We start from the raw sequence: 461,373 nt of genomic DNA, 5'->3' as shown, positions 1-461,373 counted from the left end.
GACAGCATTAAACCCTAAATGGGCGATTGGGTTCTTCGTTGAACATCGTTCCATGGCGTTCTTTGCGCTGGGGGCGGTCGTGCTGTCGATTACCGGCGTTGAAGCGCTGTATGCCGATATGGGCCACTTCGGTAAGAAGCCTATCCGTTTGGCATGGTTCTTCTTTGTTATTCCATCACTGATCCTGAATTATTTTGGGCAAGGCGCATTACTGCTGAAAAACCCAGAAGCGATCAAAAACCCGTTCTTCTTGTTAGCACCAGATTGGGCACTGATTCCGCTTCTTGTCTTGGCAACTTTTGCGACAGTTATTGCCTCACAGGCCGTTATTTCTGGCGTATTCTCATTAACTCGCCAAGCTGTTCGTTTAGGTTATCTGCCGCCTATGCGAATCATTCATACGTCGGATATGGAAGCTGGGCAGATATATATTCCTGCGATTAACTGGGCGTTGTATATCTCTGTGGTGATTGTGATTGCCAGCTTTGAACACTCCAGCAATCTGGCTGCAGCCTACGGTATTGCGGTAACCGGAACCATGGTATTAACCAGTATTCTCAGCTGTACCGTGGCGGTAAAAAACTGGCACTGGAACCGCTTCGTGGTGATGATCCTGATTGTTGGGTTGCTATGCATGGATATACCGCTATTTACCGCCAATGCCCTGAAGTTCTTCTCCGGTGGTTGGCTGCCACTAGCCCTTGGACTGGTGATGTTTATCATCATGACAACATGGAAAAGTGAGCGTTTCCGTCTGCTACGCCGTTTGCATGAGCATGGTAATTCTCTGGAAGCGATGATCGCATCGTTAGAGAAATCACCACCGGTACGCGTACAGGGAACGGCGGTATATATGTCGCGTGCGATGAACGTTATTCCTTTCGCATTGCTACATAACCTGAAGCATAACAAGGTGCTACATGAGCGAGTGATCTTGCTGACGCTTCGCACGGAAGATGCGCCTTATGTTCACAACGTTCGTCGTGTCACCATTGAACAGCTTTCCCCTACTTTCTGGCGCGTCGTTGCTAGCTATGGTTTTAAAGAAACGCCAAACGTGGAGGAAATCTTCCATCGTTGCGGGCTCGAAGGTCTGCCATGTCGGATGATGGAAACATCGTTCTTCATGTCACATGAGTCGCTGATCTTAGGCAAACGACCTTGGTATCTGAAAGCGCGTGGCAAACTGTTTATGGCATTAAGCCGAAACGCGCTACAGGCTGCAGACCAATTTGAGATCCCGCCAAACCGAGTTATTGAGCTTGGAACGCAGGTGGAAATTTAGGCAGATTAGTGAAATGTCTTTGAATAAAATCGTAGACAGAGCAGCGGCAACAGGATGTTGCCGCTAGGGGAGGAGGCGCCAAGGAATGGCGCATGCCGACCCGGCGCGAAAATGCCATCTCGGATTAAGAGCGCGGGTTAAGGGGGAATGCTCTGGTTCCCCCTTATCGGACGCCTACTTTAGAAGCTTCATAGAGATGCTAAGATTGTAGGCGTTCGAAATATCTACGAATCTCAGCATATTTATTCCCCGTCCTTTCTTATACAAATTATCAAAATCCGCTGAAACGCTTCTGCTATCGAAACGTTTCGATAGCGATCACAAATATCAACTTTATTAGTTGCCAGTCATTCATTTGTACCTAGAATTCTTACAAGCGAAACGTTTCGCTGGTGGAGCAAAAAATGAAAAAAGGCACCTTACTCAATTCCGAGATTTCTTATCTCATCTCTCGTTTAGGTCATACCGACGCCATTGTGGTGGGAGATGCGGGGCTTCCTATCCCTGATTCAACCCAACGTATCGATTTGGCATTAACCCACGGTGTTCCTAGTTTTCTTCAGGTTGTGGGGGTGATTACACAAGAAATGCAGGTTGAAAAAGCGGTTATTGCGCAAGAGATGCCGGGCAAAAACGCCGAAATCCATCAGCAGCTATTAGCTAATTTAAAACAACTCGAACAACACCAGGGAAATACCATCACGGTGGAGTATGTCAGCCATGAGCAATTTAAAGTGCTGAGCTCCACCAGTAAGGCCGTGATTCGCAGCGGAGAGTGTTCTCCGTATGCGAATGTACTGCTTTATTCTGGCGTAACCTTCTGAGGCCGCTATGCAACCGTTATTAGCCTTAAAAGGCATTGATAAAAGCTTTCCCGGCGTCAAAGCCCTATCAGGCGCTGCGCTAAATGTTTATCCCGGGCGTGTCATGGCGCTAGTGGGCGAAAACGGTGCGGGGAAGTCCACCATGATGAAGATTCTCACCGGTATCTATCAAAAAGATGCGGGCACCCAAAACTTCCTCGGAAAAGAAGTCACGTTTAACGGCCCTAAATCTTCTCAGGAAGCGGGTATCGGCATTATCCATCAGGAGCTCAATCTCATTCCACAACTCACCATTGCCGAGAATATTTTCTTGGGGCGTGAGTTTGTGAATCGTTTGGGCTGTATTGATTGGAAAAAAATGTATGCCGAAGCGGATAAGCTGCTGGCTCGCCTCAATATCAGCTACAGCAGCCATCGGCTGGTGGGTGATTTATCCATTGGCGATCAGCAAATGGTCGAAATTGCTAAGGTGCTGAGCTTTGAATCTAAAGTCATCATCATGGATGAGCCTACCGATGCGCTGACAGACACAGAAACCGAGTCCCTGTTTAAAGTCATTAGGGAACTGAAGGCAGAAGGTCGTGGCATCGTCTATATCTCCCATCGTCTAAAAGAAATCTTTGAGATTTGCGATGACGTCACGATTTTCCGTGACGGGCAGTTCATTGCCGAGCGTCCAGTTAGTGAGCTACAAGAAGATTCACTGATTGAGATGATGGTTGGCCGCAAATTAGAAGAACAGTATCCGCGCTTGAATCAGCCACGCGGTGAATTACGTTTGCAGGTAAAAAGCCTGTATGGACCTGGCGTTGAAAATGTCAGTTTCGATCTATATCGCGGTGAAATTCTCGGTGTTTCTGGCCTGATGGGCGCAGGGCGTACTGAATTAATGAAAATCCTGTACGGTGCATTACCGCGCAAACAGGGTTTTGTCACACTTGATGGACGTGAGGTGGTAACTCACTCCCCGCAGGATGGTTTGGCAAACGGCATTGTTTATATTTCTGAAGACCGTAAACGAGATGGTTTAGTGCTGGGAATGTCGGTGAAAGAGAACATGTCTCTTACCGCATTGCGCTATTTCAGCCGAGCTAATGGTTCTTTAAAGCATGCTGAAGAGCAAGAAGCCGTTAGCGATTTTATGCGCCTGTTTAATGTGAAAACGCCGTCGATGGATCAGCCAATTGGTTTGCTCTCTGGCGGTAATCAGCAAAAAGTGGCGATTGCTCGCGGGCTGATGACGCGTCCGAAAGTGCTGATTCTTGATGAGCCAACGCGTGGCGTCGATGTCGGGGCTAAGAAAGAGATTTACCAACTTATTAACCAGTTCAAACAAGAAGGGCTAAGCATCATTTTGGTCTCCTCTGAAATGCCAGAAGTGCTTGGTATGAGTGACCGCATTTTGGTGATGCATGATGGCCATCTCAGTGGAGAATTCTCAATTGAACAGGCAACCCAAGAAGTGCTGATGGCAGCCGCCGTTGGCAAGCAATACGGCGTGAAGCAGGAGTAATCGCAGATGAACAGCCAGACAACCCAGAAACAAGGTGGGTTTAGTAAAGATCAGTTAAAAACATTATTGCTGGAGCAAAAGTCGCTGATCGCCCTGCTGGTGCTGATTGCGGTTGTATCCTCAATGAGCCCGAATTTCTTTACGCTCAATAACCTCTTCAACATTTTGCAGCAAACATCGGTCAACGCCATTATGGCGGTGGGGATGACGCTGGTGATCCTGACATCAGGCATTGATTTATCGGTCGGATCGTTACTGGCGATCACCGGTGCCGTTGCCGCGTCGATCGTAGGGCTTGAAGTTAATGCCTTTGTTGCCGTGTTTGCTGCCCTAGCGCTTGGCGCCGCAATCGGTGGATGCACGGGCGTTATTGTCGCCAAAGGTAAAGTGCAGGCCTTTATCGCGACGTTAGTCATGATGTTGCTGCTGCGCGGTGTGACCATGGTCTATACCAACGGTAGCCCGATAAATACGGGCTTCTCGGATGCGGCTGAGCTGTTTGGTTGGTTCGGTATTGGCCGCCCGCTTGGGATCCCAACCCCAATCTGGTTGATGGTGATCGTGTTCGCTCTGGCATGGTACATGCTGCATCACACGCGCCTTGGCCGCTATATCTATGCGTTGGGTGGCAATGAGTCGGCAACCCGCCTGTCAGGTATTAGCGTTGACCGTGTAAAAATTATTGTTTATTCGCTGTGTGGTTTGCTCTCTGCTCTGGCCGGTGTTATCGAGGTTGCTCGTCTTTCCTCTGCACAGCCAACGGCGGGTACAGGCTATGAGTTGGATGCTATTGCCGCCGTTGTGCTGGGAGGAACCAGTTTAGCGGGTGGTAAAGGCCGTATTATGGGGACATTGATCGGCGCATTGATCTTAGGTTTCCTGAATAATGGTCTGAATTTACTGGGTGTTTCGTCTTACTACCAAATGATCGTTAAAGCAGTGGTTATCTTGCTGGCGGTTCTGGTAGACAACAAAAGCAACAAATAATCTCCCCTACAGGAAACGACGATAATGAATATGAAAAAACTGGCAACACTGATCTCCGCTGCGGCTTTAAGTGCAACTCTGAGCGCAAATGCGATGGCGCAAGACACTATCGCGCTGGTGGTATCCACGCTGAATAACCCGTTCTTTGTTTCCATGAAAGACGGCGCGCAAAAAGAAGCTGATAAGTTAGGTTATAAGCTGGTGATTTTGGATTCTCAGAATAACCCGGCGAAAGAACTGGCTAACGTGCAGGACTTAACCGTACGTGGCACCAAGCTGATGCTGATTAACCCAACTGACTCTGATGCGGTAGGCAATGCGATTCTGATGGCTAATCAGGCCAAAATTCCGGTTATTACTCTGGACCGTGCTGCGAATAAAGGCGTTGTGGTAAGCCATATCGCTTCTGATAACACCGCTGGCGGTAAGGCTGCGGGTGAGTTTATCGCGAAGAAACTAGGTGATAATGCCAAAGTTATTCAGTTAGAAGGCATTGCAGGAACGTCTGCCGCACGTGAGCGTGGCGAAGGCTTCAAACAAGCTCAGGAAGAACACAAATTCAACATGCTGGCCAGTCAGCCTGCTGACTTTGACCGTACCAAGGGCCTGAACGTTATGCAGAATTTGCTAACGGCACACCCACAGGTACAAGCGGTGTTTGCACAGAACGATGAAATGGCCTTAGGCGCACTGCGTGCGCTACAAACGGCGGGTAAAGCTGATGTGTTGGTGGTTGGTTTTGACGGCACCGCAGACGGCGTCAAAGCGGTTCAGCGTGGCAAACTAGGTGCAACTGTTGCCCAACAGCCTGAGCAAATTGGCGTGATTGGCGTAGAAACAGCGGATAAAGTATTGAAAGGCGAAAAAGTGCCAGCCAATATTCCTGTTGAGCTGAAACTGGTTACCGAGTAATACAATAGCGCCGCTGCAGGCAATCCTGCGGTGGCGCACATTTAAGGGATTGAGCAAGATGCAAAAAGGCAAATTGGTGGTATTGGGCAGTATTAATGCTGATCATATCCTAAATACCGAGCATTTCCCGCGCCCGGGAGAAACCGTTTTAGGTCAGCAGTATAAAGTGGCTTTTGGTGGTAAAGGGGCGAACCAAGCGGTAGCTGCCGGTCGTAGCGGTGCCGATATTTCCTTTATTGCCTGCGTCGGTCAGGATGACATTGGTGAACGTATTCGCCAGCAGCTCTCTAGCGATAGCATCAATACTCAAGCGATTGAAGCTATTGACGGTGAAACCACCGGCGTCGCGCTGATTTTTGTTAATCAGGAAGGAGAGAACGTGATTGGGATCAGCGCGGGCGCTAACGCCGCGGTAACGCCTGATTACTTATCTAAGCATCAAAAGCTGATTGAAGATGCCGATGCATTGCTCATGCAGCTAGAGTCGCCACTGGAAACGGTTATGGCAGCGGCTCAATTAGCGCGTAAGCATAATACGCAGGTTATTTTGAATCCGGCACCTGCTCGCGAACTGCCTGATGACTTACTTTCTAATATCGATGTCATCACGCCCAATGAGACAGAAGCTGAAAAGTTAACGGGTATCGCGATTAAAGACGATGCGAGCGCTCAGCAGGCCGCCGAAGTTCTACACCAAAAAGGTATTAAGACCGTGTTGATTACCTTGGGCAGTCGAGGCGTATTTTTAAGCCAAAATCAACAAGGCAAAACGATTCCAGGGTTTAAAGTAAAAGCCGTTGATACTATCGCCGCGGGCGATACATTTAATGGTGCTTTAGTAACTGCTTTGCTGGAAGGCACTGAAATTAACGCCGCGGTGCGTTTTGCTCATGCGGCGGCTGCTATCGCTGTGACGCGTGAAGGTGCTCAACCTTCCGTTCCTTGGCGCAAAGAGATCGATTCTTTTCTCCAGTCACACTAAGAGTCGCGGTATTAGGAGTAGCTCTGAGTGACCACCATGAAAGACGTCGCCCGCTTAGCGGGCGTATCAACCTCAACAGTTTCTCATGTCATCAATAACAACCGCTTTGTCAGCGACAGCGTGCGCGACAAAGTGTTGTCTGCGGTACAAGAGCTTAACTACGCCCCTTCTGCATTGGCGCGCAGTTTGAAGCTTAATCAAACTCGAACCATCGGCATGCTGGTGACAACCAGCAATAACCCATTCTTTGCTGAAGTTGTACGCGGCGTTGAGCGCAGCTGTTACGAGCGCGGTTATAGTTTGATTTTATGTAATACCGAAGGCGATTTGGCCCGTATGAATCAGAGTCTTGAAACTCTGCTACAAAAGCGAGTTGATGGGCTATTGATGATGTGTACTGAAAGCTATCGTCCGGCGCGCGAAATGCTGAGCCGATATCCATCGCTGCCCACCGTAATGATGGATTGGGCCGTTTTTGATGGTCCTAATGATGTTATCCAAGATAACTCGTTCCTTGGCGGGAAAATTGCGACACGTCATCTACTAGAGCGTGGATATACCAAGATTGCTTGTATTGCGGGGCCAAAAGATAAAACGCCGGCTTGGGAGCGTTTGGAAGGCTATCGTTATGAAATGCAGCAGGCAGGCATTGCGATCCCTGATGAGTACGTAATATTTAGTGATTTTGAATTTTCTGGCGGTGTTGATGCAATGAATCAACTGCTTGCTCTACCAGAACCGCCACATGCCGTATTCACAGGTAATGATGCCATGGCGGTTGGGGTCTATCAGGCATTGTATCGAGCCGGGCTTAAAGTGGGGTGCGATGTGGCCGTGGTCGGTTACGACGATATTGAGATGTCGCAATACCTTTCTCCGCCGTTAACCACCATTCACCAGCCCAAAGATGAACTAGGTGAATTAGCAGTTGATACGCTTTTGTATCGCCTTATGAATCTTGATCTTGAGCCGCAAACTCTGGTTTTAACACCCGAGTTAATGGTTAGGGATTCTGTTGGGCAGATTTAGCGTCACGGTTTTTTCTACGCAGCTGCGCTTTACGCCCCTTTATAAGGGAATCACCATCGGTAGGGCGCAGCATTAAGAAGATCAGCGCAGAGAGAATAGTCACTACGCCCATGGTAATAAAGGTGTAGTGGAAGTGATCGACGAGTGAACCAAATGATAGAGAGTCATAGAATCTCAATACGGCGGCGCTGAGTGCAACCCCAAAGCTAATTGATAGTTGTTGGGTTACCGCGAGAACACTATTGCCCGCACTGGCATTTTTATCTGTTAAATCGCCCAATGAAATAGTGTTCATTGATGTGAACTGCGTCGACATCACCATCCCTAGTAAGAATAACGGCAAAACCAGCATCCATAATGGCATGTCAGGATCTTGCAGTGAAAACTGAGCAATCATCACCCCAATAATCATCGTTACGCAGACCAACGTTTTACGATAGCCAAATCGACGTAATACACCGGTTACGGTTGATTTAGCAATTATCGAACCTATCGCCGTTGGCGCCATCATGCAGCCAGCAATAATGGCTGAATACCCAAAACCAACCTGCAACATTAATGGCATTAAGAACGGGATACATCCCGTACCCAGTCGGGAAGCAACGTTACCCACGATGCCAATGGAGAATGTCCGAGTTTTAAAGAGTGGTAAATCAATCAGCGGCTGCGGATGGCGGCGAGCATGTAGAACATAGGTAAATAGTAGAGCAACACCGGCAAATAGAATCAGCCACGCATAGATGACCGGCAGTACGTTTTCGCCAAAAAGCTCCATACCGGTAGAGAGACAAACCAGACTTAGCCCAAAAATTAAGAAGCCAATATAATCAAAGCGTCGAGTTGGGGTCTTGAAGTCAGGCATATAGCGGCGGGCGTAAAAAATACCGGCGATACCAATAGGAATATTGATTAGGAATATCCAATGCCAAGTCGCTACGGTGACTAGCCAGCCACCGAGCATCGGCCCGACTACCGGCCCGATAAGCCCTGGCATCGTGACAAAGTTTAAGACTGGCAATAACTCACTGCGAGGGTAGGCGCGTAGTAATGCTAATCGCGCAACCGGCATCATCATTGCGCCGCCAATACCTTGAAGCACGCGTGAGCAGACCAGCATCGTTAGGGAGCCTGATAATGCACACGATAGAGAACCAAGTGAGAACAGAGAAACCGCGAAGATAAAAACTTTGCGGGTACCAAATCTATCTGCAACCCACCCGCTGACGGGGATTAACATCGCAACCGTCAGCGTATAGCTGATAATGGCAGATTGCATGACCAGCGGGGAGCGATCCAAACTACGCGCAATAGAGGGAATAGCTGTATTCAGAATGGTTGCGTCTAAGGCTTGCATGAAAAAAGCCATGGCGGCAATCCAAGGTAAGCCAGCCATACTACGGGCAGTTTTTGTCATAGGTATACCGGTTAGTCGTGTTTTTGTCCTAGCAGAGCCTGACAGGAAATAAATGCATCCATACTGTTTCCTGTCAAAATTGCATCAACAATAGCCTGATGAAGACTGAGCTTTATCACTTCATCACCGGTAATTGCGCGGAAATAGCTTTGGTAAACGGAACTGAATAGGTTAGCGAATGATGTTAGGAAAGGATTCGCACTGGCCTTATAGATAAGCTGGTGGAATTGAACGTCAACTTTGATCCAGCGCTCGCGGTCAAAGCGGTTATTCAATTCGCGCATCTCTTCCATTAATGCATTGAGTTCAGCTTTCTGCTCTTCTGAGGCATGGAGCGCCGCTAATAGGCAGGCCTGTGGTTCCAGTGCATTGCGTAAAACTAAAAAGTGTTCCTTTACATGCTCGAAGTTCTCACGGGTTAGCCACCAAGTTAATAACTCCTGATCTAAGAAGTTCCAGTTACTGCTTGGCATAACGCGAGTACCAATTCTTGGGCGAGGTAATACCATCCCTTTAGCGGCCAGCATTTTTACTGCTTCGCGAACGGCAGTACGGCTGACACCATAAATATCTCCAAGCTCGAGCTCCCCTGGCAGGATGCTGCCTGCCTTATATTCTCCAGAGAGAATACGCTGACCGATCTTTTCTGCTAACAGATAAGAAAGGTTGCGTTGTGCAGCTTGTTGTTGTGCATTGAGTTGCATGGCTTTAGGTCCTATCTGGCATAATTACCCTTGTTTCACTCTTATTTTATCCTACAAAACCTAACTGCAATGTCTTTATTCGGTTAAAAGTGGCGCGTATTTTACGTTTTTTAAGCTTAATGTTGAAATATTATGCATTCAGAAGGTTTTATGAAATAAACACTTGTCACCTGCTGAGAAGTCCCTATAATGCGCCACCACTGACCGGGAATAACGATGCAAACATCGCTTGGCCAGTAAGAAGATTTAATGAGTTATGCAGTTTGTTGAAAAATAAATGCTTGACTCTTTGGGCTAAAAGCGTAGTATACGCAGCCCACGCCAATGAGAACTTATGTTTAATTGGCGTCGCTCTTTAACAATTTATCAGACAATCTGTGTGGGCACTCACAAGACAATATCTAACGTCCTCGGACGATAAAATATTAAAGTCTTGAAGAGTGACCAAGCAGTAATTCATTTAGTGAATTATTACGAAAGTTAATTTTCGAGCATCGCTTAACTTGTTTAAGCAAATCAAGCTTTTAATTGAAGAGTTTGATCATGGCTCAGATTGAACGCTGGCGGCAGGCCTAACACATGCAAGTCGAGCGGTAGCACAAGAGAGCTTGCTCTCTGGGTGACGAGCGGCGGACGGGTGAGTAATGTCTGGGAAACTGCCTGATGGAGGGGGATAACTACTGGAAACGGTAGCTAATACCGCATGACGTCTTCGGACCAAAGTGGGGGACCTTCGGGCCTCACGCCATCAGATGTGCCCAGATGGGATTAGCTAGTAGGTGGGGTAATGGCTCACCTAGGCGACGATCTCTAGCTGGTCTGAGAGGATGACCAGCCACACTGGAACTGAGACACGGTCCAGACTCCTACGGGAGGCAGCAGTGGGGAATATTGCACAATGGGCGCAAGCCTGATGCAGCCATGCCGCGTGTATGAAGAAGGCCTTCGGGTTGTAAAGTACTTTCAGCGAGGAGGAAGGCATTGTGGTTAATAACCGCAGTGATTGACGTTACTCGCAGAAGAAGCACCGGCTAACTCCGTGCCAGCAGCCGCGGTAATACGGAGGGTGCAAGCGTTAATCGGAATTACTGGGCGTAAAGCGCACGCAGGCGGTTGATTAAGTCAGATGTGAAATCCCCGAGCTTAACTTGGGAACTGCATTTGAAACTGGTCAGCTAGAGTCTTGTAGAGGGGGGTAGAATTCCAGGTGTAGCGGTGAAATGCGTAGAGATCTGGAGGAATACCGGTGGCGAAGGCGGCCCCCTGGACAAAGACTGACGCTCAGGTGCGAAAGCGTGGGGAGCAAACAGGATTAGATACCCTGGTAGTCCACGCTGTAAACGATGTCGACTTGGAGGTTGTGCCCTTGAGGCGTGGCTTCCGGAGCTAACGCGTTAAGTCGACCGCCTGGGGAGTACGGCCGCAAGGTTAAAACTCAAATGAATTGACGGGGGCCCGCACAAGCGGTGGAGCATGTGGTTTAATTCGATGCAACGCGAAGAACCTTACCTACTCTTGACATCCAGAGAATTTAGCAGAGATGCTTTAGTGCCTTCGGGAACTCTGAGACAGGTGCTGCATGGCTGTCGTCAGCTCGTGTTGTGAAATGTTGGGTTAAGTCCCGCAACGAGCGCAACCCTTATCCTTTGTTGCCAGCGAGTAATGTCGGGAACTCAAAGGAGACTGCCGGTGATAAACCGGAGGAAGGTGGGGATGACGTCAAGTCATCATGGCCCTTACGAGTAGGGCTACACACGTGCTACAATGGCATATACAAAGAGAAGCGAACTCGCGAGAGCAAGCGGACCTCATAAAGTATGTCGTAGTCCGGATTGGAGTCTGCAACTCGACTCCATGAAGTCGGAATCGCTAGTAATCGTAGATCAGAATGCTACGGTGAATACGTTCCCGGGCCTTGTACACACCGCCCGTCACACCATGGGAGTGGGTTGCAAAAGAAGTAGGTAGCTTAACCTTCGGGAGGGCGCTTACCACTTTGTGATTCATGACTGGGGTGAAGTCGTAACAAGGTAACCGTAGGGGAACCTGCGGTTGGATCACCTCCTTACCTAAAGATAGCGTTAAGTGCAGTGTCCACACAGATTGTCTGATGAAATTAATGAGCAAGAGCACCTGTTGATGTTGTGAGTTTTAAGACTCATGCTGATACGAAACGAGAAAGCGCAAGCTTTGTCGGTATTTTCGTGTCCCCATCGTCTAGAGGCCTAGGACACTGCCCTTTCACGGCTGTAACAGGGGTTCGAATCCCCTTGGGGACGCCATTCCGATAATGAGTGAAAGACATTATCACCTGAATATCTTAAAGATGACTTTATTAAGTCGTGTTTAAGATATTGCTCTTTAACAATCTGGAACAAGCTGAAATTTGAAAGCTTAAGCAACTGTGAGACACACTGACACAGTTTGCATTAAGCAGTCTCTCAATTTTTTGCAATCTTGAATGCTGTCTTGAACCGGTTCGTAACCGTGTTCACTAAAAAGACACCTTCGGGTTGTGAGGTTAAGTGACTAAGCGTACACGGTGGATGCCTAGGCAGTCAGAGGCGATGAAGGACGTGCTAATCTGCGATAAGCGTCGGTAAGCTGATATGAAGCGTTATAACCGACGATTTCCGAATGGGGAAACCCAGTGTGATTCGTCACACTATCGTTAAGTGAATACATAGCTTAACGAAGCGAACCAGGGGAACTGAAACATCTAAGTACCCTGAGGAAAAGAAATCAACCGAGATTCCCCTAGTAGCGGCGAGCGAACGGGGAACAGCCCAGAACCTTAATCAGCGTATGTGTCAGAGGAACGGTCTGGAAAGTCCGGCGATACAGGGTGATAGCCCCGTACTTGAAAATGCATATGTTGTGAGTTCGATGAGTAGGGCGGGACACGTGACATCCTGTCTGAATATGGGGGGACCATCCTCCAAGGCTAAATACTCCTGACTGACCGATAGTGAACCAGTACCGTGAGGGAAAGGCGAAAAGAACCCCGGCGAGGGGAGTGAAATAGAACCTGAAACCGTGTACGTACAAGCAGTGGGAGCCTCTTTTATGGGGTGACTGCGTACCTTTTGTATAATGGGTCAGCGACTTATATTTTGTAGCAAGGTTAACCGAATAGGGGAGCCGTAGGGAAACCGAGTCTTAACTGGGCGTCAAGTTGCAAGGTATAGACCCGAAACCCGGTGATCTAGCCATGGGCAGGTTGAAGGTTGGGTAACACTAACTGGAGGACCGAACCGACTAATGTTGAAAAATTAGCGGATGACTTGTGGCTGGGGGTGAAAGGCCAATCAAACCGGGAGATAGCTGGTTCTCCCCGAAAGCTATTTAGGTAGCGCCTCGTGAACTCATCTTCGGGGGTAGAGCACTGTTTCGACTAGGGGGTCATCCCGACTTACCAACTCGATGCAAACTACGAATACCGAAGAATGTTATCACGGGAGACACACGGCGGGTGCTAACGTCCGTCGTGAAGAGGGAAACAACCCAGACCGCCAGCTAAGGTCCCAAAGTCATAGTTAAGTGGGAAACGATGTGGGAAGGCATAGACAGCCAGGATGTTGGCTTAGAAGCAGCCATCATTTAAAGAAAGCGTAATAGCTCACTGGTCGAGTCGGCCTGCGCGGAAGATGTAACGGGGCTAAACTATGCACCGAAGCTGCGGCAGCGACACTTAGGTGTTGTTGGGTAGGGGAGCGTTCTGTAAGCCGTTGAAGGTGGCCTGTGAGGGTTGCTGGAGGTATCAGAAGTGCGAATGCTGACATAAGTAACGATAAAGCGGGTGAAAAACCCGCTCGCCGGAAGACCAAGGGTTCCTGTCCAACGTTAATCGGGGCAGGGTGAGTCGACCCCTAAGGCGAGGCCGAAAGGCGTAGTCGATGGGAAACAGGTTAATATTCCTGTACTCGGTGTTACTGCGAAGGGGGGACGGAGAAGGCTAGGCTATCCGGGCGACGGTTGTCCCGGTTTAAGCGTGTAGGGGGAAAGCATTGGTAAATCCGTGCTTTTATTAACCCTGAGGCGTGATGACGAGTCACTACGGTGATGAAGTAGTTGATGCCAAGCTTCCAGGAAAAGCCTCTAAGCTCTAGGTAACATTGAATCGTACCCCAAACCGACACAGGTGGTCAGGTAGAGAATACCAAGGCGCTTGAGAGAACTCGGGTGAAGGAACTAGGCAAAATGGTGCCGTAACTTCGGGAGAAGGCACGCTGGCGCGTAGGTGAAGTCCCTTGCGGATGGAGCTGAAGCCAGTCGAAGATACCAGCTGGCTGCAACTGTTTAATAAAAACACAGCACTGTGCAAACACGAAAGTGGACGTATACGGTGTGACGCCTGCCCGGTGCTGGAAGGTTAATTGATGGGGTCAGCCGCAAGGCGAAGCTCTTGATCGAAGCCCCAGTAAACGGCGGCCGTAACTATAACGGTCCTAAGGTAGCGAAATTCCTTGTCGGGTAAGTTCCGACCTGCACGAATGGCGTAATGATGGCCAGGCTGTCTCCACCCGAGACTCAGTGAAATTGAACTCGCTGTGAAGATGCAGTGTACCCGCGGCAAGACGGAAAGACCCCGTGAACCTTTACTATAGCTTGACACTGAACATTGAGCCTTGATGTGTAGGATAGGTGGGAGGCTTTGAAGCGTGGACGCCAGTCTGCGTGGAGCCAACCTTGAAATACCACCCTTTAATGTTTGATGTTCTAACTCCGGTCCCTAATCGGGATTGAGGACAGTGTCTGGTGGGTAGTTTGACTGGGGCGGTCTCCTCCTAAAGAGTAACGGAGGAGCACGAAGGTTAGCTAATCACGGTCGGACATCGTGAGGTTAGTGCAATGGCATAAGCTAGCTTGACTGCGAGAGTGACGGCTCGAGCAGGTACGAAAGTAGGTCATAGTGATCCGGTGGTTCTGAATGGAAGGGCCATCGCTCAACGGATAAAAGGTACTCCGGGGATAACAGGCTGATACCGCCCAAGAGTTCATATCGACGGCGGTGTTTGGCACCTCGATGTCGGCTCATCACATCCTGGGGCTGAAGTAGGTCCCAAGGGTATGGCTGTTCGCCATTTAAAGTGGTACGCGAGCTGGGTTTAGAACGTCGTGAGACAGTTCGGTCCCTATCTGCCGTGGGCGTTGGAAGATTGAGAGGGGCTGCTCCTAGTACGAGAGGACCGGAGTGGACGCATCACTGGTGTTCGGGTTGTCATGCCAATGGCATTGCCCGGTAGCTAAATGCGGAAAAGATAAGCGCTGAAAGCATCTAAGCGCGAAACTTGCCTCGAGATGAGTCTTCCCTGAGACCTTGAGTCTCCTAAAGGAACGTTTAAGACTAAGACGTTGATAGGCTGGGTGTGTAAGCGTAGCGATACGTTGAGCTAACCAGTACTAATGATCCGTGAGGCTTAACCTTACAACACCAAAGGTGTTTTAAGACGCAGAGACGCGAAAACACAAAGAGTAGGCTTGTGAACAGATTGGTTTGTATGGCTAGCTGTAGAAATACAGAGAGCGGTACAAATAACAGAATATGCCTGGCGGCGATAGCGCGGTGGTCCCACCTGACCCCATGCCGAACTCAGAAGTGAAACGCCGTAGCGCCGATGGTAGTGTGGGGTCTCCCCATGCGAGAGTAGGGAACTGCCAGGCTTTAAATCAAGTAAAGAACCTCAGTCGAAAGACTGGGGTTTTTTGCTATGGGGAATTTGAGTAAATCATTCTCTATTAACCATGAAAAATGTTTTCGCAGCGTAGCTGCTACATGAGAATGTTATTTATCTGGTTATATATTCCCCAATTAGATCAAATTAAGCACCACACTTCTAATTACTTTATTTCTCTTCATTACCCTCCTTACTTATTTTTCCCTCAATTGTTCTTAGATCAAGCGCAAGTTCTGCTATAAGCCAAATTACATCCGACCCCGAGTCTCTTATTTTTTTGGTGATAAACGATTTTAAAATCGATCTAACCAATAATAAAATCAAAGCTTGAATATGTTTTTCTACCTCTATGTTTATATCTGTAAATACGACAATAGCTGTAGCACAGGCCATTTCTGCGTAATATTTATTCAGAGACTGTCGTTTTTTAAACTTAATGATGAAATATTATGCACTCAGAAAGTTTTATGAAATAAACACTTGTCACCTGCTGAGAAGTCCCTATAATGCGCCACCACTGACCGGGAACAACGACGCAAACGTCGCTCGGTGAGGAAGAGAAAAGCATCGCAGTAATGCGAATTTCTGAAAAGAAAAAAGCTTGACTCTTCAGGAGGAAAGCGTAATATGCACCTCCCGAGTTGCTGGAACGAATGTTCGCAATTCGCTGCTCTTTAACAATTTATCAGACAATCTGTGTGGGCACTCACAAGACAATATCTAACGTCCTCGGACGATAAAATATTAAAGTCTTGAAGAGTGACCAAGCAGTAATTCATTTAGTTGAATTATTACGAAAGTTAATTTTCGAGCATCGCTTAACTTGTTTAAGCAAATCAAGCTTTTAATTGAAGAGTTTGATCATGGCTCAGATTGAACGCTGGCGGCAGGCCTAACACATGCAAGTCGAGCGGTAGCACAAGAGAGCTTGCTCTCTGGGTGACGAGCGGCGGACGGGTGAGTAATGTCTGGGAAACTGCCTGATGGAGGGGGATAACTACTGGAAACGGTAGCTAATACCGCATGATGTCTTCGGACCAAAGTGGGGGACCTTCGGGCCTCACGCCATCAGATGTGCCCAGATGGGATTAGCTAGTAGGTGGGGTAATGGCTCACCTAGGCGACGATCTCTAGCTGGTCTGAGAGGATGACCAGCCACACTGGAACTGAGACACGGTCCAGACTCCTACGGGAGGCAGCAGTGGGGAATATTGCACAATGGGCGCAAGCCTGATGCAGCCATGCCGCGTGTATGAAGAAGGCCTTCGGGTTGTAAAGTACTTTCAGCGAGGAGGAAGGCATTGTGGTTAATAACCACAGTGATTGACGTTACTCGCAGAAGAAGCACCGGCTAACTCCGTGCCAGCAGCCGCGGTAATACGGAGGGTGCAAGCGTTAATCGGAATTACTGGGCGTAAAGCGCACGCAGGCGGTTGATTAAGTCAGATGTGAAATCCCCGAGCTTAACTTGGGAACTGCATTTGAAACTGGTCAGCTAGAGTCTTGTAGAGGGGGGTAGAATTCCAGGTGTAGCGGTGAAATGCGTAGAGATCTGGAGGAATACCGGTGGCGAAGGCGGCCCCCTGGACAAAGACTGACGCTCAGGTGCGAAAGCGTGGGGAGCAAACAGGATTAGATACCCTGGTAGTCCACGCTGTAAACGATGTCGACTTGGAGGTTGTGCCCTTGAGGCGTGGCTTCCGGAGCTAACGCGTTAAGTCGACCGCCTGGGGAGTACGGCCGCAAGGTTAAAACTCAAATGAATTGACGGGGGCCCGCACAAGCGGTGGAGCATGTGGTTTAATTCGATGCAACGCGAAGAACCTTACCTACTCTTGACATCCAGAGAATTTAGCAGAGATGCTTTAGTGCCTTCGGGAACTCTGAGACAGGTGCTGCATGGCTGTCGTCAGCTCGTGTTGTGAAATGTTGGGTTAAGTCCCGCAACGAGCGCAACCCTTATCCTTTGTTGCCAGCGAGTAATGTCGGGAACTCAAAGGAGACTGCCGGTGATAAACCGGAGGAAGGTGGGGATGACGTCAAGTCATCATGGCCCTTACGAGTAGGGCTACACACGTGCTACAATGGCATATACAAAGAGAAGCGAACTCGCGAGAGCAAGCGGACCTCATAAAGTATGTCGTAGTCCGGATTGGAGTCTGCAACTCGACTCCATGAAGTCGGAATCGCTAGTAATCGTAGATCAGAATGCTACGGTGAATACGTTCCCGGGCCTTGTACACACCGCCCGTCACACCATGGGAGTGGGTTGCAAAAGAAGTAGGTAGCTTAACCTTCGGGAGGGCGCTTACCACTTTGTGATTCATGACTGGGGTGAAGTCGTAACAAGGTAACCGTAGGGGAACCTGCGGTTGGATCACCTCCTTACCTAAAGATAGCGTTAAGTGCAGTGTCCACACAGATTGTCTGATGAAGAATAACGAGCAGAATACCTTTATATAGGCTTGTAGCTCAGGTGGTTAGAGCGCACCCCTGATAAGGGTGAGGTCGGTGGTTCAAGTCCACTCAGGCCTACCAAATTCTTACTCATACTGCGTTGTCGTCACGCCTCGTTTGCAACAGCAAACTTTGCATGACTCCGCCTTGTCTGAGAAAGAATTAAACTCTTCTATGAGTGGTAATGTATAAAGGTAAACTGTTGACTGTATGGGGTTATAGCTCAGCTGGGAGAGCGCCTGCCTTGCACGCAGGAGGTCTGCGGTTCGATCCCGCATAGCTCCACCATTACTTTTGTTTACGATAAATAATAAGTATTCAGTCTCAAAAACATACTTCAGAGTGTATTGGAAACAGTATGCTGCGAAGTATTTTGCTCTTTAACAATCTGGAACAAGCTGAAATTTGAAAGCTTAAGCAACTGTGAGACACACTGACACAGTTTGTATTAAGCAGTCTCTCAATTTTTTGCAATCTTGAATGCTGTCTTGAACCGGTTCGTAACCGCGTTCACTAAAAAGACACCTTCGGGTTGTGAGGTTAAGTGACTAAGCGTACACGGTGGATGCCTAGGCAGTCAGAGGCGATGAAGGACGTGCTAATCTGCGATAAGCGTCGGTAAGCTGATATGAAGCGTTATAACCGACGATTTCCGAATGGGGAAACCCAGTGTGATTCGTCACACTATCGTTAAGTGAATACATAGCTTAACGAAGCGAACCAGGGGAACTGAAACATCTAAGTACCCTGAGGAAAAGAAATCAACCGAGATTCCCCTAGTAGCGGCGAGCGAACGGGGAACAGCCCAGAACCTTAATCAGCGTATGTGTCAGAGGAACGGTCTGGAAAGTCCGGCGATACAGGGTGATAGCCCCGTACTTGAAAATGCATATGTTGTGAGTTCGATGAGTAGGGCGGGACACGTGACATCCTGTCTGAATATGGGGGGACCATCCTCCAAGGCTAAATACTCCTGACTGACCGATAGTGAACCAGTACCGTGAGGGAAAGGCGAAAAGAACCCCGGCGAGGGGAGTGAAATAGAACCTGAAACCGTGTACGTACAAGCAGTGGGAGCCTCTTTTATGGGGTGACTGCGTACCTTTTGTATAATGGGTCAGCGACTTATATTTTGTAGCAAGGTTAACCGAATAGGGGAGCCGTAGGGAAACCGAGTCTTAACTGGGCGTCAAGTTGCAAGGTATAGACCCGAAACCCGGTGATCTAGCCATGGGCAGGTTGAAGGTTGGGTAACACTAACTGGAGGACCGAACCGACTAATGTTGAAAAATTAGCGGATGACTTGTGGCTGGGGGTGAAAGGCCAATCAAACCGGGAGATAGCTGGTTCTCCCCGAAAGCTATTTAGGTAGCGCCTCGTGAACTCATCTTCGGGGGTAGAGCACTGTTTCGACTAGGGGGTCATCCCGACTTACCAACTCGATGCAAACTACGAATACCGAAGAATGTTATCACGGGAGACACACGGCGGGTGCTAACGTCCGTCGTGAAGAGGGAAACAACCCAGACCGCCAGCTAAGGTCCCAAAGTCATAGTTAAGTGGGAAACGATGTGGGAAGGCATAGACAGCCAGGATGTTGGCTTAGAAGCAGCCATCATTTAAAGAAAGCGTAATAGCTCACTGGTCGAGTCGGCCTGCGCGGAAGATGTAACGGGGCTAAACTATGCACCGAAGCTGCGGCAGCGACACTTAGGTGTTGTTGGGTAGGGGAGCGTTCTGTAAGCCGTTGAAGGTGGCCTGTGAGGGTTGCTGGAGGTATCAGAAGTGCGAATGCTGACATAAGTAACGATAAAGCGGGTGAAAAACCCGCTCGCCGGAAGACCAAGGGTTCCTGTCCAACGTTAATCGGGGCAGGGTGAGTCGACCCCTAAGGCGAGGCCGAAAGGCGTAGTCGATGGGAAACAGGTTAATATTCCTGTACTCGGTGTTACTGCGAAGGGGGGACGGAGAAGGCTAGGCTATCCGGGCGACGGTTGTCCCGGTTTAAGCGTGTAGGGGGAAAGCATTGGTAAATCCGTGCTTTTATTAACCCTGAGGCGTGATGACGAGCCACTACGGTGGTGAAGTAGTTGATGCCAAGCTTCCAGGAAAAGCCTCTAAGCTCTAGGTAACATTGAATCGTACCCCAAACCGACACAGGTGGTCAGGTAGAGAATACCAAGGCGCTTGAGAGAACTCGGGTGAAGGAACTAGGCAAAATGGTGCCGTAACTTCGGGAGAAGGCACGCTGGCGCGTAGGTGAAGTCCCTTGCGGATGGAGCTGAAGCCAGTCGAAGATACCAGCTGGCTGCAACTGTTTAATAAAAACACAGCACTGTGCAAACACGAAAGTGGACGTATACGGTGTGACGCCTGCCCGGTGCTGGAAGGTTAATTGATGGGGTCAGCCGCAAGGCGAAGCTCTTGATCGAAGCCCCAGTAAACGGCGGCCGTAACTATAACGGTCCTAAGGTAGCGAAATTCCTTGTCGGGTAAGTTCCGACCTGCACGAATGGCGTAATGATGGCCAGGCTGTCTCCACCCGAGACTCAGTGAAATTGAACTCGCTGTGAAGATGCAGTGTACCCGCGGCAAGACGGAAAGACCCCGTGAACCTTTACTATAGCTTGACACTGAACATTGAGCCTTGATGTGTAGGATAGGTGGGAGGCTTTGAAGCGTGGACGCCAGTCTGCGTGGAGCCAACCTTGAAATACCACCCTTTAATGTTTGATGTTCTAACTCCGGTCCCTAATCGGGATTGAGGACAGTGTCTGGTGGGTAGTTTGACTGGGGCGGTCTCCTCCTAAAGAGTAACGGAGGAGCACGAAGGTTAGCTAATCACGGTCGGACATCGTGAGGTTAGTGCAATGGCATAAGCTAGCTTGACTGCGAGAGTGACGGCTCGAGCAGGTACGAAAGTAGGTCATAGTGATCCGGTGGTTCTGAATGGAAGGGCCATCGCTCAACGGATAAAAGGTACTCCGGGGATAACAGGCTGATACCGCCCAAGAGTTCATATCGACGGCGGTGTTTGGCACCTCGATGTCGGCTCATCACATCCTGGGGCTGAAGTAGGTCCCAAGGGTATGGCTGTTCGCCATTTAAAGTGGTACGCGAGCTGGGTTTAGAACGTCGTGAGACAGTTCGGTCCCTATCTGCCGTGGGCGTTGGAAGATTGAGAGGGGCTGCTCCTAGTACGAGAGGACCGGAGTGGACGCATCACTGGTGTTCGGGTTGTCATGCCAATGGCATTGCCCGGTAGCTAAATGCGGAAAAGATAAGCGCTGAAAGCATCTAAGCGCGAAACTTGCCTCGAGATGAGTCTTCCCTGAGACCTTGAGTCTCCTAAAGGAACGTTTAAGACTAAGACGTTGATAGGCTGGGTGTGTAAGCGTAGCGATACGTTGAGCTAACCAGTACTAATGATCCGTGAGGCTTAACCTTACAACACCAAAGGTGTTTTAAGACGCAGAGACGCGAAAACACAAAGAGTAGGCTTGTGAACAGATTGGTTTGTATGGCTAGCTGTAGAAATACAGAGAGCGGTACAAATAACAGAATATGCCTGGCGGCGATAGCGCGGTGGTCCCACCTGACCCCATGCCGAACTCAGAAGTGAAACGCCGTAGCGCCGATGGTAGTGTGGGGTCTCCCCATGCGAGAGTAGGGAACTGCCAGGCTTTAAATCAAGTAAAGAACCTCAGTCGAAAGACTGGGGTTTTTTGCTATGGGAATTTGAAAATTTTATCAAATAAATAACCGCTAACGCGGCTATTTATTATTTTGTGTAGATCGATCTTACTGCTTTTCTAACCACTCTTCGATGAAATCTGCAATGTGTCCGATGTTATTAATATCTAACATAGGGATATTGCAGCTGATGTCTCCATCGCTTGCCAGCATCACCACGTGATCGTCAATTATTCCAGCAAAAGGCTTCCCAACTGATTCACGATATAACGCGATCTTAGGAATAGGTTCATGCTTAAAGCCTTCAACCAAAATAAGGTTGCAGCGCGAGGGATCGATCTTCGAAGCCAGAAATTGCAAATCTAGCGGCTCTTCTTCTGGCGTTTCCGTCATCAGCGCCCATCGTTTATCACTTGCCACCAAGGTTTGCTCTGCTCCTGCTTTACGGAGCTCATAGCTATCTTTTCCCGGTGTATCAATATCCATATCATGGTGTGTGTGCTTAATAAGCGCGATCCTTATCCCTTTAGCATTCAGCAGCGGAATAAGCTTCTTCAATAATGTTGTTTTTCCTGTCCCGCTATAAGCGGCTATACCAAGCAAAGGTATGTTGTTCTTCATTTTTGTTCCTTTAGCTTCTGCTCGTAGCGCAAACACTCTTCGTATGTATTGAAATTAATAAAGCACTCTTCTTTGGGATACGTAACTCTTTGGGCTTCAAATTGTTCTAAAAATATCATTAATTTACGCTCGCCTCGTTCAAGATAATTCATCAGAGGTGAAATAAGGGAGCGGTGCAATAGCACAATTGTTGGATGTGCTCTGCTTCCATCAAATATGTATGCGGCCATTTTGTCTGCTTTAGATGTCCATAGGTGATGCACAATATCTGTTGGAATAAAAGGAACATCACATGGAGCAAACACAACCCATTCATGTTGGCTTTGTTGTAAGCCGCTTAGCATTCCTGCTAATGGTCCGGGATAATCATTAAGAACATCGGGGAATACGCTTAGCCCTGAACGTTGGTAAGTTGATATATTACGATTAGCATTGATGGACAGCCTTGTTACCTGGGGTGCCAGCGTTTCCTGCACATATTGATAGAGAGGCTTGCCATTGAGTAGAACGAGGCCTTTATCATTACCGCCCATTCTAGAGGCTCTTCCTCCAGCTAGAATTACGCCTTCGATGTCATGCATACAGGGTCTCTCTCTGTAACTAATAGCGTATTGTAACGTGCCTGCACCATACTTTCCTGCGCGTGTAATAGTTTGTAAAAAGTGAATGTTATACGTGCAGGGGCTATCTTTGGTAAATTAAGACTGATAATTTGTCTGCCCATTAAGCATCAGGGAGAAATACACAATGAAATGCCATCGCGTTAATGAACTTATTGAACTGATCCATCCAGCTTGGCAACAAGAACCTGATTTAAATCTGGTCCAATTTTTACAAAAACTTGCCGATGAAGCAGGATTTAAAGGCAATTTAGCTGACCTGACCGACGATATTCTCATTTATCACCTCAAGATGCGTAATAGCGCCAACACTGAAGTTATCCCTGGTCTAAAGAAAGACTACGAGGAAGACTTTAAGACCGCTATTCTGCGCGCTAGAGGCGTAATTAAAGACTAATTTCAGACAAGATAGCGCATAAACAGCGCGGTAGGTCGATTTGATAATGTTATCATCTTGGTTTATTGCGCGAGTTCTGGCCTGACTATGACTAACCCAACTTTCAGTTTTCAAACACTTACGCCAGATCTTATTCTCGATGCTATCGAGAGTACGGGGATCCGTATTGATTCAGGTTTAACCGAACTCAATAGCTATGAGAACCGCGTCTTTCAACTGATGGATGAAGATCGTCAGCGTTACGTTGCGAAGTTCTACCGTCCAGAAAGATGGTCAGATAGCCAAATCGGCGAGGAACATAGCTTTGCTCGAGAGCTTCATGATAGCGAGATCCCTGTTGTCGCGCCGTTATCATTAAATGGGCAAACGCTTCATCATTTTGCTGGTTATGCATTTACCCTGTTTCCAAGCGTGGGCGGCCGCGCATATGAAATCGACAATGACGATCAGCTTGAATGGGTTGGGCGTTATATGGCGCGTATCCATCAAGTTGGTCAGCAGAAGCTCTTTACCGAGCGACCAACCATGGGGTTAGATGAGTATCTCTATCAGCCAAGAGCGGTTTTAGAGCGTACTTCATTAATACCCATAAAGCTTAAGCCTGCGTTTCTTGCTTCTTTAGATTCATTGATTTCGGAAGTTGAGCAGTATTGGACGACCGACTGGTCGCCGGTACGACTACATGGTGATTGCCATCCCGGCAATATTCTATGGCGAGATGGCCCGCTGTTTGTTGACTTAGATGACGCGCGCAATGGTCCTGCGATCCAAGATTTATGGATGCTATTGCACGGTGAGCGCCAAGAGCAGCTTATCCAACTGGATATTTTGCTTGAAGCTTATGGCGAATTTGCTGATTTTGACTCTCAGCAGCTAAAACTAATAGAGCCTCTGCGTGCTATGCGTATGGTGCACTATTTGGCATGGGTTGCCCGTCGTTGGCAAGATCCTGCCTTTCCAAAGAGTTTTCCGTGGATGACCGATGAGAGTTTCTGGTTGAGACAAACATCTGCCTTCATGGAGCAGGTTAGGCTGTTACAAGCACCACCGTTGCAGCTAATGCCGATGTATTAAATCAAAAAACTTAAGACGATGGAGAAGTTCGCATGAAAAAGATTTGGTTGGCGTTAGTTGGGATCGCAATGGCATTTGGTGCCTCTGCGGCTCAATTTTCTGAAGGCGATCAGTATGTGAAGCTAGATAAAAGCATCACTAATGAGCCACAGGTTTTAGAGTTTTTCTCATTCTACTGCCCGCATTGCTATGAGTTCGAAGAGGTTTACCACGTTTCTGATGCAGTACGCAAAGGCCTGCCAGAAGGCGTGAAAATGACCAAGTATCACGTCGAATTCTTAGGTCCATTGGGCAAGCAGTTAACTCAAGCATGGGCTGTTGCAATGGCTCTGGGTGTTGAAGATAAAATCACTCAGCCAATGTTTGAAGCTGTGCAGAAAACTCAAAGCGTACAGAGCCCTGAAGATATCCGTAACGTCTTCATTAAAGCGGGCGTTAGCGCTGCAGATTACGATGGCGCGTTGAACAGCTTCGTAGTGAAATCCTTGGTTGTACAACAAGAGAAAGCGGCTGAAGATCTACAACTGCGTGGCGTTCCTGCTATCTTCGTTAATGGCAAATATATGGTCAAAAACGATGGGCTGGATACCAGCTCAATGGATTCCTACGTTCAGCAATTCTCTCACGTTGTAAATTTCCTACTGAAACAGAAATAATCCGACGTTTGTCTCAGTAATAAAAAACCGGGCTTTTGCCCGGTTTTTTATTTATGTGGTGCTGCGTACACCTTTTTAAGGTGATCGATAAGCCGATCTTTTTGCAGCCAAAGATTGTTCAACCAGAGCTGGAAGTGTCGTTTAAAGGCCTTATCGTTGAAATAGTCGCCGTGCATTTCCGCTGTGATAGGCAATGTTTCTACTCGGACGACAATTTTCTTCATTCGGCCACAGAGTAGATCTAAGAATGGACTGTGATTATTGTCGGGGTAGACCAGCGTAATATTCAATACACGATCAAACTGATTGCCCAATGCGCTAAGAGTGAATGCGATGCCTGCTGCTTTTGGGGGAAGCAAATTTCGATAAGGGGAGTGTGTTTTTACTCGTTTTTCTTCAGTGCTTCGCGAGCCTTCGACAAAATTAACAATAGTAGTTGGGCGCAGGCGAAATTTTTCGCAGGAACGACGTGTGGTTGCAATATCTTTGCCGCGCAATTCAGGATGCTTAAATAAATAGCTGCGTGAATAGCGTTTCATAAACGGCATATCCAGCGCCCAGCAGGCTAAGCCAACAAAGGGAACCCAAGCAAGCTGTTGCTTTAAAAAATACTTATTCATGGGAATGTGATTGCGCAATAGTACGCAGAGCACGACGATATCGGTCCAGCTTTTATGATTGCTGATGACCAAATACCAATTGTCTTTGCTCAGACCTTCTAAACCGTCTATCTCCCACTTTAAACCAACGTTAAGCTTCATCAGTATCGATAAACCTTGGCACCAGCACCACATCATGAAATCAGCGAAGCTTGAGATATAACGCCAAATAAAAGGGATGGGGAGGAGTAGTTTCATGATGCCAGCGATCGTAATTGGTATAGAACATAAAACTGTCACGAGGATGGTCAACGCCGTGGTTAACACAAATAGGATGGGTGATAGAACCAAGGCAATCAACGTAGGCATTAGCTTATTCGTGTAATAGCATTTGAGGAATCAAAGCGCGATTTTACCAGAAGGCTTATTGAACAACAGCATTTCGCCAGATATATGAAAGATAAATTCAAAAGTATTAGCGTAGTTGATTATTTAGACTAATCTGTATGGGTGCTAGCAGTAATATGAAAATAACGGTGACTAATTGAAATATTATCCACATCGCGAGGGTGTTGGCTATTTTATGTTCTGTTAGAGATTTTTACGTGTAAGTTATTTAAAAGACTAATGAAATTGTAAATAAAAGTAGGATAAGAACACCTATTATTAAAACCATGATCTTTTGTTCACAAACTTATCCACAATTTGATCGTTCAGATCTGAATACTTGATCGCATTACTTATCAAATCTCCCGCTAAAATTCGTCTCTTGTCTCGAGGTATGGCATCCTTACCTCTAAGTCCACCATCACGATAAAGACATACTATGGCCGAAATCCCTGAAAATCCCCTGATCCTAGTTGATGGATCCTCATACCTGTACCGTGCATACCATGCTTTTCCTCCGTTAACGAACCGTGCAGGAGAGCCAACAGGGGCAATGTATGGCGTGTTGAATATGCTGCGCAGCCTGATGCTGCAATATCAGCCGAGTCACGTCGCTGTGGTATTCGACGCCAAAGGAAAGACTTTCCGTGATGAGCTGTTCGCTGAATACAAATCACATCGTCCACCCATGCCAGATGACTTGCGTGAGCAAATAGAGCCGCTGCATAAAATGGTTCAGGCCGTTGGTTTGCCTCTTCTGGCCGTTTCTGGCGTCGAGGCTGATGATGTTATTGGTACGTTGGCGCAGGCAGCTGAAAAGGCGGGACGCCATGTATTGATTAGCACCGGCGATAAAGATATGGCGCAGCTTGTGACGTCAAATATCACGCTGATCAACACGATGAATAATACCATTTTAGGGCCACAAGAAGTTTGTGAGAAGTACGGTGTGCCACCGGAGTTAATCATCGATTTTCTCGCCCTGATGGGGGATTCCTCGGATAACATCCCTGGCGTGCCCGGCGTTGGCGAAAAAACGGCTCAGGCGCTGTTACAAGGTATTGGTAGCCTAAAACAGATCTATAGCGATTTGGATAAAGTGGCGACGCTGAGTTTCCGCGGTGCCAAAACGATGGGCGCTAAGCTGGAGCTGAATAAAGATAAGGCCGATCTTTCATACCTGCTGGCGACGATTAAAACTGATGTTGAGTTGGATATTACCTGCGACGATCTCCAGCTCAAGCCGATGGATACTGAACAGCTGCACGAGTTATTTAGCCGCTACGAGTTCAAACGCTGGTTAGAAGACGCTGAGGCTGGTTCTTGGCTCAGCGGTGAAAAGAAAGCACCAACGGCGCGCAAACCTGCAAAAGCTGACAGTGAGCCGCTGGCGGCGGCTGTGGTGGAAGAGGCTACGTCGGTTTTATCACAGGAAAATTACCAAACTATTCTGGATGAGTCAGCGCTGGATGATTTGATTACCAGCTTAAAATCAGCGAAGGTTTTTGCCTTCGATACTGAAACTGACTCTCTGGATGTCTTAACGACCAATCTGGTTGGTTTATCATTTGCAACTGCGCCGGGCGTCGCGGCTTATATTCCGGTCGGCCATGATTATCTCGATGCGCCAGATCAACTGAGCCGAGATACAGTCTTGGCGAAGCTAAAACCCCTGTTGGAAGATGACAATCTTCATAAAGTTGGGCAGAACCTAAAATACGATCAAGGCGTCATGGCGCGTTATGGCATTGAGCTAAAAGGCATTGCATTCGACACCATGCTGGAATCGTATGATCTCGACAGCGTTGCCGGTCGTCATGATATGGACAGCTTGGCAGAGCGCCACTTAAACCATAAAACCATAACGTTTGAAGAAATTGCGGGTAAAGGTAAATCTCAGCTGACCTTTAACCAGATTGCACTTGAGCAGGCAGCCCCTTATGCGGCTGAAGATGCCGATGTGACTTTGCAGCTACACCTCAAACTTTGGCCACAGCTGGAAAAAGAAGCGGGTTTGAAGAAAGTCTTCACCGATATTGATATGCCTTTGGTTCCGGTACTTTCACGTATGGAGCGAACCGGCGTACTGATCGATAGCCATATTTTGGGCAAGCATTCTCAGGAACTGGCTATCCGTTTGGATGAGCTGGAGAAGAAGGCCCATGAGGCTGCGGGAGAACCCTTCAACCTCTCCTCGCCAAAACAGCTACAGGCGATTTTATTCGAAAAGCAGAAGCTGCCTGTTGTGAAAAAAACGCCGGGTGGCGCGCCTTCAACAAATGAAGAGGTGCTGGCTGAATTAGCGGAGCAAGGCTTTGAACTGCCAACCATTATTTTGGAACACCGCGGTTTAGCGAAGTTAAAAAGCACGTACACGGACAAACTCCCGCAAATGATTAATGGTGCGACTGGTCGAGTCCATACGTCTTATCATCAAGCGGTTACCGCAACCGGACGGCTTTCCTCCAGCGATCCTAACCTGCAGAATATCCCAGTACGTAATGATGAAGGACGCCGGATCCGTCAGGCTTTCATTGCGCCACAGGGCTATAAAATTGTTGCGGCCGACTACTCTCAGATTGAATTACGCATCATGGCGCACTTGTCGGGTGACAAAGGCCTGCTGGCAGCGTTTGCCGCCGGTAAGGATATTCACCGTGCAACGGCGGCAGAAGTCTTTGGCCTAGCGCTTGAAGATGTCACCAGCGAACAACGCCGCAGTGCTAAAGCGATCAACTTTGGGCTGATTTATGGCATGAGTGCTTTTGGTTTGGCTCGTCAGCTGAATATTGCTCGTGGCGAAGCGCAGCGCTATATGGACCTCTATTTTGAGCGTTATCCTGGCGTGCTGGAATATATGGAGCGTACACGGCAGCAGGCGGCAGAGCAGGGATATGTAGAGACGCTAGATGGCCGTCGCCTCTATCTGCCGGAAATTCATTCCCGTAACGGTATGCGCCGTAAGGCGGCAGAACGCGCCGCGATCAACGCTCCGATGCAGGGAACCGCGGCTGATATTATCAAACGCGCGATGATTGCCGTTGATGCATGGTTATTGGAGCAAAAAGAACCTTTAGTTCGCATGATTATGCAGGTGCACGATGAATTGGTCTTTGAAGTTCATGAGTCCATCATCGATCAAACTGTCGAGAAAGTTCGTGAACTCATGGAGAAAAGCCTTGAGTTGGCGGTTCCGTTAAAAGTTGATGTGGGTACCGGTGAAAACTGGGATCAAGCTCACTAAGTGATGGTTAATTAACCTATTTATGTAATTTAACTACATAAAATCGCGTTCATAATGCCGTTTGCGCTGATTAATTGAACGTATTCTTGTAAGTTAGCTACAAAAAAGGGTTTTCCCCCGTCTGAAAATGTTGTAGAGTTACAGACGTAGGGTACAGAGGTAAGATGTTCTATCTTTCAGACCTTTTACTTCACGTAATCGGATTTGGCTGAATATTAGCCGCCCCAGTCTTTTATGACTGGGGCGTTTTTTTTTGTCCAAACCAAAAAAAGGCCGCCTCAGCGACCTTGTTCAATAACTTGTTCAATAAGATGTTAGGCAGTTATTCCCCGCCTTCTTCCTCATCTTCTTCAGACAATGTTTCAGGCTCAATCTCACTGAACCACGTATTCAGTTTTTCACTCAGCTTATCGACGCCAAACTTCTTCAGCGAAGAGAACGCTTCAACTTGAATATCGCCCATAAATGGCAAAATAGCCTCACGCACCATATTTAGCTGAGCTTTGCGCGCACCGGATGCCAATTTATCGGCTTTAGTTAGCAACAGCATAACTGGTAGGTTGACGTCTACGGCCCACTGGATCATTTGCTGATCGAGATCTTTCAGCGGATGGCGGATATCCATCAACACCACCAATCCCTTCAGGCAGTTACGTTTTTGCAGGTATTCACCTAACGCTTTCTGCCATTTGCGTTTCATCTCTTCCGGAACTTCAGCATAACCATAGCCGGGCAAGTCAACCAGACGAATACCGTCGGTAACTTCAAACAGGTTAATCAGCTGAGTACGGCCTGGAGTTTTACTGGTACGCGCTAAGCCTTTTTGGTTGGTCAGCGTATTAAGTGCGCTGGATTTACCTGCGTTAGAGCGACCAGCAAAGGCGACTTCAATTCCGGTATCGGCCGGCAGTGCGCGAATATCAGGGGCGCTGGTGACGAAGTGTGTCACATGATAGTTATAAGTTTTACGGTTCAAAACGTTCGTCTCCATTAAAGCATGGGGGTATCTGGTGGGGATTATAACTGCATCAGACGCAAAGAGCGCATAAAACCGCTGTTTATCTGCTGTAAGCTCACGGCTTACAGCCGTGTAAGACATTGACCATTCGTTTTTCGGGCAATCACGTTTTCAGCTATAAGCCTGAATTTATTAAAGTAATAGATTCATATAATTACAAAACAACGTGATAAAGATCACATGAGAGCGGGCGTGCTAACCCATTGTGAAAGTAAGCCAATACTTTAAAGTATCTTTCAACGCCAAGGATAACGGCACGGAAAACTTCGTCAGGAAGACGAATCTCAGGGAACGCAAGAATGCGTAACGAGAGAAAGGACTCACGCTAAAGGAATTAGCGAAGATATACAGGATGTATATCGTAAAGGAAGACACAAACTCAGGATGAGTTTAGCGCTGGGATTGGCGCAACAAGGACAAGAGCCTCAGGAAGAGGATGCTAGGAGCAAAACGGCAAAGGGAAAAACCGGGACGTTGACTGCATTCAAGGATTGAATTGCGTGAATATCCTTCATTTGAAGGCTAGAATTAAGGCGACAGTTTAGGCTGTCGCCTTTTTTCTTTGTGTGCTTTCTGGTAGGGTGTGCGCATTGTCCGCCCCCTCAGCCTAAACGCCTGTTTTACGGGTGTCGGAGACTGGCGTATCAGGAATTAACCTGAGCTCGCTAATATTTCTCTACTCGATTTATCTCTCTGTGAGTACACGCTAATGAGTCCTGCCAATAAAACGCCGAAAGCTAAAACTTCAGCGCCAAAACAAAAACGAAAAACCCGTGTTGAGCTCGATCTGGAAGCTCGCGCCCGTAAGCGCCAGAAAAAGCACCGCGGTAACAAATCGGGTGGCCGTGCCAACCCAGAAGCTGCCAATAAAAAAACCGGTGATGCAGTCAAAGTTGTAGATCCGCGCATCGGCAGTAAAGTGCCTGTATCGCTGGTGGCAACAGAAGTGAAGAAGCCAAAAGCAAAAGCGCCTAAACCGGAAGCGAAAAAACGACTGACGCCAGAAGAAGAGCTGACTCAGTTGGAAAACGATCCGCGTCTGGATGCGCTGCTGATCCGTCTCGACGATGGCGAAGATCTCAACCAAGAAGAGCAAAGCTACGTCGACAATATGTTGGACCGTATTGATGCGCTGATGGAAGAGCTAGGCATCGAGTTGGGCGACGAAGATGACGAAGTCGACGAAGAAGAGCCAAAAGAAGACATCGTTAAATTGCTCAAACGCGGTAACCCGAAAGACGTATTTTAATCGTCAATGGGGCTAATCCTAACAATAGCCTTACTGCTTACGTGTTATCTGTTGTGGTTATTAGGTAAACTATGGTGGCTGTCGCGGCGTAAACAACGCTGGCGACAAGCTGCCATGACCCGCCAGTTTTCACGGCTTCCTCGTCACCGGTCTGGCAGACGAAATCATCGGAAGGAGTAAGCATGTCGGAACAGGCAATTGTCTGGGATCTGGCCCTGATTCAAAAATATAACTATTCTGGGCCGCGTTACACCTCATATCCTACTGCATTAGAATTCAGCGAAAGCTTCACCGACACTGAATTTGCGAATGCTGTAGCTCGTTATCCTGAACGTGCGCTTTCGCTTTACGTTCATATCCCGTTTTGCCACAAGCTGTGTTACTTCTGCGGCTGCAATAAGATCGTTACTCGCCAAACACATAAGGCGGATGAATATCTTGATAAGCTGGCATTTGAAATCCGCCAACGTGCACCGATGTTTGTGGGGCGAAAAGTCTCCCAATTACATTGGGGCGGTGGTACGCCAACTTATTTAGATAAAAACCAGATTTCACGCTTAATGCACATGCTGCGCGATGCCTTTGATTTTCTGCCGGATGCAGAAATTTCAATTGAGGTCGATCCGCGTGAAATTGAGCTGGATGTGCTCGACCACCTACGCCAAGAAGGTTTCAACCGCCTCAGTATGGGCGTGCAGGACTTCAACAAAGAAGTTCAGAAATTGGTGAATCGTGAGCAAGACGAACAGTTCATCTTCGATTTGATTAATCGGGCTAAAGCGATCGGTTTTACCTCAACGAATATCGATCTTATTTACGGCTTACCAAAGCAAACGCCAGAGAGTTTTAGCTATACGCTGCAAAAAGTGGCTGAGCTCAATCCTGACCGTTTGAGCGTATTTAACTATGCGCATATGCCGAAGCTATTTGCCGCGCAGCGCAAAATCAAAGACGAAGACCTGCCATCGGCAGACAGCAAGCTGTCTATTCTGCAAGAAACTATCGCGATCCTAACGGGGTCTGGCTATCAGTTTATCGGCATGGACCATTTTGCTCATGCTAATGATGAATTGGCGGTGGCTCAGCGTGAAGGCAAATTGCACCGTAACTTCCAAGGCTATACCACGCAGGGCGATAGCGATCTTCTGGGATTGGGCGTTTCCGCGATAAGCATGATCGGGGATAGCTATGCGCAGAATCGCAAAGTGCTGAAAGAGTATTACGCCGACGTACAAGACCATGGTCACGCGCTTTGGCGTGGGCTTTCCATGACTGAAGATGACTGTTTGCGCCGTGATGTGATTAAAAATCTCATCTGCAATTTCCGCTTAGACTATTCCCAAGTTGAGAGCCAATACGCGATTGTGTTTGCCGATTACTTCGCCGATGACTTAAAACTGCTGGCACCTTTGGTCGACGATGGGCTGGTGGAAATCACGCCAACCAGCATTGAAGTGACTCCGCGCGGTCGTTTGCTGATCCGTAATATTTGCATGTGCTTTGACATCTATCTGCGTAAGCAGGCGAGAATGCAGCAGTTTTCGCGGGTAATCTAAAAGGTGTATGTCTTGGTAGGAAAAGCCGATGTGGCTGGGCCTACCAAGACTTGAACTGAAGATCGAAGTTGTTACTTCAACAAATGTGCATTCACACTGTTTTCTGTTACTTCCCCCGTTAATGCCGTGATCAGGTTATCTACCGCGCAGGCCGCCATGTTATAGCGGGTTTCTTCCGTTGCTGAGCCGATGTGAGGCAGTGCAACAACGTTAGGTAACAGCAGTAACTTTGAATCAGCAGGCAATGGCTCCACTTCGAACACATCTAACCCCGCAGCGCGAATCGTACCGTTTTTTAACGCTTCAATTAATGCCGCTTGATCGACAATTTTGCCGCGCGCGCCGTTGATCAAAATAGCGCTGGATTTCATTTTAGCTAAACGTTCAGCGTTGATGAGCTTATGCGTTTGTTCACTGTAAGGCAGCGTAATACAGACGAAGTCAGACTGAGTGAGCAATTCATCCAGTTCGCAGCGACGAGCATTAAACTCCTTTTCCACCTGCATATTGGGGCGATCGTTCCAGTACAAAACATTCATGCCAAAACCCGCGTGGGCTCGACGCGCGAGCGCTGCACCGATACGCCCCATGCCCAAAATACCTATCGTTTTATGGTGAACGTCGACGCCATAGCTATCGCTGCCAATGCTGCGCGTCCATTTTCCGGCTTTCACCATTTCTGCCATTTCCAAAGCGCGGCGTGCGGTCATCAGAATCAGCGTAAACACGGTATCTGCAGTAGTTTCGGTGAGCACCGTTGGCGTGTGCATCAACACAATTTTACGCTGTGTCAGATCGGCTACGTCGAACTGATCGTAGCCAACTGAAATAGTTGAGATCGCTTTTAGCTTGGGCGCATGGTCTAGCAACTCAGCGCGCACCGGTACGCTTGCGCCAATCATGCCATCGGCATTTTTAAGCGCGGCGATAACTTCTGCGCGGTTAGTCTCATTGATTCCATCAAAGAATCGGACATCAAAATGGTCTTCTAATCGCTGTAGCAAATCAGAGGGTATTTTTTTATACAGAACAATGGATTGCTTCATAAAACTATTTCCCCTGAGCGACGGCTGAAGTGGGTTTAACGGTGGCTTTTTTTTGCGTATCTGATGGCTTAACAATGAGTGTTAAGCCAACGGCGACCAGTAGCGCACCCGCCATAAATACGTAGGACGCGGCTGGAGAGCCGGTAGAACCATTCAGATAACCCACAAACCACGAGCCAAAGAAAGAACCCAACGCTCCCATGCTGTTGATTAAGGCCATTGCGCCACCGGAAACGTTACGTGGCAGCATTTCAGGGATAATGGCGAAGAATGGACCGTAAGGTGCATACATCGCTGCGCCTGCGATAACCAACAGCGCGTAAGACCACCAGAAGTGATTGGCGCCGACGAGATAAGAGCCGATAAAGGCCAGTGCGCCGATCAACAGCAGCGGCCATACGAACAGTTTACGGTTTTGCATTTTGTCGGATGCCCAAGACACCACGATCATCGCAATGGTTGCGGCCAAATAAGGCACTGCCGACAGCCAGCCAGCTTCCACCATTCCCATATCAGAACCGTGGCGCAGAATCGAAGGTAGCCACAGTACAAAGCCGTACACGCCGATGCTCCATGCAAAATACTGAGCACACAGGATAATGACGTTACGCGAGCGGAAAGCTTCACTGTAGTTACGTACGGCCTTAATGCCCTGTTGTTCTTCAAGCAGTTTGGCCTGTAGCGCGGCTTTTTCAGATTCACTTAACCAGCCAACTTGTTCAGGTTTATCTTTAACCAACACCCACCAACAGAATGCCCAAATAACCGCTGGGAAGCCTTCGATGATGAACATTTCGCGCCAGCCATAGGCATGAATTAAATAGCCAGAAACCACAGACATCCACAGAACGGTGACCGGATTACCTAAAATTAAAAAGGTATTGGCTCTTGAACGCTCCGCCTTGGTAAACCAGTTACTGATGTAAATAAGCATGGCGGGCATAACCGCCGCTTCGACCACGCCAAGTGCGAAGCGAATAGCCGCCAGCGCAGGGATATTGCTGACTAAACCGGTTAACGTGGCGCACATGCCCCACAGGATCAGGCACCAAAATACCAGTTTACGTACGCTGCGGCGTTCGGCGTAAATGGCTCCAGGGATCTGGAAGAAAAAATAGCCGAGGAAAAATAGGGCGCCCAGTAGAGAGGCCATTCCTTTGGTGATGCCAAGATCTTCATTAATCCCAGCAGCGGAGGCAAAGCTGAAGTTCGCGCGATCAAGATAAGCCATGCTATAGGTGATAAAAATCACCGGCATGATGTACCACCAGCGCTTCGGGGCAATCGTTGATTTGCTCATGGTTATAATCCTTCAGTGTGGTTCAGATACATCCTTGGGATGTAGGGCCCAGAGGTGGATGTGTTATTTATTATTCGCCGAGTTCGGCTCGGGTTGGTAAGCCTTCGCTGTCCCCAATCGCCTGCACCGCTAGCGCACCAATTTTGTTACCGCGCATAACGGCATCCGGTAGCGCTTTTCCTTCAAGTAATGCACTGATAACACCGACGGCAAAACCATCACCCGCGCCAACGGTGTCAATCACGTTCTCAACGCGCACGGCGGCAACGTGCTGCTGGTGGCCGTCTGCGGTTTTAAACCAAGCACCATCTGGCCCGAGCTTGATGACGACGGCTTTTACGCCGCGGCTAAGATAGAAATCAGCAATCTCTTCCGGTGTTTGTTTGCCTGTGAGGATTTGCCCTTCTTTCAGACCCGGTAATACCCAATCGGCTTGGAAAGCTAAAGCATTCAGCTTTTCACACATCACCTGCTGGCTTGGCCATAGCACAGGGCGCAAATTAGGATCGAAAGAGATGGTTTTGCCCATCGCGCGCATTTCTTGCGCCGCGTGGTTGGCGAGAGCCAAAGAATCAGCGGAAAGCGCCGCCGCAACGCCGCTTAGGTGAAGGTGGCGGGCCTGAGAGAAATAGGCCCGATCGAAATCGTGAACAGAAAGGTGGCTGGCTGCCGATCCTTTGCGGAAATACTCTACCTTGGGATCGGTTCCATTTTCGGCTTTAGATTTCAGCTGAAAACCCGTTGGGAAGCGCTCATCAACGGTAACGCACTGATGATTTATTCCCTCTTGCTGTAGCGTCGCGAGCGTAAAACGGCCAAAAGAGTCGTTTCCTACACGGCTAACCCAGCCCACGTTCATCCCGAGGCGTGATAAACCAATCGATACGTTCAGCTCAGCGCCAGCGATACGTTTGGTAAACTGCATAGCCTGATCCAGTTCACCGGTTTCATTGGCGACGAACATGGTCATTGCTTCGCCATAGGTGATCACGTCTAACGGTGAAGTTTTCATATTAGTCTGCTCTCAATAAATTAACGTAGTGGCGGGTTACTGAGGTTAAGTCATCGCCTTTTAATGGGAATTCAATGCCGCGCATTGCCTGATGAGGAAGCTTAGCCAGTAAGGGTTTCCAGCGACCGTCGCTATTATCTAATTCCACCGCACACCAGCCTTGAGGCCGTTTTTCTGCGGCTTTCACATGTACGTAATGCACCATGTGCGCTAGCTTTTGCGCTGCACTATGCGCGTCTTCGTCTACCCAGTCCCAGTTCGCCATATCGAAGGTCATGCGTATTGGGGAATGGCAATCTTGTACCGCGGCAAAGAACGCGTTTAACGGTGATAAAATTCCGCAGTCCGGTGTTTGATCGTTTTCAACGACGAGTTGCACTTGGCGCTTGCTGAGCAAGGCGTTTAGTTCAGTAATGTCATAGCCTGGTTGATAATGCCCCAGAGAGAATTTCACCGTGCTAGCGTTGAGCTCGGCGGCTTCTCGTAAACGATTTTCGAGCTGTGGATTGAGTGAACCATCGAGGGCAAATAATCCTTCCGGTACTGAATAGACGGCGAAAAGCTGGTGGTCAGCAATTTGACGAGCTAAATGGCCTAAGGTGTTCAGTTCTGATTCGGATAATAGCTCACGGCGAATTTCAACGCCGTTGGCACCTGATTCGGCGATAATCGGCAGTAAATTAGCTTGTCCGCCTAGCTTTTTAATGTTGTCCCACCCGTAAGCGGCGGTCACAACGACGATATCTCTTTTCATATTCACTCCAATGATGGTCACTTCATCATCAATTCAATAATGCCAAGATATTTGGAACCGGTTCCATAAAAAAGCGAAATAATGAGGATGTATGACAGTTGTCACATATTGGTTTGGGGGGAATTCAGAAGTGTGATCGGGGTGGGATTGTCATTGCAAAATGTAAGCTTAATTCAGTGCATAAATGGCTGCTTATGGAGTATGCCCTTGCGGTGTAAGGTTTCGACCGCCAGATTTATGGCTGAATGGGTGTAAGGTTTCGACCGCCTATCCGGTTCGGCATTTACATATAGCTTCCGTCGAAGGCGTCCGAGTCGGGTGCGCCAGCGCGCGCACCCAACACCCGCGCGCTTTTATCCGAGACGCCATCTCCGCTCCGGTTTGGTATCGCCCATCCCGGGCGCCCCAAACTCCGTCACGACATCCCTGTCGTGCCGGCTCTTCCTACCAAGACTTAAACAATTAAAAGAGAGAAATAGAAAGATAAGAAGATAAAAATGTCTTTTGTCTTTTCCTGTTGAAAAAATGCATTTTAGAGCCGCCAGCAGGGATGCTGGTTGCAGGTCGAGGGCGCACAGGACGTGCGCTCCGAGACCGGTCGGCCAAGCGGCTCGGTAAAAAGCGCGCGAGTTGAGAGTCCCCGCGCAACGGGACTCTCATCGGACGCCTACGCCAGCGGCTTCATAGAAATGCAAATGCTCACAGGCGTTCGAAACCTTACGTATATCTATAATATTTAGATTGTCTTGTATGAACTTCAGTACAAACATACTCGGCGTTCGAAACCTTACACTACTTTGTAAAATCCCCGTTTCTACATTGCCCAAAAAATCACCGCCAGCAGCTGTGGTGACATAATCCTTAAAAACATCGCGAGTGGATAAACAGTCGCATATGACAGCGCCGCTGCGCCGCTAGTTGGATGTAGTCCGTTGGCGAAAGCAAGGGCTGGAGGATCGGTCATCGAGCCAGCCAGCATGCCGCAGATTGTTAGATAGTTCATTTTCGCCATAGTGCGAGCGAGGATCCCCGCAGTGAGCAGTGGAATCGCGGTAATTAAAATTCCATAGCCAATCCACGACAAACCATCACCATTAAGCAATGTATCGACGAAATTTCCACCAGACTTCAGACCAACAACGGATAAAAACAGCACGATGCCGAGTTCGCGCAGGGCAAGATTGGCGCTAGGTGGCATAAACCAATACAGCTTACCAATACTGCCGATACGGCCCAAAATAAGCGCGACCACCAATGGACCACCTGCCAAGCCTAATTTCAATGCGGCAGGGAATCCGGGGATGAAAAGGGGAATGGAACCGAGTAATACACCGAGCCCAATGCCGATAAACACCGGCAGCATTTGAACTTGTTGCAGCTTCTGCTGGGCGTTGCCGACGATATCTGCCACGCGATCGATAGATTCCGGTCTTCCCACCAGATTCAAGATATCGCCAAACTGCAGACTTGCATTGCTGCTAGCGACCAACTCAACGCCGGAGCGGTTAAGGCGAGATATCACCACGTCATATTTCTGTTTTAAATTCAGATCGCGGATTTTTTTACCCAATACCTTCTCGTTCGTCACCACAACTCGGCTCACTTGAAGTGCCGTACCGCGTGTAGACAGTGATGTATCGACCTGATCGCCGATGACTAAGCGCGCGTTTTCTAAATCCTGCTTTTGTCCAACCAGATGGATAAGGTCGCCTAATTCCAGCACCGTATCGGGCAGTGGCACCATCAGATGTTCGCCGCGTTTTAAGCGTGAACAGACGACTTCATCGCTGTTGATAATAGGAATGCTATGAATCGGCATCCCCGCCAGATTGGGGTTACGCACCGAGATGTTCATGGTTTGCAGCAGCTCATGCTGCAACCCATTTTTAGCGTCAAAATCTCTGGCCTCTGCATCTACGCTAATGCGAAATATTAAGCGTAGCAGCCACATAACCAGCAAAATTCCACATATTCCAAACGGGTAGGCCATGGCATACCCCATCCCCATTTTATCGACCAGCGCGGGATCGGAACCTAAATCAGTCAGAATTTGCTGCCCGGCGCCAAGCGCAGGGGTATTGGTTACTGCGCCTGAAAACACACCAAGGATCACCGGAAGAGGAACATCAAACAGCTTGTGGATGAGCGCCGTCACGATGCCGCTTAGCACTACCATCAGAACAGCAAAGCCGTTAAGCCTGAGACCTGAAACGCGTAATGAGGAGAAGAAACCGGGCCCAACCTGAATTCCGATGGTGTACACGAATAAAATTAGGCCGAATTCTTGGATAAAATGCAGCATATCGCCGTTGAGATCGAGAGCGTACATCTGAGCAAAATGGCCTACGATAATTCCGCCAAAAAGCACGCCCCCGATGCCTAAGCCAACACCATAAATGCGCCAATTGCCGATCCACAAACCCAGCACAGCAACGAGCGCCAGCAGACTAACCGTAAGGGCGATATCGCTCATCGTACACATCCTTGATTCTACTGCTAATAAAAGGCGGCATCGAACTCGCTCGCCGTTGATCAATGGTTAACGTCTAACTGCTTACAATTACTGTGGATTCTCGCAAAAGCAAGCATGCACATCTGTGGCGTAAGCCACATAACCGCAGTCATTGTGAAACGATTCACCTATTGTGTTTGTGAATTGGATGTTTTATCGCCAGCTCAAATCATTGCGATGATGCAGCAATACGCAGAAGTGCGCTCTTTAAGATAATCTTACTACTAGTTTAAGTGGTTATTATTATCGTGCATGTGTATTTTTTTCGTTCGATTTAAATTGAATAAGCAACGGTCTGCGCGAATGGATTTTCACACGAGGGGTTGATATGGCATCACGAGCAGAATTAGACGAGTTTCAGCGTTGGTGGGATACAGAAGGCGATTGGGTTGAAGAGCCTAATGAACGTCGCAAAGGTATGAGCGGCGTTCAGCGCATTGAACGTAATGGTAAAACGCTTTATGTAAAACGTCAGGTGATGCACCTATTCCACTCTCTGCGTTATCCATTTGGGCGTCCAACAATTGTGCGCGAAATTCAGGTGATCAACGAACTCTCTGCGGCAGGCGTGATTGTCCCCAAAATCGTATACGGTAAAGCGCTGCAAATTAATGGCGAATGGCGTGCCCTACTCGTGACGGAAGATATGAAGGATTTTGTTTGTATCGGTGATTGGTATACACAGAAACAGAATCAAGCCTGTGAGCCTGACGTGATGAATGAATTGCTCAAGCAGATTGCCGTTGCCTTTAAAAAAATGCATAGCGTAAATCGGCAGCATGGTTGCTGTTACGTCCGGCATATTTATGTGAAAAGTCGCGGAGACGTTCAGGCTGGTTTTTTAGATCTTGAAAAGAGTCGCCGCCGTTGGGTGAGAGAGAAAGCGGTGCGGCATGATTTTAAACAGTTAGAGAAATACTTAGAACCGATCCCGCCTGAAGATTGGCAGCGTGTCAAAGAGCACTACTATTCTTTATAACGTATTCTTTAACATGCGTCCTATTCTCCGCTGAAACATGGGCAGGTTGTCCTGCCCATCACCGGTTTATATTTCTAGTTTTTGACCGCAATCTGAGGATTGACGCAGTTTTCCTTCACCGTGCCGTTTAACGCAGCAATCAGATTATCGACGGCGCATTCGGCCATGCCGTAGCGGGTTTCATGAGTGGCTGAGCCAATATGCGGTGCTAAAACCACATTTTTGAGTTTCATCAGTTCTGAGTCATGCGGCAATGGCTCGCGTTCAAACACATCTAAGCCTGCCGCGAGAATAGAGCCATCTTTCAGCGCCTCAACTAAGGCATCTTCATCAATGACAGGCCCGCGACCTGCATTGATCAAAATCGCACTTTTTTTCATTTTGTCTAACTGTGCACGCCCAATCATATGGTGAGTTTGTGACGTGAGCGGCAGCGTTATGCAAACAAAATCGGATTGGGCGAGTAGCGTATCTAAATCGCAATGTTGCGCCTGATATTTTTGATTCGCCTCTGGGTTTGGGGTGCGAGTGTTATAAAGCACTTTCATACCAAAACCAAAGTGAGCGCGCTGCGCCAGCGCCATACCAATGCGCCCCATGCCAAGAATACCCACGGTTTTGTGGTGAACGTCCGTTCCGTAATAATCGGCTCCAAGGCTATCATTCCAGTGCCCGTCACGGATCCATGCATCTAATTCTGGAATGCGGCGCGCAGTTGCTAGCATCAGTCCCATCAACGTATCCGCGACGGTTTCCGTTAACACGGTGGGTGTATGCATCAGCAAGATGTTACGCCGGGTCATCTCGTTGACGTCAAAATTATCGTAGCCGACTGAAATGGTTGAAGCCGCCCGAAGTTTAGGCGCTTGCGCCAGTAGGTCAGCGTCAATACGTCCGCCAGAACCGATTAACCCTTCTGCGTTTTTTAGTGCCTGTAAAAATGCAGGGTAGGTTTGATGAGATAGCTCGTCAAAGGCGGTCACGCTGAAGTGTTCGTCGAGCTTTTGGCGCAGGTCAGCGGGTAGCGTTTTATAGAGAACGATCGCAGGTTTCATGTTTGCTCCTAAGAGATAGGCGTCAGGATTGGCTGATAATTCAGGCTCTTTCATTTCAGCATAACAGCGAAAGATGCAAACAGGGTTCTGAATTGGGTCTTAATCGCGATGAGTTTTAAGGATTCTGCCAACAAAAAAGGGCGTTGCTAGAACAACGCCCTTTCTCATGAGAGGGGGAGAGTAAACGGGTTAACCCAAAAAACTCAGCAAAGCGGCACATAGCACGGCGGCAAATGCAGTCTGCGATGAGTGTCCGGCGGCGGTGGCGAGCTCTGCACCCTGCGAGATCAAGCTCAGTAGCGAATCGATCATCATAACCTCCAAAAACTGTGCCGATGATCATACCGATCCGCGGTGTACTGTTAAAGATCGGCATAGCCGTTTTTTTGTGCGCTGGATTGTATTTTTATTAACCAACCACGGCGCATTAACAAACCTCTAATGATCGGCTAACGATTACTCCATTCCCAACTCTTTTAGCTTACGTGTCAGGGTATTGCGCCCCCAGCCGAGCAGTCGTGCCGCTTCTTGTTTATGACCATGGGTGTGACGCAGCGCGGTCGTCAGCAGAATGCGCTCCATCTCTGGTTGAGCTTCAGACAACAAGTCCTGATGGCCAGACCGCAAGGCATGCTCTGCCCACTGAGCTAAAAGTGCAGACCAGTGATCGGGAGAGACGGTTCCGCTGGTGGATTCCGGTGCGCTGGTTTCAAATAGTTCGCTTGGCAAATCTTGAACCAGCAACTCTTGTCCAGCGGCCATAACGGTAAGCCAACGGCAGGTGTTTTCTAGCTGACGAACGTTGCCCGGCCACGGAAGACGGGTGAGCGCCAACTCGGTATCAGGGTGAAGAATTTTGGCTTCAACGCCTAATTCGGTGGCAGCCACTTTCAAAAAGTAACGCGCGAGGCGAGGGATATCTTCACGGCGCTCGCGCAATGGAGGCAAGTGCACGCGAATAACGTTGAGGCGGTGGAATAAATCCTCACGGAATTTCCCTTCCTGCACCCGTTGCTCAAGGTTTTGATGCGTTGCAGCAATAATGCGTACATCGACTTTGACTGGAGCATATCCGCCAACGCGATAAAACTGACCATCGGCTAACACGCGCAGCAGGCGGGTTTGGACATCCAGCGGCATATCTCCGATTTCATCTAGAAACAGTGTGCCGCCGTCTGCCTGTTCAAAACGACCCTGACGAATTTGATTCGCGCCGGTAAAGGCCCCTTTTTCGTGGCCAAACAGCTCTGACTCAATCAGATCTTTAGGGATAGCAGCCATATTCAGCGCAATAAACGGTGCTTTGCCGCGTGGGCTATGGCGATGTAGCGCGTGCGCCACCAACTCTTTACCCGTACCCGATTCACCGTTAATCAATACGCTGATTGAAGAGCGCGAAAGTCGGCCGATAATGCGAAAGACATCCTGCATCGCCGGTGCTTCACCGATAATATCCGCTGCCGGATCGTTAATGGGTTCGCTGCGTGCGGGATGCTGCTGTTCTTGATAGTGGCTGATTGCACGCTCGACAAGGGCGACCGCTTCATCAATATCAAAAGGCTTAGGCAAGTAATCAAAAGCGCCTTGCTGATAAGCGCTGACCGCGGCATCCAAGTCTGAATGTGCGGTCATTATGATGACCGGAAGCATAGGATGGCGCTGTTTTATCTGCTTGAGTAAAGCTAAGCCATCCATGCCAGGCATGCGGATATCGGATAACAAAACGTCCGGCGTTTGGCTGGCTAAGGCATCCAGTACCTCATTTCCGTTCTCAAACGTGACGCAGCGCAGACCCGCGCCGGTCAGTGCACGTTCCAGCACCCAGCGGATGGAACTGTCATCATCAACGATCCAGACGATTCCCTGTTGCGTTGTCATAATCACCTCTGTTTACGGAAGGCCGCTTAGTGAATGTTGTGAATTACTTGCGAATAGGCAGATAAACCGAAAACTCGGTATGCCCCGGCCAACTATTAAATTCAATTTTACCCTGATGCTGGTCGATGAGATTTCTGGCAATCGACAGGCCGAGTCCGGTACCGCCTTCGCGGCCACTGACCATCGGATAAAACAGGGTATCGTGCAGATGGGCGGGGATCCCCGGACCATCATCTTCAATATCAATGCGCGCCGCTAAACGATAACGTTCGCCATGCAGCGTGAGCTGAAATGCGGTTCGCGTGCGCAAGGTAATCGTGCCACCCGCGTTTCCAAGCGCTTGGAGCGCATTGCGGGTGATATTTAGCAGCACTTGTTCAATCTGTTCTGGATCGTGCTCAAGCTCCGGCAGGCTCGGATCATAATCCCGAACCAGCGTGACGTTGTTGGGGCATTCAAGCGAAACCAGCTGGCAAACGCGTTCTGCCACCTGATGAATACTTTGTGTGACGTGTTGACCGGGGCGCTGTGGGCCTAATAGACGATCGACCAAATTTCTCAGGCGGTCTGCCTGCTCGATGATGACCTTGGTGTATTCGGTCAGCGAAGGATCGGGCAATGCTTTGGCTAATAGCTGCGCCGCGCCGCGTAACCCGCCGAGCGGGTTTTTAATCTCATGAGCCAGCCCACGCACTAAATCGCGGGCGGCAACCTGCTGTGCATGCTGGAGCTGCTCTTGGCTTAGGCGGCGCTGGCTATCCATTGGTGAGAGCTCCAACAGGATAAAGTCATCACTCATGGGTTGTGCCGTGAGCGCCATAATGTGGGCATGACCATCGATAACCAGCGTGACTTCATTATCGGTAAACCCCTGTCCGGCGTGCAGGCTATCGTGCATCAGGCGAATATTCAGCGAGAAGTAGCCTAATAAGTCTGGGAGTGGAGTGCCGAATAATTTGCGCGAGCTTTGGGCTAACAGCTGTTGCGCGGCAGGATTGGCGTAATGAATCGCCAGATTGCGATCGAGCAACAATACGCAGGTAATCAGAGAATTGAGAATTTGCCCGGGATCAGGCTGTTTGCGTGCGGTTTGCGCATCGGTCATGGATTGGTCGGCCATACTGCGGGCTCCTGCACTGTTTTGGTGCAAATTAGATAAATGCACTTTAGCATGCTTTCAAAACCGTGGGATTTGGCGAGTTAAAAAAATTTCTCTGCTGGTGCCCATCAGTTAGGTGCTCAAAAAAAGTGGAGAAAAAAACCCATCCGAAGATGGGTATAAAGTTTCCACGGCAACAAAAAATCGACGAACCAATTTGAATCTTTTAGCGGCACGCCATAAGGCGTGCCAAGCGTATGAGCGTGTTTTAAGACGCTGGTTTTAAACGCCGGATTTAAACGCTGTAGTACAGTTCAAACTCAACAGGATGTGGCGTCATGCGCACACGTTCCATCTCTTCCTGACGCAGTTTGATGTAAGCATCGATCGCGTCGTTAGTGAACACACCACCGCGGGTCAAGAATTCACGGTCAGCATCCAGACAGGCCAGCGCTTCGTCCAGAGAACCCGCAACGGTAGGGATCTCTTTCGCTTCTTCTGGTGGCAGATCGTACAGGTTCTTATCCATAGCATCGCCAGGATGGATTTTGTTCGCAATACCGTCCAAGCCTGCCATCAACAGTGCAGCGAAGCACAGGTATGGGTTAGCCGCTGGATCTGGGAAGCGAACTTCAATGCGGCGTCCTTTCGGGCTGGCGATAACTGGAATACGGATAGAAGCAGAACGGTTACGGGCAGAGTAAGCCAGCATAACTGGAGCTTCGTAGCCAGGGACCAAACGCTTGTAGGAGTTAGTCGTTGGGTTTGCCAGCGCATTGATTGCTTTAGCATGTTTGATTACGCCGCCAATGTAGTACAGCGCCATTTCAGACAGGCCAGCGTATTTGTCGCCTGCGAACAGGTTAGTCCCGTTCTTAGACAGAGACATATGGCAGTGCATACCAGAACCATTATCGCCAAACATTGGTTTTGGCATAAAGGTGGCTGTTTTGCCGAATGCGTGAGCCACGTTGTGAACCACGTATTTGTAAATCTGAATTTCGTCAGCTTTTTTGGTCATGGTATTGAAGCGGGTTGCCACTTCGTTCTGACCGGCTGTTGCAACTTCATGGTGATGAGCTTCAACCACCAAACCCATGTCTTCCATGGTTAGACACATGGTAGAACGGATATCCTGTGAAGAATCGACAGGAGGCACTGGGAAATAGCCGCCTTTCACCGCTGGACGATGGCCTTTGTTGCCGCCTTCGTATTTGGTGCTGGAGTTCCATGCGCCTTCGATATCGTCAATAGCTACGTGGGAGCCACGAATGCTGCTGCCAAAACGAATGTCATCGAACAGGAAGAATTCTGGTTCAGGCCCAAACAGAACGGTATCTGCGATGCCTGAAGCGCGCAGGTAATCTTCTGCACGTTTAGAGATGGAGCGCGGGTCGCGGTCGTAGCCCTGCATGGTGCCTGGCTCAAGAATGTCGCAACGGATAATCAGAGTCGGTTCTTCAAAGAACGGATCCAGAACCGCAGTGCTTGCATCTGGCATCAGCACCATGTCGGATTCGTTGATACCTTTCCAGCCGCCGATAGAGGAGCCGTCAAACATTTTACCTTCTTCGAAGAAGTCGGCATTGACTTGATGAGCAGGGATCGTAACGTGCTGTTCTTTACCTTTCGTATCAGTAAAACGCAGGTCTACGAATTTGACTTCATGCTCATTCAGCATTGTTAATACGTGTTCAGCGGACATACTCTACTCCCGGTTGCCTAAGGTCGTCGTGGAACGAATCTGTATATATAAATGGTTTTTTCACCATAAATTTATACAAGCTAAAACCATGCCAACTTTACAAATCGCTCGGAAAGCGCATAATTGGCGTATCTGGTGGTAGGAGACTATGCACCAGAATCGAATTCCGCACCAGAATGGTGCAGTGTAAGATTTCATATGCACCATTCCAGTGCAAATTGTTCATTCCCGCGCCGTTTGGCATCGTGAATAGGATCACAAACTCACCTTTTTACGGTTGTTTATAAGAGATGCTTGTGATCTTGTTTAGTCCCTCGCTTATTACGTGTACAATAGCGCGCTATTTCTAATGCCTGAGGCAAAGCTGTGATCGAAAATCTGCGTAACATCGCCATTATTGCGCACGTTGACCATGGGAAAACCACCCTGGTTGACAAGTTGCTACAACAATCCGGCACGTTCGGTGAACGTGAAGAAGCAACTGAACGCGTAATGGACTCCAACGATTTGGAGAAAGAGCGTGGGATTACCATCCTCGCGAAAAACACCGCCATTAATTGGAAAGACTACCGTATCAACATCGTGGATACCCCGGGGCATGCTGACTTCGGTGGCGAAGTTGAACGTGTAATGTCTATGGTTGACTCGGTACTGCTGGTTGTTGACGCAATGGATGGCCCTATGCCGCAGACCCGTTTCGTGACCAAAAAAGCATTTGCTAACGGTCTGAAACCAATTGTGGTTATCAACAAAGTTGACCGTCCGGGCGCACGTCCTGACTGGGTTGTCGATCAGGTATTCGACCTGTTCGTTAACTTGGACGCAACCGACGAGCAGCTGGACTTCCCAATCGTTTACGCATCTGCGTTGAACGGTATTGCGGGTCTGGACCATAACGATATGGCCGACGACATGACTCCGCTGTATCAAGCGATTGTTGACCATGTATCTCCGCCACAAGTTGAAGCTGACGCACCTTTCCAGATGCAAATTTCTCAGCTGGACTACAACAACTACGTTGGCGTTATCGGTATCGGCCGTATCAAACGCGGTAAAATCAAACCTAACCAACAGGTTACTTTGATCGATAGCGAAGGCAAAACTCGTAACGGTAAAGTCGGTAAAGTTCTGACCCACATGGGTCTGGAGCGTATCGAAGCTGACGTTGCTGAAGCTGGCGACATCATCGCAATCACCGGTCTGGGTGAACTGAACATTTCCGACACTATTTGTGAAGTGGGTAATGTTGAAGCTCTGCCTGCTCTGAGCGTTGATGAACCAACTGTAACCATGTACTTCTGCGTAAACACCTCTCCGTTCTGCGGTAAAGAAGGTAAATACGTGACCTCCCGTCAGATCCTGGAGCGTCTGCAGAAAGAACTGGTACACAACGTTGCTCTGCGCGTTGAAGAAACTGAAGATGCTGATGCATTCCGCGTTTCAGGCCGTGGTGAACTTCACCTGTCGGTTCTGATCGAAAACATGCGTCGTGAAGGTTTCGAGCTGGCAGTATCTCGTCCTAAGGTTATCAACCGTAAGATTGATGGCCGTATGCAAGAACCGTTTGAAAACGTAACTCTGGATATCGAAGAGCAGCACCAGGGTTCAGTCATGCAAGCCATGGGTGAACGTAAGGGCGACGTTAAAAACATGGTTCCAGATGGCAAGGGTCGTATCCGTTTGGATTACATCATCCCTGCGCGTGGCCTGATCGGCTTCCGTACTGAATTCATGACTATGACTTCTGGTACTGGTTTGCTGTACTCCACCTTCAGCCATTACGACGATGTACGTCCAGGCGAAATCGGCCAGCGTCAGAACGGCGTGCTGATCTCTAACGGTCAGGGTAAAGCGGTTGCGTTTGCTCTGTTCGGTCTGCAGGATCGCGGTAAGCTGTTCTTGGGTCACGGTGCAGAAGTTTATGAAGGCCAGATCATCGGTATTCATACTCGTTCTAACGACCTGACCGTTAACTGCTTGACCGGTAAGAAACTGACCAACATGCGTGCGTCTGGTACTGATGAAGCAACTACCCTGGTTCCTGCGATTAAAATGTCTCTGGAACAGGCTCTAGAATTCATCGATGACGACGAATTGGTAGAAGTGACTCCGGTTTCTGTACGTATCCGTAAACGTCACCTGACTGAAAACGACCGTCGCCGCGCAGCTCGTGGCCCTAAAGAAGACTAATCTTCTTTAACGATTGTTTAAGTCTGATATTAGGGCACCTTAGGGTGCCCTTTTTTATACCTAAAAATTAGATCCAGTTTTCATCATCTAGCATTTCTGCCGTTTTTACTGCCGTAGAGTTTTTTACCGTTTTTGTGGTTTGGCCATTAATTTGAAAGACGGCGACGGCCTGTGTGAGGCTGCCTGAGAGATCTTCAACGTTTGCGGCTGTGGTTGCGACCTGCTCGACCAAGGCCGCATTTTGTTGAGTGACCTGATCCATTTGGGTGATGGCTACGCGTATTTGTTCTACTCCACGGCTTTGCTCTTCAGAGGCGTAAGAGATGCTGTCCATCATCGTGCTTGCCTTCGAGATGGCGCTGGTCATTTCTGCGATTGTTGACCCCGTTTTATCTGCCAGTTCCGCACCTTCTTGAATTTGGTAGGCAGATTCAGAAATCAGGCTGTTAATTTCTTTTGCTGACTGTGCAGAGCGTTGGGCAAGGTTACGCACTTCGCTGGCGACAACGGCAAATCCACGCCCGGCTTCGCCTGCACGAGCGGCCTCCACGGCGGCATTCAGAGCCAGTATATTAGTTTGGAAAGCAATGCTGTCGATGACGCTAATGATATCGCCCATCTTTTGCGCATTGGTTTTGATGGTGTGCATTTTGGTGGTCATGTTCTTCATCTGCTGCTCGCCTTCATGAGCGATAGAAGCCGATGTTTGGATCATGGAGGAGGCTTGCACGGCGTTATCCGCGTTGAGCTTAACCGTAGACGATATCTGCTCCATGCTGGCGGCCGTTTCTGCTAGCGCGGATGCCTGCTCTTCCGTACGGCTGGAGAGGTCGGTGTTGCCGGCTGCAATTTCTTGAGTGCCAATATTAATCGACTCCACGCCGTCGCGAATGGACTTCACGGTTTCAATCAGTTCATATTGCATCTCTTGCAGTGCGGCGCATAACTTACCGATTTCATTATTGTTTTCGACGTCAATCGGGTGGCGAAGATCGCCTTTACCAATTTGGGCAAAATAGCCGGATACCTTGTTCAATGGCTTCACCAAGATGCGATCCAGCCAGAAGTAAGCAATGATAAATAGCACCACTACGGCAACTAAAATAGCGCACATGATTTGAATGGAGAACGTGTAAGAGGCCGTGCTATCGGCACTCGCCTTGACCAGATTTTCCTGACGCAGGTTCACATAGTTGGCGTACTGGTCATCATATTCTTTCCGCACCTTCACACGAGATTCTTGATAGCTGGTCATGGACTGTTGCAGTTGTTCTGGTGTGGTGAAATTTTCCAGTAAGCCAATATTCGCCAACGCGCTTGAAACCTGATCCGCCTGGGCTTTTTCCATGATCCTACCGATTTCAGGCCGGCTCATCGTTATACCTGGGATCTTCATGAACAAGTCAAAGTTAGTCTGCGAAGCTTGTAATTCTTGGCGTAATGTTTTGACGACCTGCGGCACATTAACCGGCATGTTATTGGTGAGTTGAATAACGGTGCTATCAATAATCGAACGCAGGCGTAAGACGGCATCACGTGAATCGGAGAGTGCTTTTTGTTCGCTTGCGGTGACTTCCAGAAAGCTGACGTCTTTATCGTTTTGATGAAGAAAAAACATTCCGATTCCACTGGATGTAAATTGGAGTAAGGCAAATACGGCCAATAAAATGAGCAGCCCTGTTCTGATTGTTAGATTTTTAAACATAATTTCCGGCCTTATTTTGGGTAATAAATATGCGATGTTTGATTTGCTATCGGCGGAAGTTAGAAAATTCTTATACCCACAGTGAAATAAAGGTTTTGATGCTATTGAAATAGTCATGCGCAGTGAGGAATTGTGATCTATGTCCAATTTTTGCGCGTTTAAGTAGGGAGTTCGGCTATCAGGGTGTTGTAGAAAGCCCCAGAACAGCGGATTTTGGATATTCTGTATTCGTTGCGGCGTTTAGAGACGGTGCCTATTTCAGCGCACGATTTCAGGTTAGAGTAAAAACTCACAAAAAATCAGGAGCGGCACATGTTGTACATCTTTGATTTAGGGAATGTGATTGTAGATATTGATTTTAAGCGCGTGCTCGGTGTTTGGAGCAAATATAGCGGTGTGCCGCTGGCCACGCTGTCCGAACGATTCAAAATGGGCGAGGTTTTCCAGCAACACGAGCGTGGCACCATTACCGATGAAGAGTTTGCGCACAAACTCTGTGCTGAAATGGGGATAGCACTCAGCTTCGAACAGTTTGAGTTAGGCTGGCAGTCGGTATTTGTTGGTCTGCGTCCGGAAGTGATTGAGCTCATGAAAAAACTGCGCAGCTACGGCAATCGCGTGGTTGTGCTATCAAACACCAACCGCCTACACAGCAACTATTGGCCGAAGCATTATCCTGAAGTGGAAGCCGCCAGCGATCATATGTATCTCTCCCAAGATCTCGGTATGCGTAAGCCAGATGCGGAGATTTATCAGCACGTGTTGGCTCAGGAGCATTGTCCAGCCAGCGATGCGGTATTCTTTGATGACAACGCTGAAAACGTTGCGGCCGCAGCGGCGTTGGGGATTAAGTCTATTCTCGTCACGGATAACCAAGTGGTGCCCGCGTATTTTGCCTAGCCTATCTATGGGATAGGTAATAAGGGGGCAGGTAATGGGATAATTTGTTTTATCCTGCGCATTTTTTTGCGCAACCCCAAGAAAACGTTAACATTAAAAGATGTTTAACCGCTCAGGCCGTAATGTCATGGTCTGAGCGTTGTTTTCAGGAGGGGGCATGACCCTTTTTTCTTGGCAGTCAGCGAAGTCCTGCATCTCTTTTGGGCGTCTTTTGTGGGCCAGAGTCAATCACGACCGAGTGAGCATGATGGCGGGCAGTTTAGCCTATGTTTCGCTGCTATCTCTGGTTCCTCTCGTCACCGTGGTCTTCTCGTTGTTTGCCGCTTTCCCCATGTTTGGCGAAGTTTCCGAGCAGCTCAAACACTTTATTTTTACCAATTTTGTTCCCGCTGCTGGCGATGTGGTGCAGTCTTATATCGAACAGTTTGTCGCTAACTCCAGCAAGATGACCGCCGTGGGTGCCGTTGGGCTGATTGTCACGGCCCTGCTGGTCATCTCTTCCGTTGACGGTGCGCTAAACCATATTTGGCGTAGCCGTACTCAGCGCCCAATCGTCTATTCATTTGCGATCTATTGGATGGTATTAACCCTAGGACCCATTTTAGTGGGGGCCAGCATGGCGATTAGCACCTATCTACTTTCCATTCGCTGGCTGGCGATGACCGGTGTGTATTCGCTGGTGGATCAGATGCTGCGCATTTTTCCTTTCCTGCTCTCCTGCGCTAGTTTCTGGCTCATTTACTGCGTCGTGCCCACGCAGCGAGTACCCGCCAGAGATGCGCTGATCGGCGCGGCTGTGGCAGGGCTGTTGTTCGAATTGGGCAAAAAAGGCTTTGGGCTATACGTCACGATGTTTCCATCGTATCAATTGATTTATGGCGTACTGGCCGTGATACCGATACTGTTTGTCTGGGTCTACTGGAGCTGGTGTATTGTGTTATTAGGCGCAGAGATTACCGTCTCGCTAAGTGAATACCGCGCTATGCATCAGCGCGTAAAACGAGAAGAAAACCAGAAAATTCAAGCGACACCGCCAGAAAACGATAAGGAAGAGAAGAACTAAATGATAGCGTTAATTCAGAGAGTAACTCATGCCAGCGTTGTTGTTGAAGGCACCACCGTGGGCGAGATTGGCCCGGGGCTGCTGGTATTACTGGGCGTTGAAAAAGAAGATAACGAACAAAAAGCCCAAAGACTGCGTGACAAAGTATTGGGCTATCGAATTTTCAGCGATGAAAACGACAAGATGAATCTTAACGTTCAGCTGGCCGGTGGCAGCGTACTGGTGGTTTCCCAGTTTACCTTAGCCGCAGACACTCAAAAGGGGATGCGCCCAAGCTTCTCCGGCGGAGCTGCTCCCGATGAAGCCGAACGTCTGTATGAATACTTCGTTGGCCAGTGCCGTGAAACCGGCATCAACACCCAAACCGGGCAGTTTGCGGCTGATATGAAGGTTTCGCTACTCAATGATGGGCCGGTCACCTTCTGGCTCCAGGTTTAGGCTATCTTGCTTGCCATTTTGAGGTTGGGCAGTGCTCAGAATCCTCACGTACTATTGTACGCTCCGGTTCTTGCGCGCTGTCCGCTCTCAAAATGACTGCGCCGATAACGCCTAAACCACGATGATTATCTGTACCTTTGCGATTGTACGATGAGAGAGAGCAAGTTATGTATCACCTGCGAGTTCCGGTTACAGAGCAAGAGCTAAAAGATTATTACCAGTTTCGCTGGGAGATGCTGCGTAAGCCGCTGCATCAGCCTGTGGGATCGGAGCGTGATGCCTATGATGCGATGGCGCATCATCAAATGGTGGTTGATGAATCGGGAAAACCTGTAGCCATCGGGCGTTTATATATCAATGCCGATAATGAAGCCTCTATCCGCTTTCTAGCGGTTGATCCAACCGTACAGGCCAAAGGGTTAGGAACGCTGGTGGCGATGACGCTGGAGTCTGTAGCGCGTCAGGAAGGGGTTAAACGCGTGGTGTGTAGCGCACGCGAAGATGCGGTAGAGTTTTTTGCCAAGCTGGGTTTTGAAAATCAGGGCGAAATTACCGCACCGCAAACCACGCCGGTACGCCATTTTCTGATGATTAAACCGGTAGCAACGCTTGATGATATTTTGCATCGCCCTGATTGGTGCGCTCAGTTGCAAAAAGCATGGTACGAAAACATCCCGTTAAGTGAAAAAATGGGTGTGCGAATCAGCCAATATACTGGTCAGCGTTTTGTGACCACCATGCCGGAGTCAGGCAATCAAAACCCACATCAAACGCTGTTTGCAGGTAGCCTGTTTTCGCTGGCGACGTTAACGGGCTGGGGGCTGATTTGGCTGCTGCTGCGTGAACAACATTTAGGCGGAACCATTATTCTGGCCGATGCACATATACGCTATAGCGCACCGATTACCGGTCGACCACGCGCGGTTGCGGATCTCAGCTCCGTCAGCGGCGATCTGGACAGGCTTGCTCGCGGGCGCAAAGCTCGCGTTCAGCTTTCGGTAAATCTGTATGGTGATGAGCATCCAGGCGCGGTGTTTGAAGGGACGTATATGGTACTGCCTGCGACCGAAGATGATGATGAGGGCAGTATTCAGTGAGGCTGGGTGAATAGTAGCCCCACCTTGGGCAGTAATGCCGTTCGTTTAAGAGATCGAGATACACGGGTCTACCACACCGCGGGGCGGTTACGGAACACATCCATGTGTTCCTCCCTAAAGGGCAACGCTTCCGCGTTGTTCAACTTTGCTCCAGGCAAAGTTGTCGGCGGCTTACGCCGCTACGACCCCATCGGTGTGCTCCCCCTAAAATCGAGCTTAAGTGAACGACATTACACTTCGGGTAGGAGTTGTCGCAGAGCTTATGCCGCCTGCGGCATCCCGACCTGCTTATTACGCAAGAACAGCGCCACAAGCGTCAGCCAAATAATACCGCTCATCAGGTTAAATAGGCTGAACCAGCTATTACCGCCGAGCAAATAGGCGTGTTTGGTTAACTCAATACCGACGGTAAAAATCAGCATACTGAGCATGCCCATTGCCGCCGACACTGTGCCTTTGCTCATATCGCTGGAAAATAGCGTTAAACGATATAATCCTGCGTTAGCGATCCCGATCCCGAAGGCGTAGATACTCAGTCCCGCCGTCATCCACAGATAGGCATGAGAAGCGTGCACCGTCGCAACCGCCGCGATTGCCAGTCCCAGCATCATTGGCCATGCGCCAAGTTTAATCAGGGAGCGAACGCTGCGAGTACTGGTCAGTTTCGCCAGCGTAAAGTTGCCTAGAATCAGAGCGCCGAACACCGGAACCTGTAGAAGCCCGTAATCATAGCTGCTTAAACCTTCGCCGCTAATTATGATGACCGGAGACTGCGCGATCCAAGCGAGAAGCGGCAAACTGGCGAAACCGGTCGCGAGCGCACCGCACAGAAAATGGCGGTTTGACAGCACCTGTTTATAGTCCTGCCCCAGCGCTTTCAGCGACAGCTTTTCACCGCGACGCGTCGCGGTTTCAGGCATAGCACGCCACAGCCCATAGAATGAGAACGCGGCGAGTGCGGCAAACATCACAAACATCATTTGCCATGGCAAAATATGCACCCAAGCGGCACCAGCCAAAGGCCCTAGTAACGGAGCAATCAGGGCCACGTTTGCCATCAGCGCGGTGATTTTTATGCACACCGACTCTTCAAAGGACTCTTGAATGGCGGCATAGCCCACTGCCCCAATAAAGCACAGGCTCACACCCTGCAAGAAGCGCAGCAGCGTAAATTGCTCGATTGTCTGTGCCAGCAAAATGGCTAAACACATCACGACAAAATAGGCCACGCCAGCCAACATAACGGGACGACGCCCAATGCGGTCCGACAATGGTCCAAGCAGCCATTGCAGGAACATGCCACCGGCCAGATAAGCGGTCATTGACGTTGGTACCCATTCTTGGCCAACGTTAAATTCTTGCACCACGGTCAACATACCGGGCTGGATCATGTCGTTGCCGATATAGGTGGTGAATTCATACAGAACCAGACAAAGCGGAAACAGCAGCGCCTGTCGGCCCAATCGCCCTGCGGCGGAGAGAGACTTTTGCATATTTATTAGTTATTTGTTTATTCAGAAAAGAGAAAAAAAACCGGCGATGTGTCGGTGAACAGATTATGTTGTTACGAACAACGTAAGGCTGAGTGGCTATTTTGCCGTCAATTATCACGCTTGGCAATCAGTGATGTGTAACTCAAAAATATAAATCACGATTAGCTTAGGCATTCTTCTGATTGCTGACGGAGGGGTCGGAAGGTTAACCTGTTTTTAACAAAAACACCGTCGGTGTTATACGGAATTCAGGTAAGGGCTTGGCGCAAAAACATGAGTCAGAAAATCATTTGGATCGATAACTTACGCGCCACGGCTTGCCTCATGGTGGTGATGATCCATTCAACAACTTACTATGTCACCAGCGGGTTTAGTATTGGCCAAATAAATTGGGATGTGGCAAACCTCCTTAATTCGGCATCTCGGGTGTGTGTGCCCTTATTTTTCATGATTTCTGGCTATCTATTTTTTGGCGAGAAGTCGGCTCAAGGGCGACATGTGCTGCATGTTTTGCGCTGCTTGCTGTTTTATAGCGCGCTAGGGCTGTTGTATATCAGTACGCTGACACATATTAATCCGTGGCTTTCTATTCGATATTTCCTCGTGAAGCCGGTGTTTTATCACCTATGGTTTTTCTATGCGATATTGGCTCTGTATATCATTTCCCCATTGATTAGTGTGCGTGCGGTGAGTGCGCGATATTTGGCGATAGTGGTTGCCGTACTGGCGGTTATCGCCAACCCTAATTTGCCGCAATACAGCTATCAAGGGATTAAGCTTTTCCCTATTAATCTGCATATCTCTGGCGATATGTTTTACTACCTGCTTTATGCGTTGATGGGGCGATCTCTGGGGATGTTACACACCGAGCAGCGGCGTGTATCTTGGAGCGCTGCGCTAGCTTTTATCGGCTGCGTAGCCGCGATTGCATTTTCTACCTACCGCCAAACACAGCACAACGGTGGATTTGCTGATACTTACTACATGTACTGTGGACCGCTGGTGTTTATTGCTAGCTGCGCTATTTTTCTCTTCTTTAAGAATAACTTTAATCATTCTCAATCTCGGTGGATGGCGTTTATTTCACGTCATTCGTTGGCGATTTATGGCTTTCACGCATTTTTTATCCACTTCATTCGCACCCATCATCTAGATGCACGCAGCTGGCCGCTGGTGGATATTTTCATGGTGTTTTTATTCGCGCTGGCGGGAAGTTTGTTGTGCAGTTGGGTTGTGGGGAAAATTGATAGAAAGGGCTGGGTTTCGTAGTATTTATACCCCATTCTCACGGTGGCAAGAATGGGGGGGGAGAGGGTATCGGCTATTTCTCTAAAAAATGAAGTTTCCACGACGCCAAGGTTCTCGGCATCATTTTTTCATCCTGATTTTTTGAGCTGTAATAGCGCATGGCAAGCTGACCATTTTTATCAGGCACAATCAGGCCAGCCCACATATCGCCTTCTGGCGTATACATAATAATAGCGGCTTGATTATTTGATGCGCCACGTACCCACATTGAAATGACTCTAGCGCCAATATTGTCGAGATCTTCGCTATAGACGTAGACGTTTGCGGTATCGACAAAGCGCTGATAATCGTCTCCCACGAGTTCACGAAATTGCCGATCGCGAGCGGCTTCCGTAATAATCCCAATGGATAATAGCGAAGGCTTTGGGCGAGGATCTTGGGTGGCTTTTGTATATTTTCCATCAATGAATACGCCGTCGGGCATAGACATTCTGCATCCCCAGTCGGCGTTGCTATGGATTTGCAGCGAGCCATCCTTTTTAGGGATGAGCAGTAGTTTACAATTGCTGGTATCAGCCACCCGATCAACGATACCGATGCCGTAGAGCTTACGGGCTTCAGCGGTGTATTCATCACCGTTCATCCCAGCCCAAGCATGGATATCAATGTTAAAGCCCCATTCGTTATTGCGGCTGAACTGAACGGTGCCGCCGCTCATATTGCCTGCGCTGAGATTCCACCACTGGCCATCCCACTGGAAGTTAGTATCGGCATCAGAAAGGGTGCTTATCCCTTCATAATAAGCGCGCTCGATGCAATTATCGCTGGTACATTTTTCGAGCGATTTTTCCCAGTTTTCGTACTGGCTATGCACTTTCAGTGAATCTTCTTTAACCAACATGGCACGATAAATAATGGTCATCGTGGTGTCTAGCCAATGCAGGCCATCATTACTACAAATGGTATTTTCCAACGGCGTGGTAGCACGCTGGCAGTTGACCGCCATCGCTTGGCTACTGGTCAAGCCAACAAGCAAAACCCAGCAAAACTTAATTAATGTGTTTCTAACACACATATTAAAACCTAATAAGAGTAAATCGGATTAATCCTCGCAAGTATATTTGCCAAAACATTAACCAACAAATTATTTATCATTTTTATGTTTATTTTTTGCGCTTAAGATTTTTCTAAGTCATGTCGCTTTTCATAAATGTTCTTTCTTTTATTGCTTGAGGATGTCATGAGAATAGAAAGTAATAATTTTGCTTACTTATCTACTGAACTTATATCTCAGAATCAAAACGAAATGACACGGAAGCCGCTCGGGATCCAGCGAGCAAGCGGACATGAATGTCCACAAACTGGGGTATGGCGGATGATGAACTCATCTTCACATCCTGTTCTAAATATCCGAAAAGGCACAATTATGCCTTACTACCAAGGATCACCCGTTAATTGGCAGCTAGCTGATTACATATTGAGTGACGAGATCGACAGATAGCGTATTCCCGCCGCTTTGACATTGGTTCCAATCAATATGAATGGAGGCAAAAAGCGGCGTTTTTAGTGAAAGCTGGCTAAGATTTTTCTTATCAACTTATTGTTTTATGCGAAATATTTTTTATCCAATATTGTCACCAAAGCGATCGCGATAATCCTTTGGCGTCATGCTGTATCCCTTCTTAAATACCGAATAGAAATATTGTAGCGATGGATAACCACACATTTGAGAGATTTCATTGATCGATAGCGATGTGGCAATTAAGAGATTACGTGCGCGATCCAATTTCTCTTCATGGATCACGGCATGAATCGTTTGCCCGGTTTCATCTTTAAAACGCTTCTCTAGGTTTGAACGGGACATTCCCACGGCATCCAAAACCTGTTCAACCTTGATCCCTTCGCAGGCATGGTGACGAATAAAATGCATGGCTTGAATCACGGACGGATCGCTTAGCGAGCGAAAATCTGTCGATCTTCGCTCAACCACTTTTATTGGCGGAACTAAAACACGTTGAGGAACCGACGGCTTTCCGCTTGATAGCAGCTGATGCAGCATTTTAGCTGCACGATAACCCATCTGGCGTGTGCCTTGTGCGACCGACGAAAGCGCCACGCGTGACAGATATCGCGTGAGTTCTTCATTATCGATGCCGATGACGCTGATTTTTTCAGGTACGGCAATATCAAGATGCTCGCATACCTGTAATAGATGGCGAGCACGCGCATCGGTAACGGCAATAATGCCGGTTTGCGGCGGCAGCGTCTGTACCCAGTCAGCCAGTCGGTTCTGTGCGTATTGCCAGTTATCCGGCGTTGTTTCCATCCCTTGATAAACCACGCCTTGGTACTGTTCTTTAGCGACCAACTGACGGAAAAAATACTCTCGCTCCTGCGCCCATCGTTTATCGCTGCTGGTTGGCAGGCCATAAAAAGCGAAGCGGTTGATGCCTTTTTCTTTGAGATGCAAAAATGCGCTTTCAACCAGCGCGTGATTATCGGTGGCGATGTAAGAAACAGGTGGATAGTCCTCTTCGCGATGATAGGAGCCACCAACGCCGACAATCGGCACTTCGAGATTGCTTAACAGCGTTTCAATTTCACGATCGTCAAAATCGGCAATCACGCCATCGCCCAGCCAATCTCTGATATTGTCGATGCGGCAACGAAAGTCCTCTTCGATAAAAATATCCCAATCACACTGAGAAGCCTGTAAATACTCACCGACACCTTCCACCACCTGACGGTCATACGCCTTGTTGGCATTGAATAACAATGTAATGCGATAGCGTTTGGCAAACATACTGACTCCGTTAAACGATGATGGGTAAGGCGCAAACAGGGAAGCAAAATCGGGTACGAAGGGGATAACGCATTATTTCACAACACTCATCCGACTTTACGCCGGATGAGTATGAAGGATTTTAGATTTTAATGTCTTGATCCTGTGAGCGAGGACGGTGGGTCCAGAGAGATTCAAGTTCTTCGAGTGATTTCCCTTTGGTTTCTGGAACATATTTCCACATAAACAATGCGGCGAGAATGCCCATGACGCCGTAAATCCAGTAGGAGAATCCGTTATGGAAATGCGCCACCAGATAGGAGTTTTTATCCATCATTGGGAACGTCCAAGAGACAAAATAGTTCGCTATCCACTGAGCAGCCACGGCGACAGCTAAGGCTTTGCTACGGATTGCATTAGGGAATATTTCCGCAAGCAGTACCCAACAAACCGGTCCCCACGACATGGCAAAAGCCGCCACGTAAAATAGCATTGACGCGAGCGCCACCACGCCAGAAAGCTGGGCATAGAAAGCGGTGCCTAAGCCAAACATCCCAAGCGACATGCCTAATGCGCCGATGATCTGCAAAGGTTTACGGCCAAATTTATCGACCGTCATAATGGCCACTACGGTAAAGGTTAGATTGATAACCCCAACGATGATGGTTTGTAGCAGGGCGATATCCGTGCTGGCACCTAAGGTCTTAAACACTTCTGGTGCGTAATACAGCACTACGTTGATCCCGACGAACTGCTGGAATACCGAAAGCATGACGCCGATAACGATGACTCCCGCCCCAAACATCAGCAAGCGCGCATTCGCATGCTCGGGATTATTGAGTGAGCGGGTGATCTCTTTCAGCGCGGGTTCGGCCTGCAATTTTCCCATGATGCGAGTCAGAATATCGCCAGCCCGTTTGGTTTCACCACGAGCAATGAGCCAACGAGGGCTTTCTGGCACGGAAAACAGCAAACCAAAGAATAAAATCGCTGGAATAGCCTCTGATGCAAACATATAACGCCAACCGATGCTATTTAGCCATAGCGCATCGCCAGAGCGTGCAATAAAATAGTTAACGCAATAAACCATCAGCTGACCAAAAATAATAGCAAATTGGTTAAATGAAACTAATTTACCTCTTATTTCTGCCGGTGCAATTTCCGCAATATACATAGGGGAAAGCATTGAGGCTAATCCTACGCCGACGCCACCGATGATTCTATAAATAACAAACTCTGGAATATATCCTGACAAGTAAACAGGTATTCCGCCATCTGGATTAATGGTGCTTAACCCTAATTCTGGCCATCCTGAACCGATAGCGGAAATAAGGAAAAGCAGCGCTGAGATCATTAATGAGTTTCGACGACCAAAGCGATTGCTAAGATAGCCCCCCATTGCTCCACCGATAATACACCCAATCAGCGCACTGGCTACGCAGAAGCCCAGTAGTGAGTTAGCCGCGGCTTCGCTGAGGCCTTGTGGTTGTACAAATACTTGATTTATCGAATCAACCGTACCTGATATGACCGCCGTATCATAGCCAAAAAGGAGCCCTCCCAGTGTGGCAACCAGCGTGATTCTAAAGATATAAGATGAGTTATAGTGCTGTTTCATAGTAATTGCCCTGCCTTACTTTTTAGACATGCAACATCTGATTTATAATAAAAAAGCTCTTTTTTATTTCTATCCGTAGAGTAATACTGAACTTCTAATAAAAATCAGATAAGAGGTTAAACCGGAAGATAAAACGGAGTTAATCCTCTAGCGGCAATCGTTTTAAAACAATTGCCATATTTTACTTCTGAGTTATGAATTGTGTTTTTTATGACAAACATCATACTTCGCTACTTTCAATGTTATTTTTTGAGACTTTGGGATATAGAGCACAATTAATAATTCTCTTAACAACGGAGTGAAATTTCGTAATTGATATGGCGGTGTGAGACTTCCAAGATGGTGATGTCAACGCACATTGAACCTACTTAGAGGGTATCGCCATGCAATCATATTTTGATCAACTAGAACGTGTTCGTTTTGAAGGAACTCATAGTACTAATCCTTTAGCTTTCCGCCATTACAATCCAGACGAAATTGTTCTTGGTAAACGCATGGAAGAACACCTGCGCTTTGCGGCGTGCTACTGGCATACCTTCTGCTGGAATGGTGCTGATATGTTTGGCATCGGTTCATTTGACCGTCCTTGGCAGCAGCCCGGCGAAGCGCTGGAACAAGCTAAACGCAAAGCCGATGTTGCCTTTGAATTCTTCCACAAGCTGAATGTGCCGTATTACTGTTTCCATGATATCGACGTATCGCCAGAAGGCGCTTCGCTTAAAGAATACGTCAATAACTTTGCGGTGATGACCGACGTGCTGGCTGAGAAGCAAGAAAGCAGCGGTGTGAAACTGTTGTGGGGCACGGCGAACTGCTTCACCAATCCGCGCTACGGCGCAGGTGCGGCTACTAACCCAAATCCAGACGTTTTTGCCTGGGCTGCCACACAGGTTTGCCAAGCGATGCAGGCGACCAAAAAACTGGGTGGCGAAAACTACGTGCTGTGGGGCGGACGTGAAGGTTATGAAACCCTGTTAAACACCGATTTACGCCAAGAGCGCGAACAGTTAGGGCGTTTCATGCAGATGGTGGTCGATCACAAACACAAAATTGGTTTCCAAGGCACGCTGCTGATCGAGCCAAAACCACAAGAGCCAACCAAGCATCAATATGACTATGATGTTGCGACGGTTTATGGATTCTTAAAACAGTTCGGTTTAGAAAAAGAGATCAAGGTCAATATCGAGGCCAACCACGCCACGCTGGCAGGTCATACTTTCCACCATGAGATCGCCAGCGCGATTGCTCTGGGTATTTTTGGGTCGGTGGATGCCAACCGAGGCGATGCACAGCTCGGCTGGGATACCGATCAGTTCCCGAACAGCGTAGAAGAAAATGCGCTGATCATGTTTGAAATCCTCAAAGCAGGCGGTTTCACCACCGGTGGTCTGAACTACGACGCTAAAGTTCGTCGCCAAAGTACGGATAAATATGATCTGTTCTACGGTCATATTGGCGCTATGGATACGATGGCGCTGTCGCTGAAAATTGCGGCCAAAATGATTGAAGACGGTGAACTCGATCGTCGCGTTGCGAAACGTTATTCCGGCTGGAACGGCGAATTTGGTCAGCAAATCCTGCAGGGCAAACTCTCTCTGGATGGTATTGCGCAATATGCACAGCAAAACCAGCTTGCGCCGCAGCACCAGAGCGGGCATCAAGAGCTGCTGGAAAACGTGGTTAATCGTTATATTTTTGGTTGATACTTTCCCCTGCTAACCTCCCCCACTTAATCGGGGGAGGAACCGTTCGAGAACAGGAGCTACGCCATGTATCTGGGTATTGATTTAGGGACCTCCGGCGTAAAAGCCATTTTGCTCAGCGAAGAGGGCAAGGTGATAGCCAGCCATGGCGAGCCGTTACAGGTCAATCGTCCGCATCCATTATGGTCTGAGCAAGATCCCGCATCATGGTGGCGTGCCACGGATGCGGCGGTGCTGGCGCTTGGCAAACAACATTTACTGAGCAACGTGCGAGCGGTAGGGCTGACAGGCCAGATGCATGGGGCTACGCTGCTCGACAAACAGCAAAATATTCTGCGGCCGGCAATTCTTTGGAACGATGGGCGCAGCGCGCAAGAGTGTGGAGAATTAGAGGCGCGCGTGCCCAATTCTCGCCAGATTACCGGCAATTTGATGATGCCGGGCTTTACCGCGCCGAAGCTCAAATGGGTGGCAAAGCATGAGCCCGACGTGTTTGCTCAAATAGATAAAGTGCTGTTACCCAAGGATTACCTGCGCTGGAAGATGAGCGGTGTTTTTGCCAGCGATATGTCCGATGCGGCAGGCACGATGTGGCTAGATGTGGGCCAGCGCGATTGGAGTGATGAGCTGCTGGCAGCAACGGGGCTTAATCGCAGCCATATGCCTGCGTTGTTTGAAGGCTCGCAGATTACGGGCGAATTACTGGCATCCATTGCGCAGCGTTGGCATATGCCGGTTGTGCCTGTGGTGGCTGGCGGTGGCGATAACGCCGCGGGTGCCGTGGGCGTGGGTTTATATCGTTCAGGTCAGGCGATGCTTTCGCTTGGAACCTCCGGCGTCTATTTTGCCGTCAGTGATGGTTTCTTAAGTAATCCAGAAAGCGCGGTACATAGTTTCTGCCACGCCTTGCCGAATACGTGGCACCTGATGTCCGTAATGCTCAGCGCGGCATCGTGTTTGGATTGGGTTGCGAAACTCACGGGGCTTAGCAGCGTGTCTGAGCTGCTAAAAGAGGTGGAAAGCAGCGCTCCGGCTGAGGCCCCGCTGTGGTTTTTACCTTATCTCTCCGGTGAACGCACGCCGCATAATAACCCAGAGGCCAAGGGCGCATTCTGGGGACTGACCCATGAGCATCAGCGTGCCGATTTATGCCGAGCTGTGTTAGAAGGCGTGGGTTTTGCGCTGGCGGATGGGATGGATGTGCTACATGCCACAGGTCTGAGGCCACAGCGCATTACGCTGATTGGCGGCGGCGCACGCAGCGCATATTGGCGTCAGATGCTGGCTGATATCAGCGGACAAACGCTCGAATACCGAACCGGCGGCGACGTTGGCCCCGCGCTAGGTGCCGCACGTTTAGCTCAGATCGCACTGCATCCAAATACGCCGCTCGCCGAACTGTTACCAGAACTTCCGCTGGAGCAGGTGCATAAACCCGATGCGGCACGGCATGAGAGTTATCAAGAAAGACGACGTATTTTCAGGGAGTTGTATCGGGCGTTGGAGGTATTTACGTTACCTAAAATCTAGGGCGAATATTTGCAGAGTGCGAAGCGTGATTTCGTCCGCCGGTCAGGTTTGGTATTTATATGCAAATATCATTGTTGGCGACCTCTCGACTCTCGCGCTTTTGTCCTGTGTTGTTAGGCCGACCGGTCTCGGAGCGTGCATCTCTGCACGCCCTCAACCTGGCGCCATCTTCCTGATGGCGGCTCTATACTGAATTAAACTTGAAGTCTTGGCAGGTTGAGCCACGCAGACAGGACGTCTGCGTGGAGTTTGGGGCGGCCTGGATGGCCGATACCAAACCGGAGCGAAGATGGCGTCGCGGATAAAAGCGCGCGGGTGTTGGGTGCGCGCGCTGGCGCACCCGACTCGAACGCCTTCGCGTAAGGTTAAATGTGAATGCCGCAATTGAGAGGCGGCCGAAACCTGACATTACCCGCTTAGAAGATATAAGCTTATTAAACAAAACCTAAGCCAACGTCCCCACAATACTCAAATCACTATCATCCGGCACTTCGTTATACGAAAGCACCTGCAATCCTGCGGCGAATAGGCGTGCGTAGCGTGAAAGGATAGGGCGAAGCTGCGGAGCAACCAGCAAAATAGGTGCGTATCCTTGAGCTTTCATCTGCTCGTGGATCATCGGCATGGTATTTTGTAACTGCGACAAAATATTCGGGTCGACAGGGAAACTATCCAACGCCACTTTTCCCGCCTGCTGAGACTGATTCAGTGCACTCAGCAGCAAGTTTTCCAATTCATTATCAATGGTATATACCGCCAGAGAACCTTTATCGCCATTGACGCTATTAATAATCGCGCGGCGTAACGCGTAGCGCACATCGGCGGTTAGCAAGATAGGATCTTTGGTTACCGCGGCGCTTTCTAACAGCGTCGAGGCAATGGTCACAATATCTTTTAGCGAAACGTGTTCGGTCAGTAGTTGACGATAAATTCGCAGCAGTTGGCTGAAGTTAAGCGCGCCAGCCAGATCTTCTGCCAGTTTTGGTGCCTGTAAGCCCAAACGCGCATGAAGATGAGTGATATCGTCATAGTTGAACAGGTCCGGTAAATAGTGACGCGCCACTTTATTGACGTGCGTGGCGACCACGCTGGCGCAATCCACAACCTGATAGCCCAGATTTAACGCTTTGGCCTTTTGGTCTGGCACGATCCAGATGATCGCCATGCCGTAGGCCGGATCGGTATCTAATACGCCGTCAATTTCGCCATACAGTTCAGCGCCCGGAATAGCCATTAACTTGTCGGAGTGAACTTCGCCGGTTGCCACTTTTATCCCGTTGATATGAATGGCGTATTGGGCTGGCTTCAGGCGGAAGTTTTCACGAATCCGAATTTCGGGTAGCAATACGCCACAGGTTTCAGATATCACCTGTCGAACACCGCGAATACGCTGGGAAAGCGGGCTGCCTTTGGCGGAATCAACCAGCGTGACCAGTTTATACCCCAAGTTCAAACCGATAGGCTCGATGAGCGGAATACTATCCCAGCTCACGACCGGCGTATTGTCTTTGGAGATAGCTTCGCTGATAGCCTCCATATCGGTAACCGGCTCGGCTTTTTGCACCTTCTTGCTCTGCTTCCATCCAGCGAACAAGAGCAAACCGGTGAAGCTGAGGAAGGCAATATGCGGCATGCCTGGCACTACGGCCAGAATGAACATCACAAACGCAGCGGTATAGAGAACGGTCGGTTTTGCTAGCAGCTGAGTTTTGATTTCATCGCTAACGTCTTCACCATCACTAACGCGGGTCACGATAATCGCCGCGGCGGTCGCCAACAGCAGGGATGGGATCTGACCCACCAAACCATCACCAATCGTCAGCAGAACATATTGCTGGAACGCATGGCTGGCATCCAAATCGTATTTAAAAATACCAATACAGATACCGCCGATCACGTTAATAATCAGGATCATGATCCCGGCAACGGCGTCACCGCGAACAAACTTCGACGCGCCGTCCATTGCGCCGTAGAAATCGGCCTCGTTGGCAACGTCTTTACGGCGCGCTCTGGCCTGTTCCTGATTGATCAAGCCGGCGTTCAGATCGGCGTCGATAGCCATCTGTTTACCCGGCAGGGCGTCTAGCGTAAAGCGAGCCGAAACCTCGGAAATACGCTCAGCGCCCTTGGTAACAACCACGAAGTTGATGATCATCAAAATAACGAAGACCACAAAACCCACGACGAAGTTACCGCCGATCACTACCTGACCAAAGGCTTCGATAACCTTACCGGCGGCGCCTACGCCTTCGTGACCGTGAAGTAAAACTACACGGGTTGATGCCACGTTTAGCGTCAGTCGCATCAGCGTGGTTATCAGCAAAATCGTGGGGAAAACGGCGAAGTCGAGTGGACGTTTACTGTTGACCGCAACCAATAACACCAACACCGCCAGCACGATGTTGAAGGTGAAGAGAATATCCAGCACCAGCGGTGACAAAGGCAAAATAACCATTGCCAGTACGCACAGCAACAGGATCGGGACGCCGACGTTTCCCTGCCTTAATGTTGTAAAAGCCAGCTTTAACTTACTGTTTGCCATGCGTCTTTAGCACCTCTTTCGGGATCTCGATTTGCGTATTCAAACGGGGTTTAAATTCGGTTTGGCCTGAACGCCAAGATTTAATCTGCATCACATAGGTCAATACGTGAGCGATAGCGCGGAACAGCTGCGCGGGTATCTGTTGATTCACGCGGGTGGTGTGATAGACCGCACGCGCCAGCGGCGGAAACTCCACCACTTCAATGTTATTGGTCATCGCCACTTCACGGATATAAAGCGCAATATCATCCACGCCTTTGGCGACAATAAAGGGGGCTTGGGCTTTATCGGGGTCATACTTCAACGCCACCGCATAGTGCGTTGGGTTCGTCAGAATCACGTCGGCGGTGGGCACGGTTTGATTAATCTGCCCCATGGCCATCTGCCGTTGCAGCTGACGAATACGCCCTTTGATTTGCGGATTACCGTCGTTGTTTTTGTACTCTTCTTTCACTTCCTGTTTGGTCATGCGCATCTTTTTGGTGAACATGAATTTGCTTAGCGGCACGTCAATAAAGGCAAACAGGACGATAATGGCCACGAAATAGCTGAGAACGTGATGCAAAATGTCGAAGCCAGCCATAATGGCCTGACGCAGATACATGGTTTGCAGCTGCAACAGCGGCGTCAGGGAGTCGTGCACCATCATGTAAAGCGTTATTAGCAATACGCCACATTTCGCCAGCATCTTGCCCACGTCCACGTAGTGGCTGGCGGAAAACATGCGCTTTACACCGCTGATGGGATTAATTTTCTTAAAATCAGGGATTAATTTATTTGGCGTAAAAATCCAGCCACCCGGCACCAGACTAGCCACAATGCATGCCACTGGGATCGGGATCAGCGTGGCGATAAATTTCAATAAGATAAAAACGTTACGCAGTAAAAACTGCTCAATCACGCCATCATCATCCAGCTTGTTTCCCATAAGGCTCACTGACATAAACGATTCGCTGATCAGGTGCTTATAAAAAGGGAAAAAAACCGTCATGGTAATAAACGAGGCCAACAGTCCGGTCGCCATCGTCATATCTTTGGAACGGGGAATATCACCTTTGCCGCGGGCTTTTCGCAGTTTGCCCGAGGTGGGTTTTTCGCTCTTTTCACCTGAACTGGCAGACATCAGTTCACCCTCATATTGTCGAGGCGTGCCAAGATCTCGTTGGTTAAATTGAGATAGTGGTCGGGGACGTTCGCGATAATCAGCGTCATACACAGCAGGCCAAACAGCATGCTGATGGGGAAGCCGAGAGAAAACAGGTTCAACGTGGGGGATACACGGTTAAGCAGGCCAAATCCGCCCTGCACAATCAGCATCACGAAGGTGGTCGGCAAGGCAATTAATGTGGCTGCTGACATAATCCAGCCTAAGCTCAGCGCCAGCGTACGCAGTGAAAACTCATTAATCGCTTGCCCAATAGGCCAATAGACAAAGCCTTTGTACAGGATGGTCATAAACAACAGGTGTCCATCCATAGTGAAAAATAGTAGGGCACAAAATACAAAAATAATCTGTGAAATCACGGTGGTGGATGAGCCGCTGCTGGGATCGTTCATCATCGCCATACCGAGCCCCATATTCATAGAAAGAATATGTCCCGCGGTTTGCAGCGCAACAAATACCAGCTGAAGCGTCGCCCCGAACAGGAAACCCCACAGAATTTGTTCGCCCATCAAAATCACGCTGCGCATCGACATCAGTTCGGTGAGCACCACGTTATTGTGCAGCATGGGGGTTATCAGAATGGAAAGCCCCAGCGCGGTGCCAATTTTGATGCGGCGTGAAAACGACTTCTGATCGAAAATTGGGCTGAAATGCAGAAAAGATAAAATACGCACGAAAGGCAGCCAAAGCGCCAACAGCGGCGTAATTAACGTCTGAATATCAATGCCCATAGCGATTTATCCAACCAGTACCGCAGCTTGGTGGAAGATATCGATAGTGAAATCAGACAGCTGAGTCAGCATCCATTTTCCACCAAAGATCAGCACCAGTAGCGTCATAACCAGACGAGGCAAGAAACTCAGCGTTTGTTCGTTAATCTGCGTGGTGGCCTGAAAAATACTGACGCACAGGCCAATCAACAAGCTGGGAATAATCGCCACCACAGAGATCATCAGCACGAGGCGAATACCGCTGGCCATGATGTCGCCAGCAACGTCCATCGTCATCATAGCTATAACCCCTGCACGCTAGAGGTAAGGGTACCGACGATAAGCGTCCACCCATCGCACAGCACAAACAGCATTAGCTTGAACGGCAGCGAGACGATCAGCGGTGATAGCATCATCATACCCATCGCCATCAGAATGCTGGCGACGATCAGGTCAATAACCAAAAATGGAATGTAGATCATAAAGCCAATCTGAAACGCGGTCTTAAGCTCGCTCAGAATATAGGCGGGTGTCACCACGGTCAGATCCTGCTCTTCGGCCGCTCCGGTCACCTGAGCGATGCCCATCATCTGCGCCATCGCTTTCTGGCTGGTTTGCGCCAGCATGTATTTTTTCAGCGGGGCTTCAGCCTTCACCAGCGCTTCTTTCATGGTGATCTGATCGCTTTGATAGGGTACGACGGCATCGTTATAGACCGTGGTCCAAACCGGACGCATCACCAACAGCGTTAGTGCAAGCGCGATGCCGGTCAGGATTTTATTGGGTGGACTTTGCTGTAGGCCTAATGCCTGACGCAAAATGGCCAGTACGATAATAAAGCGGGTAAAGCAGGTCATCATCAGCACCATGATTGGCAGCAGGCCAAGCAAGGTCATCAGGATCAGGATTTCAATTTTGACATTGTAATCCTGCCCGCCGCCGTTATCTGCGGTGCTAAATAGCGTAACGTCTCCGTTTGCGGCGAGCAGCAGCGGAGAGAAAAGCAATCCGATGGTGAGCAGTAGCGTTAAGCCACCGGAGCGGATCAGGCGATTCATCGTGCCAGCTCGCCTAAGTCTTTGCTGTTGAACTCGATAATGCGCAGGCCGTATTTATCGTTAAGTACCACGACTTCTGCTTTGCCGAACAAAATGCCGTTCACCTTAATATCTAGCGGTTCGCCCGCAAGTTTGTCGAGTTCGATGACGGAGTCGTTGTTAACCGTCATCAGCTCAGCCAAAGAGATCTCTACGGAGGCAACTTCTAAGGTTAAGGTGACCGGAATACGGCTAAAGAGCGACATTTTGCGCATCTTATCCAGCGAGCTTTCGGCGTTGCTGTCCTGCTGCAAATCGTAGCGAGGGGCGCCGTCGCGATTCTGGCTTTCTGCCGTATCAGTCTGAGGAGCTTCAGACAGGTTGAAATCGTCGAAGTTAAGATCCTGCGCCAGGTCGGTTTGTTGATCACTCATAGTTCATCTCGGTGGTTTTATCGTTGAATTCAGACAAGAACAATTTGCCGCGGTCTTCTGCTACCACGGCGCTAAACATCTGCTCTTTACCGATAAAGATAGGAAGCTGTTCATTCAACGAAATAGGAATGACATCGCCAGCTTCAATGTTTAATAATTGGGAAACCGTTAAATTTAAACTCGCCAAGCGGCCATTTAGCTTTAACGGTAAACCATAAAACATACGTTCAATTTGAGCGGGGGTAATATTTTCACGCGGCTGAGTTTCTTCGATTGGTCCACGCATATTAGATAGCATTTTATCCACGTGATGGTTATCTAATAGAATAGAGAATCCGCCTTTCTCATAACCTTCTAGCCAGAACGTAACGCAATAAGACCATTGGCTAATTACCGTTGAGTAATCATTTTTAATTTCTAACGGTTCACCAAACGTTTCCTGATTGATAATTAATTGCGTTAATTCCTGAGCCAGTTTTGTTTTTAGTCGCTCTTCTGTTTTTGTTGTTGGTTGTTCTAAATCAGGAGATAGACGCGTGTTGTCTTTACTTAGACCGTAATAATCATGAAGAATATCGAGCAATAAAATACGGTCGATATCAAATGCAATATTGCCGTAAGGCGTAGAAAAAATTTGCGCGTTCTTGTAATTACAGTCCATTTTAAATGTCATTTTATTTAACGCGACATTAACACGGTATTTCTTTAAGAAATAAATACTCAGCTTGGCATCTAAGATGTCAAAGCAGTCGTTCATAATCTTTGGCAGTTTATGATAAGGACGTCCAAGCTTATTCACTTCCAGCTTAACCAAGTCAGGATGCTGGCTTTTGTTGTGTATTCTGATTCTGTTTGCTGAAGGCTGCATTTTTATTCCAAGTGTGACTTTCTTCTGGCAGCTTAAGCTTCTTCAGTCATACCCTGAATCGTGAAATATCTTGGGTACATCAAGGTTTGAATAGTGCTTGCCAAAAAATGTGTAAAAAAATTCATTTGTTACTTAAGTTATGATTTCAGTGAGTCGTACTATTTATTTGAGAGCCACAACTCTAAATCGATAATGCTCGACAATCTTCACAACACATCCTTTTTCACGGGAATAGGATTAAACCTGCATTCCACTTTCTATACAAGGGGGTTGGGCTTATTAATCTATTATTTTTATTAGATTAATATCCATTAATAACTTTGTATCTTGCTGATTATCATGCATTTATTTTTTAATACTCATTAAAAACAAGACAATGGTTAAGGTATCTATATACTCCATTTTATTGAATCGTCACCTAAGTAAACTAATCACTATGTTTATTAATTTTATGGCGATACGACTGAACTATAAATATGTTTTAGAATTGTTAACTAGAATGGATTGCCGGTAACGAAGAGGGGTAAAGATATTTACTCTCTTTTAATGTGTCACTGCTTGTAGAGAGAAAAACACGCTAAGGTTATCACCTTTGCAGCACGCATTAATACGGTATTAAGATACCTGCATATTATATGCAGGCCACTCTCGGTTTATAGAGGCTGCAATACATAATGAATATTATCGTCGATCACAAATCTCACAATGAGAACGGATTTATTGCTAATGCGCCATCCAGTGTTAGCGTGTTTTCATTAGCCCGTCGTGTGGCCAACTTTAATGTTTCTGTACTCATTACGGGTGAGACCGGTACGGGTAAAGAGTGTGTGGCTAAGTACATTCACCATCATGCACTTGGTGAGAATGCACCTTATATCGGCGTAAACTGTGCAGCTATTCCAGAAAGTATGCTGGAGGCTATTTTATTCGGTTATGAGAAAGGCGCTTTTACCGGCGCAGTGACCAGCGTTCCGGGTAAATTTGAACAGGCTAACGGTGGAACTTTATTGCTTGATGAAATTGGAGATATGCCACTTTCATTACAGGCTAAATTATTACGTGTATTACAAGAGCAGGAAGTTGAGCGTTTAGGTAGCCACAAACGCATCCCTCTTGATATTCGTTTAATTGCATCAACCAATAAAGATTTGCAAGTTGAGATTGCTGAAGGGCGTTTTCGTCAGGATCTGTTCTATCGTTTATCCGTGGTGCCAATTCATATTTCACCACTGCGTGAACGTACCCAAGATATTATTCCTTTGGCGCTGCGTTTTATTCAAAAATATCAGGCTTTCCATGCGGGTAAAACCCAGCTAACTGATGAAGCACGTCAGGCATTGTTGCAATACAACTGGCCAGGCAACGTGCGTGAATTAGAAAACGTTATTCAGCGCGGACTGATTCTGAGTAATAACGGCGTGATTAAAGGCAGTGATTTTGGCCTAGCCGCGACACCAATTCCAGCCGCGCCGGGAATGCCGATGTTACCTGCCTATGATGAAAATGCGCCCGTTTCGGCAAGCGGTGCCGTTCCCGCCATGCGCAATGTGAAGCTGCATGGCCGCATGGCTGAATTCCAGTACATCGTCGATCTGCTGAAACGCCACAAAGGCAATAAATCTAAAACGGCTGAATTTTTAGGTATTACGCCGCGTGCGCTGCGTTACCGGCTCGCGTCAATGCGTGATGAGGGCATTGATGTGGAATGTTATTCGTAGGGGCAACCCCCTCCCAACCTCCCCCAAGGGGGAGGGGCTAAAAGCGTATTCGTGTTATTGACTGGATCGAGATACACGGGGTGAGAACACCGCGGGGCGCTCCGGCGGCTAGAGCCGCTACGACCCCATCGCTGTCCTTCCCCTAATATCGGGCAAAAGTGTGACGTTTTGAACTCTTGTCGGGCGGAAAAAAACATCAGGGTACTGGCCCGTAAAGGAAATAAGTGATGGATAAGATTGAAGGTTTAGGTATGCCGGCGTCGCAGATGCAAATGATGCAACGCATGCAGCAAACCGCGGCGGCAGCGTCGGCGGGCATTGCGCCAAACATGACTATTGCGCCAGCGAACACCTCGTTGTTCCCTTCAGCGCCGCAGTCTGTTTCGTTTGGTCAGGTGATGAATAACGCCATCAACCATGTCGATCAAATGCAGCATGTTGCCAGCGCCAAACAAACGGCGATTGATACCGGCCAAAGTGATGATTTAACCGGCGCAATGCTGGAAAGCCAGAAAGCCAGCGTGGCCTTTTCTGCCATGGTGCAGGTGCGCAATAAGCTCACCACGGCGCTGGACGAAGTTATGAATATCGCCCTCTAAAGGTTAGTCAGTGTTAAACAAAATCAAAGCAAAAATCCCCGCGTTGCCGCAGGGTATCAATAAAAATATGGTGATGATTGGCGCCGCAGCCGTTGTGCTGACCGGCGCAATTGTCATTTCTTTATGGCGCAGCAATCAGGGCTATGTCGCGCTATTTGGTTCTCAGGAAAACATACCGGTTTCACAGGTGGTTGAAGTTTTGGGCGCTGAGAATATTGCTTACCGCATCAATCCTGATAACGGCCAACTTCTGATTGATGAAAGCAGCCTGCCAAAAGCCCGTATGGCGCTGGCAGCCAAAGGTATTTCAGCGGTAATGCCAAGCGGCTACGAGCTGATGGACAAAGAGGAGATGCTGGGCAGCAGCCAGTTTATCCAGAACGTTCGTTACAAACGTAGCCTCGAAGGTGAGTTGGCACAAAGCATTATGGGGTTGGATCCGGTTGAGCATGCGCGCGTGCATCTTGGCCTGATGGAATCCAGCTCGTTTGTGATGAGCAATAAACCCGACAGCAGCGCCTCCGTGGTGGTGCGTTTGCGCTATGGCAAAGAGCTGAACGATCAACAGGTTGGTGCGATTGTGCAGCTGATTGCCGGTAGCATTCCCGGTATGAAAGTCGCCAACGTGCGCGTCGTCGATCAGAACGGCACTTTACTGTCAGAAGGCTTCCAAGCGGGTAATTCCAATATTGCCGGTATTCGTCAGGGCAACGACGTGATCAACCGTCTAAAAGCCGATACCGAAAAGAATATTGCCAATCTGCTGAGCTCCGTGGTGGGTACCTCGAACTACCGTATCAGCGTCGTTCCACAGGTTGATATGAGCAGCGTTGAAGAAACGCAGGAACGTCTGGGCGGCGATCCGCGCATCAGCAACGAAAGCGTCAATCAGGAAAACACCACCAACGAATTAGCGATGGGCGTTCCGGGTTCCTTGAGTAACCGTCCGGCTCCGCCAGCTCCAGCGGCAGGTGCAGCTCCCACCGATGCGAACAACAACCAACAACAGGCGCTTTCCACGCGCAATCAGGCTCAGCGTAATTACGCCTACGACCGCGACGTGCGCCATATCCGTCATCCGGGATTCAAGCTAGAAAAAATGACGGTCGCCATTGTGTTGAATAAAGCCGCCCCGGCGTTAGCCGAATGGACGCCAACTCAGGTTACCGGCCTCACTAAATTAATTGAAGATGCGGCGGGTATCAGCCGCGATCGCGGCGACTCGCTCACGCTCGACATGATGGCATTTACGGCTCCGGCCGATATCGACATGCCGATGATGACGTGGTGGCAAGATCCCGCTATTCAGCGCTGGGGTGAGATGGGCGGAATCGGCTTCTTGGCTCTGCTCGCCGTGCTATTTGGTGTGCGCCCGGTTGCGCGTCGATTCAGTCAGGCACGTGAGCCTGTGACCGTTGATGCGATTACCGATGAAATGCCAGATAACAAGCTACTTGAAAAAGAGATGGTGACAACGGATGAGGGACTCACCCAAGGGCTCCCGAATGCCATCGCCTTCCAAGAAGACAACAATCTGCCGCCGCAAAGCTCCGGTCTGGAGACCAAGGTGGAATATATGCAAATGCTGGCTCAACGTGAAACCGAGCGAGTGGCTGAAGTATTGAAACAATGGATTAACAGCAATGAGCGTGATGGCACAAAACAATAGTAGTCGAATCGGTTCGAACGCCAACAGCGAACGTAGCCGCGTGGAGCAAGCCGCTATTTTGATGCTGAGCATTGGTGAAGCAGCGGCGGCAACCGTGATGCAAAAACTCAGCCGTGAGGAAGTGATTCGCATCAGTGAAACCATGGCGCGCATGCACGGCGTTAAGGTGGCGCACGCTCGTCAGGCGATTAATAACTTCTTTCAAGATTATCAGGAGCAGAGCGGCATTAACGGCGCCTCGCGAACTTACCTGCAAGGGATCTTGGAAAAATCACTCGGCGGTGAAATTGCCCGCAGCGTGATCAACGGTATTTATGGCGATGAAATTCGCTATCGCATGGCGCGTTTGCAGTGGGTCGATATTCCCCAGTTAGCCGCGCTGATTGAGCAAGAGCACTTGCAGCTGCAGGCCGTGTTCTTGGCTTTCCTGCCGCCGGAAGTGGCTGCAGGTATTTTGACTTATCTGCCTGAAGAGCGTCAGGACGAAGTGGTTTACCGCATCGCTAAGCTGGATGACGTGAACCGCGACGTCATTGATGAACTGGATCGACTGATCGAACGCGGCGTTGCCGTGCTGTCAGAACACGGTTCGAAGGTCACCGGTATTAAGCATGCGGCAAACATTGTGAACCGTATTCCTTCTAACCAGCAGATTTTGTTAGACCAGCTGCGCGAGCGTGACGAAGAAGTGGTGGATGAGCTGAAAGATGAAATGTACGAATTCTTCATTCTTAGCCGTCAAAACACCGCCACGTTGCAGCGTCTGATGGATGAAATTCCGATCGAAGATTGGGCGGTGGCGCTGAAAGGTACCGAAACCGTTTTACGCCAGTCCATTTTCAACGTGATGCCAAAGCGTCAGGTTCAACTGCTGCAAAGCACCACTGCCCGCTTGGGACCCGTGCCGGTTAGCCGTATTGAGCAGGTACGTAAAGAGATCATGAGCTCGGTGCGTTCGCTGGCTGAAGATGGCGAAATTCAAGTACAGCTCTTCGCTGAGCAAACGGTGGAATAACGGTTATGCATAAAGAAAACCAAAAATCAGTTTTTGCACCGCTAAATAGCCGCCGTGCCGCTGCGCGTCAAAGCGCCGTTCCACGCCAGCATAAGTTTCCGCCGTTGCGGAAAAGCTGGCAGAAAGCCAATGGCTTAGCGAGTGAAAGCGGCGACTTAATGCAGGCGCTCGATCCGGCAGAATATCAAAAGCAACTGATGGATGGTTTTCAGGACGGATTAAACCGCGGCTTTGCTCAGGGTCTGGAAGAAGGCAAAGAGGAAGGCTATCAGGAAGGCGCGAATACGGGTTTTGAAGAGGGAATGCGCAAAGGTTTTGCCGAAGGCAAACTGGCGGGCAAACAGCAATTTATCGATGCCGCTGAGCCGCTTGATTCTCTCACTGCTCAGCTACAGCGTTATCTTGATGGCTATGAACTTCGTCGCCGTGAAGAGCTGTTACAGCTGGTAGAAAAAGTGACACGTCAGGTGATCCGCTGCGAGCTGACATTACAGCCAACCCAGCTATTAACGCTGGTGGAAGAAGCGCTCAGCAGCCTGCCGCAGATCCCCGAACAGCTCAAGGTGTATCTCAACCCTGAAGAATTCCGCCGCATTAGCGAAGCGGAGCCTGAGAAGGCGCGTGAGTGGGGACTGTGTGCGGACGCGGATATGGCACCGGGCGAGTGTCGAGTAGTGACAGACACCTCCGAGATGGATGTTGGCTGCCAGCATCGCCTCGATCAGTGCATGGATGTGCTGCAAAGCAGCTTACTGCCTGATACCGCAGACGAGCTGGTTGCATGATAAACACCGACTTTGAGCAGGCGCTAAAATCCATTGAAAACATCAATCTGGCGCGTGTGGCCGGACGTTTGGTGCGAGTCAACGGCATTCTGCTGGAGTGCGTTGGCTGCCGCTTAGCAGTGGGGCAACTTTGCCGCGTAGAAAGCACTGAACATGAGTTGATGGATGCACAGGTTGTCGGCTTTGACCGCGATGTCACTTACCTGATGCCGTTCAAACACCCGGCCGGTTTAATTGCGGGCGCGCGCGTATTTCCAGCCGAAAAAGATGAAGGCGTGCTGATTGGCGATCAGTGGCTAGGCCGCGTGGTGAATGGATTAGGTGAACCGCTTGATGCCAAGGGCAAACTTGGCGGCGATACCTTATTACCTCAGCAAATTGCGCAAATTCACCCGCTGACGCGACGTCCGGTTGAAGAACCATTAGACGTTGGCGTGCGCGCTATTAATGGCCTGCTCACCATCGGTAAAGGGCAGCGTGTTGGTCTGATGGCCGGCAGCGGCGTGGGTAAAAGCGTGCTGCTTGGCATGATCACCCGATATACCCAAGCAGAAGTCGTCGTGGTTGGATTAATCGGTGAGCGTGGCCGAGAAGTGAAAGAATTTATTGATAATTCGCTGGGCGCTGAAGGCATGGCGAAGTCCGTGATCGTCGCGGCGCCGGCGGATGAATCGCCGCTGATGCGTATCAAAGCCACCGAGCTTTGCCACTCGATTGCCAGTTACTACCGCGACAAAGGCAAAGACGTGCTCTTGCTGGTGGATTCACTCACCCGTTATGCGATGGCACAGCGTGAAATTGCGCTGTCATTGGGCGAGCCTCCGGCAACCAAAGGCTATCCGCCTTCGGCGTTTGGCATCATTCCCAAGCTGGTAGAAACCGCAGGCAACAGCACCGGTACAGGCACCATGACGGCAATTTATACGGTTCTGGCCGAAGGTGATGACCAGCAGGATCCGATAGTGGACTGCGCGCGAGCGGTGCTCGACGGGCATATCGTTTTGTCTCGCCATTTAGCAGAAGCGGGGCACTATCCGGCAATTGATATTGGCCAGTCAATCAGCCGCTGTATGAGTCAGGTGACGCAACGCGATCACCAGCGTGCGGCACGTACCCTCAAACAGCTGTATGCCGAATATATGAGTATCAAACCGCTGATCCCTCTTGGTGGCTACGTGGCGGGAGCCGATCCCACGGCCGATCGCGCGGTAAAACTCTCCCCGGCGATCCACAATTTCTTGCAGCAGGAAGTCTCAGACGCCGCGCTGCTTAACGGCACCATCAGCGATCTTTGCCTGCTGGCAAAGGCCTAACTCGATAGGTATTTCTATGAGCAAGATGATTTCAACGCTGGAACAGCTGCGCCAACTGCGTAACCGTGCGGTACAGGACATCAGCGGAAAGCTCTCCTCACAGAAGCAGCTTTGCCAGCGCTATGAACGCAACATCGCTGCGCTCACTGAGCTTTCGGCCGGAGTGCCACAGCTACAGGGAAGTTCGGCACTGCTGATGAACAACCAGTCTGGCTACAAGAAAAACATTCAGCGCGTAATCGAATGGCAAAGACAGGAACAGGCGCTGGCGGATATTCAGGCTAAGCAGCTACAGGCAGATTTAGTTCACGAAGCTCGCCGTGAAAAAAGCGTGGAGCTGGTACTCGAACAGCGCCGTGATTTTGTGGCGCGCGAACGTGAGCGACAGGCTCAAAAAGTGACTGATGCGATCTCGACCCAGTGCTGGTTGCGCCGTCAGGCCGCGACGCGTTAATCAGATACGGTACATAAGTGTGAAAAATAAACTGAATAATAAAAAAAATACGTCGTCGAATTTGATGAACCATTTGCTCCAACGCCAGGGAAATCATCGGATTGAAGGCGAACAACCTTTTGTGAGCGTGGTGTGTCCAAGCTACAACCGCCGCGAATTTTTGCCCTATTTACTCTATATCTATCAATATCAAGATTATCCAGCCGATCGTCGTGAGCTGATTATCATCGATGATTCGCCACACAGCAGCCAAGATCTGGTTGATATGCTGGTTGACCCTAGCACGGAGAACGTACGCTATATCCACAGCGAGCGTCGTTTGATGCTGGGTGAAAAACGCAACATGCTCAATGATCTGGCTAACGGTGAATATATCGTCTGTTTCGACGATGATGACTACTATTCGCCGCAAAAAATCTCTTATCAGGTGGATGAACTCCAGCGCAACAACGCGCTGTTTTCAGGCTCCGATCAGATCTACGTTTGGTACAGCCATCTCAATAAAATCTATCGCACTCACCCTTTTGGGCCGAACCATGCGCTCAACGGTACTTTTGCCTATCACAAAAAATTTCTCAGAAAGCATCGCTATGAGCATGAGGCGATGCTGGCTGAAGAGCAGGGCTTTCTGAATAATTTTACCGCGCCGGTATTACAAATTGATCCCAAGCGCGCCATTTTGTGTGTATCGCACAGTGCTAATACCTATGACAAAGATTACATCATGTCGAGCTGTGAGCCGGTTGAGCTAACGCTGGAAGACTTTGTTCAAGATACCAATTTGCTGGCGCATTACCGCCGCCTAAGCCTGACACCTTCGACCCAGCCTGTTTATTGGGAGTGTTTTGAGAAAGTGGTGGTGCTATTTGACCCCGCTAGTGAAGCCGATTTGCCCGATCGTTGTCAGGCGCTGATGGCGTTTGGTATCCCCTCTGAACGGCTGATTTGTGTGCCTAAACGAGCGGAATCAACGCGAGAGATTTCTCAGCTCACCACGCATTGCCACGTACTGGAGCAGGCGCAGCAGCAGGGATGGCGCAACGTATTGATTTTGGACGCCGACATTCAGTTCGTGAAAAAAGAGAATACGGTTGCCAACGTCAACGGTTTGCTCCAAGCCTTACCCAACATCGAATGGAACGTGGTGCTGTTGGGGGCGAAGCATTTTGAGATGCACCTGATGGAAAGCCTGCCGTCTGTTGGCCGAGTGTATGACGCACTTTGCGGCTGCGCGTATGCCGTCAATAGCAACTATTTCAATACATTACTGACCCACTACCGTGAATGTTTAACCTCGTTGCAAGCGGGTGCTGAACCCAAAGCCGCACGCATGGATATGCGCTGGAAAGAGCTGATGCAACAACATTGCTGGCTGGCATTTCACCCCAGCTTCGCTTACCTGAACCGTGATTGGGATTACTTGCAGGATAAAGAAATTGACTGCACTCACTGGTTCTTTAGAAAACCTAAGTAAAGAGCTGCGCGCAAAGGCGTTGTTCTGGAGAAGATTGAAATGCAACTGATTGAAAGTTATCAGCCTGAATATGTGGCTCGTTTTGCGGCGCTTCAGGAGACGTGCGTCTGCCCTAAGTGTAAAACCGAGCAGGGCGAATACCCGCGTGTCACTCAACGCTTCAAGAATCAAGAGCGCGAAAGCCTGATGCTGGGCTGTGAGAGCGCGGTGCGCGAGACATTGCTCAACCCTGAGGCTTTTGTGTTACATCCAGTTCAAACACAGGCTATGGCGGAAGACGCTCTCAGCCCGTGGCTAGAACAGGTGAATCAGCAGTGCATCAATTTAACCATTCAGCGCGCCATGAACCTAGAGTGCAGCCTGTATGCCATCGGCGTGCTGTTGAGCAAAGCGCAAACTTTGTCAGAGCAAGGCGATGAATCCTGCTCGCAGATAGCTTCAATGGGTGAACAGCTGATGTTGTTGGCCGATCAAGGCGTGCTACAACAGCAACTGGGTATGTTACCGCCGATTGTGGATAGCCGACTGGAAGCGCTGCAAGGCATGGGCGCGCTACGCCTGAATCTGAATCTGCCTTTGGCGCAAAAAATGCCGATGATGCTGAAGCTCAGCGAGTTAAGCATTATGCAGCCAGCACGCTTAGCGGAACGCTTGCAGGAGCTGGGGGCTGCTTGGCAGACGCAAACTCTCTTTACCGAACAGCCACATATTTTGCGCAATGCGTTGCTGTACAGCCTATATCACCACGTATTCCCTGGTATTGATGCTAAGAACTATGGCGAGTCATTCTTGGTTCTCGCGCGTCATTTCTTCCGCCTAAAAATGCTGTGCGCGATGTGGTTAACCGATAACGAACAGCTAACCGAAGAAAACGTGGTGACGCTGTTTAGCGCGTATTTTGCCTGGCAGTCCACGGAAACGGTGCCGTTCAATGCCGATCACACCGCGGATTACAGTTTGCTGACGGGGTTGGCGCTGATTTAGCTGAGATATGAATTAACGTATGACCATTAATGTAGATTTTTTATTTCAGTGGGCTCCTGGCTGGACAAACTATGAGTCAGTGATCGCTGTTCTTCAGAGTGATAAGCGATTTTGTTGTCGTTTAATCTTATTACCGTTCCACCATAGTGGAGTGTTAGATCATGAGAACAGAGAAGCTAGAGAGTTTTTAGAGCAGCGCGAAATTGATTATATTTGGCATGAGGACTACGATTTTGCTAACAAAAGGCCAGATTTGGTCTTTATACAAAATCCCTATGACTTCACACGACCAGAGCGTTTTTCTTGTCTTGAGCTCAAACGAGAAAATATAAAATTTGCCTATATTCCCTATGGTCTCGATGTTGGTGATGGCGAGCAGAATCTCTCATACCAATACAATATGGATTGCCATAATCTAGCGAGTTGGATATTTGTAAGGTCGTCCCAGCATAAGCATTTCTTTAAAAAATATTGCTCGGCGGGTAACAAAAAAGTTCATGTTACTGGGCATCCGAAATTTGATGCTTACCGAAAATATCAGAATGTGAATGTAGAGGGAAAAACGCCTCATACTCCGGTTCTACTTTGGACCCCTCATTTTTATGAAGAGGGGCGCAAAGGGTGGTCAACGTTCAAGGTTTATTGTATGGCTATGCTATTTATGGCCATTAATTATCCGATAAAACTTATTATCAGGCCCCATCCTCTATTTATGGGGAGACTTAGGCTTTGTAATGGTGAGGTAGTTGAAATGTTCAAAAACCTCATTAGCTACGCTAAGACGTACGAAAATATAACTTTTGATATGAATCCATCGTATCAGGATTCATTTCTTAACGCTGATGCGCTGCTTGCTGATGCAGGTTCATTCTTGCTTGAATTCTTGCCGTCAAAAAAACCGATACTCTATCTCACTCATTCTGAGTGTCGGGGATTAAATGAAAGCGCAAAGTTTATCCATGAAAGCCATTATGTGGCTAGCGACGAGCAGGATATTGATGATTTTGTGAAAATGCTGCTAGCTAATGATGATCCTAAATATGATTTGCGTATGCAGGCTTTGAAAGAAAATATCTTTATTCCAGAGAAAAGTGTCGGGGATGAAATACGCAAGGTTTTATTAAGCCAGGTGAGAAAATGACTACATCAAGAATTTATGGCGATCGACAGATTGAGTTAGATAGCCAAAGTATTTATCAGTTTTTTGAAGGTCGAGCAGAAGAAAAAGATAAGCTGAAAATGACAATGTACCAGCCTCATGACATCTCTTCTGCCCGAGATTTACATGAGAAAAATGTCATTTTGCCTAAACTACGCCTTTCCAATGATGCCAAGGTTCTCGACGTGGGCTGCGGTAATGGTCGTTGGTATGATTCACTGTCAAATTATGGTGTCAGTTATGTTGGAGTAGATTTTTCTCCCTCATTGATTGCAATCGCCAATGATACCTACGCTGCGGATGAAAATTGCACATTTATCACGCTTAAAGCTGATGATGTTTCATCTCATTTAATGATTAATGGTGATTTTTTTAGCCACGCGATCGTTTCTGGTGTCATGATTTATTTGAGCGATCTTGAAATAACCAGAATGCTTAAAGGCATTGCGAGTTGTACTACCCAGGGTAGCCTAATTTATATTAGAGAGCCTGTGGGTATCGAACGTAGATTGACACTAAATAAACATTGGTCGGATGAGCTTAACTCTCATTACAGTGCGATATATCGCACTAAGCAGGAGTTAATAGACTGTGTTTGCCATCAAGATGAAAACTCACTGTCGATTAAATTGATAGATTCAGGGTTAATGTATGACTCTACATTAAATAACCGTAGTGATACCCAACAAATGTTTTTCATTTTTGAATGCCTATGAATACACTATTTTGTTTTGATCTGGATGGGACACTTACGCGCAGAGAGCTGCTTCCGCTGATTGCTGCGGAAGTGGGTTTAGAACACGAGTTTGACGTGTTGACTAAGTTGACTATTGACGGTGTGATTAGCTTTGAAGAGTCTTTGCGTTTACGCTTTGCAATCCTAAAAACAATTTCGATAGACAAAGTACAGAACGTTATTGCAGAAGCAGAGTTATTCAAAAATTTAATCAGCTTCATAAAAGAACGAAAAGACTCATGCTATGTAATAACTGGAAACCTCGATGTTTGGATTCGTCCTCTGATGGAGTCGATTGGCTGTAATTATTTATGTTCAAAAACAAATTCAGAGGGAGATAAACTCATATCCCTCGATTACATCATGCATAAAGGCCAAGCTATATCAAAATTACGCCAGTTATTTCCCAATCGAGTGGTCGTCGCTATTGGCGATGGAAATAACGACTATGAGATGTTCGAAGCGGCAGATAAGTCTATTTCTGTTGGACTAACGCATAACCCTAGTCCGAACCTTATCGCCGTTTCTGATTATATTGTTTATCATGAGGATTCACTATGTCGACTATTAAACACGCTGTAATTGCGGCTGCTGGGTTGGGCAGTCGCCTTGGAATGGGGTGTCCAAAATGCCTAATAAAAATCAACGGAACGCCTTTAATTGCCTATCTTCTCAAGCTATTAGAGGATGTTGAAGATGTAAGAATTGTGGTTGGCTATCAAGAGCAAGAAGTGATGGAGTGTGTTTTACGCTATCGCAAAGATATTACTTTTGTTAGAAATCCAAACTATCGTACAACATCTACATTAACGAGTTATTTTATGGGGGCTGAAGGGATATCTGAGCGTTGCATGTTTATGGATGCTGATATTATCTTCCAACCTGAGTCATTTATAGGCTTCAAACAGTTTTGCGCAGAAAATAATAGGCAGGATATTATCGGCGTGACAGCAGCCAAAACGCGTGATGCTGTTTATGTTTCGCTAGATAATGAAAAGGTATCATCGTTTTCAAGAGAAAATATCACTGAGTTTGAGTGGGCAAATCTTTGCTACATTTCCTCGAGCCTGCTCACGAAACAGGGGGATTCTGTTTTCCAACAGCTATCTCAGTATTTGCCCTTAATGAGCTACCAGATAAAATCGTATGAAATTGATACTAAATGCGATTTATTAACGGCGACTGAGTCTCAGGTTGCTGAGGATGTTTACTACTGTATGTAGTGTATTCGAAAATAAACCGCCTTATATCGATTACCTTGTATTGATTAGCATGTATCGATTAAAAGACGGTTTACTCATGCAAAAAACTCACCCTTCCTGATACAAATAAGCTTCCGGCTGGGCGGCATTAATCAGGTTATTCACAATATCCTGCTGCATGTGCAGCATCACGCCGTTGCGCTCATTGATTTCTTTACAGCGTTTGGCCTGTTGCTCAAGATCAGCCCACAGTGCGTTGACCTTAGGCTGATGCTGTTCGGGCAGGCGAGCAAAAAGATCGGTGATGCCTTTACGTCCTCCGGCAACGCCCAGAGACTGTAAAATGTCATGCCGTTTTTGCGCACTTTCTGTCAGGCGCTGGTAGTTTTCGACCAGTTCATGATTGAGCGTGCTGAGATCGTCGGCGTTGCGCGCAATAATGTAGGCGCGCTGCTTTTCGAGTTGGCCGATAAGCTCAATATAGATCTTTCGGTCACTGACGATATCTTGAATTAGCGTATTAACCTTTTGCGCAGGCGTAGTCATATTCCCTTTCTATCCTTTGTAATATTTCTCTATGGCGAGCGTGAGTTCGTCCAGATTGATGTCAATTTTTCCGGCGCTGATGGCGTCTTTCATCGCGTTAACGCGATCCATATCGACTTCCGGCATAGCCGCAAGTTGCCCCTGCGCTTCACCCAGCACGGGATCAACCGATGTGGTGGCCTGAGTACGTAAGGTGGTCGCAGACTCTGCATTGGCACTCTTGGTGTTTGCAGTATTGTTGACGGCCTGAGTCAGGTTGTACTGGGTTGGCGTTACTTTCATTGCATCTCTCCGAAACGGGTATCCCGTTGGTCATTTTCTGTCTGGCTGCGCAAGGTTAACCACTCGTTTTATCGATTTAGAGTATCGACTAGAGGCGGAAGTCTTCCTTCCATACCCAACTATAGCGACCAGCCAACAGCAAAACTTAATTATCCGCGCAAAAACTTTACTGGCCCGGTGCGTACAGCATTCGCACGACGCCAATATTGTCGACAACGGCGCTGACCACACGCTGGCTGCTTTCGTTTTTCACTTTGATCATGTCGCCTTTACGGCCTTTTTTCATCGCTTCGCCCATGGTGCGAGCCTCGATGCCGTCTTGTTCGGCAATCATAACGACGCGCTGGCCGCGATCGACCATGATGGGCTGATCGAGCTGGGCAGGGCTAATCGGCTGTAAATCGCGAATGCGGCGTTTCACCGTTAACCCCACAACGTCGTCAGGATTGGTGATGACCCCCGCACGGCTGCTGGAGATATTGCGTTTTTTTAACTCGATATCAGAAGGGGAGATGACCGCACCGCGCTCAAGGGTGTTCTTCGCCACAACCACCGGTAAATAGATATCCGGTTTCACGGTTACGTCGACCTCCCACCCGTTGGCATCTTCACAGCGAATGTCATAACGCAGACGGCTCAGATCGCGTTTATCTCCCGTGGGCAGCGCAGCCTGCAACGGCTGAGAGCAAACCCGATAGCCGCTGACCTCTGACGGAATAAACACGTTCATTTTCGCATTGAAATCTTTCCAATTTTTACGTTTGGCTTCGCGATTGATATCGGCCGTGGCCACTTCCACCGCGAGGGCATAAATCTGCTTGCGCGCGCTAGACGTGCTGGGCTTGGCGGTTTCTTTCATCGCCCAGCCGGAGGTGAGCGGAAGGGTACACAGCCCGAAAACCACAAGGGCTCGGCCAAGGGCATGCGGCGGAAGGAAAGAACGCTTCCTAGTGTGGCTAACTTTAGGCGTAACTTGTTTAAAAATCATATTGTTATAACTCTGGCATGGTAATTGCTATATCAGTGGCGGACAGCAGTAAATGACAGAGAAACAACATTTTACAACGACGTGATGAGAGGAAGTTTCAGTGGGCTTAAGTTTTGACAAGGCATTAGGTGTTCATCCACAGGCGGTACAGCTTCGACTTTCCCGAGCAGAGCTGTTATCGGCGAACTTAGCTAACGTCGACACCCCAAACTTTCAGGCTAAAGATATTGATTTTGCCGCTGAGATGCAACGTTCGAGTTTGAACTTTTCGACCAACAACTCGGCAGAACTCAAATATCGCGTGCCTTATCAGCCCGCTAGCGATGGCAACACCGTTGCTCTGGACGTTGAGCAGGCTGAGTTCTCGAAAAACGCGCTGGATTACCAAACCAGCTTAGCGTTTTTAAACATGAAGTTTGTGGGCCTTAAAAAGGCAATTGACGGTAAGTAATTGATTTAGGTAACAACGGACAATGGCATTTACGGATATTTATCGCGTTTCTGGTTCAGCAATGACGGCGCAAACCGTTCGTCTGAACACCATCGCCAGTAATCTGGCGAACGCGGAGTCGCCAGCGGACAACGAGGGGGCTGTGTATAAAGCTCGCCGCCCCGTGTTTGCCGCGGTGTACCAAAACAGCGAGCTGATGGACAACAGAGCCTTGGCCGGCGCGCGAGTGCAAATTATGGACGTGGTTGAAACCGGTGGCGCAGTGCAGCGTTATGAGCCGAATCATCCCATGGCCAACGATCAGGGTTATGTCTTTTATCCCGACGTTAACGTTGTGGAAGAGATGGCCGACATGATGTCGGCATCCCGTAGCTTCGAGACTAACGTCGAAGTTCTTAACAGTGTGAAAAGTATGCAGCAGAGCCTGCTGAGACTTGGAGAAGCCTAAGCATGAACGTAAATGACGCGCAGAGCTATGCGGATACAGCTAGCAATAACAGCCGTGTTGCCAGCAACGATAACAGTGCCGCGAGCATGAACAACCTGTTTATGACGCTATTGGTTGCGCAGATCCAAAATCAGGATCCGCTGAACCCAACCGATGGTACCGAGTACGTTAGCCAGTTGGCGCAGCTGTCTCAGGTGCAGTCAATGGAGTCTATGTCCGCACTGATGCAAAACAATGCGGTGTTGATGGATAACCTGCAAACCCTGTCTACCGGCAACTTGGTGGGGCAGAAGGTGATGGTTCAGACCGACAAAATTGAAACTGACGGCAGTACGGTCATCGACGGTCGTCTGTCACTGGATCACGCCGCGGGCGTGGTCACGGTGTATGTCAAAGACGAAGCCGGCACTGAGCACAAAATTGAGCTGGGCCAGCAGGAAGCCGGGCAGGTTGATTTCAAAATTGACCCTAAAGAGCTGGGGCTGACTGAAGGCAAGTACACGCTCAGCGTGGTAACGGATACCGGCGAAGAGTCGGTTCCAATTGAGGTGGGTGGCGTGGTTAACAACGTGCGTATTCCATTGGATGGCAGTGCCACCATGTTGAATATCGCTGGGCTGGGTGAGGTTCCTTATAACTACATCAGCCAGTTTGGGATGAATAGTCCATCCAATAATACCGACACGCGCAAAGCGTAATTTCGAAAACGGAACACTTTCGAACACTAATCCAATTTAGATCAGGAAAGATTTTATGAGCTTTAGTATTGCAACCTCAGGCTTGAACGCCATCACTCAGCAGCTTAGCGCTATCAGTAACAACATTGCTAACTCCGGCACCGTAGGGTTTAAGTCTGGCCGTGCGGAGTTCTCTGCGCTGTATGCGCAGTCTCAGCCGCTGGGCGTGGGCGTGAGTGGCGTTACGCAAAGTATTACCCGTGGCGGTAATATCATGGCCTCTTCAAGCGCGCTGGATCTGGCGATTTCTGGCAACGGTTTCTTCGTGGTGCGCGATAGCGCAGGTACAGAGGCCTATACCCGTGCAGGTTATTTCGGTACAGATACCAACGGTAATCTGGTCAATCGACAGGGTATGAATTTGCAAGGTTATCCGGTTGATGCCAACGGCGTATTACAGGTGGGTAACGTCGGTAACCTGAACATCAGCAGCGGCGCGATCCCTGCCAAAGCCACCAACGGGCTGGAGTTTACGGCTAACTTGGATGCTAACGCCGAAGTACCTAAGGTCACGCCGTTAGATCCGAAAGACAGCTCTTCATACAACAATACCTACACCACGCAGGTTTATGACTCTTTGGGTCGTGAGCACACGTTGTCGCAGTATTTTGTTAAGAACGCAGATAACACCTGGACCAGCCATTACTACATGGATGGTGAGCCTGTTCCCGATGCGACTGACCCAACCAAAGGGGCGACCCAGACGATTTCCTTTAGCGCTCAGGGCGTGATGGAAGTACCAAATGGGGCCGTCGGCATTTCACTGTCGATACCTGGGGCTGAAGATCTGGATCTCGAGCTGAACTACGCGGGAACGACGCAATTTGGTTCCGACTTCTCAGTGACCAAAAACAAAGGTGATGGCTACGCATCTGGCGAAAAAACGGGTCAGCAGATTGATGAAGAAGGCTTTGTTTATGCCACCTTCTCGAACGGCGAACGTATGCTGCAAGGCCAGCTGATTCTGGCCAACTTTACCAACCCAGATGGACTGGCTTCACAAGATGGTACTACGTGGGCGCAAACTTCCGCATCGGGTACACCGCTGACCGGCGCGCCGGGTTCTGGCCTGTTAGGTTCTATCAAGGCGAGCGCACTGGAGGAATCCAATGTGGACTTAACCGCCGAGCTGGTGGGTTTGATGACCGCACAGCGCAACTATCAGGCCAACACCAAAGTTATCAGCACCAATGACAGCATGATGTCGGCTCTGTTCCAGGCGGTCTAATGGATCACTTAATTTATACCGCCGTTAGCGGCGCTAACCGCAGCCTGTCACAGCAGCAGATTCATTCCAATAATCTGGCGAACGTGAACACCAGCGGATTTCGTGGTGACTTAGAAAGCGCTTTATCCCAGCAGGTGGCGGGGTCGGGCTACGACTCGCGCTATCTGGTGCAGGAGCAAAACAGCGGTGTGGATATGACGCCGGGCGCGGTGAGAGATACCGGGCGTGAGCTGGATATTGCCATCAAAGGCAATGGGCTGATCGCCGTGGGTAGCGGCAATCGCGAAGTTTATACCCGCAACGGTCAGATGGATGTCAGCCCTGATGGTGATTTAACCATTAACGGCCGCCCCGTGATTGGTGAAACCGGTCCGGTGGTATTGCCGCCGTTTTCCGATCTTTCCATTGGCGATGACGGCACCATCACGATTGTTCCGCAAGACGGTGACGTCAACGCGGCCATGGATGTCGATCGTATCAAGCTGGTGGATATTCCTGCGGATCAGCTTTCAAAAGACGCCGACGGCTTATTGATTAGCGCCACGCGGAATAACCCACGCAGCGATGCCGTTGAAATCACCGCCGGACATCTGGAAAGCAGCAATATTTCAGCGATTAGCGAAATGGTTTCCAGTATTGCTCTGAACCGCCAATTTGAAGCCCAAATCAAGATGATGAAAGCCGCAGAAGATTTGGCGACAGCCGGTAATCGACTGATCCGTGGCAGCTAAATTAAGGAATAAATCATGAATCCAGCTTTATGGATCAGTAAAACCGGCCTTGCAGCGCAAGACGCCAAAATGAGCGCCATTTCCAATAACTTGGCAAACGTGAATACCACCGGTTTCAAACGCGACCGCGTGATGTTTGACGATCTGTTCTACCAAACTCAGCGAGCTCCGGGCGCGCAGCTTGATCAGAACAACGTGGCTCCAACCGGTATTCAGTACGGCACCGGCGTGAAAATCGTGGGGACTCAAAAAGAGTTCTCCGTGGGCAGCATGCAGATCACCAAGCAGCAGATGGACGTGGCGATTACGGGCCAAGGTTTCTTCCAGGTAGAAACGCCAGATGGCGATATCGCCTATACGCGTGCAGGCAACCTACAACTCAACGCCGACGGCGTGGTGACCAACGCCGCAGGCTTACCGTTGGTGCCTGCGATTGAGCTTCCGGCCAACACCAAAGAGCTGTCGATTGCCAAAGACGGCACCGTGTCTGCGACCGTGGGTGGCGAAGCCGATCCGGTAGAGCTTGGGCAAATCACGCTGGTGAATTTTGTTAATCCGGCCGGATTAGAAGCGGTTGGCGGCAATCTTTATCGCGAAACGGCGGCCAGCGGCGAAGCCGTGGAAGGTGTGCCGGGTGAAGATGCCCTTGGACAGTTGGAGCAGGGAACACTGGAAGGTTCAAACGTACAGGTTGTTGAAGAGATGGTCGACATGATCACCGTTCAGCGCGCCTACGAAATGAACGCGAAAATGGTTTCGGCTGCAGATGATATGTTGAAGTTTGTCACTCAGTCGCTGTAACGGCGGCTTGGTGAAAGAGTAAAGCGAAGAACGTTATGAAAAAGCAGATGTTGATGTGTGTCCTGTTGATGGCGCTAGCGGGCTGTGAAAGCCCTGCGCTGCTGGTACACAAGGATGATGCGGCCTATGCGCCGCCAGAGGAAATACTGCAGCAGCCGGTTGCAGTGCAGGGTGGCGGGCTATACAACGCCGGTTACAACTGGTCTCTGACCCAGGATCGCCGCGCATACCGCGTGGGCGATATTCTGACGGTACGACTTGATGAGTCTACGCAGTCCAGCAAACAGGCGCGCACCAACTTCGGCAAGAAGAATGATGCGTCTATCGCCGCACCGGAAGCCTTTGGCCACGCAGTGGATAAGCTGAGTGGCTCTATCGGTGCCGATCGCTCCTTTAACGGCAATGCCTCTTCCGCCCAGCAAAATATGCTGCGCGGTTCTATTACCGTGGCAGTACATAAAATCTTGGCTAACGGGGTTTTAGTGGTACGCGGCGAAAAGTGGCTGACCTTAAATCAGGGCGATGAGTATATGCGCGTCACCGGATTGGTTCGAACCGATGATATCGAGCGCGATAACACCATTTCGTCGCAGCGTATTGCGAACGCTCGTATCTCGTATGCAGGTCGTGGTGCGTTAAGTGATTCCAACTCAGCCGGCTGGTTGACGCGGATCTTTAACCATCCGCTGTTCCCTATTTAATTCAGGAGATGTTCAACATGTGCAGATTCCTTACGCTGGTTGTCGCCCTCCTGTGGAGTTCAATGTCATTGGCGCAGCCGCTAGGCTCGCTGGTGGATGTGCAAGGCGTTCGTGGTAACCAACTGATTGGTTACAGTTTGGTGGTGGGTTTGGACGGCACCGGCGACAAAAATCAGGTGAAGTTCACCAGCCAATCGGTCACCAATATGCTGCGTCAGTTTGGCGTACAGTTACCGGCCAAGATTGACCCTAAGGTGAAAAACGTGGCGGCGGTGGCGATCAGCGCCACGCTGCCTCCGATGTATGCGCGCGGGCAATCCGTTGATATCACCGTTTCCTCTATCGGTGATGCCAAAAGCTTGCGCGGTGGTACGTTGCTGTTGACCCAGCTGCGCGGTGCCGACGGTGAAGTTTATGCATTGGCTCAGGGGAACGTGGTGGTCGGCGGTTTTAAAGCCGAAGGCGATAGCGGTTCCAGCATCACCATGAACACGCCAACCGTTGGGCGGGTGCCGAACGGGGCGTCGATTGAACGTGAAATTCCTAGTGATTTTCAGGTAAGCAATTTGGTTACGCTGAATTTGAAACGCCCGAGTTTTAAAACGGCGAACAACGTTGCCGTGGCGCTGAATCAGGCCTTTGGTGCAAATACCGCAACGGCGCAAAGCGCGACCAACGTGGTGGTGAGAGCGCCGCAGGACGCAGGCGCTCGCGTGGCCTTTATGTCGATGCTGGAAGACGTGCAGATTAACGCCGGTAAACAGCCGCCTCGCGTGGTGTTTAACGCACGAACCGGCACGGTAGTGATTGGAGATGGCGTTGTGGTGCGGGCGGCCGCTGTTTCTCACGGTAATTTAACCGTCAGTATTCGCGAAAGTCGCAACGTGAGCCAACCTAATGCCTTCAGCAACGGTGAAACGGTCACTACGCCACAAAGCGATATTGATGTGAACCGAGGCCAAGGCCAGATGGTGACCGTTGCCGCAGGCACCAGCCTGCGTAGCATCGTAAACACCATCAATAGCTTAGGAGCCGCGCCGGATGACACCATGGCTATCTTGCAGGCATTACACGAAGCAGGCGCGTTAGACGCTGAACTCGTGGTTATTTAAGGAAAAAACCATGATTGATGCCATTAATCGCCAAAGTACCGTGCTGCCGGGAGATTTCACCGGCACGCTGAAAGCACAGAATTTAGATCAGGCCGCCGAGCAGTTTGAAGCAATGTTCCTGCGTTCGATGATGCAGCAGATGCGTAAAGCTTCGGATGCGTTAGCGGCAGATGATGATCCGTTCAACAGTAAGCAGCAGCGCATGATGCGTGATTTTTATGATGACAAACTGGCCTCGCAGCTGGCTTCACAGCGCAGCAGTGGAATTGCCACCATGCTGATTAACCAGCTCGATCCTCAGGTTAAGGGAATGGAACGCGCGCTTAAGATTGAGGGCGAAAATGTCGCTTCTGATTCTGTAGAAGCGCAAGAGCCCGTAGAGCTTGAAACGCCCGTTATCCCAGTACTTAGCCGCGGACAGGAATCATTATGAGTTTAATCAGTAACGCTTACAGCGGCCTTCAAGCCGCCAAGTTAGGTATGAATACCGTTGGTATGAACGTTCAGAATGCCTTAACGCCGGGCTATAGCCGCCAAGGTATTTTGCAAAGCGCCGTAGGGCCGATGGGCTCAGTGGGACTGTCGGCGGGTAACGGCGTTCAGGTTGACAGTATTCGCCGTATCTCGGATCAGTATTTGACCAGTCAGGTATGGGGCACCAACAGTAAAGCTAACTATTATGATTCCGGGCAAAAGTACATTGGTGCGTTGGAGTCGGTGATTGGCACGGATACCACCAGTTTGGGCAACGGTATCGATAAGCTTTTTGCCTCGCTTAATGAGCTCACCACGCAGCCTGATTCCCCCGCGCTGCGCCAGCAATTGATCAACGAAGCGCAGTCGATGGCGACGCGTTTTAATAACATTAATAATTTTATTACTAGCCAGAAAACGTCAATCAATAGCCAGCGTAATGCCACGGTAGACAGCGTGAATACGCTGAGCTCGAACATCGCAGGCTATAACCAGAAAATTGCTGAGCTTGAAGCCACCGGCGGTAACACCAACGTGCTGCGCGATCAGCGTGATGAGCTGGTGAAACAGATGAGCAGCATGGTTGACGTGAAAGTCAGCGAGGATGCGAAAGGCAATTACACGGTCGCCTTGCCAAATGGTCAGCCATTGGTCAATGGACGGAGTTCGGGGCAGCTTGCCACGACCACTCAACCCGATGGCAGCCAGCTACTGACCCTGAAATATGCCGGTTCTGAATACACGATTAATCCGGCAACCGGCGGTCAGCTTGGCGCGCTGAATGATTATGAGCAGGGTACGCTCAAAGAAATGCAGGAGTCAGTTCAGGGCATGGCGGAATCTATCGCGACCATGTTCAACGATCAGCTCGGACAAGGTTTCGACCTTAAGGGGCAACCGGGTAAGCCGCTGTTTAATTTCGATTTGAGTAATCCCGCGGGCATGTTGACTATCACCGACATCAAGCCCGATGAGCTGGCGCTTTCAGGTAAAGATGATGAAACGGGTAACGGTGATAACCTGAATTTACTGATTGAACTGAAAAACAAGAAAGTGGACATCGGCGGTATGGGCAATATGAGCATCAATGAAGGTGCTGCCGCGATTATTAGCTCTATCGGTATCGCCAGTCGTGAGAACCAGACCGAAGCCGAAGCAGCCATATCTGTCTATGTAGAAGCGCAGAATCAGCGTGATAACCTCAGCGCAGTCGATCAGGACGAAGAAGCGATTAATCTTCAGGTTTACATGAATGCCTACCAGTCAAACATGAAGGTGATTGCTGCGGGTAACCAGATCTTCTCCGATTTACTGAATCTGCTCTGATAAAAATAAGGAATTAACATGCGAGTCAGCGGCCTCTACAACGCCAATATGATGACCTATCAGATGGGAAAAAACGGCACCCAGATGAATAAACTGATGCAGCAGATGTCGACATTGCAGCGCGTCAACGTTCCGTCTGACGATCCCATCGCCAGTTCGCGTATGGTGCAGCTTAACCGCGAGCAGTCAGCGATCACTCAGTATCAGAGCAATATTTCGCGTTTGTCCGGCAACCTATCGATGCAGGAATCGCACGTGACGGCGCTGAGTAATCAGCTGATGTCACTCAATGACAAACTGTTGGCGGCGTCTAACGATACCCATAGCAGCGAAGACATGTCCGGCTTTGGCAAAGAGATTGGCTCTATGCTCGACTCTCTGGTGGCTACTCTGAACTCGAAAAACGAGGACGGTCGCTATCTGTTTTCTGGCACCAAAACCGATCAGAAACCGGTAGTGTGGAACGAAACCACCCAGAGCTATGAATACAATGGTAACGACGGCACGCGTGAAACGGCGGTGGCTAACGGCGTGAGCATCACTGAAAATACCAACCTGAGCGGGGCTTTTTCGAGTAGCGGCAACGATCTGGACTTGTTGAATCAGCTGAAGTCGCTCAGCGATAAAATGCAGGATCCTAATATTCCTGCTTCTGACTATGCGGATGAACTCAATACGCTGATGGGCGCCGTGAAAGATTCTTCAGACGACGTGGCTGCTATTTTTACCGATCTGGGTGGTCGTCAAAATCGTTTAACGATGCTGGATGATGCGCACACCGATGTGAAAACGGCCAATGATATGGTTGCCAAAGATTTGTCTGGTTTAGATATGGCCACGGCGTCGGTCAATTTTCAGCTGTATTACAACTCGATGCAGGTTTCGAATAAAACCTACAGTATGATTAGTCAGCTCTCACTTTTTAGCATGATGTAATTGATATGCAAGTTGGTCTTAGCACTTCCTCGTTACAAACTTCAACCACTTCCCCGCTGACGCGGGGAGGTATTGATGCCCCACAGTCGGTTCGCAATCGTGGCATTACAGATACGACGTCAGCCTCACCGGCCAGCTTTCCTGAATCACCGCTAATTTCAGCGCGCCCGCTGCGCTATAACGTTCAGTTGAACCAGCAATTAACGGCGGTTCAGCAGGCAGACAGTTTTCTATCGCAAACGGAAAGCCAGCTCTTGCAGCTACGCCATTCAGCAACTCATAGCCAAACTCGGCCAGATACCATTCGTCAGCAGGCTAAAGGGTTGCAAAGTTTGCTGGATAATCGCGCGCAGCTTTCCGGCAACACCGTTGATCGACATTTCAACGTGAAGCTGGAAGGCAAAACTCAGGTGAATTTTGCGCTGCCAGACGGAGAGAAACTGTTGCAGGGCGGAGATGCAGAGACGTTGGTTTTCTCTCTCGGTGGCAACAAACGAGAAATGGCTGCGGTATCGCTTACGCAAAATAGCTCTGAGCGTCAGGCCATAATGCGTTTGAATCAAGGACTGGGGCGTTTTGGGGTGCATGCCCGCCAAGATAGCACGGGAGATGTCACATTCAGCGTCGATGAGTCGCGTTGGGAGCGCGTGAGCACGCATTTAAGCGTGCGCGGTGAGGGAAAGCGTTTTAACTCAACGTTTTCTTCACTAACTCCAAAGCCAGAGCCCGCGATTGGCGACGTGCTCAAACAAATTGCGGCGCAGCCAGAGCGCTTGCGTGAGCGGGGAACAGAAGTATTAACTGCGCTGGAGCAAATTACCCATCAGCGTGGGAAATTACGTTTCCAGCAAGAGCGTGTTCGTACGCGTATTGAGGGAATGGCCACGCCGTATGAGCCGCAGCAGGCGCTGGCTGTTTCTCAGGCATTGGGCGAACATCTGCAAAACAGCAGCAGCCAGTTTTCTAGCCTTAATCAGGCATTGAGTGCGCAGGCCAACGTACGCTTGGGTACAGTGAAGAATTTGTTGGGATAATGCCCCGATGACCCCACCCTAACCCTCCCCTTGGCAGGGGAGGGAACCGTTCGGTGATGTTGGGAGGGGGTTTTAGCCCTAGCCTTTTTCTTGGCTGGGAGGGGGTTTATGAAGGGAGATTAAATCACTGCCCCAAAGGATATAAAAATATCATCCCGGTTTGCCCAATCACCAGCGGCTGGCCATCAAGCTTCAGCGGTATCATCCACACTTCATTATTCTGCAAGAAATCAATCAGCCCATCGATCATCAGACGTCGCTGAGGCTTACTGTAATAAATCTGCGAGTAGAGGTAGTACACTTTGCCTAGCTCGCGATGAGTTTCAGTAAATTTCCCTTTCACCACAAAGCGGGTGTCGTTTGGGTTAGTGATGGTGTTGAGAATGGTGCCATTCACTGAGGTTAAATGGGAATCATAGAGCTCTTTCTGCTGAGACATCAGATCGTAAAACCCCATTTGTACCGTACCCTGTCTAGGTTTAAGGCTTGGCGTTGCGACTGATAATGCGGTGTATCCTAATATTCCTATTAACAAAATAAGCAGGCTTAGCATCCATATCAGCTTATTGGCTCTGACAGGCTGGGATTTCATTTATTTTTCTCACTGTTTCACGAAAAATCAGGTTGTTAAGCTGACGTGTATCGGTTCGCCAATGGTAGATCGTCATCGCGAGCTGCTGGTTGGCGCAGGTGGTTTCCACTGAAAACGTGTAGTTCAGCACTTGGTCAGAAACCTTGTAGTAAACATCCATATAGGTGTTTTTGGTCTTCAAATGCTGATTGAGTTGGTAGAGCGTGCCTTTCAGCTTGGTATAAAGTGAATCTTTGGATGTCGCTGTGTCGCCGTCTTGCACGATCTGATACAACCGGATGTTGCTGTAGACGTTGTTTTCCTGCTGAGCGGCAGCCAGCGTTATATTATTAAGCGACAGGTATTTATAGCCCATCGCGGCGCTGACCAGCACGGCGACCAAAATGAGAACCATATAGGCTAACCATGAATGCTTTTTGGCTGGCTGAAGCTCGTCTGGCTGGGGCGTTTCCTGAGAATACCCGGAGTCAGGATTGATAGCCGGAGAAACAGGTTCTACGCTAAGGGCATTAGACGATGCCTCTTCATCATTATAAATGCTTGAATCTGTGGAAATACCTTCATGAGGTATATCAGTAATATTCTCATTCTCATTTAATGCATCTGTTTCAATACAGCGGCAATAAGATGATTCCAGCAAATAACCTTTTTTAGGTATGGTTTTGATTATTTTTTGTTGTTTTCCATCATCTTCTAGAGCAACGCGTAAAGCATGAACCGCATTAGGAAGGCTATTATTTCCTATAACGCGCCTTTCCCAAACCATATTGGTTAGCTCTTCGCGTGAGAGGATTTCTCCTGCATGTCGAGTCAGGATATCTAATAGCTTTAATTGGTATTCACCTAGTCTTTTTCTTTCTCCGGTATTTAAATGCAATATTGAACCGGATGAAATTTCCAGGAGCCAATCATTAACAGAACAGTAGCGTTTATTCATTTAATTACAGAGGTATTAAACCATTAATGTGTAAAATAATTGTATTTTAGAGAGATCAAATGAGCTTCTCTTAACGCAAATTGGGTTAAAAAGTCCGTTTATAATTCGTCAATGAATTGCCGCTCGCTGCGGTGGGGGACTGAAGAACATCGTGTTCTTATGCCCGAAAGCGTTCCAAACAGCGTCTTTTTAAGGGAAGGTGTCTGGTCAATATCGATCTCATTTAGGAAGATTCTCTTCCGAGAACACTGTTTTACGCGAACAAATACCAACACGCAAGGCCTGTTGCTCTATTTCTACGCTGGAGTTATGACCAAATATGTCTATAGGTGAATGCATAGTACCTTTAAGATACCTTTGTATTCCATTTGTGAAATACGTGATCTTTTTGTATGTGCTTAGCGTGATTAATTGTGGGTTAATTTAACTAATAATATTGTCCGCCGAAATTATAAATAAAGTGAAAATGATGTAAAAATAATAAGATTTTTCGCTTAAGAATTTTCTGATTTGTGTCGCTATTAATAATATTTTAATTCATTAATCCCTGCTTTGCAGTGTGGGTATATAGATGTAGGTTTTAATATAAAGGGCGCATTTATTTATTATTGATGACGATTTGGTCGAAATGATGTGATTGAGGACGTCTGTTTAAATATGATTATCTATATAAGAAAGAAGTTGCTAGTTAATTACTGAAGTGACGATTTTTTTATTTTCTATTTAACTCTCATCGCCAACGTGTCGTTCTCTCTTAGTACAAGAATTGCGGAATCTAAATAGGTGGATTCCCTGAAGGAGACGACACAATGGCTTTATCTATCTTTACCAATGCCTCTTCCATGGCTTCTACGAACGCGCTGAATAAATCTAACAGCCTGTTGTCCACGTCGATGGAACGTCTGGGTACCGGCAAGCGTATCAACTCTGCGGCAGATGACGCAGCAGGCATGCAGATCGCTTCTCGTTTACAGGGCCAGACTAACGGCATGACCGTCGCAAAACGTAACATCGCCGATGCAACCTCTATGCTGCAGACCGCTGAAGGTGCATTCGACGAAGTGAGCAACATCATGTACCGCATGAAAGATCTGGCTACGCAGGCTGCGAACGACACTAACTCAACTGAAGACCGTGCATCCCTGCAGTCAGAGTTCGATCAGCTGAACTCCGAGCTGGGCAACATCATGGGTAACACCAGCTTCGGTGGTACTAAACTGCTGAGTGGCGGAACTGGTTTGGCGAGCACCAGTGGCCTGAACTTCCAGATCGGTTCTAGCAATGCAGAAACGCTGAACGTAAATGTCTCTAGCCAGCTGTCTGGCTTAACCAAAACTATCGGTACAGCAGCAACGACTAACCCAAGCGGTGGTGCAGTTCCAGGCACTGGTCTGGGTGCGTTGACTCTGGATTCTGCGGCTAATGCTTCTGGCGCAATTTCAAGCCTTGAAGGCGCACTGAAAGACGTGGGTTCCCTGCGTTCAACGTTGGGTGCGAACATCAACCGTTTGGGTCACACCTCTGCGAACTTGGCGAACATGCAGGACAATACCGAGCTGGCGCTGGGTAATATCCGTGATGCCGATTTCGCATCAGAAGCATCGACTATGACGCGTCAGCAGATGTTGGCTCAGACCAGCATGTCTATGCTGAAGCAGTCAAACAGCATGTCAGGCATGGTGATGTCTCTGCTGGGCTAATATCCCGCATTACTCTCGTGAAGACACCGCCTAAGGGCGGTGTTTTTGTATCTATCAGGTAACCATTATTAGCCGATGAATATTAGCCAATAAAAATTTTGTTTAATTTTTTTATCATCTGATTTAATTCTCAGAGTCTGTGTGTCGTTTTCTATAAGTACGAGAGATGCGGAATCTAAATAGGTGGATTCCCTGAAGGAGACGACACAATGGCTTTATCTATCTTTACCAATGCCTCTTCCATGGCTTCTACGAACGCGCTGAATAAATCTAACAGCCTGCTGTCTACGTCGATGGAACGACTGGGTACCGGCAAGCGTATCAACTCTGCGGCAGATGACGCAGCAGGCATGCAGATCGCTTCTCGTCTGCAGGGCCAGACTAACGGCATGACCGTTGCAAAACGTAACATCGCCGATGCAACCTCTATGCTGCAGACCGCTGAAGGTGCATTCGATGAAGTGAGCAACATCATGTACCGCATGAAAGACCTAGCAACGCAGGCAGCGAACGATACTAACTCAAGTGAAGACCGTGCATCCCTGCAGTCTGAATTCGATCAGCTGAACTCTGAGTTGGGTAACATCATGAGCAACACCAGCTACGGCGGTACCAAACTGCTGAGCGGCACAACTGGACTGGCGAGCACCAGTGGCTTGAACTTCCAGATCGGTTCTAGCAATGCAGAAACGCTGAACGTGAATGTCTCTAGCCAGTTGTCCGGTTTAACCAAAACTATCGGTACAGCAGCAACGACTAACCCAAGCGGTGCTCCAGTTGCTGGCACTGGTCTGGGAGCGTTGAAACTGGATTCTGCAACTAGCGCTTCAGGTGCTATTGCTGATTTGGAAGGCGCGCTGAAAGACGTGGGTTCCCTGCGTTCATCTCTGGGTGCGAACATCAACCGTTTGGGTCACACCTCTGCGAACTTGGCAAACATGCAGGACAACACCGAGCTGGCGCTGGGTAACATCCGTGATGCCGATTTCGCATCAGAAGCATCAACCATGACGCGTCAGCAGATGTTGGCTCAGACCAGCATGTCTATGCTGAAGCAGTCAAACAGCATGTCAGGCATGGTGATGTCTCTGCTGGGCTAATCAGCGATGACGTCATAATGCAAAAAACACCGCTCTTGGGCGGTGTTTTTATTTCTGCCGGAATATTTCCGCTTTCCGTCAATATCAGGAAAAACACCTTCCGGTAGTCTCCCATCTCATTGATTTAACTTAACTAAAAAGTTGGCACGTACTTTGCTTTACCTATGGATATATAGGTAATCATTTCTACTCGCCAGCGTGTCCGGAGGATCAGCATGTCAGATTTCACGAGTATTGACCCACAGACCATGGCAACGCAGTTGGCTAGCTACGATGTTATGGCATTGCAGGCTGCACTGAAGAAACAGCAAACGTCGTTAACGGGCCAACAAGATGCGTTGAAAGCGCTGAAAAGTGCCATGACGGATTTCCGCACCGCGCTAACGGCGCTGAATAAATCCAATAATGGCTTGTTGACCAACAAGGTCACGACCAGTTTAGACAACATTGCGAATGTCACCGCGAACTCCAACGCCATGAAAGGCACATACAACCTTTACGTTGAGCAGTTGGCTGGTTCGCATCAGGTGGCGTTCGACGATATGACCGACGATGCCGTTAACAACGCGACGGGCACTTTCACGCTTGAGGTTAATGGTAAGTCTATTGATATCGAGATGGATGGTCTGGAAACCATGTCCGATCTGGCTCGAGCGATCAATAAAACCAACGATGGCTCGGAGAAAAGCCCGGCGATTACCGCATCGCTGATCCGTACCGACGGTGAAGTTAAGTTAATGCTCAGCAGTGATAAAACTGGCGCAGAAAACGAACTCAAGCTGAGTGGAAACATCCCGGCTGAAATGGATACGGGTAAGACCACCACTATTTCTAAAGCGCAGGATGCGGTTGTCTATCTGGGTGGCAAAGACAGCGGACTAAAGATTACTAACAGCACCAATAAGCTGGACGGCGTTATTGACGGTGTGACCGTTGAACTGAATCAGGCACAGAAAGATGGCGATGCGCCGCTGCGTATTAACGTTAACACCGACACCAGTGAAACCGAATCGCAGGTGAAGGCGTTCATTGATGCCTACAACACAATGCGTGATTCGCTCGGCAAATTAACCGCTAGCGGTAGCGGTGGAAAAGATCGCGGAGCCTTTGCGGGTGACGCAGGAATTGCGTCGTTAGAGCGTGAACTGAACAACATGGTTCGTACCAATATTGATGGTCTGGACATGACTAAGTTTGGGATCACCGCCGATAAAGACGGCAAGTTAGAGCTCGATAGCGAAAAGCTCGAGAAAATGCTGACAGATAATCCAACGCAGCTGACCGCGCTGTTTAACGGCGATGACGGCCTTATCAAGAAGATGGATAAGTCGCTGGATAAATACCTGAATAACACCAACGGCGTGATCAAAGGCCGTCAAGAATCATTGGATCGTCAGGAAACGCAGCTGACCGACCGCAGCGACAAAATTAATACCCGTTATGAGAACTCTTATAACCGCTATCTGAAGCAGTTTACCCAGCTGCAGCAGGTGATGTCTCAGATGAATAATACGATGAGTATGTTTGGCTTAGTTTAAGGAACGCAGGTTTTATGTACGGAACTCAACAGGAAGGATACGGCCTCTATCAGGATTCAGATCTGGCGATTCAGGCCGCCGCCGCGACCCCTCATCAGCTGGTTCTTATGCTGTTTGGCGGTCTCATGGATGAACTGGTTCGCGCCAAGAGCCACATTGTTGCTAAACGCTATGAACGTAAAGTTCAAAGCATTAATAAATGCATCGATATTCTCAATGCGCTGACCAGCGCGCTGGATTACGAAAAGGGCGGCGACTTGGCTTTGAGCTTGGCAAACCTGTATGACTACTGCGTTTACCGTTTGTACGACGCCAGCCATAAGCTGTCCGTTGAATACATTGATGAAGTGGAAGCCATCCTCAACAACCTGCGTGAAGGTTGGGAAGAGATGGGTAAACAGAATGGATGATATTCAGCTGATTCAGTTCCTTGCCAACGCGTTGAAGAGTGCCACTCAGCAGCGTGATTGGGTACAGGTGCGGAATGTTGATAAGCAGATCGCTTCATTACTGAGTTCACTCAGTGGGCAGCCGTTGAGTGAACAAAAGCGGCAAGCCTTGATGATGTTGAAGGATACCCATCGTCGCGTGAATGAGGTCTGCCGTCAGCAAAGCGCTGAGCTTGAGCACAAGATGGCTTTGCACCGCAATAACCGTGAAGGGGCAGTTGCTTACGCTATTTTTGGCGGCGACGAGGACAGCGAATAATGAGCATGATGGATCTGATTTCTAGCTCAATGCCGACTGCTATGGGGGCATCTTCTACCGTGTCTATCAGTGACTCGACTGGCGCTGCGTCGACGATCGGTGCGGTCGGCGGAATGCCAAATAGTAGTGCATCACCGGAAAACGCCGCGCAGTTCAGTCATGAGCTGCTCAGCATGGTGGGCTCTTTGCTGGCTCAGTCTGGGGTTGCGGGCTTGCGTCCTGCGGCGGGCGGCACGAGTGCGGATACCGCGCTGCCTTCTGATGATAGTGATGCGGATGTTGACGATCTGGCCAGTTTGCCGCAGGAGGATCAACAGCAGATGTTGAACCTGCTGCTAAACACCTATCAACCACCGGCTCAACCGGTGGCTATGTCGCTGGGTGAGCAGCAGCCTTCGGCGGAATTGTTGATGCTAAATCGCCAGATCGCGCCTCAACCAGTGATGCCAAGTGCTTCGCAGCCCGTCAATGCGTCGGTGTTGAGCGCTGCGCTAAACGCCGCGCCGTCTGATATTGCCATTTCATCGGCGATGACCAAGACCCACGAAGCGTTTAGTCCTGTGATGCAGCAGCATTCCTCTGTGCCCGGCGATCTCCTGAATGCATCGTTAGCGACGTCTGCGCCTTCCAGCGTGGGTAATACCGTGGCTTCGACGGTGCAGAATTTCAATGCGACTACTGCGCCGCTGAAGCTGGAGTCCAGCGAAGAGCGTTGGCCGCAGCAGTTACAAAATTCACTCGGTGAGCGTTTACAGGTTCAGGTGAAAAATCAGGTTCAGCATGCCACGATCCGACTCGATCCGCCGGATATGGGCAAGATCGATATCTCGATTCAATTTGAGTCAGGACGTTTGCAGGTGCATATCAATGCGAGCCAAGGTGAGGTTTATCGCGCCCTGCAGCAGGTCAGTAATGAACTGCGCCAAAGCCTGACCGACCAGAACTTTGTTCAGGTGAACGTTCAGGTTTCCTCGCAAAACTCACAGCAACAATCAGGGCATGGGCATCAAGGCGACGCTCAACAGCCTTTCATTCTCTCGGGTATGCCGCTGGACAGTGAAACCACTGAACCATCAAAGAAAACCCGCGAGGATGAATCTGTCCTCATGACAATTTGAACTACTGAATAAGACATATATGACCGTAAAAACATTTTCATTAGGTTTGGTAATCGCATTAGTCGCCGCCGTGCTGGCGGCGGTTTTAGCCGTAATGGGGAATCATATTTTGGCTCAGCCAGAAAACGGCGTGGGCGACAAGATTTCTAAGATGTTCTCCGCTGATGGCGAAGCCACCATTGAGTTTGTCGAAATTAAGAACGTTGTTATCACCTTGAAAAGTGATAACAAAAAAGAACGCTATCTGCTTTTGGAATTGGCGCTTGCGACTTCTGATAGCAAAGAAACTGCGCGTACTGAGGCGATGATTCCTGCGATCCGCGGAGCGACCGTTAGCCTGTTATCCGACATGGAATATTCACATATTCGTGGCATGAACGTGGTTGAGCTGCGTGAACAGCTGATGGCGGCGTATGTGAAGAAGTTTAAAGCACTAAATACGGGCGTGCCGTTTCACGATGTCATCATTAGCAAGATGGTCTTTCAATAGAAAGCGATAGAAGCACGAGCAATGGAAATAATGGATTTTATGACCAATGAAGCGCTGACTCCGGCGCAAGAAACGCAGTATCTCACCGCGTATCTGCCGTTGGTAAAACGTGTGGTAAGACAGCTGTCTTACCAAACCAGCAGCGTTCTCGACCGCGAGGACATGGAACAGATCGCCCTAATGGGGTTGCTCTCGTCCTTGCGTCGTTACGGACATCCCGATGAGCAGTTCGGTGCTTATGCTATTCATCGAATTCGCGGTGCCGTGTTGGACGAACTGCGCCAGTTAGACTGGCGCCCACGCCGCTTACGACAGAAGACCCACAAGCTTAATGACGCCATCCGTGAGCTGGCGCGAGAGCTAGGCAAAGAACCTAGCTATGAAGAAATTGCGGGCCGGCTAGAGATCACGCCGCAGGAGTATCAGGAATATCTGTTGCTCGACTGCGCTAAATCGCTGGAAAGCCTTGATGATTTACTCTCTAACGACGGTGTGGGTTCCGCGCTCAATAGCCGTCCGTTGGAGGACGAGATGATGGTCAGCAATACCTTGCGTGTTGCTTTGGCCAGCCTCGATAAACGCGAGCAGCTGATCTTGAGCCTCTATTATCAGCATGAAATGAGTCTGAAAGAGATAGCACTGGTGCTGGATCTTACCGAAGCCAGAGTCTGTCAGCTCAATAAGAAAATTACAGAAAAAATTAAAAGCTTTTTCTAGAAGTGGAACCACTATGCAGAAATTATTAGGTCTGATTATTATTTTCGTCTGTGTTCTCGGCGGCTTCATTATGTCGGGTGGGCGTTTGGCTTCTTTTTGGCAACCAGGCGAAATCGTTATTATTCTTGGCGCGGGTTTAGGGGCCATGGTTTTGGCCAACCCAAAACACGTGCTGATCGAAATGTGGCGCCAGTTCCGTGGTGTATTACGCAAAAACGAATACACCGATGAATACCAGCGCCAGCTGTTAATGCTGCTGTATGAGCTGTTAGAACTGGTGCAGGACGGTGGTTTGAAAGTCCTCGATGAGCACATTGAAGTTCCAGAAAGCAGTGCGCTGTTCCAAAAATATCCGCTGATTTTACGCGATAAAGACCTAGTGACGTTTATTTCGGATAACTTCCGTTTGATGGCAATGGGTAAGATCAACGAACACGAGCTGGAAGGTATTCTTGAGCAAGAACTGGGCGCGATGGAAGAGGAGCTTCTGCTGCCTTCACGTTCTTTGCAGCGTACCGCAGAAGCGATGCCGGGTTTTGGTATTTGTGCGGCAGTTCTTGGGATCATCATCACTATGCAGTCTATTGATGGTTCGATTGCGGTTATCGGTATTAAGGTTGCAGCTGCGCTGATTGGTACGTTCTTGGGCGTTTTTATCTGTTATTGCCTGATGGATCCGGTGGCAAACGCCATGGAGCAGCGCGCCAAAACGCAGATGGCGGTGCTGGAATGTGTGCGTACCGTGCTGGTTAACCATGTTGCGGGTAAACCCACGTTGCTGGCCGTAGATGCGGGCCGCAAGATGTTGCCAATGGATTCCAAACCTACCTTCGCTACGCTGGATTCTTGGGTGAACCAGATGGTGGGGGATAACTGATGCGCTCCCCAAAAGGTAAAGGTCACACCACGATAATCAAGCGCTCCTCGCGTAAATCGCACGATGCGATTCACGGTGGCGCGTGGAAGGTCGCCTTTGCTGACTTTACGCTCGCGATGATGGCGCTGTTTATGGTGCTGTGGATTATGGGCTCGGTGACTGAAGAAGAGCGTAAAGAAATTGTCTCTACCCTCAATAGCGAATCCATCTTTGATGGCATGTCGATAAACCCCATCACGCAAAAGAGCTCAGGTGGGGGAAGTAACCCTATTCTTGAAGGCAAGCGTAGCGGTGATGAAAACGAAGACGGTAGCGGCTCCGGTTCAGATAACGGTGGCATAAAGAGCGAACAGCCAAAGCAGTCCGTTGCCGATATCGTTAATAAAACGGAATCGCTAGAAGAGGTTAATAAACGCTCTCAGCAAGAAATGGAAGAGCTGGCGCGCATCATCTTGCAGGTCACTTCGGCGTATAATGCACAGACCAATATGAAGATGGAGATTGTGCCGCAGGGGCTGCGTATTTTGGTTCAAGACGACCAAAAGCGTGAGATGTTCCAGCGTAGTAGCGCTATTTTGACGCCGTTCTTTAATCGTCTGCTAAGAGATTTGGCACCGGTGTTTAATAAGCTGGACAACAAAATCATTATTACGGGCCATACCGATTCTTCACGCTACCGCGATCAGGAGTTGTACAACAACTGGAACCTGTCGGGCGATCGTGCGATGGCTGCACGCAAGGCGTTGGCACGCGGCGGTTTGGAGATGGATAAAGTATTGCAGGTGAACGCTATGGCTGACCAAATGCTGTTGGATAACGATCAGCCACTGAGTGCAACCAATCGCCGTATCGAGATTATGGTGCTAACTCACACGGCATCGGACTCTCTGTACCAGTTCTTTGGCAATCACGGCGATAAAGTTGTGAAGCCGATTGCGGATAAGATCAGTAAGCGGTAGTTCGTTGCCGACCCCACCCTAACCCTCCCCTTAGCAGGGGCGGGAACCGTTCAGTGATGTTGGGAGGGGTCACTTCACGAAATACCAGACATGAATTTATTTCACCTCCCCTTGAACATTCATCATGCGAGAAATTCATTTAACTGTTGACTCAGTGACCAACTTACGGCAATTTCATGTTTAGACGTCTAAACGTATAGACGCTTATTAAAAACGATAATAAAAAGTGCGGTTACGCACGAACAGGTCAACAAGAGGAAGATGGGGTATGAGTTTCTTTCACGCAAATCAGCGCGAGGCGTTGAACCAAAGTCTGGCAGAACTGCACGGACAAATTAATGTGTCATTTGAGTTCTTCCCGCCACGCACCAGCGAAATGGAAGATACTCTGTGGCAGTCCATCGACCGCTTGAGCAGCCTAAAACCGAAATTTGTTTCTGTGACCTACGGCGCTAATTCTGGTGAACGTGATCGTACCCACAGCATTATCAAAGGTATTAAAGACCGTACCGGTCTAGAAGCCGCGCCGCATTTGACCTGCGTTGATGCCACGCGTGATGAGTTACGCACCATCGCACAGGATTATTGGAATAACGGTATCCGCCATATCGTGGCTCTGCGTGGCGATTTGCCAGCGGGCGGCGGTAAACCCGATATGTATGCCTGTGATCTGGTCTCGTTACTGAAAGAGGTCGGCGATTTTGATATTTCCGTTGCCGCCTATCCTGAGGTTCATCCCGAAGCCAAAAGCCCACAGGCCGATCTCATTAATTTAAAACGTAAAATTGATGCCGGTGCGAGCCGCGCGATTACTCAGTTTTTCTTCGACGTTGAAAGCTACCTGCGTTTCCGTGACCGTTGTGTTGCTACGGGTATCGACGTGGAAATTGTGCCGGGTATTTTGCCGGTATCGAACTTTAAGCAGCTACAGCGCTTTGCGACCATGACCAATGTGCGCGTGCCGCACTGGATGACCAGCATGTTTGAAGGGCTGGATGACGATGCTGAAACGCGCAAAATGGTGGGCGCGAATATCGCGATGGACATGGTGAAAATTCTCAGCCGTGAAGGCGTGAAAGATTTCCATTTCTACACGCTAAACCGCGCAGAAATGAGTTATGCCATCTGCCATACGCTCGGTGTGCGGCCTGAGGTTCATTCACCGATTATTGCGTGATTTGCCAAGACCCCCTCCCAACCTCCCCCTTTGCAGGGGGAGTCGCCGATCGAGGATCTTACAAACATAGCCAAACGGTTCCCTCCTCTATGAAAAGGAGGGTTAGGGTGTGGTCAGTCTCTTAGCCAAAAAAAAACCACGCATTTCAGCGTGGTTTTCTATTTTGCAGAACTGCAAACATTAATATTCCCAAGTGTCTGGGTCGATACCCATCTCTCTCATCAATATTTTTGCCGCTTCTGGGATTTCATCGCTACGCTCTTTACGCAGGTCTGCATCGTTAGGCAGCGGTTGGCCAGTAAACGCATGCAGAAACGCTTCACACAGCAACTCACTGTTGGTTGCGTGACGTAGGTTGTTGACCTGACGGCGCGTGCGCTCGTCGGTTAAGATTTTCAGCACTTTCAGCGGGATAGATACAGTGATTTTTTTCACCTGCTCGCTTTTTTTGCCGTGCTCAGCATAAGGGCTGATGTATTCGCCATTCCATTCAGCAGCCATGGGGGGATACCTTAATTAGACTTAGTTATTTTGAGAAACGGCTAATTATGTCCGATCCTCACGATTTATGCTCACGAAGTGTCTGATTTATCGGTTTATGCCACCGTTTTGTGATTTCAGTACACCTCAAACTGACATAATTTTAGCGGTTATTTCCTCAAGGCTCAATCTATACGCAAAGAAGTTTAGATGTCTAGAAGTATTGACGTCTATATTCGAAGCGATTAATCTTTATTCCACTTTCACCCGACACATCATCCAGCGCGGAGAGAACAACGTGACATATAAGCAGGCAACACTTGCAGTGCGCAGTGGTTTAAATGATGACGAGCAGTATGGTTGCGTCGTTCCGCCCATCCATCTTTCCAGCACTTACAACTTCACCGACTTCAATGAACCACGGGCGCATGACTACTCTCGCCGTGGGAATCCTACGCGTGATGTGGTGCAGCGCGCGCTGGCTGAGTTAGAAGGCGGCGCTGGGGCTGTGATGACCAGCACGGGTATGTCGGCGATTCATTTGGTGTGCACGGTTTTCCTCAAACCAGGCGATCTGCTGGTAGCGCCGCACGACTGCTACGGCGGCAGCTATCGTCTGTTCGATAGTTTGGCCAAGCGCGGCGCGTATAACGTGCTGTTTGTCGATCAGGGTGATGCGCAGGCTCTCGCGGCCGCGTTAGAACAAAAACCTAAGCTGGTGCTGATCGAAACCCCAAGTAATCCGTTGCTACGCGTGGTCGATATTGCTGCTATTTGCACAGCGGCTAAGGCCGTGGGCGCGTTAACGGTGGTTGATAACACCTTCTTAAGCCCGGCGCTGCAACAGCCGTTAAAATTAGGCGCAGATTTGGTTCTGCATTCCTGCACCAAATACTTAAATGGTCACTCCGACGTGGTAGCGGGAACCGTTATTGCCAAAGATCCTGAGCATGTTACCGAGCTAGCATGGTGGGCGAATAATATTGGCGTAACCGGCAGCGCTTTCGACAGCTATCTCCTGCTGCGTGGCCTGAGAACCCTTAGCCCTCGCATTCAGTTACAGCAGCAAAACGCGCTGAAAATTGTGGAGTTTCTCAAGCATCAGCCGCTGGTGAAAAAGCTTTATCATCCTTCGTTGCCAGAAAACCAAGGACATGAAATTGCCTGCCGTCAGCAGTCTGGCTTTGGCGCGATGCTGAGCTTTGAACTGGATGGCGATGAAGCCTTGCTGCGACGATTCCTAAAATCGCTGCAACTGTTTACACTGGCAGAATCTTTAGGCGGCGTGGAGAGTTTAATTTCCCACGCAGGCACGATGACTCACGCGGGGATGGCTCCAGAGGCGCGTAAGGCCGCAGGTATTTCAGAAAGCCTGCTGCGTATTTCTGTAGGTATCGAAGACGGTGACGATTTAATTTCCGATCTGGAGCAGGCGTTCCAGAAAGCTAACAGCCAACGCTAATATGCTGTTTCTCAAACGATAATGCTGCATATTAGGCTGGTTTTAAGAGGTAAAGAATGAGCGCACAACCGGTAGCGGGGCAGGCGATAGGACGCCAGCTGCATAAGTTTGGCGGCAGTAGTTTAGCCGATGTGAAATGTTATCTGCGTGTCGCAGGGATTATGGCGGAGTACAGCTTCCCTGGCGATATGATGGTTGTTTCCGCAGCGGGTAGCACCACCAATCAGCTGATTAGCTGGTTGAGGCTAAGCCAGACTGACCGGATCTCTGCGCATCAGGTTCAGCAGGCATTACGTCGCTATCAAAGCGAACTCATCACGGGCCTGTTGCCGGCTGAACTTGCCGAGCCTTTGGTTGCGCTCTTTACTCAGGATTTGGAACGCTTAGCCGCCTTACTCGACGAGCCGATGTGCGATGCGACCTATGCTGAAGTGGTAGGGCACGGTGAAATATGGTCTGCGCGTTTGATGTCGGCGCTGCTCAACGTAAAAGGCATGGAGTCAGAGTGGCTGGATGCGCGTAGTTTCCTGCGCGCCGAACGTTCTGCCCAGCCACAGGTTGATGAAGGCCGATCTTATCCTCTATTACAGCAAATTCTGGCGCAGCATCCTAACAAACGCCTCGTCGCCACGGGGTTTATTTGCCGTAACGATGCGGGTGAAACCGTGCTGTTAGGGCGTAACGGTTCTGACTATTCCGCCACTCAGATCGGCTCATTAGCGGGCGTTTCTCGCGTGACGATTTGGAGCGACGTGGCCGGTGTGTACAGCGCTGACCCACGCAAGGTTAAAGATGCCTGCCTGTTGCCACTGCTGCGTTTAGACGAAGCTAGCGAACTGGCACGTTTAGCCGCGCCGGTTCTGCATGCGCGTACGTTGCAGCCGGTTTCCGCCAGCGATATTGACTTACAACTGCGCTGTAGCTATCAGCCAGAGCAGGGCTCAACGCGCATTGAGCGTGTTTTGGCATCTGGCACCGGTGCAAAAATTGTCACCAGCCACGATGAAGTTTGCCTGATTGAGCTTAATGTTCCACAAAGCCATGATTTTGAACACGTGCGTCAGGAAATTGACCGCGTGCTCAAGCGCTCCCAGCTGCGCCCATTAGCGACCGGCGTGCATCGCGACCGTCATATGATCCAGCTGTGCTATACCTCTGAAGTGGTGGAAAGTGCGCTGAAGTTATTGGAAGAATCTGGCGTTCCGGGTTTGCTACAGCTGCGTGAAGGATTGGCGCTGGTGGCGTTAGTCGGCGCAGGCGTATGCAAGAACCCACTGCACAGCCACCGTTTCTATCAGCAACTAAAAGATCAGCCAATTGAGTTCTTCTGCCAGTCAGAAGACAGCATCAGCTTGGTGGCGGTATTGCGCCGTGGCCCAACTGAAGCCCTGATTCAAGGTTTACACACCACGTTGTTCCGCGCCGAAAAACGCGTTGGGTTGGTATTGATGGGCAAGGGCAATATCGGTTCGCGCTGGTTAGAACTGTTTGCGCGTGAGCAGGAGAATATTTCTGCCCGTAGCGGCTTTGAATTTGTGCTGGCTGGCGTGGTAGATAGCAGCCGCAGCTTGCTGAATTATGAAGGATTAGACGCGAGCCGCGCATTGGCATTCTTTGATGATGAATCGCAGGAGATGGATGAAGAAAACCTGTTCCTGTGGATGCGTGCTCACCCTTATGACGATTTAGTGGTGCTGGATGTTACGGCCAGCGAGTCGTTGGCGCAGCAGTATCGTGACTTTGCCAGCTATGGTTTCCACGTTATTAGTGCGAACAAATTGGCTGGTGCGTCGTGCAGCGATGATTATCGCCAAGTTCGTGATGCCTTTGAGAAAACCGGTCGTCACTGGCTGTATAACGCCACCGTCGGAGCGGGTTTACCTGTGAACTATACGGTTCGCGATCTGCGCGATAGCGGCGACTCCATCTTGTCGATCAGCGGGATCTTCTCCGGTACGTTATCTTGGTTATTCCTTCAGTTTGATGGAACAGTTCCGTTTACTGAGCTGGTCGATCAAGCGTGGCAGCAGGGGCTGACCGAGCCCGATCCGCGTGTTGACCTCTCTGGTCAAGACGTGATGCGCAAACTGGTAATTTTGGCGCGTGAGGCAGGTTATGACATTGAACCGAATCAGGTACGTGTGGAATCGCTGGTGCCGGCTGGCTGCGAAGGGGGATCTATCGATCATTTCTTCGAAAACGGTGAAGACCTGAACGAACAAATGATCCAGCGTTTGGAAGCGGCCAACGAAATGGGGCTGGTGCTGCGTTATGTCGCCCGATTTGATGCCAACGGCAAAGCGCGCGTTGGTGTGGAAGCCGTTCGCCCAGAACACCCACTGGCGGCGTTGTTGCCATGTGACAACGTGTTTGCCATTGAAAGCCGCTGGTATCGTGATAATCCGTTGGTTATCCGTGGACCGGGCGCAGGACGCGATGTGACGGCGGGGGCTATTCAGTCGGATTTGAATCGGTTGGCGGCGTTATTGTGAGTTGGGGTTGAGTGCTTAGGCAATTGTTCTTATTGGCAGTGGTTTTCTATCTCTTTGATAGAGCTGTGAAGGGTTTTGTACTAATTGCCTATGCCGAATATTTTAGGCCTTATGCATATTACGTCCGCCTAAAAGACCTAGTTTCATGATAGAGCTGTGAAGGGTTTCGTCCGCCAGTCAGCAAATTTGTTTCCATGAAACCGTCGGTGTAGGCGTCCGAGAAGAGGTTGCCAGCGCGCAACCTCTTCACTCTCGCGCTTTTTACCGTGTTGTTTGGCCGACCGGTCTCGGAGCGCACATCCCTGTGCGCCCTCAACCTGCCACCAGCATCCCTGCTGGCGGCTCTAAAATGCATTCTTTCAACGTGAAAAAGACAAAAGATCTTTTTATCTTTTTAATTGTTTAAGCCTTGGTAGAGAGAGCCGCCGGTACAGGGATGTACCGGCGGAGTTTGGGGCGCCCTGGATGGGCGATACCAAACCGGAGCGGAGATGGCATCTCGGATAAAAGCGCGCGGGTGTTGGGTGCGCGCGCTGGCGCACCCGACTCGGACGCCTTCGACGGAATCTATATGTAAATGCCGCAACGGATAGGCGGTCGAAACGTGGCATCTATCTAACATACGAAACCCTACACCTATCCAGCATAAATCTAGCGAACTCCCCCTAAATCACCATCTAGGCACTATTCCTCCCCCACAATTCAAGATAACCTTACCCTGCTAACTTTTTATTAACAGGAGTCACACATGTCTTCTCATGATGAGTATCTACAGCGCGCGTTAGCGCTGGCGGCGGATAGCGTTGAGCAGGGTGGGCGTCCATTTGGCGCAGTGATTGTGCGTCACGATGAGATTGTTGCCGAGGCCGTGAACACCATTCATCTCAATGGCGATCCAACGGCGCATGCCGAGCTGAACGGTATTCGTGAGGTTTCTGCTCATCTGGGGAGCGCAGCGCTGCGTGACTGTACGGTGTATGCGAGCGGACAGCCTTGCCCTATGTGCCTCAGCGCCATGTATCTGACCGGTGTAAAGGCGGTGTATTTCGCCAACGGCAATCAGGATGGGGAAGAGTATAAATTATCGACCGCGGCTATTTATCAGCAACTACAGCTGCCGTTAGAACAACAATCTTTACCGATTCACCATTTGCCACAACCAAATGGCCGCAAGCTATATGAACGTTGGGTGCAAAAGCAGTCATGAGTCAGACACAGAAACAAAGTTTGATGTTGTTAGTTTTGGTGTTAATTGGTCTGAATATGCGGCCACTTCTTACCTCTATCGGGCCATTATTGCCGCAGCTGCGTGAAGCGAGCGGCATGAGCTTTACCGCCGTTTCGTTATTAACCGCCTTGCCGGTGGTAGCGATGGGCGTATTAGCACTGGCGGGAGGCTGGGTCGATCGCCATATCAGTGAACGCAATAGCGTGGCGCTGAGTTTGCTGGCTATTGCCGTCGGTGCGCTGCTGCGCGAGCTCGCGCCACAAAGCCTCGTGTTGCTAAGCAGCGCACTGCTGGGCGGGATTGGTATCGGGATTATTCAGGCCGTGATGCCTGCGGTAATTAAACGTTCCTTCCAGCGCCGTATGCCGCTGGTGATGGGATTGTGGTCGGCGGCGCTGATGGGCGGTGGCGGTTTGGGTGCGGCGCTAACGCCGTGGCTTGCGCAGCACAGCGATGTTTGGCACCGATCTTTGGCTTGGTGGGCATTACCTGCTGTGATTGCGTTAATCGGCTGGTGGCCGCAGAGTAAAACGCTGGCGCAGCCAATAAAACACGCGGTGTCAGCACAGCCGCTGCGCTTACATATCAGCCCGCGTGCGTGGACGCTGGGTCTCTATTTTGGGCTGATCAATGGCGGTTACACCAGCCTGATCGCATGGCTGCCGCCCTACTATATGCAGCTGGGCTCCAGCGCACAGTTTAGCGGGAGTTTGCTGGCGTTGATGACGGTTGGGCAGGCGGTAGGGGCATTAATGTTGCCAATGTTTGCGCGTCGTCAGGATCGACGCATGCTGCTGCTGGCGGCGCTAATGCTACAGCTGATTGGGTTCTGTGGTTTTATCTGGATGCCTTTGCAGATGTCCGTTCTATGGGCGGTGGTGTGCGGCTTTGGACTCGGCGGTGCATTCCCTTTGTGCTTGGTGTTGGCGCTCGATCACTCGCCTCAGCCCGCGATTGCGGGGCGTTTGGTGGCCTTCATGCAGGGGATCGGTTTTATTGTGGCAGGCTTGTCGCCATACCTTTCTGGATTGCTGCGTAGCCTCAGCGGTAACTTCCTGATGGATTGGATATTCCACGCGTTCTTGGTGGTTGGCTTGATGCTGCTGACGCTGCGCTTTGTTCCATCGCGCTATCCGCAAGAATGGGCTGCGCCCGCCGTCGAACGCCATTAAAAAAACCGCCAGCGTTTCAGGCGCTGGCGGCAGTCTGTTTTGTCGCAAAGTAATGTTATTTGAGCGTGATCGTCAGGCTATTAACCACGTTTGCTGGCGTGATGGTAACGCCCATTTCCCCTGCATCTACTGCGCTGCTTTCCTGTGTTATCGCTCGATGAATATTGCGTAAGCATAGGCTCCAGCGTTGAGCGTTTCCGGTGCTCGAAACAAGCAGCTGATTGCCTTTACGCTGCACGCAAAGCGTAAATTGAGCTTGACCATCAGCGGCTGGAATGACGGCCTTCGCTTGGGTATTTTCTTCTAAGGCAAAAAGGTGGAAACAGGGGCTATCGGCATAGTCATAATCAGGTTTTTGGCTGTTATTACCGATAGCGATCAGGCTGTTAGGGCGCACATATAGCGGCAAACTGTTGAACCCGTGCTGTTCTCGGTGCCAGCCACCGGTGGCTTCTTGATTGCTATAGAGATGTGTCCAGCGGCCCGCGGGCAAATAGACGCTGACGTCACCGCTCTCGCTAAATACCGGGGCGACCAGCAGCGAATCCCCCAACATGTATTGGCGATCCAGATAATCGCAGCCCGGATCTTCTGGGAATTCCAGCATCATAGCGCGCATCACCGGCGTACCTGTTTTGGCAGCCTGAGCAGAGGCGGCGTAGAGGTACGGCATCAGGCGGCATTTCCACTCGGTGAAAAAACGCACCACGTCGCAGGCTTCATCGTCATACGCCCACGGTACGCGGTAGGATTTACTGCCGTGCAGGCGACTATGGCTAGAGAGCAGGCCAAAGGCGCACCAACGTTTGTAAACGTGCGCCGGTGCCGTATTTTCAAATCCGCCGATGTCGTGGCTCCAGAAGCCAAAACCAGACAATCCAAGAGATAATCCACCGCGCAGGCTTTCCGCCATTGATTCATAGGTGGCGTAGCAGTCGCCGCCCCAGTGAACCGGAAATTGCTGCGCGCCGACCGACGCCGAGCGGGCAAATAGCACCGCTTCGTCTTTACCCAATTCTTGCTGCAAGACTTCATACACCAACTTGTTGTAAATAAAGGCGTAATGGTTATGCATTTTTTGTGGGCATGAACCGTCGTGCCATACCACGTCGGTTGGAATGCGCTCGCCAAAATCGGTTTTAAAGCAGTCAACGCCCATGTGGATTAAGCGTTTGAGATGCCCTGCATACCAGTCGCAGGCAGCAGGATTGGTGAAATCAACGATGCCCTGTCCCGGCTGCCATTTATCCCATTGCCATACGTCGCCGTTTGGACGTTTGAGCAGATATCCCTTCTCCATCCCCTGTTTAAACAGCGGTGACTTTTGCCCAATGTAAGGGTTAATCCATACGCATATTTTTAGCCCGCGCGCTTTCAAACGTTGGAGCATGCCTTCCGGATCGGGGAAGGTTTCAGGGTCCCATTCGAAATCGCACCACTGAAATGCCTTCATCCAGAAGCAGTCGAAATGAAACACGTGCAGCGGAAGGTTGCGTTCGGCCATGCCGTCGATAAAGCGGTTAACGGTTTTTTCGTCGTAGTTGGTGGTAAATGAAGTGGTAAGCCAGAGGCCAAATGACCACGCCGGTGGCAGCGCAGGGCGACCGGTGAGGCGAGTATAACGGTCTAGAACCTGCTTTGGCGTTGGGCCGTCAAAGACTAAATATTCTAGATGTTCGCCCTCAACGCTGAATTGCACCTTGGAGACTTTTTCCGAACCCACTTCAAATGAGACACATTCGGGATGATTTACCAATACGCCATAGCCGCGATTGGTCAGATAGAACGGGATATTTTTATAGGCCTGTTCGGTGCTGGTGCCGCCGTCGCGGTTCCACGTTTCTACGTTTTGCCCATTTTTGACGAAAGCAGTAAAGCGCTCGCCGAGGCCATATACGGTTTCCCCCACGCCTAAATCGAGGCGTTCATAGAGATACGTTTTGCCATCTTTGGCATTTTGAATGTAGCCATTGGATTTAGCCACGCTGCCGGTGATGCGCTCGCCGTGACGCAGGAAATCCAGCGCCCAGTTTTCTCCTTTGGTCACCCGAACGCTTAAATCCCCACTGTGCAGGGCGGCGTAATCATCGGTATTTTCCATCCGAATGGTGTGCTCGGTGGCGTGATATAAAGGGTATTGCGGCCCACGTTCTATTCGTCCGGTAAAGTGCGCAATGCGTACACCAATGACTCCCTCCTGTGGAGAAAAAAACCGCAGCGTAAACAGTGGAGTATCCAGCTGTGCTGAGCGCGCGCTGGCTTCACGCGGGGCGGCGTAAATGACCATTTCACGGGCGTGCTGCTCGACTTCAAACACATATAACGGGTGGATGAGGTTGAGTCCTTCATGGATGAGCCAATTGCCGTCACTGATTTTCATGACTTAAATCCTCTGCTGTCTTCATATCTTGAGTAAATTCGTGTTCGTTGCGGCGCACGCCATCGGCCAGCTCTTTTAAAATGCGGTTGATGAACGGCGTACGCAGGGTATACAGGCGAGCGGCGATAAGTGCGCTCAGGAAATAGCAGACGGCGGGAACCAGCGTGAACAGGGCGATAATGCTCATGATAGTGGCGCTGTTTTGCGTGGCGGCACCCGATTGATATCCCGCGCCAGCCAGCATCCAGCCAATCAGTGCGCCGCCGAGGGCGAGCCCCAGTTTTAAGACGAACAGGGTGCCCGCAAAGCTAATCCCCGTGAGGCGTTTGCCGCCTTTCCATTCGCCGTAGTCAACGGTATCGGACATCATTACCCATTGGATCGGGGTGACGAGCTGATGCAATACGCCGATGATAAAGATGAAGATAAACATAGTGATATTGGCGCCAATGGGCACAAAGAACATGGCGACGCTCAAAACGGCAAGAATGGCGTTGGTCCACCAAAACACGCTGACTTTGCATTTCCAATCGGTCAGCGGTTTAGCCGCAGCGCTGCCAAACAAATTGCCCACGCAATAGGTGGTGAGGAACCAAGTAAACACCAGCGGATTACCGAGGATATAGGTGACGTAGTACATCATGGCGCCGCCGCGGACCGAGACGGCCAAGATATTCAGGATGGTGAGTAGGCCAACGATGCGCCATTGGTCGTTGCGAATGATATCGCGCAGATCTTCACGCATGCTGCCCTGCGTTGTTCCTTCATCGCTGATGCGTTCTTTGGTGGTGGCAAAGCAAATAGCCAGCATGATGACGGCAACTAAAGCGAGTACTGCAATACCGCCTTTAAAGCCGAACGCTTGATCGCCTTTACCAATAAAACTGACCAGCGGCATCATGAGAACGGTGCTTAACATACCGCCCGCGGTAGCCAATACGAAACGATAGGATTGTAGAGAAATGCGTTGGGTTGGATCGGCCGTAATTACGCCGCCTAACGCACAGTATGGGATGTTGACGACGGTATACATCAGCGTCAGCAAGGTGTAAGTGATAGCGGCATAAACCATTTTACCGGTTAGGCTGAGTTCCGGCGTGCTGTAGGCAAATATGCACACGATGCCAAAGGGGATCGCGGCAAACAGCACATAAGGCCGGAATTTACCCCAGCGGGTACGGGTACGGTCAGCGACTAACCCCATGATAGGGTCGGAAATAGCATCTAGTGCACGCGCTAGCAGGAACATAGTGCCGACGAAGCCCGCGGGAATACCAAAAATATCCGTATAAAAAAACATCATGTATAACATGACATTATCAAAAACAATATGGCTTGCGGCATCGCCGAGGCCATAGCCGATTTTTTCTTGTTTTGACAGAATGTGGCTGCTCATATGTCCCTCTGAAAGCGTTCGCATCGTGGATTCGATACGCCATTCTTAGGGCAAGGATAAGCCGCTAACCATTGTGTTTTTTTATTCTGAAATTATGTTTTGTGTTTTATGTGATCGGGATAACCCGTTTTAAAATAAAATAATTAGATGGGGGAATATGGCGCAACAAATATATCTGTCACGCCTATTTATTAGGCGTGTGTTCGCCAGAAATCGTAATAGATATGGTCTACCTGAAAATCAATATTGCTTGCGTTACCGGTGAGTTTCCAGCCGAGGTGGAAAGCAAAATCAAAAGCAACACCAAGCCCTTTTCCACTGAGCAGATTGCCATCTTCAACAATTTTTTCGTCCACGTAGATGCCGTCTTTAACATCCTGATGCAGATCGCCTGAGCAAGTATAGCGGCGGCCATTGAGAAGATTATTTCCCCCCAAAACGCGTGCGGCCGCAGAGCAGATAGGGCAAATCCATTTTCCTGCGGCGTCATGACGGCGAATAAACTCCACAACCAGCGGATTAGCAGCCAGATTTACCGTCCCTTCAGGCCCGCCAGGAATAACGACGGCGTCAAAGGTTTCATCCATGCTGCGTTCGAGAAGCACATCGGCAAACATGCGAATGTTGTGATAGCTGGTGAGCTCCAACATATCCTGACAGGCCAAGGTGGTTACGTGGATGTCCAGACGGCGCAAAACGTCGATGGTCATGATCGCTTCTGCTTCTTCAAACCCTTTCGCCAGTAGTACAGCGACTTTCTTAGACATGGTATCTCCCTGTAAATAAGGTGATGGCTATTTATGCAGCAAAGGGTACCAAACTTGTGTTTATTAAAATAAAACGTTGTTTTATTTATGAAGAAGACATCGCGAAACTGGGATTTTCCGCTTAGCACGTAGGGTTTTTCAGGGTATAATCGCCGACTCTTCAGATCTCCCAATGGAAGATCATCGTCCCCGGTGGGGCGGCTGGACTTCAAATCCAGTTGGGGCCGCCAGCGGTCCCGGGCAGGTTCGACTCCTGTGATCTTCCGCCAATTATCGTCTCGCCATGTCCGACAAAGTCATTTAAACCCATTATTTACAGCAAGTTATCTAATAGCGTCATCCGTATCAGTCCGAGGGGATCTCCCTAAATCCACGAAAAATATGTATAGTGGTGTGTATAATTTTTTTATACACAGATTTCACTTATACACATGCCACTTACAGACATACAAATCCGACGCGCTAAGGCACAAGACAAGCCCTACACCCTCAATGATGGACAAGGCTTATCCTTGCTCATAAATCCCGACGGGAGCAAAGGATGGAGGTTCCGCTACCGGTTTGCAGGAAAAGCCCGGTTAATGTCATTTGGTTCCTACAGTCTCGTCTCGCTTGCAGAGGCACGCGACAAACGCGAGACAGCACGCAAGCAGGTGGCAAATGGCATTGATCCAGTCGAAGAACGCAAAGCTCAAAAGCTCGCACAGCAGCTCTCAACAGAAAACTCATTCGAAGTTATATGCCGGGAGTGGCACACAAATAAAGCAGATCGTTGGACGGTGGCTTACCGCGAAGAAATCATTAAGACATTTGAGCAAGATGTTTTTCCGTACATTGGTAAGCGCCCCATTAGTGAGATAAAACCACTGGAACTGCTTGAAGTGCTGCGACGAATAGAGAAGCGTGGAGCACTAGAGAAAACACGTAAGGTGCGTCAGAGGTGCGGTGAGGTTTATCGCTACGCAATCATAACTGGCCGTGCTGAGTACAATCCTGCGCCTGATTTAGCTATCGCTCTGGCCGTTCCTAAGCAAAAGCACCATCCATTTTTATCCGCTGAAGAGTTACCCCACTTTATCCGAGATCTTGAAGCCTACACGGGCAGCATTATTACTAAGAATGCGACGAAGATAATCATACTTACAGGTGTGCGAACTCAAGAGCTACGCTTTGCTACGTGGGACGAGGTAGATCTCGAAAAAGGGATATGGGAAATACCGGCAGAACGGATGAAAATGCGTAGGCCTCACATCGTTCCTTTATCCACTCAGGTAATTGACCTCTTTAAGCAGCTCAAACCTATTACCGGTCATTATCCCTACATTTTTATTGGAAGAAACAACCGCAGTAAACCAATCTGTAAGGAAAGTGTGACACAAGTGATTGAGTTACTTGGCTACAAAGGCCGTGCTACAGGTCACGGTTTCAGACACACAATGTCGACAATATTGCATGAACAGGGATTTGATAGCGCGTGGATTGAAATGCAGTTGGCGCATGTAGATAAGAATAGTATTCGCGGTACGTATAACCATGCCCAGTATCTTGAAAACAGAAAAAAGATGATGCAGTGGTATTCAGAACATATAGTCATTCCCCAGTAGATTTTTTTAAAATAAATGCATACATACCATCTTTTTTAGATATAAGGAGTAACAATGATAAATCCCAAAAACATATACTTCAGCAGGAAAAACGAAAATGCCGAAGTAATTTTGCACATTAATGATGTTACAAAATATGGAAAAAAAACATCTTAATAAAAGCATCTATATTTTAGATATAGACATGTATCTTCAGAAAGAACACAATGATAAAAATAAATATATAGACGAAGAAATTAAAAGCTCAATGAAAATGTTATTCATTGGCGCAGACACAAATGAATCTGATTTATTCGACATTTTATTTAGAACAGATATATCCTTGCATGCCGTCAAAAAGGAATTAAAATATGATTTTATATCCCAAATGTCTGAAGATGGTTATAGGTATATTAGTAACAAACTAGTACTAAGTGAATCTTTATCTCTACTAAAATCCATTAAGGATTTTGGCGTAAATTACAACATAATAAGAAACAAAGCATATATTGAAAGATATTCAGACAAAACCTTCTTTATGTTGTTACTGGATAGCACTTTTAGTACGTATGCATTTAATTATGGCTATAAATATTTCAATGCGGATGATGGGGTTATTTACCAAATACAACCACCTTCTTCTTTTACTATACACACTGAAAATAACAGCACATATAATTTAAACCTAGAGAATAGAACGAATATTAAAATCCCAATCCATTCATTAATTGGTAAAAATGGTAGTGGTAAGACATATTTAATGAATAACATTATAAAGCAATCCATTTCCTCGGATATAGGCATCAGGTCACCGGGGGCGGTATTTAGCCGAATGATTGTTTTATCTAATACAATTAATGACAAATGTTACAGGCCAGCAAATGTAACAAGAAACAAGACAAAATTAAATAATTATCACTTTGTATCCATAACATCTGAGAAATATTATAATAAAATCTTTCCAAGAGGTAAAAAAATAACACTACTCTCTCTTTTAGATAAGATACAAAAGAGAGATTCAAATAAACGAGGTAGTTTTGAATAGGGATATTTTCTTGATAAAGTTACACAAGAAATTATCCCCAATTACTCTTTTTCAATAAAGACAAATCTCGAAGAGCATTTTTATGCTAGCTTTTCCGAGTTAACTGGCCGCTATGGTTTAATTAGTTTAAGCTCTAATTTAGATCTAATAACAAACTCAGAAATCGAATATGCTCTTCCTGATGTAGATATCCAATTCTACAATAATGATGGACCTTTCACTTTAAGCTCTGGTCAGTTATCATTTTTAGTTAGCATGTTTTCTCTAATTTCCACGATAGAAAGTAATAGCTTGATACTTATAGAGGAGCCTGAAAATTTTTTACACCCAAGTTTGTTAACTCATTTTATTAATTTATTAACACATATTCTCAGGGACACTAATTCTATAGCGATTATAGCCACTCATTCTGCTTTAGTACTGAGAGAGATTCCATCAGAGCAAATTACAATTTTGCATAGACGGGATAATAAAACGCAATATCAAACTCCGAAAATAGAAACTTTTGGAGCAGACACACACCAAATAATGATAGATGTATTTGGCGACTTATACTCCAATGCATTATTCAGAGAGGAACTGTCAAATATTGCTAGAAATAAAACAATTAATGAGATACTAGTGCAGTATGCTCATTTACCTTCTGATGTATTAAATAAAATAATACTGGAGAAGAATTCAAAATGAGAATACTATCTAAACCCAATGGCTTTGATGAGATAATTAGAAACTTAGATTTAAGATCTTCTCTAGACTCCATTTTATCTCTCGATGAGCCAAGTGGAATTTCTGGCTTAAGAAATAAAAAAGATGATCTCATTAGTGAAATGAATAATTATCACTACGAAATGAGTCAGAATGGTCACTTATCGCATAACGCTAGAAAAAACCTATCAAAATACAAAACAGTACTTGGCTGGATATATTACAACCCAAGCAAAATAAGAAAAACAGAATATATAGATTCTATTCGACAACTCTATGCTCAAAGCGGGTTGCTATGTCCTTATTGTGGGGTATCCCCTTGCCGAACGTTAGATCATTACTATAATCAAGCATTATTACCTCAGTTCTCATTTCTTCCAGATAATTTCATACCATGTTGTGGAGACTGCAATAGAGATAAAGGATCAAAAAAATCCTTTAGTAAATGGAGAAGATTCGTCAATCCCTTCTATGATGATTTTTCATTATTGGAAAGAGATGAGCCGCTTATATATGTGATCTTTAAAGAAAGACCGAATATCGGTATTGATATGAATTATGTTATTACAGCCAATCACAATCTCAATTTTATCATAAGAAAGCAAATAAATTATCATATAAGAACAGTAAAAATCCCACTCTGGCACAATGAAGCAATAAGCAACTCCTTCTGGAGAAATGCTAGGGATTTAAGAAACCATAGAAATCTACTATTGGGAGGGTTAGTAAATCACGCAACTTACAACATTATCTTAAACAATTTTATTGAGAAAAACCCCGAGTTTAATTATGACTGGGAATATATTATAAGATATTCACTTGTTAAGCTCAAAGTCAATCATTGGATATATAACAGCACACTACCAAAGTTAGTATAATTAGTTTTAATATAGTAATTACTCTTATTGGCCTCGAAAATGATTACATCATAATCGGGGTCAAGATAGTCCACAAAGAAATAATAGTGTTATTAAATCACCTGTGAGTTAACTTTTATTTATTTCATAATAGTTAATTATGATATTTCAGAGGAAAAGAAAAAATTCACACAACGGTCGCGCGCAATGCTCTCCCCGCCACGCCTGCCCGCTTCATGGGTCGGTTTTAATGCAGGTGCATGAACACCCCGGTGCCGCACCAGCTCTGGGGTGTTCAGGTGTGAAAAATACGGGGTTTTACATGCAAAACCATGCACCGTAATGCATGGTTTAATTGAATTAAATAGCAGTATTTTGTAGCGGATTTTAAACGGGGTTTTGCTGTTTCAGTTCTTCCAGCCGGTGCGCGTAAACACGGTTCTGTAGTGGTTTAATAATCCAGGACACCTCATGAGTCAGCTAAAGTAGCGATAAACAATGAGGTAACCCATGACACAGATAAAAAAAACCAATCGAAAATTTTCACCCGAATTTAAGCTCGAAGCCATTGAACAAGTCATCAGGCATCATCAACGCGTGGTGGACATCGCCCGGGCGCTGGAGCTTGACCCCAGCCAGTTGTGTCGATGGATAAGACAATATAAAGCTGAAATGTCAGGCATTACTCTGCCCGGCACGGTGGCTCTGACACCCGAACAGCGTGAAATCCAGCAACTGAAGGCCCGGATAAAACAGCTGGAAATGGAGAAAGAAATACTAAAGCAGGCGGCCGTGCTGATGAGCGAGTTACCGTTCAAACCTGCGCGTTAATCACACGGCTGAGCCAGAAGTGGCCGGTCGCAGAGTTGTGTCGGTTGCTGAAAATATCGCGCAGTGGCTACTACGCCAGTCTTCACAAAACAGTGGATGTCCGGCGGATGAAGCTGCGCAGTCGTCTTCGGGAACTGCATGCTGAAAGTCGTGGCAGCGCAGGTAGCCGAACGCTGAGTACGCTGTTACGTCAGGAAAATCTGAACGTGGGACGGTGGCTGGCACGTCGCTTGATGAAAGAGTGTGACCTGGTCAGTTGTCAGCTTGGTGAACACCGTTACCGGGGCTGTAAAGAAGAAAGCGCCGCTTCATCAAACCTGCTCAGGCGAGCGTTCAGTCCATCGGTGCCCAATCAGGCCTGGTGCGGGGATATCAGTTATCTACGCATAAATGGTGGATGGTGCTATCTGGCGGTGGTGATGGAGCTGAACTCACGGCGCGTGGTGGGTTCGGCAATATCAGGTTCACCAGATGCAGAACTGGTATGCAAAGCGATGAGAAATGCGCTGGAAAGCCGACATATCCGGGGGAGATTACTGTTCCACAGTGATCAGGGGAGCCAGTACAGCAGTAAGAAGTTCCGGCAGCTCCTGTGGAGAAACGGTGTCGTCCAGAGCATGAGTCGTCGGGGACACTGCTGGGATAATGCGCCGATGGAGCGGTTCTTCAGGAGTCTGAAAAGCGAATGGGTCCCTCGCCGGGGCTACAGAGATACAGATGAGGCAATGGCAGATATAAGCAGATGGGTGAGTTATTACAATACCCGTCGGCCTCACACGCATAACGGAGGGGTATCGCCCTGCGAATATGAAAACCAATGGAAAAGGACTAACAGAGTGTCCTGAATTAGTTGACCACTACAAAGCGGAGACGGTATGACAGATAAATACTTAACCCAATCCCCGGCAGGCGAATTTGTTATGTTTGCCAGCGATGACGGTGAAGTTCGTGTTGAATGCCGCTTTGAGCAAGAGACGTTATGGCTCTCTCAGGCAACCATCGCAAGCCTTTATCAGATCACTCCCCAGGCCGTTACACAGCACATTAAAGCGATCTATGAAGAAGGCGAACTTGAACAAAATTCAACCTGTAAGTCTTACTTACAAGTTCAACAGGAAGGTAGCCGCCAAGTAAGCCGCAATAGGCTTCACTACAGCCTGCCTGTTATTCTCGCCATGGGCGAATCTTTCATCTGAACGAAAAGCCTCTGACTTCAGAAGCTTTTCTGTTATCTGCTACAGGTCCGGCCCGTTTAAGCGATGTCCCGCTAGACAACCCTGTCACCTCGCGGCAGCCGGTTGTTCATTGTTTTGAGCGACGGGCAGAGGAGCGTTTAGCTGTGATTTCCGTTTCCCAATCTCTTCAATGATCAGCGCAAACCGCGTTTCGTTGAGCTTGTAAAAGAGTCCCATCGTGATTGCCGCGATAATCGCCAGCCCGCAGGGCCAGAGGAATATCAGCTGGCGCAGACCCAGAAGCGTGCCTGTGCTCTGAATCGCGTTTGGCACATAGCCGATTTGCGTCAGCATGATGCCGGGCAGGAAACCCGCCAGCGCCGCTGAGATTTTGCGCGAGAAGGTATAGCCGGTATACACCGAGCCTTCTGCGCGGATCCCCGTTTTCCACTCGCCGTAATCCACGGTGTCCGGTACCAGCGCCCAGTTCAGGCTGTTGACAAATGCGGTGCCAAAAAAGGCCATGCAGGAAAACAGCACAAACAGCACCGAAGTACTGCCAAAGGTAAAATTCAGCATATCGCCAACGGCCCATAAGATTAGCCCGCCGAGATAAACCTGTTTCTTGCCGAAGTGTTTTACCGCAGTAGGTACCAGAAACACGCCAATCAAAATACAACCCATACTGAAAAAGCCCATCCATGCGAGAAGATGAACATCATTGAGCACGTACTGGGTGTAATAAACCTGAATGGCGAGCTTGATGTTAAACGCCGCCAGCGAGCAAAGATTGGCGATGCACAGCACCAGCAGCGGCGGATTGCGGAAGATAGCGCAGAACGATTTCATCATGCTGGGTTTGTGATAGCCGGGCGTGATCTCCACATAGCGTTCCTTGACGCCGCTGTAGCACCACCACATGCAAAATAATCCGCCAGTGGCGAATAACAGCGCCGCCACTAAATAGCCGAGCGACGGTTTTCCCACGAACATCGCCTGAACCGGCATAAACCCGACCGTACACAGCAGCAGCCCAAGCGTCGCGCCGCCCTGACGCCAAGCCGCCAGATGCGCCCGCTCCTGCGGATTTTTGGTGATCGCCGGCACCATCGCGCCGTAGGAGCAGTTCATCAGGCTGTAGAACAGGCCAAACAGCATAAACAGCACCGTGGCGAGGGCTGTTTTGACCGTCAGACTGAAGTCGTTCGCCATAAACTGCGCCGAGGCGACGATTGCCACGGGCAAGGCGGCATACAGAATAAACGGCCTGAATTTCCCTTTCGCATCAATATTGCGCCGTGAATCCAGCAGTACGCCGGTCAGCATATCGGTGAACGCCGTAAAGAACTTCGCCACCAGAAAGATAATGCCGCCGTAAAACGCGGGCATCCCCAGCTGGTCGGTATAGAACTTCAGCAGATACAACGTGCCGATGCTCAGCATCAGGTTAGAGCCTAAATCGCCGATGCCGTAGGCGCATTTCTCGCGCAGGCTCAGCGGCAGGGTTAGCGGATCGTGAGTGCTCATGGGCTTTATCTCGTTGTTATGTCAGGCCAGCCGTTTGCGGGTTTCTATCTCCTCAACGATGCGCACGTACATTTTTTCGTTGAGGTTATAGAAGCAGCCCATGGCCACAATGGTGACCACCGCCAGCGCGCAGGGCCAGATGAAGATCAGCTCCCGCAATCCTTCGACGGTTCGGGCAGATTGAACCACGTTAGGCACATAGCCGATTTGCGTTAACATCAGGCCGGGAAAAAAGCCCGCCAGCGCCTGAGAGACTTTGCGAAAGAAGGTGAAACCGGTGTAAACCGTGCCTTCCGAACGCACGCCGGTGCGCCATTCGCCATATTCCACGGTGTCGGACACCAGCGCCCAGTTCAGGCTGTTGACGAACGCCGAACCGAAAAATGCCAAGCAGGAAAACGCGACAAAGCTCACCGAACTGCCGCCCAGCGTGTAGTTCAGCACATCGCCAGCCACCCAAATCAACAACCCGCCGATGTAGACCTTTTTCTTGCCGAAGCGACGAACCGCGCTGGGCATCAGGAATACGCCGATGAAAATACAGCCCATGCTGAAGAACCCCATCCACGAAAGCAGGATCGGGTCGTTGAGCACGTACTGGGTGTAATAAACCTGAATGGCAAGTTTGACGTTGAACGCCCCCAGCGTACACAGGTTGGCGATGCAGAGAATAAACAGCGGGCGGTTTCCAGCGATAGCGCGAAAAGAGGCGAGCAGCCCTGGTTTTTGCGCGCTATTCGCCGGTTGCGCTTCGACGTAGCGCTCTTTCACGCCGGAATAACAGCCCCACATGCACAGCAAACCGCACAATGAGAACAGCGTGGCCGCGAAGATATAGCCGCGCTGCGGATTGCCCTCCATCAGGTTCATCACTGGCACAAAGCCCACGGTACACAGCAGCAGGCCTAGCGTTGCCCCGCCCTGACGCCACGCCGCCAACGACGCACGTTCATGCGGATTTTTGGTGATCGCAGGCACCATCGCACCGTAAGAGCAGTTCATCATGCTGAATACCAGCCCGTACAGCATGAACAGCAGCGTCGCCACCACGGTTTTTCCGCCGATCTCAAACGGCGTGCCGACAAAATTGGCGATCGCCAGCAGCGTGACCGGGAACGCGGCATACAGCACAAACGGGCGGAATTTGCCTTTCGGCCCAATGTTGCGGCGCGAATCGAGCATGATCCCGGTGCCCATATCGGTAAACGCGGTAAAGAATTTCGCCACCAGGAAGATGATCCCGCCGTAGGTGCCGGGCAGCCCCAGCACGTCGGTGTAGAATTTCAGCAGATAAAGCGTGCCGATATCCAGCAGGATATTGGAGCCTAAATCCCCCATCCCATAGGCAATTTTCTCTTTTAACGGCAGGCGTAATTTGGCCGGATCGCTGTGGTTCTCAGTCATTATCTGTTCCCCATTAAGCCTGATTTGCCGCGCGAATAGCCGCGACCTTTTTGCCAAACAGCAGATGCAGCACCAGCAGCAAACCAAAGGCAGGCAACAGCGCGCTCAATGCGGAAATCCCCGTCGCACCTTTGATAAGCATCGCGCCAGAGGCAATCAACAGCAAGAAGACCATTACCCTGAAGATGTTCACCGGGATGCGTTTATGTACGTACTGCCCAACCAGCGAGCCCAGGATCATCGTCGGTACGCAGAACAACACCAGTTTAAGAGTGGACACGGTCAGAATGCCGCTGGTGGCCAGACCGCCGATAATGGCGATATTGTTGGCGGTGAAGAAGGCGTTGAGCGTGCCGCGAAAAGCGGCAGGGGCCAGATTTCGCAGCATGCCGTAAATCACCACCGGCGGCCCGTTGGTGGAAAATGCCGAGCCTAACGCCCCGGCAATCGCGCCAATCGGCATCGCAATCCAGTTTTTGTCATAAACCGGCAGGCGGGGAATAAACAGGCTGTAAAAGGAGTAGAGGATCAGGAACGCGCCGAGGCCAATTTTCATGATGTGATCGGGCAGATAAGAGAGCGCATAAAGGCCCACCGGAATACCGGCAAAGGAGAACAGGATCAGCACCAGCGCTGATTTCCAGTTGGTTTCCTTGCGCGACAGCCACGTGGCATACAGCGCCGTTGCCGTGCCGACAATCACCGACATCGGTGCGGCCATTTTTAGCGGCAGCAACAGCGTCACTAGCGGCATGGTGGTCAGCGCACCGCCAAACCCGGCGCAGATCCCGACAAAGGTGTACATGAACATGATGGCAATCACGATAGCCACAACGCCCGCATCCAGCTGAATACCGTCAGGCGTAAACAGAGTGAAGAAATCCATGGTTATTCTCCGTGTGGCAGGGCGCAAAGCTGGCTGAAAAGCGGCTGCCATTCGCTGTCTGCACGATAAAAGACCGGCGGCTGGCCGAGCGGCGCGGCAACCGTCACTTCACCGCCGTGATACGCTTTGCCCGTCCACGCGTGGATCCATTTATCCTCCGGCAGATACAGGGTCCAGTCGCTGCGCCCCTGTTCATGAACCGGGGCTACCAGTAAATCGCGGCCCAGCAGATACTGGTATTTCAGGTCATAGCTGCGGGCGTCGTCTTCGTAATGCAGGAACAGCGGGCGCATCACCGGCAAACCGCTTTTCGCGTTTTGTGCCACGGCCTGTTTGAGATAAGGCTTCAGGGTGGTGAACACCGTGGTCATGCGGGCAAAATGGGCGATGGTTTCCGCGTCGCTGTCGAACTGCCAGTTATCGCCGGGGCGATTGCCTTCGTGGGTGCGCATCATCGGGGTGAAGGCGCTGAAATCACACCAGCGCAGCAGCAGTTCTTTACTGCGTTTCATGTCGAACAGCGTGGTGTAGCCGCCAATGTCGCTGTGATGCAGGCCGTGGCCGCTCATGGCGAGGGAAAGCGCTGCCGGGATCACCGAGGCCAGACCATCATCGAGGCTCCAGTCGACGTTCTGATCGCCCGCCCACATCATCAGCGAATGTTTCTGGCTGCCGGTGTAGCCCGCGCGCATAAAGAACAGAACGTCGCCGAGCTTGCCAGTTTCTTCCAGCGCGTCGTAGTTGCACTTCGCCCACAGCGCAGGCCAAGCGTTATGCATGATTTCCGCGCTCACGCCGTTATGCAGGAAGGTATCGGTCGGCAGATATTCGCCGAAATCGGCCATCCAGCCGCCGCAGCCCAGTTCGATCAGGTTCTTTTTAATGACGTCTTTGTACCAGCCGTAGGCTTCCGGGTTGGTGAGATCGATAACGCCGGCGTAAAACTCGCCGAACTCCACGTGATAGTCGTTGCCCGCCGCGTCTTTGGTCAGATAGCCGCGTTGCGCCGCCTCTTCGCACAAATCACGATCGCTGGCGACATAGGGGTTGATGTAGGTGAGATACTGCACGCCTTCCTGTTTCCATTGGCCGATCCGCTGATCCAGCTGCGGATAAAGCTCCCGGCTCCATTTCCAGTTCCACATCACGCGCTTGCCAAAGGAGGTCATGCGAATGCCGGACCAGTCCTGCGCCCAGATGCCGTTGACCTTCACCCCGGCGTTGCGCATGGTGTCGAGTTTTTGCTGGCAAATATCCGTCCCGCCCTGAATGCCGAGCGTCACGCCGTCGTAAACCCAGTCCGGTAGCTCCGGCTGACGGCCCAGCAAGGCGGTGAGTTTTTCCAGAATTTCGACGTAGGTTGCCGCACATTCGAAACGAATCGTGGCGTTATCTTCCCAAAACGCCAGCTCGTGAAAGCCCGGATCGCTGAAGTCGAAATTCATATAGCCGCTGTTATCGACGTGGCAGTAGTACTTTTGCGTGCTGACAAATGTCGGCTGCGGGAAGAAGGTCCAATAATAGTCGCCGCCCGCGTTCTCTTTGCAGTCGGCAAGCCAGGTCACGTGGGTTTTCTTGTTGCGCCCCACGCCCTGCTCGCTGGTCCACAGCGGGAAAGGTTTACCGCGCAGATCGAAATAGGAGAACTGTTCGCCGCAGCCGTAAATGTGATCGTCTGGGTTTGCCGCTAGACGCAGCCAGATGCGGTTATGACTGGCGTTATCGTTATGCAGCTTCAGCGTCAGACGGTGGCTGTCGTCGAAGCCGACCGCTAGGGTGGCGTTGATTTCGCCACGGGAAAAATGAATCGCCCAGCCCGCGCCTTGTTTCATCACTGCGACGTCCGTCAGGGCAATTTTTTCGTTCAGCTTGTCCTGAATGCTGAAGTTGCCGCGGAACATCTCGATATCCGCCGTTCCGCTGCCAACCCACAGGCAGGGTGCCTGACGGGTATGGCGCAAAATAAGACGCCCCTCAAACGACAGCGAGAAGCCATCGTCGAGCGTTACCAGTTTCACTTCAGGGTATTGCGAAGTCATTGTGACCTCCGTTGTAGGGTAAAGGATGATTGTTGTTTTAGTTATTTACGCCGATGTTAAAGCTCAGCGAGTGGGTGTCGTCCGGTGCGAGTTGCACCAGATCGAGACCTGAATTAAACGCATCCGGCGGGCAGCTCATCGGTTCGACGGCCAGCCCTTTTCTGGCGAGTTTTTCGCCCGAATAGACCTGAAGCCACGGTTGGTTGGAGCGCAGCCGGACGGACATCTCGGTGGGCGGATGAACCAGCCTGACTTCCCACGGGGCGTCATCCCGCCGTGCCTCAAAGCTGTGATCGATCTGCGTGGTGCCGATTCGCCGCTGCGTCTGAAAATCGAGTTTGGTGTTGGCAAAAAACGTTAAGGTCTGAATATCAAATAGGTTGCTGGTGGGTAACTGCAGTTCGCAGCCATCAACGCATTGCAGATTGCAGGTGAGATAGGGGTGAACGCCTGCGCCGTAAGGCGCAGTGACGTCCCCGATGTTTTTGCTGAGAATGCGGGCGCTCAGACCCGTATCCTCGTCAAGCTGATACGTCACTTCGCAAGCAAGCATAAAAGGGTAACCATAGGTTGGCGGTAAAAAGGCCGACAGCGTTACGTGGGTTGTGGAGCGTTCAACAACCTGCCAGTTGTGCCACGCCAGCAATCCGTGGATGGCGCTATTCCCAGCGCGATCGTTGATCGCGGGGGTAAACGTTTCGCCATCGAATTGATAACGTCCACTGGTGATGCGATTGGGCCAAGGGATTAGCACCTTCCCCAAATGCGCCAACGGCATCTCTTCCGGTGGGTGAGGTATCACCACGTGGCGACCACGATGGGTTAACGCAGCGATCCCCGCGCCCACCGTGACAATTTTCGCCTGATACTCACCGGCAGCCAGCGCGATAGTCATCCCACTTTTATGCATGCTTTTTCCCTCGCTTTATTTTGCTAGGCTGTCCAGCAAGCCGGCAGCGACAGCTGGTGCCAGCCCCGGAGCCAGCGGCAGACGTGGGATCACCAGACAGTGCAGCAGATGATAAATATCCTGCTTACCGTCCCAGACTTTGGTGGTGACTTCGTTGTTGGTGTCGAGCTCCTGCCACCATGAACCGTTCTCGTAATCCATCAGGTACTTGATGCAGTACTCCCACCAAGTCTGATACCAAGTTTCGTATTGCTGATCGCCGGTGACGGTCCACAGCGCATAGGCGGTACCCATCGCTTCGACAATCGGCCAGCGCACGCGCTCGCGCACAATCGGCTTGCCGTCCCAGCCGACGGTGTACACGATGCCGTCTGCGCCATCCGGTGCCCAAGCGTCGCGAATGGTGGCGTGGAACAGCCCTTTCGCATCTTCCAGCAGCCATTCCGGCGGTGTTTCAAAGCGGGCTTCCAGTGCGGCGCGCAGGTGCAGCATCAGGCGGCCCCACTCGATCCAGTGCCCTGGCGTGCCGCCATAGGCGCGGAAGCGGTGGGCCGGATTCTCTTTGTTGTAATCGCGGATAGGATTCCAGTGGGTGTCGAAATGCTCGTTAACCCGGTACTCGCCTTTGCGGGCGACGTCGTGAATGATCACCGAGGCCACGCGCAGCGCGCGGTCGAGCCATTTACGGTCGTGGGTCACGTCATACACAATCAGGAAGGCTTCCACCGCGTGCATATTGGCGTTGCCGCCGCGATAGTCTTCGGTTTTGCTGAAGGCTTCGTCCCAGGATTCCAAGCACATCTGCTCTTCTTCACTCCAGAAGTACTTCTCAATGATTTCAATGGTTTCATCGAGAAGCTGGCGCGCGGCAGGGTGGCCGGTGGTGACAGCGCTTGCCGCCCCGAGCAGCACGAAGAAGTGCTGATAGCCTTGCTTGGACGCATCGATAACGCCTTCGTCATTCACGCAGGCGTACCAGCCGCCATATTTTTTATCGCGCAGCGCACCGTTGAGCGCGTTGATGCCGTGATCGACCAGCGCATAAGCGCCCGGACGGCCCATTCCTGCGGCAACGGAATAGGTGTGCAGCATGCGGGCGGTGATCCACAGATGGGTGCCCTGATCGGTTTTAATCTGACCTTTATTGCCGAGCCAGCCGAAGCCGGTCGGTACGGCGGCATTCTTGCCGAATTCAAAAATTCTGTCCGTTTCCTGCTCGAGCCAACGGTTATGACTCAGGGTATTAAACCATTTCATCGAAATATCCTTTTATTAGCGGCGGGCCATCATTTCGTCGACGATCTCGCCTAAACGTTGCAATTTCGGCGCTGAAACGTCGCTCAGCATCAGTTCGGTATCCGGCAGGCCCACCACGGAGGACCACACCGCCCGTCCGGCCAAGAAACCGGAAGCTCCGGCCTGCATGGCGACACGCACGGCGCGCGGAAACAGTTTTTCATCGACGCCGGAAGAGAGGATCACCCACGGCATGCTGATTTGTTCATTCAGCTTCTGCGCGGCCAGCAGCAGCTCGCTCTGCGCACCTTTGCCGAACAGAGGCATTTCCCCTTTGTAGAGATCGGCGCCGCAGTTCCCGAGTTCTTTGGCCGCATCGACAATCGCCTGTTCGCGGTCGAATTTGTCGCCACGGCGCGGCGGGCGAACCACCGGCTCGATAATGCTCAGCAGGCCGTGGCTGTGGCACAGCTGATTAAACTCACGCACCATGTGCAGGCGCTGCTGTGGATCTTCGTCGCTGCGCCATAGCACCAGCAGCTTCAGGGCTTTCGCGCCGTCGAGCCGGGCTTTTTGCGCGTCAACGTTTTTGTCGATGATCACGCTGTCGACGGGGATGCCGTTGCCGGGGATGAAAGCGTCGGCGGCGACGATCATTGCGCAGTTTTTGGCGACTGCCTGCTGCTCAACAATCTGGTGATAGCAAAATTGCTGATCGACCAGCACCGCCGAGGCAAACGGCGACAGCGTTTTGGCTGCGTTCACTTTGAAATCCGTGAGATGTTGATCGGTGACTGGCCCTTTTGCGCCTGCCGCCGCGAACATCATCCGCATGGCTTCGCGCTGATCCACGGCCAGCATCGCAAAACCGCCAGAAGGACGGGCAATCTCTTTCAGGGTGTACTGCGTCATGGTTAATTCCTTGTTGATACGTAAAAATCAGTGGTGAAGCCCCGCGCTGGCGCGGACCTGCTCCAGAATGGCGGACCAGTCTTCGCGCCCGCGTCCGGCAGCTCTGGCCTGGTTGTAAACCTCGCGGGAGGCCGCGCCGAGCGGCATCGGGACGTGCAGTTGATTGGCAACGTCGAGGGCGATACCCAAATCTTTGTGGGCCAGATCGATCATGAAGGCTGGGGAGAGGTCGCCTTTGAGCACTTTGTTGGGCCAAGTGGTGGTGAAATGGCCTTTTCCGGCGGCGGTGCCGCTCATCACGCTGAGCGCAACGTTAAGATCAAGACCCAAAGCCTCGCAGAGCGTGGCGGCTTCGGCGGAAAGCGCATTCAGGGCAATGCTCATGTAGTTGTTGATAAGTTTCACGCGGATGCCCATCCCCGGCCCGCCGGCGTTGATAAGCTCGCTGCCCATCGCCATCAGCACCGGCGTGGCGCGTTTGACCTGCTGTTCGGTGCCGCCGGCCAGTAAAAGCAGCGTGCCGGAAATGGCGTTATCGGACGTGCGGCCTACCGGCACGTCCATCAGGCTGAAACCGCGCTCAGCCATCTCAGCAATCAGCTTGTCGGTTTGCAGCGGGTGAATGGTCGACATATCGATAACCAGCGCCTGCGGCGATAAGCCTTCGCAAACGCCGTTTTCACCGAACAGCACCGAGCGCACCAGATCGCCGTTTGGCAGCATGGTGATGACAAATTCGGCTCCCTGCGCCGCCTGTGCTGGCGATGCGCTGGGCCGCGCTCCTTTGGCTTCCAGTTTTTTGACGGTCAAGGGATCGACGTCATAAACCTGAAGCGAATGCCCCTTGCTGAGCAAATTGCTCGCCATCGGCGTGCCCATCTGCCCCAGTCCGATAAATGCGATGACCGACATACTGTTCTCCTGCTGGTGGTGTCATGTTTTGTCAAAAATTGCGCGTTTGTGTTGTCTGTTTTTGATCGTATTTGTAATTAATGGTCAAAAAATTGACAGCCGTCACTTTTTAAACAATTGGTCAAATTAAAATCACGGTAGGACTTAACGAGGAAGGAAAAACTATGATTCGCATTGCTTGTGTCGGAATTGCCGTGATGGATAGGATCTATTACGTTGGGAATTTGCCTACGGAAGGGGGAAAGTATGTGGCGAACAACTATCGGGAAGTGGGCGGCGGCCCAGCAGCCACAGCCGCTGTTGCTGCGGCAAAGTTGGGTGCGCAGGTGGATTTTGTCGGCCGCGTGGGCGACGATGATACGGGAACCAGCTTGTTACAGGAGCTGGAGTCTTTTGGCGTAAATACCCGTTACACAAAGCGTTTCCAGAACGCCCGATCATCACAATCTGCCATCGTAGTGGATGCTCAGGGAGAACGTATCATTGTGAATTACCCAAGCCCTGATTTGTTGATGGACGCCAGTTGGCTGGACGATATCGACTTCAGTCAGTGGGATGTCGTTTTGGCAGATGTACGCTGGCATGACGGAACGAAGAAAGCCTTTACCCTAGCAAAAGCGGCGGGGGTTATGACGGTGCTGGATGGCGACATCACCCCGCAGGATATCTCTGATTTGGTTCGTCTTAGCGACCATGCGGTTTTTTCCGCTCCAGGTTTACGTCGAATGAGCGGCGAACAGGATTTGATGATCGGCTTAAAACACTCAAAAACGATCACAAATGGACATGTGTATGTGACTAATGGAGCCGAAGGCTGTTTCTGGCTTGAGAATCAAGAAATTGCGCACCAGTCGGGCTTTTCTGTGGATGTGGTGGATACCACTGGTGCAGGAGATGTGTTCCACGGCGCGTTCGCTTTCAGTCTGGCTCAAGGCGTGGCGGGCGCAGAGGGGATTCGCTTTGCCAGTGCCGTTGCGGCGCTGAAATGTACGCGCCCAGGCGGTCGCGCAGGTATCCCTGACTGTGATCAAACCCGCTCTTTTTTGTCACTTTATGTATAGAATGCAGGATGAGATGGTTTTCAGAGGACAATCCATGAGTCTTACCGAACTGACCGGTAACCCGCGCCACGACCAGTTGCTGACGCTGATTGCCGATCGCGGGTACATGAACATTGATGAGCTGGCGCAATTGCTGGATGTATCCACGCAAACGGTGCGTCGCGATATTCGTAAGTTAAGCGATCAAGGATTGATCACGCGTCACCATGGTGGTGCCGGACGTGCTTCCAGCGTGGTGAATACCGCATTTGAACAGCGCGAAGTCTCATGGACGGAAGAGAAAAAGGCGATCGCAGAGGCGATTGCTGACTATATACCCGACGGCTCAACCATTTTTATCACCATTGGTACCACCGTTGAGCAGGTTGCCCGGGCGCTGCTAAACCATAATCACCTGCGCATCATCACTAACAGCCTGCGGGTGGCGCACATTCTTTATAAGAATCCGCGCTTTGAGGTGATGGTACCGGGCGGCACGCTGCGGGCGCACAACGGTGGAATTATCGGCCCGGCTGCCAATGCGTTTGTTGCAGGCTTTCGTGCAGATTATCTGGTGACCAGCGTAGGTGCCATTGAAAGTGATGGTACTTTGCTGGAGTTTGATGTGAACGAAGCTAGCGTGGCACAAGCGATGATGGCACATTCTCGGCACCTGCTTCTGGCCGCCGATCATACCAAATATCACGCTTCTGCGGCGGTTGAGATAGGGAACGTGGCGCAAATGACAGCGCTGTTTACGGATGAAACACCAGGCATTGCGCTACACAACCTGCTGAAAGCCAATCAGGTTGAGGTGGTGGAGGTGAGCGTAGGAAGCGACGAAATGGCTGAGGCCTGATCGTTTTTACGTGCCAGCCATTGTTATAAAAATTAAAGCCGCTGACATCAGCGGCTTTTTTGTCAGTGATACATGAGAAGTTGTATTTCACGCTGAAGCGGTAACATGCGCAGTACGACTCAACACATTAGAACGTGATGTCTTATTTGTCGCTAACCTTATAAACCCTATTTTGTTTAGCGTTTTTCACTGCTTTGTTCCAGCCATCTTTTTTCTCAGCCAACAATAACGATGTTCTTACCTTCTGTTCTTGCCGCAGGTTTTGGCTTTCCTTTAGGGCATGATGGCTCGGATAGCGCTTGAAATAGGTGAATGAGGTAAGGTGGACGGGAGTGACTCCGTAGGATTATGCCTACCGTGCATCACCCCAATCTTATTTATTTCCGCGAATTATTTGCCCAGAATGTGAAAAGGGTCATAGGAAGTGGTCAAGGAGAGACGATTTTTGTTAGTTCTGAATTACCCCACTCTAAAGTGATGTCGTATACTCGATTCAAACAGGGACAACTCGTCATTTTTGTTGATTGGCAGTAGATGAGTTCTCACCGGTTAGAACGCAGACGTTGTCAGGTCCGCAATCTATATAGGATATGAGGGTTTCATAATGGAAAAGAAAGTCATCTATTTATTTTGTTCCGCCGGAATGTCCACCTCTCTGCTGGTTTCTAAAATGAAGGTACAAGCAGAGAAATATGAAGTACCGGTCATTATTGAAGCATTCCCTGAAACACTGGCTGGTGAGAAGGGCGGCGTGGCAGATCTGGTTCTGCTTGGCCCACAAATTGCGTACATGCAGCCAGAGATCCAAAAGTTATTACCGGGCAAACCCGTTGAAGTGATTGATTCTGTTCTGTACGGCAAAATCGATGGATTAGGTGTATTGAAAGCTGCGGTTGCAGCAATCAAGAAAGCAGCAGCAAGTCAGTAATTTTTTATTTTAGTTATTTATTATTTTAATTCTTATTAAGAATTTTTAAGTCAAAGAGAAATCCAGTCAAAGAGCGAATTTCATATTCTGGCCGCCGAATGGCGGCATTAAAGGAAAATACCAATGAGTAAAACCATTGATTCACTTGAAAAGATACTTCTTCCTTTTGCCGTCAAAATAGGTAAACAACCCCACATTAACGCCATTAAAAATGGCTTTATCAAGTTAATGCCGCTGACCCTTGCGGGGGCCATGTTCGTTTTAATTAATAACGTATTCCTAAGCTTTGGTGATGGTTCATTCTTTTATTCCCTCGGTATTCGTTTAGATGCTTCAACGATTGAAACACTCAACGGATTAAAAGTTATTGGCGGCAACGTTTATAACGGTACCCTAGGGATTATGTCGCTGATGGCGCCCTTCTTTATTGGGATGGCGTTAGCCGAAGAGCGTAAAGTTGATTCGCTTTCAGCCGGTTTATTATCCGTTGCGGCGTTTATGACCGTAACCCCTTACAGCGTGGGTGAGGCCTATGCAGTAGGCGCGAACTGGTTGGGTGGCTCGAATATTATTTCCGGTATGATTATCGGACTGGTAGTTGCCGAAATGTTTGCGTTTATTATTCGCAGAAATTGGGTTATCACCTTGCCAGATAGTGTGCCTTCTTCTGTTTCTCGCTCATTCTCTGCATTAATTCCTGGCTTTATTATCCTGTCTATCTTCGGGATTATTTCTTGGCTGCTGGGATTATACGGCAACAACTTCCACCAGATTATTATGGACTCCATCTCCAAGCCTCTGGCGTCGATGGGCAGCGTAGTAGGCTGGGCTTACGTTATTTTCAACTCCCTGCTGTGGTTCTTTGGTGTACATGGTTCTCTGGCGCTGACCGCGTTAGACAACGGCATCATGACGCCTTGGGCACTGGAAAACATCGACCTGTACAAGCAATACGGCTCTGTCGAAGCGGCGATTGCAGCGGGTAAAACCTTCCACTTCTGGGCTAAACCAATGCTCGACTCCTACATTCTGTTAGGGGGTTCTGGGGCGACGTTGGGTCTGATTATCGCCATCTTCATCGGCTCACGCCGTGCAGACCACCGCCAAGTGGCTAAGCTGGCGTTGCCGTCAGGCATCTTCCAGATTAACGAACCGATCTTGTTTGGTTTGCCGATTATCATGAACCCAGTGATGTTTATTCCGTTCGTGCTGATTCAGCCGATTCTGGCAGCCATCACGCTGGCGGCGTACAGCATGGGCATTATTCCTCCGGTGACTAACCTTGCACCGTGGACCATGCCTACCGGACTGGGTGCATTCTTTAACAGTAACGGCAGCATCGCTGCGCTGTTGGTCGCTTTGTTCAACTTGGGTGTCTCAACGCTGGTCTACATGCCTTTCGTTATCCTGTCTAACAAGGCGCAGGCGATAATTGAAGAAGAAGAAAGCGAAGAAGATATTGCGAACGCATTGAAATTCTAATCTTACCGTTGGCGGGGAGAACATCCTCCCCGCAGTTAGCGGCCCCGTTATGGAGAGTTAAAATGTTTGATTTAGAAAGCATTGTTGATACCGAAGAGGAATTACAGGATCTGGAAGAAGTGGTGATGGGGCTCATTATCAATTCTGGACAGGCTCGCAGCTTGGCCTATGGCGCACTGAAAAAGGCCAAAGAAGGTGATTTCGAACAGGCTAAAGAGTTGATGAACCAGTCTCGTTTGTCGCTGAATGAAGCGCATCTGGTGCAAACCAAGCTGATTGAAGGCGATCAGGGTGAGGGTAAAACCAAAGTCAGCCTGATTCTGGTTCATGCGCAAGATCACCTGATGACATCGATGCTGGCTCGTGAACTGATTGCAGAACTGATTGAGGTTCATGAGAAAATAAAATAACGTAGAGAATTATTATGCAGCCATCGGTACTGAGCATGGAAATTAAGACTGCACGTGAAAATCAGCTCTTCGACGGTCAGAATTTTCACATGTTTATCTACAACAAAGTAGAAAGCATTTCAGGGCTGCATGAGCACGATTACTACGAGTTTACGGTGGTGCTGACAGGTCGATATTACCAAAATATCAATGGAAAAAAGGTGCTGTTGGAACGTGGTGACTTTGTCTTTATCCCACTAGGATCGAACCATCAAAGTTTTTATGAGTTCGGTGCCACGAGAATATTAAACGTCGGGATTAGCAAAGCGTTTTTCGAGCAGAACTATTTATTTTTATTGCCTAATCGATTTGTGGCATCACAGGTTTACCAGATAAAAACCGAGTTCCTAACGTATATAGAGTCTGTTATTTCCTCTCTTAACTTTAGGAACGGCGAATTTAATGAGTTTCTTGAAGTGGTGACGTTCTATATCGTAAACCGTTTACGTCATCACAGAGAAACTGAAGTTATCGCCGACGTGCCTGATTGGCTTAAGAATGCGGTAGAAAAAATGCATGACAAGGCGATGTTTGGTGATAAGGCCTTGGCAAATATGGTGGAGCTATCTGGAAAATCGCAGGAGTATCTGACCCGAGCAACCCAGCGGCACTACGGAAAAACGCCAATGCAGATCATTAATGAAATACGCATTGATTTTGCCAAGAAACAGCTGGAGATAACCAATTACTCGGTCGCGGATATTGCATTTGAATCCGGTTATAGCAGCCCGAGTATGTTTATTAAAAACTTTAAAAAACTAACGTCGTTTACACCGAAAAATTATAGAAAAAAATTGTGCAGTATTAATTAATCTATGTGTGAATTAATGTGGACTGATCCTTATAAGACAGCCTTCAATCATTCACATATACCCTAATAACAATAATGACAGAAAAAACGTTGGTTTTTTAAACGCGCACCTGTGATTGGAAGTATGACGGGTATATCTCACTTAATTTTATATGAAGTGCAATGACATTGTACGGGAGTTCCTATGAGTAAAAAGCTGAAAGTCGTTACTATCGGTGGCGGAAGTAGTTATACCCCAGAATTACTTGAAGGTTTTATTAAACGTTACAATGAATTGCCGATTACCGAATTATGGCTGGTTGACGTTGAAGCCGGAAAAGAGAAACAGGATATTATTTTTGACCTCTGCCAGCGTATGGTCGAACGCGCAGGCGTGCCGATTGTGATGCATAAAACGCTGGATCGCCGTGAAGCATTGGTTGATGCAGATTTTGTTACTACGCAATTGCGCGTCGGCCAGCTTAAAGCGCGTGAATTGGATGAGCGTATTCCGCTGAGCCACGGCTATCTCGGCCAAGAAACCAACGGTGCAGGCGGTTTATTTAAAGGGCTGCGCACGATCCCGGTTATTTTTGACATCATCAAAGATGTGGAAGAGATCTGCCCGAACGCTTGGGTGATTAATTTTACTAACCCAGCGGGCATGGTCACAGAGGCCGTATTCCGTCATACCAAATTCAAGAAATTCATTGGCGTGTGTAACATCCCCGTTGGCATGAAAATGTTCATTCAGGATGTGCTGAAATTAACACCGCAGGATGATTTGTCGATCGACCTCTTTGGCTTGAACCATATGGTCTTTATCAAAGACGTCATCGTTAACGGAGAATCCCGTTTTGCCGAACTGCTCGACGGCGTAGCCTCTGGCACGTTAACCGCCGGTTCAGTGAAAAACATCTTTGATTTGCCATTTAGCGAAGGCCTGATTCGTTCCCTTAAGCTGCTGCCATGTTCTTATCTGCTGTACTACTTCAAGCAGAAAGAAATGCTGGCGATCGAAATGGGCGAATTCTACAAAGGCGGCGCTCGCGCAAGCGTGGTGCAGAAAGTAGAGAAACAGCTTTTTGATCTGTATAAAAATCCAGAACTGAACGTAAAACCAAAAGAGCTGGAGCTGCGCGGCGGGGCTTATTATTCCGATGCAGCGTGTGAAGTGATCAGCGCGATTTACAACGACAAGCAGACTGAGCAATACGTTAACTTCCCGCACAATGGTCATATTGATAACATTCCGGCAGATTGGACCGTTGAAATGACCTGTACCATTGGACGCGATGGCGCCACGCCGCATCCGCGTTTGACGCACTTTGATGACAAAGTGTTGGGGTTGATTCATACCATCAAAGGCTTTGAAATCGCAGCCAGTGCTGCCGCAATAAGCGGCGAACTGAATGACGTGCTGTTAGCGATGAACCTGAGCCTGCTGATTCATTCGGATAAGGATGCGGAGGTTCTGGCACGTGAAATGCTGTTGGCACATGAAGCGTTACTGCCTAATTTTGCGCAAGCCATTGCTGCACTGAAATAACCCACCGCCTTCCCTGTAAAGGGAAGGCGTTTGGCTGAGGGGATTATGGAAAGATTATTGATAGTGAACGCCGATGATTTTGGCCTTTGCAAAGCCCAAAACTACGGCATTATCGAGGCGTTCAAAAACGGGGTAGTGACGTCTACCACGGCGTTGGTTAACTCAGCAGGCGTCGAGCATGCAGCCATTCTGAGCGCTGAAAATCCTGGGCTGGCGGTTGGAATGCACTTTGCCTTGACGCTGGGGCGCCCGTTGTCGCCGATGCCAAATTTGGCGCGCAACGGAGAGTTGGGTAAATGGATCTGGGAAATGGCGGATCAGGGAACCCTGCCGCTGGATGAAATTGAACAAGAGCTAAAGTGCCAATTTGAGCGCTTTATTGACGTTTTTGGCAGGCTGCCGACCCATATCGATAGCCATCATCATGTGCATATGTTCCCGCAGATTTTCCCTATAGTGGCTGCTTTTGCGAAAGAAAAGGGCGTTGGCTTGCGCATCGATCGCGATGAAGTTCGCAAAGGCGAACTGGAAGTGCACGGTGCACAAAGTACGCAGGGCTTTGACAGCCGTTTTTATGGTGAGTCTATTACCGAAGCGCTGTTTCTGAGCACGCTAGATAGCGCAATAGAACGCGGCGATAGCTCTTTGGAGATTATGTGTCATCCGGCGTTTATTGATAACACGCTGCTTACCAGTAAATATTGCTATCCACGCCTTGCCGAGCTGGAGGTGCTGACATCTGAAGCGCTTAAAAAAGCGATTGCAGCACGGGGATTCAAGTTGGGATCGTTTCAAAATTTAATCTAGCCATTCATAGTTTATTTAGTCTGCCGGCGGGAAGTTATTTCCCGCTATCTAATCTCTGCCCCCGAAATATAAATACTATCCAAACAAACAACGTTTTATGCAGGGCATTTTTTGCTTAATTATCCAGCACTACTTACACTGGTAAAAAATAACCAGGTGATAGCCAATGCATTTAAATATTTTGCTTTCAGCAGCGTCGTTGCTCATTTGTTCGGTTGGGATGTTATTTTCACCCCAGCTCGCTTTAGCATGCACCCGTGCGGTATATCAGGGTGAAGATAAGCTGGTCATGACTGGCCGCACAATGGATTGGAAAGAAGATCTGCATTCCGATCTGTGGATTTTCCCGCGTGGCATGGCGCGTAGCGGCAATGCTGGCCCTAATTCTGTGGAATGGGTGTCAAAGTATGGCAGCGTGACGACGGCGGCCTACAATATTGCCACGACCGACGGCATGAACGAAAAAGGGCTCGTTGCCAATATGCTATGGCTGGCAGAGTCGCAGTATCCTAAACCTTCTAAAGATAAGCCGAGTCTGTCGTTGGCTGCATGGGCTCAATATACGCTGGATAATTTTGCTACCGTAGATGAGGCGGTGAAAGAATTGCAGTCGGAGCCTTTTGTGGTGGTCACGGGTGATGTTCCCGGTCAGCCACGTTTGGCGACCATTCATTTAGCGCTGTCTGACGCCAGCGGTGATAGTGCTATCTTTGAATATATTGATGGGAAACTGGTTATCCACCATAGCCCTGAATATCAAATACTGACCAACTCGCCGACCTACGATCAGCAATTGGCCATTGATAAGTATTGGGAAGGGATTGGCGGTAATATTATGCTTCCTGGTACCAATCGTGCGGCAGATCGTTTTGTTCGTGCCAAATATTACATTAATGCGATTCCTAAGTTCCACGAGGCGCGTCTTGCCGTTTCTAGCGTATTGAGCGTTATGCGCTCAGTGTCGGTACCCTTTGGTATCACTTCGCAGGCAGAGCCCAATATTTCATCAACTCGCTGGCGTACAATTTCCGATCAAAAAAATAAGCTCTACTATTTTGAATCATCAGTTGGGATGAATACATTCTGGGTTGATTTAAAACGAGCCGATCTTTCTGCTGAGTCACCGGTGCGCAAATTATCGCTAGGAGTGAATCAAATGGCTGATTTCAATGGTGAGGTTTCTCATGCTTTTGAACCCGCTAAGCCCTTTGAATTTTTAGCCGCCGTTGTAGATTAGGGTTAGAAATAATGGAACATATAAAAGAGATTATCATTTATTTGTCTGAAACTTTGCAGACATTCTTAGAACTTATCTCTGTTTTATGTGTATTTATTGGGCTCGTGAGAACGTTGTGGACGGTTATTCCTAATTTTAATAACCAGTCAATTTTTCATATTATGAGAACGCGTTTTGGCAGCTGGTTGGCCTTAGCGTTAGAGTTTCAATTAGCTGCAGATATTCTGGCGACGACAATAAATCCTAGCCTTGATGAGTTGCTGAAGTTGGCGATTATTGCGGTTATTCGTACCTTCTTGAACTATTTTTTGTCGAAAGAGCTAACGGCAGAAAATAAGTAATGCGTATTTAGTGAGTTACTCGTAAATAAATAAGGATGGTTTATGTTAGAAAATTATTTCCCAGATCATGTTTCGAATGAGCAGAAACAGCGCACTATCGCAGTTAACGCGGCGCTTGAGCTGATTAAAGTCACTTTGGCGGATAGCAATGATGGAAACAGCGTTAGCCACCAACTGCAAGCGGCAGAGAAACATATTGAATCTTTAGCCGATGCTATCCAGAAAGCGTTGAAAATCTAGTTCAGGTTTACCTATGGGCGGCGCTAACAGCGCTGCCCATATTGCGTTCTGCGGCAAGCTGATTAGCTTTTCTCAACGTCTGCCAACGCTTTGTGAATCACTTCCGAAAGTTCAGCAACATCGAATTTCGCCACGTAGCCATTGGCGCCGACTTTACGTACGTGGTCTTCGTTTGCGCTCCCCGATAGCGATGAGTGGATAACCACGGGGATCTGTTTCAGCGTTGCTTCATTTTTAATATTCCGCGTGAGGGTGAACCCATCCATTTCAGGCATTTCTATATCGGTTAATACCAATCCAATTCGATCGGTGATTGACTGGCCTGCGGCTTTGGCTTCGGCGGCAATGGACTGAATTTTTTCCCAAGCCTCCAAACCGGTGGTATGCATCAGCGTTGGGATCCCCATGCCTTTTAGGCCCTGTTCTAGCATTGAGCGGGCGACCTTTGAGTCTTCAGCCACAATGGCAATAGCACCGGGTTTCAGGGCATAGCTTTTCTCTTTAATCGCCGCGATATCGACGTCGCGTCCTGAGGGAATGATGTCGTAAAGAATTTGCTCAACATCGAGCACCAGCGCCAGATCTTTGTTGCCATTTTCATCTTCCATACTGGCAATGCTGGTGATATTGCGGCTGCTTACGCCGGCTTCCGCAGTATGAACCTGACTCCAATCGAGACGAATAATGTTATCGACAGCTTCTACGGCAAAAGCCTGCGTGCTGCGCGCATATTCGGTGATGAGAAGCAGATTGAGACCCGTTTCAGGCGTGCAGCCGAGCGCTGCGGGAAGGTCGATCACGGGCATAATCTGGTCGCGGATATTGACCACTCCCAATAGTGGCGAAACCATGCCCGCTGCGCGATTGATTTTTTGCATTGGCACAATTTCACGCAGCTTGAAAACGTTGATCCCGTAAAGCTCTGATTTACTGTCGTGTTGGCTTGTTCCTAACCGAAACAGTAACAGTTCGAACTTGTTGGATAAGGCTAGGTTAGCCCTTTCATCGATATCTTTCTGAAAACTATCCATCTAAACCTCAAGTGTTAATCGGCAGGTGTTGGTGATAAATAATGCTGGTCACAACACGAAGTGAATGCGTTATAAACGTTATCGGCAAAGATGGAGAAAAATAGAGAGTGGGTAGGGAAAATACGCCTTTGAAGTTCACCTTAAACTGTAAATCTAGCTCTTCAGTTAGCTACAATAACAAGTGATTGATCCATTGAGTTAACGAGCTGCTGCAGTAGCTGGATTTCATTCGCAGACCACCATCCCATCACGTTGCCGATTAACAAAGCATCTCGTAAATCATTGGTCGTTTTGACCTCAAATTTGTAGTCATGCCTGAGAGCCCAGTGACTATCAAAGACTGTGCATGTCAGGTTGGCTGGTAAATCATAGGCATGTGCGATGACGTAGCGCTGGTCGTGCTTTGCTTTTAAGTAAACTTGCTCATTAAATGAACAGAATTCAAACGGAAAATGGATATCCGTGATCGAGCTTATTATATCTAGCGTGATATTAACTATTTGCATTTTTGGATACCTAAAAACCAAGGCAGTTCTTTTATATTTATAGGCACAGATATAAACAAAAGGGAACGATCTTGATCACAAATAAAATAAGCCATATTTGCTAAAAAAATGACATCTTTTGCTAATTAATATGCTGACTTATTTATTAAGAGGTGGAAATTAAATCTTCATTTAAATAATTAACAATTAATCTACCTATTATCATCTTGATAATCGGGCGTCGAACTACGCATCTGCAACATTGATAACAATCCATTAATATCACTTAAATTATCTTTGTAAGAATACAAAAATATTTTTTTCTTTAAATCTTCATATAATAATTAAAATGGAAATACTGTTCATAATTTGTGAATCAGAAAATAAATAATGAATTAAATTATCGCGACGCCAATCACATTCAAATCGGAAATATTTCATCATACTGCAGGCGTCAAATAATCTGTGGGATGAGAAAATGAAGATATATAATAATCTACCTGTGACGCTTAACGACATAATTGAGGCCCAACAAAGGATAAAAGGTCACGTCTATAAAACTGGCATGCCTAAGTCTAACTACCTCAGTGAACGTTGTAACGGCACCATCCATCTAAAATTTGAGAATATGCAACGCACCGGTTCTTTTAAAATTCGCGGTGCTTTTAATAAGTTAGCTTCATTATCCAGAGAAGAACGTGAGCAGGGCGTGATTGCCTGTTCCGCAGGTAACCACGCGCAGGGCGTTTCCCTGTCTTGCGCTATGCTGGGAATTGACAGCAAAGTTGTTATGCCTTGTACTGCACCGAGCTCTAAAGTTGCCGCAACGGCAGATTATTCTGCTGAGGTTATTCTTCACGGAAATAGCTTTAACGACACCATCTCAAAGGCTCATGAATTAATTGAGTTAGAAAATAGAATCTTTATTCCTCCTTACGACGACGCAAAAGTGATTGCAGGCCAAGGAACTATCGGTTTAGAAATCCTTGAAGATCTTTATGACGTGGATAACGTTATTGTCCCTATCGGCGGTGGGGGATTAATTTCCGGTATCGCCATCGCGTTAAAATCAATTAACCCAACAATCAATATCATAGGTGTGCAAGCGGTCAACGTTCACGGAATGGCGAAATCTTTCCATGAAGGGCAATTTTTATCTCACCGCACAACAGGTACAATTGCGGACGGTTGCGACGTGTCGACGCCAGGTAAGCTGACATATGAGATTGTCAAAGAGCTGGTAACCGACATTGTGGTAGTCACTGAAGAAGAAATTAAGCGCGGTATGATTGATCTTATCCAAAGAAACAAGATCGTGACTGAAGGTGCTGGCGCATTGGCATCTGCGGCCATATTAAGCGGTAAGCTCAAGGGCTATATCGAAAATAAAAAGACCGTTAGCCTTATTTCCGGTGGGAATATTGATTTATCCAGAATATCAGAGATAACGGGACTGAATCACGTTCACTAATAATTATGCAAACACCCGACAGGGTATAGACCCTAGCTGAGGTTACAGTGATGTAGCCTCAAAAAAGGGCAAATCCGTGAGGAATTACAGTATGACGACAGACAGCGTTACCTATACGAATCAGGGAACTATGTGGCGGAAATCGGACACCACGTGGACTCTTGGATTATTTGGCACCGCCATCGGCGCAGGGGTTCTGTTCTTCCCTATCCGTGCAGGCTTTGGCGGTTTGATCCCTATCCTGATCATGCTTGTGTTGGCCTACCCAATTGCTTTCTTATGCCATCGCGCATTAGCGCGCCTGTGTCTGTCTGGTAGCAATATTACAGGCAACATTACTGACACGGTTGAAGAGCACTTTGGTAAAACAGGTGGGGTCATTATTACCTTCCTGTACTTCTTCGCGATTTGCCCTCTGTTATGGATTTATGGTGTCACCATCACCAACACTTTCATGACATTCTGGGAAAACCAGCTGCAGTTAATGCCGTTGAACCGTGGCCTAGTGGCGCTGGTTCTATTGATGGCAATGGCTTTCATCATCTTCTTCGGTAAGAATTTGATGGTGAAGGTAATGAGCTTCTTGGTATTCCCATTCATCGCCAGCTTGGTTCTGATTTCCCTGTCGCTGATCCCTTATTGGAACGCGTCTGTATTCGAACAAGTTAGCACCAGCAGCATCTCTCTGCTTGGTCACGACGGCATTCTGGTCAACGTATGGCTGGGTATCGCCATCATGGTGTTCTCCTTTAACTTCTCGCCTATCGTTTCCTCTTTCGTTGAATCTAAACGTGAAGAGTACGAGCCTGAATTTGGTAAGCAGTTCACCGAAGATCGCTGCTCTAAAATCATCTCTCGCGCGAGTATGCTGATGGTTGCCGTGGTGATGTTCTTTGCCTTCAGCTGCCTGTTCACGCTGTCTCCAGCGATGATGGCTGATGCTAAAGCGCAAAACATTCCGGTTCTTTCTTATCTGGCAAACCACTTCTCAACCATGGCCGGTGGTAAGTCTACCTTCTCAACCGTGCTGGAATATGGTGCTTCACTGATTGCACTGGTCGCTATCTTCAAATCGTTCTTTGGTCACTATCTGGGAACGCTGGAAGGGATGAATGGCCTGATTGTTAAGTTCGCTTGTAAAGGTGACAAGAAGAAGTATTCAACCGGCAAACTGAACCTGATCAGTATGTTCTTCATCATGGGCTCTACTTGGGTAGTGGCTTATGTTAACCCGAACATTCTTGACCTGATTGAAGCCATGGGTGCGCCTATCATTGCCTCCCTGCTGTGTCTGCTGCCGATGTATGCGGTTCGCAAAGTGCCAGCGCTGGCGAAATATAAAGGCAAGCCAGAAAACTACTTTGTTACCATTGTTGGCCTGCTGACTATTCTGAATATTTTCTACAAACTTATTTAATCTAAATTTAAAAGAATAACAGCTAACTCCTCTCTGGGGAGTTAGCTGTGAGGTATATCTATGTCTTCAAAATCTGTAGTGCTAGTTATTAATTGTGGATCTTCATCAATTAAATTCTCCGTTATGCAAGGAAATAACTGCGATGTGATGATGTCCGGCATTGTTGATAACGTCGGTATTGAAAATACCTCAATGACCATTGATAAGACTATCAGTATTAATTTAAAAACCGGTAGTTATGAAGATGCATTGAACTCTATTGTTAGAGAATTAGAGAAAAGAAAACTCAGCGACTCTATTTCATGTGTAGGCCACCGTATTGCGCACGGTGGAGAAGCATTTAGCGATGCGACATTAATTAATGATGAAGTATTGAAAGAAATTACTAATGTTTCATCTCTGGCACCTTTACATAATTATGCCAATCTTGAGGGCATTATGGCTGCGCGCCATATATTCCCTGAATTACCGCATGTGGCCGTATTTGATACCGCGTTTCACCAGACCTTAAAACCTGAAGCCTATACCTATGCGCTTCCACAGCAATATTTCACACAATATGGCGTGAGAAGATATGGCTTCCACGGAACCTCTCATCGCTATGTCGCGCAGCAGGCGATTGAGCAATTAGGCTTAGATGAAAAGAACTCCGGGATTATTGTCGCTCACTTAGGTAACGGCGCATCCGTCTGTGCGGTACAAAATGGCCAAAGCGTTGATACGTCTATGGGTATGACTCCGCTGGAAGGCTTAGTGATGGGAACGCGTAGCGGTGACGTTGATTTTGGCGCACTGGCATATCTGGCGGATAAAACCGGCAAGACGTTAGAAGATTTAATGTTCATGGTGAACAAAGAGTCTGGCCTGTTAGGTATTTCTGGGCTTTCAAGCGATCTGCGCGTGTTGCAAAAAGCATATGAAGAAGGGCATGAAGGCGCACAGCTGGCGATCAATGTTTTTGTACACCGTTTAGCTCGCCATATCGGTGGCCACGCTGCCTCGTTGAATAAGCTTGATGCCATTGTTTTCACCGGCGGGATTGGTGAGAACTCTGAGCTGATTCGCCAGTTAACCCTACAGCATCTTGCGGTATTCGGTCTTGAACTTGATGAAGCAAAAAATCACCTGCGTCGCACCGGAGAAGCTGAAGTGATTACGTCCCCGGCTTCTAAAGTTATCGCCGCGGTGATCCCAACCAATGAAGAGAAGATGATTGCGCTGGATGCTATTCGCGTGAGTTCTTCCGCAGAACATATTGTGTTCGCATAACGTAATTCAAATTTTTCTAAATAAATACTGCCTAAATACTCTTTTCGCCCCTAATTAAATAGGGGCGATACCTATGTTACATGGAGCTTGATAATGAATATCGATCTGGACGTGACTGAGAATATATTTACCGAAGCTTGGCATGGTTTTGCAGGAACAGAATGGAAAGGTAGCATTAATGTAAGAGACTTTATTCAGAATAACTATACGCCTTATGAAGGTGATGAGTCTTTCCTTTCGACTGCAACCGAAGCAACCACCAAGCTGTGGGAAAAAGTAATGGAAGGCGTGCGGATTGAAAACTCCACTCACGCTCCGGTCGATTTTGATAATGATATTGCGACAACCATTACTGCCCATGCGCCGGGATATATTCATCAAGATCTGGAAAAAATTGTTGGCTTACAAACAGAAAAACCACTGAAGCGTGCGTTATTCCCGTTTGGCGGCATCAATATGATTGAGAGCTCGTTTGAAGCCTACAATCGCAAGCTGGATCCTAATTTTAAATATCTTTTCACTGATATTCGTAAAACACACAACCAAGGCGTGTTTGACGTTTATTCACCTGAAATGATGCGCTGCCGTAAATCCGGTGTTTTAACCGGCTTGCCAGACGGCTATGGCCGTGGGCGTATCATCGGTGACTACCGCCGTGTGGCTCTGTATGGCATCCGTTATCTGATTCGTGAACGCGAATTGCAGTTTGCCGATCTGCAGGGCAAGCTGGAAAAAGGCATTCAGCTTGAGCAAGTGATTCGCCAGCGCGAAGAATTGGCCGAACAGCGCCGTGCGCTGAAGCAGATTCAGGAAATGGCGGCGAAATACGGGTTTGATATTTCTCGTCCGGCACAGAACGCGCAAGAAGCTATCCAGTGGCTCTATTTTGGCTATTTGGCGGCGGTGAAATCTCAGAACGGTGGCGCGATGTCGCTGGGCCGTACTTCGACGTTCTTAGACGTTTATATCGAACGCGATCTGAAAAATGGGGTGATCAATGAGCAGGAAGCACAGCAGCTGATTGACCATTTCATTATGAAAATCCGCATGGTGCGTTTCTTACGTACGCCTGAGTTTGATACGTTATTCTCTGGTGACCCGATCTGGGCAACCGAAGTTATCGGTGGGATGGGCTTAGACGGCAGAACGCTGGTCACCAAAAACTCCTACCGTTATCTGAATACGCTGGAAACCATGGGGCCATCACCAGAGCCTAACTTGACGATCCTGTGGTCTGAACGCTTGCCAAAATCTTTCAAAGCCTATGCTGCGAATCTGTCTATTGCGACCTCGTCGTTACAGTATGAAAACGATGATTTAATGCGCCCTGATTTTGACAGTGACGACTATGCGATTGCCTGCTGTGTTAGCCCGATGGTGGTTGGCAAGCAGATGCAGTTCTTTGGTGCACGCGCCAACTTGGCGAAAACGTTGCTGTATTGCATCAATGGCGGCGTGGATGAAAAGCTGAAAATTCAGGTTGGTCCGAAAGTGCCAGCCATGACAGATGAAGTCTTGGATTACGACAAAGTCATGGTGAGCCTTGATTCGTTTATGGACTGGTTGGCTGTTCAGTACATCACTGCGTTGAACGTTATCCACTACATGCATGATAAATACAGCTATGAAGCTGCTCTCATGGCGCTGCATGATCGCGACGTGGTTCGCACCATGGCGTGTGGTATCGCTGGGCTATCGGTTGCCGCTGACTCATTGGCTGCTATCAAGTATGCCAAAGTGCGCCCAATTCGTGATGAAAATGGGTTGGCTATCGACTTCGCTATCGACGGTGAATATCCGCAGTTCGGTAACAACGACCAGCGTGTCGATGATATCGCCTGTGATTTGGTTGAGCGCTTCATGAAGAAGATCCAGAAGCTGCCAACCTACCGAGATGCTGAGCCAACACAGTCTATTCTGACCATTACCTCGAACGTGGTTTACGGGCAGAAAACCGGCAATACGCCGGACGGACGCCGCGCAGGCACGCCATTTGGCCCGGGTGCTAACCCGATGCACGGCCGCGATCGTAAAGGTGCGGTCGCGTCGTTAACCTCGGTGGCTAAACTGCCGTTCAAGTATGCTAAAGATGGTATTTCCTATACCTTCTCTATCGTCCCAGGGGCGTTAGGTAAAGACGAATTTATTCGTAAAAACAACCTAGTTGGTCTGATTGATGGTTATTTCCACCATGAAGAAGACGTCGAAGGCGGGCAGCATCTAAACGTGAACGTTATGAACCGTGAAATGCTGCTGGATGCGATTGAAAACCCAGATAAATATCCGAGTTTAACTATCAGGGTATCAGGCTATGCGGTGCGTTTTAACGCGCTGACGCGTGAACAGCAGCAAGATGTGATCTCAAGGACGTTCACTAGCTCGCTGTAACGCTGTCGAAAATCATCTTACGAAAAGCCCCGCATAAATTGCGGGGCTTTTTTATTGCAACAAGGTTCAGAACACAACGAGTTGTGTCGCTTAATACTGTTTCAATATGGTGAGGGGGAAAAGATGGAAGACCTGATATTTAACTATAAACCTGATACTCAAATTCATTATCGATTCAAAAAATCAACATACGATTGCGAGCATCTATTAATTGTCATGTCAGGATTCAACTTGCCCGATCCGACTGTTTATGATTTTACGATGCTAGGGCATTGCCGCTCTTCCATATTATGGATTAAAGATGACTTTGATTCCTTGCCTGCATATTATTTATGCAAAAATATGAAGTTTGACATTGAGCAAGGTGTTAGTGCGCTGATTTCAGGCGTTATTAAGTTTGCTAAGCCAAAATATACGTCAATACTAGGCGCCTCGAAAGGTGGGTCTATGTCATTGTATTATGGGGTTAAACACAATATAAAAAATATTATAACCTGTGTGCCACAGTTTAGTATTGGGCGTTATGTTGCGGAGGGTGCTTGGCAGCATGTCGGACAAGCTATGATGGGGAATATCCATCCATTAAATATTAAAATACTCGACAACTATATTTCTAAACAAATAAAAACAGATAAAGATACAAACAAAAATATTTACCTTTTTACGTCACCTCAGGACATCCAGTTCAATAGTGAGATAAAACCTCATTTAGATTTGCTCTCTAAATATAGAAATTTTAATCTTATTGAAAGTTCATCATCTTATGTAACACAACACACTGAAGTGACGAGATATAATATTAATCTTATCCTTTCGCTTATATATCAGTTTGAAGACGGAATTTTCCCTTGCTGGGGCAACATAAAGAATGGTTCTCAGTGGTAATGGGTTAGTTCACAGTTCCACCCTAAACTGGTTCCACCGTCAATTAGGTAAGGTTATTCTATTCATAAGTTTTCTACATGGAGAGGTCATAAATATGTATAAAAGCATTTTGGTGCCGGTAGATATTGAAGAGGATATTCTGACTCAAAACGCCCTGCGTCACGTTGAGTATTTGGCAAAAATGTCAGACGCTGATGTGCATTTTTTGTATGTTTTGCCCGATGCACAGGCCTTCGTTACCGCATACTCTTTTGGTATCAAAGAGTTTGAAAACAAAGCGGTGACCTATGCTGAAGAAAGAATTAGGGAGATCATGCAGGGGGTAGATTTGCCTGCAGAACGTATGTCTTACACCATTCGTTTCGGCACACCACGGGATGAGGCACTGCAACAGGCTGATGAAATGGGGGCTGACCTCATCATTGTTGGCTCACACCGCCCAAGCGTAAAAACTTATCTGTTGGGCTCGAATGCGGCAGGCATTGTACGCCATGCCAAAGTGAATGTGATGGTGATCCGTTAAAACGCCTATGTTCTCATCCTCTCTTTAGTGGGAGGATGAGAAAACACATCATGCCATCATTTCCCGATAACTACGCTTTTCCCTTTGTGAATCTTCCAGCCCTAACGCGAATGCTTGACGGCGTAAATCGCTGAGCAATTCTGGCACTGCCTGCTCATCATCGGTCATGATGGCGATTTCGGCAAAATAGCCCAGATTAGGAAGATGATCGAGGGTGATGTGGTAACGACCTAAAAAATAGATGCTGCGGTTTTTCTCCATGCGCAAACTGGGTTGAAAACCGAGTTTCTGCACCATGCTGGCCACTTTTTCGCAATCCTCAATATTAATTGCTTCGCATTCCGACGCGTCCGGCCCTTTAACGATCCATAGCTTAATACCGGACGGCTGCATTTCACGAATGCACATGCTAATGCCGCTCTTTTCTAGCGTTGAGCCTGAGTGCTCAGACGCTGGGCGATCATAGTAGCAATCGATCTCTCGATTATTGAGGTGAAAAGGCTCAGCGCCTGCCAAAGTGATGCGCTCGAGAAAGGCATCGGGATCGCGGAGGTGAAATTTCAGTTCAGCCTCATACTTCCCCGCAAAATGTTCGCTCGTCATGGGATATCTTATGTTGATAACACGATGTGCTGAAGGATAACACGGTAGCCAACTGCACTGCCGTTGGTGAGCGTTATTTGTGAAGTGCTTCTCTTATAAAATAAATAATTGAGGTGGCTGAATATCTATTATCGTAAAGATTTGTGGATGAACAATAGCGTTTGTTTTTTATGTAAATATATCCGTTGGATAGGTTATAAATAAATATCACTATAAGGTAAAAAAATAAAATTGTTGTGCATAACATTTCTCCAAATGTGCCTTTTGGTAGTCATTTTTTTATTTATATTATTGATTTTACTTTATTTATTAATTTTATTTTGTATTTACTTACTGGCTTTACAACGCGGATAATTAAGGGCAATACTAATTACAAGGAAAGAGCGGGTAAAACCCTAATGCGTTATATAAGGTTTAACAATAACACTCATTCTATTTTGTATGGCGGTTTAGTGCTCTGAGAATATATACCCTTCATACTTCAAGCTGCATTTTTGTTGGCCGTGTTCACTCACCCGAATCACTTACTTGAGTAAGCTCATCGGGCTTCGTTCACTTGCCGCCTCAATGCAACTAGAATTATTTTGGGTATAGATAAATATCCTCAGCGCGACTAAACGTTATGTTTATTTATCTGTAAGGATAAACACATGATGAAAGTATTAATTGTTGAAAGTGAATTTCTCCATCAAGACACCTATGTGGGTGCCGCCGTTGAACGTTTGGCCGATGAGCTGAGCCGTCAAAATGTTGAGGTAATTAAAGCGGCCTCATTTGACGATGGCTATGCCATTTTGTCTGCCAATGAAGCTATCGATTGTCTGATGTTTAGCCGTGGGATGGATGATTCCGCTGAGCACGTGCTTGCTCAGCAACTGCTTAATAAACTGCATGAGCGGCAGGAGAATGTTCCGGTCTTTCTGCTGAGTGACAGAGAGAAAGCAACTCAGCAGCTTAGCCGCGAGATGATGGAGCAAATTGATGAATTTGCTTGGATCCTTGAAGACACCGCTGATTTTATTGCCGGGCGCGCCGTTGCTGCCATGAACCGTTATCATCAGCAGCTGCTGCCACCGTTGATGACGGCGCTGATGAAATATAGCGACGTTCATGAATATTCATGGGCGGCGCCGGGCCATCAGGGCGGCGTTGGTTTTACTAAAACGCCTGCCGGTCGTTTTTACCACGACTATTACGGTGAAAACCTGTTCCGCACCGATATGGGGATTGAACGTACCTCGTTAGGCTCTTTACTCGATCACACCGGCGCATTCGGTGAAAGCGAAAAGAACGCGGCGCGCGTATTTGGTGCCGATCACTCGTATTCTGTGGTGGTGGGGACTTCTGGTTCGAACCGTACCATTATGCAAGCGTGCATGACCGAAGATGACGTGGTGGTTATTGACCGCAACTGCCATAAATCCATCGAGCAGGGGCTAATATTAACCGGCGCCAAACCGGTTTACATGCTGCCAAGCCGCAACCGTTATGGGATCATCGGGCCAATCTATCCGCAGCAGATGCAGCCGGAAGTGATTAAAGAAAAAATCGCCAACAGCCCACTGAGTAAAAACAAGCAGGGCCAGCAGCCTTCTTATAGCGTGGTGACCAACTGTACTTATGATGGTGTGTGCTACAACGCCAAAAATGCGCAGGATTTATTGGAAAAAACCACTGACCGCATTCATTTCGATGAAGCTTGGTATGGCTATGCACGCTTTAACCCAATGTATCGCGATCATCACGCCATGCGTGGAGAACCTGGCGATCATGAAGGCCCAACGCTGTTTGCGACCCACTCAACGCACAAACTGCTCAATGCGTTATCTCAGGCATCTTATATTCATGTGCGCGATGGCCGTGGTGCCGTTGATTTTTCACGCTTTAACCAAGCATACATGATGCACGCTACCACTTCGCCACTGTATGCGATCTGCGCTTCTAATGACGTAGCGGTGTCGATGATGGACGGCAACAGCGGTCTCTCGCTGACGCAGGAAGTGATTAATGAGGCGGTCGACTTCCGTCAGGCGATGGCGCGTTTGTATAAAGAGTTTACTCAGGATGGTGATTGGTTCTTCAAACCGTGGAACCAAGAAATTGTCACCGATCCGGCTACCGGTAAGCAGATGGCGTTTGAAGATGCGCCGGCTCAGCTTCTGGCAACCGAACAAAGCTGCTGGGTGATGAATCCTGAAGATAACTGGCACGGCTTTAAAGACTTGCCTGAAAACTGGAGCATGTTGGACCCTATCAAGGTCAGCATTTTGGCTCCAGGCATGGGCGATGACGGTGAGCTGCAAGAAAAGGGCGTACCAGCGGCTTTGGTAACCGCATGGCTGAGCCGCCACGGCATTGTGCCGACGCGTACCACCGATTTCCAAGTGATGTTCCTGTTCTCCATGGGGGTCACCAAAGGGAAGTGGGGCACGCTTATCAACACGCTGCTCTCGTTTAAACGCCATTATGATGCCAATACCGCGCTATCTTCAGTATTGCCCGATCTGGTTGCGCAGCAGCCTGAAATCTACGGCAAGCTAGGTTTGCGTGATTTAGGCGACAAAATGTTTGCCTATCTGCGCAAAAACAACCCAGGAGCTAAACTAAATGCGGCTTATTCTGGCCTGCCAGAAGCGGTAATAACACCGCGTGCGGCTTATCAGGCTATTGTGGCGAATAAGGTGGAGATGGTTGCGATTGACGGTCTGGTCAACCGTGTTGCAGCCAACTCCATCATCCCTTACCCACCGGGAATCCCAATGCTATTATCCGGTGAAAGTTTCGGCGGTGAAGAGAGTCCACAGATCGGTTATCTGCGAGCTCTACAAGCGTGGGACCACGAATTCCCCGGTTTTGAACATGAAACCGAAGGGACAGAAATTATCAACGGTGTTTATCACGTGATGTGCGTATGCACGGAATAACCCTCGTTGGTGATGAAGCAAAGACACCACAGCAAAAAAAGATAAAGCAGTTTCTCTTGTAGTATTTGCGCGGGTATATCCCGCGCTTTTTCATACCTGTATGTTTATTTTTTATTCTGTAATTGTACGATTACTATGCGTAAAAAAAATGATACGGCAGTATTTATCCCCGTTATATTGAATAATTAGAAAAGCTCTGTATTTTAGTGTCGGGTCGTAGAATTGTCATATGTATTACTTTTTCTTTTATGTCTTATTACTTTAGCCGATAAGCCTCGTGTAATAACGGCATTTTATTCTTTACGTCTGTAGGATGTCTTAATATGAAACTCAGTAACAACGAAGGTTGCGTTGTCGTTTTAACGCGCAAAGATGTCACTGTTAATTTTAACTCTGAGAATGAAGTTACATTCAAAGCTAATCACATGATGCTAATTTCATGTAAAAATAACGTAATAGATTTTTCAGAGTTGGATGAATCAGCAGTATTATATTTGAATAAAGATGTTGTTAAGGACTATATCCATTTCTTAAAAAAAGACATCAGCGCGCTGTCTCCTAATCTGCGTTCCACACCGTGCTATATGATTGAACGCTGCCAAACACCACATATTTTCCAGGAGGCGGTGCGCCTATCGCAAGATGCGCTAAATAGTGAAGTTGACCGTGAGCGTAGCCGTTGTCTTTCGTTCACCGTTTTATCTATTTTCCTAAACAATAACAATCTAATACCGTTTCTTATTCGTGAGATTAGAAGCAATCTTAGCGCGAATGTTTACAGCATCATTCAGAGCAATATGCATAAAGAATGGAGCCTGACGTCCGTCGCCAGCTGCCTGTGCTTAAGTCCTAGCTCATTGAAAAAGAAACTAAAAAATGAAGATACCACCTACAGTAAAATTATCACTGACTGTAGAATGCGCTATGCCGTTGAGCAACTAATTGTTTTTAATAAAAATATTTCCCAGGTTTCTTCTCTGTGTGGCTATAGCAGCACCTCCTACTTTATCTCGGTATTTAAAGAATACTACGGTATGACACCGCTAAACTACGTACACCAATATAGAGATAAAATGATTGCATAGAATCTCACTATAAATGAATATATTTTTAATATCTAAAGTTGCCTCTGTATTGGCCGAGCGCACTTACTAAATTGTTTGCTTTAGTAATATTTAGCTGCTGCCGAAATGCAACTTGAACTACCTTAGGGTAAAGGTCGTAATATATTTATCTTGGGACGATTGAGTATATATTTATGAAGTTTGAAAAGTTATGTAATCTTTTAATTATTTATCTTTATAAATATTATTTTTAACTGAATTGTCATTGGCTAAAAATATGCCGGAAATGGCGACGTTAGCCGTTTGCTACTGTCATGATTTAACTCTGAGAGTAATATAATTTCTACCAAAAATTCTATTTAACTTAAGGTTAGATTATGTCTTCGGATTCTGAATCTCATAAAGTAGGCCTTATTCCCGTTACCTTAATGGTATCAGGGAACATTATGGGCTCCGGCGTATTTTTATTACCGGCAAACTTAGCCTCTACCGGCGGAATTGCAATCTACGGATGGTTGGTGACAATCATTGGCGCATTAGCGCTTTCAATGGTGTACGCCAAGATGTCGTCTTTAGATCCCAGTCCCGGCGGTTCTTATGCTTATGCCCGTCGTTCTTTTGGCCCATTCCTCGGTTATCAAACCAACGTGCTGTATTGGTTAGCCTGTTGGGTGGGGAATATCGCGATGGTGGTGATTGGCGTTGGCTACCTCAGTTATTTCTTCCCTATATTGAAAGATCCGATGGTGTTGACCATTACCTGCGTTGTCGTGCTGTGGATCTTCGTGTTGCTCAATATTGTTGGGCCACAGATGATCACCCGTGTTCAAGCGGTGGCGACGGTATTGGCGCTGATCCCAATCGTGGGGATTGCGGTGTTCGGCTGGTTTTGGTTTCGCGGTGAAACCTATATGGCAGCGTGGAACGTCAGTGGTCAAGGCACATTTGGCGCCATCCAGAGCACCTTGAGCGTAACCTTATGGTCATTTATCGGGGTAGAGAGTGCCTCAGTGGCGGCTGGCGTGGTTAAAAATCCGAAGCGCAACGTTCCGATTGCAACCATTGGCGGGGTGCTGATTGCCGCCGTGTGTTATGTGTTATCTACCACCGCGATTATGGGGATGATCCCGAATGCGGCACTGCGTGTTTCTGCTTCACCTTTCGGTGATGCGGCGCGTATGGCGCTTGGTAATACAGCAGGCGCGGTAGTTTCATTCTGTGCAGCAGCGGGCTGTTTGGGCTCATTAGGTGGCTGGACGCTGCTGGCAGGCCAAACGGCGAAGGCCGCGGCTGATGATGGCTTATTCCCACCCATTTTCGCCAAAGTTAACAAGGCGGGCACACCGGTTGCAGGTTTGCTGATAGTTGGTGTACTCATGACTATTTGTCAGTTCGGCAGTATTTCACCGAATGCGGCGAAAGAGTTTGGTTTGGTTTCGTCGGTGAGTGTGATCTTTACGTTGGTGCCTTACCTTTATACCTGTGCGGCATTGTTGCTGCTAGGCCATGGCCACTTCGGTAAAGCTCGCCCAGTTTATTTGGCGATTGTCAGTATCGCGTTTATCTACTGTATCTGGGCCGTTATCGGTTCTGGTGCGCAGGAAGTGATGTGGTCGTTCGTGGTACTCATGGTTATCACGGCGCTTTACGCCTTGAACTATAACCGCCAACATAAAAATCCTTATCCGCTGGATAATACGAATCCCGATGGTTCGCTAAAAGCATCGGCAAAAAACTGAGTTAAAAATTTTATCACTTGATTTTCGCCCGCATCGGCTACGCCTCTGCGGGTTTTTTTATTGGTCTATTTAGGCCAGAGCGCAGCGCTGCTGCAGCTGGGTCAGGACTGTTAGAGCGCGCTGTGCGTCGGCGGCAGGAATGAAAATGTGGTCATGATAATAAGCGGCCACAACGTTGGCGCTGATACCCGCCTGAGCGAGTTCAGTGGCAATTGCGGCGGTTAGCCCAACGGCCTCAAGGCTAGAATGAACCGTGAGCGTGATTTGACGTGGTATCGAGGCCAGCCGTCTGTGCGCCTTCGCGAGTTAAAATCAGCGTGATCCCTTCGGCTTCTAAAAAAAGCCCCAGCGGGTTTAGCGCGGCGGCTTGTTCCAACGTAAGTGATTGGCTGGTACAAAAAACGAAAGCTTGGGTGTTGAGTGTCGGCTCCATCGAGGCCAGAAGCTGAGTAATATCTTTAATGCCGCTCATGTGGGTATCTCCTTAATATTTTTGCGCTAGATTAGCGGGCGATCGATGTGGCGTTAAATTAAAAAAAGTTTGCAACAATTAGGTATGCTAATAGGAGTACGTCGTAACACTATGAGAGAGGGGAAGGTCATGATTGAAGTGATTCTGGTTGATGAAAACGATATGCCGATTGGCAGAATGGAAAAGCTCGCGGTTCATCAGCAGGGACTCTTGCATCGAGCCATCTCCGTGTACATTTTTAACGATCATAATGAGCTATTGATCCAGCGGCGTGCGGCGGAAAAATATCATGCAGGCGGCCAGTGGAGTAATACCTGCTGCGGTCACCCGCTCCCCGGTGAAGATACCCAAGAAGCGGCGATGCGGCGGCTCTATCAAGAAATGGGGATGGCGTGTGCGCTGCACGAATCTTTTGAACTGAGTTACTGCCTCGACGTTGGGGGAGGGCTCACTGAACACGAGCTGGCACATGTTTTTATTGGTCACAGCAACGTGGTTCCGCAGCTTAACGCAGAAGAGGCCGATGCTTTTGCTTATCATCCAGTGGATGAAATTTTAGAGCAAATGCGGCTCGAGCCTGAGCGTTTTACGCCGTGGTTTAGGCTGTGTCTGCCGAAAGTCATCGCACATCTCGGCTGATACATCTCGGCTGATGTTATGCGCGGCGCTGACGAATATTTCCTGACACTACCGTCTGTAATGAAATGTCGGCTATGTGATTTTATGTCGATTGGTTCAAAAGTTAGCTTATTGATTGTTTTTAAAGTCTTTTATCTGAAAAAATTGGTATTTGGCTTGTCTCGTTATCCTCTGACTAAAATTCATACGTAAAGTTGTTTAAATTACATTCAAAAAAATTGAACAAGAGGCTCAAAACTATCCGATTTTAACTCTCCGTTAACCGATCTATTCTTTAGTCATCGGAAGGCGGGCGCCTTTCAAAACGACAAAATTTCAAGAAAGGTAAACGTTATGAAAATCATCAAAAATTTAGCTGTAGTTTTCGCACTCTCTGCAACCGCATTTGCTGCTACTGCCGCAGACCTCTCTTCTCAGCCAGCGTCTGACATGCAGAAAATGGGCGTAGTGTCGGTCAGTGGCGCAACCAATCTTGACGGTTTGGAAGCTCGCGTAGCGGCTAAAGCTGAACAGGCTGGCGCATCTTCTTACCGCATTATTTCCACCTCTGGGAATAACAAAATGCACGCGACCGCTGAACTGTATAAATAATCGATACTCGCCATACTTGGCGCAGTCTCTGTAGTTCAGAAGCCGTACAGAAAAGGCCTTTCCCAATCAATGGGAAAGGCCTTTTTGTTTTTTATATTCAGGGGAGTGGTTGTGCCTTTCTCGCGGTTTTGGTGGTAGCCTAAGAAATCGCATCTGAAGATGTAAATTTTATTCGGTACAACGGGCGTTATCGCGGAGGACTGCACTGTGGGGATTAACATCGTGGATAAGAAAATCGGTTTTATTGGCTGTGGCAATATGGGCAAGGCGATTTTAGGCGGTCTGGTGGCGAGTAAACTGATCTCACCGGAAAATATCACGGTGTATAACCGTAGTGCGCAAAGCGTTGAGGCGATTAGCCAGGAGTTTGGCAGCCAAGGTGCCAGCAGCGCCGATGAGGTTGCTAAGCAGGCTGATATTCTGATCGTAGGCGTTAAGCCAAATATGATGACGAATGTTTTGGGTGAAATCAGAGAATCGCTCAAGCCAAACGCGATTGTGGTTTCCATTGCCGCAGGTGTCACGCTAGAAACGCTGGAGTTTGCGCTGAAAGATGGGCAAAAAGTGGTGCGCGTGATGCCAAATACGCCGGCGTTGGTGAATGCAGGAATGTCGTCTATTACGCCGAATAAGCAAATGACCGAGGATGAAAGCGCGCTGATTGTGGAAATTTTTAGCAGTTTTGGTAAGGCTGCTATTGTTCCCGAATATCTGATTCATTCCGTGGTGGGCGTCAGTGGCTCAGCACCTGCCTATGTATTTATGTTTATTGAAGCGATGGCTGATGCTGCGGTGTTGGGTGGAATGCCACGCGCTCAGGCCTATCAGTTTGCCGCGCAGGCGGTGATGGGATCGGCCAAAATGGTGCTGGAAACCGGTAAACACCCCGGTGAGCTCAAAGATATGGTGTGTTCTCCAGGGGGAACCACCATTGAAGCCGTGAAAGTGCTTGAGCAAAAAGGTCTGCGTGCGGCCGTGATGGATGCGATGCAAAGCTGTATGGCGAAGTCAGAAGAGATGAGCCGCCGTTAATTTTTACCCGTTTTTACCCCACTATTTGATGCCCCATTTTATGGGGCATTTTCTCAGACAATTCCCCCATATGATTCTTTGCCTAAGTCCGTCACCATAGCCGCGAGGCTGGTGCCGACATTTTTCTGCTGAATAGTCTCTCGCCGATTAAGAACTTTCTTGGTAAATTCCGTCGCCGCATCTGAACGATTTAGAATGCGGTGTGTCTCATGTTTTCTAGGGTTAGCAACAAGGTTTCAGAAAGTAATGCAAAAAATAAAATTGCTATCACAACCAATGCAGGCGCTGCTGTTAGCGATTTATATTGGTATTTTTCTTAATATTCCGGTGTTTTTACGCCGTTTTGACGAAGTCAAAGAGGGTCTCCATTTTTCTAAATGGTTAACGGGAAGTTTAGAGGTGATGGTTGTTCTCCTCTTTACCTTCTTTATTTTGAGAGTGTGTTCGCTGGGAGGACGCTGGTTCTTCAAAATTACGGCGACGCTCATCACGTTGATCTCTGTGGCTGCAAGCTACTACATGACGGCATTTAACGTCGTGATTGGCTACGGCATTATCATTTCCGTATTTTCTCCAGGCGATTTGGGGCTATTCTCTGAGGTTGTCGGCTGGAAGTTTGTGTTGTGGTTTGTCGCCGCCAGTATCATTCCTTTGGCGATCATCTGGCTGGGTTCAGCGCATAACACCTTGCTTGAACAGCTGAAAACACCGGGTAAAAGAATCATATCTTTAGTCGGGATGGCGCTGATCGTTGCCGTGGTCTGGGTACCATTAAACTTAATGGGAACCGCGCAGAAAGAAATAGACCAGAAGAATAACGTTGATATGCCAAGCTATGGTGGCGTGGTGGCTCACTCTTACTTGCCATCAAACTGGCTGGCGGCGTTCGGATTATATGGCTACACCGCGCTGGATGAGCGACAGGATGAAGCCGACTTATTTGATCCAGCGGATCATTTTTCTTACGTTGCGCCTGAAGGGATTGATGATACCTATGTGGTGTTCATCATCGGTGAAACAGCGCGTTGGGATCATATGGGGATTCTGGGCTATGAGCGTGACACCACGCCACAGTTGGCCAAGGAACCTAATCTAGCCGCGTTCCGCGGTGAGTCCTGCGATACATCAACCAAACTTTCCCTGCGCTGCATGTTTGTGCGTGAAGGCGGAACGGAAAACAACGCCCAGCGGACGCTGAAAGAGCAGAATATTTTCTCTGTATTACATCAGCTCGGATTCAGCTCTGAGCTCTTTGCGATGCAGAGTGAGATTTGGTTCTACAACAATACCGATTCAGATAACTTCTCGTTCCGAGAGCTTATCGCGGCAGAACATCGTAACGATGGGAAACCGGTCGACGATATGCTGTTGGTGGAAGAGTTGCAGAACTCATTACAAAAGTATCCGAAGGGTAAACATTTAGTGGTGCTGCATACGTCGGGTTCCCACTATTTGTATACGCAGCGTTACCCGCGTAGCTATGCGAAGTTCAAGCCAGAGTGTATGGGCGTGGATGACTCTTGTACCAAAGAGCAGCTGATGAACTCCTATGACAACAGCATTTTGTACACTGACAACATGATTAAAAGCGTGATTGATCAGGTGCGTGATAAAAAAGCCTTGGTGTTTTATGCCTCAGATCACGGCGAGTCGATCAGTGATAATGAGCATTTCCACGGTACTCCGCGTGAAATGGCTCCGCCAGAGCAGTTCCGTGTGCCGTTGATGGTATGGGCATCGGATAAGTTCTTAGCTTCAGGTGACAATGCCAAAATGTTTAAGCAGGTGCAAAAGCAGGCAAAGCAGGGGCAGACTCATCGGCATGTTGAGCTGTATGACTCGATTCTGGGTTGCTTAGGCTATACCTCGCCAAACGGCGGAATTAATCAAAACAACAACTGGTGTCGTTTTTAATTCAATAAGTTAGTCTTCATGAGCCGAGAGGAACCACTCCTCTCGGCTTTTTTATTCCTAAAAGCTGTTTTCTTCGCATTAAGTTTCTCTCAAGTTCCCTTCTGGCATGCCGATAGACTGATCAATCTTCAGTCAGTTTCCTCTGTTCATAATTTACTCTCCGTAGAGAGAGGCATTTTGTACTGGCTGAGAGAGATACCACATCTGATGTCTTCTTTTGCAGGCTCTTTCATTCCTAGGGATACGACTATATGAGTAAACACCTGACAGTTCGTGGTGGGCTGGCACTCATCATGCTGGTTTATACGCTATTGCTGCTGATGATCAGCATTATCGGCATTCAATCGGTTCGCCAAATTAATCAAAGACTGGCCGTTGTGAATCAGGTGCAGGCCGAAGAGCTGAGCCCACTAGCAGCCAGCTTTAATGCCACGCTACGGGCACGTACGGCGGGTGCATTATCCGTTCGTCAAATGGAGATGGGTAAATTAGCGGCGGCAGACGATAGCCGCCTACGGGCGGAGAAATTGATCGGTGAGGCTGATGCATCTATGCAGAAATTTACCGATCTGAAAAAACTGACGCCGCGCGGTGCGCAACTGAGCGCCGAGCTGGAAAATACCTACCAAATCTACGTCAATCAGGCGTTGCGCCCTATGCTGCAGGCGCTTAAAGCCAATGATAGCGCGGCTTATTACGCATTATTAGAAGATCAGTTGCGCAATTTATCTGCCAATTTTGATCAGGACCTGCGTGATTTCCGTGGTTTTGCCGATGAAGTTGGCCAAAAGGCACTGTCAGACGCGCAACATGACTATCAACGCGACCTGATTATTATCAGCGTATCTTTCGCATTTTCGTTGCTGATTGGCGCGCTATGTTGGGTTGCGTTGCGCAAAATCATCCTGAATCCATTGGAAAGTTTAGACGGGCATGTTTCCCTGATTGCCAGTGGTGATTTGTCTCAAGATCTTGAGAGCGAAGGAAAATCAGAAATTGCCAAGCTGGGACGCCGCGTGCTCACAATGCAGACTTCGCTGGCAGATACGGTCAGTCAGGTGCGTGATGCCAGTATGCAGGTCGACGTTGGGGCAAAAGAGCTGACCGTTGGCAACAGGAACCTGTCGCAACATACAGAAGAGCTGGCCGCCTCGCTGGAGGAGACCGCCGCGAGCATGGAGCAGTTGACCGCAACGGTGAAACAGAATGCGGACAATGCCGAACAGGCGAATCAGCTGGCAGGGAATGTTTCTCATACCGCCGATAAAGGGGCGGAGATCGTCAGTGAAGCCATTGCCCGTATGCAGGGGATCTCGAACAGTTCACAGAAAATTGCCGACATTATCAGCGTGATTGACGGGATCGCCTTCCAAACTAATATTCTCGCTTTAAACGCCGCCGTTGAAGCTGCTCGCGCGGGTGAACAAGGGCGTGGTTTTGCGGTGGTTGCTGGCGAAGTGCGTAACTTGGCGCAGCGCAGCGCTCAATCAGCCAAAGAGATCAAAACGCTGATTGAAGATTCTGCTCGTCGGGTGAAAGAGGGCTCATCGATGGTGACCAACGCGGGTGATACCATGGCCGATATCGCCAAGGAGATTCGTCAGGTTACGGCGCTGATGAGTGAAATTTCGGAGGCTTCTCACGAGCAAAGTCGCGGTATTGAACAGGTGAATCAGGCGATTTCACAGATGGATCAGGTGGCGCAACAAAATGCGGCGCTGGTGGAAGAGTCTGCCGCAGCGACCGGTTCTTTAGAGGAGCAAAGCGGAAATCTGATGCAAAGCATGAGCGTGTTTAGGCTCACGGCGAACGGATAATCAACACCAACCTCCCCTTGTTTCTTAAGCTGCAAAGGGGAGGTTTTCGCGCGATCTATTCACTGCGAATAAACGTGACCAACTTAGGCTGAGCGATGCGCTGATAGTCCTGCGTGTTGAGGATCAGTGAACGCTCAAGCGTACCGGCGTTAAATGCTAATTCATCGAAGCGTTGAAATAACAGCGGATCGGCCACCAATAACAAGTCTGGGTGGAAGCTAAAAGGCGGGATTGCACCAAATACGCAGTCGGTTAATGCATCGACTTCCACCGGGCTGGCTAATGACGCTCGGGTGCCGCCGATGCCGTGCGCTAACGCGCTGAGATCGGCCTGTTGGTCGGCGGGCAGTATGGCTAAAACATGTTGCTTAATCCCGTTTCCCTTCACATGGCAGACTAGCGCCTTGGCTCCCTGTCCAAGCTGGGTGCCGCGAATTTTTGCCACTTCTTCAGATTTTCCCGCCATAGGGTGTTCTACAACGCGGTAACGAGCCTGATGCTCATCAAGCAGAGCCGTTAAACGCGCAAATGTTGCTATCGACATGCTATCTCTCCTGAGTCGCTGTTCACTCCACATCTTTCTCGAAGTTACTTGGCGACATTTCTGGTGTTATTTCATGTTGCACTATTTTTGCGTGAAAAAATCGTTGTACAACATATAAAGATGAGCGGCGCTCCAAGAGAAATTCGGTGCGCCTTGCTGCTCGCCGTTAAGCGGATTGTAGTTTTCGCGAATTGGACCATCAGCGATCAGGCCATTGGCATGAGCAAAGAAGCGATTCGCCATTTCCACCGCGTCAGTACGATATCCATAGCGTTCCATGCCTTTTAGCCCGAAGTAGAGCTGATCCACCCACACGCGTCCGCGCCAGTAAATATCCGCGCCAAATGCCGGGTTGGTGAGGGCGGCGGTGCCGAGCGGCACATAGGTATTAAACTCTTTCGGGTCTTTCATGATTTTCACCACGGCATCGGCATGTGCCTGAGTTGCCGCGCCGTTAAACAGCGGTGACCAGCCTTCGGGCCCTTTGCCACGTGCGACTATCGGTTTACCCGCACAGCCATTTGCCAACGATTTAGCTTCGATGCGAATGTCGTAATAGAAACCGGTCGCGTCATCGAACATGCAGGTGTTGATGTAATCGGCCAGTTTTTTAGCGTGCTCGCGGTATTTCTGCACGTCATCCTTTTTACCAAAAATATCTGCTATTTCAGCTAGATAGCTGCTATCGCTGTACATATAGCTGGCCTGATCCACCGACTCTTGCAAAAGCGAATAACCCAACAGCGTGCCATCAGAAGCGCGATTTTCGGCGAAAAGCACCTGCCAGTCTTCGCGTTTACCGCCTTTATCCACATAACGCTGCAACTGATCGGGCTCGATAAAACCGAATACCGCTGCGCCATCGCGTCCAGATTCCCATGCGGCTGCAACCTGTGCGGGAATATCAATGCTGTCATACTTTCCGCTGCGCAATACGCGGTTGTAATTGTCCAGACCCACCATTTTTTGTTCTTTGTTGCCGCGTTTAACGGTAAAGATCATTTCACCTTTGGCTGTGTTATGCGCTTTGTCGCGCGTTGCGCCATATTCCGGTACGCCATTTTGGTTGTGGTCACGGTTGCGCAACCACCAGTCGTGGTAGGCCACCAGATGCGGGTACATTTCTTCAAGCCAGCCTTTATCGCCGGTCGTTTTGTACACTTCCATGACAGACCAAGCCGCAAGGCTCGGTTTGGTGTTGCGTTCATTCCAGTTACTGCCATCGCCGCCGCGTTCCGGACTGGTGTTATAGGCGAGCAGATCGGGCACAAAACCCGCATCCCACGGGCGAACAGGATCGTCAGCCGCAATCTGCCAAGCGAACACGGCGCGAATGTTATCTTTGGCGACGTCAGGGTTGAAATGCGCCATGGCATAAGCTTGTTTCCAAGTGTCCCACGGCCAAGTTTGGTTGCCGGAGAACCAGCGTCCGGTCACAGACGGAGTCACCGAATCAAATTTCATCGCCCCGGCAACACTACGCCAGTTACCGTTTAGCGTCTCGATAGCTTTAACGGCGACTCTGGTTTGCGCAGGTGTCGCATCAGGATTGTTCAACCCTGTTTTCAAATAGCCCTCCCAGCGTTGCTCCGATGCTGCGAGGTACGCCTGAGGATGCTTGAGAATATCGGCAATTTTGCTCTGTTCTTTTTGGACTTCGGCAGCCGTCAGTAAATGAGAGTAGGTGGTGTAAACCGTGGTTGATCGCTCAATGTTCGCTTTAGCGACAAAACTGTGTCCGTTGATTTGCGTGTTCATCGGTAACGTTTTATGGATTTGGTATTGGGAGTCACCGGAAGTCATTAGATTTGCGTCGGCGCGCACTTTACCAAAGGTAACATTCAGGCCGTCTGGCGTGGCATGCAACGTTCGAGTGTAGCTAGGAAACGCCTGCTCAATGGTTTTATCCGACTGCGGTTTTTGTTCTTGAAGATGATATTTTTCCAGCAGCTCGCCATCCCAAACCAGCTCGAGTGGTGCGTCGGTGGTGATTTCGGTCGCCAACAAAGAAGTGCGGGAAGTGACAAAACGCAGCGTCATTTTTACGTGAACGTCAGGTGCGGTCAGTGTCTGAACAAGCGCACCAGGAATGCTGTACGCCTGCAGGGTGAACGCCACTTTCTGGCCGTTTTTAATCACGCTCAGACGGTCGAAATTGTCGGCCATAAAGTTGATATATTCTTCGGTAAGCAGCGCAGGACCGGGGAATCCGCCCATGCCTTCACTGCTTGCCGGTAATAAATGACCATGCCATGCGCCGTCATCAAATAATGGATTGAAGCGCTGATGCTCGTCAAAGTCGTAATCGAGCATGGCATGTGGCGCGCCGGTACGGTTAATCACATTTTTATAGTCGTTGGCTTGTAATGGCGTGGTGTCTTGGTGAGTCGTTTTACATCCAGCCAGTATCAGCACGGCTGCGAGGGGAGCAAGATGGAATAATGTTTTCATGTTGTATCCTTACCAATAGAAATATTGCATCAGAAATACTGAGTTGCTGGCATCCGTGCTGTCGTTACGCAGATAAAAACGGCTGTCGAGAGCGGTGGCAAATTTACCGTCAAAGTATTCGTACCAGATACCAAACTGCGCATAAGAAGTGGTTTGGTCCTCAGCATTATCTAGCCAATGCTTGGCATAACTCCACGCGGTGGAAAGGTAAAGCCCTTTGCTTGGTTCAACCATGCCGCTAATCATCATCCCGCTTTCGGAGCCTGGGTTATGACCATCGCCTTTGCCGGTATGATGCCAAACGCGTCCAGCGAGATGCTTACTCTGCAAACCCAGCAGATAGAGTTGCCCAGTGCCATCGGTGATTTCCAGCCCGTTAAGCAGGGTTAAATCTGGCCGAATATCGTATTGAAGATAACCGTTGATCATCGCCTGATACGTATATTTATCTGAATAACGGTCATATTTACCGAAATGGAGCCACGCTTTGCTTTCGTCAACACGGCTTTCAGGGGCCGCGGTGATGCTGTAGCGTAAATCTCCGGTGAGATTTTGTACTTTAGCGGCATAGGTTAAATCGCGAGTATTGGGGATCACATAGCCATATTCCGGCGTGAAGTCACCCCACCATTGCAAGTCGTCCAGTGATGAATCGTTGCGCCCACTTAATATCCACTCGGTGCCTTTGTCGGTGCGGTAGCCGCCGTAAAAACGGTTTATGCCGCCTTCGAAGCCGCCCCAGCTGTGGTCTGGTACCCACGCGTTGCCCTGATGGTCAGCCTGAACTGTCCAGCCTTCGCCATAGAGCAAACCAAACCAGTTGCCGTGTTTGACCTCCAGTCCTCCTTCTATGTAGGTGCCGTCACTGTATTTGTGCTTATCATCTCCGTTTAGATAAACACTGCCGCCTAACCCCATTTCGCCATAAAAGCGGAATGCGGTTTCGGCATTGCTGGCAGAGATATCCGGTGGGGTGGGCATTTGTCGCTCTGCGGGTTCAATAGTTTCAGCCGCCTGCAACATTCCTATCGGTATGAACAATAAAGCCAGTGGAGTCCGTAATAAATTTTTAACCATGAAATCCATTCCTTGTCGTAATCACTGCATTCATGCGGTGCAATGGAAATCATCTTAGTTAAAATTTTACTAAAAAATACACTAAAATTAGTAAAGCGATAGCTTGATCACAACTTCAAATGGCGGGTGAGTGGGTTAAATACAGCGGTATACATGCTACTATTGTGCCATTGAGCTATTGTTTTCATCTGATGATTATTGGGATTTTATGGCTACATTGAAGGAAATCGCGAAGGCGGCTCAGGTCTCGGTGGCGACGGTTTCACGGGTGCTAAATGACGATCCCACGTTGAGTGTGAAAAGTCAGACACGCCAGAAAATCCTCGAAGCTGCAGAACGCCTAGAATACAAAGTCCCCAGCGCCAAGCGTCAGGCCAATCAATACCTGACTTTTGCCGCACTTTATACTCATGGTAAAGAGCTGGAAATTAACGATCCTTATTACCTAGCGATGCGTTATGGTATTGAAACTCAATGTGAAAAATTGGGAGTTACTCTGGTTTCTTGCTACGACTTTAAAGGTGACGGCTCCTTGCCAGTTGCCGATGGTTTACTGATTATTGGTAAACCCCAGCCCGCAGCCCAAGAGATTCTTGAACAGCAAGAATTACCGTTGGTGTATCTTGATGGTGTGACTGACGATCCTCGTTTTGACTGTATCAGCGTCGACTTAACTCGAATCAGCCAGAAAGTGATCGACTATTTTATTTCGCGTGGCTATCAACGTATCGGATTTATTGGTGGTCGTGATGATGAAGAGTATGCCGACCCGCGTGAACTGGCGTTTGTTGAGTACGGGCGCAGCAAAAATGTTGTTCAGCCGCAAGATGTCTACTATGGCGATTTCAGCAGCCAAGCGGGTTATCAGTGTGCGATGAAAATGCTTTCTACATCAGATAATTACCCGCCTGCCTTGTTTGTCGCGACGGACTCCATCGCTATCGGTGTGTTGCGTGCACTGCATGAACATGAAATTAAAGTGCCACAGCAAATCGCGTTGATTAGCGTGAACGATATTCCTACCGCTCGCTTTGTGTTCCCGGCGCTTTCTACGGTGCGCATTCATTCTGAAACCATCGGCGCACAGGCCGTAAACCTACTGATGGAGCGCATTCGAGACGATCGTACCATTCCACTTTCGGTCTTTGTTCCAAGCTCTTTGCAGCTACGTGATACGACAATTTAACCGTATTTGACCCAGTGATGCGTTCTGGATCACAGGACGATTTATTGTGATCGTTGCGACATTTAGTAAACCATAGCTTTTTATTTTACTAAATATTTACTATTGTTTTCCCAACCCCACGTAAAGAGGATGTTGGCGTGAACAATTGGGAAAACATAGAAAAACAATCTGAGAATCGGCTGCCAGCACGAGCTTGGTTCCATAGCTACGATAGCGAAGAGCAGGCGAAAGGACTGGACCGTTCCGCAAGCCAAGGCTTTATGCTGCTAAGCGGAAAATGGGCGTTTAACTACTTCGATCATCCGGAAAAGGTGCCGGCTGAATTTTACCATCAGCCGATGGCAGAATGGGGTGACATCACCGTTCCGGGCATGTGGCAGATGGAAGGCCACGGCAAACTGCAATATACCGACGAAGGTTATCCGTTCCCGATTGATGTGCCATTTGTTCCCACCAACAACCCTACGGGTGCCTATCAGCGCCAGTTCTCTCTCCCAGCTGAGTGGCTACAGCGTCAAATCATTATTAAGTTCGATGGTGTTGAAACCTACTTTGAAGTCTACCTCAATGGTCACTATGTCGGATTCAGCAAAGGCAGCCGCCTGAGCGCCGAATTTGATCTCAGCCCTTATGTGCAAGCCGGCGAGAACCTACTTGCGGTGCGGGTAATGCAATGGGCGGATTCTACCTATATTGAAGATCAGGATATGTGGTGGATGGCGGGAATTTTCCGCGACGTTTACCTGATTGGTCAGCCGCAAGTTCATCTGCATGACTTAACGGTCGTGACTGAATTTGATGAAAACTACTGCGATGCGGAACTCCAGATCTGCTGCGTGCTTAATAATAACTCCACCGCACCAGCCGCTGGTTTACAGCTCCACGCACAGTTGTTTGATGGCGATAAATGTGTCGCTGAGCAGCGTCAAAGTGCAGATGCTTTAAGTTGCCGGTTTTCGATGCTGGTCACACAGCCTAAGCAATGGAATGCCGAACAACCTAACCTCTATTTGCTGCTGTTAACCCTGCGTGATAGCCACGGCGACATTGTCGAAGTTATACCCCAGCAAGTTGGATTCCGTGACATCAAAGTGCGCAATGGTCTGTTCTATGTGAATGGCCGCTATCTGAAACTGCATGGTGTAAATCGCCACGATCATGATCATAAAAAAGGCCGAGCGGTCGATATGGCGCGCGTTGAGCGCGACATTATTTTGATGAAGCAACACAACATCAACTCCGTTCGTACAGCTCATTACCCAAACGACCCGCGTTTTTACGCGTTGTGCGATCGATACGGCCTGTTTGTGATGGCCGAAACGGATTTAGAAAGCCACGGCTTTGCAAATATAGGCGATATAAGCCGTATTACTAATGACCCCGCGTGGGAGCAGACCTACGTAGAGCGCATTGAGCGCCACGTTATGGCGCAGAAAAATCATCCTTCTATCATTATTTGGTCGCTCGGCAATGAGTCGGGTTACGGCTGCAATATTCGAGCGATGGCGGCTCGCTGTAAGCAACTCGACCCAACGCGGTTAGTTCATTATGAAGAAGACCGCGACGCAGAAGTTGTCGACGTTATCAGCACCATGTATTCGCGCGTCTCGATGATGAATGCATTTGGTGAGTACCCGCATCCGAAACCTCGCATCCTGTGCGAGTACGCTCATGCAATGGGCAACGGACCCGGCGGGTTGGCGCAATATCAGGCGGTTTTCAATCAGCATAAAAGCCTACAGGGCCATTACATTTGGGAATGGTGTGACCACGGTTTGCTGGTACATGACGAGCAAGGGCGTGAGCGTTATCAGTACGGCGGCGATTACGGCGACTTCCCGAATAATTATAACTTCTGCATGGATGGCTTGATTTATCCCGATCAGCGTCCAGGACCGGGGCTGCGGGAATACAAACAGGTGCTGTGCCCGGTCAATATTAGCTCGACAGACCAACCTGATGTGTTGCTGGTGGAAAACCGCTACTGGTTCAGCGCGATAAACGATATTGAATTACAGGTCAGTTATCAGATTGATGGTGAACTTATCGCGCAGCAAACGTTGGCTGCACCTTGTTTACAACCAGGGGAAAAAGAAGAACTGCAGCTGGCTACACCCTCTCTGCCTGCGGGCGAAGTGTTTATCAATGTGGCAATCGTTAAGCGTAGTGCGACGTGCTACAGCGAAGCGCTGCATACCCTCGGTCACTTTCAAATTTTGCGTCAGCCAGCGGAGTCTCGCGAACCGTTGCCGCTTCGCAAACTGGGTGCATTACGTAATGAAACGCATGGACATCAGCAGGTTATCAGCGGGAATGGTTTTTTACTGACGTTCTGCCGTTTGAGCGGTGAACTGGTTTCATGGTTAGCAGACGGTGAGGAAATTGTTGGGCGAGCACCGCATCTGACTTTCTTTAAACCGACGATTGATAATCATAAACAGGAATTCGAAGGGCTGTGGCAGCCGTACCATATACATCTGATGCAGCATCATTTCCGTGCCATGCGGTGTTTCTCGCAAGGCGAAGATCAGGTTATTGAAATTGACAGCGTCGTTGCACCGCCGGTATTTGATTTTGGTATGCGCTGCACTTATCGCTGGCGAGTCACTCCGGCAGGGCATGTCACGCTGGATTTGTCCGGTACGCCATACGGAAATTATCAGGCCATTATCCCAAAAATTGGCCTCGATTTTGGCATCAGCAAGCGCTTTAAACAGGTGGAATATTACGGGCGCGGGCCGGGTGAAAACTACGGTGATAGCTGCCAAAGCAACCTGATTGGCCATTACCGCCAGCCGGTTGAAAGCCTGTTTGAAAACTACCCATTCCCGCAGGATAACGGCAACCGGCAAGAAGTGCGCTGGCTTAGCGTTGAGGATGAAAGGGGCAATGGTATTTTCATTCAACCGCGTAAGCCAATTAACTTCAGCCTCTGGCCTTATAGCGCTGAAATGTTGCAGCAGGCGCAGCACATCAACGAACTGGAAGCGTGTGACTACCTGACGCTAAACCTCGATGACCAAATCCTCGGCCTCGGTTCTAACTCATGGGGTTCCGAAGTCCTCGATTCGTTCCGGGTTTACTTCAAACCGTTCCAATACGGTTTCACGATGGTGCCGTTCCGTAAAGTTGAAACCGCAACGAGCGAACTTGCGAAATATGATTTCCAACCGCAAACCGTACGCACACTTTCTTGATGAGGTAAGGCTAATGATTATTTTAAATACCTTAGACGAGTTCCAGCGTATTTATCGAGAGGGGAAAAAATGGCAGCGTTGTATGGAGGCTATCAATAACCTTAAAAATATTGCTCCTAATATTTTTTATTCGATAGGCGATTCGCTGGTATATCGCCTCGCTGATGGTTCTGTAGAGCCGGTAGAGTTATTTGAAGGAAATCGGCGTTATTTTGATGTGCATTATTATTTAGCCGGACAGGAAACGGTTGAGATTGCGAATAAAAACACGTTAACTCCAGAAATTGCCTATCGCGATGAGAGTGATAGGGAGTTTTATCGTGGCCGAGGCGAGGCTTACTCCCTCAAAGCGGGCAACGTTGTTATTTTCGAAAACCATCAGGCACGCCGCTTTGGGCAAGCGCGAGGCGTGAGGAAGGTTATTCTTCAGGTGACCGTTGAGGAGACGTATTTCCTTAATAAGTAAGCATGGGCTTTGTCGGGTGGGTAAGCGGAGCGCCATCCACTGCATATAGACTCTCGTGGGTGATGCTTCGCTTACCCACCCTACGTTTCTGCGCGGGACATTATTGTCCACGTAGAAAAATCACAATAATAATATCCTGTATTATGTGGAGTGCTACGTCCATGACCTCAACAAACAGAAATACAATTGGGAAGTTCGGGTTATTAGCCATGACATTTGCGGCAGTATTTAGCTTCAATAATGTCATTAATAACAATATTGAATTAGGTATTGCATCGGCACCGGTTTTTTTAGTGGCAACGCTTATTTATTTCATTCCATTTTGTTTGGTTATTGCCGAGTTTGTTTCGCTTAATAAAAACTCTGAAGCGGGCGTTTATGCGTGGGTAAAAAGTGCGTTAGGAGGTCGTTGGGCATTTATTACCGCATACACATATTGGTTCGTTAATTTGTTTTTCTTCACATCGCTACTGCCTAGGGTTATTGCGTATGCATCGTATGCATTCCTTGGCTATGATTATATTTTTACGCCATTGACCACTGCCATTATTAGCATTTGCTTGTTTGCATTTTCGACGTGGATTTCTAACCACGGCGCGAAATTATTGGGACCCATGACGTCTCTCACTTCCACGCTCATGCTGTTGCTGACGTTTTCCTACATTATTCTGGCGGGCGCTACGGTGATTGGTGGTGTAGAACCTGCGGACCCTCTCAACGTAGAGGCGATTACCCCTCATTTTAGCTGGGCGTTTCTTGGGATTATTGCGTGGATTTTTCAGGCAGCAGGCGGTGCCGAGTCTGTGGCGGTGTACGTCAATGACGTAAAAGGCGGCAGCAAAGTTTTTGTGAAAGTGATTATCCTTTCAGGCCTATTCATTGGTGGCTTATATACGGTTTCATCTTTGCTCATTAATGTGTTTGTTCATAAAGCCGATTTGCACTTTACCGGTGGCACGGTTCAGGTGTTTGAAGGGTTAGCACATCATTTTGGCCTGCCCGCGATGTTCATGAAGCGCTTTGTGGGGATTGTGTCTTTCACCGCGATGTTCGGTTCTTTGTTGATGTGGACTGCGGCTCCGGTAAAGATATTCTTCACGGAGATCCCAAGAGGGATTTTTGGTGAGAAAACCGTGCGCTTAAACCAACATGGTGTGCCGACTCGCGCCGCCTGGATTCAGTTCCTGATTGTTATTACTCTGATGCTTATTCCTACTATTGGCTCAGGCAGCGTACAGGAGTTGATGAATACGTTGATCAACATGACGGCGGCGGCTTCTATGTTGCCCCCACTATTTATCATGCTGGCGTACCTAAACTTACGTATCAAATACGATGAGGTGAATCGCGATTTCCGCATGGGATCGCGGATGCAGGGCATCACTATTGTCAGCGTGCTGATTGTGATTTTCACCGTTGGGTTTATTGCCTCAACCTTCCCGACCGGTGCAAGCATTATGACCATCATGTTTTATAACGTTGGCGGGCTGGTTATCTTCCTTGGTTATGCCTGGTGGAAATATAACAAGTACGAAAAAGGCTTGGACGCGCAGATGCGATATGAAGCCGATACACCGCTGGCGCAAATTGCGCTGGAGCGGCAGCGGGACAACATAACAACAGCGGCTATTCCTGTGAGCCATTAGCTGTGTCATTAAATCAGCCAGCCTGCTAAATCAGACTGGCTTTTCTTGTTCAACCATAGTGCGATCTTACTTGCCCTGACTTGATGCGAAGTGGCCAAAATAGCTCCCTGAAACAGGGCATCGGACCTCGGATCACAGCATTTCCTCCTGTTGATAACGCAGATCACAAACTCAATTGTTCAGATATTCATCATTTAGCGAGAATTTTTTCAGCAAGTTTGGCAGCTGTATTCTCTATTAAAGATTTGTTACATGGTGAAATGAGCTGATATTTGCGCGGTAGCATAAATTTTAATCCTGTAAATGTTATCAATACGTTTCTTTAATGTTTGTATGCTGTATATCACAGTCCTTGTAAATCACGTTTGGTTATATTGACGTCACCTTAAACACTTGCGAAATTGGTATGCATAAGGTGGGTGATTAACACTGGGATCCCTTTCCGAGTGCTACCCAATGTGGCCCCGAAGAATCGTTCTCTTTGGCATGCGGGTTGCACCTATCCTTGGCTGTCAGCCAAAGCTGCACGGATCGCCTATAAAAAAATAGATCTGGCAGAACACACACATCACACTACGGAGCCAAGCGTTATGTCTTCTCATAAGAACACCTCCACCCGCCGTGGAAAGAAAATTGGTGCGCTGAAGTTGGGGATTGGTCTGGTTGCTCTGGCGCTTGCCGCCGGTGCGCAGGCAAAAACTCTGGTTTATTGTTCAGAAGGTTCACCTGAGGGCTTTAACCCGCAGCTGTTCACTTCGGGCACCACCTACGACGCCAGCTCGGTGCCGATCTACAACCGTTTGGTTGAGTTCAAAACCGGTACTACCGAGATTGAGCCCGGCTTAGCTGAAAAATGGGATATTAGTCCAGATGGTAAAACCTATACTTTCCACCTGCGCAAAGGCGTGAAGTGGCAGGGCAGCAAGCTGTTTACACCAACGCGCGATCTGAACGCTGACGATATCGTGTTCTCCTTTATGCGTCAGAAAGATGATAAAAACCCGTACTACAAAGTCTCTGGCGGTACCTATGAGTATTTCCAAGGGATGGGATTGGGCGAACTCATTAGCAAAGTTGAAAAGGTGGACGATAACACCGTTCGCTTCGAGCTGACGCGTCCTGAATCGCCGTTCTTGGCAGACTTGGCGATGGACTTCGCTTCCATTCTGTCTGCGGAATACGCCGATGCGATGATGAAAGCCGGCACGCCAGAGAAGATTGACCTTGAGCCACTGGGCACTGGGCCATTCCAGCTGGTGCAATACCAGAAAGATTCCAAAATCCTCTACAAACCATTCAAAGATTACTGGGGAACTAAGCCAAAAATCGATCGCTTAGTCTTCTCCATTACGCCGGATGCGTCCGTGCGTTATGCAAAACTGCAAAAAAATGAGTGTCAGGTGATGCCGTATCCAAACCCGGCTGACATTGACCGTATGAAACAAGACAAATCCATTACTCTGATGGAGCAACCGGGGCTGAACGTCGGCTATTTGGCGTATAACGTCGAGAAAAAACCGCTGGATAACGTGAAAGTGCGTCAGGCACTGACCATGGCGGTGAACAAAGAAGCGATTATCGACGCGGTATATCAGAAAGCAGGTCAGCCTGCGAAAAACCTGATCCCACCAACCATGTGGAGCTACAACGACAAAATCACCGATTACGCTTACGACCCAGCTAAAGCGAAAGAACTGCTGAAAGAAGCGGGTCTGGCCGACGGTTTTGCTATCGACCTGTGGGCGATGCCGGTTCAGCGTCCATACAACCCGAACGCTCGCCGTATGGCAGAGATGATTCAGGCTGACTGGGCGAAAGTCGGTGTGAAGGCCAAGATCGTGACCTATGAGTGGGGCGAGTACCTGAAACGCGCGAAAGACGGCGAACACCAGACCGTGATGATGGGTTGGACCGGGGACAATGGGGATCCAGACAACTTCTTCGCAACGCTGTTTAGCTGTCAGTCGGCGAAAGACGGTTCTAACTACTCAAGATGGTGCTACAAGCCGTTTGAAGATCTGATCCAGCCTGCACGTGCTGAATCCGACCACGAAAAACGCACCGAGCTTTACAAGCAGGCTCAGGTAGTGATGCATGACCAAGTGCCTGCACTGATCATTGCGCACTCTACCGTGTACGAGCCAGTGCGTAAGGAAGTGAAAGGCTATGTGGTTGATCCATTAGGTAAACATCACTTCGATCAGGTGTCTCTCGACTAATTACCACGACCCCTACCCAGCCTCCCCCTTGTCAGGGGGAGGAGCCGATTGTGCCTAGACGGGCATTTATATCGTTCTGCTCTCTCCCCTGCGAAGGGGAGGGCTGGGGTGGGGTCTCTGTTAGTCGTAGCTGTACTGTGAGCAATGCTTCATCATAAAAATAGAGAGTACGGGATATGTTGCAGTTCATACTCCGGCGTTTGGGGTTAGTTATCCCAACGTTTATTGGCATTACGTTGTTAACGTTTGCTTTTGTTCACATGATCCCCGGCGATCCGGTCACGATCATGGCAGGGGAGCGCGGGATCTCGGCCGAACGTCATGCTCAGATGATGACGGAAATGGGCTTGGATAAACCGCTGTATCAACAATATTTTCACTACGTCAAAGACGTACTGCACGGTGATTTAGGTACCTCACTCAAAAGCCGCACGCCGGTTTGGGATGAGTTTGTGCCCCGTTTCAAAGCCACGCTAGAGCTGGGTATCTGCGCGATGCTGTTTGCCATTCTCGTCGGTATACCGGTTGGCGTATTAGCTGCGGTGAAGCGCGGCTCCGTTTTCGACCATACCGCTGTCGGCATTTCGCTGACGGGTTATTCCATGCCTATTTTTTGGTGGGGGATCATGCTCATCATGCTGGTATCGGTGCAGCTCAATCTAACGCCCGTATCCGGGCGCATCGATGACAGCGTATTCCTTGATGATAGCCTGCCGCTCACGGGCTTTATGCTGATTGATACCCTTATCTGGGGCGAACCGGGCGATTTCAAAGACGCGGTCATGCATATGATCCTGCCTGCCATTGTGCTGGGCACTATCCCGCTGGCGGTGATTGTGCGTATGACGCGTTCCTCGATGCTGGAAGTGTTAAGCGAAGACTATATCCGCACCGCGCGCGCCAAAGGTTTAGGGCGTATGCGGGTGATCATTGTACATGCCTTGCGTAATGCGCTGCTGCCGGTGGTTACGGTGATTGGTCTACAGGTTGGCACGTTGCTGGCTGGCGCTATTCTGACTGAAACCATCTTCTCTTGGCCGGGTTTAGGCCGCTGGTTAATCGATGCATTGCAGCGTCGAGATTATCCTGTAGTGCAAGGCGGAGTGCTGCTGGTAGCCATTATGATCATCTTGGTTAACCTGCTGGTTGATGTGCTGTATGGCGTCGTCAATCCACGCATTCGGCATAAGAAATAGGAGGCGCAACGATGTCTAACGTTACAACAACGTCCCCAGCAATGAGCGCGCCTAAACCAATGACGCCGTTTCAGGAGTTCTGGCACTACTTCAAGCGCAACAAAGGCGCGGTGGTGGGATTAGTTTATATCATTATCGTGTTAGTTCTCGCGATCGGCGCCAACGTATTGGCTCCGCATCTCCCCGCAGAACAGTTTCGTGATGCGCTGCTTAAACCTCCTGTTTGGCAAGACGGCGGTAGTTGGAAATTTATCCTCGGTACCGATGATGTTGGCCGTGATGTGCTATCGCGCCTGATTTATGGCGCGCGGCTGTCACTGCTGGTTGGCTGTTTAGTGGTAGTTTTATCGCTGATCCTAGGCGTGGTGTTTGGCCTGCTGGCGGGTTACTTCGGCGGCGTGGTTGATGCGGTCATTATGCGTGTCGTCGATATTATGCTGGCGTTGCCAAGCCTGCTGTTGGCTCTGGTGCTGGTGGCTATCTTCGGTCCTTCAATCGTTAACGCCTCGCTGGCGTTGACGTTTGTTGCCTTGCCGCATTACGTACGCTTAACCCGTGCGGCGGTGCTGGTGGAAGTTAACCGCGACTACGTCACCGCGTCTCGCGTGGCCGGAGCAGGCGCCATGCGCCAGATGTTTATCAATATTCTGCCTAACTGTTTAGCGCCTTTGATCGTGCAGGCGTCGTTAGGATTTTCGAATGCCATCCTCGACATGGCGGCACTGGGTTTCCTCGGTATGGGCGCACAGCCGCCAACGCCGGAGTGGGGAACTATGCTGTCGGACGTGTTGCAGTTTGCGCAAAGTGCGTGGTGGGTTGTGACCTTCCCCGGCCTTGCGATCCTGCTGACGGTATTGGCATTTAACCTGATGGGCGATGGGTTGCGCGATGCGTTAGACCCGCGCTTGAAACAGTAAAAGTCTACTGACACCGCCTTGTGTGAAGCGGGCAACAGAACATAAGTAGATTTTTGGGAGCAGAATATTATGGCTTTATTAGAAGTTAACGAGCTATCAGTTCACTTTGGTGAAAAAGATGCGCCGTTTCGCGCCGTAGATCGTATTAGCTATAGCGTCAATCAGGGTGAAGTAATTGGCATTGTTGGGGAATCTGGCTCTGGTAAATCGGTGAGTTCACTGGCGATTATGGGGCTGATTGATTTTCCCGGTCGCGTGATGGCAAACGGGCTGAGCTTTAACAATATTGATTTACAGAAAATTTCAGAGAAAGAGCGCCGCCAAATCGTGGGGGCGGAAGTCGCCATGATTTTTCAGGATCCGATGACCAGCCTGAATCCCTGCTACACCGTGGGTTTCCAGATTATGGAAGCGCTCAAGGTGCATCAGGGCGGTAATAAAAGCACCCGCCGTCAGCGCGCCATTGACCTGTTAACGCTGGTAGGTATTCCCGATCCAGGTTCGCGCTTGGATGTGTATCCGCACCAGCTGTCCGGTGGGATGAGCCAGCGCGTGATGATTGCGATGGCGATTGCCTGTCGGCCAAAACTGTTAATTGCCGATGAACCAACCACGGCGTTAGACGTCACCATTCAGGCGCAAATTATTGAGCTGCTGCTCGACCTTCAGCAGAAAGAGAATATGGCGCTGGTGCTGATCACGCACGACTTAGCGCTAGTCGCCGAAGCCGCGCATAAAATTATCGTGATGTACGCCGGTCAGGTGGTTGAAGCCGGAACGGCGCAGGAAATATTTCGCACGCCGCGCCATCCGTATACGCAGGCTCTGCTGCGGGCATTGCCTGAGTTTGCCGCCGACAAAGCGCGTTTAGCATCGCTGCCGGGCGTTGTCCCAGGTAAATACGATCGTCCTAACGGCTGCTTGCTTAATCCGCGCTGCCCATATGCGACGGCCTTGTGCCGTGAGGTAGAACCGGAACTTAAGGATATCAACGGACGTAAGGCGAAATGCCATACGCCGCTCGATGATGCGGGGAGGCCAACGCTATGAGTCAGGCAATATTGAATAAACAGGCACCGTTGCTTCAGGCGATTGATCTGAAAAAACATTATCCGGTGAAGAAAGGAATGTTTGGCGCTGAACGTTTGGTAAAAGCGCTAGACGGCGTTTCTTTCACGCTGGAAAGAGGCAAGACGCTGGCGGTAGTGGGCGAGTCGGGCTGTGGGAAATCCACGCTGGGGCGTTTGCTTACCATGATTGAAATTCCTACCGGCGGCGAGCTGTATTACCAAGGGCAAGATTTATTAAAGCCGGACGCCACGGCGGAAAAGTTACGCCGCCAGAAAATCCAGATCGTGTTTCAGAACCCGTATGCTTCGTTGAATCCGCGCAAGAAAGTCGGCGCGATCCTTGAGGAGCCGCTCACCATCAACACCAAGCTGAGCTCAGCTGAAAGACGTGAAAAAGCGTTGGCGATGATGGCGAAAGTCGGGTTAAAAACCGAGCATTACGATCGCTATCCGCATATGTTTTCCGGTGGTCAGCGCCAACGTATTGCCATCGCGCGTGGGCTGATGCTGAACCCAGATGTTGTCATCGCGGATGAGCCGGTTTCTGCGCTGGATGTTTCGGTGCGGGCGCAGGTTCTGAACCTGATGATGGATTTACAGCAGGAGATGGGCCTATCTTATGTGTTCATCTCTCACGATCTCTCCGTGGTTGAGCATATTGCGGATGAGGTCATCGTGATGTATCTGGGACGTTGCGTGGAAAAAGGGCCGAAGGAAGCGGTGTTCAATAACCCACGTCATCCGTATACCCAAGCGCTGTTGTCGGCAACGCCTCGTCTGAATCCTGATATGCGTCGCGAACGTATTAAGCTGACGGGAGAGTTACCGAGTCCGCTGAATCCGCCTCCGGGTTGTGCGTTTAACGCTCGCTGTAGTCGTGCGTTTGGCACCTGCAAACAGCTGCAACCGCAGCTTAAGCAGTATGGCGATCAGCTTATTGCCTGTTTTGCCGTTGATCAGGATGAGGCTGCGCAGAGCGCATAAAGCGGATTATCCATATACCCCGCCTCCCGCCTACGCATCTCGAAGTAACGCAGGTATAAATGTTTATTTGAAGAGCCTTATATAGGCTCTTTTTTTATGTAAAAAGGATGAGCATATTTTTATAAGTAACTCTGTACAGGAGGTAACTATTAGCATGCAAAAAAAAGAGAAATCAGATTTATTAGTCTGCTAGCGCTCTGGGAAATTTTTCTTAACTAGAAATATCCTAACGGATGTTAATAGTATCCGTCTTAATTGTCGGCTGCCGTTATTCTAAGTGTACGTGTATTTACAGATATATATTGTTGGGTTAATGATGCATTAAAATATCCATATTAAAATAACGTCTACTCGGGGAAGATATATTTCCTGTATATGTAAACATATATTGGCATAATGTGAAAACATGTTTTTTATAGCGATAGGCGCAAGAAAAAGGCTCCCATTTGGGAGCCCTTCTAGCCGTCTAAAGATGGCGTGTTATTGCGGGTAAGGAACCCAATCACCGCCGTTGAGGCGAATGTAAGGCTTGCCCTGATACTGAATAACAATGGCATTATCGTTTTCTGAAACTGGCGCAGTTTGTGGTAATCCTTTCAGCAGATCCTGCCAATTCACGCTTGCCTCGGTGAAGAGTTTGCCGTCAACGGAGCGGGCAACCAGCTCGGAAAGTGCCAGATAGCTGCTTGGCTGATCGACAACGATTTCAGTAGGTTGTGGTGCTTTCATGCCGATAAACTTGATGCCCACGGGAACGTGAGTGATGCTTGGGCTTGGTATATCGCGCAGGCCAGACATCTGCATTTTATCCCCTACTAGCGCGGCACCATGTTCAGGTACAACCACAACCATAATTTTACGGCTTGATTTCTCCAGTTGGGTAAGGAAAGTATCCAACTGATCAAACAGTTTCTGAGCGCGAGGCTTATAGTCGGCGACCTTACTGCTGCCAACCATTCGGTTGCCATCGTGCAGCGGTATCAGGTTAAAGAAGGTTGCGGTACGCGCATCCCCTGATTTTTCAACCGTTTGCTCCCAGCGTTGCAGCACTTCGAGATCGTTGAAGATGGGCTCGCCGTCAAAGGAAGTCAGCTCGTTTGAGATACCGGCCTGAGACTCTAACGGTGGCTGCAAATCGGCATATTTACGCAAGTCTTCCAAGTAGTTACCGAATTTACCGCTGTGGTCCATGATCAGGTTCTGACCAAAGCCTAGCTTAGCTAAATTATCCATTAGATAGCACTGCTGGCCTGCGGCTGAATAAAGTTCTTTATGTGAAGGCTGCCCGCAGCTGGCGCGTAACAAGCGGATAGACGCCGGACCACTGTAGGCAGTGGCTGAGTTGAAGTTTTTAAACAGAATATCGAAGTGTTTCCACAGCGGATGATCCTGCAAGCCAATCGAATCAACGTCAGACCATGCTAAAGAACAGATGTTGATAATCAGCAAATCAAAGGGTTGTGCATCAGTCGGTAGCGTTGCTGGGAACTGAGTTTGACGCTGTTTTTCACTGGCATAGAACGCATCGAGATAAGCCGACAAGTTCTTGCTATCCGGTGGCGCCGTTTGTGCCGGTAGATCACCTGACGCGGCGGCTGGCGCCGAGCCTGCATTGGCGTTGGTCGTTGATGCTGCCTCGGTATTATTACTCGTAATATCAGGAGTTAATGAGATCGCAGGGCCAGCAATTTGCAACACGTTCAGCCAAACGAGCGCACCTACCACGAATACCGTAATGCGGATCCACTGTGAGATAAACAGGTAGCCGACCAGCATCACGAAACCAACGCCAATCATCTTCCAGTTAATAAAGCGATTCACCAAATCCAGCAGATAGGAGGCCGAGAAGCCAGCCAACTGTGAACCTTGGCTCATAATACTGTTGATCCCCGGTAACCAGGTGTCGTGATAAAACAGACCAATACCAATAGGGATCGCAATCCAATTACGCCAGCGGTGCAAACGCGTATTTGGCAGAGGGAAAAGCAAAAAAGCGAGGAAAATCAGGTTGGAAAGCGCATCAAAGTTGAGATAGCCAAACCATAAAAGGGCAAACTTAAGCAGAAAATAAAAATTCCAACCGCCTAGTCCACGCCAGTAGTGCCACAGGTCCGCTATATTGTTTTTGGTATTACTATTTTTGATCATTTTTACGGTCTACCGTGACTGAAGTGTTACGTTGTAAACGAGTATTACGCCGCAAGATCCCCTCGGATTTCAAATAGCGTGGCGTGAATAAAACCTGACGTACCGACTGAAGCAGCATCGGTAATTTTTTACGCAAATAGTAGCCTAATGGCAGCAAAATCACCGCGCAAAGCACGATAAGTTGCAGTATATCCGTACCGTTCATCATTCAGCACGCTCCTGATGTAAGGCCAGAGACAGGCTGATAGGCTGCGGCGAATGCCGAGGTGCATGTTCTTCGGCCACTGGATTGCTTTTATTGCTGACCAACGGCGCGAGTCTGTCGGAAAGATGCCAGTTGGATGGCTTATTAAGCTGCATTTGCTGCAGTTCCGTGATGATCAGTTTGTCTTGATACCAGACCATGCGGTTGGAGAAAACTTCTTCAACCGGCAGTGGGAAGATGTGTTTAAGAGCAACATCTAAGTCATTGATTCTGCATGATGAAAGGAACAGTGTTAGCCGATTCTCATCAATAGTGACTAAATCTCCAAAGCGACGAGCACGACAGAGCGTGAGAGCTTGTTCGGTGCGAAGTCCAGGTACTGGGCGCAATGCCACCAGAATTCCTTTGCTGTCTTCTGGTAATAATGCGTTATTCATCAATGATATCAACGTTTCACAGAAAGGATTGTAAGGAATATATCCTTTCAAATTCAGTGGGCGCATTGCATCGATGAGCAAATTAATATCTGCAGGAACATGGCGTGGATAGGTTTGCCCCTGAATCCCTTCTAACATAGTCAAACAGCGTGAAAGCGGCGCATTATGCGGCACAATCAGGTTCGCCCCGCAGGCGAGTAGCAAGCGCTCATCGCTAAAACGCAGGCAAGGGGCGCTTTCGCGTACCACTAATTTAATAATCTTGCCGCGTTGACGACGTAAGGTGTGAATGTTGCGTGCGAGCGCATCGAGCTGATCGCTGTTCGAAAGCTGAAATACCAGCGTTGAGGCTTGTGCTGCATAGGCTGCATTAAACAGTGCCAAATTGCTTTCAAACAGGTGCCAATGTTCTGATAACGGTGGTGCGCCTTCCAGCACGCCTTTATGAGCGAGATAGAGCTGTTCATCGTTGCGCGGCTGTGGTGCCTGAGACGTATCTTCTTGCGCATGCCAACCTTGCTCATCAAAATAGACGCTGACGTCTTGCTGAGCGGTTACACCATTTTGGTTACACCAATACGCCACGTCATAACGGTGCAGATCCTGCAGCCAACGCAGGCTCGCAAGGCCGCATAGGGTGCGGTGTTGAGATTGTAGCGTTGCTCTTTGATTATTCGCACTTTTTCCGTAATCTAAAATCAATAGCGTGCAATTTTGTTGGCGCAGCCAGCGGGCGGTATTTCTCATCCAGTCGGTCAGCTCATAAGGCTGTAATTGTTCCCAAATACTGGAGGGAGTTAACAGTACCAACAGGCGGTTTTTCGGGTTTAAACCCCGCATCAAATCTTCAGTCAGCTGAAATAACGCTTTTTTATTTTCGGGCAGCGAATAGATAGGAAGCTTGTCGGGGCCATGAGCGTAGTTGGCGCTGATGATGTCCTGCGGAGGATGATTAACGCTGATTAATGCCGCGCGTGTTTCCGCAGGCTGGCTAGAAATAACCTGCTGGCAAAAGCTTTTGGCATCAACTTCACGGTCTGCGCTCACCCAGTAGAGACCAGGAGCCTGCATAATGAGAAGTTCATCCCATAGTTGATGAACCCCAAGAGAAAACGATAGCGCCATAAGAGTTTAATTTCTCTGAATGTGATTATGCCCAGTAAAGCTGATGTTTTTATCGAATTGACAGATTTATCTTAGCCACACGAAATTCTTTTGCTTGCTGTTTTGCTGTAACGTCGATTATTTGAAGGGCATCAGTTTACTAGCGAAAAAGCATAAAGGAATGTAACATTATAAATAATTCACGACAAATTACTAAGACTGATATGTTCTCGCTATTATATTGTAGCAACAGCTTTTCTTTATCTAGCTATAATCATAAACCATAGCCGATTTTTCACGGATAGCAGAATGAATGATAAAAGAAATAATCCGATTGAGAATAGCCCCACGTTCACTTTTCAAAATGATATTGCGGCCTTAAGCAAAGCATTTTCTATTCCCAAAATCGACTATGTTGATATCTCTAGACAAGAACATATGAATGAAGTGATCCGTCGCTGGCCTCTTTTGGCGGAGCTGATGCAATTTGCAGGGAGCGCTAAGTAATGGCAATTATTGCTTTACAGGGAATGCGAGGGGGGGTGGGAACCACATCTATCACCTCAGCGTTAGCGTGGGGATTGCAGCAACTGGGTGAGTCTGTGCTGGTTATCGACGTTACTCCAGCGAATTTGCTACGTATGCACTTTAATACTGATTTCACCCATACGAACGGCTGGGCGCGTGCTGAATTTGATGGTACTGCGTGGCAAGATGCGGCACTGCGTTACACCGACCTGCTTGATTTCCTGCCTTTCGGGCAGATTAGCGCAGATGAACATGCGCAATTTTTCACGGATATTGACCGTTGGACACACTGGGCGCAAAACATTCCTACATTGCGTGCCAGTGGGCGCTATAACTGGATTTTGCTGGATGTGCCAAACGGCATGCATCCGCTGGCACAACATTTTACGTCTCTTGCCGATGGCGTGATTAACGTTATTGTTCCTGACACCAACTGTCATACACGTCTACATCAGCAGGCGTTGCCGCAGGGAACTTTCCTGCTCGCTAACCAACTGCTCGCCACCAGTAAACTACAAGAAGATATCTATCAGCTGTGGCTGCAAAGTCTGCCTTCGCTATTGCCCATGGTGATTCATCGTGATGAAGCGATGGCTGAGGCGAGCGCCGCCAAGCAGCCAATCGGTGAGTATTACCCTCACTCTCTAGCAACTGAAGAAATTATGACGCTTGCCAACTGGTGTTTGCTGCACTTTGATGCTGATGGCAACGTTGCCGATGGGTCGGCGGTATGAGGTGGATACTCGATCTGTTTTTAATGACGCCGGTGCGTCAGACGTTGGCCGAACGCTATCGCCAATATCGTCAGTATAATGAGGCTTCTCGCCTTGGCGCAGCGCTGGGCTGTTTTTGGCTGGCAATGGCATGGTTTTTCCTAAAGCTAGAATCTCCACGCTGGCAGCAGATCCGTAGCCAACAAACCACACTTTTCCCCCATATTGATGCACAGCGTCCACGCCCATTAGATATCGTTCGTTATGCCATTCAGAGCCTATGGCTGATCGTGTTCTCGATGCATCGCTCGGCAAAAAGGTATGGCTTGGGTGAGCGTTTTAAAGGCCTGCATAATCGCTACCATGAGTGGCTGAAAAGCCTGCCTGATAAAGTGCAGGAACACGGAGCCGAAGAGTCTGAAGAGGCTTTTAACCGTTTAGGGCAGGGCGTACGGCGTATTATTTTAGGCGTGATGTGCGTTTTCTCTACCATCCTCGCGTTGTTGTGTATCTCACAACCATTCGATTTAAGTTCCCAGTTTGTTTTTGTGCTGCTGCTATGGGGCATCGCCATGGTGGTGCGCCGAATTCCAGGGCGGTTCTCGTCTTTGATGATGATTGTGCTGTCGTTAACGGTTTCCTGCCGTTATATCTGGTGGCGTTATACCTCAACGTTGAACTGGGACGACCCGGTCAGTTTAATCTGTGGGCTGCTGCTGCTAGCCGCAGAGACCTATGCGTGGGTGGTGTTGGTTCTGGGATATTTCCAAACCATTTGGCCGCTTAATCGCCAGCCAGCACCGATGCCGGAAGACGTTAAGTCGTGGCCAACCATTGATATTATGGTGCCCACCTACAACGAAGACATGAGCGTGGTTAAACCAACGATCTACGCGGCGTTGGGCATTGACTGGCCGAAAGAAAAGTTGAATATCTGGCTGCTGGACGACGGTGGCCGTGAAGAGTTTCGTGAATTTGCTGAAACGGTAGGTATTAAGTATGTTGCCCGAACGACGCATGAGCATGCTAAAGCAGGGAACATCAATAATGCCCTAAAGCAGGCGACAGGCGAATTCGTAGCGATTTTCGACTGCGACCACGTGCCAACGCGTTCATTCCTACAGTTAACGCTGGGCTGGTTCTTTAAAGACAAAAAGCTCGGCATGATGCAGACGCCGCATCACTTTTTCTCTCCCGATCCTTTTGAACGTAACCTTGGCCGTTTCCGCCGCACGCCGAATGAAGGCACTCTGTTCTACGGCTTGCTGCAAGACGGCAACGATATGTGGGATGCAACCTTCTTCTGCGGTTCATGTGCCGTATTACGACGCACTGCACTGGATGAAGTGGGCGGAATTGCCGTAGAAACCGTGACGGAAGATGCGCATACCTCGTTACGTTTACACCGTCGCGGATGGACATCGGCCTATATCCGTATTCCACAGGCGGCGGGTTTAGCCACGGAGAGTCTGTCGGCTCATATTGGTCAACGTATTCGCTGGGCGCGCGGCATGGTGCAGATTTTCCGTTTGGATAATCCGTTATTTGGCAAAGGGTTAAAGCTAGCGCAGCGTATTTGCTATGCCAACGCCATGCTGCATTTCTTATCGGGTATCCCGCGACTTATCTTCTTAACCGCACCGTTGGCGTTCTTGCTGATGCACGCCTACATTATTTTTGCCCCAGCGCTGGCTATCGCCTTGTATGTTATTCCGCACATTGTGCATTCCAGCCTGACCAACTCAAAAATCCAAGGCAAGTATCGCCATTCGTTTTGGAGTGAAATCTACGAAACGGTTCTGGCGTGGTACATCGCTCGTCCAACTACGGTGGCGCTATTTAATCCGCATAAAGGGAAATTTAACGTTACCGCCAAAGGTGGCTTGGTTGAGCATCAGCACGTTGACTGGGTGATTACCCGCCCGTATCTGATTTTGGTTCTGCTGAACTTTGCCGGGCTGATTCTGGGAATTTGGCGTATGTCATTCGGGCCAGAAGATGAAATCTGGACGGTGGCGATGAGTATGGTGTGGGTGTTCTACAACATGGTCATTTTAGGCGGTGCCGTGGCGGTATCGGTTGAAACTAAGCAGGTTCGCCAGTCTCACCGTGTCGAAATTGCGATGCCTGCCGCAATTGCGCGAAAAGACGGCCATATTTTCCCTTGTACGCTGCGTGACTATTCTGATGGTGGCGTGGGAATTGAGCTACGCTCAGGCAATGTGCTCAACGATGGTGAAAATATTACTCTGATGCTTAAACGTGGGCAGCAGGAGTATTCATTCCCATCCAAGGTGACGCGTGTCTTCGGACAAAAAGCCGGTTTGCGCATGGATAACATGAGCGTAGCCCAGCACATTGAGTTTATTCAGTGTACGTTTGCCCGCGCAGATACGTGGGCGCTGTGGCAAGACAGTTTTGCCGAAGATAAACCGGTCGAGAGCTTGGTGGATATTTTGAAACTCGGCTTCCGTGGCTATCAAAGCCTTGCCGACTATGCACCGCCAGTTTTGCGTAGCGTGTTTGTTGGATTTACCACTCTGGTTGCGTGGACGGTGTCGTTTATTCCACGTGGGGTGAGCAGAGCTTAAGTAGGCAGGAAAAAATAATAAGCGTTTCGGGACTTTTCTTTATTCATTGATTTCAAGGCGCAGCGGAGACTCTCTGTGCAATGAAATACGAAGAGTAAAGTGGTGACTCAGACATTGGCTCAACATGATGATAATGCGATGAATAAAAAAATATTTTGGCTAACTGCTGTGGCATTGGGTATTAGCACCTTGGTGCATGCTGAGCCGGTGTCTCCTGTCACCGAACCAGAAAATGTGGCGACCACAAATGCCGCTACGACCGCATTGACCGATCCCGCCGTGCCGGCACCTCAGGTTGTTGGGATCCCGACGCGTGACGTTAACTTAACCTTCGCTAAGATTGCACCGGCGCCGGGCAGTATGCATTTGCGCGGCGTTGATCCTACCGGTCAATTTGAATTTGGCGTGCGTAGCGATGAAGTGGTATCGAATGCGATGCTGAACTTAGAGTTTACGCCGTCGCCTGCGCTATTCCCCGTGGAGTCTCAGGTAAAAGTTTTTCTTAACGATGAACTGATGGGCGTGTTGCCGATCGCTAGAGAGCAGTTGGGTAAGAAAAACAGCGCACAGGTGCCGATTGATTCTCGTTACATCAGCGATTTTAACCGCGTGCGCTTAGAGTTTGTTGGTCACTATCGTGCCGTTTGTGAGAACCCAGCGAGTACCGCACTCTGGTTGGACGTCGGTAAAAACAGCTCCATCAGCCTGACTTACCAAGGTTTGCCGCTGAAAAATGATTTGTCGCATTTCCCTGAACCTTTCTTTGACGCTCGTGATTACAGTGCGCTAACGCTGCCTATCGTCTTTGCCGGTCAGCCTAACTTGTCAGAACAACGCGCTGCGGGCGTGCTGGCATCTTGGTTTGGTAGCAAAGCGCAATGGCGTGGGCAAAACTTCCCGGTTCTGTTTAACCAACTGCCGGAAAAACACGGCGTAGTGTTTGCGACTAACGATAAGCGCCCTGATTTCCTGCGCGACTATCCTGCCGTGAATGGGCCGGTGGTTGAGATGATCAGCCGTCCAGATAATCCGTATGTGAAATTGCTGCTGGTGCTGGGTCGTGATGATAAAGATCTGATGACGGCGGTACGCGGTATTGCGCAAGGTAACATTCTGTTCCGCGGCGAAAGCGTTGAGGTTGAGGGCGTTAAAACTCTGACGCCTCGTGTGCCATACGATGCGCCAAACTGGGTGCGTACCGATCGCCCAATGACGTTCTCTGAGCTGCAAACTTATGCGGAACAGTTGCAAGCGACAGGCCTAGAACCGTCGCCGATTAGCGTAACGTTAAATCTGCCGCCAGACCTGTTCTTGATCCGTAGTACCGGCATTGATATGCGTATGAAGTATCGTTACACGTCGCCTGCGACAGAAGACGGTTCCCGCATGCGGATCAGCCTGAACAATCAGTTTATTCAATCGTTCAATTTGGTGCCTGAGCAAGATAAAGGCGCATTGCTAATGCGGCTGCCGTTGTTCCAAGGGCTGATTGATAAAAACACCGACGTGGCCATTCCAGCCTTGAAGCTGGGCGCAAGTAATCAGCTACGCTTTGATTTTGACTACGCGAACCCGATTTCCGGTGGTTCGATGGATAGCTGTGTGACTTCACAGCCTGTCCCTAACACGGTGGCCATTGACGGCACTTCAACCATCGATTTCTCAGGCTACCGCCACTTCATGGCGATGCCGGATTTACGCTCATTTGCTAATGCCGGATTCCCGTTCAGTCGGTTAGCCGATTTGTCAGAAACTGAAGTGGTGGTGGGTAAACAATCCACGCCGGCTCAGGTAACGGCCATGCTAAACGCTTTGGGCAGCATTGGCGCACAAACCGGTTTCCCAGCGCTGAATGTATCGCTGACCGATGACTGGGCACAGGTGAAAGATAAAGATACCGATGTGCTATTGATCGGCTCTATTCCTGATGCATTAAAACAGGACGACAAAATCGACCTGCTGGTAGATGCAACGGAAAGCTGGGTCAAGATGCCGATGCGTCAGCCTAATCTCGATACCATCATGCCAGAAGCTTCTGCGATGAAGCCTGACTCGCAGACCACCATTCGCTCTGACGGTGCCATGGCGGCGGTGATTGGCTTCCAGTCTCCGTATCACGATCAGCGCAGCGTTGTGGCATTACTGGCCGATAGCCCACGTGGTTATAGCCTGCTTAATAACGCGATGATCGACAGCGGTAAGAAAGCCTCTATGTCGGGTTCTGTTGTGGTCATTCGTGAGTCTGGGGTGAACAGTCTGCGCGTGGGCGATGTTTACTACGTGGGGCATCTGCCGTGGTGGGAACGTCTGTGGCATGTATTCTCGACTCACCCGATTCTGGTTGCCGTGCTGTCTGCGGTGAGCGTGGTGCTGCTGGCCATTGTGCTATGGCGTTTGCTGCGGATCTTACGTCGTCGCCGTTTGTCTCCTGATGAGCGTGACTAATGATGTTTAGGTTTTTCACTCAGTCCCCCTGTTGTGGGGGACGACATGAGCCGAGATTCAGCGCGGTTGCGCTGTGTCTACTCCTGCTGAGTTTTTGTACTCAAGCCGCCGCTACCTGTGATTGGCCTGAGTGGCAGCAATTCAAGCAGCACTATATCAGTGAACAAGGGCGTGTGATCGACACCAGCAGCCCGCAGAAAATTACGACTTCTGAAGGCCAAAGCTACGGCCTGTTTTTCGCTCTAGTGGCGAATGATCGGCCTACGTTCGAAAACATTCTGCAATGGACGCAGAACAATTTAGCACAGGGCGATCTGAGCGCTCGCTTACCCGCCTGGCTATGGGGAATGAAAGAGAAAGGCGAAAATGGCAAGCAAGAATGGGGCGTTCTTGATACCAATTCGGCTTCCGATTCCGATCTTTGGATTGCTTATTCACTGATGGAGGCGGGGCGTTTATGGAAGGTGCGCAGCTATCAGTCTCTGGGGGTTTTGCTGCTTCAGCGTATCGCTCGTGAAGAGGTGGCTTCTCTGCCGGGGTTTGGCGAGATACTGCTGCCGGGACGCGTCGGTTTTGCACATTCACCAGTATGGACCGTTAACCCAAGCTATTTACCGCCGCAGTTGATGGCTCGTATGGCAGGTTTTCATGGGCCTTGGGCCGCGCTGCATAAGAATAATCAGCGGTTATTGCTGGAAAGTTCACCAAAAGGGTTTATTCCTGACTGGATAGACTGGCGCAAAGACAAAGGCTGGGAACCCACGCCGGATAAGCCTAACGTCAGCGGTTATGACGCGATCCGTGTTTATCTGTGGGCGGGCATGATGGCCGATAACGATCCTAACAAAGCCGTGTTGATTAAGCAGTGGCAGCCGATGGCGACGATGACCGCCGAGCTTGGATATCCACCGGAAAAAGTTGATGTTGCTACGGGTAAGGCGTCAGGTTATGGCAATTCAGGTTTCTCTGCGGCGTTGCTGCCGTTCCTTGCCGGATCGGACGCGCAAGCGGTGCAGCGCCAGCGGGTGAAAGATAATCCGCTGGGCGGTGATGCTTATTACAGCTACGTATTAACGCTCTTTGGCCAAGGATGGGACCAACAACGTTTTCGTTTTAATTTAAAGGGTGAGCTTTTACCTCACTGGGACAGCAGCACATGCGCAAGTACCGCCACTTCTCATTAAGCGGATTGAGTCTCTCGATCGGCTTATCTCTCGCCTCTCTGTCTGGCGCGGGCGTTGCCGCGGATGCGGCTGTTTCGCCAGAACAGTGGTTGCTAGAGCAAATTCGCGTGGGCGAAGCCAGCCATCGTGATGACTTAGTCACGCAATCACTGTATCGCTTAGAACTGATGGATCCAAATAACCCAGACGTGATGGCGGCGCGTATGCGTTTAGCGTTGCGTCAGGGCGATCAGCAGCTTGCGCAACAGCAGTTAGATAAATTGAAAGCGCAGGCGCCGAATTCAGAGGTCTATAAGCAGGCCAAACTGAACATGGCGCTGACGACGCCGGAAGGCCGTCAGCAGTTGCAGCAGGCTCGTTTACTGGCAACCGCTGGCCATGTTCCTGAGGCGGTGCAGGCCTATGATAAATTGTTTGAAGGTACCCCTCCAACCGTTGATTTAGCCGTGGAATATCTGCGTGTCGTTGCGCGTCAGCCGGGTCAGGAAAACAACGTTATTGCCAAATTGGAAGCGTTGAGACAAACCAATCCGGGTAATGGTGAGTTGCGCCGAGCGCTGGCAGGCATGCTTTTGGATACCAACCAAACTCAGAAAGCCTATGCTGTGCTGGAGAAAATGGCAGCAGATAGCAACACGCGCGGAGACGCTGCGGATCTGTGGATGGCTGAAATTAACCGCACTCCTGTCGGTGAGCAAAGCGTTGCGTCCTTACAGCGTTATCTGGTGATTTTTGCGCAAGATCCTTCCACCGTTGAAGCGCGCAAGAAGTTAGCCGATCAGCAAAAATTACTCTCCGACCCGGCTTTCATTGCCCGTTCTCGCGGTTTGGCGATGGTTGACTCTGGCAAAGGCGCAGTGGCGATACCTGAATTGCAGAAGGCATTGGCATCAAGTCCAAATGATTCCGATGTGCTAGGCGCGCTGGGTCAGGCGTATGCGCGACAGGATAACCGTGCAAAAGCGTTAGAGTATTTCCAACGTGCGTTAAAAGCCGACCCGACCGGTTATGACCGCGATAAGTGGATCAGCTTAATTAAAAGTAATCAGTATTGGCTGGCTATCCAATCTGGCGATAAAGCGCTGAAAGCCAATCAGTTGGATGTTGCGCAGCAGAAATATCAGCAGGCGCGCGGGATTGATAATACGGATAGCTATGCCGTGCTTGGCTTAGGTGATGTCGCAGTTGCGCGTAAAGATGATGCGGGCGCGGAGCGATTGTATCAACAGGCGTTGCGGCTTGATTCAACCAACAGCAGCGCAGTGCGTGGGTTAGTGAACATTTACCAACGTCAGTCGCCAGAGAAGGCGATGGCCTATCTGGATCAGCTGCCGCGTAGCCAGCGTAAAGCGATGCAGAGTGCAATCAACGGCATTCAAAGCGATGTATTGCAGCAGCAGGCGCAGGCTCTTGAACAGCAGCAACAGTGGGCGGGAGCGGCAGATAAACTGCAACAGGCGCTGAAACTTTCACCCAATGACGTATGGCTAACTTACCGCTTGGCTAAAGATCTGCATGCGGCTGGCCGTACTGATGAAGCCGACCGTGCTTTCAATACCTTAGCACAGCAGCTTCCTGGCGATCCTCAGCAGGTTTATGCGCACGCGCTTTACCTATCAGGCACCGATCGCGATCGGGCGGCCTTAGCGCAGGTTGATGGATTACCGCAGGCGAAGTGGGATGCCAATATTCGTGAGCTTTCTGACCGTTTGCACTTCAGCGAAACGCTCAAAAAAGCCCAAGACCTGCGTGACGCGGGACATGAAGACGAAGCGATTGCTTACCTACGTCAACAGCCAGCCAATACCCGCATCGATTTAACGCTCGCCGATTGGGCATTAGAGCGCGAAGATTATGATGCGGCGCTGGTGGGTTATCGCGATGTGCTAAAACGCGAGCCCGATAATGATTCCGCTCACCTAGGCGAAATTGAAGCCTTCGTTGCGCAAGGTGAGCTTGAACAAGCTCGCACTCAGCTACAGGCATTGCAGCAGGTTAAACCAGCCGAAGCGCCAAGCATGAATACCGAACGCCGCGTGGCGGGAGCTTGGGCATCGGTGGGAGACATGGCCAAAGCGCAGGCGATTTTTGATCGTATTACTCCGCAGGCGGCCAAAGAGCCGGGTCAGGACGGTGCGCTGGTGATGCGCGATGCCGCTCGCTTTGAACAAAAGCAAGGGAACCCTGATAAAGCGCTGGATTATTATCGTGATGCGATGGTGTCTTCTGGCATTGCACCAACCAAACCGCAGGATAACGATACTTTCACTCGTCTAACGCGTAACGATGAAAAAGACGATTGGCTCAAGCGTGGCGTACGTTCCGATGCGGCTGATTTATATCGACAGCAGGATGTGAATGTCACGTTGGATCATGACTATGCACGTTCTAGTGGTACCGGTGGATATTCTGATTTAACGGCCAATACCACCATGCTGCAGATGGATGCGCCACTTAATGATGGGCGCATGTTCCTGCGTACCGACGTGGTAAATATGCAGGCGGGTTCCTTTAAAGGCGGGCCTTATAAAGAGAAATTCGGCACCTGTTACGTCAACGGCTGTCAGTCTGGCAATAGCCAAAACTCAACGGGCGCGAGCCTCTCTGCGGGTTGGAAAAATGAGCATTGGGAAGGGGATTTCGGCACCACCCCAATGGGCTTCGACGTGGTGGACTGGGTCGGCGGGCTGAGCTATAGCAATGACTGGAACCATATTGGCTGGACGGTAAATGCTCACCGTCGTCCGATTTCAAGCTCCTTGTTGGCATTCGGTGGCCAGAAAGACGATCAAACCGGTATCACATGGGGCGGTGTGCGCCGCACCGGCTTGGGGATCAGCGGTAGTTACGATCGCGGTGAAGCACATGGCGTTTGGGCTGATTTGAGCGCCGATCAATTGACGGGGAAAAACGTTGCTGATAACAGCAGAATACGTTGGATGGCCGGATACTATTACAAGCTTATCAACGAAAATAATCGCCGTGTAACCGTAGGCCTGAGCAATATGATTTGGCACTACGATAAGGATTTGAGCGGATATACGCTGGGGCAAGGCGGTTACTATAGCCCGCAGGAGTATGTTTCCTTTGGTGTACCGGTGAACTATCGCCAACGTACTGAAAATTGGTCTTGGGAATTGGGTGGTTCGGTTTCTTGGTCGCATTCGAAAACCGATACAGTCGATCGTTATCCGATTAAGGGTCTGATCCCTGCCCCGGACAAAGCCAATAATAAGTACACTGATAAATATGACACGGATAGCGGCAGCAGCAGTAGCGGCGTAGGTTATACCCTACGAGCGATTGTTGAACGCCGAGTGACTTCCAACTGGTTTATCGGTGCGGGCGTAGATATTCAGGAAGCGAAAGACTATACCCCGAGTCACGGTTTGATTTATGTCCGCTATTCAGCGGCGGGCTGGCAAGGTGATATGGATCTGCCACCGCAGCCATTAACGCCATACGCTGATTTCAAGTAATTACTCTATATCGAATCCGGTTCTACCAAGTTAAAAAGGCCCGTATGTACTCTGCATGACGGGCCTTTTGGTTTTTTGTCGGTGTTGAACTGAGTTCAATTTGGCGTTAAAAATGGTGCAAAATGCATCGACGTCACCCGATTATGCTTAAATACGTGTAATTGTTTGTGAAAGAATTCGGCTTAAGGGTTAAAAACAGATGTGATCAAGTATACTCTGGCTGGGTCAATGGGGTGTTTAGCTAACAGTATCCCCCCACGTATTGGATTCTTATTGTTTAAATTAGATGTTATCGGAGAGACAGTTTGCGAGTCAGTCGTTCCTTAACGATCAAACAAATGGCAATGGTGTCGGTTGTGGCGCTCATTACGATTTGTATTTTTGTCGTGATTCAGCTGTTCCATTTTGTGGACCAGCGTAAGGAGGACTACGTCCAGCAACTGGAGAATTTGGCCCATTCGGTACGTGAGCCGCTTTCTGAAGCCATGTTGAATATGGACGCGGTGAGAGCCCAAAAAATTCTCGATAGCCTAGTCCCCATCGGTATTCTAAGCCGTGCCGACGTGATGTTGCCCAATGAGCTTCAGGCGCTTAAAGGCCGTTTTCCTCAAGAGCGAGCCGTTCCTGAAGCGGTGATGAAGATTTTCGATCTGCCTGTCCAGGTTTCGATGCCGCTTTACGGCATTGAACGCAATATTGCGGCGCGGCAGCCGTCGTCTTATCTCGTTTTACAGGCCGATTCATTCCGCATTTATCAGTTTATTTTGTCGACGCTGTCTACCATGGTATCGACCTATCTTTTGCTGGCTTTGATTCTTACCGTTGCTATTAGCTGGTGTATGAATCGGCTGCTGGTGTACCCGTTGCGCGCGCTGGCACAAGAGTTGCGCAGCATGCCGCTCGATACCCCCAATTTTCATCAGCTTACGCCGCCGCCGTCGCACGGAGATGATGAACTGGGCTTATTGGTGCGCAACTATAATCGTAATCAGCAGGCGTTAGAAAAAGCTCATCAGGCGATGAGCCGTATGTCTACGCATAATCCTCTGACCCATCTGCCGAATATGACGCTGTTTATTCCTTTGTTGGAACAGCATTTATTGGTTTGCCGCAAAGAGAATTCAGGCATCGTTGTGATCAATATCGGCACATTGCAAGAAGCGATGGGGGTGTTGGATACCACACAGCGCGATGCGTTACTGACGTCATTAGTTTGCCGGTTGAAAGAGTGCGTGAGCGAAGCCGATATGTTGGCTCAGGTTAATCAGGATCGCTTTGTAGTGCTGGTTCGAAACGTTGAAATGCCACACTCGCTGATGCTATTGGCGAAAAACCTGATGGACTCCATCACGCGGCCGCTTGATTTAGAAACGGTGGCGCTACGGCCCACGGCAAGCATTGGGATTTCGTTTTACCAGCCAAACGCAGAGGAGACGATTGATGCCAAGAAAGAGGCCGAGCTTCTCTTAAGTCAGGCAAGTTCAGCCATGAATATGGCGATGCGAGAAGGCAAAAATCAAACCCTATTCTTTGAACCAATGCTGGCTCGCAAGGCTAAAGAGCGGTTGACCAAAGAAACAGAGATTATGAAGGCGCTCACCCAAGGTGATTTCTCTCTCTATCTCCAACCGCAAATTGATTTGCGTTCGGGGCGCTTGGCGGGGGCAGAAGCGTTGATCCGCTGGAATCGCAAAGACGGCGAACTAACTTTACCTTCTGAATTTATCCCGTTGGCGGAAGAAGTCGGTGGAATAGAGGCGCTGGATGAGTGGGTGATTAGCGAGTCGATGAAGATATTGTCGGCTTGGCAAAAGCAGAATATCGGCGTGCCGATTTCGCTGAATGTTTCAGGTATTCAGATTGCTAATCTCAGCTACGTTGAGCTGCTGGAAAAAATGTTGCTAGAGTACCAACTCGATCCGCACATGCTGCATCTTGAGGTAACGGAAACGGCGTATATCAGCAATATGGAACAGGCTGCAGAGATGTTGGCGCGTTTGCGCAAAATCGGTATTAAGATTGCTTTGGATGATTTTGGTATGGGCTACGCTGGCTTGAACTACTTGCAGCATCTGCCGGTGGATATTATTAAAATCGACAAAAACTTTGTTGACCAGATCCCTGCCGATGACGCTTTAGTGCGTATTGTAGCGTCTATTGCCGATGTGCTGGCGTTAGACGTGGTGGCCGAGGGCGTAGAATCACATGCGCAATGCGAGTGGTTGCTTGCACACGGTATCTACTATGCGCAAGGTTACTGGTTCTCTCCTGCGTTACCGCAGGAAGAGTTTGAGAGAAAGTATTTTCTTATCTAAAGATTACGCTTAGTAAACAACTGATTATGGCCAGTTCGCTGGCCATCCTTCCATAAAAATCCCTTCCCTTTGTAGTGATAACCCTTTTTTCGTTGCGGGTTTGATACGTTTCAGCTCTTAAAAATGATAAAATTTGGTTACTAATTACAACATTGCATTTCCATATTGTTACGCCGGTGTTATTTTGCGTCCAACGCAGTACAGAGTCATAAAGGATGGTTGTACCGAGTGTAACCCCCGCCTTTAGTGCGTTGTATCTGATGCGTGCGTACCCGATAAGGAAGTGTATAAATATGAAAAAAAACCTCTTTAAAAGCCTCTATTTCCAGGTGTTATTAGCTATCTCTCTGGGGATATTACTAGGCCATTTCTACCCTGACCTCGGCGCACAGATGAAACCTCTGGGCGACGGATTCGTTAAACTGATCAAAATGATTATTGCTCCAGTTATCTTCTGTACGGTGGTGACTGGGATTGCTGGTATGGAAAGCATGAAGGCCGTTGGTCGTACCGGCGCGATTGCTTTGCTTTACTTCGAAGTAGTGAGCACCATTGCTCTGATTATTGGTTTGGTGATTGTGAATATCGTCCAACCGGGCGCGGGGATGAACGTCGATCCCGCCGCGTTGGATGCCAAAGCGGTGGCGGTCTATGCCGATCAGGCTGCGCAACAAGGCTTGGTTGCTTTCGTCATGGATATTATCCCAGGTAGCGTCATCGGTGCCTTTGCGAGTGGGAATATCCTTCAGGTTCTGCTGTTTGCCGTGATGTTTGGTTTCGCACTGCATCATCTGGGCGAGAAAGGACAGATGATGTTTAACTTCATCGACAGCTTCTCGAAAGTCATTTTCGGCATCATTAATATGATTATGAAACTGGCTCCAATCGGTGCATTCGGTGCGATGGCCTTTACCATTGGTAAATATGGCGTTGGAACGCTGGTGCAACTGGGACAGTTAATTATCTGCTTCTATATCACCTGTGTGCTGTTCGTGGTGTTTGTGCTGGGCTCCATCGCCAAGGCCACCGGATTCAGTATTTTCCGTTTCATTGCCTACATCAAAGAAGAGTTGCTGATTGTATTAGGGACTTCCTCATCTGAATCTGCACTGCCGCGCATGCTGGATAAGATGGAGAAAGTAGGCTGTAAGAAATCGGTTGTGGGGTTAGTGATACCAACAGGATACTCATTTAACCTTGATGGCACCTCGATTTACCTGACCATGGCGGCGGTGTTTATTGCGCAGGCAACCAACTCACACATGGATATCTGGCATCAAATTACCTTATTGGTGGTTCTGTTGCTGTCATCGAAAGGGGCCGCAGGTGTAACCGGAAGTGGATTTATCGTACTGGCTGCCACCATTTCCGCGGTAGGGCATCTACCGGTAGCGGGTTTGGCGCTGATTTTAGGCATCGACCGCTTTATGTCAGAAGCGCGTGCGTTGACGAATCTGATTGGTAACGGCGTTGCGACTATTGTGGTTGCGAAGCGTGTTCGCCAGCTAGATGAAAAACAAATGAAGGCGGTTTTAGGTAAAAAAGACCGTAACGCAGCTCAAACACAGACCTTATAACCCTCCTATTCCTCGGTTTTTGTTACCGAACATGACGGATTGCCCCCATTCGCTTGATGCGAGCGGGGGCATCTTTATAATGTGCCCATTCATTTCTACAACAACTCATTCGTCATACTTTCGGCTTCAGATGCGCCAGCGATCCTGACTTGCGACCTTCCTGAGCCTTTTGTTGTCTAGTGTCGCTGTTGTTTAGAACTTTTTTTCTCTCTGTCGGGTGACATAATCCCACTCTTGTGGTCTAAAAATCGATGCTTGACTCATCGCGTTGAGTTAGCCGTTTTTACAGGCCAGATGGGTTATCTTCCTCAGGGGAATTCGCACATTTTTGTCAGTATTTAGTAGGGGTTCACATGCAAGGCACCAAAATTCGGCTCATGGTTGGTGGATTGTTGTTGGCGGCGGCCAGCAGCTCTGTGCATTCTGAAGCACTACAGCCCGATCCCGCGTGGCAGGAAGGAAAACTGGATAATGGTTTTTCATGGCAATTGTTAGCCACACCACAGCGTCCATCCGATCGGATTGAGTTGCGTATGATAGTGAGCACTGGCTCACTTGTAGAATCAAATCAGCAGGTGGGCTTTGCCCATCTGTTGCCGCGTTTAGCATTAACACATAGCGATAATTTTACCGCGAGCCAGCTTCAATCGTTCTGGCAACAAAGTATCGACCCTCAGCGCCCGTTACCTCCGGCGGTGAGTTCTTATGATTACACCGCATACAATTTAAGCTTGCCGAATAACCGCCCTGAGCTGCTGAAAGAGGCGTTGCTGTGGCTGGCGAATACCGCGGGTAAGTTGAATATTGATAGCAATACGGTGATTAGCGCTCTGCAATCCCCAGAAAATTTAGTGGCGACGCTGCCTTCCGATGCTAACGATCCTTTGTGGCGCCTTCGTCTCAAAGGCTCAACGATGCTTGGGCATGAGCCTGGTCAAGGGCCAAACCGTCCGGTAGATACTCAGTCGTTGAAGGCCTTTTATCAGCAGTGGTATACGCCAGATGCAATGACGCTTTACGTGGTCGGTAACGTTGATTCCCGCTCCCTGAGCGAGCAGATCAATAAAGCTTTTGCCGATCTGAAAGGCAAACGTGAAACGCCAGCAACCTTACCAACGCTGGCTCCGCTGCCGACTACGCCGATTAACCTGATTGCCGAGAACGCACAGCAGGACACGCTGTCGATCACGTGGGATGTGCCTTGGCAGCCAATTCGCGATTCTCAGGTTCTTCAGCGCTATTGGAAAAGTGATTTCGCTCGCGAAGCGCTGTTCAGCCATTTACAGCAGGTATTGGCAAACAGCGATCTGAAAGGGGCGGTCAATCTGATGTTTGATTGTCAGGTGCAATATCAGCGTTCTCAGTGCGCTATCCATCTGTCGACTACGCAGGCCAATCTGAATAAAGCCCTGAGCTTTATCGCTACGGAAATGTCTGCGGTGCATGATGACGGCGTTACGCAGCAAGAATTTGATACCATGATTGCGCAGAAGAAAGATCAGCTAACCAAACTGTTTGCGACTTATGCGCGCACGGACACCGATGTTCTGATGAGCCAGCGTTTGCGTTCGCAGCAAAGCGGCGTGGTAGATATTTCTCCTGAAACCTACCAAAAGCTGCGTCAGAGTTTCTTAGCAACGTTGACTTTGGATGATTTGAATCAGGAGCTGCATAACCAGCTTTCTCGTGAACCAACGCTGATTCTGCGCCAGCCGCGTGGTGAACCCGAGGAAAACGTGAAAGCGTTACGTGATGTCTACAACAATACCATGGGACTAAATATGGAAGATGCCTCGGCGGCAGGTGATGCGGTGCCGGAAGATGCTTCATCTTCTGCAACCGCACCACAGGCGGATCCGGCGGCAAAAGAAGAGCCAACTTCAGCTCAGTAGATTTCAGTAAGGCGGTTAACTCTGTGATTTCCCATCCTTTCCCTTGATCGGGGAAGGATGGGGCATAGAAAGGTTATTAGCGAGGCATGGCTTCCTGCGGGATGATGGCCCCACGGTACTGAATGACGGTGCTGGCGGTTTGATGTCCGCGTTGTGCCGATGCGGCTGGTGTTCCGCCACGCAGACGAACAGCTAAGTAACCGGCGCTGAATGAGTCACCCGCTGCGGTGGTATCAACCACCTTTTCTTTTGGTAGTTTAACCGCGGGCACGTCTACGGTTTGCCCATCGACTGAAACAATACAAGAATCAGCGCCGCGTTTAATCACCACCTCACTCACGCCTAGTGCATGGGTGCGTGCAATAACCTCATCAGCGGCTTTTTGCCCCCACAGCAGATCTTCATCATCCAACGTTAAGAAGGCGATATCGGTGCAGGCCAGCATTGCGGTATAGGCTGCCTGTGTTTGTTCGACGCTCTGCCACAGACGTGGACGGTAGTTATTATCAAAAATAACTTTGCCCCCGTTGGCGCGACAGCGCTTTAATAAAGTGAGTAAGCGCTCACGACTTTCCTCGTTGAGGATAGCAAGGCTAATTCCGCTGAGATACAGATAATCAAATTGAGCTAATTGGTCACAAATCGCATCGGCTTTTTCGCCGTCTAGCCAATAGCGTGCAGCGGCATCGTTGCGCCAGTAGTAAAAGGTGCGTTCGCCGTTGGCGTCGGTTTCAATAAAATAGAGGCCGGGAAGTTTGTTGTCCAAGCGCTGGGTTAACTCAGTTTTTACCCCTTCACGCTGCCACGCATCCAACATTTCGTTGCTGAACGTATCTGTACCTAACGCGGTGACATAGTGCACGGCTAGCTCATTTTCAGGCACCTGACGTGAAAGATAAACCGAGGTATTCAGCGTATCGCCACCAAAGCCACGGGAAAGATCCGCACCTTTTTGCGACAGTTCAATCATACATTCGCCGATGACGGCAATTTTTGCATTGGAATGGGAAGCAATGGTCATGAAGGAAAGCCTGTTTTATTGAGGTCGTAAAAACGCAGTTATCTTAGTTTCCCCGTTGGAAAACTCAGCGTCAATATAAATAAAACAGTGTTCTATTTTTATATGATATGGATCTAAAAATGAGTGTTTTGTGTAATGTCGTTTTGGCGATCGAGATACACGGGGCTAGTACCCCGCGGGGCCGTTATGGAACACATCCTTGTGTTCCACCTCAAGGGCCAACGCCGAAGCGTTGTTCAACTTTGCTCCAGGCAAAGTTGTCGGCGGCTTACGCCGCTACGACCCCATCGGTGTACTTCCCCTAAAATTGAGCTTAAGTGGGCGGCATTAGGTTACTGTTTACTACTGCACGCTACTTTTTCTTGCGCAGCTCGGTCACGCTTTTTCCGCCAATTCCCCAGTTATCGGTTTCGACTTCCTCAATGATAACCACGGTGGTGGCCGGGTTTTTTCCCATCGTATCGACCAGTAACTGAGTGACACCAGCTATCAGCGCTTCTTTTTGCTCGGTGGTGGCCCCTTCACGAGTGATTTTGATATTAACGAAAGGCATTTTGATACTCCATTGGTGTAAAAAATAGGCTAATAAATTCCCATAAAACGAATTAATAGCGTAGCTCATTTGCCAAGCTCCGCTATTTGGTTACCGCTGATCCGTTAGCCGCATTCAAGTAACTTGAATTATTTTGGCTATAAAGATTTAAGGATCCTTGCCGATAACTGATTTTGTTCATTGTCCGCAAGGGCAAAGAAAATGGTTCTCACATGATGTATGCGGATGGTGGATACATGAAAATTGGCAAGACAATCGAGGCGGGGTGGATTATGCCCACGTTGCCCGCACTGGAGCCTACCCGCGAGCTAAATTTCTGGAGCCAGTGCCAGAGAAGCTATACCTTCCAGCCTATTTACTGTACCAGCGGTGTGCCGTTAGCGATTGAACTGCTGACAGCGGTTTACCACCCTGATAATCCTGATTGCCGTTTATCGCCTGAAGATTACTTCGAGCAAATCTCACAGGATCTGCGTGAAGATGTGGTGCTGGAACAGCTTAGGCTGATTCAGCATTGGCATAGCTTTATTCAGCAGCGCGATTTGTTGGTATCTGTGAACGTTGATGGACAAACGTTGCAGTCTATTCAGCTATTACCAGAAGCCCGTAATCTGCTGGAAAGTATGCCCTATTTGCGCTTTGAAATGGTTGAACATGCGTATGCGGCGCTGACGATCCCTATTCAGTCGCTAGAAGATGTACATCGTTTATGGCTCGATGATTTTGGCAGCGGATTAGCAAATTTCTCTTCGCTGATGGAGTGCCGCTATGAGTTCGTCAAACTTGATCGCGCGCTGTTCTCGTTTTTACGCGAAAGCCATGAGGGCGTTCGGCTATTTTATGCATTAGTGGCGTTGATGAGTCGTTATACCAAAGGCGTTATTGTCGAGGGGGTTGAAACCTCTCAGGAATGGATGCTGGTAAAACGCTCAGAGGCCTGCGCTGCGCAGGGTTTCTATCTCTCCCGCCCGAATCGATTCGACTCTCTGCACCAATTGCCCACGCTCTTTCGCGAGTGATTTTTACGGGTAATAAGCCTCCAGTTTTGCCCGTAAACGGGCATATATCTAATATTTAACCTATGGTTATGTGTGGGAAACATCATCAATTAGATTAAATATTTAGGATATGCCATGACCAGAACAGGAAAAGCATTTAGCTGGTTAGCAGGGATCTTAGTGGTATTGATCGTTGGGATCGTTGTCTTTGTGATGACCTTTGATTGGAACCGACTCAAACCTACGATCAATCAAAAAGTCTCTACAGAACTCAATCGGCCATTCGCTATTCGAGGCGATCTTGGCGTGGATTGGGCGCGCCCTACCGATGAAACAGGCTGGCGCTCTTGGGTGCCTTGGCCACATATTCACGCTGAAGATATCGTGCTCGGTAATCCGCCGGAGATCCCTGCGGTATCGATGGTTACGCTGGAACGGGTTGATGCCAGCCTCGCCCCGTTGGCGCTGCTCGGCAAACAGGTTTATATCCCTCGCATTAAACTCAAACAGCCAGATGCTTCGCTGCGTAGGCTAGCAAATGGTAAGAATAACTGGACGTTTGAACTCGCTAATTCCTCAACGGACGATCGGGCGAAGGATCAAAAGTCTGCATGGTCTTTCAAGATCGACGACATTGTGTTTGATCAGGGGGTGATCGCTTATGACGATGCGATCGCCCATGCAAAACTCAAGGCCACCGTCGATCCGCTGGGAAAACCGTTGCCGTTTAGTGAGGTGATGGGAAACAGCGGTGCGGCGAAGAAGGTTACTGGTAAGAAAGCACCTGACTATGTCTTTGGCTGGAAAGTCGATGGGTCGTACAACGGTGAATCGCTCTCGGGCAGCGGCAAGATAGGTGGGATGCTGGCGTTACGCGATCCTGATGGCTTATTCCCACTACAGGCCGATGTGCGTTCAGGCAAAACGCGGGTTGCGATTGCCGGTACGCTTAGCGATCCGCTGAATTTAGGCGCGCTCGATCTGCGATTACAATTCTCCGGGCAGAGTTTAAGTCAGCTGCATAAACTGACCGGGATCGTATTACCGGATACGCCGCCTTATTCCACCGATGGTCATTTAAGCGCAGAGCTTAAACGCGATAAAGGCGCGATTTACCGCTATCAAAACTTCAACGGCAAAATCGGCGACAGCGATATTCACGGCAGCCTGACCTATCAAGTGAGCAAACCACGTCCTTCACTGAGCGGTGAACTGGTGTCTAACCAGCTGCGTTTTGCTGATTTAGCGCCGCTGATCGGGGCTGATTCTAATCAGGAGAAGGTGAACCGAGGCGATAAAGCCACACAGCCGTCAGACAAAGTTTTACCTGCTGATAAATTTGATACCAAGCAGTGGTCGACGATGGATGCCGACGTTAAATTTACCGCCAAGCGGATTGAACACGGTGAGTCCTTGCCGCTGAGCGATCTCTACACCCATTTGGTGCTCAACAACGGCACGCTGTTAATGGATCCGCTGCGTTTTGGCGTGGCTGGCGGTAATTTGAATTCGACAATTCGTTTGGAAGGGCAACGCACGCCAATGCGCGGCATGGCGGATTTGCATGCACGTGGTTTCCAGTTACAGAAACTGTTGCCTAACGTTGAGTCGATGCGCCGTAGCTTAGGGCAGCTCAACGGCGATGCCAAAATCAGCGGCACGGGCAACTCGGTGGCTGACTTGCTGGGTACCAGCAACGGCGATGTGCGTCTCCTAATCAACGATGGTGTGATAAGCCGCAACCTGATGGAAATTGCGGGCCTGAACGTGGGGAATTATCTGGTTGGTAAGCTGTTTGGTGACGATGAGGTGAAGATCAACTGTGCGGCAGCGGACATCGGCATTAAAAATGGTTTAGCCGCGACTCGCCTGTTTGTGTTCGACACCGAAAATGCGGTGATCAATATTTCGGGTAACGTTAATCTGGCCACCGAACGCATGGATTTGTCTGTCGATCCTGAAAGCAAAGGTATGCGGGTTCTAACCCTGCGTTCGCCGCTTTATGTAAAGGGTACATTTAAGCATCCTGATGCGGGCGTTAAAGCCGGACCGCTGATTGCGCGCGGCGTTGCTGCCGTGGCGCTTGGCGCAGTGGTTGCCCCAGCAGCAGCTTTACTGGCGTTGATTTCACCCAGCGATGTGGACTCTAACCAGTGTGGCGGCATGCTAAAAGGGATGAAAAAATAGTCAGTCGCCTTGTCAAAAATGGCGAGGCAGAGAATTTGTACTATGCTTTCTGGGTGTAACAACATGATTGTGTTGTTCATTTTTAATACACACAGATATCAAGGAAAACGGATGATGAAAGTATGGAATAAAGTCCTGTTAGCTTCTTTTATTGGGTTGGTTGTCGCGGGCTGTGACGATTCCACTAAAGTTGATGCCAATCTTGATAAAGCGAAAGATAACGCGGAACAAATCAAAGACGCAGCGGATAATAAAGCCGATCAAATTACCGATGCCGCTAAACAAAAAGCCAATGAGCTGAAGAAAGAAGCGGATGCACAGGCCGATCAACTCAGCGATAAAGCTAAAGCGATTAAAAGTGAAGCCGAAAAACGTGCCGATGCCCTTACGGATGATGCGAAAGCTAAGGCCAAATCCATAGAGCAGCAGGCCAAGCAGCAGAGCGATCAAATAATCGATCAGGCGAAGACCATTAAAGAGAGCGCCATCAGCGGTGCAAACGATCTTTCCGCCGAGGCTCAAACCAAAACTCAGGCGATTAAAGACAGCATGAAGCAAAACCCGCCGGCTCAGAATGGTGCGGCTCCAGCAAACGAAACGCCAAAGACAAATAGCAACCCGTAGCGTAAGGCGCACTATAATTTAGGTGTGGGTAAGATTATTTTTAATCAGTAAATTTAGGGGGAGTATATGGGTATCCTTTCGTGGATTATTTTCGGTCTTATTGCCGGTATTCTGGCTAAATGGATTATGCCGGGGAAAGACGGCGGTGGGTTTATTGTTACCGTGATCCTTGGGGTTGTGGGTGCCGTTGTCGGCGGTTATATCAGTACCTTCTTTGGCTACGGTAGAGTCGATGGATTTAATTTCGGCAGCTTTATCGTTGCCGTTATTGGTGCATTGGTGGTGCTGTTTATCTACCGAAAAATCCGCAGCTAATCTCTTGTTCGGGGCGGGTTTCCGCCCCGGCTATTTGGCGAGCGTATTCGCCGTATCATATAATGCCGCACAGCTGTGATCCTGTATTTCCTCGATAGAAGCCAAATTCAATCGCCACCATTCGCGCTGGGTTGCCAGCAGCACAAAGTTGCCTTCCGTCGTGGGAAGCAATGCCAGCCCAAATGCTCCCATATTTTCCCGCGCCTGCGGTAAACCTTCGGCTAACAGAATGAATGGGCTATTTTTCCCCAGCGCGTTTTTGTCGAGCGTTCGCGCCCAGTAACTGTGGTGATTGATCCCAATCTGTATCGGTTGCCATTGCGATGACAGTGAGGGCGCTAAAGCCGTAATCCGCGCAAGTACCTTGGGTTTAGTGCAGGACATATGGATATGCAGCTGATTTTGCGTTCGTCCATATTCAGAATTAATGGTAAATGACAGCAGGTTTTCCGGCACTGGTTTGCCATAACGCTTTGACAGCCAATCCCGCCGTTGCCATGCATCGGCAAAATAGTTGGGTTGCTGTGGGTTTAACAAGAGGGGAGATTCAATGCCTGTGACCTTGGCGGTTGGCATCAATAGGTATTGCAGAGGGCCGTTGCGGTCTTTAAATACCACAAATCCCTGCGCAAGGTTGACCTTGGCACAGGGGCTTGGGTTTTGTCGTTGTTGTTGATGCGGCACGCACTGCTGGCTGACAATTTTCCACAGCGCATCAGGGTGCGAGGGACGAAGGAAGAAGAAGCTGGTAATGACGAGGAGCACAATAACAATCAGTACGATGAATCCTGTTTTGCGCTGAAATCTTGTCATTACCAAACTTCCCATAAAGTGGTTTAAAGGACGCTTACCTTACTGAGCACATACACGTTTGTCTAATGCGCCGCTCCAACGTGTCATACCAAATGCGAGCAGAACCACAATTGCGCCAACCCACGGTGTCACCATCAGGCCATAGTTCTCAACGATCATACCGCCGACCCATGCCCCACCGGCGATGCCGAGGTTAAAGGCTGCGATGTTCAAGCCAGAAGCCACGTCAACGGCGTGAGGTGCGTAGCGTTCTGCCTGTTGCACCACATAAACCTGCAAACCTGGGACGTTACCAAAGGCGACTGCACCCCAGAACAACACGGTAATCAAGGCCAACACTGGGCTGTGCGCGGTGAAACTGAACACGGCAAGTACGGCGGCTAGCAGTAAGAAAATAATTTGTAGTGCTTTGATTGGGCCCATGCGGTCGGCTAAGCGTCCACCCCACAAGTTACCCGCAGCCACGGATACTCCGTAAATCAGCATCACCCACGTTACGGCGTTGGCGCTAAACCCACTGACCTGCTGCAAAATAGGCGCAAGGAAGGTGAAGACCACAAAGTTACCGCCGTAGCCCAGAGCTGTTTTAGCATAGACCATCAACAAGCGTGGCTGTTTCAAAATGGTCAACTGACGAGCGATGGACGCCGGTGGTGTGTGTTTTAAACCGTTAGGGACGAAAATCAGGCTACCGATAAGGGCGATAATCCCCAGCAGCGAAACCGCCAAGAACGTTTCATGCCAGCCAAAGTGTTGGCCAATAAAGGTTCCTAAAGGTACGCCGGTGACGAGTGCCACGGTTAAACCGGTGAACATAATCGCGATGGCGCTGGCGGCTTTCTCTTTCGGCACTAAGCTGGTGGCCAGCGTTGAACCGATAGAGAAAAAGACCCCATGGGCTAAGCCGGTCAGCACGCGAGCGGTCATCAGCGACATGTAGCCGGGCGCTTTCCACGCTAACAGGTTACCGAGAGTAAACAGCACCATCAGGCCAATCAACAGCGTTTTACGCGGCATACGGCCGGTTAACGCGGTGAGCACCGGTGCGCCAATGGCAACGCCGAGCGCATATAAGCTGACAAGCAGGCCAGCAGACGGCAGGGACACCTGTAAATCTGCGGCGATAGTTGGGATCAGGCCCACGATAACAAACTCCGTGGTGCCGATGGCAAACGCGCTGATGGTCAGCGCAAACAGAGCTAATGGCATAACTGCAAACTCCTATCTTCATCTTTCAAGCCACAGACAGCGGGGTTTGAAATCTCTTGGGTATGAATAATTGATGGCGCTGAGTTTGCACGGATTATTTTTGCAGAAAAATAGGTCTATACTCACAAGATAATTGATTAGTGAGCAACAATGAAAACAACAACCGAAGAGCTGGTGGCTTTTGTCGCCGTTGTCGATGCGGGAAGCCTGACCGGCGCCGCAGAGCAGTTAGGTCAAACGCCCAGCGGTATTAGCCGCGCGCTGGGGCGTTTGGAACAAAAGCTGGAAACCACGCTGCTTAACCGCACCACGCGGCGCATTGATTTAACCGAAGAGGGGCGCATTTTCCTCGATCGCGCTCGCGCGATCCTAGAAGCGATTGAAGAGGCTGAGGAGCAGTTGGCCTTACAGCGGCATCGTCCGGCAGGTCGTCTGCGCATTAACGCCGCATCGCCGTTTATGCTGCATGTGGTGGTTCCTCTGATTGAAGAGTTCACCGCACAGTTTCCAGAGATTGAACTGGAGCTCAATACCAGCGACCAAATTATCGATTTGTTGGAGCAGCGCACCGATGTGGCAATTCGTATCGGGACTCTGCAAGACTCCAGTCTGCACGCGCGTCCTATTGGGCGTTCGGGGCTGAAGGTGCTGGCTGCGCCGGAGTACCTGCAAAAATATGGTACGCCAGAGCGGGTAGATGAATTGAGCGAACATCGGCTGTTAGGTTTTACTCAGCCACAGTCACTTAACCAGTGGCCGCTTAAGCAGAGCCAGTGCGCGACGTTTTCCGTTACGCCTAATATTGCTGCGTCTAGCGGTGAAACGCTGCGTCATTTGGCGATCGGCGGGCGGGGGATTGTATGTCTTTCCGATTTTATGACGCATCAGGATATTGCTGAAGGGCGTTTGGTACAGGTTCTTGCCGAGCACACCTTGGAGACATATCAGTCAATTCATGCGGTGTATTATCGAAATAGTCAGCTTTCGGCACGTATTCGCTGTTTTCTTGATTTTTTGGCGCAGAGATATCCGCTGCACCAGTGACTGAGAGATAAATATCGACTCCAAGCTTGCCACTTCGTAGGTGGAAGCTTGGAGTGGGATCATTTATGGCTGCGTTTTTTTGCGTTCTACGGTGGTATCGCCGTCATAGTTGGCGGTGGCAATCCATGCGGCGCAAAAGAGCGTTAAGCGGGCAAAGAAGTAGAAGAAAGCCATCAGACCAATGACCGAACCAAACGCCGCGCCGGAAGGCGAGCGTGCAAGGCTAGGCAGCGTCCACGTCATCACGAATTTAATTACTTCAAAGCCAATAGCCGCAATTAAGGTTCCACGGAGTAAGGCTTTTTTCTTTGGTTTATGACGCGGCAATACCAAGAAAATCCAAAGAAACAACAAATAGTTAGCCATGATCGAAATGGACAGCGCAATCGCTGTCATCACTGGCCGTAGCCATTCGATGCCGTCTAAACCTAATGCGCGAACAATAGATGCCTGCGCGGCGCCTGCGATAGACGTGAAAGAAAGCGAGACGATTAGCGCAATCACCAACCCGGTTAGCGAGATAAAATCGCGCAGGTAGCGGAAGTAGAATTTTTCCTGATCCTGTGGATTGCGCTCCCAAACCTCTCGAGACTGCGCGCGAATCGCTTCACGTAAATTCCCCATCCAACTAATGCCTGAATAGAGCGCAATAGCCAAACCGGTTAGCCCCACGGTGGTACGCTGCTGGATGGCGGTATTCACGGTATTTTTCAGGGTTGTCGCTAAATTGGGATCGCTAATACTGCTGACTATTTTGTTGATCAATTCCGTGAGCAAATCGGGATTTGAGGCAAGCACAAAGCCGACGGCTGCAAACGACACCATTAAAATGGGGATAAGAGACAAAAATGAAAAGTAGGTAATCGCGGCACCGAACTGGCTGCCCAGTCGGTCATTAAAGCGATCAACTGCACGGATAACATGGGCCACGCTGGGAATGGCTTTGAACCAGGCCATTACGCCATTGGCTTTATCCAGCGTTTTCGCCACATGGGTGGTGACGGTTGCTTTACTGCTTTTGTGGTCTAATTCTTTTGGCATAAGCATTTTCACCTGTCTGCATTTAGGAACATATGCAATTTCAGGCGCTTAATTTCTCACGTCATGGTGGGCGAATAATCTAGATCCTAGCAGAGTCGAGCTGTAAGGCAAAATAGGCGAAGAGAAAATCTAGTTTAATAAATATTTTCTGATTGCTCTCTGAGGCATTGTTATCATCATTTAGGCGTGAGTATTAAGAATATTCTGCTAATTTAACTCGAACTGAGTAAATTACGACATAGATTGAATAATATGACGAAAAAATAGAGAGTAATATCGTGGTTAAGCTAAAAATTAAACAAAGAATCTGTGAGGCAGGTTTTTAATTTAATGAGTTTAATTCAGTATGTTATGGCATAATTAGACCGTTCAATTAGCACTTTTCAACTTTTTGTAAGATGAGCGTTGGCTGTGCATAATCAACCAATTCACAGACTTGGGTAAGCCTACAAGCATTTACCTGCTTGCCACTCAAATTATTTAGGGTATAGGCGAATAGGTTTTGACCTATATTCGTCCTCAGCTAACGATTCAAGGTAAAGGCATGCTCGATATTGATGTTAGCGTTATCCGAATTTTTCTCACGGTGATGGATACACGTAGTGTCACCTTAGCGGCAGAGCTACTGAATAGTTCAACGGCGTCGGTTAGTCGTGCTCTCAAGAAAATGCGCGACAGTTTTAACGACCCGCTCTTTATTCGTACGAAAAAAGGATTAGAACCCACCGCTCTGGCATATAACATTACGCCCAATTTAGCGCTGGCTTTGAATAGTATTCAGAGCGCGGTGAGTGTTTCGACCACTCTGCGTAATGGTGATAACCGTCAGACGCGTTTAAAGCTGAGTTTGTCCCCAATGCTTGAATATTACCTGACGAGCATATTGCAGCATCAAGGGTATCCTTTTGACGACGTCGCATTGACCAATGAAACCCATGATGGTGATTTGACCAAAGACATCACGCGACTACGTACTCGTAAAATCGATATTAGTTTTACGCCGCAGAAATATGCAGATTGGATGATAACCAATGTGCCGCTTTTCGATCTGGTACCGGTGGTAATGTGTCGTAAAGATCACCCGCGAATTAAAGCCGGGTTTAGCTTACAGGAGCTTGAACGGGAAGAATATTTAAGCCCAACGATGTGGCCATCTTTGTTTGAAGATAATATTGTGCTTAATCCGCATAACAAAGCGCCCATTTACTCGAGCACCTCGGTACTCAATTTGATGATGATGACAGCTACCACAGACTATATTCTGATTTGTGGCCAACCTTTTGCTCGTGAGTTTGAAAAGCTGGTTGATGTACAGGTCCTCGAATTCCCACATGCTAAGCCGATGGGAACCATTTATGCTCATTATCATAAGAGCCGAGCAACAGATGTGAATATAGTTAACCTGATTAATAAAATTAAGGCTGGGACCTTACTCGAGTAAATACAATAAGAATTAGCTGATAGTTAATTTTTATATATTCTTTTTTATATCAAAATTACATTTATTCGTTAGCCGATAAAAAGGAATAACTAAAGTGTTATCTCTTTTTATATCTTCAATGAAGAATTATTAGCGTTTAGCAAGCAAGATATCGCATACCTATGAATGTTTTACTCTGAACATTTAGTGCTTTTTTTGTGATCTAGATAACATAACTGAAGTTATGTTGTGACTAGTACTAAAACTATTAAAAAATGAGCATATGTTAAATGCTTCACATAACAAAATGAAATTTAATGATTTTTTTGTTCTTGGTGAACTTGGCTTGGCTTTTGTTTGCCTACATGAGCGACACAAAAAGACTACATTTCGTTTTGTGCAAAAGGCATTTCCGCCCCCGGTTATTGTTAAGAGTCTTCTTTCTGCCTAACTTGTACCCAAGATATACCGAATCATATTCAGCTTGCTGTTATTCTGCATTTAGGATGTCTTGGTTATTAGTCCTCCATAATTACGATGCACTTTACTTTCTATCTGCCTGCGTTGGATTGAATAAACGTAGCGAAATGAAAAGCACTCATTTGGTGTTTGTGGATGATATTGAAAATCATCCTATAGTGCTCTTATCTCATGACTGCTTGATTTTATATTGCAACTGAATTGCGTCGGATTGGAGTTATCACAAGGATGTACTACTAGGCAAGAGACCCCGCAGTGGTGTTGCCGATGATATTTAAGGTAATAAAAAGTGAATTCATTATCCACATCATCATCTGAGCTTGAAGTTATTAATATTGATAACGCGGTGATCGCTATTTTATCTGACGATCCTATGTTTGCTGCGGGAGTGAGAAGCCTATTGAAGAAAATTGCACCTCTAGGTCAAGGGGCTGTGATTGATTCAGATAGAGCCAAAATTGTTATGGTTGATTTAGATAGCTTAAATCAATCTATTTTTCAGGTTGTTCGTACGCTGGCCGGTTTACGTTCTTACGATGCTTATCGCACCGTATTTTGGACATCTAATCAGGCAGAGCATACGCTGAATTTTGTTCGTCTCATTGATAACGCAAGTTTTATTAACAAGAAAGCGTCCCTTGAGTCGGTAGAGTCAGCGGTGCAAGAGGTCCTGCGTGGTGGCCGTTTTGTGACGCAAGAAGTTCAACATACGTTCCAGACATCCAATGGCCCGGGCCGCGTTACCGAAGAGACGTTCACAATTTTAGATGACATGATGAGCGGCATGCGTGTGAAGTGTATCGCCGCCAAGCTGCATACTGCGGACAAGTCGATTTATAGCAAGCTGCGTCAGTTCCGTGAACGCCTATCTTTGCTGCGTAAAAGCGACTTTTTGAGCTTTATTCACGACATTTCGTGATCGTGAAATAAAACCAAACGCGAGATAAAGATAAAAAAGGCCGAAGAGAGATCTTCGGCCTTTTGTTTTAGTGCGCCACAATTATTAACGCATGGTGACAAACTCTTCCGAGCCTGTTGGATGGATTGCCACGGTGTTGTCGAAGTCTTTCTTGGTTGCGCCCATTTTTAGCGCAACGGCAAAGCCCTGTAGCATCTCATCCATGCCGTAGCCAATACCGTGGATGCCAACGATCTTCTCATCTTTACCCACACATACCAGCTTCATGCGGCACGGCTGGCGGTGCTGAGTCACAGCGGTATACATGGCGGTAAAGGAGGACTTGTACACCTTCACGTTGTCTTCGCCGTGCTGTTCTTTCGCCTGGTCTTCAGTCAAACCAACGGTACCAATTGGCGGATGGCTGAATACCACGGTTGGGATATTGCTGTAGTCGAGATGCTCATCCGGCTTGTTGTTAAACAAACGCTCAGATAAACGGCGGCCTGCAGCAACGGCAACCGGTGTTAACTCAACGGCACCGGTGTTATCCCCAACGGCATAAATGCCTTTTACGTTGGTATTCTGATATTTATCAACGGTGATGTAGCCTTTATCGTTGGTTTTAACACCAGCGGCGCTCAGGTTGATATTGTCGTTGGCAGGTTCACGGCCAATGGCCCAAATCAGGCAGTCAACTTCAAACGTTTTGCCATTTTCTAGCGTCAGCGTCAGGCTACCATCGCTATTTTTAACCACGGATTTTGGAACTGACTGGGTGTGCAGTTGTGGGCCTTCTGCGTTCATCACTTCAACCAGCGCTTCAACAATCATTGGGTCAAAGGTACGCAGAGGCGCGTGTTTACGTACGAACAGATGGGTTTCAGAGCCCAAGCCATTCAGCACACCGGCAATTTCAACGGCGATATAGCCCGCGCCAACGACTGCCACGCGTTTTGGCAACGCGTCTAACTCAAAGAAGCCATCGGAATTAATACCGTATTCTGCCCCTGGAATATTCGGGCGAGAAGGTCGGCCACCGGTTGCGATCAGAATATGATCGGCGGTGATGGTTTCGCCGTTCACTTCAACGGTGTGCGCATCAATAAATTTGGCAAAGCCGTGGATCACGTCAACTTTATTGTTGCCCAGTCCACGTTCATAGGACTGATGGATACGGTCGATATAGGCGGTGCGGCTTTCGATCAGTTTGCCCCAATCGAACTTATTCACCGTGGTATCAAAACCATAGTCAGGGCCATACAAATGGATCGCTTCTGCGATCTGCGCGGCGTGCCACATCACTTTTTTCGGCACACAACCCACGTTTACGCAGGTGCCGCCCAGATACTTGGCTTCAACCAGCGCACATTTTTGGCCATACATGGCCGCACGGTTGATGGAAGCAATACCGCCGCTGCCACCGCCAATTGCGAGATAGTCATAATGTTTAGTCATCAGGGAGTTCCATGAGTTGTGTACCCGGCATTCAGCATCGTGCTGATGATAGCCAGTGAGAAAATTGCCTTAGAGTGTAACGCTACTCACGCTATTGCCGCAAAGGTTGCGTCTATGGTTGTGATAGGCTCGGCTATCGTTGAATAACGCTACTCGTTTGCTTGCGCCACAAGCCATTGCTGGAACAGCTGCATGGCGGGGGATAGGGGTTTGGATTTCAGCCATGTTAGCCAGTAACTACCGACTTCAACGTTGATATCAAAGGGCCTCACTAGAATGCCATTTTGCAGTTCGTGCTCGAACATTTTGGCCGGGGCTAGCGCAACGCCCCCATTCTGGATGGCAGCTTCAACCATCAGGCGTGACGAATCGAAAATAGGTCCGTTAACTCTGATTGGCTCAATACCCGCCGCGCTAAACCAGTTGTTCCACTCTTCTGCTCGATAAGAACGCATAAGCGTTTCTTTGGCTAAATCTTGAGGCTGCTCTAATCGCTGAGCCACGCTTGGGGTACATAGTACGCTTAGGGGGGCATCAAACAGTGCAACGTTATGGGTGGCTGGCCACATGCCATTACCAAAACGTATGGCAAAATCTAAGCCTTCCCCGGCTAAATTAACCAGATTGTTATTAGTGAGCAGTCTAAGCTCAACAAAGGGATGGTCAGCGTTAAAGCTTTGCAAACGAGGCATTAGCCAGCCCACGGCAAAAGTGCCGACCACGGCGACGGTCAGAACTTCATGGAAATGGCCGCCTTCAAACTGCTTGAGAACCGCTTCAATCTGGCTAAATGCTTCGCTGAGCACCGGCATCAGAACATGAGCTTCATCGGTGAGTTCTAATCCTCGCGGTAGGCGCTTGAATAGCTGCGTTCCTAACCGCGCCTCAAGGGCTCGTACTTGCTGGCTAACGGCTGCCTGCGTCACGCTGAGCTCCAGTCCGGCACGAGTAAAACTTAGGTGACGAGCAGAGGCTTCAAAGGCGCGCAGCGCGTTAAGCGGGAGATAGGAACGCATGGTAATGGCCCTTAAAGAAGCTAGCTATAAGTTTTTCTTTACCCTAAGGGAATTTAATCTCGCTTGTCAATCTACGGGTGATAGCGGATATTCCTGCCGCCACGATGAGTTTGGCGTAGTGGTGCCATTGGCTCATCGTGTGAATGATTATTTCGCTAAACTTTTTCTTTTGCATGCTGATAGGCGTGCAAGATTCAAAACATATCCGATGAAAAGGTCACTTAATTATGCGTAAAAAAATGCAGAACACATTGAAGCTGTTATCCGTGATTACCTGTCTGGCGGTAACGGCTCAGGGCGCCATGGCATCAGAAATGGATCAGAGCAAGATTAAAGATACCGTTGATAGTCTGATCCAGCCGTTGATGCAGAAGAATAATATTCCGGGCATGTCGGTGGCAGTTACGCTGAACGGCAAAAATTATATTTATAACTATGGATTAGCCTCTAAACAGCCACAGCAGCCCGTAACGGACAACACGCTATTTGAAGTGGGATCGTTAAGCAAAACCTTTGCAGCGACGCTGGCGTCTTACGCGCAGGTCAGTGGTAAGTTATCGCTGGATCAACGTATTAGCCACTATGTGCCAGAGCTGCGCGGCAGCAGCTTCGATCACATCAGCGTGCTGAATGCGGGAACGCATACCACGGGTTTAGGGATTTTCATGCCTGAAGATGTGAAAAATACCGATCAGTTGATGGCTTATCTGAAAGCGTGGAAACCTGCCGATCCTGCGGGAACTCACCGTGTTTATTCCAATATAGGTACCGGTTTGTTGGGCATGATTGCCGCGCAAAGTATGGGAATGACCTACGAAGACGCGATTGAGAAGACGCTACTTCCTAAGTTGGGCATGACGCATACCTACCTTAATGTTCCCGCAGACCAAGCGGAAAATTATGCTTGGGGCTACAACAAAAAGAATGAGCCGATCCACGTCAACATGGAAGTGTTGGGTAATGAAGCGTATGGCATAAAAACCAACGCGAGTGACCTGATTCGCTATGTGCAAGCCAATATGGGGCAGCTAAAACTTGATGGAAATTCGACGCTGCAAAAAGCGCTAACCGACACGCACACCGGCTACTTCAAGTCAGGCAAAATTACGCAGGATCTGATGTGGGAACAGCTGCCATATCCGGTTTCTCTGCCGGATCTGCTCACCGGCAACGATATGGCGATGACAAAAAGCGTTGCTACGCCGATTGTTCCACCGTTGCCACCACAGGAAAAGGTATGGATTAACAAGACCGGTTCCACCAATGGTTTTGGTGCCTATATCGCGTTTGTTCCGGCTAAAAAGATGGGTATCGTGATGTTGGCGAACAAGAATTACTCTATCGATCAGCGTGTGACGGTGGCGTATAAAATCTTAAGCGAGCTGGAAGGAAAGTAATCAGTTCGGTTGTATAGACCCCTCCCAGTCTCCCCCTTGGTAGGGAAAGATCACCGAACGGTTCCCTCCCCAGCGAAGGGGAGGGCTAGGGTGGGGGAGCTTCTTGTAAAAACCTATAAAACGCCCTGCGCCAGCATGGCGTCAGCGACTTTCACAAATCCTGCAATATTTGCTCCGCGCACATAGTTGGTTTGTTTATCCTCACCGCCATATTCCACGCAGGCTTGGTGAATATCTAACATGATGTGGTGCAGGCGCAAATCCACTTTCTCGGCCTTCCAACCCATGCGTGCCGCGTTTTGCGCCATCTCTAAGCCAGATGTTGCAACGCCACCTGCGTTAGCTGCTTTACCCGGCGCAAATAAGACGCCCGCTTCAAGGAAGAGATCCGTGGCTTCAATCGTGGTTGGCATATTTGCGCCTTCGGCCACGGCTTTCACTCCATTGGCGATCAGCGTGCTTGCCGCTGGGGCGTCCAGCTCATTCTGGGTGGCGCAAGGCAGAGCGATATCAACGCTGATGCCCCAAGGCTGCTGGCCTTCAAGATAGGTGAGGCCAAACTCTTTGGCATAGTCGGCAATGCGTCCATCCTGCTGAGACTTTATCTGGCACAGACGCGCCAGTTTTTCCGGCGTAAAGCCAGCTTCATCAACCACGGTGCCGTTGGAGTCTGAAGCCGTTACCACGCGCGCACCTAGCGCCATCGCTTTTTCGATGGCGTATTGAGCCACGTTGCCCGAACCTGACACCGCAACTTTCATTCCTTCAAAACCTAAACCATGGCGTTTTAGCATGGCGTCAGTAAAGTAAACCAGACCATAGCCCGTCGCTTCTGGGCGGATTAAACTGCCACCAAATGACAGCCCTTTTCCGGTGAATACGCATGCCGTATTGTTCGACAGTTTTTTCATCATGCCCGCCATAAAGCCCACTTCTCGCCCACCCACGCCTATATCACCGGCTGGAACGTCGGTGTCGGCGCCTAAATGACGATAAAGCTCAGTCATTAAGGCTTGGCAGAAGCGCATGATTTCGCCGTCGCTTTTCCCTTTCGGGTTGAAATCGCTACCGCCTTTACCCCCGCCCATTGGCAGCGTCGTGAGCGCGTTTTTAAACGTTTGCTCAAAGCCAAGGAATTTCAGGATCGACAGGTTAACCGAAGGATGGAAGCGCATTCCGCCCTTAAACGGCCCAATGGCCGAGCTGAACTGTACGCGCCATGCGCGGTTGACCTGAACCTGCCCGCGATCGTCAACCCATGTGACGCGGAACTGAATTACACGCTCGGGTTCAATCAAGCGTTCTAGCAGGGCAGCGTCACGGTAGCGCGGGTTTTTCTCTAGAAACGGCCACAGGGTGGTCATCACTTCTCGCACGGCCTGCAAGAATTCGGGTTGGTTGGGATCGCGTTGTTGTACGCTGGCGAGAAAGTTTTCCAGAGACAATAGCTGCTCCATAGTTTGGTACTCCTTATTTCCCCGTTATTCTGCAACTTGAATTATTTAGGGGAAGCGTGGTTGATGTTTTATGCGTTTTTTATGGTTATAAATGCAATTATGTTTGTGTTTGCTTTTCGACTATATCACTGGGAATAGGCTTTTAATCAAGCGATTTATTATCACGGAGATAATAAAAAAGCCTCCAAGTGGAGGCTTTAGGAAAAGGATGTCAAAAGCGCAATTAGGCTTTTTGGCTTTCCGGTTGGGTATTCATCATGCGGTTTAACCATGGCACCATCGCGGCCATAATGATGGCAATAACAAAGGTGGCGATGCCGATTTTGCTGAATACGCCGGTATAAATTGGCAGGGTTTGCAGCGGATCGCTAATACCTTCAGGTACGGCGGTAAAGGTTGCCACATAGCCACCAAGCAGGAAGGCAGCGGCCTGAGTCAAGAACCACATACCCAGAATGAAGCCCATCAAATACTGAGGCACTAACGCTGCCACCATCGCTAAGCCTAAGGCGCTGATCATTAGCTCACCCAGACTTTGGAACAGATAAACCAGCACAATAAACCACGGAGATGTCAGACCTTGTGCATCAGCAAACCAGAGTCCAGCCGCTGCGGCAGTCAGGAAGCCCAGCGAGCACAGGAACATACCCAGCGTAAATTTAGCCGGCATAGTGAGGTCTTTGCCTTTAGCGCCGAAACGCGTATAGAGCGAGGCCAAAATCGGGCTGGCAACCACCACCCAGAATGGGTTTAGTGCCTGGAAGCTGACCGGGTTAATCGCTATGCCAAGGATTTCATGATGAACGTTGTTAATTGCAAAGAAGTTCAGCGACGTAGGCATCTGGGCATACAGAATGTAAAACAGCACGGCTTCAATCATTAAAACGAAAGCCACATACATACGGTTTCGATCGCTTTTGTTCTGCTTAAACGCTTCACGGAAGAAGAAGAAAATCACGATGATCGACAGCACGATCAGCACGATATTGGCGACTTTGACGTTATGCATCAGCCATGCACAAACGTACACCATAACCACGGTACCGATGAGCACCAGCAGCAGGTTTTTGAAATTCATCGGTTTGGCATCGGGCTCAGAACCGATGTCACGCACCATGCCGCGACAGCAGAAATAAACCAGCAGTGCGACGACTAAACCAATACCGCATAGGTTATAGGTAACGGCGTAGCCATATTTATCGGCAATAATCGGAGCCAGTGACAATGACAACAGCGATCCGATATTGATAGACATATAAAACAGGGTGAATGCGCCGTCTAAGCGTGGATCTTTTGGCGGATAGCATTTTGATAGCAGGCTGGCCGGGTTGGCTTTAAACAGGCCGTTACCGACGGCGATAGTCCCGAGGGCGATAAAAATCATATCGGGATTATGCAATGACAGGCCGGTCATGAAATAACCGAGCGCCAAGACAATCGCACCCAGCACCATGGTACGTTTGGTGCCAAGCAGATGGTCGCCGACGTAGCCGCCGATGGAGATCAGTCCATAAACCAAAGCAGCAAAGGCACCGAAGGTGATGAAGGCCTGTTCCTGTGAGAAGCCTAGCTGTTTAACGAAGAAAACAGCCAGGATGCCTTGCACGCCGTAGTAACCAAAGCGTTCCCATAGCTCAACAAAGAAAATCATGAAAAACGGTTTAGGTTGCTGCAATAAACCGACTGGGGCGGGCTTATTCATATTAGTTCGCCTTCGAATATTGATTAATTAAGTGTAGGCATGCGCGGAGCCTGCTGCCGAAGATACATCCCTGATGAAATAGAATTCCGTTTTTATATGTTCTGATGCCGTGTTAATGCCAATTTTTGATGATGATGTAGATTATTGTATGGACTGATTGCGATCTTAGTGGTTGATCACACTCTTTAAAAGATGATTCGTGGTTTTTTTGTAGAGAATTCAATGGCCCTACACGAGGTTTTTAGCTGAAGCTTAAAGCATAACCCCACCCGAACCCTCCCCTTGGCAGGGGAGGAACAGTGCTGCGGTGTTTGTAAGAATCTCGATCGGCTCCTCCCCCTGCGAAGGGGGCGGCTGGGAGGGGGTTGGCTGGGTAAAAACAAAAAACGCCCGCAGAGCGGGCGTTGAAAGCTTAATTGATCAGAAGAACGAAAAGGTTAGTCTTCGTCTTCGTCACGCAATGGAACAATCAGCATGTCGATATGTACGGTGTTGATCAGCTGGCGCGCAGAAGACATCAGCTTGCTCCAGAAGTCCTGATGGTGTCCGCACAGTACCAAGTCCATATCGTATTTCTTGATGGCATCAACCAACACCTGACCCAAATCACCGCTGCCGCTTAGGGTTTCGGTAATTGGATAGCCTGCGTTTTGAGAAAGCTCGGTCAAGGCGTGGTGAGTTTCGTCAGAAATACGTTTCTGCATGTCGCCCAGATTCACGTCAATTAGGCCGGTGTACAGGTCAGAATAGTTAACATCCACGTGAATCAGAGAAACTTTAGCGTCATAAGGGCGCGCCATAGATACTGCTTTCTCAACCAAGATGTTACTTTCTGGGGAAAGGTCTACAGCAACCAGAATGTGTTTATAAGCCATAAGTTTACTCCTTCCATAAAGCCGGTTAACGGGGTAGCAGGCATTAGGTGTCGCTACCTGGCTTTTCTTGCATGCCTGCATGTTAGCATCGTTTATACCCATCATACTTCAAGCTGCATTTTTGTTGGCTGTGCCCACTCAATGCAACTCGAATTATTTAGGGTGTAGATCACGAGGGTGTCGTTTTGCTCACACTCGCCACTCAAATCCTTAACATATTGCTTCTATCTATTGTTTTACTCTTTTGAGCCAAGGCTGCACATACTTTCGTCACAAAAGTCGCGGTATTACACATTAAAACTGCGTAAGCGGCGAAAAAATCGTCTTATTAGACACTCAGCATCGTGCGCTTTAGCCTGTGGCTTAAAATAGTAGACCCGTTTTTTATAAGGATAGCGTGGCTGTAAAGCAAGAGCTGATTATCTTGTGAGGAAAGATTTTCACCTTTTTTTGCTTTTGTTATCTGCTTTATCTCTATTGGGCCGATTTCTTATAGGGATTAATCGCGAGGTAAAATCATTAGCCAGCGTATTCTGCGCTTTATCGCTTAGCCCGCTAAATTAATTCTGTGATCCCCATACCGTTTCTCCGTTCCTTTCCTAAACTAATTAATGGGCAGTGTAGCGGAGCGTTAATCGTTATCTTGCTTCCTGCATTTTGCCGACGTTGATAATAACCATCGTGGTTTAGCCTGATGATGCCTGTCGAGCTAAGGTTGTCTGGCGAGAAAATAAATAGAAAGGCACCGTTATCTCACCGCTGATGTTTGGCTAGAGAAGATGCCTGGAGGAGATCATGATTAATACCGTCGCGCTTTTTTGGGCGCTGTTTTTTGTGTGCGTGATTAACATGCTGCGCTATTACTCCTCATTGCGTGCGTTGCTGGTGGTATTACGTGGTTGCGACCCGCTGCTTTATCAATATGTTGACGGCGGTGGTTTCTTTACTTCGCACGGGCAGCCGAGCAAACAGGTGCGTTTGGTGCGTTATATTCAGGCTCAGCGCTATCTTGATCACCATGACGATGAGTTTATTCGCCGTTGCGAACGGCTACGCCGTCAGTTTATTTTAACCAGCGGTCTATGTGGTTTGGTGGTGGTTAGCCTGTGTGCCATGGCCGTTTGGTATTAACCTGTGAGGGGAGTATTCGGCGCAACAGGATGTTGCCGAAAGGTAAAAGTGAAAAATAATGATTGCAGGCACGATGCACATTGATTAGTTTGAAAAGGTATTCAATTTTAGGAAATCCTAACGTGCAAGCAGTTAACCTCCAACTCAGCCTCCTTCTCCTTATCATCTAGGTGGCCTGCACGCATTCAAATTTCACAAGGCCGCCGGAAGGGCGGCCTTGTTGTTTCTAGCACCCTCCGGCAGCGTTTATTCAACACCGGAGCATCAACATGAAGTTCAGCATTTTTACCTCCCCTCGGAGGTTCGCATGAGTCAGCAGTGGTCATCTCGAATTGGGCATATTTTGGCTGCCGCAGGTTCTGCAATTGGCATTGGTGCTATTTGGAAATTCCCTTACGTTTCAGCAACCAACGGCGGCGGCGCATTTCTGATCGTGTTTCTGGTGTTCAGTTTTACGCTGGGGCTGGCCGTGTTTATGGCCGAGACGCTGCTGGGCAGCCATACCCGCGAGGGCGTAGTAAAGGCATTTAAACAGCTGGCAGGACGTCACTGGGGCTGGGTTGGCGTATTGGGCGTAACGTGCTCATGGTGCATCTTCAGTTTCTATAGCGTGGTGGGCGGTTGGACGGTGGGATATACGTTCATGGCTGCTGCGGGCAAGCTGAATATTACTGATTCAAGCCAGCTGAATTCGCTGTTTACCGATTTTATTAGCAACCCGTTTTTGCCGGTAATTACCCACCTGCTGTTTGCAGCGCTGACCTGCTATGTGGTGCTAGGCGGCGTGCAGCGCGGCGTTGAGAAAGCGGTTAAGATCATGATGCCGTTGTTATTCTTAATTATGCTGGTGCTGATTGTAGTGGGTATGACGCTGCCGGGATCGAGCGCTGGGCTGAAGCTGTTCCTGTATCCAGATTTTAGCCATCTGAGCGGAAAAAGCGTTTTGGACGCGCTGGGGCTGGCGTTCTTCTCGCTGTCGATTGGTTTAGGTATTCATGTGACCTACGGGGCCTATTTGCCGGATAGCAAAGGCATTGCGCGCTCAAGCGTTTGGGTTGTCACGCTGTCGTGTCTGGTTTGTGTGCTGGCGGGTTTGATGATTTTCCCTGCGTTAAGCTCGGCGGGTCTGGACCCTGCCGCAGGTCCTGGATTGACGTTTATGACCATGCCTGTGTTCTTTGCTCATTTGCCGGGCGGTGCCGTGTTGGCCGTGGCTTTCTTCTTGCTGTTGCTGGTGGCCGCGCTGTCATCGTCGATTTCTCTGTTAGAAAATATCGTAGCCTTTACTCAGGGGCGCTGGGGTTGGTCGCGCCGCAATGCGAGCCTGATTATCACTGCAAGTATTATGCTGGCGGGTATTCCTGTGACCTTATCGTTTGGTGAATTAAGCGGCCTTACGCTGGGTGGAAAATCGCTGTTTGATGTGCTGGACTTCTTAACCTCGAATCTGATGATGCCGTTGTTCGGCATTATTATCTGCTTGGTATTTGGCTGGTCGCCGCGTGCAGCAACGCTGATGCCAGAGGATATTTCTCCTTTCTGGCGTGCAAGCCTGCGTATCACCTGGCGTTACATTGGCCCGCTGTTTATCGGTGTGATTTTGGTGCGAGGGTTGATGTAAGGTAAAAAAAAGCCCGTTCAATGAACGGGCTTTTTGATAGTTGGAATACGTTAAATCACGAAGGTCAGCGCCAGCCAGTACAAACCACCAGAAAGCACAATCGCAACTGGAAGGGTAAGAACCCATGCCAGTAGAATGCTTTTGATCGTTTTACTCTGTACACCGCCGCCGTCCACAATCATGGTACCTGCAACCGCAGAAGAGAGTACCTGAGTGGTGGAAACGGGCATACCGGTATAGCTTGCCACGCCGATCGAGATGGCGGCAGTCATCTGCGCAGAAACGCCTTGCGCATAGGTCATGCCTTTCTTACCAATCTTCTCGCCGATGGTGGTTGCTACGCGACGCCAGCCAACCATGGTACCCAGAGACAGCGCCAGAGCCACAGCGACGATAATCCACATCGGTGCATACTCAACGGTCTCTAACAGGTCTTTACGCAGGTCGTTCAGGAAGCGCTTATCCTGAGCGTCTGTTTCTGGCAGCTTGGCAACTTTATCCGCCGTATCAGCCACACACATCAGCAAACGACGCATCTGATTACGTTGATCAACGCTCAGTTCATCGTAGCGTTGCAGGTTGTTCAGCAGTGCTTTGCTGTGATCGATGGCAATCAGTGCGCGTGAAGAATCACAATGGAAATCATTGCTGCTGGTGCTTGGTGCAACAGGCTGATGTTCTTCAATGCCAACGATATGCGGCAGTGCTTCCTGATGCTTCTGATAATACTGTTCCAGATGCGTGATTGCATCGCGGGTACGCGTGATGTCATAGCCAGTGGCGTCCATGTTAACCACAAAGCCGGCCGGAGCCACACCAATCAATACCAGCATCAACAGACCAATGCCTTTCTGACCGTCGTTAGCACCGTGAGAGAAGCTCACGCCGACAGCAGACAGGATCAGGGCAATACGTGTCCAGAACGGTGGCTTACGTTTGCCATCAATCTTTTCACGCTCAGCAGGTGTCATATGCATACGGCGACGTTTTTTTGTGCCGCTCCAGTAACGACGCAGAACAAATACCATCAGGCCGGCCAAAACCAGACCGATGAGTGGCGAGAGAATCAACGATAGGAAGATTTCCAGCATCTTCGGAATGTTGAGTGCATCCACCACGGAAGTGTTGGTCATCAGTGCGTTTGTCAGTGCAATACCGATAATCGCGCCGATTAGCGTGTGAGAACTGGAGGCCGGCAGACCAAAGTACCAGGTGCCGAGGTTCCAGATAATCGCAGCTAGAAGCAGAGAGAACATCATCGCCAGACCGTGAGTCGAGCCCACGTTCAACAGCAAATCTGTTGGGAGAAGGTGCACAATTGCGTAGGCGACGCTGAGGCCACCCAACATCACACCTAAGAAGTTGAAAACACCCGCCATAACGACCGCGATCTGCGAGCGTAGTGCACGAGTATAGATAACTGTTGCGACTGCGTTTGCTGTGTCATGGAAACCATTGATGGCTTCATAAAACAAAACAAACATCAGTGCGAGGACTAACATAAGGCCAGTGTGAAAATCCAGCCCTGCAAATAGATGTAGCATAAGCGTTACGCCAGTTAGTGGTCATGAACGCGGCGCATTATCTGCGAGAACGCGTGCTGGGGAAAAGCAAAATATGACGTTTTTTTGATTTGTTTACATTGGAAATGAATACATATCTCGGATTAGTCCTATAATTTCAGTGTGTTGAGTGAATATCTTAAGATTAATTTTTTCTTCCGCTGGCGGTGAAGAATTACCCCGTTTACAATCCCCCGCCGCGGGTCTGGGATTATTTCGCCATTTATTACCAGATTAGCTCATATTGGAAAAATCGGTATTTACGTTCGTGGTTGTGTTCAAAACCGCGAAATAAGAGGTTATGTGTGGAAAATTTTGATGTAGTGATCGTTGGCGCTGGTGCCGCTGGCCTGTTTTGTGCTGCTCAGGCAGGGCAACTTGGTTTGCGGGTGCTGGTTGTTGATAACGGCAAAAAAGCAGGACGCAAAATCCTGATGTCGGGTGGCGGTCGCTGCAACTTTACTAACATGTATGCTGAGCCTGCGGCATATTTGTCGCAGAATCCACACTTCTGCAAATCAGCGTTGGCGCGTTATACCCAGTGGGATTTTATTGAACTGGTGAGTCGCTACCAAATTGCCTATCACGAGAAAACCTTGGGCCAGCTTTTTTGCGACGATTCCGCTGAGCAGATCGTGGATATGTTGCTAAAAGAGTGTGAGCTGGGACAGGTGGTTATTCGCTTGCGCAGTGAAATTTTGAGCGTTGAGCGGATGGAGAACGGTGAGTTTTCTCTGCAGCTAAACGGCGAGCAGGTTATCTGCAGATCGCTGGTGATTGCCAGCGGTGGCCTTTCTATGCCAGGCCTTGGTGCGACGCCTTTCGGTTATAAAATCGCCGAGCAGTTTGGTCTTAAGGTACTGCCGACGCGCGCTGCGTTGGTGCCGTTTACGCTGCATAAACCGCTGTTAGATCATCTACAAACACTGTCGGGCGTGGCCGTTCCTTCGGTTGTGACCGCTGAATCAGGCACCAGCTTCCGCGAAAGTATTCTGTTTACCCATCGTGGTTTGTCAGGCCCGGCGATTTTACAGCTTTCCAGCTATTGGCAGGCCGGTGAAAAAGTCACTATCAATTTACTGCCAGATTGCGATCTGTCTGCTTTTCTCGATGCAGAGCGCATTGAGCATCCGAATCAGAGCCTGAAAAATACGCTGGCAAAACAGCTTCCTAAACGTTTGGTTGAGTGCTTACAAACTTTGGGGCAAATCCCAGACGTAACGTTAAAGCAGTTAAATGCTGCGCAGCAGATGCAGGTGGTGGAAACATTACAGGCATGGCAGGTGCTCCCGAACGGTACTGAGGGCTATCGTACCGCAGAGGTGACGTTAGGCGGCGTTGACACCAATGAGCTGTCGTCAAAAACTATGCAGGCGCACAAAGCACCGGGGTTATTCTTTATCGGCGAAGTGGTAGATGTAACCGGCTGGCTGGGGGGATATAACTTCCAATGGGCGTGGAGCTCTGCTTGGGCCTGCGCGCAGGCGCTGGCAGCACGATAAAACCTCTCTTCCGCCCCGACCGGGGCGGATCGACTTGAGCGTTACCCTTTCAGCCACGCTTGCCCTTCGACTTTCATTTCTGTTTCCAGAGAGCTTCCTTTGCTGGCAAATTCGCGCGATAGCGGGAAACCACTCTTTTCCAACAGGTATGCCAGTGGCGCGTAGGCGATAGGGAATTTTTCCGCCGTGGCTTTATCGATTTCAACGATGCCCTGTGGGAAGTTGAACGAGCCAAAATCATAGATAGACTGGCGGCGTGTGATTTTCCACACTCCGTTACGTTTTTCGACCCAGTCGTAAAAACGGTTATGAACGCTGGCACCGAGTTTCATTTGCGCATTTTCAATCACGATCATCGCGTTGGTTTCAACGATGGCTTTGTCGCCGTTAAACTGGATCATCGGTGAGCCGATCAGATGTTTAGTGACTAACGCAGAATTTCCCATGCGCTGGGAGCCTTTCACGAACTCGGTAAATAACCCTTCAAACCAAGTCACCTCGATGGTTCCGTCTGGGTGAAACAGTTCCAGCATTTTGTCCCATTCGGCCAGATCCCTGTGCATCCAACCCGTCATTAAATCGGCAATGGTTAAACGATCTTCCCAAGAATTTGTCATGTGATGTCTCTAAGTAGGATGAGCAGCATGTTGCTGATTGTGTTGTTGGCGCACGAATGGCACTAAAAATCAGTATAGGCTGCTGGTGATTAAATTAATTATGCGAGAAGTGCCGCAGAGATTATTCCATGCCGCTGGGGATACATTTTTTGTTTGCGAAGCAGGGTAAACAACGGCGTTTAGTGGTTAGCCATCTCATTCAATTCACTCTACATTGCGCTCAAATTTTCATCGCAAAACGCTTGCTATGATATCAATTTTTGATATCGTTATTGCGTGAGCGACACGGATGAGGTGCAAGGATGTCGACTCATAAACTCAGCGCCAGACACCAACGAACGCTATACGTCATTTTCACTAACCCGCCGATACGAACGTTAGAGTGGCGGAAGATTGAAAACTTGTTAATCGCTCTAGGTGCTGTGGTTTCTGAAGGCCAAGGCTCGCGCGTTAAATTTGAAATCGGTGGTGTTGTTGTATTGCTCCATCGTCCGCATCCTAGGAAGGAGGCGAAGATCTATCAAATAACAGAATTGAGAGCTTTTCTTGAAGTGGTGGGAGTTATTCCATGAATGAAATGACTTACAAAGGCTATACCGCACGTATTGAATATAGCCATGAAGATAACTGTTTAGTTGGCCGTTTGGCTGGTATTCGCGACTTAATTAGCTTTCATGCCGACAACGTGGCTGATTTGCGTAAAGAGTTTGAGATTTCGGTTGATGACTATCTGGAATATTGCGCCTCACGAGGGCGTGAGCCACAGCGCCCCGCGAGCGGAAAAATTAGCCTGCGTGTGCCGCCGGATGTGCATTCACAGATCAATGTGGCCGCCGAGGTTGCAGGTAAAAGCGTGAACCAGTGGATTACCGATACCTTAGTTAAAGCCTGTTCTTAATATAAAAAAGCAAAAGCCGCGGCATGATGACCGCGGCTTTTAGGCTTAATCAGAGTTCGAGATTAGAACCACTGTCCGAAACGACGAATATAGAAACGTTTCATTAGCTGAGTGACAACGCAATAGCTGAACAGCGTACCCACTAACCATGGGAAGTACTGCCATGGCAGCGGCTCTAAGCCCACCCACGCACCGAGCGGTGAGAACGGAATATAAATGCCAAGTGCCATGATGATACCCGTGGTGAGCATAACCGGCAGCGCCGCCGTGCTTTGAATGAACGGGATCTTCTGGGTACGCAACATATGTACAACCAGTGTTTGTGACAGCAAGCCTTCAATAAACCAGCCAGACTGGAACAACGCCTGATGCTCAATGCTGTTGGCAGCAAAGACAAACCACATAATGGCGTAGGTCGTGATATCAAAAATGGATGACGTCGGCCCAATCCACAGCATGAAACGCCCGATGTTTTTGGCATCCCATTTACGTGGCTTGCGTAGGAACTCTTTGTCCATTTTGTCCCATGGCAGAGTCAGCTGTGAAATGTCATACATCAAGTTTTGCAGCAGCAGCTGAATGGCGAGCATTGGCAAGAACGGAATGAATGCGCTTGCGACCAACACGGAGAACACGTTGCCAAAGTTAGAACTGGCGGTCATGTTCAGGTACTTGATGATGTTCCCGAAGGTTTCACGACCGGTGATGACGCCTTCTTCCAGCACCATCAGATCTTTTTCCAACAGAATGATATCGGCTGACTCTTTGGCAATATCGGTGCCGGTATCTACGGAGATTCCCACGTCGGCATCGCGCAGGGCTGGGGCATCATTGATACCATCACCCAAGAAACCAACGGTATGATCGTTGCTTTGTAGCGCTTTCAGTACGCGTGATTTTTGCAGCGGCGTTAGCTTCGCAAACACGGTGCGTTGCTCGGCCAGCAAGGCAAGGTGCTCGTTGCTCATGCCTTCAATTTCGCTGCCCAGCAGAGGCTCTCCCGGTTCTAATCCCACGTCACGGCAGATTTTGCTGGTGATAATAGGGTTATCGCCGGTCAAAACTTTAACCATTACGCCGTTTTCACGCAGCGCGGTGATCGCTTCTGCCGCAGACTCTTTTGGTGGATCGAGGAACGTCAGCAATCCGCAGATCACCAAATCGCGCTCATCGCTGTTGCTCAGCGGGAAAACGCAGCCATCAATACCTAAATCACGAGTACCGACCATCAGCACGCGGAAGCCTTGCTCATTATAGTGAGTGGCTAATTTCATTAGTTCGGCACGTGCGCTATCGTCGAGCGGCAAAATGTTGCCGTCATCGCTAATGTGCGTGGCAATGGCCAGCATCTCTTCGACGGCGCCTTTGCAAATCAACGTATGGCGACGTTGTTCATCACTCACCACAATCGACAGGCGGCGGCGAATAAAGTCGAATGGCAGTTCGTCAATTTTGCTAAACCGCGCCATGGCCTCAACTTCAGGGCGAGCACGCCCGAAGCGGATCACCGCTTTATCCATTAAGTTTTTCATGCCGCTCTGGTGGTAGCTGTTTAGCCATGCCAGCTGCAGCACTTCTTTATTCTCGTGCCCATTGATGTCGATGTGATGCTCAAGAATGATGCGGTCTTGGGTTAGCGTACCGGTTTTATCCGTGCACAGAACGTCCATAGCACCAAAGTTTTGAATGGCATTCAAACGCTTAACCACCACTTTACGACGGGACATGGTAATTGCCCCTTTCGCCAAGTTAGAGCTCACGATCATTGGCAGCATTTCAGGGGTTAAACCCACGGCAACCGCCAAAGCAAACAGCGCGGCATCTGCCCAATCGCCTTTGGTGAAGCCGTTGATTAACAGAACAACAGGCACCATCACTAACATAAAGCGGATCAGCAGCCAGCTAACGCTGTTAACACCACGGTCAAACGACGTTTGGGTGCGTGTGCCAACAATGGATTTAGCCAGAGAACCAAAATAGGTTTTGCCACCGGTGGCAACTACCACGGCTTTGGCGGTGCCGCTGGCCACGTTGGTTCCCATCAGACAAATGTTGGACAGCTCTAATAGCTCGCTTTCGCTATTATCGCTGCTGCATGATTTTTGGCTAATGCTGGCGGTAACATCATATTTTTCAATCGGAATCGCTTCACCGGTCAGAACGGCTTGGCTGATAAACAGATCGCGCGATTCAATCAATTTAACGTCGGCAGGAACCATATCGCCTGCGGAAAGCAGAATAATATCGCCCGGGACCAGCTCTTGCAGAGGGATCTCTTTGCACTCGCTTTTGGCCGCAGGATGCGCACGACGCAGCACCGTAGCGGTGGTTCTCACCATTGATTTCAGCGCATCAGCGGCTTTATTGGTGCGAAACTCCTGCCAGAAACGCAGTAATCCGCTCAATGACACCATGATCAAAATAATGATTACGCCAATGAGATCGGTTTCTTCACCGCGTTGCAGCGGTAGCCAGTAGTCGGTGAAGAAACTGATCGCAGCCAGCACGATCAGAACAAAAATGAAGGGATTGTTAAACGCGCTGATTAACTGCACCAAAGCAGGCGGCACTTTTTCATGAGCAACCTGATTTGGGCCAGTTTCCAGCAGGCGTTGGCGTGCATCTTCTTCCTCAAGTCCACTGAGGTTTGAAGAGAGGTTAGAGAGGGTCGCATCCAAGCTGACCGCAGATTCTTCTGCAATCAGATAGGTGACTTTTTTCTTGTCTTTGCGGCTGCGTTTTTCAGCGGCCTGTTCGATTCTCTGGGTCATAACACAGTACTCATCACTGTTTTTTTGCGTGCAGAAATCCGCCCCAAAAATGAGGAGTTTTCTTTCGCAAATTGCTTAATTAGCCAAGGGCTAAGAGTATGCGTTGCAGATTAGGGACGGAGTTTGCTCACGTCAGCCCGTGCAACGCGGGTAACGTTGCTTCTGGGGTGCTCGTCCATATTGATTCCTTACGCCTCGCGGCGAGAGTCTTTGCTGTGTGTCCAAAGTGGACGTATATCAAAATACCGGCGTGAGAGAGCCTTCCTGCGCAGGTTGATTAGGTGCAATCAACAGCAACAAGAAAAGCGGACGCGAGAAAGTAGGTGACGTAAACGTTACCGACAACTCACATCGATAGACTTCTACCCGGAGGGAATAGGGCGCGAGTATAAATATGCATGATAACTGTCCGCATCAAATCCATCAGCCTATTGGCTGATAGCGTCTTTTATGGGTACGCAACAGTTCTGGTATGAGAAGTGATGCTGCCCGCCGAGTCTGGCAAGCAAAGCATCTGGGGAGATAGTCAGCTTGCCAGTGATATATCACTGCTATGTAAGTTACTACTCTGACTTTCCAAGGAAGGATCTCCGCTGATTAACTGCGCAAACTATAAGTGCGGTTATTGGTTATGTAAAGGTTGATTTGATAAACCAATAGTCAACGTAAGTGATTTATTGCATCTACTTGTAACGGAGCTGCAAAAACACGGTTTATCTTATTTTTGCGAAAATTGATCGCGACGCGACTATGTATTTTTGTAAAAAACCACGTTTTTAGATATGACCCCAAAAATGTACACCCTGCACAAAAATGGGGCGATTTTTTGTAGTCCAAAAAGCGAGTATTCATAATAAACATGCTAATTATATGTAAAACATGGTGTTTTTTTACCTTGCATTCACAAATGTTATCGATTTAGCACCTGAAATAGGTCTTACTTTCGAATGAAATAACATTTAATTAACACCTCATTCACTTTGTGGGTATAGGAATCTTCTGAGCAGTCTGTTAGTCTTTTTCTCACTTTCTATCTAGCAACGTTTATAAGGATGAACTGAATCGAATTAAAAAATAAATAACAAATTTCTTGGTTAATTACGCATATTCCTCTCTGATAAGAGGAACGCTTCCTGCTATGTGAACGCATAGAAAAGTGGTGTTAGCCGATATAAAGGTGAGGGATCATGAATACATTTTTGTTTGTTTTGAAATGCACTTTTAATTCGACGTTTTTGTTTTCCTTAGATAACTAAAAACTTGCTTTAGGTTTCTACTGCAGAGTGATCGCGCTTCACTCTGCAGTAAACACCAAACGGCCCGTTTTTATTCTAGCGACTAAAAAAACAGGGATTTTTAAATTAATAAAATCGTTAAAACAAATAACGATAGTCATCTGTATAAATTAAAGGATAGAACCTAATGAATAAATCTATTTTATCAATCGCATTAATGGCGGGCTGTTTTGTTTCTGCATCTGCAATGGCAATCAGTGCGAATACTATCACTTTCCAAGGTGAAGTTACCGCTCAGACTTGCTCTGTTTCTATTAACGGAAATGACGCTAGCCCGATTGTTTTACTGCCAACCGTAGCTGCTACAGATTTAGCTGCATCTGGTGATACTGCTGGCCAAACGATATTTACTCTGGGCGTAACAGGCTGCACCAAAAATGATGCGGCAGACACCAATATTAAAACCGTTTTCGTTGGTAATAACGTGACCAATAGCGGCAACTTGGGTAATACCGGTGGTGCAGGAAACGTTGAATTACAAATCCTGAAAAGTACTCAAGACACTGCGGGTATTAATTTAACGAGCCCACAAAGCGTTGACGGTCTGGTTCTGAAACAAGGTGATACCGAGGCTACGCATGATTTCGCTGTCCAGTATTATGCGACTGCAGCAGCAACAGCAGGCACCGTAGCGGGCTCATTACAGTACGCAATTTCTTACCAGTAAGTCATACAGACCGGGATGCCGGTCTGTAAATTATTTAGGAACAACAATATGTTATCTGTCAGGGATGTTTTTACTGGATGTGTTTTGGCGCTCTGCTGGGTTGCTTCGGCTCAGGCAAGCGTGGTGATGACAGGAAACCGTGTGGTTTATCCTGCGCAAAACAAAGAGGTAAATATCCAACTGACTAATCACGATGATTTTCCTAATGTGATTCAGGTATGGATGGACAGCGGTAATGAAGACTCAACGCCTGAAACAGGTCAAGCGCCATTCATTATTACACCGCCATTTTTTAAAATGGCGGCAAAAGCAGGCCAAACCGTACGGCTAATGTTTACTGGGGCACAATTACCTCAGGATCGTGAGTCCGTCTATTACCTTAATTTTTTGCAAATTCCACCAAGAGAAGCAAAAAGTAGCAGTAATCAAATGTTGATAATGTTGCGTAACCGAGTGAAGGTTTTTTATCGCCCTGCTGGAATAACGACATCGCCTGCTGAGATTGCTCAACACGTAAAACCAAAAATAGTTCAGCGTGGAAATACTTACGCGCTGGAACTAGAAAATTTGAGCGGCTATTACCTGTCTATTTCGGGGGCTAGCATTTTGTCAGAAAATAAAGCGATTCAACTCGGAAACAAAATGATCGCCCCGTTTAGTTCTGATGCATGGCCGGTGACAAGCAAAATTAAAAATCCTGAGTTAACGATTAATTATATTAACGATCAGGGAGCAAAAATAACGCACCGTTACCAATTATGATGGATTCCTCATTCATCTCAGGGAATGAGAGGGTATTTAGATGAATAATCGTAAATTAGCTTCATGGGTTACCTGTGCATTATTCCCGATGAGCGTTTATTCGTGGGCGACAGATAATAGTCAATATACCTTTGATGAGTCATTGTTTTTAGGTGGTGGTTTTGCTAAGGGACTAAAGCGTTTTAATACGGATAATAATACCGCTGCGGGAAAATATTCAGTCGATATTTATCTGAATGGCCGTTTTATGCAGCGGGACAGCGTTGACTTTGTTAACAACTCCGCTCAAGAAAAGAGCGAACCTTGCCTCAGCCGCGATTTTTATTTGGAGTCGGGTGTTAACGAAAGTTCGCTGCCGCCCGTCGATAAAACCGCCGATCCACAAGAGAAAGCGGTATGTCAGGCGCCTGAGCAGCTGCTAAAAGGAGCCAGTTGGGCCTTTGACCAACCTCGGCTGCGTCTGGATCTCTATATTCCTCAGGCTTTACTTGCTCGCTCACCGCGTGATGCGGTTCCCGTGGAGAGTTGGGAGGCGGGGGAATCGTTAATGTTCCTCAACTACAGCACTAACTACTATCAAAGCCGCTATCGCTCAGGCTCTGGTGGCACCAGCCAGTATGGTTTTCTTGGTTTGAAATCAGGTATTAACCTAGGTTTATGGCAGCTACGCCAGCAATCATCGGCAACGTATAGCCAGTCGCCGAGCCAAACTCATTATCAGTGGCAATCTCTGCAAACCTACCTACAAAGGCCGATTGCAGCATTGAACAGCAACTTAATGATTGGCCAAAGCTACAGTGGTGGCTCGTTGTTTGGCAGCATGGCGTTCAACGGTATCAAGCTGGAAACTGACCAACGAATGTGGCCACAGTCGCGGCGTGGATATGCGCCTGAGATCCGAGGAACAGCGCAAACCAACGCGCGGGTAGTAGTGAGCCAAAATGGCCGTACTATCTACGAAACCAACGTCCCTCAGGGGCCTTTTGTTATTGATGATTTGAGCAGCACCCACTATGAAGGTGACTTGAAGGTTGAAGTCATTGAAGCAAATGGGCGTAGCTCAACGTTTACCGTGCCATTTTCTGCGGTACCTGATTCGATGCGTCCTGGCGTTGGCCGTTATAACGCGCTGATCGGGAAAGCTCGTGATTACGGTGGTACACAGAACCTGTTCGGTGATTTCACCTATGAACGCGGGATTTCCAATAGCCTTACCGGCAACCTCGGCGTGCGTGTTGCTGATGATTATCAGGCTATTTTGGCCGGTGGTGTATGGAGTCATTGGCTAGGTGCATTCGGTGTGAACACCACGTGGTCACACGCCAAAATTGATGATGAACAAAGTCAGTCTGGGTGGCGTGTGCAGGCTTCGTATAGCCGAACGTTCGACTATACCGGTACCAACGTTGCGCTGGCGGGCTATCGCTATTCCACGGAAGGCTACCGTGAGCTGAGTGACGTATTAGGCGAACGAGCCAGTAAAAAACAGGGCTCAAATAATGTTTTCAAGTCAGATACGCTGAACCAGCGTAATCAGTTTACCGCGATGATTAACCAGACGTTGGGTGATTATGGCAGTTTGTATTTGTCAGGATCGGTGATGGATTACTACGATAATCAATCACGTAATACGCAGCTTCAACTGGGTTATTCCAACAGTTGGAAAAGCATCAGCTACAACTTGGCGATTAGCCGTCAGCAGTCGGTATACCGTAACCAGATGGATATTGGTGGTGATGATGACTCTGAGCGTAGATATTCCTCTTCCTACGTAGGCAATACTGAGAACCTGATTACGCTAACGTTCTCAATCCCGCTTTCGTTTGGCGGACGTGAAAACTACGTTTCGACGTCGCTCAGTCATGCTGGTAGCTCAGGTAACTCAGCGCAAACATCCCTTTCGGGCATGTTAGACGAGCAAGGAACGCTGAATTATTCGGTATATGCCGGATATCAGCAAAATCGCGAGAACCAAGCGGGTAGTACTAAGAACTGGGGTGCGAATCTGCAAAAGAACTCTGCGTTCGGTACGCTTAACGGCAGTTATTCTGCCTCGAGTGAATATACCCAATGGGGCTTAGGGGGACGCGGTGCCGCTGTGATTCATCAGGGAGGCGTCACGGTTGGGCCTTATTTGAGTGAAACGTTTGGGTTGGTTGAAGCCAAAGGCGCTAAGGGCGCATTGGTGAAAAATGGACAGGGTGCCCGTATCGACAGCAATGGCTACGCTATTATTCCGTCGCTGACGCCTTATCGTTACAACACGATCAGCCTTGATCCTAAAGGGATCAATAAGCATACCGAGCTTAAGAGTACGCAAAGCCGCGTGATCCCGTACGCGGGCGCCGCCGTGAAAGCATCTTTCGATACGTTGAGTGGCTATGGTGTGCTAATCAAAGCCAAAATCAATGGCACCGATGCTTTACCGATGGGGGCCAACGTGGTGGATGACCAAAATCACGTGGTAGGGATGTCTGGCCAAGCGAGCCTGATTTATGCCCGTGTGCGTGAGCGTCAAGGCACGCTAACCGTGCGTTGGGGTGAAAGTGCGCAAGAGATGTGCCGCGTGAGCTACGTTTTACCAGAGTCGTCTGAAGAGCAGGAGTTGGTTTCTGTTTCTGGGCAATGTGTACATTAAGGGGACAGAAATGTTCAGGATGAAAGCCAACACCAGTGCAATATCAACGCTTTTCCTGCTGATGATATCCTCATCTGCGATCGCCAATTGCACAAAAATTACGGCTCAATCACAGCTTAGCAGCCCCAGTGATGGGGTGGCGAGCTCATGGCCCGGTAGTTTAGATAACAACAACGGCTCTTTAGGATTGCCTAGCGTTGTGGATATCAGCACCAGCAATGATTTCCAGCCTGATGGCACGCTATTAGCCTCTAGCGTCGCACCGTTTACTTCCTACGCGATTAACTCGGGCTATGAGAGTGAGCGAGTGTTATTTCGCTGCGATGCGGCGGATGCAAATCAGATATTTGAGATGTATGCCACTAACGGCGATGCGGCCTATGCCGGTCTATATGATGACGGCAGCATTACCGGCGTCGCTCCGAAGGCTTATGCTACCTATGTACGTAACGTTGCTATTCGGTTTACCAATATGGAGACCGGCCAATTTTACGACAAAATATGGAAATCACGCCTGCTTACCGGGCTTGATACCGATAGCCAAGGCCGTTTGCTGATTAAAGCGAAAAATTTTAGCGCGGTGCAAACTGAAGTTTTTCGTTTGAACTATGCCCGTGCAGGTACCAATAACGCCGCCAGCTATTTATATGCTTATACCCAGCCAAATGCGTATATCGCATTTCGTGGTCCGGGGATTACCGGCCCAGCCGATGGTGCTGATTCACAGACTAGCTTTCCCGGCTGGTATGGCACTTGGCCTGCATCAATTGGGCTGTATAAATATGTGACGTTTCGCCGTGGGGCGACCTGTAAGGTCAGCAATTTCACACCGGTGGTGACATTGCCAGCGATCAACATCAGTGCGCTACAGGCAGGACAGGTGAGCCAGTCACCGTTTACGCTGGATTTCCAATGTCAGTCTGCCGCGACTTCTGGTTTGAAGACTGGTCAGATAGCGCTGGGGTTTTTAGCTCCGCCGGCTAGCGTTGCGGCCGCAACTCAATATGGGCTGATAACGTCAGGCGCAGCGAACTATTTACTTGATGAACAGTATGGTACACAGGGCCATGCCCGCGGCGTGGGGGTAAAGATCTACCGTAATAACCAGCCGATGCAGTTTTTAACTACGGACACTACCAAAACTACCGGCTGGTCACCGATTCTTGGCGGCGATCAAACGAAAGTGGATTCAAATACGGCTCAGGGGATTGATAGCTACACCGAAACCTTTATGGCTCAGTTAGAGAAATTTGGCTCGGATGAACTTACCGCAGGGAGCTATCAGGCGCATGCACAGATTCTTATCCGTATTCAGTAATATTGGCTGCATTATTTTTGCTCTGCTAGGTGTAGCAAATGTGCAGGCAGCGGTGAACGCAGAGGCGACTCGCGTGGTATTTAACGATGGTGAAACGGAAGCGTCGTTGCAGCTTGTGAATAAAAACACCTATCCCGTAGTGGTTCAGGCATGGTCTGATGATGGAGATCCACAGGCAACACCGGATAAAAGTGCTTCTCCTGTTCTGGTATTGCCCGCGGTATTTAAGCTGCAACCTGAAGAGATGACGAACTTGCGCTTGATGGTGATGGATAACCAACTGCCAAAAGATCGAGAGTCTATGTTTTGGTTGAATGTTTATGAGATCCCCCCGCGCCTGGCAGGCGATTCCGTGCAAAAAATTACGATTGCATTACGCACTCAAATGAAGCTCTTTTTACGACCTAAAGGGCTAGATAAGCTACAGGAATCTGTTGGTAAAAAGATCAAATTTGTGCGGCAAAAAGAGAGTCTGATGATTGAAAATCCGACCGAATATTATTTAAGCTTTATTGGTGTGACAATAAGTAATATTCCTTTAGATATTGGAACATTATCGCCCAAAAGCCATCATCAGATTACGTTGCCTTCGGGCTTAGAAAATACGAGCAAAAAGATATCCTTCTCGCTAATAAACGATGAAGGGAACTACTGGGATTACACCCAGATAATCAACTAATCATTTAAGTTACCATTTTTCATGGCAGCTATTTCAGATGTGACTAGTGATATTTATCTGTGACTGTACCGGCGCTACATTAATGTCGAATTTGTCGGGTCGATATCTAAGCAATATAGAACAAAAGCAAAATATAAGCCCATGTATTCTTCCGCTAAAGTAATGAATGAATCATGCAAGGTAAGCGTCATATTTTCATGAGGCGTCATAAGATTTTTCTTGGCTGCGGCATCAACAATCCTTCGCAAATGAGTACGTGAAACAGAAGTTTCTTTCGCTATTTGGCTATAAGATATATTGGCAGTGACACTTTGATTTTCCTTTTGTTTTAATGACTCTATGTAAAGACGAATAAATATCATATGTCCTGCGTCTTTTAATAAGAACACTTGAGAATCAGGAAGAATATTGCTCACAATGACATCATTGAACATCAGATCAGCGCAGCGGATAAAGAAGCTTTTTAATCCCTCATAGTTATCAAGGTGATCTTTTTCTAAGCGATAGTCCGGCAGAAGATCGGGGAAAATAGCGAGAGAATTTGCTAAATAACGACGAGTCTCATCCAAACCTTTTTCGGTTGGGTTGAACAATAAAATTCGTTTGTCTTTTTCGCTTTTTTTGACATTAAGCCTTCCGCCGACACGAAGGAAAAACATTAATGATTCCAAGCTATTATGGCTTCCTAGGCCGTGGCTTACACAGTGGTTTTTAACATCGGATAATGTAGGGTCTTTACGTGTAAAATAAAAACATAATATCGTTATCGCGATATTGAAACGCGTATCCTTAAACATCGTTTTATAGAATAAAGGATGTGTTTTACACATCGATAACATTAAATCGTAATGCTTTCCGATGGACTGTCTAAAATTAGGCAGTTTCTGTATCTCTGAACTATAAAGAAATAGTTCTTTTGCTAAATTGTTTTTTTGCATTTTTTTCTTTTTTATATTGAAGGCAATTACCACGTTAGAGGTATCTGCTCTGTGTGTGAAAATTTAGGTTAGTGTTCTAGTCTCATTATATCTAGATTAAATGCAATGTCATGATGTCAATGCTATTTGTTAATTGTATAACCTATTATTTGATTGAGTAAAACATAGCAATAAACTGACTTATTCGACATGTTTTGTATTAATTTTGCAGCTCGTAAGGCTAATTTTGAGTGGTTTTTTAGTTTATTATTCTGCAGGTTGCGATGATTTTATATACAAAACATACCAGAAATGTTCATGTATTTATAACAAACTAGAGTGTTATAGTTTTATCCTAGGTTTGTGAATGATTATTTTCCCACCCTTAAGAATTTATACATTACATTGCAAATTTGCAGAATAATTTGAATATTCTTCTGCATATAATTATCATTAGGGATAAAATGTTAAGAATTGCATTAGTTGAAACCTCCTATGTTGATGCGATGGGAATATATAGTTGCATGGATGACATGGAAATGAAATGTCAGTCATTTGACTTATGTTCTCAGTTTGTTCTTGAGCACACGCTAAAACCATTTGATGCATTAATTATCGAAATTGTTCCTTTTGAATACGGTTTATCAGGAGCGTTGGATACCTTGCATTTTCTGAAAGCGGCTTTTCCTAAGCTTCCGGTGATCGTCTTGACACGCTCCGAAGATCCCTATGTTTTATCGAGAGTCATTTCACACAATACCTATACGTTACTGTCTAAACAGGAACCGATTTCGTTGCTGCGGGAAGCTATTATGGCACGTCTATTATCGGGCGTGGTTGAGCATAGCGATGCGATTAGAGGCTTCCTTGAAAAACGAGGAAAACAAGCCGATGTTAAGATAACGCGCAGCGAAGAAAGGGTCATGAGTTGCTTGCAGCAGGGACAAACGCTCGGTGAAATTGCGCGTAAATTAAAGGTGAGTGAGAAAACGATTAGTGGCCATAAGCGCAGCGCAATGCGCAAGCTTGGGCTAACCAACCACGCTAATTTCTGTCGTTATCTGGTTAGCCACAAAGAAGGGTTGCTACAGGAGCGCGCGTAATCTTGCCATATGGAATGCATCAACGTAATCACCATCACGAAAAGCGTAGCTACGGCTGGTGCCTTCTATTTCAAAACCAAATTTTTTATATAGCGCAACGGCACCGATGTTATCGGTAAACACCGTAAGCTCAATTCTTCTTAAATCCAGCCATTTATCGGCAAGCTCTAGCATAGCCGTCATAAGTTTACTGCCTACGCCGCGCCCTTGAAAATCATGCTTAACGCTGATGCCAAAAGTTCCACTGTGGCGCATACGTGGTCGCTGATAGGCGTCTAAACTCACACATCCCACGATATCATTCTCATGTACAGCCACGAGATGATAGGTGCCAGCCGGTGTCTGATTCAGGCGTTTTTCCCAAACTTCTGTTGTGGCATAGGGGAGTTGTAGTGTTTGAGCGTAGACCTGCGGATAAGTATGTAACTTGTGCAATTCTTCGACATCTTTTGGCGTTGCTGCGCGAATTATAATCTCGGCCATTTGTTTTTCCTGTCAACGAGTTAGCAAATAACCCATTCAATATAAAGGATAAAAACTATTTTAGTAGGGTTATTAATGGTTAAAAAAACGCTTTACAAGTGATATTGATAATGATTATCATTGCCGTGCGTTCTAGGGAAGACAACCTTAGAGAAACGTCAGTTAAGTAGCTCATATTTGACTCACGCTATCCAAGGCGTCCTTTCGAGAAGGCACGACATTGCTCACATTGCTTCCAGTGTTTTTTTAGCCAGCTCGGGTGCTGGCTTTTTTTTTGCCTAAATTCGGCTGTCCTTCGAGCATCGGCTATGACTTTTGGGGAGAAAAGCACTGTCGTCACCCCTCGATCAGTTACACTATTTACCATGTGAAACCTGCCATGTGAATGAAGGATATTTTCCATGGATGTCAGCCAGATCGATTTAATTCTCTCCTTGCTGCAACAGATGTGCGTTTATCTGGTTATCGCCTATTTGTTGAGTAAAACCCCGCTGTTTATCCCGCTGATGCAGGTCACTATTCGTCTGCCGCATAAGCTCGTGTGTTACCTCACTTTTTCGATGTTTTGCATCATGGGAACCTATTTTGGCCTGCATATCGACGATTCTATCGCTAACACCCGCGCCATAGGTGCCGTTTTAGGTGGGGTTCTTGGTGGGCCATCCGTGGGCTTTTTGGTGGGATTGACCGGCGGTCTACATCGCTATTCGATGGGCGGCATGACGGCAATGGCCTGCATGATTTCCACGGTGGTGGAAGGCTTAGTCGGTGGGTTATTGCATCGCTATATGCTGAAAAACAATCGGCTAGATCTGCTGTTCCAACCGCTGGTGATTGCTGCGATTACTTTCTTGGCTGAGTGTTTCCAGATGCTGATCATTTTGATCGTGGCGCGTCCGTTCTGGGAGGCCGAAGAGCTGGTGGAAAATATTGCTTTGCCGATGATGATCACTAACACCGTTGGTGCAGCTATGTTTATGCAGATCTTGCTCGACAGGCGGGCAATCTTTGAAAAATACACCTCGGCGTTCTCCTCAAAAGCCCTACAAATTGCGGCTCGAGCTGAAGGTGTCATGCGGCAAGGTTTTAACCCGCAGAACAGTATGAAAGTTGCCAAAGTGCTGTATGAAGAATTAGGGGTTGGCGCGGTGGCGATCACCGACCGTGAAAAGCTGCTGGCATTTATAGGCATTGGTGACGATCACCATCTGGTGGGGTCGCCCATTACCTCTCATCACACGCATCGTGCCATTGAGCTTGATCAAGTGGTCTACGCCGATGGCAACGAGGTGGCGTATCAGTGCTCGGTCACGCCGAACTGTAAGCTTGGCTCAACGCTGGTGATCCCGCTGCGCGGTGAAGATAATCGCGTGGTAGGCAGCATCAAACTGTATGAGCCGAAGAATAAGTTGTTCTCCAGCATTAACCGTACGCTGGGTGAGGGTATTGCTCATTTACTTTCGGCACAGATATTGGCGGGTAAGTATGAACAGCAGAAGCAGTTGCTGGCTCAGTCTGAGATCAAGTTGCTGCATGCGCAGGTGAATCCTCATTTTCTATTTAACGCACTGAACACCTTATCAGCCGTGATCCGGCGCGACCCAGACCATGCACGTAAGCTAGTGCTTTCGCTGTCGACGTTTTTCCGAAAGAATTTAAAACGCAGCAGCGACGAAGTGACGCTGGGTGATGAAATCGAACATGTAAAAGCCTATTTGGAGATTGAAAAAGCGCGTTTCTCCGATCATCTGATGATTGATTTTGATATCGATGAGTCCTTAATGCACATACGTTTGCCCGCGTTTTCGTTGCAGCCGATTGTGGAAAATGCAATTAAACATGGCACGTCGCAGCTGTTTGGCGTTGGTGAGGTTCGCTTGCATAGCTGGAGAGAAGGCGACGATATTCTGATAAGCGTTGAAGATAATGCGGGTCTTTATCAGTCTAAACCACGTGGCGATGGGCTAGGTATGAACCTGGTCGATCGTAGGATTAAAGCTCGCTACGGCGATAGGTTTGGTGTGAGCGTGGAAAGCGAGGCTGACAAATTTACCCGTATTGTGATTCGCGTGCCGAAGGTGGTTGCTGAGGTTTGATAGTGACTGAATGAGAGCCCTCTCCAGCGAAGGAGAGGGCTAATAATTTACAACACAAACTTCAGCATGCGACGCAGAGGCTCCGCAGCGCCCCACAGCAGCTGATCGCCAACGGTGAATGCAGAAAGATACTGTGGTCCCATGTTCAGCTTACGTAAGCGACCGACCGGCGTTGACAGCGTGCCGGTGACGGCGGCAGGCGTTAACTCTCGCATGCTAAGCTCGCGGTCATTCGGAACCACTTTCACCCAGTCGTTGTGGCTGGCCAGCATTTGCTCGATTTCAGGCAGAGAGACATCCTGTTTGAGCTTGATTGTGAAAGCTTGGCTATGGCAACGCAGAGCGCCAACGCGCACGCACAAACCATCGACGGGAATGATCTCTTTGGTGGCCAAAATCTTGTTGGTTTCAGCCTGACCTTTCCACTCTTCTTTGCTTTGACCGTTATCTAGCGCTTTGTCGATCCAAGGGATCAGACTACCCGCTAGCGGTACGCCGAAATTATCGGTTGGCAGCGTGCCGCTGCGGCTTAATTCGGTGACTTTACGTTCGATGTCTAAAATGGCGGAAGCCGGATTTTGTAGCTCTTTGGCAACGCTGTTATGCAACATGCCCATTTGGCTGAGCAGTTCACGCATATGGCGCGCACCGCCGCCAGAGGCTGCCTGATAAGTCGCCACGGATACCCAATCGACCAGATTGTTGGCAAATAGGCCGCCCAGAGACATCAACATCAGGCTCACGGTGCAGTTACCGCCCGTGAAGGTTTTAATACCTTTGTTGAGCGCATCATGAATCACATCGTGGTTAACCGGATCGAGGATAATGACCGAATCCTCGTTCATGCGCAGCGAAGAGGCGGCATCAATCCAGTAACCTTGCCAGCCGCTAGCGCGTAGCTTAGGGTAAATCTCGTTGGTGTAATCGCCGCCCTGGCAGGTGATGATAATGTCCAACGCCTTCAATGCGTCGATATCATACGCATCTTGCAAGGTACCTTGCTGACCGGTAAAGGTTGGCGCAGGTTCACCATGCTGAGATGTTGAGAAAAAAACCGGGCGAATGGCGTCAAAATCGCGTTCTTCAATCATGCGTTGCATGAGTACAGAGCCGACCATCCCGCGCCAACCGATAAAACCAACGTTTTTCATATGTAGTCCTGCCTTGGAGTTTTTATATTAAGAAATTGAAGCCGCCTGTCTGTGCGGTGGGGGCTTGCCCCATTAACCAAACTTACAAAATGTGTGACGATGCGCAAGTGAATTTATTCGATATGGGGGAATGTATTCATGTGCGTAACTAATAATCACCTTTTAGGTTCGCGTTCAGTCGACAATATGGTTATCACTCCCTGAATGAGCGCTTTTATGCCACAATACGAAACAGCTATTTCTTGTGCGATTGCTCACAAAATTACCAAAGGACAATAACGGCTCCTATGCCTCCTCTGAACCAAAGCTGGTTGCAGCGCGAGAACGAATTCGCGGCATTTACCACAGGTCCATTACTCGATTTCTGGCAACAACGTCAGGAAGACGTTTTTATGGGCGTGGACGATGTCTCGATTCGGTTTGTCCGTTTTACGTCAAAACAGCATTCCCGCGTGGTACTGGTTTCGCCAGGGCGCATCGAAAGCTACATGAAATATCCTGAACTCGCCTACGATCTGTTTCACAGCGGCTATGACGTAGTGATTATTGATCATCGCGGGCAGGGAAAATCAGGGCGAATGCTGGAAGATCATCACCGTGGACACGTTGTCCGTTTCGATGATTATGTCGATGACTTAGATATTCTGTGGCAGCAAGAAATTTTATCTAAACCCTACAAACAGCGTTTTGCGTTGGCCCACTCCATGGGCGGCGCGATTCTCGCACTATTTTTGGCTCGCAAGCCGCAGGGTGTTACCGCCGCCGCGCTGTGTGCCCCCATGACGGGGATAAAATTGCCCATGCCGTTATGGGTTGCCAAGCGAATTGCGGACTGGGCAGAACGCTATCCGAAAATGCGGGATAATTACGCATTAGGCACCGGCCATTGGCGTCCATTGCCTTTCATTGTTAATGAACTCACCCATAGTCGGGTTCGCTATCGCCGTTTTTTACGCTATTACGCTGATTACCCTGAATTACAGGTCGGCGGGCCGACTTACCACTGGGTGCGCGAAAGTATTCAGGCGGGAGAGCGTGCCATCGCCAGCGCTGAAAACATCACCGCGCCGCTGCTGTTATTACAAGCGGGTGATGATCGGGTCGTTGCCAACGCATCGCATTTTGCTTTTTGTCAGTCACTCACGAAAGCGGGGAATCCACCTTACGGTGGAGCTCCCCATATTATTAAGGGCGCACGCCACGAGATCCTGTTTGAGCGGGACGCAATGCGCACTGAGGCGTTAAATGCCATTTTGCATTTTTACGCTCTTCACTCCGATTCGTCGGCAGAAACTGCCGCCAACCCCAGCTGAGGTTAGAACAAACTTTATGTATCACATTGTTGCTTCTGATATGGACGGCACTCTGCTGTCACCTGCTCATACATTAACTCCGTTTGCCCGTGAAACTTTGCAACAGCTGACCCAGCTAGGGGTAAATTTTGTGTTTGCCACGGGTCGTCATCATATTGATATTGCACAGGTTAGAGACAGTTTAGGCATCAGTGCTTTCATGATCACGTCAAACGGTGCGCGCGTACATAACACCGCGGGTGAGCTGATTTTCAGCCATAACGTGGATGAAGATATTGCCCGCGATCTTTATAGCATCGTGCATAACGATCCAGATATTCTCACCAACGTCTATCGTAATGATGACTGGTTCATGAACCGTGAGAGCCCCGATCAGAAAGAGTTTTTCCAAGAGTCTGTTTTCCACTATCAGCTGTTTGAGCCGGCATTTTTACCCACCGATGGCATCTGTAAAGTCTACTTCACCAGCGACACTCATGAAAAACTGCTGCCGTTGGAAGAAGCTATCAATGCGCGCTGGGGCGACCGTGTAAACGTCAGTTTCTCACTGCCAACCTGTTTGGAAGTGATGGCGGGTGGCGTATCAAAAGGCCACGCGCTGGAATATGTAGCGAAACTCTTGGGCTATACGCTTAAAGACTGCATCGCATTTGGCGACGGCATGAACGACATGGAAATGCTGTCGATGGCGGGCAAAGGCTGCATCATGCGCGACTCCCATCAGCGCCTGAAAGACGCGTTGCCAAATCTGGAAGTGATCGGCAGCAACGTTGACGATGCGGTACCGCATTATCTGCGGAAGATGTATTTAGAGAGCTGATTTTTAACTTGGGGAAGTATCAATAGTGCTCCCCCTGCAACAAAAAACCCGCCATAGATCGGCGGGTTTTTTTATGAAGAAATAGAACGGGTGGGGTTTATTCCCCTGGGAACAGGAACGGGTTGATGCTGCTGCGCCCGAAGCCTTCTTCTTCCATTTTTGCATCGAGCACTAGCGTTGCTAAGTCGTCGGCCACAGGCTCAACTTTCGGATCTTTTTCCTGATAAACCATTTTCAGGTAAGTTCCGCAATCCCCACAGCTTTCTGCTTTAACGGCGGCATTTTCGCTGTCGAGTGACCAGTAATTCAGGTCGCGCGTTTGTTCGCAGTTGGTGCATTTCACGCGTACCACGTGCCATTCGCTTTCGCACAGGTTGCAGTGCAGATAGCGTAAGCCGTTGGTGGTGCCCATGTGAATGACGCTGGCTACTGGCATGCTGCCGCATACGGGACAGAATTGGCGATGTTCACCATATTCAGCTTTGGCTTTGCCTGGAATTTGGGTTGCCATTTGCGCCCAATATAAAGACAGCGCGGCCCAGATGAACGGGGCTTTATCGCTGCCGACGACGCCGTAGTTACCCGCAAACAGATCCTTCGCCATGATTTCCAGCTCGGAGTCAGATGTTTTAGAGAGGTTCTCCAGCACCGGCTGAACATGCTCTGGTGCATCGGGCATCAGTTCGGCAATCAGCGCCTGCAACAGGGTATGCCAGTGATGAGTGCGTGGGAAAATACTCGTGTCCAGAGGCGGTTTGCCCATGGCGGCAGCGTTGGTTAGCGTTTGGGTTAAATCGATGGTTAATGGATTGTCGTGCAATGCTTTTTGCTGAGCATCAGCAATCGCCGCTGCAAAATTCAGGTAGTCGCCCAGAGGATTATTTTCCGCAAGTTGACGCAGACGTTCCGCGCGGCGGGAATAGAGGCTCTTAAGGTTAGCAAAAAGCACGGGAGGAATATTGTCTAAACCACCTGATTTTTCGCGTTCTGCACCTAGCTGTTCTTTCGGGACGATTTTAATGCTCATGAAATTGATCCAGTGTTAAGACCTCCTCTCGCTCTCCCCCTTATCAGGGGGAGATGCCTGCTCAAAACGACGCTGGCGTATAGAGGAGATAAGGTTACTTCCGCTCTTGTTCTTTGGCTTTCACTTCTCGATACCAGCGCGGATGATGTTTTTTGGCCCATGCAGCAGGTACCCAGCCTTCGACCATCGCGGTGATCGTACCTTTCACCCACAGTGCCGCATAGATATGTACCATGATAACAATAATCAGCAGTACTGCGGCGAATGAATGCACCATCAGCGCCAAACGGATCACTGGAATGGAGAACGCATCGGCGAAATAAGGGCGCCAAATCACGATGCCGCTGGCCAAAAGAAGGAGCAGGCTGCCGATGGCGGCCCAGAACACACACTTCTGTCCAAAGTTATAGCGACCGGTATCACCCACTTCTTCATTCATCGCGATCTTATGAATGTTTTTTGCCCATGTGATGTCTTCGCGGTTGATCAGGTTATGTTTCCAATAGCGGAAGAACATGATCAGGAACGAAGCGAACATCACCACGCCAAAGAAGGGGTGCAGGATGCGTGCGAGCTGCGGCGTGCCAAAGACATTCATCAGCCAGTTAAACGAGGGGAAAAAGAACCCCAAGCCGCTGATGGACACCACAATAAAGCAGAACGCCACCACCCAGTGGTTAATCCGCTCTGGCGCTGAGTAGCGCTGAATCGGCTTTTCCTTCTTCATTTGCGCTCCTCCTTATCGTGCGGTTCGGTATCTGGCGGGATATCGTCGACTTTGCCATCCACCTCGTCTTCTTCCTCGTCGTGAACGCGGTTAGGGCCAACGCCAACGTAGTGGAAGATACTGGCGGCAAAGGTGGCAGCAAAGCCAATGGCGGCCAGCGGTTTCCAAACGCCTTTCCAAAACTGCACGGTTGGGCTGATGGTTGGATCTTTCGGCAGGCCGTGGTAAAGCTCTGGCTTGTCGGCGTGGTGCAGTACGTACATCACGTGAGTACCGCCGACGCCAGCAGGGTCGTACAGTCCTGCATTGGCAAAGCCGCGGGTTTGCAGCTCGGCAACGCGCTCGGCGGCAAGGTTCTTCATCGCTTCCTTGGTGCCAAAATGAATGGCGCCGGTTGGGCAGGTTTTCACGCAGGCGGGCTCTTGTCCCACGGTAACGCGGTCGACGCACAGGGTGCATTTGTACACCCGGTTATCTTCTTTGTTCATGCGCGGTACATCAAACGGGCAGCCCGCGATGCAGTAACCACAGCCGATGCAGTGCTCTGACTGGAAATCAACAATGCCGTTAGCATACTGAATGATTGCGCCTTCCGATGGGCAGGCTTTTAGGCAGCCCGGATCGGCGCAGTGCATGCAGCCATCTTTGCGGATAAGCCATTCCAGCTTGCCGTTTTCCTCAACTTCGGAAAAACGCATCACCGTCCAAGATTTAGCGGTTAAATCGGCGGGGTTATCGTACACCCCGACGTTATGACCGACTTCATCACGGATGTCGTTCCATTCGGAACAGCCCACCTGACAGGCTTTGCAGCCTATACAGGTGGTCACATCGATCAGCTTTGCCACTTCTTCCTGATGGTTACGCGCCTCGGGAGGCGGCGTCAGGGAATTGGTGGCAGAGCGCCGGATTATGTCCTGAGATTGATAAGCCATAATGCGTCTCCGTTACACCTTTTCCACATTGACCAGGAACGCCTTGAACTCTGGCGTTTGCGTGTTGGCATCACCGACAAACGGTGTCAGGGTGTTGGCGATAAAGCCTTTCTTCGCCACGCCTTGGTAGCCCCAGTGGATTGGAATACCGATGGTATCGATATCTTTGCCATCCACCTTCAGCGTGCGGATACGTTTGGTCACCACCGCTTTGGCTTTGATGTAGCCACGGTTGGAGCTGACTTTCACGGTATCGCCATGCTTGATGCCTTTTTTCTCTGCCAGCGTTTCACCGATTTCGACAAACTGCTCAGGCTGAAGAATGGCGTTCAGCAGGGCATGTTTAGTCCAGTAGTGGAAATGCTCGGTCAGGCGATAAGTGGTACCCACGTAGGGGAACTTATCGGCTTTGCCCATGGCAGCCAGATCGTCTTTAAACACGCGAGCAGCAGGGTTAGACACCACGTTTGGATGCAGTGGGTTGGTTCCCAGCGGCGTTTCAAACGGTTCGTAGTGTTCAGGGAACGGGCCCTCAGCCATTTTATCAATCGCAAACAGGCGTCCCATGCCTTCCGGCTGCATGATGAACGGGCCGACGCCGCTGTTTGGCGCGGCGGTGCTGTAGTCAGGAATATCAATGCCTGACCATTTTGCGCCGTCCCACTCCAGCAACTGACGTTTTGGATCCCACGGTTTACCCGACGGATCGGCTGAAGCGCGGTTATACAGAATGCGGCGGTTCAGCGGCCATGCCCATGCCCAACCTAAAGTATTGCCTAAACCGGACGGATCGCTATTGTCACGGCGCGCCATCTGGTTACCTTCTGGCGTCCAGCTTCCGGCGAAGATCCAGCAGCCGCTTGAGGTGGTGCCGTCGTCACGCAGCTGAGCAAAGGAACTAAGCTGTTGACCTTTTTTCACCAGAACGGCACCGGTGGCTGGGTCAACCAAATCAGCCAGCGCTTTACCGTTGCTCTCCCTTGCCACTTCTTCCGGCGCAGGATTTTCTGGCGTGAGGTAATCCCACGTCATGTTAAGCACTTGCTCAGGCACGGCGCCGCCGTCTTTGGCATACATTTCACGCAGACGAAGGAAAATACCGGCCAAAATTTCACCGTCATTTAACGCTTCACCCGGGGCGTCAGCTCCTTTCCAGTGCCATTGCAGCCAGCGGCCAGAGTTCACGATCGAACCGTTTTCTTCGGCGAAGCAGGTTGAAGGCAAGCGGAAGACTTCGGTCTGGATCTGTGACGGATCAACGTCGTTGAATTCGTCATGGTTTTGCCAGAACGTCGAGGTTTCCGTATTCAGAGGATCAATCGTTACCAAGAATTTTAGCTTGGAGAGTGATTTCACCACTTTGTTTTTGTTCGGGAACGAGGCCACGGGGTTAAAGCCTTGGCATAGATAGCCATTCACTTTGCCCTGCGACATCATCTCGAAATACTGCAGAACGTCGTAGCCTTTGTCCCACTTCGGCAGCCAATCAAAGCCCCAGTTGTTTTCTTTCTGCGCTTTATCACCGTAGAAAGATTTCATCAGGCTAACGAAGAACTTAGGCGTATTGCCCCAGTAGTTCACCTGACCCGGTAACGTTGGTTTTGGCGTTGTCGCTGCGAGATAGGTTTGCAGATCGGCCTGTTTTTCTGATGGCAAATTGAGATAGCCCGGCAGGCTGGTGGACAGCAATCCTAAGTCGGTTAGGCCTTGGATATTGGAGTGACCGCGCAGGGCGTTAACGCCACCGCCGGCCATGCCCATGTTGCCCAACAGCAGCTGAATCATTGCCATGGTGCGAATGTTTTGCGCACCAACGGAGTGCTGGGTCCAGCCCAAGGCGTATAGGAACGAGGCTGTTTTATCAGCGGCGCTGGTTTCAGCGATATATTCGCAAACGGTGAGGAAATCGGCTTTTGGCGTGCCGCAGACGTTTTCCACCACTTCTGGCGTATAGCGGCTGACGTGTTCACGCAGCATATTCCACACACAGCGGGGATCTTGCAGTGTGTCATCGCGTTTGGCGAAGCCGTTTTCGTCGAGCTGATAGTTCCAGGTGGTTTTGTCGTAGGTACGTTTTTCTTCGTTATAGCCACTGAATAAACCGTCGTCGAAAGCATAGTCTTCGCGCACCAACAGGCTGGCGTTGGTGTAGTTCTTAACGTATTCAGCGTTAATTTTGTTATTGGTTATCAGATACAGCAATACGCCCGACAGGAAGGCAATGTCGGTACCGGAGCGGATCGGCGTGTAAAAGTCTGCCACCGAGGCAGTTCGGGTAAAGCGTGGATCGATAACGATCAGCTTGGCTTTGTTATGGATCTTGGCTTCCATCGCCCAGCGGAACCCTACGGGATGCGCTTCGGCGGCGTTGCCACCCATAACGACGATCAGGTTGGCGTTTTTAATATCAACCCAATGGTTTGTCATCGCACCGCGACCAAATGTTGGAGCAAGACTTGCTACCGTTGGTCCGTGTCAGACGCGCGCTTGGTTATCCACGGCAAGCATGCCGAGGGCGCGACTAAATTTTTGGGTTAATAAACCAGTTTCGTTGCTCGATGCAGAGGCGCAGAGCATACCGGTTGAGAGCCAGCGGTTAACCGTGGTTCCCTGATCGTTGGTCGGGATAAAATTGGCGTCACGGTCGGCTTTCATCAGCTTGGCGATGCGCTCAAAAGCATCGTCCCAAGTGAGGCGTTGCCATTTGTCAGAGCCGGGAGCACGGTATTCAGGGTATTTCAGACGAGATTCACTGTGGATGAAATCCACCAGACCTGCGCCTTTCGGGCACAGAGCGCCACGGTTTACCGGATGATCCGGATCCCCTTCAATGTGGAAAATGCTTTCTTTTGCGTTTTTTGCGCCGTCGCCGAGGCTGTACATCAACAACCCACAGCCGACAGAACAGTATGTACAGGTATTACGGGTTTCGCGTGCTCGCAACAGTTTGTACTGCCGAGTTTCCGCGAGCGCTACCGCTGGAGCAAAGCCCAGCGCCGCCGCCGTGGTGCCTGCCATACCGCCAGCGCAGATCTTAAAGAACTGTCTTCTGCTGACCTGCATGGTGATCTCCTTCCTATCACATTGCTTCAAAAAGTGTGTTTTATTTGTTTGTTTGCAAATTCATCGTTAAACCCGCGCATGACTTTTTCGGTGTGGCAGGTTTAGAGTCATAAGAACTTAACCGACTTGCTCACTCTTAGCGGCGAGCGGAGTCGCTTTGTGCTTAAATACTACCACATGAATCCTGTGGTTGTTACAGGTAGGTATCAAAGACGTGAATAAGATGAGTTTTTTAAATAATAATCCAGTTAATGGCGTTCGCCAGACCATAGTGCAACAACGTGGGCAGCTGCACACTTCTCAGCCAGACTGGGTGGCGGAGGAAGTCCCTGTTGCGCTGGTGTACAACGGCATCTCTCACGTGGTGATGATGGCGTCGCCGAAGGATTTTGAGGCTTTTGCGCTAGGATTTTCGCTTTCAGAAGGCATTATTCGTACCCCGCAGGATATCTACGGTATGGACGTTGTGGCTGCCTGTAATGGAGTGGAAGTGCAAATTGAGCTTTCAAGCCGCTGTTTTATGGCGCTCAAAGAGCGTCGACGTTCGATGGCTGGGCGCACTGGCTGTGGCGTGTGTGGCGTTGAGCAGATCACCGACGTCGTTCGTCCGCTAGAGCCGTTACCGTTCACCCAAACGTTTGATCTACAAAATCTGGATCAGGCATTGCGTCAGCTGCGTAGCGTGCAACAAATCGGCGATCTCACCGGCTGTACTCATGCTGCGGCGTGGATTGATCCGCAAGGTGAATTGCTCGGAGGCTGCGAGGATATTGGCCGCCATGTGGCGCTTGATAAATTGTTGGGCATGCGCGCCAGACAGCCGTGGACGCAAGGTGCAGTACTGGTTTCCAGCCGAGCAAGCTATGAAATGGTACAAAAAGCGGCGATGTGCGGCGTTGAAATTTTGTTTGCCGTTTCGGCAGCCACTACGCTGGCGATCGATGTTGCCGAAAAATGCAATCTCACGCTGGTTGGCTTTAGCAAGCCGGGTCGTGGGACGGTATTTACCCATCCGCAGCGGCTGCGGTAGTTTGCGAAGCGCTGCGCAGAAGTCACGCTAGAGCGGTGCTTTGAAAACAATTGCTGTATAAAATAGGCTGCGTTTTACACTCAAACACGGCAAGGAACATTAGATGCGTCAACAATACCGATTGGAAAGCATAACACTGCGCGATGTTGGCGTGTTTGAGCATACCCATTTTGATTTTCCGCAGATCAAGAGCGAGGAAAAAGACGCTGAGAAAGCGGAAATCCATATTTTTACCGGCCCAAACGGCTGCGGGAAAAGTACGCTGCTGTATGCGTTGGCGGCGGTGTTTGCTGAGGAGCCCGATAATAATCCCCTGATAGCAGCGAGACTTACGAAGAGTGAGAGCAATATAACTTTTAAATTTTCAGGAAAAAGCGGGCGAATTAAATCTGATCTTTATATTGGAAATATAATTCCTGAGAGCATAAGGGAATATGTTAAATTCAAATCACACTCAGCGAAATTTTCTGCTTTTGCTTATTCAGGGCAATGTAAGCTTGCGGATTTATTCGTTTTATCTCTTTCCAATGGGATAGAGCAGGCAGTGAATGATCCTTTTGAAAATGCTTTATCGTTTAATAATACTGTTCGTCCTAAAGTATTAGCTCAATGGATTGCAAATAATAGAACGTATGCAGCTCTTGCACGGCAAGATAACGACCTGGAAGACGCTAAATTATATGATGTGTCTTTAGATCGGATTAGCAAATTTATTTTTGATGTATGCGATTTAGATATTCGTTTTCGTCTTGAGCGTAAACCATTTGCGATTTCGCTTAATATTAATGGGACGAATGTACATTTTGATGTTCTTCCTGATGGACTGAAATCAATTATAGGCTGGGTTGCTGATCTAGCTCTCCGCCTCGAATCTATTCCTTGGCAAGAAAATCGCGATATTTTTTCCCAGCCTATTATCTTGTTCCTCGACGAAGTTGATATTCACCTGCACCCTAAATGGCAGCGCCGAATCCTTCCTGCCATTCAAAAACTGTTACCGAATGCACAAGTGTTTGTCTCAACTCATTCACCTTTTGTAGTGGGCTCCGTTGAGGATGCCTTTGTTTACCGCCTGCCAGATCCCCAAAGAACGGTTTGTAGAGACCCTGCATCGGCAGAGGTGATAAAGCCAACGCCGTCTGCCGCAGGTAAAAGCTATCAGCTGATTTTAGATGAGGTGTTTGGCATTGAAGAGCAGTTTGACGTTGAAACTGAAGCGTTGCTTGAACAATTCTATCAGCTAAAAAAGGCCTATTTATCCGATCTGCAAGATGATAGCCAGCTCGTTGCGTTGGCGGCGGAACTAAGCGACAAAGGGTCTGAAGTTGCAACCATCGTGAGCATGGAGCTGCGTCAAATAACACGGTTGGCTCAGAAAGGTTAAGAGCAAAAATATGTATAAATTTATCCGCAGTGAGTGCCCAGACTACTTAGCCTTATGTTGGGAATCGCTCACTGTTCAACACCGTCAAGCCAAAGAAAATAACCCTAAGCATAAGTTTGATTGGTATGCGGGTTTTAAATATGACACGACACTAGGCATATTATTTGCAATGAATGTCGGCCATTGTGCGTTTTGTGACGGTGGTGGAATCGGCGAACAAAGTCGCAAGACCATTGAACATTTTAAACCTAAAAGCCTTTATCCAGATTTGGCCTATAAATGGGAAAATCTTTACCCTTGTTGCGATCAATGCCAGATCCAAAAACGAGAGCGGTTTGATCCTGACTTGCTCATTGCCGACGATATTGCCTATCAATTTGATGGCTATTTTATGCTCGATTACCGTACCGGCGCTATTGAGCCTTCTGTGGCAGTTGATTCAAACCATCAGAGACGTGCACAGGTAACCATCGAGCACTACGGGCTAAATCTACCCGAAAGAAAAGAGGGCGTTTGCGCGAACTGCAAAACTATCAACGCCGAGATAAGGACATAAGCCTGCTTGATGATTTTAGCTATCGTTATTTTTTACAGGATTGGGCAGATTAATCGATGCTATTTGTGTGACTGTAGTCTCGTATGTTAACTATCGCTATTTTGCTGTCTTTTGAGTTCTTGCTTAGGTGGGTTTAGAAAACGCTGAGGATGCATTTTTTCTCATAATAGGCCAAAAGTACGATCGCCGTCACTTTGCGTTGTGCACTTATCCAAAAAATAAAACTTTTGCTCTCTATCTTCTAGGCAATAGCACATACCTTCGGTTTGATTAATCCCTTACTATTAAAGCACCAATATATTGGTGAATATTACTCTTATAAAATACATATATATACCCGTGATACTTCAAGTTGTATGTGCGTTGGCTACGCTCGTTCACCTCAGTCACTTACTTGAGTAAGCTCCTGAGGATTCGCTCACTTTCCGCCTTCCTACAACTCGAATTATCTAGGGTAAAAAATAGAACATCTTGGGGAATAAAAATGGAAGACCTACTGAGTTGGTATGGCGCCCTAATAGGGCTGTTCGTTGCAATATTTCTTATTCTAAAGAAATTCAATCCGGTATATTCATTATTTTTCGGCGCAATTGTTGGTTGTTTAATTGGTGGCGCTGATTTAAGTAAAACTATAAGCATTATTATTACCGGTACTCAAAGCGTGATGGGTACGGTTATTCGCGTATTAGCTGCGGGTGTGTTAGCGGGCGTGATGATGCAGTCGGGCGCGGCGGGTACGATTGCGCAGGCTATCGTCAAAAAAATGGGGGAGAAGAAAGCGATTCTTGCGCTTGCCCTAGCAACGATGGTAATCACCGCCGTTGGCGTCTTTATCCCTGTTGCCGTGCTTATCGTGGCGCCTATTGCATTGGAAGTCGGCAATAAAATGGGGATCTCAAAGCTGGCGCTGTTGCTGGCGCTCTCCGGCGGCGGTAAGGCTGGGAATATTATCTCTCCAAACCCAAACACCATAGCCGCAGCAAATGGTTTTCATCTCAGCCTAAGTGACGTGATGATTGGTGGCTTTATTCCAGCGCTCTTTGGTCTCGCGATGACCGTTATTGTTGCTTCGATGATTAAACATCGTGGGGTGATGGTAACGGATAAAGAAGCTAATTTAATCTCCTCTAAAACAGACGATGACGATCAAAAAAGACCACCATTAAGTAAAGCCATTATTACGCCGGTGATTGCGATTGTATTACTGATGGTTAACCCGATTGGTTCTATTCTTAATATTGAAGCATTATCTCACTTTAAGCTTGATGCATTATATGTTCTGCCGTTTGCCGGTATTGTTGGCATGATAGCGATGGGGCAAAAAAATAAAATTATTTCCTATACGACATCCGGCGTTGAAAAAATGACGGCAACGGTATTAATTCTGATTGGTGCAGGTGCCATTGCCGGGCTAATTGGTGCGTCAAACCTTTCAATGGAAGTTGTTAAACTAATCGATATTTCAGGCATTTCAGGCACTTTCTTAGCGCCAATATCAGGGATCCTCATGGCTGCCGCAACGGCGTCAACGTCGACCGGCGTTATTTTAGCAACAGGTACTTTCGGTACCGCTATTTCGCAGGTAGGGCTATCTCCATTGGCCTCTGCGGTGATGGTTCATACGGGTGCTACCGTCATTGACTCCTTACCACAAGGTAACTATTTCCATGTCACCGCTGACAGCATGCATATGTCGATTAGACAGCGTATGGCGTTAATCCCTTATGAGGCGATGGTGGGCGGAACAATGACGATTGTGGCAACAATTATGTATGGATTCATTTAAGGGAATAACTATGAAAAGAATGAAGTTTGTTTTGGCTCCAGATTCGTTTAAAGAAAGCATGACCGCCAAAGAAGTATGCAAGGCAATGGAAGCAGGGCTCAAAGTCGCATTCCCTGACGCTGAGTTCATCCATGTTCCGATGGCTGACGGCGGTGAGGGAACGGTTCAATCGTTGATCGATGCCACCGATGGTGAAATCTATCACCAAAGGGTGACGGGGCCGCTCGGTTCACCTGTTGATGCACAGTTCGGGATTATTTGGAGCCAGCAAACGGCGGTTATCGAAATGGCGTCGGCGAGCGGCATTCAGTTCACCACCAAAGAAACCAAAAATCCGCTAGCGGCGACGACCTACGGAACCGGCGAACTGATTAAAGCCTGTCTCGATAAAGGAATTAAAAAGATCATTCTGGGCATCGGCGGCAGCGCCACTAATGACGGCGGGGCGGGCATGGCTGCTGCGCTTGGGGTGCGCTTCTTAGATAAAAACGGTTCACCTCTACCTGCGGGCGGTGGAGCGTTAGGTTCGCTGTGCAAAATCGATCTGGATGGTATTGATCCTCGGCTTGCTGACGTCGAGTTTTTGGTTGCCAGCGACGTGACAAATCCGCTGTGTGGCGATACGGGCGCATCAAAAACGTTTGGCCCACAAAAAGGCGCCACGCCAGAAACCGTGGCGATTCTGGATAGCGCGCTGGCGCACTATGCTGATGTGATCGATTCACAGCTGGGACGTAAAGTGAAAGACGTGCCGGGGGCGGGCGCTGCAGGAGGCTTGGGTGCCGGTTTGATGGCATTTACCCACTGCAAAATGGCGCGTGGCATTGATATCGTGACTCAATATTCTGGCTTAAGTGAAAAGCTTGCGGGCGCCGATTATTGCTTTACCGGCGAAGGTGGCATCGACTTCCAAACCAAGTTTGGCAAAACGCCTTATGGTGTGGCTCAGGCGGCTAAATCACAGGGAGTACCGGTTATTGCACTGGCTGGCTATATCGGTGAAGGCGTAAGTGAGCTTTATAGCGAAGGTATTGATGCCATTTTTGGTATCGTACCAGGCGCTGAAAACATTGATGCGTTGCTCAAGAATGGCTGCTCCAATGTTGAAAGAACCTGCGAAAATATCGGCAGGCTGCTGAAGATTGCGCGCGTGTAATAAGCTTTAGAGACATAAGCCCATGAAAGAGCAATACGTTGATCGTATTGCTCTTTTTTTATTGCCCTGCTTGGGGAAGATGGCTAATTGAATCCGCATCGCCAGCAGGGTAAAGGAAGCCGCTATCTAGCTGTAATGAGATATAAATCAGCAAGCGATCGTCAAAGTTATTGAGATCGAGCCCCGTAAGCTCAGAGATGCGGTGTAAGCGATATTCTAGGGTGTTGCGATGAATAAACAGGGCCTTGGCGGTTGCGCTTGGCTGAACGTTATTCATAAACCATATGGAAAGCGTTTTTCTTAGCACGCCATTGCTATCGATTGCTCGTAGCCGTGACAGTGGGCGAATCAGCTCTTTGGCTTGCCATCCGCCACGCAGGCTGTCGAGTAAAACCGGCAGGATCAGGTCTTGATAAAAATAGCTGCGCTGTTCTGGCGTGCGCTGCTTGCCCACCATCATGGTGGTGTAGGCCGTGCGGTATGAGCGCGCAATACCGCTTTCATCTGGGAAGTAGTTGCCCAATGCGATTCTGATTTTCAACTGGCTATTTTTGGCTAATTTTTTGAGCAAAAGATTAATTTGGTTGCGCTGACTTTCTGGCTCCCAGCGCCCGAGCGAGCTAAATGCAGGTCTGAGAACCACCATCTGATTGAGTGACACAATTGCCGCGAGATTATCGTGTTCTGCCGTCGTCAGTAATGTTTGGAGTTGCTGAAGATCGACGATGGCGCTGTCAACGCCAAGCTGGCCGCTATCCACTTCCACCACTACCACCACGCGTGGCTGATTGAGGTCTATCCCTAGGCGCTGAGCCCATTCCTGAAGCGCGGGAGAGAGCTTTTCGGCGCGAATAAGGTTAAGCACTAACTCTTCGCGCAGGCGAGTGTCTTGTGCCAGCATGTGCATCAGATGCGCTTGCTCCAGCATCATTTCTGCGGTCATACACACCAGTTCACCATACCGCCTCAGCTCAGAGGGATCGCCGGTGAGCCCAATGACGCCAACAATTTCACCATCGAAATGCAAAGGAAGATTCACGCCGGGGCGAACGCCGTGCAGATGGCGGGTCATATTTTCATCAATATCGACAATTCTTTCCTGCGATATCGCCAACAATGCACCTTCGTGCAATTCACCAATGCGTTCTTGAGCACCACTGCCTATTATTCTGCCTCGTGCATCCATGACGTTAACGTTGCTATCGATGATTTTCATGGTGCGGTCCACGATATCCTGAGCAAGTCGGGTATCGAGATGATAGGTCGCCATGCTGCGCTCCGTGTATGTTAAGTAGAATCTTCCGAGCATACCGAGGCGGATACCGGTAAACATTGTGCAAATGCACAATGTTTAAGATAGCTGTTAAGAGTTGCAAAAGAAGTCACAGTTTTTTGCTCACTTTTAACTCGTTACCACCACATCATGGGGTCATTGGCACTGGCAATCGCAGCTATTGATATTAACGATGGTGCCAAAATTAAATGCAAACATCGGGCTGAGAGCCTTGCTAGGGCTGAATATGAGCTCTTTTTCTGCCAGTTTTTATCATATCCTTACCGCTTATAAGCGATTGATAATCATTTTCAATATCATTTAATTAACTATAATGACCAGACTGCTTAACCGGAGCGGATGTTTTGCTCCTTTGAAATCTGGAGAAGATGAATATGAGCTATACCCTGCCATCCCTACCTTATGCCTACGACGCATTAGAGCCTCACTTCGATAAGCAAACGATGGAAATCCATCACAGCAAGCACCATCAGGCCTACGTCAACAACGCGAACGCCGCGCTGGAGTCTCTGCCCGAATTAGCTAAATTAACCGCAGAAGAACTGATTGCTCAGCTTGATAAAGTCCCTGCTGAAAAGCGCACTGTGCTGCGTAACAACGCAGGCGGTCATGCAAACCATAGCTTCTTCTGGAAAGGTTTGAAGCTTGGTACTGAGCTGAAAGGCGATCTGAAAGCGGCTATCGAACGCGATTTCGGCAGCGTCGATAAATTTAAAGAAGAATTTGAAAAAGCAGCTGCAACGCGCTTTGGCTCCGGCTGGGCGTGGCTGGTGCTGAAAGCAGACGGCAAACTGGCCGTGGTTTCTACTGCAAACCAAGATAGCCCGCTGATGGGCGAAGCAGTTTCCGGTGCTTCCGGTTACCCAATTGCGGGTCTGGACGTTTGGGAACATGCTTACTACCTGAAATATCAGAACCGTCGTCCAGACTACATCAAAGCGTTCTGGAGCGTGGTGAACTGGGACGAAGCGGCAAAACGTTTTACTGAAGCGAAAAAGTAATCGGCTGTAGTCATCGTCCATAGTGAGACAGCTGCGATCGGAGCGTGGGGAAACCCACGCTTTTTTTGTTTTTAAACTCCATGGGAACGGTATAGTAAGGGTATTGCCATTTTCTTGATGAATCTGCTTTTGGGAGCCCTGCATGCACTATCCAACGATTTACACCGGTACCATCATTCCTTATGAAGGCAGCAAGCCGAGTGCAATTGGCAAGCGCCAAATTTCCGGGGGTGTGATGCTTAACCGCCTTGGGTTGGAAGGTGATGAACAGGCAGAGAAGAAAGTCCATGGTGGCCCCGATCGTGCGCTATGTCAGTATCCACGTGAGCATTATCAGTTTTGGCAACGACAGTATCCGCAGCAGGCTGAGCAATTTTGCGCTCCGGCCTTAGGCGAAAATATTTCCACTGAAGGGATGACCGAAGAGAATGTTTTTATCGGCGATATCTACCGTTGGGGAGAGGCGCTGATTCAGATTACTCAACCGCGTTCGCCGTGCTATAAACTCAACTATCACATGGATATCGATGAATTCTCTGTGCAAATGCAACAAACTGGCCGCTGCGGCTGGCTGTATCGTATTGTTGGCGAAGGCATGGTAAGCGAAGATCAGCCGCTGGAACTTGTGTCACGTAACAGCGATATCAGCGTGGCAGAAGCGATCTCCATCTGCTTCCACATGCCGTTTGATGAAGAAGAGTATCGCCGCCTGATGAGCGCGGCCGGGCTCTCAGCCAGCTGGAGCAAAACGCTTCAAATGCGGGTTCTCAACGGCAAAATTGAAGATATGAATCGAAGATTGCTCGGGGTTTAGCCCCTAGTATTTAACCCTCAGTATTGCCAGCCATCGTTTTAAGCCATTGAATGAAAACGTTGATCTTCGGCCACTGACGCTCAGAAAGGGTTGAAATGTAGTAGCGTTGCTCGCACTGCATTTCAAACTCTGGGAAGGGCGCAATCAACTCTTTGCTTTCCAGCCGCTTATTCACCAGATTTTTACGCCCCATCGCGATCCCTACATGATTCATGGCAGCGATCACCGCCAGATCGGAACGATCAAACCCCATACTTCGCTGATCTTCAGCGATATCAACGTTAAAATTGCGTGCCCATGAGTGCCATTCACTTTCGTTGGAGTCGTAACTCCATGCCTGACGATCGTGCAGCAGCGTGCTCTGGCGTAAATTAAATGGCTTTCCTATTAGATCGTGCTGTTTGGCATATTCTGGACTACACACCGGTATCATTGATTCATTCATCAGGTGTTGGCATGACAAGGTTTCGGGAGGTTTATCATCAAAATAAATCGCCAGATCGATTCCCGCGCCGTTGAAATTAACCATCTCGTTGCCGGTTAAAATGTTTAAGCTGATCGCCGGATATTGTTTAGCAAAATCAGCCAGTTTTGGCACTAGCCAACATTGTGCGATTGATGGGCGAGAATAGACCGTCAGCGTTCCCGACAGCTCTTGGCTTTTTATCTCAAGAATTTCTTGGTTGAGATAGCTGAGAGAGGATTTTAGCGCCCAAAATACCCGCTCGCCTTCAGGGGTTAATGCAATTCGGCGATGAAATCGCTGGAATAACTTAAACCCCAACTCTTCTTCAAGCTGATTGATTCGATGGCTAACGGCGCTAGGGCTTATCGATAACTCTTCAGCCGCAAGCGCAAAAGACTCATGTCTGGCCGCAACTTCAAAGGTATAGAGCTTTGATAGCTGATAGCCATTTAGCAGTTTGTTACGTGCGATATATTTTGAATGCTCGAACATGAGACCTCGTTTGGACAGAGCATCAGCATATCCCGGCAGAGCATTTTAGCGGCCATACAGATGAGTTAATGTGACTCAATCGCGATAATTTCTACCTATTTTGACCAATATCACCCATTTGATTCAATTTAGCTCATGTGAAGGATGAATTTGATCGTTTGTCAGCGATGCTCGCTTCTTATCCAATAGTCAGGTGATTTATTAAAGGGTGAGGTTGGCCATGAGCTCGCAAATTTGGGTCGTCGGGACGCTATTAACAAGCATCATAATAATTATATTAACCATCGTTAAATTTAAGATTCACCCATTCTTGGCATTACTGCTGGCTAGTTTTTATGTTGGCGTATTAATGGGAATGAACCCGTTGGAAATGGTGAATGCCATTGAAGGTGGGATTGGTGGAACGCTAGGCTTTTTAGCCGCCGTGATTGGCCTGGGAACTATTCTGGGCAAAATGATGGAGGTTTCCGGTGCCGCTGAGCGTATCGGCATTACGTTGCAAAAATGCCGTTGGCTATCGCCAGACGTCATTATGGTTTTAGTTGGCTTGGTTTGTGGTATTACGCTGTTTGTGGAAGTGGGCGTGGTGTTGCTGATCCCTCTGGCATTTTCAATTGCTAAAAAGACCAATACTTCTTTGCTGAAGTTGGCGATCCCGCTGTGTACGGCGCTAATGGCGGTACATTGCGTTGTCCCTCCGCATCCGGCGGCATTGTATGTGACGAATGCGTTAGGGGCAGATATTGGTACCGTCATTGTATATGGTCTGTTGGTGGGGCTGGTGGCTTCGCTGATCGGCGGCCCGTTATTTTTGAAGTTTGTCGGTCATCGCCTTCCGTTTAAACAAGTCCCCGCCGCGTTTTCTGAGCTGGAAGTGCGCCGAGAAGAGGATCTACCATCGCTGGGTGCCACGTTATTTACCGTGTTGCTGCCGATTGTGCTGATGCTGATCAAGACGGCGGCCGAACTCAATATGACCAAGGGTTCAGCGCTGTATAACTTCTTTGAATTTATTGGCAATCCGATTACTGCGATGTTTATCGCCGCCTTCGTTGCCTATTACGTATTAGGCATCCGCCAGCATATGAGCATGGGTAAACTGCTGAGCAAAACGGAAGATGGTTTCTCTTCAATTGCTAACATTTTGCTGATTATTGGTGCAGGTGGCGCATTTAACGGCATTCTTAAAGCCAGTGGCCTTGCTGATACGTTGGCCGTGCTGCTCTCCAATATGCATATGCATCCGATTTTGCTGGCTTGGCTGGTGGCGATCATTCTTCATGCCGCAGTGGGTTCTGCCACGGTGGCCATGATGGGCGCCACGGCGATTGTTGCGCCGGTATTGCCGCTCTATCCCAACGTGAGCCCTGAAATTATCACGCTAGCCATTGGCTCTGGCGCGATTGGTTGCACCATCGTCACCGACTCCCTGTTTTGGCTGGTTAAGCAATACTGTGGTGCAACGCTGAGTGAGACATTTAAATATTACACAGTGGCGACTTTCATCGCGTCGCTGATCGCTTTAGGTACGACTTTCCTACTCTCTTATATCGTTTAATCGAGAAGATACTATTTATGAATACGTTTGAAATTGAACATTTGGTTGAACAATATCCATTGGTTAAACAGCTGATTAACTTAGATGAAGTTACGTGGTTTAACCCGAACACCACCACGTTGGCGGAGGGGCTTCCTTACGTTGGTTTGACGCAGGATGACGTTACGCAGGCGGAGGCGCGCCTTCAGCGATTTGCCCCTTACCTTTGCTTAGCGTTCCCAGAAACGCAAAAAACGCACGGTATTATTGAGTCTGAAGTTGTTGCGATTCCTGAGATGCAGGCTGCGCTGGAACAGCGCCATCAGCAAAAAATTGCTGGCCAACTGATGCTGAAAAAAGACAGTCATTTGCCTATCTCTGGGTCGATCAAAGCACGTGGTGGGATTTATGAAGTGCTTACCCACGCTGAAAAACTGGCCATTGAAGCGGGAATGCTGTCAGAAGAAGATGACTATAGCGTTCTGTACTCTGATAAGTTTCGCCAATTCTTTAGCCAATACAGCATTGCGGTGGGCTCTACCGGTAATCTAGGCATGTCGATCGGCATTATGAGCGCCAAACTTGGCTTCAGCGTTAGTGTGCATATGTCGGCTGATGCGCGGGCGTGGAAAAAGCAAAAACTGCGTGAGCACGGCGTGAATGTGGTGGAGTATACGCAGGATTATGGCGTGGCGGTTGCTCAAGGACGCAAAGAGGCGGAATCAGATCCCCATTGTTTCTTTATTGATGACGAAAATTCACGCACGCTATTTTTAGGTTATGCCGTTGCCGGTGGGCGTTTACGCCAACAGTTTAGCCAAATGAATATTCACGTTAATGCCGAACATCCGCTGTTTGTTTATCTGCCGTGCGGCGTGGGTGGTGGCCCCGGCGGAGTGGCATTTGGTCTGAAACTAGCCTTTGGCGATAACGTGCATTGCTTCTTTGCGGAGCCCACTCATTCACCGTGCATGCTTCTGGGTATTCATACGGGTCTGCATGATGAAATTTCAGTTCAGGATATTGGGATCGACAATATCACTGCAGCCGATGGTTTAGCCGTTGGCCGTGCATCCGGCTTTGTTGGGCGAGCGATGGAGCGCCTGCTTGATGGTTTATATACCTTAAGCGATCAGGAAATGTATAACCTGTTAGGGCTTCTAAACCAGCAGCAAGGTATTCAGCTAGAACCTTCGGCGCTGGCGGGAATGCCGGGAGCGGCACGAGTTTGTGGGAATGCTCAATATCTGCAGAGCCACGGGTTAGACGCACAGAAAATGCAAAATGCGACTCACTTGGTATGGGCAACGGGTGGAGGCATGGTGCCAGCAGATGAGATGGCGAAATATCTCGCGGCGGCGAAAGTCTAGTTTCTCGCGTGATAAATAGGCGAACGGGGCGAATGGCCCCGTTTCTATATTTATCTGGCGATTATCAGCGGATCTTACAGATACAACGAACGCACAATCAGGAAATGACCTGCAAAATAGCTGGCGGCGATAATGGCGTCAGCAGCGCGGAAAGTGAAGCGATAGCGATTGACCAGCCATACCACGTTCGACAGCAGCAACAGCGATGCCCCCACCAACAGTGAGAAACCATAATCGGTGCCGCGAGCAAAGTATTGATCGCCCGCCATCCACACCATCAACAGCGTCATCGCAATATAGGTCACCACTGGCCAGCGCATATCTTCTAAGCGCGTCCAAATGGTGGCGATCAGAATAATTCCGATAACGATTAACACAGCCAGCATGGGCAGATAAAACGATACCGTTAAGGCACTGGCGAAGCTGATGGTGTACAGAAGGTGTGATAAGAAAAACGCACCGATGGCGTACAGCATGCGCTCGCGTGGCAATAATAACAGGGCATCGGCGGCAAGCGTGGCGAGCAGGCCAAGTAGAATTAGATAGCCGCTGGCCTGAATATTGGGTGCGCTCCATGCCAGCAAAAGCAGCAACAGCATGGTGACGGGTTTGAAGACCCAACGTTGCCAGCGCGGGCCACGATAGCTGGCATCAACAAATAGCCAACCAGAAAATAAGACTGCAAGAAAAGCCCAACTCATCATTTATCCTTTTTTAATTAGCAGGTTAATTTTCTGATTCTTATGATGCTAACGTTGCATCAAGAATAAGAATAAATAGATAGTCACTTATCTTCTGAGTGTAGGGGATCACGGCTGGCGACGACAATGACTTTACCTGCTATCGGTGCGGATGAAGTGTAAACAACTTCATGTTATGTTAACCCGCTGTATCCATAGCGCATATGCTGCCGAGCAGGCGTTGTGGTAGCGAAAAAGTTATTGAATTGAAAATTGCCCATTGGCAGTGATGAGGAACGTCATGTCTGGTCAAGCGCCTTTATACCGAATTCAGTTTATGAACAACGGCAAAAACTATCAGATTTACGTGCGTGAAATGGTGCAAAGCAATCTGTTTGGTTTTCTCGAAATCGCCGATTTTATTTTTGATACCCAAAGCGCCGTGCTGGTCGATCCCTCAGAGGAAAAGTTGAAGAACGAATTCTCTGGCGTAGAGCGTAGTTACATCCCTATTCAGGCCGTTATTCGCATTGATGCCGTTACCGAACGCGGCAGTGCGCGGATCTCTGATTTAGGCGATAATGTCACCGCTTTCCCTTATCTTCCCGGCAAAAAACCATGAGTAAGCCACCGCTGATATTTGTCGTGATCGTTGCTGTTATCGTGGTATTTGCGGCCCAACGTTTCATGCAGCAACGCCGTCAAAATGCGATTAACGATGCCGCACCGTTAAGCACTCAACAGGTTGAAGTGAGCGCTAAGCGTGAGTTTCCTGCGCCCAATCGGCGTTCACGCCAGCGTGAAGTGATCGCGGGGGAAGATATGCGTTATGAGGTTTATTTCCAGCCAATAATGGGGGGAAGTGAGCTGAAATTTGTCGTACCTGAAAAAACCTATCACCAGATAGATAAAGGTGCGCGTGGTACGCTCAGCACGCAGGGCACGCGCTTCGTGAGCTTTGAACAACAGGCGCAATAGCCAAACCTCCCCTGTTGGGGAGGACTCTCCAGCCATTCGTTATTTCTTCGGCGGAGTATTCTTTTTCTGCCAAGCCAGCAGCTCAAAAACGCCAAACAGGAAAATCCGTACTTCCTGCCATTTGCCGATCTTCGGCTGGTCTTTGGTTAACGTAGTTTTCAGCATCGTGACCTGTAAACCGTGCATCAACACCATAAACACCAGCGCCACGTTCATAAAGATATTCAGCGGGCGGGTGTAAGGATGGATGATGTTGACCAGCATAAATCCCCACACGCACAGCATGAGTAAGCGGCCAATATTAATTCCCATTATGATTTCCTCGAATTATGACGCGCTGCGCGTATATAAACGATAAGCGACCTGACCCGCGACTTTTTCGCGGTGTAATGCCCAGTTTGCGGGCACGTCTGCAGCTGCACTTTCCGCTTCGGCCTCAACGTAAATAAAGGCTTCATCCGCGAGCCAACCCTGCGCTTCTAGCAGCGTAATCGTTTCTGACAATAGCCCTTTTCTAAAGGGAGGATCGAGAAAAACCACCTGATAGGGTGTACCCGGCTGTGATAGCCATTTTAGCGCATCGGTGTTTTGCACCGTGATTTTATCGGTATCAATCAGCGCGACATTTTTTTTGAGCTGGGCAGCAACCGTGCGGTCGGCTTCAAGCAGCGTAGCGTGCTCGGCATAGCGAGAAACGGCTTCAAAGCCCAAAGCACCGCTGCCGGCAAAACAATCGAGACAGCGAGCACCATTCAGCTCGGGAGCCAGCCAGTTAAACAGCGTTTCACGCACGCGATCCGTGGTGGGGCGCAGGCCGGGGCTATCTGGGACGGGAAGTTTTCGGCCACGCCATAGGCCGCCAATGATGCGGATTTGTCCGCTGGATTGGGATGCAGGTTTTTTTGCCATGAATGCGGTATTTTTTGTTTGGGTTGCTGTATTAGACGGTGCCATAACAGGCCAATCTTCATTGTTGCCGTGCAAGGTAACCGTTTATTGATGGAAATGCCACTTGAAACCCATCCGCATGCATGTTGCGATAAGGGGTTAAGTGATAAACTTGTTCAATTGCAGTTTATCAACAATTTTGAATTTCAGGCGGGAGAGTCGTCGCACTATGGCAAAAGATAAAAAACGTGGTTTTTTCTCCTGGTTAGGGTTTGGGCGTCAGGAAGAGCAGCCGGAAAAGGCGCAAGAAGACGAACAACAAACGCCACCAGTGGTAGAAGAAACAGAACAACATCAAGCTGATGCGCCATCAGAGCAGACAACTACGTCAGAATCGCTGGATGACAAACTGCCTGAGCGTGAATCTGACTATGCGGCTTCCGTGGAGACTCCCGGCGAATGGGATGCCACCGTTGCACCAGAAAATGCCGCTGAAAATCTGCCGTTGGCGGAGCAGCATGCCCAGCGTGAAGCGCCAGCCAAAGTATTGGCTGATGAACTGGTTGAAACGACGGAGCATTTAGCGTCAAGCCACGAGCATCGTCCCGATGCGCAAGGTGCTGAGGTTTTTGCTGAGCAAATTGTAGAGCTTACTCAGGCGCATCACGAAGAGGTCATGGCGCCGGAAGTCATCGGTGAACCGCTGGTGAACAAGCACGATAATCACCACGGCGGTGAGCATCTCGAACATGATGCGGAAGTGTTTGCCGAACAAGTGATTACGCTGACTGAAGCGGCACATCCGCATGTTCATCAAGAACCGGTTATTGATGAGCCGTACATCGAAGAGCTGGTTGAGCAGGAAATCGCTGAGGATGATGCGATTAAACATGAGCCGGTGGTGGGGGAATCCGTTTCCGAGCCTGAGCCTGAAGCCATCGACGTAATCGCTGAGATTGCGCGCTCAGAAGAAGTTGTCGATCTGGATACCAACGTCGTTGATGAAGCTGATACTGACGAAACAGACGTTGATGAAACTGATGAGGATGAATCTCAAGCTGACGCGCAACCAGAAGCTGCGGCAGTGGTTCAGCACGAACAGGAACGCCCAACGAAAGAGGGGTTCTTTGCTCGACTTAAGCGCAGCCTGCTGAAAACCAAACAAAATCTGGGTTCCGGATTTTTCGGCTTGTTCCGTGGTAAGAAAATCGACGACGATCTGTTTGAAGAGCTGGAAGAACAGCTGCTGATTGCCGACGTTGGCGTTGAAACCACCAATAAAATTATCAAATCTCTGACTGAACATGCTAGCCGCAAAGAGCTCAAAGATGCTGAGTCGCTGTATGGCAAACTGAAAGAAGAGATGGGTGAGATTCTAAGCACCGTTGATAAACCTCTAGACGTCAGCGGCCATACGCCGTTTGTTATCTTGATGGTTGGCGTTAACGGCGTGGGCAAAACCACCACGATTGGTAAGCTGGCTCGCCAGTTCCAAGCCGAAGGCAAATCTGTGATGCTCGCGGCGGGCGATACCTTCCGTGCGGCGGCGGTTGAACAGCTGCAGGTTTGGGGTGAGCGAAACAATATTCCCGTGGTTGCACAGCATACCGGTGCCGATTCTGCTTCCGTCATCTTTGATGCGATTCAAGCCGCCAAAGCACGTAATATCGACGTGTTACTGGCAGATACCGCAGGACGCTTGCAGAACAAATCGCACTTGATGGAAGAGCTGAAGAAAATCGTTCGCGTAATGAAAAAGTTGGACGAAGATGCGCCACATGAGGTTATGCTGACGATTGATGCCAGCACCGGACAAAATGCGGTGAGTCAGGCAAAATTGTTTAACGAAGCGGTCGGCCTGACCGGTATTACATTAACCAAGCTGGATGGCACCGCTAAAGGCGGGGTGATCTTCGCCGTGGCCGATCAGTTTGGCATTCCGATCCGCTATATCGGGGTTGGTGAAGGTATCGAAGATTTACGGCCATTCAAGGCCGACGATTTTATTGAGGCACTTTTTGCCCGTGAGGATTAATACGGATGATTCGCTTCGAACAGGTCAGTAAAGCGTATCTGGGCGGGCGTCAGGCTCTGCAAGGCGTAGATTTTCATCTACGTCAGGGCGAGATGGCGTTTCTCACCGGTCACTCAGGCGCAGGGAAAAGTACCCTGCTTAAACTGATATGTGGCATTGAGCGCCCAAGCGCAGGACATATTCTTTTTGGTGGTCATGACATCAGCCGCTTACGCAACTCAGAAGTTCCGTTTCTGCGCCGCCAGATTGGCATGATTTTCCAAGACCATCATCTGTTGATGGATCGAACGGTATACGACAACGTGTCGATGCCGCTGATTATTTCAGGCGCCAGCAGCGAAGATATCCGTCGCCGTGTTTCTGCGGCGCTGGATAAAGTGGGGTTATTGGACAAAGCCAAAAACTTCCCGATCCAGCTTTCCGGCGGTGAACAGCAGCGCGTTGGGATCGCCCGTGCGGTGGTTAACAAGCCTGCCGTGCTATTAGCGGATGAGCCAACCGGTAACTTGGATGAGGCGCTGTCAGAAGGTATTTTGCGCCTGTTCGAAGAGTTCAACCGTGTGGGCGTTACGGTGCTGATGGCAACCCATGATATGGGACTTATTGCGCGCCGTCGCTACCGTATGCTGACGCTCAGTCAGGGACGTATGGACGGAGGTATTTCGCATGGCTAAGGCTCCAAATCGTTCGGCCTCGCGCGCGAAAATGCCGGATAAAGCTAAGGCGCTGCGTGGCGGCTGGCGTGAACAGTGGCGCTATGCATGGGTTAACACGCTGGCTGATATGATGCGCCAGCCATTGGCGACCCTGCTTACGGTGATGGTCATTGCTATTTCACTGACCCTGCCCAGCGTATGCTATCTGGTCTACAAAAACGTCAGCGAAGCGGCTTCACAGTGGTATCCAACGCCGCAGTTAACGGTTTATCTGGATAAGGCGCTGGATGACGACGCTGCCGAGCAAGTGATGACGGTGCTGAAAGGCGAAGAGGGCGTGGATAAAGTTAACTACCTCTCGCGAGAAGAAGCGCTGGGCGAATTCCGCAACTGGTCAGGCTTTGGCGGTGCGCTTGATATGCTGGAAGAGAACCCGCTTCCTGCAGTGGCCATTATTACGCCAAAAATGAATTTCGAAAGTAGTGATACCCTTAACACCCTGCGCGATCGCGTAGCGGCCGTGAAAGGGGTTGATGAAGTTCGCATGGACGACAGCTGGTTTGCGCGTTTGGCTGCGTTAACCGGGCTGGTCGGACAGGTCGCGGCGATGATTGGTATTTTGATGATTGTGGCCGTGTTCTTGGTGATTGGTAACAGCGTGCGTCTGAGCATATTCAGCCGTCGCGACACCATCAACGTGATGAAGCTGATTGGAGCGACCGACGGATTTATTCTTCGGCCATTCCTTAATGGCGGTGCGCTGTTAGGCTTTAGTGGCGCAGTTCTATCGCTAATTTTGTCTCAGGCGATGGTATGGCAGCTGGGTTCCGCGGTTGCCAAAGTGGCCTCGGTATTTGGCACCACGTTTGTGCTACATGGCTTAGGCTGGGATGAGTGCCTATTGTTGGTGCTGGTCTCCGCCATGATTGGCTGGATTGCCGCGTGGCTGGCCACCGTTCAACATTTACGCCGATTTACACCACAATAGTGAAATAGTGTTATACTCTTCCCTCGTTGAGTTGCTGACGGGGGAAGAGCCATTTTGGTTAAACCCGATACCGGTTCTCCATCCTATACTCCCCCCATCACATTCCCAATGAGTTCATGTCTGTTGTAGAATTGTGCTAAATTTATGCACGCAACATTGAACTTGTGGGATAACTCACGGTCAAATTTTGCAGAATCGTGTTAGTGTCCGCGCTGTTATATCGTTAGAATTGCTACGGCGTTACTAGTACGGCTGGATTGAATATTGAGAGGGTTTGAATGACCAAAGAGATGCAAACTTTAACCTTAGTTCCTCAAGGTAGCTTGGAAGCTTACGTACGTGCGGCCAACACCTATCCGATGCTGACAGCAGAGGAAGAGAAAGAACTGGGTGAACGACTGCATTACGAGGGTGACTTGGATGCAGCAAAACAGCTGATTCTGTCGCACCTGCGCTTTGTTGTTCATGTTGCCCGTAACTATGCCGGCTACGGGTTGCCGCAGGCAGACCTAATTCAGGAAGGTAACATCGGCCTGATGAAAGCTGTGCGTCGTTTTAACCCAGAAATGGGCGTACGACTGGTGTCCTTTGCGGTTCACTGGATCAAAGCTGAAATTCACGAATATGTGCTGCGTAACTGGCGCATCGTGAAGGTTGCGACCACCAAAGCCCAGCGTAAGCTGTTCTTCAACCTGCGTAAAACCAAGCAGCGTTTAGGCTGGTTCAATCAGGACGAAGTGGAACTGGTTGCTCGCGAGCTGGGCGTGTCTGAAAAAGACGTGCTGGAAATGGAATCGCGTATGGCCGCGCAGGACATGGCTTTTGACATGTCTAACGACGACGATGACAGTTCACCTGCTGCGCCAGTGCTGTTCCTACAGGATAAATCTTCTGATTTCGCCAACGATATTGAAGATGACAACTGGGATAGCCACGCCGCCGACAAACTGAGCTTAGCGATGGAAGGCTTGGATGAGCGTAGCCAGCACATTATTCGTGCCCGCTGGTTAGACGACGACAACAAAGCAACGCTGCAAGAACTGGCCGATCAATACGGTGTGTCTGCAGAACGTGTGCGTCAGCTTGAAAAGAACGCAATGAAAAAACTGCGTGCAGCAATTGAAGCCTAAGCTTTAACCGCACGACAGTCTGACAAAAGGCGATGCTTAGCATCGCCTTTTTTGTGCTCGTTTTTGTGTGTGGTGAAGTAAAAAAAGCGACTACGCAATTTTTTGAGGATCTTGTTTATCCAGCACGGCAAGGATCTCAGTAACCTGTTGATCAAAGTCACCCGGCTTTTTATCTTTACGTAAATAGTAGGGCATGCTGCGTTCGTATTCGGTAGAGGCAACGGCGGATAGTCCCCAAACCATATATTTGGTGATAAACGCTAAGAGATCTTTACGGCCTTGACTGGAGCTCATGATGAAGGTTGGGTTGGTCGGCAATACAAAGGCGGTTTTGATAATATGCTTATCTTTATTTAATCCATATAAAATTAGAGATACCGCCTGATGGGTTTCAACCACGCCAACCTGTGAATAACGCGCAACGAAAGCGTTGCCTCTTATCCAAGTGATAAATAACTTCTTATCGCGTATAAGAATAAGCGGTGCTTTATTTTTTATTAAAAAAGAGAGATAAAAAAAGAATGGGACCAGAATAACAAAGCAAATAACATGGATTATATCTGTAAAAAAGTACCTATGCCCATATGCATAGACATTATACCTGAAATATAGATACTCATTAAGATTCATTTTTTTGTTTCCTCCCAAGTAATTAACTTGTTTTTCTTTAAAAACGTCATCATTTTTTTTGTTAAAGTAATAGCCAAAAATATTTTCCTTAGAGTAATCTCTTATGTTTATTTCATTTATGGTAGACGATATTTCTTTTTCATCATGCTCCCAGCTATTATGAAATTTTTGTAAGAAGAATATGAAATTAATTAATAATAATATGATGGCAGGGAAAAAAACTATCCACCTTAAGAGTTGTAGACCTGAACGGAAAAGGCAACTACTACTATCTATCCCCTGCAATGAGATCATATAATGAAGTTTATGAATATCTTTTACAGGTATGTAACGAGTAAGCAATGTATCTTGTTCATCCACTAGTAATGATGGCTTCGAATTTTTAGTTAGATGAAACCATTTAGGGCTATGGTACATATCACTTCCCTTTGATATGAGTGAGCGTATTTAACTCGCGTGGCGAATCGAGTTTATCCAGCACGGCAAGGATCTCAGTAACCTGTTGATCAAAGTCACCCGGCTTTTTATCTTTACGTAAATAGTAGGGCATGCTGCGTTCGTATTCGGTAGAAGCAACTGCGGATAGTCCCCAAACCATATATTTGGTGATAAACGCTAAGAGATCTTTACGGCCTTGGCTGGAGCTCATGATAAAGGTTGGGTTGGTCGGCAATACAAAGGCGGTTTTGATAATATGCTTATCTTTATCTAACCCATATAAAATTAGAGATACCGCCTGATGGGTTTCAACCACGCCAACCTGTGAATAGCGTGCAACGAAAGCTTTGCCGTTTATCCAGGTGATAAAAAGCTGTTTATCACGTATTAAAGTCAGCGGCGCTTTTTGCTTACTAAGAAAGGCGGCGTAGAAACAAAGGGGGATGCAGATAGCATGGAATATTACCATAATAATATCACTGACTAAGTACTCTTCACCGTACGCATATTCATTATATCTGTAATAAAGATATTCTTTTAAGCTAAGTTTGTTATCAGGTCCTATAAACCCTTTTAATTCACTTAAATACTCTTTATTACCGATACTGCCTACTAAGTCGATAATATGTATCTCGCATTTGTTCCAGTTTGTTGTAAATTCACTTTTGAAATGAACAGCACTAACTATTAGGCCTAAAAACCAAGGGGTGAATATAATCCACCGAAGCATTTGCAGACCACTTCTAAACTTGCAAATACGATTGTTAATATATTGCAGAGACATTATGCTACATAGGCTATCTTTATCCTTAGTTTTGCTCGGTGATGATAGCAGCAGCGACTGCTCCTCAGCCAAGAGTGATGATTCAAGATTTTTAGTTAAGTGAAACCATTTAGGACTGTGGTACATATCATTTCCCTTTGATATGAGTGAGCGTATTTAACTCGCGTGGCGAATCGAGTTTATCCAGCACGGCAAGGATCTCAGCAACCTGTTGATCAAAGTCACCCGGCTTCTTATCTTTACGTAAATAATAGGGCATGCTGCGTTCGTATTCGGTAGAGGCAACTGAGGATAGTCCCCAAACCATATATTTGGTGATAAACGCTAAGAGATCTTTACGGCCTTGGCTGGAGCTCATGATAAAGGTTGGGTTTGTCGGCAATACAAACGCGGTTTTGATAATATGCTTATCTTTATCTAATCCATATAAAATTAGAGATACCGCCTGATGGGTTTCCACTACGCCAACCTGTGAATAACGCGCAACGAAAGCTTTACCGTTTATCCAGGTGATAAAAATCTGCCTATCACGTATTAATATTAGTGGTGCTTTTTGCTTACTAAGAAAGGCGGCGTAGAAACAAAGGGGGATGCAGATAGCATGGAATATTACCATAAGAATATCACTAACCAAGTACTCTTCACCATAGGCATATTCATTATATCTATAATAAAGATATTCTTTTAAGCTAAGTTTATTATCAGCACCAATAAAACCTTTTAGTTTATTAAGATATTCTATGTGTTCTATTTTATTAATACCATCAACTATATCATACTCACACTTATCCCAATTTAAATTAAATTCACTAGTGAAATTGGTTGCGCTAACTAATAGCCCTAAAAACCAAGGGGTAAATATAATCCACCGAAGCATTTGCAAACCACTTCTAAACTTGCAAATACGGTGATTAATATACTGCAAAGACATCATGCTACATAGGCTATCTTTATCCTTAGTTTTGCTCGGTGATGATAACAGCTGCGACTGCTCATCAACCAAGAGCGATGATTCAAGATTTTTAGTTAAGTGAAACCATTTAGGGCTGTGGTACATATTATTTTACCTTTTCGTCAATCATGCCAATGTTATATTCACTGCTAACCTTGCCCTTGCTATTTAAAATTCGCATTGGCACAATTAACTCTGGAGATGGTGAGTAGTACCACTCAAGTTGAGAGTAATAAACAGACCCAGCTTTCATCGGTATTGAGATAGTTGTAACGCCGTCTTTAGTCTCGATACTTGTATTTTTAGATTTTCTTATTTCGTCGAAAATTTTGTTAAGCTTTTCATCTGGATGTCTGTTGTATTGATAAACGCCCGGGGATGGGGTATTGGTATAGAAACAATAGATAACATCGGAAATGCCTGCTTCATAATTTGGAAGAGTGAATTTATATTCTATTTTTTCATCATAACCAATTTTAAACCATTTAGAATTTCCTATTATTTCTAAATTTGGCATTGAAAATAAATTTATGAACTCATAAGATTCAATAAGTAAGAACTTATTTGTCTCATCTTTCATTTTTTCTTCTTTTGTTTTCTCCAATTGACTCTGAATCGAACCACGCACTCTACCCCAAAAACCATACTGTTTCCCCGCTCCCCAAAAACAATTATATAAAACATTCTCTAACGCAGAGCGCGATGTAAATATGACCCCAAGAGTTCCACCAATAAGAAGTGTGAATGCCGAGATGGTTAACCAAACTGGAGCCGTTATACCCATTAGTGCAGCAACGGCAATTCCGCCAAAAATAGTAAAAGCGAGCGTGAGTACGCCTTCACTCACGGCTGCTCCGGTATTCCCCTGCTGATAAGCATCGTAGGTATCCATCGCGGCAACGGCGGCGTTAAGGAAATTCACCGCAGCTAAAGCGCCGGTAACCGCTATTTTTATCGCACCTTCTTCCAGTGCCTGAGATATAGCACCTAAATTGGGGGCTAATTGCCGAGCCACGGCGATGGGGATTTTCTGTATGACGCGCGAGCTTAGCTGCGTAACGTTTTTAGAGATGGTGAACACATCTACGGTTAACGAAATGATCGCCGCAGCGGCTTTTATTTGGGTATAGGCGACGTTGCCACGGGTTAGCGGGTCGGCTTTCTCATAGTCTGAGGTTTGTTCCGCAAGGCAACTTAATGTTGCAAAATTACCAACGGCGGAAAGGCCAGAGAAGCCGGTATCAAAGAGCAGAAACAGTGCGCGAGGCGCGGTTTCGGTGTGGCCGATAGCATTCTCAAAGCTAAATTTATTCCCCTGAGGGGCAACCACACCTACCTGCGGCAATCGTAAACGAATAGCGTCGTTGGCATCGGGGAGCGCGTGCTCCCAGTCAAATAATTTATTGGCGACGGGCATTCTGTTGTGGGCCATTTTGCTATATATATCGCTATCAGCTGCTGCTCCTTTTGCGAAGTTGGCGTGATTTTGTTTGATTCGCTCTACGAGCTGATTGAGTTGCTCGCGGGTGAATATGGCTTCTTCCTGTAGGATTTCGATCCCCATAATATGCAGCAGCATAGGCATATTCTTTTTGAGTTGCTGGATGGCGGCTTTGCTTAATGATGAGGTTGTTCGCGCTAGCCAAGTATCGCCATACATTGCTGAACCCAAAATAGGGGCTAGCCCTTGGAAAAGCCGGTCAACTGCTTTTAGGCTTTTCTCCGCCCAGCTGATTTGTTCCTGTGGCTGAGTGAGAACCGGCACCAGCGTGTTCCAAATCACGCCCCATACGTTATGTTCATCGCTAAATGAACGTTGGCTGTCAGCAGCGTCGGAGATCACTTTTTCCAGCGCAGTTTTACCCGGCTCGGAGTCCGTTACACCAATAAAGATCTCGCTCGCGATATTGATGAGCTTATTGAATTCATCCTGCTGTGTTTCGGGGCTTGGTGTTGGGGTGAAAAAATATCTGAAATAAGAATCTAGGCCTCCCACACAGTTGGTCACCAGTGGACTCATCATGAATTGTTCATACAGCTTGGCGAACATTCTTTGGCGTTCTAGATAGGCGTCCTGTTCCTGCTTTATTTCGAGCCAATAATGATTCCAGTTGTCCTGGTTTATTCCGTTTTTTACCGCTTTTTGAATATCTTCGTTGTCGCTATTTTTTAATTGCTCCACAAATCCACCGATCGTTAGCGGATAGTGGTTTTCGGCCAGAAACTGTTGCTGCCACTGAATCAAAATACGATGTGCTTGCACAATTTCTTTTTGCCGTCCGACAGGGTCAAACAGCACTACAATGCGCGCTTTTTCTCCGTAGCAAAGTTTGTTACGAATTTCTTTTCCAATACCATCGGCATCCATCCAATAAGATTCTTGGGTGGTAAGAATATCAATACCAATATCGCCTAAGTCATCGGGATGGTTTTTGTCCGGCAGGGTTAATACGCGCTGCTGCTTGTGCCGATAATCTTCAATGAGTCTGGAGAAATTTGCCTGTGTGGCTTCAAGAGCGTAAAGACTTTTATCTTCATCTAAATTAATACGCTGCATCGATTTCTCTCGCAGCGATTTATCTCCATTGATGGCGTTAATGATGTCGGCATGCCATTCATGTTCGCTATAAACAATGCTGATGTTGGAGACTTTTTTAGACACAAAAGCAAAGTAATAGCCTTCACCGCGAGGGCCAGACTCGGGTATTAAGCCGCCGCTGGCATCATTGCCGTTCTTAAAAATAAATTTTCGGTAGCGTTCAACGCACTGGTTTTTACCATTGATGGTTTTTTCTTGCTGCTCATATTTAAAAATAGAGAAAGAGCCAAAATCCTCGTCTTTGATATATATCCAGCCGGGGCGCAGCAGGCGTACCACATAGCCCATCGCATCTCTGACGGTGGTTGTTGAAAGCAGAGTTTGAATATCCTGTGGCGGAAACGCGTATTGCAATGTTGATTCAAAAAAATTGGCATAGGCATAGCGAACCGGATAGATCGGCTTAATATCGCTATCACAAGGAGATTCATAGGCGCCCACTTCCGTTGAGCCTGAAGTACTATCGTCTGCGGCCTGCATGGCCTGATCCATTTTGTCCATTAAACAGCCTTAATTTCTGACAGGTGCCAAACAAGGCCAAACAGGTGTTTGGCTCTAATCTCTTGGCTAAGAGGGAAACGGCAAGTGTGGGCTTTAACCAACTCGCCCCACTTAATCTCTGGGAGATAGCTCATGCTGCGTGCGGCAACGTAGAGTAAAACGGGCTTTTCTAAAGAGAAGCCCCAGCGCAGCGCTTGGTTGATATGCTGGACGATAAAATAAGAGCGAAAACCTTCACTGATCTGTGATTTTTCGCCTATATGCTCTTCGATGAACCGATCTACTTTTTGGATAAATGCCTGATAGGTACTTTGAGAGAAATAGTTACACATACGCTGGGTTAATCGAAAACGGCTGCCTTTTATCGCTCTCACTTTATGGGTCACTGAGATGATATTGATAACGGTGCTTTGATTGGGCTGAAGATAAATAATGGCGAGCGCGTGGCGCATAAATGAGGCTAGGCCAGAATAATCCATCAGGCTGATAATCGCGGGCAAAGCTCTTGGGTCATAAAAGCGTAAATAACACCAGCGTTGGGTCTCTGGATTTTTCACATAGGTGAATTTGCGTAGGTGATGATAAACAACACCAAAGCTCTCTTTGCTTTGGATAATGATCCCTAGCGGTTGTTGAGTGAATAGCGTTATTAACCGCTGATGGAACCGAGTTTGTTTATCCGCATATGGCGTTATATCAACTAGATAAGGTGCGATGTTTTCCATCACGCTTTCAGACTCACCTTTAAATAGACAGCGCCAAGTAAGCCCGGAAGCGATGAGATCGGGCACAAGAAAGCGCCCATCTTGCTGATAAATTGCTGCATCAATAATGGCGTAGCAATGCAGGCTATATTGTTTACTGGCATCTTGTCGGACGATCATTTTTTGCAGGCTATGGGCGATGTTTGGCTTAACATTTAGATCGAGCAATGGCGTTTTTATCGCTTTAACTGCTATTGCGCTATTGAGAAGATCGTCATTCTGGCTAGGTAGCCGGTCGAAACAATAGCGGCGATCCATAAAGACAGGATGAGCGTCATTCAATGTTTGTGTCGCTAAAATGAACTCTTTTTCATAACGCTGGCTGCTTTCTAGATACGCATCGAACGGCATTATTTCGGTGTAATCGGCGTTATTCAGCCCTTGCTGAGTAAAATAGCGAAACAATATGCTGACTACATCCCGCCGTTCCTGAGCATAAATCAGGGTAGGTGCTCGGAGCTGAGCCTGTGTTGTGCCTTTCCTGGCTTGAGGATCGTCGAAAATAGATTCGGTGACCCAAAAGGCATCACCGTTAGTCATGACATCGAATATTTCGCTCATGTGCTGATTCCATTCTGCCGTGTTATTCAATGGTTCCGATCTGTTGGCTCGGCATCACAATATTGCTAAAGGGAGGGCAGCCGCAGGCGACATAATCCCCGGCAAGCACAATGTCGATATTATTGACCTTACCGAGGTGTGGCCCTGCAGCAACGAGAGTCCCGATCCCTTTTTTACAGGCATTGCAGGTAGCTTGCATGCCGACCAGCGCGACGGGTTTTCCCTTAATTTTCATGAGCGGAGAGCCCTGCAGCACTTTGCCGCCGGTGCTGGTTTTATCGCTTAAGCAGATAATAGGACGCATTATTTTCCCTCCTGCTCTTGGCGTGCTTTTTCACGACAATCTTCGGCGGTGGGCTGTCCTTCATTGGCAGCATCTGACAGCGATGAGAGCGAGCCGGGCATACCGGGCATAACGTTTAGCTCGCCTTTTATCGTGACGATCCCTGTTAGAGTGATGCCGCTGCTATTGATGGTAATCGTTCCCGCTTTGCCTTTAATCATGACCTGTTCGCTGGCTTGAAGCGTGTGCGTTTTGGTGTGGCTATGAATTCCGTCAACGGCGTTGGTGGTATATTGGCCCTTGATGTCACAAACTTTATCTTCCCCTACCTTTTGGATATGGGTGGCGTGAATTTTTTCTTCCCAGTTGTTATTAATCTTCGTAATAAGATCTTTTTCGATCGTTTCAAACTGATTCGCATCTATTTGGATATATCTATCTTTAACAATATGAAGAGACTCATCTTTGCCCACGTAATGGCTGCGATTATTCATTACGGTATGGCTTTCATCGTTCTCTATTTTTTGGGTTTTATCGTGTTTAATTTCAATTAATTGATCTCTTTGGGCATGAATATAAATTTCCTCTCGCCCAGCATCGTCTTCAAAACGCAGTTCGTTAAATCCTTCACCTTTGTGCGTTTTAGTTTTAAACGTTGTACGTGTCTTTTCTGCGGGAAGTTTTAGCGGTGTTCTATTAACGGCGTTATAGGTACAGCCGGTAATAATAGGACGATCGATATCGCCGTTCAGATACGAAACAATAACTTCTTGCCCTATGCGCGGAGTGGCTAAAAAGCCATATCCGCTACCGTTCCAGCCCTGTGCAACCCGCACCCAACATGAGGCCTTTTCATCAGGTTTATCATAGCGATTCCAGTGAAAATGCACTTTTACTGCGCCGTATTCATCGACATATATTTCTTCTCCGACGGGGCCGACAACTTCGGCTATTTCATCGCCGTCGGCGAGCGGTTTGTAATGATATGGGGCTCGCCATTCATCGCGGGCGGAAATAAACGTAATTTCATTAACTAGCGTTGTGCCTCCGCCGCTGTCTTCTTCTTCCAATGCTTCAGGCATCAAGCCATGGTGGGTTGCTGTTACCACCTGCCAACGATCGTTCATTTGTTCTACGGGATGTTCAATCAAGTCAAACATCCTGCCCGGCATCAATTTGATGCAGTTGGAGGTTGCGATCCCTTTCTTACTATCGGAGCTCAGTTGCTCAGCGCGATAGCGCACCATCGGGCTTGCCTCGGAGTCCAACTGGAAACGACCATAGCTGTCAAAAACAGAATGTGGAGAACCGGGTACGCCTTGTTGTTTACTGAGCACGCGGTGATTTAGCTGGCTGTTCGGATTAAGGTAATTACGGTCTTTATGAGTGGCTTCTCGGGGGCGCATATATGAGCCAAAGCGCAACTTGCTGATAATATCGCCTTGGATTGCAGATTGGGGATGCGGGTTATATGTCACCGTGGTGTCGACCAGCATGCCATACAGGCTATCGCTATAGCACATGCCTTTCTCGTCAAACCAATATACAAAACCCTCTTCGGCGGCGAGCCTGTCAAAAAAATGGGTTGAGGACTCTCGTTTTTGCGTCACATATTCACGCTGCAGATGGTTCTCTTTAATGAGCGTACAGTTGGCCTGAACATGGTTGTCGTGCAGAAGCTGTTCTAAAATGCGGGGGATAGTGAGCTGATGGTAAATTCGGCTGTCTTGATTGAGCGTCATGACCCAAGCCTCTGGCCGAATGGTTAGCGTGTAAAACGTACGCCTAAACCCAGAGTCTCCGCGCTCTATGCCAGCCACAAGGCCGCTGATGGTTCGCTGCTCATCGCCGTTTACTGTGACGGTTAAAGACGCTTCTTGCAGCAATTGAGCATCAAGATTGAAATCGTCTCGCTTGCTGACAACTTTAAGAGTGAGGGTAAAGAGCTGCGACAACCCCTCATTTAAGGTGAACTCTGCAACGTCAAATGTTTCGGAAGGGAGGTCGCCAATTTTGCAGGAAAAATATAAGCCTGTTTTTTTCATTTAAATATATCCTTATTTTTCATCCATGCGATAAATACATTTATTATTTATATTTGTTTTTACTATTTATTTAGAATAAATCGTTTTGACATCATGTCATTTTAATACGCAGGTTTTTATATTACTGTGGCTTAGTATTTCCGGTCATTAGCTTAAAGATAAAAATGTTTTATGCTTCACAATCATGAGTAATAATTAATGCATGTTTATATAATCGCGGTTTAGTGGTTAATTGTTTATAACGAGTGATATACAAAACCTGCCATGATTTCTCGATTCTCTTTAATTAATAAACAGATCATAACTTTCAATTAATATGAGCTAATGATCTGTTTACCCCACCCCCTAACTCTGCCAGCCCTGTTCGCCGTTGCTCAGTTCGCAGAAGTTAAACCCACACGCCTTCATGAAAGCATCCATCTCTGCACGGTTTTCACTAGGAACCTCGCTCACGGCTAACTGCCAAACGTTGATATCGGGCAACTGACGCAGAGTATCTTCCATCAGATATAAACCTACGCCGCGGCGGCGGGTTACTTCTCGCACACACAGGTCGTGTAGCGTGGCGAAACCTTTGGGTTTATCGAGAAATACCTTTACGGCGCCTAATAGTCGGTCATTGAAACGGGCGGCGAATAGGGCATTTCCCGCCTCGAGCCACGCTTGCCATGCCTCTGGCTGCTGCTCTGGCCACACTTTTCCCAAATCACGGATATCATCTGAATTTAATTCTACTAAGCGTTCAATGGTGAGTTTCATGTTTTATCTTCTGCCAAGAATAATTGCTAAGCATTGTAAATGATCTACATCCATTGACGGTGTAACTTTTGGTGTACAAAATCTGAGCGGATTATTTTTATCGATCTGCTATTTTCAGAGTAAAAAATTAGTAAATGAATTGTTTATCAGATGAACGTGCTTATCTCGCGGTAAATGTTGCCGCATTGCTCCGATTTTTGTGCTGTTTACACCGCTTGTTTCTAGTGTTCTTATTTGATTTACAGAAGAAAATCCCTGTTTAATGATATGAAAAATAAAGTGTTATTAGAAAATATTGCTGCGAAATCACATAATTCATTATTTCTTATGCATAAAAGCATTTCATGTTAATAATATGTTGCGTGATAACGCTTCAAAGCAAATACAACAAACATAACGACAGGCGGGGATGAGCGGATGAGTATTAACAAGGGTAAAGTTTTTCTGGCGGGTTGTATGGCGTTAGCCATGAGCAGCAGCGTGATGGCAAAGGACATTAAAATTGCCATCGTGGGCGCGATGTCTGGCCCAGTGGCGCAATATGGCGATATGGAGTTTACCGGTGCTAAGCAGGCGATTGCGGATATCAACGCGAAAGGCGGCGTGAATGGCGACAAACTGGTCGGCGTGGAATACGACGATGCCTGCGATCCTAAACAAGCGGTAGCGGTGGCAAACAAGGTGATTAACGATGGCATTCGCTATGTTATTGGTCATCTGTGTTCTTCTTCAACCCAGCCCGCATCGGATATTTACGAAGATGAAGGCGTGTTGATGATCACCCCAGCGGCGACCAACGCCGATCTCACCACGCGCGGCTATAAGCTGATTATGCGTACCACCGGGTTGGACTCCGATCAAGGGCCAACGGCGGCCAACTATATTCTCAATACGATTAAACCGCAGCGCATCGCCGTAGTGCATGACAAACAGCAATATGGTGAAGGCTTGGCACGCTCGGTTAAAGATGCGTTGGAAAAAGCCAATGTGAAGCCCGTGCTGTTTGAAGGTGTGACGGCAGGTGACAAAGATTTCTCCACGCTAGTGGCCAAACTGAAGAAAGAGAACGTCGATTTTGTTTACTTCGGCGGCTATTACCCAGAGATGGGGCAGATTTTGCGTCAGGCTAAGCAAGCTGGCCTGAAAGCTAAGTTTATGGGACCAGAGGGCGTGGGTAACTCTTCTTTATCTAACATCGCGGGAGATGCTTCCGAAGGCATGTTGGTCACGCTGCCACAGCGCTACGATCAGGTTCCGGCTAACAAAGCCATCGTAGACTCGCTGAAAGCCAAAAAACTGGACCCAACTGGCCCGTTTGTGTGGACCACCTATGCCGCGCTGCAATCGCTGACCACCGGCATGGAGCGCAGCAAAAGCGAAGAGCCTGCTGACATCATCAAAAACCTCAAAGCTCAACCGGTTGATACCGTGATGGGGCCATTGAGCTGGGATGACAAAGGCGACCTGAAAGGCTTTGAGTTCGGTATCTTCGAATGGCACGCCGATGGTTCTTCAACCGCGGTGAAGTAAGTTCTGATCGATAGTGTTTTTATGTATTGGTAGGACGAGCCAGCACAACAAGGACGTTGTGCTGGAGTTTGGGGCGCCCTGGATGGGCGATACCAAACCGAAGCGAAAATTCCATCTCGGAAAAAGTGCGGGAGTGCAGAGACCACGCACTGGCGGTCTCTGCCCGTACGCCTACACGCATGTTGCATAAAAATGCGGAATTAATGGGCGGACGGAATCTTACACATATGCTTTAGATAAGCATGATACCGTGCTGGACATCATCACTAAGCCCTTGTGTGGTATGAGGATAGGGTATGTCAGAACAGTTCCTTTATTTCATTCAGCAGATGTTCAACGGCGTAACGCTGGGGAGCACCTATGCGCTGATCGCCATTGGTTACACCATGGTTTACGGCATTATCGGCATGATCAACTTCGCGCACGGCGAGGTTTATATGATCGGCAGCTATGTCTCCTTTATTGTGATTGCGGCGCTGATGATGCTCGGTATCGATGCCAGCTGGTTATTGATTGGGGCTGCATTCATTGTGGCGATCGTCATCACCAGCGCCTATGGCTGGAGCATTGAGCGCGTGGCTTATAAGCCCGTTCGCTCGTCAAAACGCCTTATTGCGCTGATCTCCGCGATTGGGATGTCCATCTTTTTACAAAACTATGTCAGCCTTACACAGGGTTCACGCGATCTGGCGCTGCCGCGCTTGGTGACCGGCCAATGGACGCTGGGAGAAAGTAACGGCTTTGCCGCCAGTATTTCCACCATGCAAATCATTATCTGGGTGGTGACGTTCCTCGCTATGCTGGCGCTGACGTTATTCATCCGTTATTCCCGCATGGGGCGCGCCTGCCGTGCCTGCGCCGAAGACCTTAAAATGGCGAGCCTGCTGGGTATCAGCACCGATCGCGTTATCTCTCTGACCTTTGTGATTGGCGCCGCTATGGCGGCTGTGGCTGGCGTATTGCTGGGGCAATTTTACGGCGTTATTAACCCATATATTGGGTTTATGGCGGGCATGAAAGCCTTTACCGCAGCGGTATTGGGAGGCATTGGCAGTATTCCTGGCGCGATGATTGGCGGCCTGATCCTCGGCGTGGCAGAAGCGCTAACCTCTGCGTATCTGAGTACGGAATATAAAGACGTAGTGTCTTTTGCCTTGCTGATTGTGGTGCTGCTGGTGATGCCTACCGGCATCTTGGGGCGCCCGGAGGTTGAGAAAGTATGAAACAGCTCAATCTGGTTAATGCGATTATTTCGACCATCACGATGTTTATCCTCGCGTCGTTTATTATGGGTGTTCAGCTTGGCCTAGATGGCACCCATTTGGTGGTGAATCTGGCGGATTCTGTACGCTGGGAATGGATTGGCGCGGGCTGTGTGGTGGTCTTTTTCTTCCAATTGATGCGCCCGATGATCCAGCAGGGTTTCAAGAAAGTCGCTGGCCCTTCTTTAGTGCTGCCAAGCTTGGATGGTTCTACGCCAAAGCAGAAATTGGTATTAGCGCTGATCCTCATCGCGGCGGTAGTTTGGCCGTTCGTGGTATCACGCGGCACGGTGGATATTGCCACCCTGACGCTTATCTACGTCATGCTGGGGCTGGGTCTGAATGTGGTGGTCGGGCTGTCTGGCTTGTTAGTGTTGGGGTACGGTGGGTTTTATGCCATCGGCGCTTATACCTACGCGCTGCTCAATCACTATTATGGCATTGGATTTTGGGAAAGCCTGCCGATTGCAGGGATTGTGGCCGCGGCTTTTGGCCTGCTGCTAGGATTTCCTGTGCTGCGGCTGCGCGGCGACTATTTGGCGATTGTTACGTTAGGCTTCGGTGAAATTGTACGTATTTTGCTGCTTAACAACACGGAGATTACCGGGGGCCCAAACGGTATCAGCCAGATCCCAAAACCGACCTTCTTCGGGCTGGAATTTAACCGCAGCGTGCGCGACGGTGGCTGGGGATCATTCCATGAATTCTTTGGTCTGAAATATGACCCAAGCGATCGCATTATTTTCTTATATCTCGTGGCGTTGTTGCTGGTGGTGATAACGCTGTTTGTCATCAACCGACTGCTAAGAATGCCGCTTGGGCGAGCATGGGAAGCGCTGCGCGAAGACGAAATTGCCTGTCGCTCATTAGGCCTGAGCCCAACGCGGATTAAGCTAACGGCGTTTACCATCAGCGCGGCGTTTGCCGGTTTTGCGGGAACCTTATTTGCGGCACGGCAGGGGTTTGTCAGCCCTGAATCATTCACCTTCGTCGAATCAGCCTTTGTACTGGCGATTGTGGTATTGGGCGGGATGGGATCGCAGTTTGCGGTGATTCTGGCTGCGGTGATCTTGGTGGTGTCTCGCGAACTGATGCGTGATTTAAATGAATACAGCATGTTGTTGCTCGGTGCGCTGATGGTGTTGATGATGATTTGGCGGCCGCAAGGATTACTGCCAATGAAACGCCCACAGCTGAAATTCGCCCCACGCAAAGGAGGCCAAGCATGAGCGCAAAACCTTTGCTGTTAGTGAATAATTTATGCATGCGCTTCGGCGGATTGTTGGCGGTGAATAACGTTGCGCTGATGCTTAATGAGGGTGAAATTGTCTCTCTCATTGGGCCGAACGGGGCAGGGAAAACCACGGTATTTAACTGCTTAACCGGTTTTTATCGCCCGAGCAGCGGATCGATTAAACTGCGCGACCGTGAGCTTGCGGGGCTGGCTGGGCAGCAAATTGCACGAATGGGCGTGGTACGCACGTTCCAGCATGTCCGTCTGTTCAAAGAGATGACGGTGGTAGAAAACCTGCTGGTTGCACAGCATCAGCACCTGAAAAGCGGGGTGTTTGCTGGCCTGCTAAAAACGCCAACGTTTCGCCGCGCTGAAGCCGATGCGTTAGAGCGCGCGGCTGTATGGTTAGATCGCGTGGGATTGCTGGAGTTTGCTAACCGTCAGGCGGGCAATTTAGCCTATGGTCAACAGCGCCGGTTAGAGATAGCCCGCTGTATGGTGACGCGTCCTGAGCTGTTGATGCTGGATGAACCGGCGGCAGGGCTTAACCCAAAAGAGACCGATGAGCTTAACGAGCTGATCGCCGATTTACGCAATCATCATCAGGTCTCTGTGCTGTTGATTGAGCATGATATGAAACTGGTGATGGATATTTCAGACCGAATTTACGTGGTGAATCAGGGAACCCCGCTGGCACAAGGCTCACCCGAAGAGGTGCGCAATAATCCTGATGTGATTCGTGCTTATTTGGGAGAGGCGTAACTATGCTGACTTTAGATAATGTCTCAGCCCATTATGGGAAAATTCAGGCGCTGCACAACGTCAGCATTCAGATCCAGAAAGGTGAAATCGTTACGCTCATCGGCGCAAACGGTGCAGGAAAAACGACGCTGTTGGGTACGTTATGCGGTGAGCCGCGAGCGACCTCGGGGCGTATCAATTTTCTTGGGCAAGACATCACCGACTGGCAGACGGCCCGTATTATGCGCGAGGCAATAGCGATTGTGCCGGAAGGTCGTCGGGTATTCTCGCGTATGACGGTTGAAGAGAACTTGGCGATGGGCGGATTCTTTGCCGACCGACACCAGTATCAAGAGCGCATTGCGCGCGTTTATGATCTATTCCCCCGTTTGCATGAACGCCGGATACAGCGCGCAGGTACCATGTCCGGCGGTGAACAACAGATGCTGGCAATAGGGCGAGCGTTGATGAGTCAGCCTAAGCTGTTGCTGCTCGATGAGCCGTCGCTGGGCCTTGCGCCTATCATCATTCTGCAAATTTTCGATACCATTCAGCAGCTGCGCGAAGAGGGTATGACCATATTTCTGGTCGAACAAAATGCCAATCAGGCGCTCAAACTGGCCGATCGCGGCTATGTGCTGGAAAACGGCCACGTGGTGCTGGAAGACAGCGGTTCAGCACTGTTAGCAAACAGCGCCGTACGTAGTGCGTATTTGGGCGGGTAGAGCGCTGGGATCTCGATATGAACATAGCAGCATGGACGCTGCGTAAAGCTTAAGGATATTCTTGTCGAGAATGAAGAACAGATAATACTTCAATGCTGTCGATGGTTATCTGATAAACCACAATATAGTTGGGATGTGCAACGATTTCTCAGGTTCCTAATACCCGACCAGATCGAAACAAATAGGGATGTTCGGCAGCAGGTAATATCGCGTCATCAATTCGTTGCATTAAAGCTTCGGCAGCAAAAGGATTTTGCTCGGCAACGAAAGCTATCAGGGTATATAAATCGTGTATGGCATCGTCAGTCCATTTGACGGTTAGCATTAGGCTAATTTCCTTTTAGCTTTGGCTTCAGCAATGATTTTACGTGCGCCTGCCATGACTTCATCATGAGGTAATCTGGCACGATTATTATCCATTGATGCTTCTACTTTCGCTTTAAACCAATGCTCGTAGCTATCTGCTTGTTCCTGAGTTTCAAACTCTGAAACGATAGGGGAGAGTTTTTTCTGCATGATGTTAACTCCAAAACTGCTGACCTTTTAGCCAGTATAGCGTTCTCCACTATTCAAACCAAGTTATACCCCCCATACTTGAAGCAGCTTCGACGCTACTCCAATTATTTTGGGTATAGAACGCGCGTTTCACCGTCATCCCTCCGTCATATTTCCTTCACCTATCGGTTATTTTTCTGTCATACGCGCATGTCATGGTACATCCCGAAAATCAGACGTTCTTTATCACTCAACATTTACGGTGATAACACTCATTCGACGGGGATTTAGCATGATGAATAAGACAATAAAACGCAGCATCTGTAGCTTGGCGGTCACGTTTTGCCTCAGCGCTCCGGCGTTGGCGGTCACTGAAATTCCCTTCTGGCATTCGATGGAGGCGGAGCTCGGTACTGAGGTCGATAGCCTTGCTCAGCGTTTTAACCAATCTCAAAATGAATACAAAGTGGTGCCAGTTTACAAGGGCGACTATGAGCAAAGCCTAGCGGCGGGGATCGCCGCTTTCCGTGCGGGTAAAGCGCCGGCAATCTTACAGGTTTATGAAGTCGGCACGGCCACCATGATGCAGGCTAAACAGGCGGTTAAGCCGGTCTATCAGGTCTTCAAAGATGCGGGTATTCCGTTCGACGAGTCCCAGTTTGTTCCAACCGTAGCCGGTTACTACGCTGATAATGCCAGCGGGCAGCTTCTTTCTCAGCCGTTCAACAGTTCAACGCCGGTTCTCTACTACAACAAAGACGCGTTTAAAAAAGCCGGGTTAAATCCGGATGAGCCGCCAAAAACGTGGCAGGCGCTGGCAGCCGATGCGGCGAAGCTACGCGCGAGCGGCATGAGCTGCGGATATGCGTCTGGCTGGCAGGGCTGGGTACAGTTAGAAAACTTCAGCGCGTGGAATGGTGTTCCTTTTGCCACTGAAAACAACGGATTTGGTGGCCCATCGGCACGCTTGGAATTTAATAAGCCGTTGCAGGTGAAGCATATTCAGTTGCTGTCAGACATGCTCAAAAAAGGCGATTTCAGCTACTTTGGCCGTAAAGATGAGCCAACGGCTAAATTCTATAACGGTGATTGCGCCATGATGACCGGTTCTTCCGGGTCGCTGGCCAACATTAAACAGTATGCCAAATTTAACTACGGCGTGGCCTTTATGCCCTACGACGCCGATGCAAAAGGTGCTCCGCAAAATGCCATTATCGGCGGTGCTAGCCTGTGGGTGATGAACGGCAAGAAGCCTGAGACTTACAAAGGCGTAGCGGAGTTCTTCCAATTCTTAGCCAAGCCAGAGATTGCCGCCGAATGGCATCAAAAAACCGGCTATCTGCCGATCACGACGGCGGCCTATGAGCTGACCAAACAGCAGGGCTTCTACGATAAAAATCCGGGCGCAGATGTTGCCACGCGACAAATGCTGAACAAGCCGCCGTTGGCGTTCACCAAGGGCGTACGTTTAGGCAATATGCCGCAAATTCGTACCGTGGTTGATGAAGAGCTTGAGGGCGTTTGGACCGGTAAGAAAACGCCACAGCAGGCGCTGGATGAAGCGGTATTACGCGGCAACCAGCTGTTAGAGCGCTTTGAAAAATCGGCGAAGTAGTTGAAGTAGTTTTGTTCTACCTTGCCAATCGCCTTAGAGATGGGGCGATTGGCTGGTGTCTGTATCTGGTAGCAAATTTTGAGGTGTTATGAGTTCCCTAACTCCCACGTTTAAATGCAGCTGGTTGCCCTATGCGCTGATGGCTCCACAGCTTTTAATCACCGCGATTTTCTTCCTGTGGCCTGCGAGTGAAGCGCTGTGGTATTCGGTGCAAAGTCTCGATCCTTTCGGCCTTTCCAGTGAGTTTGTCGGTTGGCAAAACTTTGTTTCGCTTTGGCATGACCCCTACTATTTGGCCGCGTTTCGCACCACGCTATGGTTTAGTGGTCTGGTCACTTTTTTTGGATTAGTGCTGTCGCTATTTTTTGCCGCGCTGGTGAATCATGTGTTGCGCGGTCGCCGTATTTATCAAACCTTGTTTATCTTGCCTTACGCTGTTGCGCCCACTATCGCCGCCGTGCTGTGGATGTTTTTGTTTAATCCGGGGCTGGGGCTGGTATCACATTTTCTTGGTGCGATGGGCTATAACTGGAACCATGCGCAAAATAGCGGTCAGGCCATGTTTTTGGTGGTGCTGGCCTCGGTGTGGAAACAGGTAAGTTATAACTTCTTGTTTTTCCTTGCTGCATTACAGTCGGTGCCTAAGTCTTTGCTCGAAGCTGCCGCTATCGATGGTGCGGGGCCGATTCGCCGTTTCTTCCACATTGTAGTGCCCTTGATTTCTCCGGTGAGTTTCTTCTTGCTGGTGGTTAATCTGGTTTACGCCTTCTTCGACACCTTTCCGGTTATTGATGCCGCGACCGGCGGTGGGCCAGGGCAATCCACAACGACGCTGATTTATAAAATCTACCGTGAAGGATTTGCGGGGCTCGATCTTTCCAGTTCAGCGGCGCAGTCGGTGGTTCTGATGCTGATGGTCATTGCGTTAACCCTGATCCAATTCCGCTACGTTGAGCGTAAGGTACGTTACCAATGATTGAGAACCGCAAAGGCTTAGATGTGTTTTGTCACATTATGCTGGTGTTGGGCGTGATGGTGATTTTATTCCCGCTGTATGTGGCGTTTGTTGCCGCAACGCTCGATAAGCAACAGGTGTTTGATGTGCCAATGACGCTGCTCCCCGGCTCACGGCTGTGGCATAACGTTTCGCAGGTTTGGCATCAGGGGGTAGGCAGCGCCGGAGCACCATTTGGTATTCAGTTGATGAATAGCTTTATTATGGCGCTCGTGATTACGGTGGGGAAAATTACGGTCTCAATGCTTTCCGCATTTGCGATTGTCTATTTCCGTTTCCCATTGCGTAACCTGTTTTTCTGGTTGATATTCATCACGTTAATGTTGCCGGTCGAGGTGAGGATTTTTCCCACGGTTGAAGTGATGGCAAACCTAAATCTGATGGATAGCTACACGGGATTAACGCTGCCGCTGATGGCTTCGGCAACCGCAACGTTTTTATTCCGACAGTTTTTTATGACGCTGCCGCATGAGCTGCTAGAGGCTGCGCGTATCGATGGTGCTGGGCCGATGCGTTTTTTCCGCGATGTGCTGTTCCCTCTTTCTAAAACGAATTTAGCGGCGCTGTTTGTCATTACGTTTATCTATGGGTGGAATCAATATCTTTGGCCGCTGCTGATAACCAGCGATCCCTCAATGGGAACGGCGGTCGCCGGCATTAAAAGCGCCATCTCGAGTGGAGAGAGCGCAACGCAGTGGCAACTTGTGATGGCCGCATTGCTGATGACGCTATTACCTCCGCTGTTGGTGGTATTGGGTATGCAGCGCTGGTTCGTCCGTGGTCTGGTTGATAGCGAGAAATAACTGAATGGCACGTTTAAAATTACAGACCGTTAGCAAAAGCTATGACGGCAAGAATGCGATAATCAAAGGTATCGATTTGGATGTTGCCGACGGCGAGTTCATCGTGATGGTGGGTCCGTCTGGCTGTGGGAAATCGACGCTGTTGCGGATGGTCGCCGGACTTGAAGAAACGACCGGTGGTGATATCTATATCGATGACGACCGCGTGACCCATAAGGAACCTAAAGATCGCGGCGTGGCGATGGTGTTCCAAAACTATGCGCTTTATCCGCACATGAGCGTATTCGATAATATGGCCTACGGCCTGAAAATTCGCGGCTTGGGCAAAGAACTCATTCGCACCAAGGTAGAAGAAGTGGCGGCCATTCTCGAGCTCGAGCCGCTATTAAACCGCAAGCCAAGCGAGTTGTCCGGCGGGCAACGCCAGCGAGTCGCGATGGGGCGGGCAATCGTGCGTGAGCCGGCGGTATTCCTGTTTGATGAGCCGTTATCCAATCTTGATGCAAAACTGCGCGTTCAGATGCGCCTTGAGCTGCAACAGTTGCACCGCCGCTTAAAAACGACCAGCCTGTATGTGACGCATGATCAGGTTGAGGCCATGACGCTCGCTCAGCGCGTGATCGTGCTTAATAAGGGCGTCGCTGAGCAGATAGGAACGCCGACCGAGATTTATCATCGCCCAGCCAGTCGTTTTGTCGCAGGTTTTATGGGATCGCCGGCGATGAACCTGCTTGATGGTCAGATTAGTGCAGACGGACAGACTTTCGAGGTTAACAATGGCCCGCAGCTGCGCTTAGAGCAACCATTGAGCAAGCTGGCAGGGCAAACGCTGACGCTGGGTATTCGCCCTGAACATCTGCGTCGTGCGGCTGAAGCAGAAGCCGGAAACCCGTTTACGGTAATGACGCTGGAACTGCTGGGCGCCGACAATCTAGCGCACGGGCAGTGGGGCAAACACGGCGTTATCCTGCGTTTGCCGCATCAAATTCTGCCTGAGTCAGGAAGTGAGCTGCGATTGATTTTGCCACAGGAAAACCTGCATTTCTTCGATATAACAACCGGTTTGCGCATCGAGCCGTGAACCAGAAGTGAAGCCTTTATGGCGGAGTAAAAGATGACAACATATTGGCCCTATCCAAAAATCGTCGCCCACCGCGGTGGCGGCAAATTAGCACCAGAGAACACCTTAGCGGCCATTGATATTGGCGCAGAGTATGGGCATAAAATGATTGAGTTTGATGCCAAGCTCAGCGCCGATGGGCAAATTTTTTTGCTGCACGACGATAATCTGGAACGCACCACTAACGGTTGGGGCGTCGCCGGTGATTTGCCTTGGGAAAAACTGGTGAGTTTGGATGCCGGAGGTTGGTTTGGGCGCGCGTTTCGCGACGAACCTTTGCCGCTGCTCTCGCAGGTTGCCGATCGCTGTCGTGAATTTGGCCTAGCGGCGAATATTGAGATTAAACCCACGACTGGCGTTGAACGTGAAACAGGGCGCGTGGTTGCGCTGGCTGCAAAAACGCTGTGGGCAACGCACCCGGTTCCGCCTTTGCTCTCCTCTTTTTCGGTTGAGTCATTGGCCGCGGCGCAAGAGGCGGTTCCTGAACTACCACGTGGTTTGCTGCTTGAAACATGGGATGAAGAGTGGCTGGCGTTAACCACGCGCTTAGGCTGCGTTTCATTGCATATCGATCACAATGAGCTGACTGCGGAACGCGTTGCGGATATCAAAGCTGCGGGATTGCGCATTCTGGTGTACACGGTGAATAACCCGAAACGCGCTCGGTTGCTGCTGGATTGGGGCGTTGACTGCATCTGTACCGATAAAATTGATGTGATTGGTGCTGATTTCGCAGACCGTGAATCCGTTTAAATTGGGGAGCTGACCCACCCCAGCCCTCCCCTTCGCAGGGGAGGGAGCCGTTCGGCGATGTTTGTAAGAATCTCGATCTGCTCCTCCCCCTGCAAAGGGGGAGGTTGCGAGGGGGGTATTCGAGCTATGCGGCCTACTGCCCACCGTTATTTTTTCTATTCTGATCCACGGTGTTTTGCTGGTTCAGCATTCTTTGATTATTCACTTTTTTCTGCTGATCCATCTGATTAAGTTGCAGCTGCTGTTGGCGCTGCTGGCGATTCTGGTTGTTGAGCATGCGCTGCTGATTGTTATTCTGCCATTGCTGATCGGCATTCAGACGCATGTTTTCATTCAACTGATGTATTTGCTGCGCTTGGTTATCTCGCTGGATTTGAGTTTGCGTATTACGCAGCTGCTGTTGATTGAAGCTGTTGTTTTGGTTCTGAAAACCTTGTTGCTGTTGTTGGATCATTTGCTGTTGCTGCTGTATGACGGCCGACTGCGCATAGGCATTTACACTGCAAAAAAGTGACAATGGCGAAAGTAACAGGGCGGGAAGCACAACACGTATTAGGTTTTTCATAAGACCTCCTGTGATGCTATTCCCTTAAGTCTATGGCATTTCATCTTGCTTTGCGTGGCAGTTGAAGCGAAAAATGAGCGAATAAATGCCATGAATTTTCGTAATCGCTCGTTTTGTTCTTGCATTTCTGGCTAAAAACCGCAATCTCTTGAAGGTCTTTAGGTTGTTGTACTCTACGGTTTTAGCAACAATTCCATATGCTTAATGCGGTTTTTTGTAAGTAACATGTTCGTTACAATACGGGCAATTTGAATACAGTAATGGAATGGTGTTATGGAACAGTTTGTCGTTATTTCCGTTGAGCAGGCACAGCAAAAGTTACAACAACCAGAAACGGTGTTGGTTGATATTCGCGATCCGCAGAGCTATGCCGCTGGGCATGCCGCAGGCGCATTTCATCTAACCAATGAGACGCTGCAAAACTTTATGCAACACAATGAATTCGATACACCGGTGATGGTGATGTGCTATCACGGTAATAGCAGCCGTGGCGCAGCGCAGTATTTGCTGCACCAAGGATTTGAAGAGGTATACAGCATCGATGGCGGATTTGAAGCATGGAACCGTGCTTATCCGCAGCAGGTCGAGAGCTCATCCCTGTAGCGCCTATTAGGCATCATTATGGTGCCCATTTTAACAAGCAGGTATTCATGGTTCGTATTATTTCCCTGCCTAACCCAAGGCTGGCGCAGGCGTTTATTGATTATATGGCGACGCAGGGCGTTCGTTTAGAGTTGGAAGTGCACAATGATGAAGTTGTGCTTTGGCTCGCCGATGGCACCCAGCAGGCGAAGGTTGAACAGGAGCTCTCGCGCTTTCTTCAAGAACCTTTGCATCCACGCTATCAGGCGGCCAGCTGGCATGCGGGGTCAACGCACAGCGGCCTGAAATATAGCAGCTTTAGCTACCTGAAAAGCTTTACCCGACAGACCGGCCCCTTAACGGTTGGGATCACGGCTGTCTGCGTGGTGGTCTATTTGTTAATGCTGCTGTTGGGCGATGAGACAGTCATGAACTGGCTGGCGTGGCCTGCTGATTCAAGCCAATATTTTCAGGTTTGGCGCTGGGTTAGCCATGCGTTTCTGCATTTCTCAGCGGTGCATATCATCTTTAATCTCATGTGGTGGTGGTATCTTGGCGGGCAGGTTGAAAAACGCTTAGGCGCTGGCAAGCTGCTGCAAATTGCGTTGGTTGCGGCCTTTATGAGCGGCTGGGCGCAGTCATTGTTTAGTGGTTCTAATTTTGGTGGTCTGTCTGGCGTCGTGTATGCATTGATGGGCTATGTGTGGTGGTGTGGTGAACGTGCTCCGCAAATGGGCATCAATATGCCACGTGGTCTGATGGTTTTTTCAGTGCTGTGGCTGGTGGCAGGACATTTTGATTGGTTTGGAATGTCGGTCGCAAACGGTGCGCATATTGCAGGTTTAGTGATTGGATTGCTGATGGCGTTTTGGGATGCTCACCATCAGCGCAAGACATCAGCGTAAGAGCAACGTCTAACCGCCGGACATCCGGCAACTCAGGGGAATTGATGTGAAGCAAACACAGCGCCATGACGCGATAATCGATCTCGTTCGCCAGCAAGGATATGTGAGCACGGAAGAATTGGTCGAGCACTTTGCGGTGAGCCCGCAGACGATTCGCCGCGATCTGAATGACTTGGCGGAGCAAAACAAAATTCAGCGTCATCACGGTGGCGCAGCACTTCCGTCCAGCTCTGTGAATGCGGCTTATCACGATCGTAAGATCATGTGGTCGGCGGAAAAAGCGCGTATTGCGCAACACGTTGCTAGTCTGATCCCTGATGGCGCCACGCTGTTTATTGATATTGGCACCACGCCGGAAGCGGTCGCGCATGCATTGCTGAATCACCGTAATCTGCGTGTCGTCACCAATAACCTTAATGTTGCCACGTTGCTGATGGGCAAAGAAGATTTTCGGTTGATACTGGCGGGTGGCGAAGTGAGAACCCGTGACGGCGGCATCATGGGCGAAGCCACGCTAGATTTTATCTCTCAGTTCCGTTTGGACTACGGCATTCTCGGTATCAGCGGTATTGATATGGACGGTTCACTGCTGGAGTTTGATTACCATGAAGTACGCACCAAGCGCGCTATTATCGAAAACTCACGCTGCGTAATCTTAGTTACGGATCACTCCAAATTTGGCCGTAATGCGATGGTGAATCTGGGCAACATGGATCTCATTGATTACCTGTTCACCGATGAACAGCCACCGGCCAGTATTCAGAAAATCATCGAGCAGCACGAAGTTCAGCTCGAAATCTGCTAAGTCTTTTCCTCTCTATTTCTAAACGCACAGAGCCAGTTTGGTCTGTGCGTTTTGCTTTGCCTTTTCTCTTCGCTTTTTAATGTGCCTTAGATTCCAAAAGCGCCTGCAGCGCTGTAAGTCTCGCGAATTTCTCTGAATCGGTTTCGCAGTTACGCGCGGCTGTCCTTGAGTCAATTTTAAGCTCCAATAAATTGTTATTGATGGTTTATTAATCGATAAAATTAACCTATTAGGTTATATTGCTAAGGAGAGCAGATGGAGAAGCGAACGCCGCATTGCAGTTTGGAAAAGGTACGGAACTTGATTGGGAAGGGGATGATTAGGATAACCAAATCAGCGCATCGCGATGCTGAGTTGATGCATTTTGGCCTTGCTGATATGTATCGCGTTGTCTGTGAGCTTTCGCCTCAAGAGTTCTATAAGAGTATGACAACTTATGATGACCATTGCATCTGGCAGGATGTCTACCATTGCCATCTGGACAAGGTGTCTCTCTATTTGAAATTAACGGTTGTTGATGATGTCCTCATCGTTTCGTTTAAGGAGTTAGATCATGCAATGCCCTGAATGTGGTTCTAAAAATACGATTAAAGATTACCGTGACATCCCATTTACCTATAAAGGGCAGTCTACGGTGGTTAAAGCTGTCGGTGCCGATTGGTGTTTAGACTGCGGGGAAGGCGTGATTTTTAAAGAAGAATCTCTGCGTATCGACAGCATTTTGACGGAGTTCAACAAACAGGTTAATGCGTCCATTATCGATCCTGAGTACGTGGTGGCAATGCGAAAAAAGCTGAACCTTTCCCAAAGTGAAGCCGGTGAGATCTTTGGTGGCGGCGTGAACGCATTTTCGCGCTACGAAACAGGAAAAGCGCTGCCCCATGTTTCAACCATCAAATTGTTAAAACTGCTTGATAAGTATCCAGAATTGCTCGAAGAAATTCGTAACTAGCCTTTCTCTTTCGACGCCTAAGTTCGTCAGCTTGGGCGGCTCTGCGTCTCAATACCCACACAGTATGTAATTTTATTATCTCTCAACTGTTATCTTCATCACGCTGAAATGTTTTTGTTTGGTTAATTTCTGGCGCTAATGTTTGTTTGTGAGTATTATAATGCTCGCAAACGAACATTATTCGATTGTTTTTTTATCATCAACGACAAAATTAGAACTGTTTCGAGCATCCGGAGGGGAAAGTGGAAACCAAAGACTTGATCGTTATCGGTGGTGGCATTAACGGTGCCGGTATCGCTGCGGATGCGGCAGGACGCGGGCTTTCCGTTCTGATGCTGGAGGCTAAAGATTTGGCCTGTGCCACGTCATCTGCGAGCTCTAAATTAATCCACGGTGGCCTGCGCTATCTGGAGCACTATGAGTTTCGTTTGGTGAGCGAAGCCTTGGCAGAGCGTGAAGTATTGCTGAAACTTGCGCCGCATATAGCCTTCCCGATGCGTTTCCGCTTACCGCACCAGCCGCATTTGCGCCCGGCTTGGATGATCCGTACGGGTCTGTTCCTTTACGATCATTTGGGCAAACGTACCAGCTTGCCAAGCAGCAAAGGCCTGCGCTTTGGCCCTGAATCGGTCTTAAAATCCAGCTTAACGCGTGGATTTGAGTATTCAGATTGTTGGGTTGATGATGCTCGTTTGGTGCTGTTAAACGCGCAAGAAGTTGTGGTGCGCGGTGGTGAAGTTCGCACTCGTACTCAGGTTACACGCGCCTATCGTGAAAATGGATTGTGGGTTGTTGAAGCTAAAAACGCAGACACGGGTGAAGTCTCTACCTGGCGTGCCAAAGGTCTGGTGAATGCGACCGGCCCATGGGTAAAACATTTCTTCGATAATGGATTAGAGCTGAAATCTCCTTACGGTATCCGTCTGATCAAGGGCAGCCATATTGTGGTTCCTCGTGTCCATAATCAGCCGCAGGCTTACATTCTGCAGAATGAAGATCACCGCATTGTCTTTGTGATCCCGTGGATGGATGAGTTTTCTATCATCGGTACTACCGATGTGGAATATAACGGCGACCCGCATGATGTGAAGATTGATGATAATGAAGTGAATTACCTGCTGAAGGTTTATAACGATCACTTCAAGAAACAGTTAAGCAAAGACGACGTTGTCTGGACCTATTCCGGTGTGCGTCCGCTGTGTGACGATGAATCAGATTCTCCGCAGGCGATCACCCGTGACTATACGCTCGACGTACACGATCAGGATGGCAAAGCACCGCTGCTTTCCATATTCGGCGGCAAGCTCACTACCTATCGCAAACTGGCTGAACATGCGCTAGAGAAACTGTCTGGCTATTACGATAACTGTGGCCCTGCATGGACTAAAAACGGTGTATTGCCGGGAGGCGATTTAGGCACCGATCGCGATAGCTATGCTGCACAGCTGCGTCGCCGCTTTACGTGGTTACCGGAAGCGTTAGCCCGTCGCTACGTGCGCACTTATGGTACTCGCGTTGAACAGCTGATAGGAACCGCGCAATCGCTGGAAGAGCTGGGTGAGCACTTTGGTCATCATCTGTATGAAGCTGAGCTGCGTTATCTGGTTGCCGAAGAGTGGGTGGTTGAGCTTGATGATGCGATCTGGCGCCGTACTAAGTTAGGTATGTGGCTGGATGATGCTCAGAAGCAGCGTGTCGCGCAGTGGCTGGCAGAGCATAAGTCATAACGACTGCATGACATGACCCCACCCTAACCCTCCCCTTCGCAGGGGAGGGAACTGTTTAGTGATGGTTGAAAGACCCTCGATCTGCTCCTCCCCCTGCGAAGGGGAGGCTTTTCGCTCTACAACTTCACCGCTTTAATATTCCATATCTCATCCGCGTATTCCTGAATCGTTCGGTCGGATGAGAAATACCCCATATTGGCGATATTCATCACCGCGCGGTGTGTCCATTCAATAGGCGTTTTATACAGCTCATCCACTTTATCCTGTGTATCAATATAGCTACGGTAATCCGCCAGTAGCTGATAGTGATCGCCGAAGTTCACCAATGAATCAAAGAGACTTGCATAGCGGCGCGGATCTTCAGGGCTGAATGCGCCCGTCGCAATTTGGGTGAGCACTTGGTTTAGCTCAGGATCCTGTTCGTAGATTTGGCGCGGGTTATAGCCATTATTACGCAGCGCTTCAACCTGCTCGGTGGTATTGCCGAAGATAAAGATATTCTCTTCACCTACATGCTTGAGCATTTCCACGTTTGCGCCGTCTAATGTGCCGATGGTCAATGCGCCGTTGAGCGCAAATTTCATGTTGCTAGTACCCGACGCTTCGGTGCCTGCCGTTGAAATCTGCTCTGAAAGATCGGCGGCTGGGATAATCATCTGTGCCAAACTGACGCCATAGTTGGGGATGAAAACAACTTTGAGCTTGCCTTTGATGCGCTCATCGTTGTTGATCACTTTAGCTACATCGTTGATCAAATGAATGATTTGCTTGGCGTTGTAATACGCTGATGCGGCTTTACCCGCAAAGATCTTCACCCGTGGTGTCCAATCGTTTTCGGGATCTTGCAGGATACGATTGTAGTGGGTGATGACATGCAACACGTTCAGTAGCTGGCGTTTATATTCGTGGATCCTTTTGATCTGCACGTCGAACAGCGCATTAGGATCTAGCACCACATTAAGCTTCTGCGCGACATACAGGGCGAGCTGTTTTTTATTGTGCAGCTTGGCCTGTTGCACATCGCGAATGAAGGTCGGGTAGTCGATGTGTGTTAATAGCTCATTGAGCTGGCTTAAATCGGTGCGCCATCTCTGCCCGATGTTTTCATCCAGCACTTTTGACAGCGGTTGGTTAGCCAACGCCAGCCAGCGACGTGGGGTTACGCCGTTAGTTTTATTACAGAAACGGTTCGGGAATAGACGAGCAAAATCGGCAAACAGCGATTGCACCATCAGTTCAGAATGTAGCTCAGATACGCCGTTTACTTTATGGCTAGCGATCACTGCCAGCCACGCCATGCGCACGCGACGTCCGTTGGTTTCATCGATAATGGAAACGCGTGAGAGCAATGCATCATCATTAGGATATTGCTCTTTCACGTCTTTTAGGAAATGGTCGTTGATCTGGAAAATAAGCTGTAGATGGCGCGGTAAAATTTTGCCCAACATGTCTACCGGCCACGTTTCGAGGGCTTCGCTCATTAACGTATGATTGGTGTAGGAGAAAACCTGTACCACGATGGCCCAAGCGCTTTCCCACGTGAATTTGTGATCGTCAATGAGCAGCCGCATCAATTCGGGAATCGAAAGCACCGGATGGGTGTCGTTCAGGTGGATAGCAATTTTTTCGGCGAGATTCTGTAAAGTGTGATGGGTTTGCCAATGGTGATGGAGAATATCTTGCACCGTCGCAGAGACCAGGAAGTATTCCTGACGCAGGCGCAGCTCACGGCCTGAATAGGTGGAATCATCTGGATAAAGCACGCGGGACACGTTTTCCGAGTGGTTTTTATCTTCCACTGCGGCGAAGTAATCGCCCTGATTAAACTTACCTAAATTGATTTCGCTACTGGCGCGCGCGGACCATAAACGCAGGGTGTTGGTGGCATCGGTGTCAAAGCCCGGAATAATTTGGTCAAAAGCCAGCGCCAGCACCTCTTCGGTTTCCAACCAGCGGGCACGATTGCCTTCCTGCTGAATACGTCCACCGAATCGAACCCGGTAGCGCGTGTTATGGCGCACGAACTCCCACGCATTGCCGTATTCCAGCCAGTTATCAGGTGACTCCGCCTGCTGCCCATTCACGATGTTCTGTTTGAACATACCGTATTCATAGCGAATACCGTAGCCGCGGGCCGGTAGGGCGAGCGTCGCCATGGAATCGAGAAAACAGGCCGCTAACCGACCAAGACCGCCGTTGCCGAGCCCAGGATCGATTTCTTCATCGATAAGCTCTTCAAGATCGAGCCCCATTTCATCTAAGGCTTGCTTGGTTTCGTCATACACACCCATCGCCATTAAGGCATTTGAGAGCGTACGGCCGAGCAAAAATTCCATCGAAAGATAGTAAACCTGACGTACATCCTGCGAGAACTGAGCGCGGGTAGAACGCAGCCAGCGCTCGACCATTCTGTCTCGCACCGCGAATAGCGTGGCGTTTAACCAGTCATGCTGGTTGGCAATGGACGGATCTTTGCCAACCACAAACATCAGTTTGTAAGCAATCGAGTGTTTGAGCGCCTCGACGCTGACAACGGGCGAAGTATAGCTAAACGGTGAAGTCATAATCAGTACACCCCGGTAATGAAAAATATGGGTTACAGCATGGATGGCAAATTATGCAATTTGCGCCAACAATGCCGATAAAATCTTTATTGGGCTAAAGTCGGCGGTAGAGCTCCAAATAGCTCACGGCCGCTTTTTCCCAGCTGAAGTTTTGCGCCATGGCTTGGCGCTGCACGTAGCGCCACAGCGTTGGGCGCGTCCAGAGAACAAAGGCGCGGCGGAGCGCATTCGACAAATCTTTGGTATCGCAGTCATTAAAGACAAAGCCGCTGGCGCTGCCTTCGGAGAGATTTTCCAGCGAGCAGTCGTTCACCGTGTCGGCTAAGCCGCCGGTATGGCGCACCAACGGCAGGGTGCCGTATTTCAGCCCGTACAGCTGAGTTAGCCCGCAGGGCTCAAAACGACTCGGTACTAAAATAACGTCGGCGCCCGCAATAATCCGATGCGAGAACGCTTCGTGATAACCGATTTGCACGCCAACCTGACCGGGATAGGCGGCCGCAGCGGCCAGAAATGCCTCTTGCAAAGGAGCATCTCCCGCACCGAGAAGTGCCAGCTGTCCACCGCCGTTTAATAGCGTAGGCAGGGCTTCAAGCACTAAATCCAATCCCTTCTGGCTGGTTAAACGGCTGACAACTGCAAAGATCGGTTTCTCCGGATCGACTTCTAACCCCATGGCCGTTTGTAGATGCTGTTTGTTTAGCGCCTTCTCTTTGAGATTTTCTCGCTGATAACAGTTGGCGATGAGTTTATCGGTCGCGGGATCCCAAATCGCATCATCAACGCCGTTGAGAATGCCGCTGAGTTTGCCTTCGCGTTCAAGCTGCTGTAATAGCCCCTCCATGCCATAGGCGAATTCAGGGCGGGTGATTTCTTTCGCATAGGTAGGGCTGACCGTTGTGACGTGATCGGCGTAAAACAGCCCGGCTTTTAAGAATGAGATTTGGCCATAGAATTCCAGTCCATAGATCTGGAAGAAATCCTGTGGTAGATACAGCTCAGCCATGTGATGAGCTGAAAATAAGCCCTGATAGGCAAGGTTGTGCACGGTAAACACAGAGCGAGCTGGGCGACCACGCGCCGCCAGATACGCGCAGGCGAGGCCTGCATGCCAATCATGAGCATGAACCACCTGTGGGCGCCAATAGTGGTCGCAGCCGCTGGCCAGTTCGGCGGCTATCCATCCCAGCAAGCCGAAACGGCGATGGTTGTCTGAGTAGGCATACATCGCCTGATCGTGATACGGGCTGCCGGGGCGGTCATAAAGATGCGGGGCATCAATCAAATAGATACCAACGCCTTGATAATGACCAAAACGCAGCGTAACGCGACCGGCAAAGGTATCTAGCGTGGCGACTTCATGTGTTTCAGGGATCCCTTCTTTCAGCGCCGGAAATCCGGGGAGAAGAACGCGCACATTAGCTCCCTGAGCAATTTGCGCAGCAGGCATTGCACCGACAACGTCGGCTAATCCACCTGTTTTGAGCAGGGGAAACAGTTCGGAACAGACGTGCAATACGTACATCGATAATCCTCAGTCAAATTGAGTGATGCTCCCGTCAGCCTTTCTGTTTGCCGGGAGCGACACCCAACACTTCATCTCATAAACGAGCCAGCATTTCGCGCGTGACCAAGACAACCCCGCCTTCAGAGCGGTAAAAACGCTTGCTGTCTTCTTCTGCATTCTCCCCAATCACCATGCCTTCAGGCAGAACGCAGGCGCGATCGATAATGCAGCGGCGTAGGCGGCACGAGCGGCCAATGTTGACGTCAGGTAATAAAACAGATGAATCAATGGTGCAGAACGAATTAACGCGAACCCGAGGGAACAGAACCGAGTGAACGACCACGGAGCCTGAAATAATACAGCCGCCCGACACCAAGGAGTTCATGGTCATACCGTGGCTGCCTGAACGGTCTTGGACAAACTTGGCTGGCGGCAGTGATTCCATGTAGGTGCGAATTGGCCAGCGTTTGTCGTACATGTCGAGTTCTGGCGTGACCGAAGCTAAGTCGAGATTGGCACGCCAATAGGCATCTAAGGTTCCAACGTCGCGCCAGTACGGGGCAACGTCGTGCTCGTCGGTGCTCGTGACGCAGGAAAGCGTGAAGGGATGTGCCCAAGCCTTTCCCTGCGCGGTAATTTTGGGGATCAGGTCTTTACCAAAATCGTGGAAGGAGTCCGTGAGACTCATGTCTTCTTCCAGCAACTGATAAAGATATTCTGCGTTAAATACATAAATGCCCATGCTGGCGAGCGACATATCTTCGTTGCCCGGCATAGCGGGTGGATTCTGTGGTTTCTCTAGAAACTTCAAAATCTGATGATCGTCGCCAACTTCCATCACGCCAAATTCGCTCGCTTCGCTACGCGGTACGGGGATACAGGCCACGGTACATCCGGCACCGCTCTCCACGTGGTCGATCAGCATGCGCGAATAGTCCATTTTGTAGATATGGTCACCAGCGAGAATGACCACAAATTCAGCGTCATAGCGTCGAATAATATCCAAATTTTGATACACCGCGTCGGCGGTTCCTTTGTACCAATGTTCTGACGCATCACGCTGCTGGGCGGGCAGGAGATCGACAAACTCATTCATTGACTCGTTCAGGAACGACCAACCACGCTGAATGTGCTGCACCAAGGTATGCGAGTGATATTGGGTGATCACCCCAATACGACGAATGCCTGAGTTGATGCAGTTCGATAGCGCAAAATCGACGATACGAAATTTACCGCCAAAGTGAACGGCCGGTTTCGCACGCGTTTTGGTGAGATCCTTCAAGCGAGAGCCGCGGCCACCTGCCAGAATCAGGGCCACAGACTGCTGAGGTAATTGACGGGCCAACATCAACTGGTTCTGATTTTCTGACTTAACCATTTCTGACTCCTTGTTTTGATGCGTGCAGTCCGCTCTTTAGGCCTTGGACTGCGCGTTGTAGGGCTATGAACGAATCAGTACGCATATGCTGTGTGCAGGCATGACCACGCGTTCAGTGTTGTTTACGGTATCCAATGCGTTGAATGGCGCAGACGCTTGCCAATGACCCGTAGGAAGGCAAACCTCGACGTCGTCTTGCGCTGGATTAACAATAATTAACCAGTCACCAGATAGCTGGATCTGTAGCAGTGACGGAGCGATAGCCTGCCATTCATCTGGCGTGAGTGGCTGTGCATGGGCGTTCAGCCAAACAACGTTGCCATCGTTTTCGTCCCACCACCGGTTGGCGCAGAGCGCAGGAATGCGCTTACGCAGCTGAATCAGCGAGGCGGTGAACTCCGTTAATGCGGTATCTGCGCAGGACCAATCTAGCCAAGCGATTTCATTGTCTTGGCAATAGGCGTTGTTGTTGCCTTGCTGGCTGTGACCCATTTCATCACCGGCCAGGATCATCGGCGCACCTTGTGAGAGCAGCAGCGTGGCGAGCAGCGCCCGCTGACTACGGTTTCTTCGGCGCTGAATGTTCTCATCGGCGTCTATTCCTTCAACACCGTGGTTGTTGCTGTAGTTGCTGTTAGTTCCGTCGCGGTTTTCCTCGCCGTTAGCCAGATTATGTTTGTCGTTAAAACTCACTAAATCGTGCAGGGTAAAGCCATCGTGAGCGGTGATTTGGTTAATGCTCGACGACGGTGCGCGTCCGTGATGGCGAAACAGCTGGCTTGAGGCCGCAAAACGCTCGGCAAACGCGCCCGCGCTGAGAGAACCCTGTAGCCAAAACTGGCGAACTTCATCACGATAACGATCGTTCCATTCCGAAAAGGTGAGAGGAAAATGCCCAAGCTGGTAGCCATTGGGGCCGATATCCCACGGCTCAGCGATGAATTTCACCCGAGAGAGAACAGGATCCTGAGCGATGGTAATAAACAACGGCGCATGCCGATGAAAATCAGCGTTGCGCCCAAGCACGGTGCCTAAATCGAAGCGAAAACCATCCACATGGCACTCTTCAACCCAATAGCGCAGACAGTCCATGACCCACTGCACGCTATGTGGTTGAGTTAACCTCAGCGCATTGCCACAGCCAGTCCAGTTTTCCAACGCGCCCTGCGCATTGCGCCAGTAATAGCTGCGGTTATCGATGCCGCGTAACGACACCATTGGGCCGGTTTCGTCCAGCTCGGCGGTATGGTTAAAAACAACATCGAGAATGACTTCAATTCCGGCGGCGTGTAGCGCTTTGACCGCATCGCGAAATTCACTCAGTGCGGTAGTTTTGCTGCGGCCAGAGTGAAAGCTAGGCTCGATGGCAAACGGGGCGAGAACGTTGTAGCCCCAATAGTTGGTTAGGCCAATTTTCTGTAAGCGAGGTTCATCGGCATGCAGCTGCACCGGCAGCAATTCCAACGCGGTAATGCCCAATCGCTTTAAGTATTCAATCATCACCGGATGAGAAAGAGCGGCATAGCTGCCGCGTAATTCTTTTGGAATTCCCGGATGCTGCTGGGTAAGTCCACGTACATGGGCTTCATAAATCACGGTATCCCCCCATAAAACATGAGGGGGGCGATCGTTTTCCCAATCGTAGGTCTCTTCGCGCACGATGCAGTGTGGAACGACATTGCGATCGTCACGCCAGTCTGGCTCGTGTAGGCCGCCACACAAGCGATCGTCCAATGGCAATGTACCTGTGAGCTCGCGAGCGTAGGGATCGATTAGCAATTTAGCGGGGTTAAAGCGTTGGCCCTTTTCAGGACGCCAAGGGCCATGAACGCGATAACCATATTCCAGCCCTGCTTTTGCACCGGGTAACAGCCCGTGCCAAACGTCGCCGCTGCGTGCTGGAAGCTCGTAGGATTCCTGATGTCCGGTTTTGTCAAAAATGCACAGTTCAACCCGCGTCGCGTGAGACGAGAAGAGCGCAAAATTGACGCCTTCGGGCGTGATGTGGGCTCCCAACGGGCCCGGATTACCGGGTTTTAGCATCAGACACAGCCTCCGAGGGTGACGCTGGTTGAGGCGCTAGCTGTAAATAGAGCGTCGCCAGCGGCGGCACGGCGATCTCGATAGAGTACGGACAGCCGTGGCTACCTACGGCTTGGCTATCAATGCCTCCCTGATTGCCAAAATTACTGCCGTGGTAATAATAAGAATCGGTGTTCATGATTTCTTGATAGTGTCCTGCGTGCTCAACGCCGACGCGATAACGCTCGCGTGGTACTGGCGTGAAGTTGCTGACAACCAAAACTTCGTTGCCTGCCTCATCGCGGCGAACGAAGGCAAACACCGAGTTCTCATGATCGTCGACGACGCGCCAGCGGAAACCACGCGCATCGCAATCCCAGCGATGCAGCGCCGGATAGTCGCGATAGCAATGGTTGAGGTCGCGCACCAGACGCTGCACGCCGTTGTGCCAGTTGTCTTCACCTTCCAGCAAATGCCAGTCAAGACTGGTTTCGAAATTCCACTCGCGGCCTTGGGCAAATTCACAGCCCATAAACAGCAGTTTTTTGCCCGGATGAGCCCACATAAAACCGTAATAAGCGCGCAGGTTGGCAAATTTTTGCCATGCATCGCCGGGCATTTTGTCGAGCATGGAGCGTTTGCCGTGCACCACTTCGTCGTGCGACAGCGCCAGCACGAAGTTTTCACTCCATGCGTACAGCAGGCCAAACGTCATTAAATTATGGTGATACTTACGATGGACCGGATCGAGCTTCATGTAGTCCAGCGTGTCGTGCATCCAGCCCATATTCCACTTGTAGTGGAAGCCCAGACCGTTGGCATCGGGCGGCAGCGTAACGCCGGGAAAGTCGGTGGACTCTTCTGCCATGGTGACGGCGCCGGGGCGTTGTTCGCCGATGGTTTTATTGGTATAGCGCAGAAAATCGATGGCTTCGAGGTTATGGTTTCCGCCGAAGCAGTTTGGGATCCATTCTCCCTCTTTGCGGCTGTAATCGCGGTGGATCATGGAAGCGACGGCGTCTACGCGCAGGCCGTCAATGCCGTAACGCTCCATCCAATACAGCGCGTTTCCGGCTAAGAAGTTGCGTACTTCATAGCGGGAATAGTTATAAATCAGCGTGTTCCAATCCTGATGATAGCCTTCACGCGGATCTGAATATTCATATAAATCGGTGCCGTCGAACTCAGCTAAGCCCCAAGTATCGCTGGGGAAATGGCCCGGAACCCAATCCAGCAGCACGTTGATCCCTGCCTCATGCGCTTTATCCATAAAGTAGCGGAAGTCTTCTGGTGTACCGAAACGGCGCGTTGGGGCGTACATGCCTAGCGGCTGATAGCCCCATGAGCCATCGAACGGGTGTTCGTTGATCGGCAGCAGTTCGATATGGGTGAAGCCCATATCTTTGACGTAGGGCACCAGCTGTTCCGCCATTTCGCGATAGCTGAGCCAGAAGTTGTTATCGCTGTGGCGTCGCCATGAACCCAGATGCACTTCATAGATGGAAACCGGCGCGTTGAGCTGATTAGCCGCGCTGCGTTTTTCATCTGGCGGGACTTTGTCTGGCAATGGGGTTACCAGCGAAGCGGTGTCTGGGCGCATTTGCGCTTCAAAGGCATAGGGATCGGCTTTAAGCACGGTGTGCCCATGCGCGTCGATAAGCTCGAATTTATACAGCTGACCCGCCTGCACACCGGGAATGAAAAGCTCCCAAATGCCGCTCTCTTGTCGGATACGCATGGGATGGCGACGGCCGTCCCAAAAATTAAATTCGCCGACCACGGAAACCCGCTGCGCATTCGGTGCCCAAACGGCAAAGCTGACGCCGCTGATATCAGCCAGATGCGTGGGATGGGCACCTAAACTTTCATAGGGGCGTAGGTGCTTGCCTTCGGTGAGCAGCCAATTATCGATTTCGCCGAGGAGGGGACCAAAACGGTAGGGATCTTCAATAATTTGTTGATGATCGTTCCACGTGACGTTGAGTAGATAATCAAACGGGTTTTTACGACGAGGCAATAGGCCTGTAAAGAAACCACGCTCATCGATCCGATCAAGTTGAGCAACCATGCGCGTGGTTTTGCGATCGAGCACCTGTACGGACGTTGCATCTGGCAGCAGAGCGCGTACCACCAAACCTTTGGATGTTTGATGCATGCCTAAGATAGAAAAAGGGTCAGCACAATGACCCGCTAGAAGCTGTTGCAGCATTTGACTGCTGGGAAGTACGGACATGGCATTCTTCCTTAGATTCACAGCATGAATCCATCATTCAATCATTCGTTTCTGAATAATTGCTAATAGACATCATGCCCGCCATTCAGAATATTTTTTGTGAGTGTTACTCGATAATTTTTGAGTAAAAACACAAAGGCACAAATCGCTACAGCATCACCGTCTGCTGGCTTTTTTATTGGATGGCTAACTTATAAATTAACCATTTTTAAGCATAGCCAGCTTTTCTAGATACATTTGCTAAACGGAGGGTTATTTTTCGTGATAACGAATGGGAAAAAAGAATGAGTGAAAAAATAGACCGCGAAAATCGTTTTCGCGGTCTATTGGGAGAGGCTTTGGGTTAAGCCGCAGAAACCTTACGGCGGTGTTTATCTAAATCGCTGATAAGCAAATTAATATCAGGATCGTTAAACATCTGCTCTAGGGTTTTAGTGAGTTTACGCCGCCAGTTGGGATACTGGTCGCTGGTGCCCGGAATATTGACGGGCTTTTCCATATCCAGCCAATCTTCTGGCTGTAGGCCCAGTAAGGCACTGGCGCTATCCGCTACGTAGCGTTGTAAACCTCGGTTGAGAACCGGGCTCATGGCTAAGCGTTCAGCGCGCCGTCCAACCTTTTGCGGTATACAGCCATATTGATGTAGGCCATCCAGCAATCCTTGTTTAGCCGCCTCGCGATCCTGATGCAGTTTTCTCAGCACCTCAAGATCGGGATAAAGCCCCAACTCCCTGCCTAAATGCAAATCATCCGCTTGCCAATAGCCGCGCAGCGTTGGCAGATCGTGGGTGGTGATGGTTGCCATCGCCTGTACGGTATATGACTGCGGTGCGCGGAAGCTGTTTTCCTGATCGTGCTCGAAATAGAGCACTTTGTAGGAGTAGACGCCACAATCACGCAGTTTAGCGATGATTTCAACGGGTACCGTTCCTAAGTCTTCACCGATAACCATGCACTGATTTCGCTGGCTTTCTAGCGCTAAAATGGCCAGCAAATCATCAACCGGATAGCGCACATAGGCGCCTTTGTCGGCGGTTTCACCATAGGGGATCCACCACAGGCGCAGCATCGACATCACGTGATCGATACGCAATGCGCCGCAGCAGGTCATGTTGGCGCGCAGCATATCAATAAACGGCTGATAGGCACGCGCAGCTATAACGTGGGGATCCATCGGTGGAAGCCCCCAGTTTTGCCCCAGTGGGCCAAGAATATCCGGCGGTGCGCCGACCGAGGCTTTCAGGCAATACAGCCCGGTTTCACCCCAGGTTTCAGCGCCACCTTCGGCGACGCCAACGGCAAGATCGCGGTACAGCCCAATCGGCATCTTTTGTTGCTGGCAAACTTCGAAACATTCAGACAGCTGGCTGTACGCAAGCCATTGCAGCCAGAGGTAGAAATCGACTTTATCCGCGTGCTGACGGCAAAAATCGGCTACGCCGCTGCTGTCTGCGCTGCGCAGATTATCGGGCCATACTGGCCAACCCCACATGGTGGGATCTTGGGCATTCAGATGTGCATGCAATGCATCGAACGCTGCCTGTTGGTACAGGCTATTACCACCTTGTTCAACAAACTGACGGAACGCTTTCAGGCGCTTATTGCTGCTTTTCTGCTGGATAAACGCGGGGAATGCTCGCTGTAGCGCATTGATCTTCAGCGAGATAACGCTGGAGTAATCGACCCATTCGCTGGCCCGGGCCTCGCTTAGGCATCGCTGCGTTTCGCTATTGTTCCACCACGTTTGGGCTTCTTCACTGTGTTTAAACTCTTCTACTTGGTTGACATCAATGTAGGCCACGTTCAACCAGCGGCGTGAGGATGGGCTATAAGGGCTGGCGCTTTCTGGGTTAGCAGGGTAGAGCGAGTGGATCGGATTGAGGCCGACAAATGCCCCGCCACGCTTAGCCACGTTTAGCACCATCTGTTTGAGATCGCCGAAGTCGCCGATGCCCCAATTATTATCAGACCGCAGCGTATAAAGCTGTACGCAGGCACCCCAAAGTTTACGGCCAGTCAGCAAGGCATCTGGTTCATAACAGCGTTGAGGCGTAACGATAATCTGGCAAGTCCACTGCTGTGTTTCATCACTTAACGTGAGCTGATGATAGCCCAGCGGTAGATCGCGCGGCAGCGTCAGCGTTTTGCGTCGCTGTACTTTTCCTTGGAAAGTCCCTTGGAGATTCTCTTGGAGATTAGCGCCGCTATGTGCCGGTTTGTCAGACGAGTGGGCTTCAAGCGCGAGCGCCCAAGTGTACTCTCCAGTGATATGGAGATTGAGAATACATGGACGGCCTTGGGTAAACACCATCACCGGCGGAACCGGCGAGCCGACCTGAGTCGGCGTGAATGGATGCATCGCTTCCAACAGGCGCTGCTTAGTTTCCGCGCTGATCGCCTGTTGTTTGCCGTGAGCATTGATGTAGCTGGCAGCGATACCCGCTTCCGCCGCCAAACTTTCCAGTAGCTTACGCTCGGCCTGCTGATGCTCCGTTATTTGTTCCATTGGTGGCGTTGTTTTCTCTTGCATGGAACAGCTCCTTAACGCTTTGCCTGCCAGATTCTCTTCTGGTAATCGCGGATTGACCGGTCAGAGCTGAACATACCAACGCGTGCGGTATTTAAAATTGTGGCGCGAGTCCATTGCTCTTGGTCGCGATATAACACGTCCACTTCTTTTTGCGCACGGCAGTAGTCGGCAAAATCGGCCAAGACCAAGTACGGGTCACCGCCGTCTAACAGGCTATGCAGCATTTGATCGAACGCTTGTTTATCGCCGTTGCTGTAATGGCCTTTGGCCAATTCATCCAGAATCAATTTCAGCTGCTTATCTTTACGATAAATCGCCTTAGGCTGGTAGCCTTTGGCCAGCGTGGCTTTCACCTGTTCTACGGTTTGGCCGAAGATAAAGATGTTTTCCTCGCCGACTTCCTGTGCAATTTCGACGTTCGCACCATCCAGCGTCCCCACGGTTAATGCGCCGTTGAGGGCGAGTTTCATGTTGCCGGTGCCTGACGCCTCTTTGCCTGCCGTGGAGATCTGCTCAGAGATATCAGCCGCAGGGATCATGAGTTCAGCAACGGAAACACGATAGTCAGGAATGAATGCGACCTGAAGGCGTCCTTTCATCAGCGGATCGTTATTGATCTTCTCAGCGACTTTGTTGATCGCGTAGATAATATTCTTAGCCAAATAGTAGCCGGGAGCGGCTTTGGCGCCGAACAGGAAAACGCGTGGTACGCGGTCAGCCTGCGGGTTATCGCGCAGTTCGTGATACAGGGCCAGAATGTGCAAGAGATTCAGGTGCTGGCGTTTGTATTCGTGCAGGCGTTTGATTTGCACATCAAAGATTGCATCGACGTTGAGCTCCAGACCCATCACGTTTTTAACGTATTTTGCTAACGCGAGTTTGTTGTCGCGTTTGATGGCCTGATATTTTTGACGGAACTTCGCATCGTCGGCATAGGACTCAAGGCCTTTCAGCACGTCTAAATCGTTAGCCCACTCTTTTTTCAGCGTCTTGTCGATAAGGCTAGCCAGCGCAGGATTGCACTGTTTTAGCCAGCGGCGCGGCGTGATGCCGTTGGTGACGTTATGAAATTTGTTGGGCCAGAGCTGGTGGTATTCAGGGAACAGGTCTTTGACCACTAAATCAGAATGCAGCTGGGCGACGCCGTTAACCGCAAAACCACCCACCACGCATAGGTTTGCCATGCGTACTTGTTTATCGTAGTGAACGGCCAGTTTGGCCCATACCGCTTCATCGTTAGGCCATTGCTTTTGAACCCGTTTTTTGAAGCGCGCGTTGATCTGTTTGATGATGTCAAAGTGGCGCGGCAGCAGGTTGCGTACCAAGCGCTCGTCCCAGCATTCGAGAGCTTCTGGCATCAACGTATGGTTGGTATAGGCAAAGGTGTTGCTGGTGATGGCCCACGCTTCATCCCAGGACATTTGATGTTCGTCCAGCAGTACGCGCAGCAGTTCTGGGATCGCAATCGTTGGATGCGTGTCGTTGAGCTGAATCACCTCATATTTCGGTAAGTCAGCCAGCTTGCGGCCTGCCAGATGGTGTTTGTGCAGAATGTCAGACACGGAGCAGGCGCAGTGGAAGTATTGCTGCATTAGGCGTAAGCGTTTACCGGCCTGATGGTTGTCATTAGGATAAAGCACTTTGGTAAGCTTGGCGGCTTCAATACCGTCGCTTTCTGCTTTGAGGAACTGGCCATCATTGAACTTGGTTAAATCAAACGGATGCGCATGAGTGGCCTGCCACAGGCGTAGCGGTTGGCTCACGCCGTTGTGATAGCCAAGAATTGGTAAATCCCATGCTTCGCCGCGCAGCGTGAGCGCTGGCTGCCATCGCACCGAACCGTCCGGCTGTTTGATAAGCTTACCGCCAAAGTTAACGTCTACGTTCAGGGCGCTGTTATGGCGGAACCACGGGTAGCTTTCGCGCTCCCAGTTGTCTGGTGCCTCCATCTGGTGACCTTCGCTGAAGGACTGACGGAAGAGGCCATATTGATAGCACAAGCCATAGCCTGTCGCCGGCTGTTCAACGGTTGCCATGGAGTCCAAGAAGCAGGCCGCTAAACGACCTAAGCCGCCGTTGCCCAACGCTGGATCGGTTTCTTGCTCCAACAAATCGCTGAGCAGAACGTCGTGCGCAGCGAGGGTTTTTTCTACGGCGTCATACCAGCCCAGATTAATCAGATTGTTTGCGGTTAAGCGCCCAATCAGAAACTCCATGGATAGGTAGTTAACATGGCGCAGCTCGCTTTTTGCCACGGCTTTTGGCTGTGGTAGCGCAGACAGCTGCTCGGCGATTGCCGCACTCACAGCCTGCCACCATTGATGCTCCGTCATCTGGTTCGATGCGGTTAGTCCGAAGTGCTGCCATTGGCGGGTAAGCGCCGCCAAGAATACGTCCTTATCAAATGGTATGTGCGACATATCAGTCTCTCTCAAAGCATAAAGTTCAGGAATTGACGTTATCCTGCCGACCCACCGGTTTTATAACATCCTCCCGAAGGGGGATGAGGCGGGGAGGAGGGGCGGGGCGTAGTCAAAACTGTGATCCAAACCCGTTATCTTTCGCGTTACAGGCGTGTAAATTCAGCTCTGATTACCAAGATGTAGCCCATAAAACCGACAAATTTTGTGCAATAAACTTGCAACTAAAGGATTAAGAATAGGAGCAAAAATGTTCCTATGTCGAGGGTAGCCGTGCTGAAATGCGGCCTCATGCCAGCGAGGGGAAAAGATGAGGTGCTAACCTAAACAAAGAATCAATGAAACCGTACCGAGTCATTTTCCCAGCAAAGATGTAAGAAGATGTGAGAAGTGTGATCGACTGCAATTTCCTGCTACCTAGTCGTGATGCTCTGTTGCATTAATTGGTGTGATATCCCAAGTTAAACAGGACTAATTAATTACGAAGCGCGAAATAAATAAGCAATATTTAAAACTTATATATTGCTGTGGTTTGCTTTGGGCTTTCTTTGTGGGACTTTACCATGCTCATTCCGTCGAAATTAAGTCGCCCGGTGCGGCTACAAAATACGGTGGTACGCGAACGGCTATTAACCAAGCTTGCGTCAGCCGGTAACTACCGTCTGGTATTGGTTAACGGGCCGGCGGGTTATGGTAAAACCACGCTATTAGCGCAGTGGGCAGAGGAAAATGCGCATTTAGGCTGGTTTTCTCTGGATGAAAGCGACAACCAACCCGAGCGCTTTGCCAGCTATTTAATTGCCGCATTGCAGCAAGCCACCGGTGGACATTGCAGCAAAAGCGAAGCGATGAGCCAAAAGCATCAGTACGCTACGCTTCCGGCGCTATTTGCTCAGCTTTTTATTGAGCTTTCTGATTGGTCGGCACCGTTGTATTTGGTTATCGATGATTATCATCTGATCGCTAATGCGCAAATCCATGAGGCGATGCGCTTCTTCCTGCGTCATCAGCCAGATAATCTCACCGTCATTTTATTGTCACGCACGCTCCCTCCGCTGGGCATCGCCAATTTACGCGTGCGCGAGCAGCTTTTAGAAGTAGGCACTAAGCAGCTGGCTTTTACCCATCAAGAAGCGTCACAGTTTTTCAATCATCGTTTGAAATCGCCGATGGCGGACATTGAAAGCCATCAGCTGTGCGATGAGGTGGAAGGCTGGCCAACGGCGTTGCAGCTGATCGCGCTTTCGGTGCGTCAATCAACAACCACGGCGCAAGAGTCGGCGCGGCGTTTAGCGAAGATCAACGCCAGCCATCTTTCTGATTATTTGGTGGATGAAGTGCTCGATCGCGTTGATGCCACGACGCGTAACTTTTTGCTGCGCTGCTCAGTGCTGCGCTCGATGAATGATGTGCTACTGACTCGCTTAACCGGTGAAGATAACGGCCAACAGCAGTTGGAAGAGCTTGAGCGGCAGGGGCTTTTTATTCATCGAATGGACGCTGACGGCGAATGGTTTTGCTTCCATCCATTATTTGCCAACTTTTTACGTCAGCGTTGCCATTGGGAACTGGCGGCAGATTTGCCCGATCTTCATCGTCGAGCAGCTCAAGGCTGGCTCGATCAGGGCTTTCCTGCTGAGGCAATCCACCATGCATTAGCCGCAGGCGACGTAGAGATGCTGCGCGATGTGCTACTCCAGCATGCGTGGGAGCTGTTCCATCAAAGCGAGCTTTCGTTGCTGGAAGAGTGCTTAAAAGCCCTGCCGTATGAAAAACTGATTCAAAACCCTCGGTTGGCTCTGCTACAAGCGTGGCTGGCACAGAGCCAACATCGTTACAGCGAGGTGAATACTCTGCTGGAGCGCGCCGAGCATGAAATGCATGTGCAGAAAATTGAAATAGATGGCGTGATGTTGGCCGAGTTTGATGCGCTGCGCGCGCAGGTGGCAATCAACGATGGTCGCCCTGACGACGCCGAGCGGCTGGCGGTTGAAGCGTTAAAACATTTGCCTATCAGCAGCTATTACAGCCGTATTGTCACCAGCTCGGTGATGGGCGAAGTCCATCATTGCAAAGGCGATTTAGCCCGTGCATTGCCGATGATGCAACAAACGGAGCAGGTTGCGCGCCGTCATCAGGCCTACCATTACGCGCTGTGGGCAATGCTGCAACAGAGTGAAATCCTCATTGCGCAGGGCTTTTTGCAAGCAGCCTATGAGACTCAGGACAAAGCTTTTGAGCTGATCCATGAACAGCATTTAGAGCAATTGCCGATGCATGAGTTCCTGCTGCGAATTCGCTCGCAGGTTTTGTGGTCGTGGATGCGTTTAGACGAGGCAGAAGACGCTGCCCGCAAAGGTCTCGAGGTGCTGGCGAACTACGAACCGCAGCAACAGTTACAGTGCTTGGCGATGTTAGCCAAGTGCTCTTTAGCGCGTGGCGATCTGGACAATGCTAACCAGTATTTACGGCGCTGTGAGAATTTATTGCAGTCTGGCCGCTACCATCGAGACTGGCAAACTAATACTGATAAGCCGCGGGTGATTGCGTGGCAGATGACCGGCGACCGCGCAGCTGCGACACAGTGGCTGATGCAGGCAGAAAAACCGTCGCGGGCTGATAACCACTTTCTACAAGGTCAGTGGCGCAACATTGCGCGAGTGCAAATTCTGCTAGGACGCTATGAAGAAGCCGAAGTAGTACTTGATGAGCTAAACGAAGAAGCAAGGCGTTTGCGTTTGGTGAGCGATCTCAATCGTAACCTGCTGCTGTGCAATTTGCTGTATTGGAGCACCGATCGCAAAAGCGAAGCGCTGCGGGTATTGATTGAAGCGCTAAGTTTGGCTAACCGTACCGGTTTTGTCAGTCATTTTGTGGTTGAGGGCGAGGTGATGGCACAGCAGCTGCGTCAGCTCTTGCAGCTCAATACGCTACCAGAGCTGGATCAGCACCGCGCTCAGCGCATTCTGCGTGATATCAATCAGCATCATCGGCATAAGTTTGCGCATTTTGATGAGGGCTTTGTTGAACGACTGCTTAATCATCCACAGGTGCCGGAGCTGATTCGTACCAGCCCGTTAACCCAGCGAGAATGGCAGGTTCTAGGGCTGATTTATTCTGGCTATAGCAATGAGCAAATTGCCGGTGAGCTCGACGTTGCCGCAACAACGATTAAAACTCATATTCGTAATTTGTATCAAAAACTGGGCGTTGCGCATCGCCAAGAGGCCGTTCAACAGGCACAAAATATTATGAAGATGATGGGGTATGGCGTGTAGTTAACGCCATCTAACCTTCCCATTTGTAGGGAAGGTTAGCGAGGGCTACAGGAGATAGGCTAGGCTTACCGGCTCATGGCCGTGATAGGCACTTCTGCATCTGGCTCATGGGTAATTCGGTTACGCAGATCGCGGCGAATCAGCTCAATCGACCAGAACCAAAAGAGATGTCCCAATATTTCAGAGATATATTCGTCAGCGGGCAGCTGTGACAGCGGCGGCGTGAGCCCCAGCAATGGGAAACTAATACCGTGAACAGCAATGGTTGAAATAATCCCTGCCATTATCCCTTGCCACATTTTTACTTTTGGAAAACGCTCTGCCACGATGCAATAGCCGATGGCAAACACCAATGAGAAGATAATGTGAGTCACCATCACCGGATTAATAATATGTTCAGAGAACGTATAAACCGTGGTGGTTGGGTCGATGCCAAGATAATCACGTAAAAACAGGTAAGGCGGATTAAACTCAGCGCGGCCATCGGTAATGGTTCGCGGCGGCAGGGGAACTTCAGCCCCCCATTTCACAAACGCCGACATAATCCCTGCGGCTAAACCGACCAGAGCGGCCACGCCATAGCGGCGACGTGTCGGATTGGTTTGTACAAATAACGCGCTAACTGCCATGGTGGCCTTCCTTAGATATCAAAGAATTACTTCTGTCCGTAATAAGCATTCGGGCCATGTTTACGGCTGAAATGTTTATCCATCAGATATCCGTCAATGTGGCGCAGCTGTGGGTTAATACCACAGGCGATCCACGCCATTTTTGCCACTTCTTCCATCACGACTGCGTTATGTACTGCGTCTGTGGCATCTTTACCCCATGAGAACGGCCCATGCTGATACACCACTATCCCAGGCGTATGCAGCGGATTGGAATCACCCAGCGTTTCTACAATCACTTTGCCGGTGTTGAGCTCGTATTCCCCGGCCACTTCAGCGGCGGTTAGGGCGCGAGTGCAGGGAATATCACCAAAGAAATAGTCTGCATGGGTGGTGCCGAGTGCGGGGATGGAGAGCCCCGCCTGCGCCCACGCGGTGGCGTGAGTTGAATGGGTGTGCACAATGCCGCCGAGGTGTGGGTAGCGGCGGTAGAGTTCAAGGTGTGTAGGCGTATCGGAGGAGGGACGATAGCGACCTTCGACAATATTACCCTGAAGATCGACCACCACCATATCTTCAGCTTGCATGGTTTCGTAGGGTACACCGCTCGGCTTGATAACCACCAAGCCGCGCTCGAGATCGATCGCGCTGACGTTGCCCCACGTGAACGTGACCAGACCATAGTGAGGGAGTGCCATATTGGCATCAAAAACCTGTTGTTTGAGCTGTTGCATTAGATAGTCTCCTCCACCATAAGCCCCGCATTGGCCATACGCTGTTTCACCCAGTCACGTGCGGCTTTGACTTCTTTGACCGGATCGGCAGCCGTTTCACTCCACATTTCAATCAGGTAAGGGCCGCAATACCCGGTTTCTTTAAGGGTGGTAAAACAGCGCTCAAAATCCACGACGCCGCTACCAAATGGCACGTTTTTAAATACGCCCGGCTGCGTATCTTTGACATGAACTGCCACAATGTGACCACTACCGGCCTGTAGTTCCATTTGCACATCGTTATCCCACGCGGAGAGATTGCCGATGTCTGGGTAGAGCTGGAACCAAGGGTTATTCAGGTAATGGGCATAGCCCATAGCTTTGCTGATTGAATTCATCAGCGGATAGTCCATGATTTCCATCGCCAACGTGACCTGAGCGCGGCTGGCCATCTCGACCGACTGTTTTAATCCGTCGCGAAAGCGTTCGCGGGTCGCGTTGTTGGCTTCTTGATAGTAAACGTCGTAGCCCGCGAGTTGGATGACGCGAATACCAACGTCTTGCGCGAAGCGAATGGCTTTACGCATGATTTCTAGTCCTTCAGCACGAACGTTGTCGTCTTCAGAACCCAAAGGGAAACGGCGATGCGCGCTTAGGCACATCGAGGGTACGCGCACGCCGGTTTGGGCAATGGCATTCACCAGTGCTAAACGCTGTTCACGACTCCAGTCAAGCCGTGCCAGACGTGTATCGCTTTCATCGACTGACATTTCGACGAAATCGAAACCGAGCTCGGCTGCCAACTGCAATCGAGGCAGCCAGTCTTCTCCCGCAGGGAGCGCTTTTTCGTAAATTCCGAGAGGAACGGCTTTCTGGAGCATGACATTTACCTTAGCCCCACAGCTGGGCGATAGAACGTTTGAATTGGCGAGCCGCTTCAACTGGGCTTGCAGCATCGCGGATGCTACGGCCTGCGATAAATACGTGAATTGGGATGCCTTTAAACAGCGGCAAATCTTCTAACGCCAATCCGCCAGTGACGGTGACTTTAAAGCCCATATCTGCGAGACGGCGGATAGCGGAGATATCAGCTTCGCTCCATGCAACGCCTGCAGCCTGCGCATCACGGCTACGGTGATAAACCACCTGTTGGATGCCGGCTGTACGCCACTCTGCGGCTTGTTCCCATGTCCAAAAACCGGTTAGTTCAATTTGCACGTCGCCGTTGAATTCTTTCGCTGTGTCGAGTGCGCCTTTGGCGGTGTTGATGTCGGCGCAGCAAATAACGGTGACCCAATCCGCGTTGGCTTCAAAGCACATGCGCGAGAGGATTTTTCCTGCGTCGGCGATTTTGGCATCGGCCAGTACGATTTTGTGCGGATAGAGCGCTTTCAGGTCGCGAACGGCGCGTACACCTTCACCGACGCAAAGAATTGTGCCGACTTCGATAATATCGACTTCTTCGGCAATCAGGCGGGTGGTTTTGTACGCGTCGTCTAGGGTTTGGTTATCTAAAGCAACTTGCAGCATTGGCAAAGAATGGGACATTTTTCTACTCCAAAAGTCAGTTTTTGGCATGATCCTCCCCAGCCTCCCATTATGAGGGAGGAGCAAATTGGTACTTTGCATTCCCTCCCCAATACAGGGGAGGGCTAGGGACGGAAGGTAAGTGTTAGGCCTGGGCGGCGTTGGTTTGATCGATCAGATCTAAAACATCCTGCTCGGTGCGGCACGCACGTAGACGATCAAAGTTTGCTTCGTCTTCGAATAGGTTAACGATCTGCATGATCCCCACCTCTTGGTGAGTGTTGGCATCAACGGCAGCCATGGTGATCAGGATATCGACGGGATCGTTATCTTCATGATTAAACGAAAGCGGCGTTTTTAGCGTGACTAGCGAGAATCCTGTTTTCTTCACGCCCTCTTCCGGTCTGCCATGCGGCATCGCTAAGCCGGGGCAGAGAACGAAATAGGGCCCAAAGCGCTCAACGCCATCCAAAATGGCTTGATAGTAACGGGGCTCGACGACGTCAGCCTGAACCAACAGATCGACACCGATTTTTACCGCTTCCTGCCAAGTGTTTGCTTCGGCCTGCAAACGAATGGAGTGGTTTTGTGCCAGTGAATCGCGCAGTTTCATATCCGCTCCTATTACTTAATATCTTTAGGGAAGTGCGCTTTAATCACATCCATCAGCTTGGGACCGAAGTCGGCGGCAGAAAGCATGTTGCGTACGCCAACCACATATTTGTTGCCCGTAACGGTAATTTCATCGGCGACATGGGTGGATGCAATAATGATGTCAGCACCGCTGAGCTCAGATTTATATTCGCCAACGGCGCAGCTGTTAACGCTGTGGTCGATATTTTGCTGCGTCAGAAACTGGTCAACTTTCATTTTCATAATCATGGAACTGCCTTGCCCACAACCGCATACCGCGAGGATTCGTACTGTCATGATTTGTGCTCCAGTTAATTAATTTGTAGAAGATTCGTTGAGTGCTATTTTTTCGGCGTCTTCTTCGGCTCGCAGAGTGCGGCCAGCGAAGAACATATAAATCAGTGCAATAACGATAATGACGCCCATAAACCACAGACCAAGGGTGAATCCTTGCATAATCGGTGGTGCCAGAATTGACCAGTCAGCCATTCCCATCCATGCGCTAAGCCCAGTGAGTTTTATCGCCCATACGCAGCCAAAGATTTCAATCATGCCCATCAGCAGGCAGATTTTCAGCGCTGCTCGCCAGCCACCATAGTGGTTAGCAAATACGCCGATGGTTGCGTTTGAGAAGAACATCGGAATGAATCCCGGAATGATCATGATTGAAGAACCGAGCCCAACCAAAACACCCACGGCGATGAGTTGTCCGATGGTACCCCACATGAATCCCCAAACTACGGCGTTAGGCGCGAAGCTGTAGATGGCCGCACAGTCGATTGCCAGTACGGCGCCGGGGATCAGGCGCTGAGAAATCCCGTTAAAGGCTTCAGACAGTTCGGCAACGAACATACGAACGCCTTGGATGATGATGAAAATGGCAACGGCAAATTGGAAGCCAGTTTGTAGGATATAAATCGTCCAGTGGGTTTTACCCGCCATTTTTTGTACGGTATCAATCCCAAAGGAACAGAGGATCGCGCCGAAGAAAATCGTCATAACGATGGCGGTGGAGACAATATTGTCGTGGAAGATGTTGAGCCAGCCTGGAAGTTTTAAATCTTCAACACTCTCTTCTTTCTTTCCCAGATAAGGTGCGATTTTACAGGCTATCCATGCGGCAAACTGTTGCTGGTGGCCGATTGAAAACCCACATCCCTCGGTAACATCCTGCGTGGGTTTGAACATCATATTGGAGGTGATACCCCAATAGAGAGAAACCAGAATTGCGGTGCAGACGATGGTCGTCCACATTGGGTAGCCAAAAATATAGAAGAATACGGCAATAAGACCCGCCTGCTGAAACATGATGTGGCCAGTTAGCATAATGGTGCGGATGCCGGTCACACGACGGAAAAGTACGTAGAGAATGTTAAGTGCCAGAGCGAGAAGAACGGCATAGCCGACCCAGCTATAAGCATCCCCCATGCGTTCAACGGTCGCCATCATTGCTGCATAAGTGTCTGAAATAGCACCGTTGATGCCATAAACTTCGGATAATTTGGCTACAACGGGTTTAAATGTGCCCGTCAGGATCCCCGAACCGGCCTGCAGCAGCATGAAACCAATGATGGTTTTTATGGTGCCTTTGATAATGACAGTTGCACTCTTGCGTAACAGCAAATATCCCAAACATGTCACGATGCCCAGTAGTAGTGGGGCATTGGTCATGACCTGATTAAAAAATATAGTGAAGATGTTGTAGAGGGTTTCCATAAAGCACTCCGCTCGGCTTTTGGCTTTTATTCCTGCCGTGTTTTTCTTTCTTGTGTCACAGACAGGTTCTGTTTTGTACAAAATCACTCTAGCAATCACAAAGAATCACTTAAAGATTTAATTTGATTATTTGTGATTTGTATCTCAACTTGAATTGTGTGGATATAAAACAAAAGAGGAAAGGTAAAATGATATTTATTTTTACCATTTAAAACATAATATTATCTATTCATGCGGTTGATTCCTTCATTTGTGATTGCTTTGGGTGATGGTTTTTTTGTGAACGGTATCATAGAAAATTAGCTTTTATAGAGTGCGTTAATCGTGCTAGATTTCTCACAAAGAATCATATTTAATCTTTTAGTGATTTATATTGATTAATTAGCGCGAGAGTAACTCCATTTACTTATCGCAGACGTGAATATTATGAGGGGCATTACATGAGTAAGATTGAAAGCATCAGCCGTGAGTCTTGGATCTTGAGCACTTTCCCTGAGTGGGGTTCTTGGTTAAACGAAGAAATCGAACAAGAGAACGTTGCGCCTGGGACTTTTGCTATGTGGTGGCTAGGCTGTACGGGGATTTGGCTGAAATCTGAAGGTGGCGCCAATATCTGCGTCGATTTTTGGTGTGGTACTGGAAAGCAGAGCCACGGCAACCCATTGATGAAAGACGGCCATCAAATGCAGCGCATGGCTGGGGTGAAAAAACTGCAGCCTAACCTGCGTACTACGCCATTCGTGCTAGATCCTTTTGCGATTCGCCAGATTGACGCGGTGCTTTCTACACACGATCATAACGACCACATTGACGTTAACGTTGCCGCGGCGGTAATGCAAAACTGCGATAGCAGCGTGCCGTTTATTGGCCCGCAGACCTGTGTGGATTTATGGATTGGCTGGGGCGTGCCACGTGAACGCTGTATCGTTATGAAGCCCGGCGACGTTGTGAAAATTAAAGATATCGAGATTCATGCGCTTGATGCCTTTGACCGTACTGCGCTAATTACGCTGCCAGCGAATGAAAAAGCGGCGGGTGTCTTGCCAGATGGTATGGATAAACGCGCTGTAAACTATCTGTTTAAAACGCCTGGCGGTAATCTGTATCACAGCGGAGATTCTCATTATTCTAACTACTATGCCAAACATGGTAATGAGCATAAAATTGACGTGGCATTAGGATCGTATGGAGAAAATCCGCGAGGTATTACTGACAAGATGACCAGCTCAGATATTTTACGCATGGCTGAGTCGCTAAAAACTCAGGTGGTTATTCCTTTCCACCATGATATCTGGTCAAACTTCCAAGCCGATCCACAAGAGATTCGCGTGCTGTGGGAGATGAAGAAAGACCGCTTAAAATATGGCTTTAAACCGTTTATCTGGCAGGTAGGTGGCAAATTTACCTATCCGTTGGATAAGGATAATTTTGAGTACCATTATCCACGTGGGTTTGATGATTGCTTCACCATTGAACCGGACCTGCCGTTTAAATCATTCTTATAATTATCAATAAATTATATGTAAACAAGGCCGGGCAATATGCTCGGCTTTTGTATTTTTAAGCGTGTTATTTTTGATCGTTTTCAAATATAATCATCAAATAATCATTTATGCGCTGGAATTAATCATGACTGAATCGCAAAGACATCAGACTTTACTGGAAATGCTGCAGCAAACGGGGTTTGTTACCGTCGAGCAGGTGATTGATCGTCTTCAGGTTTCTCCTGCAACGGCACGTCGTGACATTAATAAGCTCGGCGACAGTGGAAAGTTAAAGAAAGTGCGCAACGGCGCAGAAGCGGTGAGTCAAAATCGTGTGGCTTGGACGCCGATGAACATTCATCAGGCACAGAATCATGAGGAAAAGGTGCGCATTGCGCGTGCGGCTTCACAGCTGGTTCAGCCGGGCGAAAGTATCGTTATTAACTGTGGGTCGACAGCTTTCACGCTGGGGCGTGAAATCTGTGGTAAAGACACTCAGGTGATCACTAACTATCTGCCGTTGGCCAATTTTTTGATTGAGCAGGAGCACGATAGCGTTGTCATTATGGGCGGCCAATATAACCGTAGTCAGGCGATTACTCTGGCACCACAGGAGGGGGAGTCTTCTCTTTATGCGGGACATTGGATGTTTACTAGCGGCAAGGGGCTGACTGCCGAAGGCCTATATAAAACCGATATGCTAACGGCGATGGCCGAGCAGAAAATGTTGAACTACGTGGGCAAACTGGTGGTGTTAGTCGACAGCAGCAAAGTCGGTCAGCGTGCTGGTATGCTGTTTAGTCGCGCGGAGCAGATTGATATTGTGATTACTGGCAAAGACGCCGATGAGAAAGTGATTGAGCAACTGAAAGTGCAGGGCGTTGAGGTGATTTTGGTTTAAGTCATACCCTATTTTAAAAGCCCTGCTTCTTCGTAAAGAGAGCAGGGCTTTAGTATTAATCGCCGCAATATTACCGGCAATATTAGTAGTAAGAGTGCTCGCCGCGCTCGTGTTCAGTGAGATCGCGCACGCCCTTGAGTTCAGGGAATTTCTGCAGCAGTTCTTTTTCGATGCCTTCTTTCAGCGTGTAATCGACCATAGAACAACCGTTACAACCGCCACCGAATTGCAGAATCGCAATACCTTCTTCGGTAATTTCCATCAGCGTCACTTTGCCGCCGTGGCCAGCCAGCTGTGGGTTGATCTGCGATTGCAGCACGTACTCAACGCGTTCGATCAACGGTGCATCGTCATCCACTTTGCGCATTTTGGCATTTGGCGCTTTCAGCGTTAGCTGAGAGCCCAACTGGTCGGTTACAAAATCGATTTCCGCGTCTTCCAGATACGGCGCACTCACGTCGTCAACATAGGCCGATAATTTCTCAAAATCGAGCTTGGTATCGTTCGCTTCTACCGCATCCGGTGGGCAATAAGACACGCCGCATTCAGCGGTTGGAGTGCCTGGATTGATAACGAAAACACGGATTTGGGTGCCTGCTTCTTGGTTTGCCAGCAGCTTGGCAAAGTGCTCTTGGGCAGCTTCGGTAATACGGATCATGGCATTTGCTCAATAGTTGACTTATCTGGTTGGTTATAATACGCCGATTGCAAAGTGCTCACAAGGTTCTACAAAGGCATACAACTTGTATGGATTTAGCGCCTTGGGCGAGGAGAAGGCGGCTAACTTCTCCAATCGTGCTACCGGTGGTGAGTACGTCATCGACCACTAAAACATGTTTTCCGCTTAGATTCTGTTGGCAGCTGAATGCGTTGCGTAAATTACGTCGCCGCTGGATCGCATTGAGGCTCTGCTGTGGCTTGGTTTTCCGCGTGCGTTTAATGATATCGGGGAAATAGGCGCACTGTAGCCATCGGGCTAAAGGGCGAGCTAAGCGGTCGCTTTGGTTGAATCCTCGTCGCCACTGGCGTTGATGATGCAAAGGGATCACGGTGATAAGATCTGGTTTTGGCAGATGCCGAGTACGACGTGCGTACAGATAACTCAACAGCATCAGCCGTGAGAGTGCCGATGCGATTTGCCATTTGCCCTGATATTTTAGACGATGCACTAACTGGCTGAGCGGCGGCTGATAATCACTAACAAATATAAGCTGCTGCCAGTAGGGCTTTTTTTGTATGCAGCGGCTACAGGCATGCGTGGTGTGCTCGCTGGGCAGACCACAGCAGGGGCAAACTCGAGGCTTTCGCAGGCAGGCCGCAGAGCAAAAGCTACAAATTCCTTGTGTAGGAATAACGAGCGGTAGCTGGCAAATCCAGCAGTGAGCGCTGATGTTAAACATATTTCTCCTCCTGAGATGATACTAAACAGACGGACAATAACTGATGAATAAGCTTTATTGGCATACCTGCGGCGAAGGCGATCGCGATCTTGTGTTGTTGCACGGATGGGGGCTGAACGCAGAGGTGTGGCGTTGCATTTTGCCGCGATTGAGCACGCAGTTTCGTGTGCATCTCGTCGACCTACCGGGCTATGGGCGCAGCCAAGGTTTTGGTGCTTTAACGCTAGAGCAAATGAGCGATATCGTGGTGCAGCAGGCGCCTGACAATGCGGTTTGGCTCGGTTGGTCAATGGGTGGCTTGGTCGCTAGTGATATTGCGCTGCGTTACCCAGAACGTATTGCCGCGCTGGTGACCGTATCGTCATCGCCATGTTTCACCGCTCACGGGGAGTGGCCGGGTATAAAAAGTGAAGTATTAAGTGGTTTTCAGCGCCAACTGAGTGAAGATTTCAAACGTACCGTAGAACGTTTTTTAGCCTTACAAACCTTAGGTACTGAGAGTGCTCGGCAGGATGCTCGAATTTTAAAAGACGTAGTACTGACTCAGCCGATGCCTTCTGTGGAGGTGTTAAACGGTGGACTAGATATTCTGCGCTCCGTGGATTTACGCGAGCAAATTGCTGGCTTGAAAATGCCGTTGCTGCGTATTTATGGCTATTTGGATGGATTGGTACCGCGTAAGGTTGCTGAATTGCTTGATGAATCTTGCCCTAATAGTGAATCTGTTGTTATTCAGAAATCGGCGCATGCGCCGTTTGTGTCACATCCGGGGGAGTTTTGTGGGGTAGTGGAAGAGTTTATTAAGGTAATTATTTAGGTTTCGGTGAAAATTTCGGGTGCCTTTATTAGAGCGGTGAAGGTTTTCGTCCGCCCATTAGCAAATATGACCTATGAAACCGCTGGCGTAGGCGTCCGACGAGAGGTTGCCAGCGCGCAACCTCTCGACTCTCGCGCTTTTTACCGAGCCGTTTGTCCGACCGGTCTCGGAGCGTACATCCTGTACGCCCTCAACCTGCCACCAGCATCCCTGCTGGCGGCTCTAAAATGCATTCTTTCAACATAAAAAAGACAAAGGACAAAAGACATTTTTGCCTTCTTATCTTTTTATTTTATTTCTCTATTTTTCTTTTAATTGTTTAAGTTTTGGTAGATAGAGCAGTAGAAACAGGATGTTTCTACGAGGGGAGGAGGCGCCAGGGATGGCGCATGCCGACCCGGCGCGGAGATGGCGTCACGGATAAAAAGCGCGAGGATTGAAGGGGCGCGCGCTGGCGCCCCTCATCGGACGCCTTCGACTTATTTTGTATATGAATGCCGTTGTTGATAGGCGACCGAAACCTTACATCGTGATCACATAAAGAATAGGCGACCGAAACCTTACATCGTGATCACATAAAGAATAGGCAAACGAAACCTTACACCACGAACTCATAGACATTCAGTGAACATTTTTCACCTTATACACCACCGTCTCACAGTTCTTACTGGTTTCAGGGCAGCCTTTGCAGCTGCCGCTGACACAGCCGTTGTCGATATCCTCGACCTTTTCCACACAGCCCATTTGCTCTAAGCGTTGCAGCATCGCTAGCACCATGGCGGGCGAACCGTTGACTTCGCGGCAGAGCTGGTTGAGTTCGATACGGCCATGTAAGGCCACCGTATCGCGTACTTTTAACAGGCTTGCCATATCTCGTCCTCTTCGCTCAATGATGCGTGGCTGCCACTAGTGGCAGCTGCCTTTGCCGGTGTCGCAGCAGCATTTACTGGCGGGATCATTGACTAGGCGTACGGTCACACGGTCGCGTGAGCGGCGTAGTGCAACTAACACCAGCGCATTGAATATCACCACCGCAGCAATTGTGATTGAGCTGTACTGTGGATGAGAGGCGAAATTAGCCACCTGATAGAACACGGCTGCCAGCGAGTAGGCGACGTTGAGACCCCACAGAATGGAGAAGGTCATCCAGCCACGGCTGCTTTCACGCGCAATCGCACCCATTACCGATACGCAAGGCACATACAGCAACACGAAGATCAGATAAGCATAGGCGGCGCTGGCGCTGCCGAATTTGCTGCCCATCACACCCATTGAGCCAGATCCCATTTCGCCGTCGCCTTTGCTGGCTTCAATTGGGTTAGCAAACACGCTCAGGCTGAAGGTGTCTTTCAGGCTCTGCCAAGTTTCACCAACGGCACCTTCAAGCCCACCAATCAAACTGTATGCAGCAGGGTCAAACTCTTCTTCATGGATTTGCTCAGCGGTATACAGGGTATTCAACGTCCCCACGACCACTTCTTTCGCCATCGCACCGGTCACTAAACCGACGGTGGCCTGCCAGTTGTCGCTATGCACGCCAATTGGTTTCAGCAACGGCGTTATCACTTTACTCACTGACGCTAGCGCCGAGTCGTTGATGCTATCAACGGCTTTGCCGCTAAAGGAGAAGCTGTTGAGTGCGCCAATGAAGATACTGACGATGATGATGACTTTACCAGCGCGCATCACGAAGCCTTTCAGGCGTTGCCAAGTTTGCAATAGCAGGCTTTTCAGGTGTGGTACGTGATAAACCGGCAGTTCCATCACGAACGGAGAGGCTTCGCCACGCATGATTGTGTGTTTGAGCATCAGCCCGGTCAGGATCGCCATCACAATGCCGAGCATGTATAGCGAGAAGACGACCAGTGCGCCGCCTTGGCCAAAGAACGCGGCAGAGAAGACGGCAAAGATGGCCAAGCGTGCGCCGCAGGACATGAACGGCGCCATCAATACGGTGATTAAACGTTCACGAGGTGCGTCCAAAGTACGTGCACCCATAACGGAAGGCACGTTGCAGCCAAAGCCAACGATTAAAGGAACGAATGATTTACCTGGTAAACCTAATGCCTGCATCATGCGGTCAACCACGAAGGCGGCGCGCGCCATGTAACCGGAATCCTCAAGGAAGGAGAGGAACAGGTACATCATGCCGATTTGTGGCACTAGCGGCAGCACGGTGTTGATACCGCCACCGATCCCTTGAGCAAGGAAAATGGTGAGCCATTCTGGGAAGTGCAGGGTGTAGCCAACCCATTGCAAACCCTGAATAAAGATGGTTGATGAACCCACATCAAACAGCGGCTGAAGTGCGCCACCGATGTTGATGGCCAAAACGAACATCACATACATCACCAGTAGAAAAATAGGTATTCCCAACCAGCGGTTAAGAATGATGCGGTCCAGTTTTTCCGTCAAAATATTCGGTAGTGCAGTGGCCGTGTTGCTCACAGAGTCACAGATGTCGGTGATGCTTTTATAGCGTGAGTCAGCAATGATAAGCGCTGGATCTTCATTGAGGGTGCGTTTGAGCGTTTCCTGAACTTCAGGCAGGATTTTCAACGCATTGCTGGCGCGAGTGGAGCTATAGATATCCCCTTCGAGCAGCTGCAGCGCTAACCAGCGGCGTTGCTGAACGGCAAGCGTATCCGGCATGGCCTGAGACAGGCGATCGACCTGACCCAACAGCAGCGGTGGGTATTCAACCAATGCTTCAACGGCGCAGGTTGGAGGTAAATCAATGGCTTTTTTCAGCTCAGCAATACCGTTGGCACGCGTCGATACTAAAGGAATGACAGGGCAACCAAGGCGCTTGGACAGCGCATCGATATCAATATCAATTTTCTGGCTGCGAGCAATATCCAGCATGTTCAGTGCGATGATGCACGGAATACCCAGCTCAAGCAGTTGCAAAGTCAGATAGAGGTTGCGCTCTAGATTGGATGCATCAACCACGTTGATAATTAAATCAGCGTCGCCGCTCAGGATATAGTGGCAAGCGATTTGCTCGTCCAACGACGTTTGCTCAGAAATCGTGGTCAGGGAGTAGGTGCCGGGTAGGTCTACAAGTTTGACCTGATTTTCCTGAGTAGAAAAATGACCTTCCTTACGCTCCACGGTGACGCCAGCCCAGTTACCTACGCGCTGCCGAGCGCCTGTAAGCTGGTTGAATAACGTGGTTTTTCCCGAGTTGGGGTTACCGATTAACCCGATGGTGAGCTGTTTCATAATCCAACATTGTATAAGAAGAGTTTGCAGTCGACGACAGGGCCGCAGGCCGTATTGTCGCCATCCCTAAAAATGGCTGCTGGTAAAAGGTCAGCAGCAAAGCGAGCCGTTTGTTTATGCGCCGTTGGCGGTGATCTGTGAGATTACGACGTTAGCCTGACTGGCGTCTGCCTGAGCGATTGGCTCAATCATCAATAGCTCCAGATCTTTCTTGCGCAGCACAAGGCTCACGCGACGAGACTTCACCTCAATGGGATCGCCTAACGGTGCAATACGTACCACGCTAAATGGAGAACCAGGCAAAAAACCCAGAGAAAGTAATTTCTGACGATAGGCAGGGCTAATTAAAGGCGAGAAGCCAATGATTTTATATTGGTGGCCCGGAAGAAGCTGATGCATAAAAAACCTTCTTACATTCGGTAATTTGCTACGAGGAAACACTCGGGTCTGAAGCTTATAGGTCAGACAGGAGAACCGGATTATCTTTATCCTTGGCGATAGCGCCGTGCATTCTAGATAGGTGATGCAAGTTGGCAACGGAGAATGCGTAAAATAATAATATTGAGAATTATTATTGTAATCACAGAACAAAAACCGCCGAGTTCATACTGAAGTGTGTTTCCAGTTCTCTCGGCGTTTCAACTATGATTCGGTCCTTATTATGCCGTTTTAGCACTATTTTTCAGCTATCGCAAATGAGAATCATTGGTTAAAACGGTTAAGGATTTGTTCTTATTTTCATGATTTATGCGTTTTAAATAAGACGGTATCCAGACCATATATTCAATATATTTGATGGAATCAATAGCAAATGTAGGGGTAAGCGGCGGTTTGATAATTAACAACGGCGGTTTGACTGCGTAGCGGAAATATTTGTGCGTTAATAAAACTGAGTTTCGAAATATTAAAGGTGTTAAAAATTACGCTGTAAAAATAAATCCATTAACTATTTATTTTCAATGCATACACATATGCATTTGGGCTTTGCGTGTGTAATTGCAATGAATACTCATTTAGATTTGTAAATTGTGATGTATCTCACTTTCCCTCGCGGTATTGGCGAGGGAAAGGAGATTGGCTTATCGCGCGATTAGCGTTTTATTTTGCCAAAGGCCGCGGCGAGTGCGTCGCCCATTGCGCTGTTATTACCGCTGTCTGGTTTTTTGTCATTTCTCGCAGGGCGAGCCTGATTATTCACCGGACGTTGGCGATCGGGTGTTCGTTCTGTGCTGCTACGACGAGAACCACTTTCGCCCGGTTGCTCGTCCAAACGCATCGTCAACGCGATACGTTTGCGCTGCAGGTCGACTTCCATCACTTTGACTTTAACGATGTCGCCAGCTTTCACGACTTTATGCGGGTCATCGACAAATTTATCCGCCAGTGAAGAAATATGCACCAAGCCATCTTGGTGAACGCCGATATCAACGAAGGCACCAAAGTTAGTGACGTTGGTGACAGAGCCTTCCAGAATCATTCCCAGTTGCAGGTCGTTCATGGTTTCAACGCCGTCGGCAAAGGTCGCAGTTTTGAACTCAGGGCGTGGGTCGCGTCCGGGTTTTTCCAGCTCCTTGATGATATCGGTGACCGTTGGCATACCAAAACGCTCATCGGTAAATTCGCTGGCTTTCAGGCCGCGCAGCTCCGTTGGATTGCCCATCAATTCCTGTAGGCTTTGGCGTGTGGCTGCCAAAATACGCTCAACGATAGGATAGGCTTCTGGGTGAACGGTTGATGCATCCAGCGGATTATCGCCGTGGTTAATACGCAGGAAGCCAGCACACTGCTCGAACGCTTTAGGGCCTAAGCGGCTGACTTTTAACAGCTGCTCACGATTGCTGAATCGACCATTTTCGTCACGCCATCCGACGATATTTTGCGCCATCAAACGTGTGAGCCCTGCAACGCGAGCCAGCAGCGGAACCGAGGCGGTGTTGAGATCGACACCAACGGCGTTCACGCAGTCTTCGACGACGGCATCAAGTTTTCGTGCCAGTTGAGTTTGGCTCACGTCGTGCTGATACTGGCCGACCCCGATTGATTTTGGATCGATCTTCACCAGTTCAGCCAGTGGATCTTGCAGACGGCGTGCGATAGATACCGCTCCGCGAATCGACACATCCAAATCGGGGAATTCTAGTGCCGCGAGCTCTGACGCTGAATAAACGGAAGCGCCAGCTTCGCTGACGATAACTTTTTGGCCTTTAACTTCGGGGAACTGGCGCTGAACATCTAAATAGAAGCGCTCAGTTTCACGAGATGCGGTGCCATTACCAATCGCCACCAGTTCCACGTTGTGTTTGATACACAGCGCTGCTACTGAGGCGGCGGCCTTTGCGGCCTGCCCGGTGTGTGGATAAATGGTATCGGTTGCGACGAGTTTCCCCGTGCCGTCAACCACGGCGACTTTAACGCCGGTACGTAGACCAGGATCGAGGCCCATGGTTGCTCGCATACCTGCCGGCGCAGCCATAAGTAAATCGTGCATGTTGCGTGCAAAAACGTTAATCGCTTCATCTTCAGCACGTTCACGCAAGGTGCCCATTAGCTCGGTTTCAAGGTGCAGCAACACTTTGATACGCCAAGTCCAGTTCACAACCGCTTTGCGCCAGGCATCAGCCGGTGCATCGTTTAGACGTAAACCTAAATGGTCGATAATGATTTGTTCGCAATAGCTTTCACGCGGGGCTTGCTCAAACTGAGGATCGGCGTTTAGGGAGAGTTGTAAAACACCTTCATTACGGCCGCGGAACATCGCCAGTGCGCGGTGGGAAGGCACATTAGCAATCGGCTCGTGATGGTCGAAGTAGTCACGGAATTTCGCACCTTCGTCCTCTTTGCCTTCGACCACTTTGGCAACCAGATGAGCATTTTTCCAGAGATAGTTACGCACTTTAGCCAGCAGCGCGGCATCCTCAGAGAAACGCTCCATCAGAATATAGCGAGCGCCATCGAGCGCGGCTTTGGTGTCGGCAACGCCTTTATCGGCATCAACATAGCTGGCGGCCAGCGTTTCAGGATCTTGCTGTGGGTCTTGCCACAGCGAATCGGCCAGCGGCTCAAGGCCTGCTTCAATCGCAATTTGCCCACGAGTGCGGCGTTTAGGTTTGTAGGGAAGATATAAATCTTCCAGCTCGGTTTTGCTCATAGTGCCGTTAATGGCACTGGCAAGCTGTTCGGTCAGTTTGCCCTGATCGTCGATAGATTTCAGAATGGTAGCTCGACGTTCTTCCAGCTCGCGCAGATACCCCAAACGGGTTTCTAACTGGCGTAGCTGGGTATCATCTAAACCGCCGGTGACTTCTTTACGATAGCGAGCAATAAAGGGAACGGTATTCCCTTCGTCCAAGAGGCGAATGGCTGAATCAACCTGCTCTGGTCGCGCTTGCAGTTCACTCGCAATAATGCGGCTCAATGAATCATTCATAGAATCAGTATGTCCGTAAGTTTAAAAATTATGGGCAAGTATATACTTTTTGATGCATAAACATGCCAGCTCAAGGGGCCGCTCAGCGCTCGGATAATACCGAATTATGCTTTCGGATATTCAATCTCATTGATGTACCACACTGCTTCACCTAGTGGCGTGGTTACGGTAACCGCATCGCCAACCTCTTTTTTTAGCAACGCGCGCGCCATCGGTGAGTCGATAGAGATATAGTCTTTTTGGCCGAAAATTTCATCGTAGCCCACGATGCGAAAACGCTTGATAACGCCTTCATCATTTTCGACCTCTACCCATGCGCCGAAGAACACCTTCCCATCTTGCTGCGGTGAATAATCAACGATACGCAGCTGTTCAAGGCATTTGGTTAGATAGCGGACTCGACGGTCGATTTCGCGTAGGCGCTTTTTGTTATATTGATAGTCTGCGTTTTCGCTGCGGTCACCGAGGCTGGCTGCCCATGTCACTTTCTTCGTCACTTCAGGGCGCTCTTCGCGCCACAAATAATCTAGCTCTTGCTTGAGCTTTTCGTAGCCGCCGCGTGTAATCAGTTGCGTTTTCATTCTTTGCTGCCCTGTAAAACACATGAAAAAGAAGTTGAGGTATTCATTTCTGCCTGCATGATGCGGGGATGGAACGTTATATCACGAGCCGTAAGATTACAATTCGCGGGGAGAAGCTTCATCTTGCGATGCTGATTTGATCGCATTTTTGCGATAAAAAGTGTAATAACTGCCCGTAAGCATAAGATAAATAACCTTTGTAACAATTTAGACTAGAATATAAACCATTATCTGCTGTCTCAATTGCCACAGTTTCTGAACAATAGGGATCCTTAAAAAGATCGCTTTAATTATTTTGGCTCAGCGTGTCGGGCATACTGCCTTTGGCGCCTTTGGGAGTACACCATGCAAGAGAACTACAAGATTTTAGTTGTTGATGACGACATGCGCCTACGTGCGTTGTTAGAGCGTTACCTGACCGAACAGGGTTTTCAGGTGCGCAGTGTCGCCAACGCCGAGCAAATGGATCGCTTGCTAACCCGTGAATCTTTCCACCTGATGGTGCTGGATTTAATGCTACCGGGCGAAGATGGTTTATCTATCTGCCGCCGTCTACGCAGCCAAAGCAACCCAATGCCGATCATTATGGTGACGGCAAAAGGTGAAGAGGTCGACCGTATCGTTGGGCTGGAAATTGGCGCCGACGACTATATTCCTAAACCGTTTAACCCGCGTGAGCTGTTGGCTCGTATTCGTGCGGTGTTGCGCCGTCAGGCAAATGAACTGCCGGGTGCGCCATCACAAGAAGATGCGGTGATCTCCTTCGGCAAGTTCAAACTGAACCTTGGTACGCGTGAAATGTTCCGTGAAGATGAGCCTATGCCATTAACCAGCGGTGAATTTGCGGTACTCAAAGCGTTAGTTAGCCATCCACGTGAGCCACTGTCGCGCGACAAGCTGATGAATCTGGCGCGTGGCCGTGAATACAGCGCGATGGAGCGTTCTATTGACGTGCAAATCTCACGTTTGCGCCGCATGGTTGAAGAAGATCCTGCACACCCTCGCTATATCCAAACCGTTTGGGGTTTGGGCTACGTCTTTGTGCCGGACGGCAGTAAAGCATGAGGCGACTGCGCTTCTCGCCGCGTAGCTCGTTTGCCCGCACGTTGTTGCTGATTGTCACCTTACTGTTTGTCAGTTTGGTGACAACCTATTTGGTGGTGCTGAATTTTGCGATTCTGCCCAGCCTACAGCAATTCAATAAGGTGTTGGCGTATGAAGTCCGTATGTTGATGACGGACAAGCTACAGCTTGAGGATGGTACACAGCTGGAGGTTCCTCCGGCGTTTCGGCGCGAAATTTATCGTGAGCTGGGCATTTCTCTGTACACCAATTCTGCGGCGGAGGAGAGTGGCCTGCGCTGGGCGCAACACTATCAATTCCTCAGCCAGCAGATGGCACAGCAGTTGGGCGGCCCAACTGATGTTCGCGTTGAAATAAGTAAGAACACACCGGTGGTGTGGCTCAAAACATGGTTATCACCTGATATCTGGGTACGCGTTCCGCTGACGGAAATCCATCAGGGCGACTTCTCTCCGTTGTTCAGATATACCCTGGCAATTATGCTGCTGGCGATTGGCGGTGCGTGGCTGTTTATTCGTATTCAGAACCGACCCTTGGTGGAACTGGAGCATGCCGCTATTCAGGTGGGGAAAGGGCATATACCCCCGCCGCTGCGTGAATATGGTGCGTCTGAAGTTCGCTCCGTGACGCGGGCATTTAACCAAATGGCGGCAGGGGTTAAGCAGCTTGCCGACGATCGTACCCTGCTGATGGCGGGCGTGAGCCACGATCTACGTACGCCGCTTACGCGCATTCGTTTAGCGACAGAGATGATGAGCAGCGAAGATGGCTATCTGGCGGAGTCGATTAACAAAGATACCGAAGAGTGTAACGCCATTATTGAGCAGTTTATTGACTACCTGCGCACTGGGCAGGAGATGCAAACCGAAGTTTGCGATCTGAACGGTATTTTAGCCGAAGTCGTGGCCGCTGAGAGTGGTTATGAAAGGGTGATCGACACCGATCTTGCCGAGGGCGAACTACTGGTTGATGTACATCCTCTGTCGATTAAGCGCGCCGCGGTGAATATGGTGGTTAACGCCACTCGTTACGGTAACGGTTGGATCAAAGTTAGCAGCGGCATCGAAGATAAAAGGGCATGGTTCCAAGTGGAAGATGACGGTCCAGGTATCGCTCCTGAACAGTTAGCGCATCTTTTCCAACCTTTTGTCCGGGGTGAAAGTGCTCGAACAACCAGCGGAACCGGGCTGGGACTGGCGATCCTGCAACGTATTATCGATGGCCACTCTGGTAGCTTGGATATCGGCACCAGCGAACGTGGTGGGCTGCGTATCCGCGCGTTGTTATTGATGCCTGAGTCAGACCCTCTTACATCGTCTGAGACAAAATCGGGTCATAAGAAGAAAGACAAAGAGCCTCATCACTGATGATTCTTCGTCGTTGCCGATATAAATAAGTCGAGATAAGCACGTTGGATAAACAAAAGGAGCCAAATGGCTCCTTTTGTATTTTTACCGCTAAATCAAATCTTAGGGCCTACTTTCACCAGTGCAGCACCCGCTGGCGTGTCGGTGTATTTATCAAAGTTAGTGACAAAACGCTGTGCCAGATCTTGCGCTTTTTCCTGCCACTGCTCTTTGCTGGCGTAGGTATCGCGTGGATCCAGAATGTCAGGATTTACACCAGGTAACGCGGTTGGTACTGCCAGATCGAATATTGGCAGCGTGAAGGTTTCAGCGTTATCAATCTCGCCGCTCAGGATGGCATCGATAATGGCACGCGTATCTTTGATGGAAATACGTTTACCGGTTCCGTTCCAACCCGTATTCACCAGATAGGCCTGAGCGCCCGCAGCCTGCATGCGTTTAACCAGCACTTCGGCGTATTTAGTTGGATGCAGCGATAGGAACGCGGCACCGAAACAGGCGGAGAAGGTTGGCGTTGGCTCTGTTACGCCGCGCTCGGTACCTGCAAGTTTAGCGGTAAAGCCAGACAGGAAGTGATATTGGGTTTGATCTGCGGTTAAGCGAGAAACCGGTGGTAGCACGCCAAATGCGTCGGCGGTTAAGAAAATAACCTTCTTCGCGTGGCCTGCTTTTGAAACTGGCTTAACGATGTTCTGGATATGATAAATCGGGTAAGAAACGCGGGTGTTTTCGGTTTTTGAGCCGTCGTTAAAATCGACCGTACCATCTTCCAGAACGACCACGTTTTCCAGCAGTGCATCGCGGGTAATCGCGTGGTAGATGTCGGGTTCTGCCTCTTCAGACAGCTTGATGGTTTTCGCGTAGCAACCACCTTCGAAGTTAAACACGCCGTCATCGTCCCAGCCGTGCTCATCATCGCCGATGAGTTGGCGCTTTGGATCGGTTGAGAGCGTTGTTTTTCCGGTGCCAGATAGACCAAAGAAAACCGCCACGTCGCCTTTTTCGCCCACGTTGGCAGAACAGTGCATAGACGCGATATTTTTCAGCGGCAGCAGGTAGTTCATGATGGAGAACATCCCTTTTTTCATTTCGCCACCGTACCAAGTACCCCCGATTAGCTGGATGCGTTCAGTGAGGTTAAATGCGACAAAGTTTTCAGAATTTAACCCCTGCTCCTTCCACTGCGGATTGGTGCATTTGGCGCCGTTCATCACGATGAAATCAGGCTTGAAGCTTTGCAATTCTTCGTCAGTTGGACGGATAAACATGTTCTTAACGAAATGAGCCTGCCAGGCTACTTCGGTAATGAAACGAACGCTCAGGCGAGTGTCGCTGTTTGCTCCGCAGAATGCGTCGACAATGAATAAACGCTTACCGGAAAGCTCTTTGGTGACGAGCGATTTCAGATGCTGCCAAGTTTCGACGGAAAGAGGATGGTTATCGTTTTTGCCTTTCCCTTGATCTGACCACCAAACGGTATCGCGGGTCACATCGTCGCGCACAATGTACTTATCTTTCGGTGAACGACCGGTGAAAATCCCAGTATCAACGGCTACTGCGCCAAGCGTTGTCACTGTCCCGCGTTCATATCCCTTTAGATTAGGAGCGGTTTCTTCTTGGAAGAGCAGGTCATAGCTAGGGTTGTAGATGATCTCAGCTGCGTCAGTAATTCCATATTCTGCTAAATCCTGTGGGGTTAAGCCTTTCGTATGCATGACACTACTCCTTTCCTTGTAAGATTAGATTTTTTACTAGGTCTAGTGTCAAAGATCGGGGCCTGTTTAACCGAGATAACCATCAAAAAAAACAATTTTCATCCGGCTTTCATTCAGTTATGAGATGGATGCCACGGAATTTGCGAGTAGATAATCTATATATGCTGAGCAGGATCAATGAAAAAGCCCGCGCAATGGCGGGCTTAGTCTTTGGCATGACGATATTTATGCTTAATGTATGCTTAATGAACGCACTCGTCGTTGTGGTTTTGTCCACCGGCCAGTAATGATTCGATATCAATTTTATCAAATACATAGTGGTTACCGCAGTAATCACAGTGCATGTCGATGTTGCCATCTTCTTCTAACATGTGGTTCAGTTCTTCCACAGGAACGGTCAGCAGTGCGCTGGCGCTGCGTTCACGTGAACAGGTGCAGCGGAAAGTGACGTCTTGTGGCTCATACAGCGTGACTTCTTCCTGATGATAGAGGCGATAAAGCACTTCGTTCGCTGGAAGACCGAACAGCTCTTCAGATTTTACCGTCGCGGTCAGCTGAGCCAGATGCGACAAATCTTCCACGTTATTAGGCTGTGCTGGCATGATTTGCAGCAGCATACCCGCCGCACATGCATTGCCATCATGCTCACCGGTACGGATGAACAAACGGGTTGGCAACTGTTCCGACTGCATGAAATAGGCTTCTAAGCATTCTGCCAGCGTTTCATCTTCCAGACCCACAACGCCCTGATAACGTTCACCTTCGCTTGGTGTGATGGTGATAACCATCACCGCATTGCCTAACATTTCACGCATGCTGCTGCCTTCGGCAATATCGCCCTGCAAACGTGCAACGCCGCGCATTTCCTGCTGGTTGTTACCGTTGATGACGGCCATTTTCAATGGACCATCGCCCTGAAGCTGAACGGTAATGTCACCGTCAAATTTCAGCGTAGCGGTTAGAAGGCTAGTGGCAACCAACAGTTCGCCCAGCAGCGTTTGTACCGGTGCCGGATAGCTGTGGTTTTCGAGCATCTGTTGGAAAGTGTGGCTGGCAGTGACCAGCTCGCCGCGAACGGCCATATTTTCAAACAGATAGCGATGTAATTGGTCGTGATTAGACATGGTTTTCTCTCTTAGGACTGCCGGTTTATCCAGCTAGCCGTTTTTAAATTTATTCGTTTGAAGCTTGTTCGCTTTTAAATTTCAGCAACGTGCGACGCTCTTTTTTGTCAGGACGTCGATCGGGGTGCGGCATGGTTAGCGCATTCATCTTGCGTGCGAGTGCCACCTTTTCGCGGTTTTCGATGCTGGCCGCTGTTTCTTCATAAAGCTGTTGAGCATCGGCGGCACCGCGTCGCTGTGCCGTGAGCGCGGTGACGATAACGGTACGATCGTCATTGCCTTGGCGTAGCTTGATTTCAGCACCGATCTCCACGGCTTTGCTGGGCTTACCGCGCTGTCCGTTGTAATGGACTTTACCGCCGTCGACCATGTCGCGAGCAATAGCGCGGGTTTTATAGAATCGTGCGGCCCAGAGCCATTTATCCAAACGAATGGCGCTGTCTTCCTGTTCGTTCTTACCTTTCATGTCGGCTCCTACCTGTATGAGTTCGCCCAAGGTGCCGAGCTTTTGCTGCCGCAGCGAACTACTGCGGCTGAAAGGCTGGCAATAATGTGCGGTAATCATTCATGGACGGATGGCGTGAGAATTGTTTCTCGGCCATGCTTGAGTCCGGGTTGCGAACACCAAGGCAGTAGCGAATACCATAGCTTTGGGCTGCATCCAGAATGGGTTCGGCATCATCGACAAACAGCGTTGTTGCAGGATTAAAACCAGTACGTTTTTGTACCGCCTGCCACAGTCGCTGATCTTCCTTCGGATAACCAAATGTGTGGGTGGAAAATAATAAATCAAGATGCTGATCGAGTCCGGTGTGCTGCAACTTCACCGCAAGCCCGTGTGGATGGGCGTTAGTTAGCAAAATAGTTTTTTTGCCGCTGGCACGCAGTGCCTCTAAAAATGGTTGGGTATCTTGGCGTAAACGCGCACGAGCGCCGACTTCGGAGGTCATTTGATAGATATCTAAGTCTAGACGATCGCTCCAATAGTCAAAACAGTACCAATTCAGCGTGTGCTGCACCGCGTTATATTCATGGCGGATGAGTTTTTTTGCTTCATCAAGCGTAATGCCGCGGCGCTCGCTCAGGGTCTGTGGTACCAGATTAAGCCAAAAATAGCTGTCAAACTCCAGATCGAGCAGTGTTCCATCCATATCTAGCAATACGGTTTCGATTTCTTGCCAATTAAAATTAGGCTGGTGGTTTAGGGTAGGGGACATGGATGCTCCTGCTAGATAGGCGAAAAGGCCAGCGGATGCTGGCCTTAAAGAATTATATTTTTACTCTATCGGCTTGTCATGCCAGCCGATGAAATTAACGGCGTGGGGCAGTATCAAAAGGCATGATGCTGTGGTTAATGCACTGGTCGTAGTAGCGCTGTATTTCAGGAATACGATTCATCGATTTTTGTATTCTAAACATAAACATCAGGGCGTTAACGATAATAATTAGCGTCACGGCGAGCAGCAGCGCACAGGTTAAAATGTATCGCCACAGCGTCAGGCCATCAGGCTCGCTGTGCAACATAATATGCCGAGTACCGTTGGCATCAGTGCTGAGTTCGGTGATCACCCCGCTGGCTTTAAATGGCGTCGTCAGCAGCTGCTGTGAGAGCGACTCCAGTTCACGCCACTGATCGATAGCCGTGTAATCGTAGAGTGAAATGGCAGGCTGTGGATGGTTAACCAACTGCTTGCCTTCATCGCTAATAATCAAAAAACCGCCCGGCGGCGTTGCGGTGAGTGACTGCGCGGCCTGATGCGTCTCGCGATAATAGAACGAAGAGACGGCGCTATTGACGATGTTTGATAATAGCTGGGCGCTGGCCGGACGTAGCAGTACGTTCACGCCGTCCAACCCTCCGTTTTGCGCTTTTTTCAGCAGGGCGTTCCATGATTTGCTGTTGCCAAGATTCACCAGCGAGTTTTTTAGCCTTGTGCATTCTGACTGTTGTGCACACAGGTCGTCGGTACGCAGGACGATATCGGCAAAGTCATCCAGTAAGATCATGCCAGATTTTTGAATTGCACTAGCCAGTCCTGGATTAACTTTCTGGTCTTCATTGTTCGCGTTTAGTTGGCGATTCACCGTCGCAAGTAATGCCGCTGCATTATCAACGATATCAGACGCAGGTGCAGACATGGGGGTCGCATTGCTCCAGTAAATCGCCGAGCAATCGAAAGGCATGAAAGGATAACGTACCCCGTCTTGATAGGATGCGGGAACGCGGCACATGCCGGTACCTTGAATATTTAAGGTATCCCCAACGTGCAGCGGCAGCGCGGCCAGCGATTTCACGCTATTCACATCAACGCTGTGTGTTCCATGTAACCACGCAGAGCTGAGTTTGAACGGGATGCTGAGAGGCTGCGTGGTGAGCAGCAACGTGAGTGTAAGAAGCGCTCCGCCTAACAGCACGATATTGCGTCCCCAGCGCTGCAGGGGAAAGTTTTTAACCTCATCGTGCAGCGAGAGGAAGCGCCCCTGACGCACCACGTGCCGGCTAAGATACATCTCGATATCGGTTTTGTGCCCGAGATCTTTTTGAATGTAGTTCTGCCAATGTGCGGGATAAATGAGATCTAAGGTGCCTAACGAGACGTTGTTGATTTGCCCAACGTTAGACTCACCAAATAACCCCCAACGCTTGGGGATCCCACGAATGCAGTGGATTTCTTTCAGATCGCGTTCGGAAGGGCGGCTGTACAAGCGCCAGATACCCCATGCAATAAGCCCAGTTGCGACGGTAAGCAGCCACGGCATCAAGGCGTTAGGACTCATCAGGCTGGCATACAGCATGAGCAATGCCACCACGATTACGATAGATTCGCGGATACCACCTTGCTGGCTGAGCTGATACTCCAGCTGGGTTTCTTTGCGAACGCCTTGCAGCTCGACTTTTTCACTTTCGGTCTGGCGAATGGAAGCGCTGCTGGTGCTATCGGGAGGAGGAAGCAAATCCTCTTGCGCTGCGTCAACCAACGAGTGGCCGTTGATCGAGATAACCAAAGGGATGCTATGAGTTTTGATCACCTCAAGCTGGTTATCGTCGGCGATATATTGCTCCCAAAAAACAGGCAGGTGAACCTCAATATTATCAAGGTAATAGCGTCTTTTATTGGGATCGTCTGTGGTGAGTTCGTAGCGGGTTATCGCGTGGACGAGCGGGTAAACGCGATCCCCCTGAGGCATCAGGCGATGTTGAGCTACGGGCATGGGTGCATGAGAGGAACCTGAAGGAGAATCTAGCTTATTGAGATATTGCTCAATGGCCTGAAGTTCGTCTTTTTGCAGTTTGCGCAGTTTAGTTTTAAGAAATGGGAAAGATGTTGTTAATAAGGCAGATTTTTTCATCTTAGACCAATAGGCACATCCGGCAATCAGCAGGCAAAGGATCAGTAGGATTGATGCGATAACTGGTGCGCTCATGCCGACCCCGTTTGGTAATCATCACCTTTCCACCTTGTCCAAAAGGACATTATACGGATGAATTATAAAGCGAATATAAATATATGTTATGAAATGATTTTATTTATAATTTTGCAAAGATTGTCGCATATTCAAGTAAAAAGGTTAGCAGTCGGAGTCTGCTGATTATATCGGCATTATCCGATTTTTCTCATATGTGGCAAGTAATAGCGGCATATTGAGTAGAATTTTTTGGCTCAAGCTGGCTGGAAACAACACTGCAAAATATACTCAACAATTGTTGCGAATCTCACACCTTCTGCGCACAATGCAGAGTAACCAAATACTGTGATCTGCATCTATAAACTAAAATATCGAATCAAAATATGTCGCCTGTCAGTCGCCATTCCCATGATTTGGATATTGCAGTATTACGATAATCGACGGGAAACCATTAATTCGGGGCCATCATGGAAAAACTCCCACAAAAGCCAAAAATTCTCAGCGTGGAAACCATTGCACGCTCACGCCTGTTTAATGTGGAGTCTGTGGACTTAGAGTTTAGCAATGGTGTGCGCCGCGTGTATGAGCGAATGCGTCCCTCTGAGCGTGAAGCCGTGATGATTGTGCCTATTCTCGGCGACGATCTGCTGCTGATACGTGAATATGCTGTAGGGATTGAGAGCTATGAGCTTGGTTTTCCTAAAGGGCTGATTGATCCTGGAGAAGACATTTTTCAGGCGGCAAACCGAGAGTTAATGGAAGAGGCGGGTTTTGGTGCCGAGCAGTTTACTTTTATGCATAAGCTGACGATGGCGCCTTCCTATTTTTCTAGTCGGATGAATATTGTTTTGGCGGAAGATCTCTTCCCAGAGCGTTTGGAAGGGGATGAGCCCGAACAGATGCCGGTTGTGCGCTGGCCGATCGCGCGCATGATGGAGCTGCTTGACGATCCTGATTTCCGTGAAGCGCGCAGCGTAAGCGCGTTGTTCTTAGTGCGAGAGCTTTTGGCTGCACGAGCCGTTAACGTTGGCTGATTAACGCAAACGCTAAATATAAAAAAGGGGCCAATTGGCCCCTTTGTCATTTCAGTGGTTCTGCTCTAGAACAGTTCGTGGCTTTCGCCACCGCTGTCGGTCACCGTGGTGCCAGCTTCATGCACCGAATACTCCGTTGGCTGAGTGCCATCTATGAAGTATTCAGACTTGCTGCCAGCCCCTCCGCCTGAGAGTTTGCCGGTGTATTTGTCGATAGTGACGCTAACAATACCCGGTGGTGGAGCCATTTTCTGCTCAGGAACGCCTTCTAATGCGGCTTTCATAAAGTCATCCCACGCTGGCTGGGCGCTTTTCGCACCGCCTTCGCCGCCGGAGATTTGATCTTTAATGGCACCAGAAGCGGTACTGCGACCTAAATCGCGGCGATGATCGTCAAAGCCAATCCACACGCTGGTCACGATATCGGGACCATAGCCAGAGAACCATGCATCTTTTGAACTGTTGGTCGTACCGGTTTTACCACCGATATCATGACGTTTCAGATCACGCCCTGCACGCCATCCGGTACCCATCCAGCCGCCACCTGGCTCACCCCAGATGTTGCTGTTGAGCGCGTCATGCATCAGGAACGCCAACGGCGTGTTGATCACATGCGGTGCGTATTGTTGATCCGAATCCTGATTCATCTGTGCCGGAGTGACTTGCTCAAGCTGAGGCATCGGTACTGCCGCGTTGGCGTTGCTATCCTGAGAAATCGCGACGTTTTCGACGCTATCATCGGTAAGCGCAACGGATTTTGGCGTTTGTCCGTAGATCACGGGCAGATTACAGCTTTCACAAACAACCTTCGGTTTAGCTTCGAAGACCACTTTATCTTCACCGTCGATAATTTTGGTGATGAAATAAGGGTCAATCAAATAACCGCCGTTAGCAAACACGGCATAGCCGCGAACCAGCTGCATTGGGGTAAATGACGCAGAGCCTAACGCTAAGGATTCGGTATGCACGATATTTTGCGCAGGGAAGCCGAAGCGTTGTAGATATTCCGCTGCGTAATCTACTCCCATCGCACGCATCGCACGCACCATCACCACGTTCTTCGATTCACCTAAGCCCTGACGCAGGCGAATTGGGCCAGCGTACGTTGGCGGCGAGTTCTTAGGACGCCAATCGGTGCCTGCACCCGCATCCCAGCGAGAAATCGGTAAGTCGTTCAGAATCGATGCCAGCGTTAAGCCTTTATCCATCGCCGCCGTATACAAGAATGGCTTGATGTTAGAGCCGGCTTGGCGCAGAGCCTGAGTGACGCGGTTAAATTTACTTTGGTTGAAGTCAAAACCACCCACCAGTGCTTTAACTGCACCGTCTTGCGGGTTAAGGGAAACCAGCGCCGAGTTCACATCTGGAACCTGAGCCAACCACCATTTTTGATCTTCATCCTGACGAACCCAAATTTGTTGGCCCGGCTGAATCACATCGTTGACGCGACGCGGCGTAGGGCCTTGAACGCGATCGGTTTTGAACGGGCGCGCCCAGCGAACTGTCGCCATTGGCAGCGTGACATTATCGCCGTTGGCTAGCATGACGGTGGCTTCATCTGCGCTGGATTCAGTGACAACCGCAGGCAGCAATGGCCCATAGGTTGGCAATGTTTTTAGCGAGTTCATGATTTGCTCACGCGACCATGTTGGCTGACCTACTTTCCACAGCACATTAGACGGCCCACGGTAGCCGTGGCGCATGTCATAGGCGATAACGTTGTTACGCAATGCGCTTTGAGCGGCTAACTGCAGGCGCTTGGTGACGGTGGTGTAAACCTTATAGCCATCGGTATAGGCGTTTTCACCGTACTGTTTCAGCATCTCCTGACGCACCATTTCAGATAGGTAAGGTGCAGAGAAGTCGATTTCTGGCCCGTGGTAGCGCGCTTCTAACGGTTCGCTACGTGCTTGGTCATATTCAGCGCGGGTGATGTATTTCTCATCCAGCATACGGCTCAGTACCACGTTACGGCGGGCGAGGGCACGATCGTGAGAATACAGCGGGTTAAACGTTGACGGTGCTTTTGGCAGACCAGCGATCATGGCAATTTCGCTCAGCGTTAGCTGATCGACGGTTTTGCCAAAATAGACCTGTGCCGCTGCGCCAACGCCGTAGGCACGATAACCCAGATAAATTTTATTGAGATACAGATCGAGAATTTCATCTTTAGTCAGCAACTGCTCAATGCGGATCGCAAGGAAGGCCTCTTTGATTTTACGCATCAGCGTACGCTCTGGACTCAGGAAGAAGTTTCTCGCCAGCTGTTGGGTGATGGTACTCGCACCTTGCGAGGCATGACCTGTGAATAACGCCACAGAAGCGGCGCGGAAAATCCCCACCGGGTCAACACCGTGATGTTCGAAGAAGCGACTGTCCTCAGTCGCAATAAAGGCATTCACCATCTGCGGCGGAACTTGTTTCAGCGGCAGAGGTACACGGCGTTTTTCACCGTATTGCGCGATGAGATACCCATCGGCGCTATAGACTTGCATCGGTGTTTGCAGGCGGACGTCTTTGAGCGTCGCGACATCGGGCAGCTGTGGCTCAACGTATTTGTACAGACCAAATACTGCGGCCGCTCCCAGCAGAATGCAACAGACTGCAAGAATGATTAGATACTTTACGAACTTCACCTAGAATTTCCCATCACTTGTCAATTGGGCAGTTTATAAACAAACGCGCAGTAGTATAAAGGCAACCCAGCACGGAGGATACGTTCTTTTCTTTCATTGACGATACGGAGATCGCTGCATATGTTCGCACGGACTTGGCAGTTAGGGATAGATATTCAGCCTCGGACATTTTGCGCCGTGGCGGTAAGTTATCAACGCAAAGGCTGGCAGCTCAGGCGTTGGTGGCAGTTTTCATCACACATAAATGTGGTCGAAAGTGGACGATTATGCCAATCAGAATGGCTGAATAATCGACTTTCTGACCTACGTCGCCAGCTTCCTAGCAAAACTTCGGTGCGTATCGGTCTATCGCCGGAAATTATTATGCAGCAAAGCATTTCGACGCCAGAGATGAATTTGCCTGTTAATTTACAGCGCAACATTCTTGATTTAGCCGCAGAGCGAAGCCTTATGCTGCCTCGCTCGGAGTTTGTTTGCGACTACACTCGTTTGCCCTCCCAACCGAAAGCATGGCTGATGACCGCTGTGCGCCAGCAAGATATGCAGGATTGGCAAATGCCGTTGAAGGCTGCCGGTCTGACGCCGAGCGTCGCGGATATCACCCCTTGCGCGCTACGCCGAGCGGCAGCCCTTAGCGGGCAGTCGCCAACCGCATTATTACTCCATGTTGGGGAATATGTGCTGACGTGGGCTGCGCCCCTCTCTCAGCCGCTGGCGTTTGGGTTTATCGCGCGCCAGAGCCATGAGTCGATGCCTGAACTTATCGAACGAGCCGTTTCGAACGCCGCGCTCCAAGGGATCGGCGGCGCAGAGATACTAACCTGTGGTGCTGACAACGCCTCAGGATGGTCGCCATTTCGCGCGCTGACCTACCTACAACCGCCTTTGCCTTCGCAGCCGGAGTTGTTTGCTTTGGCCGTCGGGCTGGCGCTGTGTAAGGAGAGAACCTCATGGAGCAGATAAACCTTTGTCCTTGGTTTTCGACTTTACGCACTCAGCGACTGCGGCTTTGTATGCTGTGTTTGGCTGCCGTGGTGATTCTGCTGATATTGATAGCCAGTTACTCCGTCTATCAGACGCAGCGTCGAATTCAACGTTGGGAGGCTGTAACAGCCGTATCGCAACGACAGAGCCAGCTGCTACAGCACCAGCAGGTGCAACTAGCTGCGTGGGTACAGCAGGCCAAAAATCAGCTGCGCCAGAACCAACAATACGAGGGCAACCGTGAAAGTAATCGGCAGGTCCTTACCTTTATTTTAGCGCTACAACGGCATATTCCGGCACCAGTGTGGCTGACACGCCTTTCATGGCACTCAAATCGCTTAGAAGTTGAAGGGATGACATCAGCGCCAGCCGCAATATCTACCTTTACACAACACCTGAATCAAAGCGGTGATTTACCCAAGTTGCAACTCATGAAAATGAGCGTTGCTGAGCCAGATTTGCAAAAGTTTTTGCTCGAAGGTGGTCAGCATGAATAGCGCTGTTGAGCACGTGATTGGCTGGCTATGTGAGTTAAGCCCGCGCCGTTTTTATGCGTTTATCTGCGCCATCTTTCTATTTTGCAGTGCGCTAGGTGGGTTTGGCGCGCTCGCGTTGGCTCAGCGGACTGAATCACCTTCTTGGCAGCGCCAGCAAGATGCGCAAGCCGCGTGGGAACGATTGAGTACTCGTGTCTTAAACCAGAAAGCTTCCCTCCTGCAGCTTTCAATTAGCGTCATATCGATGAAGCCGTTGGCGGCGCAGTGCACTGATTTGCCCGTTGGTGAACGTTTTGCTCAACACATGGCTTGGCAGAAAGGCTCGCGAGTTAATGGCGAAAAGGTGGAGAGCTGGAGAATGAAAGGCTCGCTAAGCTTTCCTCAGCTCGTGCAGTTACTGAGTGAATTGGCTGGCTGTGCTCGGCTAATCACACGGCTAGAACTGGAGTCGAAATCTGAAACGATCTCAGGACAGATCTTGCTCGAGGGGGATGGAATATGAAAACCGAATCCTTTTGCCCTAGCTGGCAAGTTCCTTTTTTTGTATGCCTAGGCGTTATGTCGATCACTACCTCTCAGGCGGAAAGAGATCCTTTTCATCCTTTGATATCGCAATCAGTATCCGTTGGGCCAGGTTCGGGGCGGGTTTTGGGCGTGATTGGCGATGGCCGCTGTTGGCGAGTGTGGGTGGCGTCAATGAATGGAAACGCGATTGTTGCTGTACCGCTGTTCTCGCCGCGTAGCGATATGGAAGATATATCGAAAACCAAGGCGTTCTCGGTGTTCGAAAAGCCAGCTGTTTATCCGTTTAGTTGTCCGACGATAAAAACTGAAAAGGAACTCATGGAATGAAAATGCTCAAAAAGGAATTTTGCTGTGGTTGTTTGCTCTGGCTTAGTGCTTTTTCGACGCTTGCAACGCCGCCGCGAGATAGTGCACCGATAACCCTTGCCTTCTTTGACGCACCTTTGGTTAACGTGCTGCAGGCGTTAGCGGATAATCGTCACCTTAATTTAATGGTGAGTGAAGAGGTTAAAGGCAATACCTCAGTGAAATTGGTTGACGTGCCTTGGCGGCGGGCATTGCAGGCAATAGCACGTATGAATCAGTTATCGATTGAACAAACGGGCAATATTCTCTTTGTGCAGACCGCTGAGAGCGTTGATAGGCAGCAAGAGTTGGTGCATAAAAAACAGCAGCAAGAGAAGGAACAGGAGAAAACGTCCATCTCCATTGCACTGCAGCAGGCGGATGTGGACGCCGTGGTCAAAAGCCTAACGCAGCAAAAAAGCGGGTTGTTAAGCCCGCAAGGTAGTATCAGTGCCGACCCGCGCACCAACACGATTTTGGTGCGGGACTTTCCCGAAAATACCCGAGCGGCTCAGGCTTGGATTGCAGAGCTCGATCAACCCGTATCACAGGTGCAGTTAACCGCGCATATCGTGACGATCAATCGTGAAAGCCTGAATGAGTTGGGAATTCGCTGGGGTACCACGGGGTCTGATGATAGTACTGCGTCTGACTCAAGCGGCTTTCGGCTGAACCAATTCAACATGGGATTGCCGGTGGAAGGGCGGGCGTTTAACGCTGGTTTTCAAGTTGCGCGCATCGGTGGTCGCTTATTAGAGCTGGAGCTTTCGGCTCTAGAAAAAGAAGATAATGTGGAAATTATTGCCAGTCCTCATCTGATGGCGACAAATCTACAGACGGCAAGTATCAAACAGGGAACTGAAATTCCTTATGAGGTTTCTAGTGGCGCCAGTGGATCGACCTCGATAGAGTTTAAAGAGGCGGTGTTGGGGATGGAGGTAACGCCTCGTGTGATGCGTAATGGAAAAATCACGCTGATGCTGCAGATTACGCAAAATATGCCGGGCAGGAGTATTAAGCAGGGTGACGGTGAGGCGCTGGCCATCGATAAGCAGGAGATTAAAACACAGGTCACCCTGAATGATGGCGAAACTGTTATCCTAGGCGGGATTTTTCAACGGCAAACTGTGCATGGAAAAACACAGGTGCCGAAATTGGGCGATGTTCCCTTGCTTGGTGCGCTGTTTCGCGACTCAACGGAAGAGGCAAAACGGCGTGAACTGGTGATTTTTATCACGCCAAGATTGGTGAAAACGGAAATGCCCACTGCATTACTCAGGAAATAAGCATTCAATACTTTTTTGCTCAAAAGGTAAAAATTTTTATCACATGAATGGTTTCCGCGTTTGACGCTGCGCTTGATTTAGCTTACAAGGGTAGCGAATTAAGCACCGAGCTTTTCCGTACCCCGGCCAAAGCGTTATCGCCGTGAAGTAACCTTTGGCGTGCGCTGTGATTTATTCGGTTGCCAAACTACCTAGAGTGTTGAGATAATTTTTCGTCTGATCTCACACTATCGCTCATGAGGTTTCAGTTTAGGTCCCGTCGCTAATTTGATTGGCGGGGCGGGTTATCATTAACGAATTGTCTTAGTAGTACCGAAAAACATGGCAGAGAAACGCAATATCTTTCTGGTTGGGCCTATGGGTGCCGGCAAAAGTACTATTGGTCGTCAGTTAGCTCAGCAACTGAATATGGAGTTCTTCGATTCCGATCAAGAAATTGAGCGACGCACCGGAGCTGATGTTAGCTGGGTATTCGACGTGGAAGGTGAAGAAGGGTTCCGCGATCGTGAAGAAAAAGTCATCAATGAACTGACTGAAAAACAAGGCATTGTTCTGGCAACTGGTGGTGGTTCCGTGAAATCTCGCGAGACCCGTAACCGCTTGTCAGCTCGCGGCGTGGTTGTTTATCTTGAAACCACCATCGAGAAGCAATTGGCTCGTACACAGCGTGATAAAAAACGTCCGCTGTTGCAGGTAGATACACCGCGTGAAGTGCTGGAAGAATTGGCAAAAGAACGCAATCCGCTGTACGAAGAAATTGCTGATGTGACCATCCGTACGGATGATCAAAGTGCTAAAGTTGTTGCTAACCAGATTATTCATATGCTGGAAAGCAACTAATAATACCCTTGTTACTGGGGTTGCCGCGACGTTGGCTGTGTGCGTTCGCCGGAATAACTTACTGATGTAGGTTTGTCGGGGTTCGTTCACTTGCTGGCTTTCAGCTATCCCTGCTGATTTGGTTATATACTGAATTCTTAATCTGAAAAAGGTTCTGAGCACACCATGGAAAGGATTACCGTCACTCTTGGGGAGCGTAGCTACCCGATAACGATAGCCTCTGGTTTGTTTGAGGAGCCTGCTTCATTTCTGCCTTTAAAGGCAGGCGATCAGGTTATGTTAGTGACCAATGAAACGCTGGCGCCGATATATCTTGAACGTGTCAAACATGCGCTTGAGCAGACCGGTGTTCGGGTAGATCATGTGATCTTGCCGGACGGCGAACAATACAAAACGTTGTCTGTGATGGAGCAAGTATTTACTGCATTGCTGCAAAAGCCCCACGGGCGTGATACCACGCTTATCGCTTTGGGCGGCGGTGTTATTGGCGATCTAACCGGTTTTGCGGCTGCGTGCTATCAGCGCGGAGTTCGTTTTATTCAGGTGCCAACAACATTGTTGTCTCAGGTCGACTCTTCCGTTGGCGGAAAAACAGCCGTTAATCATCCACTGGGTAAGAACATGATCGGGGCTTTTTACCAGCCTGTGTCTGTCGTGGTGGATATTGACTGTTTGAAAACGCTGCCAGCGCGCGAACTTGCTTCAGGCTTAGCCGAGGTTATCAAGTACGGCATCATTCTTGATGGTGAATTCTTCGTATGGCTAGAAGAGCATTTGGATGAGCTGTTAGCGCTTGATAATAAAGCAATGGCGTACTGCATTCGTCGCTGCTGCGAGCTAAAAGCTGAGGTCGTTGCTGCGGATGAGAAAGAACAGGGTGTACGTGCCTTGCTGAATCTTGGCCATACTTATGGCCATGCGATTGAAGCAGAAATGGGCTACGGTAATTGGTTGCACGGGGAAGCCGTTGCAGCAGGGATGATGATGGCCGCTGAAACGGCGCGTCGCCTTGGCCAATTCAGTGAGGCAGATGTCGCTCGTGTAAGAACGTTAATTGCGCGTGCGGGACTGCCGGTTACCGGGCCAAAAAGTATGACTCCAGAATCTTATTTACCGCACATGATGCGTGATAAGAAGGTACTGGCGGGTGAACTGCGTCTGGTGCTGCCAACAGCGATTGGTCAGTCAGAAGTACGTTCAGGCGTAGCCCATGAGATTGTCTTGGCTGCGATTGCGGATTGCCGCGGTTGATGATGTTGTTGAATCATTGAATATTGAATTGACCGGTGAGAATCAAAACGCCCCACCGGTTTTGCCTCTGACTGGAGGGTGGATATGGAAGAAGAAGAGTTCAAACCTGATGAAGATCTAAAGCCTGATGCAAGCGATCGTCGCCCGACGCGCGCACGCAAGGCTCGTCCTTCAGCGCCGAAACTAGCGGTATCTCGTCAGCATATGATGATGGGGATCGGTATTTTAGTGCTGCTGGTGTTGATCATCGGCATTGGTTCCGCGTTGAAATCACCCTCGAAAGGTGAGGCAGGTCAGCAGGCTAACAGCGGTGGAACCAAAGATATCAGCCTGTCGGGATCTTCTTCCTTATCCAATAATACGGCGAGTAATACCACTGATGCCCACGATGGTAGCGGTGTGAACAACTCCGGTATGATTGATCATTCCGCTGACGCTGGGAACGTGCCAGCCGCGCAGCCGCAAGACGTGTCTGTTCCGCCGATTTCCAATACGCCAACTCAGGCAGCACCTATTCAAGGTGAGCAAGGGCAACAGCGTATTGATCTGGCTGGTAACAACATGTCCGATGCGCTGACTCAACAGCAAGGGCAGGTTGACTCTGCGGTACAGGGCGTTGATGGAGGGGCTAACGCTTCAACATTGCCAACGGCTCCGGCTACGTTGGGCTCGGGTGCTGCTGTTTCTAAGCCTATTACCAACAGTGGTACTGCGCAAAATATTCGCCCGATCCAAACCAAACCTGCGTCTACGGCGAACAATAATGTAACCAAGCCGCAGTCAGGCAAAGCAACGGTTAGCAAAACGCCTACGCATACGGCAAACGTTGCGAAACCAACAAACACCAAGACGCCAGCAACGACGGTAACTAAACCTGCAACACATGCGGTCAGCTCTGCCGCGAGCGGTGCCAATGCGTCACTGAAAGGTGCGCCTTCTAACCACTATACGTTGCAGCTGAGCAGTGCATCGCGTTCAGACTCCTTGAACGCCTATGCGAAAAAACAGAATTTGGCTCATTATTGGGTTTATGAAACTACCCGTAACGGTAAACCTTGGTATGTACTGGTGAGCGGAAGTTACTCAAGCTCGGCTGAAGCAAAACGGGCGGTGTCTACGCTGCCTGCTGATGTTCAGGCGAAGAACCCTTGGGTACGTCCGATGAGCCAAGTACAAAAAGACGTTAAAAAATAAACAGTGGTATACCTAAGTTATTACAGCTGCGAGGCCGCTTTTGGTCATCGCAGCTGCGAATAATAACGGTATAAAATGCGCGCTGATGTGCTGTCTAGAACAGTGTTTGATCCGCCGATTTGAATTGTAAAAGTAGCTTACTGACGGCATGAAGAAAAACCGCGCTTTTTTAAAATGGGCTGGTGGAAAGTATCCACTGGTAGACGAAATTCGTCGATATTTGCCTGCCGGAAAGCGGTTGATCGAGCCCTTTGTTGGGGCCGGTTCCGTATTTTTGAATACGGATTATGAGGAATACCTGTTAGCGGACATTAACGCTGACCTGATCAATCTGTACAACATCGTTAAAACTCAGCCTGATAACTTCGTTCGTGACGCTAAAGTGATGTTTAGCGGAGAGTTTAATCAATCTGAGATGTTTTATGCCCTGCGGTCTGAGTTTAATCAGAGCAACGATCCATACCGTAGAGCGGTGTTGTTCCTGTACTTGAATCGACATTGTTATAACGGATTATGCCGCTATAACTCTCGTGGTGAGTTCAATGTACCCTTTGGTCGCTACAAGAAACCCTATTTTCCTGAGGCTGAATTGTATTGGTTTGCACAGAAAGCGCAGAAAGCGACTTTTGTCTGCGAGCATTACACTCAGTCGATGAGCCAAGCGGTGGATGGAACGGTGGTGTATTGCGATCCGCCTTATGCGCCACTGTCTGCAACCGCGAACTTTACGGCTTATCACACCAGCAGCTTCAGTATGACAGATCAATTAAAACTCGCTGAAGTGGCATCAAACTTATCGTTACAGCATAAGATCCCGGTACTGATCTCTAATCATGATACCGAGCTGACTCGCCGCTGGTACGCACAGGCCGATCTGTTTGTTGTAAGCGCACGTCGAACGATTAGCAGCAAAGTCGGTGGACGTAACAAAGTAGACGAATTGCTGGCGCTGTATTCCTGAAATTTGCACAGTGTCTGAACCGAGCACATGGAGAAACGGATGAAACAGTATTTAATTGCCCCGTCGATTTTGTCTGCAGACTTTGCCCGTTTGGGAGAAGATACTGCCAAAGTATTGGCGTCAGGCGCTGACGTTGTTCATTTTGACGTAATGGATAATCATTATGTCCCGAATTTAACCATCGGCCCGATGGTGTGTAAGGCACTGCGCGACTATGGAATCACTGCGCCTATTGATGTTCACTTGATGGTGAAGCCCGTCGACCGCATCATTCCTGACTTCGCCGAGGCAGGTGCCAGCATTATCACTTTTCATCCTGAAGCCTCCGAGCACGTCGATCGTTCTTTACAGCTGATTAAATCCTTGGGCTGCAAAGCCGGTCTGGTGTTCAATCCTGCGACATCGCTGAGCTATCTTGAATACGTGATGGATAAAGTTGATGTGATCTTGCTGATGTCGGTAAACCCCGGCTTCGGTGGTCAGTCGTTTATCCCTACGACGTTGGATAAACTGCGTCAGGTACGCAAGCTTATCGATGCCAGCGGCCGTGATATTCGTTTAGAAGTTGATGGCGGCGTGAAGGTCGATAACATTGGGGCTATTGCTGCCGCTGGTGCAGATATGTTTGTTGCCGGCTCTGCAATCTTTGGTCACCCAGACTACGAAAAGATTATCACTCAGATGCGTGGCGAAATCGCCAAGGCGTGTAATGAGTAGCTCCGGCTCTACCCAGTTCATATCCAAACGTTTTGAAGGCATTCAGGCAATTGCCTTCGATTTGGATGGCACGCTGGTGGATAGTGCTTCGGGCCTAGCGGCTGCGATGGACAAAGCCATGAAGGAATTAGGGCTGCCTATTCCTGGCTTGGAGCGTGTAAAGAACTGGATCGGAAATGGCGCAGATATGCTGGTGAACCGTGCCTTAGTCTGGGCGGATAAAGAGCCGACCGATGCATTGTGCCTGCGAACCCGCGCAGCATTTGATTTTTATTATGCCAGCACGGTTGAAACGGGCAGTCAGCTTTACCCTAAAGTGGCGCAAACGCTCGCTTCGTTGTCCCATCATGGCTATTTACTCGCGCTGATTACCAATAAACCTACGCCGTTTGTTCGACCATTATTGGTTTCCCTCGGCATCGATGGTTATTTTACTCATATCGTGGGTGGTGACGACGTGGTGCAGAAAAAGCCCCATCCCGCTCCGTTATACTTAGTACTGGCTAAAGCTGGCGTATTGGCGAGTGAATTGTTGTTTGTTGGCGATTCTCGTAACGATATTCAGGCCGCGCATGCCGCTGGGTGTCCTTCTGTGGGGATGACCTATGGTTATAACTACGGTGAACCCATCGAACGTAGCGAACCAAGCTGTGTATTAAACCAATTTTCTGACTTGTTGCCCCTGATCGGGCTGCCCCCTTTAAGCTAAGACGTATAGGAACTGTGACATGAGTAAGCCCATCGTTTTCAGTGGCGCACAGCCATCTGGTGAACTGACCATTGGTAACTACATGGGTGCTTTGCGCCAGTGGGTGCAGATGCAAGATGAATACGACTGTATTTATTGCATCGTTGATCAGCACGCGATTACCGTGCGTCAGGATGCTCAGCAGCTGCGTAAGGCGACCTTGGATACGCTGGCGCTGTATCTGGCCTGCGGTATTGATCCCGAGAAAAGCACTATCTTTGTTCAGTCTCATGTTCCTGAACATGCTCAGCTTGGCTGGGTGCTTAACTGTTACACCTATTTCGGTGAACTGAGCCGTATGACGCAGTTCAAAGATAAATCAGCGCGTTATGCTGAAAATATCAATGCGGGCTTGTTTGATTACCCTGTGCTGATGGCGGCGGATATCTTGCTGTATCAAACCACTCAGGTACCGGTGGGGGAAGATCAGAAACAGCATCTGGAACTCAGCCGTGATGTGGCAGCACGTTTCAATGCGCTCTATGGTGATATCTTTAAAGTGCCAGAGCCGTTTATTCCTAAGTCTGGTGCTCGCGTGATGTCTTTGCTTGAGCCGACCAAAAAGATGTCCAAATCTGATGATAACCGCAATAACGTTATCGGTTTATTGGAAGATCCTAAGTCTGTTATTAAGAAGATTAAACGTGCGGTAACCGACTCTGACGAGCCAGCGGTGGTGCGTTATGATGTTGTGAATAAGGCCGGTGTTTCCAACCTGCTGGATATTTTGTCTGGCGTAACGGGCAAAACTATTCCGGAACTGGAACAAGAGTTTGAAGGCAAGATGTATGGCCATTTAAAAGGTGCCGTTGCCGACGCGGTTTCTGGAATGCTGACTGAACTGCAGGAGCGTTATAACCGCTTCCGTAATGATGAGGCTTTCTTGCAGCAGGTTATGCGTGATGGTGCTCAGAAAGCGCGTGCGCGTGCGCAGGAAACGGTGAAAAAAGTCTATGATGCCATTGGCTTTGTCGCTCAGCCGTAATTTTTGACCGCTAAGCTATAATGAATAAACCCGCTTATCGATAGCGGGTTTTTTTGTTTCTTATCAGTCCATAAGCTCTCTAGAGCTGTTTGGAATTTACTGTTTAGCTATCCCACTGAACCAATTCAGTTTGTCTCGTAGTGAAACGACGGCACCAACGATAATCAGGCTCGGGCTTTCGACCTGCTGTGCCAGTTCACCCAAAGCAGCAAGTTCTCCGGTGACCACTTTTTGCTGCACCGACGTGCCGTTTTCCACCAAGGCAACAGGCATGGATTCACTCATCCCGTGCTTGATTAACTGTGTCTGTATTTCAGTCGCTTGGTTCAATCCCATATAAAATACTAAGGTTTGCTTTTCAGCCGCTAAATTTGCCCAATCGAGCGAGGTATCTTTTTTGGCATGACCCGTGACCAAGCGTACGCTTTGAGCGTAATCACGGTGGGTGAGTGGAATGCCGCTGTAGGCTGAACAGCCGGAGGCTGCGGTAATCCCAGGGACGACGGAGAAAGCAATGCTGTCATCCGCTAAAACTTCCAGCTCTTCGCCTCCGCGACCAAAAATAAAGGGATCGCCACCTTTTAATCGCACCACGCGTTTGCCATTGCGGGCATTGCGCAGCAGGATTTGGTTGATTTCATCCTGAGGCACGCAATGGAAGCCTGCACGTTTGCCCACGAAAATGCGTTCAGCGTCACGGCGGACTAAATTCATTATGTCGTCAGAAACCAGACGGTCATAAACCACGACGTCAGCCTGTTGGATCTGCTGCAAGCCTTTCAGTGTCAATAGGCCCGCATCACCCGGCCCCGCACCGACCAGAACCACTTCGCCGCGCTGTTCCAATGGCTGCTCGAACAGATCGGTGAGATGCTTATCAACCATTTCGGCGTCTTGGTTTGCTAAAGACTGAGCGAGACGATCGTGGGCGAATAGGCGTTCCCAAAAACGCCTGCGTAGCGTAATCGTTGAGAACTTGTCTTTCACCTGCTGGCGTAAGTCACCGGCAAGGCGGGCTAGTTGGCCTAAATGCTGAGGTAAAATAGCCTCGAGTTTTTCACGCAGCAGGCGAGCAAGTACCGGCGATTTACCGCCTGAAGAAACCGCCACCATCAGCGGGGAGCGGTCGATGATAGAAGGCATGATAAAACTAGCACGCTTAGGCGCATCAACCACGTTGCAGAAGATCTGACGTTCGCTGGCTTGCTGATAAACAAGATCGTTAACGTTCTCATCATCGGTTGCAGCAATAACCAGCCAAACGCCTTCCAATAGCGCGGGAGAAAATTCGCCATGTGCCTGTTTTAGCTTGCCATCTTGAGCCCATAGATCAAATTGTGGGGTGAACTCTTTGGCGTTAACCATAATATCTGCCCCTGCATCCATCAGCAGCCGTGCTTTGCGTTCAGCGACTTCGCCACCGCCGACGAGCAGGCAGGCTTTTTGCTGCAGTTGACAAAAAATCGGTAAATAGTCCATCCAACAATCCTCACTACGGAAATTTGCTTCGGCAAAAAATAGCGCACCGCCTGAGCGATGCGCCATAAAATCATTAAGCAGTCTGATTTTGTTGTGCCGCGGCTTCCGTGACCGGACGCTGCGCGCGCGGCGTTGCATACCAGTAGCCTAGGCCCATAAAGACCGCACCGGATAATGTATTACCCAGAGTTACCCACAGCAGATTATGGCCGATACCGCTCAGGGTAAAGGATTCGCCGTGGTTGCCGAGCCAAGATAGGGCAAAAAGGGTCATGTTGGCAACCGAGTGCTCGTAACCGGAGGCGATAAATGCGAGCAAGCACCACCAAATGGCCAAGAATTTGCCTGCACCTTCAGTGCGCAGCGCCATCCAAATCGCTAAACAGACCAGCCAGTTACACAGCGCGCCTTTGAAGAACAGCACGGCAGCAGGCGCAGTAGTTTTCGCCAACGCGGCGGTGTGCACTAAGCTGCTATCGACAGGCAGTAAATTTCCGCCGCCGTAATAATATAAAACGGCAACGAAGATTGAACCGATCAGATTGCCCAACCACGTTTGCGGCAGAATGGCTAACCACTGGCCTCTGCTAATGGTGCCTGCTTTAACACCCAGCGTGAGGAACATGGTGTGGCCGGTAAACAGCTCAGAACCAGCAATGATCACCAGCGTTAAGGCGATGCCAAACGTTGCGCCCATGAGCAAAGGACGCAGTGCAGGTTCAACCATATTGCCGAGCGTGAAGATCAGGATGATGCCGAGGCCAACATAAGCCCCCGCCATCGCAGAGCTAATCCAAAATCCAAACGGGTTATCTTTGTTCAGGCGAACAATGCGTGCCGCATTGGCTGCGCATTTATTGATGGTGTCGGTAAACATACTGGCTTCCATGTTTGTTAAAGATTAAAAGTAAAAATTTTTGGGTAAAACTAAAATCTGGGCGGCTTAATATTTCGTTCTCTTCGCGATATTTCATTGCTGTGTAAGATTTCGACCTTTTCCGGCACGTTGTCCTTCAGCCGAAGGGAGGAATTCAGGCTAGGATTCGCCGACAGGACGTCGGCGAAAGAACGGAGGAGCCAGGATGGCGATTGCCGTTCGTTCCGTTAAAGCCTGAATGACGATATTCGGGTACCTGCGCAGCAGGCTGAAGGAGGGTGCCAAGCCCAGATGCAAGGCGGCGGCGATTGGCCGCCTTGCTCGGACGCCTGCTCAGTGCACATGTAGATTTCAGTGCTTTAGGCGTACGAAACCTACACTGCCCGAATATATAATGTCCGTCCTGCTAGCGTTTTTAATCTACCGCCTGTACCTGCACAAACCCATCAACCAGACGGGTTGCAAAGTGCGGTACGGAATGGGCTTCATCTTCGAGGCAAAGCCCATCCACCAAGCGGAAGTGCTGTTTTTTCAGCGGGCTAGCAACCCACAGTTCGCCCTGATGTTCTGCAATCAGGCCGCGAGAGAGCACGCTTGAACCGGCAAAAGGATCGATATTGGAGATGGCAAAAACCTGCTCATCTTGGTAAGGGCGGAACACCGCCACCTGATGAGTGCCCACTAAAGCGCACACGCCGGTGCCGGGTAGAATATCGTTTAACGGGCAAACATTAATCCACTGGCTCATGCGTTAGCCTCCTCGGTTGCGATCAGGGTGACAGGAATACGCTCGTCTGGGCGTGCAGGACGGTGCTGAGCGCGTTCAGACACGATCTGAACGTTAGGGTCGCGTTGATCGCTGTTGATGAAGTGAGCGAAGCGTACCTGCGCCTCAGGGGTGTTTACGGTTTCAGTCCACTCGCAGATCACTTTTTCGCGCAGGCGGGCAATTTCTTGCTCCAGCAAGGCATTCATCCCGAGTTTATCGTTGATGATGACGGAACGCAGATAGTCGATGCCGCCTTCCAAGCTCTCTAACCAAACAGACGTACGCTGTAATTTATCGCCGGTACGGATATAGAACATCATGAAACGATCGAGGTATTTAATTAGCGTTTCGCGATCGAGATCGGCAGCCAATAAATCGCCATGGCGTGGTTTCATCCCGCCGTTACCACAAACGTAGAGGTTCCAACCATTTTCGGTGGCGATAATGCCGACGTCTTTGCCCTGTGCTTCTGAACATTCACGAGTACAGCCGGAGACACCGAATTTCATTTTGTGCGGTGTACGAATGCCTTTGTAGCGGTTTTCCAATTCCACGCCGAAGCCAACGCTATCGCCTACGCCGTAACGACACCAGGTGCTGCCGACGCAGGTTTTTGCCATGCGCAGCGCTTTGGCATAGGCGTGACCGGTTTCAAAGCCCGCTTCAATCAATTTGCTCCAGATAGCAGGCAAATCGTCTTTCTGTGCGCCAAACATACCGATACGCTGTGAGCCGGTGATTTTGGTATACAGATTGTATTCGCGTGCGATCTGACCGATAGCCAGCAGGCCTTCTGGGGTGATTTCACCACCAGCAGAACGAGGGATCACCGAGTAGGTGCCGTCTTTCTGAATGTTGGCAAGGAAGTTGTCATTGGTATCCTGCAGCGGAGTGAGTTCCGGTTGCAGAATGTAGTCGTTCCAGCATGAAGCCAGCAGAGAACCAACCGTTGGTTTACACACTTCACAGCCGTAGCCTTTGCCGTATTTTTCCAGCAGCTGGTTGAAGGATTTAATCTCTTCGACGCGGATGAGGTGATACAGCTCTTGGCGTGAATAGGCAAAGTGTTCGCATAGGTGGTTATTGACTTCAATACCTTGTTTCGCTAACTCGGCGTTGAGCACCTGAGTCACGAGCGGAATACAGCCACCGCAGCCGGTACCCGCTTTCGTTGCCGATTTAATCGCCGCAACGGTATGACAGCCTGCGTTGACCGCCTTGATAATGTCGCCTTTGCTGACGTCAAAGCAGGAGCAGATTTGCGCCGTTTCTGGCAATGATTCCACGCCGATAGCCGGTTTACCTTTGCCCGCGTGCGCAGGCAGGATCAGGCTGTCTGGGTGTTCTGGCAGTTCAATATCGTTGAGCGTGAGCTGAAGCAGATTGCCATAATCGCTGGTATCGCCCACCAACACCGCGCCGAGCAGACGTTTGTTGTCAGCGCTGACGATAATGCGTTTGTAGATTTCTTGGCTTTCATCAAGATAAACGTAGCTGCGAGCGCCTTCGGTGCGGCCGTGTGCATCACCGATACCGCCGACGTCCACGCCCAACAGTTTCAACTTGGCGCTCATATCTGCGCCGTGAAAGCCGTTTTCGTTGCCGAGCAGATGGTCAACGGTGACCTGAGCCATCTTGTAGCCAGGAGCGACCAAGCCGAAAGTGCGGTCGTTCCATGATGCGCATTCGCCAATAGCGTACACGTCAGGATCGGAGGTTTGGCACTGATCGTTAATTACGATCCCGCCGCGGCGAGCGGTGGCTAATCCACATTGATGCGCCAGCTTATCCTGAGGGCGGATACCGGTTGAGAAAACGATGAAGTCGATTTCAAGCTCGGTACCGTCGGCAAAGCGCATGGTTTTACGTGCTTCGCTGCCGGAATGGATGATTTCTTGGGTATTTTTGCTGGTATGAACGCGCACGCCCATACGCTCGATTTTTTCACGCAGTTGCTGGCCGCCCATCGGGTCGAGCTGCTCAGCCATTAATACAGGCGCAAATTCGATAACGTGAGTTTCAACGCCCAAGTTTTTCAGCGCACCGGCGGCTTCTAGGCCGAGGAGGCCGCCGCCGACCACGGCACCGCGTTTGCTACGGCGTGCACAGGATTCAATGGCGTTAAGATCTTCGATAGTACGATAAACAAAGCAATCCTGGCCTTCGCTGCCTTTAATTGGCGGGATCCACGGATATGATCCAGTTGCCATAATCAGCTTGTCGTACTGAATAGTACGGCCAGAGTTGGAATAGATGATTTTCTCACTGCGATTGATCGTTATGGCGCGTTCACCGACCAGCACGGTGACGTTATGCTTTTGGTAGAAGCCTTCTCGAACGAGCGACAGCTCTTCGGCGGTGTGATGTGAGAAGTAGGAAGAAAGATGAACTCGGTCGTAAGCGACGCGAGGCTCTTCACAGAAAACGGTAATCTCAAATTGATTCGGCTCAGCCTTCTCTAATAGTTCTTCGATGAAGCGGTGACCGACCATCCCGTTACCGATAATGGCGAGTTTAATTTTGCTCATTTTTGCCTCAAAATTTGCTGCAAATGAAAAGAATTCTACGCCTACCATAATCCTCCGTAGTTTGTATTTATTGATGTAAATCAATTTGATCCTCATATACCTCTAAGGTGGTAGTCGTCTGATTTTATTGAGATTTTATTAAGTTGCGGATTTTTAGCAACTTAAGCTGAACCGTGTCAGTTTGATAATAAAAGTGCTCACGCAGTGCCACGAAAAGTGAAATGCTATTTTGTTTTATTTTTAAGCAATCCTGAAAGCGAATCGGCTAATGATGGGAAAAAAATAAAATTCTCATTCTCTATACGAAAACGATTGCTTTTTGTGAGCAGAAGAATAGAATGCGGCGGATTTTTTGGCCTGAAAACAGCGAAAGGAGGAATGTCGTGTCGCAAGATAACAACTATAGTCAGGGGCCTGTACCGCAGTCGGCGCGGAAAGGGGCATTAGCATTGACGTTCGTCATGCTGGGATTAACCTTCTTTTCCGCCAGTATGTGGACCGGAGGCGCTCTCGGAACCGGTCTTAGTTATCATGATTTCTTCCTCGCAGTACTCCTCGGTAATCTTCTTCTCGGTATTTACACTTCTATTCTTGGTTACATCGGCGCTAAAACGGGCCTCACCACACATCTTCTTGCGCGATTCTCTTTTGGTGTTAAAGGCTCTTGGCTGCCATCACTGCTGCTGGGCGGAACGCAGGTAGGGTGGTTTGGCGTTGGCGTGGCGATGTTTGCCATTCCGGTAGGAAAAGCCACCGGGCTGGATATTAATTGGCTGATCGCGATCTCCGGCTTGCTGATGACGGTGACGGTGTTCTTTGGCATTTCAGCGTTGACGGTGCTTTCGGTGATTGCGGTTCCCGCCATTGCTTGCTTAGGGGGCTACTCAGTATGGCTCGCCGTGCATGGCATGGGCGGATTAGACGCGCTGAGGTCTGTGGTTCCGGCTGAGCCGTTAGATTTTAACGTTGCTTTGGCGCTGGTGGTGGGTTCTTTTGTCAGCGCAGGAACGCTAACCGCTGACTTTGTACGCTTTGGGCGTAATGCCAAAATGGCGGTGCTGATTTCGATGGTGGCGTTTTTCCTTGGGAACTCATTGATGTTTATTTTCGGCGCGGCCGGTGCGGCAGCATTGGGCATGGCGGATATCTCTGACGTCATGATTGCTCAAGGTCTGTTGCTACCCGCAATTGTGGTGCTGGGGCTAAATATCTGGACCACCAACGACAATGCGCTTTACGCCTCGGGATTGGGTTTTGCCAACATTACCGGTATGTCGAGTAAAACGCTGTCGATCATTAACGGTATCATCGGCACTATTTGCGCGCTGTGGCTGTATAACAATTTTGTTGGCTGGCTGACGTTCTTGTCTGCGGCTATTCCACCTGTTGGCGGAGTGATCATCGCTGACTATCTGATGAACCGTCGCCGCTATGAGCACTTTGCTACCGCGCGTATGATGAACGTAAACTGGGTGGCTATTCTGGCCGTCGCGCTGGGGATTGCTGCTGGCCATTGGCTACCGGGTGTGGTTCCGGTGAATGCGGTGCTGGGCGGGGCGCTAAGCTATCTGGTGCTTAATCCAATTCTAAATCGTAAAACTGCAATGACAGCAGTATCAACAATAACAAATGCGGAGGCAAACGGTGCCGAATAACACATTACAGGCGGTGATTAACGCTCGCTTGGCGGGGAAAGAAGGGCTCTGGCAGATCGGTCTTCAAGACGGAAAAATAACGTCAATTGAAGCGCAATCTGGCGTGATGCCTGCGTCAGCGAAATGTTTGGATGCTGAACAGGGCTTAGTGTTACCGCCTTTTGTTGAGCCACATATTCATCTCGATACCACCCAAACGGCGGGGCAGCCAAGCTGGAACCAGTCTGGAACCCTGTTTGAAGGTATTGAACGTTGGGCCGAGCGCAAAGCGTTATTGACCCATGACGACGTGAAACAGCGCGCATGGCAAACCCTGAAATGGCAAATTGCCAACGGTATTCAGCATGTACGTACTCACGTGGATGTTTCTGACGCCACGCTAACGGCGCTAAAAGCGATGTTAGAAGTAAAACAGGAAGTGGCTCCGTGGGTTGATCTGCAAATCGTTGCTTTCCCACAGGAAGGGATTATGTCTTATCCCAACGGTGAGGCGCTGTTGGAAGAGGCAATGCGTCTGGGTGCGGACGTGGTGGGTGCTATTCCACACTTTGAATTTACCCGCGAATACGGCGTGGAGTCTCTGCATAAGACGTTTGCGTTGGCGCAAAAATATGATCGTCTGATCGACGTTCACTGCGATGAGATTGATGACGAACAATCGCGTTTTGTCGAAACGGTTGCCGCGCTGGCACATCGAGAAGGTATGGGCGCCCGCGTAACCGCGAGTCATACAACGGCGATGCACTCCTATAACGGCGCATACACTTCGCGCTTATTCCGCTTGCTGAAGATGTCTGGGATTAACTTTGTGGCGAACCCACTGGTGAATATTCATTTGCAAGGGCGCTTCGATACCTATCCAAAGCGCCGTGGTATTACCCGCGTGAAAGAGATGCTGGAATCTGGCATTAACGTTTGCTTCGGCCATGATGACGTGTTTGATCCATGGTATCCGCTGGGTACGGCAAATATGCTGCAGGTGCTGCATATGGGGCTGCATGTCTGCCAGCTGATGGGCTATGGTCAAATTGACGATGGCGTGAACTTGATTACCCACCACAGTGCGAAAACGTTGAATCTAACGGATTATGGTATTGCGGCGGGGAACAGTGCGAATCTGATCGTATTACCGGCAGACAGTGGTTTTGACGCCGTCCGTCGTCAGGTTCCTGTTCGCTATTCCGTTCGTCACGGCGCCGTGATTGCCTGCACCCAGCCAGCGAAAACCACGCTGCATTTAGGGCAGTCTGAAACCGTCGACTTTAAACGTTAATCGAGTTATTGCGGCAATAAAAAACCGGCCCTGTTATAGGCCGGTTTTTTTTATCAGGAAGAACCTGAATTATTTAGTGCTGTGGCCGTGCAGGCGGTGACGCGTCACGAAGCCCAACAGTAAACACATCACGAAGACCACAAGGTACAAGCCATTGGCGGTTGCCAGCGCTGCGTGAGCACCGCTTTTCGCCACGATTGGGCCAGTCACAATGAAGGTCAACATCGTACCGATGGTGCCGCAGGTCAGAATGAAGTTCACCAGCTTTGGTGAAGACACTTTGGTTTGCAGTGAACCCAGCGTGATCAGCGTGGTGTAAATTGCGCTGCTGACAAAGCCCAGACCCAGAATGTACAGGCTGAGCATGCCAACCTGCTCGGTGGTGACGAACAGATACATCATCACGGTAGAGAGCGCAGCCAGAACGGTCACGATGCGTTGCAGATCGAAGAAACGCAGAATGAAGCTGAAGATCCACATCCCAACCATATAAGCAGTCCAGAAGTTACTGACTAATGCGCCAGCTTCTTCGATGCTCATATTGAAATGTTTGCTGGCGTATTCTGGCACCCACTGGATAAAGCCCAGCTGGCCGAGGATGTAGCACAGTGCGGCAATCGACAGGAAGAGAACGCCGATACCCCATTTCTCTTTAACCACTGGCTCGCTCTGGTCGTCTTTTTTCTGACCCAAAATAGGGAAGTCAGACATTAGCGTCAGGACGAAAATGGCCAGATACAGCACACCGATGCAGGCGTAAACCCAGTACCACGTAACGTGGTTAGCCAGCAGCGTAGCGGCAACGATTGGGAATACCATCCCTGCCATACTGAAGAAGGAGTCGGTGAACAGCAGGCGTGAACCGCGCTGGCGACCTTCATAAATATGGGTGATAAGGAAGGTACCGATAGACATGGTAATCCCGCTCACCACGCCCAGTACAAACATGCACAGGGAGAACATCACCAAGCTGTGGCCGACCATCAGGCCCGCAACGGCTAAGATCATCAGCACAAAGCCAAAAATCAGCTGGCGTTTAAGAGGGATAATTTCCATTAACCATGCGTTAAGGAAAATAGAGACCAAAATACCGGCATTAAGAAACGTGAAAGTGTTACTCATGCTGGAAATCGGCAGATTAAAGTATTCTGCGATATTGCCCATCACCATCCCGGTGACGATCACCAATGCACCGGTAAGTGCATAGGAGAAGAAACTGATCCATGTTAGGCGAATGCGGTTGCTGTTGGTCATAGCAAGGCCCGTGTCAGTAGTATTGAGAAATAGGAAAGTATTTACGAAGGATCAAACTAAGAATAATCGATCCCACAAGGCGGCGAATCCTAGCATAGTTGTAGGTGATTTTTGTGATATATGTCGATTTTTTGCTGTAACGATATGAATGAGTTTCTTACAAAAGCGATCTGAGTAGAAATTATTGATCTCAGATCGTCACAGATTACCTTTTTGTCGCAATGACCGAACTACGATCGATGATGGTAGGGATAAAGACTTCCGCTGTACATTCGGGATCGATAAGGCGCTCGGTAGCATGGCGTGCCATGTCGGTGATAGGGAAATGAATGCTGGTTAATGCCGGGCGCACAAAGGCCGCACGTTCGCCGCTGTCATAACAAATTAGTGAGATATCGTTTGGGATCGTTAAGCGATGCTCGGTGATTGCCAGCAGTGCGCCAATCGCCATCTCTTCATTACAACAATAGATCGCGGTAGGTCGTCGGCTTTGTAAGAGTTTGTCTGCCATCTGATAACCGCTTTGCATATCATAATCACCCTCTAAGCAGGCCACGGGCAGCAGTCTGTCTGCGTCCATGGCATCGAGAAAACCTTGGCGGCGTAGCTGGCTGGAATGGCGAGAGGAAGGGCCGCTGATACAGGCAATTTTTGTGTGGCCTAAATCAATAAGCCGTTTTGTTGCCATTTGGCTGGCGCGGTGATGATCGAAGGTGATGCAACGATCTTCAAGGCCTGGCACTAAACGATCCAAAATCGTAAAGGCTTTGCCTTCTTGCGCCAGCTTGCAGAGTTGCTCATCGCTCAGCGCTCTCACGTGTAGGATTAGCCCATCACAGCGTAGGTTATATAAACGCTGAATGGCCTGCCATTCGTTGTCGGCGCTGTTTTTTCCCTGTGTCACCAAGAGCTGCTTACGGCGACTTTCCGCTTCACTTTGTACGTTATCCATCAGCGCACCAAAAAAACCACCGCGATAAGAGGTCGTGACTAAGCCGATCGTTTGGCTTTGGTTCGACGCCAGCGCCCGCGCGGCTGGGTGTGGGCTATAACCTAACTCGGTGATGGCGGCTTCAACCATGAGACGCGTTTTTTCTTTGACGTTGCTATCGCCATTCACCACGCGTGAAACGGTGGCGCGAGAAACACCTGCAAATGCAGCAACGTCTTCAAGCGTCGTCATGGTCAAATTCCTTATGATAATTGAATCCAAATCCCTCCTTGCGGCGAAGCAACGAAGGTATTGCGGTTAATTAAATTGTGGCAGATACGCTTTGTTTACGGCTAGCACTTCATCCAATAAAGGTGAAGCCAGTCCCGCGTCGCCGATTAACGGGTTAGTGACCAGCGCTAGCAGCGCAGATTTTCTGTCGCCGTGTACGGCGGCTTCAATCGTCAGACGTTCGAAAGATTTCACCTGCTGTGTGAGACCCACCATGGACACGGGGAGAGAACCGAATGCGAGAGGGTGCGCACCTTGAGCATCTACGATGCAGTCGGTTTCGATCACGGCATCAGCAGGCAGGTCGTGAATTGCCCCACGGTTTAGCGTGTTGACGACCAAACGGGTGCCGAGATTATTGTGGATCGCGCATATGAGCTCTAGCGCAACCTCTGAATAAAATGAGCCGCCGCGGAAACTTAACTGTTCTGGTTTGTGGTCTAAATTTGGGTCGGCATATAGCGCAAAGAGCGCTTTCTCAACGTCCATCACCTGTTCAGCGCGGGTGCCTTCGGCGCTAGCCTCGGCGATTTCATCTTTCAGCATCGTGCTGGTTCGATAGAAATAGCGGTGATAGGGGCAGGGTATGGCACCTAGCGCGCGCAGAAACTCTGGCGGCCACGGCTCTTCTTTGATGTTATTCATGGTGAGCGCCGCGCCATCGCAAAGCATGTCGATGACCCGTTGCGTCTGGTCTTGTCCATCGGCGGTGACCTGATGCACCCACACCATATGGTTTAGGCCCGCGAAACGCAGCTGGACGTCTCGATATGGGCGCTGCAGCATTTTGGCAATCATGTGATGCATGGTGACGGGAACGTTGCACAGGCCAATGATTTTGGCTTTGGTGTAGCGAGAAACCGCTTCGGTAACGATACCTGCTGGATTGGTGAAGTTAATGATCCAAGCATCGGGTGCCAGCTGTTCAACTTTGCGAGCGATATTCAACATGACAGGAATAGTGCGCAGCGCTTTAGCAAAACCGCCGACGCCGGTGGTTTCTTGCCCTATTAATCCAAACTTTAAGCCGAGGTGTTCGTCAGCCGCACGTGCCGGTAACTGACCTACGCGCAGCTGAGTTAATACAAAACTGGCTCCACGAATGGCATCATCGGGGGTGAAATGGACGCTGACCTTCACCTGCTCAAAGCCATGGCGTGCCAGCATTCGACGCGTGAGATCGGCAATGATCTCAACCTTGTGACGGCCTGCTTCAACGTCAACCAACGCCAATTCAGACAGCGGAATTTGCTGAGCACGCTGGATAATGCCTTCAACCAATTCCGGTGTATAACTGCTGCCTCCACCGATGATGGCAACTTTTATCGGGATCATGCGAGAGTCTCCGTTTTATCTGGCAATGAGGGTTTCGATGATCATCAGGGCAACAGAGGAGCCGCGAGACAAATAGCGTTGGGTTTATCACCCGCCTCATAAACCTGATAAATCAGATAGTGTTTTTTGCATTTATCATAAAATGAGAGCGCTCTCATTTTGGTTTAAGACTAGCAACTTCCATCAATCGGTTTGCGAGTCAGTTCGCAAAAATTCATTTTTGAATAATTAGGTGGAGGATGAAGTGTGATCTTGATTGCAAAATCAGGCATTTTTCGTCGTTAAGAGGCGGCATTTTTTCAGACTTATCCCATCGTTAAGTAAATGTGAGTAAATGGGTAGCTAATAGGCTAGCGCCTAATTAGAATCGATAAGTTAATTTGTTGTTCACCTGCTTTGAAAAAGCCCGCTGAGAAAGGATGTGTCATGTTCAAGAGAGTATTCGTCACCCTAACCGCGCTATTTTCGCTGACGGTAATGGCTCCGGCCGCATTGGCTGCGAACAGCCATGTTTTACTGTCGACGACCGCTGGTAATATTGAAATTGAGTTAGATAGTCAAAAAGCGCCGGTGTCGGTGAAGAACTTCCTCGACTACGTGAACAGCGGATATTACAACAACACGATTTTTCATCGTGTAATCCCAGGTTTTATGGTGCAGGGCGGTGGATTCACTGCGGACATGCAGCAGAAAACGACTAATGCGCCAATCAAAAACGAAGCAGATAACGGTTTGCGTAACCTGCGCGGCACTATCGCCATGGCGCGTACCGCTGAAAAAGACAGTGCAACTAGCCAATTCTTTATTAACGTTGCCGATAATGCCTTCTTAGACCATGGCCAGCGTGATTTTGGTTACGCGGTATTTGGTAAAGTGACTAAGGGGATGGACGTCGTCGACAAAATTGCTCAGGTACGCACTGAGAACGTTGGCCCATACCAGAATGTCCCTTCTAAGCCGATCGTGATTACGTCGGTAAAAGTACTGCCATAATCTCTGACATTGAGTTTTATGCCATCATCTGAGATTCCCGCCGCTGTTGGCGGGAATTTTGTTTCTAGCGCTGCAAAAAATTCTTCAATAGCTGGTGGCCCTGCTCGCTTAAAATGCTTTCGGGATGAAACTGCACGCCCTCAACGTCTAGGGTACGATGCCGTACGCCCATTATCTCGTCGGGTTCGCCGTTGCGTTCACTCCATGCAGTAATCTCTAAGCAATTGGGCAGCGTCTCTTTTTCCAGAATCAATGAATGGTAGCGCGTTACCGTTAGCGGGTTATTTAAGCCATGAAATACGCCGCTGTTGGTATGGCGAATGGCGCTGGTTTTGCCATGCATGACCTGACGAGCGCGAACCACGTTGGCACCGAAAACCTGTCCTAAGGCCTGATGACCTAAGCACACGCCTAACAAGGGTATTTTCCCTGCAAAGTGTTCGATGGCGGCTAGAGAAATCCCTGCATCATTTGGCGTACAAGGTCCCGGTGATATCACCAGATGCGAAGGCGCCAGCGCTTCGATTTGCTCAAGAGTGAGATCGTCGTTGCGGCGAACGATAACGTCGGCGTCGAGTTCGCAAAAGTATTGATAGAGGTTGTAGGTAAAGGAGTCGTAGTTATCGATCAGCAACAGCATCAGAGGTTCGCTTTGTACGGAAATGACATCAGATGCCCCGATGATAAATCATGCGAGGCATAAGTAAGAGCATAAGAAAGCCGGTGGTTATTTACGCCCGCCCATAATCGAGCCTAAAACGCCGCGCAAAATTTGGCGGCCTAGTGAACTTCCTACCTGACGCGCCATGCTTTTTGCGGCGGTTTGTACCACCCCATCTTTCTTGCCGCCGCGAGGACCGGTGGTGCCGAACAGAATTTCATTCAAGCTGCCCATCAATCCACCACCTTCTTGCGCGTTGGCCTCTGGTTTTTTCACGTCCTCAGCGCTGGCCTTTTCATCGCCGCTTTCAACCGTGCTGAAACCCTGCTGGGTTATTTTTTCATAGGCGGATTCGCGATCGACGGCTTCGTCATAGCGACCATAAAGCGGCGAATGATTTAGGGCGTGATTCAATTCATCGGCGGTTAACGGCCCCATACGGGATTCGGGCGCGATAACCATCGCGCGCTCAACGATAGTTGGACGGCCGCTTTCATCCAGGAATGAAACCAATGCTTCGCCTACGCCCAGCTCGGTAATGGCCTGCTCGGTGCTGAATTCGGGATTTGCGCGCAGGGTTTGCGCTGCGGCTTTCACGGCTTTTTGATCGCGTGGGGTAAACGCGCGTAGCGCATGTTGAACGCGATTGCCCAGTTGGCCGAGAACGTTATCCGGGATATCCAGTGGGTTCTGGGTGACGAAATAGATCCCTACGCCTTTAGAGCGGATCAGGCGTACTACCTGCTCTATTTTATCCAGTAGGGCGCTAGGCGCGTCGTTAAACAGCAAATGAGCCTCATCGAAGAAGAACACCAGCTTTGGTTGCTCAACGTCACCGACCTCAGGCAGCTGTTCAAACAGCTCGGCCAGCAGCCATAGGAGGAATACCGAGTAGAGCTTCGGCTGATTGATAAGCTTGTCGGCGGCCAGCAGATTAATAATGCCTTGCCCATTGGCGTCGCAGCGCATCAGATCTTTGATATCTAACATGGGCTCGCCAAAGAAATGATCGCCGCCTTGCTGATCCAGCGTCAGTAATCCGCGCTGAATAGCGCCAATGGAAGCGGTAGAAATATTGCCATACTGGGTGGTGAACTGTTTGGCATTATCACCAACAAACTGCACTACGGCGCGGAGGTCTTTCATATCGAGCAGCAGCAGGTTGCTGTCATCGGCAATTTTAAACACCAGCTGCAATACGCCGGACTGCACATCGTTTAAATCCAGCAGGCGAGACAACAACAGCGGGCCCAAATCGGATACCGTGGCACGAATAGGGTGACCTTTTTCGGCAAAAATATCCCACGGAATGATCGGACACGCCTGCGGCGACCAGTCAGTGACCTGCAAAGCATCTAATCTTTTCTGTAATTTATCGGAAGGCGAGCCGGCAGCCGCGATGCCGGACAAGTCGCCTTTTACGTCGGCCAAAAATACGGGAACACCAATACGAGAGAACTGCTCTGCCATTTTTTGTAGGGTCACGGTTTTCCCCGTACCCGTAGCGCCGGTAATCAGTCCGTGGCGGTTGGCCAGCGCCGGAAGAAGTTGCAGCGTGACTTTTTGATTCTTAGCAATGGTAAGCGGAGCGCTCATGGTCAGTCCTTAAGTGAAGAGGCGGAACGTAACTTCCAAGTTCAAAGTATAAGCACGCTGAATCTTAGTCTCAACTTTAACCGCTGTAATTGGGCAGGGAGTTTTTGACAAAACAAACGCAAATTACGGTTGCCATGAAGTGATTTATTATGCATATTTTGTGATTATATTTTCATTTGATGGCTGGCAAATCGTTGCTGGCGATGCGAATAAGGTGGAAAAGTGATGGCGAAGCAGCAGGCAGTTGCAAGAGACACATTTGAAAAGGTGATGTTGCCTATCTATGCACCGGCGGATTTCGTTCCCGTGCGCGGTAAAGGAAGCCGAGTGTGGGATCAGCAAGGGCGAGAGTATGTGGATTTTGCGGGTGGTATTGCCGTGACTGCGTTAGGGCATTGTCATCCCGCGTTGGTCGCTGCGCTACATGAGCAAGGCGAAAAGCTGTGGCATGTGAGTAATGTTTTCACCAATGAGCCTGCGCTACGCCTTGCACAAAAACTGATTGATGCCACCTTTGCCGAACGTGTTTTTTTTGCGAACTCCGGCGCAGAAGCAAACGAAGCGGCGTTTAAACTGGCTCGCTACTATGCCTCCAGCAAAATTAGCCCCTATAAATCCAAGATCATTGCCTTCCACCATGCCTTTCATGGCCGTACGTTATTTACGGTTTCCGTTGGTGGTCAGCCAAAATATTCCGACGGCTTTGGCCCGAAACCTGCCGACATTGTGCATGTGCCATTTAATGATTTAGACGCCGTTCGCGCCGTTATCGACGATCATACCTGTGCGGTGGTGCTTGAACCCGTTCAGGGGGAAGGCGGCGTGATGCCTGCGACACAAAGCTTCTTGCAGGGCGTACGTGAACTTTGCGATCGGCATCAGGCGCTGTTGGTTTTCGATGAAGTACAAAGCGGCATGGGCCGAACCGGTAAACTATTTACTTACATGCACTACGGTGTGACGCCCGATATTCTCACCACCGCCAAAGCGCTGGGGGGCGGTTTTCCGATTAGCGCCATGTTAACAACTAATGAAATTGCCAGCGCGATGCAGGTGGGAACTCACGGTACCACCTATGGCGGCAATCCATTGGCCTGTGCGGTTGCAGAGGCGGCTTTGAACGTCATCAATACACCTGAGGTGATGGCGGGAATTGAAGAGCGTCACGGCCTGTTTGTGGAGGCTCTGAAGAAGATCAATACCCAATACAATATCTTCACTCAGGTGCGTGGAATGGGACTGTTGCTGGGGGCTGAACTGAGCCCTGCCTATCACGGCAAGGCGCGAGATATCTTGCATGCCGCCGCGAGCGAAGGACTTATGCTGCTGAATGCAGGACCGGATATTCTGCGTTTTGCGCCATCGTTGGTTATCGAGTTTGCCGATATCCATGAAGGCATGGCACGGCTGGAAAAAGCCATTGCTAAAGTCGTGGGTGGTAATTAATCCCTGAGTTTACGGCTCATCCAAATTCCGTGGTGCGGTCGTTGCCGCCATGCTATCGACGAAATGGTATGCATGGCGCGTAAGTGCGCAATGATGCGTCGTAGATGCACTTCAATTTGGGTCACGGGCATGCCGTTAGTTTCTTGATCGTCAGATTGAAACACAGCGGCGTTGTCATTGAGCGTTGGACCATCGTGCTCCAAACGTTGCTGACAAAGCTGCAACGCAATTTCACACCGCTGTAAATAATCCTGTGCCAGATTCTCAGTGAGCATGTAGTGATCGCGTGCGAGGATCGTCATGGCATTGAGATGCTCAACGATAAACTGGCTGTGGGTGATCCACAGGCGCATATCCGTTAAATAACGTGAATCAAACCCCGGTTCCTGCATCGCCTGATTAAGCGAGGTAAAGACGGCGTTATGTGCCTGATTCACTTTCATGCGCGCATAGGCCAGTGCGGTTATTTTAGGTTCAGGCGACAGTAAAAGGCGAAGTTCGTCTTGGTAGGTTTCCAATGCCTGATGCGCATTTTTGCGCAGTAAGCCGCTTTGCCACTGGGGCCACAGCCAAATGGTGCTGGCAAAGGCAAGGATACAGCCGAGAACCGTATCGATGAGGCGGGGAACCAAGAAATGAATTCCATTAAGCTGTAACAGCTGAAGCGTATATACCGCCGTGATGGTGAAACCGATCACGGCCAGCCCGTAATTTTTCCTGAGAACCAAATAAGCTGCGATGGTTATCACCAGCATGCAGCTTAGCGTGACGTTCAGCGGTAGGTTGAGTTGAAGTAGTCCTGCGGCAACAATTAACCCAACGAAGGTACCCAGCGCACGGTGCTGGATCCTGACTCGCGTCGCGTTATAGCCATTTTGGATCACCAGCATGATCGTCAGTAAAACCCAATAGGGCTTTGGCAGATGGAATAACATGCCGAGGCTACTACCTGCCGCCAGCGTTATGCCTAAACGGGCGGCGTTGCGCAGCGCTACTGATTTTAACGAAAGATAAGCACGCAGCGCAGGCCAGAAAGGAAGCCGCTGCTGGGTGGACATCAGATTGCGTTGATATAATGGGCGTTGGCGTTCTAGCAGGCGAGCCACGCGGCTAAAATGGTAGTAACAGAATTTGCCAACGGGGTTATCTGGATGCTGATTGGCCAGCTTTTCGAGCGCTGATAGTTCAATATCCATCGAGAAGTGCTGAGGATAGCGGTGGTACAGAATATCGTCGGCAACCGTTTTGAGCCGTTCTGTAATGACCTGAGCATTGCGGCGTATTATCGCTTCGGCTTGGCTTTTTTCTACCAGCTTTTGTACTTCATCAGGCTGAGACAGGCTAACGGTGATGTGTTCTTGTAAGTCTAGCGCGACCTGAAAATAGCGCAGCAGGCGTTTGTATTCTGGGTTGTGCACCAATGACAGCATGTGCATTTGTTGATAGATCTGGGTAATGAGATCCATCACTTTTTGCTGGCGTTGCAGCAACGGAGGCAGCGCGGTTTCAGGATCGATATGCTGAGTTAGTAGGCTGTATTTGGCTTCCATGTAGTCGCCAAGCTGGATGTATAGCTGGCTTAGGTTTTCGCGGATCGGTTGCCCTTTCCACAACAGGAACCAAAACCAAGTGAAGGCGCCATACCAAATCGTGCCGACAATATACAGCAGTGGCCCGTGCCAGATAGGCACGCTTCCAGCCATACTCAGGGTAAAAATAGAGGCAACCAGCGCAGCAGGCATGAGCCGCGCGTGAAGTGGGCTAATCTCACCGTTAACGCCCAGTAACAAGGCTAAACCGAGCATGATCAACGGTAGGGGAATTTGCCAGAGTAAGCATTGCTGTAGCAGAAAACTGCTGAAGGCAAATAAGCTGCCGCCAACGACTAATCGTTTGATAAAGCGTTTATGAGGTGTATCGAGCCCAGCGATATTGCAGCAGGCGGGAACTAAAGAGAACATCAGCCCGAGTTGTAGATTACCTATCAACAGGCCGAATAGCACAGGAAGACACAGCACCAGCGTTTGACGCAGTGCGTAGTTGACTTCCGGGTGGTAGATGAACCGCCGCCACATAGCTAAAGAAACCCGTGCAGCAAGGCTACACGGGCATCATTTATCAGCGAGTGCCGTAAACGACGATGGTTTTTCCGTGTGCGGAGATCAGGTTTTGATCTTCCAGCATCTTCAGAATACGACCAACGGTTTCACGGGAACAGCCAACGATCTGGCCGATTTCCTGACGAGTGATCTTGATCTGCATACCATCTGGATGAGTCATGGCATCCGGCTGTTTGGCCAGATTAAGCAGGGTCTGAGCGATACGACCGGTTACGTCCAAGAACGCAAGGTTGCCGACTTTTTCAGAGGTAACCTGTAAACGGCTAGCCATCTGAGCAGACAGGCGCATCAGAATATCTGGATTGACCTGAATGAGCTGGCGGAATTTCTTGTAAGAAATTTCAGCCACTTCACAGGCGGTTTTTGCACGAACCCAGGCGCTACGTTCTTGCCCTTCCTCAAATAAGCCTAGTTCACCAATGAAATCGCCCTGATTCAGATAAGAAAGGATCATTTCTTTGCCTTCTTCATCTTTAATCAATACAGCAACGGAGCCCTTAACGATGTAGTACAGGGTTTCAGCCTTTTCACCTTGGTGGATCAGGGTACTTTTGGACGGATACTTGTGGATATGGCAATGAGACAAGAACCATTCAAGAGTCGGGTCTGTTTGCGGTTTGCCGAGAACCATTCGCTATTATCCTCTGTTGTTATCGCTGCCCTAATATCGGGATACTGATCCTGACAGTGTGCTTATCGTGGCACGGGGCTTTGCTTATTAACTTGTTATAGCACTTCATAATCGAGATATAGAGTAATAGGCTAAGGTAATTATTTCCTATAGTTATTGATCTATACCCGTTTCAATCCATAAAGATCCATTTCGGCATAGTTTGTAGCACAGCTTTGTGCAGGTGTCTTGTGTTGTCTCGCTTCAGCATCAAGAAGTGAGGCCTCGGATTGCCTGTTTTTCATAGAAAGCGTAGTCTGATGCCAAAATTTAACCAAAGGGGTGATAAACATGCAGGCACGAGTGAAATGGGTTGAAGGGATGACTTTTCTGGGTGAATCTGCTTCAGGACACCAGATCCTTATGGATGGAAACGCTGGCGATAAAGCACCAAGCCCAATGGAAATGGTGCTCATGTCTGCGGGCGGATGCAGTGCGATTGACGTGGTGTCTATTTTGCAGAAAGGGCGAATGGACGTGCGCGACTGTGAAGTGAAATTAACCTCTGAGCGCCGCGAAGAAGCTCCTCGTTTGTTTACTCACATTAATCTGCATTTTATCGTCACCGGCAAAGGGCTGACCGATAAAGCCGTTGAACGTGCGGTTGCATTATCTGCTGAAAAGTATTGCTCGGTAGCGCTGATGTTAGGCCAAGCGGTGAATATTACCCACAGCTTTGAGGCTATCGTGGTTGAGTAACGACTACTCCCAAGCATAGTTCTGGCATTCCCAACGCAATAAATCCAAGAATCGCCGTGCTGTTAAGGTTAGCGGCGATTTTCGTGAATAGAACACGCAATACTGAGCGGTGGGTAGATCGTCGATAGGCAATGAACAGAGTGTATTCTCTAGCCCCAGTGGCGCCCGCATCGCCCGAGCCACGATGGTAAGGTATTGTGCCTGTTGTACCATGCTTAATGCGCAAACCACGGAGTCGGTTCGGATCGGTGATTGGCTAAGCTGGAGGTAAAAATTCCCCATCGCTAATTCTAGCTGTTGGTAGTAGCCCATATCAGTTTCGGGTATCAACCATTTTGCGTGCTTCAACTCTTCTAACGATTTTGCCTGAGCAAATGGGTTGTCTCGGTGGGCGATAATGCAAAAGGGCGATTCAAACAGCGGCTCACGTACGAGATCCATTGGCGTCGTTTCAGCGGTTAATGTGCCGATGGCGAAATCTAATTTGCCTTCACGTAAAGCCGGTAGAAGCGTCGAGAGCTGAGCCTCTTTGGCATGTATGTTGGCCTGTGGAAACTGACACTTAAAGGTATCAGCCGCTTGGGGAAACACGGTTAAGGTAATTAGCGAAGAAAAACCTACGGAGACAGAGCCTTGAGAATATTGGCTAATTTGTTCAATTTCGTCTGCCGCACGTTGTAATTCCTCCAAAATAAGCTGCGAGCGTGCCGCAAATGCGCTGCCTGTTTCAGTTAGCATCATTCCTTTGGCCCCGCGCACGATAAGCTGTGTGTTTAACGTATGTTCCAATTCCTTAATTGCTCTGCTTATTGCCGGCTGTGACTGGTTTAACGCGCGCGCTGCTGCGCGAATACTTCCACGGCGAATCACTTCCTGAAACGTTTTTAGCTGCTGGATCTTTGGCAGATATTTCACCGCGCTTCCCCTATCAATAAAAAGCATCACTCCCAAAAAAATGACATCTTACACAGTGTGGGTAAAGACGATATTTTCATCAATGCCATCTGGCGCGCAGTTAATAAAAAAAAGCTATGCACATCACATAAGCACCCTTATACCTTTGAGCCTCAGTCAGGGTTGACGCCGTTTAGCGAGGAGTTTGGCTATGCAATTTCAGCGCCGTTCATTGATGATTTTTTTACTGTTTATCGGTTACGCCGTTGTTTATATCGATAAAACCGTGGTGGGGTTTGCTCTGTTGCCTATCGAGCGGGAGTTTTCTCTCCAGCCTGAACAATTAGGCTATATCACCGGCATTTTTTTCCTCGCTTACTCTATTTTTCAGATCCCGGCCGGTTGGCTTAACGATCGCTTTGGATTCAAAAAAGTCTTGTGTAGCTCACTTTTTCTGGTGGGTGGGTTTGCCATGTGTTTTGGCTGGTTGGGGCTCACCTTTGGTTTATTGCTGACGTTTCGTTTTCTTGCGGGGATGGGGCATGCGGGTTACCCAACCTCCTGTGCGAAAGCGGTAACGGCGAATTTCGCCGTAGAACAGCGTACTTTTGCGCAGTCTATTCTGCTGTCTTCGGCAGGGCTAGCTATGACGTTAGGCCCGTTAGTGGCAGTGTATTGCCTTGAGCATATCGGTTGGCGTGGATCCTTTGTTTCGCTCGGGGTTTTGGCATTTATCATATCTGGCTGCATTTTGTGGTTGGTTCCCAACCCACAGCGGGCGTTGTCAATATCTTCAACCCCAAGGCCGAGCGTGTCTTATCGCCAACTGTTGAAGAGCCCTATCGTAATTTTACTGTTTATCGCCATTTTTTGTTTGAACATACCTTCTTACGGCCTGATGGCATGGCTGCCTAAATTCTTGGTGCAAAACCGCGGGCTGCCGCTGAGCGTATCTAGCTTAGTCGCGGCGGCGGGTGGACTGGGGATATGGATTTCGTCTTTGTGCACCGGTTATTTTGTTGGCAAATTCATGCAGGGAAAAGAGCACAAAGTGGTTTGCACGTGTTCGTTGCTGAGCGCGGTGTGTATTGGGTTGGTTTACGCCACGTCTTCGGCTATTTCAGCCAGTCTGTTTTTATTCTTCGGTTATGTGTTTCTCATGGCGTCATTTGTCACCGTTTTCACTTTGCCGATGAAACGTTTACCGACTGATGTCATGGGAGCCGCGATGGGGATTATTAACACCGGTGGTACCTTGGGCGGCTTTATTGCTCCGATTGCTATGGGATATCTGGTGAAGATGAGTCCAGACTATTTTTCTACTTTTGTTTTTCTGGTTGTGGTCATGATTGTCTCAGGGCTAGTGATCCTGCCGTTGGCAGGTAAAAACTATAGTCCAGTTCGTGAAGCTGCGTAGTAGGGGAGATGTACGATGAAATTTGAACTTGATGCCATGTTGTTATCTGTCATGCCGGATGTTATTCGTTGGCGCCGCCATATCCATGCACATCCCGAGCTCTCCTTCCAAGAGCAGAAAACAGCCGACTATATTGCCGACGAGCTGTCTAGCGTAGAGGACATTTCGATATCGCGCCCGACCAATAACAGCGTGGTTGTTGATTTAGTGGGGGCATTGAGTGGGCCTCGTTATGCGTTACGTGCTGATATTGATGCATTACCGATTCAGGAAGAGAGCGAAGAGCCTTTTGCATCAACTCATGCTGGCGTGATGCACGCGTGCGGCCATGATTCACATGCGGCGATGTTGATGGGGGCGGTCAGCGTTTTAGCACAATGCCGTCGTTATCTGCGTGGTCAGGTGCGGTTTATATTCCAGCACGCCGAAGAACTTCCGCCCGGTGGAGCCCAAGAGCTGATTAAGCTGGGTGTTTTAGACGGCGTGGAGATGATTTTTGGTTTACACGTCATGCCGAATTTCCCAACAGGGGTTGTGGGCTGGAAGCCCGGCGTATTTTGCGCATCCAGCGACAACTTTGATATCACTATCAAAGGAAAAGGTGGCCATGGCTCCATGCCGCAGCTGTGCATTGACCCGGTGGTTATTGGTGCTGAGGTGGTTACTGCGATGCAAAATATCGTTGCGCGTAAAATCGATCCTTTGCAGACACCAGTATTAACCGTTGCGACGTTTAGATCTGAGGGGGGCTATAACGTGATCCCTCAAACGGCTTCTTTGGCCGGGACTTTGCGCACTCATGTGGCTAGCGTGCGTGAAAAGGTGCCGCAGCTTGTTGAGCAAACCGTTGCGGGAATTACGCAGGCGCACGGCGCGGATTATGACATTCGCTGGACGCGAGGCTACACCATCGGTAATAACGACGTTGAGGCGAGTCGGATTGCGCGTGAGGTTATTGAACAGCAGCTCGGCAAAGAGACCGTGCTTGAAATGCCTGCACCGATGTTTGGCGGTGAAGACTTCTCTTTTTATCTGGAAAAAGTACCAGGCTGTTTTCTGTTTATCGGCAGCGGTAATGAAAATTTGGGTGCGGTTTATGGCGTCCACAACCCAAAATTTAAATTAGATGAGGACGCTATGCGTATCGGCCTGAAGCTACATCTGGGCTTTATTCAGTATTTATTAATGACAGAATAATCAGCGCGGTTATTCGATTTTTTTCCCTTCGATCAGGCGTTGCACCAGCGGCGTCATGATCAGCTCCATAGCCAGCCCCATTTTTCCACCAGGAACCACCAACGTGTTGATGTGTGAAATAAATGAGCCCTGCAGCATTGCCAGAAGATAGGGAAAATCAATGTTGTCTAAGCCTTGGAAATGGATCACGACAAAGCTTTCATCGGATGAAGGAATAGCTTTGGCAGCAAAAGGATTGGAAGTATCGACCGTAGGCACCCGCTGGAAGTTAATATGGGTGCGAGAGAACTGCGGTGTGATGTAAGTGATGTAATCTTCCATTGAACGTACCACCGAATCCATCACGGCTTCACGTGAATGGCCGCGTTCGCCGGTGTCTCGTACTAATTTTTGGATCCATTCCAGATTGACGATAGGGACTACGCCTACCAGTAAATCGACGTGCTGAGCTACATTGTGCTGCTGGGTGACAACGCCGCCGTGTAGCCCTTCGTAAAAGAGTACATCGGTGGGTTCTGGCAGTGCTTCCCATGGGGTAAACGTGCCTGGAACTTGATTGTAGGGAACTGCTTCATCGTAGGTATGCAGATATTTACGGGAACGTCCGCGCCCATGCTGGCCGTATTCAAGAAAGCTTTGTTCTAGAAAAGAGAAATCATTGGCTTCGGGGCCGAAATAGCTGATGTGGCGGCCTTGCTCGCGAGCCTTACGAATAGCCGCGTCCATTTCGGGCCGGGTGTAACGATGAAAACTATCGCCTTCTAATTCAGCGGCTTTCAGATGGAATTGCTGAAAGATTTTACGAAAGGCAACGCTGGTGGTGGTGGTGCCGGCCCCACTGGAGCCGGTCACAGCAATAATCGGGTGTTTGGCTGACATAGATAACACGACTCCAGTGGTTGGGGCTAAACGGTTTATCTGAAACCGTAATAATTAATATCTATGGTTGTATCCTGAATCTGGATATCGCTCCACTCTTTTGGTTTTGTTTTTAGCTGACCATTCAAAATGATGCTTTTGAGCTTAGTGCTATCGCGCTTGTTTTTATCCAAATACTCATCAAAGTCCATTTTACTAATCATGGTCCATTTCCCCTCGCGTTGGGCATAGACTTGGCAGAATGGGTCTTGAGGATCGCTGAAGCTACACAAGATTGGCTCTTGTATTCCATCGGCATTGAGATCTAACGTTGTCAAAACGCAACTATGTGCAAGCAGATAGCAATCGTCTATGCGCTCTCCCCGATAAGTATTTTCTGATAAAGACGCCCACCAGCTTAATTCAGGAGATGTGACTCCTGTCGCCAGCTGTATATTTTTACGTGCGAGCTCCACCGTAAATATCGCGGGTTTCTGTTTGTCCTCATCGCGGTAAGAACCCCAGCGACTAGTTTGTATCAGTATTTTTTCTAGCTTGAATTTTCGGCTAGTATCGCTAACGAATTTGGCATCATGACGTAGCGCCTGAAGCGCATTGTTGCCCCTACGACCTGTATCAAAACGCAGCATGGCGAGATCCAGCTTATCCGGAGATGTCTTTCCAGCGGCATAACGCTGCATTTGATCATTTACGCTAATGCGGTATGGGTCGATGATCGGCGAGTTGCAAAGAATCAGAATCGCTGCGATTAGGCACATCATCTTTTTGTTGATGCTACCCAGAGAGTGAAGCCAGAGGGCGTGTTTGCGTAATACGGCGGCTGCGTAGGCAAGGCTCAGACAAAGCGAGAGCCCAACAACGACAGCGGCCCATAGTCGGTCTGGTGTCCAGCCATATTGCACGATCCTGAGACCTAAATAGTACGTGGACAATATCGCGTAGATGGGCAAAACAAGCAGCGAACCGTTGATGATATAGCGAATGACTTTTGGATAGGGTTTCTTCTCGATATTGTCGGCGCTGAGGTGTACCGCATTAACTAGCAGAGCCAACAGAAGAGACATGGTGGTAAGCAGCGTAGTTGCTGACGACCACTGCTTGGTTAAGGCGTTTATCCCTGTAAAAGGTAGACTGAAGATAAAAATCAGAGCGAAAAAAGATAATAGCGGAAGCAGACCTTTAACCATCAATGAGAGTAGTTTGCGAACGGTGATGATCAGCTTTGGGTTAGTTCGACAGATGAGAACGCCAATGGCAAGAACTACACTATTGGCAAGATATGCGGATATTTGGTGTTTAAAGAAAAGATTGTAAAAGAAATCAATCCCAATCAATTTGAAGAGGCCTGCACCCAGCGACAAAATTGCCCACATTAATCCCGCAATAAGCAGGGTTAATACTACGGTGATGGTATTTTTCCAAATAGAGTCGTGCAAATCAGGGTAGTGGGTTGGCGAGTTAGGGTTCTCGATTCGCACCTGCAGCCATGGCAGGGTGACAAATATAATCGCGGCAAGAGAAAAATAATATGTCGTTAGTATGTTGGTTCCATAATCCCTGATACCGACATCGTTCCAATTTACCCAAGCTATCATGGCGGCAAAAATAACGGTGTAGATAAGCAGTGCTTTCCAGAGCGTTTTGTCGCGTAGTGTATTAACTGACAAAACGAACAGTAAGGGCAGAGATAATGATAGTGCCTGCACATAAAGCAGTGCAGAGCGGTGAGCTAACATCCATTCACGAGTATTGAAATCGTTGCACAGATAGAGCAGGCCGCCTTGTATGAGGCACACTAAAATAATCACTATGCGTGTATTGAGCGGTACATTGGAAGGCGATATTTTTTGTTCGGCGCTATGCTGCGAAGTGTGTTGCGAGAGTAGAGACATCCATGCTTCTCCTGATTGTTTAAGCGTCTGTTTTGACATCAAACCAGTCAAAATATTTGGATGTCTTTACTTAATATTGGTTTTATTCAACGGATATGCAAAGGTTACTCATACTCTTCAGGTGCATCTCGGAATTGCCCTTTGGGCATGATATTGACTGTTTCATGTAGCTCAGACCACACTAAAACGGCTTCACCATTTTTTAGCTGTCGGCGCACATCTTCAACCTTCTGCGTCAATGATTTTTCATGTATGCCATAGTCCGTGCCTTCGCGTAAAACGAAGGATTCGATCAAACTATCCAGCGTATCTGCGGCCAAATTCTCCCAAGGGATAATCACTGTGTATTCTCCAAAAATGGGGTTAACCAAGAGGGGATGCGTTGTTCCAACCACATCTGAGGTTTTCTAAAACTGCCACCGATGAAGCCAACGTGTCCACCAAATTCGGTAAGCTGATATTCAATATTAGGCGGTAAATCTTCCGGCTGTGGGATCACTTCCGGCGTCATAAACGGATCGTCTTTCGCGTGGATGATGAGCAGCGGCACGGTGATTTTTGGCAGGAGCGGTAGGGCGCTACAGCGACGGTAGTAGTCCGTTGCGTTATCGAATCCGTGGATGCGTGAGGTGATCACATCATCGAAATCGCGAATGCGTTTTAAGCCTTTCAGCGTTTTTAAGTTCAGCGGTAAGGTGTTTGGGTAGCGCTCGAGCTTACGCTGGGCGTTCTGTTTTAGCTGGCCTAATAGATAGCTTTGATAAACGCGCGAAAAGCCTTGTTCTAGCCGATATGAGCAGGGCTCTAGCATCAATGGAGCGGAAACAATGACGGCGGCATTGAGCGTAGCATTTGCGCCTTCTTGCCCTAAATAGTAAGCCAGCATGTTTCCGCCGAGTGAAATACCCACGGCGGCGGTCGGTGCCTCGCCGTATGTTTCGCGCAGCCAGTTGAGAAAGAAGCGCGCATCTTCGGTTTCACCGGAATGGTAGATACGGCTCATTTTATTCGGTTCTCCGCTGCAGCCCCGAAAATGCATTACTACGCCTAGCCATCCGGCTTCTTTCCACGCATGCAGCAAACCATGTGCATAGGGGCTGTAGAAACTGCCTTCCAAACCATGGAACAACACCACCCGTGGTTTATGTTGCGCCTGTTCTGGCGGCTCGCTCCACGCTAAGTCAATGAAGTCGCCGTCGGGTAAGGCTAAGCGCTGCCAATGTGGCTGCAGTAACGGCTTGCGCCGAAACAGCCTTGGCAAAATAGTTTGCAGGTGCGGGTTACTTATCCCGCGCATAGGAGAGAATTGATTATTCATAATGTGATTAATTTTCATGTCATCGTTCTTGTGCGATTAATATCACACTGATAGCTTCAAGGTCACGACAAACATAAAAGGGTGGGAGTACCCAACAAATGGAACTTGGTCTATTTCTTTCAATGCTAGGGTTTTTGTGGGTAGCGGCGATCACGCCTGGGCCAAATAATATGCTGCTGACCTCGTCGGGGGCGAACTTTGGTTTTATGCGTTCGGTGCCGTTGATGTTGGGTATTATGCTTGGAATGCAGTCGCTGCTGCTTTTAGTGGCGTTTGGCGTTGGTAGCCTGTTGCTGGTTTATCCAACGCTGCATACCGCCCTAAAAATATTGGGTAGCTTATATCTGCTGTACATCGCTTGGAAAATCGCGACGTCCAGCTATGAAAAACTTGACCCCACCGCGGTAAAAGTCAAAAAACCGGTTAACTGGTACCAAGGCTGGCTGCTTCAGTTTTTAAACCCCAAGGCATGGCTGATGGGATTAGGCGCCGTAGCCAGTTTCAGCCTTGCGGGTTCTGAATATAATCATTCCATTATTGCGATCAGCATCGCGATGGTTTTGGTCAATTTAGTATCCGGTATTATTTGGCTGGGTTTTGGCACCGTGATTGGCCGCTTGCTGAACAGCCGTCGGGCTTGGTTTACGTTTAATATCTCTATGGGATTGCTGACGGCGGCCTGTGTACTGTTAATTTGGAATTAAGTGGTTTTTATTTATTTTCTGCACAGCATAGTAGGGCGGGATATAACCAATATTATTAATTGTATTTAATAATATTGGTTTGTTTTTATAAGTTTATTAAATGTATTTTTCTTTGTCTGCTTTTTTTATTATTTTAACCTCAAGTTGTTCTCCAGAGTTTTTTTGTTGGGGATGTTCGAGTTATTTAATTGACGTGTTTTTATAACTTGATGAGATGTTTGCATGAGTTTTCATGTGGATAAATAATAAATATCAATAGTAGCAAAGGCGGATATATGCGTAAGGTGAAAACATTGGCAGTTGCCCTTTCAGTTTTCTTTTGTTCTTTTTCTTATTCACAAAACTTGTGGATTAATATAAAAAACAATAGCACTGACAGCGGAAATGAATTGGCCATTAAAAATGCAAAAGTTGGCGATTTTAAATTGCCATTATCACAGCCCTCTGGTTTGATTAAAAATGAAAGAGGGTGGGAAGTTGAGGGATTAGATAGCAATGGGAAGGTATTATCTCAGACTTTTATTATGGACGGTTCTCTGCGTCGTTTCGAAACCTTCGATCCACAGAAGAAAACGGTTTCTCAGGTAAAATATGTTGCTTTCCATGATTCAGAAATACGTGCAATCATCCCCTTCTCTGATGCACTCGCTAAAGTACATGTTTACCCAGTAAATATTCAAAAAACAGCTCAGAAAGGGGGGCTTAAAGAGAGTAAGCCTTTTGAAGTGACGAGACAGCAGATTGAAAAAGTGGCTAAAAACTTATCATCTTCTTCTGATTCAAAGAAAAAACTCCATTCTCAAGTTGTTACGTCTAAAGATAGCGCAGTATCGAAGCCTATGACTATTGCCATAATGGGCGATGGCTATACTCAAGATGAAATGGGACAGTGGAAGAGTGATGCGGATGGCATTATTAAAGGTTTTATGTCCGATCCATTAATTAATTCACTAAAAGATAAGTTTAAATTTGTTCGTGTCGATGTGGTCAGTAATGAATCAGGTGTGAGTAATATAACAAACTATTATGATTTCTATGATACGGCCCTAGGTACTATAATGGGCTGTTCTGGTATCGAACGTTTGCTTTGTGTCGATACCTCAGCCGCCACTTCAGCAGCCGATAATGCATTAGGCGTTGGTGGCTATGACCAGATATTAGTTGTAGCTAATACCTATGATTATGCTGGTGCAGGCTATACCGATGCACATATTGGGACTTTAACGCTTAATGATCAGTCTATCGAAATTGCACTGCATGAGTTTGCTCACTCCGCTTATAATCTTGCCGATGAATATGATGATGATGGCGGTAATTGTGATACGGCCAATGAGCCAACTGCGGCAAATGTGACCTTAGAAACTCAAAGAAAATATATTAAATGGGCAAGTCTGATCAAACCTGAAACGGCAATACCAACATCAGATCAAACGGCTGGCGTTGTCGGTTTATTTCGCGGCGCAGAATATTGCCCGAATGGGAAATATCGTGCAACCTACGATTCTAAGATGAGAACGCTATCTACTCCTTGGTATGCGGTTAATGAAGCACGCATTCGTGAAGTGATGAGCCACTATGGACAATAAATTACACTTAAAAGTGTGAAGCTCTTTAATGTTGGTTAATGAGTACATGTTTTACGGATCATGTACTCATTTAGCTAGATTTATTTGGTCTTTATCACAACGCCTTTCGGTTACTTCAGTTACTGACCTATCTTGCTACGGTTTCCATAGTTAGCGGATCAGTAAGCTGCAATTATCTCTATTTGGAATAAAGAATACTTTTTTATTCCTTCTTAACTAAATCGTGCTCAGCTAAAACTGTGTTCAACGCAGGGCATTGTGCTCCTGATACAGAAAAATAAGCGGAGCAGATGATGACGAACAAAACTTTTTCTTTACGTAGCGTGGCTGCGTTTCTCACCCTCTCGTTAGCCGCAACAAGTGCATATGCACTTGATGTGACCGTGGCGTATCAAACCTCCGCAGAACCGGCCAAAGTGGCACAGGCAGATAATGCGTTTGCCAAAGCCTCAGGCGCGAAGGTGGATTGGCGTAAGTTCGACAGCGGCTCAAGCGTGGTGAAAGCCTTAGCTTCTGGCGACGTGCAGATTGGTAATATCGGCTCTAGCCCGCTGGCTGCGGCGGTGAGCCAAGGACTGCCGATTGAGGTTTTTCTGCTGGCCTCTCAGTTGGGTAACTCAGAAGCGCTGGTGGTGAAAAAAGAGATTAAATCTCCGCAGGATCTTATCGGTAAGCGCATTGCGGTTCCTTTCGTGTCTACCACCCATTACAGCCTGCTTGCGGCGCTTAAGCATTGGGGGATCAAACCCGATCAGCTCACCATCCTAAACCTTCAGCCACCGGCGATTGCGGCGGCATGGCAGCGTGGTGATATCGATGGCGCTTATGTATGGGCTCCAGCGGTTAACGAATTGGCGAAAACCGGCAGCGTGTTAACTGACTCAGAACAGGTCGGCAAATGGGGCGCACCAACGCTGGATGTATGGGTCGTACGTAAAGACTTCGCACAGCAGCATCCCGATGTTGTGACCGCATTTGCGCGCACGACATTAGCGGCACAAAAGGCCTATTTGGCCGCGCCCGATCAGTGGCTAAAAGACGGGCAGAACGTCGACAAGCTCTCTAAGCTGAGCGGAGTACCGCAAGATCAGGTTCCGGGATTGGTGAAGGGAAACCGTTATCTGCCCGTTGCCGAGCAGGTTAACGAGCTGGGCCAACCGGTAGATAAAGCCATTCATGATACCGCCGTATTTTTACAGCAGCAGGGCAAAATTCCTCAGGTGGCCGCAGATTACCGCAGCTTTGTGAATAACCAGTTTGTGAAGCAAGTGCAGGCTGAACCTCAGTCATAAGGAGCTACCCATGCTGTCAGTGAATCATCTCAGTGCTTCCTATGATGGAAAATCTGTTCTGGAAGACGTCTCATTACAAATTGCGAGTGGACAACTGGTGGTGGTGCTCGGGCCGTCTGGGTGTGGAAAAACCACGTTGTTGAATCTGGTGGCGGGGTTTAGCCAGCCAGATTCGGGTTCGATAACGCTGTCTGGTCGTGAGGTCACAGGACCAAGTGCGGAGCGCGGGGTGGTATTTCAAAATGAAGGCCTGCTGCCGTGGCGAAATGTTTTAGCCAACGTAGTGTTTGGTTTGCAGTTACAAGGCGTGGCGCGCGATGAGCGAGACGCTATTGCGCTCCGGATGCTGCGCTTGGTTGGGCTAGAAGGCTATGAACGGCACTTTATCTGGCAGCTATCGGGCGGAATGCGCCAGCGAGTAGGCATCGCCCGTGCTTTGGCGGCGAACCCACAGCTGTTGTTATTGGATGAACCTTTCGGCGCACTCGACGCGTTCACGCGTGAGCAAATGCAAGAGTTGCTGCTGGGCGTTTGGCGTAAAACGGGTAAACAGATTTTGTTGATTACTCATGATATTGAAGAAGCGGTGTTTTTGGCCTCTGAACTTATCCTGTTGTCGCCGGGGCCGGGGCGCATTGTTGAACGCTTGGCGCTGAATTTTGGCCAGCGCTATGCCGATGGTGAGCCATGCCGAGCGATTAAATCCGATCCCGCGTTTATTGAACGTCGCGAATATGTGCTTGGCCGCGTCTTCGAGCAGCGGACACCGCATGCGCAAGGAGTTTGGTCATGAGTCTTCATTCCACGCTGAAAGGTAATACCGCTGAGAACACGCACAAAGCAGCCATATACCAGAAGAAAAGAGCTATCCCATCAAACGTGATCATCAGCGCACTCACGCTGCTGACCATTTTATTGGTCTGGTGGGCTGTAACCGCGATGCAGCTTATTAGCCCGCTGTTTCTGCCCGCACCTCAGCAGGTACTTAAGCAACTGGTGAGCATCAGCACGCAGGGCTTTATGGATGCGACGTTGGGGCAACATTTAGCTGCTAGCTTGGGGCGTATTCTGGTCGCGCTGCTTGCCGCCGTGGTTATTGGGGTTCCTGTGGGAATTGCGATGGGGCTCAATCCCACCGTACGCGGTATTTTGGACCCTATTATTGAAATCTATCGTCCGGTGCCGCCGCTGGCCTATCTTCCGTTGATGGTTATCTGGTTTGGCATTGGTGAAACATCCAAAATATTGCTGATTTATCTCGCGATTTTTGCGCCTGTTACACTGGCCGCTGCCGCAGGTGTGCGGAGCGTAGAGCAAGTTCGTGTGCGTGCGGCTCAAGCGCTGGGGGCAAATCGCTGGCAGGTGTTGTGGTATGTGGTGCTTCCCAATGCCTTACCTGAAATTTTAACAGGCCTGCGCATCGGGCTCGGCGTAGGTTGGTCTACGCTGGTGGCCGCAGAGCTGATTGCCGCGACGCGCGGTTTAGGATTTATGATTCAGTCCGCTGGTGAGTTTTTAGCTACGGATGTTGTTATCGCTGGCATTAGCGTTATTGCGTTGATTGCTTTTGCATTGGAATTGGGCCTGAGAGCCTTGCAGCGCCGCTTAACCCCGTGGCATGGAGTGAAAAAATGAATGAACGCCTCGCTATTCAACCTTTAAGCCCTGCCATTGGTGCCGTCGTTAGCAATATAGACCTCACCCGCCCGCTGAGTGATTCACAGTTTGAACAGCTCTATCACGCACTGCTAAAGCATCAGGTATTATTTGCGCGCGGGCAGGCTATCACACCGTTGCTGCAACGTGAGCTGGCATCACGTTTTGGTGATTTGCATATACATCCGGTTTATCCTCATGCGGTTGGCGTGGAAGAAATTATTGAGCTCGACACGCATAACGATAATCCTCCAGATAACGATAACTGGCACACCGACGTGACTTTTATCGAGAATCCACCAATGGGCGCGATTTTAGCCGCTAAACGCCTGCCAGAAGTCGGTGGCGATACGCTGTGGTCGAGCGGCATTGCCGCCTTCGAGGCGCTTTCACCTCAGCTCAAGGCATTATTGAGCGGCCTGCAAGCCGAGCATGATTTTGAAAAGTCGTTCCCTGAATATAAGCATCTGCGCTCGGAAGAGGAGCACCAGCGCTGGCAGCAGGCAAAACGTCAGCATCCGCCGCTGTTGCATCCGGTGGTGCGAACGCATCCTGTGAGTGGGCGTCAGGCGCTATTCGTGAACGAAGGATTTACCACGCGTCTGGTGGGCATTCCTCAGCAAGAAGGCGATGCGCTGTTACAGTTCCTTTTCCGTCATACGACTAAGCCTGAATTTCAAGTTCGCTGGCGTTGGCAGCAGGACGATATCGCGATTTGGGATAACCGCGTGACGCAGCATTATGCCAATGCAGACTATTTGCCTCAGCGCCGAATTATGCATCGAGCGACTATTCTGGGTGATAAGCCGTTTTATCGCGGTGAAACGAAGGGTGCTTAGAGACTGATACACAACAGAGAGCAGCCAACGAACGAGGTATTCCTTGCGGAATACCTCGACGTAAGGTCGCTTACCGTTTAGATGCGTAGGCTAAAACGGCGGCAACCTCTTTATTACCGTTTTTGATGTGTATTTCACACAGGTATCCATGTGTGATCCCAATGAACGCCAATAGAGTTATACAGACGATCAATAGACACCAAATAACAGTTTTTTGTGGCATTTTTGGGTTTTCCTTTTCCTTGTTTTGCAACGGGGAAGAGGCTAACCTCACACTGTTGGGTATGAGGGTTGGCCTCACCTTGATGATTTAATATCAGGTGGGGCTTTTTCCTATCTGCCATACCACTCTATGCTTAAGACAGACAGTCCTAAGCACCCAAGCGCAGAGTAAATGCGCTTTCGGGGGCTTAACAGTGGGTTTGTGAGATTATGCGAAGTGGATTCCAGCGAATATTTCATCGCTGGCAATCGATTACAGCCTCTTTGCGAGGCTTATTCGCTTTCAGCCTCAAAGGCTTTGGTCATGACTTCCAGCTTTTCCTGCCCATCTAACCATTCCATCTCAGCTTCTTCTAGCGCGGCTTTGGTTTGATTCTGCTGCTGTAGGCATTCAGTCAGCTCCGCTTTGCGGCTGATGTCATACAGTTCGCTATCAGCCAACTTTTCTTCGAGTACGGCTAACTGCGTGCTCAGTTTTTCCATTTGCAGCTCCATCTTCATGATGTGCTTACGGATCGGCTGAGTCTGAGTGCGGAATTCGGCGGCACGGCGCTTTTGATCTTTGCGCGCCTGAGCGCTGTTTCCGCTAGTTTCGCCTTCGCTCTTATTGGAGTCTTGCTGTGCCTGTTGACGTTGTAGGTCAATCATCCACTGTTGATAATCTTCCAGATCGCCAGCAAATGGCTCAACTTGACCATCGTGTACCAAGTACAGATCGTCGGTCGTTGAACGTAGTAAGTGACGGTCATGGGAAACCACCACCAACGCGCCTTCGAAGTCGATGAGGGCTTCGGTCAGCGCTTGACGCATGTCTAAATCGAGATGGTTAGTCGGTTCATCGAGCAGTAATAGATTAGGGCGCTGCCATACGACCAGTGCTAATACCAGACGCGCTTTTTCGCCGCCGGAAAAACGTGCGGTGTGCTCGGTGACTTTATCGCCGCGGAAACCAAAACCACCTAGGTAGTCACGCAGTTGCTGTTCCGTTTCGCGTGGGGCGAAGCGGGTAAGATGCTGCAACGGCGATTCATCTGAGCGTAAATACTCCAACTGATGCTGAGCGAAGTAGCCTAACTTCACGCCTTTGGCTAAACCGATTTCGCCTTTTTGCGGCGCTAATTCACCGGCCAGCAGCTTGATTAGCGTGGATTTACCTGCGCCGTTGCGGCCTAGCAGGCCAATGCGAGAACCGGGAACCAGATTCAGCTTGATGGAATCCAGAATAGTTTTGTCACCGTAGCCGGCGCTCACTTTTTCCATGCGCAGCAATGGATTAGGCAGGCTCTCTGGTTCGCGGAAGCTGAAGTGGAATGGATTGTCGACATGAGCTGGTGCAATGAGCTCCATTCGTTCTAGCATTTTCACGCGGCTTTGTGCCTGCTTAGCTTTAGAGGCCTTGGCTTTGAAGCGATCGATGTAGCTTTGCAGATGCGCGACGCGCTGTTGCTGGCTTTCATACATAGATTGCTGTTGCGAAAGTTTAGTGGCGCGCTGTTGCTCGAATGAAGAATAGTTGCCGGTGTATTCGAACATTTGCTCTTGTTCGATATGCAAGATTTTGTCCACGATCGGATCGAGAAAATCACGGTCATGGGAGATAAGGATCAAGGTGCCGGTATAGCTTTTCAGCCAACGTTCTAGCCAAATCACCGCATCTAAGTCGAGGTGGTTGGTAGGCTCATCGAGAAGCAGTAAATCGGAGCGGCAAATCAGCGCTTGAGCAAGGTTAAGGCGCATACGCCAGCCACCGGAGAAGGATTTTACCGGTTCTTCGAGTTGGCTTTGGCTAAAGCCTAAACCGTGTAGCAGGCTGGAAGCGCGAGAGCGGATTGTCCACGCTTGGATGGCGTCCAGTTTTCCATGCACTAATGCGATGGCGTTGCCGTCGTTGCGTTCGTTTGCGTCGTTGAGTTCAGACTCTAGCTGGCGGAATTCGCGGTCACCGTCGAGTACATACTCTAAAGCGGGCACGTTGAGCGCTGGAGTTTCTTGGTTGACCCACGCCAGCGCCCAGTTACCAGGAAAGTTGAAACTGCCGGCATCGGCACTTATTTCACCTTTTAACAGCGACAGCAGCGTTGATTTCCCACAGCCATTTTTACCCACCAGACCCACTTTCTGGCCGGGGTTAACCGTTGCACTGGCATTGTCTAGCAGAACGCGGGTACCGCGTCGAATTTGTAGCGATGAGAAAACAATCATAAAGCGCCGTCTATTAGAAATGTGTTAAATTACGGTTGTTTTTGCGTGAACAATAATAAGTTTTCAGAACACGCATACTATTAATTTTAATCTTAGCGCTGCATGGTAGCTGAAATGCTCACCGATGACGACGCTTTGGGGAGGGGAATAGATGTCGCAGCCACCGAAAGTATTGCTGCTGTATGCCCATCCGGAATCACAGGACTCGGTTGCAAACCGAGTTTTACTGCAGCCGGCACAGCAGTTGGAACATGTCACTGTGCACGATCTCTACGCGCACTATCCTGATTTTTTTATTGATATTCATCATGAGCAGAAACTGCTGCGTGAACATCAAATCATTGTTTTTCAACACCCCCTTTATACCTATAGCTGTCCCGCCTTGTTGAAAGAGTGGCTGGATCGCGTGTTGTCGCGCGGTTTTGCCAGCGGCGTTGGTGGTAATGCTCTGCGGGGAAAATATTGGCGCAGCGTCGTCACAACCGGTGAGCCTGAAGGTGCTTATCAAATGGGCGGCTACAACCGTTACACTATGGATGAAGTTTTGCGTCCATTTGAGCTCACGGCAGCCATGTGCCATATGCATTGGATGACGCCGATGGTGGTCTACTGGGCTCGCCGACTCAAGCCTGACGTTTTGCAAACGCATGCCAAGGCCTACGGGCAATGGCTGGAATCACCTTTGGCTGGAGGCGGCAGTTTATGACCGAAGAAGGCTCACTCTTACCAGCGATACTGCTGTTCTTATTTGCAGCCGTCGTGGCAGTGCCGATTGCGCGGCGGATTGGTATTGGTACCGTGCTTGGCTTTTTGATAGCGGGTATCGCGATTGGTCCGTGGGGGTTAGGGTTCATTCGTGACGTGGATGAGATCCTGCATTTTTCGGAGCTGGGTGTTGTATTCCTGCTTTTTATCATTGGATTAGAGCTTAATCCTAGCAAGCTGTGGTCGCTTCGACGCTCCATTTTTGGTGTCGGAGCTGGGCAGGTTTTGCTTACCGCTGCCATTCTTAGTGGTTTATTGCTGTTAACAGATTTTTCATGGCAGGCTGCAGTTATTGGCGGAATTGGGTTGGCGATGTCTTCCACCGCGATGGCTTTGCAGACGATGCGAGAGAAGGGCATGAACCGCAACGAAGGCGGTCAGCTCGGCTTCTCGGTATTGCTGTTTCAAGATATGGCCGTTATTCCTGCGCTGGCGTTAATTCCTGTTTTAGTTGGCTCCAGCAACAAAGATACTGATTGGACATTTATTGCCATCAAAGTGGGTGCTTTGTTGGGCATGCTGATTGGTGGGCGTTTCTTACTGCGGCCCATTTTCCGCTATATCGCAGCAACCGGCGTGCGTGAGATTTTCACCGCCGCCGCATTGTTAGTGGTGCTTGGCTCAGCCATGTTCATGGATGCATTGGGCGTTTCGATGGCGATGGGGACGTTTATCGCGGGCGTACTCCTGGCCGAGAGTGAGTTCCAGCATGAGCTAGAAATTGCGATTGAACCGTTTAAGGGCCTACTGCTGGGGCTGTTTTTCATCTCCGTAGGTATGGCGCTGAATTTGGGCATTCTATACACCCATTTGCCAGAGGTATTGGCTGGCGTCGCTATCTTAGTCGCGGTAAAAGGCGGTGTGTTATACCTGCTCGCTCGCATTGCCGGAATTCGCCGTTCGGTGCGTATGCAGTTTGCCGCGGTGCTGAGTCAAGGAGGGGAGTTTGCCTTTGTGCTGTTCTCTGCGGCCAGTACACAAAAACTATTGCAGGGCGATCAAATGGCGCTGCTGCTGGTGATTGTTACGCTTTCAATGGTGACTACGCCGCTGTTAATGCAGCTGGTCGATCGTATTTTGGAGAAACGCTACAACCCGCCGGACGAGGACGAGGAAGCTCCGTTTGTAGAGGATGACGATCCTCAGGTGATTATCGTTGGCTTCGGGCGTTTTGGTCAGGTTATTGGGCGCCTGCTGATGGCCAACAAAATGCGGATCACGGTTTTGGAACGTGATGTGAGTGCCGTCAGTATGATGCGTCGTTATGGGTATAAAGTTTATTACGGTGATGCCACCGAGCTTGAACTGCTGCGCGCAGCTGGGGCTGAAAAGGCGGAGGCGATTGTTGTGACCTGTAATGAGCCAGAAGATACCCTCGCCGTGGTGCATTTGTGCCAGCAGCATTTCCCACATTTAAAAATTCTGGCGCGTGCGCGTGGCCGCGTTGAAGCGCATGAATTGTTGATGGCTGGTGTGAATCAATTTAGCCGTGAAACGTTTTCTAGTGCGCTGGAGCTAGGCCGCAAGGCGTTGATGGAACTGGGTATGCATCCTCATCAGGCGCATCGGGCACAGCAGCATTTCCGTCGTTTGGATATGCGCATGCTGCGTGAGTTGATGCCCCATCATCAGGGCGACGTGACGCAGATTTCGCGTGTCAAAGAGGCTAGGCGCGAGCTGGAGGACATTTTCCAGCGTGAGATGCAGCATGAGCGGCGGCAGATGAATGACTGGGACGAAGAAGACCTGTGAAAAGGTCTACGAATAAGGTAACAAAATGAAAAAGAGATTTATTGCAGGAGCAACCTGCCCCGTCTGTAAGGCGCAGGATACGTTGGTGGTGTGGCGAGAGAATAATATTGAGCATGCTGAATGTGTTAAGTGTGGACATCAGCTCAGCCAGCCAGAGGCGGATGTCAGCGACCATGTACAGCATAACAACCAAATGATCGGTATTTTTAAGCCAGAATAAGCGGCAAGGGTGGCGTTTCAGCGAGGGATTTTTTATCCTTGTGGGTACAGTGGCGCAAAATTCCGCTACAATCTGCGCCAATTTAGTTTCCAACGCTAGGAGATATCATGAAAGTAGCAAAAGACCTGGTGGTCAGCTTGGCCTATCAGGTACGTACAGAAGACGGTGTTTTAGTTGATGAATCTCCGGTGAGTGCACCGTTGGATTATCTGCACGGACATGGCTCCCTGATTTCTGGGCTGGAAACAGCTCTGGAAGGTCACGCTGAAGGCGATAGCTTTGACGTTCACGTGGGCGCCAATGACGCTTACGGCAACTACGATGAAAATCTGGTTCAGCGCGTTCCTAAAGACGTTTTCATGGGCGTTGACGAACTGCAGGTTGGCATGCGTTTCTTGGCTGAAACCGATCAGGGTCCAGTTCCAGTAGAAATTACCGAAGTTGACGACGACCATGTTGTTGTTGATGGTAACCACATGCTGGCTGGCCAGAACCTGAACTTCCACGTTGAAGTTATCGCAATCCGTGAAGCAACAGCTGAAGAGCTGGAGCATGGTCACGTACACGGCGAGCACGATCATCACCACGAACACGGCGAAGGCTGCTGTGGTGGTCATGGCCACGAACACGGTCACGACCATGGTGAAGAAGGCGGATGCTGTGGTGGTAATGGCAAAGGCAACGGTGGTTGCGGCTGTCATTAATTCTGTGATTGATAAGCAGAATGAAAAAAGCGGCCTTGGCCGCTTTTTTGTTGTTGCATCATCGCTCAATAGTGGGGAGGCGGTGTTTCTTCTGATGGGTGAGCCATCATCGACGGCTGAGCTGCTTTAAGCTTATCCACCAGTAAATGCATTTGTTCGCGGTATTTATTCATTTCTAGCTGAAGGGCAATAACCGTTTGGTTGAGCTCCTCAATCGTTATTTCCTGAAAAGCCAGTCGGCTTTCGAGCATTTCAAATCGAGATTCAAGCTCTTCGCGATCCCAAGCCGATGGTTGCATAATCTTTCCTCTGAAAACGGTGTAGTTTCTGTTCACAATTTCATAGGTGAAATTTCACCTCATAATCGCTATTTTACCCATAAAGCAGGCGAATTGCGCGTTACGCTTGTTGATTGGCTAAGCGAGTGAAACTTTTTGAGCATGTTGTAGTCTGAATTTATCAGACTGGCACGCTTAGTGATTGTTTTATGCGTCAACAGACCGCTATAGTAGCCAACTACATTTAGCTCATCGTTATTTAAGGTAATTTGCCTTAAAGTTTGGAGAAATGGATGAAATCTTTTTTTAAAGTTACTGTGCTGGCAACCACAATGGCTCTGGCTCTGAATGCATCAGCGTTCGCCGCTGACGCAGCTAAAGCTGCAGATGCTGCGCCGACAGCAACTAACAGCAAATTCAAGAATGACGATCAGCAGGCAGCATACGCATTAGGTGCTTCTCTGGGACGTTATATGGAAAACTCCCTGAAAGAGCAGGAAAAACTGGGTATCAAGTTGGATAAAGACCAGCTGATTTCCGGCGTTCAAGATGCTTTCGCAGGTAAAAGCAAGCTGACCGACCAAGAAATCGAAGGCACTCTGCAGGGCTTTGAAGCACGCGTAAAAGCATCTGCACAGGCTAAGATGGAACAAGATGCAAAAGCTAACGCAGATGCGGGTAAAAAATTCCGTGATGCGTTCGCTAAAGAGAAAAATGTTAAAACCACCAAAACCGGCCTGATGTATCAAGTTGATAAAGAAGGTACCGGTGCTGAGCCAAAAGACAGCGATACCGTAGTGGTTAACTACAAAGGTACGCTGACCGATGGTACTGAGTTTGATAACTCATACAGCCGTGGTGAGCCATTGTCTTTCCGCCTTGATGGTGTTATCCCTGGCTGGACCGAAGGCCTGAAACACATCAAAAAAGGCGGCAAAATCAAGCTGGTCATCCCACCAGAATTGGCATATGGCAAAACTGGCGTCCCAGGCATCCCTGCAAACTCTACGCTGGTATTTGATGTAGAACTGCTGGATGTTAAAGCTGCACCAAAAGCTGACGCGAAAGTTGAAGCTCCAGCAAAAGCTGACGCAGCGAAAGCAGGCAAGTAATTAACTTGAATGTTTAAAAAAAGCCGTGGAATATTCCACGGCTTTTTTGTTTTTTATCGTTTGAAGGTAAAAAAAACTTTTACCCCGCTGGCCTCAAGGATTTTAATAGGGCAGCTTTGCTAAACTTTATTTGCTAACTAGCACGTTTTCTTGAATCTGCATCCATCGACGGATGCGTAGCTAAATCCTCCGTGGGGGTTGTCTTCAATGTCCAATACGCTTATGCCTGGTGACACCAGTGAGCTCGATTTACTGGATGAGCGTCCGTTCAGCCAGACCGATCATGAAATTTTGAAATCATATGAAGCCGTTGTTGATGGTCTTGCTATGCTCATTGGTTCTCATTGCGAAATCGTTTTGCATTCGCTTGAGGACTTGAAATGTTCAGCGGTACGCATTGCTAACGGCGAGCATACGGGGCGAAAGATTGGTTCGCCGATTACCGATTTAGCCCTGCGCATGCTGCACGATATGGCCGGTGAAGATAGCAGCGTGTCAAAAGCGTACTTCACACGTGCAAAAAGCGGCGTGTTGATGAAGTCCGTCACGATTGCTATTCGTAACAAAGAGCAGCGTGTTATTGGTTTGCTATGTATCAACATGAATCTCGATGTGCCTTTCTCACAGATCATGGAGACCTTCATCCCTAAGGCTTCGCAAGACGTTGCTTCATCAGTGAACTTTGCCTCTTCCGTAGACGACTTAGTGGCGCAGACGTTGGAGTTTACGATCGAAGAAGTGAATGCCGACCGTTCGGTATCGAACAATGCGAAGAATCGCCAAATTGTGCTGAATCTGCATGAAAAGGGCATTTTTGATATTAAAGACGCTATTAATCAGGTTGCCGATCGGCTGAATATCTCTAAGCACACGGTGTATCTGTATATTCGCCAGTTCAAAAGTGGCGACCTGCAGGGCAGCGATCGCTAATGCTGAGCTACTCCTTGTTTGTGACAGGCCCAGCTTATGGCACGCAGGCGGCGAGTAGCGCCTACCAATTTGCTCAGGCACTGGTGGCCAGCGAACATCAATTGGTTAGCGTATTCTTCTACCGAGAGGGCGTGAGCAATGCTAATCAGCTGACATCCCCGGCGAGTGATGAATTCGATCTTGTTCGTGCGTGGCAGAAATTAGCGCGGGAGCATGGTGTAGTGCTAAATGTGTGTGTCGCGGCAGCGCTGCGCCGCGGCGTAGTTTCAAAAGACGAAGCCGTACAGCTAGGCTTGCCTGCTGCCAATTTGCAGGATGGTTTTGTCTTAAGTGGGCTAGGCTCACTGGCTGAAGCTGCACTGACCTGCGATCGCATCATGCAATTCTAAGGGGATGGGATGAAACGTTTAGCTTTTATTTTTACTCAGCCTCCGCATACATCAAGCGCTGGGCGTGAAGGGCTGGATGCATTATTAGCTGCTTCTGCCTTCTGCGAGGATATTCAGGTGTTTTTTGTTGGGGATGGCGTTTTTCAACTTTTGCCCAATCAAAAACCGGCTGAAATTCTTTGTCGAGACTATGTTTCAACTTTTGGCGTGATGCCGCTTTACGATATTGAAGACGTCTATATCTGTTCTGAGTCGCTGCATGAAAGAGGTTTACATGACAATGAACAGTGGATTATCGACGTTCAACTGCGAACTGCGGCACAGATTCGACAAAACCTTGAACAACGCGATGTTGTGCTAACCTTTTAGGCTTTGGTGATACTTTACATGTTACATACGCTGACAAAGTCTCCAACCTCAGCAGATCTGACAACTCTTTGTGCTATTGTGGGCAATAATGACGCTATCGTGCTTCTGCAGGATGGTGTTCTGTGTGGGCTAGCAAATACCCATGCCCTTGAAAAACTCATTTCTGCCTCCACATCCCTATATGCGCTGAATGTCGATGTTATTGCTCGAGGTTTGAGTGCTCAAATTTCATCCAATATCGTGTTGTTAGACTATAATCAGTTCGTTGAACTGAGTGCCAAACACCCTCAGCAAGTATCTTGGTGAGAATGCGATCTTGTATATTTCTTGACACCTATACTGGGCAGCCATAAAATTCTGCGTCCTCATATTTTGCCCATGGCTTTATGGGGAGATTTATCACACTTGTTTACGAAGCAAAAAACGAAGCAAATACCAGGAGCTATTAATGGCAACAATTAATCAGCTGGTACGCAAACCACGCTCCATGAAGGTTGCTAAAAGCAACGTTCCTGCGCTGGAAGCTTGCCCGCAGAAACGTGGCGTATGTACTCGCGTATATACCACCACTCCTAAAAAACCAAACTCCGCACTGCGTAAAGTTTGCCGTGTGCGTTTGACTAACGGTTTTGAAGTTACCTCCTACATCGGTGGTGAAGGTCATAACCTGCAGGAACACAGCGTGATCCTGATCCGTGGCGGTCGTGTAAAAGACTTGCCAGGTGTTCGTTACCACACCGTTCGTGGTGCGCTTGACTGCTCCGGCGTTAAAGACCGTAAGCAATCACGTTCCAAATACGGCGTGAAGAAGCCAAAGGCTTAATGGTTCTCCGTTAAGTAAGGCCAAACGTTTTAACTTTAATGTCAAACTCGAACTATAGAGTTTTGGACAACCCTGAATTAACAACGGAGTATTTCCATGCCACGTCGTCGCGTCATTGGTCAGCGTAAAATTCTGCCGGATCCTAAGTTCGGATCAGAACTGCTGGCTAAATTTGTAAACATCCTGATGGTAGATGGTAAAAAATCTACCGCAGAAGCAATCGTATATACCGCGCTGGAGACCCTGGCTCAGCGTTCTGGTAAAAACGAACTGGAAGCTTTTGAAGTAGCCCTGGACAACGTCCGCCCAACCGTCGAAGTTAAATCCCGTCGCGTTGGTGGTTCTACTTATCAGGTACCAGTAGAAGTCCGTCCGGTTCGTCGTAATGCTCTGGCAATGCGTTGGATCGTTGAAGCTGCTCGTAAACGCGGTGATAAATCCATGGCTCTGCGCCTGGCGAACGAACTTTCTGATGCTGCAGAAAACAAAGGTACTGCAGTTAAGAAACGTGAAGACGTTCACCGTATGGCCGAAGCCAACAAGGCGTTCGCTCACTATCGTTGGTAATCCCTTCATAGTGTTAGTCACCAAGCGGGCGCTTCAAGCAAGCCGCCCGCTATGGGTAACTTAACTTGAACGTCCTAGGAATAGAGGAATCAAATGGCTCGTACAACACCCATTGCCCGCTACCGTAATATCGGTATCAGCGCACACATCGACGCCGGTAAGACTACTACTACCGAACGTATCCTTTTCTACACCGGTGTAAACCATAAAATCGGTGAAGTTCATGACGGCGCTGCCACCATGGACTGGATGGAACAGGAACAAGAACGTGGTATCACCATCACTTCCGCTGCAACTACTGCGTTCTGGTCAGGTATGGCTAAGCAGTATGAACCGCATCGCGTAAACATCATCGACACCCCAGGGCACGTTGACTTCACCATCGAAGTTGAACGTTCTATGCGTGTTCTTGACGGTGCGGTAATGGTTTACTGCGCGGTTGGTGGTGTTCAGCCACAGTCTGAAACCGTATGGCGTCAGGCTAACAAATACAAAGTTCCACGCATTGCGTTCGTTAACAAAATGGACCGCATGGGTGCTAACTTCCTGAAAGTTGTAGGCCAGATTAAATCCCGTCTGGGCGCGAACGCTGTTCCGCTTCAGTTGGCAATTGGCGCTGAAGAAGGTTTCACCGGTGTTGTTGACCTGGTGAAAATGAAAGCGATCAACTGGAACGATGCCGATCAGGGCGTGACCTTCGAATACGAAGAAATCCCTGCTGATATGGTTGAGCTGGCGGCCGAATGGCACCAGAATCTGGTTGAATCTGCAGCAGAAGCTTCTGAAGAGCTGATGGATAAATACTTGGGCGGCGAAGAGCTGACCGAGGAAGAAATCAAAACTGCCCTGCGTTCACGCGTACTGCGTAACGAGATTATTCTTGTTACTTGTGGTTCTGCATTTAAGAACAAAGGTGTTCAGGCGATGCTGGATGCGGTAATTGATTACCTGCCATCACCGACTGACGTACCTGCAATCAACGGTATGCTGGACGACGGTAAAGATACTCCGGCTGAGCGTCACGCGAGCGATGAAGAGCCATTTGCTGCTCTGGCGTTCAAAATTGCTACCGACCCGTTTGTTGGTAACCTGACGTTCTTCCGCGTGTACTCTGGTGTTGTTAACTCAGGTGATACCGTCTTTAACCCGGTAAAATCGGCACGTGAGCGTTTTGGTCGTATCGTTCAGATGCACGCTAACAAGCGTGAAGAGATCAAAGAAGTTCGCGCAGGCGACATTGCTGCGGCAATCGGCCTGAAAGACGTGACTACTGGTGACACCATTTGTGATCCGGATAACGTGATCATTCTGGAGCGTATGGAATTCCCTGAACCGGTAATCTCCATCGCAGTAGAACCGAAAACCAAAGCTGACCAAGAAAAAATGGGTCTGGCTCTGGGCCGTCTGGCTAAAGAAGACCCATCATTCCGCGTATGGACTGATGAAGAATCTAACCAGACCATCATCGCAGGTATGGGTGAGCTGCACCTCGACATCATCGTTGACCGCATGAAGCGTGAATTCAACGTTGAAGCGAACGTCGGTAAACCTCAGGTTGCTTATCGTGAAGCGATTCGCACGAAAGTTACTGATATCGAAGGTAAACACGCCAAGCAGTCTGGTGGTCGTGGTCAGTATGGTCATGTTGTTATCGACATGTACCCACTGGAGCCGGGCTCAAATCCGAAAGGTTACGAGTTCATCAACGACATCAAAGGTGGTGTAATTCCTGGCGAATACATCCCTGCCGTTGATAAAGGTATCCAGGAGCAGCTGAAATCTGGTCCACTGGCTGGTTATCCGGTAGTTGACCTCGGCGTGCGTCTGCACTTCGGTTCTTACCATGACGTTGACTCCTCTGAGCTGGCGTTTAAACTGGCCGCTTCTCTCGCCTTCAAAGATGGCTTTAAGAAAGCGAAACCAGTTCTGCTTGAACCTATCATGAAGGTTGAAGTTGAAACTCCAGAAGAGAACACTGGTGACGTTATCGGTGACCTTAGCCGTCGTCGTGGCCAGCTGAAAGGTCAGGAATCTAACGCTACTGGCGTTCAGATTCACGCTGAAGTGCCGTTGTCTGAAATGTTCGGATACGCAACTCAGCTGCGTTCTCTGACCAAAGGTCGTGCATCTTACTCCATGGAATTCCTGAAGTATGATGATGCGCCGAACAACGTTGCTCAGGCCGTTATTGAAGCTCGTGGCAAATAAGCTACTAGTTTAAAACATTGATCCCGTGCTCTCTCTATGAAGGGAGAGCACAAGAGTAAGGAATAAAGCCGTGTCTAAAGAAAAATTTGAACGTACAAAACCGCACGTTAACGTTGGTACAATCGGCCACGTTGACCACGGTAAAACTACCCTGACTGCTGCAATCACTACCGTTCTGGCTAAAACCTACGGTGGTTCTGCACGTGCATTCGACCAGATCGATAACGCGCCAGAAGAAAAAGCACGTGGTATCACCATCAACACTTCTCACGTTGAATATGACACCCCGTCACGTCACTACGCGCACGTTGACTGCCCAGGGCATGCTGACTACGTTAAAAACATGATCACCGGTGCTGCGCAGATGGACGGCGCTATCTTGGTTGTTGCTGCGACTGACGGCCCTATGCCTCAGACTCGTGAGCACATCCTGCTGGGTCGTCAGGTTGGCGTTCCTTTCATCATCGTATTCCTGAACAAATGCGACATGGTTGATGATGAAGAGCTGCTGGAACTGGTAGAAATGGAAGTTCGTGAACTTCTGTCTCAGTACGACTTCCCAGGCGATGATACTCCAATCATCCGTGGTTCTGCTCTGAAAGCGCTGGAAGGCGAAGCTGAGTGGGAAGCTAAGATCGTAGAACTGGCTGAAACTCTGGATTCTTACATCCCAGAACCAGAACGTGCTATCGACAAGCCATTCCTGTTGCCAATCGAAGACGTATTCTCTATCTCTGGCCGTGGTACTGTTGTTACCGGTCGTGTAGAGCGCGGTATCGTTAAAGTTGGTGAAGAAGTTGAGATCGTTGGTATCAAAGATACCGTTAAATCAACTTGTACCGGCGTTGAAATGTTCCGTAAACTGCTGGACGAAGGTCGTGCAGGCGAGAACGTTGGTGTTCTGCTGCGTGGTATCAAGCGTGAAGACATCGAACGTGGTCAGGTTCTGGCTAAACCAGGCTCTATCAAACCACACACCAAGTTCGAGTCAGAAGTTTATATTCTGAGCAAAGATGAAGGCGGCCGTCATACTCCGTTCTTCAAAGGCTACCGTCCACAGTTCTACTTCCGTACAACTGACGTGACCGGTACCATCGAACTGCCAGAAGGCGTGGAAATGGTAATGCCAGGCGATAACATCAAAATGATCGTTACCCTGATCCACCCAATCGCAATGGACGATGGTCTGCGTTTCGCAATCCGCGAAGGCGGCCGTACCGTTGGTGCTGGTGTTGTTGCTAAGGTAATGAGCTAATATTTAGCTTCTGAACTGAATGCAATAAAAGGGCGCTTAGGCGCCCTTTTTTATTACAAGAAAAACATGTGTTGTTTCAAGTTAGTACATATTATAAGCAAGAAAACAAGATGCCTTTATTGAAATGATAACGTTTATTATTTAGACTATTATTATCAAATCAATAAAGAGTAGAATATGTACGTTTGCTTATGTAATGGGATTTCGGACAAAACGATACGTCATGCAATCCGCAAATATCAGCCGAGCACTCTTCATCATTTACGCAAAATAGTTCCATTCGGATCTGAATGCGGCAAATGTATTCGTCAGGCTCGAGAGATTTTCGATGAGGAAACCACGGTACTTCAAAGTAACTTCATAAACGTGGCATAAAAATAGGGTTATTTTTTGACTCTTCAGTCTCTGGTTCTACACTAAAAGAACTGGAAGCGGAGGGTTTTGTTTATGAAAGGCGATAAAAAGGTTATTGGCCACCTCAATAAGCTACTTGGAAATGAACTTGTAGCCATCAATCAGTATTTCCTTCATGCACGCATGTTCAAAAATTGGGGCCTCACAAGGCTCAATGATATTGAGTACCACGAGTCGATCGATGAGATGAAACATGCCGATCGTTACATCGAAAGGATTCTTTTTTTAGAAGGGCTGCCAAATCTTCAAGATTTAGGGAAACTTAATATTGGAGAAGACGTGGAAGAAATGTTGAGATCCGATCTTAAGTTAGAACTCGATGGTGCAAAAAACTTACGCGAAGGCATAGCTTATGCAGACTCAGTCCATGACTATGTTAGCCGTGATCTCATGATTGAAGTCCTGTCTGACGAAGAAAAGCATATCGACTGGCTGGAAACTGAGTTGGAGCTTATCCAACGTTTGGGTATCCAAAATTACCTACTAGCTCAGGTGAAAGAAGAAGCTTAATTTCCATGATTGCAATATATCGAAAATAACCACCCAGCCGGCGATGGACAAGCAAGGACCAAAAGGTAGAGGGTGGTTCTTTTTCATTGAACAAAACTGTCTTGTAACCCACCAAATAATCCCGCCAAGCGAAGCACTTGCAGATATCAATGCCAAGTTTTCATACCCAGCCCATGCACCAAGCGCGGCTAACAGTTTGGCGTCACCTAATCCGATACCCATCTTTCCAGCCAAATGTTTAGTGATCCAGCCTAGAAGCCAAATAAAGGTATAACCCGTGATTGCACCAGCCACAGCGTGTTCTATTGGAATAGCATGAGTGCAGGCATTAAAACCAAGACCTAGCCAGAGTAGGGGTAATGTAAGTATATCTGGCAAGAGGTAATGCTGAATATCCAAAAGTGACAAGGTGATGAGAAACCAGCTAACTAGCCAAATAATAGGCAAGATTGATAGGCTGATATGAGGCCAGATAGAAATAGCGAGAAAAAATATACCATACCCGATTTGCATCATTAGGTTACCTCTGCAGATAGAAGGCAGAGGCGGAGTGTCAAAAGTGGAAGCAGCATCTGGAGAAAGAAATTGCTTAGGTATGGCACGTCTTGTGACATAAGTAGCGCAACTAGCACAAAAGGCAAATACGACGCTTAGTTCTACACGCACTCCATTGTCTGAAATGACGCATGAATAGATTTCCGCAAGCAATTCCATCTGTATCACCTCCATTCGATATGTGCATCATCATATCTAAGCGTATTGAGCAATAGAGGGTATTTAATTGGAGTCTATGTCACACCGCTGTATGAATTTTATGCAATTCAGGACCTAAACACGTACTCTTACTGCGTATATGTGATAAAAATTGCGCTACACAGTTAGGATAGGGCGGAAGGCTTTCCACTATTTTTGCGCATTTAGGTTGCTTCCTGAGCTGGTTTACGTATAATGCGCGGGCTTACCTAATCTTGGTAAGTCTGATTCTGAATCAGAGATAGTCCTAGACTATCGAACAATACTCCCGATATGGGGGTTATATGTTGAACGATTACACTCCCCCATCAATCGAAATGGGTGTGAGGAGTAATTTTTTACGTTTATAAAATAATTGGAGCTCTGGTCTCATGCAGAACCAAAGAATCCGTATCCGCCTGAAAGCGTTTGATCATCGTCTGATCGATCAATCAACCGCGGAAATCGTCGAGACTGCTAAGCGCACTGGTGCGCAAGTCCGTGGTCCGATCCCGCTGCCGACCCGCAAAGAGCGCTTTACCGTTCTGATTTCTCCGCACGTCAACAAAGACGCGCGCGATCAGTACGAAATTCGCACTCACAAGCGTCTGGTTGACATCGTTGAGCCAACCGAGAAAACCGTTGATGCTCTGATGCGTCTGGATCTGGCTGCTGGTGTAGACGTGCAGATCAGCCTGGGTTAATCAGGTCATTGAACGATTGAGAGGTTGAAACAATGATTGGTTTAGTCGGTAAAAAAGTGGGTATGACCCGCATCTTCACTGAAGATGGCGTATCTATCCCAGTAACCGTTATCGAAATCGAAGCAAACCGTGTTACTCAGGTGAAAAGCCTGGATAACGACGGCTACTGCGCTGTACAGGTAACTACGGGTGCTAAAAAAGCAAACCGTGTATCTAAGCCAGAAGCTGGTCACTTCGCTAAAGCTGGCGTAGAAGCTGGCCGCACCCTGCGCGAATTCCGTCTGAACGAAGGCGAAGAGTTCACCGTAGGTCAGAGCATTAGCGTTGAAATTTTTGCTGACGTTAAAAAAGTTGACGTTACCGGTACTTCTAAAGGTAAAGGTTTTGCTGGCACAGTTAAGCGCTGGAACTTCCGTACCCAAGATGCTACCCATGGTAACTCCTTGTCTCACCGCGTTCCGGGTTCTATCGGTCAGAACCAGACTCCGGGCAAAGTGTTCAAAGGCAAGAAAATGGCAGGCCAACTGGGTAACGAACGCGTAACCGTTCAGAGCCTGGATGTAGTACGTGTTGACGCTGAGCGCAACCTGCTGCTGGTTAAGGGTGCTGTTCCGGGTGCAACCGGTGGCGACCTGATCGTTAAACCAGCTGTTAAGGCGTGAGGAGATAGGAATGGAATTAGTATTGAAAGACGCGCAAAGCGCGCTGACTGTTTCCGAAACTACCTTCGGTCGTGATTTCAACGAAGCGCTGGTACACCAGGTTGTAGTTGCTTATGCAGCTGGTGCCCGTCAAGGTACTCGTGCTCAGAAGACCCGTGCTGAAGTAACTGGTTCAGGCAAAAAACCGTGGCGTCAGAAAGGTACTGGTCGCGCTCGTTCTGGTTCTGTTAAGAGCCCGATCTGGCGTTCCGGTGGCGTTTCATTCGCTGCGAAGCCTCAGGATCACAGTCAAAAAGTTAACAAAAAGATGTACCGCGGCGCGCTGAAAAGCATTCTGTCCGAACTGGTACGTCAAGATCGTCTGATCGTCGTCGAGAAGTTCTCTGTAGAAGCGCCTAAAACTAAGCTGCTGGCACAGAAACTGAAAGACATGGCGCTGGAAGACGTGCTGATTGTAACCGGCGAAGTCGACGAAAATCTGTTCCTGGCCGCTCGCAACCTGTACAAGGTTGATGTGCGTGACGTTACAGGTATCGACCCAGTTAGCTTGATCGCCTTCGACAAAGTGGTTATGACTGCTGACGCTGTGAAGCAAGTTGAGGAGATGCTGGCATGATCCGTGAAGAACGTCTGCTGAAAGTACTGCGCGCGCCGCACGTTTCTGAAAAAGCGTCTATGGTGATGGAAAAAACCAACACCATCGTTCTCAAAGTTGCTAAAGATGCAACTAAAGCAGAAATCAAAGCCGCAGTTAAGAAACTGTTCGAAGTTGAAGTTGATGCAGTTCACACCCTGGTAGTTAAAGGTAAAGTGAAGCGTCACGGTCAGCGTGTTGGTCGTCGTAGCGACTGGAAAAAAGCTTACGTCACCCTGAAAGAAGGCCAGAATCTGGACTTCATCGGCGGCGCAGAGTAAGTCGGAGGAGTAGCGAACAATGGCAATTGTTAAATGTAAACCGACATCTCCGGGTCGTCGCCACGTTGTTAAAGTGGTTAACCCTGAGCTGCACAAGGGCAAACCGTATGCCCCGTTGCTTGAAAAACTGAGCAAATCCGGTGGCCGTAACAACAATGGCCGCATCACCACTCGTCACATCGGTGGTGGTCACAAACAGCATTATCGTCTGGTTGACTTCAAACGCAACAAAGATGGTATTCCTGCTGTTGTTGAGCGTCTGGAATATGATCCGAACCGTTCTGCGAATATCGCACTGGTTCTGTACAAAGACGGCGAACGCCGTTATATCCTGGCGCCTAAAGGCCTGAAAGCGGGTGACCAGATTCAGTCTGGTGTTGATGCTGCTATCAAACCTGGCAACACCTTGCCGATGCGTAACATCCCGGTTGGTTCTACCGTTCATAACGTAGAAATGAAACCAGGCAAAGGTGGTCAGCTAGCTCGTTCTGCTGGCGCATACGTTCAGATCGTTGCTCGCGATGGTGCATATGTCACCCTGCGTCTGCGTTCTGGTGAAATGCGTAAAATCCCATCCGACTGCCGTGCTACCTTAGGCGAAGTTGGTAACGCTGAGCATATGCTGCGCGTTCTGGGTAAAGCAGGTGCAAGCCGCTGGCGTGGTGTTCGTCCTACCGTTCGCGGTACTGCGATGAACCCAGTCGACCATCCACACGGTGGTGGTGAAGGTCGTAACTTTGGTAAGCACCCTGTTTCCCCATGGGGCCTGCAGACCAAAGGTAAGAAGACCCGCAGCAACAAGCGTACTGATAAATTCATCGTACGTCGCCGTAGTAAAAAATAATTAGAGGATAAGCCATGCCACGTTCTCTCAAGAAAGGTCCTTTCATTGACCTGCACTTGCTGAAGAAGGTAGAGAAAGCGGTGGAAAGCGGAGACAAAAAGCCTATTAAGACTTGGTCCCGTCGTTCAACGGTCTTTCCAAACATGATCGGTTTGACCATCGCTGTCCATAATGGTCGTCAGCACGTTCCAGTATTTGTAGCCGATGAAATGGTCGGTCACAAGTTAGGTGAATTCGCGCCGACTCGTACTTATCGCGGCCATGCGGCTGATAAAAAAGCTAAAAAGCGCTAAGGTAGGAGGAAGAGATGGAAACTATCGCTAAACATCGCCACGCTCGTTCTTCTGCTCAGAAGGTTCGCCTCGTTGCTGACCTGATCCGCGGTAAGAAAGTGTCGCAAGCTCTGGAAACTTTAGCCTACACCAACAAGAAAGCTGCTGGTCTGGTTAAGAAAGTACTTGAGTCTGCTATTGCTAACGCAGAACACAACGATGGCGCTGACATCGATGATCTGAAAGTGACGAAAATCTTCGTCGACGAAGGCCCAAGCATGAAGCGCATTATGCCGCGTGCTAAAGGTCGTGCAGATCGTATCCTGAAGCGCACCAGCCACATTACAGTGGTTGTGTCCGATCGCTGAGACTCTGGAGACTAGCAATGGGTCAGAAAGTACATCCTAATGGTATTCGCCTGGGTATTGTCAAACCTTGGAACTCTACTTGGTTCGCGAATACCAAAGAGTTCGCTGACAACCTGGACAGCGACTTTAAAGTTCGTCAATTCCTGACTAAGGAACTGGCGAAAGCTTCCGTTTCTCGCATCGTTATCGAGCGTCCTGCGAAGAGCATCCGTGTGACTATTCACACTGCTCGTCCAGGCATCGTTATCGGCAAGAAAGGTGAAGATGTCGAAAAACTGCGTAAGGTCGTAGCGGATATCGCTGGCGTTCCTGCGCAAATCAATATCGCCGAAGTTCGTAAACCAGAACTGGACGCAAAATTGGTTGCTGATAGCATCACTTCACAGCTGGAACGTCGTGTTATGTTCCGTCGTGCTATGAAGCGTGCTGTACAGAACGCAATGCGTCTGGGCGCTAAAGGTATTAAAGTTGAAGTAAGCGGCCGCCTTGGCGGTGCTGAAATCGCGCGTACCGAATGGTACCGTGAAGGTCGTGTTCCGTTGCATACTCTGCGTGCGGATATCGATTACAACACCTCTGAAGCGCACACCACTTATGGTGTAATCGGCGTTAAGGTATGGATCTTCAAAGGTGAGATCCTGGGTGGTATGGCTGCAGTTGAACAACCGGAAAAACCGGCTGCTCAACCTAAAAAGCAGCAGCGTAAAGGCCGCAAGTAAGGAGAGTCGCTGAATGTTACAACCAAAGCGTACAAAATTCCGTAAGGTGCACAAAGGCCGCAACCGTGGTCTGGCGCAAGGTACGGATGTTAGCTTCGGCACTTTCGGTCTGAAAGCTGTTGGCCGTGGCCGTCTGACTGCTCGTCAAATCGAAGCAGCTCGTCGTGCGATGACTCGTGCAGTTAAGCGTCAGGGTAAAATCTGGATCCGTGTGTTCCCAGACAAGCCGATCACTGAAAAGCCGCTTGAAGTTCGTATGGGTAAAGGTAAAGGTAACGTAGAGTATTGGGTTGCCTTGATCCAGCCGGGTAAAGTCCTGTACGAAATGGACGGCGTGCCTGAAGAGCTGGCCCGTGAGGCCTTCAAGCTGGCAGCAGCGAAACTGCCTATCAAAACCACCTTTGTAACTAAGACGGTGATGTAATGAAAGCACAAGAGCTGCGTGAGAAAAGTGTTGAAGAGCTGAACACTGAACTGCTGAGCCTGCTGCGTGAGCAATTTAACCTGCGCATGCAAGCGGCAAGCGGTCAGCTGCAACAATCTCACCTGTTGAAGCAAGTGCGTCGTGATGTCGCACGCGTTAAGACTTTACTGACTGAGAAGGCGGGTGCGTAATGACTGATCAAATCCGTACTCTGCAAGGTCGAGTAGTTAGTGACAAAATGGAGAAATCCGTTGTTGTTACGATCGAGCGTATGGTGAAGCACCCAATGTATGGTAAATTCATCAAACGTACGACCAAGCTGCACGTACACGACGAGAACAATGAATGTGGTATCGGTGACGTGGTAGAAATCCGCGAATGCCGTCCACTGTCTAAGACTAAGTCTTGGACACTTGTTCGCGTTGTAGAGAAAGCCGTTCTGTAATACAGTACGCATCTCGAGTACTATAAACGGCTCAAAAACTGAGCCGTTTATTTTTTCTACCCATATTCTGGAAGCGGTGTTATAATGCTGCGCCCTCAATTGTGGGGATTTCAAACGACCCATTCTGGGTCCAAAGTTGTAGTTGACATTAGCGGAGCACTAACATGATCCAAGAACAGACTATGCTGAACGTGGCCGACAACTCCGGTGCACGTCGCGTAATGTGTATCAAGGTTCTAGGTGGCTCGCACCGTCGCTACGCAGGCGTCGGCGACATCATCAAGATCACCATCAAGGAAGCAATTCCTCGTGGCAAGGTCAAGAAAGGCGATGTGCTGAAGGCGGTAGTGGTGCGCACCAAGAAGGGTGTTCGTCGCCCGGACGGTTCTGTCATTCGCTTCGATGGCAATGCTTGTGTTATTTTAAACAATAACTCTGAGCAGCCTATCGGTACGCGTATTTTTGGGCCGGTAACTCGTGAACTGCGTAATGAAAAGTTCATGAAAATTATCTCTCTGGCACCAGAAGTACTCTAAGGAGCGAACCATGGCAGCGAAAATCCGTCGTGATGACGAAGTTATCGTGCTAACCGGTAAAGATAAAGGTAAGCGCGGTAAAGTAAAAAATGTCCTGTCTTCTGGCAAGGTCATCGTTGAAGGAATTAATCTGGTTAAGAAACATCAGAAGCCGGTTCCGGCCCTGAACCAACCAGGTGGCATTGTTGAAAAAGAAGCTGCTATTCAGGTTTCTAACATTGCTCTCTTCAATGCGGCAACCGGTAAGGCTGACCGTGTAGGCTTTAGATTCGAAGACGGCAAAAAAGTCCGTTTCTTCAAATCTAACAGCGAAACTATCAAGTAATTTGGAGTAGTACGATGGCGAAACTGCATGATTACTACAAAGACGAAGTAGTCAAGCAACTCATGTCTGAGTTCGGCTACAATTCTGTCATGCAAGTCCCACGGGTCGAGAAGATTACCCTGAATATGGGTGTTGGTGAAGCGATCGCTGATAAGAAACTGCTGGATAATGCAGCAGCTGACTTAGCAGCAATCTCCGGTCAAAAGCCGTTGATCACTAAAGCACGCAAATCAGTTGCAGGCTTCAAAATCCGCCAGGGCTATCCGATCGGCTGTAAAGTAACTCTGCGTGGCGAACGCATGTGGGAGTTCTTTGAGCGTCTGATTTCCATTGCTGTACCTCGTATCCGTGACTTCCGTGGCTTGTCTGCTAAGTCATTCGATGGTCGTGGTAACTACAGCATGGGCGTGCGTGAACAGATCATCTTCCCGGAAATCGATTATGATAAAGTCGATCGCGTTCGTGGTTTGGATATTACCATTACCACTACTGCGAAATCCGATGATGAAGGCCGTGCGCTGCTGACTGCTTTCAACTTCCCGTTCCGCAAGTAAGGTAGGGTTACTAATGGCTAAGCAATCCATGAAAGCACGCGAAGTCAAGCGCGTGAAATTAGCTGATAAGTTCTTTGCCAAACGCGTTGAACTGAAAGCGATCATCTCTAACGTGAACGCTTCTGACGAAGATCGTTGGGATGCTGTTCTTAAGCTGCAGACTCTGCCGCGTGATTCCAGCCCGTCCCGTCAGCGTAACCGCTGCCGTCAAACTGGCCGTCCGCACGCTTTCCTGCGTAAGTTCGGGTTGAGCCGTATTAAGGTCCGTGAAGCCGCTATGCGCGGTGAAATCCCGGGTCTGAAAAAGGCTAGCTGGTAATTGTCACCAATTGAATCACGGGAGTAAAGACAGATGAGCATGCAAGATCCGATCGCGGATATGCTGACCCGTATCCGTAACGGTCAAGCCGCGAACAAAGTTGCGGTCACCATGCCTTCCTCCAAGCTGAAAGTGGCAATTGCCAACGTGCTGAAGGAAGAAGGTTTTATTGAAGATTTCAAAATCGAAGGCGACACCAAGCCTGTACTGGAATTAGTACTTAAGTACTTCCAGGGCAAGGCAGTGGTAGAAAGCATTCAACGTATCAGCCGTCCAGGTCTGCGCATCTATAAGAAAAAAGATGAGCTGCCAAAAGTTATGGCCGGTTTGGGTATCGCTGTTATTTCTACCTCTAAAGGTGTTATGACTGATCGTGCAGCTCGCCAGGCTGGTCTTGGTGGCGAGATTCTCTGCTACGTAGCTTAATCGGGAGGAAAGAATGTCTCGTGTTGCAAAAGCACCCGTCGTCATTCCTGCCGGCGTAGAGGTCAAACTCAACGGTCAGGTAATTTCGATTAAGGGTAAAAACGGCGAGCTGACTCGTACAGTCCACGACGCCGTTGAAGTTAAGCATGCTGATAACGCACTGACTTTCGCACCACGCGAAGGTTTTGCAAATGCGTGGGCCCAAGCGGGTACCACTCGTGCGCTGCTTAACGCAATGGTTGTTGGTGTTACCGATGGCTTCACTAAGAAGCTTCAGTTGGTAGGTGTCGGTTACCGTGCAGCAGTCAAGGGCAACTCTGTGAATTTAGCTTTAGGCTTTTCTCACCCAGTTGAACATGCTCTGCCAGCAGGTATTACTGCTGAATGCCCGTCCCAGACTGAAATCGTGCTGAAAGGCGCTGATAAGCAGTTAATCGGACAAGTGGCAGCAGATCTGCGCGCTTACCGTCGTCCTGAGCCTTATAAAGGCAAGGGTGTCCGTTACGCCGACGAAGTCGTGCGTACCAAAGAGGCTAAGAAGAAGTAAGGTAACACTATGGATAAGAAATCTGCTCGTATCCGTCGTGCGACCCGCGCACGCCGCAAGCTCAAAGAGCTGGGTGCAACTCGCCTGGTGGTACATCGTACCCCGCGTCATATTTACGCACAGGTAATTGCTCCGAATGGTTCTGAAGTTCTGGTCGCTGCTTCTACTGTAGAAAAAGCAATCAGTGAACAACTGAAATATACTGGGAACAAAGATGCTGCAATCGCTGTAGGTAAAACTATTGCTGAGCGCGCGTTGGAGAAGGGCATCAAAGGCGTATCTTTTGACCGCTCTGGTTTCCAATATCATGGTCGTGTCCAGGCACTGGCAGATGCTGCCCGTGAAGCTGGCCTTCAGTTCTAAGGTAGAGGTGTAAGATGGCTCACATCGAAAAACAAGCTGGCGAACTGCAGGAAAAGCTGATCGCGGTAAATCGCGTATCTAAAACTGTAAAAGGTGGCCGTATTTTTAGCTTCACCGCACTAACTGTAGTGGGTGATGGCAATGGTCGCGTAGGTTTTGGTTACGGTAAAGCGCGTGAAGTTCCAGCAGCGATCCAGAAAGCGATGGAAAAAGCCCGTCGCAACATGATGAATGTCGCGCTGAACAGCGGCACCCTGCAGCACCCTGTTAAAGGTGCTCACACGGGTTCTCGTGTGTTCATGCAGCCGGCTTCCGAAGGTACCGGTATTATTGCCGGTGGTGCAATGCGCGCCGTTCTGGAAGTCGCTGGGGTTCACAACGTTCTAGCTAAGGCCTATGGTTCCACCAACCCAATTAATGTGGTTCGTGCAACTATCGATGGTCTGGCTAGCATGAAGTCCCCAGAAATGGTCGCTGCCAAGCGTGGTAAATCCGTTGAAGAAATTCTGGGGTAATTGACCATGGCAAAGACTATTAAAATAACTCAAACCCGCAGTGCAATCGGTCGTCTGCCGAAACACAAGGCAACGCTGCTTGGCCTGGGTCTGCGTCGTATTGGCCACACCGTAGAGCGCGAGGATACTCCTGCTGTACGTGGTATGGTCAACGCGGTTTCCTACATGGTTAAAGTTGAGGAGTAAGAGATGCGTTTAAATACTCTGTCTCCGGCCGAAGGGTCCAAGCACGCTTCCAAGCGTCTGGGTCGTGGTATCGGTTCTGGCCTGGGTAAAACCGGCGGTCGTGGTCACAAAGGTCAGAAGTCTCGTTCTGGCGGTGGCGTACGTCGTGGTTTCGAAGGTGGTCAGATGCCTCTGTACCGTCGTCTGCCGAAATTCGGCTTTACTTCTCGTAAAGCAATGATCACTGCAGAAGTTCGTCTGTCAGAGATCGCTTTAGTTGAAGGCGATGTTATCGACCTGAACACTCTGAAAGCCGCTAACGTAGTTGGCCCACAGATTGAATTCGCGAAAGTTATGCTTTCTGGTGAAATCAATCGTGCTGTGACTTTGCGTGGCCTTCGTGTCACCAAAGGCGCTCGTGCTGCTATCGAAGCTGCTGGCGGTAAAATTGAGGAATAAGTAGCAGATGGCTAAGCAACCAGGATTAGATTATCAAAGTGCCAAGGGTGGACTTGGCGAACTCAAGCGCAGACTGCTGTTTGTAATTGGGGCGCTCATAGTTTTCCGTATTGGCTCTTTCATTCCGATCCCTGGTATTGATGCCGCTGTACTTGCCAAACTGCTCGAACAGCAGAGAGGCACCATCATTGAAATGTTTAACATGTTCTCTGGTGGTGCTCTCAGCCGTGCTTCTATCTTTGCTCTGGGTATTATGCCGTATATTTCTGCGTCCATTATTATCCAGTTGTTAACGGTGGTTCACCCAGCGTTAGCGGAAATTAAGAAAGAAGGGGAGGCTGGCCGTCGTAAGATTAGTCAGTACACCCGTTACGGTACGCTGGTTTTAGCCATATTCCAGTCGATCGGTATTGCTACCGGTCTTCCGAATATGCCAGGAATGCAAGGCTTGGTTATAAACCCTGGCTTTGCGTTCTACTTCACCGCGGTGGTGAGCTTGGTTACAGGGACTATGTTCCTAATGTGGCTGGGTGAGCAGATAACTGAACGTGGTATCGGCAACGGTATCTCAATCATTATCTTTGCGGGGATTGTAGCGGGTTTACCGCCGGCAATTGGCCATACTATCGAGCAAGCGCGGCAGGGCGACCTGCACTTCCTCCTGTTGCTGTTGGTTGCAGTGTTAGTATTTGCAGTAACCTTCTTCGTTGTTTTCGTAGAACGTGGTCAGCGTCGTATCGTCGTTAACTATGCTAAGCGTCAGCAAGGTCGTCGTGTTTATGCAGCACAGAGCACACATTTACCGTTGAAAGTGAATATGGCTGGTGTAATCCCTGCTATCTTTGCTTCCAGCATTATTCTGTTCCCAGCCACGATTGCATCTTGGTTCGGGGGCGGCACCGGTTGGAACTGGCTGACTACAATTTCGCTGTATTTGCAGCCTGGGCAACCGCTTTATGTGTTACTCTATGCGTCTGCAATCATCTTCTTCTGTTTCTTCTATACGGCGTTGGTTTTCAACCCAAGAGAAACAGCTGATAACCTGAAGAAGTCCGGTGCATTCGTACCAGGAATTCGTCCGGGAGAGCAAACGGCGAAGTATATCGATAAAGTAATGACTCGTTTAACCTTAATTGGTGCGTTGTATATTACCTTTATCTGCCTGATCCCGGAGTTCATGCGTGATGCAATGAAAGTACCATTCTACTTTGGTGGTACATCACTACTCATCGTAGTTGTGGTCATCATGGACTTTATGGCTCAAGTGCAAACTCTAATGATGTCAAGTCAGTATGAGTCTGCATTGAAGAAAGCGAACCTGAAAGGCTATAACCGCTAATCTTGGTGAGTTTGAGAAGTTACGGAGAGTAAAATGAAAGTTCGTGCTTCCGTCAAGAAATTATGTCGTAACTGTAAAATTGTTAAGCGCAACGGTGTTGTGCGTGTGATTTGCAGCGTAGAACCGAAGCATAAACAGCGTCAAGGCTGATTATCTCGCATATTTTTCTTGCAAAGTTGGGTTGAGCTGGCTAGATTAGCCAGCCAATCTTTTGTATGTTGCTACAGTATCATTTGAGTATCCTGAAAACGGGCTTTTCAGAGTGGTACTGTTGTATAAAAATTTAGGAGTGCATAGTGGCCCGTATAGCAGGCATTAACATTCCTGATCAAAAACATACTGTAATCGCATTAACTGCGATCTTCGGTATCGGCAAAACCCGTTCACAGGCTATCTGTGAAGCAACGGGCATTGCTGAAAATGTTAAGATCAGTGAGCTGTCTGAAGAGCAAATCGATAAGCTGCGTGACGAAGTTGCCAAGTACACTGTAGAAGGTGACCTGCGTCGTGAAGTAACCCTGAGCATCAAGCGTCTGATGGATCTTGGTACCTATCGTGGTTTGCGTCATCGTCGTGGTCTACCGGTTCGCGGTCAGCGTACTAAGACCAACGCACGTACCCGTAAGGGTCCGCGTAAACCGATCAAGAAATAATCGGGGTGATTGAATAATGGCAAAGGCACCTATTCGTGCACGTAAGCGTGTAAGAAAGCAAGTCTCTGACGGTGTGGCTCACGTCCATGCTTCTTTCAACAACACCATTGTTACCATTACTGATCGTCAGGGTAACGCACTGGGTTGGGCAACAGCCGGTGGTTCCGGTTTCCGTGGTTCTCGTAAATCCACTCCGTTTGCCGCACAGGTAGCAGCAGAACGTTGCGCCGAAGCAGTAAAAGAGTACGGAATTAAGAATCTGGAAGTTATGGTTAAAGGACCTGGTCCTGGCCGTGAGTCTACTATCCGCGCGTTGAACGCGGCTGGTTTCCGCATCACTAATATTACTGATGTGACTCCGATCCCTCATAACGGTTGTCGTCCGCCGAAGAAACGTCGCGTATAACGTCGTTCCTCGGATTGTTGGAGAAAGAAAATGGCAAGATATTTGGGTCCTAAGCTCAAGCTGAGCCGTCGTGAGGGCACAGACTTATTCCTTAAGTCTGGCGTTCGTGCGATCGATACCAAGTGTAAAATTGAGCAGGCACCTGGCCAGCACGGTGCGCGTAAACCGCGTCTGTCTGACTATGGTGTTCAGTTACGTGAGAAGCAAAAAGTTCGTCGTATCTACGGCGTTCTGGAGCGTCAGTTCCGTAACTATTATAAAGAAGCAGCCCGCCTGAAAGGCAACACTGGTGCAAACCTGTTGCAACTGCTGGAAGGTCGTCTGGACAACGTCGTTTACCGTATGGGCTTCGGCGCCACTCGTGCAGAAGCACGTCAGTTGGTTAGCCATAAAGCAGTCGTAGTAAATGGTCGCGTTGTTAACATCGCTTCTTATCAGGTATCTCCTAATGACGTAGTCAGCGTACGTGAGAAAGCTAAAAAGCAATCTCGTGTGAAGGCCGCTCTGGAGCTGGCTGAGCAGCGTGAAAAGCCGACTTGGCTGGAAGTTGATGCTGCTAAGATGGAAGGTGTGTTCAAACGTAATCCTGAACGTTCCGACCTGTCTGCGGACATTAACGAACACCTGATCGTCGAGCTTTACTCTAAGTAAAGCTTAGTACCAAAGAGAGGACACAATGCAGGGTTCTGTGACAGAGTTTCTAAAACCGCGCCTGGTAGATATCGAGCAACTGAGTTCGACGCACGCCAAGGTGACCCTTGAGCCGTTAGAGCGTGGCTTTGGCCATACTCTTGGTAACGCACTGCGCCGTATTCTGCTTTCATCTATGCCGGGTTGCGCGGTGACCGAGGTTGAGATTGATGGTGTACTACATGAGTACAGCACCAAAGAAGGTGTACAGGAAGATATCCTGGAAATCCTGCTCAACCTGAAAGGGCTGGCGGTGAAAGTTCAAGGCAAAGATGAAGTTATTCTTACCCTGAATAAGTCTGGCATTGGCCCTGTGACTGCAGCCGATATCACCCATGATGGTGATGTCGAAATCGTCAAGCCGCAGCATGTGATCTGCCATCTGACTGATGAAAATGCATCAATTAGTATGCGTATCAAAATTCAGCGTGGTCGTGGTTATGTGCCGGCTTCTGCCCGAATTCATTCGGAAGAAGATGAGCGCCCGATCGGCCGTCTGTTAGTCGATGCTTGCTACAGCCCTGTAGAGCGTATTGCTTACAATGTTGAAGCGGCTCGTGTTGAACAGCGTACCGACCTGGACAAGCTGGTTATCGAGATGGAAACCAATGGTACGATTGATCCGGAAGAATCAATCCGCCGTGCGGCAACTATCTTGGCTGAACAACTTGAAGCTTTCGTTGACCTACGTGATGTGCGTCAGCCGGAAGTTAAAGAAGAGAAGCCGGAGTTCGATCCGATCCTGCTGCGCCCTGTTGACGATCTGGAATTGACTGTCCGCTCTGCTAACTGCCTCAAGGCAGAAGCTATCCACTACATCGGTGATCTAGTACAGCGTACCGAAGTTGAGTTGCTGAAAACGCCGAACTTGGGTAAAAAATCTCTTACTGAGATTAAAGACGTGCTGGCTTCACGTGGTCTGTCTCTGGGCATGCGCCTCGAAAACTGGCCGCCAGCTAGCATTGCTGACGAGTAACTAGGTCACAGGTTAAGGTTTTACTGAGAAGGATAAGGTCATGCGCCATCGTAAGAGTGGTCGTCAACTGAACCGTAACAGCAGCCATCGCCAAGCTATGTTCCGCAATATGGCCGGCTCTTTGGTTCGTCATGAAATCATCAAGACGACCCTGCCGAAAGCGAAAGAGCTGCGTCGCGTGGTTGAGCCGCTGATTACTCTTGCCAAGACCGACAGCGTTGCTAATCGTCGTCTGGCATTCGCCCGTACTCGTGATAACGAGATCGTGGCAAAACTGTTTAACGAGCTAGGCCCGCGTTTCGCGAGCCGCGCCGGTGGTTACACTCGCATTCTGAAGTGTGGCTTCCGTGCAGGCGACAACGCGCCGATGGCTTACATCGAACTCGTTGATCGTTCTGTATCTGATGCAGAAGCGACTGCAGAGTAATCTGTAGGAGCATGAAAATGCCGGGCTTAGGCCCGGCTTTTTTATATCTAAAATTTATCGCCTTTACTTCACCTTCTGCGTATTCCTTCATTTTTTCTGTCATCCTGCTATAAGCTATAGAGATATTCATTTGGATTGAGTGCTATGTTTTTAGTCGATGAATGGGCCGAGCGCCATATTAGTTCAGCGTTGAAGCGCGGTGAGCTTGATAATCTATCTGGTGAGGGTAAGCCTCTATTGCTGGATGATGACTCTCATGTTCCAGCAGACTTACGTGTTGGTTACCGTCTTTTAAAAAATGCGGGATGTTTGCCACCTGAGATCGAGCAAAGAAAGGAAGCCGCAACGCTAGCGTCACTGCTTCGTGGTCTTTCTCGTGAGCATCCTGATTTTATAGAGCTCAATAAAAAATTGGCTGTATTAGAATTTCGTTTACGGCAAGCGGGTATGAGCACGGATTTTTTACATACTGAGTATGCGGATAAATTTACCCAGCATTTTGACCCTGAGTAGAGACAAACTATGTATCGTATCGGACAATTGGCGAAGCTTGCTGGCGTAACTCCAGACACCGTTCGTTATTACGAAAAGCAGAAGATGATGGATCATGAAGTGCGGACAGAAGGCGGGTACCGGCTCTACACCGATCATGATCTTCAACGATTACGTTTTATCCGCTATGCTAAGCAACTTGGTTTTACGCTAGAGTCGATTCGCGAGTTACTCTCGATCCGAGTTGATCCTATGCACCATACTTGCCAAGAATCGAAATCGATCGTTGACGCCAGATTGGCTGAGGTAGAAAGTAAGATTAGTGAGTTGGAACTTATGCGTGGTTCTCTAAAGCGCCTAAGTGATGCGTGCTGTGGAAAAGCGCATACGAGTACCTACTGTTCTATTCTTGAAGCCTTGGAGCAGGGCGCGGCAGAGCGATTGACGCGTATAGATTTACGAGGGGTTTACCCTAAGCCATCATATTGTTAATGAGGAAGTTATTATGACGACTAAATATCAACATACCAAAGGCGTAATTGCTGATAATGCTATTCAGGCTCTTTTACATGATCCATTGTTCAAGCAGCGCGTAGAGAAAAATAACAAAGGCAAAGGTAGCTATAGCCGTAAAGCTAAACATGGCAAAAAAGGCAGCTGGGAGGCTGTAGGCAAACTGCATTAATGATGATGTATTTTACCTACAGCCTTCTGTTTTCTATCAGAAATAAAAAAGCCGCTTTATTAAGCGGCTTTTTTATTAACACCAACAAATTATTTTTGCTGCTGTTTTAGCAGATCGCGAATTTCTGTTAACAGCTTTTCTTCTGTTGTTGGTGCAGGTGGAGCTGCTGGAACGTCTGCTTCCTGACGACGCATTCTGTTCATCAGCTTAATTGCCAAGAAAATAGCGAAAGCGACGATCACAAAATCAAAGATGTTTTGGATAAATTGGCCATAGTTCATGATGACCGCCGGTGTTGCACCTTCTGCGGCACGCATAACCCAATGGAATTGCTTGAAATCAACACCGCCAATGAGCAGGCCTAGTGGGGGCATAATAATATCGGCAACTAAAGATGAGACAATTTTGCCGAAAGCAGCACCGATGATAACACCGACAGCTAAATCAACCACGTTGCCACGCATGGCAAATTCACGAAACTCTTTTAATAAACTCATAGACCACCCCTTATAAAATCAATAACACAAGCTTAACAAACATAGCATTAATTGACAAAACTCAGATGCAAAATTAACAGTCATCAACGCGTCCAAACATGAATACAATGCTGCCACTCATTTGCACGGCTATAAGAAGAATGGGCTTGGCTGGAACAGGCGCTCAACGTCGGTAATAAATTTTTTGTCCGTTAAGAACATGATGACATGGTCGCCTTGTTCAATTTTAGACTCACTATTAGCGATGATCACATCGTCACCACGAACGATAGCCCCGATAGTTGTACCCGGCGGCAGCTTGATTTCCTCGACTCTACGCCCGACGACTTTTGACGTGCTTTCATCACCGTGCGCGATGGCCTCGATAGCTTCAGCAACACCACGGCGCAGCGAGGAAACGCTGACGATATCTGCCTTTCGAACGTGCCCGAGCAGAGCAGAAATAGTAGCTTGCTGTGGTGAGATAGCGATGTCGATAACGCTGCCCTGAACCAAATCTACATAGGCACTTCTTTGAATCAGTACCATGACTTTTTTGGCACCTAAGCGCTTAGCTAACATTGCAGACATGATATTGGCTTCATCATCGTTAGTCAGGGCAATAAATACATCAACCTGATCAATGTGCTCTTCCATCAGCAATTCTTGATCGGAGGCATCGCCGTAGAACACGATGGTGTCATGCAAAATTTCGGCTAATTCAGCAGCACGCTGTTGATTGCGTTCAATCAGCTTCACGCTGTAGTCTTTTTCTAAGCGATGAGCTAAACCTGCGCCGACGTTCCCACCGCCAACAATCATGATGCGCTTATAAGGTTTCTCTAGGCGCTGAAGTTCGCTCATAACGGCGCGGATATGCTGTGATGCGGCAACAAAAAAGACTTCATCACCAGCTTCAATGATTGTAGAACCCTGAGGCCTGATCGGGCGATCTTGACGGAAAATAGCAGCAACGCGCGTATCAATGTGTGGCATATGTTCTTTTAGGGAAGCTAATGCGTTGCCCACCAGTGGGCCACCATAATAGGCTTTTACCACCGCAAGACTGACTTTTCCTTCAGCAAAGTTCACAACCTGCAATGCGCCAGGATACTCGATCAAGCGATAGACATAATCAGTCACCAACTGCTCAGGTGATATGAGATGATCTATAGGAACAGCTTCGGCATTAAACAGACGCTCATTTTCGCGTATGTATTCTGTCGAACGAATACGCGCGATACGGTTTGGTGTATTAAATAGAGAATATGCCACCTGACAGGCAACCATGTTGGTTTCATCAGAACTTGTGACTGCCACAAGCATATCGGCATCATCTGCGCCTGCTTCTCGTAATACGCGCGGGTGAGAACCGTGGCCTTGAACCACTCTAAGATCGAATTTATCCTGCAATTGGCGAAGGCGATCGCTATTTGTATCGACAATAGTTATGTCGTTGTTTTCACCGACCAAGTTTTCTGCCAGTGTGCCGCCCACTTGTCCGGCGCCAAGAATAATTATCTTCATTGTGCTCTCTGTTTTGCGCTATTGATAAGCCTGTGTCGTCCGCAGGCAGACACTGTCATGCTTTAATCAGCTTAGCGTAAAAGAACCCATCACCATCCTGTGTATGGGGAAGATGTTGTAGCCCTGGGTTCTCGTTGTCTCCGGTGGCTACAAGTTTCGCTTCAGGATGGCGGGTAAGGAACTCGCGCATCTGTTGAGCATTTTCTTCAGGTAAAACAGAGCAGGTGGCATACACCATTACTCCGCCTGATTTTAAGCGTGGCCAAATAGCTTCAATGATCTCTTTCTGCAACGCAGCTAGTTCAGCGATATCACGATCGCGGCGTAACCACTTGATATCAGGATGACGACGGATCACACCGGTCGCGGAGCAAGGGGCATCAAGTAAGATGCGATCAAACTGTTTGTCGCCACACCAGCTCTCTGGGTAGCGCCCATCGCCGCATTTCACTTCGGCCTGCTGTTGCAAGCGTTGCAGGTTTTCTTTTACGCGTTTCAGGCGATTTTCATCAACGTCAACGGCAAGCACATGTGCTTTTGGTGCCGCTTCGAGAATATGTGTCGTTTTTCCCCCAGGCGCACAGCATAGATCGAGGATCTGTTCGCCGTTTTGCGGATCAAGGAGATCGACGCAGTGCTGGGCACTAGCGTCTTGTACGGTGACCCATCCTTGTTCAAACCCTGGCAGGCGTCCGACGGGCGAGGCTTCTTCAAGGCAAATAGCATCAGGGAACTGCGGGTGGGCAAAAGCATTAATTTCAGCGTTTGCCAGCAATGCCAGATATTCATCACGGGTGTGGTGAAGGCGATTAACGCGTAGCCACATTGGCGGGCGCTGATTATTGGCATCAACGATAGATTCCCACTGCTCTGGATAAGCTTGCTGCAAGCGTTTCAGTAACCAAGAAGGATGGAGGAAGCGACATTCGTTATTTTGGGAACGTTCTTTGAGCTGATCTTCTTGGCGTTGAAACTGACGTAGTACGCCGTTGATCAATCCTTTCAGCTGCGGCCGTTTTAAAGCTACCGCACCATTTACCGTTTCCGCTAATGCGGCGTGAGGTGGGATGCGAGTATAAACCAGCTGGTAAATGCCCACCATGATGAGGTAATGCAATGAGCGCTGCTTGCCGGTAAGAACCTTAGCCATCAATTGCTGAATATACCATTCAAGCTGAGGTAGAACGCGCAGCACCCCGAAGCAAAGTTCCTGCAGCAGTGCGCGATCTTTTTCACTGACTTCTTTGCTCAGTGCTGGAAGAACCGTGCTAAGGGATTGCCCTTGATCGAGTACCGAACTGAGAGCTTTAGCAGCAATAGCACGCAAATTATAAGGAGTGTTTTTCATAGCGTAAGGCTGACCATTGCAGCATAAATTAAGAATTTGAATTATTACGCGAAGTTTACCGCGAATAGGGGGCTGGTTTGAAGTTTAGAGACTGTTTTGCGTCAATTTCAAACAAAAAGGGTCCAAGTGGGCCCTTTACGCAATCGTAAATTGCTTACTCGAGACAATTGCCCGGAGTGAACCATTCGCGACGAGAATTCAATAAATCCTGCGCGGACATGCTTTTTTTGCCAGAAGGCTGTAGCTGAGTCATCAGTAAGATACCCTCCGCGGTAGCCACGGCGATGCCCTGTTTATCTGCACTGATGATGGTTCCCGGCGCTTGGTTATGCTCCGCGTCTAATGCTTGAGACTGCCACACTTTTACCGGTTGCTCATCAATCATAAAGAAACTGACAGGCCATGGATTGAAAGAGCGGACGCAACGTTCAAGCTGAACGGCTGAAAGAGTCCAATTCAGACGGGCTTCGTCCTTGCTGAGTTTTTCAGCATAGGTAACTAATGCTTCATCCTGTTTCTCAGGTACAGCAGTTCCATTGGCTAATTGAGTCAGCGTGGTGATGAGGCCCTGTGGGCCTAGATCTGCCAACTTATCGTACAACGTTGCGCTGGTATCTTGAGAGGTAATTGGGCAAGAGACTTTATGCAGCATGTCGCCGGTATCTAGACCTACGTCCATTTGCATAATGGTGACACCGGTTTCTGCATCACCCGCCCAGAGCGCGCGCTGGATAGGCGCTGCGCCACGCCAGCGTGGAAGTAGAGAACCATGTACGTTAATGCAGCCGAGGCGAGGCATGTCTAGCACGGCTTTAGGCAGGATCAAACCATAGGCAACCACGACCATAACATCCGCGTTAAGGTCAGAAACCAGCTTCTGGTTTTCTTCAGGACGTAGTGATGCGGGCTGAAACACAGGCAGATCATGCTGTTGTGCTAATACCTTGACTGGGCTTGGTGTGAGTTTATTGCCGCGTCCAGCAGGGCGATCGGGCTGAGTAAATACACCAACGATTTGATGCTGGGAAGACAAAAGCGCGTCAAGATGACGCGCTGCAAAATCGGGAGTTCCCGCAAAAATAATACGCAAAGAATCAGACAATGTTGTTTCCTGCTAATGATGGACTAATTAGCCTCTGGTTTGCTGTTTATACAGCTTCTCCAGTTTCTGACGGATACGCTGACGCTTCAGAGGCGAGAGGTAATCGACAAATAATTTTCCGATCAAATGATCCATTTCATGCTGAATACAGATAGCGAGCAGATCGTCTGCTTCAAGCTCGAAAGGTTTACCTTCACGATCGAGAGCACGAATTTTGACTCGCTCAGCGCGTGGAACTAATGCACGATGCTCAGGAACAGAGAGGCAACCCTCTTCAATACCCGTTTCACCTTCGCTGGAGAGTAATTCTGGATTGATCAGAACTAAGCGCTGATCGTGGTTTTCAGACACATCAATGACGATAATACGCTGGTGAACGTCTACCTGGGTGGCAGCCAGACCAATACCTTCTTCTGCGTACATGGTGTCAAACATGTCATCAACGATACGCTGAATTTCTGGTGTGACTTCTTTTACCGGCTGCGCCACTGTGCGGAGCCGCTCATCGGGGAAATGTAATACCTGCAATACCGCCATAAATTATTCGATCTGTCTCTGAGTAGTGGAATGATTGTCACTCACTATTCTAGACATTTCCGGCCCTGATTGACAGTATTGTTCACCTATTGAACACATAGGTGCAGGCTGCACAAGGGGCAAACATGGATGTTCAGGAAATATGGCTCCGGCTGAGTCGACTGCAAAAAGTTTCTTTGCCGCAGTGTTTTGCTATTGTGCAGCATTGTTCTGAAGGCAAACCAAACGTTCTCTTGCTGCGAAAACTGGGGTTGACTGAGAACCAAGCGCAGAAATTTCTAGCAGCTGAACATATTGAGGCCGACCTGAACTGGCTTAGCCAGCAGGAAAACGAGCTCATTAGCTGTGATGATCTTCGGTATCCAGAAAAACTGAAAAATATTGCGAGCCCACCGCCGGTTTTATTTGTGAAGGGAAACGCAGAGTGTCTCTCTCAGACCCAAATTGCTATCGTAGGTAGTCGGCGTTATAGCGACTATGGCGAAACATGCGCGACCTATTTTTCCAGTGAGCTTTCAGCTGCGGGGCTAGTAATAACCAGCGGTCTTGCATTAGGTATTGATGGCATTGCGCATCGCGCATGCCTGGAAACTCAGGGAACAACCATTGCTGTACTGGGTTGTGGAATAGCGCGGCTTTATCCTGCCTGTCACGAACATCTTGCGTCACGCATTGTGGCAAACCACGGTGCAATTGTTTCTGAATTTCCTCCCAGCACCAAAGCCAGAGCGGAGTATTTCCCGCGTCGGAACCGTATTATTAGTGGGTTGAGTGAGGGAGTGCTGATTGTTGAGGCCGCAGAGAAAAGTGGCACGCTGATAACTGCTCGTTGTGCCCTCGAGCAGGGAAAGGATGTATTTGCTATCCCTGGTTCTATTGATAACCTGCAAAGCGCAGGTTCCAATTGGCTGATTCAGCAGGGTGCTTATTTAGTGGCGCATCCTAAGGATATTATTGAACAAATTGGTGGCCTGCATTGGTTACCAAGCCCTAGCCCAGAAATTATTTATCCTGAGCAAGACGTTGCGGAATTGCCATTTGCCGAGGTGTTGGCTAACGTAGAATATGAGGTGACATCTGTTGACGTCGTCGCCGAACGTGTCGGCCAACCTGTGCCAGAGATCGCGGTGGCTTTGCTCGATCTGGAGTTAGCAGGATGGATTAAAGCTGTGTCCGGCGGCTATGTCCGACTGAAGAGGGCTAGCCATGTTCGACGTATTAATGTACCTGTTTGAAACCTATATACACACAGCATCTGGGATGCAGGTTGATCAAGATAAGTTAACCGATGATTTAACGCGTGCGGGGTTTGAGCGGGAAGATATATATAGCGCCCTCGGTTGGTTAGAAAAACTTGCTATGATGCAAGAGGCTGACGCTATGCCGTATATTTCATGCGCAGACCCCCATGTCATGCGCATTTATACGGATGATGAGGCCATGCGCCTTGATTGTGCTTGCCGAGGGTTTCTGCTTTTTCTTGAACAAATACAGGTGTTAACTCCAGAAACAAGAGAAATGGTCATTGATCGTGTGATGGCGCTGGATGCGGATCAGTTCGATCTTGAAGACTTGAAATGGGTAGTGCTGATGGTTTTGTTTAATGTACCCGGCCATGAGCACGCCTATGAACAGATGGAAGAACTGCTGTTTGAAGTTAACGAGGGTTACCTGCACTAAATCTGCACTAAAGGGATGCCCTAAGAATTAAGAAACTATTTATGAGTCAGGCAACATTGCTTGCGGTTAAAAATACAGAAAATTGTCCCGAGTGCGGCGCTGAGTTAGTTATGCGCAGCGGCAAACATGGGCCGTTTCTCGGCTGTTCACGCTATCCAGAATGCCAGTTTATCCGCCCGCTTAAACCACAGTCGGATGGACACGTCGTTAAAGTTCTGGACGGCCAACTGTGTCCTAAATGTGGTACAACGCTGGTATTGCGGCAGGGACGTTACGGGATGTTCATTGGCTGCGGTGCCTATCCTGATTGTGACCATACTGAGGTTATCGATAAACCGGATAACACCTCTATTACTTGTCCTCAGTGTCAACAAGGGCAGCTACTTCAACGAAAATCCCGTTATGGCAAAATTTTTCATGCCTGCGATCGATATCCAGAGTGTCAGTTCGCGATAAATCTAAAACCTATTGAGGGGGTATGTGGCTATTGTCACTATCCGCTGTTAGTAGAAAAGCGAACTGCACAGGGCGTTAAACTATTTTGTGCAAGCAAACTCTGCGGCAAAGCCGTGGTAAACGAATAGAAGATAATGAATAAAGAACAAAATACATCGCTAGAAAATGTACTGAATGCGCTAAAAAATAAAAAAGTTGTGGCGTACCCTACCGAGGCTGTTTTTGGCTTGGGCTGCGATCCTGATAGTGAACGCGCCGTGCATGCATTACTCGACCTAAAACAACGGACATGGGAAAAAGGTCTGATCCTGATTGCCGCTAATTATGAGCAGCTATTGTCGTATGTCGATGATGCCAAATTGTCGGGTGAAAGACGCGCAGAGGTCTTTTCTTATTGGCCAGGGCCTGTAACGTGGGTGATGCCTGCCAAAAGCTCTACACCAAAGTGGCTTACTGGCCGCTTCTCAACGATAGCCGTTCGAGTTAGCGACCATCCATTGGTGCAAACCTTATGTACGCAGTTTGGTAAACCGCTGGTATCGACAAGCGCCAACCTCAGTGGCCTAGAACCTTGTCGCACGGCCCAAGAGGTTCGTATGCAGTTTGGTAACTCCTTCCCTGTTGTTGACGCTGGTGTTGGTGGGCGCTTGAACCCATCCGAAATCCGTGATGCGTTGACCGGCGAATTGTTCAGACAAGGATAATGGTGATGAAGCAGTTTGCCGTCTTCGGTAATCCGATTAAACACAGTAAGTCGCCACGCATCCATCATCTGTTTAGCCAGCAGACTGGGATTGAGCTTAATTATGAAACTCGGCTTGCTCCACTTGATGACTTTCAGAAAAGTATCCAGTTGTTCTTTGCTGGTGGCGCTATTGGGGCAAACATTACTACCCCTTTCAAAGAGCAAGCTTATGAACTCGCAGATGAGCTAACGGAAAGAGCCTCATTGGCGGGGGCGGTTAACACGCTTAAGTTATTAGACGATGGCCGATTGTTGGGGGATAACACTGACGGTATAGGTTTGCTTAGCGATCTTGAACGTTTAGGCATGATTGCTCCTCAGGCAAAAGTTTTGCTGTTAGGGGCTGGTGGCGCAGCTCGAGGAGTTATCCAACCGATTCTCTCTTTAGACTGTGACCTCACGATAGCTAATAGAACCGATAGCCGTGCTCAAGAGTTGGCAAACGTGTTTAGCCATTTGGGAAATATTGATGCCGTAGAGTTTGGTGCGCTATCAACAAGACGCTTTGATCTGATTATCAATGCAACAGCTTCGGGTATTCATGGCGAAATCCCGCAAATACCCGCAGAGGTTATTGATGAGAACACGGCCTGTTATGACATGTTCTATCAGAAAGGGCTTACACCTTTCTTAGCTTGGGCGAAAGCACAAGGTGCGCATCAGCTAGCCGATGGGTTTGGCATGTTGGTGGGGCAGGCTGCTCATGCATTCTTATTGTGGAATGATGTGATGCCTGAAATCTCACCGGTGCTGCAAATCATGCGTGATGAATCGGCGTTATGAATCAAGCGATACAGTTTCCCGATCAAGAAGAATGGGATGCGAATAAGAGAGCCGTATTATTCCCTGCAACAATAAACGGCTTTCAAATATGTTGTGCTATCTATATAGAAGAGCTTAAGCGCATGTCAAAGGATCGACAGAATGTTGATCCTTTGATTCTTTTTAGATCGCTGCGTTGGGATCTTGAAGATATAGCAGAACACAAGATCCTGAATGAAGACTATAGCGAAGATGGTTGGGTATGGATCTCTGGTTGAGAGAGATAGTCGTCTTTCCAACGGACATAGTTATTCGCTGAATACAGCAACCCTGCTTTTTCTTCTTCTGTTAATAGGCGAACTTGCCGGGCAGGGCTGCCAAAATACATATACCCACTCTCTAAGCGTTTGCCTGGCGAAACTAAACTACCTGCCCCAATGATCACATCGTCTTCTACTATTGCACCATCCAAAATGATGCTCCCCATACCAATAAGTACTCTATCGCCGATGGTACAGCCGTGAAGCATGGCTTTATGACCTACGGTGACATCCTCTCCGATGATCGTAGGTAGGCCTTCAGGGTTGCTCGCCGATTTATGGGTGACGTGAATAACCGTCCCATCCTGAATATTGGAGCGAGCTCCAATGGAAACATAGTTAACATCTCCTCGGATCGCGACTAGGGGCCAGATACTTACGTCATCTGCCAGATCTACTGCACCAATTATTGTGCTGGTGGGATCAATAAATACACGATTTTCGATCTTTGGGTGTAAAGAGAGATAGGGACGGATAGAAAAAGACATAAAAAGGACGCCAAAAGAAGAATGGATATAGCCAATACTATCGCGCACAAGTGAAAACTCAACTGATGGATCCTTATATCTGTGGATAAACTTGTGCACAAATGGGTATAAAGCGGGGTTTTGCTGTGGAATGCAGCAAACGATCAATTTAATGGAAATTAAGGGTTGTCAGCCCGCGAGAACTCCCTATAATGCGCCTCCATCGACACGGAACATGTGAATTACTTCACACCGTATCGGCGGTTTCGATAAGAAATCGCAAGAGAAAAAATCCTGAAATTTAGGGTTGACTCTGAAAGAGGAAAGCGTATTATACGCCACCTCGAGTTAGCAAGCTTAGTCTCCTAACTCACTGCTCTTTAACAATTTATCAGACAATCTGTGTGGGCACTCACAAGACAATATCTAACGTCCTCGGACGATAAAATATTAAAGTCTTGAAGAGTGACCAAGCAGTAATTCATTTAGTTGAATTATTACGAAAGTTAATTTTCGAGCATCGCTTAACTTGTTTAAGCAAATCAAGCTTTTAATTGAAGAGTTTGATCATGGCTCAGATTGAACGCTGGCGGCAGGCCTAACACATGCAAGTCGAGCGGTAGCACAAGAGAGCTTGCTCTCTGGGTGACGAGCGGCGGACGGGTGAGTAATGTCTGGGAAACTGCCTGATGGAGGGGGATAACTACTGGAAACGGTAGCTAATACCGCATGACGTCTTCGGACCAAAGTGGGGGACCTTCGGGCCTCACGCCATCAGATGTGCCCAGATGGGATTAGCTAGTAGGTGGGGTAATGGCTCACCTAGGCGACGATCTCTAGCTGGTCTGAGAGGATGACCAGCCACACTGGAACTGAGACACGGTCCAGACTCCTACGGGAGGCAGCAGTGGGGAATATTGCACAATGGGCGCAAGCCTGATGCAGCCATGCCGCGTGTATGAAGAAGGCCTTCGGGTTGTAAAGTACTTTCAGCGAGGAGGAAGGCATTGTGGTTAATAACCGCAGTGATTGACGTTACTCGCAGAAGAAGCACCGGCTAACTCCGTGCCAGCAGCCGCGGTAATACGGAGGGTGCAAGCGTTAATCGGAATTACTGGGCGTAAAGCGCACGCAGGCGGTTGATTAAGTCAGATGTGAAATCCCCGAGCTTAACTTGGGAACTGCATTTGAAACTGGTCAGCTAGAGTCTTGTAGAGGGGGGTAGAATTCCAGGTGTAGCGGTGAAATGCGTAGAGATCTGGAGGAATACCGGTGGCGAAGGCGGCCCCCTGGACAAAGACTGACGCTCAGGTGCGAAAGCGTGGGGAGCAAACAGGATTAGATACCCTGGTAGTCCACGCTGTAAACGATGTCGACTTGGAGGTTGTGCCCTTGAGGCGTGGCTTCCGGAGCTAACGCGTTAAGTCGACCGCCTGGGGAGTACGGCCGCAAGGTTAAAACTCAAATGAATTGACGGGGGCCCGCACAAGCGGTGGAGCATGTGGTTTAATTCGATGCAACGCGAAGAACCTTACCTACTCTTGACATCCAGAGAACTTAGCAGAGATGCTTTGGTGCCTTCGGGAACTCTGAGACAGGTGCTGCATGGCTGTCGTCAGCTCGTGTTGTGAAATGTTGGGTTAAGTCCCGCAACGAGCGCAACCCTTATCCTTTGTTGCCAGCACGTAATGGTGGGAACTCAAAGGAGACTGCCGGTGATAAACCGGAGGAAGGTGGGGATGACGTCAAGTCATCATGGCCCTTACGAGTAGGGCTACACACGTGCTACAATGGCATATACAAAGAGAAGCGAACTCGCGAGAGCAAGCGGACCTCATAAAGTATGTCGTAGTCCGGATTGGAGTCTGCAACTCGACTCCATGAAGTCGGAATCGCTAGTAATCGTAGATCAGAATGCTACGGTGAATACGTTCCCGGGCCTTGTACACACCGCCCGTCACACCATGGGAGTGGGTTGCAAAAGAAGTAGGTAGCTTAACCTTCGGGAGGGCGCTTACCACTTTGTGATTCATGACTGGGGTGAAGTCGTAACAAGGTAACCGTAGGGGAACCTGCGGTTGGATCACCTCCTTACCTAAAGATAGCGTTAAGTGCAGTGTCCACACAGATTGTCTGATGAAATTAATGAGCAAGAGCACCTGTTGATGTTGTGAGTTTTAAGACTCATGCTGATACGAAACGAGAAAGCGCAAGCTTTGTCGGTATTTTCGTGTCCCCATCGTCTAGAGGCCTAGGACACTGCCCTTTCACGGCTGTAACAGGGGTTCGAATCCCCTTGGGGACGCCATTCCGATAATGAGTGAAAGACATTATCACCTGAATATCTTAAAGATGACTTTATTAAGTCGTGTTTAAGATATTGCTCTTTAACAATCTGGAACAAGCTGAAATTTGAAAGCTTAAGCAACTGTGAGACACACTGACACAGTTTGCATTAAGCAGTCTCTCAATTTTTTGCAATCTTGAATGCTGTCTTGAACCGGTTCGTAACCGTGTTCACTAAAAAGACACCTTCGGGTTGTGAGGTTAAGTGACTAAGCGTACACGGTGGATGCCTAGGCAGTCAGAGGCGATGAAGGACGTGCTAATCTGCGATAAGCGTCGGTAAGCTGATATGAAGCGTTATAACCGACGATTTCCGAATGGGGAAACCCAGTGTGATTCGTCACACTATCGTTAAGTGAATACATAGCTTAACGAAGCGAACCAGGGGAACTGAAACATCTAAGTACCCTGAGGAAAAGAAATCAACCGAGATTCCCCTAGTAGCGGCGAGCGAACGGGGAACAGCCCAGAACCTTAATCAGCGTATGTGTCAGAGGAACGGTCTGGAAAGTCCGGCGATACAGGGTGATAGCCCCGTACTTGAAAATGCATATGTTGTGAGTTCGATGAGTAGGGCGGGACACGTGACATCCTGTCTGAATATGGGGGGACCATCCTCCAAGGCTAAATACTCCTGACTGACCGATAGTGAACCAGTACCGTGAGGGAAAGGCGAAAAGAACCCCGGCGAGGGGAGTGAAATAGAACCTGAAACCGTGTACGTACAAGCAGTGGGAGCCTCTTTTATGGGGTGACTGCGTACCTTTTGTATAATGGGTCAGCGACTTATATTTTGTAGCAAGGTTAACCGAATAGGGGAGCCGTAGGGAAACCGAGTCTTAACTGGGCGTCAAGTTGCAAGGTATAGACCCGAAACCCGGTGATCTAGCCATGGGCAGGTTGAAGGTTGGGTAACACTAACTGGAGGACCGAACCGACTAATGTTGAAAAATTAGCGGATGACTTGTGGCTGGGGGTGAAAGGCCAATCAAACCGGGAGATAGCTGGTTCTCCCCGAAAGCTATTTAGGTAGCGCCTCGTGAACTCATCTTCGGGGGTAGAGCACTGTTTCGACTAGGGGGTCATCCCGACTTACCAACTCGATGCAAACTACGAATACCGAAGAATGTTATCACGGGAGACACACGGCGGGTGCTAACGTCCGTCGTGAAGAGGGAAACAACCCAGACCGCCAGCTAAGGTCCCAAAGTCATAGTTAAGTGGGAAACGATGTGGGAAGGCATAGACAGCCAGGATGTTGGCTTAGAAGCAGCCATCATTTAAAGAAAGCGTAATAGCTCACTGGTCGAGTCGGCCTGCGCGGAAGATGTAACGGGGCTAAACTATGCACCGAAGCTGCGGCAGCGACACTTAGGTGTTGTTGGGTAGGGGAGCGTTCTGTAAGCCGTTGAAGGTGGCCTGTGAGGGTTGCTGGAGGTATCAGAAGTGCGAATGCTGACATAAGTAACGATAAAGCGGGTGAAAAACCCGCTCGCCGGAAGACCAAGGGTTCCTGTCCAACGTTAATCGGGGCAGGGTGAGTCGACCCCTAAGGCGAGGCCGAAAGGCGTAGTCGATGGGAAACAGGTTAATATTCCTGTACTCGGTGTTACTGCGAAGGGGGGACGGAGAAGGCTAGGCTATCCGGGCGACGGTTGTCCCGGTTTAAGCGTGTAGGGGGAAAGCATTGGTAAATCCGTGCTTTTATCAACCCTGAGGCGTGATGACGAGTCACTACGGTGATGAAGTAGTTGATGCCAAGCTTCCAGGAAAAGCCTCTAAGCTCTAGGTAACATTGAATCGTACCCCAAACCGACACAGGTGGTCAGGTAGAGAATACCAAGGCGCTTGAGAGAACTCGGGTGAAGGAACTAGGCAAAATGGTGCCGTAACTTCGGGAGAAGGCACGCTGGCGCGTAGGTGAAGTCCCTTGCGGATGGAGCTGAAGCCAGTCGAAGATACCAGCTGGCTGCAACTGTTTAATAAAAACACAGCACTGTGCAAACACGAAAGTGGACGTATACGGTGTGACGCCTGCCCGGTGCTGGAAGGTTAATTGATGGGGTCAGCCGCAAGGCGAAGCTCTTGATCGAAGCCCCAGTAAACGGCGGCCGTAACTATAACGGTCCTAAGGTAGCGAAATTCCTTGTCGGGTAAGTTCCGACCTGCACGAATGGCGTAATGATGGCCAGGCTGTCTCCACCCGAGACTCAGTGAAATTGAACTCGCTGTGAAGATGCAGTGTACCCGCGGCAAGACGGAAAGACCCCGTGAACCTTTACTATAGCTTGACACTGAACATTGAGCCTTGATGTGTAGGATAGGTGGGAGGCTTTGAAGCGTGGACGCCAGTCTGCGTGGAGCCAACCTTGAAATACCACCCTTTAATGTTTGATGTTCTAACTCCGGTCCCTAATCGGGATTGAGGACAGTGTCTGGTGGGTAGTTTGACTGGGGCGGTCTCCTCCTAAAGAGTAACGGAGGAGCACGAAGGTTAGCTAATCACGGTCGGACATCGTGAGGTTAGTGCAATGGCATAAGCTAGCTTGACTGCGAGAGTGACGGCTCGAGCAGGTACGAAAGTAGGTCATAGTGATCCGGTGGTTCTGAATGGAAGGGCCATCGCTCAACGGATAAAAGGTACTCCGGGGATAACAGGCTGATACCGCCCAAGAGTTCATATCGACGGCGGTGTTTGGCACCTCGATGTCGGCTCATCACATCCTGGGGCTGAAGTAGGTCCCAAGGGTATGGCTGTTCGCCATTTAAAGTGGTACGCGAGCTGGGTTTAGAACGTCGTGAGACAGTTCGGTCCCTATCTGCCGTGGGCGTTGGAAGATTGAGAGGGGCTGCTCCTAGTACGAGAGGACCGGAGTGGACGCATCACTGGTGTTCGGGTTGTCATGCCAATGGCATTGCCCGGTAGCTAAATGCGGAAAAGATAAGCGCTGAAAGCATCTAAGCGCGAAACTTGCCTCGAGATGAGTCTTCCCTGAGACCTTGAGTCTCCTAAAGGAACGTTTAAGACTAAGACGTTGATAGGCTGGGTGTGTAAGCGTAGCGATACGTTGAGCTAACCAGTACTAATGATCCGTGAGGCTTAACCTTACAACACCGAAGGTGTTTTAAGACGCAGAGACGCGAAAACACAAAGAGTAGGCTTGTGAACAGATTGGTTTGTATGGCTAGCTGTAGAAATACAGAGAGCGGTACAAATAACAGAATATGCCTGGCGGCGATAGCGCGGTGGTCCCACCTGACCCCATGCCGAACTCAGAAGTGAAACGCCGTAGCGCCGATGGTAGTGTGGGGTCTCCCCATGCGAGAGTAGGGAACTGCCAGGCTTTAAATCAAGTAAAGAACCTCAGTCGAAAGACTGGGGTTTTTTGCTATGGGAATTTTGAAAATTTTATCAAATAAATAACCGCTAACACGGCTATTTCCCCTCCAATATCACAAAAAACTCTGCAAGTGACCGATGATTTTTTCATTGGTTAGTTGGCTATTGAAGTCTTTATTTAACCAATATATAACAATTAACTTACATTGAAGCGCGTGGCGACATGACCACCGCACACTTTTACCTCTGTAGGGATATTGTTATGGCAGATACCACCCCGTCGCTGACGGAGCAACAACCTGACGATCATGACACGCGTAAGCGTATTTTGGCGATTGTTGGCGCATCATCAGGCAACCTCGTCGAATGGTTCGATTTTTACGTATACTCGTTCTGTGCATTGTATTTTGCTCCCGTATTTTTCCCCAGTGGGGACTCCACGACTCAACTCCTACAAACCGCTGGCGTGTTCGCGGCAGGTTTTCTTATGCGCCCAATCGGTGGGTGGATGTTCGGCTATATTGCAGACAAACATGGCCGCCGAACATCAATGATGATTTCGGTCTGCATGATGTGTTGCGGATCGCTAGTGATCGCTTGCCTTCCAACCTATGCAGCGATAGGAAATTGGGCGCCCGCGCTCCTCTTGCTTGCTAGATTATTTCAGGGGCTCTCCGTTGGCGGTGAGTATGGAACCAGTGCCACCTATATGAGTGAAGTTGCGGTAGAGGGTAAGCGCGGATTTTATGCATCGTTTCAATATGTCACGTTGATCGGTGGACAACTACTAGCACTATTGGTTTTGGTGGTTTTACAGCAGACGCTGAGCACCGAAGAGCTACGCTCATGGGGCTGGCGAGTCCCGTTTGTGCTTGGTGCATTATTAGCGGTGGTTGCACTTTATCTGCGCCGTTCCCTGCATGAGACTTCAACCAAAGAAACCAGAACGCGTAAGGATGCGGGAACGTTGTCTGGCTTATGGAATAACAAGAAAGCTTTCCTGATGGTGCTGGGTTTTACCGCTGGAGGTTCGTTGAGCTTCTATACGTTTACAACCTATATGCAGAAATACTTGGTCAACACCGCGGGTATGGATGCCAAAATGGCGAGCGGGATAATGACGGCTGCTTTGTTCGTCTTTATGCTGTTGCAGCCTATTTTTGGCGGGTTGTCAGATAAAGTTGGGCGTCGAAACTCAATGATCGCTTTTGGCGCCTTGGCTTCATTGCTGACGGTGCCGATACTCACGACGCTACAAGATGTCACTAATCCTTACCTCGCCTTTATCCTCATCGTTGTAGCGCTAACGATTGTAAGCTTGTACACCTCAATCGGTGGGCTGCTGAAGGCGGAAATGTTCCCGCCAGAAGTTCGTGCGTTAGGCGTTGGCCTTTCCTATGCCGTTGGTAATGCTTTGTTTGGTGGTTCTGCTGAATATGTCGCCTTGTCGATGAAAGCGGCTGGCATTGAAACTGCCTTCTTCTGGTATGTTTCAGGTATGTGCTTTGTGGCGATGCTGGTTTCATTGCTATTACATAAAAAAGGCCAAGAAATCAGAATGTAAGCATTGTTGCTAGTAAAATGCAGGATGAAAGATTTTCAACTTCATCCTGCATGCTGTACAAGCTGGTAAAAACTCGTTATCGTCAGGCATCTAGAAGTCTAAACGTTTATATGGATGCTTTCTTAACAGAGTCTAGGAGCTAGCGATTATGCCAATCAGGGTGCCAGATGAATTACCTGCCGTAAGCTTTTTGCGGAATGAAAATGTCTTTGTCATGCCCTCTTCACGAGCGGCAACACAGGAGATCCGCCCGCTTAAAGTTTTGGTACTCAATCTGATGCCTAAAAAGATCGAGACGGAAAACCAATTTCTTCGATTGCTTTCCAATTCGCCTCTGCAAATTGACATACAGCTGCTGCGCATTGATAGCCGTGAGTCAAAAAATACGCCAGCCGAGCATCTGGATAATTTCTACTGTAATTTTGAAGACATTAAAGACCAAAATTTTGATGGGCTGATAGTCACCGGTGCACCTCTCGGGTTGGTCGATTTTTGTGACGTAGCGTATTGGCCGCAGATTGAACAGATCGTTCACTGGGCTAAAGAGCACGTAACCTCTACGCTGTTTGTATGCTGGGCGGTTCAGGCTGCATTGAATGTTCTCTATGGCATTCCTAAGCTGACGCGTGAAACCAAGCTATCAGGGGTTTATCATCATCAAACGCTGCAGCCGTTAGCGCTTTTGACCCGCGGTTTTGATGAAACCTTCTTGGCTCCGCATTCTCGCTATGCTGATTTCCCAACGGATGTGCTGCGAGAATATAGCGATCTCGATATTTTGGCTGAGTCTGAGCAGGCAGGTGCTTACCTATTTGCGACTAAAGATAAGCGGATGGCTTTTGTGACGGGGCATCCTGAGTATGATGCGCATACTTTGTCGGGAGAGTATTTCCGCGATGTTGCTGCGGGCTTATCTCCAGATGTTCCTGTTAATTACTTCCCCGATGATAACCCGGAACATAGTCCTAAAGCGTCATGGCGTAGCCATGGGCACTTACTGTTTACTAACTGGCTCAACTACTATGTTTACCAGATAACGCCGTTTGACCTGCGTTACATGAACCCTACGCTGGAATAAATCTAGCTCACTATATATTTCCAACCTCCCCTATGCTGCTGAATATCCGTTTAGCAGCATCCTCAGAAATTATCCCCCCCCCCAATTCTTTTTCTTAATTAACAGCCTATTGTGTTTAAACAATCTAATGGAACCGGTTTTCTTCTTGTTGTTATTAATATATTCATCTATCTATATGAAATTTAAAGAATATAAAAATAATTATAATAAAAATGGAAATTGTTTTTGATTTTGGTGAATCACTGTCTACGCTTTAATCTGTTGGTACGAAATTTAGTCGCTGATGAGAAGTATAAAAGTGAGCTAAATGACAGGAGTGGGGTTCTGGTTGTACCCCTAGCAGAGGGCGGAGATAAAGTATGACACAACAGATGGTTGATACTGAGCTGGCATTTACCCAGCAATTTGGCAGTCAGGAGCAGCAAGTTCTTACCGAAGAGGCTATTGAGTTTTTAACTGACTTAGTCGCTCGATTTTCACCTCAGCGCAAGCAGCTACTTGCGGCTCGTCAGGTGCAACAGCAAAATATAGATCGTGGTGAACTGCCAAATTTTATTTCGGAAACTAATTCCATTAAAAATTCCGATTGGAAAATCCGCGGTATACCTCGCGATCTCCAAGACCGCCGCGTTGAAATCACAGGGCCGGTCGAACGCAAAATGGTGATTAACGCGCTCAATGCGAACGTTAAAGTTTTTATGGCTGACTTTGAGGATTCACTCGCCCCAAACTGGGACAAAGTGATTGAGGGCCAAATCAACCTGCGTGACGCCGTGAATGGCACCATCAGCTTCACTAATGAAGCAGGAAAAATCTATCAGCTAAAACCTAATCCTGCGGTGCTAATCGCTCGTGTGCGTGGTCTTCATCTGCCTGAAAAGCATGTGACGTGGCAGGGTGAGCCTATCCCCGGTGGGCTGTTCGATTTCGCACTCTACTTCTTCCACAATTACCAAGCACTATTGAAAAAAGGTAGCGGTCCTTATTTCTATCTGCCTAAAACAGAGTCTTACCATGAGACTGCATGGTGGAGTGAGATCTTCAGCTTTACCGAAGATCGTTTCGATCTACCGCGTGGAACAATTAAGGCCACCGTATTGATCGAAACCCTACCAGCGGTATTCCAGATGGATGAGATCATTCATAGTCTGCGCGATCACATCGTGGGTTTGAACTGCGGTCGCTGGGATTACATCTTTAGCTATATCAAAACGCTGAAAAACCATAGCGATCGTGTTTTACCCGATCGTCAGTCCGTGACGATGGAAAAACCGTTCTTAAGTGCTTATTCACGTTTGCTGATCAAAACCTGCCACAGACGCGGCGCTTTTGCGATGGGCGGAATGGCGGCATTTATTCCTAGCAAAGACGCTGAGCGCAATGCATGGGTGATGGATAAAGTTCGTGCTGATAAAGAGCTCGAAGCAAACAACGGCCATGACGGTACTTGGGTTGCACACCCTGGCTTAGCAGATGAAGTGATGCAGGTTTTTGGCCGCGTGTTGGGTGAGCGCAGTAATCAGCTTGAGGTAACGCGTTCGAAGGATGAACTTATTACCGCAGCACAACTGCTGGAGCCTTGCCCTGGCGAGCGTACCGAAGAGGGAATGCGTGCCAATATTCGCGTTGCCGTTCAATACATTGAAGCATGGATTTCAGGTAATGGCTGCGTGCCCATCTACGGTTTGATGGAGGATGCGGCGACGGCGGAGATCTCTCGTACGTCAATCTGGCAGTGGATCCACCATGGGAAAACGCTGAGCAATGGCCAGAAGGTTACCCCAGATCTTTTCCGTCAGTTACTGAAAGAAGAGATGCAGGTTATTCGTCAAGAGCTAGGTGATACACGTTTCGACAGCGGTCGTTTTATTGAGGCTGCCGGTCTGATGGAACGTATTACAACCAGCAGTGAGCTGATCGATTTCCTGACACTACCCGGTTATGAACTGTTGAATTAAGCACGAAAACTAACCCTATACCGAAACCATAAAATAGAGAAAAAAGCCAAGGAGCGCTTGCCATGTCTACCTCACGTAATCAGCAAATTCAGCAGTTGGAACAGGATTGGAAAACTAACCCGCGTTGGGAGGGCATTACCCGTCCTTACAGCGCAAATGACGTGGTTAATCTGCGTGGTTCGGTGAATCCAGAATGCACTTTGGCGCAAAAGGGCGCAGCTAAACTTTGGGAGTTGCTGCATGGCGGTTCACGCAAAGGCTATGTTAACTGTCTCGGTGCATTAACCGGTGGTCAGGCGTTACAGCAGGCAAAAGCCGGTGTCGAAGCCATTTACCTCTCTGGCTGGCAGGTGGCCGCGGATGCCAACTTGGCATCCAGCATGTATCCGGATCAATCATTGTATCCGGTTAATTCGGTGCCAGCGGTGGTTGAACGTATCAATAATACATTCCGTCGCGCAGACCAAATCCAATGGTCGAACGGCGTAGAGCCGGATGATAGCAAATTCACCGATTACTTTTTGCCGATTGTTGCCGACGCTGAAGCCGGTTTTGGTGGCGTACTGAATGCGTTTGAATTAATGAAATCGATGATTGAAGCCGGTGCCGGTGGAGTTCACTTCGAAGACCAATTGGCATCAGTGAAAAAATGCGGCCATATGGGTGGCAAAGTACTGGTTCCAACACAGGAAGCGATTCAAAAATTAGTCGCAGCGCGGTTGGCTGCAGACGTTTTGGGTGTTCCAACCTTGGTGATTGCCCGTACCGATGCTGATGCCGCCGATCTGATCACGTCAGATTGTGATAGCTACGACAGCGCGTTTGTCACCGGTGAGCGTACCGTTGAAGGCTTTTTCCGTACTCATGCCGGTATCGAGCAGGCTATCAGCCGCGGCCTCGCCTACGCCCCTTATGCCGATTTAGTCTGGTGCGAAACATCTACGCCAGACTTAGACGCCGCGAAGCGTTTTGCGGATGCGATTCATGCCCAGTATCCGGGCAAGCTGCTAGCCTATAACTGTTCACCTTCCTTCAACTGGAAAAAGAACCTCGACGATCAAACTATCGCGCGCTTCCAAGATGAGCTTTCTGCGATGGGCTATAAATACCAGTTCATCACCTTGGCGGGCATCCACAGCATGTGGTTCAACATGTTCGATCTGGCGCATGCGTATGCCAACGGAGAGGGCATGAAACACTACGTTGAGAAAGTGCAGGAGCGCGAGTTTGCGGCACAAAAACAGGGCTATACCTTTGCCTCTCATCAACAGGAAGTGGGCACCGGATACTTTGACAAAGTGACGAATGTGATTCAGGGCGGCGCGTCATCGGTAACGGCTTTGACCGGATCTACCGAAGAGCAGCAGTTCTAAAAACGCGGGTAAGTATGAACGCTAGAACGGGCAGGGCAATGCGCTCTGCCCGTTTTGTCTGAGAGTCGGCGAGGTGACCGAGATGGCTATAGGCATGGAACAACTTATTGCGCAGACGATCTTGCAGGGTTTTGATGCTCAGTACGGTCGTTTTCTCGAAGTGACCGCTGGAGCCCAGCAGCGTTTTGAGAAAGCCAACTGGGGCGCTGTTCAACTGGCGATGAAAAAACGTATCCACCTCTACGATCACCATGTGGGGCTGGTGGTGGAGCAGCTACGCAGGATGACGGGCCCTTTATGTCATGACGCTGAATTCTTGGCGCGAGTGAAAACGGTCTACACCGACATGCTGCCTGAATACCCACGTTTTGAAATTGCCGAAAGCTTTTTTAACTCTGTGTACTGCCGTTTGTTCAATCACCGAGAGCTAACGCCGGATAAGTTATTTGTTTTTAGTTCACAGCCAGAACGTCATTGGCGCGAATTTCCCCGTCCATTAGCCAGAACGTTTAAATCGGAGGCGGGTTGGTCAGCGTTAATTAATGATTTACTCGGTGAACTCCCACTTCGATTACCATGGGAAGATCGTGCCCGCGATGTGGACTATATCGTCAGCCATTTAGAAAATACCTTCGGTGAAGAAACCTTACATCACAGCTGCTTACAGGTGGCAAATGAGCTGTTTTATCGCAATAAGGCGGCTTGGCTGGTGGGGAAACTGCACACGCCAGCGGGTATTTATCCGTTTCTATTGCCGATTCATCATAACGAACAAGGCGCGCTGTTTGTCGATACCTGCTTAACGCGTTTAGACGAGGCCAGCATTGTTTTTGGCTTCGCTCGTTCGTACTTCATGGTGTATGCACCTTTGCCCGCCGCGTTGGTTGACTGGCTGCGCGAGATTTTACCGGGAAAAACAACCGCCGAGCTATATATGGCGATTGGCTGTCAAAAGCATGGGAAAACGGAATATTATCGCGAGTATTTAAAACATCTTGCAGAATCCAAAGAGCAATTCATTATTGCTCCTGGCATTCGTGGGATGGTGATGCTGGTTTTCACACTGCCTTCTTTTGACCGCGTATTTAAGATCATTAAAGACAAGTTTGCGCCGCAAAAAGAGGTCGATCCTGCACGAGTTCAAGCCTGCTACCAACTGGTTAAGGAACACGATCGCGTTGGGCGCATGGCAGATACCCAAGAATATGAAAACTTTGTGATTGAAAAGTGGCGAGTCAGCCCTGAGCTGATGGCTGAATTACAAAGGGAAGTTCCCGAAAAACTTGAGGATTTAGGCGATCGTATCGTGATCCGTCATCTGTATATTGAGCGTCGCATGATTCCGCTCAATATTTATCTGGAGCAGGCCGATGAGCGCCAGTTACATGACGCGATTGAAGAATATGGTAATGCGATCAAGCAGCTGGCAGCGGCGAACATTTTCCCCGGCGATATGCTGTTTAAAAACTTTGGCGTGACCCGACATGGGCGAGTGGTGTTTTATGATTATGACGAAATTTGCTACATGACCGAGGTTAATTTCCGTGATATTCCACCGCCGCGCTACCCTGAAGACGAAATGGCCAGCGAGCCCTGGTATAGCGTGTCGCCTAACGATGTCTTCCCTGAAGAATTTCAGCATTTTTTATGCGGTGATGTGCGTATCAGAACGTTGTTTGCCGAAATGCACGGTGATTTATTTACCGCAAACTATTGGCGTAGTTTGCAGCAGCGGATCAGCAATGGTGTGGTTGATGATGTGTTTGCCTATCGACGCAAGCGCCGATTTGCACAGCGTTAATCAGTTTGGGCTGCGCAATGTACAAGGCACCGTAATGTGCTTGCCGGGCTGTGGCGCGTTTTGCAGGGAGAGTAACTGCTGTACCGCCATTCGTCCGCCTTCGGCATAGCCTAAGTCGACTGAAAAGGTCTTGGGATACAAGAATTCCAGCAGCGAATTATTCCCCATACCGCAGACGATTACATCGTTTTGTGACCGCTCCTGTAAGTACTTACTTACACCGAGGGCAATGGTATCTGAAGCGCAGATGATAGCGGTGGTGTCCTCAGAGATAACCTGATGAGCCAATTGATAGCCACTCTGAAAGGTAAGCTCTCCGAGCGCGGCGCAAGGCGCAATCTGGTGTTTTTGGCAGAGTGCATGATAGGTGTCGTAGCGACGTCCGCCCGTTGTGGCATCCGAAAGTTTTACCCCAACAAAAGCGATGTGCCGATGTTTTTTGGCGAGTAGCGCGTTCATCAGTAAGGTGACTGCGCCGCTATCGTCATAACGTACCGAGGTTAGTTGTTCATACTCCCATGCCAGAACAACCATTTTATCTCGCCATGGCAGCAGCATTGACTCATCGAGACCGGTAAAACCAAACAGCAAAATGCCATCCACGTGACGGCGCGACAGAACAGTTAAATGTTCTTGCACTCGTTCAGGCTCAAACTGGCTTTCCAACAAAATAGGATCGTAGCCTTGGGCATACAACAGGGGCAGCATCGCACGCACGGCCTGATTTTCAGCGTTAGAATCTAAACGAGAAACAATGATGGCGACGACTTTATCTGTTTGGCCGCGCATAGCCCGAGCCGATTTAGATGGGGCAAAGTTATGTTGATTAATGATTTCTTCAATCCGCGCACGCGTTTCTGGCTTAACGCCAGATTCTTTATTGATCACGCGGGAGACTGTGGATTTACCCACGCCGCTGAGGCGAGCAATATCTTTAATCGTCAATCGTTCGGACATAACGTAACGCCACGCAGAGTCAGTGATAAGAATGCTATTGTTGTGGGTAAAAGCCGCTAAGGCAAGCCCCTGTCATGAACTTTACCGCAGCTCATTCAGGGAACGATAAGAGTGATAACAGGCCAATCTCAAATATCCCTCTCTTTTACGTGTGCAAATGCGTATAATCGCCGCCCTGATATTGATGCTTTGTTAACCACCCGAATCGTTAACGGCACAACGTATTGCAGTTCCGCTTCAGCGCAAACTTCCCCAGATAAATAGAAAAGAGTGATGTCATGAGTAGTATCAGCCTGATCCAGCCAGAACGTGATTTGTTCTCCTACACGCCCTATTGGGCAGAGTGCTACGGCACGGCCCCATTCTTACCGATGTCGCGTGAGGAAATGGATACTCTCGGCTGGGATAGCTGTGACGTCATTCTAGTTACCGGTGATGCCTACGTTGACCATCCAAGTTTTGGGATGGCAATTGTTGGCCGTATGCTGGAAGCTCAGGGTTTTCGCGTGGGGATCATTGCGCAGCCGGACTGGACGAGCAAAGCTGACTTTATGCGTTTGGGGAAACCGAACCTGTTTTACGGCGTCACCGCTGGCAATATGGATTCGATGATTAACCGCTATACCGCCGATCGCAAACTGCGCCACGACGATGCTTACACGCCTAACAACGAAAGCGGCAAACGTCCAGATCGCGCAACGTTGGTTTATACCCAACGCTGCAAAGAAGCCTTCAGCGATGTTCCGGTGATTTTAGGTGGAATTGAAGCCAGCCTGCGCCGTATTGCTCATTACGACTATTGGTCTGACACCGTGCGCCGTTCGGTGCTGGTGGATTCTAAAGCCGACATGCTGATGTATGGCAACGGCGAACGCCCACTGGTGGAAGTTGCACATCGTTTAGCTTCAGGTGAGCCGATTGCTAGCATTATCGACGTGCGCAATACCGCGGTCATGCGCAAAGAGGCGCTGCCGGGCTGGAGCGGCGTGGACTCCACGCGCTTAGACAAACCGGGTCGTATCGAACCGATTCCAAATCCTTACGGTGATGATTTGGCCTGTGCGCCAGATGCCGATAAGAAAAAAGACGATAGCGTACAAGCTATTACGGTGCGTGCACCGAAGCCTAAGCCGTGGGAAAAAACCTACGTGCTGCTGCCGTCTTATGAAAAAGTTAAAAATGACAAAGTGCTGTATGCACACACATCGCGTATTTTGCATCATGAAACCAACCCCGGCTGTGCGCGTGCTTTGATGCAAAAACATGGCGATCGCTATATTTGGATTAACCCTCCGGCGATCCCATTGAGCACGGAAGAAATGGACAGCGTATTTGCGCTGCCTTACCAGCGTGTTCCTCATCCAGCCTACGGCAGCGCTCGTATTCCTGCCTATGAGATGATCCGTTTCTCCATCAACATCATGCGCGGTTGCTACGGCGGCTGCTCATTCTGTTCGATTACCGAACACGAAGGCCGCATCATCCAGAGCCGTTCAGAAGATTCAATCATTCGAGAAATCGAAGAGATCCGCGACAAAGTCCCCGGCTTTACCGGCGTGATTTCCGATTTGGGTGGCCCAACGGCTAACATGTATATGTTGCGCTGCCAGTCACCGCGTGCCGAGCAAACCTGCCGCCGTGCATCCTGTGTTTATCCTGAAATTTGCCAGCACATGGATACCAACCATGAGCCGACCATCAAGCTGTATCGCCGTGCGCGCGATCTAGACGGCGTGAAGAAAATCCTTATTGCCTCGGGGGTTCGTTATGATCTGGCGGTTGAAGATCCACGCTATATCAAAGAGCTGGCAACCCATCATGTGGGTGGCTACCTGAAGATTGCGCCAGAGCATACTGAAGAAGGGCCGCTGTCTAAGATGATGAAGCCGGGCATGGGGAGTTATCAGCGCTTTAAAGAGCTGTTTGATACTTATTCCAAGCAGGCTGGCAAAGAACAGTATTTGATCCCGTATTTCATTTCAGCGCATCCGGGGACGCGAGATGAGGATATGGTCAACCTAGCGCTATGGCTGAAGAAAAACCGTTTCCGTTTGGATCAGGTACAAAACTTCTATCCGTCGCCGTTGGCGAATTCCACCACGATGTATCACACGGGTAAAAACCCGCTGGGCAAAGTCGATTATAAGAGCGAAGACGTTGTGGTGCCGAAAGGCGATCGCCAGCGTCGTTTACACAAAGCGCTGCTGCGCTATCACGATCCAGCTAACTGGCCGCTGATCCGTGGTGCGCTGGAAGAGATGGGTATGAAGCATTTAATCGGTTCACGTCGTGAATGTTTAGTACCGGCCCCAACGCTGGAAGAACAGCGCGAAGCGCGTCGTGGATACCAGAAAAATATGCGTCCAGCGATGACTAAGCATACCGGTGCGCCGGCGAAGCCTGAACAGCGTGGTGCGAAACCTAAAACGATTCGTGGTGAAGCGCCATCAGCGGAGCGCAATGGAAAAGTACATGATAAGGCTTCTCCGACTGGCAAGCCTGTTAAAGGCAAACCGCAAGCGGCTAAACCAGCGGCGCATACGCCAGCAGGAAAACCCGCTGCGAAGCCATCAGGGCGTAAGGCACCTCGAGTGACCAAAGGTAAATAACGATAAAAAATCCCCGTGCGGTGTTACGCCGCTCGTTTAAAAGATCGAGATACACGGGTCTACCACACCGTGGGGCGCTTCGGCGGCTTACGCCGCTACGACCCCATCGGTGTGCTCCCCCTAAAATCGAGCTTCGGTGAACGGCGCTACCACACCGCGGGGATTTTTTAGCGATTAATCAAAGCTTTTCAAACGTATCAGGATCGGGACCCAGACGTTTTCCGCTATCGAGCTTAGCAATCAGGCTCAGCTCATCTTTATCCAATCTAAAATCAAACACCCCAAAGTTTTCTTGAATACGTTTTGGCGTGACGGATTTAGGGATCACAATTAATCCTGAATCCAAGTGCCAGCGAATAACAATCTGAGCAGGGGTTTTCTCATACTTTTTCGCCAGCTTATGAATGATTTCAGTATCAAAAACGCCTTCACCACCCTGCGCTAGCGGGCTCCAAGACTCAGTGGCAATGTGATGGGTGGCATTCCACGCGTGCATGGTTTTTTGCTGCATCAAAGGATGGAGCTCAATTTGGTTCACGGTGGGTGAAACGCCCGTTTCATCGATTAGGCGCTGTAGGTGCGGGATGTTAAAATTACATACGCCAATGCTTTTAATCAGTCCCTGTTTTTTCAATTCAATCAGCGATTTCCACGCGGTAACGTATTTATCCTGTGCGGGAGCGGGCCAATGGATCAGATACAGGTCTATGTAATCTAACCGCAGCTTTTTTAGGCTTTCTTCCAGCGCCTTAGCCGCATTATCTTGGTCTGTGTTCCATAATTTAGTGGTGATGAAAAGCTCATCGCGAGCAATTGACGAGTTTGCTAACGCTTTGCCGACGCCTTCTTCGTTAGCATAAATGGCCGCAGTATCGATTGAGCGATACCCTGTCTCTAACGCCGTTTCGATAGCGGTGATGACCTGCTCATTCGAAGCCTGCCATACGCCTAAACCGAGCTGTGGCATGGTATTCCCGTCGCTCAGTTTGATAATAGGTTGTGTGGACATCGTTTTCTCCTTCAGTTGGATAGGCTAAACAGAAGCTCCATCCGATCCATACCCGCCATATTTCAAGCAGCATTTTTGTTGGCTGCGCTCAACTTGCCGCCTCAATGCAGCTCAAATTATTTTGGCTATGATGAAACATATCCTTTAAGCCTAGTCCAAAAAGATCGGTATGGACGAAGTAATTGGCTATAGCTTTATGGTCTGCGACAAGGTTATTGTGTTGTTAAAGATATTTTTACACCCCCGTGATTTCAAGGAGAGCACCCGTGTTTCAGCATGTAGACGCCTATGCAGGCGATCCGATTCTCTCGCTGATGGATACCTACAAACAGGATCCTCGAGCCGATAAAGTTAACCTCAGTATCGGTCTGTACTATGACGAAAAGGGAACTATTCCTCAGTTGAAAGCCGTTGCTGCTGCGGAAGAGATCCTAAATGCTCGCGAGGGTGCTGCGTCGTTGTATCTGCCGATGGAAGGATTAGCGACATACCGTAGCGCGATCCAGAGCCTATTGTTTGGTGATACACATCCAATGGTTGCTCAAAAGCGTATTGCTACGGTGCAAACTATCGGTGGTTCCGGTGCGCTGAAAGTTGGGGCCGACTTTTTAAAGCATTATTTCCCTGATTCTGAGGTGTGGGTCAGCGATCCAACGTGGGAAAACCATATTGCGATCTTCTCGGGTGCGGGCTTCAAAGTGCATCAGTATCCCTATTTCGACCCTGAAACGCTGGGTGTGAATTTTGATGCGATGCTTAACACGCTAAATCAGCTGCCTGCACGCAGCATCGTGTTAATGCACCCTTGCTGTCACAACCCAACGGGCTCAGATCTCACCAATGCGCAATGGGATCGCGTGATTGAAATCGCGAAAGCGCGTGAGCTTATTCCATTCCTCGATATCGCTTATCAAGGCTTTGGGGCGGGAATGGAAGAGGACGCCTATGCTATCCGCGCTATGGCTCAGGCAGAGTTGCCATGCCTCGTGAGTAATTCGTTTTCGAAAATTTTCTCTCTCTATGGTGAACGCGTTGGCGGGTTATCCGTGGTGTGTGAAAGCGAAGAAGCAGCAAGCCGAGTATTAGGCCAGTTAAAAGCGACCGTGCGCCGCATTTACTCCAGCCCACCTAACTTTGGGGCTCAGGTTGTGGCAACGGTGCTAAACGATCCGAAGCTTAAAGCCTTATGGCTGGAAGAAGTTGAAAGTATGCGTCTGCGTATCATTGAAATGCGCCGCACGCTGGTGGACGGCTTAAAAACCGTGTTGCCACAGCGCAACTTTGACTATCTGATGTCGCAGCGCGGCATGTTTAGTTATACCGGCCTCAGTGCTCAGCAGGTTGAACGGCTGCGTGAAGAGTTTGGCGTATATCTGATCGCCAGCGGCCGCATGTGCGTAGCGGGAATGAATCACGCCAATGCGCAGCGCGTTGCTCAGTCATTCGCTGCCGTTTAATCCTTATCGTTAATGAAGCTCTCGATATTCTCGGGAGCTTTTTTTATTTCTCATCTCCAATAGTTTTCCACTGAAAACAGCTACGCCAACTGTGAGACAGATCTCGTTGGAACTGAAAGGGCACATGCTGATGAATCACTCAAAATCGATAATGAGTGTCTATGCAAACAAAAGTTAGCGCATTACGGGAAAATTCCTATCTCTATGATTTTTAATATTTATTAAAAGAATTAAATTCTGCATTATTTTTAATGATTTGTTTTTGTGGTTATTAGGTTTAAATCGAGAGATTGATAGCTTGATATTGCTCACAAAATAATGAATGAAAACACATTCATCTTAATTACGATCGCCTTCCCAATTCCTTCTTAAACTTCTAAATCCCACTTTACTGTTTTTCAATGGCGGCTTAAAACAAACGCATGTTTAAAAACAAACAAGTGTCCAATATGACTAGCCGAGAAAAGCAGATATTGCAGCTTCTGAGACGTGATCCTTTGATCCCACAGCAGGAAATTGCCGATGTTTTAGGTATTAGCCGCTCTGGTGTAGCAGGACATATTATGAACTTAATGAAGAAAGGATATATAAAAGGAAAAGGATACATATTGTCTGAGCACAGCTATGTTGTCACCGTAGGCTCTACGAATATGGATGTATGCGGATACTCAGCCTCTAAATTAGTTTATGAAGATTCCAACCCAGGGAAAATAAAATGTACTCCAGGCGGTGTCGGGAGAAATATAGCGCAAAATATTGCCTTATTAGGGCGGGAGTGCCATCTGATTTCCGTAGTAGGAGATGATTTTTACGGTGATACTTTATTAGAGCAGGCAAAGTTAGCCGGTGTTCATATTGATAGTTTCCATAAACTGCATGGTGAAAGCACGTCAACCTATGTCTCTTTATTAGATGAAAGTGGTGAAATGCTGGTCGCTATTAATGATATGCGAATTTTAGAAAAACTGACGCCCGCATTATTGGCAACGTCAAAAGATCTTATTCAGCATGCCGGTGTATTAATTGTTGACTGCAACCTTACCGAAGATGCTTTGGCATGGCTATTTAGCCACGCTGGCAGTGTTCCAATATTTGTTGATACCGTATCTGCATTTAAAGCACCCAAGATCCGAAATTGGCTATCACATATTCATACGTTGAAACCTAATCGTCTTGAGGCCGAGATCCTCAGCGGGATGACGATTACTAGCCCTAAAGATGCGCCTAAGGCGGCTAAATGGTTCCATGACCAAGGCGTGCAGCGAATTGCGCTTAGCATGGGAGCGGCCGGTGTTTTTTACAGTGAAATTGATGGGCAAAGCGGGTGGTCGAGTCCTCTGCCGGTGAACATCGTCAATGTGACCGGGGCTGGTGATGCCATGATGGCTGGGCTGGCTAGCTGTTGGCTTGAAGACATGACGCTTGCCGAAAGTATCCGTTTTGCGCAGGGATGTTCCGCATTAACCCTTTCCTCTGAATTTACTAATAACCCTAATCTGTCGAATGGCAGTGTTCAAAAACTGTTGGAACTACAATCATGAAAAATAACGTTATGACCAATGAGTATCTGGATATTTCGCCGGAAGTTGCTGAGGCATTAGCCAATAATCGCCCTGTTGTGGCTTTAGAATCTACCATTATTTCTCATGGTATGCCTTACCCACAAAATGCCGAAACGGCGTTGGCGGTTGAGCAGCAAATCCGTGAAAATGGCGCAGTACCTGCGACGATTGCGATTATTAATGGCCGTATGAAAGCAGGCTTATCCCGCGAAGAGATTGAGCTGCTCGGCAAAGAAGGTCACAACGTGGCGAAAGTGAGCCGTCGTGACTTGCCGTTCATCGTTGCAGCAGGCAAAAACGGTGCTACTACCGTGGCCTCGACCATGATTATTGCCGAAATGGCCGGTATTCATGTCTTTGCCACAGGCGGTATTGGTGGTGTTCACCGCGGTGCTGAACAAACATTTGATATTTCAGCTGATTTACAAGAATTGGCAAAAACCAACGTGGCCGTGATTTGTGCCGGGGCCAAATCGATTCTGGATTTGGGATTGACCACGGAATATCTTGAGACGCACGGTGTACCGTTGATTGGCTATCAAACTCAGGTTTTACCCGCATTTTTCTGCCGTACTAGCCCATTCTCCGTCAGCATTCAATTGGATGAACCAGAGCAGATAGCGAAGGCGATGGCGACCAAGTGGCAGTCTGGTTTGGACGGTGGAATGGTGATTGCTAACCCGATCCCTGAACAATTCGCGATGCCTGAAGCTAAAATCAACGCGGCGATTGAGCAAGCGGTTCAGGAGTCGATTGAACAGGGGGTTCATGGGAAAGATAGCACACCATTCCTGCTGGCAAGAGTCGCGGAACTCACAGGAGGGGATAGCCTGCATTCCAATATCCAATTGGTATTTAATAATGCAAAACTAGCCGCTCAGATTGCATGTTGCTACCAGGAGACCGCAGCATAAAAATAGCGTTACTCCTTAAGTTTTATCCTGATATTAACAACTAAATAAAACGCCAACCTGAAAGGTGGATGGGCTTTTACGCTTATCCTCTTTCAGGTATATATCCATCATACTTCAAGCTGCATTTTTGTTGGCCAGCTCGTGCACCCGAATTACTTACTTGAGTAAGCTCATCGGGATTTATTCACTTGCCGCCTCAATGCAATTCGAATTATTTTGGGTATGGCTGCATATATCGAAAGGACGGATTTATGGACTTATTACGCAGCTTGTTGGGTATTGGTATACTCCTTTTAATCGCTTTTGTATTTTCTAATAATCGAAGAAAAATTAAAATAAGAACGGTTGGTGCGGCACTTTTATTACAGGTTATTTTGGGTGCAGTGATGCTTTATGTCCCTGCTGGCAAATGGTTGATCAACGCTATTGCGAGTGGCGTTAATAAGGTTATTTCATACAGCGATGCGGGTAGTTCATTTATTTTTGGTGGCCTAGTTGGCCCAAAAATGAATGTGTTATTTGACGGTGCTGGTTTTGTTTTCGCATTTCATGTATTGCCGGCAATTATTTTTATTACCTCGCTGATCTCGATTCTTTATTATATCGGCGTGATGGGCTGGGTTATTAATATTCTTGGTTATGTGTTCCAGAAAATGATGCGAGTGAGCAAAGTAGAGGCGTTTGCAGCGGTCACCACGATATTTCTCGGGCAAAACGAACTTCCGGCGGTGCTCAAACCATTTATTAGCAAAATGAACCGAAACGAACTTTTTACGGTAATTTGCAGCGGAATGGCGTCAATTGCGGGTTCCATGCTGGTTGGCTATGCGGGGTTAGGTGTGCCCATCGAGTACTTGCTAGCTGCGTCGTTGATGGCGATCCCCGGTGGGATCTTATTTGCGCGTATGCTCAGCCCCGCCACAGAGGAGTCTCAGGTTGAGTTTAGCCAGATGTCATTCAGCGATAAGCGCCCCGCGAGTGTTATTGAAGCGGCGGCGAGCGGTGCAATGCTAGGTCTGAAGATCGCCGTTGGCGTGGCGACGGTGGTGATGGCGTTTGTTGCGTTAATTGCGTTGATCAACGGCATCATTGGTGGCGTCGGTGGGTTGTTTGGTTGGTCAGGTGTCAGCTTGGAAAGCCTGTTGGGTTATATCTTCTCTCCGTTGGCATACATCATGGGCGTGAGCTGGGATAACTCTGCACTGGCTGGTGGTTTAATAGGACAGAAACTGGCGATTAACGAGTTTGTCGCGTACGTGAATTTCTCTCCCTATCTCAAGGATGCTGCGGGTGCTTTAGATCCAAAAACCATTGCCGTTATCTCTTTTGCTCTCTGTGGTTTCGCCAACTTTGGATCAATTGCGGTGGTAGTGGGTGCCTTTAGCGCTGTTGCTCCAGAGCGTGCATCGGACATTGCACGCCTAGGATTACGCGCTTTGCTTGCGGCAACTCTTTCCAACTTGATGAGCGCAACGATTGCAGGTTTGTTCATCGGGCTTGGGGCATTAGCGATAGTTTCATAATGAAAAAAGACACACGGTTACTGCTTTGTCTTGCGCTAAGCACCGGTATTTTATCCGGTGTTTGGGCATGGCTAGCCGAACAGTTGGTGCTCATGAGCTGGATTGGCTTTTTAGGCTGCACAACCTATTTTGCTATTCCCAGCAAAGGGCTGCTGGGTTTATGTCGTGGCCTAGCGGCTAATGTGAGTGGGGCAAGCTGGGCTGCCATTGCAATGGCTCTGACGGCCTCGACAGGTGTTAGTTACGCAGCAGCGACGACGGGGGCGATATCCTTCATGATGTGTGCTCAATCCCGACTGCGCGTGCTTTGCTTTGTGCCCGGCAGTTTTATCGGTGCCTGTGCGCTATTTGGCTCGCAGTCCGAGTGGTTATCGGTGGTTTTGGCGCTGTGCCTAGGAGGAATATTCGGTTTCCTGATGCAAAGCAGCGGAGCATGGATGGCAAACCAATGGAAGATAAATATAACTAATTAATATTAAACAAGTTAATTAATTTTTTAGCCCATGTATCAAAAATACATGGGCTTTTTTGCGCGAGTTTTCATGCCGAGGAAAATTGACTGCTGCAAACTATCTGTCTGGGGCGTAGGCTAACGAGGTCTTTACATAACTTTTGATGCTCAAAAGTTGCCGACTATTGTACAAAGAATATACTAGTTAAGGACGTCTGAAGATGTGGTATCAGCACACTATTGTTTTGCATGCAAAGCCGCGTGGTTTCCATCTGGTCACCGATGAAATTATCGAGAAACTCCCACAGTTAGCCTCTGTCGAGGTAGGGATATTGCATCTGCTGCTGCTGCACACCTCCGCGTCGTTAACCCTCAACGAAAACTGTGATCCCACTGTCCGTTACGATATGGAGCAACACTTCATGCGAACGGTCCCCGAAGATGCTCCCTATGAGCACGACTATGAAGGCGATGATGATATGCCTGCGCATATTAAGTCTTCGCTGTTAGGGGCTTCCTTAACGTTACCGATATGTCGGGGAAAGCTACAGTTGGGAACCTGGCAGGGGATATGGTTTGGTGAACACCGCGTGCACGGCGGTACGCGCCGGATCGTCGCAACTATACAAGGGGATATTGTTCATGAATAATTCGGCATTTTTGCAATACTGCATGGCTAAACCGGGGGCAGAGCAAAGCGTCCAAAATCGTTGGCGAGCAAATCAGGTTAAAGTAGGCGGCGTGATGTTTGCGATGGTCGACCATGTAGAAGGTCGTCCTGCCGTAGCGCTTAAAATGAGCTGTGAGCAGGCAGCGCAACTGCGCAGCGAACATAAAGATATTGTTCCAAGTCCTAACCTGAATAAAGCGCATTGGAGTACGATTTTCCTCGACGGTACCCTCAATGATTCTTTGCTCTATAAACTGGTTGATGGCTCTTATTCTTTAGCGCTTAACCATGTCGGTGAGCAAACCCGCCAAGGGCTGTAATCTCTCTTTAATATGTAAGCAGATAGCGAATGCCAAAATATAAAACGCCCCGATGATCGTTCTCATCGGGGCGCATTAATTTTCGGCTTGTAACGATACTCTATTTTTTAATAAGTAACGGTTTCAAGAATCTAGCAGTATGTGATTGCTCACACTCAGCCACCGTTTCCGGTGTCCCTGATACCAGAATCTGACCACCGCCACCGCCGCCTTCTGGTCCTAAGTCGACGATCCAGTCAGCTGTTTTTATCACGTCCAAGTTATGCTCAATTACCACGATGGTGTTGCCCTGATCGCGCAATTGATGCAATACCGCCAGCAGTTGCTGAATATCAGCGAAATGCAGGCCGGTGGTTGGTTCATCCAGAATATACAGGGTTTGGCCGGTCCCGCGCTTGGAGAGCTCGCGAGACAGCTTCACGCGCTGCGCTTCGCCGCCAGATAGCGTGGTTGCTGACTGACCTAAGCGAATATAGGATAGACCAACATCGATCAGCGTTTGCAGCTTACGCGCCAGCGCAGGGACTGCATCGAAGAACTCACGCGCCTCTTCGATCGTCATATCCAGCACTTCGTGGATGCTCTTGCCTTTGTATTTAATCTCCAGCGTTTCACGGTTATAACGCTTACCTTTGCATTGATCGCAAGGTACGTAGATATCCGGCAAGAAATGCATTTCAACCTTGATAACCCCATCGCCCTGACAGGCTTCACAGCGTCCGCCTTTAACGTTAAAGCTAAAACGCCCAGGGTTATAGCCGCGAGCGCGTGATTCAGGAACACCTGCAAACAGCTCGCGTACTGGTGTGAAAATGCCGGTATAGGTTGCAGGGTTTGAGCGTGGCGTACGGCCGATTGGGCTTTGGTCAATATCGATAACTTTATCGAAATGTTCCATTC

At 49.0% G+C, this 461,373-nt stretch carries 408 protein-coding genes, 5 tRNA genes, 9 rRNA genes and 2 pseudogenes (2 of these 424 running past the window's edge); 276 read left to right on the top strand and 148 right to left on the bottom strand.

What is annotated here, in order from left to right; genetic code table 11:
* The 7 genes from kup to rbsR form a co-directional block, all read left to right on the top strand.
* Positions 1–1,285, top strand: partial view of a low affinity potassium transporter Kup gene (gene kup, locus AB3Y96_RS22400; protein ID WP_072308128.1) — the 3' portion only. It extends 584 nt beyond the left edge of the window; 1,285 of the gene's 1,869 nt are visible here — the last part of the coding sequence; its start codon lies beyond the left edge, outside the window; the stop codon is at positions 1,283–1,285.
* 404 nt (positions 1,286–1,689) lie between these two features.
* Complete coding sequence (gene rbsD / locus AB3Y96_RS22395; protein WP_040045296.1) at positions 1,690–2,109, top strand: D-ribose pyranase; 420 nt, start codon at positions 1,690–1,692, stop codon at positions 2,107–2,109.
* A 7-nt stretch (positions 2,110–2,116) separates the two neighbouring features.
* On the top strand, positions 2,117–3,622 hold the full coding sequence (gene rbsA, locus AB3Y96_RS22390; RefSeq protein ID WP_072308127.1) for a ribose ABC transporter ATP-binding protein RbsA: 1,506 nt from the start codon (positions 2,117–2,119) through the stop codon (positions 3,620–3,622).
* A 6-nt stretch (positions 3,623–3,628) separates the two neighbouring features.
* Entirely contained in the window at positions 3,629–4,609 is a 981-nt protein-coding gene (gene rbsC / locus AB3Y96_RS22385) for a ribose ABC transporter permease (protein WP_072308126.1), read from the top strand.
* A gap of 24 nt (positions 4,610–4,633) precedes the next feature.
* Positions 4,634–5,521 (top strand): ribose ABC transporter substrate-binding protein RbsB, encoded by an 888-nt coding sequence (rbsB, locus tag AB3Y96_RS22380; protein ID WP_072308125.1) that lies wholly within the window; start codon positions 4,634–4,636, stop codon positions 5,519–5,521.
* A gap of 58 nt (positions 5,522–5,579) precedes the next feature.
* A complete protein-coding gene (gene rbsK, locus AB3Y96_RS22375; protein WP_072308124.1) occupies positions 5,580–6,503 on the top strand; it encodes a ribokinase in 924 nt (307 codons plus the stop codon).
* Between the two features lie 27 nt (positions 6,504–6,530).
* Positions 6,531–7,532: a ribose operon transcriptional repressor RbsR gene (rbsR, locus tag AB3Y96_RS22370; protein WP_072308123.1), complete on the top strand. Its 1,002-nt coding sequence runs from the start codon at positions 6,531–6,533 to the stop codon at positions 7,530–7,532.
* On the opposite strand, the gene mdtD is transcribed toward rbsR, so the two are convergent.
* Both mdtD and AB3Y96_RS22360 read right to left on the bottom strand, forming a co-directional pair.
* Positions 7,507–8,946, bottom strand: a complete 1,440-nt coding sequence (mdtD, locus tag AB3Y96_RS22365; RefSeq protein ID WP_367300245.1) for a multidrug transporter subunit MdtD — start codon at positions 8,944–8,946, stop codon at positions 7,507–7,509. The genes rbsR and mdtD overlap by 26 nt on opposite strands.
* Before the next feature lie 11 nt (positions 8,947–8,957).
* A complete protein-coding gene (locus AB3Y96_RS22360) occupies positions 8,958–9,650 on the bottom strand; it encodes a FadR/GntR family transcriptional regulator (RefSeq protein ID WP_072308121.1) in 693 nt (230 codons plus the stop codon).
* Between the two features lie 525 nt (positions 9,651–10,175).
* Between AB3Y96_RS22360 and AB3Y96_RS22355 the strand changes: the two genes are divergently transcribed.
* From AB3Y96_RS22355 to rrf (AB3Y96_RS22315), 9 genes are all read left to right on the top strand, one after another.
* Positions 10,176–11,718 (top strand): 16S ribosomal RNA (locus AB3Y96_RS22355).
* Positions 11,719–11,856: 138 nt separating this feature from the next.
* Positions 11,857–11,932: transfer RNA gene (locus AB3Y96_RS22350), tRNA-Glu, on the top strand.
* Positions 11,933–12,169: 237 nt separating this feature from the next.
* A 23S ribosomal RNA gene (locus AB3Y96_RS22345) occupies positions 12,170–15,078 on the top strand.
* 120 nt (positions 15,079–15,198) lie between these two features.
* Positions 15,199–15,314, top strand: a 5S ribosomal RNA gene (rrf, locus tag AB3Y96_RS22340).
* Positions 15,315–16,173: 859 nt separating this feature from the next.
* Positions 16,174–17,716, top strand: a 16S ribosomal RNA gene (locus AB3Y96_RS22335).
* Positions 17,717–17,789: 73 nt separating this feature from the next.
* A tRNA-Ile gene (locus tag AB3Y96_RS22330) sits at positions 17,790–17,866 on the top strand.
* Between the two features lie 131 nt (positions 17,867–17,997).
* Positions 17,998–18,073 (top strand) — tRNA-Ala (locus AB3Y96_RS22325).
* 250 nt (positions 18,074–18,323) lie between these two features.
* A 23S ribosomal RNA gene (locus tag AB3Y96_RS22320) occupies positions 18,324–21,232 on the top strand.
* Between the two features lie 120 nt (positions 21,233–21,352).
* Positions 21,353–21,468 (top strand): 5S ribosomal RNA (gene rrf / locus AB3Y96_RS22315).
* Together the 16S, 23S and 5S rRNA genes with 3 tRNA genes alongside form the textbook arrangement of a ribosomal RNA operon.
* 118 nt (positions 21,469–21,586) lie before the next feature.
* Here rrf (AB3Y96_RS22315) and mobB read toward each other — a convergent pair.
* Together mobB and mobA are read right to left on the bottom strand one after the other, a co-directional pair.
* Complete coding sequence (gene mobB / locus AB3Y96_RS22310; RefSeq protein WP_367300244.1) at positions 21,587–22,099, bottom strand: molybdopterin-guanine dinucleotide biosynthesis protein MobB; 513 nt, start codon at positions 22,097–22,099, stop codon at positions 21,587–21,589.
* On the bottom strand, positions 22,096–22,680 hold the full coding sequence (gene mobA, locus AB3Y96_RS22305) for a molybdenum cofactor guanylyltransferase MobA (protein ID WP_367300243.1): 585 nt from the start codon (positions 22,678–22,680) through the stop codon (positions 22,096–22,098). The genes mobB and mobA overlap by 4 nt, the downstream gene beginning before the upstream one ends.
* Positions 22,681–22,846: 166 nt before the next feature.
* Here mobA and AB3Y96_RS22300 point away from each other — a divergent pair, with 166 nt between their 5' ends.
* The 3 genes from AB3Y96_RS22300 to dsbA all read left to right on the top strand — a co-directional run bounded on the left by AB3Y96_RS22300 (position 22,847) and on the right by dsbA (position 24,846).
* Positions 22,847–23,116: a YihD family protein gene (locus tag AB3Y96_RS22300; RefSeq protein WP_367300242.1), complete on the top strand. Its 270-nt coding sequence runs from the start codon at positions 22,847–22,849 to the stop codon at positions 23,114–23,116.
* Between the two features lie 87 nt (positions 23,117–23,203).
* Positions 23,204–24,190: a serine/threonine protein kinase gene (locus AB3Y96_RS22295; protein ID WP_367300241.1), complete on the top strand. Its 987-nt coding sequence runs from the start codon at positions 23,204–23,206 to the stop codon at positions 24,188–24,190.
* 32 nt (positions 24,191–24,222) lie between these two features.
* Entirely contained in the window at positions 24,223–24,846 is a 624-nt protein-coding gene (gene dsbA / locus AB3Y96_RS22290) for a thiol:disulfide interchange protein DsbA (protein WP_040044562.1), read from the top strand.
* 47 nt (positions 24,847–24,893) lie between these two features.
* Here dsbA and AB3Y96_RS22285 read toward each other — a convergent pair whose 3' ends face one another.
* On the bottom strand, positions 24,894–25,814 hold the full coding sequence (locus AB3Y96_RS22285) for an acyltransferase (protein ID WP_367300240.1): 921 nt from the start codon (positions 25,812–25,814) through the stop codon (positions 24,894–24,896).
* A 457-nt stretch (positions 25,815–26,271) separates the two neighbouring features.
* On the opposite strand from AB3Y96_RS22285, the gene polA reads away from it, so the two are divergent.
* Entirely contained in the window at positions 26,272–29,076 is a 2,805-nt protein-coding gene (gene polA, locus AB3Y96_RS22280) for a DNA polymerase I (protein WP_367300239.1), read from the top strand.
* Positions 29,077–29,398: 322 nt separating this feature from the next.
* Here polA and yihA read toward each other — a convergent pair whose 3' ends face one another.
* A complete protein-coding gene (gene yihA / locus AB3Y96_RS22275) occupies positions 29,399–30,052 on the bottom strand; it encodes a ribosome biogenesis GTP-binding protein YihA/YsxC (RefSeq protein WP_025799755.1) in 654 nt (217 codons plus the stop codon).
* 751 nt (positions 30,053–30,803) lie between these two features.
* Here yihA and yihI point away from each other — a divergent pair.
* Together yihI and hemN are read left to right on the top strand one after the other, a co-directional pair.
* Complete coding sequence (yihI, locus tag AB3Y96_RS22270; protein ID WP_367300238.1) at positions 30,804–31,343, top strand: Der GTPase-activating protein YihI; 540 nt, start codon at positions 30,804–30,806, stop codon at positions 31,341–31,343.
* Positions 31,344–31,525: 182 nt separating this feature from the next.
* The gene (hemN, locus tag AB3Y96_RS22265) at positions 31,526–32,899 is read left to right on the top strand and encodes an oxygen-independent coproporphyrinogen III oxidase (RefSeq protein WP_367300237.1); all 1,374 of its coding nucleotides are present in this window, start codon (positions 31,526–31,528) and stop codon (positions 32,897–32,899) included.
* Between the two features lie 71 nt (positions 32,900–32,970).
* Here the strand turns inward: hemN and ghrB (AB3Y96_RS22260) are convergent, their stop codons facing one another.
* The 5 genes from ghrB (AB3Y96_RS22260) to AB3Y96_RS22240 form a co-directional block, all read right to left on the bottom strand.
* Complete coding sequence (gene ghrB, locus AB3Y96_RS22260) at positions 32,971–33,945, bottom strand: glyoxylate/hydroxypyruvate reductase GhrB (protein ID WP_367300236.1); 975 nt, start codon at positions 33,943–33,945, stop codon at positions 32,971–32,973.
* Positions 33,946–33,949: 4 nt separating this feature from the next.
* The gene (locus AB3Y96_RS22255; RefSeq protein ID WP_367300235.1) at positions 33,950–35,245 is read right to left on the bottom strand and encodes an MFS transporter; all 1,296 of its coding nucleotides are present in this window, start codon (positions 35,243–35,245) and stop codon (positions 33,950–33,952) included.
* A gap of 70 nt (positions 35,246–35,315) precedes the next feature.
* Positions 35,316–36,257, bottom strand: a complete 942-nt coding sequence (locus AB3Y96_RS22250) for a sugar kinase (protein ID WP_367300234.1) — start codon at positions 36,255–36,257, stop codon at positions 35,316–35,318.
* 1 nt (position 36,258) lies between these two features.
* Positions 36,259–37,011 carry a sugar phosphate isomerase/epimerase family protein gene (locus AB3Y96_RS22245; RefSeq protein ID WP_367300233.1) on the bottom strand — a complete coding sequence of 251 codons (753 nt, stop codon included), beginning with the start codon at positions 37,009–37,011 and terminating at the stop codon, positions 36,259–36,261.
* A gap of 814 nt (positions 37,012–37,825) precedes the next feature.
* Entirely contained in the window at positions 37,826–39,484 is a 1,659-nt protein-coding gene (locus AB3Y96_RS22240) for a putative transporter (RefSeq protein WP_367300232.1), read from the bottom strand.
* Positions 39,485–39,851: 367 nt separating this feature from the next.
* Here AB3Y96_RS22240 and inaA point away from each other — a divergent pair, with 367 nt between their 5' ends.
* Entirely contained in the window at positions 39,852–40,502 is a 651-nt protein-coding gene (gene inaA / locus AB3Y96_RS22235; protein WP_072309775.1) for a lipopolysaccharide kinase InaA, read from the top strand.
* A gap of 74 nt (positions 40,503–40,576) precedes the next feature.
* Here inaA and ghrB (AB3Y96_RS22230) read toward each other — a convergent pair whose 3' ends face one another.
* The 5 genes from ghrB (AB3Y96_RS22230) to glnA all read right to left on the bottom strand — a co-directional run bounded on the left by ghrB (AB3Y96_RS22230) (position 40,577) and on the right by glnA (position 46,239).
* Positions 40,577–41,557, bottom strand: a complete 981-nt coding sequence (gene ghrB, locus AB3Y96_RS22230) for a glyoxylate/hydroxypyruvate reductase GhrB (RefSeq protein WP_367300231.1) — start codon at positions 41,555–41,557, stop codon at positions 40,577–40,579.
* A gap of 189 nt (positions 41,558–41,746) precedes the next feature.
* Positions 41,747–41,869: a YshB family small membrane protein gene (locus tag AB3Y96_RS22225; RefSeq protein WP_139130970.1), complete on the bottom strand. Its 123-nt coding sequence runs from the start codon at positions 41,867–41,869 to the stop codon at positions 41,747–41,749.
* Positions 41,870–42,013: 144 nt separating this feature from the next.
* A complete protein-coding gene (glnG, locus tag AB3Y96_RS22220; RefSeq protein ID WP_072309777.1) occupies positions 42,014–43,435 on the bottom strand; it encodes a nitrogen regulation protein NR(I) in 1,422 nt (473 codons plus the stop codon).
* A 43-nt stretch (positions 43,436–43,478) separates the two neighbouring features.
* The gene (gene glnL / locus AB3Y96_RS22215) at positions 43,479–44,540 is read right to left on the bottom strand and encodes a nitrogen regulation protein NR(II) (protein ID WP_175421623.1); all 1,062 of its coding nucleotides are present in this window, start codon (positions 44,538–44,540) and stop codon (positions 43,479–43,481) included.
* Between the two features lie 289 nt (positions 44,541–44,829).
* Positions 44,830–46,239 carry a glutamate--ammonia ligase gene (gene glnA / locus AB3Y96_RS22210; protein WP_072309779.1) on the bottom strand — a complete coding sequence of 470 codons (1,410 nt, stop codon included), beginning with the start codon at positions 46,237–46,239 and terminating at the stop codon, positions 44,830–44,832.
* Between the two features lie 366 nt (positions 46,240–46,605).
* Here glnA and typA point away from each other — a divergent pair, with 366 nt between their 5' ends.
* Positions 46,606–48,429, top strand: a complete 1,824-nt coding sequence (typA, locus tag AB3Y96_RS22205) for a ribosome-dependent GTPase TypA (RefSeq protein WP_025799735.1) — start codon at positions 46,606–46,608, stop codon at positions 48,427–48,429.
* A 67-nt stretch (positions 48,430–48,496) separates the two neighbouring features.
* Here the strand turns inward: typA and AB3Y96_RS22200 are convergent, their stop codons facing one another.
* On the bottom strand, positions 48,497–50,134 hold the full coding sequence (locus AB3Y96_RS22200; RefSeq protein ID WP_072309780.1) for a methyl-accepting chemotaxis protein: 1,638 nt from the start codon (positions 50,132–50,134) through the stop codon (positions 48,497–48,499).
* A gap of 312 nt (positions 50,135–50,446) precedes the next feature.
* Here AB3Y96_RS22200 and yihX point away from each other — a divergent pair, with 312 nt between their 5' ends.
* From yihX to fabY, 4 genes are all read left to right on the top strand, one after another.
* Positions 50,447–51,034, top strand: a complete 588-nt coding sequence (yihX, locus tag AB3Y96_RS22195) for a glucose-1-phosphatase (protein WP_040044549.1) — start codon at positions 50,447–50,449, stop codon at positions 51,032–51,034.
* 157 nt (positions 51,035–51,191) lie between these two features.
* On the top strand, positions 51,192–52,097 hold the full coding sequence (locus tag AB3Y96_RS22190) for a virulence factor BrkB family protein (RefSeq protein ID WP_367300230.1): 906 nt from the start codon (positions 51,192–51,194) through the stop codon (positions 52,095–52,097).
* Complete coding sequence (dtd, locus tag AB3Y96_RS22185; protein WP_367300229.1) at positions 52,098–52,535, top strand: D-aminoacyl-tRNA deacylase; 438 nt, start codon at positions 52,098–52,100, stop codon at positions 52,533–52,535. It abuts the gene before it with no gap.
* Positions 52,536–52,702: 167 nt separating this feature from the next.
* On the top strand, positions 52,703–53,632 hold the full coding sequence (gene fabY, locus AB3Y96_RS22180; protein ID WP_072309782.1) for a fatty acid biosynthesis protein FabY: 930 nt from the start codon (positions 52,703–52,705) through the stop codon (positions 53,630–53,632).
* A gap of 260 nt (positions 53,633–53,892) precedes the next feature.
* Here the strand turns inward: fabY and AB3Y96_RS22175 are convergent, their stop codons facing one another.
* The gene (locus AB3Y96_RS22175; RefSeq protein ID WP_367300228.1) at positions 53,893–55,125 is read right to left on the bottom strand and encodes an MFS transporter; all 1,233 of its coding nucleotides are present in this window, start codon (positions 55,123–55,125) and stop codon (positions 53,893–53,895) included.
* 273 nt (positions 55,126–55,398) lie between these two features.
* Here AB3Y96_RS22175 and AB3Y96_RS22170 point away from each other — a divergent pair, with 273 nt between their 5' ends.
* A complete protein-coding gene (locus tag AB3Y96_RS22170; RefSeq protein ID WP_072309784.1) occupies positions 55,399–56,394 on the top strand; it encodes an acyltransferase in 996 nt (331 codons plus the stop codon).
* Between the two features lie 52 nt (positions 56,395–56,446).
* Here the strand turns inward: AB3Y96_RS22170 and AB3Y96_RS22165 are convergent, their stop codons facing one another.
* The 3 genes from AB3Y96_RS22165 to xylE form a co-directional block, all read right to left on the bottom strand.
* The gene (locus tag AB3Y96_RS22165) at positions 56,447–57,448 is read right to left on the bottom strand and encodes a lysozyme inhibitor LprI family protein (RefSeq protein WP_367300227.1); all 1,002 of its coding nucleotides are present in this window, start codon (positions 57,446–57,448) and stop codon (positions 56,447–56,449) included.
* A 546-nt stretch (positions 57,449–57,994) separates the two neighbouring features.
* Positions 57,995–59,176, bottom strand: coding sequence for a D-xylose utilization transcriptional activator XylR (gene xylR / locus AB3Y96_RS22160; protein ID WP_072309786.1), 1,182 nt, complete (start codon positions 59,174–59,176; stop codon positions 57,995–57,997).
* Positions 59,177–59,297: 121 nt separating this feature from the next.
* Complete coding sequence (gene xylE, locus AB3Y96_RS22155; protein ID WP_072309787.1) at positions 59,298–60,773, bottom strand: D-xylose transporter XylE; 1,476 nt, start codon at positions 60,771–60,773, stop codon at positions 59,298–59,300.
* A gap of 383 nt (positions 60,774–61,156) precedes the next feature.
* Between xylE and xylA the strand changes: the two genes are divergently transcribed.
* Both xylA and xylB read left to right on the top strand, forming a co-directional pair.
* On the top strand, positions 61,157–62,476 hold the full coding sequence (xylA, locus tag AB3Y96_RS22150) for a xylose isomerase (protein ID WP_025799713.1): 1,320 nt from the start codon (positions 61,157–61,159) through the stop codon (positions 62,474–62,476).
* Between the two features lie 66 nt (positions 62,477–62,542).
* Positions 62,543–64,006 carry a xylulokinase gene (gene xylB, locus AB3Y96_RS22145; RefSeq protein WP_367300226.1) on the top strand — a complete coding sequence of 488 codons (1,464 nt, stop codon included), beginning with the start codon at positions 62,543–62,545 and terminating at the stop codon, positions 64,004–64,006.
* A gap of 445 nt (positions 64,007–64,451) precedes the next feature.
* Here the strand turns inward: xylB and flhA are convergent, their stop codons facing one another.
* From flhA to AB3Y96_RS22110, 7 genes are read right to left on the bottom strand one after another with little or no spacing between them, the layout of a single operon-like run.
* Positions 64,452–66,548 carry a flagellar biosynthesis protein FlhA gene (gene flhA, locus AB3Y96_RS22140; protein WP_072309789.1) on the bottom strand — a complete coding sequence of 699 codons (2,097 nt, stop codon included), beginning with the start codon at positions 66,546–66,548 and terminating at the stop codon, positions 64,452–64,454.
* Positions 66,535–67,671 carry a flagellar biosynthesis protein FlhB gene (gene flhB, locus AB3Y96_RS22135; protein WP_072309790.1) on the bottom strand — a complete coding sequence of 379 codons (1,137 nt, stop codon included), beginning with the start codon at positions 67,669–67,671 and terminating at the stop codon, positions 66,535–66,537. Before flhB ends, flhA begins: the two co-directional genes overlap by 14 nt.
* Complete coding sequence (gene fliR / locus AB3Y96_RS22130; protein WP_072309791.1) at positions 67,671–68,444, bottom strand: flagellar biosynthetic protein FliR; 774 nt, start codon at positions 68,442–68,444, stop codon at positions 67,671–67,673. The genes flhB and fliR overlap by 1 nt, the downstream gene beginning before the upstream one ends.
* A gap of 6 nt (positions 68,445–68,450) precedes the next feature.
* Entirely contained in the window at positions 68,451–68,723 is a 273-nt protein-coding gene (fliQ, locus tag AB3Y96_RS22125) for a flagellar biosynthesis protein FliQ (protein WP_025799703.1), read from the bottom strand.
* Between the two features lie 2 nt (positions 68,724–68,725).
* Positions 68,726–69,481 carry a flagellar type III secretion system pore protein FliP gene (fliP, locus tag AB3Y96_RS22120; protein ID WP_025799701.1) on the bottom strand — a complete coding sequence of 252 codons (756 nt, stop codon included), beginning with the start codon at positions 69,479–69,481 and terminating at the stop codon, positions 68,726–68,728.
* Positions 69,478–69,894: a flagellar motor switch protein FliN gene (gene fliN, locus AB3Y96_RS22115; RefSeq protein ID WP_072309792.1), complete on the bottom strand. Its 417-nt coding sequence runs from the start codon at positions 69,892–69,894 to the stop codon at positions 69,478–69,480. Before fliN ends, fliP begins: the two co-directional genes overlap by 4 nt.
* A complete protein-coding gene (locus tag AB3Y96_RS22110) occupies positions 69,887–70,762 on the bottom strand; it encodes a FliM/FliN family flagellar motor switch protein (RefSeq protein ID WP_072309793.1) in 876 nt (291 codons plus the stop codon). Before AB3Y96_RS22110 ends, fliN begins: the two co-directional genes overlap by 8 nt.
* Before the next feature lie 671 nt (positions 70,763–71,433).
* Here AB3Y96_RS22110 and AB3Y96_RS22105 point away from each other — a divergent pair.
* From AB3Y96_RS22105 to AB3Y96_RS22045, 13 genes are all read left to right on the top strand, one after another.
* Entirely contained in the window at positions 71,434–72,480 is a 1,047-nt protein-coding gene (locus AB3Y96_RS22105) for a sigma-54-dependent Fis family transcriptional regulator (RefSeq protein WP_072309794.1), read from the top strand.
* Positions 72,481–72,707: 227 nt separating this feature from the next.
* Positions 72,708–73,079, top strand: a complete 372-nt coding sequence (locus tag AB3Y96_RS22100; RefSeq protein WP_072309795.1) for a flagellar hook-basal body complex protein FliE — start codon at positions 72,708–72,710, stop codon at positions 73,077–73,079.
* Between the two features lie 10 nt (positions 73,080–73,089).
* Complete coding sequence (gene fliF, locus AB3Y96_RS22095) at positions 73,090–74,748, top strand: flagellar basal-body MS-ring/collar protein FliF (protein WP_367300225.1); 1,659 nt, start codon at positions 73,090–73,092, stop codon at positions 74,746–74,748.
* Positions 74,723–75,763: a flagellar motor switch protein FliG gene (locus AB3Y96_RS22090; RefSeq protein WP_072309797.1), complete on the top strand. Its 1,041-nt coding sequence runs from the start codon at positions 74,723–74,725 to the stop codon at positions 75,761–75,763. Before fliF ends, AB3Y96_RS22090 begins: the two co-directional genes overlap by 26 nt.
* Positions 75,764–75,768: 5 nt before the next feature.
* Positions 75,769–76,548: a flagellar assembly protein FliH gene (gene fliH / locus AB3Y96_RS22085; protein WP_367300224.1), complete on the top strand. Its 780-nt coding sequence runs from the start codon at positions 75,769–75,771 to the stop codon at positions 76,546–76,548.
* A complete protein-coding gene (fliI, locus tag AB3Y96_RS22080; protein WP_072309799.1) occupies positions 76,545–77,861 on the top strand; it encodes a flagellar protein export ATPase FliI in 1,317 nt (438 codons plus the stop codon). Before fliH ends, fliI begins: the two co-directional genes overlap by 4 nt.
* Before the next feature lie 16 nt (positions 77,862–77,877).
* Positions 77,878–78,315, top strand: coding sequence for a flagellar export protein FliJ (gene fliJ / locus AB3Y96_RS22075; RefSeq protein ID WP_025799682.1), 438 nt, complete (start codon positions 77,878–77,880; stop codon positions 78,313–78,315).
* Positions 78,316–78,334: 19 nt separating this feature from the next.
* On the top strand, positions 78,335–79,789 hold the full coding sequence (locus AB3Y96_RS22070; RefSeq protein ID WP_367300223.1) for a glycosyltransferase family 2 protein: 1,455 nt from the start codon (positions 78,335–78,337) through the stop codon (positions 79,787–79,789).
* 39 nt (positions 79,790–79,828) lie between these two features.
* Positions 79,829–80,773 (top strand): flagellin lysine-N-methylase, encoded by a 945-nt coding sequence (gene fliB / locus AB3Y96_RS22065; RefSeq protein WP_367300222.1) that lies wholly within the window; start codon positions 79,829–79,831, stop codon positions 80,771–80,773.
* A gap of 19 nt (positions 80,774–80,792) precedes the next feature.
* Positions 80,793–81,914: a CDP-glycerol glycerophosphotransferase family protein gene (locus AB3Y96_RS22060; protein ID WP_367300221.1), complete on the top strand. Its 1,122-nt coding sequence runs from the start codon at positions 80,793–80,795 to the stop codon at positions 81,912–81,914.
* Positions 81,911–82,648, top strand: a complete 738-nt coding sequence (locus tag AB3Y96_RS22055) for a class I SAM-dependent methyltransferase (RefSeq protein WP_367300220.1) — start codon at positions 81,911–81,913, stop codon at positions 82,646–82,648. The genes AB3Y96_RS22060 and AB3Y96_RS22055 overlap by 4 nt, the downstream gene beginning before the upstream one ends.
* Positions 82,645–83,250: an HAD-IB family phosphatase gene (locus tag AB3Y96_RS22050; protein ID WP_072309803.1), complete on the top strand. Its 606-nt coding sequence runs from the start codon at positions 82,645–82,647 to the stop codon at positions 83,248–83,250. The genes AB3Y96_RS22055 and AB3Y96_RS22050 overlap by 4 nt, the downstream gene beginning before the upstream one ends.
* The gene (locus AB3Y96_RS22045) at positions 83,226–83,891 is read left to right on the top strand and encodes an NTP transferase domain-containing protein (RefSeq protein WP_072309804.1); all 666 of its coding nucleotides are present in this window, start codon (positions 83,226–83,228) and stop codon (positions 83,889–83,891) included. Before AB3Y96_RS22050 ends, AB3Y96_RS22045 begins: the two co-directional genes overlap by 25 nt.
* A gap of 87 nt (positions 83,892–83,978) precedes the next feature.
* On the opposite strand, the gene AB3Y96_RS22040 is transcribed toward AB3Y96_RS22045, so the two are convergent.
* The 3 genes from AB3Y96_RS22040 to flgA all read right to left on the bottom strand — a co-directional run bounded on the left by AB3Y96_RS22040 (position 83,979) and on the right by flgA (position 85,557).
* Positions 83,979–84,416 (bottom strand): flagella synthesis protein FlgN, encoded by a 438-nt coding sequence (locus AB3Y96_RS22040; protein ID WP_367300219.1) that lies wholly within the window; start codon positions 84,414–84,416, stop codon positions 83,979–83,981.
* 9 nt (positions 84,417–84,425) lie between these two features.
* A complete protein-coding gene (flgM, locus tag AB3Y96_RS22035; protein WP_072309806.1) occupies positions 84,426–84,698 on the bottom strand; it encodes a flagellar biosynthesis anti-sigma factor FlgM in 273 nt (90 codons plus the stop codon).
* Between the two features lie 166 nt (positions 84,699–84,864).
* The gene (flgA, locus tag AB3Y96_RS22030; protein WP_072309807.1) at positions 84,865–85,557 is read right to left on the bottom strand and encodes a flagellar basal body P-ring formation chaperone FlgA; all 693 of its coding nucleotides are present in this window, start codon (positions 85,555–85,557) and stop codon (positions 84,865–84,867) included.
* 229 nt (positions 85,558–85,786) lie between these two features.
* Here flgA and AB3Y96_RS22025 point away from each other — a divergent pair, with 229 nt between their 5' ends.
* The 12 genes and pseudogenes from AB3Y96_RS22025 (at position 85,787) to AB3Y96_RS21970 (ending at position 95,665) form a co-directional block, all read left to right on the top strand.
* Positions 85,787–86,137, top strand: coding sequence for a flagellar basal body protein (locus tag AB3Y96_RS22025; RefSeq protein WP_025799662.1), 351 nt, complete (start codon positions 85,787–85,789; stop codon positions 86,135–86,137).
* 22 nt (positions 86,138–86,159) lie between these two features.
* The gene (gene flgC / locus AB3Y96_RS22020; protein WP_367300218.1) at positions 86,160–86,585 is read left to right on the top strand and encodes a flagellar basal body rod protein FlgC; all 426 of its coding nucleotides are present in this window, start codon (positions 86,160–86,162) and stop codon (positions 86,583–86,585) included.
* 2 nt (positions 86,586–86,587) lie between these two features.
* Complete coding sequence (gene flgD / locus AB3Y96_RS22015) at positions 86,588–87,283, top strand: flagellar hook assembly protein FlgD (RefSeq protein WP_072309808.1); 696 nt, start codon at positions 86,588–86,590, stop codon at positions 87,281–87,283.
* Positions 87,284–87,338: 55 nt separating this feature from the next.
* Positions 87,339–88,550 carry a flagellar hook protein FlgE gene (flgE, locus tag AB3Y96_RS22010; RefSeq protein WP_367300217.1) on the top strand — a complete coding sequence of 404 codons (1,212 nt, stop codon included), beginning with the start codon at positions 87,339–87,341 and terminating at the stop codon, positions 88,548–88,550.
* The gene (flgF, locus tag AB3Y96_RS22005; protein WP_072309810.1) at positions 88,550–89,281 is read left to right on the top strand and encodes a flagellar basal-body rod protein FlgF; all 732 of its coding nucleotides are present in this window, start codon (positions 88,550–88,552) and stop codon (positions 89,279–89,281) included. Before flgE ends, flgF begins: the two co-directional genes overlap by 1 nt.
* A gap of 15 nt (positions 89,282–89,296) precedes the next feature.
* Positions 89,297–90,082 carry a flagellar basal-body rod protein FlgG gene (flgG, locus tag AB3Y96_RS22000; protein ID WP_072309811.1) on the top strand — a complete coding sequence of 262 codons (786 nt, stop codon included), beginning with the start codon at positions 89,297–89,299 and terminating at the stop codon, positions 90,080–90,082.
* A 35-nt stretch (positions 90,083–90,117) separates the two neighbouring features.
* Positions 90,118–90,783, top strand: coding sequence for a flagellar basal body L-ring protein FlgH (gene flgH / locus AB3Y96_RS21995; protein ID WP_025799651.1), 666 nt, complete (start codon positions 90,118–90,120; stop codon positions 90,781–90,783).
* Positions 90,784–90,800: 17 nt separating this feature from the next.
* A complete protein-coding gene (locus AB3Y96_RS21990) occupies positions 90,801–91,895 on the top strand; it encodes a flagellar basal body P-ring protein FlgI (RefSeq protein WP_025799649.1) in 1,095 nt (364 codons plus the stop codon).
* A 10-nt stretch (positions 91,896–91,905) separates the two neighbouring features.
* Positions 91,906–92,196: pseudogene (locus AB3Y96_RS21985) on the top strand (rod-binding protein); the annotation flags it as partial.
* A 128-nt stretch (positions 92,197–92,324) separates the two neighbouring features.
* Positions 92,325–93,695 (top strand): flagellar hook-associated protein FlgK, encoded by a 1,371-nt coding sequence (gene flgK / locus AB3Y96_RS21980; protein WP_072309814.1) that lies wholly within the window; start codon positions 92,325–92,327, stop codon positions 93,693–93,695.
* Between the two features lie 18 nt (positions 93,696–93,713).
* Positions 93,714–94,631 carry a flagellar hook-associated protein FlgL gene (gene flgL, locus AB3Y96_RS21975; RefSeq protein WP_072309815.1) on the top strand — a complete coding sequence of 306 codons (918 nt, stop codon included), beginning with the start codon at positions 93,714–93,716 and terminating at the stop codon, positions 94,629–94,631.
* Positions 94,632–94,636: 5 nt separating this feature from the next.
* Positions 94,637–95,665, top strand: coding sequence for a hypothetical protein (locus tag AB3Y96_RS21970; protein ID WP_072309816.1), 1,029 nt, complete (start codon positions 94,637–94,639; stop codon positions 95,663–95,665).
* 124 nt (positions 95,666–95,789) lie between these two features.
* Here AB3Y96_RS21970 and AB3Y96_RS21965 read toward each other — a convergent pair whose 3' ends face one another.
* Positions 95,790–96,257, bottom strand: coding sequence for a hypothetical protein (locus tag AB3Y96_RS21965; RefSeq protein WP_081329615.1), 468 nt, complete (start codon positions 96,255–96,257; stop codon positions 95,790–95,792).
* On the bottom strand, positions 96,229–97,194 hold the full coding sequence (locus AB3Y96_RS21960) for a transcriptional regulator (protein ID WP_367300216.1): 966 nt from the start codon (positions 97,192–97,194) through the stop codon (positions 96,229–96,231). Before AB3Y96_RS21960 ends, AB3Y96_RS21965 begins: the two co-directional genes overlap by 29 nt.
* A gap of 809 nt (positions 97,195–98,003) precedes the next feature.
* Here AB3Y96_RS21960 and AB3Y96_RS21955 point away from each other — a divergent pair.
* The 11 genes from AB3Y96_RS21955 (at position 98,004) to metF (ending at position 107,578) form a co-directional block, all read left to right on the top strand.
* Positions 98,004–98,894: a flagellin gene (locus AB3Y96_RS21955; RefSeq protein ID WP_072309818.1), complete on the top strand. Its 891-nt coding sequence runs from the start codon at positions 98,004–98,006 to the stop codon at positions 98,892–98,894.
* A gap of 209 nt (positions 98,895–99,103) precedes the next feature.
* Positions 99,104–99,994, top strand: a complete 891-nt coding sequence (locus AB3Y96_RS21950; protein WP_072309819.1) for a flagellin — start codon at positions 99,104–99,106, stop codon at positions 99,992–99,994.
* A gap of 215 nt (positions 99,995–100,209) precedes the next feature.
* Complete coding sequence (fliD, locus tag AB3Y96_RS21945; protein ID WP_072309820.1) at positions 100,210–101,532, top strand: flagellar filament capping protein FliD; 1,323 nt, start codon at positions 100,210–100,212, stop codon at positions 101,530–101,532.
* 14 nt (positions 101,533–101,546) lie between these two features.
* Positions 101,547–101,942, top strand: a complete 396-nt coding sequence (gene fliS, locus AB3Y96_RS21940; RefSeq protein ID WP_072309821.1) for a flagellar export chaperone FliS — start codon at positions 101,547–101,549, stop codon at positions 101,940–101,942.
* The gene (locus AB3Y96_RS21935; protein ID WP_367300215.1) at positions 101,935–102,240 is read left to right on the top strand and encodes a hypothetical protein; all 306 of its coding nucleotides are present in this window, start codon (positions 101,935–101,937) and stop codon (positions 102,238–102,240) included. Before fliS ends, AB3Y96_RS21935 begins: the two co-directional genes overlap by 8 nt.
* Positions 102,240–103,358, top strand: a complete 1,119-nt coding sequence (locus tag AB3Y96_RS21930) for a flagellar hook-length control protein FliK (protein WP_367300214.1) — start codon at positions 102,240–102,242, stop codon at positions 103,356–103,358. Before AB3Y96_RS21935 ends, AB3Y96_RS21930 begins: the two co-directional genes overlap by 1 nt.
* 19 nt (positions 103,359–103,377) lie before the next feature.
* Entirely contained in the window at positions 103,378–103,848 is a 471-nt protein-coding gene (locus tag AB3Y96_RS21925; protein ID WP_072309823.1) for a flagellar basal body-associated FliL family protein, read from the top strand.
* A gap of 30 nt (positions 103,849–103,878) precedes the next feature.
* On the top strand, positions 103,879–104,565 hold the full coding sequence (locus tag AB3Y96_RS21920) for a FliA/WhiG family RNA polymerase sigma factor (protein ID WP_072309824.1): 687 nt from the start codon (positions 103,879–103,881) through the stop codon (positions 104,563–104,565).
* A gap of 13 nt (positions 104,566–104,578) precedes the next feature.
* Complete coding sequence (gene motA / locus AB3Y96_RS21915) at positions 104,579–105,442, top strand: flagellar motor stator protein MotA (RefSeq protein ID WP_072309825.1); 864 nt, start codon at positions 104,579–104,581, stop codon at positions 105,440–105,442.
* A complete protein-coding gene (gene lafU, locus AB3Y96_RS21910; protein WP_367300213.1) occupies positions 105,442–106,401 on the top strand; it encodes a putative lateral flagellar export/assembly protein LafU in 960 nt (319 codons plus the stop codon). The genes motA and lafU overlap by 1 nt, the downstream gene beginning before the upstream one ends.
* Positions 106,402–106,669: 268 nt before the next feature.
* On the top strand, positions 106,670–107,578 hold the full coding sequence (gene metF / locus AB3Y96_RS21905) for a methylenetetrahydrofolate reductase (RefSeq protein WP_072309827.1): 909 nt from the start codon (positions 106,670–106,672) through the stop codon (positions 107,576–107,578).
* A gap of 180 nt (positions 107,579–107,758) precedes the next feature.
* On the opposite strand, the gene metJ is transcribed toward metF, so the two are convergent.
* The gene (gene metJ, locus AB3Y96_RS21900) at positions 107,759–108,079 is read right to left on the bottom strand and encodes a met regulon transcriptional regulator MetJ (protein WP_025799616.1); all 321 of its coding nucleotides are present in this window, start codon (positions 108,077–108,079) and stop codon (positions 107,759–107,761) included.
* 277 nt (positions 108,080–108,356) lie between these two features.
* On the opposite strand from metJ, the gene metB reads away from it, so the two are divergent.
* The 4 genes from metB to AB3Y96_RS21880 all read left to right on the top strand — a co-directional run bounded on the left by metB (position 108,357) and on the right by AB3Y96_RS21880 (position 114,412).
* A complete protein-coding gene (gene metB, locus AB3Y96_RS21895) occupies positions 108,357–109,520 on the top strand; it encodes a cystathionine gamma-synthase (RefSeq protein ID WP_040044400.1) in 1,164 nt (387 codons plus the stop codon).
* Positions 109,521–109,576: 56 nt separating this feature from the next.
* A complete protein-coding gene (locus AB3Y96_RS21890) occupies positions 109,577–112,012 on the top strand; it encodes a bifunctional aspartate kinase/homoserine dehydrogenase II (RefSeq protein ID WP_367300212.1) in 2,436 nt (811 codons plus the stop codon).
* 748 nt (positions 112,013–112,760) lie between these two features.
* The gene (locus AB3Y96_RS21885; RefSeq protein WP_072309829.1) at positions 112,761–113,219 is read left to right on the top strand and encodes a nucleoside deaminase; all 459 of its coding nucleotides are present in this window, start codon (positions 112,761–112,763) and stop codon (positions 113,217–113,219) included.
* Positions 113,216–114,412, top strand: coding sequence for a cyanate transporter (locus AB3Y96_RS21880; protein WP_367300211.1), 1,197 nt, complete (start codon positions 113,216–113,218; stop codon positions 114,410–114,412). The genes AB3Y96_RS21885 and AB3Y96_RS21880 overlap by 4 nt, the downstream gene beginning before the upstream one ends.
* 55 nt (positions 114,413–114,467) lie before the next feature.
* Here the strand turns inward: AB3Y96_RS21880 and yicI are convergent, their stop codons facing one another.
* From yicI to AB3Y96_RS21865, 3 genes are all read right to left on the bottom strand, one after another.
* On the bottom strand, positions 114,468–116,792 hold the full coding sequence (gene yicI / locus AB3Y96_RS21875) for an alpha-xylosidase (RefSeq protein ID WP_367300210.1): 2,325 nt from the start codon (positions 116,790–116,792) through the stop codon (positions 114,468–114,470).
* Positions 116,779–118,188 (bottom strand): glycoside-pentoside-hexuronide family transporter, encoded by a 1,410-nt coding sequence (locus tag AB3Y96_RS21870; protein WP_367300209.1) that lies wholly within the window; start codon positions 118,186–118,188, stop codon positions 116,779–116,781. The genes yicI and AB3Y96_RS21870 overlap by 14 nt, the downstream gene beginning before the upstream one ends.
* Positions 118,189–118,379: 191 nt before the next feature.
* The gene (locus AB3Y96_RS21865) at positions 118,380–118,955 is read right to left on the bottom strand and encodes a DJ-1/PfpI family protein (protein WP_367300208.1); all 576 of its coding nucleotides are present in this window, start codon (positions 118,953–118,955) and stop codon (positions 118,380–118,382) included.
* A gap of 174 nt (positions 118,956–119,129) precedes the next feature.
* Between AB3Y96_RS21865 and AB3Y96_RS21860 the strand changes: the two genes are divergently transcribed.
* The 7 genes and pseudogenes from AB3Y96_RS21860 to AB3Y96_RS21830 all read left to right on the top strand — a co-directional run.
* Positions 119,130–119,224, top strand: a tRNA-Sec gene (locus AB3Y96_RS21860).
* Between the two features lie 162 nt (positions 119,225–119,386).
* The gene (locus AB3Y96_RS21855; RefSeq protein WP_367300207.1) at positions 119,387–120,559 is read left to right on the top strand and encodes a tyrosine-type recombinase/integrase; all 1,173 of its coding nucleotides are present in this window, start codon (positions 119,387–119,389) and stop codon (positions 120,557–120,559) included.
* A 136-nt stretch (positions 120,560–120,695) separates the two neighbouring features.
* Positions 120,696–121,583 carry a hypothetical protein gene (locus tag AB3Y96_RS21850; RefSeq protein WP_367300206.1) on the top strand — a complete coding sequence of 296 codons (888 nt, stop codon included), beginning with the start codon at positions 120,696–120,698 and terminating at the stop codon, positions 121,581–121,583.
* Between the two features lie 30 nt (positions 121,584–121,613).
* Positions 121,614–122,270 (top strand): AAA family ATPase, encoded by a 657-nt coding sequence (locus AB3Y96_RS21845; RefSeq protein WP_367300363.1) that lies wholly within the window; start codon positions 121,614–121,616, stop codon positions 122,268–122,270.
* The gene (locus AB3Y96_RS21840) at positions 122,267–123,166 is read left to right on the top strand and encodes a hypothetical protein (RefSeq protein ID WP_367300205.1); all 900 of its coding nucleotides are present in this window, start codon (positions 122,267–122,269) and stop codon (positions 123,164–123,166) included. Before AB3Y96_RS21845 ends, AB3Y96_RS21840 begins: the two co-directional genes overlap by 4 nt.
* Before the next feature lie 489 nt (positions 123,167–123,655).
* Positions 123,656–124,821, top strand: a protein-coding gene (locus AB3Y96_RS21835) for an IS3 family transposase (RefSeq protein ID WP_367300204.1) whose coding sequence is annotated in 2 segments (ribosomal slippage) — positions 123,656–123,923 and positions 123,923–124,821 — 1,167 coding nt in all. Because the reading frame shifts where the segments join, the coding sequence is not laid out codon by codon here.
* A gap of 30 nt (positions 124,822–124,851) precedes the next feature.
* Positions 124,852–125,157 (top strand): annotated as a pseudogene (locus tag AB3Y96_RS21830) (hypothetical protein); the annotation flags it as partial.
* Between the two features lie 99 nt (positions 125,158–125,256).
* Here AB3Y96_RS21830 and AB3Y96_RS21825 read toward each other — a convergent pair.
* The 8 genes from AB3Y96_RS21825 to yihU are packed head-to-tail and all read right to left on the bottom strand — an operon-like array spanning position 125,257 to position 134,977.
* A complete protein-coding gene (locus AB3Y96_RS21825) occupies positions 125,257–126,678 on the bottom strand; it encodes an MFS transporter (protein WP_367300203.1) in 1,422 nt (473 codons plus the stop codon).
* Positions 126,679–126,699: 21 nt separating this feature from the next.
* Positions 126,700–128,082, bottom strand: coding sequence for an MFS transporter (locus AB3Y96_RS21820; RefSeq protein WP_367300202.1), 1,383 nt, complete (start codon positions 128,080–128,082; stop codon positions 126,700–126,702).
* Between the two features lie 13 nt (positions 128,083–128,095).
* A complete protein-coding gene (locus AB3Y96_RS21815) occupies positions 128,096–128,968 on the bottom strand; it encodes a sulfite exporter TauE/SafE family protein (RefSeq protein WP_072307148.1) in 873 nt (290 codons plus the stop codon).
* A 2-nt stretch (positions 128,969–128,970) separates the two neighbouring features.
* Positions 128,971–131,007, bottom strand: a complete 2,037-nt coding sequence (locus AB3Y96_RS21810) for an alpha-glucosidase (RefSeq protein WP_367300201.1) — start codon at positions 131,005–131,007, stop codon at positions 128,971–128,973.
* Positions 131,008–131,044: 37 nt separating this feature from the next.
* Positions 131,045–131,917: an aldose-1-epimerase gene (locus AB3Y96_RS21805; RefSeq protein WP_367300200.1), complete on the bottom strand. Its 873-nt coding sequence runs from the start codon at positions 131,915–131,917 to the stop codon at positions 131,045–131,047.
* A 15-nt stretch (positions 131,918–131,932) separates the two neighbouring features.
* A complete protein-coding gene (yihS, locus tag AB3Y96_RS21800) occupies positions 131,933–133,174 on the bottom strand; it encodes a sulfoquinovose isomerase (protein ID WP_072307151.1) in 1,242 nt (413 codons plus the stop codon).
* A gap of 15 nt (positions 133,175–133,189) precedes the next feature.
* Positions 133,190–134,065, bottom strand: coding sequence for a sulfofructosephosphate aldolase (gene yihT / locus AB3Y96_RS21795; RefSeq protein ID WP_072307152.1), 876 nt, complete (start codon positions 134,063–134,065; stop codon positions 133,190–133,192).
* A gap of 27 nt (positions 134,066–134,092) precedes the next feature.
* The gene (yihU, locus tag AB3Y96_RS21790) at positions 134,093–134,977 is read right to left on the bottom strand and encodes a sulfolactaldehyde 3-reductase (protein WP_072307153.1); all 885 of its coding nucleotides are present in this window, start codon (positions 134,975–134,977) and stop codon (positions 134,093–134,095) included.
* A gap of 164 nt (positions 134,978–135,141) precedes the next feature.
* Between yihU and AB3Y96_RS21785 the strand changes: the two genes are divergently transcribed.
* The 11 genes from AB3Y96_RS21785 (at position 135,142) to AB3Y96_RS21735 (ending at position 144,699) form a co-directional block, all read left to right on the top strand.
* Positions 135,142–136,038, top strand: coding sequence for a sugar kinase (locus AB3Y96_RS21785; protein ID WP_072307154.1), 897 nt, complete (start codon positions 135,142–135,144; stop codon positions 136,036–136,038).
* A gap of 34 nt (positions 136,039–136,072) precedes the next feature.
* Positions 136,073–136,876, top strand: coding sequence for a DeoR/GlpR family DNA-binding transcription regulator (locus AB3Y96_RS21780; RefSeq protein WP_072307155.1), 804 nt, complete (start codon positions 136,073–136,075; stop codon positions 136,874–136,876).
* Between the two features lie 604 nt (positions 136,877–137,480).
* On the top strand, positions 137,481–137,804 hold the full coding sequence (locus tag AB3Y96_RS21775) for a PTS sugar transporter subunit IIB (protein ID WP_072307156.1): 324 nt from the start codon (positions 137,481–137,483) through the stop codon (positions 137,802–137,804).
* Positions 137,805–137,927: 123 nt separating this feature from the next.
* Entirely contained in the window at positions 137,928–139,286 is a 1,359-nt protein-coding gene (gene chbC, locus AB3Y96_RS21770) for a PTS N,N'-diacetylchitobiose transporter subunit IIC (RefSeq protein WP_025799595.1), read from the top strand.
* 62 nt (positions 139,287–139,348) lie between these two features.
* Positions 139,349–139,696: a PTS N,N'-diacetylchitobiose transporter subunit IIA gene (gene chbA, locus AB3Y96_RS21765; protein ID WP_072307157.1), complete on the top strand. Its 348-nt coding sequence runs from the start codon at positions 139,349–139,351 to the stop codon at positions 139,694–139,696.
* Positions 139,697–139,710: 14 nt separating this feature from the next.
* Complete coding sequence (gene chbR / locus AB3Y96_RS21760; RefSeq protein WP_139130864.1) at positions 139,711–140,547, top strand: transcriptional regulator ChbR; 837 nt, start codon at positions 139,711–139,713, stop codon at positions 140,545–140,547.
* Between the two features lie 183 nt (positions 140,548–140,730).
* Positions 140,731–142,074 (top strand): 6-phospho-beta-glucosidase, encoded by a 1,344-nt coding sequence (locus tag AB3Y96_RS21755; protein WP_367300199.1) that lies wholly within the window; start codon positions 140,731–140,733, stop codon positions 142,072–142,074.
* A gap of 45 nt (positions 142,075–142,119) precedes the next feature.
* Positions 142,120–142,881 (top strand): chitin disaccharide deacetylase, encoded by a 762-nt coding sequence (gene chbG, locus AB3Y96_RS21750; RefSeq protein WP_367300198.1) that lies wholly within the window; start codon positions 142,120–142,122, stop codon positions 142,879–142,881.
* 220 nt (positions 142,882–143,101) lie between these two features.
* Positions 143,102–144,118, top strand: coding sequence for a linear amide C-N hydrolase (locus tag AB3Y96_RS21745; protein WP_072307190.1), 1,017 nt, complete (start codon positions 143,102–143,104; stop codon positions 144,116–144,118).
* An 11-nt stretch (positions 144,119–144,129) separates the two neighbouring features.
* Positions 144,130–144,459: a DUF1622 domain-containing protein gene (locus tag AB3Y96_RS21740; protein WP_072307161.1), complete on the top strand. Its 330-nt coding sequence runs from the start codon at positions 144,130–144,132 to the stop codon at positions 144,457–144,459.
* Positions 144,460–144,501: 42 nt separating this feature from the next.
* Positions 144,502–144,699, top strand: coding sequence for a hypothetical protein (locus AB3Y96_RS21735; RefSeq protein ID WP_061553240.1), 198 nt, complete (start codon positions 144,502–144,504; stop codon positions 144,697–144,699).
* A 62-nt stretch (positions 144,700–144,761) separates the two neighbouring features.
* On the opposite strand, the gene AB3Y96_RS21730 is transcribed toward AB3Y96_RS21735, so the two are convergent.
* Together AB3Y96_RS21730 and AB3Y96_RS21725 are read right to left on the bottom strand one after the other, a co-directional pair.
* The gene (locus tag AB3Y96_RS21730; protein WP_072307162.1) at positions 144,762–145,730 is read right to left on the bottom strand and encodes a chemotaxis protein; all 969 of its coding nucleotides are present in this window, start codon (positions 145,728–145,730) and stop codon (positions 144,762–144,764) included.
* A gap of 161 nt (positions 145,731–145,891) precedes the next feature.
* Entirely contained in the window at positions 145,892–146,236 is a 345-nt protein-coding gene (locus AB3Y96_RS21725; protein WP_072307163.1) for a hypothetical protein, read from the bottom strand.
* A 457-nt stretch (positions 146,237–146,693) separates the two neighbouring features.
* On the opposite strand from AB3Y96_RS21725, the gene tdcB reads away from it, so the two are divergent.
* From tdcB to AB3Y96_RS21695, 6 genes are all read left to right on the top strand, one after another.
* A complete protein-coding gene (gene tdcB, locus AB3Y96_RS21720) occupies positions 146,694–147,686 on the top strand; it encodes a bifunctional threonine ammonia-lyase/L-serine ammonia-lyase TdcB (RefSeq protein WP_025799579.1) in 993 nt (330 codons plus the stop codon).
* Positions 147,687–147,777: 91 nt separating this feature from the next.
* Positions 147,778–149,103: a threonine/serine transporter TdcC gene (gene tdcC / locus AB3Y96_RS21715; RefSeq protein ID WP_072307164.1), complete on the top strand. Its 1,326-nt coding sequence runs from the start codon at positions 147,778–147,780 to the stop codon at positions 149,101–149,103.
* A gap of 60 nt (positions 149,104–149,163) precedes the next feature.
* On the top strand, positions 149,164–150,372 hold the full coding sequence (gene tdcD / locus AB3Y96_RS21710; RefSeq protein WP_072307165.1) for a propionate kinase: 1,209 nt from the start codon (positions 149,164–149,166) through the stop codon (positions 150,370–150,372).
* A gap of 93 nt (positions 150,373–150,465) precedes the next feature.
* The gene (pflB, locus tag AB3Y96_RS21705) at positions 150,466–152,760 is read left to right on the top strand and encodes a formate C-acetyltransferase (RefSeq protein WP_367300197.1); all 2,295 of its coding nucleotides are present in this window, start codon (positions 150,466–150,468) and stop codon (positions 152,758–152,760) included.
* A 123-nt stretch (positions 152,761–152,883) separates the two neighbouring features.
* Positions 152,884–153,645: a hypothetical protein gene (locus AB3Y96_RS21700; RefSeq protein ID WP_072307167.1), complete on the top strand. Its 762-nt coding sequence runs from the start codon at positions 152,884–152,886 to the stop codon at positions 153,643–153,645.
* A 94-nt stretch (positions 153,646–153,739) separates the two neighbouring features.
* On the top strand, positions 153,740–154,168 hold the full coding sequence (locus AB3Y96_RS21695) for a universal stress protein (RefSeq protein WP_072307168.1): 429 nt from the start codon (positions 153,740–153,742) through the stop codon (positions 154,166–154,168).
* A gap of 48 nt (positions 154,169–154,216) precedes the next feature.
* Here the strand turns inward: AB3Y96_RS21695 and AB3Y96_RS21690 are convergent, their stop codons facing one another.
* A complete protein-coding gene (locus AB3Y96_RS21690) occupies positions 154,217–154,771 on the bottom strand; it encodes a class IV adenylate cyclase (RefSeq protein WP_367300196.1) in 555 nt (184 codons plus the stop codon).
* A gap of 653 nt (positions 154,772–155,424) precedes the next feature.
* Here AB3Y96_RS21690 and adiA point away from each other — a divergent pair.
* From adiA to adiC, 3 genes are all read left to right on the top strand, one after another.
* On the top strand, positions 155,425–157,695 hold the full coding sequence (gene adiA, locus AB3Y96_RS21685) for an arginine decarboxylase (protein WP_367300362.1): 2,271 nt from the start codon (positions 155,425–155,427) through the stop codon (positions 157,693–157,695).
* Positions 157,696–158,018: 323 nt separating this feature from the next.
* Positions 158,019–158,780 (top strand): AraC family transcriptional regulator, encoded by a 762-nt coding sequence (locus AB3Y96_RS21680; RefSeq protein ID WP_367300195.1) that lies wholly within the window; start codon positions 158,019–158,021, stop codon positions 158,778–158,780.
* Positions 158,781–159,136: 356 nt separating this feature from the next.
* Positions 159,137–160,498: an arginine/agmatine antiporter gene (gene adiC, locus AB3Y96_RS21675; protein WP_367300194.1), complete on the top strand. Its 1,362-nt coding sequence runs from the start codon at positions 159,137–159,139 to the stop codon at positions 160,496–160,498.
* Positions 160,499–160,567: 69 nt separating this feature from the next.
* Here the strand turns inward: adiC and AB3Y96_RS21670 are convergent, their stop codons facing one another.
* On the bottom strand, positions 160,568–160,711 hold the full coding sequence (locus AB3Y96_RS21670) for an ACT domain-containing protein (RefSeq protein WP_367300361.1): 144 nt from the start codon (positions 160,709–160,711) through the stop codon (positions 160,568–160,570).
* A gap of 28 nt (positions 160,712–160,739) precedes the next feature.
* Positions 160,740–160,970 (bottom strand): ACT domain-containing protein, encoded by a 231-nt coding sequence (locus AB3Y96_RS21665; protein WP_367300193.1) that lies wholly within the window; start codon positions 160,968–160,970, stop codon positions 160,740–160,742.
* 129 nt (positions 160,971–161,099) lie between these two features.
* Here AB3Y96_RS21665 and idi point away from each other — a divergent pair, with 129 nt between their 5' ends.
* The 5 genes from idi (at position 161,100) to AB3Y96_RS21640 (ending at position 166,963) form a co-directional block, all read left to right on the top strand.
* Positions 161,100–161,609 (top strand): isopentenyl-diphosphate Delta-isomerase, encoded by a 510-nt coding sequence (idi, locus tag AB3Y96_RS21660; protein WP_072307173.1) that lies wholly within the window; start codon positions 161,100–161,102, stop codon positions 161,607–161,609.
* 333 nt (positions 161,610–161,942) lie between these two features.
* On the top strand, positions 161,943–162,200 hold the full coding sequence (locus tag AB3Y96_RS21655; protein WP_072307174.1) for a DUF1471 domain-containing protein: 258 nt from the start codon (positions 161,943–161,945) through the stop codon (positions 162,198–162,200).
* A 207-nt stretch (positions 162,201–162,407) separates the two neighbouring features.
* Positions 162,408–163,232 (top strand): pyrroline-5-carboxylate reductase, encoded by an 825-nt coding sequence (gene proC / locus AB3Y96_RS21650; RefSeq protein WP_367300192.1) that lies wholly within the window; start codon positions 162,408–162,410, stop codon positions 163,230–163,232.
* A gap of 246 nt (positions 163,233–163,478) precedes the next feature.
* Entirely contained in the window at positions 163,479–165,146 is a 1,668-nt protein-coding gene (gene eptB / locus AB3Y96_RS21645) for a kdo(2)-lipid A phosphoethanolamine 7''-transferase (RefSeq protein ID WP_072307175.1), read from the top strand.
* A gap of 251 nt (positions 165,147–165,397) precedes the next feature.
* Positions 165,398–166,963: a methyl-accepting chemotaxis protein gene (locus tag AB3Y96_RS21640; protein ID WP_367300191.1), complete on the top strand. Its 1,566-nt coding sequence runs from the start codon at positions 165,398–165,400 to the stop codon at positions 166,961–166,963.
* Positions 166,964–167,018: 55 nt separating this feature from the next.
* On the opposite strand, the gene AB3Y96_RS21635 is transcribed toward AB3Y96_RS21640, so the two are convergent.
* The 3 genes from AB3Y96_RS21635 to ygjJ all read right to left on the bottom strand — a co-directional run bounded on the left by AB3Y96_RS21635 (position 167,019) and on the right by ygjJ (position 170,981).
* Positions 167,019–167,507 carry a YbaK/prolyl-tRNA synthetase associated domain-containing protein gene (locus AB3Y96_RS21635; protein ID WP_367300190.1) on the bottom strand — a complete coding sequence of 163 codons (489 nt, stop codon included), beginning with the start codon at positions 167,505–167,507 and terminating at the stop codon, positions 167,019–167,021.
* Positions 167,508–167,588: 81 nt separating this feature from the next.
* The gene (gene ygjK / locus AB3Y96_RS21630) at positions 167,589–169,958 is read right to left on the bottom strand and encodes an alpha-glucosidase (protein WP_367300189.1); all 2,370 of its coding nucleotides are present in this window, start codon (positions 169,956–169,958) and stop codon (positions 167,589–167,591) included.
* Between the two features lie 9 nt (positions 169,959–169,967).
* Entirely contained in the window at positions 169,968–170,981 is a 1,014-nt protein-coding gene (gene ygjJ / locus AB3Y96_RS21625) for a protein YgjJ (protein WP_247650330.1), read from the bottom strand.
* A 262-nt stretch (positions 170,982–171,243) separates the two neighbouring features.
* Between ygjJ and ebgR the strand changes: the two genes are divergently transcribed.
* From ebgR to dppF, 9 genes are all read left to right on the top strand, one after another.
* A complete protein-coding gene (gene ebgR / locus AB3Y96_RS21620) occupies positions 171,244–172,221 on the top strand; it encodes a transcriptional regulator EbgR (RefSeq protein WP_367300188.1) in 978 nt (325 codons plus the stop codon).
* A gap of 137 nt (positions 172,222–172,358) precedes the next feature.
* Positions 172,359–175,418 (top strand): beta-galactosidase subunit alpha, encoded by a 3,060-nt coding sequence (gene ebgA, locus AB3Y96_RS21615; RefSeq protein ID WP_367300187.1) that lies wholly within the window; start codon positions 172,359–172,361, stop codon positions 175,416–175,418.
* 13 nt (positions 175,419–175,431) lie between these two features.
* A complete protein-coding gene (locus tag AB3Y96_RS21610; protein WP_367300360.1) occupies positions 175,432–175,884 on the top strand; it encodes a beta-galactosidase subunit beta in 453 nt (150 codons plus the stop codon).
* A 161-nt stretch (positions 175,885–176,045) separates the two neighbouring features.
* On the top strand, positions 176,046–177,530 hold the full coding sequence (locus tag AB3Y96_RS21605; protein ID WP_367300186.1) for an amino acid permease: 1,485 nt from the start codon (positions 176,046–176,048) through the stop codon (positions 177,528–177,530).
* 590 nt (positions 177,531–178,120) lie between these two features.
* Positions 178,121–179,749, top strand: a complete 1,629-nt coding sequence (dppA, locus tag AB3Y96_RS21600) for a dipeptide ABC transporter periplasmic-binding protein DppA (RefSeq protein WP_072307183.1) — start codon at positions 178,121–178,123, stop codon at positions 179,747–179,749.
* Between the two features lie 176 nt (positions 179,750–179,925).
* Positions 179,926–180,945, top strand: a complete 1,020-nt coding sequence (gene dppB / locus AB3Y96_RS21595; protein WP_040044429.1) for a dipeptide ABC transporter permease DppB — start codon at positions 179,926–179,928, stop codon at positions 180,943–180,945.
* Positions 180,946–180,956: 11 nt separating this feature from the next.
* Positions 180,957–181,862, top strand: coding sequence for a dipeptide ABC transporter permease DppC (dppC, locus tag AB3Y96_RS21590; RefSeq protein ID WP_040044430.1), 906 nt, complete (start codon positions 180,957–180,959; stop codon positions 181,860–181,862).
* Between the two features lie 69 nt (positions 181,863–181,931).
* Positions 181,932–182,912 (top strand): dipeptide ABC transporter ATP-binding protein, encoded by a 981-nt coding sequence (gene dppD, locus AB3Y96_RS21585; RefSeq protein ID WP_043489675.1) that lies wholly within the window; start codon positions 181,932–181,934, stop codon positions 182,910–182,912.
* Positions 182,909–183,916: a dipeptide ABC transporter ATP-binding subunit DppF gene (dppF, locus tag AB3Y96_RS21580; protein ID WP_072307184.1), complete on the top strand. Its 1,008-nt coding sequence runs from the start codon at positions 182,909–182,911 to the stop codon at positions 183,914–183,916. The genes dppD and dppF overlap by 4 nt, the downstream gene beginning before the upstream one ends.
* Before the next feature lie 480 nt (positions 183,917–184,396).
* On the opposite strand, the gene bcsG is transcribed toward dppF, so the two are convergent.
* From bcsG to bcsE, 3 genes are read right to left on the bottom strand one after another with little or no spacing between them, the layout of a single operon-like run.
* The gene (gene bcsG / locus AB3Y96_RS21575; protein ID WP_367300185.1) at positions 184,397–186,064 is read right to left on the bottom strand and encodes a cellulose biosynthesis protein BcsG; all 1,668 of its coding nucleotides are present in this window, start codon (positions 186,062–186,064) and stop codon (positions 184,397–184,399) included.
* Positions 186,051–186,272, bottom strand: coding sequence for a cellulose biosynthesis protein BcsF (gene bcsF / locus AB3Y96_RS21570; RefSeq protein WP_072307186.1), 222 nt, complete (start codon positions 186,270–186,272; stop codon positions 186,051–186,053). The genes bcsG and bcsF overlap by 14 nt, the downstream gene beginning before the upstream one ends.
* Positions 186,269–187,831 (bottom strand): cellulose biosynthesis protein BcsE, encoded by a 1,563-nt coding sequence (gene bcsE, locus AB3Y96_RS21565; protein ID WP_072307187.1) that lies wholly within the window; start codon positions 187,829–187,831, stop codon positions 186,269–186,271. The genes bcsF and bcsE overlap by 4 nt, the downstream gene beginning before the upstream one ends.
* Positions 187,832–188,119: 288 nt before the next feature.
* Between bcsE and bcsR the strand changes: the two genes are divergently transcribed.
* The 9 genes from bcsR to AB3Y96_RS21520 all read left to right on the top strand — a co-directional run bounded on the left by bcsR (position 188,120) and on the right by AB3Y96_RS21520 (position 204,534).
* On the top strand, positions 188,120–188,317 hold the full coding sequence (bcsR, locus tag AB3Y96_RS21560; RefSeq protein WP_025799534.1) for a cellulose biosynthesis protein BcsR: 198 nt from the start codon (positions 188,120–188,122) through the stop codon (positions 188,315–188,317).
* Positions 188,317–189,072 carry a cellulose biosynthesis protein BcsQ gene (gene bcsQ / locus AB3Y96_RS21555; protein ID WP_367300184.1) on the top strand — a complete coding sequence of 252 codons (756 nt, stop codon included), beginning with the start codon at positions 188,317–188,319 and terminating at the stop codon, positions 189,070–189,072. Before bcsR ends, bcsQ begins: the two co-directional genes overlap by 1 nt.
* Positions 189,069–191,642, top strand: coding sequence for a UDP-forming cellulose synthase catalytic subunit (bcsA, locus tag AB3Y96_RS21550; RefSeq protein WP_367300183.1), 2,574 nt, complete (start codon positions 189,069–189,071; stop codon positions 191,640–191,642). Before bcsQ ends, bcsA begins: the two co-directional genes overlap by 4 nt.
* A gap of 138 nt (positions 191,643–191,780) precedes the next feature.
* Positions 191,781–194,087 (top strand): cellulose biosynthesis cyclic di-GMP-binding regulatory protein BcsB, encoded by a 2,307-nt coding sequence (bcsB, locus tag AB3Y96_RS21545; protein ID WP_367300359.1) that lies wholly within the window; start codon positions 191,781–191,783, stop codon positions 194,085–194,087.
* Complete coding sequence (gene bcsZ / locus AB3Y96_RS21540; RefSeq protein ID WP_367300182.1) at positions 194,087–195,271, top strand: cellulose synthase complex periplasmic endoglucanase BcsZ; 1,185 nt, start codon at positions 194,087–194,089, stop codon at positions 195,269–195,271. The genes bcsB and bcsZ overlap by 1 nt, the downstream gene beginning before the upstream one ends.
* Positions 195,244–198,750: a cellulose synthase complex outer membrane protein BcsC gene (bcsC, locus tag AB3Y96_RS21535; RefSeq protein WP_367300181.1), complete on the top strand. Its 3,507-nt coding sequence runs from the start codon at positions 195,244–195,246 to the stop codon at positions 198,748–198,750. The genes bcsZ and bcsC overlap by 28 nt, the downstream gene beginning before the upstream one ends.
* Before the next feature lie 305 nt (positions 198,751–199,055).
* On the top strand, positions 199,056–201,065 hold the full coding sequence (gene hmsP / locus AB3Y96_RS21530) for a biofilm formation regulator HmsP (protein WP_367300180.1): 2,010 nt from the start codon (positions 199,056–199,058) through the stop codon (positions 201,063–201,065).
* Positions 201,066–201,358: 293 nt separating this feature from the next.
* Positions 201,359–202,642: a dicarboxylate/amino acid:cation symporter gene (locus AB3Y96_RS21525; protein WP_040044438.1), complete on the top strand. Its 1,284-nt coding sequence runs from the start codon at positions 201,359–201,361 to the stop codon at positions 202,640–202,642.
* A gap of 353 nt (positions 202,643–202,995) precedes the next feature.
* Positions 202,996–204,534 carry a M16 family metallopeptidase gene (locus tag AB3Y96_RS21520; protein WP_367300179.1) on the top strand — a complete coding sequence of 513 codons (1,539 nt, stop codon included), beginning with the start codon at positions 202,996–202,998 and terminating at the stop codon, positions 204,532–204,534.
* A gap of 76 nt (positions 204,535–204,610) precedes the next feature.
* Here the strand turns inward: AB3Y96_RS21520 and AB3Y96_RS21515 are convergent, their stop codons facing one another.
* Complete coding sequence (locus AB3Y96_RS21515) at positions 204,611–205,555, bottom strand: sugar kinase (protein ID WP_367300178.1); 945 nt, start codon at positions 205,553–205,555, stop codon at positions 204,611–204,613.
* A gap of 352 nt (positions 205,556–205,907) precedes the next feature.
* Positions 205,908–206,108 (bottom strand): 2-hydroxymuconate tautomerase family protein, encoded by a 201-nt coding sequence (locus AB3Y96_RS21510; protein ID WP_025799514.1) that lies wholly within the window; start codon positions 206,106–206,108, stop codon positions 205,908–205,910.
* A gap of 236 nt (positions 206,109–206,344) precedes the next feature.
* Here AB3Y96_RS21510 and pdeH point away from each other — a divergent pair, with 236 nt between their 5' ends.
* The 4 genes from pdeH to AB3Y96_RS21490 all read left to right on the top strand — a co-directional run bounded on the left by pdeH (position 206,345) and on the right by AB3Y96_RS21490 (position 210,232).
* Positions 206,345–207,127 carry a cyclic-guanylate-specific phosphodiesterase gene (gene pdeH, locus AB3Y96_RS21505; RefSeq protein ID WP_072309478.1) on the top strand — a complete coding sequence of 261 codons (783 nt, stop codon included), beginning with the start codon at positions 206,345–206,347 and terminating at the stop codon, positions 207,125–207,127.
* 114 nt (positions 207,128–207,241) lie between these two features.
* On the top strand, positions 207,242–209,293 hold the full coding sequence (locus AB3Y96_RS21500) for an AsmA family protein (protein ID WP_367300177.1): 2,052 nt from the start codon (positions 207,242–207,244) through the stop codon (positions 209,291–209,293).
* Positions 209,294–209,407: 114 nt separating this feature from the next.
* Positions 209,408–209,917 (top strand): E3 ubiquitin--protein ligase, encoded by a 510-nt coding sequence (locus AB3Y96_RS21495; RefSeq protein ID WP_072309479.1) that lies wholly within the window; start codon positions 209,408–209,410, stop codon positions 209,915–209,917.
* 66 nt (positions 209,918–209,983) lie between these two features.
* Positions 209,984–210,232: a GlsB/YeaQ/YmgE family stress response membrane protein gene (locus tag AB3Y96_RS21490; RefSeq protein ID WP_025799506.1), complete on the top strand. Its 249-nt coding sequence runs from the start codon at positions 209,984–209,986 to the stop codon at positions 210,230–210,232.
* Positions 210,233–210,262: 30 nt separating this feature from the next.
* Here the strand turns inward: AB3Y96_RS21490 and AB3Y96_RS21485 are convergent, their stop codons facing one another.
* Positions 210,263–211,045 carry a CDP-diacylglycerol diphosphatase gene (locus tag AB3Y96_RS21485; RefSeq protein WP_367300176.1) on the bottom strand — a complete coding sequence of 261 codons (783 nt, stop codon included), beginning with the start codon at positions 211,043–211,045 and terminating at the stop codon, positions 210,263–210,265.
* 39 nt (positions 211,046–211,084) lie between these two features.
* Positions 211,085–212,254 (bottom strand): MFS transporter, encoded by a 1,170-nt coding sequence (locus AB3Y96_RS21480; RefSeq protein ID WP_367300175.1) that lies wholly within the window; start codon positions 212,252–212,254, stop codon positions 211,085–211,087.
* A gap of 150 nt (positions 212,255–212,404) precedes the next feature.
* On the opposite strand from AB3Y96_RS21480, the gene AB3Y96_RS21475 reads away from it, so the two are divergent.
* A complete protein-coding gene (locus tag AB3Y96_RS21475; RefSeq protein ID WP_072309344.1) occupies positions 212,405–213,298 on the top strand; it encodes a LysR family transcriptional regulator in 894 nt (297 codons plus the stop codon).
* A gap of 63 nt (positions 213,299–213,361) precedes the next feature.
* Here AB3Y96_RS21475 and yhjD read toward each other — a convergent pair whose 3' ends face one another.
* Entirely contained in the window at positions 213,362–214,339 is a 978-nt protein-coding gene (yhjD, locus tag AB3Y96_RS21470; protein WP_367300174.1) for an inner membrane protein YhjD, read from the bottom strand.
* A gap of 544 nt (positions 214,340–214,883) precedes the next feature.
* Between yhjD and AB3Y96_RS21465 the strand changes: the two genes are divergently transcribed.
* Positions 214,884–215,780 (top strand): LysR family transcriptional regulator, encoded by an 897-nt coding sequence (locus tag AB3Y96_RS21465; protein ID WP_072309480.1) that lies wholly within the window; start codon positions 214,884–214,886, stop codon positions 215,778–215,780.
* A gap of 748 nt (positions 215,781–216,528) precedes the next feature.
* A complete protein-coding gene (locus AB3Y96_RS21460; protein WP_072309346.1) occupies positions 216,529–217,158 on the top strand; it encodes a response regulator transcription factor in 630 nt (209 codons plus the stop codon).
* Positions 217,159–217,242: 84 nt separating this feature from the next.
* On the opposite strand, the gene gorA is transcribed toward AB3Y96_RS21460, so the two are convergent.
* Together gorA and AB3Y96_RS21450 are read right to left on the bottom strand one after the other, a co-directional pair.
* Complete coding sequence (gene gorA, locus AB3Y96_RS21455; RefSeq protein WP_046448865.1) at positions 217,243–218,595, bottom strand: glutathione-disulfide reductase; 1,353 nt, start codon at positions 218,593–218,595, stop codon at positions 217,243–217,245.
* A 149-nt stretch (positions 218,596–218,744) separates the two neighbouring features.
* Positions 218,745–219,611 (bottom strand): LysR family transcriptional regulator, encoded by an 867-nt coding sequence (locus tag AB3Y96_RS21450; RefSeq protein ID WP_072309347.1) that lies wholly within the window; start codon positions 219,609–219,611, stop codon positions 218,745–218,747.
* A gap of 4 nt (positions 219,612–219,615) precedes the next feature.
* Here AB3Y96_RS21450 and AB3Y96_RS21445 point away from each other — a divergent pair, with 4 nt between their 5' ends.
* Together AB3Y96_RS21445 and ampC are read left to right on the top strand one after the other, a co-directional pair.
* Positions 219,616–219,846, top strand: a complete 231-nt coding sequence (locus tag AB3Y96_RS21445; RefSeq protein ID WP_367300173.1) for a hypothetical protein — start codon at positions 219,616–219,618, stop codon at positions 219,844–219,846.
* Positions 219,839–221,008 carry a class C beta-lactamase gene (gene ampC, locus AB3Y96_RS21440; RefSeq protein ID WP_367300172.1) on the top strand — a complete coding sequence of 390 codons (1,170 nt, stop codon included), beginning with the start codon at positions 219,839–219,841 and terminating at the stop codon, positions 221,006–221,008. Before AB3Y96_RS21445 ends, ampC begins: the two co-directional genes overlap by 8 nt.
* A 113-nt stretch (positions 221,009–221,121) precedes the next feature.
* Here ampC and gdhA read toward each other — a convergent pair whose 3' ends face one another.
* The 3 genes from gdhA to uspA all read right to left on the bottom strand — a co-directional run bounded on the left by gdhA (position 221,122) and on the right by uspA (position 225,042).
* A complete protein-coding gene (gdhA, locus tag AB3Y96_RS21435; RefSeq protein WP_367300171.1) occupies positions 221,122–222,465 on the bottom strand; it encodes an NADP-specific glutamate dehydrogenase in 1,344 nt (447 codons plus the stop codon).
* Between the two features lie 223 nt (positions 222,466–222,688).
* Positions 222,689–224,167, bottom strand: a complete 1,479-nt coding sequence (gene dtpB, locus AB3Y96_RS21430) for a dipeptide/tripeptide permease DtpB (RefSeq protein WP_063586198.1) — start codon at positions 224,165–224,167, stop codon at positions 222,689–222,691.
* Positions 224,168–224,604: 437 nt separating this feature from the next.
* Positions 224,605–225,042: a universal stress protein UspA gene (gene uspA / locus AB3Y96_RS21425; protein WP_008815546.1), complete on the bottom strand. Its 438-nt coding sequence runs from the start codon at positions 225,040–225,042 to the stop codon at positions 224,605–224,607.
* A 795-nt stretch (positions 225,043–225,837) separates the two neighbouring features.
* Between uspA and uspB the strand changes: the two genes are divergently transcribed.
* Both uspB and AB3Y96_RS21415 read left to right on the top strand, forming a co-directional pair.
* Positions 225,838–226,173, top strand: coding sequence for a universal stress protein UspB (gene uspB / locus AB3Y96_RS21420; protein WP_025799478.1), 336 nt, complete (start codon positions 225,838–225,840; stop codon positions 226,171–226,173).
* A gap of 307 nt (positions 226,174–226,480) precedes the next feature.
* Entirely contained in the window at positions 226,481–227,794 is a 1,314-nt protein-coding gene (locus tag AB3Y96_RS21415; RefSeq protein ID WP_072309350.1) for a sodium-dependent transporter, read from the top strand.
* 50 nt (positions 227,795–227,844) lie between these two features.
* Here AB3Y96_RS21415 and pitA read toward each other — a convergent pair whose 3' ends face one another.
* Positions 227,845–229,338 carry an inorganic phosphate transporter PitA gene (gene pitA, locus AB3Y96_RS21410; protein ID WP_072309351.1) on the bottom strand — a complete coding sequence of 498 codons (1,494 nt, stop codon included), beginning with the start codon at positions 229,336–229,338 and terminating at the stop codon, positions 227,845–227,847.
* A gap of 323 nt (positions 229,339–229,661) precedes the next feature.
* Here pitA and AB3Y96_RS21405 point away from each other — a divergent pair, with 323 nt between their 5' ends.
* Positions 229,662–230,858: an NAD(P)/FAD-dependent oxidoreductase gene (locus tag AB3Y96_RS21405; protein ID WP_072309352.1), complete on the top strand. Its 1,197-nt coding sequence runs from the start codon at positions 229,662–229,664 to the stop codon at positions 230,856–230,858.
* 41 nt (positions 230,859–230,899) lie between these two features.
* Here the strand turns inward: AB3Y96_RS21405 and AB3Y96_RS21400 are convergent, their stop codons facing one another.
* Positions 230,900–231,475 carry a nuclear transport factor 2 family protein gene (locus tag AB3Y96_RS21400; protein WP_072309353.1) on the bottom strand — a complete coding sequence of 192 codons (576 nt, stop codon included), beginning with the start codon at positions 231,473–231,475 and terminating at the stop codon, positions 230,900–230,902.
* A gap of 302 nt (positions 231,476–231,777) precedes the next feature.
* Here AB3Y96_RS21400 and AB3Y96_RS21395 point away from each other — a divergent pair, with 302 nt between their 5' ends.
* Together AB3Y96_RS21395 and AB3Y96_RS21390 are read left to right on the top strand one after the other, a co-directional pair.
* Positions 231,778–232,047, top strand: coding sequence for a type II toxin-antitoxin system HicA family toxin (locus tag AB3Y96_RS21395; protein WP_046360051.1), 270 nt, complete (start codon positions 231,778–231,780; stop codon positions 232,045–232,047).
* Positions 232,044–232,373, top strand: coding sequence for a type II toxin-antitoxin system HicB family antitoxin (locus AB3Y96_RS21390; RefSeq protein WP_040044457.1), 330 nt, complete (start codon positions 232,044–232,046; stop codon positions 232,371–232,373). The genes AB3Y96_RS21395 and AB3Y96_RS21390 overlap by 4 nt, the downstream gene beginning before the upstream one ends.
* 62 nt (positions 232,374–232,435) lie before the next feature.
* Here the strand turns inward: AB3Y96_RS21390 and mgtA are convergent, their stop codons facing one another.
* Entirely contained in the window at positions 232,436–235,144 is a 2,709-nt protein-coding gene (gene mgtA / locus AB3Y96_RS21385) for a magnesium-translocating P-type ATPase (RefSeq protein WP_367300170.1), read from the bottom strand.
* A gap of 1,422 nt (positions 235,145–236,566) precedes the next feature.
* Between mgtA and AB3Y96_RS21380 the strand changes: the two genes are divergently transcribed.
* From AB3Y96_RS21380 to AB3Y96_RS21360, 5 genes are read left to right on the top strand one after another with little or no spacing between them, the layout of a single operon-like run.
* Positions 236,567–237,106 (top strand): fimbrial protein, encoded by a 540-nt coding sequence (locus tag AB3Y96_RS21380; RefSeq protein ID WP_025799462.1) that lies wholly within the window; start codon positions 236,567–236,569, stop codon positions 237,104–237,106.
* 48 nt (positions 237,107–237,154) lie between these two features.
* Positions 237,155–237,868: a molecular chaperone gene (locus AB3Y96_RS21375; RefSeq protein WP_072309356.1), complete on the top strand. Its 714-nt coding sequence runs from the start codon at positions 237,155–237,157 to the stop codon at positions 237,866–237,868.
* A 40-nt stretch (positions 237,869–237,908) separates the two neighbouring features.
* The gene (locus tag AB3Y96_RS21370; protein WP_367300169.1) at positions 237,909–240,506 is read left to right on the top strand and encodes a fimbria/pilus outer membrane usher protein; all 2,598 of its coding nucleotides are present in this window, start codon (positions 237,909–237,911) and stop codon (positions 240,504–240,506) included.
* A gap of 10 nt (positions 240,507–240,516) precedes the next feature.
* Positions 240,517–241,824, top strand: coding sequence for a fimbrial protein (locus tag AB3Y96_RS21365; protein WP_367300168.1), 1,308 nt, complete (start codon positions 240,517–240,519; stop codon positions 241,822–241,824).
* Positions 241,796–242,503 (top strand): molecular chaperone, encoded by a 708-nt coding sequence (locus tag AB3Y96_RS21360; protein WP_367300167.1) that lies wholly within the window; start codon positions 241,796–241,798, stop codon positions 242,501–242,503. Before AB3Y96_RS21365 ends, AB3Y96_RS21360 begins: the two co-directional genes overlap by 29 nt.
* Before the next feature lie 74 nt (positions 242,504–242,577).
* On the opposite strand, the gene AB3Y96_RS21355 is transcribed toward AB3Y96_RS21360, so the two are convergent.
* Positions 242,578–243,441: a hypothetical protein gene (locus AB3Y96_RS21355; protein ID WP_367300166.1), complete on the bottom strand. Its 864-nt coding sequence runs from the start codon at positions 243,439–243,441 to the stop codon at positions 242,578–242,580.
* Positions 243,442–243,884: 443 nt separating this feature from the next.
* Here AB3Y96_RS21355 and AB3Y96_RS21350 point away from each other — a divergent pair, with 443 nt between their 5' ends.
* Positions 243,885–244,523, top strand: a complete 639-nt coding sequence (locus tag AB3Y96_RS21350) for a LuxR C-terminal-related transcriptional regulator (protein WP_072309360.1) — start codon at positions 243,885–243,887, stop codon at positions 244,521–244,523.
* On the opposite strand, the gene AB3Y96_RS21345 is transcribed toward AB3Y96_RS21350, so the two are convergent.
* Positions 244,506–245,006 (bottom strand): GNAT family N-acetyltransferase, encoded by a 501-nt coding sequence (locus tag AB3Y96_RS21345; RefSeq protein WP_367300165.1) that lies wholly within the window; start codon positions 245,004–245,006, stop codon positions 244,506–244,508. The genes AB3Y96_RS21350 and AB3Y96_RS21345 overlap by 18 nt on opposite strands.
* Positions 245,007–245,407: 401 nt before the next feature.
* Between AB3Y96_RS21345 and AB3Y96_RS21340 the strand changes: the two genes are divergently transcribed.
* Entirely contained in the window at positions 245,408–247,102 is a 1,695-nt protein-coding gene (locus AB3Y96_RS21340; protein ID WP_367300164.1) for a LytS/YhcK type 5TM receptor domain-containing protein, read from the top strand.
* A gap of 47 nt (positions 247,103–247,149) precedes the next feature.
* Here the strand turns inward: AB3Y96_RS21340 and asd are convergent, their stop codons facing one another.
* The gene (gene asd, locus AB3Y96_RS21335; protein ID WP_367300163.1) at positions 247,150–248,253 is read right to left on the bottom strand and encodes an aspartate-semialdehyde dehydrogenase; all 1,104 of its coding nucleotides are present in this window, start codon (positions 248,251–248,253) and stop codon (positions 247,150–247,152) included.
* Positions 248,254–248,540: 287 nt separating this feature from the next.
* Here asd and pldB point away from each other — a divergent pair, with 287 nt between their 5' ends.
* Positions 248,541–249,566, top strand: coding sequence for a lysophospholipase L2 (gene pldB / locus AB3Y96_RS21330; protein ID WP_367300162.1), 1,026 nt, complete (start codon positions 248,541–248,543; stop codon positions 249,564–249,566).
* A 16-nt stretch (positions 249,567–249,582) separates the two neighbouring features.
* Positions 249,583–250,386 (top strand): sugar/pyridoxal phosphate phosphatase YigL, encoded by an 804-nt coding sequence (gene yigL / locus AB3Y96_RS21325; RefSeq protein WP_072309365.1) that lies wholly within the window; start codon positions 249,583–249,585, stop codon positions 250,384–250,386.
* A 97-nt stretch (positions 250,387–250,483) separates the two neighbouring features.
* Here yigL and fdhE read toward each other — a convergent pair whose 3' ends face one another.
* The 4 genes from fdhE to fdnG form a co-directional block, all read right to left on the bottom strand.
* Entirely contained in the window at positions 250,484–251,413 is a 930-nt protein-coding gene (gene fdhE, locus AB3Y96_RS21320) for a formate dehydrogenase accessory protein FdhE (RefSeq protein WP_025799437.1), read from the bottom strand.
* 94 nt (positions 251,414–251,507) lie between these two features.
* Positions 251,508–252,140, bottom strand: coding sequence for a formate dehydrogenase cytochrome b556 subunit (gene fdoI / locus AB3Y96_RS21315; protein ID WP_025799436.1), 633 nt, complete (start codon positions 252,138–252,140; stop codon positions 251,508–251,510).
* A complete protein-coding gene (gene fdxH / locus AB3Y96_RS21310; RefSeq protein ID WP_367300161.1) occupies positions 252,137–253,075 on the bottom strand; it encodes a formate dehydrogenase subunit beta in 939 nt (312 codons plus the stop codon). Before fdxH ends, fdoI begins: the two co-directional genes overlap by 4 nt.
* Before the next feature lie 12 nt (positions 253,076–253,087).
* The gene (fdnG, locus tag AB3Y96_RS21305) at positions 253,088–256,138 is read right to left on the bottom strand and encodes a formate dehydrogenase-N subunit alpha (RefSeq protein WP_147288298.1); all 3,051 of its coding nucleotides are present in this window, start codon (positions 256,136–256,138) and stop codon (positions 253,088–253,090) included.
* A gap of 223 nt (positions 256,139–256,361) precedes the next feature.
* On the opposite strand from fdnG, the gene fdhD reads away from it, so the two are divergent.
* The 5 genes from fdhD to AB3Y96_RS21280 all read left to right on the top strand — a co-directional run bounded on the left by fdhD (position 256,362) and on the right by AB3Y96_RS21280 (position 262,050).
* Positions 256,362–257,168 carry a formate dehydrogenase accessory sulfurtransferase FdhD gene (fdhD, locus tag AB3Y96_RS21300; protein ID WP_367300160.1) on the top strand — a complete coding sequence of 269 codons (807 nt, stop codon included), beginning with the start codon at positions 256,362–256,364 and terminating at the stop codon, positions 257,166–257,168.
* 103 nt (positions 257,169–257,271) lie between these two features.
* Positions 257,272–258,552, top strand: a complete 1,281-nt coding sequence (locus tag AB3Y96_RS21295; RefSeq protein ID WP_367300159.1) for an AAA family ATPase — start codon at positions 257,272–257,274, stop codon at positions 258,550–258,552.
* A 10-nt stretch (positions 258,553–258,562) separates the two neighbouring features.
* Complete coding sequence (locus AB3Y96_RS21290; RefSeq protein WP_367300158.1) at positions 258,563–259,108, top strand: hypothetical protein; 546 nt, start codon at positions 258,563–258,565, stop codon at positions 259,106–259,108.
* Positions 259,109–259,592: 484 nt separating this feature from the next.
* Positions 259,593–260,894: a GntP family permease gene (locus AB3Y96_RS21285; RefSeq protein ID WP_072309368.1), complete on the top strand. Its 1,302-nt coding sequence runs from the start codon at positions 259,593–259,595 to the stop codon at positions 260,892–260,894.
* A 10-nt stretch (positions 260,895–260,904) separates the two neighbouring features.
* A complete protein-coding gene (locus tag AB3Y96_RS21280) occupies positions 260,905–262,050 on the top strand; it encodes a glycerate kinase (protein ID WP_367300157.1) in 1,146 nt (381 codons plus the stop codon).
* 58 nt (positions 262,051–262,108) lie between these two features.
* Here AB3Y96_RS21280 and AB3Y96_RS21275 read toward each other — a convergent pair whose 3' ends face one another.
* Positions 262,109–263,320, bottom strand: a complete 1,212-nt coding sequence (locus AB3Y96_RS21275) for a CdaR family transcriptional regulator (protein ID WP_367300156.1) — start codon at positions 263,318–263,320, stop codon at positions 262,109–262,111.
* Positions 263,321–263,718: 398 nt separating this feature from the next.
* On the opposite strand from AB3Y96_RS21275, the gene sodA reads away from it, so the two are divergent.
* Both sodA and yiiM read left to right on the top strand, forming a co-directional pair.
* On the top strand, positions 263,719–264,345 hold the full coding sequence (gene sodA / locus AB3Y96_RS21270) for a superoxide dismutase [Mn] (protein WP_130997921.1): 627 nt from the start codon (positions 263,719–263,721) through the stop codon (positions 264,343–264,345).
* A 142-nt stretch (positions 264,346–264,487) separates the two neighbouring features.
* On the top strand, positions 264,488–265,159 hold the full coding sequence (gene yiiM, locus AB3Y96_RS21265) for a 6-hydroxyaminopurine reductase (protein WP_367300155.1): 672 nt from the start codon (positions 264,488–264,490) through the stop codon (positions 265,157–265,159).
* A 10-nt stretch (positions 265,160–265,169) separates the two neighbouring features.
* On the opposite strand, the gene dsdC is transcribed toward yiiM, so the two are convergent.
* Positions 265,170–266,117 carry a DNA-binding transcriptional regulator DsdC gene (gene dsdC, locus AB3Y96_RS21260; RefSeq protein WP_072309483.1) on the bottom strand — a complete coding sequence of 316 codons (948 nt, stop codon included), beginning with the start codon at positions 266,115–266,117 and terminating at the stop codon, positions 265,170–265,172.
* A 220-nt stretch (positions 266,118–266,337) separates the two neighbouring features.
* Here dsdC and dsdX point away from each other — a divergent pair, with 220 nt between their 5' ends.
* Both dsdX and AB3Y96_RS21250 read left to right on the top strand, forming a co-directional pair.
* The gene (gene dsdX / locus AB3Y96_RS21255; protein ID WP_072309372.1) at positions 266,338–267,675 is read left to right on the top strand and encodes a D-serine transporter DsdX; all 1,338 of its coding nucleotides are present in this window, start codon (positions 266,338–266,340) and stop codon (positions 267,673–267,675) included.
* 17 nt (positions 267,676–267,692) lie between these two features.
* Positions 267,693–269,024 carry a D-serine ammonia-lyase gene (locus AB3Y96_RS21250; RefSeq protein ID WP_367300154.1) on the top strand — a complete coding sequence of 444 codons (1,332 nt, stop codon included), beginning with the start codon at positions 267,693–267,695 and terminating at the stop codon, positions 269,022–269,024.
* Between the two features lie 74 nt (positions 269,025–269,098).
* Here AB3Y96_RS21250 and AB3Y96_RS21245 read toward each other — a convergent pair whose 3' ends face one another.
* The gene (locus tag AB3Y96_RS21245; protein ID WP_367300358.1) at positions 269,099–269,725 is read right to left on the bottom strand and encodes a lysoplasmalogenase; all 627 of its coding nucleotides are present in this window, start codon (positions 269,723–269,725) and stop codon (positions 269,099–269,101) included.
* A gap of 280 nt (positions 269,726–270,005) precedes the next feature.
* On the opposite strand from AB3Y96_RS21245, the gene AB3Y96_RS21240 reads away from it, so the two are divergent.
* Positions 270,006–270,326: a DUF1820 family protein gene (locus AB3Y96_RS21240; protein WP_367300153.1), complete on the top strand. Its 321-nt coding sequence runs from the start codon at positions 270,006–270,008 to the stop codon at positions 270,324–270,326.
* Positions 270,323–270,682 (top strand): DUF2500 domain-containing protein, encoded by a 360-nt coding sequence (locus AB3Y96_RS21235; RefSeq protein WP_040046457.1) that lies wholly within the window; start codon positions 270,323–270,325, stop codon positions 270,680–270,682. Before AB3Y96_RS21240 ends, AB3Y96_RS21235 begins: the two co-directional genes overlap by 4 nt.
* A 39-nt stretch (positions 270,683–270,721) precedes the next feature.
* Here the strand turns inward: AB3Y96_RS21235 and AB3Y96_RS21230 are convergent, their stop codons facing one another.
* A complete protein-coding gene (locus AB3Y96_RS21230; protein WP_025799404.1) occupies positions 270,722–270,994 on the bottom strand; it encodes a DUF1145 family protein in 273 nt (90 codons plus the stop codon).
* 15 nt (positions 270,995–271,009) lie between these two features.
* Positions 271,010–271,591, bottom strand: coding sequence for a 16S rRNA (guanine(966)-N(2))-methyltransferase (gene rsmD, locus AB3Y96_RS21225; RefSeq protein WP_367300152.1), 582 nt, complete (start codon positions 271,589–271,591; stop codon positions 271,010–271,012).
* A 208-nt stretch (positions 271,592–271,799) separates the two neighbouring features.
* Here rsmD and ftsY point away from each other — a divergent pair, with 208 nt between their 5' ends.
* From ftsY to rpoH, 4 genes are all read left to right on the top strand, one after another.
* The gene (gene ftsY / locus AB3Y96_RS21220) at positions 271,800–273,605 is read left to right on the top strand and encodes a signal recognition particle-docking protein FtsY (RefSeq protein WP_367300151.1); all 1,806 of its coding nucleotides are present in this window, start codon (positions 271,800–271,802) and stop codon (positions 273,603–273,605) included.
* Positions 273,606–273,610: 5 nt separating this feature from the next.
* Positions 273,611–274,279, top strand: a complete 669-nt coding sequence (gene ftsE, locus AB3Y96_RS21215; RefSeq protein ID WP_004090701.1) for a cell division ATP-binding protein FtsE — start codon at positions 273,611–273,613, stop codon at positions 274,277–274,279.
* A complete protein-coding gene (gene ftsX, locus AB3Y96_RS21210) occupies positions 274,272–275,249 on the top strand; it encodes a permease-like cell division protein FtsX (protein WP_072309377.1) in 978 nt (325 codons plus the stop codon). Before ftsE ends, ftsX begins: the two co-directional genes overlap by 8 nt.
* Before the next feature lie 278 nt (positions 275,250–275,527).
* Positions 275,528–276,379, top strand: a complete 852-nt coding sequence (gene rpoH, locus AB3Y96_RS21205) for an RNA polymerase sigma factor RpoH (protein WP_025799396.1) — start codon at positions 275,528–275,530, stop codon at positions 276,377–276,379.
* A 90-nt stretch (positions 276,380–276,469) separates the two neighbouring features.
* Here the strand turns inward: rpoH and AB3Y96_RS21200 are convergent, their stop codons facing one another.
* The 8 genes from AB3Y96_RS21200 to panM all read right to left on the bottom strand — a co-directional run bounded on the left by AB3Y96_RS21200 (position 276,470) and on the right by panM (position 286,695).
* Positions 276,470–277,426, bottom strand: a complete 957-nt coding sequence (locus tag AB3Y96_RS21200) for a hypothetical protein (RefSeq protein WP_367300150.1) — start codon at positions 277,424–277,426, stop codon at positions 276,470–276,472.
* 1 nt (position 277,427) lies between these two features.
* Entirely contained in the window at positions 277,428–278,357 is a 930-nt protein-coding gene (locus AB3Y96_RS21195; protein ID WP_367300149.1) for a hypothetical protein, read from the bottom strand.
* Between the two features lies 1 nt (position 278,358).
* The gene (locus AB3Y96_RS21190; protein ID WP_367300148.1) at positions 278,359–279,288 is read right to left on the bottom strand and encodes a hypothetical protein; all 930 of its coding nucleotides are present in this window, start codon (positions 279,286–279,288) and stop codon (positions 278,359–278,361) included.
* Between the two features lies 1 nt (position 279,289).
* On the bottom strand, positions 279,290–282,223 hold the full coding sequence (locus tag AB3Y96_RS21185; RefSeq protein ID WP_367300147.1) for a toxin VasX: 2,934 nt from the start codon (positions 282,221–282,223) through the stop codon (positions 279,290–279,292).
* Positions 282,224–282,282: 59 nt separating this feature from the next.
* Positions 282,283–283,608 carry a DUF4123 domain-containing protein gene (locus tag AB3Y96_RS21180; protein WP_367300146.1) on the bottom strand — a complete coding sequence of 442 codons (1,326 nt, stop codon included), beginning with the start codon at positions 283,606–283,608 and terminating at the stop codon, positions 282,283–282,285.
* Positions 283,609–283,630: 22 nt separating this feature from the next.
* On the bottom strand, positions 283,631–283,912 hold the full coding sequence (locus tag AB3Y96_RS21175) for a PAAR domain-containing protein (protein ID WP_367300145.1): 282 nt from the start codon (positions 283,910–283,912) through the stop codon (positions 283,631–283,633).
* The gene (gene tssI, locus AB3Y96_RS21170; RefSeq protein ID WP_367300144.1) at positions 283,912–285,936 is read right to left on the bottom strand and encodes a type VI secretion system tip protein TssI/VgrG; all 2,025 of its coding nucleotides are present in this window, start codon (positions 285,934–285,936) and stop codon (positions 283,912–283,914) included. Before tssI ends, AB3Y96_RS21175 begins: the two co-directional genes overlap by 1 nt.
* A 345-nt stretch (positions 285,937–286,281) precedes the next feature.
* Complete coding sequence (gene panM / locus AB3Y96_RS21165) at positions 286,282–286,695, bottom strand: aspartate 1-decarboxylase autocleavage activator PanM (RefSeq protein WP_072309378.1); 414 nt, start codon at positions 286,693–286,695, stop codon at positions 286,282–286,284.
* A gap of 417 nt (positions 286,696–287,112) precedes the next feature.
* Here panM and AB3Y96_RS21160 point away from each other — a divergent pair, with 417 nt between their 5' ends.
* The 5 genes from AB3Y96_RS21160 (at position 287,113) to livF (ending at position 292,187) form a co-directional block, all read left to right on the top strand.
* Complete coding sequence (locus tag AB3Y96_RS21160) at positions 287,113–288,225, top strand: branched-chain amino acid ABC transporter substrate-binding protein (RefSeq protein WP_072309379.1); 1,113 nt, start codon at positions 287,113–287,115, stop codon at positions 288,223–288,225.
* A gap of 296 nt (positions 288,226–288,521) precedes the next feature.
* Positions 288,522–289,448 (top strand): high-affinity branched-chain amino acid ABC transporter permease LivH, encoded by a 927-nt coding sequence (livH, locus tag AB3Y96_RS21155; RefSeq protein ID WP_040046462.1) that lies wholly within the window; start codon positions 288,522–288,524, stop codon positions 289,446–289,448.
* The gene (locus AB3Y96_RS21150) at positions 289,445–290,716 is read left to right on the top strand and encodes a high-affinity branched-chain amino acid ABC transporter permease LivM (RefSeq protein ID WP_367300143.1); all 1,272 of its coding nucleotides are present in this window, start codon (positions 289,445–289,447) and stop codon (positions 290,714–290,716) included. Before livH ends, AB3Y96_RS21150 begins: the two co-directional genes overlap by 4 nt.
* Positions 290,713–291,483 carry a high-affinity branched-chain amino acid ABC transporter ATP-binding protein LivG gene (livG, locus tag AB3Y96_RS21145; protein WP_072309381.1) on the top strand — a complete coding sequence of 257 codons (771 nt, stop codon included), beginning with the start codon at positions 290,713–290,715 and terminating at the stop codon, positions 291,481–291,483. The genes AB3Y96_RS21150 and livG overlap by 4 nt, the downstream gene beginning before the upstream one ends.
* Before the next feature lie 2 nt (positions 291,484–291,485).
* Positions 291,486–292,187 carry a high-affinity branched-chain amino acid ABC transporter ATP-binding protein LivF gene (gene livF / locus AB3Y96_RS21140; protein WP_040046465.1) on the top strand — a complete coding sequence of 234 codons (702 nt, stop codon included), beginning with the start codon at positions 291,486–291,488 and terminating at the stop codon, positions 292,185–292,187.
* Between the two features lie 148 nt (positions 292,188–292,335).
* On the opposite strand, the gene AB3Y96_RS21135 is transcribed toward livF, so the two are convergent.
* Entirely contained in the window at positions 292,336–292,512 is a 177-nt protein-coding gene (locus AB3Y96_RS21135) for a type II toxin-antitoxin system RelE/ParE family toxin (protein ID WP_348771008.1), read from the bottom strand.
* A complete protein-coding gene (locus AB3Y96_RS21130) occupies positions 292,512–292,703 on the bottom strand; it encodes a stability determinant (RefSeq protein WP_072309382.1) in 192 nt (63 codons plus the stop codon). Before AB3Y96_RS21130 ends, AB3Y96_RS21135 begins: the two co-directional genes overlap by 1 nt.
* A gap of 271 nt (positions 292,704–292,974) precedes the next feature.
* Between AB3Y96_RS21130 and ugpB the strand changes: the two genes are divergently transcribed.
* The 5 genes from ugpB to ugpQ all read left to right on the top strand — a co-directional run bounded on the left by ugpB (position 292,975) and on the right by ugpQ (position 297,988).
* Positions 292,975–294,297 carry a sn-glycerol-3-phosphate ABC transporter substrate-binding protein UgpB gene (ugpB, locus tag AB3Y96_RS21125; protein ID WP_367300142.1) on the top strand — a complete coding sequence of 441 codons (1,323 nt, stop codon included), beginning with the start codon at positions 292,975–292,977 and terminating at the stop codon, positions 294,295–294,297.
* Positions 294,298–294,385: 88 nt separating this feature from the next.
* Positions 294,386–295,273, top strand: a complete 888-nt coding sequence (gene ugpA, locus AB3Y96_RS21120; protein ID WP_367300141.1) for a sn-glycerol-3-phosphate ABC transporter permease UgpA — start codon at positions 294,386–294,388, stop codon at positions 295,271–295,273.
* Positions 295,270–296,115, top strand: coding sequence for a sn-glycerol-3-phosphate ABC transporter permease UgpE (ugpE, locus tag AB3Y96_RS21115; protein ID WP_072309385.1), 846 nt, complete (start codon positions 295,270–295,272; stop codon positions 296,113–296,115). The genes ugpA and ugpE overlap by 4 nt, the downstream gene beginning before the upstream one ends.
* Before the next feature lie 4 nt (positions 296,116–296,119).
* Positions 296,120–297,196, top strand: a complete 1,077-nt coding sequence (locus tag AB3Y96_RS21110; RefSeq protein ID WP_367300140.1) for a sn-glycerol-3-phosphate import ATP-binding protein UgpC — start codon at positions 296,120–296,122, stop codon at positions 297,194–297,196.
* A gap of 33 nt (positions 297,197–297,229) precedes the next feature.
* Positions 297,230–297,988, top strand: a complete 759-nt coding sequence (ugpQ, locus tag AB3Y96_RS21105) for a glycerophosphodiester phosphodiesterase (RefSeq protein WP_072309387.1) — start codon at positions 297,230–297,232, stop codon at positions 297,986–297,988.
* A 133-nt stretch (positions 297,989–298,121) separates the two neighbouring features.
* Here ugpQ and AB3Y96_RS21100 read toward each other — a convergent pair whose 3' ends face one another.
* The gene (locus AB3Y96_RS21100; protein WP_072309388.1) at positions 298,122–298,553 is read right to left on the bottom strand and encodes a hypothetical protein; all 432 of its coding nucleotides are present in this window, start codon (positions 298,551–298,553) and stop codon (positions 298,122–298,124) included.
* A gap of 273 nt (positions 298,554–298,826) precedes the next feature.
* Here AB3Y96_RS21100 and glpE point away from each other — a divergent pair, with 273 nt between their 5' ends.
* The 6 genes from glpE to glpD all read left to right on the top strand — a co-directional run bounded on the left by glpE (position 298,827) and on the right by glpD (position 303,524).
* The gene (gene glpE / locus AB3Y96_RS21095; protein ID WP_072309389.1) at positions 298,827–299,156 is read left to right on the top strand and encodes a thiosulfate sulfurtransferase GlpE; all 330 of its coding nucleotides are present in this window, start codon (positions 298,827–298,829) and stop codon (positions 299,154–299,156) included.
* A gap of 47 nt (positions 299,157–299,203) precedes the next feature.
* The gene (glpG, locus tag AB3Y96_RS21090) at positions 299,204–300,040 is read left to right on the top strand and encodes a rhomboid family intramembrane serine protease GlpG (RefSeq protein ID WP_072309390.1); all 837 of its coding nucleotides are present in this window, start codon (positions 299,204–299,206) and stop codon (positions 300,038–300,040) included.
* A gap of 46 nt (positions 300,041–300,086) precedes the next feature.
* Positions 300,087–300,845, top strand: coding sequence for a DeoR/GlpR family transcriptional regulator (locus AB3Y96_RS21085; protein WP_025799366.1), 759 nt, complete (start codon positions 300,087–300,089; stop codon positions 300,843–300,845).
* A 255-nt stretch (positions 300,846–301,100) separates the two neighbouring features.
* On the top strand, positions 301,101–301,412 hold the full coding sequence (locus AB3Y96_RS21080) for a type II toxin-antitoxin system MqsR family toxin (RefSeq protein ID WP_367300139.1): 312 nt from the start codon (positions 301,101–301,103) through the stop codon (positions 301,410–301,412).
* Complete coding sequence (locus AB3Y96_RS21075; protein WP_367300138.1) at positions 301,399–301,797, top strand: type II TA system antitoxin MqsA family protein; 399 nt, start codon at positions 301,399–301,401, stop codon at positions 301,795–301,797. Before AB3Y96_RS21080 ends, AB3Y96_RS21075 begins: the two co-directional genes overlap by 14 nt.
* A 242-nt stretch (positions 301,798–302,039) precedes the next feature.
* Positions 302,040–303,524 (top strand): glycerol-3-phosphate dehydrogenase, encoded by a 1,485-nt coding sequence (glpD, locus tag AB3Y96_RS21070; RefSeq protein WP_072309393.1) that lies wholly within the window; start codon positions 302,040–302,042, stop codon positions 303,522–303,524.
* Positions 303,525–303,640: 116 nt separating this feature from the next.
* Here glpD and glgP read toward each other — a convergent pair whose 3' ends face one another.
* The 7 genes from glgP to malP form a co-directional block, all read right to left on the bottom strand.
* A complete protein-coding gene (gene glgP, locus AB3Y96_RS21065; protein WP_072309394.1) occupies positions 303,641–306,088 on the bottom strand; it encodes a glycogen phosphorylase in 2,448 nt (815 codons plus the stop codon).
* Between the two features lie 94 nt (positions 306,089–306,182).
* Complete coding sequence (gene glgA, locus AB3Y96_RS21060; RefSeq protein ID WP_367300137.1) at positions 306,183–307,613, bottom strand: glycogen synthase GlgA; 1,431 nt, start codon at positions 307,611–307,613, stop codon at positions 306,183–306,185.
* Positions 307,614–307,689: 76 nt separating this feature from the next.
* Positions 307,690–308,973, bottom strand: coding sequence for a glucose-1-phosphate adenylyltransferase (gene glgC / locus AB3Y96_RS21055; protein WP_072309396.1), 1,284 nt, complete (start codon positions 308,971–308,973; stop codon positions 307,690–307,692).
* Positions 308,974–309,036: 63 nt separating this feature from the next.
* Positions 309,037–311,016, bottom strand: a complete 1,980-nt coding sequence (glgX, locus tag AB3Y96_RS21050) for a glycogen debranching protein GlgX (protein WP_367300136.1) — start codon at positions 311,014–311,016, stop codon at positions 309,037–309,039.
* Entirely contained in the window at positions 311,000–313,228 is a 2,229-nt protein-coding gene (gene glgB / locus AB3Y96_RS21045) for a 1,4-alpha-glucan branching protein GlgB (protein ID WP_072309398.1), read from the bottom strand. Before glgB ends, glgX begins: the two co-directional genes overlap by 17 nt.
* Before the next feature lie 343 nt (positions 313,229–313,571).
* Entirely contained in the window at positions 313,572–315,734 is a 2,163-nt protein-coding gene (malQ, locus tag AB3Y96_RS21040; RefSeq protein ID WP_367300357.1) for a 4-alpha-glucanotransferase, read from the bottom strand.
* A 35-nt stretch (positions 315,735–315,769) separates the two neighbouring features.
* Positions 315,770–318,178, bottom strand: a complete 2,409-nt coding sequence (gene malP, locus AB3Y96_RS21035; RefSeq protein ID WP_367300135.1) for a maltodextrin phosphorylase — start codon at positions 318,176–318,178, stop codon at positions 315,770–315,772.
* 563 nt (positions 318,179–318,741) lie between these two features.
* Here malP and malT point away from each other — a divergent pair.
* Positions 318,742–321,456, top strand: coding sequence for an HTH-type transcriptional regulator MalT (gene malT, locus AB3Y96_RS21030; RefSeq protein WP_072309401.1), 2,715 nt, complete (start codon positions 318,742–318,744; stop codon positions 321,454–321,456).
* A 65-nt stretch (positions 321,457–321,521) separates the two neighbouring features.
* Here the strand turns inward: malT and AB3Y96_RS21025 are convergent, their stop codons facing one another.
* The 7 genes from AB3Y96_RS21025 to ulaA all read right to left on the bottom strand — a co-directional run bounded on the left by AB3Y96_RS21025 (position 321,522) and on the right by ulaA (position 326,653).
* The gene (locus tag AB3Y96_RS21025; protein ID WP_072309402.1) at positions 321,522–322,085 is read right to left on the bottom strand and encodes a DUF1440 domain-containing protein; all 564 of its coding nucleotides are present in this window, start codon (positions 322,083–322,085) and stop codon (positions 321,522–321,524) included.
* 26 nt (positions 322,086–322,111) lie between these two features.
* Entirely contained in the window at positions 322,112–322,798 is a 687-nt protein-coding gene (locus AB3Y96_RS21020; protein ID WP_367300134.1) for an L-ribulose-5-phosphate 4-epimerase, read from the bottom strand.
* On the bottom strand, positions 322,798–323,658 hold the full coding sequence (locus AB3Y96_RS21015) for an L-ribulose-5-phosphate 3-epimerase (protein ID WP_367300133.1): 861 nt from the start codon (positions 323,656–323,658) through the stop codon (positions 322,798–322,800). The genes AB3Y96_RS21020 and AB3Y96_RS21015 overlap by 1 nt, the downstream gene beginning before the upstream one ends.
* Before the next feature lie 10 nt (positions 323,659–323,668).
* Positions 323,669–324,325: a 3-keto-L-gulonate-6-phosphate decarboxylase UlaD gene (locus AB3Y96_RS21010; RefSeq protein WP_096388616.1), complete on the bottom strand. Its 657-nt coding sequence runs from the start codon at positions 324,323–324,325 to the stop codon at positions 323,669–323,671.
* 124 nt (positions 324,326–324,449) lie between these two features.
* Positions 324,450–324,917: a PTS ascorbate transporter subunit IIA gene (gene ulaC / locus AB3Y96_RS21005; protein WP_025799335.1), complete on the bottom strand. Its 468-nt coding sequence runs from the start codon at positions 324,915–324,917 to the stop codon at positions 324,450–324,452.
* 11 nt (positions 324,918–324,928) lie between these two features.
* A complete protein-coding gene (ulaB, locus tag AB3Y96_RS21000) occupies positions 324,929–325,234 on the bottom strand; it encodes a PTS ascorbate transporter subunit IIB (RefSeq protein WP_040047020.1) in 306 nt (101 codons plus the stop codon).
* Positions 325,235–325,252: 18 nt separating this feature from the next.
* On the bottom strand, positions 325,253–326,653 hold the full coding sequence (gene ulaA, locus AB3Y96_RS20995; RefSeq protein ID WP_072309405.1) for a PTS ascorbate transporter subunit IIC: 1,401 nt from the start codon (positions 326,651–326,653) through the stop codon (positions 325,253–325,255).
* Between the two features lie 440 nt (positions 326,654–327,093).
* Between ulaA and ulaG the strand changes: the two genes are divergently transcribed.
* On the top strand, positions 327,094–328,158 hold the full coding sequence (gene ulaG, locus AB3Y96_RS20990; RefSeq protein WP_072309406.1) for an L-ascorbate 6-phosphate lactonase: 1,065 nt from the start codon (positions 327,094–327,096) through the stop codon (positions 328,156–328,158).
* 124 nt (positions 328,159–328,282) lie between these two features.
* The gene (ulaR, locus tag AB3Y96_RS20985) at positions 328,283–329,038 is read left to right on the top strand and encodes an HTH-type transcriptional regulator UlaR (protein ID WP_072309407.1); all 756 of its coding nucleotides are present in this window, start codon (positions 328,283–328,285) and stop codon (positions 329,036–329,038) included.
* A gap of 82 nt (positions 329,039–329,120) precedes the next feature.
* Here ulaR and nfuA read toward each other — a convergent pair whose 3' ends face one another.
* Positions 329,121–329,696, bottom strand: a complete 576-nt coding sequence (gene nfuA / locus AB3Y96_RS20980) for a Fe-S biogenesis protein NfuA (protein ID WP_025799326.1) — start codon at positions 329,694–329,696, stop codon at positions 329,121–329,123.
* 58 nt (positions 329,697–329,754) lie between these two features.
* Entirely contained in the window at positions 329,755–330,438 is a 684-nt protein-coding gene (gene gntX / locus AB3Y96_RS20975; RefSeq protein ID WP_072309409.1) for a DNA utilization protein GntX, read from the bottom strand.
* A gap of 43 nt (positions 330,439–330,481) precedes the next feature.
* Here gntX and bioH point away from each other — a divergent pair, with 43 nt between their 5' ends.
* On the top strand, positions 330,482–331,255 hold the full coding sequence (gene bioH / locus AB3Y96_RS20970) for a pimeloyl-ACP methyl ester esterase BioH (RefSeq protein ID WP_367300132.1): 774 nt from the start codon (positions 330,482–330,484) through the stop codon (positions 331,253–331,255).
* Positions 331,256–331,876: 621 nt separating this feature from the next.
* Here the strand turns inward: bioH and AB3Y96_RS20965 are convergent.
* From AB3Y96_RS20965 to greB, 5 genes are all read right to left on the bottom strand, one after another.
* Entirely contained in the window at positions 331,877–332,125 is a 249-nt protein-coding gene (locus AB3Y96_RS20965; protein WP_072309411.1) for a FeoC-like transcriptional regulator, read from the bottom strand.
* Between the two features lie 36 nt (positions 332,126–332,161).
* Positions 332,162–334,480 carry a Fe(2+) transporter permease subunit FeoB gene (gene feoB, locus AB3Y96_RS20960; RefSeq protein WP_072309412.1) on the bottom strand — a complete coding sequence of 773 codons (2,319 nt, stop codon included), beginning with the start codon at positions 334,478–334,480 and terminating at the stop codon, positions 332,162–332,164.
* Positions 334,481–334,594: 114 nt separating this feature from the next.
* Complete coding sequence (feoA, locus tag AB3Y96_RS20955; protein ID WP_072309413.1) at positions 334,595–334,879, bottom strand: ferrous iron transporter A; 285 nt, start codon at positions 334,877–334,879, stop codon at positions 334,595–334,597.
* A gap of 691 nt (positions 334,880–335,570) precedes the next feature.
* A complete protein-coding gene (locus AB3Y96_RS20950) occupies positions 335,571–337,907 on the bottom strand; it encodes a Tex family protein (RefSeq protein WP_367300131.1) in 2,337 nt (778 codons plus the stop codon).
* 104 nt (positions 337,908–338,011) lie between these two features.
* A complete protein-coding gene (greB, locus tag AB3Y96_RS20945) occupies positions 338,012–338,488 on the bottom strand; it encodes a transcription elongation factor GreB (RefSeq protein ID WP_072309415.1) in 477 nt (158 codons plus the stop codon).
* A gap of 345 nt (positions 338,489–338,833) precedes the next feature.
* On the opposite strand from greB, the gene ompR reads away from it, so the two are divergent.
* Together ompR and envZ are read left to right on the top strand one after the other, a co-directional pair.
* Entirely contained in the window at positions 338,834–339,553 is a 720-nt protein-coding gene (gene ompR, locus AB3Y96_RS20940) for a two-component system response regulator OmpR (protein ID WP_004091002.1), read from the top strand.
* Positions 339,550–340,938, top strand: a complete 1,389-nt coding sequence (gene envZ, locus AB3Y96_RS20935; protein ID WP_072309416.1) for a two-component system sensor histidine kinase EnvZ — start codon at positions 339,550–339,552, stop codon at positions 340,936–340,938. Before ompR ends, envZ begins: the two co-directional genes overlap by 4 nt.
* 95 nt (positions 340,939–341,033) lie before the next feature.
* Here envZ and pckA read toward each other — a convergent pair whose 3' ends face one another.
* From pckA to AB3Y96_RS20910, 5 genes are all read right to left on the bottom strand, one after another.
* The gene (gene pckA, locus AB3Y96_RS20930; protein ID WP_072309417.1) at positions 341,034–342,653 is read right to left on the bottom strand and encodes a phosphoenolpyruvate carboxykinase (ATP); all 1,620 of its coding nucleotides are present in this window, start codon (positions 342,651–342,653) and stop codon (positions 341,034–341,036) included.
* A 242-nt stretch (positions 342,654–342,895) separates the two neighbouring features.
* Positions 342,896–343,777: an Hsp33 family molecular chaperone HslO gene (hslO, locus tag AB3Y96_RS20925; protein WP_367300130.1), complete on the bottom strand. Its 882-nt coding sequence runs from the start codon at positions 343,775–343,777 to the stop codon at positions 342,896–342,898.
* A gap of 49 nt (positions 343,778–343,826) precedes the next feature.
* Positions 343,827–344,243, bottom strand: a complete 417-nt coding sequence (gene hslR / locus AB3Y96_RS20920; protein ID WP_040047008.1) for a ribosome-associated heat shock protein Hsp15 — start codon at positions 344,241–344,243, stop codon at positions 343,827–343,829.
* 58 nt (positions 344,244–344,301) lie between these two features.
* Positions 344,302–344,994 (bottom strand): GMP/IMP nucleotidase, encoded by a 693-nt coding sequence (gene yrfG / locus AB3Y96_RS20915; RefSeq protein ID WP_367300129.1) that lies wholly within the window; start codon positions 344,992–344,994, stop codon positions 344,302–344,304.
* Between the two features lie 94 nt (positions 344,995–345,088).
* A complete protein-coding gene (locus tag AB3Y96_RS20910; RefSeq protein WP_367300128.1) occupies positions 345,089–347,203 on the bottom strand; it encodes an IgaA/UmoB family intracellular growth attenuator in 2,115 nt (704 codons plus the stop codon).
* A gap of 449 nt (positions 347,204–347,652) precedes the next feature.
* Between AB3Y96_RS20910 and nudE the strand changes: the two genes are divergently transcribed.
* The gene (gene nudE, locus AB3Y96_RS20905; protein ID WP_367300127.1) at positions 347,653–348,219 is read left to right on the top strand and encodes an ADP compounds hydrolase NudE; all 567 of its coding nucleotides are present in this window, start codon (positions 347,653–347,655) and stop codon (positions 348,217–348,219) included.
* A 65-nt stretch (positions 348,220–348,284) separates the two neighbouring features.
* On the opposite strand, the gene mrcA is transcribed toward nudE, so the two are convergent.
* Positions 348,285–350,855, bottom strand: coding sequence for a peptidoglycan glycosyltransferase/peptidoglycan DD-transpeptidase MrcA (gene mrcA, locus AB3Y96_RS20900; RefSeq protein ID WP_367300126.1), 2,571 nt, complete (start codon positions 350,853–350,855; stop codon positions 348,285–348,287).
* A 120-nt stretch (positions 350,856–350,975) separates the two neighbouring features.
* Between mrcA and pilM the strand changes: the two genes are divergently transcribed.
* From pilM to trpS, 12 genes are all read left to right on the top strand, one after another.
* Entirely contained in the window at positions 350,976–351,818 is an 843-nt protein-coding gene (gene pilM, locus AB3Y96_RS20895) for a pilus assembly protein PilM (protein WP_367300125.1), read from the top strand.
* Complete coding sequence (locus tag AB3Y96_RS20890; RefSeq protein WP_367300124.1) at positions 351,806–352,336, top strand: PilN domain-containing protein; 531 nt, start codon at positions 351,806–351,808, stop codon at positions 352,334–352,336. Before pilM ends, AB3Y96_RS20890 begins: the two co-directional genes overlap by 13 nt.
* Positions 352,329–352,838, top strand: a complete 510-nt coding sequence (locus AB3Y96_RS20885) for a hypothetical protein (protein ID WP_367300123.1) — start codon at positions 352,329–352,331, stop codon at positions 352,836–352,838. The genes AB3Y96_RS20890 and AB3Y96_RS20885 overlap by 8 nt, the downstream gene beginning before the upstream one ends.
* The gene (locus AB3Y96_RS20880; protein ID WP_367300122.1) at positions 352,835–353,188 is read left to right on the top strand and encodes a hypothetical protein; all 354 of its coding nucleotides are present in this window, start codon (positions 352,835–352,837) and stop codon (positions 353,186–353,188) included. Before AB3Y96_RS20885 ends, AB3Y96_RS20880 begins: the two co-directional genes overlap by 4 nt.
* A complete protein-coding gene (hofQ, locus tag AB3Y96_RS20875) occupies positions 353,185–354,492 on the top strand; it encodes a DNA uptake porin HofQ (protein WP_367300121.1) in 1,308 nt (435 codons plus the stop codon). The genes AB3Y96_RS20880 and hofQ overlap by 4 nt, the downstream gene beginning before the upstream one ends.
* 321 nt (positions 354,493–354,813) lie before the next feature.
* Positions 354,814–355,332: a shikimate kinase AroK gene (aroK, locus tag AB3Y96_RS20870; protein ID WP_046459763.1), complete on the top strand. Its 519-nt coding sequence runs from the start codon at positions 354,814–354,816 to the stop codon at positions 355,330–355,332.
* A 165-nt stretch (positions 355,333–355,497) separates the two neighbouring features.
* Positions 355,498–356,583, top strand: coding sequence for a 3-dehydroquinate synthase (gene aroB, locus AB3Y96_RS20865; protein ID WP_072309427.1), 1,086 nt, complete (start codon positions 355,498–355,500; stop codon positions 356,581–356,583).
* An 84-nt stretch (positions 356,584–356,667) separates the two neighbouring features.
* A complete protein-coding gene (locus AB3Y96_RS20860) occupies positions 356,668–357,777 on the top strand; it encodes an SPOR domain-containing protein (RefSeq protein WP_072309428.1) in 1,110 nt (369 codons plus the stop codon).
* Between the two features lie 148 nt (positions 357,778–357,925).
* A complete protein-coding gene (gene dam, locus AB3Y96_RS20855) occupies positions 357,926–358,738 on the top strand; it encodes an adenine-specific DNA-methyltransferase (protein WP_367300120.1) in 813 nt (270 codons plus the stop codon).
* A 39-nt stretch (positions 358,739–358,777) separates the two neighbouring features.
* Positions 358,778–359,455, top strand: a complete 678-nt coding sequence (rpe, locus tag AB3Y96_RS20850; RefSeq protein WP_367300119.1) for a ribulose-phosphate 3-epimerase — start codon at positions 358,778–358,780, stop codon at positions 359,453–359,455.
* Positions 359,448–360,164: a phosphoglycolate phosphatase gene (locus AB3Y96_RS20845; protein WP_367300118.1), complete on the top strand. Its 717-nt coding sequence runs from the start codon at positions 359,448–359,450 to the stop codon at positions 360,162–360,164. Before rpe ends, AB3Y96_RS20845 begins: the two co-directional genes overlap by 8 nt.
* A 19-nt stretch (positions 360,165–360,183) precedes the next feature.
* Positions 360,184–361,188: a tryptophan--tRNA ligase gene (gene trpS, locus AB3Y96_RS20840; protein ID WP_072309432.1), complete on the top strand. Its 1,005-nt coding sequence runs from the start codon at positions 360,184–360,186 to the stop codon at positions 361,186–361,188.
* A 96-nt stretch (positions 361,189–361,284) separates the two neighbouring features.
* Here the strand turns inward: trpS and cysG are convergent, their stop codons facing one another.
* The 4 genes from cysG to nirB all read right to left on the bottom strand — a co-directional run bounded on the left by cysG (position 361,285) and on the right by nirB (position 366,841).
* Complete coding sequence (cysG, locus tag AB3Y96_RS20835) at positions 361,285–362,667, bottom strand: siroheme synthase CysG (RefSeq protein WP_367300117.1); 1,383 nt, start codon at positions 362,665–362,667, stop codon at positions 361,285–361,287.
* A 73-nt stretch (positions 362,668–362,740) separates the two neighbouring features.
* A complete protein-coding gene (gene nirC, locus AB3Y96_RS20830) occupies positions 362,741–363,544 on the bottom strand; it encodes a nitrite transporter NirC (RefSeq protein ID WP_367300116.1) in 804 nt (267 codons plus the stop codon).
* Between the two features lie 415 nt (positions 363,545–363,959).
* A complete protein-coding gene (gene nirD / locus AB3Y96_RS20825) occupies positions 363,960–364,292 on the bottom strand; it encodes a nitrite reductase small subunit NirD (RefSeq protein ID WP_072309434.1) in 333 nt (110 codons plus the stop codon).
* Positions 364,289–366,841 carry a nitrite reductase large subunit NirB gene (gene nirB, locus AB3Y96_RS20820; RefSeq protein WP_367300115.1) on the bottom strand — a complete coding sequence of 851 codons (2,553 nt, stop codon included), beginning with the start codon at positions 366,839–366,841 and terminating at the stop codon, positions 364,289–364,291. The genes nirD and nirB overlap by 4 nt, the downstream gene beginning before the upstream one ends.
* A 383-nt stretch (positions 366,842–367,224) precedes the next feature.
* Here nirB and codB point away from each other — a divergent pair, with 383 nt between their 5' ends.
* Both codB and codA read left to right on the top strand, forming a co-directional pair.
* Positions 367,225–368,496, top strand: coding sequence for a cytosine permease (gene codB, locus AB3Y96_RS20815; RefSeq protein ID WP_072309435.1), 1,272 nt, complete (start codon positions 367,225–367,227; stop codon positions 368,494–368,496).
* Positions 368,486–369,769, top strand: a complete 1,284-nt coding sequence (gene codA, locus AB3Y96_RS20810) for a cytosine/isoguanine deaminase (RefSeq protein ID WP_072309436.1) — start codon at positions 368,486–368,488, stop codon at positions 369,767–369,769. Before codB ends, codA begins: the two co-directional genes overlap by 11 nt.
* Positions 369,770–369,838: 69 nt before the next feature.
* On the opposite strand, the gene tsgA is transcribed toward codA, so the two are convergent.
* The 3 genes from tsgA to AB3Y96_RS20795 form a co-directional block, all read right to left on the bottom strand.
* A complete protein-coding gene (tsgA, locus tag AB3Y96_RS20805) occupies positions 369,839–371,023 on the bottom strand; it encodes an MFS transporter TsgA (protein ID WP_025799261.1) in 1,185 nt (394 codons plus the stop codon).
* A 205-nt stretch (positions 371,024–371,228) separates the two neighbouring features.
* On the bottom strand, positions 371,229–372,206 hold the full coding sequence (locus tag AB3Y96_RS20800) for a LacI family DNA-binding transcriptional regulator (protein WP_367300114.1): 978 nt from the start codon (positions 372,204–372,206) through the stop codon (positions 371,229–371,231).
* A 66-nt stretch (positions 372,207–372,272) separates the two neighbouring features.
* Positions 372,273–373,580, bottom strand: coding sequence for a 6-phospho-beta-glucosidase (locus AB3Y96_RS20795; RefSeq protein ID WP_367300113.1), 1,308 nt, complete (start codon positions 373,578–373,580; stop codon positions 372,273–372,275).
* Positions 373,581–374,006: 426 nt separating this feature from the next.
* Here AB3Y96_RS20795 and ppiA point away from each other — a divergent pair, with 426 nt between their 5' ends.
* Complete coding sequence (gene ppiA / locus AB3Y96_RS20790; RefSeq protein WP_072309439.1) at positions 374,007–374,573, top strand: peptidylprolyl isomerase A; 567 nt, start codon at positions 374,007–374,009, stop codon at positions 374,571–374,573.
* 64 nt (positions 374,574–374,637) lie between these two features.
* On the opposite strand, the gene AB3Y96_RS20785 is transcribed toward ppiA, so the two are convergent.
* Together AB3Y96_RS20785 and AB3Y96_RS20780 are read right to left on the bottom strand one after the other, a co-directional pair.
* Positions 374,638–375,213, bottom strand: coding sequence for an aminodeoxychorismate synthase component II (locus tag AB3Y96_RS20785; RefSeq protein WP_367300112.1), 576 nt, complete (start codon positions 375,211–375,213; stop codon positions 374,638–374,640).
* A gap of 87 nt (positions 375,214–375,300) precedes the next feature.
* The gene (locus tag AB3Y96_RS20780) at positions 375,301–376,830 is read right to left on the bottom strand and encodes a helicase HerA-like C-terminal domain-containing protein (protein WP_072309441.1); all 1,530 of its coding nucleotides are present in this window, start codon (positions 376,828–376,830) and stop codon (positions 375,301–375,303) included.
* A 225-nt stretch (positions 376,831–377,055) separates the two neighbouring features.
* Between AB3Y96_RS20780 and AB3Y96_RS20775 the strand changes: the two genes are divergently transcribed.
* The gene (locus AB3Y96_RS20775; protein ID WP_367300111.1) at positions 377,056–378,276 is read left to right on the top strand and encodes an aspartate aminotransferase family protein; all 1,221 of its coding nucleotides are present in this window, start codon (positions 377,056–377,058) and stop codon (positions 378,274–378,276) included.
* On the opposite strand, the gene AB3Y96_RS20770 is transcribed toward AB3Y96_RS20775, so the two are convergent.
* A complete protein-coding gene (locus AB3Y96_RS20770) occupies positions 378,273–380,351 on the bottom strand; it encodes a YccS/YhfK family putative transporter (protein ID WP_072309443.1) in 2,079 nt (692 codons plus the stop codon). The genes AB3Y96_RS20775 and AB3Y96_RS20770 overlap by 4 nt on opposite strands.
* A gap of 43 nt (positions 380,352–380,394) precedes the next feature.
* The gene (crp, locus tag AB3Y96_RS20765; protein WP_004090925.1) at positions 380,395–381,027 is read right to left on the bottom strand and encodes a cAMP-activated global transcriptional regulator CRP; all 633 of its coding nucleotides are present in this window, start codon (positions 381,025–381,027) and stop codon (positions 380,395–380,397) included.
* A 330-nt stretch (positions 381,028–381,357) separates the two neighbouring features.
* Here crp and AB3Y96_RS20760 point away from each other — a divergent pair, with 330 nt between their 5' ends.
* A complete protein-coding gene (locus tag AB3Y96_RS20760; protein ID WP_072309444.1) occupies positions 381,358–381,765 on the top strand; it encodes an OsmC family protein in 408 nt (135 codons plus the stop codon).
* 3 nt (positions 381,766–381,768) lie between these two features.
* On the opposite strand, the gene AB3Y96_RS20755 is transcribed toward AB3Y96_RS20760, so the two are convergent.
* On the bottom strand, positions 381,769–382,680 hold the full coding sequence (locus AB3Y96_RS20755; RefSeq protein WP_072309445.1) for a LysR substrate-binding domain-containing protein: 912 nt from the start codon (positions 382,678–382,680) through the stop codon (positions 381,769–381,771).
* A 190-nt stretch (positions 382,681–382,870) separates the two neighbouring features.
* Between AB3Y96_RS20755 and AB3Y96_RS20750 the strand changes: the two genes are divergently transcribed.
* A complete protein-coding gene (locus AB3Y96_RS20750) occupies positions 382,871–384,076 on the top strand; it encodes an MFS transporter (RefSeq protein ID WP_367300110.1) in 1,206 nt (401 codons plus the stop codon).
* A gap of 15 nt (positions 384,077–384,091) precedes the next feature.
* Positions 384,092–385,273 (top strand): amidohydrolase, encoded by a 1,182-nt coding sequence (locus AB3Y96_RS20745; protein ID WP_367300109.1) that lies wholly within the window; start codon positions 384,092–384,094, stop codon positions 385,271–385,273.
* 9 nt (positions 385,274–385,282) lie between these two features.
* Here AB3Y96_RS20745 and AB3Y96_RS20740 read toward each other — a convergent pair whose 3' ends face one another.
* The 4 genes from AB3Y96_RS20740 to AB3Y96_RS20725 form a co-directional block, all read right to left on the bottom strand.
* On the bottom strand, positions 385,283–386,152 hold the full coding sequence (locus tag AB3Y96_RS20740; RefSeq protein ID WP_025799235.1) for a phosphoribulokinase: 870 nt from the start codon (positions 386,150–386,152) through the stop codon (positions 385,283–385,285).
* 35 nt (positions 386,153–386,187) lie between these two features.
* On the bottom strand, positions 386,188–388,044 hold the full coding sequence (locus tag AB3Y96_RS20735) for a DUF4153 domain-containing protein (protein WP_367300108.1): 1,857 nt from the start codon (positions 388,042–388,044) through the stop codon (positions 386,188–386,190).
* A gap of 104 nt (positions 388,045–388,148) precedes the next feature.
* Positions 388,149–388,385 carry a YheU family protein gene (locus AB3Y96_RS20730; protein ID WP_234618660.1) on the bottom strand — a complete coding sequence of 79 codons (237 nt, stop codon included), beginning with the start codon at positions 388,383–388,385 and terminating at the stop codon, positions 388,149–388,151.
* Positions 388,382–389,362, bottom strand: a complete 981-nt coding sequence (locus tag AB3Y96_RS20725) for a hydrolase (RefSeq protein ID WP_367300356.1) — start codon at positions 389,360–389,362, stop codon at positions 388,382–388,384. The genes AB3Y96_RS20730 and AB3Y96_RS20725 overlap by 4 nt, the downstream gene beginning before the upstream one ends.
* Positions 389,363–389,460: 98 nt before the next feature.
* Between AB3Y96_RS20725 and AB3Y96_RS20720 the strand changes: the two genes are divergently transcribed.
* From AB3Y96_RS20720 to tauD, 6 genes are all read left to right on the top strand, one after another.
* Positions 389,461–390,066, top strand: a complete 606-nt coding sequence (locus AB3Y96_RS20720) for a LysE family translocator (RefSeq protein WP_072309449.1) — start codon at positions 389,461–389,463, stop codon at positions 390,064–390,066.
* A 275-nt stretch (positions 390,067–390,341) separates the two neighbouring features.
* Positions 390,342–391,652 carry a M64 family metallopeptidase gene (locus tag AB3Y96_RS20715; protein ID WP_367300107.1) on the top strand — a complete coding sequence of 437 codons (1,311 nt, stop codon included), beginning with the start codon at positions 390,342–390,344 and terminating at the stop codon, positions 391,650–391,652.
* 293 nt (positions 391,653–391,945) lie between these two features.
* Complete coding sequence (gene tauA / locus AB3Y96_RS20710; protein WP_072309450.1) at positions 391,946–392,944, top strand: taurine ABC transporter substrate-binding protein; 999 nt, start codon at positions 391,946–391,948, stop codon at positions 392,942–392,944.
* Positions 392,945–392,954: 10 nt separating this feature from the next.
* On the top strand, positions 392,955–393,737 hold the full coding sequence (gene tauB, locus AB3Y96_RS20705) for a taurine ABC transporter ATP-binding subunit (protein WP_367300106.1): 783 nt from the start codon (positions 392,955–392,957) through the stop codon (positions 393,735–393,737).
* Positions 393,734–394,579: a taurine ABC transporter permease TauC gene (gene tauC, locus AB3Y96_RS20700; protein WP_367300105.1), complete on the top strand. Its 846-nt coding sequence runs from the start codon at positions 393,734–393,736 to the stop codon at positions 394,577–394,579. Before tauB ends, tauC begins: the two co-directional genes overlap by 4 nt.
* Complete coding sequence (gene tauD / locus AB3Y96_RS20695; protein ID WP_367300104.1) at positions 394,576–395,439, top strand: taurine dioxygenase; 864 nt, start codon at positions 394,576–394,578, stop codon at positions 395,437–395,439. Before tauC ends, tauD begins: the two co-directional genes overlap by 4 nt.
* A 70-nt stretch (positions 395,440–395,509) precedes the next feature.
* Here tauD and AB3Y96_RS20690 read toward each other — a convergent pair whose 3' ends face one another.
* The gene (locus AB3Y96_RS20690; protein ID WP_040046978.1) at positions 395,510–395,662 is read right to left on the bottom strand and encodes a Hok/Gef family protein; all 153 of its coding nucleotides are present in this window, start codon (positions 395,660–395,662) and stop codon (positions 395,510–395,512) included.
* A 272-nt stretch (positions 395,663–395,934) separates the two neighbouring features.
* Complete coding sequence (locus AB3Y96_RS20685; RefSeq protein ID WP_367300103.1) at positions 395,935–397,863, bottom strand: ABC transporter ATP-binding protein; 1,929 nt, start codon at positions 397,861–397,863, stop codon at positions 395,935–395,937.
* 151 nt (positions 397,864–398,014) lie between these two features.
* Here AB3Y96_RS20685 and kefG point away from each other — a divergent pair, with 151 nt between their 5' ends.
* From kefG to slyD, 4 genes are all read left to right on the top strand, one after another.
* Entirely contained in the window at positions 398,015–398,569 is a 555-nt protein-coding gene (gene kefG / locus AB3Y96_RS20680) for a glutathione-regulated potassium-efflux system ancillary protein KefG (protein WP_072309455.1), read from the top strand.
* Complete coding sequence (kefB, locus tag AB3Y96_RS20675) at positions 398,566–400,380, top strand: glutathione-regulated potassium-efflux system protein KefB (protein WP_072309456.1); 1,815 nt, start codon at positions 398,566–398,568, stop codon at positions 400,378–400,380. The genes kefG and kefB overlap by 4 nt, the downstream gene beginning before the upstream one ends.
* 25 nt (positions 400,381–400,405) lie before the next feature.
* Positions 400,406–400,600, top strand: a complete 195-nt coding sequence (locus AB3Y96_RS20670; RefSeq protein WP_072309457.1) for a YheV family putative zinc ribbon protein — start codon at positions 400,406–400,408, stop codon at positions 400,598–400,600.
* A gap of 107 nt (positions 400,601–400,707) precedes the next feature.
* Positions 400,708–401,304: a peptidylprolyl isomerase gene (gene slyD / locus AB3Y96_RS20665; RefSeq protein ID WP_072309458.1), complete on the top strand. Its 597-nt coding sequence runs from the start codon at positions 400,708–400,710 to the stop codon at positions 401,302–401,304.
* A 65-nt stretch (positions 401,305–401,369) separates the two neighbouring features.
* Here slyD and AB3Y96_RS20660 read toward each other — a convergent pair whose 3' ends face one another.
* Positions 401,370–401,603, bottom strand: a complete 234-nt coding sequence (locus AB3Y96_RS20660; protein WP_025799204.1) for a SlyX family protein — start codon at positions 401,601–401,603, stop codon at positions 401,370–401,372.
* Between the two features lie 272 nt (positions 401,604–401,875).
* Between AB3Y96_RS20660 and fkpA the strand changes: the two genes are divergently transcribed.
* The 11 genes from fkpA (at position 401,876) to bfr (ending at position 410,159) form a co-directional block, all read left to right on the top strand.
* Positions 401,876–402,694: an FKBP-type peptidyl-prolyl cis-trans isomerase gene (gene fkpA / locus AB3Y96_RS20655; RefSeq protein ID WP_072309459.1), complete on the top strand. Its 819-nt coding sequence runs from the start codon at positions 401,876–401,878 to the stop codon at positions 402,692–402,694.
* A 207-nt stretch (positions 402,695–402,901) separates the two neighbouring features.
* Positions 402,902–403,624, top strand: a complete 723-nt coding sequence (locus AB3Y96_RS20650) for a transcriptional regulator (protein ID WP_008815470.1) — start codon at positions 402,902–402,904, stop codon at positions 403,622–403,624.
* A 2-nt stretch (positions 403,625–403,626) separates the two neighbouring features.
* The gene (tusD, locus tag AB3Y96_RS20645; RefSeq protein ID WP_367300355.1) at positions 403,627–404,013 is read left to right on the top strand and encodes a sulfurtransferase complex subunit TusD; all 387 of its coding nucleotides are present in this window, start codon (positions 403,627–403,629) and stop codon (positions 404,011–404,013) included.
* Positions 404,014–404,022: 9 nt separating this feature from the next.
* A complete protein-coding gene (gene tusC, locus AB3Y96_RS20640; RefSeq protein WP_367300102.1) occupies positions 404,023–404,382 on the top strand; it encodes a sulfurtransferase complex subunit TusC in 360 nt (119 codons plus the stop codon).
* 18 nt (positions 404,383–404,400) lie between these two features.
* Positions 404,401–404,688, top strand: coding sequence for a sulfurtransferase complex subunit TusB (gene tusB / locus AB3Y96_RS20635; protein ID WP_367300101.1), 288 nt, complete (start codon positions 404,401–404,403; stop codon positions 404,686–404,688).
* 142 nt (positions 404,689–404,830) lie between these two features.
* A complete protein-coding gene (gene rpsL, locus AB3Y96_RS20630; protein ID WP_002212323.1) occupies positions 404,831–405,205 on the top strand; it encodes a 30S ribosomal protein S12 in 375 nt (124 codons plus the stop codon).
* A gap of 96 nt (positions 405,206–405,301) precedes the next feature.
* Positions 405,302–405,772 (top strand): 30S ribosomal protein S7, encoded by a 471-nt coding sequence (rpsG, locus tag AB3Y96_RS20625; protein WP_017803037.1) that lies wholly within the window; start codon positions 405,302–405,304, stop codon positions 405,770–405,772.
* Positions 405,773–405,865: 93 nt separating this feature from the next.
* On the top strand, positions 405,866–407,980 hold the full coding sequence (gene fusA, locus AB3Y96_RS20620; RefSeq protein WP_072309463.1) for an elongation factor G: 2,115 nt from the start codon (positions 405,866–405,868) through the stop codon (positions 407,978–407,980).
* A 70-nt stretch (positions 407,981–408,050) separates the two neighbouring features.
* Positions 408,051–409,235 (top strand): elongation factor Tu, encoded by a 1,185-nt coding sequence (gene tuf / locus AB3Y96_RS20615; RefSeq protein WP_038502512.1) that lies wholly within the window; start codon positions 408,051–408,053, stop codon positions 409,233–409,235.
* A gap of 177 nt (positions 409,236–409,412) precedes the next feature.
* The gene (gene bfd / locus AB3Y96_RS20610) at positions 409,413–409,610 is read left to right on the top strand and encodes a bacterioferritin-associated ferredoxin (RefSeq protein WP_367300100.1); all 198 of its coding nucleotides are present in this window, start codon (positions 409,413–409,415) and stop codon (positions 409,608–409,610) included.
* 72 nt (positions 409,611–409,682) lie between these two features.
* Entirely contained in the window at positions 409,683–410,159 is a 477-nt protein-coding gene (gene bfr, locus AB3Y96_RS20605; RefSeq protein ID WP_072309464.1) for a bacterioferritin, read from the top strand.
* Here the strand turns inward: bfr and AB3Y96_RS20600 are convergent.
* Positions 410,133–410,873, bottom strand: coding sequence for an A24 family peptidase (locus tag AB3Y96_RS20600; protein WP_367300099.1), 741 nt, complete (start codon positions 410,871–410,873; stop codon positions 410,133–410,135). The genes bfr and AB3Y96_RS20600 overlap by 27 nt on opposite strands.
* A gap of 410 nt (positions 410,874–411,283) precedes the next feature.
* On the opposite strand from AB3Y96_RS20600, the gene rpsJ reads away from it, so the two are divergent.
* From rpsJ to AB3Y96_RS20445, 31 genes are all read left to right on the top strand, one after another.
* Positions 411,284–411,595 carry a 30S ribosomal protein S10 gene (rpsJ, locus tag AB3Y96_RS20595; RefSeq protein ID WP_001181005.1) on the top strand — a complete coding sequence of 104 codons (312 nt, stop codon included), beginning with the start codon at positions 411,284–411,286 and terminating at the stop codon, positions 411,593–411,595.
* Between the two features lie 32 nt (positions 411,596–411,627).
* Positions 411,628–412,257: a 50S ribosomal protein L3 gene (gene rplC, locus AB3Y96_RS20590; RefSeq protein ID WP_025802672.1), complete on the top strand. Its 630-nt coding sequence runs from the start codon at positions 411,628–411,630 to the stop codon at positions 412,255–412,257.
* A 10-nt stretch (positions 412,258–412,267) separates the two neighbouring features.
* Positions 412,268–412,873 carry a 50S ribosomal protein L4 gene (rplD, locus tag AB3Y96_RS20585; RefSeq protein WP_004846606.1) on the top strand — a complete coding sequence of 202 codons (606 nt, stop codon included), beginning with the start codon at positions 412,268–412,270 and terminating at the stop codon, positions 412,871–412,873.
* Positions 412,870–413,172 carry a 50S ribosomal protein L23 gene (gene rplW / locus AB3Y96_RS20580; protein WP_004846604.1) on the top strand — a complete coding sequence of 101 codons (303 nt, stop codon included), beginning with the start codon at positions 412,870–412,872 and terminating at the stop codon, positions 413,170–413,172. Before rplD ends, rplW begins: the two co-directional genes overlap by 4 nt.
* Positions 413,173–413,191: 19 nt before the next feature.
* Entirely contained in the window at positions 413,192–414,016 is an 825-nt protein-coding gene (rplB, locus tag AB3Y96_RS20575; protein ID WP_025802669.1) for a 50S ribosomal protein L2, read from the top strand.
* A 14-nt stretch (positions 414,017–414,030) separates the two neighbouring features.
* Entirely contained in the window at positions 414,031–414,309 is a 279-nt protein-coding gene (gene rpsS / locus AB3Y96_RS20570) for a 30S ribosomal protein S19 (protein ID WP_004846600.1), read from the top strand.
* A 14-nt stretch (positions 414,310–414,323) separates the two neighbouring features.
* The gene (gene rplV, locus AB3Y96_RS20565; protein ID WP_004391423.1) at positions 414,324–414,656 is read left to right on the top strand and encodes a 50S ribosomal protein L22; all 333 of its coding nucleotides are present in this window, start codon (positions 414,324–414,326) and stop codon (positions 414,654–414,656) included.
* 17 nt (positions 414,657–414,673) lie between these two features.
* Entirely contained in the window at positions 414,674–415,375 is a 702-nt protein-coding gene (rpsC, locus tag AB3Y96_RS20560) for a 30S ribosomal protein S3 (protein WP_004846598.1), read from the top strand.
* A gap of 13 nt (positions 415,376–415,388) precedes the next feature.
* Positions 415,389–415,799 carry a 50S ribosomal protein L16 gene (gene rplP / locus AB3Y96_RS20555; protein WP_002438716.1) on the top strand — a complete coding sequence of 137 codons (411 nt, stop codon included), beginning with the start codon at positions 415,389–415,391 and terminating at the stop codon, positions 415,797–415,799.
* A complete protein-coding gene (gene rpmC / locus AB3Y96_RS20550; protein WP_004846592.1) occupies positions 415,799–415,990 on the top strand; it encodes a 50S ribosomal protein L29 in 192 nt (63 codons plus the stop codon). Before rplP ends, rpmC begins: the two co-directional genes overlap by 1 nt.
* The gene (gene rpsQ / locus AB3Y96_RS20545; protein WP_004846590.1) at positions 415,990–416,244 is read left to right on the top strand and encodes a 30S ribosomal protein S17; all 255 of its coding nucleotides are present in this window, start codon (positions 415,990–415,992) and stop codon (positions 416,242–416,244) included. Before rpmC ends, rpsQ begins: the two co-directional genes overlap by 1 nt.
* Before the next feature lie 164 nt (positions 416,245–416,408).
* Positions 416,409–416,780: a 50S ribosomal protein L14 gene (rplN, locus tag AB3Y96_RS20540; RefSeq protein WP_000613954.1), complete on the top strand. Its 372-nt coding sequence runs from the start codon at positions 416,409–416,411 to the stop codon at positions 416,778–416,780.
* A gap of 10 nt (positions 416,781–416,790) precedes the next feature.
* A complete protein-coding gene (rplX, locus tag AB3Y96_RS20535; RefSeq protein WP_004846586.1) occupies positions 416,791–417,105 on the top strand; it encodes a 50S ribosomal protein L24 in 315 nt (104 codons plus the stop codon).
* Between the two features lie 14 nt (positions 417,106–417,119).
* Positions 417,120–417,659 carry a 50S ribosomal protein L5 gene (rplE, locus tag AB3Y96_RS20530; protein ID WP_004846583.1) on the top strand — a complete coding sequence of 180 codons (540 nt, stop codon included), beginning with the start codon at positions 417,120–417,122 and terminating at the stop codon, positions 417,657–417,659.
* A 13-nt stretch (positions 417,660–417,672) separates the two neighbouring features.
* A complete protein-coding gene (gene rpsN / locus AB3Y96_RS20525; RefSeq protein WP_004846582.1) occupies positions 417,673–417,978 on the top strand; it encodes a 30S ribosomal protein S14 in 306 nt (101 codons plus the stop codon).
* Positions 417,979–418,011: 33 nt separating this feature from the next.
* Positions 418,012–418,404, top strand: coding sequence for a 30S ribosomal protein S8 (gene rpsH, locus AB3Y96_RS20520; RefSeq protein WP_025802663.1), 393 nt, complete (start codon positions 418,012–418,014; stop codon positions 418,402–418,404).
* A gap of 13 nt (positions 418,405–418,417) precedes the next feature.
* Positions 418,418–418,951, top strand: a complete 534-nt coding sequence (rplF, locus tag AB3Y96_RS20515; RefSeq protein ID WP_025802661.1) for a 50S ribosomal protein L6 — start codon at positions 418,418–418,420, stop codon at positions 418,949–418,951.
* A gap of 9 nt (positions 418,952–418,960) precedes the next feature.
* Positions 418,961–419,314: a 50S ribosomal protein L18 gene (rplR, locus tag AB3Y96_RS20510; protein WP_004846572.1), complete on the top strand. Its 354-nt coding sequence runs from the start codon at positions 418,961–418,963 to the stop codon at positions 419,312–419,314.
* A gap of 14 nt (positions 419,315–419,328) precedes the next feature.
* On the top strand, positions 419,329–419,829 hold the full coding sequence (rpsE, locus tag AB3Y96_RS20505; RefSeq protein ID WP_004846569.1) for a 30S ribosomal protein S5: 501 nt from the start codon (positions 419,329–419,331) through the stop codon (positions 419,827–419,829).
* A 6-nt stretch (positions 419,830–419,835) separates the two neighbouring features.
* Complete coding sequence (gene rpmD / locus AB3Y96_RS20500) at positions 419,836–420,015, top strand: 50S ribosomal protein L30 (RefSeq protein WP_004846568.1); 180 nt, start codon at positions 419,836–419,838, stop codon at positions 420,013–420,015.
* A 3-nt stretch (positions 420,016–420,018) separates the two neighbouring features.
* Complete coding sequence (rplO, locus tag AB3Y96_RS20495) at positions 420,019–420,453, top strand: 50S ribosomal protein L15 (RefSeq protein WP_004846562.1); 435 nt, start codon at positions 420,019–420,021, stop codon at positions 420,451–420,453.
* 7 nt (positions 420,454–420,460) lie between these two features.
* A complete protein-coding gene (secY, locus tag AB3Y96_RS20490) occupies positions 420,461–421,792 on the top strand; it encodes a preprotein translocase subunit SecY (RefSeq protein ID WP_004846557.1) in 1,332 nt (443 codons plus the stop codon).
* A 33-nt stretch (positions 421,793–421,825) separates the two neighbouring features.
* Positions 421,826–421,942, top strand: coding sequence for a 50S ribosomal protein L36 (gene rpmJ / locus AB3Y96_RS20485; RefSeq protein WP_008815462.1), 117 nt, complete (start codon positions 421,826–421,828; stop codon positions 421,940–421,942).
* 146 nt (positions 421,943–422,088) lie between these two features.
* Entirely contained in the window at positions 422,089–422,445 is a 357-nt protein-coding gene (gene rpsM / locus AB3Y96_RS20480; protein WP_008815461.1) for a 30S ribosomal protein S13, read from the top strand.
* Between the two features lie 16 nt (positions 422,446–422,461).
* A complete protein-coding gene (gene rpsK, locus AB3Y96_RS20475; protein ID WP_002438687.1) occupies positions 422,462–422,851 on the top strand; it encodes a 30S ribosomal protein S11 in 390 nt (129 codons plus the stop codon).
* A 30-nt stretch (positions 422,852–422,881) separates the two neighbouring features.
* Positions 422,882–423,502, top strand: a complete 621-nt coding sequence (gene rpsD, locus AB3Y96_RS20470; protein ID WP_025802647.1) for a 30S ribosomal protein S4 — start codon at positions 422,882–422,884, stop codon at positions 423,500–423,502.
* 25 nt (positions 423,503–423,527) lie between these two features.
* Complete coding sequence (gene rpoA, locus AB3Y96_RS20465; protein ID WP_004846552.1) at positions 423,528–424,517, top strand: DNA-directed RNA polymerase subunit alpha; 990 nt, start codon at positions 423,528–423,530, stop codon at positions 424,515–424,517.
* 40 nt (positions 424,518–424,557) lie between these two features.
* The gene (gene rplQ, locus AB3Y96_RS20460; RefSeq protein WP_008815460.1) at positions 424,558–424,944 is read left to right on the top strand and encodes a 50S ribosomal protein L17; all 387 of its coding nucleotides are present in this window, start codon (positions 424,558–424,560) and stop codon (positions 424,942–424,944) included.
* A 144-nt stretch (positions 424,945–425,088) separates the two neighbouring features.
* Positions 425,089–425,457, top strand: coding sequence for a DUF1992 domain-containing protein (locus tag AB3Y96_RS20455; RefSeq protein ID WP_367300098.1), 369 nt, complete (start codon positions 425,089–425,091; stop codon positions 425,455–425,457).
* A 9-nt stretch (positions 425,458–425,466) separates the two neighbouring features.
* On the top strand, positions 425,467–425,928 hold the full coding sequence (zntR, locus tag AB3Y96_RS20450; protein ID WP_072309467.1) for a Zn(2+)-responsive transcriptional regulator: 462 nt from the start codon (positions 425,467–425,469) through the stop codon (positions 425,926–425,928).
* Between the two features lie 13 nt (positions 425,929–425,941).
* The gene (locus AB3Y96_RS20445) at positions 425,942–426,121 is read left to right on the top strand and encodes an alternative ribosome-rescue factor A (protein ID WP_072309468.1); all 180 of its coding nucleotides are present in this window, start codon (positions 425,942–425,944) and stop codon (positions 426,119–426,121) included.
* An 89-nt stretch (positions 426,122–426,210) separates the two neighbouring features.
* On the opposite strand, the gene mscL is transcribed toward AB3Y96_RS20445, so the two are convergent.
* The 5 genes from mscL to def all read right to left on the bottom strand — a co-directional run bounded on the left by mscL (position 426,211) and on the right by def (position 431,111).
* Entirely contained in the window at positions 426,211–426,618 is a 408-nt protein-coding gene (mscL, locus tag AB3Y96_RS20440; protein ID WP_040046965.1) for a large-conductance mechanosensitive channel protein MscL, read from the bottom strand.
* Positions 426,619–426,747: 129 nt separating this feature from the next.
* On the bottom strand, positions 426,748–428,124 hold the full coding sequence (gene trkA, locus AB3Y96_RS20435) for a Trk system potassium transporter TrkA (RefSeq protein ID WP_025802637.1): 1,377 nt from the start codon (positions 428,122–428,124) through the stop codon (positions 426,748–426,750).
* Positions 428,125–428,179: 55 nt separating this feature from the next.
* Positions 428,180–429,472, bottom strand: a complete 1,293-nt coding sequence (rsmB, locus tag AB3Y96_RS20430) for a 16S rRNA (cytosine(967)-C(5))-methyltransferase RsmB (protein ID WP_367300097.1) — start codon at positions 429,470–429,472, stop codon at positions 428,180–428,182.
* A gap of 154 nt (positions 429,473–429,626) precedes the next feature.
* On the bottom strand, positions 429,627–430,574 hold the full coding sequence (gene fmt / locus AB3Y96_RS20425) for a methionyl-tRNA formyltransferase (protein WP_072309470.1): 948 nt from the start codon (positions 430,572–430,574) through the stop codon (positions 429,627–429,629).
* A gap of 27 nt (positions 430,575–430,601) precedes the next feature.
* Positions 430,602–431,111 (bottom strand): peptide deformylase, encoded by a 510-nt coding sequence (def, locus tag AB3Y96_RS20420; protein ID WP_040046962.1) that lies wholly within the window; start codon positions 431,109–431,111, stop codon positions 430,602–430,604.
* A 125-nt stretch (positions 431,112–431,236) separates the two neighbouring features.
* Here def and dprA point away from each other — a divergent pair, with 125 nt between their 5' ends.
* Genes dprA through AB3Y96_RS20390 form a run of 6 tightly spaced genes read left to right on the top strand, consistent with a single transcriptional unit; the run spans position 431,237 to position 435,032 of the window.
* A complete protein-coding gene (dprA, locus tag AB3Y96_RS20415; protein ID WP_367300096.1) occupies positions 431,237–432,346 on the top strand; it encodes a DNA-protecting protein DprA in 1,110 nt (369 codons plus the stop codon).
* Complete coding sequence (locus AB3Y96_RS20410; RefSeq protein ID WP_072309472.1) at positions 432,318–432,791, top strand: DUF494 family protein; 474 nt, start codon at positions 432,318–432,320, stop codon at positions 432,789–432,791. The genes dprA and AB3Y96_RS20410 overlap by 29 nt, the downstream gene beginning before the upstream one ends.
* A 41-nt stretch (positions 432,792–432,832) precedes the next feature.
* Positions 432,833–433,375, top strand: a complete 543-nt coding sequence (locus tag AB3Y96_RS20405; protein WP_367300095.1) for a topoisomerase DNA-binding C4 zinc finger domain-containing protein — start codon at positions 432,833–432,835, stop codon at positions 433,373–433,375.
* Between the two features lie 6 nt (positions 433,376–433,381).
* Complete coding sequence (tsaC, locus tag AB3Y96_RS20400) at positions 433,382–433,951, top strand: L-threonylcarbamoyladenylate synthase type 1 TsaC (protein WP_367300094.1); 570 nt, start codon at positions 433,382–433,384, stop codon at positions 433,949–433,951.
* 5 nt (positions 433,952–433,956) lie between these two features.
* Complete coding sequence (gene aroE / locus AB3Y96_RS20395; RefSeq protein WP_367300093.1) at positions 433,957–434,775, top strand: shikimate dehydrogenase; 819 nt, start codon at positions 433,957–433,959, stop codon at positions 434,773–434,775.
* Positions 434,772–435,032, top strand: a complete 261-nt coding sequence (locus AB3Y96_RS20390; RefSeq protein ID WP_072309476.1) for a DUF1488 domain-containing protein — start codon at positions 434,772–434,774, stop codon at positions 435,030–435,032. The genes aroE and AB3Y96_RS20390 overlap by 4 nt, the downstream gene beginning before the upstream one ends.
* On the opposite strand, the gene AB3Y96_RS20385 is transcribed toward AB3Y96_RS20390, so the two are convergent.
* Complete coding sequence (locus tag AB3Y96_RS20385; RefSeq protein WP_367300354.1) at positions 434,996–435,562, bottom strand: gamma carbonic anhydrase family protein; 567 nt, start codon at positions 435,560–435,562, stop codon at positions 434,996–434,998. The genes AB3Y96_RS20390 and AB3Y96_RS20385 overlap by 37 nt on opposite strands.
* A gap of 530 nt (positions 435,563–436,092) precedes the next feature.
* On the opposite strand from AB3Y96_RS20385, the gene AB3Y96_RS20380 reads away from it, so the two are divergent.
* The 9 genes from AB3Y96_RS20380 to aceK all read left to right on the top strand — a co-directional run bounded on the left by AB3Y96_RS20380 (position 436,093) and on the right by aceK (position 449,001).
* A 16S ribosomal RNA gene (locus AB3Y96_RS20380) occupies positions 436,093–437,635 on the top strand.
* 138 nt (positions 437,636–437,773) lie between these two features.
* Positions 437,774–437,849 (top strand) — tRNA-Glu (locus AB3Y96_RS20375).
* A 237-nt stretch (positions 437,850–438,086) separates the two neighbouring features.
* Positions 438,087–440,995 (top strand): 23S ribosomal RNA (locus AB3Y96_RS20370).
* 120 nt (positions 440,996–441,115) lie between these two features.
* Positions 441,116–441,231 (top strand): 5S ribosomal RNA (rrf, locus tag AB3Y96_RS20365).
* A 258-nt stretch (positions 441,232–441,489) separates the two neighbouring features.
* Positions 441,490–442,791, top strand: coding sequence for an MFS family transporter (locus tag AB3Y96_RS20360; RefSeq protein WP_063586291.1), 1,302 nt, complete (start codon positions 441,490–441,492; stop codon positions 442,789–442,791).
* Between the two features lie 148 nt (positions 442,792–442,939).
* Positions 442,940–443,869 (top strand): homoserine O-succinyltransferase, encoded by a 930-nt coding sequence (gene metA, locus AB3Y96_RS20355; RefSeq protein WP_040045575.1) that lies wholly within the window; start codon positions 442,940–442,942, stop codon positions 443,867–443,869.
* Between the two features lie 359 nt (positions 443,870–444,228).
* Positions 444,229–445,827: a malate synthase A gene (gene aceB / locus AB3Y96_RS20350; protein WP_367300092.1), complete on the top strand. Its 1,599-nt coding sequence runs from the start codon at positions 444,229–444,231 to the stop codon at positions 445,825–445,827.
* 62 nt (positions 445,828–445,889) lie between these two features.
* Positions 445,890–447,200: an isocitrate lyase gene (gene aceA / locus AB3Y96_RS20345; protein WP_367300091.1), complete on the top strand. Its 1,311-nt coding sequence runs from the start codon at positions 445,890–445,892 to the stop codon at positions 447,198–447,200.
* An 82-nt stretch (positions 447,201–447,282) separates the two neighbouring features.
* Positions 447,283–449,001, top strand: coding sequence for a bifunctional isocitrate dehydrogenase kinase/phosphatase (gene aceK / locus AB3Y96_RS20340; RefSeq protein WP_072310235.1), 1,719 nt, complete (start codon positions 447,283–447,285; stop codon positions 448,999–449,001).
* Here aceK and treR read toward each other — a convergent pair whose 3' ends face one another.
* On the bottom strand, positions 449,002–449,958 hold the full coding sequence (treR, locus tag AB3Y96_RS20335; protein ID WP_367300090.1) for a trehalose operon repressor TreR: 957 nt from the start codon (positions 449,956–449,958) through the stop codon (positions 449,002–449,004). It lies immediately after the preceding gene.
* Between the two features lie 278 nt (positions 449,959–450,236).
* On the opposite strand from treR, the gene AB3Y96_RS20330 reads away from it, so the two are divergent.
* A complete protein-coding gene (locus AB3Y96_RS20330; RefSeq protein ID WP_367300089.1) occupies positions 450,237–452,567 on the top strand; it encodes a YgiQ family radical SAM protein in 2,331 nt (776 codons plus the stop codon).
* A gap of 178 nt (positions 452,568–452,745) precedes the next feature.
* On the opposite strand, the gene dkgA is transcribed toward AB3Y96_RS20330, so the two are convergent.
* On the bottom strand, positions 452,746–453,576 hold the full coding sequence (gene dkgA / locus AB3Y96_RS20325) for a 2,5-didehydrogluconate reductase DkgA (protein ID WP_072310228.1): 831 nt from the start codon (positions 453,574–453,576) through the stop codon (positions 452,746–452,748).
* A 266-nt stretch (positions 453,577–453,842) separates the two neighbouring features.
* Between dkgA and AB3Y96_RS20320 the strand changes: the two genes are divergently transcribed.
* The 7 genes from AB3Y96_RS20320 to AB3Y96_RS20290 all read left to right on the top strand — a co-directional run bounded on the left by AB3Y96_RS20320 (position 453,843) and on the right by AB3Y96_RS20290 (position 460,473).
* On the top strand, positions 453,843–455,033 hold the full coding sequence (locus AB3Y96_RS20320; RefSeq protein WP_367300088.1) for an amino acid aminotransferase: 1,191 nt from the start codon (positions 453,843–453,845) through the stop codon (positions 455,031–455,033).
* 449 nt (positions 455,034–455,482) lie between these two features.
* Positions 455,483–456,574, top strand: coding sequence for a PfkB family carbohydrate kinase (locus AB3Y96_RS20315; RefSeq protein WP_367300087.1), 1,092 nt, complete (start codon positions 455,483–455,485; stop codon positions 456,572–456,574).
* Complete coding sequence (locus AB3Y96_RS20310) at positions 456,571–457,509, top strand: pseudouridine-5'-phosphate glycosidase (protein WP_367300086.1); 939 nt, start codon at positions 456,571–456,573, stop codon at positions 457,507–457,509. The genes AB3Y96_RS20315 and AB3Y96_RS20310 overlap by 4 nt, the downstream gene beginning before the upstream one ends.
* 251 nt (positions 457,510–457,760) lie before the next feature.
* The gene (locus tag AB3Y96_RS20305; RefSeq protein WP_367300085.1) at positions 457,761–459,032 is read left to right on the top strand and encodes a NupC/NupG family nucleoside CNT transporter; all 1,272 of its coding nucleotides are present in this window, start codon (positions 457,761–457,763) and stop codon (positions 459,030–459,032) included.
* Positions 459,032–459,505, top strand: coding sequence for a DUF1097 domain-containing protein (locus AB3Y96_RS20300; RefSeq protein ID WP_367300084.1), 474 nt, complete (start codon positions 459,032–459,034; stop codon positions 459,503–459,505). Before AB3Y96_RS20305 ends, AB3Y96_RS20300 begins: the two co-directional genes overlap by 1 nt.
* 199 nt (positions 459,506–459,704) lie before the next feature.
* Positions 459,705–460,133 carry a secondary thiamine-phosphate synthase enzyme YjbQ gene (locus AB3Y96_RS20295; protein WP_367300083.1) on the top strand — a complete coding sequence of 143 codons (429 nt, stop codon included), beginning with the start codon at positions 459,705–459,707 and terminating at the stop codon, positions 460,131–460,133.
* Complete coding sequence (locus AB3Y96_RS20290) at positions 460,126–460,473, top strand: MmcQ/YjbR family DNA-binding protein (protein WP_004097014.1); 348 nt, start codon at positions 460,126–460,128, stop codon at positions 460,471–460,473. The genes AB3Y96_RS20295 and AB3Y96_RS20290 overlap by 8 nt, the downstream gene beginning before the upstream one ends.
* Positions 460,474–460,573: 100 nt before the next feature.
* Here AB3Y96_RS20290 and uvrA read toward each other — a convergent pair whose 3' ends face one another.
* A protein-coding gene (gene uvrA / locus AB3Y96_RS20285) for an excinuclease ABC subunit UvrA (RefSeq protein ID WP_072310222.1) crosses the window boundary here: on the bottom strand, positions 460,574–461,373 show its end. Its footprint extends 2,032 nt past the window's final position; only the last 800 of its 2,832 coding nucleotides appear in the window; its start codon lies off the right edge, out of view; the stop codon is at positions 460,574–460,576.

The sequence above is a fragment of the Hafnia alvei genome, from assembly GCF_964063325.1.
Classification (GTDB): domain Bacteria; phylum Pseudomonadota; class Gammaproteobacteria; order Enterobacterales; family Enterobacteriaceae; genus Hafnia; species Hafnia alvei_B.
Note: the sequence above shows the minus strand (reverse complement) of the source record. Positions and strands in the feature narration are given on the sequence as shown.

Excerpts from the sequence above, each read along its gene's own strand:
- AB3Y96_RS21345 (WP_367300165.1), bottom strand. The coding sequence starts at position 245,006 with ATGGCCGAGATTATAATTCGCGCAGCAACGCCAAAAGATGTCGAAGAA.
- AB3Y96_RS21450 (WP_072309347.1), bottom strand. The coding sequence starts at position 219,611 with ATGCGTTCCTATCTCCCGCTTAACGCGCTGCGCGCCTTTGAAGCCTCT.
- tauA (WP_072309450.1), top strand. The coding sequence starts at position 391,946 with ATGACGAACAAAACTTTTTCTTTACGTAGCGTGGCTGCGTTTCTCACC.
- AB3Y96_RS21955 (WP_072309818.1), top strand. The coding sequence starts at position 98,004 with ATGGCTTTATCTATCTTTACCAATGCCTCTTCCATGGCTTCTACGAAC.
- AB3Y96_RS21990 (WP_025799649.1), top strand. The coding sequence starts at position 90,801 with ATGTGCAGATTCCTTACGCTGGTTGTCGCCCTCCTGTGGAGTTCAATG.
- AB3Y96_RS20950 (WP_367300131.1), bottom strand. The coding sequence starts at position 337,907 with ATGAATGATTCATTGAGCCGCATTATTGCGAGTGAACTGCAAGCGCGA.
- AB3Y96_RS21475 (WP_072309344.1), top strand. The coding sequence starts at position 212,405 with ATGAAAACAACAACCGAAGAGCTGGTGGCTTTTGTCGCCGTTGTCGAT.
- trkA (WP_025802637.1), bottom strand. The coding sequence starts at position 428,124 with ATGAAGATAATTATTCTTGGCGCCGGACAAGTGGGCGGCACACTGGCA.
- rbsB (WP_072308125.1), top strand. The coding sequence starts at position 4,634 with ATGAATATGAAAAAACTGGCAACACTGATCTCCGCTGCGGCTTTAAGT.
- gdhA (WP_367300171.1), bottom strand. The coding sequence starts at position 222,465 with ATGGAGCAGCTATTGTCTCTGGAAAACTTTCTCGCCAGCGTACAACAA.
- fdoI (WP_025799436.1), bottom strand. The coding sequence starts at position 252,140 with ATGAAGAAGGAAAAGCCGATTCAGCGCTACTCAGCGCCAGAGCGGATT.
- bcsZ (WP_367300182.1), top strand. The coding sequence starts at position 194,087 with ATGATGTTTAGGTTTTTCACTCAGTCCCCCTGTTGTGGGGGACGACAT.
- AB3Y96_RS21880 (WP_367300211.1), top strand. The coding sequence starts at position 113,216 with ATGAGTCAGACACAGAAACAAAGTTTGATGTTGTTAGTTTTGGTGTTA.
- AB3Y96_RS21020 (WP_367300134.1), bottom strand. The coding sequence starts at position 322,798 with ATGCAACAGCTCAAACAACAGGTTTTTGATGCCAATATGGCACTCCCT.
- bcsF (WP_072307186.1), bottom strand. The coding sequence starts at position 186,272 with ATGATGAACGGTACGGATATACTGCAACTTATCGTGCTTTGCGCGGTG.
- flgE (WP_367300217.1), top strand. The coding sequence starts at position 87,339 with ATGAGCTTTAGTATTGCAACCTCAGGCTTGAACGCCATCACTCAGCAG.
- chbA (WP_072307157.1), top strand. The coding sequence starts at position 139,349 with ATGTTTGATTTAGAAAGCATTGTTGATACCGAAGAGGAATTACAGGAT.
- ghrB (WP_367300236.1), bottom strand. The coding sequence starts at position 33,945 with ATGAAGCAATCCATTGTTCTGTATAAAAAAATACCCTCTGATTTGCTA.
- lafU (WP_367300213.1), top strand. The coding sequence starts at position 105,442 with ATGCGCTCCCCAAAAGGTAAAGGTCACACCACGATAATCAAGCGCTCC.
- chbC (WP_025799595.1), top strand. The coding sequence starts at position 137,928 with ATGAGTAAAACCATTGATTCACTTGAAAAGATACTTCTTCCTTTTGCC.
- AB3Y96_RS22190 (WP_367300230.1), top strand. The coding sequence starts at position 51,192 with ATGACCCTTTTTTCTTGGCAGTCAGCGAAGTCCTGCATCTCTTTTGGG.
- fdxH (WP_367300161.1), bottom strand. The coding sequence starts at position 253,075 with ATGGCTTATCAATCTCAGGACATAATCCGGCGCTCTGCCACCAATTCC.
- feoB (WP_072309412.1), bottom strand. The coding sequence starts at position 334,480 with ATGAAACAGCTCACCATCGGGTTAATCGGTAACCCCAACTCGGGAAAA.
- AB3Y96_RS20795 (WP_367300113.1), bottom strand. The coding sequence starts at position 373,580 with ATGATCCCGATAAAAGTTGCCATCATCGGTGGAGGCAGCAGTTATACA.
- AB3Y96_RS21500 (WP_367300177.1), top strand. The coding sequence starts at position 207,242 with ATGACCAGAACAGGAAAAGCATTTAGCTGGTTAGCAGGGATCTTAGTG.
- trpS (WP_072309432.1), top strand. The coding sequence starts at position 360,184 with ATGAGTAAGCCCATCGTTTTCAGTGGCGCACAGCCATCTGGTGAACTG.
- tdcB (WP_025799579.1), top strand. The coding sequence starts at position 146,694 with ATGAAGATATATAATAATCTACCTGTGACGCTTAACGACATAATTGAG.
- hofQ (WP_367300121.1), top strand. The coding sequence starts at position 353,185 with ATGAAAATGCTCAAAAAGGAATTTTGCTGTGGTTGTTTGCTCTGGCTT.
- AB3Y96_RS21885 (WP_072309829.1), top strand. The coding sequence starts at position 112,761 with ATGTCTTCTCATGATGAGTATCTACAGCGCGCGTTAGCGCTGGCGGCG.
- AB3Y96_RS22170 (WP_072309784.1), top strand. The coding sequence starts at position 55,399 with ATGAGTCAGAAAATCATTTGGATCGATAACTTACGCGCCACGGCTTGC.
- AB3Y96_RS20735 (WP_367300108.1), bottom strand. The coding sequence starts at position 388,044 with ATGTCTCTACTCTCGCAACACACTTCGCAGCATAGCGCCGAACAAAAA.
- AB3Y96_RS21725 (WP_072307163.1), bottom strand. The coding sequence starts at position 146,236 with ATGCAAATAGTTAATATCACGCTAGATATAATAAGCTCGATCACGGAT.
- rpoH (WP_025799396.1), top strand. The coding sequence starts at position 275,528 with ATGACCAAAGAGATGCAAACTTTAACCTTAGTTCCTCAAGGTAGCTTG.
- AB3Y96_RS21525 (WP_040044438.1), top strand. The coding sequence starts at position 201,359 with ATGAAAAAAAACCTCTTTAAAAGCCTCTATTTCCAGGTGTTATTAGCT.
- gorA (WP_046448865.1), bottom strand. The coding sequence starts at position 218,595 with ATGACTAAACATTATGACTATCTCGCAATTGGCGGTGGCAGCGGCGGT.
- ugpA (WP_367300141.1), top strand. The coding sequence starts at position 294,386 with ATGAGTTCCCTAACTCCCACGTTTAAATGCAGCTGGTTGCCCTATGCG.
- AB3Y96_RS21360 (WP_367300167.1), top strand. The coding sequence starts at position 241,796 with ATGCACAGATTCTTATCCGTATTCAGTAATATTGGCTGCATTATTTTT.
- AB3Y96_RS22300 (WP_367300242.1), top strand. The coding sequence starts at position 22,847 with ATGAAATGCCATCGCGTTAATGAACTTATTGAACTGATCCATCCAGCT.
- tauB (WP_367300106.1), top strand. The coding sequence starts at position 392,955 with ATGCTGTCAGTGAATCATCTCAGTGCTTCCTATGATGGAAAATCTGTT.
- panM (WP_072309378.1), bottom strand. The coding sequence starts at position 286,695 with ATGAAACTCACCATTGAACGCTTAGTAGAATTAAATTCAGATGATATC.
- AB3Y96_RS21380 (WP_025799462.1), top strand. The coding sequence starts at position 236,567 with ATGAATAAATCTATTTTATCAATCGCATTAATGGCGGGCTGTTTTGTT.
- pitA (WP_072309351.1), bottom strand. The coding sequence starts at position 229,338 with ATGCTACATCTATTTGCAGGGCTGGATTTTCACACTGGCCTTATGTTA.
- flhB (WP_072309790.1), bottom strand. The coding sequence starts at position 67,671 with ATGTCTGCCAGTTCAGGTGAAAAGAGCGAAAAACCCACCTCGGGCAAA.
- AB3Y96_RS22110 (WP_072309793.1), bottom strand. The coding sequence starts at position 70,762 with ATGCAGCCTTCAGCAAACAGAATCAGAATACACAACAAAAGCCAGCAT.
- dsbA (WP_040044562.1), top strand. The coding sequence starts at position 24,223 with ATGAAAAAGATTTGGTTGGCGTTAGTTGGGATCGCAATGGCATTTGGT.
- AB3Y96_RS22090 (WP_072309797.1), top strand. The coding sequence starts at position 74,723 with ATGAGCGTGATGGCACAAAACAATAGTAGTCGAATCGGTTCGAACGCC.
- flgD (WP_072309808.1), top strand. The coding sequence starts at position 86,588 with ATGAACGTAAATGACGCGCAGAGCTATGCGGATACAGCTAGCAATAAC.
- AB3Y96_RS21075 (WP_367300138.1), top strand. The coding sequence starts at position 301,399 with ATGCAATGCCCTGAATGTGGTTCTAAAAATACGATTAAAGATTACCGT.
- mscL (WP_040046965.1), bottom strand. The coding sequence starts at position 426,618 with ATGAGTTTATTAAAAGAGTTTCGTGAATTTGCCATGCGTGGCAACGTG.
- idi (WP_072307173.1), top strand. The coding sequence starts at position 161,100 with ATGATTGAAGTGATTCTGGTTGATGAAAACGATATGCCGATTGGCAGA.
- AB3Y96_RS21280 (WP_367300157.1), top strand. The coding sequence starts at position 260,905 with ATGAAAAGAATGAAGTTTGTTTTGGCTCCAGATTCGTTTAAAGAAAGC.
- AB3Y96_RS21950 (WP_072309819.1), top strand. The coding sequence starts at position 99,104 with ATGGCTTTATCTATCTTTACCAATGCCTCTTCCATGGCTTCTACGAAC.
- AB3Y96_RS22255 (WP_367300235.1), bottom strand. The coding sequence starts at position 35,245 with ATGAGCAAATCAACGATTGCCCCGAAGCGCTGGTGGTACATCATGCCG.
- AB3Y96_RS22295 (WP_367300241.1), top strand. The coding sequence starts at position 23,204 with ATGACTAACCCAACTTTCAGTTTTCAAACACTTACGCCAGATCTTATT.
- pldB (WP_367300162.1), top strand. The coding sequence starts at position 248,541 with ATGCCTCCTCTGAACCAAAGCTGGTTGCAGCGCGAGAACGAATTCGCG.
- aceK (WP_072310235.1), top strand. The coding sequence starts at position 447,283 with ATGGCTATAGGCATGGAACAACTTATTGCGCAGACGATCTTGCAGGGT.
- AB3Y96_RS21245 (WP_367300358.1), bottom strand. The coding sequence starts at position 269,725 with ATGAGTTGGGCTTTTCTTGCAGTCTTATTTTCTGGTTGGCTATTTGTT.
- rplC (WP_025802672.1), top strand. The coding sequence starts at position 411,628 with ATGATTGGTTTAGTCGGTAAAAAAGTGGGTATGACCCGCATCTTCACT.
- AB3Y96_RS21825 (WP_367300203.1), bottom strand. The coding sequence starts at position 126,678 with ATGAGCACTCACGATCCGCTAACCCTGCCGCTGAGCCTGCGCGAGAAA.
- tdcC (WP_072307164.1), top strand. The coding sequence starts at position 147,778 with ATGACGACAGACAGCGTTACCTATACGAATCAGGGAACTATGTGGCGG.
- AB3Y96_RS20305 (WP_367300085.1), top strand. The coding sequence starts at position 457,761 with ATGGACTTATTACGCAGCTTGTTGGGTATTGGTATACTCCTTTTAATC.
- ftsX (WP_072309377.1), top strand. The coding sequence starts at position 274,272 with ATGGCTAAGGCTCCAAATCGTTCGGCCTCGCGCGCGAAAATGCCGGAT.
- AB3Y96_RS20445 (WP_072309468.1), top strand. The coding sequence starts at position 425,942 with ATGACGACTAAATATCAACATACCAAAGGCGTAATTGCTGATAATGCT.
- chbR (WP_139130864.1), top strand. The coding sequence starts at position 139,711 with ATGCAGCCATCGGTACTGAGCATGGAAATTAAGACTGCACGTGAAAAT.
- AB3Y96_RS20770 (WP_072309443.1), bottom strand. The coding sequence starts at position 380,351 with ATGTGGCGGCGGTTCATCTACCACCCGGAAGTCAACTACGCACTGCGT.
- yihI (WP_367300238.1), top strand. The coding sequence starts at position 30,804 with ATGAGTCCTGCCAATAAAACGCCGAAAGCTAAAACTTCAGCGCCAAAA.
- AB3Y96_RS22100 (WP_072309795.1), top strand. The coding sequence starts at position 72,708 with ATGGATAAGATTGAAGGTTTAGGTATGCCGGCGTCGCAGATGCAAATG.
- fliN (WP_072309792.1), bottom strand. The coding sequence starts at position 69,894 with ATGAGTGATCAACAAACCGACCTGGCGCAGGATCTTAACTTCGACGAT.
- AB3Y96_RS20725 (WP_367300356.1), bottom strand. The coding sequence starts at position 389,362 with ATGAATAATCAATTCTCTCCTATGCGCGGGATAAGTAACCCGCACCTG.
- AB3Y96_RS20650 (WP_008815470.1), top strand. The coding sequence starts at position 402,902 with ATGTCCAATACGCTTATGCCTGGTGACACCAGTGAGCTCGATTTACTG.
- AB3Y96_RS20690 (WP_040046978.1), bottom strand. The coding sequence starts at position 395,662 with ATGCCACAAAAAACTGTTATTTGGTGTCTATTGATCGTCTGTATAACT.
- tdcD (WP_072307165.1), top strand. The coding sequence starts at position 149,164 with ATGTCTTCAAAATCTGTAGTGCTAGTTATTAATTGTGGATCTTCATCA.
- AB3Y96_RS21930 (WP_367300214.1), top strand. The coding sequence starts at position 102,240 with ATGAGCATGATGGATCTGATTTCTAGCTCAATGCCGACTGCTATGGGG.
- AB3Y96_RS22175 (WP_367300228.1), bottom strand. The coding sequence starts at position 55,125 with ATGCAAAAGTCTCTCTCCGCCGCAGGGCGATTGGGCCGACAGGCGCTG.
- fliB (WP_367300222.1), top strand. The coding sequence starts at position 79,829 with ATGCAACTGATTGAAAGTTATCAGCCTGAATATGTGGCTCGTTTTGCG.
- AB3Y96_RS21820 (WP_367300202.1), bottom strand. The coding sequence starts at position 128,082 with ATGACTGAGAACCACAGCGATCCGGCCAAATTACGCCTGCCGTTAAAA.
- glgX (WP_367300136.1), bottom strand. The coding sequence starts at position 311,016 with ATGCTAAAACCCGGTAATCCGGGCCCGTTGGGAGCCCACATCACGCCC.
- AB3Y96_RS21490 (WP_025799506.1), top strand. The coding sequence starts at position 209,984 with ATGGGTATCCTTTCGTGGATTATTTTCGGTCTTATTGCCGGTATTCTG.
- AB3Y96_RS20300 (WP_367300084.1), top strand. The coding sequence starts at position 459,032 with ATGAAAAAAGACACACGGTTACTGCTTTGTCTTGCGCTAAGCACCGGT.
- rpsD (WP_025802647.1), top strand. The coding sequence starts at position 422,882 with ATGGCAAGATATTTGGGTCCTAAGCTCAAGCTGAGCCGTCGTGAGGGC.
- AB3Y96_RS21695 (WP_072307168.1), top strand. The coding sequence starts at position 153,740 with ATGTATAAAAGCATTTTGGTGCCGGTAGATATTGAAGAGGATATTCTG.
- AB3Y96_RS21195 (WP_367300149.1), bottom strand. The coding sequence starts at position 278,357 with ATGTACCACAGTCCTAAATGGTTTCACTTAACTAAAAATCTTGAATCA.
- AB3Y96_RS21175 (WP_367300145.1), bottom strand. The coding sequence starts at position 283,912 with ATGCGTCCTATTATCTGCTTAAGCGATAAAACCAGCACCGGCGGCAAA.
- bcsA (WP_367300183.1), top strand. The coding sequence starts at position 189,069 with ATGAGGTGGATACTCGATCTGTTTTTAATGACGCCGGTGCGTCAGACG.
- yhjD (WP_367300174.1), bottom strand. The coding sequence starts at position 214,339 with ATGCCAAAAGAATTAGACCACAAAAGCAGTAAAGCAACCGTCACCACC.
- AB3Y96_RS20600 (WP_367300099.1), bottom strand. The coding sequence starts at position 410,873 with ATGGAATTGCTTGCGGAAATCTATTCATGCGTCATTTCAGACAATGGA.
- ppiA (WP_072309439.1), top strand. The coding sequence starts at position 374,007 with ATGTTCAAGAGAGTATTCGTCACCCTAACCGCGCTATTTTCGCTGACG.
- AB3Y96_RS21605 (WP_367300186.1), top strand. The coding sequence starts at position 176,046 with ATGACCTCAACAAACAGAAATACAATTGGGAAGTTCGGGTTATTAGCC.
- AB3Y96_RS21190 (WP_367300148.1), bottom strand. The coding sequence starts at position 279,288 with ATGTACCACAGCCCTAAATGGTTTCACTTAACTAAAAATCTTGAATCA.
- AB3Y96_RS21510 (WP_025799514.1), bottom strand. The coding sequence starts at position 206,108 with ATGCCTTTCGTTAATATCAAAATCACTCGTGAAGGGGCCACCACCGAG.
- hemN (WP_367300237.1), top strand. The coding sequence starts at position 31,526 with ATGTCGGAACAGGCAATTGTCTGGGATCTGGCCCTGATTCAAAAATAT.
- AB3Y96_RS22240 (WP_367300232.1), bottom strand. The coding sequence starts at position 39,484 with ATGAGCGATATCGCCCTTACGGTTAGTCTGCTGGCGCTCGTTGCTGTG.
- AB3Y96_RS20685 (WP_367300103.1), bottom strand. The coding sequence starts at position 397,863 with ATGATTGTTTTCTCATCGCTACAAATTCGACGCGGTACCCGCGTTCTG.
- AB3Y96_RS21415 (WP_072309350.1), top strand. The coding sequence starts at position 226,481 with ATGAGTCAGCAGTGGTCATCTCGAATTGGGCATATTTTGGCTGCCGCA.
- AB3Y96_RS21365 (WP_367300168.1), top strand. The coding sequence starts at position 240,517 with ATGTTCAGGATGAAAGCCAACACCAGTGCAATATCAACGCTTTTCCTG.
- hslR (WP_040047008.1), bottom strand. The coding sequence starts at position 344,243 with ATGAAAGGTAAGAACGAACAGGAAGACAGCGCCATTCGTTTGGATAAA.
- ugpB (WP_367300142.1), top strand. The coding sequence starts at position 292,975 with ATGATGAATAAGACAATAAAACGCAGCATCTGTAGCTTGGCGGTCACG.
- greB (WP_072309415.1), bottom strand. The coding sequence starts at position 338,488 with ATGAAAACGCAACTGATTACACGCGGCGGCTACGAAAAGCTCAAGCAA.
- bcsB (WP_367300359.1), top strand. The coding sequence starts at position 191,781 with ATGAATAAAAAAATATTTTGGCTAACTGCTGTGGCATTGGGTATTAGC.
- rpsJ (WP_001181005.1), top strand. The coding sequence starts at position 411,284 with ATGCAGAACCAAAGAATCCGTATCCGCCTGAAAGCGTTTGATCATCGT.
- pckA (WP_072309417.1), bottom strand. The coding sequence starts at position 342,653 with ATGCATACGAAAGGCTTAACCCCACAGGATTTAGCAGAATATGGAATT.
- AB3Y96_RS21890 (WP_367300212.1), top strand. The coding sequence starts at position 109,577 with ATGAGCGCACAACCGGTAGCGGGGCAGGCGATAGGACGCCAGCTGCAT.
- adiA (WP_367300362.1), top strand. The coding sequence starts at position 155,425 with ATGAAAGTATTAATTGTTGAAAGTGAATTTCTCCATCAAGACACCTAT.
- ugpE (WP_072309385.1), top strand. The coding sequence starts at position 295,270 with ATGATTGAGAACCGCAAAGGCTTAGATGTGTTTTGTCACATTATGCTG.
- rplN (WP_000613954.1), top strand. The coding sequence starts at position 416,409 with ATGATCCAAGAACAGACTATGCTGAACGTGGCCGACAACTCCGGTGCA.
- AB3Y96_RS21745 (WP_072307190.1), top strand. The coding sequence starts at position 143,102 with ATGTTATTTTCACCCCAGCTCGCTTTAGCATGCACCCGTGCGGTATAT.
- AB3Y96_RS21730 (WP_072307162.1), bottom strand. The coding sequence starts at position 145,730 with ATGGATAGTTTTCAGAAAGATATCGATGAAAGGGCTAACCTAGCCTTA.
- dsdC (WP_072309483.1), bottom strand. The coding sequence starts at position 266,117 with ATGTTCGAGCATTCAAAATATATCGCACGTAACAAACTGCTAAATGGC.
- metJ (WP_025799616.1), bottom strand. The coding sequence starts at position 108,079 with ATGGCTGCTGAATGGAATGGCGAATACATCAGCCCTTATGCTGAGCAC.
- AB3Y96_RS21370 (WP_367300169.1), top strand. The coding sequence starts at position 237,909 with ATGAATAATCGTAAATTAGCTTCATGGGTTACCTGTGCATTATTCCCG.
- yiiM (WP_367300155.1), top strand. The coding sequence starts at position 264,488 with ATGCACTATCCAACGATTTACACCGGTACCATCATTCCTTATGAAGGC.
- aroB (WP_072309427.1), top strand. The coding sequence starts at position 355,498 with ATGGAAAGGATTACCGTCACTCTTGGGGAGCGTAGCTACCCGATAACG.
- crp (WP_004090925.1), bottom strand. The coding sequence starts at position 381,027 with ATGGTTCTCGGCAAACCGCAAACAGACCCGACTCTTGAATGGTTCTTG.
- AB3Y96_RS21395 (WP_046360051.1), top strand. The coding sequence starts at position 231,778 with ATGTCGACTCATAAACTCAGCGCCAGACACCAACGAACGCTATACGTC.
- rplE (WP_004846583.1), top strand. The coding sequence starts at position 417,120 with ATGGCGAAACTGCATGATTACTACAAAGACGAAGTAGTCAAGCAACTC.
- fdhD (WP_367300160.1), top strand. The coding sequence starts at position 256,362 with ATGAGTTTTTTAAATAATAATCCAGTTAATGGCGTTCGCCAGACCATA.
- nirD (WP_072309434.1), bottom strand. The coding sequence starts at position 364,292 with ATGAGCCAGTGGATTAATGTTTGCCCGTTAAACGATATTCTACCCGGC.
- AB3Y96_RS21680 (WP_367300195.1), top strand. The coding sequence starts at position 158,019 with ATGAAACTCAGTAACAACGAAGGTTGCGTTGTCGTTTTAACGCGCAAA.
- xylA (WP_025799713.1), top strand. The coding sequence starts at position 61,157 with ATGCAATCATATTTTGATCAACTAGAACGTGTTCGTTTTGAAGGAACT.
- ygjJ (WP_247650330.1), bottom strand. The coding sequence starts at position 170,981 with ATGTTGCAGGCGGCTGAAACTATTGAACCCGCAGAGCGACAAATGCCC.
- AB3Y96_RS21285 (WP_072309368.1), top strand. The coding sequence starts at position 259,593 with ATGGAAGACCTACTGAGTTGGTATGGCGCCCTAATAGGGCTGTTCGTT.
- metA (WP_040045575.1), top strand. The coding sequence starts at position 442,940 with ATGCCAATCAGGGTGCCAGATGAATTACCTGCCGTAAGCTTTTTGCGG.
- rplD (WP_004846606.1), top strand. The coding sequence starts at position 412,268 with ATGGAATTAGTATTGAAAGACGCGCAAAGCGCGCTGACTGTTTCCGAA.
- AB3Y96_RS22245 (WP_367300233.1), bottom strand. The coding sequence starts at position 37,011 with ATGAAAAGAGATATCGTCGTTGTGACCGCCGCTTACGGGTGGGACAAC.
- livF (WP_040046465.1), top strand. The coding sequence starts at position 291,486 with ATGCTGACTTTAGATAATGTCTCAGCCCATTATGGGAAAATTCAGGCG.
- rpmC (WP_004846592.1), top strand. The coding sequence starts at position 415,799 with ATGAAAGCACAAGAGCTGCGTGAGAAAAGTGTTGAAGAGCTGAACACT.
- rpsN (WP_004846582.1), top strand. The coding sequence starts at position 417,673 with ATGGCTAAGCAATCCATGAAAGCACGCGAAGTCAAGCGCGTGAAATTA.
- AB3Y96_RS21150 (WP_367300143.1), top strand. The coding sequence starts at position 289,445 with ATGAAACAGCTCAATCTGGTTAATGCGATTATTTCGACCATCACGATG.
- feoA (WP_072309413.1), bottom strand. The coding sequence starts at position 334,879 with ATGCATCAGCTTCTTCCGGGCCACCAATATAAAATCATTGGCTTCTCG.
- AB3Y96_RS21840 (WP_367300205.1), top strand. The coding sequence starts at position 122,267 with ATGAGAATACTATCTAAACCCAATGGCTTTGATGAGATAATTAGAAAC.
- AB3Y96_RS20315 (WP_367300087.1), top strand. The coding sequence starts at position 455,483 with ATGACTAGCCGAGAAAAGCAGATATTGCAGCTTCTGAGACGTGATCCT.
- AB3Y96_RS21640 (WP_367300191.1), top strand. The coding sequence starts at position 165,398 with ATGAGTAAACACCTGACAGTTCGTGGTGGGCTGGCACTCATCATGCTG.
- ftsY (WP_367300151.1), top strand. The coding sequence starts at position 271,800 with ATGGCAAAAGATAAAAAACGTGGTTTTTTCTCCTGGTTAGGGTTTGGG.
- mgtA (WP_367300170.1), bottom strand. The coding sequence starts at position 235,144 with ATGACCCAGAGAATCGAACAGGCCGCTGAAAAACGCAGCCGCAAAGAC.
- AB3Y96_RS22250 (WP_367300234.1), bottom strand. The coding sequence starts at position 36,257 with ATGAAAACTTCACCGTTAGACGTGATCACCTATGGCGAAGCAATGACC.
- xylR (WP_072309786.1), bottom strand. The coding sequence starts at position 59,176 with ATGTTTGCCAAACGCTATCGCATTACATTGTTATTCAATGCCAACAAG.
- glgB (WP_072309398.1), bottom strand. The coding sequence starts at position 313,228 with ATGTCCGTACTTCCCAGCAGTCAAATGCTGCAACAGCTTCTAGCGGGT.
- tusC (WP_367300102.1), top strand. The coding sequence starts at position 404,023 with ATGAAACGTTTAGCTTTTATTTTTACTCAGCCTCCGCATACATCAAGC.
- fliP (WP_025799701.1), bottom strand. The coding sequence starts at position 69,481 with ATGAATCGCCTGATCCGCTCCGGTGGCTTAACGCTACTGCTCACCATC.
- flgH (WP_025799651.1), top strand. The coding sequence starts at position 90,118 with ATGAAAAAGCAGATGTTGATGTGTGTCCTGTTGATGGCGCTAGCGGGC.
- AB3Y96_RS20670 (WP_072309457.1), top strand. The coding sequence starts at position 400,406 with ATGAAAAAGAGATTTATTGCAGGAGCAACCTGCCCCGTCTGTAAGGCG.
- glgP (WP_072309394.1), bottom strand. The coding sequence starts at position 306,088 with ATGACTTCACCGTTTAGCTATACTTCGCCCGTTGTCAGCGTCGAGGCG.
- ompR (WP_004091002.1), top strand. The coding sequence starts at position 338,834 with ATGCAAGAGAACTACAAGATTTTAGTTGTTGATGACGACATGCGCCTA.
- fliJ (WP_025799682.1), top strand. The coding sequence starts at position 77,878 with ATGAGCAAGATGATTTCAACGCTGGAACAGCTGCGCCAACTGCGTAAC.
- rbsA (WP_072308127.1), top strand. The coding sequence starts at position 2,117 with ATGCAACCGTTATTAGCCTTAAAAGGCATTGATAAAAGCTTTCCCGGC.
- bcsC (WP_367300181.1), top strand. The coding sequence starts at position 195,244 with ATGCGCAAGTACCGCCACTTCTCATTAAGCGGATTGAGTCTCTCGATC.
- fdhE (WP_025799437.1), bottom strand. The coding sequence starts at position 251,413 with ATGAGCATTAAAATCGTCCCGAAAGAACAGCTAGGTGCAGAACGCGAA.
- AB3Y96_RS21520 (WP_367300179.1), top strand. The coding sequence starts at position 202,996 with ATGCAAGGCACCAAAATTCGGCTCATGGTTGGTGGATTGTTGTTGGCG.
- dppC (WP_040044430.1), top strand. The coding sequence starts at position 180,957 with ATGTCTAACGTTACAACAACGTCCCCAGCAATGAGCGCGCCTAAACCA.
- metF (WP_072309827.1), top strand. The coding sequence starts at position 106,670 with ATGAGTTTCTTTCACGCAAATCAGCGCGAGGCGTTGAACCAAAGTCTG.
- AB3Y96_RS22285 (WP_367300240.1), bottom strand. The coding sequence starts at position 25,814 with ATGCCTACGTTGATTGCCTTGGTTCTATCACCCATCCTATTTGTGTTA.
- chbG (WP_367300198.1), top strand. The coding sequence starts at position 142,120 with ATGGAAAGATTATTGATAGTGAACGCCGATGATTTTGGCCTTTGCAAA.
- aceB (WP_367300092.1), top strand. The coding sequence starts at position 444,229 with ATGACACAACAGATGGTTGATACTGAGCTGGCATTTACCCAGCAATTT.
- ulaR (WP_072309407.1), top strand. The coding sequence starts at position 328,283 with ATGACTGAATCGCAAAGACATCAGACTTTACTGGAAATGCTGCAGCAA.
- bfd (WP_367300100.1), top strand. The coding sequence starts at position 409,413 with ATGTACGTTTGCTTATGTAATGGGATTTCGGACAAAACGATACGTCAT.
- AB3Y96_RS21755 (WP_367300199.1), top strand. The coding sequence starts at position 140,731 with ATGAGTAAAAAGCTGAAAGTCGTTACTATCGGTGGCGGAAGTAGTTAT.
- dppA (WP_072307183.1), top strand. The coding sequence starts at position 178,121 with ATGTCTTCTCATAAGAACACCTCCACCCGCCGTGGAAAGAAAATTGGT.
- AB3Y96_RS22040 (WP_367300219.1), bottom strand. The coding sequence starts at position 84,416 with ATGACTACGCCTGCGCAAAAGGTTAATACGCTAATTCAAGATATCGTC.
- rpsC (WP_004846598.1), top strand. The coding sequence starts at position 414,674 with ATGGGTCAGAAAGTACATCCTAATGGTATTCGCCTGGGTATTGTCAAA.
- malT (WP_072309401.1), top strand. The coding sequence starts at position 318,742 with ATGCTCATTCCGTCGAAATTAAGTCGCCCGGTGCGGCTACAAAATACG.
- AB3Y96_RS21740 (WP_072307161.1), top strand. The coding sequence starts at position 144,130 with ATGGAACATATAAAAGAGATTATCATTTATTTGTCTGAAACTTTGCAG.
- mobA (WP_367300243.1), bottom strand. The coding sequence starts at position 22,680 with ATGCATGACATCGAAGGCGTAATTCTAGCTGGAGGAAGAGCCTCTAGA.
- flgF (WP_072309810.1), top strand. The coding sequence starts at position 88,550 with ATGGATCACTTAATTTATACCGCCGTTAGCGGCGCTAACCGCAGCCTG.
- pilM (WP_367300125.1), top strand. The coding sequence starts at position 350,976 with ATGTTCGCACGGACTTGGCAGTTAGGGATAGATATTCAGCCTCGGACA.
- AB3Y96_RS20890 (WP_367300124.1), top strand. The coding sequence starts at position 351,806 with ATGGAGCAGATAAACCTTTGTCCTTGGTTTTCGACTTTACGCACTCAG.
- kefG (WP_072309455.1), top strand. The coding sequence starts at position 398,015 with ATGTCGCAGCCACCGAAAGTATTGCTGCTGTATGCCCATCCGGAATCA.
- AB3Y96_RS20740 (WP_025799235.1), bottom strand. The coding sequence starts at position 386,152 with ATGTCAGCCAAACACCCGATTATTGCTGTGACCGGCTCCAGTGGGGCC.
- def (WP_040046962.1), bottom strand. The coding sequence starts at position 431,111 with ATGGCGGTATTGCAGGTATTACATTTCCCCGATGAGCGGCTCCGCACA.
- AB3Y96_RS22050 (WP_072309803.1), top strand. The coding sequence starts at position 82,645 with ATGAATACACTATTTTGTTTTGATCTGGATGGGACACTTACGCGCAGA.
- envZ (WP_072309416.1), top strand. The coding sequence starts at position 339,550 with ATGAGGCGACTGCGCTTCTCGCCGCGTAGCTCGTTTGCCCGCACGTTG.
- rpsG (WP_017803037.1), top strand. The coding sequence starts at position 405,302 with ATGCCACGTCGTCGCGTCATTGGTCAGCGTAAAATTCTGCCGGATCCT.
- AB3Y96_RS20410 (WP_072309472.1), top strand. The coding sequence starts at position 432,318 with ATGTTCGACGTATTAATGTACCTGTTTGAAACCTATATACACACAGCA.
- AB3Y96_RS20860 (WP_072309428.1), top strand. The coding sequence starts at position 356,668 with ATGGAAGAAGAAGAGTTCAAACCTGATGAAGATCTAAAGCCTGATGCA.
- AB3Y96_RS21390 (WP_040044457.1), top strand. The coding sequence starts at position 232,044 with ATGAATGAAATGACTTACAAAGGCTATACCGCACGTATTGAATATAGC.
- AB3Y96_RS20775 (WP_367300111.1), top strand. The coding sequence starts at position 377,056 with ATGGCGAAGCAGCAGGCAGTTGCAAGAGACACATTTGAAAAGGTGATG.
- bcsR (WP_025799534.1), top strand. The coding sequence starts at position 188,120 with ATGAATGATAAAAGAAATAATCCGATTGAGAATAGCCCCACGTTCACT.
- AB3Y96_RS21485 (WP_367300176.1), bottom strand. The coding sequence starts at position 211,045 with ATGACAAGATTTCAGCGCAAAACAGGATTCATCGTACTGATTGTTATT.
- aroK (WP_046459763.1), top strand. The coding sequence starts at position 354,814 with ATGGCAGAGAAACGCAATATCTTTCTGGTTGGGCCTATGGGTGCCGGC.
- inaA (WP_072309775.1), top strand. The coding sequence starts at position 39,852 with ATGGCATCACGAGCAGAATTAGACGAGTTTCAGCGTTGGTGGGATACA.
- AB3Y96_RS21250 (WP_367300154.1), top strand. The coding sequence starts at position 267,693 with ATGAATACGTTTGAAATTGAACATTTGGTTGAACAATATCCATTGGTT.
- yicI (WP_367300210.1), bottom strand. The coding sequence starts at position 116,792 with ATGAAAATCAGTGACGGCAATTGGCTCATCCATGAAGGACTCAACCTC.
- rplR (WP_004846572.1), top strand. The coding sequence starts at position 418,961 with ATGGATAAGAAATCTGCTCGTATCCGTCGTGCGACCCGCGCACGCCGC.
- fliS (WP_072309821.1), top strand. The coding sequence starts at position 101,547 with ATGTACGGAACTCAACAGGAAGGATACGGCCTCTATCAGGATTCAGAT.
- AB3Y96_RS20760 (WP_072309444.1), top strand. The coding sequence starts at position 381,358 with ATGCAGGCACGAGTGAAATGGGTTGAAGGGATGACTTTTCTGGGTGAA.
- AB3Y96_RS21180 (WP_367300146.1), bottom strand. The coding sequence starts at position 283,608 with ATGAGCGAAATATTCGATGTCATGACTAACGGTGATGCCTTTTGGGTC.
- flhA (WP_072309789.1), bottom strand. The coding sequence starts at position 66,548 with ATGGCAAACAGTAAGTTAAAGCTGGCTTTTACAACATTAAGGCAGGGA.
- ulaB (WP_040047020.1), bottom strand. The coding sequence starts at position 325,234 with ATGACAGTACGAATCCTCGCGGTATGCGGTTGTGGGCAAGGCAGTTCC.
- AB3Y96_RS20715 (WP_367300107.1), top strand. The coding sequence starts at position 390,342 with ATGCGTAAGGTGAAAACATTGGCAGTTGCCCTTTCAGTTTTCTTTTGT.
- glnL (WP_175421623.1), bottom strand. The coding sequence starts at position 44,540 with ATGACCGATGCGCAAACCGCACGCAAACAGCCTGATCCCGGGCAAATT.
- AB3Y96_RS21920 (WP_072309824.1), top strand. The coding sequence starts at position 103,879 with ATGGATTTTATGACCAATGAAGCGCTGACTCCGGCGCAAGAAACGCAG.
- motA (WP_072309825.1), top strand. The coding sequence starts at position 104,579 with ATGCAGAAATTATTAGGTCTGATTATTATTTTCGTCTGTGTTCTCGGC.
- flgA (WP_072309807.1), bottom strand. The coding sequence starts at position 85,557 with ATGAAAGAAACCGCCAAGCCCAGCACGTCTAGCGCGCGCAAGCAGATT.
- ulaC (WP_025799335.1), bottom strand. The coding sequence starts at position 324,917 with ATGAAACTGCGCGATTCACTGGCACAAAACCACTCCATTCGTTTGCAG.
- eptB (WP_072307175.1), top strand. The coding sequence starts at position 163,479 with ATGCAAAAAATAAAATTGCTATCACAACCAATGCAGGCGCTGCTGTTA.
- AB3Y96_RS21200 (WP_367300150.1), bottom strand. The coding sequence starts at position 277,426 with ATGTACCATAGCCCTAAATGGTTTCATCTAACTAAAAATTCGAAGCCA.
- rbsK (WP_072308124.1), top strand. The coding sequence starts at position 5,580 with ATGCAAAAAGGCAAATTGGTGGTATTGGGCAGTATTAATGCTGATCAT.
- AB3Y96_RS20295 (WP_367300083.1), top strand. The coding sequence starts at position 459,705 with ATGTGGTATCAGCACACTATTGTTTTGCATGCAAAGCCGCGTGGTTTC.
- AB3Y96_RS22225 (WP_139130970.1), bottom strand. The coding sequence starts at position 41,869 with ATGATCGATTCGCTACTGAGCTTGATCTCGCAGGGTGCAGAGCTCGCC.
- rbsC (WP_072308126.1), top strand. The coding sequence starts at position 3,629 with ATGAACAGCCAGACAACCCAGAAACAAGGTGGGTTTAGTAAAGATCAG.
- tauC (WP_367300105.1), top strand. The coding sequence starts at position 393,734 with ATGAGTCTTCATTCCACGCTGAAAGGTAATACCGCTGAGAACACGCAC.
- fusA (WP_072309463.1), top strand. The coding sequence starts at position 405,866 with ATGGCTCGTACAACACCCATTGCCCGCTACCGTAATATCGGTATCAGC.
- rpsH (WP_025802663.1), top strand. The coding sequence starts at position 418,012 with ATGAGCATGCAAGATCCGATCGCGGATATGCTGACCCGTATCCGTAAC.
- yigL (WP_072309365.1), top strand. The coding sequence starts at position 249,583 with ATGTATCACATTGTTGCTTCTGATATGGACGGCACTCTGCTGTCACCT.
- AB3Y96_RS20720 (WP_072309449.1), top strand. The coding sequence starts at position 389,461 with ATGGAACTTGGTCTATTTCTTTCAATGCTAGGGTTTTTGTGGGTAGCG.
- AB3Y96_RS21515 (WP_367300178.1), bottom strand. The coding sequence starts at position 205,555 with ATGACCATTGCTTCCCATTCCAATGCAAAAATTGCCGTCATCGGCGAA.
- uspA (WP_008815546.1), bottom strand. The coding sequence starts at position 225,042 with ATGGCTTATAAACACATTCTGGTTGCTGTAGACCTTTCCCCAGAAAGT.
- AB3Y96_RS21925 (WP_072309823.1), top strand. The coding sequence starts at position 103,378 with ATGACCGTAAAAACATTTTCATTAGGTTTGGTAATCGCATTAGTCGCC.
- rplW (WP_004846604.1), top strand. The coding sequence starts at position 412,870 with ATGATCCGTGAAGAACGTCTGCTGAAAGTACTGCGCGCGCCGCACGTT.
- treR (WP_367300090.1), bottom strand. The coding sequence starts at position 449,958 with ATGTCCGAACGATTGACGATTAAAGATATTGCTCGCCTCAGCGGCGTG.
- AB3Y96_RS21350 (WP_072309360.1), top strand. The coding sequence starts at position 243,885 with ATGTTAAGAATTGCATTAGTTGAAACCTCCTATGTTGATGCGATGGGA.
- polA (WP_367300239.1), top strand. The coding sequence starts at position 26,272 with ATGGCCGAAATCCCTGAAAATCCCCTGATCCTAGTTGATGGATCCTCA.
- tsgA (WP_025799261.1), bottom strand. The coding sequence starts at position 371,023 with ATGACCAACAGCAACCGCATTCGCCTAACATGGATCAGTTTCTTCTCC.
- AB3Y96_RS21355 (WP_367300166.1), bottom strand. The coding sequence starts at position 243,441 with ATGCAAAAAAACAATTTAGCAAAAGAACTATTTCTTTATAGTTCAGAG.
- AB3Y96_RS21870 (WP_367300209.1), bottom strand. The coding sequence starts at position 118,188 with ATGAGCAGCCACATTCTGTCAAAACAAGAAAAAATCGGCTATGGCCTC.
- rplO (WP_004846562.1), top strand. The coding sequence starts at position 420,019 with ATGCGTTTAAATACTCTGTCTCCGGCCGAAGGGTCCAAGCACGCTTCC.
- AB3Y96_RS21290 (WP_367300158.1), top strand. The coding sequence starts at position 258,563 with ATGTATAAATTTATCCGCAGTGAGTGCCCAGACTACTTAGCCTTATGT.
- AB3Y96_RS20390 (WP_072309476.1), top strand. The coding sequence starts at position 434,772 with ATGAATCAAGCGATACAGTTTCCCGATCAAGAAGAATGGGATGCGAAT.
- rplB (WP_025802669.1), top strand. The coding sequence starts at position 413,192 with ATGGCAATTGTTAAATGTAAACCGACATCTCCGGGTCGTCGCCACGTT.
- dprA (WP_367300096.1), top strand. The coding sequence starts at position 431,237 with ATGGATGTTCAGGAAATATGGCTCCGGCTGAGTCGACTGCAAAAAGTT.
- rbsD (WP_040045296.1), top strand. The coding sequence starts at position 1,690 with ATGAAAAAAGGCACCTTACTCAATTCCGAGATTTCTTATCTCATCTCT.
- AB3Y96_RS21960 (WP_367300216.1), bottom strand. The coding sequence starts at position 97,194 with ATGAATAAACGCTACTGTTCTGTTAATGATTGGCTCCTGGAAATTTCA.
- kefB (WP_072309456.1), top strand. The coding sequence starts at position 398,566 with ATGACCGAAGAAGGCTCACTCTTACCAGCGATACTGCTGTTCTTATTT.
- yrfG (WP_367300129.1), bottom strand. The coding sequence starts at position 344,994 with ATGTCCCCTACCCTAAACCACCAGCCTAATTTTAATTGGCAAGAAATC.
- AB3Y96_RS20660 (WP_025799204.1), bottom strand. The coding sequence starts at position 401,603 with ATGCAACCATCGGCTTGGGATCGCGAAGAGCTTGAATCTCGATTTGAA.
- yihS (WP_072307151.1), bottom strand. The coding sequence starts at position 133,174 with ATGAAATGGTTTAATACCCTGAGTCATAACCGTTGGCTCGAGCAGGAA.
- AB3Y96_RS21610 (WP_367300360.1), top strand. The coding sequence starts at position 175,432 with ATGATTATTTTAAATACCTTAGACGAGTTCCAGCGTATTTATCGAGAG.
- yihU (WP_072307153.1), bottom strand. The coding sequence starts at position 134,977 with ATGTCGGTCATCGCATTTATCGGACTGGGGCAGATGGGCACGCCGATG.
- glnA (WP_072309779.1), bottom strand. The coding sequence starts at position 46,239 with ATGTCCGCTGAACACGTATTAACAATGCTGAATGAGCATGAAGTCAAA.
- rpsQ (WP_004846590.1), top strand. The coding sequence starts at position 415,990 with ATGACTGATCAAATCCGTACTCTGCAAGGTCGAGTAGTTAGTGACAAA.
- dkgA (WP_072310228.1), bottom strand. The coding sequence starts at position 453,576 with ATGTCCACACAACCTATTATCAAACTGAGCGACGGGAATACCATGCCA.
- AB3Y96_RS21015 (WP_367300133.1), bottom strand. The coding sequence starts at position 323,658 with ATGCTCCAGAAAGCCGTTCCTCTCGGAATTTACGAAAAAGCGCTCCCT.
- AB3Y96_RS21480 (WP_367300175.1), bottom strand. The coding sequence starts at position 212,254 with ATGCCATTAGCTCTGTTTGCGCTGACCATCAGCGCGTTTGCCATCGGC.
- fliI (WP_072309799.1), top strand. The coding sequence starts at position 76,545 with ATGATAAACACCGACTTTGAGCAGGCGCTAAAATCCATTGAAAACATC.
- rsmB (WP_367300097.1), bottom strand. The coding sequence starts at position 429,472 with ATGAAAAACACTCCTTATAATTTGCGTGCTATTGCTGCTAAAGCTCTC.
- pflB (WP_367300197.1), top strand. The coding sequence starts at position 150,466 with ATGAATATCGATCTGGACGTGACTGAGAATATATTTACCGAAGCTTGG.
- xylE (WP_072309787.1), bottom strand. The coding sequence starts at position 60,773 with ATGAAACAGCACTATAACTCATCTTATATCTTTAGAATCACGCTGGTT.
- AB3Y96_RS22045 (WP_072309804.1), top strand. The coding sequence starts at position 83,226 with ATGTCGACTATTAAACACGCTGTAATTGCGGCTGCTGGGTTGGGCAGT.
- AB3Y96_RS21700 (WP_072307167.1), top strand. The coding sequence starts at position 152,884 with ATGGAAGACCTGATATTTAACTATAAACCTGATACTCAAATTCATTAT.
- AB3Y96_RS22200 (WP_072309780.1), bottom strand. The coding sequence starts at position 50,134 with ATGTTTAAAAATCTAACAATCAGAACAGGGCTGCTCATTTTATTGGCC.
- AB3Y96_RS21690 (WP_367300196.1), bottom strand. The coding sequence starts at position 154,771 with ATGACGAGCGAACATTTTGCGGGGAAGTATGAGGCTGAACTGAAATTT.
- AB3Y96_RS21235 (WP_040046457.1), top strand. The coding sequence starts at position 270,323 with ATGAGTAAGCCACCGCTGATATTTGTCGTGATCGTTGCTGTTATCGTG.
- xylB (WP_367300226.1), top strand. The coding sequence starts at position 62,543 with ATGTATCTGGGTATTGATTTAGGGACCTCCGGCGTAAAAGCCATTTTG.
- AB3Y96_RS21110 (WP_367300140.1), top strand. The coding sequence starts at position 296,120 with ATGGCACGTTTAAAATTACAGACCGTTAGCAAAAGCTATGACGGCAAG.
- zntR (WP_072309467.1), top strand. The coding sequence starts at position 425,467 with ATGTATCGTATCGGACAATTGGCGAAGCTTGCTGGCGTAACTCCAGAC.
- AB3Y96_RS21970 (WP_072309816.1), top strand. The coding sequence starts at position 94,637 with ATGCAAGTTGGTCTTAGCACTTCCTCGTTACAAACTTCAACCACTTCC.
- rplV (WP_004391423.1), top strand. The coding sequence starts at position 414,324 with ATGGAAACTATCGCTAAACATCGCCACGCTCGTTCTTCTGCTCAGAAG.
- AB3Y96_RS20910 (WP_367300128.1), bottom strand. The coding sequence starts at position 347,203 with ATGAGCGCACCAGTTATCGCATCAATCCTACTGATCCTTTGCCTGCTG.
- AB3Y96_RS22055 (WP_367300220.1), top strand. The coding sequence starts at position 81,911 with ATGACTACATCAAGAATTTATGGCGATCGACAGATTGAGTTAGATAGC.
- bcsG (WP_367300185.1), bottom strand. The coding sequence starts at position 186,064 with ATGATCAAAAATAGTAATACCAAAAACAATATAGCGGACCTGTGGCAC.
- dtd (WP_367300229.1), top strand. The coding sequence starts at position 52,098 with ATGATAGCGTTAATTCAGAGAGTAACTCATGCCAGCGTTGTTGTTGAA.
- AB3Y96_RS20845 (WP_367300118.1), top strand. The coding sequence starts at position 359,448 with ATGAGTAGCTCCGGCTCTACCCAGTTCATATCCAAACGTTTTGAAGGC.
- asd (WP_367300163.1), bottom strand. The coding sequence starts at position 248,253 with ATGAAAAACGTTGGTTTTATCGGTTGGCGCGGGATGGTCGGCTCTGTA.
- AB3Y96_RS21655 (WP_072307174.1), top strand. The coding sequence starts at position 161,943 with ATGAAAATCATCAAAAATTTAGCTGTAGTTTTCGCACTCTCTGCAACC.
- ebgR (WP_367300188.1), top strand. The coding sequence starts at position 171,244 with ATGGCTACATTGAAGGAAATCGCGAAGGCGGCTCAGGTCTCGGTGGCG.
- yihT (WP_072307152.1), bottom strand. The coding sequence starts at position 134,065 with ATGACGCAGTACACCCTGAAAGAGATTGCCCGTCCTTCTGGCGGTTTT.
- AB3Y96_RS21815 (WP_072307148.1), bottom strand. The coding sequence starts at position 128,968 with ATGGATTTCTTCACTCTGTTTACGCCTGACGGTATTCAGCTGGATGCG.
- AB3Y96_RS21240 (WP_367300153.1), top strand. The coding sequence starts at position 270,006 with ATGTCTGGTCAAGCGCCTTTATACCGAATTCAGTTTATGAACAACGGC.
- ulaG (WP_072309406.1), top strand. The coding sequence starts at position 327,094 with ATGAGTAAGATTGAAAGCATCAGCCGTGAGTCTTGGATCTTGAGCACT.
- glnG (WP_072309777.1), bottom strand. The coding sequence starts at position 43,435 with ATGACAACGCAACAGGGAATCGTCTGGATCGTTGATGATGACAGTTCC.
- rplQ (WP_008815460.1), top strand. The coding sequence starts at position 424,558 with ATGCGCCATCGTAAGAGTGGTCGTCAACTGAACCGTAACAGCAGCCAT.
- bioH (WP_367300132.1), top strand. The coding sequence starts at position 330,482 with ATGAATAAGCTTTATTGGCATACCTGCGGCGAAGGCGATCGCGATCTT.
- rpmJ (WP_008815462.1), top strand. The coding sequence starts at position 421,826 with ATGAAAGTTCGTGCTTCCGTCAAGAAATTATGTCGTAACTGTAAAATT.
- AB3Y96_RS21775 (WP_072307156.1), top strand. The coding sequence starts at position 137,481 with ATGGAAAAGAAAGTCATCTATTTATTTTGTTCCGCCGGAATGTCCACC.
- nudE (WP_367300127.1), top strand. The coding sequence starts at position 347,653 with ATGGAAAAACTCCCACAAAAGCCAAAAATTCTCAGCGTGGAAACCATT.
- rpsS (WP_004846600.1), top strand. The coding sequence starts at position 414,031 with ATGCCACGTTCTCTCAAGAAAGGTCCTTTCATTGACCTGCACTTGCTG.
- AB3Y96_RS21010 (WP_096388616.1), bottom strand. The coding sequence starts at position 324,325 with ATGTCCCATTCTTTGCCAATGCTGCAAGTTGCTTTAGATAACCAAACC.
- rpoA (WP_004846552.1), top strand. The coding sequence starts at position 423,528 with ATGCAGGGTTCTGTGACAGAGTTTCTAAAACCGCGCCTGGTAGATATC.
- AB3Y96_RS20405 (WP_367300095.1), top strand. The coding sequence starts at position 432,833 with ATGAGTCAGGCAACATTGCTTGCGGTTAAAAATACAGAAAATTGTCCC.
- bfr (WP_072309464.1), top strand. The coding sequence starts at position 409,683 with ATGAAAGGCGATAAAAAGGTTATTGGCCACCTCAATAAGCTACTTGGA.
- AB3Y96_RS20385 (WP_367300354.1), bottom strand. The coding sequence starts at position 435,562 with ATGTCTTTTTCTATCCGTCCCTATCTCTCTTTACACCCAAAGATCGAA.
- AB3Y96_RS21635 (WP_367300190.1), bottom strand. The coding sequence starts at position 167,507 with ATGTCGATAGCAACATTTGCGCGTTTAACGGCTCTGCTTGATGAGCAT.
- AB3Y96_RS20360 (WP_063586291.1), top strand. The coding sequence starts at position 441,490 with ATGGCAGATACCACCCCGTCGCTGACGGAGCAACAACCTGACGATCAT.
- AB3Y96_RS20785 (WP_367300112.1), bottom strand. The coding sequence starts at position 375,213 with ATGCTGTTGCTGATCGATAACTACGACTCCTTTACCTACAACCTCTAT.
- AB3Y96_RS20880 (WP_367300122.1), top strand. The coding sequence starts at position 352,835 with ATGAAAACCGAATCCTTTTGCCCTAGCTGGCAAGTTCCTTTTTTTGTA.
- flgM (WP_072309806.1), bottom strand. The coding sequence starts at position 84,698 with ATGAAAGTAACGCCAACCCAGTACAACCTGACTCAGGCCGTCAACAAT.
- adiC (WP_367300194.1), top strand. The coding sequence starts at position 159,137 with ATGTCTTCGGATTCTGAATCTCATAAAGTAGGCCTTATTCCCGTTACC.
- glgC (WP_072309396.1), bottom strand. The coding sequence starts at position 308,973 with ATGGTTAAGTCAGAAAATCAGAACCAGTTGATGTTGGCCCGTCAATTA.
- fliR (WP_072309791.1), bottom strand. The coding sequence starts at position 68,444 with ATGGGCATTGATATTCAGACGTTAATTACGCCGCTGTTGGCGCTTTGG.
- rpsK (WP_002438687.1), top strand. The coding sequence starts at position 422,462 with ATGGCAAAGGCACCTATTCGTGCACGTAAGCGTGTAAGAAAGCAAGTC.
- tssI (WP_367300144.1), bottom strand. The coding sequence starts at position 285,936 with ATGAAAAAAACAGGCTTATATTTTTCCTGCAAAATTGGCGACCTCCCT.
- AB3Y96_RS21935 (WP_367300215.1), top strand. The coding sequence starts at position 101,935 with ATGGATGATATTCAGCTGATTCAGTTCCTTGCCAACGCGTTGAAGAGT.
- flgL (WP_072309815.1), top strand. The coding sequence starts at position 93,714 with ATGCGAGTCAGCGGCCTCTACAACGCCAATATGATGACCTATCAGATG.
- AB3Y96_RS21080 (WP_367300139.1), top strand. The coding sequence starts at position 301,101 with ATGGAGAAGCGAACGCCGCATTGCAGTTTGGAAAAGGTACGGAACTTG.
- ygjK (WP_367300189.1), bottom strand. The coding sequence starts at position 169,958 with ATGAAAACATTATTCCATCTTGCTCCCCTCGCAGCCGTGCTGATACTG.
- ghrB (WP_367300231.1), bottom strand. The coding sequence starts at position 41,557 with ATGAAACCTGCGATCGTTCTCTATAAAACGCTACCCGCTGACCTGCGC.
- hslO (WP_367300130.1), bottom strand. The coding sequence starts at position 343,777 with ATGTCTAATCACGACCAATTACATCGCTATCTGTTTGAAAATATGGCC.
- malQ (WP_367300357.1), bottom strand. The coding sequence starts at position 315,734 with ATGGAACAAATAACGGAGCATCAGCAGGCCGAGCGTAAGCTACTGGAA.
- rplF (WP_025802661.1), top strand. The coding sequence starts at position 418,418 with ATGTCTCGTGTTGCAAAAGCACCCGTCGTCATTCCTGCCGGCGTAGAG.
- AB3Y96_RS20885 (WP_367300123.1), top strand. The coding sequence starts at position 352,329 with ATGAATAGCGCTGTTGAGCACGTGATTGGCTGGCTATGTGAGTTAAGC.
- AB3Y96_RS21275 (WP_367300156.1), bottom strand. The coding sequence starts at position 263,320 with ATGGCGACCTATCATCTCGATACCCGACTTGCTCAGGATATCGTGGAC.
- yihX (WP_040044549.1), top strand. The coding sequence starts at position 50,447 with ATGTTGTACATCTTTGATTTAGGGAATGTGATTGTAGATATTGATTTT.
- tauD (WP_367300104.1), top strand. The coding sequence starts at position 394,576 with ATGAATGAACGCCTCGCTATTCAACCTTTAAGCCCTGCCATTGGTGCC.
- tusB (WP_367300101.1), top strand. The coding sequence starts at position 404,401 with ATGTTACATACGCTGACAAAGTCTCCAACCTCAGCAGATCTGACAACT.
- AB3Y96_RS21135 (WP_348771008.1), bottom strand. The coding sequence starts at position 292,512 with ATGCTAACCGTCAAATGGACTGACGATGCCATACACGATTTATATACC.
- AB3Y96_RS20745 (WP_367300109.1), top strand. The coding sequence starts at position 384,092 with ATGAAATTTGAACTTGATGCCATGTTGTTATCTGTCATGCCGGATGTT.
- ugpQ (WP_072309387.1), top strand. The coding sequence starts at position 297,230 with ATGACAACATATTGGCCCTATCCAAAAATCGTCGCCCACCGCGGTGGC.
- AB3Y96_RS21735 (WP_061553240.1), top strand. The coding sequence starts at position 144,502 with ATGTTAGAAAATTATTTCCCAGATCATGTTTCGAATGAGCAGAAACAG.
- AB3Y96_RS20965 (WP_072309411.1), bottom strand. The coding sequence starts at position 332,125 with ATGGCAAGCCTGTTAAAAGTACGCGATACGGTGGCCTTACATGGCCGT.
- AB3Y96_RS21465 (WP_072309480.1), top strand. The coding sequence starts at position 214,884 with ATGCTCGATATTGATGTTAGCGTTATCCGAATTTTTCTCACGGTGATG.
- AB3Y96_RS21785 (WP_072307154.1), top strand. The coding sequence starts at position 135,142 with ATGATTCGCATTGCTTGTGTCGGAATTGCCGTGATGGATAGGATCTAT.
- AB3Y96_RS21805 (WP_367300200.1), bottom strand. The coding sequence starts at position 131,917 with ATGCATAAAAGTGGGATGACTATCGCGCTGGCTGCCGGTGAGTATCAG.
- livH (WP_040046462.1), top strand. The coding sequence starts at position 288,522 with ATGTCAGAACAGTTCCTTTATTTCATTCAGCAGATGTTCAACGGCGTA.
- AB3Y96_RS21400 (WP_072309353.1), bottom strand. The coding sequence starts at position 231,475 with ATGACAAATTCTTGGGAAGATCGTTTAACCATTGCCGATTTAATGACG.
- AB3Y96_RS21495 (WP_072309479.1), top strand. The coding sequence starts at position 209,408 with ATGAAAGTATGGAATAAAGTCCTGTTAGCTTCTTTTATTGGGTTGGTT.
- AB3Y96_RS21780 (WP_072307155.1), top strand. The coding sequence starts at position 136,073 with ATGAGTCTTACCGAACTGACCGGTAACCCGCGCCACGACCAGTTGCTG.
- flgK (WP_072309814.1), top strand. The coding sequence starts at position 92,325 with ATGAGTTTAATCAGTAACGCTTACAGCGGCCTTCAAGCCGCCAAGTTA.
- AB3Y96_RS21965 (WP_081329615.1), bottom strand. The coding sequence starts at position 96,257 with ATGAAATCCCAGCCTGTCAGAGCCAATAAGCTGATATGGATGCTAAGC.
- AB3Y96_RS20290 (WP_004097014.1), top strand. The coding sequence starts at position 460,126 with ATGAATAATTCGGCATTTTTGCAATACTGCATGGCTAAACCGGGGGCA.
- glpG (WP_072309390.1), top strand. The coding sequence starts at position 299,204 with ATGGTTCGTATTATTTCCCTGCCTAACCCAAGGCTGGCGCAGGCGTTT.
- fkpA (WP_072309459.1), top strand. The coding sequence starts at position 401,876 with ATGAAATCTTTTTTTAAAGTTACTGTGCTGGCAACCACAATGGCTCTG.
- fabY (WP_072309782.1), top strand. The coding sequence starts at position 52,703 with ATGTATCACCTGCGAGTTCCGGTTACAGAGCAAGAGCTAAAAGATTAT.
- flgG (WP_072309811.1), top strand. The coding sequence starts at position 89,297 with ATGAATCCAGCTTTATGGATCAGTAAAACCGGCCTTGCAGCGCAAGAC.
- rsmD (WP_367300152.1), bottom strand. The coding sequence starts at position 271,591 with ATGGCAAAAAAACCTGCATCCCAATCCAGCGGACAAATCCGCATCATT.
- sodA (WP_130997921.1), top strand. The coding sequence starts at position 263,719 with ATGAGCTATACCCTGCCATCCCTACCTTATGCCTACGACGCATTAGAG.
- AB3Y96_RS22360 (WP_072308121.1), bottom strand. The coding sequence starts at position 9,650 with ATGCAACTCAATGCACAACAACAAGCTGCACAACGCAACCTTTCTTAT.
- ampC (WP_367300172.1), top strand. The coding sequence starts at position 219,839 with ATGCGTAAAAAAATGCAGAACACATTGAAGCTGTTATCCGTGATTACC.
- nirC (WP_367300116.1), bottom strand. The coding sequence starts at position 363,544 with ATGTTTACCGACACCATCAATAAATGCGCAGCCAATGCGGCACGCATT.
- AB3Y96_RS21230 (WP_025799404.1), bottom strand. The coding sequence starts at position 270,994 with ATGGGAATTAATATTGGCCGCTTACTCATGCTGTGCGTGTGGGGATTT.
- fliD (WP_072309820.1), top strand. The coding sequence starts at position 100,210 with ATGTCAGATTTCACGAGTATTGACCCACAGACCATGGCAACGCAGTTG.
- ftsE (WP_004090701.1), top strand. The coding sequence starts at position 273,611 with ATGATTCGCTTCGAACAGGTCAGTAAAGCGTATCTGGGCGGGCGTCAG.
- rpsE (WP_004846569.1), top strand. The coding sequence starts at position 419,329 with ATGGCTCACATCGAAAAACAAGCTGGCGAACTGCAGGAAAAGCTGATC.
- AB3Y96_RS21340 (WP_367300164.1), top strand. The coding sequence starts at position 245,408 with ATGGATGTCAGCCAGATCGATTTAATTCTCTCCTTGCTGCAACAGATG.
- uspB (WP_025799478.1), top strand. The coding sequence starts at position 225,838 with ATGATTAATACCGTCGCGCTTTTTTGGGCGCTGTTTTTTGTGTGCGTG.
- aroE (WP_367300093.1), top strand. The coding sequence starts at position 433,957 with ATGAAGCAGTTTGCCGTCTTCGGTAATCCGATTAAACACAGTAAGTCG.
- rpsL (WP_002212323.1), top strand. The coding sequence starts at position 404,831 with ATGGCAACAATTAATCAGCTGGTACGCAAACCACGCTCCATGAAGGTT.
- AB3Y96_RS21865 (WP_367300208.1), bottom strand. The coding sequence starts at position 118,955 with ATGTCTAAGAAAGTCGCTGTACTACTGGCGAAAGGGTTTGAAGAAGCA.
- AB3Y96_RS22060 (WP_367300221.1), top strand. The coding sequence starts at position 80,793 with ATGACCATTAATGTAGATTTTTTATTTCAGTGGGCTCCTGGCTGGACA.
- dppF (WP_072307184.1), top strand. The coding sequence starts at position 182,909 with ATGAGTCAGGCAATATTGAATAAACAGGCACCGTTGCTTCAGGCGATT.
- AB3Y96_RS21850 (WP_367300206.1), top strand. The coding sequence starts at position 120,696 with ATGGAAAAAAAACATCTTAATAAAAGCATCTATATTTTAGATATAGAC.
- dam (WP_367300120.1), top strand. The coding sequence starts at position 357,926 with ATGAAGAAAAACCGCGCTTTTTTAAAATGGGCTGGTGGAAAGTATCCA.
- AB3Y96_RS22165 (WP_367300227.1), bottom strand. The coding sequence starts at position 57,448 with ATGTGTGTTAGAAACACATTAATTAAGTTTTGCTGGGTTTTGCTTGTT.
- AB3Y96_RS21295 (WP_367300159.1), top strand. The coding sequence starts at position 257,272 with ATGCGTCAACAATACCGATTGGAAAGCATAACACTGCGCGATGTTGGC.
- AB3Y96_RS21130 (WP_072309382.1), bottom strand. The coding sequence starts at position 292,703 with ATGCAGAAAAAACTCTCCCCTATCGTTTCAGAGTTTGAAACTCAGGAA.
- fliQ (WP_025799703.1), bottom strand. The coding sequence starts at position 68,723 with ATGATGACGATGGACGTTGCTGGCGACATCATGGCCAGCGGTATTCGC.
- pdeH (WP_072309478.1), top strand. The coding sequence starts at position 206,345 with ATGAAAATTGGCAAGACAATCGAGGCGGGGTGGATTATGCCCACGTTG.
- dtpB (WP_063586198.1), bottom strand. The coding sequence starts at position 224,167 with ATGAATAAGCCCGCCCCAGTCGGTTTATTGCAGCAACCTAAACCGTTT.
- rplX (WP_004846586.1), top strand. The coding sequence starts at position 416,791 with ATGGCAGCGAAAATCCGTCGTGATGACGAAGTTATCGTGCTAACCGGT.
- AB3Y96_RS20780 (WP_072309441.1), bottom strand. The coding sequence starts at position 376,830 with ATGAGCGCTCCGCTTACCATTGCTAAGAATCAAAAAGTCACGCTGCAA.
- AB3Y96_RS20310 (WP_367300086.1), top strand. The coding sequence starts at position 456,571 with ATGAAAAATAACGTTATGACCAATGAGTATCTGGATATTTCGCCGGAA.
- livG (WP_072309381.1), top strand. The coding sequence starts at position 290,713 with ATGAGCGCAAAACCTTTGCTGTTAGTGAATAATTTATGCATGCGCTTC.
- AB3Y96_RS20330 (WP_367300089.1), top strand. The coding sequence starts at position 450,237 with ATGAGTAGTATCAGCCTGATCCAGCCAGAACGTGATTTGTTCTCCTAC.
- rplP (WP_002438716.1), top strand. The coding sequence starts at position 415,389 with ATGTTACAACCAAAGCGTACAAAATTCCGTAAGGTGCACAAAGGCCGC.
- dppB (WP_040044429.1), top strand. The coding sequence starts at position 179,926 with ATGTTGCAGTTCATACTCCGGCGTTTGGGGTTAGTTATCCCAACGTTT.
- glgA (WP_367300137.1), bottom strand. The coding sequence starts at position 307,613 with ATGTACGTATTGCACGTCTGTTCCGAACTGTTTCCCCTGCTCAAAACA.
- glpE (WP_072309389.1), top strand. The coding sequence starts at position 298,827 with ATGGAACAGTTTGTCGTTATTTCCGTTGAGCAGGCACAGCAAAAGTTA.
- gntX (WP_072309409.1), bottom strand. The coding sequence starts at position 330,438 with ATGTTTAACATCAGCGCTCACTGCTGGATTTGCCAGCTACCGCTCGTT.
- AB3Y96_RS20800 (WP_367300114.1), bottom strand. The coding sequence starts at position 372,206 with ATGACGACGCTTGAAGACGTTGCTGCATTTGCAGGTGTTTCTCGCGCC.
- AB3Y96_RS21025 (WP_072309402.1), bottom strand. The coding sequence starts at position 322,085 with ATGGCAGTTAGCGCGTTATTTGTACAAACCAATCCGACACGTCGCCGC.
- AB3Y96_RS21810 (WP_367300201.1), bottom strand. The coding sequence starts at position 131,007 with ATGACTTCGCAATACCCTGAAGTGAAACTGGTAACGCTCGACGATGGC.
- aceA (WP_367300091.1), top strand. The coding sequence starts at position 445,890 with ATGTCTACCTCACGTAATCAGCAAATTCAGCAGTTGGAACAGGATTGG.
- AB3Y96_RS20455 (WP_367300098.1), top strand. The coding sequence starts at position 425,089 with ATGTTTTTAGTCGATGAATGGGCCGAGCGCCATATTAGTTCAGCGTTG.
- AB3Y96_RS21100 (WP_072309388.1), bottom strand. The coding sequence starts at position 298,553 with ATGAAAAACCTAATACGTGTTGTGCTTCCCGCCCTGTTACTTTCGCCA.
- ulaA (WP_072309405.1), bottom strand. The coding sequence starts at position 326,653 with ATGGAAACCCTCTACAACATCTTCACTATATTTTTTAATCAGGTCATG.
- fliH (WP_367300224.1), top strand. The coding sequence starts at position 75,769 with ATGCATAAAGAAAACCAAAAATCAGTTTTTGCACCGCTAAATAGCCGC.
- AB3Y96_RS21160 (WP_072309379.1), top strand. The coding sequence starts at position 287,113 with ATGAGTATTAACAAGGGTAAAGTTTTTCTGGCGGGTTGTATGGCGTTA.
- cysG (WP_367300117.1), bottom strand. The coding sequence starts at position 362,667 with ATGGACTATTTACCGATTTTTTGTCAACTGCAGCAAAAAGCCTGCCTG.
- dsdX (WP_072309372.1), top strand. The coding sequence starts at position 266,338 with ATGAGCTCGCAAATTTGGGTCGTCGGGACGCTATTAACAAGCATCATA.
- slyD (WP_072309458.1), top strand. The coding sequence starts at position 400,708 with ATGAAAGTAGCAAAAGACCTGGTGGTCAGCTTGGCCTATCAGGTACGT.
- nirB (WP_367300115.1), bottom strand. The coding sequence starts at position 366,841 with ATGAGCAAAATTAAACTCGCCATTATCGGTAACGGGATGGTCGGTCAC.
- AB3Y96_RS21445 (WP_367300173.1), top strand. The coding sequence starts at position 219,616 with ATGGCCCTTAAAGAAGCTAGCTATAAGTTTTTCTTTACCCTAAGGGAA.
- mobB (WP_367300244.1), bottom strand. The coding sequence starts at position 22,099 with ATGAAGAACAACATACCTTTGCTTGGTATAGCCGCTTATAGCGGGACA.
- bcsE (WP_072307187.1), bottom strand. The coding sequence starts at position 187,831 with ATGGCGCTATCGTTTTCTCTTGGGGTTCATCAACTATGGGATGAACTT.
- flgC (WP_367300218.1), top strand. The coding sequence starts at position 86,160 with ATGGCATTTACGGATATTTATCGCGTTTCTGGTTCAGCAATGACGGCG.
- mdtD (WP_367300245.1), bottom strand. The coding sequence starts at position 8,946 with ATGACAAAAACTGCCCGTAGTATGGCTGGCTTACCTTGGATTGCCGCC.
- AB3Y96_RS21855 (WP_367300207.1), top strand. The coding sequence starts at position 119,387 with ATGCCACTTACAGACATACAAATCCGACGCGCTAAGGCACAAGACAAG.
- rpe (WP_367300119.1), top strand. The coding sequence starts at position 358,778 with ATGAAACAGTATTTAATTGCCCCGTCGATTTTGTCTGCAGACTTTGCC.
- malP (WP_367300135.1), bottom strand. The coding sequence starts at position 318,178 with ATGTCGCACATACCATTTGATAAGGACGTATTCTTGGCGGCGCTTACC.
- rpmD (WP_004846568.1), top strand. The coding sequence starts at position 419,836 with ATGGCAAAGACTATTAAAATAACTCAAACCCGCAGTGCAATCGGTCGT.
- dppD (WP_043489675.1), top strand. The coding sequence starts at position 181,932 with ATGGCTTTATTAGAAGTTAACGAGCTATCAGTTCACTTTGGTGAAAAA.
- AB3Y96_RS20750 (WP_367300110.1), top strand. The coding sequence starts at position 382,871 with ATGCAATTTCAGCGCCGTTCATTGATGATTTTTTTACTGTTTATCGGT.
- AB3Y96_RS21375 (WP_072309356.1), top strand. The coding sequence starts at position 237,155 with ATGTTATCTGTCAGGGATGTTTTTACTGGATGTGTTTTGGCGCTCTGC.
- tsaC (WP_367300094.1), top strand. The coding sequence starts at position 433,382 with ATGAATAAAGAACAAAATACATCGCTAGAAAATGTACTGAATGCGCTA.
- bcsQ (WP_367300184.1), top strand. The coding sequence starts at position 188,317 with ATGGCAATTATTGCTTTACAGGGAATGCGAGGGGGGGTGGGAACCACA.
- secY (WP_004846557.1), top strand. The coding sequence starts at position 420,461 with ATGGCTAAGCAACCAGGATTAGATTATCAAAGTGCCAAGGGTGGACTT.
- nfuA (WP_025799326.1), bottom strand. The coding sequence starts at position 329,696 with ATGATCCGTATTACCGAAGCTGCCCAAGAGCACTTTGCCAAGCTGCTG.
- AB3Y96_RS21665 (WP_367300193.1), bottom strand. The coding sequence starts at position 160,970 with ATGAGCGGCATTAAAGATATTACTCAGCTTCTGGCCTCGATGGAGCCG.